This is a genomic window from Vibrio tasmaniensis (assembly GCF_024347635.1).
In the GTDB taxonomy this organism is placed as follows: Bacteria; Pseudomonadota; Gammaproteobacteria; order Enterobacterales; family Vibrionaceae; genus Vibrio; species Vibrio tasmaniensis.
Genome location: NZ_AP025510.1, coordinates 1,325,632 through 1,787,004, shown reverse-complemented (window position 1 = coordinate 1,787,004; position 461,373 = coordinate 1,325,632). Strand labels below are relative to the sequence as shown.

Genomic DNA, 461,373 nt, shown 5'->3' with positions numbered 1-461,373 from the left:
GACAGGTGTACCTTCACCATCAAAATACATTACGCCTAATGAATAGAGCACATAAGGGTCTTTGCTGGTTTCAGCTTTATGGTACCAAGCCAGTGCTTTTTCGTATTGCTCCTCGTAGTAATAATTATCTGCCAAGGTAATCATCGCTTTTACCTCGCCAGATTCCGCGACTTGATTCATGTACTGATATCCGCGTTGTAAGTTCTCTTCATACATTGAATCTTCAATTAAAAGGTTAGCAGCCTGCATTAGCAATTCGTTGTCGCTAGACGTTTCTGCGTTCTTTAAAAGTATGAGTTCTTCGCCTTCAAAAGCTTCTATCTCAAGATCGTATGCAAAAGTGTTAACGGATAGCAGCAGCGACAGTGACGTTAAAAAAGTACAACTTTGTTTTATCATTTAAGCCATTTCTTATATTAGTAATGTTTCACATGAATATAACAAAACGGCTTTGAAAATAAAGGAAATTTTGGGATGTCAAAAACCGAATTTACGACAATGAGACCTAGGGCATTTTAACTAGTAGAAGCTATTGAAAATCCTGAAATTCAATGACATGTGATCGGATACTGTTCACTTTAAAAAGGGGAGAAGTTGGATGCTTAAAGCTTCATCACTTCTGCTGGAGATCGGCCAGCAAACCATAAGTCACACATTGCTTTCATCTTTGCTTCACTACTATGGAAAAAATGCTCATAGCCTGCGCAAAGGTAGTTGTCTGGAGAGCTATTAGCTCTAGGAATAAAGCGTTGCTTTGGGCAACCGCCATTGCAGAGTTTAATATATGGGCACTGCTTACACTTTTCGCTTAGATCTTTCTTCTTGATAGCAAACTCGTAGTTCTGGGTACTAAAGTTCATTTCATTAATCGTTTTTGAGTGAATGTTCCCTAGTTTATGCTCCGGATAAACATAATGGTCGCAATTGTAGATGTCTCCATTTGCTTCCATCGCAAAAGCACTGCCACATCGCGGGGCCATTGTGCACATATTGCCTTGTTCACCCGCCCAACCTGCGAGAGTGTTATCGAAATAAGGCACGAATACCTGACCAACATCATGCTTCACCCAATAGTCAAAGATGGTCGTGAGGAACTGTCCAAACTTTAAAGACGGTACGCTCCATTCCGTCAACTTAGCCGCGCTATCATGCTCTGGGTCAACTAAATATAAACCCTCAAACGTCGGCTTGGTTGCTGCTCTCTCGACCAAGGGAATATATTGATGTACTTCGCTACCCAAAGCTTTTAAATGTAGATATACCTCCAATGCATGGTCAACATTGTGGCTGCCAATGACCGTTAAAGTGTTGAACTGAACGTGATGTGCACGCAATAAGTCGATGGCTTGTACTACCTTGCGGTAGGAACCTTTGCCAGAGCGACTCGTGCGGTATTTGTTGTGAAGATGCTCTGGTCCATCAATTGAGATACCAATCAAAAAGTGGTTTGTTTTGAAAAATTGACACCATTCATTGTTGAGTAATAGGCCGTTAGTTTGCAGCGTATTCTCTATGGATTTCCCTTTCGCATATTTGTTTTGCAATTGGACTGCTTTTTTATAGAACTCAATCCCCATCATCAAAGGTTCGCCGCCTTGCCAAGCAAAAGTCACATGGTCGGTATGTTGAGCCAATATGTGTTGCTCAATATAAACTTCTAACGTTTCATCCGACATTTTCCAGTTAGTATTACGCTCGGGGTATAGCTTTTCTTTCTCAAGATAAAAGCAATAGTCACAATCTAGGTTACATACAGAACCCGTTGGTTTACTCATAATATGAACAGACTTAGATACTTCCATATTTATTCCTCAGATTGTGCAGGTAGGGTTTTATGTCCTACCTGCCTAACGTTAATGACAGTCGTGCAAATGGTTGTTACTTTTCAGCTTTTCTAAAACCGTCAGGTATATGCTGAGTGAAATCAACGCCTTTGCAGTCCGGTTTGTACCCCATAGGTGCAGGGAAAGGAATGGTGTCACAACTTACCGCAAGGTTTTGTTGAATCGCGACGTTTCGTTTAACTACCGTAGGGAAAATACGGACGCCATCAGCTCGCATGTCATACATTTCTTGAGGGTCGCTAGACAGATCATAGACAGCTGGGATCTGACGTTTAACAGGGGCTTCCGGCATAATATCTTGATCGTAGAAATGCAGTTTCCAATCATTCCATTTGTATGCCTGAATGATTTGTCCATTACTGATATAAAAACCATCACGATTAGATTGCTCCATGTCGCCTTTCAGATGAGCCCACTGGCTAATACCATCGATATGACGATCAGATGGCATCTCATAGCCGACAAGTTCGCCAATTGATGGCATGACATCAACAACATGCACAATTTCATTACTGACGTTTTTTTCCTTCACAGTGCCTGGCATAGAAGCGATAAATGGCACACGTATTGAACCTTCAAGCGCTGTAAAATAATTGCCTCTCCATGGCGCCGCGATGCCATGGTGAGGGTAGTGCCACTCTGGACCGTTGTCTGACATAAAGATAATCAATGTGTCTTTTCTTGCATCGGCTTTATCAATAGTGTTGATAATTTGCCCTGCGCGAAAATCAATTTCATGCAAAACATCGGCATAATCTCCTTTGCCTGTCACTCCTGCAAAATCTGGGTGAGGAATCGTAGGCAGGTGAGGCTGAGTGAAGGAGACAAAAGTAAAGAAAGGACTGCCTTCTTCTAATTGTTGACTGATGTGTGTAATCGCTCGTTGAGTGACTTGCTCATCAATAGTTCGGCGAGTCTCTAAATTAAAGTCCATGACATCTTTTGTCTTTCCATCGACGGTGTCTTGGATTTTTGGGACGTAGCCATCTTCGTTTTCAAAGTGGAGTTGTGATGAATAGAGTGATTCGTCTGAAGTATTAAGCACCCCAAAGAAATCATCGAATCCTTGATCCAAAGGTGTGCGACCTTCAGTATCTCCAAGGTGCCATTTGCCATACATGGCGGTGTTGTAACCTTGTTCCTTTAATTTATTGGCCATGGTTACCTCCCAGTTCACCATGCCGTAATCCATGCCCCACACAACCTCTGTTGTTGCCGTTCTCAATGGGCGTCTACCAGTCATAAATGCCGAACGGGTAGGAGTGCATTGAGGCTCAACATTAAAGTTTGTCAGCCTGATGCCTTCTTCTGCTAATTTATCTAGGTTTGGGGTCGCGACGCCTCGCGTACTGCCATACGACTGAAGCTCTCCAAAGCCCAAGTTGTCGACCATCATAATGACCACATTGGTTTGCTCTGTTGCCGTTGCTGATAGGGAAGGCAGTACACCGGCTAAAACGGTAGCTAACACGCTTTTACTCATCATATTTGCTCCAATGAACATTTCTAATTGATTTCTTTTGAAAAGAATAACGCCTGGGCTTAGAATTTGAAGTGATGGATATTTATGAAGGGTATAACTATGAGGAATAGTGAGTTTTCAAAGATTAGATCGCTAGATCTCAACTTACTAAAAACATTGCTTGTTCTATTAGAGCAAAAGCATATATCTAAAAGTTCAGAGCTGCTGTTTATTACTCAACCTGCTGTTAGCAAGCAGTTATCAAAGCTTCGAGAGATGTTTGATGATCCTCTTTTGGTGAGAGTTGGGAATCAATTGGTGCTCACGCAAAAAGCGATTCAGTTATATCCCAAAGTCGATCTGCTATGTAATCAGTTCAAAAACTTAGTCGATTCAGAGGAGCTTGATTTAAGTGAGGTGACACAGAATGTCACTATCATGCTTTCAGATTACGCAAGCCCTCATTGGATGGCTCAAGTCATCAAAGAAGTATCAACGCATGCACCCAATGTGACGGTGACCTGCAAGAGTTGGAGTTATGAGAATATAAAGAAACTGACCTTAGGTGAGATTAACTTTGCGTTAGGATCGTTGCCAGAAGGCCTTTCTGGGTTCGAGACCCATGAAATCGGGGAGGTGTCGAGTTCACTGATTGCGAGACGTGAGCATGCTATTTTTTCTAATGCCGACCAACTAGAACTGTCTCTCTCAAGTTTCCCGATTGTCAAAATTCGAGGCTCGCATCGATATCAGAATATATATGATGAGCTGATCGGCGAGAGCCCGATATTGCTTGACGAAACGACACTCTGGCTAGCTCTGGAAACAGTCAAATCAACGGACGCTTATTTGGTTGGGCCTAGCAAGTTTATTGAAAGTATAGATGACAGCAATTGCTACAACAGCATCCCATTGTCAATGTTAAAGCCTATTCCTATTTCTATGTGCTGGTCTATCGGGCTTAGTGACGACCCTTTCTATAACTGGATGAAAGATATGATGATTGAAATAGGGAGTCGCATCGTCAACGAATAGCAAGGACGACTGAGTGTCCTTGCTAATTACTCACGTTAGCTTGCTTTGGAAGCTTCGTGCTGTTCAATCATGAACGTGACTGCTTCATCGCTTAAGCAAGATTTACTCACGTATTGACGCTGTTTACCAATATGAAGGATAAAGCCGAGATCGGTCTGTTCAAGTTGGTTGATGTCACTCCAAGCAATAGTATTGGTGGCTTTGCGATTTTTATAACTCACACCATCAGTATCCCCCGAAAAGATCACTTTACTGCCGGCGCCTGAGCTGATTTTTTGTCGCCATAACCACCAGGTTCTCTTGCAGTAAACGCTGAATGCTTCAATCACACTCAAAACAATAAAGAACCAGCCAACGTAACCGTTCGGTAATAGTTCAAACTCTAATAGAACCACGCCAAAAACAAGAAACAGTATTCCTTTCAAATAGGCTTTTGGAAATTGAGTCGGAAGGCTTGTTTGATCATAACACTCTGCGAAAAACGTCTTGTCGAGGGTATATTCTGTGGTGAAACCGGATTCTTTAGACATGTGTGGTTACTTTGTAGTTCTTTGTTGAGGCGCATTATATCGCTTCACGCTGGTTTGTCTTAGCGGTTTCAATCCTCTTTTGTAAATCAATAATACTGAATGCGCTTATTCATGCCAGAGTCAGTTGTTATTTCAATTGGTGTTAAATGATGTTGTTGAGATCTGAGACTAAGCCAGAAAAGATGCTAAAAGCAGGTAGACTATCGAAATTTTTTTGTTTAGAGATCATGAAAAAGCCCAAAGGTGACTGAACTGACCCCCAATAGTTGGACTCCAATTATTGGGGGTCTTTTTATGTCCAAATATAGCCGAGAGCTAAAATGTATCATTGCTAAACAATGTTTAGGTGGCGCGTCATCTCGCGATTTAGCAAAACAATATTCAATTTCTTCGAGACAGATACGGTATTGGGCTCAAGTCTTTGCCATCCATGGTACTGATTCATTTTTACCCACTAAGCATGCTGCTACTGCTCAGACAAAACGAAAAGCATTGAATTTAATGTGGACGAATGAATGGTCTCTCACGCACACTAGCGCAGTATTAAATCTCTCATCCCCTGGAATACTCTCTGTCTGGCTCAAACGATTTAATGAGCTCGGTATCAAGGGGCTCAAAATACGCCATAAAGGAAGCCCCTCAATGAAACAGCAACCTCAACGTACCACTAAGCCTGATAATGAAATGACACTTGAGGAGCTAAGAGAGGAGTTGGTCTACTTACGAACTGAGAATGCCGTTCTAAAAAAGTTGGAAGAGTTGGAGCAGGAAAAAAACCGTCGAACAAAGAAAAAGCGGTCATAGCTCTAACTCTTAAAGGCAAGTATCCATTGAAGCACTTACTGCAGACTCTACAGCTGGCAAAAAGTGTCTTTTATTATCAGGCTCAAACGAGCAAGCGCCCAAATAACTACGAACGTGAGCTGCGGTTGATAAAGTCAATTTATCATGAGCATAAGGGTCGATACGGCTACCGCCGTATTCACTTGGAACTAAAAAATCAGGGGTTCGCACTTAACCACAAAACGGTTCAAAGGCTTATGGCTCAGCTCAATCTTAAATCGACGGTCAGGATTAAAAAGTATCGTTCATACCGAGGAGAATCTGGAACAGCTGCTCCTAACGTGCTTGAAAGAGATTTTAGTGCGACTCAACCCGATGAAAAGTGGGTAACGGATGTCACGGAGTTCAAAGTCAAAGAGCAGAAAGTATACTTGTCTCCCGTGGTCGACTTGTTTACTCAGGAAGTGGTTGCTTATAGAGTGGCCAAAAATGCCTGCTTGCCGCTTGTCACGGATATGCTGACGGAAGCCATATCAACGCTTAAACCCAACTCAAAGCCAATTATACATAGCGATCAAGGTTGGCAATATCGCCATCGACAGTATCAGGAAAAGGTAGCGGAGAGTGGGTTAACGCAAAGTATGTCTAGAAAAGGTAACTGCTTGGATAATGCCGTTGCTGAAAACTTTTTTGCTTTACTCAAAACAGAGATGTATCACAATCAAAGCTTTGAAGATGCAGATGCTCTGATAGAGCAAATTAAAGAATACATCGAGTACTACAATACGAAACGTATAAAAGTGAAACTAAAAGGCCTGACTCCGATAGAATATCGAGCTCAGGCCTTGAAAGCCGCTTAACAGAAATGTCCAACTTTATGGGGTCACTTCAGACTTCAGGCTTTGCGTATATTGTGTTTTAGTTAGGGTTTGTTCAGTATTCGATGAACAATGACACTTGCTTAACACCGATGAAAAAACTTCTTTCATAAGGAGAAGAGGTAAGTACTACATCAAGTTTATTTAGCCCTGACTCTCTCTTCTCATTTAACACCTCTAATAGTTTGGGACTTGCAAAATCTAGAGATTGCCCCGCTTCTACGTTGTTGAATGTTGTTGAATGTTGTTGAATGTTGTTGAATGTTGTTGAATGTTGTTGAATGTTATTGAATGTTGTTGAATGTTGTTAATCGATTACTCCACGCTGGGCATATTGTAAAAGATTCACAGAATGTGTCGTAACTTAATGTGTTTGGAGACCAAACTTGATTTACGATATATGCTCCTACATTATTGAATGGGTACTGGAGGCTTGATTCTCCGAAATTAACAATCAGTGTTGCCTGCTTAATTTGTCCTCTAACTGAACTTAAATCAAAACTTGCTAACGTTTCGTAGTCGTAAGGGATTGCTGCTCCTGCTCTCAGGTAACCTCCGACACGATGTTCAATGATCTCTGAAGCCGGAATAGCTTGCCAGTTCTCTCTTTCGAGGCCTAATAAATTTGATGGCAACGTAACATTTACTGGCGGGCTAAAGTCAGACGCTTGGTATGTTGGTGTCTGTCCAAGTACGCCTTGTCGGTAGGAATCGACGCCACTATAAATTAACAATGCATTAAGTTCATATGCCCCATTAGCTTGCTTAAACGTTCCACCTAGAACGTTAAATCTGATGGTGTTTTCGCCGGAAACCAGTGGCTCTTGGAAGCTCACCAACTCAAGATATTCGCCTTTTGATCCAACGATATTGACAGAACCAGTGTAGGTTCCGTTACGTGTGACATGCACAGGAAACTCAAATGTTAATGAATCTATGTATGTTCCATCTTGAGACATGTTGGGCGTAGTCAGTAGAGCTCCCGTGATTTCAATAGGCTCTCGACAACGTTCAAAAGATGCCAATTCAATCGCTTCTTTGAACTTAATTCTAGGCGCTGAAATTCGTATGTCATCATGTGTGATTGTGTAGATGATAGTCGGATTGGAAGTCAATGTAGATGCTGAATCAAAAGATTCAAAAATATCTTCTGTTGAGTATTGTAAGGTGATTATCTGCTTTGCGGGTTTGAGCTGCATACGCTTACTAGTGTTAAGTTCATTAATTCCGTCGGTGAGATAACCATGAATAGCAAAATCACCCGCTGATTTCAGATCAACTTCCAAACGTTGTTCGATAGCGACCAAGCAACCTTCAGAGGAGAACAAAGGCGCGAGTGAGTGGCTGGCAAATTCGATATCAGCAGGAAAGACATGAATCTTTTTGCTTGCTTGACGAACGATGGTCATCCCGTTGTCTTGAACAGAGGTCACGCCATCAATTTGATATTCCCCTTCGGCTGTCGGTTGGAAAATATTGCTATAGACGCCATCTTCAGCCAGAGCGTCGAAATCCGCACCGTCATCTTTTAATTTGAGGCGTGTTTCTATTCTATTTTCATCCGTGATTACTGCGTGAGTTTGGGCTCCTGAAAGGGGAGAACCTTTATTTGTCAGCAACGCTGAGACAGGAACTGGTTCACCGAGCACAAATTGGTTAGCGGCTATCGCCATGCCAAACGCAATAGGGGATTGAATAGCAACCTGCGCAATAATTACCGTGTTGTAACTGGGGTTTGGAAAATCAACGATGATCTTCCATTCGCCAGATTCAGGGGCGGCTACTTCAGGCAAAAAAACATAACTACCCGGCAGGGGGGGATTTTGCGTGTCACCTGAGAGGATGTTCGCTTGAACGTCATTGGATGATGTCGCGACTTGTCCGTTTGGTCTGACTAAATAAACAGTCGCATTATCAATCGGTACGATGATTTCTGTTTTTAATGCGTCAGCTTTATCAATAGTGAACAACATTGTTATTTCGTTATCGTTACTAGTCACAGGCTGAGATAGCGTCGTGCTTGTACTCATCCCAACAGGTATTGCGTTACTCGCGATCACCGGTGTGGTGAGGGTACAGAAAAGACTGAACACAAACACTAATTGTTTGGTGAATTTCATAGTGGCCACTCCTTAGCGCATTGAAATAATTTGTTGTAGAAAATGTTCAACGTTTTGGCCTGTTTTCATTGTTGAGTGGTTAGCTAATACGTTACCTAACGCTTTGGCATAACTTGGGTTAGCACTTGTTAAGGTGACGACAACGTCATTGTCTTGAGGTGTCGTTTGAATAGCTTGGTAACTTACAGACGTAATTGGATGAGCGTGTGAACCATAAACACCTGGCATTGTCACCCATTGCGTTTTGGTATCGAGATAGGTAGCAGAGCTAAAATTTCTGAGAGTTTGCCAAGCGGTGACACCCGCCCAGCGAGATCCCCATGGGAAAAGTCCTACGATATCAGGGTCTTTTTGAATTACACCGTCTTGGTTTCATTTATTAACCTTTGAGTACGATTTAGCCAAGAATGGGAGTTGAAAATTTCATGAACAGACTTAACGTAACGATTTGTTTAGGCATATAAAGTTTGTTGCATTTAATTCCGGTAGGCTTCTCAATTGATAAAACTGTCGTTCTGTTTTGTTGCAAAATAGTTGGAAAACAGTCGCAACTTATAGATCGGGTTAAAAACGACTGTCTTTTCTATGATTTTGGGTTTAGGTGGTGTGCTAGGGCCCGATCAGTCAAAAGCCAACTAATAATACTCAGACTAAATTGGTGAGAATGTTGATGTGGCTTTGTGACAAATACGAAGTACACAAAGTGCTAATCGTTTGAGCATTCACTTCTTAACTTAAGTATCCATTCTGTAAATCTTATTTCTCACACGATAGTTATTGGCATATGCCAGTAATGGGGCGTATTCTGAACTCCTGATCATCAATAACAGGAAGTTACTATGTTATACGCAATACCTTGTCGTGACCTTCATGTCGGCAACCATTTTGCCCGTTCTCCACAGATCGCGATTGTCGATGAGCAACAACAAATAAAGCATCTTATTCCTTTGGTTGAGTCAGACAGCCCGTGCAATAAGAAGAAGCAATGGATGTCCGTCGTTAAATCTTATGATGTGAAAGCTGTTGTGGTTCGTAACATCGGTAAGAAAATGCTGTCGCACTTGTTCAATCATGATGTTCGCGTTTTTGCATCTAAAGCAAAGGCGGAAGTTACCACTCTGGATTTCAGCAATCTACAAGAAGTAACCGACCTCGATTATGGTCGAGAGCCGCGAAATAGCGGGTGTAGCAATAAAACGTGCGGCGAGAAAGGGCACAAAAAACAAGCTTCGATTTTAATGGCACAGCCTAATCAGCTAGGCGCTATTCGAGGGTTTCGAAAATGACCTTTTTGTTGACGCTATTGGGGTTTGTCGGAGTCGTTACATTGATGGCGATCGGTGTAATTTTTTCACGTAAGCCAATCAAAGGCAGTTGTGGAGGGCTCGCTCAGTTAGACATTGAGCGCGAATGCAATTGCAGGGATGTGTGTGCAGGGCAAAACCGAAAGCTGTATCAGATTACTGAGCCATCAAGCTAAGTATCAAGTTAAGCATCAAGAGTTCTCGCTCGCTGAGTTAAATAACTTCTGGCTAACACGTGAATTAACTGCCTTGAATCATCAACGCATGACCGTTGACGATGCACTTGGCCACTTTGGTACGTGCTCGCTTAATGATGTTGCCGAATGTTTGGCGAGACACTTGCATCTGCTCGGCGGCTTCAAGTTGGCTCAATCCTTCTTGATCAGCTAAGCGTAAGGCTTCCAACTCCTCTAATAGCAGTTCTTCTTTATGAAGCTCGCCCATAGGAACACCATTAGGCTTGAAGCAAGAGTAAGCCGCACGGGTACATAACTGACGATGTTTTTTTGGTCGAGCCATATCAATCTCTAGGAATCTAAGGGTACAAAGGGATAAGGGTAAGTATGAAGGTTTTCATTCCTCACAACCATCGCCGCTGCCAAGTATGCAGCCAAGGCTTTTTTTCAGATAGCCCGATTTGCTTTGAAGCTGTTGGCGATAACGAGAACTTAGCTAAGTATGAAGCTTTAACTAAGCATGAAACGCCAGTTAAGCATGAAACTTTAAGTAAGTATGAATCTATTGCTAAGTATGAATCTGTAGCCAAGATTGTACCAACAGATAAAGCTGAGGGCTACGACGGTATTATGCAGGGGGGCATTGTTACCGCATTACACGACAGCGCGATGCTGTATTGCTTGTTCCATAACAATATCAATGCGATGACGGTGAGTTTAACTTCTCGCTTTCACCATCCAATTGCCATTGGTCAGGAACTCGAAATTCGCGCTCAATGGGTGAAAAGCAGACGTAATCTTTATTTCCTCGAAAGCCAAATTACGCAGTGTGGGAAGTTATGTTCGTCGGCAAAGAGTCAGTTCATGTCAGCACCGCCTAGATTTGATCTGAACTAGAAGCTTTGTTCTTTTTGAAATATTTGAACGCTATCCAGACGGCATAAGCCGAAACACCTACGATCAACGCTGAGCGAAGTAGAATAGGTGCATCATGCTCAAGTTGACTAACATGCGGCACAATACTAGCGAACAATCGACTGGTAAAAAGCAGCCCCATTACTAACATAACAATTTTATTCATGTGACCTGCCGTTCAATCGGGTACGTTGCACAGAAACAGTTATGGGGTGGGTTACACGGCCGAAAACTATTCTGCTCGAAATAAAATCATGCGCTTCTCAAGCTTGGTCGTCAACGCGATATCAGCTTAAAGCCAGTAAGCTAAAGTTTCGTTTTTGAAAATGAGGAAGAGGATTAGAAGCGAGAAAGAGGATTAAAAGCGAGGAGGGGATTAAAAATCAGGAGAGTATTGAAAGGAAGACTAGAGGTTTAATACTGCGTGTGAGAGACCAATCATTTGTCTGCATTAAATTTAATGCTTTTCGCTTTGCCTGAGCAGTAACAGCGTGTTTAGTTGTTAGAAATGAACCAGTACCATGGATGGCAAAGACTTGAACCTAATAGCGTATCTGTCTCGAAGACATTGAATGTTGTTTGGCTAAATATCGAGATGACACGCCATCTAAGCATGATACCAATCGTAGTAAATAACGGTTCATCCTAGCGGGTTAAAATGCTCGATAACGGCGTTAGAATTTTCGATTGTAGAATAACTACTGATCAAAACGTCTTGTCGAAAAGAGCAGCCTTGCTCTCAAGCCTTTTTCCTGCGCTATTTCTAAGCACTTATTTACTGTGATTGGTATTATTTAGCAATGATAGATTTTAGCTCTGGCGTTTAAATACTAGAGTTATACAGCTCCGATGATACGTTTACTCGACTTGTGGTAAAGCTTAAGTGCGAGTAACGATCCCCATAGTAGAACTTGCCCCCACAACAGCGTCCATTGAGGGGCTACTTCTTGCCAAGATGCACCCATTTGATTAAGCGCTAAGAAACCTTGGATTGCTGGTGTGCTCGGGAATAACTGTGATAGCAGTACTAACCATTCAGGCATCATCTCAACTGGCCAGATAAAACCTGAAGAGAAGATAAGCGGCATTGAACTGATTAACACCACAACCGTGACTAATTCTCTTCTTGGCACCAACTCACCGATAAGAATCCCGATTAAACAACTGGCCAATAAGAAGGGCAGCAGCAAGGTCAAGATCTGTGTGGTTGAGGCGAGCAGATTTATTCCATACATCGAAAAGCTCGCGCCGAAGTAATACATCGACAACAAGTAATAGATGCAGACTAAGGTACAACAACGAGCAAGAATCAATTTCGCTGGAGAGGTTTGACTCCAATAGCCAAACGTTGATTGCGCGTTTTGGGTTGCACTAACTAAACCTGAAGCCATGGCTAAGGTTTGTTGCAGGATCAGCACAAAAACGGCTGGTACCACGTAATCAATGTATCCCATGCGGCTATTAAATGTTGGTTTTAGGTTTAAGCTAAACGCGCTGTAGCCTTTGGCTGCCGACTCTAAAGGTACTCCTTCTACTAACAAGTGGCTTACCTTAACTTGCGCAGCTAACGTGCCTCCGGCCTTAGCGAGCCCTTCAACAATGGTTCCGTAGACTAAGAAGTAAGAAGCATCGCCAGCGTAAGAAAGCGTCGGGCTTTTACCGAGCAGCAGGTCTTTATAGAAGTTTTCTGGAATGACGAGGAACCCACCAATCTCTTGATTAAGAACAGCTTGTTTAGCATCGGCGATTGTGGAGTCGCGGCGTACCAACTCAATTTGAGATGTGGCATCTACCATTCTTTCTAACTGGTAGCTGCTTTGGCTTTTATCTAAATTTACAACGGAGGCTTTTAGCTGTTGAGGAACTTGGTTCGCGTAAGGCAATGGATATAAGAATGAGTAGAAGACCACGCCACCAAACACGGTGAGCAATACGACAGGGTTACGAAGTACTGCTAAGAGTTCTTGCTTGAGCAGTTGAGTAAAGCTCATTGTTTTACCCCTTGTTTTACTTCTTTTTTAGTTTTAGCTGAGAGTGATGCTTGCGCTAGATGCTTTTTAATTAACAACATAACCACCAACGCAGGAACCGCATACCACAACATAGAGGAGAGACTGATCAGTGATTGTGACGCGCTCACGCCATAACTAGACTGTGCCGTTTGTACTTCGATGTAGTGGCTGACTGGTAATAAGCTTCTCCAAATTTGAGCTGCCGTGTTCATGTCTGTCACCGGAAAGGTAATACCCATGAACGCAAAACTTGGTGCCGTAAACGCGCCGGCGAAACTCATCGCCCTTGCTGGGTCCAGTGTTAAGAAGAAAAACAAACAACCCATTATGATACAACTGATGACGGTAAGCAGCTGGGCAATAGTCAATGCCATAAAGCTTCCGTTAAACGGCCAGTCTAAGAGGACATAGAACCAAAAGCTAAACGCGATACCAAACATCAAAAACAAGACAAGGTAAGGCGTTAATGTTGATGTTAGTGACTTCATAGGGGCGTTGGATAACCAAGCATGAAGGCCTCGAGCTCTAACGTTCGCCGTCAAAATCAATATCGTGCCCACCACAATCATGATCTGCCATAGAGCAGGAATAACAGCAGACACCAAGAACTGTGCATAGCTGGTGTTCTTGTTAAACAATGGCGTGATCTGACTTTGTACTGTGACTGCTTGGCCTAATGCCGATTGGACAGTGGTATCACCGTGTGACAGCTGTTTAACGACTTCAAGCTGAGCGTTAAAAGTCCCTTGAGCTTGCAGCAGAGCAGAGTTGACCAGTTTACCTATCAAGATGAATTGACTGTTGTAGAACACAGACACTTGCGGGTTTAAGCCTAGGTAGAGATCACGGTCGAAGTGTTTTGGTATCACAACGTAACCGTAGATATCTCGCTCAATCATCGCTTTCGCCGCTTCACTCGCCGAGCTGTATTTCTGAGTGACTTGCAAAGTTGGTGACGCATCAACAAGGCGCGTGAACTGTTGCGATATTTGACTGTGTTCCAAGTCAACAACCGCAACCGGTAAGTCACGCGCGATCCCTTGCGAAAAAATCAGCCAAATACTGGCAGCAAGAAGTAAAGGTATCCAAGTTAGGCAAGACAACAACCATTTGTCTTGGCGGACAATAGCCCACTGCCTAAGCAAGGTATTCTTCGCTCTATGATGATCAGTTGATTGCGAGGCTGTAGATTGCGAGCTTATAGATCGAAAGTTAGCAGACATAAGCCACCTAAAGCTCAACCACTAGGCTCATGCCCATGCGCAGTGTTTCGTCGGTATCGACAGGGTGCGCTTCTACTTCAAAAGTACGTAAGTCGAAGCCCTGTGCTGCGTCTGTTGAACGCCAAGTTGCGAAATCACCCATTACGGCGATGTGGGTAACTTGGAAAGTTAATGATTTATCCAGAGCCGGTAGGTATGCCTCAAACTGGCTGCCTTTCTCGAAATGCTTAAGCATATCTTCACGCACATTGAGCACGGCCCAAGCATCTTTGGTGTCGATGACAGTCACAACAGGGAAGCCTTGTGGTGCGAGTTCACCGCTGCTCAATAGAACCTGAGATACTTCGCCATTAAACCAGCTGTGGATCTGTGTGTCTTTTGCGTAAGCTTCAACTTCTGCCACCGCACCAGCTGCCATTACCGCTTTTTGAGCGGCTGCCACTTTGGTTTCGTCACGAGCACCTTCTTGCGCTAATTGATACATCTGGAACGCAGCGCTTTCGGTGTACTTCGCCGCTTGCCACTGAGTTTTGGCTTCATCACGCTTTTGCTCGGCAACCACACCATCGTTGTAAAGGTTGTTTACACGTTGGTAAGTTTTGTCCATAAGATCGGCTGCTGCTTTTGCTTTTAACCATTGGTCTTTAGCCGCTTGGATCTGTTGAGTACGCGCGCCATTCTCTGCTTGTTGTGCTAATGCGCCAGCGGCTTTTTGACCTGCCTTTGCTTGTTCTAGCTTCGCATCAATCTCAGGGCTAAGAAGAGAAAAGATCAATTCGCCTTTTTCAACCGAATCGCCTTTACGCACGAATATTTCATCAATTCTGCCGGGTACTTTCGATGAGATGCTGTATTGCTGCGCATCTATTTGACCTTGAAGCTTAACAGGCTGTGGTTGGTACGCTTGGTAAAAGCTGTACCCAACCCAGCCAATAATGCCGATACCAACCAGAGAGAGAATAAATGGCTTAATAGGTTTCATGAATTATCCTTTTGACTGGCTAGCGGTGTCTGCTTTTGAATCAAAGTCAGACGGGACAGAAGACGTTAAGTAACTTGAATAAGCATTCATTTCACTGGTGAGTGCTAACAGCTTATTAAGAGAAATTAGGTATTTGAATCGAGCAGCAGATTGCTGGGTTTTAATGCTTGCAAGATAAAGCTCAGCATCAACCACTTCTAATGAATTGGATAACCCTTGAGTGAAGGCTTTTTTACGAAGTAAGAGGTTTTCCTGAGCCAAAGACAGGCTTGAGTTGAGGCCTTGAACTTCTTCAATGGCTTGGTTCGCTTCAAGATAGGTCTTTTGTACCAAAACGGTTAAGTCTTGCTTGGCTTGCGACTTAAGGAACTGAACTTGAGACACGGCGCTATGAGCGGCAGCGACTTTGTCTGAACGGCCAGACGTATCAAGTAGCGGCACATTCACACCAATACCCACTAACCAATCGGGTTTCATTTCGCTGGCGAGAGAGTCATCTTCATACAGGCTATAGTCACCGTAAAGATACACTTCTGGGTAGTATTTACCTTTCTCTGCCTTGATTAAGCTGCTCGCTTGTTTCTCTTTTGCATCAAGAATCTTAAGGCCAGGGTAGGTCATGAGAGTTTGGTCAATGAACACGTCCATATGAGGCAGGTTCTTATTGATAAACAGTTGTTCTGAAGGCTCGACACTTTGGCTCTGGCCAAGGATCTGAGTCAGTGCTAACTGAGCAATCTTAAGGTCGTTCTGCGCTTTGGTGCGTTCAACAACGGCTTTATCTAAAGAAGCATCCGCCTGCAGGCGTTCTACTCGTGCGATTTGTCCTTGTTGTTCAAGCTTGATGGCGAAATCACGATGCTGAGTTAAGCCAGCTTCAACGGCTTGACGTGTTTTTACAACGTCTTCCGCTAAGATCACCGAGAAGTAATATTTACTTAAGTCTTCGTAGCGCGCTTGCTTCTCCATCAACAGTTGGCTTTGAGCTTCTTCACTTTTACCTTCAGCTGCAGTTTGCGCAGCGGTAATTCGTCCGCCTGTAAAGATAGGCCAAATAGCACGGATGGAAGAGCTGAAGATGTCTTGCTCGGTGATGGTTGAGGTAACACCGCCAAGCCCACTTAATATGGGTTGAAGAATACCTCCAACTGCACCTAAATTTGGCACGCCACTTAAGCTATTTTTGAACTGTTCACCATTGATCGTCACATCACTATCAAGGTGCGTATAGTTAGCCCCTAGTGTAATAGATGGAAGATTGAGGCTACTTGTTGAATTCTGAAGATGTTGATAACGTTCAACGTTGGCTTGTTGAGCCGCAAGTGAGTTGTTGTTCTCTTGCAATATTTGCCACGCTTCAGAAAAAGTGAGCGGGGCAGAGAAAACTGGCGAAGCAAATGTGCCGAGAAGCATACTGGCGAGCGCAAGGTATCGGAATTTTGGTTTGGTCATCTGCATTAAATACCATTTAGAGTATTAGCTCTAATGCTAACAGGGCGATAGTCATTTGTCTTGAGATGATTGTCTCACATGATTAGAAACTCTCATAACTCGTTAAGTTAACGTAATAAAGTACGTGATGTGGGCTACAAAGATCACTGAAACGAAAAGAGCACGACAAAGCGTGCTCTTTAAGTTCAGTATAGAAGTGTTCTTACAAAATGAAGTGGCTTATTTAAAGCTAGGACAATGGTGATCGGCGCGCCACACTAATTGTCTTGATCCTTGCATTGTTTGTAATAAATCTCTACCTGACATTTGCGGGAACGCTAACAATACCTTGAGATCAAGAGGAGAGGTTCCGTCTTTCTCGTAGGCTCTTACATGAGTAAAAGTCGATTGTAAGTGTTTGAACAGCATAGTCTTAGTAAGACAAATTCCAAAGTTATCGCGTTTCATTGCCTGGTTTCCTTTTCAACAATGTTTGTACGTTATGTTTTTTATCCTGTTTCTATCGGACGTTGCCACTGATCTCCACTTCCTGCTCATCAATGTTTTATTATTGGGCGCTGATTTATCAGTCACCTCTGAGTTGTCTACTGGCCTGTCGCGTAAATAGAGATGTGTGAATGAGGTCAGGTAGGTAACCTGTTTGTTCAACAATCGTAACGACGAGCGTGCAACTTTTAGTTATAGATACGTCCAGTGAATGAAGGGTTGTTGCTTTTTTGTTAATCAAGATTTTGATTTAAAGCGCGGTCTCAAAATCATGACTTCTGACTTGGCAACAATAAACTTCTTCATATGCAACCATTATAATTGTATTTATTTTGAACAACCTAAAAAACACCTAAAAGCTTAGTGATCTAGCTCAATATTTATTCGCTTATTTTGGTTTTTAAGCTAATTCGTTCTAAAAGCGAACGATTGAGAGGGGCTAAGTCTCGTCAGGGATTATCAATTGATAATTTGATCAATTATTTAGTTGAGTAACAGTCACAAATTCACTCACCTATAAAGGTCATCCCATTAACTTGGTGTTAACATTGCTCATCTAACACTAGGGACGGTGGAATATGAAATGGAGCAGTATCAGTTTCCGAAAAAGGTTACTGATTATCATGACGGTCACTGGCCTTGTTGAACTTTTGATACTTTCAGCGGCTGGTTTTTATTACATCAAACAATCTCAAGAGCAAGAGATGGGTTTGAAAGCGTTAGGTGTTGCTGAATTTCTATCTGAATCGCCACTTGTCACCAGCATTATTCGAGAAAATGGAGCGATAGACCCTAACGGCGTTGCCTACACTTTGTCAGAAGAAACTCAAGTTAAATTTCGAAACCTTGCCCAGCTCATTGGCGCGGCGTTTGTCGTTGTGGGAGATGACAAAGGTATTCGCCTGATTCACCCTTATGATGACAGGCTCGGTAAACCAATGCGTGGTGGTGACAACCAAAAGGCTTTGGTGTTGGGTGAGTCTTATGTGTCGACGGCCAAAGGTTCGCTTGGCTTCTCCGTCCGTGGTAAATCTGCCGTCAAAGATCAAGATGGTAATGTGATTGGTGTGGTGTCGGTTGGTTACCTCTTAGATTCTTTACAAGATCGAATTGAACCTTATTTAGCCTTTTTGATTGTGATGGCCTTGCTGGTGGTTGCGGTTAATGCGGTGATTTCAAGCTATGTGTCTCGTCGTTTTCAACGCGCTATTCTGGGTTTTGAGCCAGAAGAAATTGGCCGCTTATATGTAGAACTTGATGTGACTATGAGTACCGTGAAAGAGGGCATTTTAAGTATCGATAAGCACGGTATTTTGCGTTCTATTAATAAGAGTGCCTGCGATATCTTGTCTATTGATAGGGAGTCTGCACTCAACCAACAGCGCCTTTCTGATGTATTGGCCGGCAGTGACTTGGAGCAACTGTTATCCACTGGTGACACCGACCACGATGTTGAGCTGTACCTGAACAATAAGCGAATTGTTGCCAACCGCAGCCCAATTATTGTGGCGGGTGAAGTGGTGGGTGCGGTATCCAGTTTCCGATTGCGAGATGAAATCAACGATTTAACCGATCAACTTTCTCAAACAAAAGAGTACGCAGACTTACTTCGTTCGCAAACGCATGAACATCAAAATAAGCTCAATACGATCAGTGGCTTGATTCAAATGGGCGAGCTGGACTCTGTTCAACAGTTGATTGGTCAAGAAACGGCGCACTACCAAAGTCTGATCGAGTTCTTGCGTGAAACCATTAAAGACCCGCTCATCGCAGGTATGCTCCTCGGGAAAACGGAACGTGCAAGAGAAATTGGTTTAGAGCTTAAAGTCGAAGAAGGCTCAAGACTCGAAGCGCTGCCTAGCTGGCTGAACGCGGATGACGTTGTCACCATTCTTGGTAATCTGATTGATAATGCCTTTGATGCCACTATGACGGCGATTAAGCAAGAGGGGCAAATTGCTCCAATGCGTCGAGCTATTGAAGTTTCAATCAGTGATTTTGGTAATGAAATCATCATTGAAGTAGAAGACAAAGGGTGCGGGTTGCCAAAGCACCTCGCGACGAATGCCCTCACGGAAAAAGGTGTATCGAGCAAAGCGAAACAAAATCGCGGTGTTGGATTGTATCTGATAAAGCAACTTGCCGATCGTTATCAAGGGCAACTAGAAATGATTGATAACCCTGATTTTGGGTCACGTATGACGGTGTATCTACCGAAAGAAGAACAATAATAATTAAGCACGAAGCGATCTCGTGAAGATCATCGTGAAGGAAAAAACATGGTTAAAGGAAGAACATAAATGAACGCCATCACGAGAGTCATGGTCATTGAAGATGATATTGCGATTGCAGAGCTACACCATCGTTATTTAGAACAGATGGGTGGCTTTGACGTGGTCGGAATTGCCACCACACAGTCTGAAGCACTCATGCAATTAGACATATTAAAGCCTGACTTGGTTTTATTGGATGTGTATCTGCCGGATGGATGTGGGCTCGATATTTTGAACCACGTTCGCGGCAGTAATCAGGGCTGTGATGTGATTTTGATTACCGCAGCACGCGACGTCGACACCTTGCAACAAGCGATGCGTGGTGGAGTCGTGGACTATTTGCTGAAACCTGTGATGTTCCCTCGCTTAGAAGCGGCGCTGAAAAAGTACCAATCGCAACAGCAAGAGTTTGAAAGTGTTTCTGATTTGAACCAAGGATTGGTGGATATGATGCTGCAAGCCAACGCGAAAGCAGACTCGGGAAAAGTGTCAACATTACCCAAAGGAATTGATGGCGTAACGCTGGACAAAATTAGAGCCATTTTTCAACAAGCCGACATTGCTGATATTACCGCAGATGAAGCCGGTGAACGTATTGGAGCCAGCCGAACCACCGCTCGACGCTATTTGGAATTTCTAATCACGACTGGCGAGTTAGTGGCTGATTTAAATTACGGGTCAGTAGGTCGCCCAGAACGCTGCTACAACAAAGCTAGAAGATAGATTTAGCGACAACAAATCACAAAGATAAACGCGATGCTATCAAATAAATATAAAGCCAGTTGAGTAAGCTGGTTTTGGTTTTTTCTCCCTTTCTTATTGCTCACTCCACCGACCAGATACCGTTCTTTCTTGACTACAATGTTTGAGAATGCCGATTTGCTTCTTCTACCGGATAAAACAGCTGAGTTATCGATTATAATTTGTTCGAAATCAGTCAATATTTAATCGATTGCTTTCACAGTGGTTGATGTAAATCAAATACTCATAGACAATACTGTCCCGAATAGAGGTGATAGCTTTCACCCTCGTTTACCAAACGCATTCTCAAGTGTAATAGGCACTCGCTATTGATGTAATAGCCAAGACCTATTATCTATTTTCGTATGTCGCTGATACCTTTGGCGAATACTAAAAACCTTGTTTTTATAGGAAAGATGATGGTAATACCTGAAAACAGCAGCATCGTTATTTTTGGTGCGTCGGGAGATCTAACTTACCGCAAGTTAATTCCTGCTTTGTACCACCTGTATGCTAGCAATCAACTACCAGAATCCTTTGCGATTCTTGGAGTGAGCCGTACTGAGTACAGCGACGAGTCTTACCGTGAGAAGCTGAAGAAGTCTCTTCAGGAAATGGAAAAAACTGAGCCAGAGACGCTGAATGCATTTATTGAACATCTGCATTATCAAGCGATCAACACTTCAGATGTAGACGATTACGCTCGTCTAGCACAACGTCTAGACAAGCTTGAGCAAGACTACCAATTCGAAAACCACAACACATTGTTCTACTTGGCAACCCCGCCAAGCCTATACGGTGTGATTCCAGCAAACCTTGCTGCACATGGCCTGAACGATGAAAAGAACGGCTGGCGTCGTCTGATCATCGAGAAGCCATTTGGTTACGATCTAGCATCAGCTCAAGCGTTAGACGAAGAGATCCATCATCACTTCCAAGAACACCAGATCTACCGAATCGACCATTACCTTGGTAAAGAGACGGTACAAAACCTTCTAGTGCTTCGTTTCTCAAACGCGATGTTTGAACCACTGTGGAACCGTAACTTCATTGAATACGTTGAAATCACAGGTGCAGAGTTCCTTGGCGTTGAAGAGCGTGGCGGATACTACGACGGTTCTGGCGCAGTTCGTGACATGTTCCAAAACCACCTGCTGCAAGTTCTAGCAATGGTTGGCATGGAGCCACCAGCTCAAATTAACGCTGATTCTATCCGTGATGAAGTGGTTAAAGTACTTCAGTGTCTGAAACCACTGGAAGAAGACGACCTGCGTAAAGATTTAGTATTAGGTCAATACACAGCATCAGACGTTCGTGGTCAGCATTTGCCTGGTTACCGTGAAGAACCGGGTGTCGCAGATGACTCTCGTACTGAAACGTACATCGGCTTGAAAGCTCATATCAACAACTGGCGTTGGAATGGGGTTCCTTTCTACGTACGTACGGGTAAACGCTTACCAACGCGTGTAACTGAAATCGTGATTCACTTTAAGAACACGCCACACCCAGTGTTTGGTCAAGATGCACCAGAGAACAAACTGATTATCCGTATCCAACCGGATGAAGGTATTCAGATGAGCTTTGGTTTGAAAGAGCCAGGTGCAGGCTTTAAAGCCAAAGAAGTGAAAATGAACTTCTCTTACTCTGACTTGCCTGAAACTCAAATGCTAACGGCTTATGAGCGTCTTCTTCTTGATGCACTGAACGGTGATGCGACTCTGTTTGCACGTACCGATGCAGTAGAAGCATGTTGGAAGTACGTTCAACCAATCTTAGACTTTAAGCAAGATCCTCAAGCACTGTTTGGCTATGCTTGTGGTACTTGGGGCCCGCAAGAAGCCGATGAGCTTCTGCAACGTGATGGCCGCGCATGGCGTTTCCCATGTAAAAACCTAACAGATACGGATTACTGCGAACTATGATCAACCACAAGATCTTTGCAACGCCTGAATTGGTCGTTGAAAACCTAGCAAACGAAATGAAAGCTTACAGCGAACAGGGCAAACCTGTTCACATTTCATTGTCGGGTGGCAGCACGCCAAAAATGCTTTTCAAGCTTTTAGCTCAAGCGCCATACGCAGAAGGCATTCAATGGAATAACCTTCATTTCTGGTGGGGCGACGAACGTTGCGTGGCACCAGATGACGCTGAAAGCAACTTCGGTGAGGCGAATACACTGCTGTTTACTCAAGTAAACCTTTCTGCTGAGAACATCCACCGCATCCGTGGTGAAGATGAGCCTAAAGCAGAAGCAGAACGTTTCGCAAAAGAAATGGCAGATGTGATTCCAACAGAAAACGGCACGCCAGTTTTTGATTGGATTCTGCTCGGTGTTGGCGCAGACGGCCACACAGCTTCACTATTCCCGGGTGTAACTGACTACCAAGATGAGAACCTATCTGTATTAGCTTCTCACCCAGAGTCGGGTCAGATCCGTGTTTCTAAAACAGCGAAAGTTTTAGAAGCAGCAAAACGAATCAGCTACCTAGTGCTTGGCGCAGGTAAAGTCGAGATCGTTAAAGAAATTCATACAACTCCTGCTTCAGAACTGCCTTACCCGGCAGCGAAAATCCAGTCTAAAACTGGCGAAACAGAGTGGTTCCTAGATTCAAATGCAGCAAGTGCTATCGCATAAGTGCGAATAGCCGCAAGGAGATATAAATAATGAAAGGTGATATCGGTGTAATTGGCCTAGCAGTAATGGGTCAGAACCTTATCCTAAACATGAACGACCACGGCTTCAAAGTTGTGGCTCACAACCGTACTGCTGCGAAAGTAGACGAGTTCCTAGAAGGCCCAGCTAAAGGTACTAACATTGTTGGTGCTTACTCTCTAGAAGAGCTAGTTGAGAAGCTAGAAGCGCCACGTAAAGTGATGCTTATGGTTCGTGCTGGTGACGTTGTAGATACGTTCATCGACAAGCTTGTACCACTTCTAGATAAAGGCGACATCATCATTGATGGTGGTAACACTAACTTCCCAGACACTAACCGTCGTGTTGCTGCTCTTCGTGAGAAAGGCATCCACTTCATCGGTACGGGTGTTTCTGGTGGTGAAGAAGGCGCTCGTTTCGGTCCTTCTATCATGCCAGGCGGTTCTCCTGAAGCTTGGGAAGCGGTTAAGCCTATCTTCCAAGGTATCTCTGCGAAAACTGACGCGGGTGAGCCTTGTTGTGATTGGGTTGGTAACGACGGTGCTGGTCACTTCGTTAAGATGGTTCACAATGGCATCGAATACGGTGACATGCAGCTTATCACTGAAGCATACCAGTTTATGAAAGATGGCCTAGGTATGAACCACGACGAAATGCAGGCTGTATTTGCCGACTGGAACAAAACTGAGCTAGATAGCTACCTAGTAGAAATCACTGCTGACATCCTTGGCTACAAAGATGAAGACGGTGAAGCGCTAGTTGAGAAGATCCTAGACACTGCTGGCCAAAAAGGCACAGGCAAATGGACAGGTATCAACGCACTAGACATGGGTATCCCACTGACTCTAATCACTGAGTCTGTATTCTCTCGTTGCCTATCTGCACTTAAAGATCAACGTGTTGAAGCTGAGAAACTGTTCGGAAAGACTGTTGCTCCAGTTGAAGGCGACAAGCAAGAGTGGGTTGATGCAATCCGTCAGGCTCTACTTGCTTCTAAGATCATCTCTTACGCTCAAGGTTTCATGCTAATGCGTGAAGCGTCGAACGAAAACGGCTGGGATCTAAACTACGGTAACGTTGCTCTTATGTGGCGTGGCGGTTGTATCATCCGTTCTGCATTCCTAGGCAACATTCGTGATGCTTACGAAGCGAACCCAGAGATCGCTTTCCTAGGTTCAGATGCATACTTCAAAGGCATCCTAGACAACTGCATGGGCGCTTGGCGTAAAGTTGCAGCTAAGTCTATGGAATCTGGCATCCCAATGCCATGTATGACTTCTGCACTAACGTTCCTAGACGGCTACACTACAGCTCGTCTTCCAGCGAACCTGCTACAAGCTCAACGTGACTACTTCGGTGCTCACACTTATGAGCGTACTGACCGTCCACGTGGTGAATTCTTCCACACAAACTGGACTGGTACAGGCGGCGACACTGCGTCTACAACGTACGACGTATAATCGTTAGTTAGAATCAGTAAAGAACACGTTCGTTCTTTCAGCTGAAAACTAGAAAACAAAAGGATGCCAATTGGCATCCTTTTTTGTTGGTTCGCATTTTTCTTGGACCGACATAACTAAGAAGCCCTAGCTCAAGCCGTCATTATATGAGGTTGAGCCTCGTCGTTGTATTGCTCTCGAATTGCCATAAAGCCGTCTAGGTTCTGTTTAAGAGCCTCAACACATTCAGGGTCGAACATTGAACCGTTGTGCGCTTCAATGTATTCCATCACTTCATCGAGTGTCCACGCGTGCTTATAGGCTCTTTTGCTCATTAGCGCATCAAACACATCGGCTAATGTCACGATGCGGGCTTCGAGTGGTATTGCTGTGTTACTCAAAGCATCGGGTAACCCTGTGCCATCAAACCGTTCATGATGATGACGCACGATATTTTTAATGAACTGTATTTCGTCAGCACACATAGAGCTATGGCAAGATAGGGCAACCACATCATTGATCATCTCTTCCCCGTATAAGGTGTGATTGTTCATGATGGCTCTTTCTTCTTCATTAAAGCGCGCGCTGCTGAATAACACTTTATCTGGAATTCTATATTTTCCTATGTCGTGAAAGGGCGCGTACAGCCGAATTCGATGAATGAACTGGTGTGTAATTTCTCTTTTGGTGTGCGACAGAGTGCGAGCAATTTGTTCACTGTATTTACCCATACGAATTAGGTGTTCTTTGGTTTCTGGATCTCGAGCATGACCCATATTTAAAGCGATCGCTAAAGAGGATTGAAAGTGACGCTGGCGCTCAAACCATTGAACGAAAAGGCTAGAGATGACTTGAGTGAGATAGGCGATATCACACTGAATAGTTTGCTTAGCAAAAAATCCCGTTGATGAAGCATTGATAAATACAAACCCAAGATTACTTTCTTGATGATGAATAGGTGTCGTATAACTGCTTTGATGGCCGAGATCGAGCAGGTGAGATATTTGTTTGGTTGGGCTAATGGTGGTGAGGTCGTTGATGATTCGAGTATCTAAAGACTCTGCCATTCGAGACAAAGCCGATTCTGGCTTAAGTTCTTGCTCAACGTAGCGATGTTCTGCTTCTTGGCACAGAGTGTCCGACACAAAGTAATTCGATGCTCTATTTTCACTGCACAGCACGACCGAAAGCCTAGACAGTATGGGGTAATGTTCGCGAGCTAGCCGAAAGAGATCATCAACGATGGCGATAATATCTTTATCTTGGGCGGCTACTCTGCTGATTTGGGAGTAGTCAAACATGGTCAAAGCCAACCTTTATTTATAGTTATATCATTGTTTAATATCGTTATTTGTAGGTTTCTATACCACTTCTAACATAGCACCGTGCTGTAAATTCGCAACACTGCGTTCTAATAAATTTAAATTTCATTAGTTTAAATAGGGATATTTCATGTTTCTATCATGGTTTTTGTTAACTTACGCGAGTTTGCTGGATCTCTGAGAAGAACCTTCGTTGTGAGAGGGATGGCTGTATTACACGCAACATCAGGATAGTAAGTGACCATTTTAAAATTAAATTAAAAGATAAATAGGATCACGAGCATGCTTTATGCCATCATAAAGGCATAGATAAGGGCAATGGATGTAATGCCCAAGTGATTGAGCTAGAAGCGGTCAGTGATGACGGTGTTCTAGAGTAAATTCAAGGCCTTTAGTTGCCTTGGGAAAGGTAATGTTATGACTGAAGAAGAAAGAATCGAACTGCAACAGAACAACCCTCTGCATGGCTTGAAATTAGACACTATGATCACTGAATTAGTGGATCATTACGGTTGGGAAATTTTGGATGCAGCAATGCGCATGAACTGCTTTAACACTAAGCCGACAGTAGCAAGTGCCGTTAAATACTTGAAGAAAACAGAGTGGGCTCGTGAGAAGGTTGAAAACTTCTACCTTTACCGTTTCAAGCGCATGCCTAAAGCTTCAGATATCGAATACCAGATGCCTCCGCGTTCACGTACATTCCGTCACGGGTTAGAGCCTCGTGAGCCAATGGAATTAACAGTTGAATCGATTCTAGCATCACAAGCTAAAGCGGCGTTTGCATTTAAAGAGCGTCGTGGTGGCAACGGTCGTAACTTTCGTCGTTAATAGAAAGGCGTCGCTAGCAAAAGGGCGTCGTTAATAGAAAGGCGTCGCTAGTAAAAGGACGTCGTTAAGTAATGCTTATCGCTAAGAAAAAGGCATCGCTAGAAAAGCCGTCGAAATAGCCTAATCAGCTAATGCGATAAGTATAAAATACAAAAGGAGCCTAAGTGCTCCTTTTTTAATGCGTGTAATTTATTCAAGCGTGTAAAACTTATTGTTCTTGAGCCTTAAGCTTCGCGGTTCTTTCTTTGATTCTTCCAAAGGTCAACGACATAGACAATGGCGCTGATCAGTAAGAATAGCGCTGACACAGAAAACAGAGCGGGCATTTTTAGGATCCACGCAAATGTGGCAGCAAGAAAAGCGACAAAGCAAATGAGTCGACTTGATGACATGACATGACCGAGTTTAATGTTCATAACGCCTCCTAATGAAGTCTCACTTTCGACAGGAGAATTATCCCACCTTTGGCAAAATAAAGGCTAAAAAATAGTCTAAATTGTTATCAAATTTGCTAATTGAAAGACTCGCCTCACATATTTTGGCTTGGCTGTTTTATAAGCAATAAAATAGCGGAATAGGTATTGAGATCGTGGAGTCTTTTCGGTCTGTCTTTCATGTTGAAAGCCTTATTGAACCGAACGTCTAGTTAGCATAAAAAAAGTAAGCGGTGATCAAAAAGCTCGCGATGATCACTGTGGTACGAACATATTGTTGAGGTATGCGGCGAGAGATTTTTGCTGAATAGTAACCACCAACCAATGTCCCAAACAAAACGGCCATGCCAGACGGCCAGTCTATCGAGCCATTGATGACGAAAAACACGATTGCCGCTAACGATGCACACGCAGAAACCAGCAATTTGATGCCATTCATTACGTTTATGTTGGTGTAACCAACCAGAGCCAAGTAGCTCAATGTCACTATCCCCAAACCTGCGTTAAAGTAACCACCATAGATACACACGACCAAAAGCAATAAAGCGGAAAAGAATACCCCTGCGCTGGTGGCGTGCTTATGTTTTATTGTTGCTTGCTTAAGCCATTTGTTGAGTGTGCCACCAAAGGTAAAAAGCAGAGCGGCGAACAGCAATAACCAAGGTACGGATTGGGTGAACAGAGCTTCTGGTGTGTGCAGCAGTAGAAATGCTCCGATGCCACCACCAATTACACACAAACCAATGGTCAGCTTTAGCTGCTTAGTACCTGATTGGATTTCGTGGCGTAGAGCGTAGGCACCACTAATGTAGCCTGCACAGGATGCAAAGGTATTGGTCGCGTTGGCCGCAATAGGAGGCACGCCAGCAAACAATAGAGCGGGAAAGGTGATGAAGCTGCCTCCTCCTGCAATAGAGTTAAGCACGCCACCAACCACGCCTGACAAGAATAGAATCAACCAATCCATAGTTTTAGAATCCAATGCGTTAAATGATGAATTACCTTACTTGATTTTATTATTAATATCAGGGATATGTATTTTTTCAAGAGTCTGATTGTGAGTTTGCTACCATCTTAGAGCTGTGGTCTTTCGAAATGACTGATGCGAAAAAGGAGCCTGAGGCTCCTTTAATTTAGTTTAAGTAAGTGATGTTCTGAGCCTAAACTTCAACTGGCTTTGCTCTAAAGCTCTTGAACAGCTTAACGAGAATCGGACTAGAGAGAACCAATACCGCCAAGATAGTGAATGTCATGGTGATTGGGCGTTCCCAAAGGAAGCTGAGTTCACCATCACTGATCATCAGTGCGCGTCTCAAGTTCTCTTCCATCAAACCACCCAAGATAAATCCAAGCAGCAACGGTGCGAGCGGGAAGTTGGCCAGCCTTAACGCTATCGCCGCCATTGCCACAATTAGCATCACAAACACATCCATCGTGTTGAAAGACACCAAGTACACGCCTGTGATTGAGAAGAAAATAATCATTGGCAGTAGTACCGTTCTTGGTACAGCAAGCAGTTTAGATATGTAAGGGATCAACGGTAGGTTTAAGATAACCAGCACGATGTTGCCAAAGTACATAGAGATAATTACCGACCAGAATACATCTGGATGCTCAACGAACAAGCGAGGACCCGGCTGAATACCATAAGCGATGAGTGCACCAAGCATGATTGCAGTAGTACCAGAACCCGGAATACCGAGTGTTAACAGCGGTACAAATGAACCACTTGAAGCTGCGTTGTTTGCTGATTCAGGAGCCACAAGACCACGAATACTGCCTTTACCAAACTCTTTCTGCTTGTCTTTTGGCGCTAGGCTGCGTTCCATGCCGTAGCTTAAGAAAGCTGCGATAGTCGCGCCAGCACCCGGAAGCACGCCAGTGAAGAAGCCAAGAATTGAAGAACGAATCGAAACGGGCGCGACTTCTTTGAACTCTTCTTTAGTCACTTTCATGCTGCCAATATCGGCCATCTTTTGGCTTTCTTCGCCGCTGGTGTCTTTCTCAGGTTTCAAAATACCCATTAAAGTCTCACCTAAAGCGAATGTTGCCATAGCAAGAAGTAGGAAGCTAAAGCCATCCATTAGGTCTGTTAGGCCAAACGTGAAACGCTCAACACCAACGCCTTTGTCGATACCAACAGTAGATAACATCAAACCAAGAATGGTCATCATCCATGCCTTGATTACCTGACCTGGGCCTGCAAATGCCGCTACAGCCGATAAACCTAACAACATTAATGCAAAGTAGTCTGAAGACTGGAAACTCAATGACACACTAGCTAGAGCCGGAGCCGCAATCAAAAGCATGATTGCCGAAAGCGTGCCGCCTGTGAAAGAAGAGTAGGCTGCAAGTGCCAGCGCTTTACCAGCTTGACCTTTTTGAGCCATCGGGTAGCCATCGAATGCGGTTACTACCGTTGAAGAACAACCTGGAGCGTTGATTAATATTGATGACGTTGAACCGCCAAATACCGCGCCGTAGTACACACCTGCCATCAAAATAAGACCAGAAGAAGGGTCAAGGCCGTATGTAATCGGGATCATCAGCGCGATTGCTGAAATTGGACCGAGTCCCGGTAGCATCCCAATAAAGGTACCAACAAAACAGCCAACAATTACCATCATGATGTTCATTGGCATCACAGCGGTCGAAAGTCCTTGTAAAATTCCGTCTAACATAATGTTATCCCTACCAAAGAGTGAAGATTAAACCAGGCTCTAGGTAGATATCTAAGCCTTGAGTTAATAAAAGAAAGAACGCGATAACGAAAGGAAACGACGCGCCAAATAAAACAGCTTTGCGACGCTCACCCAGTAGATAAAAGCCTGCAAGTAGGAAGAAACTGGTTGCTAAAACAAAGCCAAGATAAGTCAGCCCAACACCGTACAGAGCCATTAATACCAAGAAGCCAATCAGCAGTTTCCAGTTCAGCGGCGTAGTGTCGCATGTGACTTTTTTATCCGGCTGTCCGGTTATAAGCAGGATCAACGAAAGGCCAATGCCGATAAACGTTAGCAGGATAGGTAAGGTTCTTGCTGTGAAGGGTTCGTACTCGTCACCGGGGAACAAAGGAATCAGCGTGGTTTGGTAGCCATAGCATAAACACGCAAGCATAAAGAGCATGGCTCCAATGCGATCCTTCGAAAGCAAAGATTCCTTACTCAGAAATTTGGTTGGTAAGTCCGACATATCCAACTCCATTTGGGGTGGTATAAAAGTAAAAAAGCCGTACATGAGCGAGTCAATGAAATGTCTGGGATCACTAACCAAAGGTAAGCGAATTACGGTACTGGTTTATCAGCCACTTGCGTTTACAACGAATCGGCAAGCGTTAGTAATACGTCTACAAATAAACAAAGGAGTTTGAAGTTAACTCATGCACGGCGAAACAAGGAAAGAGTAAGAGGGCATATAGGCCCTCTATGGTTGTTGGTTATTTCAAGAAACCAAGCTCACGCATTAGGTCGCCCATCTGTTTTTCTTGATCTTCTAGGAAGGCGTAAAAATCTTTGTCAGCTTTGTAGTTGTCGATCCAACCGTTACGGTCACGAACCACTTGCCACTCATCGGTTTTGTACATTTTGCCAAGCGCTACATTCCATTCGTCGATCTTCGCTTGGCTTGTGCCCGGTGCTGCAAAGAAACCACGCCAGTTAGCGAATACGGTTTCGTTGCCGTACTCAGTCAGTGTTGGGATGTTAGGTGCAGCGTCAAGACGCTTTGGTGCCGTTACAGCAAGCACTTTCACTTGGCCAGATTTAGACATCTCTAGCACTTCACCAAGGCCTGTCGAAAGCAGCTGTGTTTCGCCAGAAAGCAGTGCCGCCATTGCTTTGCCGCCTGCATCGTAGGCGATGTAACGTACTTTCTTAGCGTCGAAACCTTCGCCTTTGAATGCTGCTGCTACAACAAGGTGATCCATGCTGCCACGAGCAGAGCCGCCAGCAATTTTCACTTTACGTGGGTTGGCTTCAAACTCTTTAACGACGTCTTCCCAACTGTTGTACTTAGAATCCGCAGACGCGACGATTGCACCGTAGTCGGCAATAGTTGCTGCTACAGGAGTTAGGTCTCGGAAAGATTGAGGGAAGATACCCGTTAGTGAGCGAACAACGATAGGCGTTGAGTTCACCATTAGCGTGTCTTCTTGGCGTTGAGCTGTTTCGATTAGGTGTGCAATGGCTTTACCGCCGCCGCCACCAGACAAGTTTTGGAAAGAGACATTTTCTACGATGTCTGATTTCACTAATACATCACCCGTACCACGAGCTGTCATATCCCAACCGCCACCAGCGCCGCCAGGGATTAGGAAGTGGATTTTTTCTACGTCAGCAGCAAAAGTGTTAAAAGAAAAGGTTGCTGCGATGATAGAAGCCGCAAGAGTAGGTTTCAGTGCCTTGAACATGGTTCACGTTCCTTATGTAGGGGATCTCTTCAATGGAGAGAAACTTATGTTTTATTTCCAGCTACTAAACAGATGAGTAGGGTATTGCTTAGTAGATGAAGCTAAAGTTAACGGTGTGTTAATGAATTGTCTGTAATGCGGCGATATTGAGAATAAAAAACATTGGGTGAATAAAGTGCATAAAGTTCACGGAGGCGTGGCTCATGCCACTATTCGCTAAGAGACATAAAAAGAAGAGCACATCAGCCGTCTTCTTTGTATCCGTTTCTGGATGAGCAGGGGCATATCCACATAGAGACCTGCGTTTGAACAGTTGACTGTCAGTTGTCGACACATTGTTTTCGATTGAATTTGGGGTGGGTAAGAATTTTAAGCTTGCTCACGATTTAACTTAATGAATCACATCTATTTATTGTCTTTTATGGCTTCGTTTTACTGCTTATCTACCGATTAATAAAAATACTACCTTAGTCTAAATTGTCGACAATCTACTTGATTGTCGACAATTTGATCGTGTAATTTATGTTCATGTTATGAAATTGTTGACAATTAAGGTCGGCAATCAGAAGTGAGCAGCGTGAATATGAATACTGCGATAAAAGATCTCACCTTAAGTGCAAACACGAAAACACGTGTGAGCGACAAAGAAAACACCAAGTCGGAAAGCCTGACTGAATACCTAGTCGAGGCGATTGTTAACGGTGAATTACCACCAGGCACTAAGATCTCGGAGCCTGAACTGGCTAAACGCTTTGAGGTAAGTCGAGGGCCATTACGTGAAGCGATAATGCGAGTAGAAGGGCTTGGGCTAATCGAACGCATTCCTCATGTCGGCGCTCGAGTTATTACTTTTTCGGCAGACAAACTGCTAGAGCTTTACGCGGTGCGAGAGGCATTGGAAGGCATGGCGGCTCGATTAGCGGCGAGACACATCACACAAGAAGAGTTGATTGGGCTTGAAGGCTTATTGTCGACACATTCCCAACATATCGATGAAGTCGAAGGTTCTTCCTATTTTCATCAACATGGGGATTTCGATTTCCATTACCGAATTATTAAAGCCAGTCGCAATAGCAAGCTCATTTCGCTGCTGTGTGATGAGCTTTATCACTTATTACGCATGTATCGCTACCAATCGCCTAGAGCACAGTCTCGACCAAAAGAGGCGCTTGATGAACACAAATACATCCTACAAGCGATTCGTAACCGTGATGAAGAGTTAGCGGAAATGCTGATGCGAAGACACATCTCGGGCAGTCGACTGCTTATCGAGCAACAAATTCAATCCAAAGATCTTGATTAACGGGCGACTGATATTTGCCAGCGGATCTGCATTGGCAAGAGCTAAACATCAGTAGTTATAAAAGTTAGATAGAAATAAACAATTAACAGGGAGCGTCATTATGAAGTTATCAGCAGGAGCAAAGTTCCGACAAGCTGTAAAAGACAACGAACCATTGCAGATCGTCGGCACTGTGAATCCGTATTGCGCGATGATGGCAAAGAACTTGGGTCATCAGGCGATTTATTTGTCTGGCGGAGGCATCGCCAATGCGTCTTATGGTTTGCCTGATTTAGGCATCACCACATTGAACGATGTGTTGGTGGATGTTGAACGTATTACCAATGCGTGTGATTTGCCTTTGCTGGTGGATATCGACACGGGTTTTGGTGGCGCATTCAATATTGCACGAACGATTCGTGCGATGGAGAAAGCAGGCGCAGCGGCAATTCACATGGAAGACCAAGTGGCCCAGAAACGCTGTGGTCATCGACCAAACAAAGCGATTGTTAGTCAGCAAGAGATGGTCGATAGAGTGAAAGGGGCAACCGATGCCAGAACCGACGAAAGCTTTGTGATTATGGCTCGTACGGATGCATTGGCGGTTGAAGGAATAGACAGTGCGATTGAACGAGCGATTGCGTGTGTTGAAGCGGGTGCGGACATGATCTTCCCTGAAGCGATGAATCAACTCGACCAATACGTGAAGTTCTCTGCAGCTTTGAAATCAGCGACGGGTAAGCATGTGCCTATTCTCGCCAACATAACTGAATTCGGGCAAACGCCACTTTACAACTGTAATGAGTTAGCACAATCGAGTGTCGACATGGTGCTTTACCCATTGAGTGCGTTCCGTGCGATGAATAAAGCGGCTGAGAATGTTTACAAGCACTTGTTAGTTGAAGGCAATCAGGAAGCTCTGTTGGATTCCATGCAAACCCGTAAAGAGCTTTACGAGCACCTGAATTACCACGACTACGAGAACAAGCTTGACCAGTTGTTTTCAAGCGAAGGGTAAACCAGTTTCAAACAATCAAAAATCAACTTAATCCAATAACGTGAAATGGTTAGTCGCCACATCCAGTTCCGATTTTAATAAGCGTCGGACATATAAATAGTCAGCACCAAAGAGTGCAGGCGGCTAACAAAGAAAAGGAGTTCAACATGTCTGTATCTTTGAGTGATAAAGCAACTGTCGACAATGCGTCAAAGGCGAACAATAACGTAGACCAGAATGAAAGCGTGAAACCGACCAGTACACCTGCGATTGGTGGTGCAGGGCTACGTGGCCAAAGTGCTGGAACCACCGCGCTATGTACAGTAGGTCAGTCAGGAACGGGTTTAACTTATCGTGGTTATGATATTACCGATCTTGCTAATCACGCTCAGTTTGAAGAAGTGGCTCACCTGTTACTAAGAGGTCACTTACCCAATGCCAAAGAGCTAGACGATTACAAAACATTGTTGGTTGGTCTACGCGGCTTACCTCAACCTTTGAAAGTAGCACTAGAGCTTATTCCTGCAGACGCTCATCCAATGGATGTGATGAGAACGGGTTGTTCAATGTTAGGTAATCTAGAGCAAGAGTCTGACTTCTCTGAGCAACTGTTCGCGACTGAACGAATGCTTGCGCTTTTCCCTGCGATTATTTGTTATTGGTATCGCTTTAGCCACGATGGCGTGCGCATTGATACTGAAGATCAAAGCGAAGCATGTCTGGGTGGCTACTTCTTGAAAATGCTAACAGATAAAGCGCCGAGTGAACTGCATAAGCAGGTAATGCACTGTTCGCTAACGCTTTACGCAGAGCATGAGTTTAACGCATCTACTTTTGCTGCCCGTGTCTGTGCATCAACGTTGTCGGATATCCATTCTTGTGTCACCGCAGCGATTGGAACGTTGAGAGGTCCTTTACATGGAGGTGCGAATGAAGCGGCAATGGAAATGATCCAAGATTGGAAAACCGCCGATGAAGCAGAAACTAATATCATGCAGATGCTTGCTAACAAAGACAAAATCATGGGCTTCGGTCATGCCATTTATCGTGAAAGCGACCCACGAAATGCGCTAATCAAGCGTTGGTCAAAAGAGCTAGCTCAAGAGGTAGGTGATAAACAGCTTTACGCCGTTTCAGAACGTGTTGAAGCGGTTATGAAGCGCGAGAAAGGCTTGTTCTGTAATGCTGACTTCTTCCATGCATCGGCATATCACTTCATGGACATCCCAACCAAATTGTTTACTCCGATCTTTGTGATGAGCCGCCTTACAGGTTGGACGGCGCATGTGTTCGAACAAAGAGAAAACAATCGCATCATTCGTCCAAGTGCAGACTACACCGGCCCTGAGCATCAAGACTGGCTACCAATCCATTTACGTTAGTCCTCTATATCGAGCCGACTTATATCTCGAGGTGACTTTTCTCTTCATGTGATAAGGCCTCGAGAACCAACGAATAGAATTTAACAGATAATGGTGGATGTATGTCTGATGTAAAACTTGAAAGAAACCAAGATCTTGATGAAAACAAGTATCGAAAGGTTCTTCCGGGAACGGGCTTAGAATATTTCGATGCTTGCGAAGCGGTAGAAGCGATATCTCCGGGCAGTTATAAAACCTTGCCTTATACGTCGAGAGTATTGGCAGAACAATTAGTAAGACGCTGTGATCCTGAAACCCTTGAAGACAGCTTAAAACAGATCATTGAACGCAAGAGTGACCTTGATTTCCCTTGGTATCCTGCGCGTGTGGTGTGTCATGACATTCTTGGTCAAACAGCCCTAGTAGATTTGGCTGGATTAAGAGATGCGATTGCCGACCAAGGCGGAGACCCTGCCAAGGTGAACCCCGTTGTCGAAACCCAACTGATTGTTGATCACTCTTTAGCCGTGGAACATGCAGGCTTTGATAGTGAAGCCTTTGATAAAAACCGTGCGATTGAAGAACGCAGAAACGAAGACCGTTTTCACTTTATCGAATGGTGTAAAACTGCGTTTAAGAACGTGAGTGTAATTCCTGCGGGTAACGGGATCATGCACCAGATTAACTTGGAGAAAATGTCTCCAGTGATTCAATCTAAAGAAGGAATCGCGTTTCCTGATACCTGTGTCGGCACCGACAGTCATACTCCTCACGTTGATGCTCTGGGTGTTATTGCAATAGGTGTAGGTGGTTTGGAAGCTGAGACTGTGATGCTCGGTCGTCCGTCGATGATGCGTTTGCCAGACATCGTGGGCGTTAAACTGACGGGTCAACGACAAGAAGGGATAACCGCAACGGATATTGTGCTTGCGATTACTGAGTTCCTTCGAAATGAAAAAGTGGTTTCTAGTTACTTAGAGTTCTTTGGTGAAGGTGCTCGTGCACTGACTATTGGCGACCGCGCCACTATATCGAATATGACACCAGAATACGGCGCGACAGCAGGTATGTTCTATATCGATGAACAGACCATACAATACCTAAAGCTGACAGGACGCGAGCCTGAACAGGTTGAGTTAGTTGAGCTATACGCTAAGCAAACCGGACTTTGGGCTGATGATTTAGATTCCGCTCAATACGAACGTGTGCTTGAGTTTGATTTGTCTAAAGTTGAGCGTAACCTAGCGGGGCCTTCCAATCCTCATCGCCGTTTGCCAACCAGAGAGCTAGCTGAACAAGGCATCAGTCAAGCATCTTGGAAAGAGCAGCATGCTAAGCAGTACAGTGACGAGCAGATGCCCGATGGCGCCGTAATCATTGCGGCAATTACTTCTTGTACTAACACCAGTAACCCAAGAAATGTAGTCGCCGCGGCATTGGTTGCTAAGAAAGCCAATCAGCTTGGATTGGTTCGCAAGCCGTGGGTAAAAACGTCATTTGCTCCAGGCTCTAAGGTCGCCAAGCTCTATCTTGAGTCAGCAGGTTTGCTTCCTGAACTGGAACAATTAGGCTTCGGTATCGTGGGTTATGCGTGTACGACCTGTAACGGGATGAGCGGGGCGTTAGATCCTAAAATCCAACAAGAGATCATCGACCGCGACCTGTACTCAACCGCTGTGTTATCGGGGAACCGAAATTTCGATGGTCGAATCCATCCATACGCAAAGCAAGCCTTTTTAGCGTCACCGCCATTGGTGGTTGCTTATGCCTTAGCGGGTACGATTCGCTTTGATATCGAAAAAGACAGTTTAGGTACGGACAACAATGGAAAGCCAATCTACTTAAGTGATTTATGGCCGAGTGATGCAGAAATTGATGCGGTTGTCGGTGAGCATGTTAAGCCTCAGCAATTCCAACAAATCTACGTGAAAATGTTCAAGCCAGACGAGGAGCAGGTGACTACTGAACCGCTTTATGACTGGCGACATCAAAGTACCTATATCCGAAGACCACCTTATTGGGAAGGGGCTCTTGCGGGAGAACGAAACCTATCTGGTATGAGACCTTTAGCGATTCTGGGTGACAACATTACTACGGATCACTTATCCCCTTCAAATGCGATTCTGGCTTCGAGCGCAGCGGGGGAATACCTAACCAAAATGGAAGTGCCGGAAGAGGACTTTAACTCTTACGCGACCCATCGAGGTGATCACTTAACCGCGCAACGAGCAACATTCGCCAACCCTAAGCTGTTTAACGAAATGGTGAGGGACGCTGGAGAAGTCGTGCAAGGTTCATTAGCAAGGGTTGAACCCGAAGGTCAAGTTACGCGAATGTGGGAAGCGATAGAAACCTACATGAACCGTAAACAACCCTTGATAGTGGTTGCTGGTGCCGATTATGGACAAGGTTCATCACGAGATTGGGCAGCCAAAGGGGTGCGTTTAGCGGGTGTTGAAGTGATTGTGGCAGAAGGGTTTGAACGAATTCACAGAACCAACTTGGTTGGCATGGGCGTACTGCCTCTGCAATTCAAAGCGGGGACCAATCGCAACACCTTAGAATTGGACGGTACCGAACTTTACGACGTGTACGGTGACATTGAAGCAGGTTCAGACTTGGCTTTAGTGATCACTCGTAAAAGCGGTGAAAAGCTTGATGTGCCAGTAACCTGCCGACTAGACACCGCAGACGAAGTGAATGTTTATAGCGCTGGTGGAGTGTTGCAACGTTTCGCCAAAGACTTTCTTGCACAGTAGGAGCTAGTTATGAACATCAAACAGATTAAAGTACCTGCTACCTACATGCGGGGCGGAACAAGCAAAGGGGTTTTCTTCAACTTAAGTGACTTACCTGAAGCTGCGCAAGTTGCCGGAGAAGCTCGAGACGCATTACTTCTGCGCGTGATTGGCAGTCCAGACCCTTATGGTAAACAAACCGATGGTATGGGTGGTGCAACATCGAGTACCAGTAAAACCGTGATTGTTTCGAAAAGCAGTAAAGCCGATCACGATGTTGATTACCTATTCGGCCAAGTGGCGATAGATAAGCCGTTTGTGGATTGGAGTGGTAACTGTGGGAACTTGTCTGCAGCGGTCGGTCCGTTCGCTATTCATAGTGGCTTGGTTGACTTGACTCGTATCCCTGAAAACGGTGTTGTTGAGGTGCGAGTATGGCAAGTGAATATCCAGAAAACCATTATTGTTCATGTGCCTATCACCAATGGTGAAGTCCAAGAGTTAGGTGACTTTGAGCTTGATGGTGTGACTTTTCCTGCCGCTGAGATCCAAGTCGATTTTCTTGACCCTGCCGATGCGAGTGGTTCTATGTTCCCTACAGGGAGTGTTGTCGATTTTTTAGATGTTCCCGAATTGGGTTGCATCAAAGCAACATATATCAATGCAGGGATACCCACCATTTTTGTTGATGCTGAATCAGTTGGTTATCAAGGCACAGAGCTTCAATCTGATATCAATAGTGATGCCAAAGCTTTGGCACTTTTTGAATCTATCCGAGCGCACGGTGCGGTTGCGATGGGTCTGATTGATTCTTTAGAACAAGCTGGATCACGCCAACACACACCGAAAGTCGCGTTTGTTGCTAAGCCTCAAGCGTACCAAGCTTCAAGTGGTAAATCGGTATTAGCTGACGATACCGACCTTCTGGTGCGAGCTTTGTCTATGGGGCAACTGCATCACGCCATGATGGGCACAGCTGCGGTCGCCATTGCTTCAGCGGCGAGTGTTCCGGGTACGTTAGTGAACTTGGCAGCCGGTGAGGGTTCCCGTGATTTTGTGACCTTTGGTCATCCATCAGGAACCTTAAAGGTGGGAGCTAAAGCTATTCAGACGGAAAGCGGCTGGAAAATTGAAAGGGCGATCATGAGTCGTAGTGCCCGAGTGATCATGGAAGGTGCCATCCGTGTGCCTTTTCCTAAGTAAAGCGATTGTCGTGAACGGTTAAATGTTCACGAACACAACGCTGAGAAAAGAGTGCAATCAAGTGCTACTGCCAAAAGCTAGGCGCTTGGACTAATGGATAAATCATGGAGGAGGCACTATGTCTGCTACGAATCGAATGAAAAGAAAAACCGATTATATCACCGAGTATCAATGGGCTAGGGAAGACCCCAATTCGTTTTGGGAAACACAATCACAAGCGATAGATTGGTTTGAACCACCAAAAACGATGTTACAAACTGACGATAACGGTATTGAGCGTTGGTTTCCTGATGGGGTGATGAACACCTGCTGGTTGGCGTTGGATTATCATTGCGAAAATGGTCGTGGTAATAAAGTGGCACTGATTTACGACTCTCCAGTGACAGGGACTCAATCATCGTACACCTACGACCAACTGCGTAACCAAGTGGCTAAAGTCGCAGGTATGTTAGCGACGCAAGGCGTTACCAAAGGCGATCGTGTGGTGATTTATATGCCAATGATTCCTGAAGCAGCAATGGCAATGCTAGCCTGTGCACGACTAGGCGCGGTTCACTCCGTGGTATTTGGCGGATTTGCTCCTCATGAGCTCGCCGTTCGTATCGAAGATGCCGAGCCGAAGGTGTTGATTACCGCCTCCTGCGGTGTCGAGATAAATAAAGTCCTGCCATATAAGCCGATGGTCGATCGCGCAATCATGGACAGTCGCTGGAAACCCGAGAAAGTGGTGGTATTCCAAAGAGAGCAGTCTCTAGCTGAATTGAACAATGAACGCGATGTACTCTGGCAGCAAGCCGTTGCGGATGCATTGCCTCACGTATGTGTGCCTGTTCTAGCGACTGACCCACTATATATATTGTACACATCAGGGACGACGGGTAAGCCAAAAGGCGTGGTGCGTGATAATGGTGGTCATGCGGTTGCGATGAAATACTCGATGAGTACTATCTACGATATACCACAAGACGGCGTGTTTTGGGCGGCCTCTGATGTTGGTTGGGTAGTTGGGCATTCCTATATTGTTTATGCGCCACTGATTCATGGTTGTACGACGATTCTGTTTGAAGGTAAGCCAGTCAGAACGCCAGACCCAGGTGCATTCTGGCGTGTGTGCGAAGAATACAAGGTCGATGTGTTGTTTTCCGCGCCAACAGCGTTTAGAGCCATCAAGAAAGAAGATCCCGAAGGCGAGTTACTCACCAAGTATGACTTATCATCGCTCAAGTCGATTTTCATGGCGGGAGAGCGTTTAGACCCGCCAACACTAGACTGGGTTGAATCTCACACCAGCAAACCGGTTGTCGACCACTGGTGGCAAACGGAGACGGGTTGGGCTATCTCTGCCAATCCAACAGGACTTGAGTCTTTGCCTGTAAAGGCGGGTTCTTCAACCAAACCTGTACCGGGTTACCAAGTAGAGATCTTCAATGAGCTAGGTGAAATCGCACAACCGAATCAACAAGGTTTTGTGGCACTCAAACGTCCCCTACCACCCGGTTGTCTGCCAACGGTTTGGCGTAATCATGATCGATTTGAGTCTGGCTATCTGAGCCAATTCCCGGGCTATTATGTTTCGGGTGATGGCGGCTACCTTGATGAAGATGGGTATCTATTTATCATGGGTCGTATCGACGATGTGATAAACGTAGCGGGACACCGTCTGTCGACCGGAGAAATGGAAGAGATCGTTGGTGGTCACCCAGCCATTGCAGAATGCGCGGTAGTCGGTATTCACGATGACTTAAAAGGACAACTTCCATTAGGTCTAGTTGTGTTAAAAGATGGCGTAAAAGTCGATGGCATTGAACTGCAAGCGGAGTTGGTTGGCAAGGTTCGCAATGAGATTGGTGCGGTCGCCTGTTTTAAGCAAGCCTTGGTTGTTGAGAGACTACCTAAGACACGCTCCGGTAAGATTTTGCGCAGAACCATACGACAGATCGCAGAAGGTGAACAATATGTGGTGCCTTCGACGATTGACGACCCTACCAGCTTAACTGAAATTGCTGAAAAGCTAGGTAAGTAAGGAAAGCCTTGCAGGACAAGATGAAGCTTCCATAGGCGTGCTTCATCTTAAGTGGCTTTTATTCATAGTGTTCTCTTCTAATTCCAACCAGTTTCTTTTTGTTGTGAGGTCACGGATATCGAAAATCTGATAATCAAATGAATTCATTCAATAGCTTGTATCGATACACGCGGCAAGTAAACTAGACTCAGTTTAGATATTAATTTGGTTTGAGAAGCGCAATAGTCATGAATGTCACCTTAAGGGCTGCAAAGCACACGGATTTGGAACAACTTAATGAGTTAATGTTCGATCTCCACCATCATCACCACCTTGCTAGCCCAGAGCATTTTAAAACGGCAGAAGAGATTGAGCAGGAAAAAAGCATTGCACGTTACTTGGATGATCCTGAATGCTTGGTTTATGTGGCATTAAAAGGTGAGCTCATTGTTGGCTTTATCTCCGGACATTTTTGTGAGCTTATCTCAACGGTGAGTAAACCGGTGCCGATGGGGAGTGTCGATGAACTGTTTGTCTTGCCTGATTATCGAAAAGAATCGATTGCTGAAAAGTTGTTTAGCAAAGTTGAAGCGACTTTTGATGATTATGGGGTTGAACAAATCTTTGTAGAGGTTTGGGACTTTAATTCACCTGCCAAGGACTTCTATCAAAAAATGGGGTTCACACCTCACATTCAATGGATGAGAAAGGCTTTGAACAAAACATAGACAGCGATTTTGTGTGGGTTTGATTACAATAGGCTCGATGCATTAGCAGTCTTCTCTTTCTTCTCTTATTTTTAGGTAAATTCGTTGGTTATTCGATATTTATTAGTTTTTATTTTGTCTCTTTTGAGTGCTACTTCCGCTTGGGCTAACAACACCTTGCCTGATCATATCGCGGGCGCTTTGTGTGTAGTACGTGCTGATAACCAAATCGTGTTGGTTGATGAATTGATAACAGGTCATTTATCTCTGCCGGGTGGTACTGTTGTTTCTGGTGAACCGCCAGCGGTTGCGGCGCAACGTGAAACTTGGGAAGAGGCGGGTTTGTCCGTCACGGTCGGTGATGTGTTGGGTTATACCGACAGTGCCGTTGTGTATGATTGCGTTTCTGATTCTGAAGTGATCAGCTACCAAGCTCGAAATGAGTTAGGTGGCTTTGAGCTACCAATTTGGTTCGCTCCTCATTATGGAGTGGAAGTGAGTCGCGCAATGTTATTGCCGCCAACTGAATTGGACGCAAATCAATACCGCTATCCGGAACAATGGTCTGAGATTAACGAATTCTTTCTATCCGCGACAAATCAGCCGGTGACTTACGTGACTGAGCTGGTGGGCGCAGCGCCTAAAGTTCATCAAGTTGAATTGAACGGGATTGTTTCACTTCAAAACACGTTCGATAACCTGCCGAATGTTTTTGCTAATACGGTGCTTTTGACAGACTTATTAGCAAAGCCGTGGATTTTTATCGTGATCTTGCCGCTAGTCGCCTGGCATTTTGGCCGTAATTTCGCGTTGAAATTTGGTTTCACGCTAATATCAGTGACTCTGCTGACTTTAATTGCTCATCAAGGCTTTGGGTTTCCACGTCCGCATGCCTACCTTCCAACATTGAAATTGGTGATGAGCAGTGGGTATAGCTTCCCAAGTCTGTTAGCCGCCTTGTGGGTTAGCTTAACCTTGTTAGTTCTTTGGAAGCTAAAGCGTTTGTTTGACCAAAAATCGCTCGCGATGGTGGTCGTTGGTCTGCTTTGGATCATGCTGTTTAAGTCATACTCTGGCAGTGCATTCTTTAGTGACGTACTGATGGGCGGTATTATGGGCGCATTAGCGACTTGGCATATCGTGAGATTAGACGCGAAACCTGATGTTGATATTAGTGTATTACTAAGTTCTAAAGCTGTGTGGTGGGGCTTATGCTTGATATCGGTTGTGCTGACGGTTATCTGGCCATTACCGACATTCACTTTTTGGTTGGCGATTTTGATGACGATTGCATGTCTAGTGACGTTAACGGACTCAAAACCTTTGGTGGGTCAGTTCTCATTTAAGATCGTGGTTGGGGTTATTGTGATGTTACTTGCCGGAAATTTGTTGATCAGTTGGGTGGGCAGCTTTGTCTCATTTAGTGGTATCGCTTCCTTTATTGTCGAGACCTTACGTTTTCCAATCTTGATTTTGTTCGGTGTCGTGGCATTTCGTCTGCCTTGGGCTAGACAATAATAAGTGGAACGACTTATGTAAAAAGAAGGCTGTGCAATGCACAGCCTTCTTTATATCAATGTATTTTAGGATGAGACAGATAAAGCAAAGGGCTCTATCTAGTGCTTACGAGTTGAAGATAAACTTTTCAATCGCGACAGCTACACCGTGTTCGTCATTGCTTGCTGTAATGTAGTCAGCTAGCTTCTTGGTTTCTTTCATTGCGTTTTCCATCGCGATACCCATGCCCGCGTATTCAAGCATATGGTGATCGTTTTCAGCATCGCCCATGCAGATCACTTCTTCCGCAGTAATCCCCAAATGTTTAGCAATAGCCTCAATACCTACACCCTTGTTTGAATTTGGGTTTAAGAACTCTAAGAAGAATGGTGCACTTTGCACAATAGTAAACTGAGTCTTAAGCTCTTGTGGTAACTTGCTGATGATTTCGGTGAGTTTGCTTGGCTCAGCAACAATCATAGTTTTGATGATTTCGTGGTCGTCTTCTAGTTGAGAAAAGTCGAATTCGGTAATCTCTAAGCCGTTAATACGCGCTTCAATAGCGGTGTACTCATTGTTTTCAGGGGTGATTAAGCCATGAATCTTGCTGAATGCATGAACATAACCACCAAGCTGTTCAGCTAGTGCTGCGATCTCTTTCGCGGCTTTACCATTGCTGATTTCACTATGAATGAGTTCTTTTGTAGAGACGTTTTGAACCATAGAGCCGTTGTAGAAGAGCACAAAGTCATCTTCGCCGTTGATCGAAAGCTCGTCTAACTTACTTTGCATACCTTCTAAAGGACGACCAGAAGCCAGAACCACTTTCACACCTGCAGCACGTGCTTTGGCAATCGCGTCTTTATTCTCTTGAGAAATTACTTTATCACTGTTGAGCAGTGTGCCATCCATATCAAGAGCAATCAGTTTGTACATGTTGTTCCTTACTAAAAATTAAAAGCTAACGAAATCTAATGGGCGAAAGGATAAGGGAACTTGAAAGCTCAGGCTAGGGCTTTGATCAAGTCATTTATCAGTACTCATTTGTTTGACCAAAAGGGGCAAGTGCTTTAAGGTCTGCGGTTGATTAATTTCATCAAATGATTGAGCTGAGGGTAAGTTGTACAAGATTAATGAAATGTTTGAAACCATCCAGGGTGAGGGCGTATTTACCGGCGTTCCCGCTGTTTTTGTTCGACTGCAAATTTGCCCTGTAGGCTGTTCTTGGTGTGATACCAAACAGACTTGGGAAGCGTTGCCGGAAGATGAGACCAGCCTTGGCGATATTATGGTTAAGACAGAGGATTCACCAACTTGGTCAGCAATTGATGCTCAAGGAATCGTGAATGAATACATCAAGCAAGGTTACACGGCTAAGCACATTGTGATTACTGGTGGTGAGCCGTGTATTTATGATCTTGTCCCTCTTACTGAAGCATTTGAGCAACACGGTTGTCGCTGTCAGATTGAGACCAGCGGAACATCAGAAGTCAAAGCAACAAGTGGTACTTGGGTTACGGTGTCACCAAAAGTGGCAATGAAAGCGAAACTGGATATCCTTGATAGCGCACTCGTTCGTGCGAATGAAATCAAACACCCTGTTGGTACAGGTAAAGATATCGAGCAGCTTGATGCTCTTCTTGCTAGAGCCGATGTTCCTGCAAAGACCGTCATTGCACTTCAGCCTATTAGCCAAAAAGAACGTGCAACACAGCTGTGTATCGACACTTGTATTGAACGTAACTGGCGTTTATCTATTCAAACTCACAAATATTTGAGCATCGCATAGGTTGCGTTGGTTTACTGGCCTAGATAAGTCGCTAGTAGAAGATTCTCGTAAGGATTTAAGATGAAAAAAGCAGTCGTAGTATTCAGTGGTGGTCAAGACTCAACAACGTGTCTTGTTCAAGCATTAAAAGAGTATGATGAAGTTCATGCGATTACGTTTGATTATGGTCAGCGCCATAGACTCGAGATTGAAGTGGCTGAGTCATTGTCGAAAGAGCTTGGTGTGAAAGCGCACAAAGTAATGGATGTGACTCTGTTAAACGAGCTTGCGATTAGCTCTCTGACTCGTGACGATATTCCTGTATCGCATGAGCTACAAGAGAATGGATTACCAAACTCGTTCGTTCCTGGTCGTAATATTCTTTTCTTAACATTGGCCGGTATCTACGCATACCAAATCGGTGCTGAGACGGTGATTACTGGTGTGTGTGAAACAGATTTCTCTGGCTACCCTGATTGTCGTAATGACTTTGTGAAGGCGATGAACTCTGCACTTGTACAAGGTATGGATAAGCAGCTTAATATTAAAACACCGTTAATGTGGCTCAACAAAGCTGAAACATGGGCTTTGGCAGATCAGAACTCAGCACTCGAACTTGTTAGAAACAAAACACTGACCTGCTACAACGGCATTGTCGGTGATGGCTGCGGCGACTGTCCAGCGTGTGAACTACGTAAAATAGGCCTTAACGATTACCTAGGTGATCGCCAAGGTATTATGGCTGAATTGGTTCGCAAGCAGGGTGAGAATAAATAACCTCATGAGTCAATAGGTTCGTTATAAGCATCAATGATGCAGTTTCGGCCGTTGCTCTTTGCTTGATACAGCGCCTGGTCAAGCACTGAATACAAGTCATCAAAGTCACTTAATGCGTTTGAGGTTGCTAAATAAGCAAAGCTCGCGGTTACATTAAGTGGCTTTTTGTTTTCTGATAAGAAGACTGCACTCGAAATGGCATAATGTAACTCCTCTACACGCTCTTGTACTTCAGCTGGTTTTGTATCAGTAAGCACGATCAGAAATTCTTCGCCGCCTAAACGCCCGAACAGCTCACCTTTAATTAAATGTTGTCTTATTTGCTGACTTATATGAACCAGCGCTCTATCTCCAGTAGGGTGGCCATATTGGTCATTAATTTTCTTGAATTTATCTAGATCGAGTAAAACGAGAACATGTTGTTTTTCTGTTCCTTTACAGGCTTTGATACGCTTGACTCTTCGTATTACCTCGGTGCGACTATACGCCTTTGTCATGGCATCGATTGCTGCTTTCGCACGAATGGCTTTGTTTGTGAAGATCATAAAGCTAGCCGCACACAGCAATAGAATAACAATGATGTTATACACCATCCTTTGATGTTCCATCTTTTCGATTTGAAGTCGGTCTAAATTTGCTTGATGTCTCAGGAAAGAACTCTCTAGTTCTTTTTCGTACCTAGCATGAGCTAGATCTAGTGCTTCAAAAGCCAACCTGTTATCTATATCTCGGGTTTCGAACTGTATTAAGGAGTATCGCTGATAGAAATAGAAAGCTTGCTTGTAATCGCTGAGTGTCTGATGAATATCAGATAGTTGAAGTAGTGCTTGAGCTGTGTACTTATGTCTTGTGACTTGTTCGGATAGCTCCAAAGCTTGTTGTGCATAATTGAGCGCTTCCGTTTTAAGTTTTTGGTCTTCGAACATATCGCTGATTGCTAAGAAAGCGTTGATTCGAATGACATCGTTGTTTAGCTTGCTTGAAGCCGACAGAGACTCTACTAAGTAGTCTCTCGCCAAATCATAGTTCTTCGTCTGCGTGTATGCCTTTCCTAAACCAAGAGTTGTTAGCGCAATGCCGTAGCTATGAGATGACGTAGTCAACAGTGCTTTTGCTTTTTGAAAGTGATTAATTGCTAGGTCACTTTGTCCTTGATTAAGGTAAAGATCTGCAAGGCTATGATGAACTTGTGCTTTCATCAAATCAGAAGCATCCGATCTCAGAGCGAGTGCTTCTATGAGGTACTCAGCCGATTTATCATATTGCTTTAACTCTTTGAGCAAATTACCCACATCGTTATAGATCCCCGAAATATCGTGTCCTTGTGGGAACACGCTTATCAGTGATAGGTAAGTATCTAGCGCGGCTTGATAGTCGCTGCGGAAATGGTGATTGTTAGCGATCACTCGATAAGTGCCAAATTTTGGTAATACAGGGTCAGCAATGTCATGCAAATCCGACTGAAGTGCGGAACAGTAATAGTTAGCTTGATGATATTTAGCTTGCTCATTGAGAGAACGACATAATTGGTATTTTAATAATGTTCTACCTGTAACATCGTTGATTGATTGCATTTTTACTAATATGGACAAAAAGCCTTGCTGAGCTTCCTTATACAGGCCTTGACCATCGTTCATTAGGGCGGTAATAAACGCTTGTTCTATTGCTTGGTATTCACTGTCGTTTGAAGCGATTCCATAAAACGGTTGTTCTCGCTGGCTCATATACTGATATAGCAGTGCCGAAAGGTAGAGCTTATCCCCGTAGGTTGTTGAGCTAGTGTAGCGTGTTTGCAGCATGTTCAATGCGCGCGAAGGGGAATGAGTTAGAGTCGAGAGATAGAGTGCGTTCCAATCAGCATTTGGAGTTGTGTGGGGATCTAATATCGAGGTGCTAATTGTTGGAGAAGATTCATGATCCGCTGTTGATGCTTGGCTAAAGGAATAAAGGTTGATGAAAAGCAGAAAGGCAATGAAAATGAAGTGAATCACGAGATAATATCAATCAGATAAAGAACGGTATTCTATTGTTAGTTTGATATTGCTTCAAATTTTTTGGCGAGTTGATGGTTTTTTATGTGAGGTAAATCTCTAATTCTCAATGGCTTATTAGTGGCAATCGGTCGTGCGCTATTGCACGACCGATATTGGAAGCTAGATGTATAATTTTGCTAGTTCAGAAGGCTCAAGTTCTTTGCCTTCCAATGTCGCATTCCAGTTAGTACCAACAAGAACACCGTCTTCAGCTAGAGTCAGTAACCAATCTTCTGCAAAAATATCTAGTGGGATTTCTAATACTTCGAAGTCTGCCCACTCTTCAACGTTGTGAGTCTGAGCGTCCTCTTTTGAAGACCAAAACGGCATCACTTCACTGTTTTCGAATTCACTTGAGTCACATGCTAGCCAACCTTCTTCATTGCGAAGGCCCCATACCAGCTTAGTTTCTTGTGTTTCAGAAACGAAAAGTTCTAGATTTGCTTGAGTATCAGCGGTTAGTTTGCTCATGAATATTTTCTCTATGTTGATAACAAGACAAGATTAACATTATACAAGGGGTAGGTATACGCCGATAAGGGAATTATAAAGATACTGAAACGCTTACGTAACGTTTCAGTATGGTTTGAGTGCGGTAGAATCTATTTACCGATTTTAGTAAATATATGCCACTCTTCTTTAATGTTACCTTTAAATCCGACAACAGAAGCTACAACTTTTCTGTTCAGTGCATGATTAGTTTCGGTGTCATTATCACGGAAGCCGACATCACCGTAACCTACGGTATAGGCTCTAGACGGTGGAATTCCATTGCTAATAAGTGCACGCCTTACATTGTTCGCTCGCTTTTCTGACAGTTTCAGGTTGTGTTCAGCATTGCCCACTTTACTGGCATAACCTTGAAGTTGGATACTTGTATTCTCGTAACGTTTTAGAAACGCAGCCATTTGACGGATTTGGCCCAGGAATACAGGTTTGATTTCTGCAGAGTCGTTAGCAAACAAAATATGAAGTTCTTTTTGTTCACTAGACTCGAAATACGAGCCGCAGCCATCATTATCTATTTCAGCGCCTATTTGTGTGTCTATACATAAATCGCGAGCGTTGATAACACCATCATTATCATCATCTTCGAGATCATAACTTTGTGTGGTGCTAGGAAGAGCACGATAAGTGAATTCATCATTTGTTTCAGCCATGATGTTGGCAGAAGCAACCACGAAGCATAGTGGAAGTATAGTTTTGAGAAGCTTCATTAATATTCTACCTTTTCATTCCATTCTTGTGGAGTCTCGATACGTAACCCTGTTAATAGATTACCTGTCGCATTCATGACTCTATACTTTGCGTACTGTACATCGTACTTAGCGTCTAAAAATCCCTTACGTGCTTCGAATAGTTCATTTTCAGTGTTAAGTAGATCGAGAAGGGTACGCTTACCAATTCGGTATTGTTTTTCATAAGAGATAACTGTGTCAGAAGCCGAGTCTACGTGATCCGACAAGAAATCTTTCTGCTGAACGGTTAAGTCAAGAGCGCTCCATGAAAGGCGTAAGCTTTCTTCTACATTGCGGTAAGTACTCTCACGTAGGTCTTTTGCTTTGTTGAGTTGATAAGCAGCACTTTCAGCACGGTCTTGATCGGCCCCACCGTTATAGAGATTGTACTTTAAGCGGAGCATCGCAGAAAATTCATCGCTGTTGCCTTTCGTACCACCTGCATCATCACGCCACCTTTGAGCGGCTTCAAAAGAAACAGTTGGGTAGTTGGTACTCTTCGACTGTTTGTACTGGAACTTCGCTGAATCTACATCAGCCTGTGCAATTTTGATAACTGGGTGTTGGTTAAAGGCTTTTGCCAAAGCACCGTCAATGGTGTAGGGAATTGAACCTGCATCTGCACGTGGATACACCAAGCCTAGTGGGGCTTGGCCAACAAGGCGTTTGAATTGAGTATGGGCATCAAATAAATTATTTTGTGCTGCTAGCAAATTACCATGCGCTTTTGCTATACGAGCTTCTACCTGAGACATGTCTGCCGTAGAACCAATGCCTGAATCAACTCGTTTCTTGATATCTATATAGATATTTTTGTGCGTCGCCAGATTGTTTTCAGAAAGTGTAAGCACTTCGTAAGCTTTAACGGAATCAAGATAGACTTTGGTTACTTGCAGTGCAATATCTTGAGCGCTAGATAGCAATTGATAACGGACAGACTCTGCATCAGCAGCGGTACGATCAATGTCGTTAGAAGTATTCGCGCCATCCCAAATGAGTTGTGTCAACGTAATTGCTGCTTCTTTACGCGTTAGATCTGTTGAGCTCGAATTCGTCGCCAAATCCGTATATTCGTAACCAATGCCACCGTCTAAATCTATACTCGGGCGGTAAGCTCCACCAGAAGCATCGTTAAGGTAACGTTGACTAACGTACTGGTTATATGCCGCTTTGATTTCAGGGTTACTTTCTAAAGTAAACGCGACGGCTTGCTCTAAGGTTTGTGCGCTAGCCGGTAAACTGAGTGCAATAGCCAACCCTAATGTAGTCGTTTTAATCCAGTTCAATTTCAATCTCCCAAAAATGGAGTATCACCTAAGTTTGTCGCTTTTAAGCTTGAATATATCAAATTTAGATGAACCGCCAAAAAAATAACGAATGCCCAATGAGCATTCGTAAATGGTTGTAAAGTTGTTAACCGATCGCCGTACAATTTAAGTCGATTTTAAGTGCTTAAATTTGATTTGAGTGTTTGGGTTATCTTTCCCTAAGACAATAACTTATATGGAAGTTTTCGTCATCTTAATTATCACTCAGTGACCGTTATCATTCGTTTACATTGTAAGTTATTAAACATGTAATTCATAGCTAGGAATTATATGACATTAGATGTTATATTGTCACTAGATTATAAAATTGATGTCACTATTTTGACGTCGCAAACAGAAAGTGAGCTTAGGGATTTATATGGACATGACAGTATTGAATGCGAGCGGTGCATTAGCATTAGGTCAACGCATTGTTATTTCGATAGATGGCACAATCAAGGTCCTAGAAGACGGCCAGCCATTACAAGCTGGGGATGTCGTTTTAGAATCCCAAAATGCAAATTCTGAATCTCAGATTTCAGTTAAGCGCTTTACGCCACAAGGAAAAGATGGCGATGAAGTCGAACTTGACCAAGACATTGAAAATATTTTTGCCGCTTTAGAAGAAGGTCAAGACCCTACAGAGTTAGGCGAAGAGTTCGCAACTGCTGCTGGTGTAAGTTGATCGAGCTTAGTGAGCAGTGGAACCATTGAGCGTGATGGTGACGAAACCATCCCAGTTACCGAATTTGTAACAACTGGTTTCGAAGGCTTGGGTTTGTCCCGAACTCAAAGCTTGAGTTTGCTTGACCTGTTCCGTTCAATAGAAGTTGAGCCAACCGTAAGTATCGAAGACAGCCAAATAATTAATGAAGGCTCAACAGCAATTTTCGACGTAAGTCTAAGTAAAGTTGCGTCAGGCGATGTGAGCGTTACGCTAGAGACGTTATACGGAACTGCAACAGCGGACGACATCACCAGCATTGTTGTAAAAGATGCCGCGGGTAACGTAGTGACTCCAAACGCTGACGGCTCTTACACAGTCAAAGCGGGTGAAACTAAGTTAACCGTTGAAGTCGAGACAAAAGACGACGGCACATACGAAGGTGATGAGAAACTGGGCCTGAAAGTGACGGGCGCAACCGGCGTAACCGGCACGGGTACAGGTGAACTGACCATCAAAGATGACGGTACAGGCCCTGTTGACCCAACCGCTCCTACTTCGCCAGTGAATCCAGATGACCGCCCAACGGTGAGCATCGAAGACAGCAAAGTGATTAACGAAGGCTCGACAGCAAGTTTCGATGTGAGCTTAAGCAAAGCGGCATCAGTCGACGTGAGTGTTACGCTAGAAACCCTTTACGGCACAGCAACAGCGGACGACATCACCAGCGTTGTTGTGAAAGATGCTGCAGGTAACGTAGTGACACCTAACATAGACGGCTCTTACACCGTTAAAGCGGGTGAAACTAAGCTCGTAGTTGAAGTCGCTACCAAAGACGACGGTATATACGAAGGTGACGAGAAGCTAAGCCTGAAAGTAACAGGTGTTACGGGTGTAACTGGCACGGGTACGGGCGAACTGACCATTAAAGATGACGGCACCGGCCCGGTCGACCCAACCGATCCTACTCCGCCAGTGAATCCAGATGATCGCCCAGCGGTGAGCATTGAAGACAGCAAGAGCATTAACGAAGGCTCGACAGCAAGTTTCGATGTGAGCTTGAGCAAAGCTGCATCAGTTGATGTAAGTGTAACTTTAGAAACCCTTTACGGTACCGCGACCGCGGACGACATCACCAGCATTGTGGTGAAAGATGCCGCAGGTAACGTAGTGACGGCGAATGCCGATGGCTCTTACACCGTAAAAACAGGTGAAACTAAGCTGATCGTTGAAGTGGCGACCAAAGACGACGGCACGTACGAAGGTGATGAGAAACTGAGCCTGAAAGTGACCGGCGCCACGGGTGTGACAGGCACGGGAACTGGTGAGCTGACCATCAAAGATGACGGTACAGGTCCAGTTGACCCAACCGATCCGACTCCCCCAGTGAATCCAGATGACCGCCCATCGGTGAGCATTGAAGACAGCAAAGTCATTAACGAAGGCTCAACGGCGAGCTTCGATGTGAACTTGAGCAAAGCGGCATCAGTCGACGTAAGCGTAACGCTAGAAACCCTTTACGGCACAGCAACAGCGGACGACATCACCAGCATCGTTGTGAAAGATGCCGCAGGTAACGTAGTAACACCAAACGCTGACGGCTCTTACACCGTTAAAGCGGGTGAAACTAAGCTCGTCGTAGAAGTCGCGACCAAAGACGACGGTACATACGAAGGCGACGAGAAACTGAGCCTGAAAGTAACAGGTGCTACGGGCGTGACAGGCACGGGTACGGGTGAGTTGACCATCAAAGATGACGGCACAGGCCCGGTTGACCCAACCGATCCGACTCCGCCAGTGAATCCAGATGATCGCCCATCGGTGAGCATCGAAGACAGCAAAGTGATTAACGAAGGCTCAACCGCAAGTTTCGATGTGAGCTTAAGCAAAGCTGCATCCGTCGACGTCAGCGTTACGCTAGAGACGTTATACGGAACGGCAACAGCGGACGACATCACCAGCATCGTTGTGAAAGATGCCCAAGGTAACGTAGTAACACCAAACGCTGACGGCTCTTACACCGTCAAAGCGGGTGAAACTAAGTTAGTTGTTGAAGTCGCGACCAAAGACGACACGACGTACGAAGGCGATGAGAAACTGAGCCTGAAAGTGACCGGCGCAACCGGCGTAACTGGCACGGGTACAGGCGAACTGACCATTAAAGATGACGGCACAGGCCCTGTTGACCCAACCGATCCTACTCCCCCAGTGAATCCAGATGACCGCCCATCGGTGAGTATCGAAGACAGCAAAGTGATTAACGAAGGCTCGATCGCGAGCTTCGATGTGAGCTTAAGCAAAGCTGCATCCGTCGACGTGAGCGTTACGCTAGAAACCCTTTATGGCACAGCAACAGCTGACGATATCTCTAGCATTGTTGTGAAAGATGCCCAAGGTAACGTAGTAACACCAAACGCTGACGGCTCTTACACCGTTAAAGCGGGTGAAACTAAGTTAGTCGTAGAAGTCGCGACCAAAGACGACGGTACATACGAAGGCGACGAGAAACTGAGCCTGAAAGTAACAGGTGCTACGGGCGTGACAGGCACGGGTACGGGTGAGTTGACCATCAAAGATGACGGCACAGGCCCGGTTGACCCAACCGATCCGACTCCGCCAGTGAACCCAGATGACCGCCCATCGGTGAGCATCGAAGACAGCAAAGTGATTAACGAAGGTTCGACGGCAAGTTTTGATGTGAGCTTAAGCAAAGCCGCATCAGTGGATGTAAGTGTCACGCTGGAAACCCTTTACGGCACAGCAACAGCGGACGACATCACCAGCGTTGTGGTGAAAGATGCCGCAGGTAACGTAGTAACACCAAACGCTGACGGCTCTTACACCGTTAAAGCGGGTGAAACTAAGCTCGTCGTAGAAGTCGCGACCAAAGACGACGGTACATACGAAGGTGACGAGAAACTGAGCCTGAAAGTAACAGGTGCTACGGGTGTAACTGGCACGGGTACGGGTGAGTTGACCATCAAAGATGACGGCACAGGCCCGGTTGACCCAACCGATCCGACTCTGCCAGTGAACCCAGATGACCGCCCATCGGTGAGCATCACCGGTGGCGGTGATGTGAATGAAGGCAGCACCGCACACTTTACCTTGAGCTTGAGCAAGGCGGCGGCTACAAGCGTGACCGTGCAGTTGAGCTTAAACCACAACGAAGCCGAAGTTGCGGACATCAAATCGTACGAATTCGAAAGCGCGCCAGGCGTGTGGACCTCGGTATCATCAGATGGCATTTTGAGCATATCCGCCGGCGTGAAAGATGTGAACGTTCGCGTGGTGACCGAGAATGATCACGTGTACGAAGGCAGCGAAAGCTTCAACGTAAGCGTGGCTGGTGCGACCGGGACGATCACGGATCCAAGTGTAGCGAAACAAAGCGCGACGGCGACAATCAAAGACGATGGAACTGGTACAATAGATCCTGATCCAGTGGATCCGACTAAACCTGTCACTCCAGATAACGACAAGCCTAAGTTGAGCATAGATAGCCCTAATTCTGTAGACGAAGGAAATATTGCAACGTTCAATGTATCTATCGATAGCACTACAGAAATGCCTATGACGTATACTATCGAAGGGTTATTTGGTGTGGGATATACCGCGAGTCAAAATGATATTTCAATTAACAGTATTACTTATCAAATAACTAAAAACGGTATTACTACAACAGAAGTCGCGAAGTTCGAAAATGGACAAGTGACAATACCTGCGGGTGTAACAGTATTTAAAGTTAATGCACAAGCGACACAAGATCAACTCGATGAGCTGAGTGAGAACTTTGGTATAAAGGTAACCAATGTCGGGGGGATCACTAGCAATTCCTCGGTAACAGGACAAACAGTTATCCATGGCGATACTCTAACTGATAAAGGTTCTGTGACAGAAGACTTAGATACCGATCCTACGACAGCGAAGGTTGATCTTATTGCAACAGGTAGTTTGAATGCAGGCAGCTCAAGCGGTGGTTTCAACCCAAGCTCTAGCTTTAGTACATCAACTGGTGTCGATGGGAATGGTGCCGCTATAGGCCCACAAGGAATATTAACAGTTGATAGGAATGGTAACTGGGAATATGTAGCTAATAATGATAGCCCACATATACAGGAACTAGGTGCTGGTGAATACATTACAGAAATGTATGAAATATTAACTGCAGATAGAAATGTTAAGCATACCGTTACTATCGCGATCACCGGCACCAATGACGCGCCAGTCTTGACGGTCGAGACCGAAGGCACGTTGACGGAAGGCACTAAGCTAACCGACAGCGGGGCACTGTCGTTCACTGACGTGGATACGTCAGATACGCACACCGTGACAGAAAGCGCAGCCTCGACAGTATGGAGTGGCGGCAGTTTAACGTCGGCACAAACCGCGGCATTGCAAGCTGGTTTCAGCGTGAGCAACAGCGGTTGGGATTACACGATAGGCAACAGTGCGGTGGACTTCTTAGCTCAGGGAGAGACTGTAACCTTAACGTATGATGTGACGGTGACGGACAACCACAACGGCTCAGACACAGAGACAGTGACGGTGACGATCACCGGCACCAATGACGCGCCACTCTTGACGGTCGAGACCGAAGGCACGTTGACGGAAGGCACTAAGCTAACCGACAGCGGGGCACTGTCGTTCACTGACGTGGATACGTCAGATACGCACGCCGTGACAGAAAGCGCAGCCTCGACAGTATGGAGTGGCGGCAGTTTAACGTCGGCACAAACCGCGGCATTGCAAGCTGGTTTCAGCGTGAGCAACAGCGGTTGGGATTACACGATAGGCAACAGTGCGGTGGACTTCTTAGCTCAGGGAGAGACTGTAACCTTAACGTATGATGTGACGGTGACGGACAACCACAACGGCTCAGACACAGAGACAGTGACGGTGACGATCACCGGCACCAATGACGCGCCAGTCTTGACGGTCGAGACCGAAGGCACGTTGACGGAAGGCACTAAGCTAACCGACAGCGGGGCACTGTCGTTCACTGACGTGGATACGTCAGATACGCACACCGTGACAGAAAGCGCAGCCACGACAGTATGGAGTGGCGGCAGTTTAACGTCGGCACAAACCGCGGCATTGCAAGCTGGTTTCAGCGTGAGCAACAGCGGTTGGGATTACACGATAGGCAACAGTGCGGTGGACTTCTTAGCTCAGGGAGAGACTGTAACCTTAACGTATGATGTGACGGTGACGGACAACCACAACGGCTCAGACACAGAGACAGTGACGGTGACGATCACCGGCACCAATGACGCGCCAGTCTTGACGGTCGAGACCGAAGGCACGTTGACGGAAGGCACTAAGCTAACCGACAGCGGGGCACTGTCGTTCACTGACGTGGATACGTCAGATACGCACACCGTGACAGAAAGCGCAGCCACGACAGTATGGAGTGGCGGCAGTTTAACGTCGGCACAAACCGCGGCATTGCAAGCTGGTTTCAGCGTGAGCAACAGCGGTTGGGATTACACGATAGGCAACAGTGCGGTGGACTTCTTAGCTCAGGGAGAGACTGTAACCTTAACGTATGATGTGACGGTGACGGACAACCACAACGGCTCAGACACAGAGACAGTGACGGTGACGATCACCGGCACCAATGACGCGCCAGTCTTGACGGTCGAGACCGAAGGCACGTTGACGGAAGGCACTAAGCTAACCGACAGCGGGGCACTGTCGTTCACTGACGTGGATACGTCAGATACGCACACCGTGACAGAAAGCGCAGCCACGACAGTATGGAGTGGCGGCAGTTTAACGTCGGCACAAACCGCGGCATTGCAAGCTGGTTTCAGCGTGAGCAACAGCGGTTGGGATTACACGATAGGCAACAGTGCGGTGGACTTCTTAGCTCAGGGAGAGACTGTAACCTTAACGTATGATGTGACGGTGACGGACAACCACAACGGCTCAGACACAGAGACAGTGACGGTGACGATCACCGGCACCAATGACGCGCCAGTCTTGACGGTCGAGACCGAAGGCACGTTGACGGAAGGCACTAAGCTAACCGACAGCGGGGCACTGTCGTTCACTGACGTGGATACGTCAGATACGCACACCGTGACAGAAAGCGCAGCCACGACAGTATGGAGTGGCGGCAGTTTAACGTCGGCACAAACCGCGGCATTGCAAGCTGGTTTCAGCGTGAGCAACAGCGGTTGGGATTACACGATAGGCAACAGTGCGGTGGACTTCTTAGCTCAGGGAGAGACTGTAACCTTAACGTATGATGTGACGGTGACGGACAACCACAACGGCTCAGACACAGAGACAGTGACGGTGACGATCACCGGCACCAATGACGCGCCAGTCTTGACGGTCGAGACCGAAGGCACGTTGACGGAAGGCACTAAGCTAACCGACAGCGGGGCACTGTCGTTCACTGACGTGGATACGTCAGATACGCACGCCGTGACAGAAAGCGCAGCCTCGACAGTATGGAGTGGCGGCAGTTTAACGTCGGCACAAACCGCGGCATTGCAAGCTGGTTTCAGCGTGAGCAACAGCGGTTGGGATTACACGATAGGCAACAGTGCGGTGGACTTCTTAGCTCAGGGAGAGACTGTAACCTTAACGTATGATGTGACGGTGACGGACAACCACAACGGCTCAGACACAGAGACAGTGACGGTGACGATCACCGGCACCAATGACGCGCCAGTCTTGACGGTCGAGACCGAAGGCACGTTGACGGAAGGCACTAAGCTAACCGACAGCGGGGCACTGTCGTTCACTGACGTGGATACGTCAGATACGCACACCGTGACAGAAAGCGCAGCCACGACAGTATGGAGTGGCGGCAGTTTAACGTCGGCACAAACCGCGGCATTGCAAGCTGGTTTCAGCGTGAGCAACAGCGGTTGGGATTACACGATAGGCAACAGTGCGGTGGACTTCTTAGCTCAGGGAGAGACTGTAACCTTAACGTATGATGTGACGGTGACGGACAACCACAACGGCTCAGACACAGAGACAGTGACGGTGACGATCACCGGCACCAATGACGCGCCAGTCTTGACGGTCGAGACCGAAGGCACGTTGACGGAAGGCACTAAGCTAACCGACAGCGGGGCACTGTCGTTCACTGACGTGGATACGTCAGATACGCACGCCGTGACAGAAAGCGCAGCCTCGACAGTATGGAGTGGCGGCAGTTTAACGTCGGCACAAACCGCGGCATTGCAAGCTGGTTTCAGCGTGAGCAACAGCGGTTGGGATTACACGATAGGCAACAGTGCGGTGGACTTCTTAGCTCAGGGAGAGACTGTAACCTTAACGTATGATGTGACGGTGACGGACAACCACAACGGCTCAGACACAGAGACAGTGACGGTGACGATCACCGGCACCAATGACGCGCCAGTCTTGACGGTCGAGACCGAAGGCACGTTGACGGAAGGCACTAAGCTAACCGACAGCGGGGCACTGTCGTTCACTGACGTGGATACGTCAGATACGCACACCGTGACAGAAAGCGCAGCCTCGACAGTATGGAGTGGCGGCAGTTTAACGTCGGCACAAACCGCGGCATTGCAAGCTGGTTTCAGCGTGAGCAACAGCGGTTGGGATTACACGATAGGCAACAGTGCGGTGGACTTCTTAGCTCAGGGAGAGACTGTAACCTTAACGTATGATGTGACGGTGACGGACAACCACAACGGCTCAGACACAGAGACAGTGACGGTGACGATCACCGGCACCAATGACGCGCCACTCTTGACGGTCGAGACCGAAGGCACGTTGACGGAAGGCACTAAGCTAACCGACAGCGGGGCACTGTCGTTCACTGACGTGGATACGTCAGATACGCACACCGTGACAGAAAGCGCAGCCTCGACAGTATGGAGTGGCGGCAGTTTAACGTCGGCACAAACCGCGGCATTGCAAGCTGGTTTCAGCGTGAGCAACAGCGGTTGGGATTACACGATAGGCAACAGTGCGGTGGACTTCTTAGCTCAGGGAGAGACTGTAACCTTAACGTATGATGTGACGGTGACGGACAACCACAACGGCTCAGACACAGAGACAGTGACGGTGACGATCACCGGCACCAATGACGCGCCAGTCTTGACGGTCGAGACCGAAGGCACGTTGACGGAAGGCACTAAGCTAACCGACAGCGGGGCACTGTCGTTCACTGACGTGGATACGTCAGATACGCACGCCGTGACAGAAAGCGCAGCCACGACAGTATGGAGTGGCGGCAGTTTAACGTCGGCACAAACCGCGGCATTGCAAGCTGGTTTCAGCGTGAGCAACAGCGGTTGGGATTACACGATAGGCAACAGTGCGGTGGACTTCTTAGCTCAGGGAGAGACTGTAACCTTAACGTATGATGTGACGGTGACGGACAACCACAACGGCTCAGACACAGAGACAGTGACGGTGACGATCACCGGCACCAATGACGCGCCAGTCTTGACGGTCGAGACCGAAGGCACGTTGACGGAAGGCACTAAGCTAACCGACAGCGGGGCACTGTCGTTCACTGACGTGGATACGTCAGATACGCACACCGTGACAGAAAGCGCAGCCACGACAGTATGGAGTGGCGGCAGTTTAACGTCGGCACAAACCGCGGCATTGCAAGCTGGTTTCAGCGTGAGCAACAGCGGTTGGGATTACACGATAGGCAACAGTGCGGTGGACTTCTTAGCTCAGGGAGAGACTGTAACCTTAACGTATGATGTGACGGTGACGGACAACCACAACGGCTCAGACACAGAGACAGTGACGGTGACGATCACCGGCACCAATGACGCGCCAGTCTTGACGGTCGAGACCGAAGGCACGTTGACGGAAGGCACTAAGCTAACCGACAGCGGGGCACTGTCGTTCACTGACGTGGATACGTCAGATACGCACACCGTGACAGAAAGCGCAGCCACGACAGTATGGAGTGGCGGCAGTTTAACGTCGGCACAAACCGCGGCATTGCAAGCTGGTTTCAGCGTGAGCAACAGCGGTTGGGATTACACGATAGGCAACAGTGCGGTGGACTTCTTAGCTCAGGGAGAGACTGTAACCTTAACGTATGATGTGACGGTGACGGACAACCACAACGGCTCAGACACAGAGACAGTGACGGTGACGATCACCGGCACCAATGACGCGCCAGTCTTGACGGTCGAGACCGAAGGCACGTTGACGGAAGGCACTAAGCTAACCGACAGCGGGGCACTGTCGTTCACTGACGTGGATACGTCAGATACGCACACCGTGACAGAAAGCGCAGCCACGACAGTATGGAGTGGCGGCAGTTTAACGTCGGCACAAACCGCGGCATTGCAAGCTGGTTTCAGCGTGAGCAACAGCGGTTGGGATTACACGATAGGCAACAGTGCGGTGGACTTCTTAGCTCAGGGAGAGACTGTAACCTTAACGTATGATGTGACGGTGACGGACAACCACAACGGCTCAGACACAGAGACAGTGACGGTGACGATCACCGGCACCAATGACGCGCCAGTCTTGACGGTCGAGACCGAAGGCACGTTGACGGAAGGCACTAAGCTAACCGACAGCGGGGCACTGTCGTTCACTGACGTGGATACGTCAGATACGCACGCCGTGACAGAAAGCGCAGCCTCGACAGTATGGAGTGGCGGCAGTTTAACGTCGGCACAAACCGCGGCATTGCAAGCTGGTTTCAGCGTGAGCAACAGCGGTTGGGATTACACGATAGGCAACAGTGCGGTGGACTTCTTAGCTCAGGGAGAGACTGTAACCTTAACGTATGATGTGACGGTGACGGACAACCACAACGGCTCAGACACAGAGACAGTGACGGTGACGATCACCGGCACCAATGACGCGCCAGTCTTGACGGTCGAGACCGAAGGCACGTTGACGGAAGGCACTAAGCTAACCGACAGCGGGGCACTGTCGTTCACTGACGTGGATACGTCAGATACGCACACCGTGACAGAAAGCGCAGCCTCGACAGTATGGAGTGGCGGCAGTTTAACGTCGGCACAAACCGCGGCATTGCAAGCTGGTTTCAGCGTGAGCAACAGCGGTTGGGATTACACGATAGGCAACAGTGCGGTGGACTTCTTAGCTCAGGGAGAGACTGTAACCTTAACGTATGATGTGACGGTGACGGACAACCACAACGGCTCAGACACAGAGACAGTGACGGTGACGATCACCGGCACCAATGACGCGCCAGTCTTGACGGTCGAGACCGAAGGCACGTTGACGGAAGGCACTAAGCTAACCGACAGCGGGGCACTGTCGTTCACTGACGTGGATACGTCAGATACGCACACCGTGACAGAAAGCGCAGCCACGACAGTATGGAGTGGCGGCAGTTTAACGTCGGCACAAACCGCGGCATTGCAAGCTGGTTTCAGCGTGAGCAACAGCGGTTGGGATTACACGATAGGCAACAGTGCGGTGGACTTCTTAGCTCAGGGAGAGACTGTAACCTTAACGTATGATGTGACGGTGACGGACAACCACAACGGCTCAGACACAGAGACAGTGACGGTGACGATCACCGGCACCAATGACGCGCCAGTCTTGACGGTCGAGACCGAAGGCACGTTGACGGAAGGCACTAAGCTAACCGACAGCGGGGCACTGTCGTTCACTGACGTGGATACGTCAGATACGCACACCGTGACAGAAAGCGCAGCCACGACAGTATGGAGTGGCGGCAGTTTAACGTCGGCACAAACCGCGGCATTGCAAGCTGGTTTCAGCGTGAGCAACAGCGGTTGGGATTACACGATAGGCAACAGTGCGGTGGACTTCTTAGCTCAGGGAGAGACTGTAACCTTAACGTATGATGTGACGGTGACGGACAACCACAACGGCTCAGACACAGAGACAGTGACGGTGACGATCACCGGCACCAATGATGCGCCAGTCTTGACGGTCGAGACCGAAGGCACGTTGACGGAAGGCACTAAGCTAACCGACAGCGGCGCACTGTCGTTCACTGACGTGGATACGTCAGATACGCACGCCGTGACAGAAAGCGCAGCCACGACAGTATGGAGTGGCGGCAGTTTAACGTCGGCACAAACCGCGGCATTGCAAGCTGGTTTCAGCGTGAGCAACAGCGGTTGGGATTACACGATAGGCAACAGTGCGGTGGACTTCTTAGCTCAGGGAGAGACTGTAACCTTAACGTATGATGTGACGGTGACGGACAACCACAACGGCTCAGACACAGAGACAGTGACGGTGACGATCACCGGCACCAATGACGCGCCAGTCTTGACGGTCGAGACCGAAGGCACGTTGACGGAAGGCACTAAGCTAACCGACAGCGGGGCACTGTCGTTCACTGACGTGGATACGTCAGATACGCACACCGTGACAGAAAGCGCAGCCTCGACAGTATGGAGTGGCGGCAGTTTAACGTCGGCACAAACCGCGGCATTGCAAGCTGGTTTCAGCGTGAGCAACAGCGGTTGGGATTACACGATAGGCAACAGTGCGGTGGACTTCTTAGCTCAGGGAGAGACTGTAACCTTAACGTATGATGTGACGGTGACGGACAACCACAACGGCTCAGACACAGAGACAGTGACGGTGACGATCACCGGCACCAATGACGCGCCAGTCTTGACGGTCGAGACCGAAGGCACGTTGACGGAAGGCACTAAGCTAACCGACAGCGGGGCACTGTCGTTCACTGACGTGGATACGTCAGATACGCACACCGTGACAGAAAGCGCAGCCTCGACAGTATGGAGTGGCGGCAGTTTAACGTCGGCACAAACCGCGGCATTGCAAGCTGGTTTCAGCGTGAGCAACAGCGGTTGGGATTACACGATAGGCAACAGTGCGGTGGACTTCTTAGCTCAGGGAGAGACTGTAACCTTAACGTATGATGTGACGGTGACGGACAACCACAACGGCTCAGACACAGAGACAGTGACGGTGACGATCACCGGCACCAATGACGCGCCAGTCTTGACGGTCGAGACCGAAGGCACGTTGACGGAAGGCACTAAGCTAACCGACAGCGGGGCACTGTCGTTCACTGACGTGGATACGTCAGATACGCACACCGTGACAGAAAGCGCAGCCTCGACAGTATGGAGTGGCGGCAGTTTAACGTCGGCACAAACCGCGGCATTGCAAGCTGGTTTCAGCGTGAGCAACAGCGGTTGGGATTACACGATAGGCAACAGTGCGGTGGACTTCTTAGCTCAGGGAGAGACTGTAACCTTAACGTATGATGTGACGGTGACGGACAACCACAACGGCTCAGACACAGAGACAGTGACGGTGACGATCACCGGCACCAATGACGCGCCAGTCTTGACGGTCGAGACCGAAGGCACGTTGACGGAAGGCACTAAGCTAACCGACAGCGGGGCACTGTCGTTCACTGACGTGGATACGTCAGATACGCACGCCGTGACAGAAAGCGCAGCCTCGACAGTATGGAGTGGCGGCAGTTTAACGTCGGCACAAACCGCGGCATTGCAAGCTGGTTTCAGCGTGAGCAACAGCGGTTGGGATTACACGATAGGCAACAGTGCGGTGGACTTCTTAGCTCAGGGAGAGACTGTAACCTTAACGTATGATGTGACGGTGACGGACAACCACAACGGCTCAGACACAGAGACAGTGACGGTGACGATCACCGGCACCAATGACGCGCCAGTCTTGACGGTCGAGACCGAAGGCACGTTGACGGAAGGCACTAAGCTAACCGACAGCGGGGCACTGTCGTTCACTGACGTGGATACGTCAGATACGCACACCGTGACAGAAAGCGCAGCCTCGACAGTATGGAGTGGCGGCAGTTTAACGTCGGCACAAACCGCGGCATTGCAAGCTGGTTTCAGCGTGAGCAACAGCGGTTGGGATTACACGATAGGCAACAGTGCGGTGGACTTCTTAGCTCAGGGAGAGACTGTAACCTTAACGTATGATGTGACGGTGACGGACAACCACAACGGCTCAGACACAGAGACAGTGACGGTGACGATCACCGGCACCAATGACGCGCCAGTCTTGACGGTCGAGACCGAAGGCACGTTGACGGAAGGCACTAAGCTAACCGACAGCGGGGCACTGTCGTTCACTGACGTGGATACGTCAGATACGCACACCGTGACAGAAAGCGCAGCCTCGACAGTATGGAGTGGCGGCAGTTTAACGTCGGCACAAACCGCGGCATTGCAAGCTGGTTTCAGCGTGAGCAACAGCGGTTGGGATTACACGATAGGCAACAGTGCGGTGGACTTCTTAGCTCAGGGAGAGACTGTAACCTTAACGTATGATGTGACGGTGACGGACAACCACAACGGCTCAGACACAGAGACAGTGACGGTGACGATCACCGGCACCAATGACGCGCCAGTCTTGACGGTCGAGACCGAAGGCACGTTGACGGAAGGCACTAAGCTAACCGACAGCGGGGCACTGTCGTTCACTGACGTGGATACGTCAGATACGCACGCCGTGACAGAAAGCGCAGCCACGACAGTATGGAGTGGCGGCAGTTTAACGTCGGCACAAACCGCGGCATTGCAAGCTGGTTTCAGCGTGAGCAACAGCGGTTGGGATTACACGATAGGCAACAGTGCGGTGGACTTCTTAGCTCAGGGAGAGACTGTAACCTTAACGTATGATGTGACGGTGACGGACAACCACAACGGCTCAGACACAGAGACAGTGACGGTGACGATCACCGGCACCAATGACGCGCCAGTCTTGACGGTCGAGACCGAAGGCACGTTGACGGAAGGCACTAAGCTAACCGACAGCGGGGCACTGTCGTTCACTGACGTGGATACGTCAGATACGCACACCGTGACAGAAAGCGCAGCCACGACAGTATGGAGTGGCGGCAGTTTAACGTCGGCACAAACCGCGGCATTGCAAGCTGGTTTCAGCGTGAGCAACAGCGGTTGGGATTACACGATAGGCAACAGTGCGGTGGACTTCTTAGCTCAGGGAGAGACTGTAACCTTAACGTATGATGTGACGGTGACGGACAACCACAACGGCTCAGACACAGAGACAGTGACGGTGACGATCACCGGCACCAATGACGCGCCAGTCTTGACGGTCGAGACCGAAGGCACGTTGACGGAAGGCACTAAGCTAACCGACAGCGGGGCACTGTCGTTCACTGACGTGGATACGTCAGATACGCACGCCGTGACAGAAAGCGCAGCCACGACAGTATGGAGTGGCGGCAGTTTAACGTCGGCACAAACCGCGGCATTGCAAGCTGGTTTCAGCGTGAGCAACAGCGGTTGGGATTACACGATAGGCAACAGTGCGGTGGACTTCTTAGCTCAGGGAGAGACTGTAACCTTAACGTATGATGTGACGGTGACGGACAACCACAACGGCTCAGACACAGAGACAGTGACGGTGACGATCACCGGCACCAATGACGCGCCAGTCTTGACGGTCGAGACCGAAGGCACGTTGACGGAAGGCACTAAGCTAACCGACAGCGGGGCACTGTCGTTCACTGACGTGGATACGTCAGATACGCACACCGTGACAGAAAGCGCAGCCACGACAGTATGGAGTGGCGGCAGTTTAACGTCGGCACAAACCGCGGCATTGCAAGCTGGTTTCAGCGTGAGCAACAGCGGTTGGGATTACACGATAGGCAACAGTGCGGTGGACTTCTTAGCTCAGGGAGAGACTGTAACCTTAACGTATGATGTGACGGTGACGGACAACCACAACGGCTCAGACACAGAGACAGTGACGGTGACGATCACCGGCACCAATGACGCGCCAGTCTTGACGGTCGAGACCGAAGGCACGTTGACGGAAGGCACTAAGCTAACCGACAGCGGGGCACTGTCGTTCACTGACGTGGATACGTCAGATACGCACGCCGTGACAGAAAGCGCAGCCACGACAGTATGGAGTGGCGGCAGTTTAACGTCGGCACAAACCGCGGCATTGCAAGCTGGTTTCAGCGTGAGCAACAGCGGTTGGGATTACACGATAGGCAACAGTGCGGTGGACTTCTTAGCTCAGGGAGAGACTGTAACCTTAACGTATGATGTGACGGTGACGGACAACCACAACGGCTCAGACACAGAGACAGTGACGGTGACGATCACCGGCACCAATGATGCGCCAGTCTTGACGGTCGAGACCGAAGGCACGTTGACGGAAGGCACTAAGCTAACCGACAGCGGCGCACTGTCGTTCACTGACGTGGATACGTCAGATACGCACGCCGTGACAGAAAGCGCAGCCACGACAGTATGGAGTGGCGGCAGTTTAACGTCGGCACAAACCGCGGCATTGCAAGCTGGTTTCAGCGTGAGCAACAGCGGTTGGGATTACACGATAGGCAACAGTGCGGTGGACTTCTTAGCTCAGGGAGAGACTGTAACCTTAACGTATGATGTGACGGTGACGGACAACCACAACGGCTCAGACACAGAGACAGTGACGGTGACGATCACCGGCACCAATGATGCGCCAGTCTTGACGGTCGAGACCGAAGGCACGTTGACGGAAGGCACTAAGCTAACCGACAGCGGGGCACTGTCGTTCACTGACGTGGATACGTCAGATACGCACGCCGTGACAGAAAGCGCAGCCACGACAGTATGGAGTGGCGGCAGTTTAACGTCGGCACAAACCGCGGCATTGCAAGCTGGTTTCAGCGTGAGCAACAGCGGTTGGGATTACACGATAGGCAACAGTGCGGTGGACTTCTTAGCTCAGGGAGAGACTGTAACCTTAACGTATGATGTGACGGTGACGGACAACCACAACGGCTCAGACACAGAGACAGTGACGGTGACGATCACCGGCACCAATGACGCGCCAGTCTTGACGGTCGAGACCGAAGGCACGTTGACGGAAGGCACTAAGCTAACCGACAGCGGGGCACTGTCGTTCACTGACGTGGATACGTCAGATACGCACGCCGTGACAGAAAGCGCAGCCACGACAGTATGGAGTGGCGGCAGTTTAACGTCGGCACAAACCGCGGCATTGCAAGCTGGTTTCAGCGTGAGCAACAGCGGTTGGGATTACACGATAGGCAACAGTGCGGTGGACTTCTTAGCTCAGGGAGAGACTGTAACCTTAACGTATGATGTGACGGTGACGGACAACCACAACGGCTCAGACACAGAGACAGTGACGGTGACGATCACCGGCACCAATGACGCGCCAGTCTTGACGGTCGAGACCGAAGGCACGTTGACGGAAGGCACTAAGCTAACCGACAGCGGGGCACTGTCGTTCACTGACGTGGATACGTCAGATACGCACACCGTGACAGAAAGCGCAGCCACGACAGTATGGAGTGGCGGCAGTTTAACGTCGGCACAAACCGCGGCATTGCAAGCTGGTTTCAGCGTGAGCAACAGCGGTTGGGATTACACGATAGGCAACAGTGCGGTGGACTTCTTAGCTCAGGGAGAGACTGTAACCTTAACGTATGATGTGACGGTGACGGACAACCACAACGGCTCAGACACAGAGACAGTGACGGTGACGATCACCGGCACCAATGACGCGCCAGTCTTGACGGTCGAGACCGAAGGCACGTTGACGGAAGGCACTAAGCTAACCGACAGCGGGGCACTGTCGTTCACTGACGTGGATACGTCAGATACGCACGCCGTGACAGAAAGCGCAGCCACGACAGTATGGAGTGGCGGCAGTTTAACGTCGGCACAAACCGCGGCATTGCAAGCTGGTTTCAGCGTGAGCAACAGCGGTTGGGATTACACGATAGGCAACAGTGCGGTGGACTTCTTAGCTCAGGGAGAGACTGTAACCTTAACGTATGATGTGACGGTGACGGACAACCACAACGGCTCAGACACAGAGACAGTGACGGTGACGATCACCGGCACCAATGACGCGCCAGTCTTGACGGTCGAGACCGAAGGCACGTTGACGGAAGGCACTAAGCTAACCGACAGCGGGGCACTGTCGTTCACTGACGTGGATACGTCAGATACGCACGCCGTGACAGAAAGCGCAGCCTCGACAGTATGGAGTGGCGGCAGTTTAACGTCGGCACAAACCGCGGCATTGCAAGCTGGTTTCAGCGTGAGCAACAGCGGTTGGGATTACACGATAGGCAACAGTGCGGTGGACTTCTTAGCTCAGGGAGAGACTGTAACCTTAACGTATGATGTGACGGTGACGGACAACCACAACGGCTCAGACACAGAGACAGTGACGGTGACGATCACCGGCACCAATGACGCGCCAGTCTTGACGGTCGAGACCGAAGGCACGTTGACGGAAGGCACTAAGCTAACCGACAGCGGGGCACTGTCGTTCACTGACGTGGATACGTCAGATACGCACACCGTGACAGAAAGCGCAGCCTCGACAGTATGGAGTGGCGGCAGTTTAACGTCGGCACAAACCGCGGCATTGCAAGCTGGTTTCAGCGTGAGCAACAGCGGTTGGGATTACACGATAGGCAACAGTGCGGTGGACTTCTTAGCTCAGGGAGAGACTGTAACCTTAACGTATGATGTGACGGTGACGGACAACCACAACGGCTCAGACACAGAGACAGTGACGGTGACGATCACCGGCACCAATGACGCGCCAGTCTTGACGGTCGAGACCGAAGGCACGTTGACGGAAGGCACTAAGCTAACCGACAGCGGCGCACTGTCGTTCACTGACGTGGATACGTCAGATACGCACGCCGTGACAGAAAGCGCAGCCACGACAGTATGGAGTGGCGGCAGTTTAACGTCGGCACAAACCGCGGCATTGCAAGCTGGTTTCAGCGTGAGCAACAGCGGTTGGGATTACACGATAGGCAACAGTGCGGTGGACTTCTTAGCTCAGGGAGAGACTGTAACCTTAACGTATGATGTGACGGTGACGGACAACCACAACGGCTCAGACACAGAGACAGTGACGGTGACGATCACCGGCACCAATGACGCGCCAGTCTTGACGGTCGAGACCGAAGGCACGTTGACGGAAGGCACTAAGCTAACCGACAGCGGGGCACTGTCGTTCACTGACGTGGATACGTCAGATACGCACACCGTGACAGAAAGCGCAGCCACGACAGTATGGAGTGGCGGCAGTTTAACGTCGGCACAAACCGCGGCATTGCAAGCTGGTTTCAGCGTGAGCAACAGCGGTTGGGATTACACGATAGGCAACAGTGCGGTGGACTTCTTAGCTCAGGGAGAGACTGTAACCTTAACGTATGATGTGACGGTGACGGACAACCACAACGGCTCAGACACAGAGACAGTGACGGTGACGATCACCGGCACCAATGACGCGCCAGTCTTGACGGTCGAGACCGAAGGCACGTTGACGGAAGGCACTAAGCTAACCGACAGCGGGGCACTGTCGTTCACTGACGTGGATACGTCAGATACGCACGCCGTGACAGAAAGCGCAGCCACGACAGTATGGAGTGGCGGCAGTTTAACGTCGGCACAAACCGCGGCATTGCAAGCTGGTTTCAGCGTGAGCAACAGCGGTTGGGATTACACGATAGGCAACAGTGCGGTGGACTTCTTAGCTCAGGGAGAGACTGTAACCTTAACGTATGATGTGACGGTGACGGACAACCACAACGGCTCAGACACAGAGACAGTGACGGTGACGATCACCGGCACCAATGACGCGCCAGTCTTGACGGTCGAGACCGAAGGCACGTTGACGGAAGGCACTAAGCTAACCGACAGCGGCGCACTGTCGTTCACTGACGTGGATACGTCAGATACGCACGCCGTGACAGAAAGCGCAGCCACGACAGTATGGAGTGGCGGCAGTTTAACGTCGGCACAAACCGCGGCATTGCAAGCTGGTTTCAGCGTGAGCAACAGCGGTTGGGATTACACGATAGGCAACAGTGCGGTGGACTTCTTAGCTCAGGGAGAGACTGTAACCTTAACGTATGATGTGACGGTGACGGACAACCACAACGGCTCAGACACAGAGACAGTGACGGTGACGATCACCGGCACCAATGACGCGCCAGTCTTGACGGTCGAGACCGAAGGCACGTTGACGGAAGGCACTAAGCTAACCGACAGCGGGGCACTGTCGTTCACTGACGTGGATACGTCAGATACGCACACCGTGACAGAAAGCGCAGCCACGACAGTATGGAGTGGCGGCAGTTTAACGTCGGCACAAACCGCGGCATTGCAAGCTGGTTTCAGCGTGAGCAACAGCGGTTGGGATTACACGATAGGCAACAGTGCGGTGGACTTCTTAGCTCAGGGAGAGACTGTAACCTTAACGTATGATGTGACGGTGACGGACAACCACAACGGCTCAGACACAGAGACAGTGACGGTGACGATCACCGGCACCAATGACGCGCCAGTCTTGACGGTCGAGACCGAAGGCACGTTGACGGAAGGCACTAAGCTAACCGACAGCGGGGCACTGTCGTTCACTGACGTGGATACGTCAGATACGCACACCGTGACAGAAAGCGCAGCCACGACAGTATGGAGTGGCGGCAGTTTAACGTCGGCACAAACCGCGGCATTGCAAGCTGGTTTCAGCGTGAGCAACAGCGGTTGGGATTACACGATAGGCAACAGTGCGGTGGACTTCTTAGCTCAGGGAGAGACTGTAACCTTAACGTATGATGTGACGGTGACGGACAACCACAACGGCTCAGACACAGAGACAGTGACGGTGACGATCACCGGCACCAATGACGCGCCAGTCTTGACGGTCGAGACCGAAGGCACGTTGACGGAAGGCACTAAGCTAACCGACAGCGGGGCACTGTCGTTCACTGACGTGGATACGTCAGATACGCACGCCGTGACAGAAAGCGCAGCCTCGACAGTATGGAGTGGCGGCAGTTTAACGTCGGCACAAACCGCGGCATTGCAAGCTGGTTTCAGCGTGAGCAACAGCGGTTGGGATTACACGATAGGCAACAGTGCGGTGGACTTCTTAGCTCAGGGAGAGACTGTAACCTTAACGTATGATGTGACGGTGACGGACAACCACAACGGCTCAGACACAGAGACAGTGACGGTGACGATCACGGGTACGAACGAAGCTCCAATTGTTACTAACGATAGCTACACCGTTGTTGAAGGCTCAACAGTAACAGGCAACTTTATTACTGATGATACTGGTAAGGGGGTGGATAGTGATTTTGAAGGCGATACCTTAACTGTTACTCAAATTAACGAGCAAAATTTAGTCTTTGATTCAAACGGAAAAGCAAATGTTGTGGTAGGGAATGGTGTTTTAACAGTTGATGCACATGGTAACTTTAGTTACGAGCAAAATGGCAAAGATCCATTAGCAACGCCACCAACATTTACTTATACAGTCACTGATGGAACAGATACAGCAACAGCGACAGTCACGATCAATGAAACAGAGTTTATTGACAAAATAACAGTCCACGATGCTGTATCTGTGAACGAGGGTGAAGTTGCTGAGTTTAAGGTTACGTTGAACCAAGAATCATCAGAAAAACAGTATGTTAAGTTTGAAGCCCTTACTAAATTTGAAGTTTCTGATTCAAGTCGCCCTAGTGGAAAACGTGATATTTACGATACTGAGTCGGATGATATCGATCCAAACAGCCTAACTTACCAATATAAAGGTACTGACGGTAAATTTCATGATGCAACTATTACAAGTGATGGTTATGTAGTAATCCCAGCAGGTATTACCGAACTTCGTGTAACGGTGCAAACCGAGCAAGACGATAAATTCGAATGGACTGAACGTTTTGGTCTACACATTGTAGGTACCAAGTCTGAAGTAGGTGGAGCATCAAGTATTGATGAAGCGAACTCTGATCTTAAGGGGCAAGGTACAATTAAACTTGACAGTAAAGACAACCCTACGCTCAAGTTAACGAATGCTGATACTGTTGATGAAGGAAGCACTGCTGTATTTGACGGGCATCTGACGAAGGTTTCTGAAGCGTCAATTAAGATGAAAGTTGAGTTTGAATTTTCTAACGGATCTGGTAAGGCAAACCTTGCGGACTTAGCCGTAGACAGTAGTAAACCCTTTGCTGGGGTTACAGTCACTTATATTTCTAACGGAGCGATTAAGACTATTTCGGTTAATGAAGTGGATGGCACATTCACGCTTCCTGCTAAAGTTACGGATTTCAAAGTTAATGTAGATACAGTAAATGATAACCGCTTTGAAGCATCGGAAAATTTCGGAATTAAGTTAAGTGAAGTTCCTTTCCAATCTTCAACTGATGTTAGTAAAGATGTAATCATTAATAGTGGCCAGCTTGGTGTATCAGTAACAGGTACTATAACCGAGTCTATAAGAGTGAGTGATGCGTCAGATGTGGTAGAAGGTGGAATATTAGAGTATGGCGTAAGCGTTACCCCATCAGCTTTAGATGTGAGTTATTCATTTAACTTCCCTGACAGCAACGATATTAGAAAATCAGACATTTCATTTACTAATGGCGTTAGATTAAGTGCCGATGGAACATCGATTATCGTGCCTAGAGGTATATCTTCCTTTGTTGTTAAGATTCCAACTGATGATGATGTGTTAGTCGAAGATATCGAAAAATACACAATTACTATTGGTAGCGACACTGGTACTGGCTCGATACGCGACAACGAAGTTGCACCAGTAATTAGGAATCAATCAGTTAGTGTATCTGAAGAAGGTCTTGGTGCGGGTATTACTGATACTGTAGGTCTGCCAAGCGATTCTACTGATGGGCATTCTGTTCAAGGCAATGTGTCTATTACCGATGCTAATGGTAACTGGTCTGATACTGTATTTAGTGAATCAAGTTCTATTACAGTAACAACATCAACTGGCCAACCTTTGACATCTGAAGGGCACATTGTTACTTGGAGTGTTTCTGACAATGGCCATGCATTGATTGGTAAGGCGAACGGTAAGCCTGTAATCGAAGCGACTTTAAATAGTAATGGACATTATACGGTACAACTTAAAGCTCCTATTGATCACCCTGACACTAATGGCGAGGACAAGTTATCGATTAATATTCCTGTGATTGCTAAAGATACTTCAGGGCTATCTAGTACTGGTAAGATTTCAGTTTCAATCGAAGATGATCAGCCTGTCGCTAAATATGTAGAGGTCGATACTCAAATTCATACTGTTGGTACTAATGTTCAGCTTATTTTGGATGTTTCTGGATCAATGAAAGGAGATCGTCTCGATGTTCTGAAAGCGTCTGTATTGCAAATGCTTAGTCAATATTCAGGAGCATCAGATAATGTCCGTGTTCAGCTTATAACATTCAACTATAACGTTTCTCTGGTTGAGCATAATAACAAAGCTTGGATGACTGTCGATGAAGTGAAGAGTTATATCAACGCACTACAGGCCGATGGAGGTACTGCTTACGACAATGCTATAGATGGTGCTAAGAATTCTTGGAACACGGACTCTCACTTGCGTGTATCTAACGCAAATAATGTCAGTTATTTCATTAGTGATGGCGCAACTCACAAACATCATAAGATCGGTGATGGTGAAGAGTCAGCTTGGAAGCAACACTTAACCGCTAACAAAATTACCGCTCATGCGGTTGGCATTGATTTAGATAGTAGTAAAGGTCAGATAAACAAAGTTGCATATGATGGCACAGGTCCCAAAGATAAAAACGCAGAGTTTATTGATGATGAATCTCAGCTGAGTGATGCACTTATTCATTCAATCGTACAAAACGTAACAGGTTCAATCTCAGATAGCGGTTCTGGTTCTGTTTCTGGTTTTGGAGCAGATGGTGGTTACGTAAGTCAGATCAAATTTGGAACTGGTTCATTTAACTTTAATGGTTCGACTATCTCAACGTCGGGAACTATGCCTTCGAATATAAGCTACTCTAAGGATGAAGCAACGAACAAATTAACCATAACCGTCGATGGTAAGTTCGCATTCGTAATTGACCTTGACACCGGAGCGTATGAGTTTAGTGGTAAACCCCAAGATAAGCCTTCAACACTTAATTTTGATTACACACTGAAAGACGGTGATGGTGATACTAGTAGTAATAAGTTGGTGTTTAATGTTCCTGCTAGTAAATCCGGTTTAGATATTAGTGCACCAGGTGATGCGGTCGATACTCTTAAGTTATACCATCATCAAAATGGTAATGCTAAGCTCCAATGGAGCTCTGTTGGAACGGATTCAACAACAGAGTATTTCACGAAATCAGAAGTGGCTAATGGATTTAAAGTAAATGTTGGCGCTGGAGGAGATCATGTACACCTTGGAAAGGGCGACGATATCATTTGGCTTGGTGACAGTCATTCAAAGCTGGATGAAGCGGGCGATATTGCATCTAAGCAGGCTAACGCTCAAGCAACATTAGAATCATTTACTAACGGTTCAGACAGTAGCTTGTTAGCATCAAACAGCAATGGTGAAGGTGCTGCCTTTAATAACTCTATGCCGAGTCAAAGTAACGCTTATTTAGATATTGCTCATAGTGGTGCTGGCAATGATTACGTTTACGGTGAAAAAGGTATTGATGTCATTTTCGGTAGTGCTGGTAATGACTACCTAGATGGTGGACAAGGTAATGATGGCCTCCGAGGTGGTACTGGCAACGATACACTTAAAGGTGGATCTGGTGATGATATTCTTATCGGTGGTCTTGGTAACGATATATTAACTGGCGGCAGTGATGACGACATCTTTAAGTTTGTAGATCAGGATAAGGCTAGTTCTCAGAACGATATTAGAGATGGTGAAAGAGATATTATTACTGACTTTACAAAGGGGCAGGATAAGATTGATTTATCAGAACTACTTCACACAGGTGCGAATGATACTGTTGATAGTTTACTAAAAAACAATCAAATTGATGTTGTCGAGAGTAATGGTGATTTAACCGTTACGATCTCTGAGGCAGGGACTTCGGCTGGTGAGAATAGTCAACAAATTGTTCTTGAAGGAGCTGCTGGCCAGTACGCAGGGCTATCTGAGAGTGCAATTCTAAGTGATTTACTGAAGATATACGACACAACAAGCAACTAAACAAAAAGGGCCGAAAGGCCCTTTTTTATATCTTAATCTAGTAAAGTAATTGCGCTTAAGAGACCTTACGTTGAGGTTGCAACACCCTACAGTTACAACACTTTACAAGCGAAGCCTTTTAGGTAGAAGCCTTCTGGGTACGCTGTATCTGTTAGGTGGTCAGCGGCTTGCTCGAAGCGCTCGACAAATTTTACTGTTCTGCCAGCGTCTAGAGCAGCGTCAGCGATGATTTTTTGGAATAAATCAGTGCCCATCAAGCCAGAGCAAGAGTAGGTGAGTAGAGTGCCACCAGGATTTAGGATTTGCATTGCAAGCATGTTTACATCTTTGTAGCCGTTAGCACCTGATGTTAGGTTGTTTTTGCTTGAAACGAACTTTGGTGGATCCATGATAACGACATCAAACTTAGTGCCTTGGTCTCGGTACTCTCGAAGCAGTTTGAATACGTCTGCGTTTAGGAATACAGCACGCTTTTTCGAGATATCAAATTCATTGAGTTCAGCGTTGAATTTAGCTGTATCTAGAGCAAGTTGAGATACGTCTGCGTTGATTACGCGTTTTGCGTCGCCTTTAAGCGCGTAAAGACCAAAGCCGCCAGTGTATGAGAAACAGTTAAGCACATCTTTGCCTTTAACATACTTCATTGACTCTTTACGGCTATCACGTTGGTCCATGTAGAAGCCAGTTTTGTGGCCTTCCATGATGTTTACGCTGATTTTGACGCCGTTCTCTTCAATTACCACTGATTTAGGTGGCTCTTCACCGTGAAGTACGCCAACAACTTGTTCTAGGCCTTCTTTTTTACGAACTGCTACGTCAGAACGCTCGTAAATGTTGCAGTCTGGGAAGCATTCAATCAAAGCTTCAACTAATACGCTCTTGTTAAATTCAGCACCGGCGCTAAGTAATTGACATACTAGGAAATTTTGATATTTGTCGATGGTGATACCTGGAAGGCCATCTGACTCTGCTGCAGTAAGACGGTAGCCAGTTAGGCCATCACGTTCAATGATATCTTCACGCAAAGATTGCGCGTCTTGAATTCGTTTTACGAAGAATGCTTTGTTGATCTCTTCTTTTTCAAATGTCCAAACACGAGCTCGAATTTGAGATTCCGGCGAGTAAGCCGCTTTTGCGAGCCACTGACCATTTTGAGCGTATACGTCTACAGTTTCACCTGATTGTGGCTCGCCTTCGACTTTATCGATACCGCGTGAAAATACCCATGGGTGTTTGCGGCGTAGTGATTTGTCACGGCCCTTAGCTAGATGAATTGAAGGAGTCATAATTTACTCTGTTTGTTGAATTTGAAGGAGGGGTATTGTCGGGGAAGTACAAGGGAAAAGCAAATAAGAAAGGGCTGCAAAAGCAGCCCTTGTATTGAACAATCATTAGATGGTGGCTAGATGTCAGTATTAAGCTTTAAGACCTGTCAGCAAACCTTCCATCGTATCGCTCTGCTTACGAAGTTGGTCAACGTTAGAGTTACTCTTACTGATCATCTCGCAGATGCCGTCTGATTGATGACGAATCTCTTCAACACTTTGTGCAATGTTATCCGCAACGACACCTTGCTCTTCTGCAGCAGTAGCAATTTGCGTACTACTATCAGAAATAGACTGGTTTTTCTCAGCTAAAGAACCGATCTCAACGTTCACTTCCGACATCAGTGTTTGGCCTTCATTGGCATTGTTTACTGTCACTTCCATCAGTTTTGTTAACGATTGACTGTTACGCTGTAATGACTCGATCATGCTCTGAATTTCAACTGTCGCTTGTTGAGTTCGTCCGGCAAGGGCGCGAACTTCATCAGCAACAACTGCAAAACCGCGGCCTTGCTCTCCAGCTCGAGCAGCTTCAATCGCAGCGTTTAGCGCTAACAGGTTAGTTTGTTCAGAGATACCATTGATAGTTGCGACTACTTCATCGATCTGCGCCGCATTAGCATCGAGTTCTTCTACTGCTTGCGAAGCCGATTGAATCTCTTGGGACAAGCTAGAGATCGATTCCAAAGTATTAGAAACCTTAACTTGACCACTTTGCGCGACACCGCGAGCGTCCATCGTTTGAGTGCTTGACTCATGGGCAAGGGTAGCGACTTCGCGAATCGTTGCTGCCATTTGTTCAGTTGCGCTCGCAAGGCTATTCAAATGCTCTTGTTGATTACTAGAGATATTTGAACTCTGTTGCGTTGATTGGTTTAAATCCGAACTGATCTGCTGCATGAGTGCAACAGACTCTTGGATTGAGAGAACCATGTTCTGTTCACGCTCCGCTACCTTATCGATAGTAATAGCAATTTCACTGAACTCATCGCGAACTAAAAAGTAGTTCATACGACAAGTTAAATCGCCACTCGCAAGTGTGCTGAGTGCTTTGTTCATTGAGAACATAGCACCACCGATGAAAGTCATGATGTAGTAAACACCCAGAGCGATAAGCGTTAGAGTTACTGCAATAATCGAAATCTGAGTCGTAGAAAGAGCTGACCAAAGATTTTGTTCATGGCTTGCGACTAAACTGAAGGCTCCATTCATGACAGAAACAGATCCTGCACCATATCCCAAAGAGATGGTTTCAGAATTACTAATGAGTTGAGACACCTGATCTTTAGTGAGTTGTCCAGCTTCAATCAGCCCTTTCATCAGGTGCAATTCATCCTGGTAAAGGTGGGCAAGTAAAGAGTCCGCGGCGCTATCTAAAACTAGAGTCAGTATAACCAGGGCGATAAGAGGTAATAAGAATAGTAGATAGAACTTTTCTTGGATTTTTAGGTGAATGAGATATTTGTCAATCCAACGAAACGGGATTTCTTTCATAATTGTAATACTCGAAGTAAGCCCACCAATAAATGGTGAATGAATAGAATCGCAACTATATCATCCATATAATTTATGAGGCAACGTTATGGATACTCTACAGTATATTTTTGTCGTGTCAGGCGTAGTTCAGTGTGTCGGATTTCGTTATCACACTAGTCGACAGGCGCAAGCTTTAGGCATTTCAGGCTATGCAAAGAACCTAAATGATGGTCGAGTTGAAGTGTTAGCTGTTGGAGAGGAGCGGCAATTGGAGAAGCTACACGCTTGGCTTCATATTGGCCCTTCTAGCGCAACAGTAAGCAAGGTAGTGATGCATCAAGTTATAGATAGTGATCTGCGGCAAGACGTAGGTGTAGGTGAGTTTAAAATACTGTAGTTATGGCACTACAGTATTGACCTTTTTACCTTGAGAGCAACCTAGCGCTATTTTAGTTCTACAAGCATTTTGCTGGTTTAGGTAAACCGGCGAGTTTGGTTGCTTGTTTTGCTGGACCTTTCTTGAATAATTTGAAGAGGTATTTGCTGTTACCTTTCTCAGGGCCGTGCGCTTTCTCCATCGCTTTAACAAGCATGCGAACGGCTGGAGATGTCTTGAATTCTTCGTAAAAGCTCCTTACAAAATGTACGACTTCTAAGTGTGCATCAGTAAGTTCAATTTCCTCATCTTGAGCAAGAATTTCAATCATACCTTCTTCCCATTGAGTGTAATCCAACAGATAACCTTGAGCGTCGGTTTCGATTTGCTTGCCGTTATATTCAAACATGTTTAATCCAGAGTCCAATTAACTATTCAGATAGGGTACATGACCAAGTTTATCTTTCTCAACAGAAATTGTAGCTATCTCAAAAAATATCGTACTTATAGTTACAAAAAAGCCCAAGAGATAGGCTCTTGGGCTAGATATCATTCAGTGATGGAAACGATTAGTCGTCGTTACCCATAATGCCTAAGATGCTTAGTAGGCTAATGAAGATGTTGTAGATCGATACATACAAGCTAATCGTTGCAGAGATGTAGTTCGTTTCACCACCACGAATGATGCTTTGCGTTGTTAGCAAGATTACACCAGTCGAGAATAGGATAAACATACCGCTCATTGCCAGTGATAGTAGTGGCATTTGTAAGAAGATGTTTGCGACCATGCCGACTAGCAGAACAACGAAACCAGCCATTAGCATACCGTTAAGGAATGAAAGGTCACGTTTTGTTGTTAGGGCGTAAGCAGACGCAGCCATAAATGCCAGTGCAGTACCGCCAAGTGCAGTTAGGATGACATCACCCATGCCTGCGCCAACATACATGTTTAAGATTGGACCTATGGTGTAGCCTAAGAAACCTGTAAATAGGAATGTGAAGACTAGACCCATGCTGTTGTCACGGTTCTTTTCTGTTAGGAAGAGAAGGCCGTAGAAACCAACTAGCATAATGATAAGACCAGGGCGAGGAAGGTTCATCGCCATAGATACGCCTGCTACTACAGCAGACCAAAGTAGTGTCATAGACAGTAGTGCGTAGGTGTTACGCAACACTTTATTGGTTTGCAGAGCACTTTCTTGAGATGCTGTGCGTGAAAACATAGGGCTGTTCATAATCTTCCTCGTAAGGTGACTTCAATAGTTATTAGTACATTTATGGGGCTGAAAGTTCGAAAAATCAAGTCTTTCATTCCTCTTCTATACCTAAAATAATAATCAAAATAGTCGGTTAAGTGTTTCTGAAGGTGTAACAAAGTATTTCTAACGACGTATAAAGTGTCGCTAACACTCGATGTTCAAACTTTTATAGTTATTGGCTAATGATTTATAACCATTGGAAAACGAACGATAACATCGAAAAATAAAAGGAACATAGAAAAATAAAGAGGCGACCTAAGCCGCCTCTATAGTTTATGCATCATAACACATTAATGGTGCAAGATTTGGCTCAAGAAGTTCTGCGTCCTGTCCGATTGTGGGTTTTCAAAGAAGTCGACAGGGTTGTTCTCTTCTATGATTTCACCTGCATCCATAAAGATAACGCGATCTGCAACCTCTTTAGCAAAGCCCATTTCGTGCGTTACACACAACATTGTCATGCCTTCTTCGGCCAATTCGACCATTACGTCCAATACTTCACGAACCATTTCTGGGTCTAGTGCCGATGTTGGTTCATCAAATAGCATAACCTGAGGGTTCATACACAAAGAACGAGCGATAGCTACACGCTGTTGTTGACCACCTGAAAGCTGACCAGGGAACTTATCTGCTTGCTCTGGGATTTTTACACGTTCAAGGAATTTCATCGCGATGGCTTCAGCTTCCTCTTTCGGCATCTTTTTGACCCAAATCGGAGCCAGAGTACAGTTTTCTAATACCGTAAGGTGAGGGAATAGGTTGAAGTGTTGAAAACACATACCTACATCTCGGCGCACGGCTTCGATGTTCTTCAGATCTTCCGTCAATTCATTACCTGAAACAAAGATATGACCTTTTTGGTGCTCTTCTAATCGGTTGATACAGCGGATCATCGTTGATTTACCCGAACCTGAAGGGCCACAGATAACGATTTTTTCGCCTTTTTTAACTTCTAGATTGATGTTCTTAAGTACGTGGAACTCACCGTACCACTTGTTCATGTCTTTCAACTCGATCATAAGACCTTGAGAGTTGTTTTCTGTCTGCTGCGTCATAATACGTCCTTGATCTTGTTAATTATCGTTTGTGACCGGTGTGAAGTCTGTTTTCTAGCCAAATCGAGTATCTCGACATGCCAAAACAAAACACCCAGAACACTAACGCGACAAATACATAACTTTCTGTTGAATACCCAAGCCACTCAGGGTCGGTATTCGCGGCTTGGCCAATCCCTAGTACATCAAACATACCGATAATCAAAACTAGACTGGTATCTTTGAACAAACCAATAAAGGTATTCACAATTGAAGGAATCGTGATTTTAAGAGCTTGAGGTAGAATGATCAGGCCTGTTTTTTTCCAGTAGCTCAACCCCAGAGCGTCAGCGGCTTCGTATTGACCTTTTGGTATTGCTTGCAAACCACCACGGATTACTTCCGCCATATAAGCAGCACTAAACAGTACTACCCCGACAAGTGCACGTATCAGTTTATCGGTCTCCATTCCCTCTGATAAAAAGAGCGGAAGCATTACCGAGGCCATGAATAGGACTGTAATCAGTGGTACACCACGCCAGATTTCGATGTAAACGGTACACATACTGCGGATGATTGGCATCTCTGAACGACGCCCTAGCGCCAGTGCGACACCGATAGGCAGTGATACAACGATACCAACAAGTGCGATGATCAGTGTAACCAGTAGGCCGCCCCATTTATGAGTATCAACAACCTCTAGTCCAAAGACACCACCGTACAGTAAGCCTGCAATGATAAACGGGTAGATGTTTACGAAGAATAACCAAATCCATGTACGCTTAGGTGTTTTTTCGTAAGCTAACAAAGCAACAAAAATAGCCAATGTTGCGTAGAAAAAACGAGGACGCCACAGTTCCGCTTCTGGATAGAAGCCATACATGAATTGGTCCCAACGAACGCTAATGAAAACCCAACAAGCGCCTTCGCTAGTACAGGCATCACGTGTTGTTCCTATCCAGTCAGCGCTCAAGAATGCCCAGTCTGCTATTGCCCACAATAAAGTGAAAGCGAAGTAAGCAAGCACCACAGTGACGACACTGTTAACTGGTCCATTAAATAGATTTTTTCTTAACCAACCGACAGGTCCAACAGTATTCGCTGGAGGCGGAAGATCAGGTTGAAATTGATGTGTACTCATCTTATCTCTCCACCAACGCTACTTTGCGGTTGTATATGTTCATTAGAGCGGATGTTAATAGGCTTAGGGTCAAGTAGACGCCCATTGTCATCGCGATTACTTCGATAGCTTGTCCCGTTTGGTTCAATGTTGTTCCTGCAAATACAGACACAAGATCGGGGTAACCAATGGCCATCGCAAGTGATGAGTTTTTGGTCAGGTTTAAATACTGACTGGTTAGTGGTGGGATAATAATTCTTAATGCTTGCGGAATAATCACCAACTTAAGAGTTCTTGTTCGCGGGAGCCCTAGAGACATAGCAGCCTCTGTTTGCCCATGGTTTACCGCGTTGATACCTGAACGCACAATCTCGGCGATGAATGCGGCTGTGTAGATACTTAAAGCGAGCATCAATGCTGCCAGTTCAGGAATAATGCTGATACCACCTTTGAAGTTAAACCCTTTCAAAACAGGGTACTCCGCAGAGATAGGCATGCCCATAACAAAGTAAGTGACTAACGGTAAGCCCACAACCAGTGCCGCAGCAATTCGCAACATTGGTGTTTGTTGACCGGTTAGCTTTTGTTTGTTATTCGCCCAGATGTTGATAACAAAAGTAGCGATGACACCAGTAATCAATGATGCGATGACAATGCTACTGCCTTGTTCTAACACTGGTGCAGGGAAGTACAAACCACGTACATTCAAGAAAATGGCTTCGCCAAGGCTCATGCTTTGACGGGCAGAAGGCAAAGCTTGTAGAACGGCAAAATACCAGAAGAAGATTTGCAACAGAAGAGGGATATTTCGGAATATCTCAATGTAGACTGCTGCAAATCGGCTAACTAGCCAGTTTGAAGATAGTCTAGCGATACCCATACTAAAGCCCAGTACTGTGGCTAACATGATGCCTAATACTGAAACTAAAGCGGTATTGAGAAGACCGATAAAGAATGTACGACCGTATGAGAATGTTTCGTCGTATTCAATCAGTGTTAAGCCGATACCAAAACCAGCTTCTTGGGATAGAAAATCAAAACCAGTGGCGATACCACGGGAATCTAAGTTAGTGAGTGCATTATTTACAATCGTATAAAAGAAAGCACAAAGCGCCGCGACGGCGAGAATTTGGAAAACAACTGAGCGAAAAGTGGGGTTGTAAAAAAGGTTGGCACTTTTGGGCTGTGGTTTTGCTTGAGTTGGAGAAATAGTTTCATTAGGTTTCATACTGCTATAACCTCAAATCCATTTAATAAATAGGGCGGAAAAGTCCGCCCTAATTGATGCTTGTTAATTTATTAACGGATTGGTGGAGCGTACATAAAGCCGCCCGCATTCCATAGTGCGTTTACGCCACGAGAGATCTGTAGTGGTGAACCTGTACCAACAGTACGTTCGAAGCTCTCACCGTAGTTACCAACTTGTTTAATTACTTGGTAACCCCAATCGTCACGAATGCCAAGGCCTTTACCTTTAGGACCGTCAACACCAAGAATACGCTTGATGTTTGGATCTTTTGACTTAAGCATTTCGTCAGCATTCTTAGAAGAGATGCCGTACTCTTCTGCGTTAATCATTGCAGAAAGGGTCCATTTAGCAACGTTGAACCACTTGTCATCATCTTGACGAACAACAGGGCCTAGTGGCTCTTTAGAGATGATTTCAGGAAGTACCTGTGCAGATTTAGGATCAGCTAGATTTAGGCGAAGTGCATATAGACCAGATTGGTCAGTTGTAAGAACATCACAACGACCCGCATCGAAACCTTTTGATGTTTGTGCTGCCGTATCAAATACCACTGGCTTGTAAGACATGCCACTGTTGCGGAAGTAATCGGCTAGGTTAAGTTCAGTCGTTGTACCTGATTGAACACACACTGAAGCGCCATCTAGTTCTTGAGCACTTGTTAGTCCAAGTTCTTTCTTAACCATGAAGCCTTGACCGTCGTAGTAGTTAACGCCTACGAAGTTCAAACCTAGAGCAGTGTCACGATGTAGCGTCCATGTTGTGTTACGAGATAGTACGTCTATTTCACCAGATTGAAGCGCGGTAAAACGCTCTTTTGCTGTTAGCGGTACATACTTAACTTTAGTCTTGTCACCGAGTACAGCCGCTGCAAGAGCTTGACAATACTCAACATCAATTCCTTCCCATTCACCTTTTGAGTTAGGGTTAGAGAACCCTGGAAGACCTGTACTTACACCACAAGTTAGAAAACCTTGAGATGTGACTTTGTCCAGAGTGCTTTCTGCCGCTGATGCTGATGTTGCCATCATCGCAGTTGATGCAGCTACTACTGAAGCAAGAAGTGTTAGTTTATTTGTCATTTGTATCCTTCCTTGTTAACCAGGTGACACCTGATACTCATACTCGTTTGAGTGTCTCTTGTGTGTTGCGTTGTCTATGACCTTGTTGCTCAAATTAAGCGAGTTGCATTTTGCAAATGAAACCGTGTGCGATTTAAACAACTGTTTATAAGGTTAGGAAAGGATCCGTAGTTTCACAAATGTATAATTTAAAAAGAATTTTGAATGAAATCACAAATCCGAACACAATTAGAATGAACAAATGTTAACTGAATGTAAATAGTGCAACGGTTCACACTGTTGGTGCAACGAGATTTAGGTTTTTACATTGATGGCAGACTAGGTAAATATTCTGAATGAGAGTCGCATTACTGGCGGATTAGCCTTAAAAAAGATTGAAATTTGGTCAATAAATATTTTTATTACACTTGGATAGTTATGAATATGCTCCAAATTTGGTAGCATGGCTGAATAGTTATTGAAGTCACCTCAAGGAAGAACATGCGTTATTTCCCAATGTTTTTGGATGTAGAGAATAAGCCAATTCTAGTGGTTGGTGGGGGCGAGGTTGCTTGTCGAAAAGTCGACAGTTTGCTACGAGCGGGAGCAAATGTAACTTTGGTTTCTCCCAAGGTCGCACCTTACTTAAAACAGTTAGCTGATGAAGACAAACTTCGTTGGGTTCAAAATTTTTACTCGTCACAGCTTATCTCGAAAAACTACTTACAAGTATGGGCAACGACCGACAACCCAAACCTAAATCATCAAGTACATAATGATGCAAAAAAAATGGGTATTCTTGTTAATGTGGTCGATGACTTACCCTATTGTGATTTCATCACACCCTCAATGATAAATCGCGGACGAATCCAAATAGCGATCTCAAGTGGGGGAGCATCACCTGTTTTGGTGAGAAATATTAGAGAAAAACTCGAAACTGTATTGCCACAGAACATAGGTTTGATAGCGGACTTCGGTGCATCAAAACGCAATTCAATTAAAGAGTCCTTTCCTACTGTTGATGAACGCCGAAAATTCTGGGAGCGCTTTTTGTCGTCCAGTTTTATTAATCAAGTGACGGATAGGGATCAACTTGAATCGTATTATCAACAGTCGTTGACTGAGCAAGTTGATAGTGAAGGGCAGGTCACTTGGGTCGAATTTGAAGAAGATGTTGAGCTACTTTCTATGAAGGCTTTACGTCTGATGCAAGAGGCAGAGCTCGTACTTTCACCAATCGATTGTCCATTCGAATTTATAGACTTATGCCGTCGAGATGCAGAAAGAGAGAGCTATGTTAATAGCGGAGAGCTATCAACCAAACTTGAGCAAGCCAGAGCAGAGAAATTGCGAGTGTGTGTATTTATTCCACCAGCAAGCGTAGAGTTCAATCTGCTGGTCGGCAAAGACCTAAAATTGTCTGCAGCCAAAGTACTCAAGTAAGGCTCGATATATCTAGCTCGGTTCAAATGCCCTCGCGGTATGCGAATAAAGCTGACCGATAAATAAAAAGCCACTTCCTAAAAGAAGTGGCTTTTTGCGATTTTAAACACGACATTGTGCTGATGAATGAGCAACCACAATAAGCAGTCGCTCAAACTCAAAAATTAGTCGCGGAAGTTGTCAAACTGGAAAGGTTGACCAAGTTCACCGCTGCGAACTAGAGCCATAACAGCTTGTAGGTCATCACGCTTTTTACCCGTGACACGAACTTTGTCGCCTTGGATAGAAGCTTGAACTTTAACTTTGTTGTCTTTGATTAGCTTAACGATCTTCTTAGCGACATCAGTTTCAATGCCTTGCTTAAAGATAACCGTTTGGTGCCAAGTGCGACCTGTTTGGTCTGCTGCTTTCGCTTCCATCGCGTTAGGATCAACATTACGTTTTGTTAGGTTGCTACGAAGGATATCGCGCATTTGCTTCAGTTGAAAATCGTCTTGAGCAGTCAATTTTACTGATTCATCTTTGTAATCAAAGCTTGCTTCAACGCCACGAAAATCGAAACGAGTCGATAGTTCACGGTTTGCGTTGTCTACCGCGTTACGCAGTTCTACTGCTTCTACTTCAGAGATAATGTCAAATGATGGCATTGTGTTGTTTCCTTAAGCTAAGTTTCTATCTTTAATTGCTGTTGCAAGCATATCGAGCATTGTTGCAGTATCTTCCCAGCTTAGGCATGGGTCAGTAATAGACTTGCCGTATTCTAGGTTGTTGATATCTGTCATTGGCTGGTTACCTTCAACAATGAAGCTTTCCGCCATAATGCCTGCAATTTGGTTCTTGTTAGATTTGATTTGTTCACAAATGTCTTGTGCAACTTCTAACTGCTTACGGTGCTGCTTTTGACAGTTAGCGTGGCTAAAGTCTACAACTAAACGTTGAGGCAGATCGAATTCAGCTAACTGCTGACATGCGTTATCCACAGATTCAGCATCGAAGTTCGGGCCTTTATCGCCACCACGTAGAATTACGTGACCGTATGGATTACCAGAAGTACGGTAAACCGTCATGCGGCCGTTCTTATCTGGCGAGTAGAAGTAGTGTGAAGCATGCGCAGCACGAATCGCATCAATGGCAATTTTGATGTTGCCGTTAGTCGCGTTTTTGAAGCCAACTGGGCAAGACAGTGCAGAAGCCATTTCACGGTGAATCTGAGATTCAGTCGTGCGAGCACCAATTGCGCCCCAAGTGATAAGGTCTGCAATGTACTGGCCGGTGATCATATCAAGGAATTCAGTCGCGGTAGCTAGGCCAAGCTTGTTGATATCTAGCAATAGCTTACGTGCTTTATTCAAGCCTGTTTCAAGTGCGTATGAACCATCAAGGTTAGGATCGGTAATTAAACCCTTCCAACCTACAACCGTACGAGGTTTCTCGAAGTAGGTTCTCATGACAACGAATAGTTCATCTTTGTATTGATCTTGAATCTGGCTTAGACGTTCAGCGTAATCAAGTGCCGCATCTGTATCGTGAACAGAGCAAGGACCAACGATAACTAATAGGCGATTATCACGACCCGTTAGGATATCTTCGATTTGGCGGCGAGAATTCTTAATGCGCTCAGCAACGTCGTCAGTAATAGGGTGTGCATTGCCTAGTTCGGCAGGAGTTGGCATAGGACCCAGAGCTTGGGTTCTCAACTCATCAGTTTTTAATGGCATGTGATAGCTTTTTTATTCTATTGCGAAGTGGTTAAGATAACGGAATTGAACAGAGGAATAAACTCTCTTAAGTCAAAGTTATCTCTGTTATTGCTAATATTCTCATTTTTATAAGCAGGCCAACGTCAAATGGGGGATTTTCACTTGTATTAACAGGCAGCTATCGGTATTTTCGTTTGAACACAACATAAAAATGCTGGAGCAGCAATGACTCAAGAAAATCAAAGCACTTTGCACCCAGAACTTGTCTTAGGTGATGTGCTGCCTTCTTACAACGATAATAATAATTCCAACCACTTATACGTTTCATTATCTGAATTGGTCATGGATCGTGTCTTCTATCACCCGAGTATTGAAAGTCATTTAGATACACTAACTGATATCGAAAAAACCTCTTTAGATGCGATCCTTGGCGATAAAACAGTCGATGAGCATTTTGTTTCGACTTTAGTGATTGCCATCCAAGCTGCCGTTCAGCCAAATCATACTTCTGTTCGTATCGCGTTAAGCAGTGCTGATAGCTATGGCTTCCGTTCGCTACTTGGTGGTAGCTGTGAAGCCGAAGAGATAAACCCGGCACTAGGTGTTCGTGGGGTTGCTCGTTATGCAACATCAGAGTACAGCAAAGCATTTGCTTTAGAGTGTCAGGTTATTAAAGCGCTGCGAGAGCAGGGTATTAACGTTGAAGTGGTTGTACCGTATGTACGAGCATTAAGCGATGCTGCTAAGATTATTGATTTGCTTGCAGAGCAAGGCTTACCACGTGGGCTGAATGGCCTAAAAGTTCTGTTCTCGTGCGATGTGCCGTCTGCTGTGCTACTAAGCGAAAGATTACTGCATTACTTTGATGGCGTTGTGGTGAACGTTGATAGCTTAGCGTCTTTCACTTTAGGTGTAGACAAGCACAATGAAGCCCAGCAACATGCTTTTGATCCTCAAAACGAGGCGGTTATTACCTTATTGAGTATGATTGTTAAAGCAACACTGAACGCGAAGAAGCCCGTCCTGCTTGTGACTCAAGGCTTGGTGGACTACCCGCGCTTACAAGGGTTCATCGCGGATCTCGAAGGTGTAGAAACAGTCATCACTGCATAAATCAGCTTATTGTCTAGATAAATCAACTTGCTGTTTGAGTTTATCTAAGTCACTAAAGCTTTGAGAATAAGGGAGATATCATTATGCGATGATATCTCTTTTTTGTAACATTTTTTTGACATATGCATCGCGAATCGATTAACTGGTCTGATGACTTATTTAGCTAGGTAATTAGAATGCTGACCCCTCTACAAAAAGCAAATTTCTACTTGAGCATGTTTGGCTTTTTCAAAGTACCTCTGATCTGGCTATGTCGACCAAAACTGCTCGCGCTGGATAATCAACATGTTGAAGTGAAAATTCCTCTCAAAAGGCGGACTAAGAACCACCTCAACAGCATGTATTTTGGTGTACTAGCAGTAGGTGCTGATGTGGCGGGTGGCTTTCTTGCAATGAGTAAATCTCAGCAGCAAGGCGAAAAGATCTCGCTGGCATTTAAAGAGGTGACAGGTAATTTCTTGAAGCGTCCAGAAGGTGACGTACACTTCACTTGTAATGATGGTGAGTTGATCAACACTATGTTGGCAGAAACCATGTCTACTGGCGAGCGTGTGAATCAACCCGTGACGATTATCGCGACTTGTCCGTCTTTGCATGGCGACGAGCCAATGGCGGAGTTCACGTTAACGCTTTCTATTAAGAAAGTACCTTCGAGAAAGTAGCTAAAAAGTTCGCGGAGTAGCATGAAGGAATCGAAAAGTGAACGAGCGGCATGTAAATTGAGCATCCACATACCGTTCTAACGCTAAGATTCTTGAGTGATTTGCTCGATATCAACGATCTTTGAACGATTCATGACGATTTTCCAGCGGTAATAGGTAGGTTCATCGTCGTGATTGTTCTCTTTAATGATCAGGTTGAGCAGGTGGCGTTTTTCTACTGATTCTCGGCTTACTTGCCCTTCATTCATGCGATATACGTTATTTGAACCCTTGTCCATCAAGCGTGTTAGCGCTCTGAGGCTGATCGATACCGTTTCACGAGTCTCTTCGTAACCACTCATAAAGGTCGATGTCGACATCTCTGTATGCGAACGATAGTGCAAAATTTGCTCTTCACGTTGAACAACACGTTTCTTACGTATTGATTGAATACGGTCTGCTAACTTAGAAAAATTCGCGTAGTCCAACCATTCAAGCTTATGGCCGACAGATTTATTGGTTGTTGGATCAAAGTAGCGGCGTTTCCATTTAGGTTTGCCTTTACGAAGCCAACGCCAAAGGATATCTCTTAAGTCATCTTTGAATATTTCGCGTAACGCATAGATAAATGACATCGATACGATGAAAGATGCGGTGATCTCTCCGAGGAAGTCGCGAGCCAATATAACAGTTGTGGTCACGACCACCATGACTAAGCCTGTGGCGATACCTTTAACGGCTCTCTTCACGTTCTTACCCATTGATGTCGTCTTTTCTTTGAGGACAATAGGGTGTTCTATCAAACGTCGCAGCAGTCGCATCTTGTTGCTCAAACGCGTTACGTCTTCTCGTACCTTCGCTGAGTTATAGCGATTAAGTTTTCGATGGGCGGTCTCTTTTTCACAAAGCGTCAAGAGTCGCTCTTTTATCGTCGAGTATTCACTGCCACGTGGCATATGTGATACCAAAGATAAGAATTTTTGCTCCGTGTACCAAGAAAGGTAGTTATCAATATTGGCATAATAGCGCTTTAGGTTTTCTTCATAAGGAATACTACGACGAAGCTTCTTGAGGATATCCAAAGCCAGTTCGATGACTTCATCGACGTCATCAGCCGTTACGTCGTCACTATCTGTCTTATTCAAGCTGCTCACGGCTTTATCTAAAGCAATCACGTATTGATAGGCGAACAAACTCAAACTCACACGATACTGTGTCGTCGATAAGCGTCCGCGTTTTGCCAAGCGGCTGTGTACCAATGGTAATAGTGTCTTATCACTGTAGTAAGCGCGCTTTTGAGTAATTGAACTGTAGAAGAAGGCACTTTCAGAAAGTACTTCAGGAGTCAGTCCGAGTTCACCGGGAATGAATAGATAAACGTCCATATCGAGCTTTTTGGTCTTCGCCATCGCATGGTTAATTTTAAGTGTTATCGCATCTTGTTTATCAACGGTGATCAACGATGTCTCCTAGAATATAAAAATATGAATGAAACTAGCGAAAGCATATCAGAGATCACGTATAATCACCGCCAAATTTAAAGTAGAGACAATCTTGATGATTAATATTGGTCAAATAAACAACCTAGAAGTAGTAAAACAAGCAGACTTCGGTGTATTCCTTGACGCGAGCGACTATGGAACGGTGTTGCTGCCGAAACGATTTACTCCTGAAGGTGTTGAAATTGGTCAAAAGCTTGATGTTTTCTTATACATTGATTCTGACAACCAGATCGCTGCCACTACTGAAAAACCAATTGCTCAAGTCGGTCAGTTTGGCTTGATGACGGTTGAAGGTGTTAACAGCACTGGTGCATTCATGAGCTGGGGCGTGAAAGGTAAAGACCTTCTTGTTCCTTTCAGCGAGCAGCGCGGCCGTTTAAACGAAGGCCAGTCAATCTTAGTATATGTGTATATCGATAAAGCATCGAGCCGTATCGTTGGCACAACCAAGTTCAACAAATGGTTAGACAACACACCTGCGACTTATAAGCAAAATGAGCAAGTTGATCTCATTATCGCTGAGCGCAGCCAACTTGGTTACAAAGCGATCGTGAACGGTGAACACTGGGGTATGATTTTCCCATCTGACATCATCGGTAAGCTGTTCATCGGTAAAACACTAAAAGGCTACATTAAAAATGTTCGTGAAGAAGACGGTAAGATTGACTTGTCTCTTCAGAAAATTGGTGTCGCTAAGATGGATGACCTAAGCACTAAGGTTCTGGACCTGCTTGAGAAGAAGGGCGGTTACCTGCCTTTGAATGATAAGTCTTCTCCTGAAGCTATTTTCTCTGCATTCAGAACCAGTAAAGGTACGTTCAAGAAGACAATTGGTGGTTTGTACAAATCTGGCAAGATCACTATCGACAAAGAAGGTATCAGCTTAGTTAAATAAGCGATCCTTTCGGTCAAAAAAAAAGCCCAAACTTTCCTGTTTGGGCTTAGGGGAAAGGGCTCCGAAGAGCCTACGCTAATCGTTTCAATCTTTTGACTATTAGATTGAAGTCTAGTTTAGATTCCCTAAAGTGCGATTTTTCTTATTTGAAATAGTGACTTGAATTGATGTTTGTATAATTAGTCGTTGATTTACAAGCGCTCGCACATTGAATTACATGACCGGTAGAATAGAAAAAAAACCAAACAATTAACATTGTTTGGTTTTTTTGTTTGTGCGCTTCTTTAAGTCGTTAAGTCGTTAAGTCGTTAAGTCGTTAAATGGTTAAGCACGAAAGCTATTTAGAATAGGTTCTTATCGCGCACGAGTTCGCGTGGTAAACCGTTCTTCACTCGGTTGCCAACCCACTTACCAAGGCCAATGATCGCGCCGTTGTATTTAACCAGTACTTCGCCCTTACCTGACAAGCCTTCTGGGCGAACATCTCGGCCCATGAACCATTCACGAGCATCTTCAATGCTAAGGTCTACAATGTTGGCTTCATTGCCTGTTGCGAGCGTTGTCGCAACTTGGTGCTGCCAGCGGTAACCTTTTTTATGGGTTTCAGCGATCTTGATGCCCATGCGAGAGAAACGGAACTCACCGATCATAGGTTCTAGCGCTTCTGGGAACAGCCAAACGTCTTTGTCACGAATCCACACTTGAGTGTCACTTGGTAGTTCGATATCGAGTGCGCCTAGCAGTTGTTCAGCGACTTCTTGCTGCGCTTTCTTATTGGCTTTTTCAAATGGGAATTTACCCAAACGTTTTTTCACTTCTGGTGGCGTCACAGAAGCGAGTTTACGAATACGTGCAACGAAGAAACCTTCTGAGTCATAAACCTGCGGGAAGATGTGAAGAAAGCCTTCTTCGGTCGTGGTCGCTTTTGCATTGTCGAATAAGTTTTCTAAAGACTCGAACTCAACCGCATCACCAAAGGTCTCTTTTAGGTGATGACACACTTGTTGGTTCTCTTCCGTGCTTAACGTACAGGTTGAGTAAACCAGCACGCCGTTAGGTTTGAGAGCATGAAAAGCACTTTCGATCAGATCTTTTTGAGTGTCAGCAATATCGACTACAGATTGATACGTCCAGTTCTTCATCGCATCGGCGTCTTTGCGAATTGTACCTTCACCAGAGCAGGGCGCGTCTAGCAGCACAGCATCAAACTGTTCTGGTAACCATCCACCGAAAACTCGACCATCGAAGTTGCTGAGTGCGGCATTACGAACGCCACAACGTTCGATGTTGGCATGAAGAACTTTCACGCGGCTTGCTGCGTATTCATTGGCAACCAATACGCCGTGATTATTCATTAGCGCCGCGATTTGCGTTGTTTTAGAACCGGGTGCAGCCGCAGTGTCTAATACGGCTTGGTAGTCAGCCTCACCTTGGAAAAGTGCAGACGGTGGCATCATAGAACTGGCTTCTTGGATATAGAAAAGGCCAGACATGTGTTCTGCCGTATTACCTAGTGGCGCTTCACTTTCATCCGCTGTAATCCAAAACCCCGTTTCGCACCAAGGTACATGTTCCAGTTCCCAGCCTTTCTCTTTTGCTCGTACTAAGAAGTCCTCAACACTGATTTTCAATGTGTTGACTCGAATACTTTTACGAAGTGGTTTTTGGCATGACGCGACAAAAGAAGCCATATCTAGATGACTAGGCATGATTGATTCGATGTGCGTTAGGAATTCTTCAGGAATATATACGTTAGCGTGCAAAAGAGTGTCTCGATTTATTGCATTAATGCGGGGAGTTTAAAGCAAAATGAGGCCGTCCTAAACCATATTTATAGCAAACAACAAAAATGCAGCCGAATGGCTGCATTTTGATGATGAATTATTCTTTGTTAAGCGTTAGAGGGGCACTTTATGGGCGAGGAATTGCGGTTCTCCATGATGTCCACTCATCTTCGGCTTTAGGATAGAGATAGAAAGACTGATCTTCATTTGCCACTGGCTGAAGTTCATTGGTCGGTGGCGTTGAGAATGTAATGCCACCTCTTAACAAGCTGTCTACCGTTCCAGCTTTGATGTTGGCACCAGATAGACCGATTGAGACATCGACACCTGATACGTTCCAGAACACAGTGTTTGCGCGGATCAGATACGCGTAGTCAGGTTCTATTTGAATCGTAGAGATGATACGGTCAGCAAATTCGCCTAGCTGAACATCGATAACACTGCCTATTTCTAGCTCACGGAATAGGATAGGTGTGCCTTCAGATACCGAGCCTCGCGTTTCGCTTTGTAGCTGGAATATCTTCCCTTCAGGCTGCACAGGTCCTTTGCTAAGCTTAAATTTCGTATTTCTGTCACCATTGCCCGGATCTACGTTGATGTGTTTAGAGAGAAGCGCAGAGACGTTTTTGATGCCGTTGAGGCCAATCTCAGGTTCTGCTAACCAGAAGTGACTGTTCGCCACGGCAATCTTGTCTACGTACTCAGGTAAAACACGCGCAGTAATTTCAATACCACCCTTGTTGAAGTTCGGAATTACCAAGGTAACCTCACCGACGGTGACGCCTTGATATTTGATCGCCATGCCTTTGCTGACTTCTTTATCGCCAGAAGAGGTGATCGTTATTGCGCGACCAAATTTTCGAGCGGATTTCGAATCTTTATAAAGCTTCCACACATCACCAAGTTTGTTGTCTATTCCCGGAAGAGAGTCAAAAGCAATACCACCCTGAATTAGCGTTTTAACGGGTGCCGCTTTAATACTGATACCCGATAACGACGCATCAATCTCAACGCCAGAACGGTTCCAGAAAACAGTATGTTTATTGAGTAAGTGCGTGTAACGGTTTTCAATCGTGACTTTGATTCTCACACCACCGTCGGTAAGCTGAAAATCAGAAATACTACCCACTTGTAGGTTGCGGTAGAGTAGTGGGCTTCCTTTAGAAATTGAAGGTAGCTCGCTCGCAAACAACGACAGTGTCTTTGAGCCAGACTGATTAAACTTAGCGATTTCTGCTAACGACTTACTTTGGAAAAGCTGGTAGTCCGTTCGTGCTTTAGATTGGCCTTCACTCACAAAGCTAATTGAGCCAGTAAGAAGCTGTTTTGCAGGTGGAACCGTCACACTCAAGCCAGATTCGGTAAGCTCTGCGGTTGCACTGCCAGTTACAAAGAAACGGTTGTGGCTTTTGATTAGGTGAGCATATTCGTTATCGATAAGCGCATCCATAAACACTTCGTGTTTGTCTGAGCCAGTGCCCACACCATCGACTAAACCCACTTGGATGATAGAGCCAACAGCAATGCCTTTGTAGAGTAGCTGTGTACCGACATCCAACCCGAATGAATTGTTCGACGTTAAGCGAATCGCAACGGATTTTTCTTGTTCCTGACTGAACTCATTTTTTCGAATCGCAGTAAATCGACGCGCTTTTTCACCTTCACCTGGAACCAAGGTTAAAAAGTTTCCTGTCACTAAGTTGGCAATGTTTTTCATACCAGTGAGTGACAGTTCAGCTTCTTCTAAAACGAATTGACTGCCGCTATTTAAAAAGTCACTGAATGCCGGTTGAATAGCTGCAGATGCGATGACGTTTTCACGCCCTTCGCTTAAAGATAAATCAGTGATCTGACCGATTTCGATGCCTCGATACATGATCGGAGAGCCCGTTGCGCTGATCTTGTTGTCGTCTGGCACTGCGATTTTGATAGAGATACCACGACCGGCGGTTTTCAAATCTGGGTAGAGCTTGAACTTGGTGTTCATTTCTACTGGCTGACCTTCTCCCGGAGAGTCGACCGCAATTGAACCGCCAAGTAGCGCGCTGAGGCTTTCTAAGCGTACGTCGACACCAGAAAATCCGATACTGGCACCTAAGCCACTGACATTCCAAAAACGGCTTTGGTCGGTAATGATATGACTGTATTCATCTTTAATCGCCGCCTGAATCGTCACGGATTTTGCGTTGTCGTTTAGCTGGTAGTTGTAAACTTCACCAATTGGAATTTTACGATAAACGATTTGAGAGCCAACAGATACCCCCCCCAGGTCTTTGGTCGTCAATGAAATATTCAGGCCTTCCGAAGCCAATAAGTCAGAAGGGGATGATTCTAAGGCTTGGAAAACGGTTTCTGGTTCTTGCTTGGTTTCGCTAGGATGGATAGCGATATAGTTACCTGAAACAAGCGCATCTAACCCTGAGATACCAGATAAACTTGCCGTTGGTTTTACGAGCCAGAAACGCGTGCCTTTTGAGAGTAGCTTTTTCGCTTCTGGGTAGATGTCAGCATCGACATAGATGCTCGATAAATCTTTGGACAAGGTAATGTCGCGCACCATACCCACCTCTAAGCCTTGGTAGCGAATTGTCGTTCGACCTGCGACTAAACCTGCGGCATCTGAGAAATATATCTGCACACGTTGTCCTGCATCGTGTATCGATTTCATGACCAACCAACCCGCTAATGCGACGGTTAGTATCGGCAGGATCCACAAAGGGGAAATACCTTTGTTTTTCCTGACTTCTGGTGAATATGACGTTTGTGATTGGTTATCGTTGTTCATTCACTGACTCATCTTTAGAGGTGTAGTTATCCCAAATTAGCCTAGGATCTAAGCTTTCCGCCGCCAGCATCGTGAGAACAACCACGACGCCAAAAGCGACTGCACCATAACCTGGTGTAAAGTTTAAAATTTGTCCACGGTCGACCAAGGTCATCATGATCGAAATAACGAACAGATCCATTACCGACCACTTTCCCACCCATTTCACAATGAAATAGATGGTCATACGTTGTCTATGGTAAACCGCACGCTTCATTTTGATACAAATTAAGATATACGTTAGACCAAGTATTTTCGCGACAGGCACGACGATACTGGCAATAAAAATGATTGCTGCGATGCCATACATGTCGCTATTAATTAGCGAAGCGACACCGGAGATGATGGTGTCTTCTAATCTTTGCCCGTTTGTTATCACGATAGAAATTGGAATGACGTTGGCCGGCACGATAGCCACTGAGGCGGCAAAAAGTAGAGCCCATGTCTTTTGTACAGAGTAGGGTTTGCGATGATATAAGTCATGGTGACAACGCACGCAAGTGTGCCCGTCAGGCTGAGACAGGTGACAGTTATGACAGTGTACGTTCTTACTTTGATCGAAAGAGTAGTCAGATTCTTTAGCCCAAGCTTCCCAGTAGCGACGCACACTGATTCTGCTTACCAGTAAGACACTGAAAAGCTGCAGTAGAATCAGACCAACTAAACCAGGGCCGACGAAAATATCTGAGTAATCTTGTAATTTGAAGCACGAGATTGCCACGCTCACCAGAAACACATCCAACATCATCCAGTGCTTAAGTGTCTGAATGATAGCTAATGCATAACGAAATGGTGTGAAAATCTTAAAGCGCAATGATAAATGGGTGATGAGTACCGAGGTACAAACAAGTAACGGGGCGATCGAACTGCAGAATAAGATCAACAAGCCAAGTAGAGGGAAGCCTTCACCCATTAAAGTAAATACGCCAGATGGTAACGTCGCAGGTATCATGACACCAATCAGGCGAATACTGATGAATTCAAAAAAGTGTGAGGGGATAAACAGCAATAAGCAGGTAATAGCGATTGCAAGGTTTCCAGACAGGCTAGGGGTGCCTCCTCTATAAAGCTGAGTACCGCATCTTGGGCAGTAAGCGGATTTCCCCAAAGGGATGTCCATTTTATCAACGGGAAGTTCGCAGCCCTGACAAAGACGTACAGAGCTACTATCGCACTGGTGCTGAGTCGATAACTGCTGCTTAGTTGATAAAGAGTTGGTTACGGATGGGGAGGTCACGCGACCTCCCAAGTTGAAACACTAATCAGACTTTTAACCTGATTTAAATGCCTAGAACAACACTGATTTAAGTCTCTAGAACAATAAACATCAGGCGTGCGATTGCACACTGCCATAGAGTGTTTGATATAATCCTTGTTGTTCAACCAATTCACCATGTGTTCCTGTCTGTGTAACTTGCCCATCTTCTAAAACATAGATTAGATCGGCCTGTTTCACCGCTGATAATCGATGAGCCACTATCAAAGTTGTGCGATCTTTCAAAAACTCGCTCAGCGCTTTATGCAGTGCTGACTCTGTTGCTGTATCGAGTGCTGATGTCGCTTCATCTAGAATAACAAACTTAGGATTGCTCAGCACCATTCGGGCTATAGCTAAGCGTTGTCGTTGCCCGCCAGACAGTCGAACGCCATTCCTACCAATTTGTGTATCTAAACCATGACTCAGTTGCTTGATGACATCTTGCATTTGAGAGACTTCAAGTGCCCGCCACAACGACATTTCATCGTATTCAGCACCAAGGGTCAGATTATGCCTTAATGTATCGTTAAAAAGTATAGGTTGTTGTAAAACAACGGCAATTTGACTGCGTATTACATCGAAACTGATGTCGTCGGTGGTTTCACCGTTATAACGAATGCATCCAGAGTCCGCTTGATAAACACCAATCAGTAACTGGATTAACGTAGATTTACCACCACCACTCGCACCCACCAAAGCGACTTTCTTACCTGCAGGAATGTGCAGCGATAGCCTATTTAAAACAGTGTTTTCTAATGTGTAAGAGAATGTAACGTCTTCGATGTCGACTGTCACTTCTTGATCTTCATTAAAGGGGTTCACTTTACTGACAGGGCGCTTCTCTTCTTCTAACTGAAGAAGGTCGTTGATGCGCTGCAGCGCTGCTTTCGCGCTATACCAAGAGAATTGAATCCCTAGCAGCTCTTGAACCGGGCCTAACATAAACCATAAGTAGCCAAAGACTGCGAAAATCTGACCAATAGTTAAGTCACTGAATAACACCATTAGCATCGCGACGGCACGGAAAAGCTCGAAACCTAATAGGAACAGCAGAAACGAAACTCGGCCAGCTGCTTCCGATTGCCAAGCGTATTTATCTGCATCGATTCTTACTTGGTTTGCTTGAGCCTTAAGTTCATCGAGAAAGATGCGCTCTTTATTTGCTGCACGCAGTTGATAAATACCGTCTAAGGTTTCCACCAAACGGTTCTGAAAGCGCTCGAAAGATTGGTTCTCGTACTTTTTAAGGTGTTTGACCCTGCTGCCTAGTTTACGGGAGAAATAAATCACAACAGGATTGACCAGTAAAATGAACAGTCCTAAACGCCACTCTAACCATAGCAACACGATAGCGGTACCGAACACGGTCAGGAAGCTGATGATAAATTTAGAAAGGGTCGAGCCAATGAACTTATCTATCGTTTCTATGTCTGTTATCAGGTGAGCATTAATACCGCCGCTGCCTTTGGTCTCGTATTGTCTAATACTAATGCGGCCAAGCTTATCTATCATTTTGCTGCGCATTTGATAGGTAATTGTTTTTGAGACAAGCGTGAATTGACGCCCTTGTAGAATGTTCAACGCTTGGCTAACAGTACGCATGATTATGACTAACAGCAAAGTCAGTGCAATATAGCCAGTTGGTGTCTGCAACGATGTTGGAAGTAGATGGTTCATCATCTCTAAGCCAGAAGCCGGCTTATCAAGTAATACTTCATCAACCATTAATGGCATGAGCAACGGGATAGGGACACTAATGAGAGTTGCAAATATGGCAATAATGTTAGCAAACAGTAATTTGGACTTGTGTTTTTTTACTTGAGTTATTAACCAAGAACGGCTAATAGTGTCTTCTGAATTGGTCATTGTAATGAGAATAAGTCCTATTTAGTTTGATGGCCGCATTTTACTGCGTTCTCTTGATAATGGAAGTCTCAATTTAATTGGAAGTTAATATGAAAATAGAACATTACCAACGCTTAACCAAACAAGCCGTCGCATTAATTGAATCAGAACCCGATCTAACTGCTAATCTAGCTAATATCAGCTCATTATTATTCATGGAGTTGGATGAATTAAATTGGGCTGGTTTCTATTTAATGAAGCAAGACCAAGCTAAGGAAAAAGACGAACTTGTGCTTGGCCCATTCCAAGGTCAACCAGCTTGTGTTCGAATTCCAGTAGGTCGTGGTGTATGTGGAACTGCGGTCGCGACGAATACAGTTCAGCGCATTTATGATGTTCATGAATTCGAAGGACACATCGCTTGTGACGCTGCAAGTAACTCAGAAATCGTTATACCATTTTCGATTGGTGGAAAAATAGCGGGCGTTCTTGATATCGATAGCCCAAATGTTGGCCGTTTTTCTCAAATTGACGAGGACGGACTAACATTTTTCATGGCAGAAGTGGAAAAGCTGCTTAATTCGCACGCGAACAAGGCATAAATTATTCTCTTACTGTGGTTTTTCCCAAGCATCTCTCTATAATACGTAAAAATATTTTCTTAATGCTCGCGGAAAACCGCAAAAACCAGGAACCCACATGGAAAACACTGAAAAGTTAAAAAACAGCAAAGAAGTTATCGCATATGTTGCTGAATGTTTCCCTAAATGCTTTACTCTAGAAGGTGAAGCGAAACCACTTAAAATTGGTATTTTTCAAGATCTTGCTGAACGTCTAAATGAAGACGAAAAAGTAAGTAAGACTCAGCTTCGTGCAGCGTTAAGACAGTACACATCATCATGGCGTTACCTGCACGGCGTAAAAGCTGGTGCAGAACGTGTTGACCTAGACGGTAACGTTTGTGGCACATTAGAAGAAGAGCACGTTGAGCACGCTAAAGCGACACTTGCAGAAAGCAAAGCGAAAGTTCAGGCTCGTCGTAAAGAACAAGCACAGAAAGCTCGTGACGAAGGCAAAGCGAAAGCTAAAGCGAAGAAAGCTCAACAGCCTCGTCGTCAAGCGCCTAAAGCACCGAAAGTAGAAAAGCCTGTAGAAACACGTGCTTTGAACGCTGATGAATTTATCACTGGCAAAGAAGTAAATGTGAACATGGGTACAGGAAACATGGCTGCGACCATTGTTGAAATCAATAAGGAAGATGTGCGTGTTCAGTTAGCAAACGGCCTACAAATGGTTGTTAAAGCGGAGCACTTGCGCGCTTAAAGGAGATACTCCTACGCATGAAATGCCGTTCAAAATTGACACTGATTGCTGCTGGCTTTTTGCTAGCAGCTTCAGCTCAGGCTCTTGAAGCCAAATTAAATCAGGACGATTTACCTCTACTCGCTCCTGAGGTTCAACACGAAACCGCTAGTAAGCGTGTTACTTCTCGATTTACTCGTTCCCACTATAAACACTTCAATCTCAACGATGATTTCTCTCAAGCTATCTTTAATCGTTACTTAGAGATGCTGGATTATAATCGTAATATCTTCACTCAAGCGGATATTGATTCTTTCGCTACTTCATCTAAACAAATTGATGATCAGCTGAAAGCCGGTAATAACCAAATTGCATTCGATGTTTATAATTTGTCCATGCAGAAGCGTTTTGAACGTTTCCAATATGCGCTGTCTTTACTAGATACAGAGATTAAATTTGATACTGATGAAAGTATCGAGCTTAATCGTAGTGAAGCGGAATGGCCAAAAGATATCGCTGAAGTAAATGAGCTTTGGAGAAAACGCGTTAAATATGATGCGTTGAATCTAAAACTTACAGGTAAAGAGTGGCCAGAGATTCAAGAAGTTTTGGAAAAGCGTTACAACAATGCGATGAAGCGTATTACGCAATCGCACAACGAAGATGCTTTCCAGATCTACATGAACGCATTCGCGCGAGAAGTTGACCCTCATACCAGTTACCTTTCTCCAAGAAATGCAGAGCAATTCCAGTCGGAGATGAATCTATCTCTAGAAGGGATTGGTGCTGTACTTCAAATGACAGACGACTACACCGTTATTCGCTCTCTCGTTGCTGGTGGCCCTGCGTCAAATAGCAAACAATTGAGTGATGGCGATCGTATTGTTGGTGTAGGTCAAGATGGCGAAGAGATTGTTGATGTTATCGGCTGGCGTTTAGACGATGTAGTGCAATTAATTAAAGGACCGAAAGGGACTAAAGTTAAACTACAGATCTTGCCAGATGGTAAAGATGCAAAAAGTCACGTTGTCACAATTGTACGCGATAAGATTCGTTTAGAAGACCGCGCTGTTAAATCAGAAGTTATCGAGAAAGATGGCAAGAAGATTGGTGTACTCGAAGTACCAAGTTTCTATGTTGGTCTATCTAAAGATACCGATAAACTGATCACTGAGCTTAAAGAGCAAGGTGTTGAAGGTATTATTGTTGATCTGCGAAACAACGGTGGTGGTGCACTCACTGAAGCAACTGAACTCTCTGGTTTGTTTATCAAAGAGGGACCCGTTGTTCAAGTTCGTGATAGCTACGGTCGTGTAAAAGTGAACAGTGATACTGATGGCGAAATTAGTTACCAAGGTCCATTAACGGTGTTGGTCAATCGCTACAGTGCCTCAGCATCTGAGATCTTTGCTGCAGCGATGCAAGATTATGGTCGTGCAATCATCCTTGGTGAAAACTCTTTCGGTAAAGGAACGGTGCAACAACACCGCTCTTTGAATCATATTTATGATTTGTTCGATAAAGAGTTAGGCTACGTTCAATACACCATCCAGAAATTCTACCGAATCAATGGCGGAAGTACGCAAAACAAAGGTGTAGTGCCTGATATTGCTTACCCAACGGCAATTGATCCAGCAGATACAGGAGAAAGTGTTGAAGATAATGCTCTGCCTTGGGATAGCATTGATAAAGCCAACTACTCAGTGTTACAGCGTAACGGTGAGCAAGTTGCTGCTTTAACCGCTCAACACCAAGCTCGTATTGCAACAGACATGGAGTTTGGCTTTATCGCGCAAGATATTGAAAAATATAAGGCTGATAAAGATGATAACGACCTTTCTTTGAACGAAAAGGTACGTCAGCAAGAGAGCGATGATGGGGATGTGCTTCGTTTAGAGCGTATCAATCAACGTCAAAAAGCCGCTAAGTTAGAGGCATTTAAAACGTTGGATGATATTCCTAAAGACTACGAAGCCCCAGATGCTTATCTTGATGAGTCTGTCGCTATCATGCTTGATATGATAAAGAAATAGACGCTAACGTGCCTTGTTAAAGGTGTCGGTTTTTAAAAGCGAGCTTAGGCTCGCTTTTTTTGTATCTGCGATTTGACAAAAATAGAGGTCATTTCTCGTCTATTTATGCTTGGGTATACTCTTAATCACTCATTTTTAAAGGGCGATTTTGTGAGCGATCATGCACCCAGTTACTTCGTATTTACAATTTGTTTACTTCGCGCTTAAAATTTAGTGACTTAGATCAAATTTTTTCGCTTTCTATTCATTACGTGCCTAAGCTTAAAGAAAACGAGGGGGCGTGTATGAAATGGATTCTACTATTTTTATCTTGTTTAAGTTTTGTTGCTTTTGGGAGTGAGGTCGCTTCGAGCGATCAGCAATCAAAAAGTGACAGCAATCTATCTCATTTTGACCTTCCGCTGCTGCTTGGTGATTGGTATTTGATGAACCCAGATCCTGAACAAGGTACTGAAAATTTTAGAGCGATAAAGCTAACCCTTGATTCAAACTACTCGTTCTCCATCGATATTCAAAAGAAAGATTACAGTGTCGACCATTGGGAAGGCTTGTATAACGCCAATGAAGATACCATTATTTTGGGTTTAAACACCTCTGAACCTCAAGTTTATGCCTATAGCAGTAACCATAATATGTTGAACCTCAACGGTGTTATGTTCACTAAGGCCTTGCCCAATGCCTTAGCTGGAATATGGTCGAGTGCTGAGCTTTCAGGAAGCGACCTGCGGGCAAGTAACATTCAAAAAATGGATTTAGTGCTTCAACCTGACTTTGTATTTATGTTCAGAGTTTCCGATGAGGTGGGGAGTGAAGTTGTTCGTCGTGGGGTGTATTACACCGAAGGCGATCAATTGGTACTTCTGTATGAAAATGGCGAGCACGGCACTCGTTATACATTAAACAGTGACGTGTTGACGCTTCAAGGTGAAGAAGGCGACATGTTTGCAGTACTCAATCGCATTCGATAATCGCGAGTTTGATGTGCAAAGTCAGGCTTGTTGATAATATGGCTCACAGTTCATTTATTAGCCGTTCCTTTCTGATTTGACTGATAAAATAGCAAAATATGGAGGCCTTTTACTACAATGCCTCCTTTTTTCAATATTCCTCTTGTGTTCTTCGCCCTCAACCTTTAGATATATACAGTTAAAATACAATTACGTATAACGATCAAAAGGAACCCGTCATGGCACATACACCTCAAGCCAAGTATCGTAAAGATTATCAATCACCATCTCACACTATTTCTCAAATCGATCTTACTTTCGATTTGTACGATTCAGCGTCCATCATTACGGCGGTGTCTAGTGTTAAGCAAGAGAAAGATAGTTCGACCTTAGTACTTGATGGTGAAGGTTTGACGTTGGTTTCTGTATTAGTTGAGGGTCAGGAGTGGAAGCAATTTGAGCAATCTGAAACTCAACTGACACTGAGCGGGCTACCGAAAGATTTCACACTCACGATCGTGACGGAAGTAAACCCTGAAGGGAACAGCGCTCTTGAAGGTTTGTATAAGTCGGGTGGTGCGTTCTGTACTCAGTGTGAAGCTGAAGGTTTCCGTCGTATTACTTACTACATGGATCGCCCAGATGTGTTGGCGAAATTCACCACAACCGTGATCGCAGACAAAGCCGAAAACCCATTCTTATTAAGTAATGGTAACCGTGTAGATGAAGGCGAAGCTGAAAACGGTCGTCACTGGGTCAAGTGGCAAGACCCACATCCAAAACCTGCTTACTTGTTTGCTCTTGTTGCCGGTGATTTTGATGTACTTCGTGACGCTTACACGACTCAATCAGGCCGCAAAGTTGATCTAGAAATCTTTGTCGACAAAGGCAATTTAGACCGTGCGAACCACGCGATGGTTTCTTTAATTAACTCAATGAAGTGGGACGAAGAGCGTTTCAATCTTGAATATGACTTAGACATCTACATGATCGTAGCCGTTGATTTCTTCAACATGGGTGCGATGGAAAATAAAGGTCTAAACGTATTCAACTCTAAGTTTGTTTTAGCAAACGACCAAACGGCAACGGATACAGATTACCTAGGTATTGAAGCGGTAATTGGCCATGAATATTTCCATAACTGGACGGGTAACCGAGTGACATGTCGCGATTGGTTCCAGTTAAGCTTGAAAGAAGGCTTAACCGTATTCCGTGACCAAGAGTTCTCATCTGATCTTGGTTCTCGCGCAGTAAACCGAATCAACAATGTTCGTATTATTCGCGGTCCACAATTCGCAGAAGATGCAAGTCCAATGTCTCACCCAATTCGTCCTGAAAAAGTGATAGAAATGAATAACTTCTACACATTGACTGTGTACGAAAAGGGCAGCGAAGTGATCCGAATGATCCACACATTGTTGGGTGAAGACGGCTTCCAAAAAGGCATGAAGCTTTACTTTGAACGTCACGATGGTACCGCTGCAACTTGTGAAGATTTCGTTGCTGCAATGGAAGATGCGTCAGGCGTTGACCTGTCTCAGTTCCGTCTATGGTACAGCCAGTCTGGTACGCCGACGCTGTCTGTTGAAAGTCACTACGACGCAGACAAAAAAGAGTATACGTTAACAACTCGCCAAGTAACGGCTCCAACTCATGAGCAAACGGAAAAGCAAGCTCTGCATATTCCTTTTGATATCGAGTTATACACAGCTGCTGGAGAAGTTGTTGAGTTACAATGTAACGGAAAGCCAGTTCACAACGTACTTGATGTGAAAGAAGCGGTACAAACGTTCGTGTTTGAAAACGTTTCAGAGCAACCGATCCCATCGCTACTGCGTGAATTTTCTGCACCAGTGAAACTGGAGTACGACTATTCAGATGAAGAACTTATCTTCTTGATGGTTAATGCTCGCAATGAATTTTCGCGTTGGGATGCGGGTCAAATGCTGCTAGCGAAATACATCCGTAGTAACGTAGATAACGTTCAACAAGGTCAAAAGTTTGAACTTTCTGCTTCTGTTGTTGATGCATTCCGCGGGGTACTGCTTAGTGATTCACTAGAACCTGCGTTTATTGCAGAAATGCTTTCTCTTCCAAGTCATAACGAAGTGTCGGGTTGGTATGAGCGCGTTGATATTGATGCGGTCGCATCTGTTCTTAACTCAATGAAAGTAACACTAGCTGCAGAACTTGAAGACGAGTTAGCAGCGGTTTATCACAGCCATGCATTAACAGAATACACGATCGATCACGATTCGATTGGCAAGCGTACTCTACGTAAAGTTTGTCTAAGTTACTTAGCGCATACTGAAAAGGGTAATGACTTGGTTGTTGCTATGTACCAACAAGCAAACAACATGACAGATACAATGGCTGCAATGGGCGCGGCGAACAGTGCGCAACTACCATGTCGTGAAACCTTGATGGCGGATTACAGCGACAAGTGGAAACACGATGGTCTTGTCATGGATAAGTGGTTTGCATTGCAAGGTTCAAACCCAAGCTCTAATGCACTTGAAGTGATTAAAGCGTCGATGTCGCACCAAGCGTTCAGCTTGAAGAACCCGAACCGTACTCGTAACTTGGTAGGTTCGTTCTTAAACATGAACCCGGTTCAATTCCACGCCAAGTCAGGACAAGGTTATGCGTTTGCGGGCGAGATCCTACGTGAACTGAACAGCAGCAACCCGCAAGTGGCTTCACGTTTGATTGACCCGCTACTTAAGTTCCGTAAGTACGATGATGAACGCCAAGCTCTAATCAAAAAAGAACTTGAGACTCTGAAGAACATGGACAACCTAGCGAATGACCTATTCGAGAAAGTGGCAAAAGCACTAGAGGCTTAAGTCAGCCGCTCATTCAGGTAAACTGTATGCTAGTAACTGTTTGCTAATAAACAGTTTACTAGTAACGAAAAGTCATCAGTGGTAGAGAATATCTGCCACTGATTTTTTGTTTCTGGTTTATCGAATTTTCGATAAGCTAGAGCAGTTTCAAGCTCAGTTTCACTTTCAGACATTGTTTTGTGCCAAAAAACACCGGCACTGTATATTTATACAGGTATCGTATGAATCGCTATATTTTCCAACTTAACATCTCATATCAGCAGTTTTTGGCTAGCTACTCGGGCGCTGCAAGTAAAGTTCAAGTAGTAACAACAACGGGGTTACGCCTACAGTTACCTGCAACTCGATTCAGACCATTTCTTACACAAATAGGGGTTAGAGGACAGTTTAGGTTAACAACTGACCAAAAAAATAAGTTTATTAAGTTAGAAGCTCTGTAAAGCTTGGTGTGCCTAGTGAGTTAAAGGGAATCTTAATCACATAATCAAACATTTCACCTCTTACCACCTCTAAAACAATTAACTATTTATCAATAATGCTTTTACAATAAATGAATGCATTACCTTTGCTTAACTCGTTAGTAGAACTGGCCTTTAAGGCTTCATTCAAACGCTAGCTTAAGTAAGCCCCCTAATAATAAAATAAAATTCTAATTGTGGAGTGTGACTATGACCGCACGTGAAACTGTGGTTCCAGTTTTACTTGAAAAAGTGTACAAACTGATTCAAGACAAACTTGACCTTGCTCATCGACCTCTCGTAACTCAACTTGCTCAACACTTGTTTAGTAATGTTTCTCACGACGATTTAACTCAGAGAAACGAATCCGATTTATACGGTGCTGTAGTTAGCTTATGGCATCACATCAATGAAAAGAAAGCTGACCAAATCTCTGTTCGTGTTTTTAACCCGACAGTAAGTCGTCAAGGTTGGCAATCTACTCACACTATCGTTGAGATAGTCGTACCAGATAGCCCATTCCTTGTAGACTCTGTAAAAATGGCGCTGACTCGCCTAGACCTTTCTTCTCACCTTATGCTTCACAATCCAACACAAATCTCACGCTCTGATAAGGGCAGTGTTGTCGGCGTTAGCAATAACGAAGGTGCATTCCAATCGCTTTTCCATATCGAAGTAGACCGTCTTAGCAGCAAAGCTGAAATGACAGCGCTTAAAACGGAACTGCTGGATATCTTTACCGATACCGGTTTAGTCGTGAACGATTGGCTGAAGATGGTTGAAAAACTTGAGCAAGTAACTAATCAAGTTGAAAAGCAAAAAGAGAGCATTCCTGTAGACGGTCAACGTTTTGATGAGACGTTGGCGTTTCTTCGTTGGTTAGGCGAGCACAACTTTACGTTTATGGGCTACAAGGAATATGACCTTGTTTCTGTAAATGGCGACACAGAACTGCAACCGACTAAGGAGCAAGGTCTTGGTTTGTTTGCGAATTCAGATCGTGTGCGTAACGTTAAGCTGTCTGAGTTTTCGGATTCGGCACGTCTTGAAGCAAAAAAACCGTATGTACTTATCGTAACCAAGGGCAACACGGCTTCACGCATTCACCGCCCAGCTTACAACGATTACATCGGTATTAAGAAATTTGATAAGAAAGGTAAGGTCATTGGTGAGCATCGCTTTACTGGTCTTTACACTTCTGCCGTTTATAACCAAACCGTTGAAAGCATTCCTCTAGTTCGCGAAAAAGTAGAGCGTATCTTAGACGCGAGTGGTTACCGTGAGGGGTCATACTCTTACAAAGCACTGCACAATATTCTAGAAAACTATCCGCGTGATGAACTGCTTCAAGCTCGAGAAGAAGAGCTGCTAGAGGTCGGTACTGGCGTAGTTCAAATGCAAGATCGCGATCTTCTGCGCTTGTTTGTACGCAAAGACCCGTTTGGCCGTTTCTTTAGTTGCATGGTTTACGTAACCAAAGATCGTTACAACACCGAGCTTCGCCGTCAAACACAACGCATCTTGAAGCAGTACTTTGGTTGTGAGCAGGAAGTAGAATTCACAACCTATTTCTCTGAAAGCCCGCTAGCAAGAACGCACTATATTGTTCGTGTTGATAACAACAACATGGATGTGGACGTGAAAACAATTGAGCAAAATTTAATGGAAGTATCGTCTACGTGGGATGACCGCCTGTCTGAATCAATCGTTGCTAACTTCGGTGAGAGCAAAGGTCTTCCGTTATCGAAAGAGTACATGCGTGCATTCCCACGTTCGTACAAAGAAGACATGATGCCTGGTTCTGCGGTTGCAGACATTGAGCGTCTAGAAGCACTAAGTGAAGACAACAAACTTGGCATGCTTTTCTACCGCCCTCAAGAAGAGGCTACCGACTCTAAAGCCGTTCGTTTGAAGCTGTTCTACCACAGTGATGAGCCAATTCACCTGTCTGATGTGATGCCAATGCTTGAAAACTTTGGCTTGCGCGTTATTGGTGAATCACCTTATGAAGTGCGTAAAACCAACGGGGTGACTTATTGGATCCTTGATTTCTCGATGCTGCATAAGAGTGATAAGACGATTGATCTTCGTGAAGCTCGCGATCTTTTCCAACAAGCCTTTGCGGCAATTTGGGAGGGTGAGTTAGACAGCGATGGTTTCAACCGCTTGGTATTGGGTGCGGGTCTTTCTGGTCGTGAAATCTCAATCTTACGTGCGTATGCGCGTTACATGCGTCAAGTGGGTTTCCCATTCAGCCAACAATACATTGAAGACACATTGTCTCATTACCCAGATCTAGCGAAAGGGTTAGTGAGTTTATTCGGCAAGCGTTTTGACCCTAAATTGAAAGGCAGCGCGAAAGGCCAACAAGATCTTATCAAGAAGATCACTGAACAGTTGGATCATGTAGAAAGCTTGGATGATGATCGTATCATTCGTCGTTACATGGAAATGATCACTGCAACGCTTCGTACTAACTACTATCAGTTGGACGACAACAAACAGTCTAAACCTTGGTTGGCTCTGAAAATGAGACCAAGTGAGATCCCAGATATCCCAGCGCCGGTTCCTGCGTTTGAGATCTTCGTTTACGCACCTGATATTGAAGGTGTGCATCTACGAGGCGGTAAAGTTGCTCGTGGTGGTTTACGTTGGTCAGACCGTCAAGAGGATTTCCGTACTGAGATTCTAGGCCTAGTTAAAGCACAGCAAGTTAAGAACACAGTCATTGTACCGGTTGGTGCAAAAGGTGGTTTCGTTTGTAAGCGTCAGCACACTATGTCTGGCCGAGACGAGATCTTCGCTGAAGGTCAACGTTGTTACAAGCGCTTCATCCGTGCACTACTAGACGTATCAGACAACATCATTGAAGGTGAGGTTATCCCACCTAAGAGCGTTGTTCGTCACGATGAAGATGATCCGTATTTGGTTGTTGCCGCCGATAAAGGTACCGCAACGTTCTCAGATCTAGCAAACTCAGTATCTGCTGAATACAACTTCTGGTTAGGCGATGCGTTTGCCTCTGGTGGTTCTAACGGTTACGACCATAAAGCCATGGGTATCACGGCGAAAGGTGGTTGGGAATCTGTTAAGCGTCACTTCCGTGAAATGGGCATCAACTGTCAAACAACGGACTTCACCGCTATCGGTGTCGGTGATATGGCGGGCGATGTGTTTGGTAACGGCATGCTGTTGTCTAAGCATATTCGTATGCAAGCTGCGTTTAACCACATGCATATCTTCATCGATCCGAACCCAGAATCAGCATCAAGCTGGGTAGAGCGTGAGCGCTTGTTTAATCTACCTCGCTCAAGCTGGGAAGATTACAACAAAGACTTGATTTCTCAAGGTGGTGGCATCTTCTCTCGTCGAGCGAAGTCTATCTCCCTGACGCCTGAAATTCAGAAAATGCTGGGTACTAAGAAAGCATCAATGGCACCGAATGACTTGATCAAAGCGATCTTGTCTATGCAGGTTGATCTTCTTTGGAATGGCGGTATCGGTACTTACGTTAAGTCTTCAAATGAGACTCATACAGATGTTGGTGACCGTGCAAATGACGTGCTTCGTATCGATGGCCGTGACCTGAAAGCTAAGGTTGTTGGTGAAGGTGGTAACTTGGGTATGACTCAACTGGGTCGTATTGAATACGCGTTGACGGGTGGCCGAGTTAATACTGACTCTGTTGATAACGTTGGTGGTGTTGACTGTTCGGATAATGAAGTAAACATTAAGATCTTCTTGAATGGCTTGGTGTCTAATGGTGATCTAACCGTTAAGCAACGTAACCAAGTGCTTGAATCGATGGAAGATGAAGTGGGCGAAATCGTATTAGACGACGCATATTGCCAAGCTGAGTCTATTTCGGTTACTGAGCATCAAGGTGTTGGCTTAGTAAAAGAGCAGATCCGCTTTATTCATACAATGGAAAAAGCAGGGTACTTGGATCGTGGTTTGGAATACATCCCAGATGACGAAACATTGCTTGAGCGTGAAAAGCAGGGTCAAGGTCTAACAAGACCAGAGCTTTCTGTACTTGTCGCTTACGGTAAAATGGTACTTAAAGAAGATCTTGTTAGTGATGATATCGCTAATGATGAATTCCATGCCCAACAGCTTATGCAATACTTCCCAACAGCGTTACGTCGTAACTATTCTCAGCATATGGATAACCATCCACTACGCTCTGAAATCATTGCGACGGCACTGGCTAACCAAATGGTTAACGAGATGGGTTGTAACTTCGTTACTCGTCTGCAAGAAGAGACGGGCGCAAATATCGTTGATATTGCCAATGCATACGCGGCATCACGTGAAATCTACGGTCTTGGCAAAGTTCTGAAGAGCATCCGTGAACTGGACAATGTTTCAAGTTCTGAAGCTCAATACGAATTGATCTACCATGTTCGCCGTACACTTCGTCGCTTGGCTCGTTGGTTGTTAAGAAACCGTACCGGTAAACAGTCAGTGAAAGCACTGATTGAACTTTACCAAGGTGATGTTCTTACTATCACAGAGAAACTGGATGAAAACCTAGTGGCTTCTGAAGTAGAAGAGCATAACGCAATGGCACAGCTATGGATTGACCAAGGCGTAAACGCTGAGTTGGCTAATTCAGTCGCGCGTTTGTCTAGCTTGTACTCAGCACTGGATATATCCACAGTGGCTCGTGAGACGGGTAAAACGGTACAACAAGCGTCTAAGCTTTACTTCAACCTTGGCGACCGTTTGTCTCTGCACTGGTTCTTGAAACAAATCAATGGCCAAGCAGTCGACAACAACTGGCAAGCGCTGGCACGTGCAGCATTCAGAGAAGATCTGGATTGGCAGCAACGTCAGCTAACTGGCCAAGTGCTTAACTGCGGTTGTGCTTCAGACCTCGATGTGATTAAAGCGCTTGATGATTGGATGGAAAGTAACTCGGTTTCTTTACATCGTTGGGAAAGCATCTTGAACGAATTCAAAGTAGGTTCGGTTCATGAGTTTGCCAAGTTCTCAGTAGCACTGCGTGAATTGATGTTGTTAAATCTAAATTGCATGTCGACAGATTAGCGATTAGATAAAAACGAAAGACACAAGGGCAGGCCATAAGGTCTAATGCCGTTCGGATAAGCATTACTGCTTGAATCTGAACGGATATTTGGCTGGGACAAAGAGGACTGAACGTGGAAACGTTCGGTCCTTTCTTTTATCTGGAAGAATGAAGTGACTCAAACTTTCTCTCATCCTTTTCAGTTTTACAGGTAGAGTTCCGTCTGGACTTAAAGCTAACCAACGTAATTGCGCATCAATAAGGTTAATTGCGGCGGTAAAACTGACCCTAGTCGCTCGAACCCCGGCTTCTGAAGCTATCTTAACCATCTCTAATCGCACTAAGTTATAGGCAAGTAATACGCCCCAAAGCTCTTGCTTCACACCGGCAGAAAAACGACTTCGTAAAGTGACGTGACTTTGCAGTTGAGTCTGTTTAATTTCACCATAACCTTCTTCTATCTCCCAGCGTTGCCAATAAATACGCAGCAGGCTTTCTAGCGAGTATTTACTAGGGTCTGTAAGTGAAGTAATAAAACCTTTTATCTCACCTTTTGGCTCTTGATATAGGACTAATCTGGCTTCCCAACGTGCGGGTAAATTCGGATTCTGCCGTTGAGCTTGAGGAGAGATAGGCATTGAGATAAGCATGTCGTTCTCCGCATATTTCTCCAACACTTCATAGCGTAGTTTACGTTTTGCAGGCATTAACCAGTGCGCATTTTCCGCACTCTCTTGCCAGGACAGCAAAAGGTCTGCCGAGAAATAACAACGATCAAATAAGGTCAATGAGTGTGCGGGGATGTCATTGAATAGGCGCTTAGCTAAGGTCGTTTCACCGACATGACAACCATCAAAAGCCGCCCCCATAATCATTCGAGTTTCTGTTGACATCAAAGCGACTAAACGAAGTTGAGGGTAAGGTTTCAATTTTTTGGAGATGAACCCAAATTGTTCAGCGTTCTCTGGGGAATCCTGACACCGAAATGTTGTTCCATCGACAGCAAGAACATTAAGCTCTAAGTCTTTGTCTTGTTGAAGGATATCTCCGTTCCAAGCCTTTACCGTTGTGTGAAACAGAGCCGCTAACGGACTCTCATCTAGACGTCGGCGTGAATCAGTTAGGACACTGGGTGCAACACGAGACCAGCTATCTTCAGGTTTAGGCTGAAGTGCAATGTCTAATGAACTGCATACCTCTTTGATAGACATGTTGCGTTGCAGCCCCATCCAAATAACTAACCAGACAGCTTGCTGAGCGGGAAGTCGGCGTCGTCTTATGCTCGCTTTATTGGTTTCAAGAAGAGCTTGTTCTATCCACTCAATCTGAATGGCGTCGACGACAGATTCATAATTGTCGGCATCTTCAATGGTCTCGTGTGCCATTGCTAATTCTTGTTCAAGCATAAAAAATCCCCATCAACGTTGTTGATGGGGATTATCTGCTAACTGCAAGATCGTTCAAGTCTTCTTAAACGATCGGCATTAAGGCCATAAGGTCTGCCTTTTTCGTTCTATAAAGTGGCATCAATAGGTCTAATGATTTTTGACGGACCCACTTCGACGGAACCTTGTTTGTTGTTAAAAGAGCGGGTGGCTGTAATATGCTAGAGACTAGAGACTAGAGACTAGAGACTAGAGACTAGAGACTAGAGACTAGAGACTAGAAATGAGTAAACTGACTGCAGAAACGATAACGTTTGCTTAATAAAGAACCTCATTCGCTAACAAACTCGATTATCTTACCCTTACAGACAGTAATAGATTGAATAGTTGGGTAAATAAGTAAATAATATCGCCCCGTTTACACGGGGCTTTTTTCTATCGGAGGCACAATGCTCTACCGTCTAGCCAGAACTGGCTTTTTCCAACTTGATGCCGAAAAGGCACATGATCTTGCAATTCAAAATTTCAAACGCTTCACAGGCACTCCTATTGATCTTTTGTATCGCCAACAATTACCTAATCGACCTGTAGAATGCATGGGTCTTACTTTTAAAAACCCAGTAGGCCTAGCGGCTGGCCTAGATAAAAACGGCGAATGTATTGATGCATTTGGCGCAATGGGTTTTGGTTTCGTAGAAGTAGGAACGGTGACTCCTCGTCCACAAGCGGGTAACGATAAACCTCGTTTATTCCGTCTTGTTGAAGCTGAAGGTATCATCAACCGCATGGGGTTCAATAACCTAGGCGTCGACAACCTTATTGAGAACGTTAAGAAGTCGAACTACGACGGCATCTTAGGTATCAACATCGGTAAGAACAAAGACACACCAATTGAAAAGGGCGCTGAAGATTACTTGATCTGTATGGAGAAGGTATATCAATACGCTGGTTATATTGCTGTGAACATCTCTTCACCAAATACTCCTGGACTTCGTTCTCTACAATACGGCGAAGCTCTAGACGATCTATTGTCTGAACTTAAAGCGAAACAATCTGAATTAGAAGAGAAGCATGGTAAATATGTTCCTCTTGCTCTTAAGATTGCTCCGGATCTAAGTGATGACGAAATTAGCCAAATTTGTGAATCATTGATCAAAAATAAGATCGATGGTGTGATCGCAACAAACACAACATTGGATCGTTCAATCGTTGAAGGCATGAAACATTGCGATGAAGCGGGTGGCCTAAGTGGACGCCCAGTTCAATCTCGCAGTACGGAAGTAGTTCGTAAACTTCACGAAGAACTTGGTGACGCATTACCGATCATCGGGGTAGGTGGTGTTGATTCGTATGTTGCTGCAAAAGAGAAAATGATGGCAGGCGCGAAGCTTGTACAAGTTTACTCTGGTTTCATCTACAAAGGCCCTGGTCTGGTAGGCGACATCGTTAAAAATTTATAGCCCCCCGAAAACCAGATCTTTTATAAACCCAGTACTTATAAACCCAGAGCTTATATAAACAGAGTTATCAAAAAGATTTGGTTATTTTAGGAAAGCTATAATTTGGCATCGTCTTACTAAAAGAGACACTGTAACTCACTGAGTTGTAGAGAGAAGCGATAAGAAAGAGGAATTCATTTCCTCTTTTTTTTTGCCTATTGCTCAGTAAAATTACTGTAATTGAAGGTAATTTTGCGTTTTACCTAATGGAATGGTTCAACAGTGTGAGACGAAATGATGCTTAAACCTAGCGATACATGGAGTTGGTATTACGATGAGCAGCAATGTTCATTAATGCTAAACCTCGGAGAGGATATGATTTTCAAAACGAATCTGGTCCGCAATAAGCTGGTGGACTGCGCGTTTAGAGATAATGAATTCACCGTTGATGACGCATCTTCATACCAAACCTTCAAAGAACAAATTTCTGGCTTAGAATTGTCTGAGCCTCGCCAAGCTGAACTCGCACTATATTGCGTGGCAGCAAAGCGCTTCCACAAGCCTGTACAGCCTAAAAGCTGGTTCTTCGATTCACAAGGCGCTGGCCACGAATCTCCTCAAGAAGGGGATATCGTACAAATGAATAACGAGCACAGCCTAGGTTACTTCATTGTATTAGAGGTGGGAGAGTGTGCGAGCCTATGTGCATTTGTCGACTTAGAAGAGTTTCTGCTCACACCTTCAAAAGGGTTACGCTTTGGAGACTCGATTAAAGTGATGCACGATAGGATGGTAGACGCGAACTCTATTCTTCATTTTCACCATACACATATTGCAATGGTCGGTTAATTCCCCAGTTTAGTTCATCATTTCTAACACACATTGCAACGCATAAACCTATCAAACCTTCCTTAGAATCGGCTCAATAGCCGATTTTTTTGTGCCTAAAAAACCTCATCCAGATAAATACATCACCGCTTAACTATTTAATTAGTGAACTTGTGACTGTTTTTTCATCTTAATTTCTGCCTATTTTCATCGGCAGAAGTGTAAATTACCTCCCTTTATTCCCTGTTTTTGTGCTTTTGTAGCTAACTTTCAGTCTTAAATTGTATCTGGTATATACCAATTTTAAGGTGAATATAAATTCACACTGCCGCATTGGTCGATGTTTGGTCATAAATTGTGCTGATTCGATAAGTCTTATGTTCTAAGGGGATGTGGGTAAGCGATCGCTTCATGACTGTGTGTTTGCTAGCCAGTTAGTCGAAAGATTCAATGAAAAGACAAGTTTAGTGTGATGCTCTAATAACAAATTCAGGTATAATCGAGCTAATTTTTATCAATAAAAGAACACTATGAATCAATATCTAGCGGTTACCTCAAACGGCCTTGAGAATTTATTAGTTGAAGAACTAACCCAACTAGGGATTACAAATGCAAAACCTGTTCAAGCAGGTGTTAAATTCAAAGCGACCAATGAGCAAATTTATCGTTGTTGTTTATGGAGTCGTTTGGCTTCTAGATTTGTACGTGTCCTTTCTGAATTCACTTGTATGGACGACATGGATTTGTACCTATCAACCACTGCGGTTAACTGGGTAAATCAATTCCATAGCTCTAAGCGTTTTGTTGTTGACTTTAACGGTACAAACAACGAAATCCGTAATAGCCAATACGGTGCGATGAAAGTAAAAGATGCCGTTGTTGATAGCTTTGAGAAAAAGTCTTTGCCTCGTCCGTCTATCAGCAAAGAAAATCCAGATATTCGTATTCACGTTCGTCTACATCGTGATAAAGCGATTCTTGGTGTTGATATGGTAGGTAGCGGTCTTCACCAACGTGGTTACCGTCCAGAATCAGGCCGAGCACCATTGCGTGAAACCCTTGCTGCTGCGATTCTTCTTCGTAGTGGCTGGGATGCGACTAAGCCTTTCCTAGACCCAATGTGTGGTTCAGGTACGTTAGTGATTGAAGCGGCAATGATGGCTGCGAACATGGCTCCAGGTGTTAAACGCCAGAAGTGGTGTTTTGAATCACTAGAAGATTTTGAACCAGAACTGTGGGCTGAAGTGAAAGCTGAAGCGAACGTTCAAGGTCGTCGTGGCGTTAAGAAAGTAGAGTGTAAGTTCTATGGCTACGACAATGACGAGCGCATGATCAAAACAGCGCGTGACAATGCTCGTCGTGCTGGTGTTGAAGAGCTGATTGAATTCGAAGTAGGCGATGCTGCAAAGCTTAAGCGTCCTACAGAGTTTGCTGATGGTGTGATTGTTTCTAACCCACCTTATGGTGAGCGTCTTGGCACAGAGCCGGGTTTGATTGCACTTTACACGGCATTCGGTGCACAACTTAAAGCGGAATTTGGCGGTTGTAACGCGTCAATCTTCTCTAGTTCTGACGAACTGCTTAGCTGCTTACGTATGCGTGCAGACAAACAGTTCAAATTGAACAATGGTGCGTTACCGTGTCACCAAAAGAACTACTCAATTTCAGATCGTCCGATGTCAGAGCGTCCAACGGGTGAACAAGAGCAACTTATTGCCCCAGACTTCGCAAACCGTCTTAAAAAGAACATCGGTAAAATTGGCAAGTGGGCTAAGAAAGAGCAATTAGATTGTTACCGTATCTACGATGCAGACTTACCAGAATACAATGTAGCGATTGACGTATACCCAGGTCACCTAGTGATTCAAGAATACGCAGCACCTAAAGATGTACCGGAAGAGAAAGCAAAACGTCGCTTAACCGATATCATCCGTGCTTCTATTCAAGTCACTGGCGTTGAAGCAAACAACGTGGTTCTTAAGGTTCGTCAGAAGCAGAAAGGCCGATCTCAATATCAAAAAATGGCTCAAGACTCCTCTAACCTAGAAGTGAACGAATACGGCGTTAAGCTGATTGTTAATCTTCATGACTACTTAGATACGGGCTTGTTCTTAGATCATAAGATCACTCGTCGTCGTATTGGCGAAATGGCTGCAGGTAAAGATTTCCTTAACTTATTTGCTTACACAGGCAGTGCATCTGTTCATGCTGCTGTGGGTGGCGCACGCTCTACAACAACCGTTGATATGTCTAATACCTACCTTGAGTGGGCAAAACAGAACATGGAGCTTAACGGCCGTGTTGGTCGTCAACATCAGTTTGTTCAAGCTGACTGCTTACAGTGGTTGGTTAAAGAGCAGGGTTCTTACGACCTGATCTTCATTGATCCCCCAACGTTCTCAAACTCTAAGCGTATGGATCAATCTTTTGATGTTCAGCGTGATCACATTCAATTGATGGAAAACCTTAAGCGTCTTCTTCGTGAAGAAGGCACGATTGTGTTCTCTAACAACAAGCGTCACTTCAAAATGGATGTAGAAGGCCTAGAAGAGTTAGGTCTCAAAGCTCAGAACATCTCAGCTAAAACGCTTCCATTGGACTTCTCTCGTAACAAGCACATTCATAACTGCTGGTTGATTACACATAAGTAATTAAGAGACTGTATAAGGATATAGCGTGCTGACTCTCTACAGTACAGAAGGATGCCATCTATGTGAGATGGCATTCAAACTCACGGAACAGTTAAACATTAGCCATCACGTCAACGTTGTCGACATTGCATTTGATGATGAGCTTTTTTCCCGTTACGGGGTCACTATTCCGGTGCTCAAATTTGAAAGCTCTGACTTTTCTCAAAGCTCAGAGCTTAACTGGCCATTTGGCTTGTTAGAACTTAATGATTGGTTAAAAAAGAATGGCATTACTTACAATTCATAACGGGCAATTAGCGTTTGGCGATCACCCGTTATTAGATCGTGCGGACTTTGCACTGCAAGAAAACGAACGTGTGTGTTTAGTAGGGCGCAATGGTGCGGGTAAGTCTACGTTGATGAAAATCCTGTCAGGGAACATCATCATGGACGACGGTAAGATGCAAATCACACAAGATGTGGTTGTCTCTCGCCTTGAGCAAGATCCACCGCGTAATGAAGAAGGCACCGTTTATGATTACGTTGCTGGTGGCCTAGCGGAAGTCGGCGAACAGCTGAAGATCTACCATGATCTTTTGGATCTCATTGGTACTGACCCTAGCGAAAAGAACTTAAATCGTCTTACTCGTGTGCAAGAGCAGTTGGATCATGCCAACGCATGGCGTTTCGAAGATCGCGTAAGTAACGTAATGGCGGCGCTTAAACTCACTGCTGAAACAAAACTGACCGATTTGTCTGGTGGTTGGCAACGTAAAGCGGCGCTCGCTCGTGCACTTGTATGTGACCCTGACGTGCTTCTACTCGACGAGCCGACTAACCACCTGGATGTTGCGACAATCGAATGGTTAGAAGGCTTCCTGAAAGACTTCCGTGGTTCAATCATCTTTATCTCGCATGACCGTGCTTTCATCAAATCGATGGCAACACGCATTGTTGATCTTGATCGCGGCAAGCTGAGCTCGTTCCCTGGCGATTACGAAAACTACTTGCTAGAGAAAGAAGAAGCGTTACGTGTCGAAGAGATGCAGAACGCTGAATTCGATAAAAAGCTTGCTCAAGAAGAAGTTTGGATTCGTCAGGGTATTAAAGCTCGTCGAACGCGTAACGAAGGCCGTGTACGTGCACTTAAAAAGTTACGTGAAGAGCGCATCAATCGTCGTGAAGTGCAGGGTAAAGCGATTATCCAAATTGACGATGGCCAACGTTCAGGCAAGATTGTATTCGAAGCAGAGAATCTTAACTTTGGCTTTGAAGGCAAAGAGATTGTTAAGGACTTCAGCTTCAACATTATGCGTGGCGATCGTATTGCTCTGATCGGCCCTAATGGCTGTGGTAAGAGTACTGTCCTTAAACTGCTTCTTGATCAGCTTAAGCCTGACTCAGGCCGTCTGCATTGTGGTACTAAACTTGAAGTGGCTTACTTCGACCAATACCGCGAAATCCTCGACCCTGAGAAGTCAGTAATTGACAACCTAGCGGATGGTAAGCAAGAAGTGACAGTAGGCGGCCGTGAGCGTCACGCACTGAGCTACCTACAAGATTTCTTGTTCTCTCCTAAACGTGCTCGCACTCCAGTGAAGGCATTGTCTGGTGGTGAGAAAAACCGTCTGTTATTAGCTCGTATTTTCCTTAAATCGAATAACTTATTGATTCTCGATGAGCCAACCAACGATCTAGATATCGAAACTTTGGAACTTTTAGAAGATTTGCTTGCCAACTATCAGGGTACGCTTCTTTTAGTGAGCCACGATCGACAGTTTGTTGATAACACGGTTATGACAAGTTGGATATTTGAAGGCAACGGCGTTGTTGAAGAATTTGTTGGTGGTTACCACGATGCTCAGCAACAAAGAAAGCAGGCTATAGAGTACCGACAGGTTGAAAAGCCATCAAAGCCAGAGAAAGTAGTTGAGGAAACTCCCAAAACTGCGCCAGTTAAGGCTAAAGCTAAGAAGTTATCGTATAAGCTACAACGAGAACTAGAAGCGCTACCTTTGCGTTTGGAAGAATTGGAAACTCAAATTGAAACTCTTCAGGAAGAAGTCAACGATCCTAGCTTCTTTTCAAAATCTGTAGAGCAGACACAACCAGTATTAGATAAGCTATCTGCAGCAGAGCAGGAGCTTGAAGTTGCTTTTGAGCGCTGGGAAGAGCTCGAGGCACTACAACAGGAAAGTTAAGAAGTAATCATGACTTGTAATAAATTTAAATTAACAACAGTTGCAGCCTTAGTTTTGGCTGCAACTAACGCGAATGCTGCACTGTACAAGGTAGTTGAAGTCGCGACTCCTAGCTCAATTGTCGGAGCTTCTGAAACGTTTGGTGTCGCGATTCAACCAGCGGCGGTTACCGGAACTGAAAGTTGTTTTACCAACGCTACTATCGGTGGTGTCGCATGTGATAGCTTTAAGCTAGCAGGTGAAACTCGTAATTCGCTTGAAGCTATTAGTTACCGTGAAGAAGTTCCTTTCGCTATGGACGCTGTCTTCCAATATTTACAAGAGTTCGATGACTTCAAAAACTATTGTAACCGTGAACTAAGATATTCCACATGTGAAAGCTGGGCGAAAACTCGCTGGGAAGATACTTGGTTTAAGGAAAGAAACAACCTGAGTTATGTAAATGCAAAGGCATTTATAGAAGGCGGGGCAATACTCGATACTCGCAATACAGTGATCAACTCTCTAGATAAAGATGCCAACCCACTCGGTGTTAAGTCTGAGGGAACCATCCGAAACAATGCAATATTTACAACGACAGCCAAGCCTGCAGGATCTTCTGAGACTCGAGCATGGAAAGCCATCACAGCGAGTAATGGTACTGTTTACAATGTAGGTAGTGTTTCTACTAGTGAAACCATTACGGAGACGTCAACGCCGGATCCTGTATTTAGTTCAAAAGCTGCTATTTGGGATGGTACGAATACCAAGCAAATCGATTGGACTCGTGGTGGAACTGCTAGACAAGGCGATTACTATGCTCAAGGTAGCATGCGTTCAATTGCCGAATCGGATACTAAGTTTTATGGCGTAGGCTACAATACTGTTGATGGTAGTGGTGATCTGCAAGATATGAATGCATCTGTATTCATCAGCAAATCTCTGGACTTAGCTGACAGCACGAATACTTGGACGACCAAATCAATTGAGGGGGCTAAGGTCAACTCTAACTCGTCTAATGATTACAAATACAGTAACTCTGTAGCGACCGATATCAACAAAAACTTGTTTGTTATTGGTAACTCTAAGCGTAATGGTCGAGTGCCTGAAAATGGTAGCGCAGGCAGCAAGATGTTTGTTGTTACTGATGCTTCAGTTGCGACTCCAACAGCGACATACCTAACGGGTGGTATCTTCTTTGCTGGTTCGAGTGGTGAAGCAAGAGCAGTTAACAACTTCAATGAAATTGTTGGTCAAGTTGACGCAGAAACAACGCGTGAAGTTGATGGTAGTGAGCGTAGACACCGCGGCTTTATTTATCCATATCAAGCAACGGGTACTGACCCATCAAGAATTGATCTGTTTCAGAACAAAGCTTGGTTTCTAGATGATCTAACGAACGATGGCAACGTTTCTGGAGAGAACAACAAGTTCCGAATCATTGATGCTTCAGGTATCAACGATGCGGGTGTTATCTCTGCGACGGCTATCAAATGTGTTGTTGGCGGCACACCTAAACCATACGATACAACGTCTCACAACTCATACTGTGGCGGTGCTGCGTCTAATGCGGTTGAAAAGGTTGTTGCGGTTAAATTGATTCCTATCGAAGGTAAAGGTAAGAGCGATATCCAAGCTCGTAGTACTGATACAGCAAAGGTCGATCGTAAAGGCGGTAGCTTAGGTTGGTTCGCTTTGACTGTACTCGGCTTATTAGGGTTCCGTAGAAAATTTAAATAATTTCATCTCTTGAGCCCGAGTTCACAATTCTGAATTCGGGCTTTTTTTTCGCCTTGAGAAAAGTGAAAAACTGGTCGATTCTTAAAGTTGGAGTCACAAAAACTCCGCAAAGTTGTAATCATTGTATGTTAGTAAATAGAACACCCGTATGAGGACTGCACTATGAAGAGACAAAAGCGTGATCGACTAGAACGAGCACAATCTCAAGGCTACAAAGCTGGTATAAACGGTAGGTCACAAGAAGCTTGCCCATATAGCCAAATGGATTCTCGGTCTTATTGGTTAGGTGGTTGGCGTGACGCCAAAGGTGATAAGCAATCAGGTCTCTATAAATAGATAGGGCGGAACATATTCAAAGATCAAGGCTCCATTGTTGTACAGCAGTGGAGCCTTGTTAGTTTCTGAGTGGGCACATAATTTAGATAAAATAAATGTAATGGCGTAGAGAGCTAGTGCTTAAGCTGATAGTGATAGTGGAATACATAGTTGCTGGTGGACTAATACAGTACAGTTTCGGGATAAGAAAGTTTGTTTAACCAGTACACTCTAGTGCACTATAACTAAATTTATTGGAGTGAAAATAAAGCAGCCATTGGCTGCTTTATTAAAATCTAACTGCGTTATTCTAATTAAACAGTTGGATTAGAATGCTGACGTATCTTGGAAAAGGCCAACTTTCAAATCTTTAGCAACATAAATCTCTTTGCCATCAACAAGTACGCGACCATCTGCAAGGCCCATAACTAGGCGACGGTTAACAACACGCTTCATGTGGATTTCGTAAGTCACTTTTTTCGCAGTAGGTAGGATTTGACCAGTGAATTTCACTTCGCCTACACCTAAAGCACGGCCTTTGCCTTTGCCGCCAACCCAACCAAGGTAGAAGCCAACAAGCTGCCACATTGCATCAAGTCCTAGACAACCAGGCATTACTGGGTCACCAGGGAAGTGACAGTCGAAGAACCATAGGTCAGGAGTAATATCCAGTTCAGCAAGAATCAAACCTTTACCGAAACCACCTTCAGTCTCAGACATTTTAGTGATGCGATCCATCATCAACATGTTCGGTGCTGGTAGTTGAGGACCTTCAGGCCATAGTTCGCCTTGGCTTGATGCTAGAAGATCTTCGCGAGTGTAAGAATCACGTTTGTTTTGCATTATCAATTACTCCAATTTTTGATAGGTGCATATTAGTGAACAGGTGTACGCTAAACAAGTCCGATCAGTACTAGACAAACCAGTTTTTAATGCGTCCAACAATTCCAATAGGGTGCTCATGTCTTTCAAAGTTTTCAATACGTTCCGCAATTTTGCTCAGAACGCTTTCTTGTTCATCGTCTCTAAATGGTTTGTTCATAATAAGAGGAATCGCTTCATCTACATTAGAGACAGACCAAATATGGAATTCTTTGTTTTTGATGCTTTCAATTAGGTCTGGCTTCAGAGCAAGATGTCGTAAGTTAGATCTTGGAAGGATCACACCTTGTTCGCCAGTTAACCCGTTGTGTTTACACACATGATAGAAGCCTTCGATTTTCTCGTTTAGCCCACCAACTGCTTGTACACGACCGAATTGGTCGACAGCACCGGTTACCGCTATTTGTTGATTGATAGGGTATTCCGACAAAGCACTGACCAAAGAGCAAAGCTCAGCAAGAGAAGCACTATCGCCATCAACTTCGCAGTATGATTGCTCAAACACAACAGAAGCAGCATAGGGCAACGGATCTTCAAGGTTTAACGCGCTGCTTACAAACGCTTGCATGATCATCATGCCTTTAGCATGAAGGTTACCACCGAGTTCCGCTTTGCGTTCAACGTCGGCAATATCACCATCACCAAAGTGGATAACACATGAAATTCGGGCTGGTTCACCATACGATACTGGGTGTCCTGGTACATCGATAACCGTCAGACCATTAACTTGTCCAACTTGTTCACCCTCGGTTTCGATAATAACTTGGCCATCTCGAATATCATCAAGAGCACGTTCAGGTAAGTACGATTCGCGGTTGTATTTGTGTTGTTGTGCTTGCTGAATATGGTGACCATCAATCTCACCATGGTCGGCTTCAATCAAAGCTTCGTTCAATAACGCATTGTGCCAAATCGGGCACAACGGTATATAGCTTTGGTCTTCAGTTTCTCTTGCTCCAGCAGTAAGAATGCCTGTCACCGCCTGTTGCGTGATGTTTGGCAGTTCATAACGTTGTTGGAGCCATTTAAGGTAACCAAGATATTGAGTCAACGTCTCTTCTGTTAGCTTTATGTCTTGTTCAATTTCACTGAATAGGCAGAAACCGGTTTGAATATCACTGTCTAGGTAATCAAGATCGCCGAGTTGAGCTCGGTCTCCAACCACAATCAACTTAATATTGTAGGTAAGCGGTAAAGATGGAGATTGGTTTAAGTGTTCAGGGTTGCTACTGATGGGCTCTACGGCCTCACCAAGAAGTGCAGACTTAAGCAGTAACCAGCTTCCCGGGTTTGCTAGAATCAAGTTGGCTGAAACAATCAGATAACCATTGTTCGCTCTAGCCAGTAAGCCAGGCTTTGTCGCAACGACTTGGCCGTCTTTTGATTGAACTTGGTCAAACAGAGAGACAGCATTTAAAGACTCAGTTTTTATTACTGGTAACGTGTGATCATCTAGAGCCGTTACTAAAGATTCAACAATCATTTGACGATAGATCGAATTGTCCGGAGCGTTGACAAGTAAAACACGCGAAAGATTGGACAAGCGGACAAAGCGGGTTAGCGCATCGTTGAATCTATGTTGAATGTCTGAAAATGGGAAAGGCGAGATGTCAGGGAATTGCTCTAATTGAGCGCTATATTCGTCGTACTGAGGCGTAACATGTCGCCAATCTACTAGAGTCATTTAAGTTTCTGATTATGATAATGAGGTAGGGAGTATATAGAAAAACCGATCTCGCTTGTAGCTCTATGTTGTAGTTACTAATCACTAAGCTAATATAAGTATGATCTTGGTCTATTCTTTCAAGACAACAATTGTTAAATAGCCTATTTTGGGTTACGCTGTCACTAGGATTAACTCTCGAGATTAGACATGAAATATCAGCAACTTGAAAACTTGGAATGTGGTTGGAAATGGAACTATCTGGTCAAAAAATGGAAAGAAGGCGAGTCGATCACCTGCCATATTGATTCAAGTGAAGCTGACGTTGCTGTACAAGCCTTATTGAAGCTTGAACACCAACCAACAGGTGTTCTTGAGTGGATATCTGACAACATGTCTCCTGAGCTCGATAACAAGCTTAAGCAAGCGATCCGAGCTAAGCGAAAGCGTCACTTTAATGCTGAACAAGTTCACACCAAGAAAAAATCAATCGACCTTGATTATCGTGTATGGGAAAAGCTATCCCAGCGTGCGAACGAGCTAGGTTGTACGCTATCAGATGCCATCGAGTATTTGGTAAGCGAAGCATCTCGTAGTGAACAGGCCAGCAAGACAGTAACCAATCTTAAAGAAGATTTAAGCAAGCTCCTTTCTGACGATAAATAATCATCAACAGTAGTGGTGACATTATGATGTATGTAATCTTAATCGGTGCAGCGTTGGTTTTTTGGTTAGTCGCGGTTGATAGGCCGGTATTGAAAATCAAATTTAACGATGGGGCGATCGAACAAGTTAAAGGTCATCTTCCACCTAGCTTTAAGCACAACCTTCAAGAGATTGGCCACAACAACACGTTTAAAGGTGAATTAAAAGTGTACGCAAAGCGTTCTGGTTATAATCTCAAGTTCACAAAGGATGTACCTAAGAACGTGCAACAACGTATTCGTAATGTATTCCCGCATAACGGCTTCAAATCTAAAGGTTCAAAGAAGGCGTAATTGTCGAGAATTACGTCTTATCTTGTTAATCTTCATACTAAGTTAGTTCTTCGCTTGCCTTAACCATCGTCATACTGTTCTCAGTTTCAATAAAGGAGAACAGTATGAGATATCTAACCCTTTTGTTGTTTTTTTCATCCCCAGTCGTATTTCCCGACGATGCATTGGTTAATCCCGTAGCTAAAAAGATCAAAGCCACGGTCATGAAAGGCCTAAAAAAGAGCAATGTTGAAATCGATGGTTATTGTGACCTGATGATTGAAATGAAGCACTCCAAAGGTTATACAAAAATCAAGAGAGTGAGAACATCCGGCGATAGTAAAGCTTGTAGACAGGCGAAACAGCACTTACCAAACAAGAAACAGTTCAAATACAGTTTTCCAGAAAAGTACATCCGAATTCATATCACAAACTGACCAAGGTAATGCACTATAACTAAATGGCATTAATATTATTGCTTAAAATGCCAATGAAAACGAGTGAATTACGGTGATCTGAGTTAGATGTCAGTTTGTTGCACTGTCACTTGATATGAGGAATATGTCTAGTAGAGTGTTCATTCTATTTAACAGAAGGTGCCAAATGTACACGAATCTTGTTTAGCGACAGCGTGTTTAACGGGGATGCCGAGGTGTTGGCAAGTCATCAGTACCTTTAGTTTTCTATCGGCAGGAGCGTGTTCTGAGAGAATCACAGAGCTTATACACTCTTTATTCAGATACAGCTTGTTGCCAATAATCTCTTCATTGGGCAGTACCCAGCGATATTCTTTTTCGTAACGCCAGTTTGAATGTTTGATTCCAAGTACGCTCGCGGCTAATTTCGATACTTTTGACTTAACTAGCGAAGGAGAACTAAGCATGCTTGGGTTGTCAGTATACTGAACTTCAAAGCAATTGAGATCTGCCTCACCGTGATAACAGTTAAGATCATACTCAATACACATACCTTTAAAGTTATCGCCATACTGAGACCAAAGTATGGGATGGTCATTCGATTGAGAGAAGCACATAACCTTGAAGTCATTCTGAAGTTCTTGGTTGAACAGGTGATGAGATTCAAAAGGGTTATTAAAGGTCTTAGCGGAATCAAACCACAACGAACACTCGGATATCGACTGTATGTTTCTATCGTGAAGAGATCTGAACTTATAAAGTTTAGGCAACATATCAAACACCTAGTTTACAACATTGTCTGATGTTAACACTATAATTCATAATGTAAGCGTGAATGCATAGTGTTTGCTTGCTTAGTCACCAAGTTTAATCATATAACTGATTGATAGATCAAAATTTAAACACGAAATAGCAGCCTGTTTGAGTGATTTATCTTGCAATAGCGCTGGTTTTTTAATAAGTTGCAACGTAACTTTATATTGGTGGAAGAATAGGTCTATATTTGGAGGCAATGTAAAGGAAGTTAAGTGAACCAATAATGATAAATCCGACCTCAAAGAGATCGGACTATTTGCAATGTTAGGCTAGTTGACCGCAATAAATTGGTCTAGCCATTGAAGGAACTTTAGAAATGGTACCTTGCACCAATGTATGCTGTTTTGGATGAAACATCGATGGACTCTATTTCAATATGTGCAGAGCGGTAACCAATATGAACGTCGATGTTATCGGTAATTATTGCGCCAAATTCTCCACCGATTTGGTAAGCGGCCTCAGATTCAGAAGCTGAGAGCCCAAAGGCTTTGATTTCCGTATCAATAGATCCAACGCCTGCTAACAGGGAGACATACAAATCCAAGACGTCGCCTTTAACGATGAATTTGGGTTTAACATTCACGAAGAAGGCTTGGCCTTCCATATCCATCATTTGAGCAAAGTTAACTTTGCCAATTTTTCGGTACTCCGCTTCTAATCCCAGCTTTACTACATCGTGTGTATTGAATTCATAACCGCCAACGAAGTTATAACTCAAGTCAGCTAGATCAGAAGAATCTTCAATTTTGCTACAGCGGTATTCTAATTCGGTTTCATTATAAAACCCGATATCTACACCTGCATAAAAATGACCAAGCTCTTTAGCTACTGTGTCATTTTCATTAGCAAGCGCGTATGAACTCATGCCAAAAGCGGTGAATAGTGATAGGCAACCATACCGATTTTCATATTAAGCCTTTTATATAATAAGTTATTGATTCCTTGAATATCTTACCAAATATAGAGCTTTTAAACTAATAATGGTTTTGTGTAACCATCTGATTTTATGAGCTTATTATCGATATAAACATCAATACGAAGCAACATGATTCGATTTTTCTCATATCGCTTTATATTTACACGATCAGTATGCCTTTAGCCGAACACAACAAGGTGGTGGGTAGGGAAACTGCTTAATCAAAACAAAGTTGAGGCGTTAAAGCGTAAAGATGAACTCGAAAATGAGAAGCATCAGGCGAGGGTACGGCGATTACAAAATCGTATAGCCCCTTGTTCCCATAAACGACAAGTATTTGAGCGTGATTGTCGACACTTGGTATTTTTATGCGTTAATCTTATATGGGAGTTATCCTCATGAAAGTTGAGCTCGTTACTTCCCTTAAGCGTCAAGCGACCAAAATCCTAGCCGATCTGCACGACACCAAAGAGCCCGTGTTGATCACCGAGCATGGCAGACCCTCTGCGTATCTCGTAGATGTTGACGACTACCAGTTTATGCAAAACCGCTTGGCTATCCTGGAAGGGATCGCACGTGGTGAGCGTACCATTTCTGAAAGTAAGGCTCTGAGTCATGAAGAAGCAGAAACAAGATGTCAAAATGGCTGAAGTGATTAGCAAAGCTTTTAAACAGGCGGCTAGGGAGCTTGAAGTATCAATCATTTGGGCCGGTGACAGGAAGAGCTTAGAGATGGCCCGCACGTTGAATCGTTTGGTGTAATGCGCAGTTAGTGGTGAAACAGTGCTCCTTTCCTTACTGCACTGGAAACCAAAAGACGAGCTCAATCACTTAGTTTGACTTTTTTATTACAACGAACCGTAAGTAGTTGCATAACAATTAGGGGTATATATAATCTACGCGTGAGGCGGACTGGCTTGCCAGTCATCCAGCAATGGGTGCTACTAATTTTGAGAGGTTTTACCTCTAGTTCCTCGAACTAGTCTAGCAATAGGCGTTACTTATTATTACTAAAAACGACGCCTCACACTCTTTTCTCTGGAGGTGATTATATGTCTTTTAAAGACACAGTATGGTGGACTAGAAAGGCAAGAATCCAAGCTGCCAAGCGACTCCAATCTAATGACTTTGCTTCACAATTAATTCTGCTCTGGTACTCATCTTTCACGGTTTGCATGTCAATTTATGAACTAAAAAAACCTACAGACAGTGGTGATTTCGCAATTGTCATGGTTATCCTCTCCGTTCTAATATTATGTGCATCTCTTTATATAAGTAACCGGAATTTCAAAGAGCGAGCAGTTTCGTTAAAAAATTGCTATGAGCATTTAAGTGAACTGGAGGGTACTCTTCGTAACCCTAGTTGCAACCTAATCCAAGCTAACTCTGACTATAAAACAATTTTAGGTAGTTCAGAAAACCATGAAGATATAGATTTTAAAAGTGCTTTGATCAATGAGTGGCTAAATACCTCAAAAAAGGATATGGGCACACTTACAAGAGTTCCAACTATACCTAATGTAATTGAAGTAATAGCTTTTACTTTTGGAAAATACTTAATCCTTACAGCCTTTGTAGGTCTGCCATTTTTGACTCTTTTAGTCAGGTAATCCATGAAAGTAATAACAGAATTCAACCGAACATTTTCGTTGGATAATCTTAATAACTTGTACCAACAACACATCGCTACTTCCTATGCTACTGGTATAGATAACATGAATCATCAAGTCTTTAGAGAGATGAAAGATGAGCAAATTAGTATTATTGAAAGGAAGGTACTGGAAGGGAGCTACTCGTTTACCAAATACAAGCTAAAACTAATTAGCAAAGGACGTGGAAAGTCACCTCGTGAAATATCTATACCCACAATAAGAGATAGATTGGCTCTAAGAGCGTTATGCGACTTCCTCCAAATCAGGTTCAAAGATGATATCAACTTTGATTTACCTCAAAACGTTATTAGAGACGTTAAGACTGATATGTCTACAGGGCAGTTTGATGCTTTCATCAAACTTGATCTTTCTAATTTTTACCCGTCTATAAATCATCAGCTACTATTACAACGTTTAAGAAGACGCATTAGAGATAAAGTAATACTGAATGTAATAGAAAGCTCGATAACAGCTCCAACTGTACCCAAGCCTCATGCTTCTGACCGTTTAAACGAAAAGGGCGTCCCGCAAGGTTTATCAACCTCCAACGTACTTGCTGCAATTTTCCTTTCAAATCTAGATAAACGTTACAATACTCGAACAGATATTGCTTACTATAGGTATGTCGATGACATTCTAATATTGTGTAAAAAAAACGATTGTGAATTGATTGCCGAAGATGTGATCGCTCAGTTCAAACGTTTGAGGTTAAAAGTTCATGACCCAATTAAAGCTCCAGATAAGTCTTCAATAGGAGTTATCAGTGATGAATCCTTTACATATCTTGGTTATCACTTTGAAGAGCAGTTTATATCTGCTCGAAGTGGCTCTGTAGACAAGTTAAGAGAATCCATTCTGTCTATCTTCTCAGGTTATAAACATTCGAAATTGAAGAGCCAAGAGTTCTTAGAGTGGCGACTAAACTTGAGAATAACTGGCTGTATTTTCAATAAAAAATCAAAAGGGTGGTTATTCTTTTTCTCAGAAATAACAGATAAAAAGCTATTACACGAACTAGATTCATTTATCATGATGCTGTGTAAGCGATTTGAAGTAGACATTAAACCTAGAAAGTTTACTAAGGCTTTTTATCAAGTAAAACATAAGAAATATGATTCCAAGTATATTCAAAATTTTGACCTTTATAATCACAACGAGATGGCTGAAATCTTGATTAAATACTTTAATAAAAGCACCGAAGGAATGTCTAATGAGGATGTTGAAATTGCTTTTAAGAAACGTGTGGCGAAGCAAGTAAAAGAACTAGAGACAGACCTTCTAGATTTTGGTTACAAAGTCTAAATATATTACATTTACTTAAACTTGTGCTTACGAGGAATCCTTGGTGGTTCATCAAGCGTTGGATGTGACGGACACTGAGAATCTCTGCCACATCAGTACGACGCAAACGATGTTCACAGACGTCTTGAATAACTTTGAATCGACTAATTTCTTTTTCACTCATGGCAATCAACATCTCAGGAGTCCTTAGTAACCGAAGCTGGTACATGAAATGTAGTCAGCAACCAGTGCTAAGGTGACATTTTAATCTGGCTCAAAAGTGACATTACTATCTGGGGCTTACACTCTCAGTGCGTATTATGTATATTATGTTAAATTGGGTTTAGTGTTTATAAGGCAGGTATCTTTGTTTGATGCCCTGCCTCTTGTTTGACTACCAAACTGATGCTCTATTTAACAGTAAGTCTATTTACCATAAAATACCTAATAAACATATTTCCTAATCTTCGATTAAGAATACGTTTATTAGACTTCAAGCATTAACCTATCAATTGCTTCAATGATCTCTTTGGTTCTTACAGGTTTGGTAATGAAATCATTCATACCGACATCTAAACAAGAAAATTTATCTTCTACTGATGTGTGTGCCGTTAGCGCGACGATTGGTGTTTTGATGTTTGCGTCTCTCATATATTTGGTTGTGGTTATTCCGTCCATAACTGGCATCGACACATCCATCAAGATAATATCTATCGGATCATTACCTCTTTCTACAAAGCCAATGGCTTCTTCACCGTTGCTTGCGATGAAAACTTCGTGGCCTTGACGCGCAAGGATCAATTGAATCACCATCTGATTCGTTGGGTTGTCTTCAACAACTAACACTGAATAACGGGTTCTTGGAACTTGCGAGTATTTATCTTCTGCAGCATGATCTTGATTGTTCGTAACTTTCGTTAGAACTGGTAACCGCACTTCAAATTTCGAGCCTTTTCCTGGCTCACTCTCGACCATTATATGCCCGCGCATCAGTTCTACTAGTCGTTTTGTTATTGCTAAACCTAAGCCGGTGCCACCAAACCTACGCGTGATTGTGCTATCGGCTTGCACGAACGGACTGAATAACGACGAAAGTTGCTGTGAGCTGATGCCAATTCCGGTGTCTTCTACGCTAATACGGAATGAACTGTGCTGGTATGTAATAGAAACATGTACATGCCCGTGTTCAGTGAACTTTATTGCGTTACCAATGAGATTAAAAAGGATCTGTGCTAAGCGACTTGGGTCGATGTAATGTAGTTCACCTTCTGGAATGTCGCTAGTTAGGGTTAACGACAACCCTTTATCGTCTGCTATCTTCTTTTGTTCAGATAAAACAAAAGTTACAGTGTCTCTTGCGTTACTCCATTGAGGAGCCAACGAGAAGCATCCAGATTCAATCTTTGAAAAGTCCAATACATCACTGATGATCGCCAATAGGAGTTCAGATGATGTACTCATATTTAACAATATAGACTGTTGTTCATCATTCAGCGGTGTGGACTTTAGCGTGTCGATTAAGCCTATGGTGGCATTTAGCGGCGTTCTTAACTCATGACTCATCATTGCTAAGAATTCAGATTTGGCTTTGTTGGCTCTTTCTGCGTCTTTTCTTGCTGCTACGAGTTCTGCTGTACGTTCTCGGACTGTCGCTTCAAGTTTTTCTTTGTTTTCAATATCGAAAACAGCACGCTCAATCAGCGGTCGAAATCGGTTTAGAGTGGCCTTGGTTTCAATACTAAAGTGTTTGGTATTGGAATGGATAAAGATGATAACGGATTGTGTTAGCCCGCTATCAATACCAGTAATCAGTACAGAGTTAATTTGGTCTAAGATAATGGGATGCAAAGTGCTGAACTCACCCAGAGATTTGGGTTCAAAAAGAATGGCACATTCTCCATTAATGACTCGCGAAAGCTTGCCACAATCTGTCCAATTCATTTGTTCGAATACTTTGTTATTGGTTAACAGGGTTTTGAAACTACCTTCATTCCCTACTCTTGATACCACAATAAAATCATCAAACTTAATGTATTTTTTGAGTGCGAATTCGAGACTAGAAAATATTTCAGATATGTTACTCGCCTTACTGATCGCAGAGATAGTAGATAGGATCACCCTATTCTCTTCAGCTAATTTACGTTCACGGACCTTTAGTTTTTGCAGTTCAATACGAGCTTCTTGCAGCGCTTCTTGGTCTTCAGTATCCATTACTTTTTCAGCCTATAAAACGTTGCAGACGATACCATTAAATTTCCGTGCGCATTCTCACCACCAGAAAGTCTGCCTTGCTCACCAAACGTAAATGGACATATGTATGGAAGCCCACCAAGTGCGTGATTGATTTGGTCACAAACCTCATCCATATCTTGTTTTAGGTGCAGCATTGGTCCTGCACAGAATATGTTGATCGCCCCTAATTTTTCTTCAAGATCCATATCATTATAGTAAGACGAATGAATGATGTTAGCGGCACGACTTATAAGTTGTTGCTTAGAGCCTTGCATCAAATAGATGGTGTCACCTTCATTTATATCAGTGAACAACTCGATACCGTTACACTCAGTTTCTCTGATCGAATGCGATAACTTGAAATATGGGTAGTCGTAAGAAGAGCCGACCTTTCGGCCTAATGGATAAACTGTCGACTTTTCAAAAATATACCCATCATCACTGCCACCTAAATGAAAATCAGTCCATTCATTATAAACGGTGGTCGCAGGCCTATGGTCGATCTCTAACAATATTCGATTTCTTACTTTGGTGACGGTGCCTGAATACTGGGTGGGTGTATGACCGGCGCTAAAAGATGAATAGATGGATTGTGACGCAAAAAACACCGTTAAAGAGACGCCATTAATAGCAAGAGCTTCTTCGGTAAAGATACTCCAATTTCCAGACACTTGATTGTCTGCTGCGCTTCCACCAATAATCGGCACCTCTGTACCAAATTTGTTATCGATGGCCGCCATTACCTTCTCTTCATTACCAGGGGTGGAATGGAGCAAGATAAGATCGGGTATCTCTCCTTCTCGGTTGGCGTTCTTTAATGCTTTATCGATGGCGCTGAATGTACTACGGTCTATGGAATCGCCAAAGTGACTGATGCCGGTACCGTAGGCATTAATTCCAGAATCATAGATGATGAGTATCCCAATCACAGGGCCTGAATGGAACCCTGTTTCGGTCATAATACCGTGACAAGTGGTGCAGCCATGTATTGGTGTATTCGGGAGCGCATCTACCAAATATCTCTGCACAGCAAGTGTGGAGTACTCTTCGGTGCAGTAGCAGATAAGACAGGCAATATCGTCAGGGTTTGCCACCCCACTGAGCAGCTCATCTACTGCGATTTTATCGTCTAGGGAATAAGAGACTTTTGATAGAAATTTCATAGATCTCGGAAGATTTTATTAATGCTCTCTTTATAACACTTTTATACAATCTATTTCACTGACTTAGTACATATTTCTATCAAAAGAATTGAGGCGAGACTAACTTGTTACTGTGTTATTCCTTAGAAAGGTTTACAGAAAGTGTGGCTATCTGTTGTGGAAATGTAACCGTTATTGAGGAGTTCTGAGCGTTCGTTCGTAACAGCCAAATTGATGCCCCTTTTTCTTCTAGAGTTCCGCTCTCATTATAGTTAATGATAAATTTACCAGTTTTAGATGTTTCGATCGAATACCCTAGGTTATCACCCGAAATTAAAACATTATGTTTATCAATAGTAATTTGGCAAGGTTTAGAAATTATACAGTTTACTGTTTCGTCATTATCGTATGTCACTGTTCTCCAAGTAAATGCAGCTATTAAAATAGCCAACATGACGATAATTTGAACAAGCCTGCCTTTTGTTAGCTTTTGTGCCGCCATTATAATCTTTACTCCTTGTTACAAAGTTCAAAGTTTTTAAATAAAAATCCAATTCCAGACCAAGCGTAAGGTTACTACTCTGTCATTGATTTGTTAATTCAAGTATAGTGTCGCGTTGAAAATGCCACTTTTTTTTAAAATCAGCAAGTGGAAATAAAGCTCTGAATAGGCTGAATTTCCTTTTCTAATTTGGGTGGCATTACGACGTGAGTCGTGTTGGAAGTAAAGTGTAGTAAATAAGAAATTGGAAGCATGCAAATGAGCCAAGAAAAGCAGCTTGAACAAAACTACAACTATACGGTCGTCCGTCAATTTACCCTCGTTACAATTTTGTGGGGTATTGTCGGTATGGGCGTTGGTGTTTTGATTGCCGCTCAATTAGTTTGGCCACAGCTAAACTTTGATACGCCGTGGCTGACGTACAGTCGTTTACGTCCCCTGCATACTAATGCGGTTATTTTTGCGTTCGGTACAAGTGCGCTGTTTGCAACATCATATTATGTTGTGCAACGTACCTGTCAGACGCGTCTCTTTGGTGGCCCTCTCGTAGCCTTTACCTTTTGGGGTTGGCAAGCGATTATCCTGTCCGCTGCAATTACTTTACCGTTAGGTTTAACCTCTGGTAAAGAATACGCAGAACTTGAATGGCCAATCGATATTGCTATTACTCTTGTGTGGGTAGCTTATGCGGTCGTGTTCTTCGGAACCATGATTAAGCGTAAGACATCGCACATTTATGTAGCTAACTGGTTCTTCGGAGCCTTCATCATCACGGTTGCCGTGTTGCACATCGTTAACAGCCTGGCTGTTCCTGTATCTGCGTTTAAATCGTACTCGATTTATTCTGGAGCGATCGATGCAATGGTGCAATGGTGGTACGGACACAATGCGGTAGGCTTCCTATTGACAGCTGGTTTCCTAGGTATGATGTATTACTTCGTTCCTAAACAAGCTGGTCGCCCTGTTTACTCTTACCGTTTGTCGATTGTTCACTTCTGGGCTCTTGTGTCTCTGTATATTTGGGCTGGTCCTCACCACCTACACTACACAGCACTTCCAGACTGGACTCAGTCTCTAGGTATGGTTATGTCTTTGGTTCTGTTTGCTCCATCTTGGGGTGGCATGATCAACGGTATTATGACTCTATCTGGTGCGTGGCATAAGCTACGTTACGACCCTATCCTACGTTTCCTAATCGTTTCTCTATCATTCTACGGCATGTCGACTTTCGAAGGCCCTATGATGGCAATCAAAACGGTTAACGCACTATCTCACTACACGGACTGGACTATCGGTCACGTTCACTCTGGTGCGCTAGGTTGGGTTGCGATGGTTTCAATCGGTTCGGTTTACCACTTAGTTCCTAAACTATTTGGTCAAGAGCGTATGTACTCTGTATCTCTAATCAATGTTCACTTCTGGTTAGCAACGATCGGTACGGTTTTCTACATTGTTGCAATGTGGATCTCTGGTGTGATGCAAGGTCTGATGTGGCGTGCAGTTAACTCTGACGGTACATTAACTTACAGCTTCGTTGAATCTGTAGAAGCATCTTACCCGTTCTACTTTGTACGTTTCTTAGGTGGTTTTATCTTCCTATCTGGTATGTTCCTAATGGCATACAACACGTACAAAACTGTTTCTGCACCTAAAGATAGCCTTAAAGCTATCCCTCAACCGGCTTAAGGAGATTTAGAATGAGCTCAAATTCAAATAATCGCCATGAGTTGGTAGAGAAGAACGTTGGCCTACTGGCGATCTTGATCGTTATTGCTATCAGTTTTGGTGCTTTAGTAGAAATTACCCCTCTTATTTTCCAAAAGCAGACGACTGAACCTGTAGAAAACCTACGCGTTTACTCTGCTCTGGAAATGGAAGGTCGTGATATTTATATCCGCGAAGGTTGTAACGTATGTCACAGCCAAATGATTCGCCCTTTCCGCTCTGAAACGGAACGTTACGGTCACTACTCTGTAGCGGGCGAAAGCGTTTGGGAACACCCATTCTTATGGGGTTCTAAGCGTACTGGTCCAGATCTAGCGCGTGTTGGTGATCGTTACTCTGATGAGTGGCACCGTGTTCACCTTATCGACCCTCGTGAACTTGTTCCTGAATCAAACATGCCTGGTTTCCCATGGCTTGCTGAGAATGTACTTGATGGCAAATTGACTCAACAGAAGCTTGAACTCTTCCGTAATCAATTTGGTGTTCCTTACACAGACGAACAAATTGCTAACGCTAAACAAGATGTTGAAGGAAAAACAGAGATGGATGCAATCATCGCTTACCTTCAATCGCTTGGCCACGCAATGAAATAAGGAATAATTATGGACATTATTACATTTCAAAGTGTTTGGACTGTTACTGTTTTTGCTTGCTTCATCGGCATCGTTTGGTGGGCATACGGCAAGAATCGTAAATCACGTTTCGACGAAGATGCGAACCTAGTGTTTGCAGACGACGAGCCGGCAACAAGTTCTAAAAATCAAGGAGTGACAAAGTAATGAGTACATTCTGGAGTATCTGGGTTAGTGCGATTACGATTGGTACCCTAATTGGTTGTGCTGTCTTGCTTCGTTGGTGTTTTAAAGATCGAACTGGCGTAGAAGAAGGTCATGATATGGGCCATGAATACGATGGTATTCGTGAGCTTAATAACCCACTACCAAAATGGTGGACATACCTTTTCATCAGTACGATTGTGTTTGCAGCGGTTTACCTTGCTCTTTACCCTGGCCTTGGCAATTTTAAAGGTCTACTAGGTTGGACAAGTTCAAACCAAGAAGTTCGTAGTATTGAAGAGTCTCGCTCGTCAATTGCTGCGGCTCAAGCGAACAAGCAGTTAGACGAGTACGCGAAAGAGCTTGATGACGCCAACACCTATTTTGGTGAAGCATTCAAAAAGCTAGCTCACGACGAAAATGGTTTACGTTCTGTCCCTGACATTGCATCAGATGCTGACGCAATTAAAGTGGGCCAACGTTTATTCTTGCAAAACTGTTCTCAGTGTCACGGCTCTGATGCTCGTGGTCAAAAAGGTTTTCCTAACCTAACTGATGACGCATGGCTATATGGTGGTGAACCACAAGCTATCGTGACAACAATCATGCATGGTCGTGTTGGCCAAATGCCTGGCTGGAAAGATGCACTTGGTGAGCAAGGCGTTAAAGAAGTGGTTAGCTACACGCTTAGCCTTTCTGGACGTAGTGTGAATGCTCGTGAAGCTGAAGCTGGTAAAGCACGCTTTGTTGTATGTGCTGCATGTCACGGTACAGATGGTAAGGGTAACCCTGCTGTAGGTGCACCTGACCTGACCGACCGCGACTGGTTGTTTGGCGACTCTCGCGCTGCTGTGACGGAAACAGTAATGTACGGACGCTCTGGCGTTATGCCTGCTTGGAAAGACATTCTAGGCGAGGATAAAGTACAACTGGTTTCATCATACGTGTGGAGCTTAAGCAACTCGGATAATAAGTAACATTTCAATAACAGCCTCTTTCTAAGAGGCTGTCTTTCCTTTATTTTATAACCCCTTCTTTTTATTCTTTTTTGAGATCTTTTTTATGGTAAAGCCTTGGTATAAACAGTTTTGGCCGTGGTTCTTAATCGCGTTGCCAGCGACAGTAGTTATTTGGACCATCATGACGGTTATTGTGTTCACACAGAACTCTGTAGACTTAGTGACTGAGGATTACTATAAAAAAGGAAAAGGCATTAATGTCGACATTTCAAAAGTAAATATTGCAAAGGAACTCGGCCTTTCAGCTTCAGTTAACGAGAAAGGTAACTCCGTTATCATTACTCTTGAGAAAGGTAAACTTGATCATTTCCCTGCGATTAACGCAATGTTTGTTCACAGAACGCTGCCTGACCGCGATTTCACTCAACTACTGACAGCAGATGCGAAAGGCAACTACACCATGACTTTGGATCATGAAATGCAAGGACCATGGTTTATTGAGCTTTCTCCGCATGATTCTGAATGGTTAGTGCAAGGTCGCATGAACTTCCCTATTGATACTCCTACTCAACTAACGAACTAAAGCTTATGTGTGAATCCTGTTATCACTGCGGTGAAGATGTACCAGCGGAAACGGATTTTAAAGTAGAAATTTTAGGATCGGTTCGTCCGATGTGTTGTCCGGGTTGCGAAACCGTAGCCCAGACTATCATAGATAGCGGTTTGGTCTCTTATTACCAATACCGTACTGCTCCGGCTGAAAAAGCCGACTTGGTGCCAGAGCAACTTCTGGCTCTTAGTCATTATGACAATGAAGATGTTCAACTTGAGTTCGTTCGAAACTCTGAAAACACCTCCGAAGTGACATTGTCACTAGAAGGCGTCTCTTGTGCGGCTTGTGCCTGGCTTATTGAGAAGCAAGTTTCTTCAAAGCTTGGCGTTGTGAGTATTCGTGTTAATACCACGACCAACCGTGCTCTGCTCAGTTGGGATAACACTCAGGCCAAACTGAGCGAGTTGCTATCCGCGATTCATAGGTTGGGCTACAAAGCTGCACCATTCGAGGCTGATCAACAAGAAGCCGCTTATCATCGTTCGATGAAGAACTACCTTTATCGTCTTGGTGTAGCTGGGCTAGCAACCATGCAGGTCATGATGCTGGCTGTGGCGCTTTATCTTGAAGTCTTTGGTAACCTAGAGCCCGAATTCAAAAGCTACTTCCGTTGGGTGAGCTTAATCTTTGCAACACCGGTTCTGCTCTACTCTGCATTACCTTTCTATATTAACGCTTGGCGTAGTATCAAAGGGCGAACATTGGGTATGGATGTACCCGTGTCGATCGCTCTGTTGTTTGCCTACGTTGCTAGTTTGGTAGCGACGGTGACCGAAAAAGGCGAAGTGTTCTTTGAATCTATCTCGATGTTCACCTTCTTCCTATTGCTGGGTCGTTTTCTTGAAATGCGCGCTCGTCGTAAAGCAGCCGCCGCGAGTGGTAACCTGCTTAAGCTGGTTCCTGCAATGGCAACAACATTAGACGGTGAACAAGTTCCAGTAAAAACCTTAAAAGTTGGCGACCAGATTCGCGTTCTACCCGGTGAGCACATCCCTGCCGATGGCAAAGTACTGTCTGGTAGAGTTCATATTGATGAATCGATGCTGACTGGCGAATCTATCCATGTGGTCAAAAACGAAGGCGATACGGTCTTTGCTGGCACATTGAATGGTGATGAATCGTTTGAATTGGAAGTGATGACGTCTAAAGCGGATTCAGTGATTTCCAATATCGTTCGCCTACAAGATGAAGCGCAGTTATCAAAACCTCGCATCGCTGAAATTGCTGATGTGGTGGCTCGATACTTTGTCGCAGTTATCTTAATTATCTCATTTGGTACTTGGTTCTACTGGCATCAAACTAGACCAGAAGATGCTTTCTGGATCATGCTTTCAGTATTAGTGGCGACCTGCCCTTGTGCTCTATCGCTTGCAACACCGACAGCCATTACCTGCTCAACCTCTCGTATGGGTAACTTCGGCATCTTGCTGCGCAAAGGCCATGTGTTTGAAACCTTGTGTAAAGTGAATCACTTGATCATAGATAAAACAGGTACATTGACCGAGGGTGATATTCGTATCAGCCAAGTCGAAACCTTCGCAGAACTTGATAAAGACACATGTCTAAAAGTAGCAGCGAGCCTAGAGCAGCATGCTAACCACCCTATTGCGAAAGCGTTCAAAACTCATACTTCAGATGATATCGAAGTCGAGTCGGTGAACAACGTGATTGGTTCGGGCATTACTGGCGAGTGGAACGGGCAAGAAGTGGCGATTGGTAGTAGTGAGTTCATTCTAGGTGAAGCCCAGCCGTCCGAAAGCAATGGTATTTACTTGTCGATGTCTGGTCGACATATCGCAACATTCACTTATGAAGATCCAATTCGTAAAGAAAGTATCGAGTTTATTAAAAAGTTTAAAGAAGCGGGAATCAAAACGACCCTGCTCACTGGCGATTCTTTGATTAATGCAAAGCCTGTTGCTGAAGAGATCGGCATTACTGATATTGTTGCTAACGCGAAGCCGGAAGATAAACTGGCTTATTTAAACTCTAGAGACGCTAGTGACATCACCATGATGGTTGGTGACGGTATTAACGATGCGCCTATTCTTGCAGGTGCACACCTTTCGGTTGCTATGGGCGGCGGTACCGACGTGGCGAAAGCCTCAGCGGATATGGTGTTATTGGGTGACAAACTCGATAGATTACTTAAATCACGAACATTAGCGCTTAAAACGCGTAAGATAATCCGTGAAAACTTAGCGTGGTCGTTGGGGTATAACTTACTTATTCTTCCATTGGCCGTAGCGGGTTTGGTTGCTCCATACATTGCCGTTGTTGGCATGTCTGCTAGCTCTATTATTGTTGTGTCTAACTCGTTAAGGCTTTTAAAAGAGCAAGGTAAATAATGGAAAGTTTATACATACTTATTCCAATTGCAATCGTACTAGTGTGCATCGCTGTCGGTATCTTTCTATGGGCAGTTAAGAGTGAGCAGTTTGAAGACCTTGAGCGTCAAGGCCACAACATTCTGTTTGATGAAGACACTAATGCTCATCATCATTCTGATAGTAAACCTGTTAAGAACGAGAAAGCTAACGTAGAAAGCCAAACTAACTTAGACAAAAAGAACGATGACGCCTGATTGGATCGGAGCCTTTGTTGTTGGGTTGATCGGCGCAGGTCACTGCATGGGAATGTGTGGTGGCATTGCGTCGCTTCTTTCAATTGGAAACAGTAAACCTTCCCCTGTCATTCCCCTGCTTTATAACCTAGGACGCTTGCTAAGCTATGCCGTGATTGGCGGTGTGATTGGCGGTGCAATTTCTTCTATAGGTCAGCTAAGCGATTTTAACGCTCTGCTAGGTTGGCTGCGATTATTTGCTGCTGGCTTTATGATCGTCTTAGGTTTGTATATTGGTAAATGGTGGTTCGGTTTGTTGTTTTTTGAAAAAGTCGGGCAAAAACTATGGCGCTATATCTCTCCTGTCGGTAAATCATTTCTACCATTGAAGCATCCTAGTCACGCTCTACCATTTGGTTTCATTTGGGGGTGGTTACCATGTGGCCTTGTTTATTCTATGCTTACATGGGCGGCCGTATCAGGAAGTTGGTATAACGGAGCAGGTATCATGCTTGCTTTCGGTTTAGGAACCCTCCCTGCGATGCTCACGGTTGGAATGGGTGCAAATTTCCTCAAAAAACTGCAACAAGCTGACTTATTTCGTCAGTTTGGTGCAATTTTAATCCTTATTTACGGCTTCTATACCGGTTATATGGCGCTACAGCTTATTATTTATACCGTATGATAGAATATTTAATCCGGTTTTTTTACTACCCTTTGGGGTTAAGGAATGCTAAAATATTGACGTATATCAAATAGTGAAAGATTGTTATGATTTCTGAAAAGCCTGTGACGAAACGTGTTCAGTCTGGTGGTTGTGCGATCCATTGCCAGGATTGTAGTATTAGCCAGCTCTGTATTCCGTTTACTTTGAATGAATCTGAACTCGATCAACTTGATCAGATCATTGAGAGAAAAAAGCCTATTCAAAAAGGCCAAGAGTTATTTAAAGCCGGTGACGAGCTTAAATCTCTATACGCTATTCGCTCTGGAACGATCAAGAGCTACACTATTACCGAGCAAGGTGATGAGCAGATTACTGCATTCCATCTAGCGGGCGATCTTGTTGGCTTCGATGCGATTACTGGTGACATGCACCCTAGTTTCGCACAAGCGTTAGAAACTTCTATGGTATGTGAAATTCCATACGAAATTCTCGACGACCTATCAGGAAAAATGCCTAAATTGCGTCAGCAAATTATGCGTCTGATGAGTAATGAGATTAAAGGTGACCAAGAAATGATTCTGCTTCTTTCTAAGAAGAACGCGGAAGAGCGTCTTGCTGCATTCCTTTACAACCTTTCTACTCGTTTCTCTCAACGTGGCTTCAGCCCACGTGAGTTTCGCCTAACGATGACTCGTGGCGATATTGGTAACTACCTTGGTTTGACTGTTGAAACAATTAGCCGTCTTTTAGGTCGCTTCCAAAAAGCAGACATCTTGAGCGTTAAAGGCAAATATATCACTATCGAAGATCACGATGCGTTGATGGAACTTGCTGGCGTTTCAAAAGAATAGTCTAGATATCAATGATGTAGTTCAATAATGAGCTACATCATGTTTCTCTCTTAAAACCTCTTATATTTCTCTTATTCTCTCCATAACTACGCTACATTATTTATATGTTCGGTCTGAAAAGTAGGCTTAGTTATGAGTATCTATAACAAAATTTTAGTTGTCGCAGACATTAATCACGATGAGCAACCAGCTCTAGTTCGTGCTATCCAACTTGCCAAGAAAAGCACATCAACAAGCCACATCACTTTCTTTTTATCGATCTACGATTTCTCGTATGACATGACATCTATGCTCTCTGTAGATGAAAGAGACGCAATGCGTAAAGGCGTAATTCATCAACGTGAAATTTGGATGAATAAAGTGGCGGCTCCTTACCTTGATGATTCCATTGAATTTAACGTGCAAGTGGTTTGGCATAACCGCCCGTACGAAGCGATCATTGCAGAGGTTTACAGTGGCGAGCATGACATCCTAATCAAAGGTACGCGTAAGCACGATACCTTAGAGTCTGTCATCTTTACTCCTACCGACTGGCACCTATTGAGAAAATGCCCTAGCCCAGTACTATTGGTTAAAAATGATTTCTGGCCAGAACACGCGAAGATCTACGCTTCAGTTCATGTAGGCTCTGAAACAGAAGCTCACTTAGAGCTCAATGACACGATGGTCGACAGGTTACTTGAGATCACAGGTCGTTTAGATGCTGAGCCGCTATTGGTAAACGCCTACCCGGTGACACCTGCTAATATCACAATCGAGCTGCCAGAGTTTGACCCAACCTCTTATACTGACGCGGTTCGTGGTCATCACTTAACAGCGATGAAAGCGTTGCGCCAGAAACACGGTATGAGTGAAGAACAAACCGTGGTTGAGCAAGGCTTGCCAGAAGATGTTATTCCTCGTGTAGCGTCTGAAAACAATGCTGCTATGGTGATTCTTGGTACAACAGGTCGTACGGGCTTGTCTGCCGTGTTTATCGGAAATACAGCAGAACATGTAATCGACAAGATTAACTGTGATGTACTCGCCCTTAAACCGTCGGGTTACGTAAGTCCACTTGATCCCAATTTGTCTATAGGTTAATACCTTATAGCTGATTTAAAATCATAAAAAAACGCCTCAAGCACTGCTTGAGGCGTTTTTATTTATCTAGAGCTTCCGCCATTCCAAATATAGAATCGCGAATATCTCGTTATACCAATCACAGTAAGTAAGTGATAATAAATAGCGCAGGAAAAATGCTTGAGAACAAGGCAGAAATTTTCGATAAGTAGTTATTCTACAATCAAAATTTCTAACGATGTTATCGAGTGTTTTAACCAGCTAGGATGAACAGTTATTTACTACGATTGGTATTATACGTTAGTCACGTCGATGAACATTGACTCATCAATATTTGAAGAGGAAATTTCAGCTTCTTCGAATTCGTAGGCCTTGCGATCTTCACTACGGTCTAGTGGAAGGTTTACGAAATCAAACAGTTCTCGGTCAGCCAGTTGGCTTGGACTTACGTTCTGAATTGACTTGAAGATCTTCTCAACACGACCTGGCGTTTTCTTATCCCAATCAATCAACATCGCTTTAATATTCTGGCGCTGTAGGTTCTCTTGAGAGCCACACAGGTTACAAGGAATGATTGGGAACTCTAGGTGCTCTGCGTATTGGATTAAGTCCGTTTCACGACAATAAGTCAGTGGACGAATAACAACGTTACGGCCATCATCAGAACGCAATTTTGGCGGCATTGCTTTCAAGCGTGCACCGTGGAACATGTTCAGGAACATCGTCTCAACAATATCGTCTAGGTGGTGGCCAAGAGCAATCTTAGTCGCCCCAATTTTCTCTGCAAACGAGTACAAAGTACCACGACGAAGACGAGAACATAGACCACAGGTTGTTTTACCCTCTGGCACTTTCTCTTTAACTACGGAGTACGTGTCTTTATCTACGATGTAGTAAGGAATGTTCAGAGTTTCGAAGTACTCAGGAAGAATGTGCTCAGGAAAGCCAGGTTGTTTTTGGTCTAGGTTTACGGCAACAACATCGAATTTGATAGGTGCAGCTTCACGTAAACGTAGCAAAATATCTAGCATCGCAAATGAATCTTTACCGCCACTAATGCACGCCATTACTACGTCATTCTCTTCGATCATGTTGTAGTCAACGATGGCATTTCCAACATTTCGTCTCAGACGTTTCTGAAGCTTGTTGAATTCAAGTGTTTCTTTTTTATTTTCGTTTTGGTTCATTGCGACTCTCACACCGTCGTATTACCGACTGTAGATTGCTAGTGGGACTGTTTTAGGGCGTGGATTATACGGATTTTTATTTGATGTTGAAATAGTAACGGCAGGATTAACAAGCTGAGTATTGGAAAGATTCCGCTTCTTTTGAGCTTTAAGCTCTCTAAACGGTTAGATAAACGCGTCTTAACAAATTCGAGGTTTGCATAGTAGACAAAGAAAAGCAGCCTTCTCTAAAAGATCAGGCTGCTTAGAACTACTTCCTCAAAGCGTAGGGAGTGCTTCTAGCTAGACTTATTGCGCGGGAATGTACGGTAATACGCGAACCGTTGGCTCTGGTAAAGTGATGCTGTCACTTCCATTCAGCTCTTCTAAGGTGAATTTAGCACGGCCTTCTTTAATTGGGATCTGTTTACCGTTAGATAGAGCAATGTTGCCTTCAAGTTTGTCATTGAACTCCAACGTTAACCCTTGGATATCAGGTGTGAACCAGCTAGAGAACATGCCGCTGACGTCTTCTAGCATTGCCTGCATCTGTGGTAACAGGCTTTCTAGCTGTGCAACTTCAACATCGCCAGCTAAAGGCTCTTGAGTCATTACAACAAGCGAATATGCACACTCTTGCTCTTGGGTTTGTACAAAGATAAGAGGATTTGCTGAGCGCAGGTTTTGATCTACAGGTAGAAGCAGCTCATTCGCAGGAGAAACTTTTAGCTCTTCGTAGTGCTCTTCTTTCTCCATCCAAGCTTTGCTGATGTGACAGGTTTTCTGTGCTTGTTGGTCAACAAAGAACACCGCAACTTTGACATCATCGTGCCCTTCTTTGGTGTTGTTTTTCAGCTGAGTATAGAGTTTAGAATACGTGAACATGTATTCTTGCGCCGAAGCTGGAAGAGAAACCCCAAAACTTAAAGTGGCTAATAAAGCGATTGCTGTCTTTTTCATTATTATAATCTTGTTGAAGTTGAGCGTTTATAAATAGAAAGAGCAGCCAATGAGCTGCTCTTTTGCGATATTGCTTGGTGTCAAATTGACTAAAGAAGTCAATCAAACGGATATCCAAATGAGTTACTTTTCCCAGTATACCTTGTTGTGACGGATCATAGCTTGTAAATCAGTCACATAGTCTGAACCTCGCTCAGAATATTTTAACAAGCCATTGGTCAATTCGGTCGCCGTTTCTTTGGTTAACAGATCATTACCATTTGCTGCCAGTTGCGCACGAATGGCTCTTAAATCTGCATAGGCACGGTTACGATTAAGGTTCATGAAGTAACGGTGTACGGATTCTTGGCTTGAAGAAAATGTTGCAACTTCATGCGAGCTGCCTTCGTTACGTTGTAGCGGAACAAGGCCACAACCTTTGCTGTAACACCAATGTCCGAAATAGTTGTTTGCTTTGGTGGCGAAACGTGATGTCCCCCAAGCCGATTCATTGGCAGCCTGTGTTAATACAAGCGCCTCTGGCAGTACGTTTACGCGACTAAGCATTTCCGTAAGCCAAGCTTGATCTAATCCTGAAGATGGCACTGGCAAGCTGTATAACTTCCCTAGCCTTTTCGCATACGATATGTCTTCTGAATCAATATTCGTAATACCTGATTCAGAGATCTTGGTTAAAAACGCACGCTCTTTGGTGATACGTTTGTTTTCAATCTTGATGCTTGGGCGTAGGAACGAGAAAAACGCGTATTTTTTCTCGTTTACATCCTGAATAGCCGCAAAGTTTGGTGCGCTTGAAGCAACAGTCAAGTCATCAAATTGGTCTGCTGAAGTAGAGCTCTGTTCTGTCGTACGTCGGCGTTCTTCTTCTTGGTAAAGGTATGGGCCAATCAGTGAGATAGAACCCACGATTGCTAGTGTTGTTACCTTGAGCGCAAGAGATTTACTCGCGCTGCCTTTGTCGTTATTACGCATCGAAGACCTGCGGGTTTTTGTTCTTGTTACCATTGCTACTGTTGTTGCCGTTATTGTTACCGCCATCGCTATCGTCATCGCTCATTGGGCGGTCTGATGCAATTATCTTCAGCTTGATGCCAAACATTTCACGGTAAACGATGCCTTTCACGTGGAAGAAGAATGGAAGAACGAAGATCAAGCCAATGCCGTACATCATCGCAGCAACGATGAACATCAGCATAACCATTAGGTATATAGACGCGACTACGAAGATCTTCTTATTTACTGCTCTTAGAGAAAGTAACAGCGATTGCATCGGTGGAACTTTTTTATCACAAATCAGCAGAATTGAGTTGCTGAACGCAAGTGAGAAGTAGATAGACAGAAATGGCAGAATCATACCAGCGATGCCTTGAAGCATTAGGCTGAACAAAGTCACTAGAATAACGGGGATCGTAAACTGTAAACCTTTGCCTATGTGGCGCACTTTAGTTTGAAGGCCTGCAGCGTGGCTCATTGCCATTAAACAGATACCGGCATAGATAGGTGCACTGACTACTTCATAGCTAAAGTTAGCAATAAAAATGGATTCAACGATCTGTGGGGTAAAGGCCTCAGGGTCGATAACCGCATCTAAAATAATTGCAGGGTCACCAAGCTGAAGCTTTAATGCGATATAAAAGATAGCCAATTGTACAAACATTAGCGCAACAATCGCAGGTGAAAACGAAAGAAAGTGACTTATCGTATGTTTCCAAGCTTCTTGGAATACAGCCGTTGCTTTGAGCTCATAATCGCCGGAAAGTGCACGGTTGATACTACCGCCCAAATTAAAATCTTTTTCGATGTCGTTGTTCATATTGATACCTAGGTGCGCCAACTAAATGAAGCCACCTAACTTATTGATAAAAAATTACCTTCATTATACCCATATGTCGGATGCAAACTAAAATATGAATCTGTAACAAGGCTTGCTTTTACGTCTTAATGGTTAATAATTAGACACTTGTTAGGGTGTAAACCCAACAAATAACAGTATGGTAAAGGATGTTTACTTTTACCTGCGAATTTTTTTGTCTTCGAAAGATAAAAAATGCTTTGAATTCACGTTTTTGGTGATTATGATGCGCGCCTTAGAGGTGTATAGCAACAGGTCTCAAATAGAACCAAGGTGGAGAAAAACAGACGTTGAACGCTAAAAAATCAGTAGGGAAGCCAGTAGTACAGCTAACTGGCATCAGTAAAAGTTTCGATGGTAAGGAAGTCATCGGCAATCTGGATTTAAACGTAAATCATGGTGAGTTTCTCACGATTTTAGGCCCATCAGGTTGTGGTAAAACAACCGTGCTAAGAATGATTGCGGGTTTTGAAACGGCGGATAGTGGCGAAATACTATTAGCTGGACAGAACGTAACCCAAGTTCCTGCTGAACAAAGGCATGTTAACACTGTATTCCAAAGCTATGCCCTATTCCCGCATATGACCGTTTTCGACAATGTGGCATTTGGCTTACGCATGCAGAAAGTTCCAAGCAGCGAGATTGAACCTCGTGTAATGGATGCTTTGAAAATGGTGCGCTTAGAACAAATGGCACAACGAAAGCCACACCAGCTATCTGGTGGCCAACAGCAACGTATCGCCATCGCTCGTGCTGTCGTTAATAAGCCTAAAGTTCTCTTGTTGGATGAATCTCTATCTGCTCTGGATTACAAACTACGTAAACAGATGCAAATCGAGCTTAAACAACTGCAACGCCAACTTGGTATCACGTTCATTTTTGTAACGCATGACCAAGAAGAAGCATTGTCTATGTCTGATCGTATTATTGTTATGCGTGATGGTGTGATTGAACAAGATGGAACACCAAGAGAAATTTACGAAGAGCCTAAGAACTTATTTGTTGCTCGTTTCATTGGTGAAATTAACGTATTCGAAGCGACAGCGAAATCTCGTCAAGATGAAAAACGCATTGTTGCGACAATCGAAGGTGAAGAGTCCATTATCTATCACGATAAAGACGTAACACCGGGCCAAAAACTGCAAGTACTACTTCGCCCTGAAGATCTTCGTATCGAAGAAATCAAAGAGTCGGAGCAACGCGGTATTGTTGGTCACATTGTCGAGCGAACCTACAAAGGCATGACATTAGATTCAGTCGTAGAACTTGAATCAGGTATGCGTGTCATGGTTAGCGAATTCTTCAACGAAGATGACCCTGATGTTGATCACTCACTGGGCCAAAAAGTTGCAGTAACTTGGGTTGAGAGCTGGGAAGTGGTGTTAGAAGATGAGCAAGAAGTTTAATTTACAAAACGCGATTGTTGCTTTAATCACAGGTTGGTTAGTGCTGTTCGTGATGATTCCAAACATCATGATCATCGGTACTAGCTTTCTAACTCGTGATGAAGCGAACTTGATCGAGATGACCTTCACTCTCGATAACTACTTGCGTTTGGCTGATCCGCTGTATTTTAAAGTGCTGATGCACTCTTTCTATATGGCGATTGTCGCAACCCTACTTTGTTTAATTATTGGTTACCCGTTCGCCTACATCGTGGCAAAAATGCCTGCGAAATGGCGTCCAATCATGTTGTTTTTAGTGATTGTGCCATTCTGGACAAACTCTTTGATTCGTACTTATGGATTAAAAGTGGTTCTGGGTACTCAAGGTGTGTTGAACAAAGGCTTGTTGGCGTTAGACATTATCGATAAACCACTTCGTATTATGTATTCAGAAACGGCAGTAATGATCGGTTTAGTGTATATCCTACTTCCGTTCATGATTTTGCCGTTGTATTCAGCAATTGAAAAGCTAGACGATACTTATTTAGAAGCGGCTAAAGACTTAGGTGCGAACAAACTTCAAACGCTATTGAAAGTCGTGTTACCACTGACTATGCCAGGTATTGTCGGCGGTTGTTTATTAGTGTTATTGCCCGCGTTAGGTATGTTCTACATCTCTGACCTATTAGGCGGAGCAAAAAACCTGCTGATTGGTAACGTGATTAAGAGCCAAGTACTCAACGCTCGGGACTGGCCGTTTGGCGCTGCGACGAGTATTGCACTGACCGTGGCAATGGCTGTGATGCTGTATGCCTACTATCGAGCAGGTAAGCTATTGAATAAGAAAGTGGAGCTAGACTAATGAGTCGTACAGTTAAGTTCAGCTTTATGGCGCTGGTATACGCTTTTTTATACCTACCTATTATCGTATTGATTGCGAACTCATTTAATGCCAACAAGTTTGGTATGAAATGGGGTGGCTTCACTACTAAATGGTATGACGCACTGATTAACAACGACAGCCTAATGCAGGCTGCGTGGCACTCGATCAACGTAGCGGTGTTCTCTGCAACTGCCGCAACGATTGTCGGAAGCCTGACTGCTGTTGCCCTATTCCGTTACCAATTTAAAGGTAAAGGCATCGTCAATGGCATGTTGTTCATCGTGATGATGTCACCAGATATCGTAATGGCGATTTCGCTTCTTGCGCTATTCTTGGTAATGGGTGTGCAACTTGGGTTCTTTACCCTACTTGCAGCGCACATTACTTTCTGTCTGCCGTTCGTTGTTGTCACGGTTTACAGTCGTCTGAATGGCTTTGATGTGAAGATGCTAGAAGCCGCAAAAGATTTAGGGGCAAGTGAATGGACGATTCTAAAGCAGATCATTCTACCTCTTGCTAAGCCAGCGGTTGCTGCGGGTTGGTTATTGAGCTTCACTCTGTCTTTGGACGATGTGATCATCAGCTCTTTCGTAACAGGCCCAACGTATGAAATATTGCCACTGAAGATTTACTCGATGGTTAAAGTCGGTATATCTCCAGAGGTCAACGCCCTAGCAACAGTGATGTTAGTGGTGTCGTTAATACTGGTGATTATTTCTCAGTTATTAGCGAGAGAGAAAATCAAGTAAGTCTCCTACTCTATACAGAGACGGACTTGATAAGAAGTATAAGATACTTCAAGTTCAATAAAAGTGTTAATCATAAACAGAATGGTAAATTGCCATTCTGTTTTTCTATCTACTGCCTTTAGGCAACGTTTAGTTTGGAGCTAACGTCAATGAAAAAATGGGCTACTCTATTAGCTGGTAGTGCATGTGCGCTTTCAATGTTATCTGCACCATCGTTCGCAAAAGATGACAAAGAATTGGTATTCATGAACTGGGGACCTTACATCAACAGTGAGATCTTAGAACAGTTCACGGATGAAACGGGCATCAAAGTGATTTACTCGACTTACGAGTCTAATGAGACTTTGTATGCCAAATTGAAAACACACAACAAAGGTTACGACCTTGTCGTTCCATCGACCTACTTCGTGTCTAAAATGCGCGACGAAGGCATGCTTCAAAAGATCGACAAAACCAAGCTGAACAATTTCAAGAATCTAGATACAAACTACCTAGATAAGCCATATGACCCGAACAACGACTACTCTATTCCACACGTAGTGGCGATCACAGGTCTTGCTGTTAACACAGACATGTACGATCCAGAAGATTTCCAAAGCTGGGCTGATTTATGGAAGCCAGAGCTTGAAGGTCAACTTATGATGATGGACGACACGCGTGAAGTGTTCCACATCGCACTGCGCAAGTTAGGTTACTCTGGTAACACAACTAACGAAAAAGAGATCGACGAAGCATACGCTGAGCTAAAAAAACTAATGCCGAACGTTCTAGTATTTAACTCAGATAACCCTGGCGCGCCATACATGTCTGGTGAAGTCGGTCTTGGTATGCTTTGGAACGGCTCAGCTGCTGCTGCGCAAAATGAAGGTCTGCCGATTAAACTGGTTTTCCCTAAAGAAGGCGGCATCGGTTGGGTTGATAACTTTGCTATCAGTTCTGGCGCTGTAAACGTAGAAGCAGCTCATAAGATGATCGACTTTCTACTTCGCCCTGAAATTGCTGAGCAAATTTCGCGTGACACTGGTTACCTAACAGCCGTTAAAGCGTCAAACGAGAAGTTCAAAGACAGCCCTGCTCTGTTCCCGTCGCAAGAAGACCTTGACCGTGTTGAATGGCAAGCCGCGGTTGGCGACAAGACAGTGAAGTACGAAGATTACTTCATGAAGCTTAAAGCCGGTCAGTAAGCGAGTTCGTTATCTTATTGCTCCGGTCAACAGAGGCTAATAAGTAACTGGTTTACTTAACAAACCTAGTTAGATCATCAATAAGTAAAAAATAAGAATATCAATGAATAGGCAGCTTAGGCTGCCTATTTTGTTATATCACTGCTATAATTTAGCGCGATTTTTAGAAATCCATTTACTTTGGGTTCAATACCCAGCTCCAAATCAAACAAATGAACGGAACAGTAATGAAAAAAACACTGTATACCGGCGCATTGTGTGCTGCTACTTTACTTTCTACACCCTCTTTCGCAGCTGACCAAGAACTGTATTTTTACAACTGGTCTGAATATATTCCAAATGAAGTACTAGAAGACTTCACTGAAGAGACTGGCATTAAAGTCTATTACTCAACTTATGAGTCTAACGAAAGCATGTACGCTAAGTTAAAAACTCAAGGTACGGGTTACGACTTGGTCGTTCCTTCTACTTACTTCGTTTCTAAGATGCGTAAAGAAGGCATGCTTCAAGAGCTTGATAAAACTAAGCTAAGCCACTTTGCAGATTTGGATCCAAATTACTTAGATAAGCCATTTGACCCAAGCAACAACTACTCGATCCCATACATCTGGGGCGCAACGGGTATTGGTATCAACTCAGATATGCTAGACAAGTCTTCAGTTAAAAACTGGGGCGATCTGTGGGATACACAGTGGGAAGGTCAACTGATGATGATGGATGACTCTCGTGAGGTTTTCCATATTGCTCTATCTAAACTGGGTTACTCTCCAAACACGACTAACCCTGAAGAAATCAAAGAAGCTTACGAAGAACTTCGTAAACTAATGCCAAACGTATTGGTATTTAACTCAGATTTCCCAGCAAACCCTTACCTAGCGGGTGAAGTGTCTCTTGGTATGCTTTGGAATGGCTCTGCTTACATGGCACGCCAAGAAGGCGCAACAATTGACATCATCTGGCCAGAGAAAGGCGCTATCTTCTGGATGGACAGCCTAGCGATTCCAGCAGGCGCTAAGAACACTGAAGCGGCACACAAGATGATCGACTTCCTTCTTCGTCCAGAGAACGCTGCGAAAATTGCTCTAGAGATTGGTTACCCAACACCAGTTAAAACAGCTTACCCTCTTCTTCCGAAAGAATTTTCTGAAGATAAGAACGTTTTCCCGCCACAATCAGTGATTGATAATGGTGTTTGGCAAGACGAAGTTGGCGAAGCGAGCGTTATTTATGACGAGTACTTTCAAAAACTTAAAGTAGACAACTAATTTGTTTGCTAGCAACTCACCTGCTTATTAACAATAGTTTAATTGTTGCTAGTAAGTTAAATAAAGCGGCGTAAGCCGCTTTATTTTTATTCAGAAATTATATAGGATTGAACAAACAATACGAAGTGCGATTACATATGCAAGCAAACCCTATCCTGTTAGTTGTGACTTTTATGCTGTTAGCGTCACTGTTGATGCTTGGCTTGAGTTCATTTATTCATATTGATTCAAATTATGATTTGTTTTTCGAAACAAATACCCTCGTGATCATTATGTACATCTATTATGTTGCGCGTCACGCTATTCGTCCCCACAAAGCTCTTCGCTACGGCGCTCTATTACTCATTTTTAACCTATTTTATGACGTATCAACCGAGCTTAAACATCTTGATGAGTGGGCTGACCAAAATGAACTAATAGATACCTTCTTGGAAGATGGTCTACTACAAATCGCATTTCTATTGATCGCTTACGGCATTACAGAATTAACTGGCAAAATCAAAGACCAAGGTAAACGCGACGAGCTTACTGGTTTGTATAATCGCAAAAAGTTTGACGCGATCAAACTTGCAGAGTTTGAGCTCATTTACTTCGACTTAGATGGACTAAAAGAGACAAACGACCTTAAAGGCCACAAAGTTGGAGATTTAATGATTGTTCGTTTCTCTCAGGCTCTGAGGCAAACTGCTTTGGAAGATGAAATGGTGTTTAGAGTGGGTGGTGATGAGTTTGTTGCAACGGCTCAACTCGGTCGTGGTGGTGAGTTTGTCAGCCAAGTCAATAACTTACTGCATGGTGAGAACATCAGTTTTTCTTACGGTATCGAAGTGACCAGCCGAGATAATTTTAAACAGGCATTGGTTGAATCCGATAAAGCGATGTACGAAATGAAAAAAGCTCAAAGACCTGTTCAAAACTCTTGGTGCACGTCTTGTCCTAATCTAGAAACAAATTACCTGAATATAGAGACAACAAGGCAAACCGATGACTAGAGCCTCATCTGAATAAATGTCAGTTTGCCACTGATAAATGATAAATGATAAATGATAACTGTTGCTGATAACGAGCTCTCAAGTTCCAACCTTAAGCGGGTCAATCAATTTATTGGCACAAGGTCAGGCCGTTAGAGACCCCTTCTCTGACAGCAATAGCTCACCGACTAGCTTAGGTACCTCGATACTCGCCTTACCGTAACGTTTCTCTTCAAATTCACTCTCTACCGCACTGGGTTCGAGGTTTATCTCGATCGTATGTGCTCCATGCATTTTAGCATCATGTACAAAACCTGCGGCTGGATAAACCACACCTGACGTGCCGATCGAGATGAACAAATCAGCTTCTTCTAACGCTGAATAAATGTCGCCCATCCTCAATGGCATTTCGCCAAACCACACAATATGAGGGCGCATTTGAGCTGGTATCTGGCAACAATGGCACAATTCACCAGTATGAATGTCGTCTTTGTGCTCTAGAACTTGGTTTGACTCGCTACAACGTGCCTTAAGAAGCTCACCGTGCATGTGGATGATATTGCTGCTACCACCGCGCTCATGCAGATTGTCGATGTTCTGAGTGATGATGGTTACTTTGCCGTCGAGCTTATCTTCAAGCTCTCCTAGCGCCTTGTGGGCTGAATTTGGAAAGATACTTTCACTCTGTAATCCATGACGACGCTTGTTGTAAAACGCTTGTACAAGGTCAGGATCTTTTGCAAAACCTTCAGGTGTCGCAACATCCTCGATTTTATGGTTTTCCCATAATCCGTCTTGTGCTCGGAATGTTTGTATCCCCGACTCCGCAGAGATACCGGCGCCAGTAAGAATTACGATATTTCGATATGGGAAATGCATATAACGTCCTTTTCAATATGTCACTTGGTAACAGCTTAGCACTGTTCAAATTCCAACAATAGTTTTAGGGATTAGACCATAGTCTTAGCCAACTGAATTCATTGGCTATTTGTGACATAACTCGCTTGATAGTTGTTGCCGTTCTTACTCAAACTCTCTGTTTTGCTTTTCACAGAAATAAAAAAGCGACCGAAGCCGCTTAGATTTGTTTAACTGATGTCTACTAGATTTAGCTTTAACCCATCAAAACGAACGACGTTAGTCTTCGTTGATAGACGAGATCTTATGGATTGAAAGATCCGCACCGTTAAATTCGTCTTCTTCACTTAACCTTAGTCCCGTTACTTTGCTCAACACACCGTAGACAACCAATGCACCGATTAAAGCTACCGTAATGCCCGCTAGCGTCCCAATCACCTGAGCGGTCAAGCTCACGCCCCCTAGCCCCCAGAATGCTTGCTGACCGAAGATACCCGCTGCAATGCCACCCCATGCACCACATACACCGTGCAGTGGCCACACACCTAGCACATCATCTATCTGTGTTTTGTTCTGCATGTAAGTGAACAAGTAAACGAACAATGCGCCAGCTACGCCGCCTGTTACCAAAGCACCTAATGGGTGCATTAAATCTGAGCCGGCACAAATTGCTACTAAGCCAGCCAAAGGACCGTTATGGATAAAGCCTGGGTCATTTTTGCCTGCCACAAGCGCTGCTAGAATGCCGCCGACCATCGCCATAAGTGAGTTCATGGCTACTAGGCCGCTGATGCCATTGATAGCCTGAGCTGACATCACGTTGAAGCCAAACCAACCCACACATAAGATCCAAGAACCCAATGCTAAGAAAGGAATGTTTGATGGTGCGAAGTTGGTGTGTTTGCCTGCGCGGATACGGCCTTTACGCATGCCAAGAAAGTATACTGCAACCAATGCAATCCAGCCGCCAACACCATGAACCACAACAGATCCTGCAAAGTCATGGAAGCCATAACCGAATTGCACCTCAAGCCAATCTTGAAAGCCAAAATTGCCGTTCCAGATGATGCCTTCAAAAAACGGGTAGATGAATCCAACGGTAAACAGTGTTGCAATCAAGATTGGATAGAAACGTGCGCGCTCTGCGATACCACCAGAAACGATCGCTGGAATCGCTGCGGCAAAGGTCATTAGGAAGAAAAACTTAACCAGCTCGTATCCATTCCCTTGCGATAGCGTTTCTGCGTCGGCAAAAAAGTGCGCGCCGTAAGCGACCCAGTAACCGATAAAGAAGTAAGCAATGGCGGAGACTCCAAAGTCCGAGAGGATCTTGACCAACGCATTAACTTGGTTCTTCTTTCTAACTGTACCGACTTCCAAAAATGCAAAACCAGCATGCATTAAGAAGACCATGATCGCGCCTAATAATAAAAACAGAGTATCCGAACTCTGCGTCAAGCTCTGTACTGCGCTATGAACTTGGTTAACCGTTTGACTCATTAAAGCTCTCTCCCTTAGCTTTGTCTCAATTGCACTAGAACCGTGCGAATTGATGCCGTAATTAATTAAAGACTCAACAGTAAACGCAAGATGCGTTCCAACACGCTCACGTAATTTTCGTGCAACAAGCTTTCAATTTAAATCTTTGATTTTATAAGATTTAAATTATCAGTGCACTTTTTTGGACATTTGAGACGGAGAGATGTTTAAAATTAATTGCACCAATTGAGGGAGTTGCACCATATTAGCGCGGTCAATATCAAGCTTGGTTCTGTTTTAGAGCTACCCCAAACATTTTGAAGAATTAGCTGAAAATCTTCTTCCAAGTTGACTAGACACTTGTTCTAGATGGACAAAAAAAGCCCAGTGACTCGAATCACTGGGCTTTCTATACGATGGTTGCTTTGAGTAAATCGTTCTAGATAAGTTGTTATCTAGTTCGTTTGATACTCACTACAGGTTTGGTCCTGTTGTCGGGCTTTGCGGTAGGTTTTGACTTAAGCGCTGCATGCCTTGATACATACGAATAAACCACACCACAATCGCAACACCACCAAACAACATGCCCACATATGGAATGTAGTAAGCGATATCATCGATAATATGGTTTTGATACCAGTAATCGTTCACACCGATCAACACGCCGTTAGAGGTTGCTACCGTGACGATAAGCACAACAAAGAACGTCAGGTTCAAGAAGAACGAGCGAATCAAGCCGTAGTAATGGGTATCCACTACTTCGCAGTCTTCGCCTTTATCTAATCGATAGCCCGCGTAGACGATGGCAATCACACCAGACAGAAGACAAGTAAATGGGGTAAAGCAGCTTAGGATGTAAGCAACCCAAATACCCTTATGAGGTTTGTTCATTCTTATTCACCCCTTCCGTTTTCTCTGTTGCTACGTTAGCGCTTTGTTCAACGCTGTTTTTCTCTTGTTCCATCACTTCTTTGTACCAAAGGTCATGGTGCTCTTTAGCCCAAGTCTCATCGACTTCACCGGTTACCATGCCTTCTAGTGCGCCTTCCATACCGAACAAGCCAATATAGATGTGGAACACAAAACCACAGATAAGGATCAGAGCAGCAAGCATGTGAACTAAGTTCGAAAGCTCCATATCGCGTCGGGTTTGGCCGAAGATTGGGAAGTCTAAAACCAAGCCACTGATCGCAGCGACACTACCCATAACAATCAATAGCCAGAATAGCGCTTTCTCACCCGCGTTCGAAAACTCTGCAGATGGATGAGAACCTTTATGTTTCCCGACCATACCACCCAGTTTTATAAACCACTGGATATCGACCATTTTGAAGATCGATTTGCGCCACCACTTGATTAGAACAGCCATCAACAGCACATAGAAAATCGGGCCGATGTAGTTGTGGTATTGCTTCGCCAATAGAACGATGAAGCCCCATAAATCGGTTGGAATATAAGGTTTCAAGAAGTGTTTACCGTAAACCAACATCAAACCACTGAACGCCAGTGTTAAGAAGGTAAACGCCATGCTCCAGTGCAACGCACGATCCAGTCGAGACCAACGCTTGATCTTACGGCCAGTTCTTGGCGCACTCAGCATTAATGGGCCAATCACAACGTACATTAGAGTAACGAAAGCAATACTGCCAAAGATAGCAACTGCGCCGGCTGGCGACATCCACTTCTCTTTCAATATGTACCACGTTTGCCCGGGCGTACTGATTAACACACCGTGCTCAGCAGATTGAGATGTGGTGTAACCTTCCTCACCGTTTCTTACTTGTCGCCAAAAATCAGCGCCAGCAAGTTGTGTAATTTCTCTTTCAGCAGAGCTCGATTGAGTTTGTGATGAGTTCGTCTCAGATGCATGACTCAAAGGAGACAGCATTGTTAGTGCTGCCAACATCGGCAGCACAACAAGGAAGAGACGCTTAAACATTGTAAGCATATGTCTCTCCTAACTAGCTCTTCATCGCATCGTAAGAAAGGTCGTTGCCGTCTGTCCAACCAGCACCTTTCGCACCACGTTCTACAACACGCTGACGGAAGATATCAGAGACTTGCTCAGCATCACCTGCAAGCAGCGCTTTTGTTGAACAAAGCGAAGCACACATTGGTAGCTTGCCTTCAGCAATACGGTTCGCACCGTACTTCTGACGCTCTTCCACAGAACCTGGTTCTGTTTCAGGGCCGCCAGCACAGAAGGTACATTTGTCCATTTTACCGCGCTCACCAAAGGCTTCCTGTTTAGGGAATTGAGGTGCGCCAAACGGACAAGCAAACAAGCAGTAACCACAACCGATACATAGATCTTTATTGTGAAGTACGATGCCGTCTTCTGTATGTTCAAAACAGTCTGCTGGGCAAACTGCCATACAAGGGGCATCAGTACAGTGCATACATGCGACTGAGATAGAGTTTTCACCCGGTTCACCATCGTTCAGTGTCACAACGCGGCGACGTTGAATACCCCATTCCAGAGCATCATCATTTTCGTTCTTACATGCAGTGACACAACCGTTACATTCGATACAACGTTTGGTGTCACAAAGAAATTTCATTCTAGCCATTTTAAGACTCCTTACGCTTTACGAATATTACAAAGGGTTACTTTCGTTTCCTGCATCAACGTGACAGGGTCGTAACCATATGTGGTTGCTGTATTGGCAGCTTCGCCAATAACGTAAGGATCAGAGCCTTCTGGGTATTTAGAACGTAAGTCTTCACCTTCAAACTTACCACCGAAGTGGAACGGCAAGAACGCTAAACCCGGTTTAACACGACGAGTAACCATCGCTTTCACCTTGATGCGGCCTTTCTCAGCACCTTCAACCCAAACATCATCACCATCTTTAAAGCCAATGTCGTTTGCGTCTTTCGGGTTCACTTCAACAAACATCTCTTGTTGTAGTTCCGCTAGCCAAGGGTTAGAACGGGTTTCTTCACCACCACCTTCGTACTCAACCAGACGACCAGAAGTCAGAATGATTGGGTATTCAGCAGACTTGTCTTGGTCTTGAATTGATTTGTACAACGTAGGAACACGGAAGATTGCTTCCTTGTCATCCCATGTTGGGTAGTCTGCAACAAGATCACGACGTGGCGTGTAAAGTGGTTCACGGTGCAGTGGTACGCGGTCTGGGAATGTCCAAACAATCGCACGCGCTTTCGCATTACCAAACGGGATACAACCATGTTTGATAGCCACACGCTGGATACCACCAGAAACGTCAGTCTTCCAGTTCTTACCTTCCGCTGAAGCTTTCTCTTCTGCGGTTAGATCGTCCCACCAACCCAGTTGTTTCAGCAGTTTGTCACTGAATTCTGGGTAACCGTCTTTGATTTCGCTGCCTTTTGAGTAGCTGTCTTCAGCCAATAGACTTTGACCTTCAAATTCGACACCGAAACGAGTACGGAAGTTACCGCCGCCCTCAGCAACAGGTTTAGACGTATCGTAAAGGATATGCGTACCTGGGTGTTTCATCTCTGGGTTGCCCCAGCATGGCCAAGGAAGACCGTAAGTCTCGCCATTCGCTGGGCCGCCTTCTGCAGCAAGCGTTGTTTTGTGGAACGTATGCCAGTTTTTTTGGTGTTCTTTCAAACGCTCTGGGCTTTGACCTGTATATCCGATCGTCCACATACCTTTGTTGAATTCACGAGTAATGTCTTCAATCAATGGTTGGTTGTTCTCAACACGGATGTTTTTGAACAGTTGCTCAGAGAAACCAAGCTTCTTAGAAAGAAGGTACATTATTTCATGATCAGGCTTAGATTCGAACAGAGGATCAACAACCTTGTCGCGCCACTGTAGAGAACGGTTTGATGCCGTTACACTGCCGTAGGTTTCAAATTGAGTGGTTGCTGGAAGCAAGTAAACGCCATCTGTTCGATCGTTCATTACTGCTGCGACTGTTGGGTATGGGTCAACGATAACCATCATATCCAGCTTCTGCATCGCCTTCTTCATCTCTGGACCACGAGTCTGAGAGTTCACCGCGTGACCCCAGTAGAACATCGCGCGGATGTTTTCGCGCTGACGGATCTTGTCTTTGTCTTCAAGTACGCCATCAACCCAACGAGATACAGGAATACCTGCACTGTTCATTGGTTTTTGACCACCGTATGCGTTGTCGTCGAAACGTCCTTTCACCCAGTCAAAGTCGATGTCCCAAACTTTAGACCAGTGGCGCCAAGAACCTTCAGACAGACCGTAGTAACCTGGAAGCGTGTCAGACAATACGCCAAGGTCAGTTGCGCCTTGTACGTTATCGTGACCACGGAAAATGTTTGCACCACCGCCTGATTTACCAATGTTACCTAGCGCAAGCTCAAGTACACAGTAAGCACGCGTGTTGTTGTTACCAGTAGTATGTTGAGTACCACCCATACACCAAACGATACAACCCGGACGGTTTTCAGAAAGCAGTTTTGCTGTGTGGTAAACGTCTTCTTCGCTTACACCAGTTACACGCTCAACTTCTGCTGGGTTCCATTTCGCCACTTCTTCACGGATTTCTTCCATGCCGAATACACGTTGGCGAATGAACTCTTTGTCTTCCCATTGGTTTCCAAATACATGCCATAAGATGCCCCAAATGAAGGCAACATCTGAACCTGGACGCAATGATACGTAGTGATCAGATTTCGCAGCAGTACGCGTGCGACGAGGATCGGCAACCACGATCTTACAGTTGTTCTTCTCTTTCGCGATCAGGATGTGTTGCATCGCAACTGGGTGAGCTTCTGCAGGGTTTGAACCAATGAATAGCATTGATTTACAGTTGTGCATGTCATTGAACGAGTTTGTCATCGCACCGTAACCCCAAGTGTTCGCAACACCGGCTACTGTGGTTGAGTGACAAATACGCGCTTGGTGGTCAACGTTGTTCGTGCCCCAAAGCGACGCCATCTTACGGAATGCGTAAGCTTGCTCGTTACTGTGTTTCGCACTACCCAAGAAGTAAACCGAATCAGGGCCAGATTCTTTACGAAGTTCTAGCGCTTTGTTGCCGATTTCTTCAATCGCTTGTTCCCAAGAAAGCTTCTTCCACTTACCGCCTTCCAATTTCATTGGGTACTTAAGACGACGTTCACCGTGGCCGTGCTCACGAAGTGCAGCACCTTTTGCACAATGTCCACCAGCGTTGAATGGGTGATCAAATGCAGGCTCTTGACCCGTCCACACACCATTTTGAACTTCAGCATAGATACCACAACCTACAGAACAGTGAGAACAGATAGTACGTTTCACTTCTGTTTTCGCTTCTGGATCGACTGATTTAGCCTGTGCTTTCTTCATCATGCCTGGTGCGAATAGACTTGCGCCTACTACCGCGCCACCAGCCGCTAATGAAGTATTTTTCATGAAGGCACGTCGAGACACGCCTAACTGATTGGTTTCTTTGCTCACACTATCGGAGCGTTTGACAAGTTTCATCCGTTATCTCCTAAAGTGTGTCGTAGTAGTCGCGAATATGCTGCGTTTCACGATAGTCCGTCTTCTTCACGTCTTTTTCAGGCATTTCAATCGTTTCTGAAGCGGTTGCCACTTTGGTTGTTCCAGCGACAACGGCACCAGCAACGGCTGCAGTCGTTAAACCTTTGAGTAAGTCTCTACGGCTTGTATCTATTTCTTTATTATCTTTCATCATTGCTTCCTTACCTTACGGTAGATCTTTTTGGAGGCTTCATGCCCCTCTATCGATATAATCGCGTACTGCTCGATTACTCGTAATCAGTGACGTTTTTCACATCAATCTTTAATTTGTGTTTACTGCTTTTTGTATTCACGCTGAAACGAACTTGCTCCAACGTTAAGAATGCTTCACACAGCTGAGCTGCTGATTTGTAGAAGTTCGCACTTTCTGCACTTTCAAGCTGACGCGTAAAAGAGTTAAACCAAGGGCCAAGGTGCTTATTGAAAACGGCTTGTTGAAGCGCTTCTTCTTCACCGGTTAGCATCGCCATTACTTCACACAATGCAGCAATATGATCTTCTGGCTCTTTCACTTGATCATCACGCTCAATGCCTAAGAGCTCTAGGTCATGACGAATCTCTGCTAATGGTTTTTCCATCATGGCGCCAGTTCTATGCCAAGAACCAAAAGGAACAATCTCCCCACGACCAATGCCAATGAAAAGATTCTGATATTCATCTTCTAGTGCTTCGCGGTTTGATTCGGTTGCCGCTTGTTGAATCGCAATCCAAGCCTTTTGCATCGCACTTTCCGACGCTTCAATGTCTAGTGTCTTGAGAAAGTCGATCACCTCTTCAGAAGGTGCGCTACGAAAAAGTGCAGAAAGAACCAAATAGATTTCAGTTCTTAGTGTCTGTTCTTGTTCTAGTTTTTGTTCAGGTTCTTGTGCTTGATCTAAATGAGTTTCCAAGGCCAACTCCTAGTATTTCAATTGTTTCAATGGGTCTTGAGCCATTGAATCGAACATGTCCACCACACGGCAGTCTTCACACATCGCAATACGGTTGATTGCTGATTCGTCTGAAAAATGAGAGTGACCGCGTAACTTGTTTTGTAACATGTCAATCATAGACTGCGGTGCGAATGGTTTATGACAACGTAAACATTCCGCTGCTTTCTCTTCATGAATCACAACTGCGTTCTGACGTTCTTCTTTCACCCAATTCATGCGAGGAGTCAGAGTAAGAACATTCTCAGGACATGCCTTTTCACACAGACCACATTGAATACAGTCTTGTTCTACAAACTTAAGTGATGGAGATGCGCCGTCGGTATGAAGAGCACGTGTAGGACAAACCGCAACACAACTCATGCATAACGTACAATCTTTGCTTTCACACGAAACCGTGCCGTATGGTGCATTCGAAGGAAGCTCAACAATATTCTCAACCGGAATACGAGATGAAGACATCGCATCAAGTGCTGTGAACAGACGTTGACGTTTATTGCCTTGAAGATCGCCAAGTGCAAGGTCGAATGAATCAACGCACAGTGTTGGAGGACCTTCACGTAGAGATTCTAAATACAGGATATCGATGGTTTCTTTTGGAACACCGATTTGGTCTAGTAACTCTTGAGCGATCCCTACTTCGTTATTCAGAACACGAATGATCGTCTCTGGCATAAAGCGAGAAGCAGCAAATAGAACTTGAGTTGCGCCATTCACTAGCGCTGCAAACCAAGTATCAATACCAATAGAAGGCAGTTCTTCAACAACGATTGGAATAACGTTATCTGGCAGCGCTTTAAGAGCCATCACGTTGTAAGTTTCATGACGTGAGCTACAGATAAGTACGATTGGGTCCAGACCGCCCGCATGTTCATAGTTAGCTAGCGTACGTTCAATGAACTTTTGCGTATCGTCAGGATTTGGAAGCGCATAGGTAATCGCCTCTGTAGGACAGCTTGTTGCACAAGTTCCGACGCCTTGACATAGATAAGGGTTAATCTCGATCTTGTGACCTGTCTTATCTGAGCCTTCACTTGATAGTGCGCCAGCAGGACAAGCATCAACACAACGCTCACAGCCTTTTACGCCACGAGAGCTGTGTGCACAAAGGTCAGTGTCTAGACGGAAAAACTTAGGCTTATCAAAAGTCCCCATTAGCGTTGGAATCTCTTCCAGTGCTTCGGCCAGTTTTGGATAGCCACGGCCTACTGGGTAATAACCAGGGACAGGCACTTCTTCTGTCATGCAGCTATTCAGACACAGGTCTAGAACAACATCGAAACAATCGTGATTAATGGCGACTTTCGCTAGGTTGCTTGATGTGCCTTTACTCTCAATCACGACTTCAAACGTGCCAAGGAAACCGGATACTTGAACCGAATTCGCGAAGTACAGTTCTGGGTTTGCGCCCTTTTCGCCGTCTGTTGACAATAAGGTTAAGCTCGTTAATTGAGGTAATTGAGCTGCAGCACTTTCAATGATCGCAGTTGGACCAATAACAAGTGTATTACCGCCGCTTTCGTAGCTAACAGTAGGTGGAATCAGATTTGTTAACTCTACTGTATTTTCAAATGCATACCGTCTTGCTTTAGCGTTATTTGAAGTTGCTTGTTCTAATAATTGTTTAAGCATTGCTCAGTTCCATCTTTGGACATGGATAATCTGTTCAACCTTCATTGTAGTTAGCGTTAGAGAACTTGCTGAGTAATCGGTTAACAAGCGCTTTGGTTAGCGATTCATCATCCAGCCAATCTAACTCGCCCATCTACAAAAAAGTTGATAATGAACGTTAAATAGCAAATGCCATGCCAATTTAAAAATCTATATATATCAGTAAGTTAATTGATCAAGGCGTTTGTTGTGCGTATAAAAAAACCGCTTGGGACATTTTGTCGCAAGCGGTTCATTGAGTATTTAGTCAAAATGTACCTATTTTTTGTGTGGTATATTTTGTCCCACCTCTGTCAGGTCATCTTCGTCTGATAATGCAGCGTTAACATCAGGCACTGTGTTTTTATACAGGTCTTTTTCTTCTTCGGCTATTTCGGCACTTTCACTGAGTTCTGACTCGGTATCTTCGGCTTCATTAATAGGGTCATCAACCTCATTAATCACGGTTTTTTCTTCATTATCAGCAACTTGCTCAGTCTCGCTTGGTGCTTCCTCTTCAGTCTTGTCTTTTACCCAATCACGCAAGGTTTCTGCAACTCCTTCAGACAGAGACTTCAAATTGCTGTAATCGTCGTCGTAATCATCTAAACCATCACGAACGTTGAACTCTTCTGAGAGGAATAGTTTACGTAATGCGGCTTTTTTTACGCTTTCTGAGGCTTCTGACACTAATAATTGAGCAACAGACAAATCTTCAGTGGCTTCTGGTGCGGGATCTTGAACGTCAGCAGCGTGAACGTCTTCATTGGTTTCTGAAGCTTCACTCTCTAAAGACTGAGGCGCTACTGCTTCCATTTCAGACGAAAAATCAGCAGGCGAAATCTCAGAAGATGAAGAATCAGAGGAAGTGAGTTCTGGTGCTTCCAGTGTTTGCTCTACTTCCAAAGGTTCGTCAGTGGGTCCATCAAGCTTTCGTTGAGACCAACGGCTAAAGAAGTTAGTTGCCATTTGATCTTCCCGCGCCTTTGCGTTTCTTACGTCTTGTTTCTAATAACTCGCCATGACGACCAATGAACGCTTCCATCCAAGCCTGTACGGGCAAAGGAATGTCGTAGGAAAGTACTTGGTTGTCACCGTCCATGTATTGCCCTGCAACGGTTTGTGAGGCAGTAAGTAACTGAATGACGGGCTTAACATCAGAATCGACATTATCCATTACTAAGAAAAGCTTTGGTTGTTGGGAGCTTAAATTGAAACGGTAGTCAGTACGTTCGTCTTTGTGTAACTGAAGTAAACAAACGTCTTGGGCGTCATCTTCTGGTGACAGTTCAAACCCCTTCAATTCCCATTGAGTGGTTACCCAGATACCTGTTTTGATCTCTTTCTCTATTCTTTGGACACCGATTGGCCAAGCTGCTTCTGTTTTTTCATATTGTTCTTTGAATTCTTTTATCTCAGACATACTTCACCCAATTGATTTTCTCTGGTCTGAATGTGCTTAGGACATTTTGTACTTAGCTCAATCCTATAAGCGCTATCAAGCAATAAACACGCCAATACAGGTTAACTCCAATAGCACATCTACAATGTTCTTTATCAAGTTGTCACTTAACGTTAGTCGATACTGGTTATTTCATACAACTCCACTCGGTGAACTCTCATATTTTGCGCTATTTTAATCGAATGCTTCATGTTTTCCTGAATACCCGTTATTTTGGAATAAGATTTGCTTTAAGCATGAGTTAAAGAATCGATTAACAGGATCGGCGTTAGACCCTCTTGTTAACTTCTTATCTCTTAAAATCGCTATCTCATTAAGTAGGACGTGACTGTGGTAAAACCAAACATAATAAAAACTAGTGAAAACCCACTTCAAACAATCGAAGTTGAAGTGTTTGATGAATATGGTGAGAAGCTAACCAAACAGATCGCTTGTGAACGCCCTCTTACCGTCATGTTGAACTGGAAAGAGATCGTAACCCTGATGACGCTCGGCTCACGTCCTGAATCTTTAGTCTTGGGTTATTTGAAGAACCAAAGCTTCCTTTCTGACCCTGATGCGGTTGAATCTATCATCATTGATTGGGAAACCAGCTCTGCAGCGGTCATTACCAATGAAGATACGAGCCAGCTTGAGCAAGCGCTTAAGAAGAAGACGGTGACCTCTGGCTGTGGTCAGGGCACTATGTTTGGTAACGTGATGAAGCAGTTGGAAGATTACCAAGTGCCTCAGACCAAGATTAAGCAATCTGAAATTTACACGGCTTTAGAAGCACTGACCCATTACAACGACACGTACAAGAAAGCTGGCGCGGTACATGGTTGCGCAGTTTGCAAAGATGACAAGGTTCTATCGTTTGTTGAAGATGTTGGCCGTCACAATGCGGTAGATACGTTGGCTGGTGAGATCTGGCTTAACAAAGAGTCTGGTAAAGATAAGATTTTTTATACTACTGGCCGCCTGACTTCTGAAATGGTCATCAAAGTGGCGCAGATGGGTATTCCTGTTCTGTTATCACGTTCAGGCGTAACGCAAATGGGTTTAGATTTGGCTCAGCAATTTGGTATCACGACCATCGCTCGTGCTAAAGGCCTGCGTTTCCAAGTGTTCACTGGCGCAGAGAAGATTGAATTTGATGTGAAAGGTGAATAATCAGCAGTCGGAAAAAAGCGTAGGTTCGATTGGAGATTCACTAACCGCTTCTAATTGTAAAGTTCTGATGTAAAGAGTTAGTGACCCTTCAAGGATAGATACATAGAAACTTAGCTAGATACAAGATACAAAAACGCCGTCATGCTTTTCAGTATGACGGCGTTTTTAATTTTTAATTTTCGGTTTATAGCTTATGGCTGAATTTCCAACGCATTGAGTTGAAAACTAAGGCTAACTTAAAGCTTAGCCGCGTGCTTTCAAGAACTCAGCGTAAGTACCGCGGAAATCGTTGATCTTGCCATCTTTGATTTCAAGGATACGAGTTGCAAGCGAGTCTACGAATACACGGTCGTGAGATACGAAGAACAATGTGCCTTTGTAGTTCTCAAGAGCCAAGTTAAGCGCTTCGATAGATTCCATATCCATGTGGTTCGTTGGTTCATCCATAAGCAGGATGTTTGGCTTGTGCATCATGATCTTACCAAGAAGCATACGACCTTGTTCACCACCAGAGATAACCTTTACAGATTTCTTAATGTCGTCTTGACCAAATAGCATACGACCTAGGAAACCACGAACAACTTGCTCGTCTTCGCCTTCTTGGCGCCATTGGCTCATCCAATCAAACAAGTTCATGTCTGTCTCGAAATCGTGTGCGTGATCTTGAGCGTAGTAACCGATGTTTGAGTTTTCAGACCACTTGTACTCACCAGTACGTGGCTCAAGAGCGCCAGCTAGTGTGTTCAGTAGCGTTGTTTTACCCACACCGTTCTCACCGATGATAGCAACACGCTCACCTACTTCGAAAATACCGTCGAACTTGTTGTATAGGTCTTCTTCAAAACCTTGAGATAGGTTTTCAACCACAAGTGCGTTACGGAATAGCTCTTTAGACTGTTCGAAACGGATGAATGGGTTTTGACGGCTAGATGCTTTAACTTCGTCTAGTTGAATCTTATCGATCTGCTTAGCACGAGACGTTGCTTGCTTCGCTTTAGATGCGTTAGCAGAGAAACGAGATACGAACGTTTGAAGTTCAGCAATTTGTGCTTTCTTCTTCGCGTTGTCAGACAGTAGACGCTCACGAGCTTGTGTCGCAGCTGTCATGTACTCATCGTAGTTACCAGGGAATAGACGAAGTTCGCCGTAATCAAGGTCAGCCATGTGTGTACAAACAGAGTTTAGGAAGTGACGGTCGTGCGAAATGATGATCATTGTGCAGTTACGTTGGTTTAGCGTATCTTCCAACCACTTGATGGTGTCCATGTCCAGGTTGTTCGTTGGTTCGTCAAGAAGCATGATATGCGGGTCTGCAAACAGTACTTGAGACAATAGAACACGAAGTTTCCAACCTGGTGCTACTTCGCTCATTAGACCGAAGTGCATAGATTCTTCAATACCTACCGCAAGAAGAAGCTCACCCGCTTTCGCTTCTGCCATGTAACCGTCCATTTCAGCGAACTGAACTTCAAGATCAGCTACCTTCATGCCGTCTTCTTCGCTCATTTCAGGCAAAGAGTAAATGCGGTCACGCTCTTGCTTAATAGCCCAAAGCTCTTTGTGACCCATGATAACCGTGTCGATTACCGTGAATTCTTCGTAAGCAAATTGGTCTTGGTTTAGTTTAGCTACGCGCTCGTTTGGATCGTAGCTTACGTTACCAGCACTTGGCTCAAGTTCACCAGATAGGATCTTCATGAACGTCGATTTACCACAGCCATTCGCGCCGATTAAACCGTAGCGGTTGCCTTCGCCGAACTTAACTGAAATATTTTCGAAAAGTGGCTTAGCGCCGAATTGTTGGGTGATATTTGCTGTGGAGATCAATGCCGTTACCTTTTTAATGTGAAAAACGCCGCAACGTTACTTGTTCGGGGCTTTAACTGCAAGTCTTGATTGCAATTACCCGCTATTAAGTGAGTGATAACCCAACCAAATCATAGTTTGAGCTGACTCACACTTTTGATTTTCTATTTATTGACGAAAAGCCGCTGATTTTCAGGGAAAACAAAATATCAAACGGCGCCCTAAAATGGGAGAGATATAACGTCCCAAATCATGCCGACCATTGAATATATCGTATGCTGATTAGTTACAGTAAAACCAACCCGATCAAAGCAGGCACAGACATAGCCAAGACTAGCCTAATCCCTGACAATTTCATGACAAAATCGATCGAAACAGGAATAAAGTACTCGCCCCCGATACGGGGTTGGATTTCACAAAGTAAGATTATCTAACTATAGTAATCCTAACCTCATAATTCTAAGAGACTTTTATGCGTTCACTATCGCGCTTCTTACTCCTCACTTTAGCCATTCTCTCATGGCCTAGTCATGCCAACTTGGAATATGACTTACAATCTCAGCCGCAGGTATCCGATTCTGCTGTTGACCTCGATGCTCGAATTGATTCGTTACCCGATCCTCTCTTTATGGAGCCGTCGGACCGACGCCAAGTCAATATCTTGTTAGCTGAAGTTCTGCGAGTTCAAAAGCAGGAAATCAAAATCTTCGAGCAACAGATAAAAGCTTATAGAGATAACAACGACGTCGATCAATGGTTTGAGGTTCAAACCAGTTACGTCACTTTGAATAGCTTAAACGTAAGTAAACAACATCTTCTAGAACAGACGAACTCTGCGAACAAAGAGCGCTTAACCGGTTTTGGCCCTTATGGTGTTACCCAGTTTAAGCAAGAATGGGAATTAACTAAGCTCAATATTGAGTATCTTGCATACTTCCAAATCCGAAGCTTCAAGGCGTTAGTTAACGATATCTTTATTTCGCCCGTTCCTGTGATTGGTGCGTCGTTAAAAGTGTTGTTCATCTATTTCGGTTTAGTGTGGTGGCTTGCTAACAGCACTCGCTTGATTGAGTTGTTTCGAATTAACTTTCTTGAAGCGAAGACGAATCCTCCTTTCTTGGTTCGTGTCATTTGGTACATCAGCCGCGCTGAAAGTGCGATTGCTTGGCTAATTGCCATCACATTGTCATTGAGAGTGCTTTCTAGTATCCCTAGTCTGCAACATTTGATTTTCCTGGAGATCTTCACGTGGTGGATTCTAGGTGGTTCGATTGCCATCAGCTTTATTTTGGAATTTGCCTACCGTTTGGGTCGTACATCCAATCAAGAAGTGATCGCGCTGCGCCTATCGACTATCCGCCGTTACGTGTGGAGCTTCATCGTGGCGGGTGTGATTCTGCAAATATCAAGTATTACGCTAGGCAAAGGCACGATTTATAGTTGGATATATAGTGCTCTGTTTTTCTGGTTTGTATTGGTTACGGTTTCAGTACTCCGATTATGGAGAGCGAAGGTCTTCGATACACTTCAACACATCTCTGACCGTCCGGTTTGGGTGAATTGGGCAGTAAACCGTAAGGATACGTTGTTACTTAATATATTGGCGACAGCCATTGGTATCGTGTGGCTGAGCGTTTACAACTTCCAACACCGAATTATGGCCCTTCTGTCTAACTACACGCTGTTTAGCCAAGCTTTGGCGTATCTGTTTAGAATCGAAGTGGCTAAGCAGTCAGATCTCGATAAGAATCAGCAAAACTTGGTTCGAATCAAAGGCGATCAAACCTATGAATACATTCTGCCTGGTAATATAGACAGCACGTTAATTGACTATGCCGGTGACGAGGTTAAGCAACTGTCTCGCTACTTGATGTCAGACAGCCCGGCTATCTGTATTGTTTCAGGTGAGCGTGGTGTGGGCGCGACAACGCTGCTTTATACCTTGCTGCACAAAGTATCTAACGCTGAGCCCGTATATGTAAGCTGCCCTTACGCGGGTTACCAAGAGCTCTTAGCGCATTTAGCCGTGAGCATTGGCTTGGAAGAAGAAGCAACTGAAATTCAAATATTAGCGCACCTTCGTAAGAGCAATACCACTTACCTTATCGCGATAGATAACGCTCAACGACTGGTGAAACCAATGGTTGGCGGTCTGTCTGATTTGATTCGTTTGACCAACCTTCTGCGTCGTTCTAAAAAGAACCACCGTGTCGTGATATCGATCGCCAAATCAAGTTGGCGATTTGTGGATAGAGCGCGTGGTGAGCGTCTGCTGTTTGATTTGGTGTGCTTCCTTCCGCGTTGGACAGAGAAACAAGTGGGTGAACTTCTAAATAGCCGTATCAATACGGAGCTTGAGAAGCCGCTGTCTTTTGATGGCTTAGTGCTCCCTAAGCAATGGGACCAAGATGATATGAGTGAAGAAGAACGTGCACGCCAAGGTTTCTATCGAATTTTGTGGCACTACTCTGATGGCAACCCTACCGTTGCGCTGCGTTTCTTCCGACTCTCTTTGAACCGAAATAAAGAGACAGATCAAGCCGTGGTTCGCTTGTTCCATGTTCCTGAAGCACAGGAGCTAGAAAACATGCCGAAACCTATGTTGGCTGTGCTTCGTTCTATTGTACAACTGGAAATCGCTTCGCCGGAAGTGTTGTCTGAATGTACACAGCTGAGCACGGCAGAGATAACGGGGATTCTGCGTTACTTTGAAAGCCGTGGTTATATTGGTTGGCATGAAGAAAAGGCTCGAATTTCCGAGCACTGGTTCCGCCACATTACTAACGTTCTTGATCGTCAACATCTACTGGTGAAGTAAAATGAAGAAGTTATTTATCCTACTATTTGTTGGCTTGGCAAGTGCTGTCAGTTTCCCGACCTTTGCGACGGAAGAGTTAGCCAACGTAGAAAACATCTCTAAGATAGCGAGCTTGGTGCGATGGAGCGGCGTGTTCTTCTCCATGATCGTTATTGCCGCAATGTGGTTGTTGCTTAAGTTCATCAATTCGTTAGTGACCAGTTTTGGTAGTCAGTTCGTGCAATATCGAATGCTGCTACAAAAACTGCAATCGTTTACTCAGTTCTTTATCTACGTGAGCACCGGTCTTATCGTGTTCATGATGAGCTTTAGAATCAACGACCAAATCTTAGCTTTGATTGGTGGTACCCTCGCCGTGTCGGTCGGCTTTGCGCTTAAAGACTTGGCAGCATCGTTTATCGCCGGCATCACTGTGATGATTGACAGACCCTTTCAGGTTGGTGACCGCGTCACGTTCGAAGGCAACTACGGCGACATCATCACCATTGGTTTACGTTCGGTACGAATGAGAACCCTGAACGATGACATCATTACTATTCCGAACAACAAGTTCTTAAATGAAGTGACCACCAGTGGTAACTATGGCGCATTGGACATGCAAGTGGTGATTCCGTTTTACGTCGGTATGAATGAAGACATCACCCTAGCCCGCGACTTGATTCAAGAAGCCGCGTCTTCAAGTCGTTACATACACTTGCCAAAGCCTGTAACGGTTCTGGTTAAACAGACGATTACCGACAACTACCTAGCGATACAGTTGACGTGTAAGGCTTATGTGGTGGACACCGCGTATGAGAAATTGTTTGAAACCGACATTACCCTGCGTGTGATGAAAGAGTTTAAGAAGCACAACATCAACCCACCGAAGATTTCAGTGGCAGCGCATTAGGCTTAACGGTTTTCATGTTTTGGACGCTCGTAATCGTTTGAAATAACGGCCATAAATAAAAACACCTCCGAACTTATCTTAAGTACGGAGGTGTTTTCTATTCGCGTTATGAACGACTAAAGGTTAGACACTAATAACTGGGGTGTGGCTTTTTGCTGAAGATAGATACTAAAGCGACTTCCCTTACCTACTTCGGATTCAACTCGTATTTCGCCGCCCGTTTGGCTCAAAATACTTTGAGAAACGGACAAACCTAAGCCTGTACCGTCTCTTTTGGTGGTATAGAAAGGAGAGAATATACGTTTCAGTTGTTCTTCCTTAATACCACAGCCCTCATCTTCAACATGAACGATCGCACCATGAGATACTCCATTTTCAACCCAATCTTCACTCGAGATAGTCAATGTGCCCTGTCCGTCCATCGCGTGAATCGCGTTCATTTGCAGGTTCACTAGAATTTGCAGCAATTGGTTTCGGTTCACTTCGACTGAGGTTTTAGCATTCAATTGCGAGACATACACAATGCCTTTCTTTTTTGCGCCTGTTTTTACGAGCGTAATACTTTCATCGACAATTGGATTGATATGTTGCCAAGTGATTTCGTCTTGTACACCACCGTGTCGGCTGTATTGAAGTAAGCTTCGTGTGATGTTTCGGATTCGGTCGATCTGCTCCATGATCGCGTGGACTTCTTCGTCTACACGAGCCACTTCGTCACCTAGTTCAAACTTCATTAGCTCAACGTTGCCTAGAATTACTGCTGTCGGATTATTGATTTCATGGGCAATACCTGCGGTTAACTCACCTAACGCGGCTAATTTTTCGTTGACCACCAGCTTATCTCTAGCTTGGTTGAGAAGCTGGATGTGCAGTTCGAGTTCTTCCGTTTTCTCTTTCAAACTGGCGGTACGAGAATGAACCTTACATTCGAGTTCAGACGCAGCTTGTTGAATCTCTTGATTACGCTCGTGGAGCAGATCTAACATTTTGTCGAACTGTTTCGCAAGCAACGTAAGTTCGTGTTGATCATCCAAACCCAACGTACCGATTCGCTTGTCTTGGCCCATTTGGACTAGCTTTACAACTTTATGGATGCGTTCAATTGGGTTGAAAAGATCGCGTGCACCACGGTGGACGATCAAACCTGAAGCTAACAGCAGTAATATGATGGTGATGCTGATTTCACCAAGGTTAGTCAGATACGTCTCTACGAGTGGCCAGATTAGATAGCCGGTATAAAGCATGCCAATAACGTTATCAAACTGGTCGTGGATTGGTTGGTAAGCGGTGATGTACCAAGCGTCGTAGACATATGCTCGGTCTAACCACTTTTGCCCTTGATTCAATACTTTTGAATGAACCTCATGAGAAACGCGAGTACCAATTGCGCGCCCTGCACTGTCTTCACTGCTTAATGGCACATTAGTGCTGACACGCAGATCATCAAGGAATACGGTAACCGTGCCAATGCGGCGATTAAAACCATCACGTTGTGGATAGATCAAATTGCTGATCTGATCAACTAACTGTGTGCTGTTATTAAGGAGGATCCCGCCATCAAGAAAACCAATAACGTGATCATTCTTGTCTCGAATTGACACAACAGTGCGGCTAACTAAACCCCGAGTTTCAACGTTTTGATTATTGAGCATTGGGACTTCGGCTTGCCTTGCAAGGTTTTGGTCTAACTCGTTGAGTTCATTTTGGCTCAATACACTAAAGAACGATTCTTTGCGTGTCAGGTCGAGGTATTCACGCTTTTTCCCCATGCTCTCAACACTTCTCCAGCGCAAAAAGTCGAGCTCATAGCGAGATTTGTTTTCAGAAACCCAACGTGTGAGCTCTTCCTTTGAAATATCACTCGTAAGTTTGATTCGAAAGTTATAAGACTCAGCGAATGCTTGAACGTTATAGGCCTGTTGGTTTTGAATTAGATGGATACTATTGTCGGCAACGTCCAAACGCTCATCAACATCGATCAAAGCCCCCTGCCACGTATAATGAACAGACCAATACAAAGTGATCGCAACAAGAGCACATAAAGTTAAGATGATCGGCGCTGACGTCAAAAATAACAGACGATAACGCACCATGGTTTTGAACCGAAACGTCCACTTTGACCACCAATGACGTCTAATCGGCATATTCAGAGCCTTCTGTGTTCCAGTCTTTATATTTACGCTCTAGCGTTTTCCGTGCAACGCCGAGGTCTCTTGCAGCTGCGGATTTGTTACCATCATGAAAACTCACCAGTTGCTCGATATGAGATTTTTCTACTTCTTTGAGTGTCCAAGTGTTCGGGTAACCTTCTGCAGCGTCTACGTTATTCAAGTTTGGTATTTCTGCTCCATGTGACACCGTCACTGAAATACTGGTGGGTGCAGGATCGCCATTAATTTCGCGCCAATAGTGCGCTGGTGGCTTGTCTAAAAGAATGCACCTTTCGACTAGGTTCTTGAGTTCGCGAATATTTCCCGGCCATTCGTATTCATTCATCGCCAAAATATCTTCATGCGCCCAGTTTGGGACCGGTACACTAAGTTCACTTGCTAAAAGACGAGTGAAATACGGAACAAGCTCTATTAGATCGGATGGACGTTCTCTCAATGGCACAACATCAATTTTAAGGACATTGAGTCGGTAGAATAGATCGCGACGGAAGTGCCCTTTTTCGACCTCTTGTTGAAGGTTTCGGTTAGTCGCCGCCACTACTCGTACGTCAACGGCAATTTCTTTCTCGCTACCGACTGGACGAATAGTGCGTTGCTCTAACACACGCAACAACGCTGCTTGCATTGGTAGTGGCATTTCCCCAATTTCGTCGAGGAACAAGGTGCCACCACTTGCGACTCTGAATAGACCTTCACGGTTTTTCTTCGCGCCGGTAAATGCGCCAGAGGTATGCCCGAATAGTTCACTTTCAAGAAGTTCTGGGGCGATTGCGCCACAGTTGATTGGTACAAATGGGCCTGTGCGTTTACTCGCTTCATGTACACCACGTGCAACTAGCTCTTTACCTGTGCCTGACTCACCTTCTATAAGAACGGATGCTCGAGAGGGGGCAAATTGACTGATCAGCAATTTAAGCTGTTTGGTTTTATCTGAGTTACCGATTAACTCGGTCTTGATATGACGGCTAACATCACGCTTCAATGCGTATTGCATTCTTTGATCAAGGCGCTTATCCATACAACGTAGTACAGCTTGTATCATTTGTTCCAAATTGAAAGGTTTAAGAATGAAGTCTGAAGCGCCAAGCTTAAGCGCGGATATGGTCATCTCTAGATCAGCATAGCCAGTCATGAAAATAACATCAGCACGTTTGTCGTTGTCGTTAAACGCTTCTTCCCACTCAATACCAGAGCGTCCTGGCAGGTTGATATCAAGAACAATGAGATCAAAATGTTCGCTCGAACGCAGTATTTCAGCTTCTTCAACGGATCCGGCACTCGATACCTTGCCAAAGAACTTACCCAGAGCTTTCTTTAGAATAGCCTGCATCCCAACTTCATCGTCCACGACCAAGACGGAAAATGCTTGATATTGAGTCAATGTGCTGGGGTTTAGGTTCGATGCAGGTGAACTAGGTAAAGACATAATGATTAGCCGCTGGGGAAAGTTGGGACAGAGTGTACCAATTAACCTTTTGTACGACAGGGGCAATGTGCGACATTTTGTCCTAGCTCATGTTTTGATTTATTTTAACGGGGTAAATGACGCAGTTTCGTTTGAAATAACAGCAATTTAATGAAATCTGATGCACTATTTATTGGCATTAAGATTGCTTATAAGGTGTAGATTCCTAATTACAGCAATTAGCGTCTTATGCACATGCCCTTCTTCGAGCCCTTTAAAAATGGAGGCATGTCATTCATTTATAACAAAATGGACATAATAATAATGAAAGCAATTCCTCTAACTATTGCAGCTCTATCTATCGTCAGTTACACGGCTAGTAGCGCAGAAGACATCACTCATATCAAATTGGCAACAACCACAAGCACCTACCACTCAGGTTTACTGGACTACTTGTTACCTGAGTTCGAAAAAGACTCTGGTATTAAAGTCGATGTTCTCGCAGCAGGTACAGGTAAATCACTTCGCATGGGTGAAAACGGCGATGTTGATTTGGTTATGACCCATGCACCAAAGGCAGAAGCGAATTTCGTTGAAAAAGGTTACGGCGTTTTACCTCGTAAGCTGATGTACAACGATTTTGTTATCGTTGGCCCACAAAGCGATCCTGCGAAGATTGAATCTCAAAAAGCAGTGGCTGATGTGTTTAAAGCAATCGCGAACAACAACGTGACGTTTGTTTCTCGTGGGGACGACTCTGGTACTCATAAGAAAGAGATGGGGATTTGGGCGCAAACTAAGATGGAGCCAAACTTCGGCGGCTATCGCAGCGTTGGTCAAGGAATGGGCCCCACTCTGAATATGGCGTCTGAAATGCAAGGCTACACCATGACAGACCGTGGTACTTGGTTGGCTTACCAAAACAAACTTGACCTTAAAGTGTTGTTCCAAGGCGACAAAAACCTATTTAACCCTTACCAAGTGATTCTTGTTAACCCAGAACGCTACCCAAGCATCAACTACCAAGCAGCGAAAGTATTCAGTGATTGGTTAGTTAACCCTAAAGGTCAGAAGCTAATTAACGACTTTAAACTTCACGGTAAACAACTGTTTGTTGCTAGCGCAGAATAGTCGTCATTGCACTATTCTTACAGGGTGAATAGTGAACTCGAAAAGAATGAATAGCTGACTCACCCCGTTTCATTAATCCAGTGTCAGCTATTACCAAAACATCAGCATTACTTTTTAAGACTTATTGTCGCTTTAAACGAGATACATCATGACCCTATGGCAAACAACGATTGATGCAATGAACCTACTGGTGAGTTTTGACCACGAATTGTGGCAAATCGTCGCAGTATCCTTCAGCGTATCTTTGTCCGCCATCTCATTAGTGATTGTTCCTGCAATCCTTTTGGCTTTCTTATTGGCTTATACTGAGTTCCCCGGGAAATGGGCATTGTTATCGGTGATCAACACCCTACAAGCCATTCCTACCGTGGTAATTGGTTTGTTGATGTACATGATGCTTTCTCGTTCCGGCCCGCTCGGTGATTGGCAATTGCTGTTTACCCAAAAGGCGATGATTTTAGGTCAGATGCTGATCTGTTTTCCTATCCTAGTTGCGATGATGCACGGTGCTCTGCAGGCCAGTGACCGCCGAGCGGTTGAAACGGCGCGCACGCTTGGCGTATCAACAACACGTGTGGCATGTACATTAATTTGGGAAACGCGCTTCCCTCTTTTAGCTGCAACTATCGCTGCCTTTTCTCGTATCGTCACTGAGGTTGGTTGTTCAATGATGGTTGGTGGCAACATTATGGGGATGACAAGAAATATCCCAACAGCTATCGCAATGGAAAGCCACAAAGGCGCATTCGCTCAAGGTGTGGCACTTGGTATGGTTTTATTAGCATTGGCATTAGCCCTTAACTTTTTCCTTTCCAGTGTGAGAGGAAAAGGCTACTTGAGAACTTAGGAACGCTGTCATGAGTATAAAAATAACAACGCAGCAGATTTCAATGCGCTACAAAGAGCGTGTTTTGTTCCATATCCCTGAATTGTCAATCGGCCCTAACGATGCCATTTACCTCAAAGGGGATAATGGCGTGGGTAAAACGACTCTACTTAAAATATTATCTGGATTGATTCAGCCAAGTTCTGGCCGCATTCAGTCTCCGACACAAAGCTGGCAGCAGAGCCTATTCCCTAGGCTCAAATTCAAAGACATCATTTACTTGCATCAAACCCCCTATCTTTTTGATGGTTCGGTGTACCAAAATGTCGCTTATGGCATTCGCTTTAATAAAGAGAGTCAAAAAGATAAGCGAGCTCAAATAATTAATGCGTTGAGAATGGTAGGTTTAGAAACCCTGGCAGATGAGCACATTTCTGTGTTGTCTGGTGGTGAGCGCCAACGCGTTGCAATGGCACGAGCTTGGATTCTTAAGCCTTCAATTTTGCTTATGGATGAACCAAGTGCTTCTTTAGACAAAGAATCTATTGAAAGATTGGTGATTATGGCCGAAGATCTTCTTCAGAGAGGCGCGAGTTTGGTCATTACTAGTCACCAAACTAACGCGTTAACCGACTTATGTAAGAAGCAATGGTGGATCAAAGACAATACTTTGACCGAATCGCCGCTTCTGCAAGTTATTCAGAAAGATAAAGCACAAGAGAATATTTATGCTGCTTCCAACGCAAACTAGTTGGGTTATTTTGGCTGGCGGACAGGCCAGTCGTATGGGCGGAAAAGATAAAGGACTCGTTGAGCTCAACGGTTCTCCGCTCATTCAATACGTTATAAACAAGCTGTCACAACAAGATGTCAGCATCACTATCAATGCCAACCGTAACTTAGAGAGTTACCAAGCATTTGCTCCGGTTGTTTCTGATTCCTTCCCTGACTATCCGGGCCCGTTGGGCGGTATCCATGCAGGCCTTAAAAACGCGAACACAGATTGGGTCGGCTTTGTCCCTTGTGACAGCCCACAAATCAGTGATGATCTTGTTGAACGTTTTTGTTCTGCAGTTAAAGAAGACAGTGACATTCTTGTCGCGCATGATGGCGAATTTAAGCAGCCTGTATTTACCCTATTCCACAAACGCGTTCTGCCAAAGCTAGAAGCGTTTTTGGAACGTGGTGACCGTAAAATCATCTTGCTGTACAAAGAGTGCGTCACGGAATATGTCGACTTTAGCGACTCACCTAACTGCTTTGTAAATCTCAACACGCCAGAAGAACTGACCCAATTCGGAACGCTTCAATAATGAATGATTCTAAACAACGCCCTAACCTTCCTCTATTGGGTTTTGCTGCTTACAGTGGCACAGGCAAAACAACCGTGTTGGAAGCTTTATTACCTCTACTGACGAACGCAGGTTTGAAAGTCGGTGTTCTTAAGCACGCTCACCATGACTTTGATGTCGATAAGCCAGGTAAAGACAGCTACCGCCTACGTAAGGCAGGAGCCAATCAAATGCTGATCGCTTCGCGCAACCGTCACGTGATGATGACAGAAACGCCAGAAGCCGAAGCTGATTTTGATTACCTACTGACTCGCTTTGATACCAACACACTTGATCTTATTTTGGTTGAAGGCTGTAAGAACATCGCTTTTCCTAAAATTGAATTGCACCGAGATGAAGTGGGTAAACCTTGGTTGTACCAAAACGATGACAATATCATCGCTATTGCTGCAGATAGCCAAGTTGAATCTGACCTCCCTCAAATGGCGATCAGCGACTTAGAAGCGATTCGTGATTTTATTATCAAATATGCTCACTCATTCGCCTCTTCATCGACAAGAAACAAAACAGCGTCGTGTTCAGAGTCAAAAGACAACACGCCTGCCGTGTGTTGTGATTCATTTTCTCCTGCTGGGCTAACCGTAACGCAAGGTCAACAAAAAATTGTTGAGAGCATTGATGCTCTCGATCTAACAGAGAGTGTCGAGTTAGTGCAAGGTTACGGTCGTGTGTTAGCGGAAGATGTTATCTCGCCAATCAACGTGCCTCAAAACACCAATTCGGCAATGGACGGCTACGCGATCCGTAGTGAAGACCTAGAATTGGACAGCTACAACATCGTTGCTGAAGTCATGGCGGGTCACAGTTACGAACAAATAGTTCAACAAGGTGAAGCCGTTAAGATCATGACGGGCGCACCAATGCCTGAAGGCGTTGATGTCGTCGTGATGCGCGAACAAGCCGTTCAAGATGGCGACAAAGTTCGCTTCCCTGATGCTAAAATTTCTGTTGGACAAAATGTCCGTATGGCAGGTGAAGATTTAGAGATCGGCCAACCCGTCTTTACACGTGGCACCCGCATTGAAGCACCTGAAATGGGCATGATGGCGTCGTTAGGTTTTGGTACCTGCCCTGTCCTGCGTAAAGTTAAAGTGGGCGTGTTCTCTACGGGCGATGAAGTTCAGGCGCCGGGTAGCGAGCAAAAACCAAACTCCATCTACGACTCGAACCGTTTTACGATTATTGGCATGCTTCAAAAGCTCGGCTGTGACATCGTCGATTACGGCATCATTGAAGATGACGAACAAAAGATGATGGATGTACTGCACTCTGCGTCGCTTGAAACCGACATGGTTCTGACTTCTGGTGGCGTGTCTGTCGGTGATGCGGATTACATCAAGCTTGCGTTAGACAAGTTGGGTGAAATCAACTTCTGGCGTATCAACATGCGTCCAGGCCGCCCTCTTGCATACGGAAAAATTGAAGATAAACCTTTCTTCGGTTTACCTGGCAACCCAGTAGCCGTGATGGTGTCGTTCATTAACTTTGTAGAACCTGCAATCCGCAAGCTACAAGGTCAAACTAACTGGACACCTGTTAAAGCGAATGCGGTAGCGACTGAACAACTGCGCTCACGCCAAGGCCGTACTGAATTCAGTCGTGGTGTGTTTTCGATGAATGAATCAGGCGTGCTTGAAGTGAAAACGACGGGTAAGCAAGGTTCAGGTATTTTGCGTTCAATGAGCGAAGCAAACTGTCTAATCGAGATTTCACCAGCGGTAGACACTGTAAAAGCCGGTGAAACGGTGACGATCATTCCTTTGCAAGGTCGTGTTTAATCAATGGTAGGCGTTAGCCTAACATTTTGAACTTAGGCTATAACGACAAAGCCCCTGATACCAAATATCAGGGGCTTTCTTTCTATTGGGGGAAACGCTCAGCTTTGCACTAACGAAAGAGCAGTAATAATACTAAAAGGGGAATCAAACAATGCCTATCTAAACTGAACTAAACAAGCTCTACTTTAAGTAATCTGCAATCGACCAAATTATAGTTGTTACGGCCATTTTCTTTGATTTGATAGAGCTGTTTGTCTGCAATATCACAAATCATTTTGAAGTTTCGATCCACATTGTCACTGGCTAAGTCGACGTTAACCCCACCAATAGAGAGTGTTAATTGTTCCGCATAGAGAGCTTTAGGGTTTGCTAATTTGACTTCATTTAGCATCTTTCGCAGAGTGACAACCTTATTTTCAATATCACCACTACTCTGTCCGAAGCAAATCGCCATGAACTCATCACCGCCATATCTGAAAAGGTAGTCATTCTTGGTTGTGAATGTTTGTTTAAGTAAGCGACTGATAATACGAAGCGCTTCGTCGCCCTCTAAATGCCCATGAAAATCGTTATAAGCTTTATACTCGTCAACAATCTTGCAGATACTCTGAACGACGGAAGATACGTCGCGCTTCGCGCCAACTTCCATCAATGAAAATCAGCAATAGTGTTTTGTTTGGGTCTCGCATTTGTGGCAGGTTTTGAAACACGCGCGATTTGTCATCTGTATAGTCTTCGGGGAACACTACGACAGGTTGATAGTTGTCATCTTTTAAGACATCCAACATTTCCTGATTCGGCTCTGTGCGATGCCATAGATAAGCGTAACTGTCTTTTACTGTATCGAGAATCAATCGACCTGTATTACTTGGTTTCAATATTTCGTTATCTGACAAGATCAACATGGTCGCGACGTTCGTACTTACGTCTGGTTGATGTTCACAGATACAGCTGTCTTGTTTTATTTTACAGAACTCACATCGCACTACTTTACACCCGCGCGCATTAAACGGCTTAGTAGCAATGGATAAACGATGTTGATATAAACGGTGAAAAGCGTGGATTCTCATGGACAATAACGATAAATCTAGAAAAGTGGCACGATTGTACTTACAGTGTCCTTAGAATGATAGAAGGAATACCCATGCAAGACCCATCCCTGCTCCGCCTTGTTTGTTTTATTGTCGTTTTTGGATTGTGTGCGCTTTGGGAGTACCGCTTTCCCCGGAAAACACTGACTCAAAGCAAATGGTTTCGTTGGGGGAATAACTTTGCGTTGGTTGCTTTGAACAGCTTTCTATTAGCCACTCTAATTCCAATCGCAGCATTTCAAGCGGCGGTTATCGCACAAGAAAGCCAATGGGGTCTATTCAATACCCTGTCACTTCCTAAAGAACTCAGCATTCTCATCTGTGTTTTACTGTTAGATTGCGCTATTTACCTGCAGCACTTGGTTTTTCACCGTGTTTCATGGCTATGGAAGTTACACCGAGTTCATCATGCAGATCTAGATATTGATGTCACAACTGGAACTCGTTTTCATCCAATTGAGATGATTCTTTCAATGCTGATTAAAGTGAGTTTAGTGATCGCGCTTGGTGTACCTGTCATCGCTGTTGTCATCTTTGAAATCGTTCTTAACGCCAGTGCGATGTTTAACCACAGCAATGCGCGTCTGCCACTGTGGATTGATAAGCGATTGAGAAAAGTGATTGTGACACCAGACATGCACCGCGTTCATCACTCGGTCATTGTTAAGGAAACGCACTCAAACTTTGGTTTTTTCTTATCGGTGTGGGACATTTGGTTCAAAACCTATCGCGCTCAACCTAAGCTTGGCCATGATAACGTTCAGATTGGCGTTCCTGAGATTCAAGATGGTAAAGAGCAACGGTTAGACTTAATGCTACGGCAGCCATTTACTCGATTCCCGACAACGAAAGACTAAGATCGAATTCAGTTGACTCTCAGTTTATATTGAGAGTCAATCGATCTTAATAACAAAAGCGTCTCCATAACAAACCAAGCTTAATACCAAAGCAAAACGCCCTTAGATTCTTGTGAAAAACTAAGGCCGTTTCTGTATCAATAGGAATTTAAGCGTTGTTAGTGCTTCAACTATTATGCTGTCAGGCTTAACTCAGTACGCTCGTTTATTTCAACACGTACTTATGAAGCATAGCTTGTTGGTGTCCTGCTATCTCTCCGACTTGCTCTGAACTCTCGATCATAGATTCAAGTTGCAGCTTTGTATTCTCGCCTTGTTCAGAAACACGAGTGATCGAATGTGTCACATCGACCGTTGCACGTGCCTGTTGCTCAGTCGCCACCATGATTTGTTCAACACGTCCTTTAATCTGGCTAACCGCCACCTCGATTTTTTCAAACGCTTGTTTCACATCTCCACTGGTTTCCAGTGCATTCGCCATTTCATTTCGCGACTCTGTTACAGACGTCCGTGAGCGATCAGCGGCTGCCACCAATTCATTCATCATATTTCGAATATTAGTGGTTTGCTGAGAAGTATCACTGGCTAGTTTTCTGACTTCATCGGCAACCACTGCAAAACCACGGCCTTGATCTCCTGCTCGAGCTGCTTCTATTGCTGCGTTCAATGCGAGTAAGTTAGTGTTGTCAGCAATGCCGCTGATCATATCGACCATTTCGCGAATCTGTTTAACACGTCCGTCTAAGTCGGCCATCGATTCTTCATTCATGCTTAGAGAGTGTTCTAATGCATGCAGTCGCTGCTGGTTAAGTCCAACAACTTGACTCCCTGTCACTGACTCATTTTCAGCAAGCTGGGCGTCATCATTTGAGGCGTTAGAAATACGTGCAATTTCACCAATAGATGCTTCAAGCTCTGTAATGGTGGTAATCATGTTTTGAAGTGATTCATTTTGCTCGTGTAAGCTTGAGTTAGTTTGCTCTGCGGCATCGTGACTGACTTCCGCTGTTTGATAAAGCGTTTCACAGTTTCGAGTTACCAAACGCACCGAATCAGCGGTTGAGTCGACAACAGAATTAAGTTTTGACGCGATAACTTGCAATTCCAATGGGCCAACTAATTGACTCTGTTTTGAAAAATCGTGTTCCGCGAGTAAGCTCATTTGTTGAGTAATGTTTCTGAGTCCTTTGTTCACCCAGCGACGTAACACCAACCATGAAATAGAAATGATGGCCGTTATCACTAATCCACTAATAAATAGTACTTTGTCTATCGTCGCAATTGTCTGATTGACCACAAACTCGCTTTCATCAATTAAAATGGAAGCGGTGTTCGATAGTTGATTTAAGATCCCTATCACGGTGTTGGCCAGATGAATGACTTTTGCCAAGTCGGCTTCTTGTTGCTCAACAAATTCTAGCTTTTGCAGGATTTGTCTTAATACGCCGTTGTCTGCAAAGCCAGATTTAACCATCTCATAAGGCGCTGTTAAGCTTGCGAACTCTACGATGTCTGGATGCCATTCAGAGAAGTCATCATACGCGAGGTTAATGCCTGCAATTCGATTTCGAAGCTCTCTGTATTCATCTTGCGCTTTTTCTAAGTCTGATTGCATCATCAACATTAGGAAGGTGTTCGCCATTGCAGAAGCACTCGCTGTGAATCGGTTAGCCGCATCGGAAGCCTCTGGGTTGTTCTGAACAAGGAAAGAACTGATACGGTTCATTTCAGGCCCGATGGAACTCACACCATAGCGAAACTCAGTGACTTGGGCATCGATGAGGTTTTGCTTATTCTGAATTTCAATTTGAGACGACAACACTTGGCTGGTCATCAATTGTAAGGTCGCCATGTTCTCGGTTAAGTTTTGTTTTTGTTCAACGGAAATCGCGTCAGGAAAAGATTGGGATATGAAGAGGAGTTCTTCTAGTGTTTGGTTACTTTCGGCAACTAACACGTCGATCGAGTTGCCTGTTGTGTTAAGCGTATTGAGGTCGGTTGATTGGGTGCTATAAGTAAGAAGTTTTACCTGCTCCAATACGCTTTGTGTTAATTCGGCGTTGTGTAATGCGAGAGGTAATGCTTGTTCTGAAAGTGCTTCAAAATGGCCCCCGACCCGATCGACGCCTCGGATACTGACCAAAGATAAAAAGATGACGAGTAAAAGAATGGAAATAAATACAGCGGTGACGGTTTGAATGAGCGAGAATGTATAACGTGAAGGTTTTATTGATAAATTTGTGTCGGGCATGTGAAATCCAGTTTGACTACGAAAAAAGATATCCTTAAGTTAGTTCGTATACTAGAAGTCCTTGATGACGTTTATATTTCAGTTTTTTGTCAGAAGAGTTACATATGAAATTCAGAAAAATGGCTGTAGTTACAATAACTTTAGCAACATTGGCTGCTTGTAGCTCGACGCCATCCCCTTCTCAGCTTAGTCAAACCGCACACAAGCCTCTGTCAAAGTTAGAGCAATCAACGACTAATGCGTATATGAGTGTGTATGAACAGTGGAAAGGTGTGCCATATCATTTCGGTGGGACATCATTTAGAGGCGTAGATTGCTCTGCTTTCGTTCAAATCGCAGTGCAAACTGCAACCCAGCAAGCCTTGCCGAGAACCACAAAAGATCAAGTTAAAAAGGGAAAGGAAATAGCGTATGGACAGGCAATAAGTGGTGACTTGGTGTTTTTCAAAACATCGATGACGGTACGACACGTGGGTGTATATTTAGGAAACAATCAATTCCTACATGCTTCGACATCGAAAGGTGTCATTATATCGAGATTGGATAACCCTTATTGGGCTTCTAAATTTTGGCACTTTAGGCGTTTATAGCGATTTAAACGCCTATCACTGTTTACTACGGTAAATGTACAAATAAATAGTTAGTCGTATTTAGCGACAGCAGTATCAAACAGATTTTTCACTAATGCGATGTATTCATCTAGGAATACTATTTGTTCGTTAGTCGCTTTCTTTGCCCAGACACCAGCTAAAACTTCACCTAAATCAGCTACCACTGAATCCGCTTCTTTCAAAAGTTGAAATCTAACGCTCGAATGTAACTCTGGGTTTTGCTCGAAAATAGCCATGATGTTCGTGGATATCATGTCAGTGATGATGTCTTCTACACTTTCATTGCCTGTATCGCCATTAGTATTAGTAAAGACATCCAAGTTAAATGATAAGTGTTCGATCAAAGCTAAATAGCCATCGGTTTCTACAACCACAATAAATCTCCGTTTAAGCTCTAGAGCAGATTAATATGTACCTGCCTAATACTATGTATATGGATCTGTTTGTCATCTCTTTATTACTAAAAACTGTATTAAATTGATCCGAGTTAGCATTATGAGCTTAAATAACAATCAAAACGCCGTAACTACACTGAACGCTCGTCAAATATAGCTGAAGATTATCCCAACCTATTTCTTCAATTCTTTTGTATAAAAGTTATCGCGCCGTGAGATTAGTTCCAAATTATTCCACTACGTTGTTCTTGATTTCTGTTTGTATTTCAAAGGGCTTGAATCAGTTCGAGTTCACAAATCAGCCAATTGATTCTACATACAGTGAAGAAGAGATAAGAACATTGACGAGTGCGTCTATAAATTGCTCAGATTTATCCTAAACTATTGCTAGTAAACAAACAGTATTCATAACCTTCAATTTTTTTAACTTTCAGTCTTTGAGGATTTCCTATGTGGCAGGCCATTTCTCAACAACTTTCAGATACTCTTCTATTTAACTTTCAGATTACTGAACGAACCAAGGTTTCTGGTGGTGACATTAACGATTGCTATATGATCAGCGATGGTAATGAACGCTACTTTGTAAAAGTGAACCAGCGAGAATTTTTACCTAAGTTTGAAATTGAAGCTGAGAACTTACGCTTGTTAAGAGAAACTTCTACCGTTTATGTGCCTGAGTTGGTACTGATTGGCAAAACCAAAGAGTGCTCATTCATTATTCTCAATTACTTGCCAACCAAGCCGCTTGAAACAAGCAATAATAGCTATGACTTTGGCGTTCAACTTGCCCAATTGCATCAATGGGGCGAACAGAAAGAGTTTGGTTGTGACCAAGACAATTATATTGGTAGCACCCTTCAACCTAACCCTTGGCATAAGAAATGGGGGCGCTTTTTCTCTGAGCAACGCATTGGCTTTCAACTGCAATTGTTAAAAGAAAAAGGCATCGAATTCGGTGATATCGATGACATTGTTGATGTAGTGAATATGCGTCTTGCAGGCCACAACCCTCGCCCTTCTTTGCTTCATGGCGACCTTTGGAACGGTAACGTTGCTAACTCAGCCTTTGGACCCATCTGTTACGACCCCGCTTGTTATTGGGGCGATCATGAATGTGATTTAGCGTTAACTGAACTGTTTGAAGGGTTTTCTAAAGAGTTTTATGAAGGTTACCAGAGCGTCAGTGCCCTCGACGTTGGCTATACTGATCGGAAAGACATTTATAATTTGTATCATCTTCTCAACCACTGCAATCAATTTGGCGGCGAGTATTTAGCACAAACTGAGGCGTGTATTCAGAAGATACAGGCCGTTTAATACCAATCACAGCTAGTTACTGCGATCGATATAAGTGCAACGTTCCATATCACTATTCATTACGATCTATACAAGCTACTACGATTAGTGCAAGTTACAGTGAGGATAATTCGCCATGCATAAATACACAGAGAAACATGTTTCTTGCCCCCATTGTGGTCATGCAATTAGCATAACGCTGGATGCATCTAATGGGAGCCAAGATTTTTACGACGATTGCCCTGCATGTTGCAATGCAATTCATCTGGACATGCAGGTTGATGAATTGAGAGACAGAATCCATCTCTCGATTGATGCAGATGATGAACAAGTTTTCTGAGCCTTGCCTTTGCTTGTTGATATAAAATGAAAGCTATTCATAGACCAAGCCAAAACGCAAAAAAGAGCACCTGATGTGCTCTTTTTAATATCTTCGACTTTTACTTAGTCAACGCTTTTAGGGCAAGTGCTATTGATGAACCGATACTACGACTTCTGGTTCGCTAGCACGCGCTCAACAGTATCAACAATCGCTTGTGTTTGAGGATCAAACTCAATATTTACTTGTTCCCCTACTTCGCGGCTGCCAAACAAAGTACGATTTAGTGTTTCAGGAATCAAGTGTACAGAGAAACGGTTCTCTTCCACTTCACCTATCGTCAATGAACAACCATCAACGCCAATATAACCCTTGCTCAATACATACTTCATTGATTCTTGTGGCAACTCAAACCAAAGCGTGCGGTTGTTTTCAGTCTTGATCACATCCACTAAGTTCGCCATCAACGTAATGTGGCCAGACATACTATGCCCGCCAATTTCATCACCAAATTTTGCTGCTCGCTCAACATTCACTTTATCACCAACATTCAGTTGGCCTAAGTTCGTTAATCGCAATGTGGCTTGCATCAAATCAAAAGCAATGTGGTTTCCTGAAATTTCCGTTACCGTTAAGCAACAACCGTTATGAGCTACTGAGGCACCAATCGCTAATCCCTCAACCATTTCGTCTCTTAGCTCAATGGTATGAGTCTGAAACAACTCTTTTTTGTTTATAGCAACCAGTGTTGCCATGCCTTGAACGATACCTGTAAACATAAGATTCCTATTTAGCATTCTAGGGCGTGTTGACCTTTCGCGGTTAAATTTTGTTCGAGATAAAAGCGTTTTAATCGCGGCGAGGGGGAAGTAGCCTAGCATCCTAAGCAAATCTCCCTCAACAAAGAGTAAAACGTTTTTAGCCGAACCCTTCGGGCAGCGTTTGCTGGTCATTTTTACTACGTTATCGGCTTCTCATGTAGGCTAGCTACACATCAAAGCCTCTGCCTTGTAAAAATACCCAGCAACTCGCTGCAAAAATCAGCTCGAAAGATCAACACGCCCTAATAACAGTTTTTCATAGCAGTTATTGTGACATTTCTTTATGATTCGTCCAGTGGAAGCTTAAGATCATTGTCTCTGATTCCTTCAGAATGTCCTTTCCTACACTATTATTCTAATTTTCCCTCTTATTTGGAGTTGTTTGTGCATCGTTACAAAGAAGAATCCTCGAATCTAATCAAACTTGCGACCCCAGTATTGATCGCATCTGTTGCACAAACTGGAATGGGTTTTGTTGATACCGTAATGGCCGGTGGTGTAAGTGCTATCGATATGGCGGCGGTTTCGATTGCAGCAAGTATCTGGCTACCATCAATTTTATTTGGTGTGGGTCTGTTGATGGCGTTGGTTCCTGTCGTTGCACAACTTCATGGTTCTGGTAGACAAGTAAAAATTCCATTTGAGATTCAACAAGGTGCGTTTTTAGCGCTCGTCATCTCCCTTCCAATCATTGGCGTACTTTTTCAGACACAACTGATATTGGAATGGATGGACATTGAGCAACTTATGGCGGAAAAGACCATTGGCTATATGAACGCGGTGATGTTTGCTGTGCCTGCGTTTTTGCTGTTCCAAACATTGAGAAGTTTTACTGATGGCATGTCTTTAACTAAGCCTGCCATGGTGATCGGTTTTATCGGCTTACTATTAAACATTCCGCTAAACTGGATGTTCGTATACGGAAAACTTGGAGCCCCTGCTCTTGGTGGTGTTGGCTGTGGCGTTGCAACGGCTATTGTATATTGGGTGATGTTCGGATTGCTGTTTGCTTACGTTTTAACATCAAAGCGTTTGGCTAAAATCAACATCTTCGGTACGTTCCACAAGCCTCAGCTCAAAGCACAAATTCGTTTGTTTAAACTAGGCTTTCCAGTTGCCGCTGCTATCTTCTTTGAGGTGACGCTATTCGCTGTTGTTTCTCTGTTGGTTGCCCCTCTTGGGTCTTTGGTTGTCGCCGCACACCAGGTTGCAATTAACTTCTCGTCACTGATATTTATGATACCAATGAGTATCGGTGCCGCCGTGAGTATTCGTGTTGGCCATAAGTTGGGTGAAAACAACACTGAAGGAGCGAAAATAGCGACACACGTGGGAATCATTGTTGGTTTAGTCACAGCCTTAATGACAGCTACATTAACGGTACTATTCAGAGAGCAAGTTTCGTTACTGTACACAGAGAATACGGCGGTAATTACTGTTGCAATGCAATTACTCTTGTTCGCTGCAGTTTATCAATGTACTGACGCAATCCAAGTTATCGCTGCAGGGGCTTTGCGTGGATACAAAGACATGCGTTCGATCTTCAACATTACTTTCGTTGCTTACTGGTTGCTTGGTCTGCCTATTGGCTACATTTTAGGAATGAAAGATTGGATTGTTGAGCCTATGGGCGCGCACGGTTTCTGGGTTGGGTTCATTGTCGGTCTGACGTCAGCAGCTATTATGCTAGGTATGCGTCTGCACTGGATGCACAAACAAGATGACGATGTGCAGTTAGAATTTAGCTCTCGTTAGATTCGTACTCGCTAAACTGCTATCTCCGTTATTACATACAAAAAGAGCTCTGATTTTCAGAGCTCCTTTTCGTTTAAGGGTGTAAAATTTAGGGCGCGAACGTTTGTTTTAGCAGGCAAATTAGTGTGTCTTAATATTCACTTTTCTCTCTAACGAAGCGCGCAAACTTGGGTTTTCCATTTTGAGTAAAGCCATTGTAGCGAAAGGTAATACGGCTGCCGATCTCAGGCGGCGCAAGTCTCATTTGATCACTGAACCCGCTTCCAATATAAAACTCAACCCCTTCTTCTGTGTGAACCAAAATCGAACCCATCATCCCTTTATACTTCCCTGTCCCGCCTTTGTAGCCAATAACTGTGGCTTCGGCATCGTGATGCCTTTTTAGTTTTAACAGGTCATTACTTCGTCCTGCTTGATAACGACTGGTGATCTTTCTGAGCATCAAACCTTCGCCATTACGTTCATCGACATTGTCTAATTGATAAAACAGAGCTTCTTCATTTTGAATCGGTACATGTTCGATGTAGCTGACATGAGCTTCTCCAATCACACTTACCCAATGCAATATGTTGTAATAGCGCTTTTGATAATCGCCAGTAGCCCCTGGCATATCAAACAGCATCAAGTCTATTTGGCGCCACGCAGCATCACTAGGTGTGTGGTCGAGGACGGTAGATTGGACTAAGTGGAACTTTCCTCTTCCTGCCCAGAGCTCCCCTTCAAGGTGTACCTTCGGTAAGTTTTTTGTAAACCACTTCGGTGAGTAAATGCGATTCCCATTTCGAGTATAAAGGTGTTGTCCGTCCCACAGCGCTCTAATTCCATCGAGTTTTTCACTCTTCCAGTATTCAGACACATCAATGCCTTGCTGGTATGTGTTTGCGAGGACCAGATGGTCAGGCGGTAAATAGGATGAATGAGATGAAAGCGAACACGCCCATAAAGTGGCTAAAGCCAGTTTGGTTAATCTCATCATCTGCTCCGTATTGATAACTGTCGTGGTCGACAAATTTCTTTAATCCTAAGCGCTCTAACACGCAGTTAGACAATCTTTGCGAGAAGATGCGATCTACACGTCAACCTTATTTAGCTTTCATTTTCATTCACACAACTAATGGCTTGTGAGTCTCAAATGTTCACCCATTTTTAGTTCTCAAATTGAGAAACACCTTTTCTCAATTTGAGATGGGATTCAGTGGTAAGTATAAGTTACTGAAAAATAACAATATAAAAGTTGGCACATTCAGTGCAATTGTTCAAACATACTCAAAAGGAGATATCGCTATGGAACTACGTAAAATTGATTTAAACACAACAACACTGACTCTTTCGATTTTTGGTGATCTAGACGCAGCAGGTAGTCGCGACGCACAGACTGACATTGACGATGTAATCTCAAATGACGGCCACCCTGAAATCGAAGTTGATTTTAGCCAAGTTGAGTTTTTAGATTCATCTGGTGTTGGCGCGATTGTTTACATGTTCAAACGCCTAACTGAACGCGAACGCAACATGCGACTTGAAAATGTGACTGGCCAGCCTCTTGAAATTATGAATCTATTACGTATTGGCCACGCTATCCCAGTAAATTCAAAAAATCCTGCAAATTCATGAAGATCCACTAAGCTAGAAGTAACAAAACATAATAATAAAAAGTAAAAACATAGGACGTTGGCATGAAAATACTGAAAAACCACATAGCCCTTTCTCTGTCCGCTCTCGTTCTGGGTGGCTGTACTAGCTATCCTGAACAAGGCACAGGGGGTTTGGCTGAAAGTTATGATTCTATCAACTATCAAAACTCAGACTTCTCTCCTGTCATGCCAGACGAGCCTCTTGGGCCAGAACATGGATTACGTTTTGATTGGCAACTCGCTAAATTGCACCTAGATGCTTTGATACAAGAAGGTGCTCGTTGGTGTTTCCCCGCTGCTGTTGTGCAAGCAATAGAGAAGCAAAATCGTATCGCTCGTGAACTACAAGGTGGTTTGCTTCTAGATGCGGCCAACGACCTAGTCATCCAAAGAAAACGCCTAAACGAACTTGAAGTCCAACTCGATTACGTCACCTCTCAAGCCCGTTGTGAACCACCAAAAAATGAAAACCAATTTAGAATGCAATTGTCGGTTATCGAACAGTTGTATGACCTGCTTAATGTTGACAACCAATTTGCAGAGAACTCTACCGAAGTTAACCCAAAGTACATGGGGCGACTTGCTGAAGCGACCAACCTGTTGAAAGAACATAAATCCCTAGACCTTGTTGTTACCGGCCACGCTGATGCAACGGGTGCCGAAGAATACAACGATAAGTTAGCACTTGGACGAGCGAAACAAGTCGAACGCTACCTAACTATTTTTGGCTTAGGTGCTCAACGAATCAAAGCGGTATCTGTTGGTGAAACCGTTCCTCTTTTTGAAGGTGAGTCAGACGGTACCCATTTAACCAACCGTCGAGTCAGCATCGAAGTTATCTCCCCTAAAAATGCCGAGAAAATGGGAGGTGGATTATGAAATTATTGATCGCTTTTATCATCACCCTATCGCTAAGCTTTACGAATGTCGTGAATGCGAGCGAAGAGTTTTCAGACGCGGTTCAAGTCGGTGACCTTATCCAAGTTAACGTACCCGGTGAAAGTACGTTAAACACAGGGTTCCAAGTGGATAAACGTGGCCGCATTACCCTTCCTGAAGTGGGCGCCGTATTCGTTGCGGGTTATGACAGTGAGCAGCTTAACAAAGTCGTTCTAGAATCACTGGCAACCGCTTATAAAGATCTTTCTAACGCTTCGGTGTACGTCAAAGAACAACAAATCATTATTTACGTTCAAGGTTATGTAGAACAGCCTGGCGAATACACACTGGCATTAGGTTCAAGTATCCAAATGGCGCTTTACGCTGCGGGTGGGTTACGCCCAGGCGCGCAACTGGACAAATTGATTCTTAAGCGAGGCGCGGATAATAAAGAATTTAACTACAAACGATTCCTTGATTCAGGCGATGAATCAACATTACCTACTCTGCAATCATTGGATTCGCTTTTTGTTCCTGCTTCTCCACTAGTCGGTAACATCGAGCAAGAGTTTGACGCTGCCAAGCTTGCTAACTCTGGCGACAGTGCAGATTCTCGTAATTCCATTAAAGTATTTGGCGAGGTAAATGCACCGGGGTCATTCACTTATAAAGAGAACACCGACCTTGTCGACGTACTAATGCGTTCGGGCGGCGTAACTCGCTATGCCAGTGTTGAGCAAATTCGTGTGATTTCAAATAACACACCGACGCTGTTCAATCTTAAACGTTATTTAGATTCTGGTGACGAAAGCCTACTTCCAATCTTACGCCCGGGTGCAACCATTTTTGTGCCGAAGCAAGAAGAAGAGATCAAATCCGGCGCAAACATGGTTTACGTTATGGGTGAAGTAGCCGCTCCCGGTGCTTTTGAAGGAAAGAGAGACGCGACCTTCATGGATATCCTTGCTAATGCTGGCGGCCCCACTCGATTTGCAGAGTCGCGTCAAATACGCGTAATCAAAGCGGATGGTCGAGTACTTAAATTCGATCTAGCGGCTTACACTGAAGGCTTGCCTAACTCTAACCCACCGAATATTAAAGCCGGTGACGCTATTTTCGTTCCAGAGAAAACCGACATGAACGAGAAGTCTTGGTTGAAGATCGCGCCAGACAGAGCGGTTAACGTTATTGGTGAAGTGAATCGACCTGGTCGTATTGAATGGTCAGATGAAATGAACTTCATGGGATTATTGGCACACGTCGGCGGCCCTACGCTACGCGCTGATACATCAAAAATTGAAGTTGTGACCGGTAGAAAGCTAGTTGTGTTTAATCTTGATGATTTCATCAGAAATGGTGCGCCACGAGATTTGATGCCGCAAATTCGTGCAGGCTCTATCGTTCGCGTTCACGACTTACCACAAGACCCTTCAGACAATAAGTCACAGTGGGTTCGCCAAAGTTCTGATGCTTCGATTTACATTTTTGGACAAGTTAATGCTCCCGGTCGTTACCGCTTCACCAAAGACATGCACTTTCTTGACATTTTGTCTGCAGCTGACGGGCCTACTAAGGACGCCGATATCCACAACGTTCGTGTAACGCATCGCGATAAAACCTACTCTAAAGTAAGCAAACTCAATTTATCGCTGTACTTTGAAACTGGTGATGAATCACTACTGCCAAACGTAACCACCGGTGACACTATTTATATCCCAGAGAAAGGTAAAAACTGGTTAGACACACCGAAAGAAGAAACCGTTCGTGTGCTTGGTGCGATTAACAACCCAGGTCGTTATGTGTTCAACGACAACATGACCATTCTAGATATATTGGCAGAAGCGGCAGGCCCTACCGACAATGCTTACGTAGAGAAAATTACCATTGTGAATATGTCTTGTTGCCAAGGTCAAGCTCGTACCTTCGACCTTGTTGAATTCAGCAAAACAGCCAACATTTATAACCTACCAGTACTGCGCGCTGGTGACACTATCTACATCCCAGATCGCCGAGAGAGCTTTATGGAAAAAGCTCGTGTAGGTCTAGAAGACATATTACGTCTAACAACAATGATCGTCTTAATAGGAGCTTTATAATGACTATTTCAGCAATCCAAGCAGAAGTAGAACAACTGTATCTAGCTTCTGAACTTAACGGACAGAAATCGATTTGCGTGACCGCCTGCCACTCAGGTGACGGGGTAACGTCCATTGCAACTGCATTAGCCGAGCGCTTTCTTCTTGCCGGTCATTCTACGCTTTATGTTGACCTTAATTTATACAATCCTGCTTTTAAAGATTTGAACATGTTGGAAGACAATCAACAGGGACAGTTAATTGAACATGTTGAGTCTCATCGTACGTTTATCGGAGTCCCAGCACCTCAAGTTGCATCAACACAATTGGCTTATAAAGATCCGACTACGTTACAAAAAGTGGTGAATAAATGGTTAGAGAAATACGATCGAGTCATCATCGACACCTCTCCGCTTCTCAACATAAACAAAGGCAACATTCCTGCGCAGTCTGTTGCGAGTGCCTGTGACAGCACATTGATGGTTGTCGCCTATGGTGAAACGTCAAGTCATCACCTAGAACAAGCGAAAAAGCTGCTTGATGCGCAGAGTATCAATCTTATGGGTTGTGTGATGAACATGAAACAAACACCTAGCTTTGCACAAGAGTTGGTAAGACAAATCAATCGAATGAAATTCCTTCCTACTAAACTTCGCGATAGGTTGGCAAATAAGCTGTATCAAAATGAGTTTTTAAACCTGCCGATGTAACTTTTCTGTACAACGATAGTTTTCTTGTACAGCTATAGGTTTCTTATGCAACTGCACGGCTGTCATTGATACCATGACAGCCACCTATCCTATTAAACTTCAAGCCCCCCCGATAGCTCTAAATACCCCAAAACCAAATTGGGTGTTTTTGGCGAAATTATTATTGAAAATAAGATTTTAAAAACCATTCAACGCATTTCACACTCGTCAATCATGGTCTTACCACCTTTAAATCCCTTCGAAAATCAACAGCTCTAAGCCTAACTTTAGCGGTAATGTGACACAGACGGTTAAAGTGCCATGTAAATCGCATCAAAGATGGAATTCATACGATTATTCCCTAAGATTATAAATAGAGGTGGTTTTTGACGAATTTGTAATAGTTTGACAAAGTTATCCGATGGCTGTTGAAACACAGTGGATGAATTGGCAAATCACACTTCACTGACTTTGCACATTTATCTATTCAAACTTCATCCATCCCTCCTTCTGCTCAAATGGTTCAAATACACGGAAAGGATCACCATCGAGCAATTTAGATAATCAATTTACCTTGGTTACCTTAGTTGTATTATTAAAGAGAAAGGAAACTCAATATGAAATACAAGTTAAGCTCCGTATTTTTGTTAGTAGCAGCAGCCAGCGGTAATGCTAACGCTGGAGAATGTGGCAGCGTAACAATTGCAGATATGAACTGGAACTCTGCAACACTGATCGCCAATATCGACCAATTCATCCTAGAACATGGTTACGGTTGCGATGCTGAACTTATCCCTGGCGACACCATGCCAACAGGCACATCCATGATTGAGAAAGGTCAGCCTGACGTTGCACCTGAACTTTGGAGCAACAGCTTAAAAGATGCATTGGATAAGGGTGTCCAAGAAAAACGTCTTCGCTACGCAGGTAAAGCACTTGTGAATGGCGGTGAAGAAGGTTTTTGGGTTCCAGCTTACTTAGTTAAACAATACCCAGAAATGGCAACCATCGAAGGTGTACGTAAAAACGCTAGCTTGTTTAAGCACCCTGAAGACCCAGATACATCAGCATTCTACAGTTGCCCAGCAGGCTGGAACTGTCAGATCAGCGCCGGAAACTTGTTTAACGCTCTTGAGCTCGAAGACAGCGGTTTCACGATTGTTGATCCAGGCTCGAGTGCCGGCTTATCTGGCTCTATCGCAAAAGCTTATGAACGCGAAGAAGCTTGGTTTGGTTACTACTGGGCACCAACTGCCGTTCTAGGTAAATACGACATGGTTAAAGTTGACTTTGGCAGTGGTGTTAATGAGCAAGAGTTCCTAACTTGTACCACTAAAGAAGACTGTGATTCACCTAAAGCGACCATGTACCCGCCTTCACCAGTGCACACAGTCACTACAGAAGACTTCGCATCGAGAGCACCAGAGGCTTACGACTACTTCACTAAACGTGGTTTCACTAACGACAAAATGAACTCACTTCTTGCTTGGATGGAAGACAACCAAGCGGATGGTGAAGAAGCGAGTATCCATTTCTTGAGTGAGTTCCCGGAAATATGGCACCCATGGGTTTCTCAAGAAGTGGCTAAGAAAGTTGAAGCAGAGCTGTAACAGCTTGGTTTAATAACAAGCAATTACGCTTCAATAATACGGAAATAACGTCGCTATACTTGATGTTATTCATGATTCGGAGCCCTTTTCATAGGCGATACCTCATCGCATGAACAAGTGGCTCCGAACTATAAGGATATAAAATGGCTGACACCAATTGGTTATCAAGCTTTCCAGAGATGGAACGCGCTGATTTACGAACCATAAAAAAGACGCTAGATGGCGCATACCGTGAATTCTCTCGTGAATACGGTGAAATGATTGAATCTCTATTTGACCCTCTTCTTTCATTCCTTGTTTGGTTTGAAAAACTTCTTATCTCAACCCCTTGGATTATAGTCCTCGCCGTTTGTACTAGCCTTGTCTATGCTGCAAGTCGTTCTTGGAAACTTGCGTTAGGTTGTGTCGTTTCTCTGCTCCTTATTGGTTACTTTGGAATGTGGGAAGACACCATGCGGACGCTCAGTATCATCACTGTTTGTACCTTGGTTTCGATATTCTTAGGCATTCCGATTGGCATTGCGATGGCTCGCTCGAATCGAGCGCAATCTATCGTTACGCCGATGCTTGATATCATGCAAACCATGCCGGCATTCGTTTACTTGATCCCAGTGGTAATGCTACTCGGCATCGGTAAGATTCCAGGGCTGATCGCCGTGGTTATCTACGCGATTCCACCTGTAATTCGTTTAACCAACCTAGGCATACGCTTAGTCGACAAAGAAGTATTGGAAGCGGCTACCGCCTTTGGTGCGAGCAAAAAGCAACGCTTATGGGGTGTTCAACTCCCTCTAGCGATGCCAACGATCATGGCGGGTATCAACCAAACCATCATGATGGCACTGTCTATGGTTGTTATCGCATCAATGATTGGTGTTAAAGGCCTAGGACAACCGGTTCTTAAATCCATTACTAACCAATACTTCACATTAGGCTTGATGAATGGTTTCGCCATTGTGGCCCTAGCAATCCTTTTTGACCGCGCTTCGCAGGCGTACGCAAGAAGGACCAATGCGCACCTAGGAGGACTCAAGCATGACTAAACCATTGATTGAGATTAGTGGCCTATACAAAGTGTTTGGGCCGAAACCGATGTCTGTTATGAACCGAGTTCAGAACGGCGAACACAAAGAGCAGATTCTTGCTGACACGGGTCATACCGTTGGTTTGAAAGAGATAAACCTTGAGATTAACCGTGGCGAAATCTTCGTTATCATGGGGCTTTCTGGCTCGGGTAAATCAACTCTAATTCGCCACTTCAACCGTTTAATTGACCCAACTCAGGGTAAAATCATGGTCGAAGGCATTGATGTAATGAGCCTCAACACCAAGCAATTAGAAGAGTTCCGCCGTCATAAAATGTCGATGGTATTCCAACGTTTTGGCTTAATGCCTCATCGCACCGTGGTAGAAAACGTTGCGTACGGGCTGGAAGTACAAGGCATCAAAAAAGAAGATCGTTTAGCAAAAGCCAATGAATGGTTAGAAACGGTGGGATTGAAAGGTTACGGCAAGCAGTACCCTGCCCAGCTTTCTGGCGGTCAACAACAACGTGTTGGGCTTTCGCGAGCACTGTGTACTAACGCTGAAATCTTATTAATGGACGAAGCCTTTTCGGCACTCGATCCTTTGATTCGAAGTGAAATGCAAGATCAGCTCATTGAACTGCAAGAGAAGCTCCATAAGACGATTGTTTTCATCACCCACGATTTGGATGAAGCACTCCGTCTCGGCGATCGAATCGCAATTTTGAAAGATGGCGAGTTGGTACAACAAGGCACACCACATGAGATTCTACTGAATCCAGCCGATGACTATGTAGAGGCGTTCGTTAAAGACGTAAACCGTGCTCGTGCATTGACGGTTGAAACGGTTATGCAGCCTCCTCTGTATCGAATCACTTCAGAAACGATTGAAGGTGCTCTGGCACAAATGAAGATGCTGAAAAACGATTACGCTTATCACGTAACGGATGACGGCTATCAAGGCCTAGTCACACAAGAGAGCCTACAAGACGCCGTTGAAGATGCCTCTGTTCATGACTTCAGTGATGAGATTTACGAAGAGGTTCCTGCTGTTTTACCAGATGCGGTAATTGAAGAAGTACTTCCAGACACTATGTCTTGTGACTATTCCCTTCCAGTTGTCGACGAAGAAGGTAATCTGAAGGGTGAATTAGAGAGAAGCGCCGTTGCTGATATCTTCTCTGAAAGTAGCGAGGAAGAAGTAGAAGCTGACCCAAAGCCAAAGATTGATAAAGCTTCGTAGTTCTACTTTTCGTTATTTAAAACACGGCTGTTTAAATTATCGTTATTTGGGTTATTGTTATTTGAGTAATAGCTATTTGGGTTACAGCTATTTAGATTAACCTAAACTACTTAACCCTCTCTAAGACCACTGTTGTTAATTCACTGCAGTGGTCTTTTTTATTTGTATCGGCCTCGTTTTCTTCTTAGCTCTATCCGCACCTTACACTTTATAGGCGCCCAAATTTATACGCCATAAGAGAAAACAAAATTAAATCAGTCCGTTAGGCTTGTCACAATCCCTGTAGCAATATGAGTGAGATGGTAATTAATTGCTCTATTTCTACGACAAGCAGTTGAAATTATTCTAGAAAATGACTAGAACTTAATAGTACTCACGGATATTACGCTCAACAAAAGGACTTAGTTTGATGAATACCACTGTAACGTCAGACACAACCGCAGACCCAAACTCACAAGAAGTTAGCGAGCTTGTTGATGAAAGCGTTCTAGAGCAAATGATTCGAGATACAAGTGCGGACATTATCCCGATCTTGATCGACCATTATGTCGAAGAATCACAAACACGCTTGGTCGCCATAAAAGAGGCTGTCGCTCAGAACGACGCTCAAACACTAGAGTTCGAGGTTCACACTCTCGGCAGCACCGCACTCTCATTAGGTAATCGCCCTTTGGGTGAGTTAGCTCGCGCTTTAGAGAAGCAATGTTTAGAACAGAATCATGATACGGCATTTCGACAAGTTGACGAATTATTAGAACTCGCAGAGCGTTCAATCAAAGCCTTGCTTGAAAGAAAGGAGGCAGGCTTCAGTTAACTTTGGATGTTCATCATAGGTATAAGATAAAAACTCAACATAGTCGTTATCAATATAGTAACCATTAACATGCACTCCGTCGTGACCAACAACGCGAGAAGTACACCTATAGTTTGTTAAGAGATTGCATGCGGTAGATAACAATTACACAAAACTCGTATTGATGGATACATATCACTATGTTATTGATTGGTTAGGATAAAGTTTCAAAAGGAATACACAATGCGCCCTAAGGTATTGTTAGTTGAAGACTCCACATCACTCGCCGTACTCTACAAGCAGTACGTAAAAGACGAGCCCTACGATATTTTCCACGTCGAAACCGGCGCGGAAGCGAAGACCTTCATTGAAAGACACTCACCACAGCTTGTTATTCTCGATCTTAAGCTGCCCGACATGCCAGGTGAAGAAGTACTTGATTGGATTAGCGAAAGTGAAATACCAACCGCCGTCATCATCGCGACAGCACATGGCTCAGTAAATATTGCTGTAGATCTCATCCAGCGCGGTGCGGAAGATTTCTTAGAAAAGCCAATTCAAGCCGATCGACTTAAGACCTCTGTCCGCTTGCATTTGAAACGAGCTAAGCTAGAGAACCTCGTTGATGACATACAAAGCAAGTTTGATCGTGACCGCTTTCATAATTTCATTGGCTCTTGCCTACCTATGCAAGCTGTCTACAAGATCATTGATTCGGTAGCGCCAACCACTGCTAGCGTGTTTATTAACGGCGAAAGTGGTACGGGTAAAGAAGTGTGTGCGGAAGCGATTCATCAGGAGAGTCAGCGTAACGGCAAGCCCTTCGTTGCCATTAACTGTGGCGCTATCCCTCGAGACCTAATGGAGAGTGAAATCTTCGGTCACGTTAAAGGTGCGTTTACCGGTGCAACAACCGACCGTAAAGGCGCGGCGATGCTAGCGCATGGTGGCACCCTATTTCTCGATGAGCTTTGCGAAATGGAACTGGAGATGCAGAAGAAGCTCCTACGATTTCTGCAAACTGGCACGTTTACTCCACTCGGTGGTAATCGCGAGATTAAAGTGGATGTCAGAATTATCTGCGCGACCAACCGCGACCCACTGGTTGAGGTCGAAGAAGGACGCTTTAGAGAAGACCTTTACTATCGTGTTCACGTTGTACCTATCGAGATGCCACCGCTTCGTGAACGAGGACGTGACATTGTGACTTTAGCTAATCACTTTTTGAAGCTGTACGCGAAGCAAGACAAGAAGAAGTTCAAAACCATAGACAAAGAAACGCAGAATCTGTTTAAACGTTATGTGTGGCCAGGTAACGTGCGTCAGTTGCAAAACATCATCCGTAACATCGTGGTGTTGAACAACGAAACGAGCGTGACCAAAGACATGTTACCGCCTCCGATTAATAGAGTAGACGCAGCTCCAGCCTCAAAATCAGTGACACCTATTCGAGCAGCTGCGCCCCAAGCTGCTGTTGTGGAAGCACCAGAAGCTAAGTTGCCACCTATTACTCCGGAAGAGTTGGAGCAATCCTCAGTTGTCCCCGCTAACAACGACCCGATCACGCCCGCATTTACGACAAGCGAAGGTGCTATTCGTCCAATGTGGCAAATAGAGCGCGAAGCCATTCAACATGCCATCAATCATTGCGATGGGAATGTGTTAAACGCTGCCGTTCTGTTAGAGCTTAGCCCTTCTACTGTTTATCGTAAGAAACAGGCTTGGGAATCGGAAGATGAGTACAATCAAGCCTAGCCAAGGTGTACTCAACGTAAACCTTCACGAGATTTGGCTGTTGATCGACAGCCAAACTTTTGGAGGCATAGAAACGCATGTTTTAGAGTTAGCACAAGGCCTGATATCTGAAAGCGCTCAGTATTCAGAGGCTATTCGAATCGTTCTTTTGACTAAGTTTAATCCTGAAGCGATCATCGTTGAAAAGTTGAATACGCTGAACATCCCTTATAGTTATCTCTCCGATTTAGCCTCTGGCTGTGCAAATTCAAACGTCAATAGCGCGACACAGCTTAAACGTGCAGTTCAACATTATCAGCCAAGGCTTATCCATGCTCATGGTTACAAAGCCAGTTTGGTTAGTAAACTCATCAAACTCCCACCTCGTTTTAACAACACCAAACAAATCACCACTTATCACGCAGGTGAAACCCCAACAGGCAAAGTATGGCTTTATGACTGGCTCGATCGTTACAGCAGCTTTCTTTCTGATCAGTCGCTTGTGGTCAGTGAGAAGATTAAGGCGAAGGTACCGAGTAAAACCCATCAATTGAATAACTTTGTTAAAGTCCCAACCGGGTTAACAAACTCCCCTTCATCAAGCCCATTCCATGTAGGCTTTGTGGGGCGGTTAAGCCATGAAAAAGCGCCTGATCGATTTGTCGCATTAGCCAAACAGTTTCCTGATGTCCGGTTTGAGCTTTTTGGTGACGGGCCAGAAATGGAAGCGTTAGTTAAATCGCAGCCTGATAATGTTACCTTTCATGGGCATCAGACCAATATGGACGACGCCTGGAGCCAAATCGATTTGTTAATCATCCCTTCCCGCTTCGAAGGCTTACCTATGGCGGCATTAGAAGCCATGATTCGCGGCATTCCCGTTCTCGCCACCTCCGTTGGTAACTTGCCTAAACTCATCGAGCACCAAGTTAATGGCTACCTCGCCAATTCAGAATCTGATTCAGAAACCGCGTTAGTTCTAGAACAGCATTTATCCTCATGGATGTCATTGACTCGCGAACAACGTGACTCCCTCAAGAATAACGCGATAGAAACCGTCAAAAACCAATACTCGCCACAAGCCGTTGTCCCGCAGTTATTGGAAATCTATCAACTCGACCGTTAATACTCGTCTTAGTACTTAACTGGTTATTTTAGCTTGATGATATAGGTACTGTAGTCAGTTTTATACTGATTCTCAAAATGAAAAACTCACCTCAAGGCTAATTTCTCACTTAATAATCCATCAATAAATCAAGCAGTTAAACAAAATCCATAGCTGGCACTCGCTTTGCAATCTTTAACATCAGGCGTCAATGCGACTTTCAAATATATAACGATAGCGAGCTGCCATGAATAGTTTACTCAGCACTAGAGATTACAATGATCAACCCTGAAGCCAATAGATTGCCAGTCATCATCACGATCAGCGCCTTGTGTGTCGGGCTTGGAATTGTCTGGTACTTTGTGCCACATCCAGCTGTTATTGTTGCGCTAGCCCTTGTTCCTTTGGCTGGAATGTTTGTCATTAATAAGACCTTTTGGATGGTGATACTGTTCGTAGTCTTTTCATTTTTTCGAATCCACGAAGCGATCCCCCAGCTCTATTCGTTAAAAATACCGCTATTACTCTCGCTTGGCGCACTTTCCGCTTTACTCTGGCACGCCTTCATCAGCAAAGAGCTGAAAATATTCTGGCACCCTACATTGAGCTGGCTCGCGATATTTTGGGCTCTCGTCTTTATCGGTCTAATCTTCGCGTCTAACCGTCCAATAGCGATAGCTGAATTCAAAGGCGTGTATTGGAAAATAATGGTGATGACACTCGCTATTGTGTGGCTGGTCAACAGCGTCGAAAATTTAGCAAAGACATCGACAATCATCATGATGGCTGGTTCATTAGTCGCACTCATTGCAATCAATAACTCAATCAATGGCATCGGATTAGTCGAAGGATCACGTGTCACCATTGGCCGCGATTTTGGTTCGATGTTAGGAGATCCTAATGATTTAGCACTGGTTCTTTTGTTTCCACTTGCATTTGCGCTCAGTCAGACAACCACCCATGGCATTCATGCTCTCAAACGTGTATTGAGTATTGGTGTCGCTGTATTGTTACTTGCCGCTATCGTTGCAACCCAAAGCCGTGGTGGATTACTTGGTGCGCTAGCAGTGGTCGGGATTTTTGCGTTCAAAGTAATCCGTTCAAAATCACTGTTGATTACTTTGGGCGCTATCGGAGCGATTGGTCTTTACTTTGTTGCTGGGATTTCAGACAGAGCATCAGGCGGCGCAGCTGAACAAGGGGTCGATGAATCAGCAATGGGTCGGATTTACGCTTGGGAAGCCGCGTTCAAAATGGCACTGGATAACCCTTTAACCGGAGTCGGCCTAGACAATTTTTTTTCTAATTACTTCTTTTATAGTTCGCACTGGGATGGATTAAACCATGCGGTTCACAGTACTTGGTTTGGCGTGCTTGCTGAAACTGGTTTTCTAGGGTTGATTATCTTTCTGATATTGATTGGTTCACTGATAAAAACAATACGCTCGACACTCAAACAGCTTTCAGAGACGACTAACGCAATCGACCCAAATCTGAATGCCGCAGCTTACGCTGTATATGCTGGGCTGATTGGCACCATCGTCTCGGGCACCTTCCTAACACAAGGCTTCAACTGGCCTATCTATATCCTCTCCGCATTGATTGTCGCTGTTGCGAACGTATCTCATACCGCCTGTCAAAATGAGAAAAGCTAAAACTCACTTTGTAACCAATTGAAAATAAAGCATTTATTAAATGGCACAATATATGAAAGTACTTCTATATAACAAAAAAGAGGATTTTCATTATGACGTCAGTAACTATTCATCAATTCAAACATTGGCTTAAGTTTCATCCTAATTCTCGAATTAGAAATGTGTTTATCATTTTGAAAAATATTAGAAGCGCAGAGCTACCTACCCCTCAGCTACTCAATCGTTGCTTATACCAAGCACACAAGCTTGTCGTGAATTTGGTTTCTGGTTTTACGCGATTCTTCTATTGGACGCCCGCGTTCAAAGGTCGTGTCGCTCAATGTGGCAAACGCCTGTATTTATATGGTGGCCTCCCTTTCGTCAGCGGTCCGGTACAAATCTCAATTGGCGATAACTGCCGTATCTCCGGCCACACGACATTCTCAGGTTGTACTCAGCCACTTGAAGGCTTGGAGCATCCACTACTGTCGATTGGTAACAATGTCGACATCGGTTGGCAGTCGACTATCGCAGTTGGTGGTAGAGTCGTTATCTCTGACAACGTACGTATAGCTGGCGGTGCATTCCTGTTTGGATATTCTGGACACCCACTTGATGCAAAGCGTCGCGCTCAAGGTGAAGGCGATGATCCTCAGCAAATTGGCAACATAATTCTTGAACAAGATGTGTGGCTAGGCACCAATGTGACCGTTAAAGGTGGAGTAACTATCGGCGAAGGTGCCGTAATAGCCGCAGGCAGCGTGGTAACAAAGAACATCCCTGCCTTCGCAATCGCAGGCGGTAACCCTGCTCGAGTTGTCGGTCAGATTAAATCCGTTGAAGTGACTGAATCCGATGTGTTCGATTCGTTAGAGACTCATGGAGGCGACCATGCGTGATTTAATCGTATTTGGTGAAGACTTTGGCGGCCTACCGTCATCAACTCAACATTTAGTTCGTCACCTTGCTAAGCAACACAAAGTATTATGGGTCAACTCTATTGGCCTAAGACAACCGAAGCTGTCCGCTAAAGATATGACACGAGCGTTCAATAAGTTGTTTGGTAAAACCAAAGCCGTGACTCAAAACATGCTCGACTCAGAGGGACACGACAACATTACCATTGTTAACTTAAAGACCATTCCTGCGCCAGCTTCAAAGTTATCGAGAAAGCTGGCTCAGAAAATGATGTTGCGTCAATTGAAGCCGGTTATTTCAGAATTGAAACTTCATAATCCTATCTTATGGACTTCCCTTCCGACCGCTGTTGATTTGTGCGGACACTTAGGCGAGTCAGCGGTTGTTTATTACTGCGGAGATGACTTTAGCGCACTTGCGGGCGTAGACCACAATACAGTCGCACAGCACGAATTAGAACTCATTGAAAAATCTGATCTGATATTTGCTGCAAGTGAAAATCTGATGGGCAAGTTCCCTAGTGAAAAAGCTCAACTCTTACCACATGGTGTCGATGTCGGTCTATTTTCTACACCAGTTCCAAGAGCACAAGATTTACCAAGCAACCATCGTCCGATTGCAGGCTTTTACGGCAGCCTTTCTCAGTGGCTTGATTATGAAATGATTGATCATGTTGCGAAGGCAATGCCGGAATGGGATTTTGTTTTCATTGGTCCGAATGAGCTCGATACGCTCATGCTACCTAAGTTGGATAACGTACATTACCTTGGGCCTCGTCCACATCACACGTTGCCAAGCTATTCACAACACTGGGATGTGAGCCTATTACCTTTCGTGGATAACGAACAGATCCGAGCATGCAGTCCATTAAAGTTGATGGAATACCTAGCCGCGGGAACTCCTATCGTGACCACCCCTTTTCCTGCAATGGTTCCTTATAAGAATCACGTTACGTCCGTTGATAATGGACAACAGATGGTCGAAGCTCTCGAGCAAAGCCGTCACCTTGAAAACTCGCCAGTATCTATTGTCTCCAAAGACAGTTGGCAGAACCGCGGTAACTTCGTACATTGGATGTTGGAGCTATTATGAATAATCTTAAGTTGCGCTTACTAGTCATCCTAAATGCCATGTGGCGCCAACGCTACGTTATTGTTCTACCAATCCTTATTTTGCCCTTTGTAGGCTTTGGGGTGAGCAAGTTGGCTCCGACCAAATATGACGCGCATACCAGTATGTTGATTCAAGAAACGGCCAAGATGAATCCATTCTTGGAAGACATCGCCGTTTCTACCATGCTCAAAGACCGACTTAACGCGTTGAGAACACTGCTTCACAGTCGACATGTACTTTACTCGGTCGCTGATGAACTGCAATTAACCACTCCAGATATGCCAGAGGTTGAGAAACAAGAGATCATTACTGACCTGTCTCAGCGTTTATCCGTTACTCAACTTGGAAAAGACTTTCTAAAGATAAGCTTAACGTCAAACACACCAAATGGAATGGAACAAACGCTTCGGTCGGTGAGTGAACATTTCATTGAACAATTGTTAGCGCCGGAACGTTCGTCAATTGAGGACTCAAGTAACTTCTTGAAAATCCATATAGACAAACGTAGTGCGGAACTTGAATACGCAGAAGAAGCGCTAGCCGCATACATGAACGAAAACGTCCAATCAACGCCTGAAGTGCAAAGCCAAAGCTTGAATCGCTTGGCGTCACTCAAACAAACACTGGCGGAAAAAGAGGCGGAATTATCGGGTGTTGAGAAAAGTTTAGGGTCAATCGACCAACAACTTTCACGAACCAACCCTGTGATAGGCAAATTAGAAGACCAAATCATCGACATTCGTAGCGACCTAACCTTGTTACAAGCAAAATACACGGACAAACACAGTGCTGTGCAAGCTAAAGTGCGAGAACTAGACAGACTTGAAAATGAACGAAAGAGTTTGCTTGAGGTAACCCAACCAACGATGAACAGCGACCAGCTTTGGGACATCGCGAGTAGTACGACACTGAACAAGCTTTCTGATACCCAACCTCTTTTGGTCACTCAACTACACAGCCTACAACTGGTTCGTGCTCGCTTTGAGTCTTTAACTGAAGAGACTAAAAGCCTTCGTACTATGATTTTCGAATTAGAACACAAGGCGAATAACTTCGGTGAGAATGCAAAAGAGATGTATCGCCTTAAACGTAAGGTAGACATCAAGCGCCAGCTATCCGATGAACTCACAGAGCGTTATGAAATGGCTCAACTAACGGGTTCGCTTGGTGTATTCGAGCAAAACAAGCGTGTGAAGATCATCGATTTGCCCTTCACTCCTAGTATCAAATCTAACATACCTTCTTTTGTGTTTGTTTTGGCTGGTTTCGTCGCAGGTATCGGCCTCGGAATTGGATTGGCGATATTGTTTGAGCTGTTTGACTCTTCAATCAAGCGTAAAGACGAAATCGAAGAGATCTTAGGTGTCCCTGTGATAACGGTAATACCTAAAATGGGCTAGTCAGCCTCAAAGGCATAATTTGACTTGCTAGCTTCACAGCTTTCTAGTTTCCTGATTCCTAGAGCAAAACGCCAACACTCGATTGGCGTTTGTTTGTCTAAAGCATCAAGTTCTAATGCCACTTTAGATTTCCCCTGATTTAACACTATGACTCAAATTGCCATTCATTCGTATTCTGTTTTGATTCCCATTTTGAGAAATGAAAACCACTCTAGAATAATCAAGCTCAAGTCACTGAAATATAACAATTATTTAATTGGCACAACTCCTGCAATCTCTTTGTGAAGCTAAACGTTTTAAAGAAGTTACTTCAAGAAAAATGTCAGAAAGGCGAAACAAGATTTATAAAGGCAGGGTCCAAATTATGAATACGCATTTAACGAAGCATGGTAAAAAGATCATACACGTTGTTCAGCACCTCGCTCCCGGCGGATTAGAAACCCTAACGTTAGATTTGCTGCGCCTTGCTAAACCAACAGACCAAGTGTTGATTGTCAGTCTAGAAGGAACAAAACAAGACTCGATCAGCAACTGGCCTAAGTTAGAGCAGTACCAAAATCAAATCGTCTTCTTGGATAAAGCACCAGGCGTACAATTCAATATCATAATCAAATTGATTAAAGCATTTAACGGCATTCGACCCGATGTGGTTCATACCCACCATATTGGCCCCCTACTTTATGCTGGCTATGCGGCTCGCGTGTCCGGTGTTCCTACTCGCATTCATACCGAGCATGATGCTTGGCATTTGAAAAATAACAAACGTCGTCGCTTACAAGCATTAGCTCTTAAAGCCGCTCAGCCAACTTTGGTGGCCGATGCAACCCGTGTTTACAACCAACTTCGCTGTGCGTTTTCATACAAAAACATCATCACGATTAAAAACGGTGTGGATTGCGAGAAGTTCAAACCGATGTCAAAAGCAGACGCGAGAGCAACACTCGATCTACCAACCGATAAACACATCGTAGGTTGTGCGGGGCGTTTAGAGCACGTGAAAGGCCAAGACCAGCTGATTAAGGCGCTTGCTCTACTTCCAGCTAACACCGTCGTCACACTAGCTGGTGATGGTTCAAAACGCAATCAACTGGAACAACTCACTAACCGCTTGAATCTCAGCGATCGTGTAATCTTTCTTGGCTTAGTGGATGACATGACCACCTTTTATGGCGCATTGGATACCTTCTGCCTACCTTCTCGTCATGAGGGGCTTCCACTTTCTACACTCGAAGCCCAAGCATGTAACATTCCAACTGTCGCGATGAACGTCGGTGCGGTTGATGAGACCTTATGTCCAGTTAGCGGCACCCTCGTCAAAAGTGGCAGCATTGCGGGATTAGCCAGTGCGCTATTAGAAAAACAGAATGAACGCTTTTTGTCACCTCGTCGTTACGTTCTCGACAACTTCGACATTGTGAAAATGGTTGCCTCATATAACGATATCTCAGAAGGAGTTTGCGCATGATCGACTGGTTACTTGCAGGACTTTGCTTATTCTGTGGTGCGCTGATTGTCTATCACCACGCCGCCTACCCACTGTTACTGCGTTGGTACGCGAAAAGCCATCCAGCGCGTCAAATTGAAGAGAGCCATCGTTGTTACAAAGATGAACAACAAGATTGCATACTACCGAGCATCACCGTGCTTGTTCCTGCTTTTAACGAAGAACAGTGGATCGCAGATAAAATTCGTAACCTTGCTTCACTCGATTACCCAAAAAAGAAACTGCAAGTCATTATCGCTTGTGATGGTTGTACTGATGACACGGTCGAAATTGCTCAAATGACAATCCAAGAAGCGATGTGCAGTGATGTTTATTTTGAGATACATGACCATCAATTAAACCGAGGTAAAGTCGCGGTTATCAACGAAGAAGTGACGAGCATAAACAGTGACATCACGGCGCTAAGTGATGTGTCAGCCCTTATTTCATTGGATTCACTGCTTATTGCAGCAGCTCATTTTGAAAGTGACAAGGTTGGTGTGGTAAACGCTACGTACCAACTTTGCCCAACCGGTAACGAAGGTGAAAACACCTATTGGCAGTATCAAACCGCGGTTAAAGAGTCAGAGGCTTCATTAGGTTCGAGCTTAGGTTCTCATGGCGCTTTCTACTTGTTTAGAACACACCTGTTCGAACTACTGCCACTCAACACTATTAATGATGATTTCATTCTACCGATGCAAATCGTCAAACAAGGTTACATCGCAGAATACGAGACCCAAATGGTGGCTTTAGAGCTAGAAGAATCAAATTTGGAAACCGACTTTAAAAGAAGACTTCGTATTTCAGCAGGTAACATGCAACAAGCGATTCGATTGTTTGGCTTGTTCAGCCCGAAGTTCAGAGGTATCGCATTTGCGTTCTTCTCAGGAAAAGGGCTTCGCCTACTCACTCCATATTTAATGATTGTGTGCTTAGTGTGCTCAATCTTACTTAGCAACTACTTGGTATTTGAAGCACTGTTATGGGCTCAAATTACCGTTTATACCACGGGCGTACTTGGCTGTATCTTGCCAAAGCGTTTAGTAAACAAACCTATTTCATTAATCTCTTATTTGATAGTTGGACACTATGCCAATTTCATTGGTGGCATTCGTTACCTAATCGGACTAGAAAACTCACCTTGGACACGAGCAAATCATTAAGGACTTATTATGATGAACATTGAACAGCTATCTACCCAAAACCTATACCAATACAAGATTTCACGTGCCAAACGTACTTTCGATTTCGTTAGCTCATTGATTGTCTTGGTTTTGTTAGCGCCAATATTTCCGTTGATTGCGATGGCGATTGCACTTACATCTCGAGGCCCTATTTTCTACCGCCAATTGCGTGTCGGTAAATCTACGCCGGAGAAAATGGCAATCTTTGAGATCATGAAGTTCCGTAGCATGTACGAAGATGCAGAAACGCGTTCTGGCGCAGTTTGGGCTACAGCGAATGATCCACGAATCACACCCGTTGGCCGCTTTTTGAGAAAGACACGTCTTGATGAGCTCCCACAGCTGTTCAATGTATTGAAAGGTGAAATGTCTCTAATTGGCCCACGCCCTGAACGCCCTACTTTTTACACCAAATTAGAGAACGAAATCCCTTACTTTGCTGACCGTACCTACGGCGTAATGCCTGGTATTACGGGGCTTGCACAAGTGAATCAAGGCTATGATACCTGTATTGATGATGTACGTCGTAAAGTCGGCTTCGACCACAGTTACGCATTAAGTCTATGTTCTGTTAAGTCTTGGATTGCTGCTGATCTTGCCATCATTTCTAAAACAATCATCGTAATGGTCGATGGCCGAGGTCGCTAAGCCAGTATGGTCTAAGGTGAGAGAACAAGCTGCTAAGTCCAACGTCAAAAATAGAGCAGTCTGCCTAATGTGAACACAAAGCCAGCTTTGATAATGATTTATCAGCTGGCTTTTTGCTGCCTCAAAAAAAGCCAAAATCAAGAACGCTTCGATTTTAAAATCCAATTGGTATACGATGCCAGCATACTGTTCTAAAAACGATTAAATGCCGTTGTTATGAAAATCGAAGATCTTAAGTTATTTACCACTGTCGTCGAGCTGGGTAGTTTTACTGCCGCCGCCAACGCACTTGACCTTCCCCGTGCTAATGTTAGCCGTAGAATTAATGACCTTGAGAAGTCTCTCGGCATTCAACTGTTCTTTAGAACCACACGAAGCCTCTCCTTAACCAAATCTGGCGAGTTGTATTACAAAGAACTACTCAATGCATTAAGTGCGCTCGACAAAGCGAACTATGTCGCTTCCAACCTTTCAGAAGTTGCACACGGGCAAATTAAGATTGGTCTATTGCCTGAAACCAGCGACATCATGCAGTCGACTCTGTTTAAATTCCAAGATATGTACCCTAAGGTTGAGCTCGATATTCGCAATATTAGCAATGGCTTTGTCGACATGTACCGTCAAGGGTTAGACCTCGCGATGCATGGTGGTACGTTGAGTGACGCTAACGTGGTTGCCCGTAAAGTGATGGTTCTACAACGTATTTTTGTCGCGAGCCCTGAATTTCTAAAGAAACAAGGTACGCCCTCAAACCTAAGAGAACTCACCAATTACCCATTTGTTTGCTTTAGGTGGCCAAGTGGCGACATCGATAAACAATGGGACATCAAAGATCACACCATCAAAGTTGAACCTTCGGTTGTGAGCGACAGCATTGGCTTCGTGAAAGGCGGCGTAATTCGACATCGAGGCATCGCGTTGTTACCAGAACTATTGGTACGACAGCAACTCAAAGACGGTTCCTTGATTAACCTGTTCCCCGACGAGGATCTTCAAAAAGAAGAAGCATGGCTGCTCTACCCTCAACGTAAAGCATTAAGCCATTCAGCGCAGCTTTTGATTGATTTTTTATTACAAGAACTTCCAAAATTATAGTTATTGTAACGAATAATGTGACAGTGTTTCACGTGTAGACTAGATTATCTAAACAAGACTGAAAGATAGAATTACTCCATAAATTGACAGGAGTAATCCATGAAGCCTATATCTCAACATTCATCTATTTTTCAGCGTTCGTCGATATTTCAACAGACGCCTATTTTCAAATATACAGTCATTGCACTAAGCCTAACCGCCCTGTTTGGTTGTAATACCTCAGAGGCGACAGCGCCTCAAAAACAAACGCGACCGATTCAAGTGATCCAACTTGAGCCTCTTTCTCATCAGATTGAAAAATCCTTCACGGGTAAATTGCAATCATCAGAAACGGCTGGCGTCGCGTTTCGTGTGCCTGGCACCATTAAAAATATGATGGTTTCGGTTGGTGATTCCGTCAAGAAAGGTCAACCTCTCGCGCAGTTAGACCCTCATGATTATCAAGTCGCACTAGAAGAGTTACAAGCACGAGCTCTTGAAGCGAAATCTGCACACAAATTAGCGACATCCGAGCTTGTCCGAGTAAAACAAGCCATTGCCGACAACGCGATTGCCGACGTAAATCTAGACCGTGCAATCAGCGGTTACGAGAGAAGTGAAGCGGCAGTTAAAGTCGTAGAACAGAATATACGCCGTGCGCAAGATTCGATTCGTTATACCCAATTGCTCGCCCCTTTCGATGGTGTGGTTGCTGCATCAAATTTCGACCAGTACGAACAAGTACTGCCGGGCATCTCGGTGTTCACGATTCACAATCCCAATCAGCTTGAAGTTAAAATCCAAGTACCAGAAAACTTGATCCATCAATTCAAACCGAATCAAACGTCAGTTATTAGATGGTATGGTTCAGAGACTAAATTGACGGGTTACGCGGCCGAAATTGCCACGTCACCTCACCCTATCAAACAAACCTACTCAGTTACCTTCCATGTAGACACAATCGATAAATCGGTATTACCGGGTAAAGCGGTCACACTGACGACTGAACTTGGCGAAGTCAGTAACAATCATTGCTTGCCATATTCCGCGCTGGTGAATCAAACAGGTATTGAGCAAGTGTTCACGGTTAAGAACGAACAAGCTCATGGCGTGACTGTTGACGTGGTTTCGATGTCCCAAAATACCGTATGTGTTGAATCAACACTCAACGATGGCGATTTCGTCGTGGTGAGTGGTGCTCAGTACGTCATGGAAGGCCAACACTTCTCCGATATTCAAGTTAAGAGTCTGTAGGTCAATCATGATGAATCTAGCTGATTTCGCCATCAAACAACGTACCTTCATCCTGTTTTTCACTGCATTGAGTGTCATCGCAGGCCTATTTTCTTACTTTGATCTTGGCAAGCTCGAAGACCCAAGCTTTACCATCAAAACGGCCGTCGTAGTAACGCTCTATCCCGGCGCTTCTGCTGAAGAAGTTGAACAACAAGTAACGGACACCGTCGAGACCAAGCTTCAAGAAATGGCGTCATTAAACCGACTTCGTTCACTTTCTCGCCCCGGTATGTCGATGGTATTTGTTGACTTGAAAGAGTCATTAAACTCAAAACAACTGCCACAAGAGTGGGACTTACTGCGCCGAAAAGTTTCTGACGTGAAGCTATTACTGCCCTCGACTGCCCAGATAAGTGTCGTACAAGATGAGTTCTCTGAAGTGTATGGCATGCTTTTTTCAATACACAGTGATGCTGCATCACCAGTTGAGCTTCGCCGCTTTGCAGAAGAGTTACAACGACGCATTAAAACCGTTGATGGGATTAAGAAAGTCGAGTTACACGGTGTTCAACCTCGCGTCGTTCATATTGATATTCCAGATGAAAGACTGGCACAATACGGCCTGTCTATGGCACAGGTATGGAGCCAACTAAACACCCAAAACACCACATTTGATGCCGGTAAATTTGCCGCAGGTAGCGAGCGAATTCGAGTTCAGCAGTCGAGTGAATTTTCGTCGTTGGATGACATCAAAAACCTGATGATCAAAGGTGGCGTCAGTGAATTAGGAACCAGCTTAATCCGCTTAGGCGATATTGCAGACGTCACAATGGGCTACCAAGAGCCAATGGTGACAGAGAACCGTTACAACGGTGTACCTGCAGTCACATTAGCGATGAGCCCAGTCACCGGCGTTAACGTGGTATCACTTGGTGATGAAATCAATCAAATCGTCAGCGATTTTCAAGCGACTTTGCCATTGGGCGTTGACATCGCAACGGTAGCTAACCAGCCGGAAGAAGTTCAAAAATCAATCGACAACTTCGTAAGCAACTTGCTAGAGAGTGTCGCGATTGTATTCATTGTCCTGTCCATATTCATGGGGTTAAAAAGCGCAACTATTGTCGGCTCAAGCTTGCTGCTGACTATCTTGCTGACCCTTATCTACATGAACATGACTTCGATTGATTTACACCGAGTTTCACTAGGAACGTTCATTCTTGCGCTTGGCATGTTGGTGGATAACGCCATTGTCATCACCGATATGATGATTGTGAAAATAAACAAAGGCATCGACCGAACTAAAGCCGCTATTGACTCTGTTAAAGAGACAGCAACACCACTCTTTGGCGCGACAGTTATCGCTATCATGGGTGCAAGCCCTGTTATCTTTTCAAAAACGGATGCTGCTGAGTTCGCTAGCTCAGTATTCCTTATCATCGCCTCTTCACTATTACTGTCATGGCTAGTCGCAATGACGTTCACAGCCTTGATGTGTTGGTTCTTTATCAAGCCAACTAAGCAAGCTGACGACACCAAAGTGAGCTTATACCGTAAAAGCGTAAACTGGACAGTAGATAACCCACTTAAAGCACTTACGGGGCTTATTCCGCTGATTTTAGTGACGGCACTGGCTATCCCAAACATTGCCGTCAACTTTATTCCACAAGCCGACAGACCTATTCTGTTCCTAGATTACTGGCTACCAAATGGAGCCAAGGTTGAACAAACCTCAGAGGATATTAAACGCATCGAGCAATGGTTGTTAGAGCAGCCAGAAGTCGACAGTATTTCAACGTATGTTGGCGCCGGCGCTCCACGTTTCTCAGTAACCATTGAGCCAGAACCGTTTGACCCGGCTTACGGTCAGATATTAATTAACGCGACCGATTTCCCGTCACTCAGCCCGTTGATTGCACGTGGTGATAAATGGTTAATGGAAGAGTTTCCAAATGCAGACCCTCGCTTTATAAGCTTAAAATTGGCGACGGCGGATAAATTCAGTGTTGAAGCGCGTTTCTCCGGCCCAGATGTCGAGGTGCTTCACGGATTAGCAGAGCAAGCGAAAGCTATCTTTGCTCAACACCCAGACACCAAGTACGTTCGTGACGACTGGCGTCAAAAGAGCAAAGTGTTAGAACCGGTCATCAACCAAGACAAGATGCGCCTTGCAGGCATTAACCGTGCAGATATTGCATTCGCGATGAAACGCGTATCAGAAGGCATGCCGCTGGGTCGTATGAACTTAAACGACGAACTGGTGACAATTCAACTGCGAGGTACAGAAAGCTCTATTCAATCGCTAGAAACTTTGCCGGTTCGCTCTTTGTTGGGCATCCACAGCGTTCCACTTGGTCAAGTCATCGATGGATTTGAGCTTACCAGTGAAGAGACCATGATCTGGCGTCGTGACCGAGTGAAAACCATCACTGCACAAGCTGGCGTTGGTCGGTACACCACACCGGCAGCAGTAAGAAACTCCGTTAAAGAGCAAATTGAATCGATCTACCTTCCACACGGTTACCACTTGGAATGGGGTGGCGAATATTACGACGAGCACAAAGCCGTCAGCGATATTCTTAAGCAGCTACCTAAAGCAATGTTGTTAATGGTAATTATCCTGGTTGCGATGTTTAACGGCTTCAAACAGCCAGTGATTATCTTCACCACCCTACCGCTTGCGGCAACGGGTGCAACATTCAGCTTGTTACTGCTGGATAAACCGTTCGGCTTCATGGCGCTGATTGGCGCGGTAACCTTGACCGGTATGATCATCAAGAACGGTATTGTATTGATGGACCAAATTGAACTTGAACGTAAAAACGGTCGCTCACTATCTGATGCTATCAAAGAAGCAACCGTTAACCGTACTATGGCGATCTCAATGGGCGCACTCACCACAGCACTAGGCATGATCCCGCTGCTAAGTGACCTACTGTTTGACCAAATGGCGGCAACCATTATCGGTGGCTTGGCTGCAGCAACGGTATTGTCTTTGTTTGTAATGCCTGCGCTCTACAAGCTTTTCTATCGAACCGAAGAAAAGAAGACGGTATCAGAAGCCATCAAAGACGCCGTGATCGTGCTTGATGCAGCACCTCAGACTACAAACAGCGGCACTCCAACCTCATTCAACAAGGAGCACTAAACATGTATCCATTAACGAAGTTTAAAGTGGCTCCTATTGCCCTCGCCTTGTTGCTGACAGGTTGTGCGGTTGGCCCCGATTACGAACAACCACAAACGACCATGGCTGAGACCTTCTTATATAGCCAAGGTGATGTGAACCAAAGCGGCGTGAGCCAAAATGAAGAGCACAACCATTGGTGGACACAGTTCAATGATCCTACGCTCAATCACTTAGTAGCCGATGTTCAAAGCCAGAACATCCCACTTAAACTGGCGGCTGAACGAATCAGCATGGCGAACTCGTACAAGAGTGTTGTTGAATCTTTCAAAGTGCCTACAGTGAATGTCGGCGGTGGTTACTACAACTATCAGTTGAGTGAGAACGACTCCCTACTTGGCCCTGTATTTGGCGCGTCTGATGCGGTTGAGTCAGCAACGGGCATGTCGTTATTGGAAGCCCAACACGATGGTGGATTCTTAGGTGCAAGCATCGCATGGGAAATGGATTTGTTTGGACGTATCGATAAGCAATCCAACGCGGCGACGATTCGAGTTGAACAAGCCGAGATATTCCAATCGGGTTTGAACACCTTGATTACTGCCGATGTCATTCACAACTACCTGCAATATCGTGGTGCTCAAGAGCGAAAAGCGATCGCACTAGAGAACATTGCCGACCAAAAGCAAACCTTGGAATTGGTCACCAAAGTGGTTCGAAGTGGTTATGGCTCAGAGTTAGATCTTGCTCAAGCCAAAGCCATGCTTGCCGCGACTGAATCCATTGTTCCTCAACTCGAAATAGCAGAACAAGTCCACAAACAACGTATGGCGGTGCTGTTAGGTGAATCACTCACGAGCGTAAACCAACGTTTAGTCGGTGAATTCACCCTTCCGAGAATGAACGATGTGATTCCGACAGGCTTACCTTCTGACTTGTTAGAACAACGCCCAGACATCCGAATTGCAGAGCGAGAAATGGCAGCCATTAACGAGGAACTTGGTGCAAGCATTGCCAATCGCTATCCAAAGTTCTTCCTAACGGGTACGCCAGGTGTGACGGCAGGAAGTTTTGATGATCTGTTCAGCAGTGACTCATTCGGGTGGGCGGCATCTGCCGGTATCAGTTGGAATGTGTTCGATGGCGGACGCGGCGAAGCCATGGTGGAAATGAACGAAGCAAGGTTTCGTTCTGCAGCGCTTAATTACCAACATTCAGTAGATAGCGCCTTTGCAGAAGTCGATTCAAGCTTGTTTGCCTATGGTCGTAGCCAAGAAAACCAAAAGCGTATCGATGAAGCCACCCTCGCCGTCGATAACGCTGTAAGCAAAGCCAAGTCGCTCTATAAAGCAGGCCTAGTCGATTACTTGTCGGTGCTAGACGCACAAAGACAACAAAAAGCGATGCAAGATCGACAAGTAGCCGCCAAGCTTCAAACCGCCAATACCACGATTGCGGTGTATAAAGCGTTAGGTGGCGATTGGAAAGTCGCTAATGAAACGCAGAGTGTAGAATTAGCCCACGTTAACTAGGCTTGCTGCTTTCTGTTGTTTGTTTTGTTCTGTGCTGAATGAGGTAATAAGCATAATAAAAAATACCGCCGTTGATTACGGCGGTATTTTTATGAATTCGTTACGCGTTTCGGGGGCCAAACATAATAATCGCCATACCGAGTAGTGCTACTGATCCACCGACCAGATCCCACGTTGTCGGCTTTTCGCCATCAACAAGCCACAGCCATATCAGGGCAACAGAAATATACACACCGCCATAGGCCGCATAAACACGCCCTGTCGCGGTAGGATGAAGCGTCAATAACCAAGCAAACAATGCGAGGCTTATCGCAGCAGGAATCAATAACCAAATGCTCTTGTCTTCTCTCAACCAAAGATAAGGTAGATAACACCCTACAATCTCGGCGACCGCCGTAAGTACAAAAAGACCGATCGTTTTAAATTCAATCACAACTTACCTTTACCGATTTACTAATCAAGCTAACAGAAATAAGAATTGCCTTAAAACAGAGACTCAGAGTCAAAGTTAGATATTCAAAACTAAAGAACCGTCACGCCTTCAACTTCAATCACTGAGTTAACATTCGCTCTCTCGATTATCTTGAGTAACGTTGTTTGGATTAGCTCATTATCTCGAATTTCTGTTTCGCAAGAGAAACGCTCCTCTTGAACACCATCGCTCTCACCCAACATAAATTGAACCGCAACTTCCGTTGCGAGATCTTTGGTCGTTCCGTAATACGCTAGCGTGATTTTTGGGTATCCGTTGTCGCCTTTTTTAACCTTCTTTGCGATGCGTTTTTTAGCTTTATCTAAATTCATACAACTTCCTTTAAGACTGAAATACACGACTTGATATACAAAGTGACTAAAACACCTTTTTACACGGTAAGCAATACAATCAGCGTTTGTTAGTGATAACTAGAGCACAGAAAACTGGTTTAAGAAATATAATGACTGCACGTAACAACTACGCACCAAGAAGCGGTAGATGCTTTCGCTGTTGATAAGTTAAGGCCAGCTCTAAGCAATGCTTAATTGGTACCTTTGGAAGTGGTTCAGTTAGGTTCAATACGATTGCCCTATTGCCTTGAAATGCCAACGTGCCGTCGTGCAATTCTCTGAACGTGTCGACTAGCTTCGTTTGACAGTTAAAGAACAAGTAATAGTTGCTTGGCGATTTCAATTTCCAGTCGATTCGAATGGGGCTGCCCGTTCTAACGCTGTAACTTGGCTCGCCCCATTTCATAGACTCTTCGACTTCACCTAAACCTAAATCAGAGGAAAGCTCAAAGATTAACGACCGTAACTCTTCAAGCCGAACTCGAACATCATCGGGGTACTCGTCGAAATGTGTTTTGATTGATTTGTCCATCGAACCTCCGATTGACTTATTGCGATATTAAAGTGCCGCTAACTTAAACCATAAAGCCTTAAACATTAGTCCGACTTTAAACAAAAAGTGCCAAGCCTTATAAATCACTTTTGAGTTATCTGTTCGCTAGCAGCTTTCAAGGCCGCCTTTAAACCGTCTATATCCTTACAACCAATGTAAACGTGCTTTCCATTGCTTAAATTTAATTTCAGCGCTGAACCTATTGAAGCATTATACAACCAACCATCGCTCAACATGCGGATGCCAATACCTTGATACCACTTGCTTTGATAGAACGATGTCTCCGTGATGTCTGACACTTCAACATTCTTACGCCAAAAACCAAAACCAAAGTACCAGCTCAATGCATTGCCTTTGACCTCAATTGTCATAGAGAAAAAGAGCAAAGCAATTAACCCGTTGATGGCGTGAGCGATGAATGTTCCGGAGTTATTATCAGACGTAACGACAATGAAAGCACTTATCGAAACAAGGATCAGCAGCAACCCCTTGTTGTATTCCTTACTATAAAACACAGTTATAACTCCTATAGACAACGAACAACCAATTACCTAGCCAACAGTTATCTTACTGCGGCCTTTCTAAATAATCGTGGCAAGTAATGAAGGCAGACTCCCCAAACCATGTAGCATCACCTTGATACTACCGAACCAAAGTATCAAAGTATCAAAGTATCAAAGTATCAAAGTATCAAAGCAGAATAACCTCGTTCTGAATCGGAGCCTTGTTTGTAAAACACATCGAATCTAGATTAGCCACTTGGCAATGCCTTGACCCATTCGGTTCGCAGGACAGCCAGAACGACGGTATCCCACCACCGCCCTTTGAAAAAACGATGCTCTCTAAAATGTGCTTCTTGGCGCATACCTAAAGACTTACAGAGCTTAATGGCAGGTAAATTCTTACTGATTGTCTCTGCAAAAATGCGGTGTACGCCCAATGTTGAAAAACCAAAATCAGCCAAAGCAAGAGCCGCTTCATGGCTTAACTTATTACCTTGAGATAATCTTGAAAACGCACATCCCATTGAAGCTTGCTGATTGTCTTCTAGACGCAAACAAACAGTGCCAATGAACTGGCCAGTGCTCTTGTCTTCAACAGCGAGTTGATATGATTTCCTTGGTTCTTCAGAAGCCTGAGCTATAAACAAGTTGGTTAACTCTTTATATTTAACAGGGTCACAGTCACTTTCATCATAAAAACGCTGATATTTAGCGTCTTGAGACATCGCCACGAAGGCTCTTTCATCGCTAGGGTTCATATCCCTAATAATCAGCCGCTTTGTCTCAATTTTAAACATCGAAAATTCCTTTTTCATCGTGAAGTAAAACCATAGTGCCCAATAATCCATATTGACCATGAATCTGACTCATCAAATCGCTAGTGTTCCCTCTAAGAGTTTACGTAACCCAACAGTCGAACAATTTGTTAGGTGATGGCTACGATAGCAGGCAATAAAGTAGTGGGAACAAACTAGCGATCAATAAGCTGTGCCCAACAGACGTACTCTCTAATTTTGTCACAATGGTTGATTTAGCAGACTCGTTTTCAATTAACGAACTAGCAGAAACGCCAGCCATGTTACTAGGGTCACTATATCCGACCTTATGACCGGAAAAAGACAAAAGTGAACCCAGAGCAAGAAGAATTAGCATTGAATAGAACGCATAATCACTAGAAAATGATAGTTTCAAATAGCCTGTGAAATACTCGAAAGTAACCACAATTAGTAGTGCTAATAAATTTGATAGCACTATCAACCTTACGAATTTAAACATATTCCCTCTTAGACCTATAGACACATAACGAATGACATGGATTCTCCCTTTAAAGGATTTACCACACTTATGTGGTACTTAATTGCACCGGAAGTACCACGTCTTATTATTCTTATTTCTGCGGTATCGACCTAGCTAAAAACCGCTTTAGTCTTCATGCCCTAGACCCAAATGGTAAGGTCATACTTCACAAGTCGGGAACCCGCTCTAAACTACAGAGTTCAATAGCAAATATGCACTCATTGGTGTCACTCCAATCACACGCGAAAGTAGACGCTACAAAGGTAAGCGCGTAATCCAAGGCGGTCGAGCGCAAGTACGCACTGCTTTGTATATGACAATGGTGTCATCCATCCAATGTAACCCAGTATTCAAAGAAACTTATGCTCAACTTTTAGCTGCCGGAAAATCTAAGAAAGTCGCAATAATTACGTGTGTTCGAAAGATGGTTGTGATCCTAAACTCTATGCTGAAAGATGGCGCCATGTGGAATGAAAGTACAGCCAAAAACTAATCATTGACGCCATAGTCGTTTGTTATATTTATTTTTCAACATCACTAAGGTAGTTAGTAATTAGATTACATCCAATTGATAAATTTATGGCTGGCAATATAAAAATCCAAACCCCAAAAATACCTAAAAGATCGACCCTGACATGGTGGTCTTGAATACCATCTAACGTTAACTGCTTTAAAGTAAATGACAACTCAGAGAAGTCAGACAAACCATAAGTCAGAGCAAAAAACGTCAATGCAGCCCAAAATATCAAAAGTGTACCAAGTGCCAAATTGTGTTCTCTTGTGAACTTTCTACATTTTGGAAAAATACACGCAGCACCTAATGGAGCCATTGTTAGCAATAAAACTAAGCTATTTAAAAAGTATATGATTATATATTCCATCGAAATTCCTAATAAGAAGCATAACGCCTGCATAACACGTTTGCTACGATACAGACCTACCTGAATTTTAACGCCTTAATCATTGAAACTAATGACAAACTGATAACGCCGAGTGTAGCAAATCTTGTCGATGCATTTGTTAGGCGAAATTTATCTACTTAGCTCATCAGCTTTTAAAAGTAGTCGAACCATTTTTACTGACATTGCAGATGTACCGTAAGTCAAAAACCAACCATCATCATCACCTAGCATCCCCACTACGTGATCAGGTAATAGTAATCTACGTCTAATTAAATCATGAGTGTACGAATAAACACCTTCAGCATCTATATCCTTAACTGGAAATGTTAGTAAACTTGCTTTATCTATAAAATGTCTTGGATAGGGACCATTATCTTTGATTACTGGTTGCTCTATAGCTGCTACCAAAAAATCAATCATATGATCGGTAATACCTACAACTCCATTGATAAAAATTTGTTGCTCCATAGCTGAGAATGAAAAGTCAGCATCTTTGCAATACAACAAGGCAATTGCCATTCTCACTCTTTTACTAGAGGTTTGAGTTATTGCATCAACATAGTTGGCCAATAATTCTTGGCCATCACTACTATCGATAGACTTATTTAATTCAATTTTTTCTTCTTCGCTCATTGACTCATAACGAGTTTCTACGCATTCAAAAAAACTTTCAACTCGTTCTTTCTGCCTTGTTTGATAAGCTGTGCAGAGTTTTTTATAAACGCTTGAGCCTACGGATAGAACTGTTTTAGATGAAACTAAATCTGTCATATTATTCTCACTATTTCGCCTAACGATTAGCCCGCCTTAAGCGCCTTGTTAGCCTTTTTCACAAAGGTGTATCCAAAGCTTTAGTTTTAGAGACTCAGTCATTGACCAAATATTGTGAACTAACCAAAAAAAGATTACTTCATGTGCTAAACACCTAACACGTTCCTTTGATTCTCCTGGGTAGGAATTAGGATTTGTCGAAAACAGAACGATTTGCGTTTTGTCGGTAGCAAACTTTTCATATTTCTCTGGCGACAATGGATCAGGATATTTTCCAGATTTTACTTGAACGCTACAAACTTCAGAACGTTTACTCACCATAGAGAATTCAAATGTTGGCTTACTTCTAAAGCACGTAGACTTGATCAAACGCCAACCTTCATCCTGTAAATACATTGCTACCATGTCTTCGACTTCATCCGGTGTCATGATCGAAAATAGTTCAAACATATCTATGTTTTTGAGCTTGTTGGATAAAACTTCTGAATCTATTTCTGGGCGCCAGTCAGGATTTACAGACAACCGTTCAAATATAATGTCGTTACAAGCCTTTTCTTTGGAGCTAATGTATATGCGTTGGATCATTCTCTGAGCGATAGTCCCTCTCTGAACTACACCTGAAACAAATACTTCAGGAACCTTTACCCATTCAGCTTTCCTTGCATGTCCCAAATCAAAACTAGAGAATTGTTCGTCAATTTCAGCACCCATTACTATTTCTTTTCTAGCTCGACACAAATAGTAATCCCCCTGCTGATGTAACCATATATGGTCCCCACAATTTACTTCCTCAAGTAGTTTGCGTGCAGCATATGGCCATCCACCAAATCGATTCGTCACCAAAAGCTTGGCTTCTTCTAAAGTGTTTGGTTGAGATTCTAGATAAGCTGCTGACCATCCAACTCCTAGTAATGATTTTTGTCTGCACAGTTCGAATGCATCAAACCCAGATTCACTATCCGGTTTTATGGACAGTTTCCATGTATTCATAAATTACTCCATGAAGGCTAACGATTAGCAAAGTGGCTAACAAACCTGCCACCTCGCTCAATTAAAACACCTTAAACACACAACTAAACCGAACTGAAAATGCCAAGTGTTTGTTAGTCCGTCTTAAGCGTCTTGTTAGGGCAATTGTTACAGAGTGATAACTTTAACGTTTCTCTTACTATTTTTGGTTTCACGCCAAACCTCAACCCTAAACTGGTCTATAGGCGGAGCAGGAGTTCTTGGCTGAGGATTGCGTGGCTGTTTAGGCTGTTGCTGAGGGTATGTTAACTCTTCTCCATTCGCGTCAATGAGCTTTAACTCCATTTGCTTTGGGATTACTGACGTCTGTTCCAAGGACTCTTTAAGGTCATTATAAAAATCAGGAGCCTCTTCTAGCTCCGCACCAAAAATAGATTCAGTTTCTTGCATTGCCATTTCGACTGTTAATTCACCACGCTGAACTTTGACAAAAAGGTTTTCTAAGCGAGCAAGAGACTCCCCTCGCTTTCGCAATTTGGGCTTAACTCGGCTAAGATCGAATGGTGAGCTAGCTCTTTCCCCAAGATAGTCCCCAATAGCCTTAACTTGATTATTTATAGTTTGCAGACCGGAGATAAATGAACCATATTGTGCGATACCAAAATATAAGACACTCGCAGTTGCAAGTATTTTACCTTTGGCTTTTATTGAACCCTCTTCAACCTCTAAAACAAGAGAGTAATCACTTAACTCTAAGTTTTTCCCAATATAAGATTCCCACTCATCAAAAAGCCGAGTCGAATAACTTTCAAAGTCCTCGCGAGGTAAGCTTGGCACTCCAATGTAAAAATCAACTGTACCGATATTTGCCATTTATATTCCTTACGCCAAACTAGAATTGCCCTAACAGTTCTTAGACAGAAAATTCTGCACTTAAATACAGAATTTCCCTATCTAGTTTCATATGGGCAGCACTCTAACACAATTAATCACAGCATTTCAGTGACTTAAAACATAGATAAGCTCATTGAATGATAAAATTCAGAATATTTACATATAGTATGATTTTAGCGAAAACCCTCCTGAACTGCATGTAACCACAGTATTCCCACTAATACCCCAAACACAAAAAAGCCTGCCATCTATGCGAACATAAATGGCAGGCTTTATACGTTAGTTAACCTTGTGAATTGCTAGCTTATGCCGCTTCGAATGCGAGGGCTTTCTTCTCTACTTGGCGGAAGATCAGTGTTAATACACCATTCACTGCTAGGTAGAATGCGCCAGCAATGCCGAACACGGTGAGTGTGTCGTAGGTTTGGCCATTGATACGCTGAGCGTAGCCCATCAAATCCATGATGGTGATGGTGCTTGCCAGTGACGTGCCTTTGAAGACTAGAATTACTTCGTTCGAGTAAGCTGGAACGGCGCGACGAAGAGCGTATGGCAGTAACACTTTAAGCGTTGCGATTTTATCCATGCCTAATGCGCGACATGCTTCCCACTGCCCTGCTGGAATGGCGTTGAATGCGCCTCTGAACAGTAGCGTGCTGTATGCCGCGGTGTTCAGTGCGAGTGCTAACATTGCACAGAACCAAGGTTGTCTTAACCAAGTCCATAGGAAGCTTTCACGAATCAAATCGAATTGACCCGGGCCGTAATACACCAAAAAGATCTGAACCAACAATGGTGTGCCGGTAAACAGCGTAATGATGCCACGTGTTAACCAGTGAATCGCCGGTATTCTTAGGATTAGCGTTACCGTCATCAACAAAGACAAAATACAACCAACAAACAATGAAGCGCCTGTGAGTTGAAGACTGGTCACTAAGCCTTCAAGCATTTGAGAGAGGTATTGTTGATTCATGCCATTGCCCCTTTGTTACCCAAACCTTGAATAGAAAACTTACCATCAATCACTTTTACTAATCTTTGTGTGATTAAAGTGATGACCAAATAGATTGCTGCTGCTGTCGCGTACCAAGTAAATGCTTCGTGCGTTGCCGCTGATGTTAATTGCGCTTGTTTCAATAGATCGGTTACGCCAATCAACGAAACCAGTGCTGTATCTTTCAATAACACTAACCATTGGTTGGTTAACCCTGGTAGAGCGTGTCTTACTGCTTGTGGCAATACGACTCTGAAGAAAGCACGAGATTGTGAAATACCAAGCGCACTTGCTGCTTCTCTCTGCCCTTTGCTTACTGCTTTCAACGCACCACGAATAGTTTGCGAAGCGTAAGAAGCAAAAATAAGTGACAGTGCAACAACACCAGATAAGAACGGGCTCACTTCTATGAAGTCGCCAGTGATCATGAACAGAACTTGTGTCGAACCAAAGTAGATAAACAGTACGACCAGAATTTCTGGTAAACCACGAACAATCGTCACAAATGCAGTCGTTGGCCATTTGATTGCAATACGACGAGACATCTCACCACTTGCAAACAAAACTGCTAGAACCAATCCAACCAATAGGCTTACGAACGCAAGCTGAACTGTCATCCAGCTTGCTTCGACGAGCCCTAAAGAGTAACCCGTTAATTCCATAAATTACTTACCGAAGTACTTGTTGAAGATCTTGTCGTATTCGCCGTTCGCTTTCACTGCTGCAAGTGCAACGTTCAGCTGGTCTACAAGTTCTTGGTTGCTCTTATTTACTGCGATACCAAAGCCGTTACCGAAGTACTCTTGGTTTTTTACTTGGTCGCCAACGTACGTTAGGTTGTCTTGCTTTTTGAACCATTCGGCTACTACTGCTGTGTCACCAAATACTGAATCGATACGACCGTTTTTCATGTCGATGAATGCATCTTGGTAGCTTGAGTAAGGAACCGCTGTTACGCCAGCCATTTGCTCAAGTAGGAAGCTTTGGTGAGTTGAACCGTTTTGAACACCAACACGCTTACCTTCTAGTGCTGCTTGGTCTGCAACTTTGCCTTCAATAGAGATGAATGCTGCTGAGTTGTCGTAGTAAGCGTTAGAGAAGTTTACTTGTTTAAGACGCGCTTCAGTGATGTCCATTGCCGAGATAGCCGCATCGTAACGTTTGAATTTAAGCGCTGGGATCAAGCTATCGAACGCTTGGTTGTGAAAAGTACAAGTTGCTTTCATCTCTTCACAAAGTGCGTTTGCTAGGTCTACGTCAAAACCTTGGATTTGGTTGTTCTCGTCCATGTATTCGAATGGTGCGTAAGTCGCTTCCATTGCGAATTTGATTTCATCTTGTGCCGATGCATTAACAGCCATGCCTGCAGAAGAAAGGCCGATAAGTGAAGCTAGTAGAATCTTTTTCATTTTGTTACTCCGAATACTGTTTGATAGCGGCCTGTGGCCATTCTTATAATTTGATTGTTTTGATCGATGTTGTGTTTAGCTAAATCTAGAGAGTTACGTGAATCTTATGCGTTAACTCAGATTTAATGAGTCAAATACTCGGCAAACTCAGGTGTCTGCGGATTAACGAATGAATCGCTGGTACCGTGTTCAACGATGTACCCTTTTTCTAGATACAGAACGTGGCTAGCAATCTTCTTCGCGAAATCAACTTCGTGTGTCACAACCACTTGAGTAATGCCCGTTCCACTCAGCTCTTTAATAATGCTCACAACTTGGTTAGTGATCTCAGGATCAAGCGCCGCTGTTGGTTCATCAAACAACAACACATCCGGTTTCATCATCAGCGCACGTGCAATCGCAACACGCTGTTGTTGACCACCAGACAGTTGAAGTGGCCAAGCGTCTGCTTTGTCGGCAAGTTGAAGTGTCTTTAGTACTTCTTGAGCTTGCTTAACCGCTTCTTGCTTATCCAACCCCGCCACTTTGGTGGGAGCTTCAATTAAGTTTTCCATCACCGTCATATGTGGCCACAAGTTGTATTGTTGGAACACCATGCCAACTTTACGACGAAGTTTAAGCCCCTGCTTTTCTTGGATCTGGCTTGAAAAATCGAATTGCTCGTTCGCAATGTCTAATTCGCCGTTGTCCGCGATTTCTAACAGGTTCAATACACGCAGTAATGAACTCTTGCCCGCGCCGCTTGGGCCAAGCAATACCAAGGTTTCACCACTTCCACAGTCAAAGCTGATGTCATGAAGAACTTGGGTATTACCGTATGATTTGTCGATGCTCTTTACTTGAATACTCATGCCACAATACTGCATTAATTGTCATTTGTTGGTTATTCTATTCAATTCGATGTTTTATGCAAGAAAAATGTATAAAAAACTGTTTTGTTGAATTTTTGTAACGAGAGTTGCGTAAAAAACAGTCGCTATAACTGGTCTTATAACCAAAAATCACAAGTTACTGATAAGCTTGATATCGAGGAAAAAGCAAACGTTTCTCTTCCAATTAAAAAATCAGTACAAGATCTAAGAACCTGTAGCTTCCATTCGCTATTGGCTTACGCTCACATGCATAAAAATTAGAATCAAATAGCTCGTTTGATCTTTGTTTCAAGCGCCACTAAATGCTTAATGTTCCTTTTGAACAGTAAGATTCCCTCACTTGTCAGGCATCAAAGTCCGAAAATTGAGTATCCTAAGAAGCATCAGTCAGCGATGCGTGCTTTAATGGTTTCTCTTGTAAGCAACAAACGTTTACGAACGACTAGCACTTAATTCGTGACAAGTACGTACAAACAACAAGTCTTCTATTCTTAAAGCGACAACACATTAAGGCAGTCATATGCAAAACGATGTCTCTTCTACGCGTGACTCTACTCAGCGAACGGCTCAACGATCTACTCAACAAGCGCCAGAACCCAAACCTGAGAAGAAAAGCCTCAGTATTCTGTTCGAACTCAGCAAATTTATTCAGCCCTATCAAGGCCGTGTGATTGCAGCGCTGATCGCTTTGATCTTCACGGCAAGCTTAACCCTTTCGGTCGGGCATGGTATCCGTCTTCTGATCGACCAAGGCTTCAGCCAACAATCGTTATCAGATTTAGGCAGCGCGATTCAATTCATCATGGTCGTGGTCGTGTTGATCTCAATTGGTACTTTCTTCCGCTTCTATTTAGTCTCTTCTGTTGGGGAGCGTGTGAGTGCAGATATTCGCCTATCAGTTTTCAATCACGTTGTGACGCTTCACCCTAGTTACTTTGAAACCAATGGCAGTGGCGACATCATGTCACGCATCACAACCGACACAACCCTGCTCCAAAGCATTATTGGTTCGTCGTTTTCTATGGCGATGCGCTGTGCATTAATGTGTATTGGCGCAATCATCATGCTGTTCGCGACCAACATTAAGCTAACGCTGATCGTGTTAGCCTCAGTGCCGTTTATCCTGATTCCGATTTTGGTATACGGTCGACGAGTGAGAGCCCTATCCCGTCAAAGTCAAGATTCGATGTCTGATGTGGGCTCTTATGCCGGCGAAGCGATCGAACACATCAAAACGGTGCAAAGCTACAGCCGAGAAGCGCAAGAGAAAGCGTCATTCGCAATTGAAGTAGAAAAGGCTTATGAGATTGGTCGCCAACGTGTAAAACAACGCGCGATTCTTATCTCTGGTGTGATTGTTATCGTGTTCAGTGCGATTGCAGGCATGCTTTGGGTTGGTGGTAGTGATGTCATCAACGGTACCATGTCGGCGGGTGATCTGGCTGCGTTTGTTTTCTATGCGATAATGGTGGCTTCATCGTTAGGTACGATTTCTGAGGTGATGGGTGAATTGCAACGCGCGGCAGGTGCGACAGAGCGATTAATCGAGATCCTACAAGTTGAAAGCCACATTGTTGCGCCTGTAGAAAATCCAACATCACTGGATAACGTGACACCAGAAGTCGCTTTTGATGATGTGACCTTCTGTTACCCATCAAGACCGGACCAACCCGCAACAAGTAACCTCACACTAACTGCCCATGAAGGTAAAGTATTGGCTTTAGTTGGCCCGTCTGGTGCAGGTAAAACGACCCTATTTGAACTGCTGCAACGTTTCTACGACCCACAAATAGGCAAAGTAACGTTAGGCGGTGTTGAACTGAATCAGTTTGATCCGAATGAATTAAGAAAGCAGATGGCGCTTGTACCGCAGCAACCTGCTCTGTTCAGTAACGATGTATTCCATAACATCCGATACGGAAACCCTGAAGCAACGGACGAGCAAGTTATCGAGGCCGCTAAAAAAGCACATGCACATGAGTTCATCCAAAACCTACCTGAAGGCTATCACAGCTTTCTTGGTGAACGCGGTGTTAGGCTTTCTGGTGGTCAGAGACAACGTATTGCGATTGCTCGTGCCATCCTAAAAGATCCAAACATTCTATTGTTGGACGAAGCAACCAGCGCACTAGACAGCGAAAGTGAGCATCACGTTCAACAAGCTTTAGAAGAGTTAATGCGTGGCAGAACGACGATCATTATCGCTCATCGTTTATCAACAATTAAACACGCCGACCAGATTGCGGTGCTCGATAAAGGCCGGCTAGTAGACATCGGCGACCACCAGTCTCTCATCAATAGCTGCGAATTGTACCAACGCTTAGTTGAACTGCAATTCAAACACCTTAATGTGTAAACATTGAGTGGATGTGCAACTAAGTCCCTGACATTGTGTGGTTTCAAGCTTCAAAAACTTAAATTACACGTGTTGCAGTTTTGTTAATTTAACGGTAGGGTTTTTATTCCAATAACAACTTATCCCGCAGATAACAATAAGAGAGTTCGCATGGAAGCACTATTATCTGACTACCCGGTAGTAACAGAAATCCCTGTCGCTTGGGGAGAAATGGACGCACTCAATCACGTTAACAACGCCGTATATTTTCGCTATTTCGAAACCGCTCGCTTAGATTTTTTTAAGCATGTAGAGCTGATGGAAGAGATGGCGATTACCAAAGTTGGCCCTGTTCTTGGTGACACTTACTGTAAATATTTCCGCCCAGTCACGTATCCAGATACGTTGATGATTGGCTCTCGTGTCACTGATATTCAAGATGACCGATTCACCATGGAATACGCGATTGTCAGTAAGACTCAGCAAAAACTGACGACCATTGGCACCGCGACTATCGTGATGTTTGATTTTGCTTCAAACCAAAAAGCCCTGCTCTCACTACGCTTAACCAACGAAATTGAAAAGATGAACACGTTGAAAAGCCCATGCTTCAAACAAGAAGCCGTGACGGAATAACGTGTTAGCTGATTAAAAAAGACTCAGAAAATTTCAGACATTAAAAAGCCACTCGATTTGAATTGAGTGGCTTTTTGTTTATTGGTTCGCAGCGCTTATAAGCGTTTAAGCTCTATAGACCTTGTACCCTATAAACCTTTAACCCTATAAGCCTTGCACGTATTGAGCGTTAGTTCGAACTTCAACCATCTGCTCTAGGTTCTGTTGTGAACCATCAACGCCGTCAATCAAACCTTGGAAGTGTTTGATCAGCTCTACTTTGTCTTGTACTTCTTTCGAACCCGCGCCGATGTTGGTTAGGTCGATGAAAAACTCGTCGAACAGACCAGAGAAATCCGTTACAGCGTCATGGTTTAAGAACTGCTCGTGGTTGTAAATGCTTGGGTAGCCGCCCTTCTGTTTATCAACCGCGAAAGAGATGCCTTTCACGTTAGTAATCGTGGTCGCTTTCTCACACTTCAACATACAACCCGCTTCGATGCTTGGCTTGTTACAACCGACAGTTCTTTGGAAGAAACACTGACGGCTGGTCATCATCAAGATTGGGTGGTAGATGCTGTAGAACAGTTTGAAGTTCTCTGGGCGGCGAATATGACGAATCTGACCTTTGTTGATCTCGTTCGAAATGAAAGCACCGGCACAGTTAAGCTCTTCTTGCAGAGTCACTAATGCGTGAGAGTTGGTCGTGTTCATGAACGGACCTGCAACCCACTCGATACCCATTTCGTAAGCTTTGTAAGCAATACCCGTGTTGTTGGTCACAATACGAGCTGGCTTGATCTCTTCAAGAATACGAACCGCTTCGTCGTAGTCTTTGCCGATCAATACTGCTGGGAACCAAGGAATCAAACGTGGGTTTGCTGCCAAGATGTCGATGTACTTGTTACAACGCTTCTTGAAGCTTTCAGGCAGTTTGAAGTAAACATCCGCATCAGTTACGTCACACAGGTGCAAGTCTTCCACATCAGCGATAAGCATCGACATGGTTGGCTTCTCGTTCACCTTCGGTTGCTGAGGCAGTGCTGGCACTTCAACGTGCTTAATCACTTTCACAGAACCGTTTAAGATGAAATCGATTTCGTCTTTTAAGACCGACACTTCTTTCAAAGGAAGAATCAGACCTTCATCTAAGTTGTCGTAGTTACAGTTTTCAAGCGTATGAACAGCACTCTTCACTGACTTGAAACGCTTCTCAAGTAACGCCTGAGTAATCGCAGTCTCTTTAGCTGTCGCCAACAACGATTGAGATTGAACCGTAAAGTTTTCTTTTGGTGTGTTCACTGTCACCGTAAATGGTTGATCCACCTTAGCGCTAAACGACAATGACACGGGTGTTTTACGAATATCAAGGAACTCGATCTTGTCGCGCATTTCGCTGCCTAGGGCGTTTTTAGCTTCGTAAAGATCGCTGGTCACTTCTTGAATTTGCACAACAGAGATTTCATTGTTCTCTTTCGTCGCTTTATCTACAGCGTAATTCATGCTGTTGTCACGAGGATTATCAATGAACATGTCTTTCGTTAGGTTGCCCTTAAGGAAAGAGTTGGTGAAATCACGGTTGAATACTTTGTGCAGGTTCGAATCGTCTTCGATCAACAAACCACTTTCTACAAAGCTATCAATCTGTTTGCGCCACGTATCAACTACTGTGTATACGTAGTGTGCGCCTTTGATACGGCCTTCTACTTTCAACGAGTCAACTTTCGCGTCAACCAATTCAGGTAGGTCATAGTAAGCGGAGTTATCTTTCAAGTTGAGTGGGAACTTGTTGCCCGCGTTTGTGATTTCGTATTCATCACGACATGCTTGGCTACAACGGCCACGGTTACCTGAGTTACCCACACTTACTGAGCTTGAGTAACATTGACCAGAGAATGCGATACACAAAGCACCGTGTACAAACACTTCTGTCAGTACATCGTGATCATGTGCCACTTCCGTCAGCATTTTGATTTCTGGCAGATTCAATTCACGAGACAAGTTAACGCGTGTTGCGCCAATCTTAGACAAGAACTTAATCTGGCCTTCGTTGTGCGTCGTTAACTGAGTCGATGCGTGAACATCTAACGATGGGAAATGCTTTTTCACCAAATCAAATAAACCAAGATCTTGAACGATGATGCCGTCTAGTTTGGTGTTCACCAGTTGGTTCAGCAATTTAGTGATAGTCTTAATTTCATGCTCCAGCAGCACAACGTTAAGAGTCAGAAACACTTCACAACCATATTCATGAGCAAGGCGAATCACACCATTCAACTCATCTAACGAAAGGTTAGAGGCTCTGTTACGAGCGTTGAAGGTGTCTAAACCACAATAAACCGCATTGGCACCGGCCACGATAGCGGCTTTAATCGCCTCGACATCGCCACCTGGGGCTAATAACTCAATCTTTCTGCTCATTTTTGAAGTCGCTCACTTACTTATAATTTTTAAGGCGCGTATTCTACCTACAACACGATCTCTTTACCACCTAACAACACTTTCCAAACTAAATGACCTCAATAATGCCAAATGAATTCGATTTACCTATCCTTTATTCTTTAAGACGCTGCCCTTACGCTATGCGAGGAAGAATGGGGATCGCCTTATCCCAGCAAAAAGTGTTACTTAGAGAAATCGTTACCAAAGATAAGCCTAGCGAACTATTGGCCAGTTCGCCAAAAGGCACTGTTCCAGTATTGGTATTGCCAGATGGTCAAATCATCGAACAGAGCTTAGATGTGATGATCTGGGCGCTTCAAAAAAACGATCCTCAAGATCTTCTGCGTTCAAGTAACCCAACACTTAGCCAACAAGTCCACCAGGTCATCAAAACCAACGATGAAGATTTTATTGGCCACTTGGAAAAGTACAGAGCGTCTGTTCGTTACCGAAACATCGATACTGAACAACGTCGACAGGCCTGTGAAGGGTTCATCAGCAAGTTAGAAGCTCTACTCACCAATCAGCCTTACTTCTTTGGAGAAACGCCAAGCCTAGCCGACTTTGCTGTGATGCCGTTTGTCAGCCAGTTCGTGAGAGTCGAAAAGAAATGGTTTGTGCAATCTGAATATAAAAACGTAGGACGTTGGTTAAGAGCGCACCTCGACAGTAAGCTCTACACCCAAGTCATGAAGCAATACCCTTTGTGGAATGAAACCAAGCAAGATTGTCTTTTTGGCTAGGATTAAGTCGCTATGAATTACTGGAGATAGCTCCAAATTGATGAAGATAACTCTAGATTACCAAAGATGCCTGTAAACAGTTCTAAATAAGCTTGATTGCCTCTAGATTGTTATGAAAATCATGACACTGAATCACAAGTGGTACTATTGATGGCATATTAGATATCAACGAAAATCGCCTTTCACTCAATCACAACGTTAGTTTGAAATGCGCTATGTCAAAAAACAAAGTAAACACATTCAACACACCTAGCCTCGATTTTAAAGGGTTCACGAAAGTTTCACTGTTAGTGGCCTTCTCGCTTGCCCTTTCAGGCTGTAGCGCTAAAAACAAAGCAACCAACACAAGCCCATCTACTGCGCAGCAGAATCAAGCCTACACAGCGAAGAGCTTCAATAACCCCAATAGCAAAGTTACGTTGATCCTCTCTTTTTCTGGTGGCGGCACGCGTGCGGCGGCGCTCTCATATGGTGTGTTGCAAGCATTGCGCGACACCAACATCGAAGTAAATGGTGAAACGGTCAATCTGTTAGAAGAAGTTGATATGATCAGTTCGGTATCCGGTGGCAGCTTTACCGCTGCGTATTATGGTTTGTATGGTGACCAGATATTCGAAGATTACGAAGAAACGTTCCTTTATCACGAAGTCTCGAAAGATCTGTTCTCCATCCTTTTATCTCCGACTTATTGGTTCTCGTACGCCACCAGAACAGACAAAGCTACCGACTATTACAAAGCCAACATCTTCGGTGAAAGTACATTTGCCGACATGCACCGAGAAGACGCACCCTATATTGTCATTAACGCGACCGATATTTCAACAGGTTCACGTTTTTCATTCACACAAGAGTATTTTGACCTCATTTGTTCAGACTTGAACAGTTATTCAGTGTCCAGTTCGGTGACGGCTTCTTCTGCTGTGCCTTTCGTTTTCACACCTGTGGTACTAGAAAACAAAAATGACTGTGACAAATCAGAGCATTTACAGCCTTCATTTGAAGCCACGAGTTATCGCAATAGAAATCTGATCAAATCGCTAAAGTCCTATAGCAATAAGGATGATGTGAGTTATCTACACCTTGTCGATGGCGGGATTACTGATAATCTTGGTTTGTTGTCGGTTTATGAAATGTTTGAATATTTGCGTTATAACGACAACGAAGAGTTGAAAAACTTGTACAACTACCAACACGCACGCCCTATCGTCATCATTTCGGTTGATGCATCGACGACGCCAGAGTCGGGCATTGGAGAGTCAATTGAAGCGCCTTCCGTGAAACAAACGGTGGATGTCATTACCGATATCCAGTTGCATCGCTATAACGACACAACAAAAGATTTGATCGTTGACGAGTTGCAATCTTGGCAAGAACTGGCCTCTCAGCAAGATCTTAAGATCTCACCCTACTTCATTGAGATCAGCTTGAATAAATCAGACAACAGCGCCAAGCGATATCTACTCAATCAAATTCCGACGGACTTTATGATAGACAAAGAAAACGTCGACCTATTGATTGAAGAAGGTAACAAACAACTTGTTGCCGATCCGGAATTCCGAAACTTCTTATCATTTGAACGCAACAAATAATGCTAATCTAGTTGCTTATTAACGCACGTTTGGGCAACTAAAGTTACGTCATAACTTCACCTTTACAAGGATCACTATGGAATTTGAAAACAACATCTTACATCTCGGGTCATTCTTTGCTGTGACCATGGGGATCGTGGTTCTATTTGTCGGACGAAGGCTTAATCAAGTCATCGGTTTTTTGAAAGAGTTCAGTATTCCTGAACCTGTCTCTGGCGGGATTTTGGCATCGCTCCTGTTCGCGGCACTTTACGCGACGACCTCAATCGAAGTGCAGTTTGATCTATTTGCCCGCGATGTATTATTGGTCTACTTCTTTACCACGATTGGTATTAACTCAAGTTTGAAAGACCTGTTTAAAGGCGGAAAGCCCTTGGTGATTTTGCTAGCAATCACTATCTTCTTCATGATTATGCAGAACATCGTCGGTATTTCTGTCGCATCGATGTTTGGCCTAGAGCCTGTCTTTGGCCTACTCAGCGGAAGTATTTCACTGATTGGCGGACATGGTACCGCGATCGCTTGGGCGCCAAAGGTTGCGGAAGAATTTGGTTTGGAAAGCGCGATGGAGATTGGTATCGCCAGCGCAACATTCGGGCTGATTTTAGCCAGCCTGATGGGTGGCCCGATTGCTAAGTTTCTTATCAAGCGTCACAACCTCAAACCTGCTGACGGGCAATCAAACTCAATCGATTCAAATGCCAAAAAGCAACAACAAGCTCTTACATCATTTCAATTTTTAGACGCCGTGTTAGCGATTCATATTTGTGTCATTGTCGGCGCGTTGCTTAATGAATTGATCAGCCAAACCGGGTTACAGCTGCCACTGTTCGTATCGTGTTTGTTTGCGGGTATCGTGATCACCAACGTAATGCCAGACTCCTACCCAAGAATATCAGGCACCAAATGGCCAACACGCTCGCCTGCTATCGACTTAATTGCTGAAATATCCTTGGGTACATTTTTGGCGATGTCACTAATGAGCATGCAACTTTGGACGCTCATTGATTTGGCTGGTCCTATCTTCGCGATATTGGCAATGCAGCTGCTACTGGCGGTGATAATCAATATCTTCATCGTCTTCCCATCAATGGGTAAGACCTATGATGCAGCCGTTGTGTGTGCGGGGTTTGGAGGAATTTCATTAGGTTCCACACCGACAGCCATGGCAAACATGTCGGCAGTCAGTCAGAAGTATGGACATTCAGCACAAGCCTTCATCATCGTGCCATTGGTATGCGCGTTCTTCATTGATTTAGCGAACGCCCTGATTATTCCTTACTTCATGAGAATGATGTAGCTGACCTTTGTTAAGGCGGTGTACCCCAATAAAAAGAGCCGCTCAATAAAGAGCGGCTCTTTTGCTAATGACTAAACTTGCGCTATTACTAATGACAACCCAAAGCTTATTGAATCGCTATCGAAATCTCGACTTCAGTTTCGCCTTTGTAGAATTCAAAATCTGTCGTGTAAGTTCGAACATGTGGGCAATCCGCTGCGTTGAAATACGCCCACACCTCTCCCCATAAATCGATGACCGCTTGAGGAAGTTCACCTTCAGCAGAAAACGTTAGGTACTTACCTGCTGCAATTTCGGTTTCCACCAGATTATCTAGGTTTTTATCGGTAAGTGCATTGGTACACGCAACAACATCGAACTCACCAGTAAAATCCGATTGATAATTAGTGTAGACGCCATAAACCTTTGAGTCTGGAGTTAGCTTAGGAAAAGCTTGATCGAAAAACCCTTGCCATAATTGGCCTATCTTCGCTTTTTCTGGGGCAATCTCATCGGTATTAGTGGTTCTTACTGAAAACCCATACGCCTTTACGGCTTCAATCGTTTCTACTTTCATTCATTTTACTCCTAAGCCAATCGACGCTTTAACTATGTAAAATCTTAACTAATCTTGTATCTCTTTGTGGCCACACTTTTCACAGACAAGATGACGGGAAAACTCATCCATTGACGCGATAAACGGGCCAAGGAACCAACCTTTTATCATCCCTGCCCAAAACTCGCTTCGCTTTTGGTTAGGTTTGTCTGCAAACGCACTCGTCTTTCTGACCAACACAACAACGTGTTGTGTATCTTCTCTGCACGCGGTGCAATAGCATTGTTCTATGGTGTTATTCATTTGAAAGCCTATGACGTTTTGAATGAAATCTGCTGAAAATGAGGATTGTCGACACAGACTTCTAGTGTGGAAATGTCAGTGAGTACGACAAGTTGTTCTACACCTTGAATACTGACCTTAATACACTCTTCACGGCTATCATTGCGTTGTGTATCTAATCCGACACACTCTATCTGCTCGCCAGACTTCAGTGTTAATTTGATTGGGTATCGGTGCATACACACAATCTCAATATAATCGTAATCGTTGCAACTAATCATAATACCCCTCTAATTCATCCACCACGCTAATGCGACACGCCATACTATGCAATATGCATATAATCAATCATTTACCCAAATCACATGATGTTAGTCCGCAACTAAACCTATTTCTAAATTTACTTCTAAAGCTAATTCTAAAGCTAATTCTAAATTTAGCTTAATACCGCTTCACCCATTCACGTTTCTTCTACTCACACTTGGTTATTCTTTCACTGTTAAAGAACAATCGAGAATAAAAAAAATGAAACACATGAACTATTTACACTTGTTAGCTTTCTTAGGATTAGTCACTTCAATGATGACGTTTAATGTTAGTGCGGCCACTGAAGTCGATGCGAGCCAATTCGCCAATGGTAAAGATAAATACAAGCAGCTTTGTCTGGTGTGCCATGGCGACAAAGGACATGGTGACGGCCCCACTGCCGCTTCGTTACCACACAAACCTGCCAATATCGCTAACAAACTAGGCGGCTTTTTTACCAGCCCAAGCTCTTTGGCGAATGACATTTTAGAGGGTGATGTGGAACAAGGTATGCCTGCATGGCAAGGTGTTATCACAAAGCAAGATGCGTTAGATATCCTGTGGTATATAGATTCAATTCAGTAAGTTTTCGCTTGTTTGAGCATTCTTGTATAAACACCATGTGGGGCTACATTGTCACGCGTGGCTATATCGGGGGACAGCGATTACTTGAGAGCTTTCCAATACTGATAAAGCCCATCGATATCTGAAGAGCACATCAACGACATCGCACCTTTGATTTGCTCTTCGCTCCACTGCCACCATTTTATTTCTAACAACTGAGCAATTTCAGTTTCATTGAAACGATAGCGGATGTGACGCGCAGGGTTTGAACCAGCAATCGAGTATGGCGCAACGTCTTTGGTCACCACAGCTCTACTCGCGATAATAGCCCCGTCACCAACCTTAACACCGCTCATGATCATGGCTTCTGTGCCAATCCACACATCGTTGCCAATCACGGTATCACCAGAGCGTTCAAAGCCGTCGATCGCATCTTCAAACTTTTCGTCGTCTTGGTAGAAAAACGGGAAAGTGCTGACCCACTGATTTTGATGTCCTTGATTGCCCGCCATCATGAAGACAGCACCAGAACCAATCGAGCAATAACTGCCGATGATCAACTTGTCGATGTCTGTTCTATCAGGCAGCAGATAACGCGCACAATCATCAAAGCTGTGATTGTGGTAATAACCTGAATAGTAGCTGTGCTCGCCCACGATGATGTTTGGGTTGGTCACCTGTTCTTTAAGTGACTTTCCGACAAACGGGCTCTCAAAATAGTTTTTCATGTTTGTACTCTTAGTTTCGTTCTTTTAGTTAGGTACTTTTGTTGCGTGTTTATGGTTTTAACAGGTTTATCTTAGTGTAAATGCCAACGTGCCTAACGACCGCCTGCAATATCAATAAACGAACCGGTTACATACGAAGCTTCGTCTGATAATAACCATGCGATAGAATTAGCCACCTCTTCTGGTGTGCCACCTCGTTGTAATGGTAGCTGCGAGGCTAGTCTGTCTACGCGATCAGGCTCTCCGCCGTCTGCGTGCATCTCAGTGTAAATGCACCCAGGCCTTACGCCATTTACTCGGATATTGCGTGAAGCTAATTCAAGCGATAAGCCTTTGGTGAGTGAATCCATCGCACCTTTCGATGCTGCGTAATCCACGTACTCAAATGGTGCGCCCGTTCGCGAAGCCGCAGACGATACATTCACAATCGAACCCGCACCGTCAGCTTGTTTGATAAAGGCTTTACTGCAAAGGAAGCAGCTTGATACGTTCGATTTCATCACCTTTTCAAAGCGATCCAATTCGATGTCAACCAAAGGTGACTGAGTAAACAAAATCCCTGCATTATTGACCAAGTGAGTCACCGGACCTAGCTTGTTACGAGCAATCTCGAATAAGGATTTCACGTCCGATTCAACAGACACATCCGCTCTAACACTAATAGCGGTTCCACCTTGTTCACGAATATCATTAACTAGCTCTTCCGCTCGCGATTCATTGTGTATGAAGTTAACGCATACGGCATAACCTTTACTGGCCAACAATTTAGATGTCGCCGCGCCAATGCCTCGGCTCCCGCCTGTTACAATCACTACCTTGTTCAATGAAACCTCCTAATGCCACTTGTTTGTTATAACCTGGTTTTTCGTTACAAACTAATTGCTCGACACAACCTTAACCCACTGCGATCGCCAAGCCGGCGCTTCGAATGGGTCTGGCCAAAACTCAGTTTGTTTTTGAATTAAGCCATCAACAACCGTGTGAAAGGTGATCACTCTGTCTTTCAATACACTGTCTGTAACCGAAACGTCCGTTACTACGGAATCTCCTTCACAGACAATCGAATTGAGCGTGAACTCCCAAACACCATTGGCTGGGTATTCAGCATTGATTGCCGTGAAGTTGTCGCGCCCTACCGTCAATTCAGACGACTGAGGCCAATAACCTTCAAAATCTGTGGCTAGCCATTCACTTGCCTTTGCAAAATCGTTGGTGCGCATTGCATCCCAAAATCCTAATACCACGTCTTTTGGTTTCATTATTCTTCCTTAAATTAGCTACTTTCGACTAAGCGTTACTGATTAAACGTATTTGCCAATGATTATTGAAAGATCATCGACACTGTGAGCAATGTAATCCGGCTTGGTTTGCCAATTTTCAGGTTCAGAACGGCTATAACCCGCAGCTACCGCAATCACTTTTGCGTTCTTACCCAGTGCTACTTCAATATTGCGAGCAAACTGTGTATCCGCCTCATGGTCACCGATATACATCAAACACAGTTCTTTAGATTGAGCTTCACCAAATATGTTCTCAACACACTTCATGCCGCCAAACGGATGCGGTTTTTGATTACCATTCGATACATCGTCATAGCCAACAACTGACTTAAACACCTCACCGATACCGTAGCTATCGAGTACAGTTCGAATATTCAATTGAGAGTTTTGCGAGCAAATCCCATGAGGAAGGTGCGCGAACTGACTGATCACGTTTTCCATTCCCTCAAACAAGGCTACGGGAGTTTGATTTTGCTCTTGATGCTCTGCCCACATACCACCAGCGATCAACATTTCATCATGAGACATCCCATAATAATCGACATACAAGGCTTGCCAGTTTTTAGCACCGTGGTTGGCTTCGTGATAGAGCGCTTCACTCAACAAATATTTGGGTAAATTATCACCTGACAAATGTGGTGCGACCACAGAGATAATGTCTTTGGTTATTGCGATATTTTTTGGAACTGAATTGACTAAGGTTCCATCATAATCCCACAGTATGGCATCTAATTTCATACACTATCTCTTTGTTTAAATTGGCTATTTGAATTTATCACTCTAACCCCTATTGAGGAAAACTTTATTGTCTCTAATTTGAAAGATAACCCAGAGCAAGCAAAAAATTGAGAGGTTGCGGAGCGTAGAATCGTTATACGAGAATAACTAAACAAGCTTTGCTCACATAACCGCTTTATCAATTGCAATATATCAGTATAATCCCCCGCTCTATAACGCTATCCAGCATTGGAAGAGCGTCATCCAAATTTTAATGAGTACCCAATGTCGAAACTATTTTTCAAAGGCCGTATTGAAACAAGACAAAATCACGTTCTTGCAGGCTACAACGTAAACCGCGATGTTAAAGTGGGTACTGAAGAGTCACCAGTAAACGTAATGGTTCAAACTGAAGCTCGCAAAACTGAAGTTGAAGCAATCGCAGCTGAACATTCAATCTTCGTGACTGTGTCTGTGGATGCAGAAAAAGAAGAAAACACGCTTGAGTTCGACACGTTGCTAAACAAGCCAAAAACAGTGACGTTCGAAAAAACACCTAACCGTAACGATCCATGTTCTTGCGGTAGCGGTAAGAAATACAAGAAGTGCTGCGCATAAGCGTTTCTGATTCACGCTACTCATAGTGTGATTGAGATGATTGATTTAAATCGGGCAGATCACTTCGATCTGCCCGTTTTTTTATGTCTCGAGTTGCTCATTTTGAAATATATTAGCTTTTAGAGAACATTATCTTTTATCGAACAATAGCTTTTGCTCAACCATGATAAATCAACCAACATGCTGGCGAATTATTGGGTTATTTCGCTTTAGCCACTGTCGCTTCTGACAACTTACTTAGTACACCAGATATTTTTTGAATCACTTTGTCACAGCCATTGATCGCGTGACGCTCTACCAAGTAATTAGGATCGTTGTAAGACAACCATACTTTCTTATTGGAATCTTCCGTGACTAACACCTTCTGCGGTAAATCTATCGCGACTTCTTGAGCACATTGCATTAATTGTGTCCCTATTTTCGGGTTACCAAAGATGATGACTTCGGTTGGTCTCAATTCAAGATCGACCTTACTCGCATTTTTCTGATGGTCGATTCTCGCAAACAAGGTCAAACCTTTGCTTTTGGCGATTTCTTCAAAACGGTCAGCGGTCTCTTTCACTGAGTAATTACTTTGATATTTAATCAAACCATCAGAAGCCGCAGCTGAAAATGATGCCGAGAGTAAAATGGCGCATAGTGGTAGTAATTTTTTCATTGTTACCTCTGATATTTAACCGAATCAAACTTACATTCATAGCGCCACTTCTAAAATCAGCGACGTAGCCCATGTCAGTATAGACACGTTTCCATTCTCAATTTGCAGAGAGGATCACTTTTCTAATGCGTCTTATTATCACTATGATTTCAAGCTTCCTCACAGCACGGGGCTACTTGAGCAATCCTTGTGCCGCAGCACCTTCAAGTTGCACCTCTAACTCTTGCCATAGAGCTCGACTGCCTTTAGAAATACGCTCGCCATTAAAGGTCAGTACTTTATCTTTAGAGATGTTGTGCATTTTCCAGCTATGCCCCCCACCATGGATGTTATGAAGCAAAGGCGGCACTCTATCGATCGCCTTACCAAACCTGGCTTCCGGTGACTCACCCGCTTCAAACTCGAGCCATAATTCCAAATACTCGCTTCTTGAATGGCTCGGCAGTGATTTCAGCAAGCGCTCGACGCAGTTTCTCTCTTTAAGCTTATTTTCTTCAGTCTCACTGGTATAAATGATGGTGTCTCCGGCATCGATTTCCCCAAGGTCATGAATCAACAGCATCTTCATCACTCGCGTAATATCGATTTCTTCATTGGCATAATCTTTCAACATAAGTGCGCTCAAACAGACGTGCCAGCTGTGTTCGGCGGAGTTTTCATATCGATCCAATCCAACCGGTTTTGTTTGTCGATGAACATCCTTTAATTGTTCAATTTCGACCATGAATTGCAGAATGCCTTTGATTTCTTCCACGATGAGCTTCCTTTAATTGAGCTTGAGCAACACACGAATGAGCCTTAGCTTGTTTACCTGTTAGCCATAGGATGTTCAGGGTTTAACTGAAGCAGATCCCACAAGTTACCGTAAATATCTTCAAACACAGCTACGGTACCGTAGCTTTGCTCCTTAGGCTCTCGAACAAAGTTAATGCCTAAAGACGTCATGCGTTCGTAATCACGCCAGAAATCATCGGTGTTTAAGAATAGGAATACGCGTCCACCAGCTTGGTTGCCGATGAAATCAAGTTGCTCTGGCTTGGAAGCTCTAGCAAGTAACAGGCTCACACCAGTTGAATTTGGTGGAGCAACAACAACCCAGCGCTTATCTTCTTCTGGTAAATACGTGTCTTCGATGAGATCAAACTTAAGCTTGTTTACATAGAAATCAAGTGCTTCATCGTAGTCTTTTACCACGAGTGCAATGTGGACAATATTCTGTTTCATAACATACCTTGTTGGGGTTTTAGCTGCGTGAAATGATGCCATGAAGCAAGCAAAGACACTAGGTGTTGCACCATAAATCGTAGTATCTCATCCGTAACAATCTAAAAGCTATGCTTCACCTATAACTGCCAGAACCCGAGCTCGACGCCACCTTGGATAACTATTGCACACATGCCATGACGTGGTAACTCCATTGGCGGTACCGCGACTTCGGCGCCTAGTTTCTCGGCTGCGTTCACTGCAGACTGAATATCCTCAACCAGCGTGTAATGACGAACAGTTGGTTCTTCAGTTTCACGAAGCGGTGCTCGAATGCCTATCACCCCACCATTAGATAACTTTGCAGTGCGAGCCCCACCAAGGTTTACATCTGCACCACTGAACTTCACGTTGTAAAGTTGAGCGTATGTTGCACAAACAATATCGACATCTGGGGTAACCACTTCAAGATATTGAACCTTCATCAAATTTCCTTTTCGCGTTCTTTAAGACTCTCAACCTGCATACAGCTGTGCAGGTGTTTCTCATCAATAATTAATCGGTTTAATATTACTAAGCGATTTGACCGCGCATGATAAATTGCGGGCCTGCTGCACCACCTAGATACTGTTCATTGGTATCTTCGAAGCCGCCTTTCTTATAACAGTTGAATGCTGCGGGGTTTTTGCAATTCACGGTTAAGTAAATCGACTCATTCGCTGAGTAATTCGCTTTTAAATACGGAAACAAAGCCTTCACCGTGCCAGTTCCTAAACCTTTACCTTGCTGGTTTTTATCAAGTACAAAAGCTCTTAACCCAATGCTTCCTTCTGGGCAAAACTCGTAATACTCTGCGTAAGCGATATCCAACTTAAAGTAGCCAACAACTTCGTTATTAAACTTAATCACGTGCAAGTGCGTCGTTTCACTGCCGTCTAATAAAAACTCTGCAGCTTTTCCAGCGAACTTCACCTGTTCATCGGCGAGTTGGATGGCCTGAACTAACGCCACATGTGATTCTTCAAGCCTTTCGATAGTTATCATTGTTCTTCCTTTTCTATAACCCTAAGCTAAACCGACTAAAACTCATCGCTCGTATCTCGAGAACCGTAGTTTGGGAAGTTGATATTAAGAACGTTGTCGTCCTCGAGCGTAAATGGAACGCTTCCATTCTCTACACCGGTTTCATTCCTATCTGAACAACCTAGAAACAGCTCCCAAGCAAACGAATATTGAAGTCGGTATTGATTCGATTTGATATGTAGAACGTCTTTGATTGTAATACCGTTCACTACATGTGCCATATCATCTATGTATGACAGATCAGGGGTTAACTTTTCTTCGAAGTCGCTCTTATTCTCGGTTAAGAAATTGAGCAGCTTAGAACATAACTCGGAGCCATGAACCAATGGTTTAGACAGACTAGAAAACAACATTTCTAAATACTCCAAGGATTGTTTTGATATTAGACGTATGCGCGCGAACCTGTTGCAAGTTCAAGCTCAGCCCGCACGAATCTTTAAGGCTAAACGTTACTATTATCCGAGCTATTAAACGAGTACATTCGAACTTCATCTCTCGGGAACCAGCCTAATTTTTCGTAAAACTGTTGAGCGTTGATGTTGTCGCTATAGACAAACAAGTGGGTCTTAGGGATACCCAACCCTGCAAGTGCGTTGACCGCCTCAGCGACAAGCTTACAACCTAACTTTTGCCCTCTGAAGTTTGCCGAGACAGCTAAGTGTTGTAAATACCCACGACGTCCATCGGTTCCGACTAACACTGCGCCAATGATCTCGTTGTTACTCTCAGCCACAAAACTCAGACCGGCATTACGGTCTAAATAGCTCGCAATGCTTTCTTTCGAATCGGCATCACGAATACTCATGCCTTCTGTTTGGCACCATAACGCGATCACTGAGTCGTAGTCTGATATTTCCATTTCCCGAATGTTTACCACTTTACTCTCCTTGTTTATGCGCGGATTTGTTAACAGTGCTTCTCGTAATAAGTGAGTAGCTAAGAAGGTTTGGGGTCAACGAATATCTTGGCAGAACCTAAAGAGATAACCATCTGGAGTTTGAACGATGAACTGCTTCTGAATCGCTATGGACTCTCCACATTGATAAGATTTTGATTCTAAAGCTAAGTAAATAGAATCAGCGGCGCTTTCGTTAACTCTCTGATATAGAGGTTCGATGTCGATAACATCCCATTGAAAATTAATGCCACGCCCTAAAGGTAACTCCAGATCACCTGAAAGCCATTTTCGACTTTTGCCCGCAATCCCTTCAAGCATCACATCAACACCATCAAGCGTTAGATAAGCAAACTCCTCACCAGGACGCTCGTATTTCACATCAAATCCCAACACATCGACAAAGAAGGATTTGCTCACATTAATATCGAAACAATAAAGCTCGGGAACTACTCGTAGTGTCATGATTTACCTATGTCATTATTTTATCGCTGATTATTCATCTTCTTTTAATGCTAGAGGGCTATTTCGATACTTTCTTTATTGGCTGACACACTAACAGCAAGTAAGCCAATGTAGAACTAAACACCACGGCTCCTAGAGTGTTAAGTCCTAGGTGATCCATTGAAGCCGAAAACGAGAAAGAGGCAACAAAGAAGAGTGAATAGTAATAAATCGTAAAAGGCTTCAAGACTTGAGAACATTGTTTACACGTCATGTGCTTAGAAGGATACAACTTCGATTTCTCTTTAATAGAAATCGACAACCCACAATTTGGACACTTGAACATTTAGGTAATCCTTAATTCTTAATTCTTAATTCTTAATTCTTAATTCTTGCCAATTAACAAAACCTACAGCTAAGTGACTTACAATGCTGAGATGGTTTGCAAACTTACCACCGACACCAAATCGAGTTAAATACCAAGTATTGATAATCATCTCGTAAACTATATAAATCAACCTCAAGGACACACTTTTACTTGCTGCTATCTTATCTTATAGCCGGCGTCGTTATTTTTTAGTTCCCTTTTGATTCAATCACGAATCACACACTGCCAAGCGAAAATAAGGCCTTTGACCATCCATTCGCTCAACCTCTGCACCTAACCTTTTATAGAACTCATGCGCTTTCTTATTGTGCGGACTTGCCGTCCATGAGATATGAGAGGCGAATGATGACTCCGCTTGTGACTTTAAAGCCAGCATAAGTTCACGACCATACCCTTTTGATCTTTGATTTCCTGTAACCAATAGGTCGTCAAGCCAGATTGATGGCTCTCCACTGAAGGATGAATATCGATAGTGATACAGTGCGAAGCCTAAAGGCTCACTATTCAGTTCCAATATTAAAGCATGGGCAAATGCGTAATCACCAAATAGTGTGCATTCGATTTTCTCTATAGTTGTCGAAATTTCACCGCTAAACCCTTTCATACTTCGGTCAAAGTCGGCTTTTTGTTCAATAAACTCTAACAAAACACTTGAGTCTTCTTTCGTCGCAGTCCTTACGCTCACTCTCTTCTCCATGTTTGAATTGATTCGTTATTGTCTAACGTTTGTTAATCGGGAAAAATGCCGCACATCACGAATCAGCTTAAAGTGCTTTCAGAGTTTTGTTTCGCAGAAGTTAATGCTTGGGCTATTTTAGCCCTATGGTTTATTTCCCACTCAGCAAGTGTTAGTGAAGCTTCGTCGTTTGCTTTCTTTGAAGCCTTTAAGAACACCTCATCTTTTCTTGATTTAGGAAGAACGACAATACCCTCTAGATCAGCAACAATGATATCTCCCGTAGAGACCTTCGCTCCCCCGCAGGAGATTGGAGCACCCAATTCAGAATAAATTTCCTTCTTTCCCGGTACTGGATGAACTCCTTTCGCAAAAACTGGAAACTTCATCTCTGAAATTTCACTCAAATCTCGAATGACACCATCAATAATAAAGCCTTTGATACCTCGACTCTTAGCGACTGCGCATACATTACCGCCGGCGACTGCATACTGGCTATCAACTCCATCCACTACAAGGATGGACCCTTTGGGTGCTTTGTATATTGCCGAATGAAGCATTAAATTATCACCAGACGTTAACTGAACAGTAAACGCTTCTCCACAAATTCGCGGTATATTCTGCCAAAGAGGACGAATGCTAAAGTTAATAAAATGGTCGTTACTTAATATGTTCCCGTAATCGGTTGTCGCTAATTTAGAAAAATCTGACTTCATATTTTCACTCCATGTTTGAACTAATCATCACGCCATATAAAGGTGTGACGCACGCTTGTCGTTCAATGACATAAACCTAACTCAAAGATAACGTTGACCTCGAGTTCAAGTTCTAAAAAAAAGACCTATTCCTGCGGCTCGGTAGAATTAACTTCACGCCGGTTGCTAAAGAAATTGACGTGACGCTGCCGACTAACTGAAGCTAAGACGCCGAAAAAGACTAAACTCAACTATATGTGATTTTCAATATATTCACTAATAGACTCAGTCGCTTCAAAGGAATAACTAATTGGTAGTTTGAGGTTAAGTTGTTCAATTCTAGCGGCCATCGAACCATTTACTGACTCAAATTCTTGCCCAACTGATCTTTCTCACTTTGGTTACAGCTTTAGCCGCCAGTAATAGTTGTGCACACTCTGTACGTTCATGTGTTAATTGCGCTAACTGGCCATTATTTACACCTCATTCTTGTGAGATGAATAGTTATATATCAACCTTTTCTGTGAGCCTTGCTTTCAATTTTATGCCCAACTTGATATGGGCTTTGGGTTGAACTATAGGCTCTAAGCCAAACTGCTTCCTGGTATTATTCAATAACAAAGCCGGTAACTTTTCTTCACAGTACATAGCGTATTTTTCAAAGTACAATCTCGAGTAAGCACCATCAGCGATATCAAAGGGTTCATCAAGTTGAAGTCGCTTATGTTTGACCCAGCCTTCGAGTGAATACCAACATGATAGATATAACGGCCCCCAAAGATTCAGAAAGTGTTTTTTTGATACCAAATCATGAGTAGCAAAGTACCCCATTCTCTGCAACGCGACACTTACGGCTTGAGCGGCTTGTAATTCTTCTTTACTCCATGTCGATACATAATCCACACTAACTTCACTCGTTACCTGACTATAAGGCTCTCTTTTGTGAGCGTCAGTCACCAACCTAATCGCAGGTTTTAATGCTGACATTTCTTCCATTGCCCAATTCAACAATTCGGCATTCCGACTTCGGGTCGATTCCTCAATAGACTTCGAACCTTGTTTCAGTCCAACCAGTAAGACGAAAGTTAAAATAACCATGACCATGTCCATTACACCGGAGACACCACTCCAATCAAACTCATGGAGCTTTACTGTCACTTCTTTTGAAATGTCTATTGCTGATGAAATTGTTAGAAATAAAGACGCAACAAACACCGATAGTAAGACAATGTTTAATATTATTTTTCTCATAACCTTCGTCCAAAAATTTGTATATCAAATCAATACTGAGCTAAATAGTAACCTAAGTAATTACCAACATTAAGTAACTCTTTTAACCAGTCACAAACCGAGTTGAAACTGGCAGTCTGTTTGAATCGAGTGTTATTCCACTGGATCGTGGTACACATTTGGCTGCCAAATTTGCATTAATATTTCTGGGTTCTCAACAGATCGAAAGCCATATTGCGAATACAAGCCATGCGCATCCCTAGTGGCCAGCATTAACCGCCTTAAACCCTGAACTTCACGATGTTCAATAATTGTCTTAATCAACCATTTGCTCAACCCTTTACCTCTATAGCAATCAATAACAAAGACATCGGCCAAGTAGGCAAATGTAGCTTTATCTGTGATGAGTCTTGCGAAACCAACTTGATTTCCATTTTCCTCAAACACACCAAAGCACCATGAATTTGAGATTGCTTTCTCTAAAGTCACTCTAGGAATTCCAGAAGCCCAATAACTTTGAGATATGAACTGATAGATAACATCAAGGTCCAAATCACTGTGATTTGAACTAATTCTGAATCCTTTCAAAGAATTTCCTCCCTGAAGGATAATGCCTCATTAAGAAGTGACGAAATGCTCGCAAAACTGTGAGTGAAGCGAATCCGGTATGAGGTAGGCATCAAGCTCCTATCGTCACAGTAGTAAACGTCTTGGCTGTGCATTTTCGCCTTTATATCCATGTTTGAACCTATTTGATCATTGCCTCGTGTCGGCATAAATAAAGAAACAGATGGATAATTTGAAGTTTTCACTGGCCTTAATGCAAGTTGGATGAATTAGCGCGTTCTAATGTTTTCGGCCACACGCCACAACACACCACTTGGGTCGGTTATACAAAACTCAAGCATTCCCCAAGGCTGCTCAACAACCTCGGAAACGGTAACTTCAAATTCCGACACTACATTAGAGTTTTGGATGTGTTGATACCAACTTTTTACGTCTTCAACCAGCAAGTGCATCATGTAATTGTGACAGTGCGCAGGTTCATAAAAGTTTTGCAGAAGGAAGGCACAACTGCCGTGACGTAGATAGGCGATATCGTGAAATTCAGACATCACTTCGAAGCCGATTGACTGGTAAAAACGCTTAGATAAATCGAAGTCTTTCGCCGGTACGAAAGACTTAATTTCTGAGACTTTTAGGTTTTCCATCTTATATCCTTATAGTGTTGATGTTCTGGTGCTAACTCGCTTAACGCTTTAAGTGGTTACAGCGTTTATTCAGAGTCTTGCTGAAATGAGTCGACCTCGGCTTTAGTTAAATAACGCCACTGACCTGCTTCAACATCTAAGCCAACATCACCAATCTGTTCGCGATGAAGGCCAACCACTCGGTTACCTACCGCTGCAAACATTCGTTTTACTTGATGAAACTTACCCTCTGTAATGGTCAACAGCACTTCTTTACTGGTAATCACTTCAAGCTCTGCCGGACGTGTCAGCTTTTGCTCGCCCTGCAATTGAATACCCGCTTTGAACTTATCAGTGACATCGTCTTTGATCTCTCGTGACAATGTCACGCGATACACCTTCTTACATGACTTAGTAGGTAACGTGATATTGAATGACCATCGCCCATCATCGGTAATCAAAACTAAGCCTGTTGTGTCTGCATCTAAGCGCCCTGCGATGTGCAGTTCTGATGCTTTGTCTATCTCGATGTAGTTGAACAGCGAAGGATAAACCTCATCGATATTGGAGCAAATAGTACCCGCTGGCTTGTGCATTAAGAGGTATCGAAATTCACGTAACTCAAGCTGCGTCCCATTTAACAAGATGGTGTTGCTTTCATGAACCTGAGTCGATTCATCGGTGACAATCTCGCAGTTTACGTTCACCTCGCCATTATGGATGCGGTCAATCGCTTCAGGCTTAGTTAGGTCAGTGCTTTTGCATAGGTATTTATCAAGGCGCATTAATCGTCGGCACCACATTTTGCGCATGGCTTGTAGGTACGTTCGCCTTGAGCAATCACCACATAGTCTCGAACGCAGTTATCACATAGCGCCAACTTTGGGTAAGCGTCTTTCTGTTTCTTTGCGTTGATGTCGCCTTCAGTGGTGTATACGGTTCTCATTAGTATGCCTTTATTTTAATAACTTGCTTGGCGCAAATTGTATCACTGTTTACAGCCTTGATTGGAGTGGTGTTAGCTAGTTAAAGTAATATTAAGTACTTCTATTTTAGGCTCCTTCCCGAAACCGTTTAACCATGAACAACAAAGTCAACGTGCCACGCCTATCAGTGGTAAAATGATAAAAGCTCACCAACCAATGAAGTCACTAATGAAAAATTGTAATCAATGCGGGAAATGCTGTATCAAATACGGAGATGGTGACCTTGCCGCAACGAAAGAAGAGATTGATTTATGGGAGTTGTTCAACCCAGACATCTTTGAATATGTTCGAGGAAGCGAGATATGGTTTGACCCTGAATCTGGCAAACGTTTAACTCGCTGCCCTTTTCTGGAGCTGGTTCCGACGAAAGACACCAAAGCTCAAGCCAAGTACACCTGTAGTATTTACTTAGACCGACCAGAAGATTGCAGACACTATCCCAGCCTAATTAATGAGATGGTACGAGATGAGTGTGAAATGATTGAGGTGGTGGATTTACAAGACACGAAGAAAGCTCAAAGGAAACTCGACCTGTTGATGAAAGACAGCCGCCCTTCAAGCTATTCGTAAGCGATGATCTTTTGAAGATCAATTTTCAGCATTAGCTAATATGCACTAATACAGCTAATAGCCGCTAAAACCTTAAGCCAAATACTGGTTCGCTTCTAACCAATCAAGCGCAACCAGTGCCGCCAATGAACATACCGCTCTGTCGTTGCCATCCACAAATTTAAGCTCTTCGATTTCAGCATCTGGAGACAGTTCGCCCATATAATCAGCAAGATAACACGTCAATTGTACCGATACGCCTTCCGCTTTGCCATCAGCTTGGCCTGTAAAGGTCTCAACGTATTTGATGGAGTCTGACACTAAGTCGACCGAGATCTCTTCTTTGATTTCGCGAACCAGTGCTTGTTCGTCACTTTCGCCAGCTTCACGCTTACCACCCGGTAGGTAGAACAGTTCTTTGCCTTTTGATCTCACCATCAACAACTTGCCGTCTTTAATGAATATCCAAGCCAGCTTATCAATTACCTTATGCATGTCGTTAGACCTTATTCTGTTTTAATTCTCGTTATTACTGAATCTAGCCACACCATTAGTCGCGACCAAACAAAGCCTGCGTATGTTACACGCTGCAATGAATATACTCTATTGAATCGAATAGGAAATATCATCACCAAAACGAAAAATGACAGCGTTCGAGACAATGCTCATCAACTGTCATTGGCGATGTTTACGAACTGCTCTCTAGCTGCCCGCGAATAGTCTCAATCGACTAGCCACTTAAGCGCAGAGTCATGGTCTTCGAATGATTTTATCTCACCAGACACAAACCAGTTCCCTACTTTTGAAGCGAATTCTTGCCAGCTTTTATCACCATAAATCGCGATTTTGTCTATCTTCGAATTGAGCTCTAATCCCAATTTGAAATCATCCCAAGCAGCACGCAACTCCCACCCCGTTAAAGTGGAGATGTCGACAAGCATCTTGAGTTCGGATGAATCGAGTTCTTCTAGTGTGGTATTTAGAATTGGCATCATTGCTTGATAGTCATCGTGTGTGAGTTTGCCTTTCGCTCTAAACACAACAATGGTTTCACCGCTAACACGTTCAATGCCAACAGATATTCCATGACGTTCGATACTCATAACCTAGCCCTCATAGTGGAAACTAAAGTTAGCTTAGAAGATTAAACAGCAAAGAGATGAGAGGCTTGCGTCAAAACGGACAAGCATCCAAACGAGTTTAAGTTACTGACCATTTAACGACGCTTAATCGCAACGACAGAGTAAGTATGCCAATGCTTCATCCTACCCAACGACGTGAGTGCTTGTTCGTCTCGCTCATGGAATCGTACTATCTCAAAGTCGTTGAATAAGCTAAGTACTTTGGCTTTTGTTAATGCCGTTGTTGGGGTTCGATAGCCATGTGCCCAACTGTCATCGACGCCCATGAAATCGCCCGCGAACACGCCTCCCACTTCAAGACAGTTTTCAATATTGTGCCAAACCTCGTCAAAACGGGTTGGGTCAGCAAAAAACAGACTCGAATTAGCAATCACTACGCCAGATTTCGGGAAATCATAGTGTTCAAATCCACTTTCAGATATCTCGACCAAAGATTTGCGACCAAAACGATCCCGACATAGTGCAATCGAATCAGGATTAACGTCGAAGCCATACACTTGATACGCTTGCTGTTCTAAAAAGGCGATGTCACTACCTGTTCCACAACCACAATCAATCGCAACATTTAAGCCTGACTCATTCAGTTTAATTGCGTACTCAGTTCTCTTTAAATGAGGTTTGCTTAGTGCTTTTTGGTAATACTGACGCCAGATCTCAGAGTGATCATCCATGGTACTTCTCCAATAGTTCGCTTAGGCTTTGAACTTGTACGATATTCGGATGCCCTGACTTAAGAGCAGTGCCTTCTGTGTTCAACCACACCGCTTTCAAACCCGCTTCAAGTGCTGGGTAAATATCTTTGTCTAAGGTGTCACCTACCATGGTGATATCTTGTGGTGCAACACCGAGTTTAGAAATGGTGGCCGGATAAAAGCCCGAATCGAACTTAGAAAAGCCAATGCTCGCCTTACAAAAGTAACCCAAGATATATTGAGAAAGGCCAACACGCTCAAAGGCTCGAATGATGTCGTCTTCACTAGAATCACCAGCATTGGTGGCAACATAGACTTGATGAGTTCTCGATAGTTCAGCAAGTAATGTGCGAGCACCCCTCACTTCTTGTACGGTTTCCCAGTCACACATTTTCCCTTGTGCTTCTGGGAAATCGACCATCAGCGTATTGCCCCAGTCGAATAAGACTATTTCTGTTAATTCGATTAGCTTTGTCATCTTGCCTCCTGCATTAGCCACCGCACCTTTAAAAGCCATCGCGCCTTTATAAGGCATCTCTTTGATAGGACACAATGTTGTCGAAGGCGATATCGAAGTAGAGTTCGTAGCTAGTTTGTTCAACATAGCCTAAATGTGGAGTTGCCGTAACGTTAGGTAAGGATAATAGAGGTTCGGCGTCTGTTGTTACTGGCTCACAATCGAACACATCAATAGCGGCTGTTTTGGTCGGCATCTCGCGTAGTTCATGATACAAGGCCATCGGTTCGACTAACTCGGCACGACTGATGTTCACAAACAGTGAGTCCGGCTTCATCAAGCTTAGGTCGTATGCTGTAACACATCCTTTCGTCGCATCGTTCAAACGTAAGTGCAAAGAGAGCACATCAACATCTCGAAAGAAGTCTTCTTTGGTTGCTGATGCTTCAAATCCGTCAGCCTGCGCTTGGAGTCTTGATTGCTGGCTTCCCCACACTACGACAGACATCCCAAATGCTTTGGCATATTGTGCAATGCATTTACCGATTTTTCCGTAGCCCCAAATGCCAAGCTTTAGCCCTTTCAAAGTTCGACCTAACCCTAATGAGCCAGAATCCTGCCACTGATTCTGTTTAAGATTTGAAGCATAAGTTGGAATATGGCGCGATGCAGCCATAATCAGCGCCCAGCATAATTCAGAGGGTGCAACTGGCGAGCCTCGACCTTCTAAAACGGTCACACCAAATCGTCCGCACATTTGCGGGTCGATATGGTTACTCACTTTGCCCGTCTGGCTAATCAGTTTGAGGTTCGGGAGTTGTGATAACAGGGATTCGGTGATCTCGGTTCTTTCACGAATAAGCACAATGGCTTCAAACGAGATCAACTTATCGACAAGATCTTGCCCTGAATAAGTCTCGGTAAATACAGTGACATCGTGTTGTATGAGTTTGTTGAAGCAATCGAGGGATTTAACGACGTTCTGGTAGTCATCCAATATCGCTATTTTCATATCACTCTCCTTGTGATTATTAATTATCTGGCGTTGGTCAAATTTAGGTTTAAGTGCCATGCCTTGGGATTCAACATGACACTCACGGTGACTTCACTATTGATGAACCACTTTGAAACGCTCAAGTATCAGCATCATGTCTTCACTCGGGTTTATCTTGAGTTCTTCACATTCACGAGAGAAAAAGTTCCAGTGCGCTTCTCTCCACCACTCAAGAGTTTTGTCTCCCTCACCTTCAGCGGCAGCAAACTCAGCGGTGACTTCATTGTATGGACACGAGGAAACAGAGGTAATCTCAACAATACAGACAGGCTTGCCGTCCCAATCGGTAACGACTTGTAAGTGTCCGACAATAGGCATCACTTCATCTTCATGGCTGTACCAATACTCTAGGCTGCAAGACGCCTGCTTTTCGCCTTTCAATATTAATTGCGCACACAAGTTGGCGTTGTATTCGTCGGCGCAGTAATAATCTGCACTAAAGGAGGTGTATTGCGAGGCAACGTCTGCTAACAATGTATTGAGGTAGCTATCGAGATAAGCTTTGCTTCTTTCTTCCATAATCTTTCCAAATTCAATATAAGGTCGAGTCGATAAATTCTTATAGATTAAGCATTTGACAGCACTGGAAGTAACCTATCAAGCTGCGTTATTGCTGTAAACTGAGTGAATATGAAAATGTGGGGTGAGAAAGAAGAATATGCGTGGGAATGTTTGTTATTAGATACCAAATAAAGCAGAAGCAGGATATACCTGCCTCTGCTGTCTATTAGTATGACGTTTTCTAATTAGTAAACTACTGAGTTAACGCTTCTTTTTGTTGTTCGAGTTCTTTTTGTTTGTGGTGCGCACGCTCACCTAAGAACGCGTATACCAGACAAATTATTGAAGCGACACAAGCACCGACCAAGATAATGAAACCACCATCCCAACCGTAATGGTCAACCATGAAACCAAGCACGGCATTGGCAGCAACTGCTCCACCTAAGTAACCAAATAGACCCGTTAAGCCAGCCGCTGTGCCTGCCGCTTTCTTTGGTGCAAGTTCAAGTGCATACAAGCCGATTAGCATTACTGGACCATAAATAAGGAAGCCAATCGCAATCAGTGCCAACATATCGACCGTTGGGTTACCCGCAGGGTTCAACCAGTACACCAACACTGCGACAGTTACGAGTACCATGAACAGGATCCCTGCTGGAGCGCGTCGACCTTTGAACAATTTATCTGAAATCCAACCACACAATAACGTACCAGGAATACCTGCCCACTCATACAGGAAGTAAGCCCAAGACGATTTATCTACTGAGAAGTCTTTCGCTTCTTTTAAGTAAACTGGGGCCCAATCGAGTACACCGTAACGAATCAAATAAACAAACGCGTTCGCGATAGCAATTGACCACAACAACTTGTTAGAGAATACATACTTAAAGAAGATTTCTTTAGCCGTCATCTCTGTCTCGTGAGACTTATCGTAATCATCTGGGTAATCGTCTTTGTGTTCTTCAATCGGAGGTAAGCCACAAGACTGAGGCGTGTCTCTTACGGTGAACCAAACAAAGATAGCAACGAGAGTGGCAAAAAATGCAGGAACATAAAAAGCGGTTCGCCAATCGTCGTTAAAAGCCCAAAGACCCAATAAGAACATTGGACCAATCAAACCGCCACCAACGTTGTGAGCAACGTTCCATACCGACACTATCTCGCCACGTTCTTTACGCGACCACCAGTGAACCATGGTTCGCCCACAAGCTGGCCACCCCATGCCCTGAAACCAACCATTCAAGAACAGCAGGATAAACATCGCAGTGATGCTACCGGTCGCCCATGGCATGAAACCAAAGCAGAACATGACCAACGCCGACATTAACAAGCCGCCACTGAGGAAATAACGAGGATTAGAGCGATCAGAAACGCTACCCATTAAAAATTTAGATAGACCGTAAGCAATGGAAACTGCGGCCAAAGCAACCCCGAGTTCTCCTCGACTGTACCCTTGTTCAATAAGATATGGCATCGCCAAACTGAAGTTTTTGCGGACTAAATAGTACCCCGCATAACCAACAAAGATGCCGAGAAAAAGCTGCCATCGTAATCGTGTGTAGGTGCTATCGATCTTATCGGTAGATAAGCGATCGATATGCGCCATAGGTTTGAATATTCCAAACATAGGAACCTCATGTGTATTGGGCGATAGAAATAAAATGCTCGAACGAAAAAATTAAGCGCTCATTCGAAAGTCAGGGCATTGTATGTGCTTCAGGATTAATTTCTGTGATAGAGATAGCCATTAACAAAAAATAACTTTAAATACAGCATTTTAGTATCATTTAATTAGACTGTGCTTCATATTTTCGTTTGTATCGGCTTATTTAAACATCAGCACTTTCGAGTATGGATAAATCCTAGAAGAGCGAGCGAACATGAATCAACCAACTACAGCTTTGTTATTCCTGCTAATGCATAGTGAATAGTGAATAGTGAATAGTGAATAGTGAATAGTGAATAACGACAATATTGGTTAAATCTGTGGAGTTATGAAGGTGGTTTGGACTATTGGTTAAAGAAGTTCGCCAAAATCAATACAAACAAAAAGGGCCTAGATTTCTCTAGACCCTTCTATATAACAGCGTTTTGTAATCGACATTATCGAGTTACACGAAGTGATTAATCTTCGATGTAGAAAGCTTCTACTGTGCCTTTAAGAGTAATAAGCATTGGCTGGCCAAAACGATCTAGCGCTTTAGGAGAAGGGATCTTAACCCAACCTTCGCTGATGCAGTACTCTTCAACATCAGTACGCTCTTTACCATTTAGACGAATGCCGATTGGGTATTCGAAACACTCAGCCACGTGGTGTGGGCTGCGTGGGTTACCTGCTAGATGATCTGGTAAAGCTGGTCTTGAATTAGTATCGCTCATGTTCATTACCTGTATGTACGTAAATAAAAAAAGTGCGTCATTCTAGTCAATATAGGCTTGGTGCTCAACAACTGGTGCAATAAATCGTAGAGATCGTTTTAATCAACAGCGAGTTGTTTGATTTAAAAGCGATATAAGCACTTTTTCAAACGAAAATTTAACAGGATTAAACATTGTTAATAAAGAGAAAAATGATGAACTTAATAAAAGCACTCAGCCCACAAGCTGAGTGCTTATTGGTAAGTCTTACCAGTCGTACGTTACACTTGCAATGACGTTACGACGATCACCGTAGAAACAGTAGTAATCACACGTCGCAACGTACTCTTTGTCTGCTAAGTTTTTCGCTGCAACTTGGAACTTATAGTCTTCAATACGATAGCTCAATGTTGCGTCAAACAATGTGTAAGAAGACACTTTGTTCGTCTCAGTGTTGTCGGCGTAAGAATCACCAACATAACGTGCACCCGCACCAATCGTTAAGCCATCTAATGGACCATTTAGGAAACGATAGTTTGCCCAAGCAGAAGCCAGTTGGTCAGCAATTTGTGACGGCGTATTTCCTACATTGCTGCTTGTAGCATCTTCCGTTATTTCAGAATCGATGAATGAAACGTTACCAATCAAAGTTAATGCTTCAGTCACGTTTGCAACGGCTTCTAATTCAAGGCCCCGGTTACGAACTTCACCAATTTGCGTTAGCTGACCGGCAACCTGACGCGCTAAGTTTTCTTTCGATACTTCAAACGCAGCAATGTTGAAGTAACCGTCAAAACTACCCGGTTGATATTTCAAACCCACTTCATATTGCTCGCCACGTTCCGATTTCGCTGGATTACCATTTTGGTCAAGCTGAATAATGGGGTTAAACGACTGAGCATAGCTCGCATAAGGTGTAAAACCACTATCCATCAGGTAAGCAACGCCGAAGTTGGTTGTCCACTCTTCGCTATCGACCTTAGTTTTGGCGCCAGTAGTCGTGTTATGTGTCTTGTTTTGGGAATCGTCGTAACGAACACCGATTTGTACTGCCCACTTATCCGCAATCATCATTTGGTCTTGTAAATAGAGGCCTAATTGATTATTTTTCGTTTTAGTGGTTTGACGATCTGATTCATCAAGTGGCGCAAACGTTGTTGGATTCAACAAAGCTACATTTGTGCTATATGACGGATTGAACACGTTAAAAATAGGGCTAGGAATATTTCCCACACCGGGTACAGGTAGAAGACTGTTTCCGTCACCAATAATTGGATCAGCCGCGTAATCTTTACTATCAATATCGATGCTCTGGTAATCAATACCAGTCAACAAGGTGTGTTCTACCGAACCCGTTGTAAATTTATGGATCAAACGATTATCGATGTTAAATGCGTCGGATGTTCCTTCTTCAGTTGATGCTTGGCGGATAATAGAAGAACGGGTTGGGTCGTAAGGTGCTAGAGCAGTGTCACCAATATACCGCGAGTAATACATTTGACGTAGGTTAATGTCCATTTGGCTATAACGAACGTTCTGCATTAAGTAGGTACGGTCATTAAAGTGATGTTCAAATTCATAACCTATCGAGATTTGTTCACGCTCAAACGTCTCCCAACCTGTATTTCCCAATGCCCTGCTATCACTGATTTTTCCATTTGGATTTGACGTTAACGTCCCTTCCATCGGTAAGAATTGTAGGTATGGGTCAGAGTCATCCTTTTGGTAACTAGTTAGCACCGTAATTTTAGTATCGTCTGTAAATTTGTAAGCCAGAGAAGGAGCGATAAAAATGCGTTCAGCTTCTACACCATCGACACGGCTGCCATTTTTTCGACCAAGTGCTTGCAGGCGAAATGCCATTTTGTCATTAACTTCAGAATTCACGTCTAAGCTAATTTGCTTACGATCATCCGTACCCACCTCAACAGCAAATTGACCGGATCCTCCATCAAATTGTGGACGTTTACTTACAACGTTAATCACACCACCCGGAGGGGTTTGACCGTATAGCGCTGATCCCGGGCCACGTAAAATCTCTACTCGTTCCAAGCCAAACGGGTCGATTTGCCAACTATAGAAACCCGACGAATAAAGGCGTGTTCCGTCTTGATATAAACCACTGTTTGCTTGTTTAAAACCACGAATAACAAACCAATCTTGCTTATTATCTTCACCAAAGTAGTTCGCTTGAATACTTGGTGTGTACTGAAGTGCATCAGCAATACTGATCGACGCTCGGTCATCCATCTGCTCACGGGTCACAATCGAGATCGCACGAGGTGTTTCACCTATCGCAACGTCTGTTTTTGTTGCTGTTCGACTGCTTAATCCTACGTAACTAAAATCAGGACCTACCGAGATGTCTTCAAGTTGCTGTCCAATAACAACAACGGTTTCATCCTCTTTTGCCTGAACCAATCCTGACGATATAACTAAAGCGACCGCAAGTGCTGTTGGGGTGCGCATAAAGTACCGATTCATATATTTCTCCTTCAATACGGCTATGAACCAATTGCAAAAAAGAACAAATGATTTTTACTTTTAAATCATTTGCTCTTGAACCTAACTAGGCTCTTAAAAACTCAAGCGACAACACTTTCTAGTGCTTGGTGCGCTTGAGCTAAATTCCCTTTACTCAACTCAATAAGATTGCCGTTATCCATTTTGATAATGCGGCCAGCTTCTTTGCTGAAATTAGCAACTAGTTATTATTGTGATTATCATTATCAATAAAAGAGTAAAATAACCCCGTATAGACCCAACGCAGCAACCTGATTACTATGTTTTACTCTTGGATCTATTCTCTAGAAACTCATTCGGCTGATACTCGTTAACGAGCTATCGGTAATGGCTATAAGTCACTACAAGTAACTAAGCTATAGCCGTCTTAAACCCCACATCAGATACATGCCACCGATAATTGAAGCCACCAAGCCTGCCGGGATCTCTTGCGGGTACAGCCACTGTCTACCAAACCAATCCGAGAACAACATCAGTGCCATACCAATTAACGAAGAACAGATCAGGTGCTCTTTAGCACGGCTATAACCAAATAGTCTCGCCATGTGTGGAGCCATCAAACCAATAAAGCTTAATGGCCCCACCACCAATGTTGCGCTCACGGTTAAACATGCCACCAGCACCAGCAATAGAATTCGAGATTTTGATACATTGATACCAAGAGATTGCGCACTCGCCTGCCCTAATGGCAACACATCCAACCATCGCGCACAGAGGAAACCTAACGAGATAAATACAACCGAAGATATCAGTAACGGAACGAGTGTTGCTTCGGTGACGTAATACGTTGAACCTGCCAACCAAGCCAGAACTTGATAACTTCTTGGGTCGCCACCTGCCAATACAAAACTTTGCACAGCGTTCATCAGTGCCGTTATCGCAACGCCTGTTAGTAATACTCTTTCCGGTTGGAAGCCCGACTTCTGGTTAAGCAAGACAATGATGCCCAAAGTACAGACCGCGCCAATAAAGCCACCGACATAGAGGCCAACCACGCTGCTTCCAAAGCCAGCAAAGATTGCGATGATCAAACCTAATGCCGTACCAGAACTGATACCAATCACTTCAGGACTGGCCATGGGGTTGCCACTCAAACGCTGAACGATCGTACCAGAGACGGCCAACATGCCGCCCGCCAATGCCGCTGCCGTTAATCGAGGTAAACGCCATTCAAGCATTGCCCAGTCTTGAGTTTGAAGTAACCAACGCCAACCTTCAGTTTGTACAGAGAACAAACTAAACACGACCAGCGACAAAACAATAAACAAGCTAGCCAATACCACTGAATGCCTATTTAAGCGCGAAGCAACTTCGTTATGACGCGTTAATACAGTTTGCGCTTGTGACTGGCTTTTCATTGATAACTTGGGCAGTAACCACAACAACAGTGGCGCACCCAATGCAGCCGTTGCAGCGCCTGTCGGTATAAACATCGACATGATGCCCGGCAACTGTTGAATAAGCAGATCGGTAAGGCTTAACAGCAAGCCACCTAACACCATAGATACCAGTAACTTAGGAACTAAACGGTGCACACCCATCAAGCGCGCTAACGCAGGGGCTGCTAAACCAACGAATCCGATAACACCGACAGCACTGACAACCCAAGCCGTCAACATTACGGCTAGCCCTAAACAGCCGACTCTCAATTTTGGTAACGAAACACCTAAGCTCTTAGCGCCCTGCTCTGACAACTGAAGCAAACTCAGTGGTTTTACGAACAGAAACGCCATCAGAGTCGCAATCGCTAAGCGCGGAGCCAAATACTGAAAATCTTCCCATCCAGTTTGAACCAATGAACCAGCACCCCAAATCATTAAGCCATTCAGTTTGTCTTGGTTCATCATCAACAAGACAGTACTCACAGCGCCAAAATAGAGGTTCACGACCAAGCCAGACACAATCACCACGGTTGGAGATAACGCACGTCGCCAAGACAACGCAAACACCAAGCCAATCGTAGTAACACCACCAGCAAGTGCCACCAACGAATAAGACCACTCTAAAAGCCAAGGGGCATAAAGCGTTGCCAACATAAGCGCAAAGCTTGAACCGCTCGCAACACCTAAAGTCGAAGGCGATGCCAATGGGTTTCTAAGCACCTGTTGCATCAAGACACCCGCCACTGCGAGCGCTGCGCCAGATAACAGCGTGGTGAATAACCTCGGCCACCAAGCTAAATGCAGTTTCACTGAGTCTGGAGAAGTAAAATCAACGCTCCACAAACTAGAAAGTCGGCTCAGTCCGAACTGAGACACAGATAAGTGTTGCCCAATTAGAACCAATGTAGAAACCATTAACAGTGTTAAAACACCAAAGGAAAGAACTCTCATAACACGTCTCCTTGGTTCAACTCAGAAACAATGAACCTTGCAAAGCGTGTTGCAGCAGGTATCGCGCCGAAGCTCCACACCGCTGGCACCTGTAACGCGGGATAGCCCGACTCTTTCACTATGTATTGCCAAAACTGATTTTGTTTCAGGCTCTCTTCTGTACCAGCAGGCATTGGAGAAATAATCACAATTTGCCCATCAACACCGATCAGTTGATCGATCCCAACTAAACTGTATCCCCAAGCGTTTGTCTGTCCTTTCCATGCGGACTCAAGACCAATCTTGTTTACTGAAGCTTTGTATAGGCTGTTATCCCCAAAGACGCGAACGTGATTGGTATCCATAAATTGCACCATCAGCATTGCAGGAGCACTGTTGGGTAACTGAGACCCTAAACGATCCATTTCAGCATTCGCTTCCTCAATCAAAACTTCAGCTTGAGGTCGTTTTTCAGAGACCTCTGCTAACTTTCGAGTAACCGTTTCTAACGCTGACCAATCGACATCGCCACTTCGGTACAAACCAATGGTCGTGACAGGGGCAATTTTGCTTAGTTGAGTCTCCAACGTTGAAAACATTGGAGAGAGTAATATTTTGTCGGGTTTGAGTTCATGAATACGTTCAAGGTTTGGCTGTGTTCGTAAGCCAACATCTGCAACAATTGGGGGGATTTGAGGAGACTTTACCCACGAGTTGTAATCGGGTATTTGCGCTACCGCAATCGGAGTAACGCCCAACGCCAAAAGCGTTTCAGTGTGAGTCCAATCAATGGAAACCAATCGAGGTCGATCGTCATCATTCATCTCAGGCGTATCTTGCTTGGCTAACGAAATTGAAGAAAATGCCAACAAGCTCGAGATGACGACACTTGAGATAAGAGTACGAGTGACATGCGAGCGATATAATATTGATTGCAAAGACTGTTTGAGCATCATGCTGGCTCCAAATCACCAGGCATTGCGACTGGGTAACCCGCAGAATGTTGGGTAATGTGCATAGGTACACCATAGATATCTTTCAAGGTCGATTCCTTGAACACCTCACCAACCTCGCCTTCGACTAATAGCTCGCCACTATGTAAGGCTATAATGTGGTCGCAGAAACGTGCAGCCATATTGATGTCGTGAATAACGATGATCACGCCAATCTTTAAGGTTTCACTTAATCGCTTAATCAATGTCAGCATTTCAATCTGATGGCCGATATCGAGCGCTGCTAACGGCTCATCAAGCAAAAGGTACTTGGTGCGTTGAGCCAACAACATCGCAAGCCACACACGCTGGCGTTCGCCACCCGATAAGGTATCCACTAGACGATCAGCGTATTGCGTTGTGTCGGTAAGTTGCATCGCCTCTTCAACGTATTGCTTATCTTTACTTGAAAGTCGACCTAATAAGCCGTGCCAAGGGTAGCGACCAAAGCTCACGAGATCTTTGCCGGATAAACTGTCGGTTGAAGGTAAATGTTGAGGTAAGTAAGCAATTTGCTGTGCGAAGTCCTTATCAGACCATTTAGCGACCGCTTTATCTTTCAAGAAAATATCGCCTGAAGTAGCGCGCTGCTGCTTCGCTAACAACTTTAATAAGGTCGATTTCCCCGAGCCGTTATGCCCAACCAAAGCGTAGATTTTTCCTTGCTCAAACGACACATTAAATGTCTTGAGCAATTGCTTATCCCCTACGCTAAAACCGAGTCCCTTTGCTTCGAGCATATCTTCAACCTTAAAACACATCATTCACTAAAGAATTAATGAAATACGAACATATTCATAAAATCATTAACAGACACGCTTTTATACACTTGCACAAACGCAAACACAAACGATTTTCATTTAGATTAAACTGGATGTCGTACTAGTTTATCCCTATATTTTAAAGAGTTAGAAGCTTAATTTGGAAGAGGTAATCTGAAGTTGATTCAAGATCTTGTCGTAACGAAGTTTAAACGTTTATGAAAATGCGCTTATAAATCGATAGATGAGGAAGGCAGAGAGTTTCATGGCTGTTAGGCTGTTTCAGAATATTCAGCCTAAAAAGAAACGCTCACAACATGATGGTTTGGGTCGGTTTCGATATCAACGATTAACCAACCGAGAGAAAGGTACAAAGGCGCAATATTCGTGTAGGCGTACAAGTTAGACGTTGAATATTTCGATGATTGAGATCGACAATAATCTGGCATTTGCGCGACACCACGCTTAATCAATTCACTCGCAATACCTTGCCCGCGCCATAGAGGGTCAACAAACACTGCGTTGATCCACACCACATCCCGAACTTGATGAGGTTCCTGAAAGTGGGAATACGCCAATCCACCAATGACCACATTATCTCGCAGTACTACTATTACTGGAGGGAGTTGTACATTTTCTTTATAGGTATCCTTAAACTGGAAATCAGACCATTCACTTTGAAATAAACGTTCCAATTCACTCCAATAAGGTGAGTTTTCATCGCAATTTCTGAAGACTACTTTTTGCATTTGTTTCCATCCTTTGAAATCAGCAACGTGGCTACCCTAGCCTTGATATATATCAGTGTAGATAAAGCTACTCTTCTTCGTCGTAACCACCTGCACGGTCTTCATTAATCTCTTCGCCACACCCTAAGCACTCCGCTTGCAAATCCGTTGGCATCACAATAATCAAACCACAATGCGGGCATAAATCGCCTTGTTGAAACATCCAGTATTCCTTCTACTTCATGGCTATTGCTTAGGATACTTTTGCTTACTCGCTTCTAACCAGTCATGGATGACTTGGCGAGCCGACTCCGATGGCGGTGCATTTCGTTTTCCGCAAATTTGGTCAATCTCAAACGGAAACGCTTTGCTCGGGATACGACGGAGACCTATGGTTAAACGCTGAGGTTTGAACATGCGGAATACCACATAGCGGTCGCTCATGATTCGATTGTGATAGACGCCAATGCAATGTTTTTGTTCCACGCCCTCTTGTTCAAGGTCGTAGTAATCGGTAAGAGGATGGATGTTGTCGTTCCCTAGCAAAGGGACTGGATAAGGAATATCTCTATCCATTGGGCGGTTACCCTCTAAACGGCGCAGTTGACGTTGCTCTGTCCATCGATCGTGAAGTTGTTCAAACATCGCAAAGGAGTTTTGACTTGTGATAGCACGCAGTGGATCATCCATCTCCAAATCTTGACCCAATAGTATCGCGTCTTGGAACATCGCCATCTTTGAAGGGGCATTGAGCCTGCCCTCTTCAACCATGGCAATCCCTAATCGACTGCCGGTTAGAAATGGATGAACTTGGTCCAAACGCAGCGCTGTGTACCCAACTTTTGAGTAATGCTTAAATTTAAGTACACGTCTTTGCAATGGCTCGAGAATGCGAACAATGTGGTCAAGCTCATCACCAACGTTGTAATGAAGCTCTAACTTGTCGATAAACTTGAGCGTTGCTTTACTACTGTCTAAGCCGAGTTTAGCTAAGACCTTCTTTTGCCCTAAACGACTCAGTTGCAATGCTTTCTTGTTATCGACACTGTGTTTCATGCAGATCAAAGCCAAAATAACAGGCCTTAATTCAAGCAATTGCTCGGCTTCATAGGTGTTCGCTGCAAGCCACAGCATCTGGTATTGGTACTCTGGAAAGTCGTCAGTAATTTCACGATAACGCGCCGGCAACGAATCTAACCAACGACCATTCACATCAAACTGTTCAACAAGGTTGAGGCTCAGCCCAATCCCCCCATCAAGCGGTCGTCTACCATCTTCAAACACATGAAAGCCGACCAGCTTTTGAGACCAATCTCGGATCTCAATATCGTAGTCGAAACCTAATGTTCGAGTGGGAATGGTTAGTAATGCTGTCATTGATGCCTCTTCGTTATGGCGTGTTAGTCTGTCGTTCGAAGCGAAGCCGCTACTGAGTATATCTATAGCGACTCTTGTGAGTATCGAACGCACTCTACTATAACAACCTTTTGTAAATTTCTTATCAATCAAAGCGATATAAATACGATAGTGCTTAGAAGATCATTGAATGATGATTTTTCGTAATATGAGACATCTTCGATATCATTTGTGCTAACAGAAACTATGCTTGTTATATAACTGATAACACGAGGCTTTAATTATGGAATACCGACATATTCTGGTCGCAGTTGAAATGTCTGACGACACTAAGATTCTGATTGATCGAGCGACCTTTTTCGCAGACAAACTGGAAGCTGGCATTTCGTTTGTTTATATCGACGGCACTCATGGAGAGATTTATCCAGAACTCGTCGATATTCAGGGAAATGAAGGTGACTTACCGATCAATGAAGATGCAGTTAAGCATCTGAAAGAGTTTGAGTCCTACGCTAAACACCCAATCAAGCACATATTCGTAGGAACGGGGGATTTGAACGATAAGCTCAAAAACACCATCGAAGTAAACGGCGTCGACCTATTGCTATGTGGCCATCACCATGACTTTTGGCATAAAATCATTTCCCATTCGAAACAGATCATCGACACATCTCCTGTCGATATTCTAATTGTTCCAATGGATTAGCTACTGCAGTTCGAAATTTTAAAACGTCCTGTATTGCCAACCTCTATCGGTATTATTGGTTGGCTTGCCCCCCGATCCCCCCCCCTTCTTTACGCTTAGTTCAGTCATTACCTTTTTAAAACAATCATTTGTGATCTTGTCAGCTTATCAACTCGTAAGCGTCTAATAATTAACAAATCGCACTATTTAGACTTGGCTATTCAAACGGATATGTACGATCCAGCCCATGCGTTTATCAATAAGTGGAATGCGAGCAGCAAAGAACCTGTCTTAACCAACAATCAGGATGTGTTATGAACTTTAAAACCGTGCGCCTTATCTTAGGCGACCAACTCAATATCCAGCACTCTTGGTTTCAACAAGTTGATGACGACGTCATTTATATCATTGCCGAACTTAAGCAGGAGACTGACTACGTTGCATCGCACATCCAAAAGGTGGCCGCTTTTTTCTCTGCGATGGACTACTTTGCCGACGAGCTCAAACAACAAGGTCATCAGGTACTCCACCTCACTCTGGATGACACGACTCAATTTGAAAATCTCGATGCTCTGTTGCAACACTACGTACACGAATTCGGCGCACAGAAATTCGAATATCAAAGGCCAGATGAATATCGCCTTTTAGAGCAGATGAACAAGCTAAAGCTCACTAATACGACCAAAGGTTGTTGTGATACGGAACACTTCCTTTTTCCATTCGAAGAGATCGAACAACAGTTTCCGAAAGACAAACACATCATGATGGAACACTTCTATCGCAGAATGAGAAAGCGTTTCGACATTTTGTTAGAAGACGGGAAACCAGTTGGCGGCAAATGGAATTACGATGCAAACAATCGAAAGAAACTCAAGAAACAAGACATTGAAAGCCTGCCTCAACCTCTGATGTTTGCCAACGACATTTCCGCGTTTTTAGAACGCATCGAACGTCATCAAGTTAAAACCATTGGTGAAGTTGGCGATCAATTACTCTGGCCAGTTAACCGTGCACAAAGCTTGTCTCTACTTGCTCACTTCTGCCAAGTCTGTTTGCCACTGTTTGGGCAGTTTCAGGATGCAATGACAACCGAGCACGATTCAAAGTGGAGTTTGTACCATAGCCGTATTTCGTTCTCGCTGAACAGCAAACTGCTAAGCCCTAAAGAAGTGATTGATACGGCACTTTCGGCTTATCAGGCTTCTTCTAAGCTAAACACACCCACTATCGATATCGCCCAAGTCGAAGGATTCATACGCCAAATTCTAGGTTGGAGAGAATACATACGCGCCGTTTATTGGGCAAACATGCCTTCATACGCCAACAAAAACCATTATTCAGCAAGCAACAACCTACCCCATTACTTTTGGGACGGACAAACCAAGATGAACTGCATGAAGCATGCGATTGACCAGTCTCTTGAGTTTGCTTACGCGCACCACATCCAACGGTTAATGATCACTGGCAACTTCTGTTTAATCACTGGCATAGACCCTGACCAAGTCGACAGTTGGTACCTTGGTATATACGTCGACGCGATTGAGTGGGTTGAAATGCCAAATACGCGAGGTATGGCACTGTTTGCGGATGGCGGGATAGTCGGAACCAAACCATACTCTGCCAGCGGTTCCTATATCAACCGAATGAGCGACTACTGTAAAGGTTGTCACTACAAGATAAAGGAACGCAGCGGCAAGCAATCTTGCCCATTCAATAGCTTGTACTGGCGCTTTATGAACCAACACCGCGATGCGTTAAACCGTAACCCACGCATGGGCATGTTATATCGCTCTTGGGACAATATGGACGAGCAAGATCAACAAGCGATACTCGAGACCGCAGAACAACGAATCACAAACTTGGAGAACTTATAATGGTGGAGCAACTCAGATTACATATATTGGTGGTCGGTGGGAGTGGCGGTATCGGTTTCGCCGTGGTTAAACACCTATTGTCTGAGCTCTCTCGGTTTGATTTTCTGGATGTACATGTCGACGCAACTTACCACTCTCAACAACCTGAACTAGAAAACAGCCGCTTAAACTGGCACAAAGTCGACGCCACCGACGAAGCGGATATCAAGCGCTTGAGTTCTGAGTTTGACCAACTTGATTGGTTGATCAACTGCGTGGGTATGCTTCATACACCGAAACTTGGTCCAGAGAAGAACTTGTCGTCCATTGACCCTGAATTTTTCCTGAAAAACATCTCTGTGAATACCCTACCCAGTTTATTGCTGGCAAAACACTTCACGCCAATTCTTAAAGCCAGTGACAATCCAAAGTTTGCTGTAGTGTCAGCCAAAGTCGGTAGCATTTCAGATAACCGCTTAGGCGGCTGGTATAGCTATCGCTCATCGAAAGCAGCCCTCAACATGTTCATTAAAACCATGTCGATTGAATGGCAGCGTACCCTTAAGAAAGGCACCGTGTTGGCTCTACACCCAGGCACAACAGACACAGCTCTGTCGAAGCCTTTTCAGACCAATGTCCCTGAAGGTAAGTTGTTTGAGACACGCTATGTCGCCCATCAATTGGTGGATATCATTCGCACTGCCACACCTGATAACAGTGGGCACTTTTACGCGTATGATGGTGCGCAATTGACTTGGTAGTGAATAATACCAATCGCTAGCTTTGATGAATGGTAAAATTTGATCAGTGCTAAAAAAGACAACCCAACAGAGTTGAAGCTCTATTGGGTTGTTTTCTTTGAAAGAACGCCTTAGTTTGTTAAGGCGTTATGACTGACATTTAACTAAAGATCAAAAACGATGTTCACGATTATTCGGCCCAATTGAACTTGCTATCATCGACACCATCTTTTTCTTCTTTAACACGTTCACGTCGGTGTTGTTCTTCAACTCGCGCAGCATCTATCTCTTGCATAATGGCTTCAATATCAGCCAAATCGTCCGTTTCCGTAAACTCGCCCGTCAGCTTACTATCTGGCTTCAAGTCGCCTTTCTCGTATAAAGCCCACATTTCCTTGGCATACTCGGTTTTTGCCAATTCAGGGGCAAACTGAGCGTAATAATCACGGATGTTATTGATATCACGAGCCAACATCCACTCGGCGTTGTTATTAGCCGAAGCGTCGACAGCTTGTGGTAAATCGATAATCACAGGTCCGTATTCATCAACCAATACGTTGAACTCCGACAAGTCACCATGAATCAAACCAACGCAAAGCATTTTAACCACGTAAGTCATCATCACTGCATGATGTTCAATCGCTTGTTCTGGCGGCATCACAACATCGTTCAATCTTGGAGCAACATAACCGTCATCATCAGTGACTAGCTCCATAAGCAGCACGCCATCAAAACAGCCATAAGGCACAGGCACACGAACACCCGCTTCTGCCAGTTTATATAAGGCATCAACTTCAGCGTTTTGCCACACTTTCTCTTGCTGTTCTCGACCAAATCCAGAGCCTTTTTCCATCGCTCTAGCACGGCGGCTGTTTCGGACTTTTCGGCCTTCACGATACGCGGTCGCTTTTTTGAAGCTGCGTTGGCTAATTTCCTTATATACCTTGGCACAACGGATCGTATCGCCGCAGCGTACTATGTACACTGACGCTTCTTTGCCACTCATTAATTGGCTTGTCACCTCGTCGACTAAACCATCGTCAACTAAGGGCTGTATTCTTTTAGGTATCTTCATGCCGCCTTTATACATCACTTATCTGACAGATAGAAATATTAACTTAAGAAATGAATGACGAAACTATTAACGTGTTCTAAAAACGAACAGAAATTACGCCAAAGTTGGCTTATGACGACGACAACGTTCTGAACAGTAGATCACATCATCCCAACAGCGCTGCCACTTTTTACGCCATGAGAAAGGCTTTTGGCAAATAGGACATGTCTTAGTTGGTAAATGGGGCTTCTTGTGCATGTCCGTTTCCTTTTCGATGAGTCCACTTCCTGCGTTTTCTAGAGATTCCCTATTGCGCTCGTTCCTCGCTTTAGGGAGTGACGGCGTAGTGATTGAACACGACTCCCGACTCCGTCATCCTCGAGAAGGAGGGACGACTGAATCGGGGATCTGCTTGGTCTAGCTCTGCCTCTATTTCTGCGCTAATGAATACGACTAAAAGCTAAGCAACTACCTTGTACTGCTTCTCCATCTCACTCACGCCAAGTCCGGAGTGTTTCGTCACTTTAAGCTGAACTGGCACTCTCTCTTTCAGCGCTTCAACGTGACTAATGACACCAATCATCTTGCCTGACGCGTTCAGGTTATCGAGCGCGTTAAGTGCAATGTCCAATGTGTCGCTATCTAACGTGCCGAAACCTTCATCTAGGAACAGGGAATCAATACTGGTTTTGTAGCTCACAAGATCAGAAAGCGCTAATGCCAACGCCAAACTCACCAAGAAGCTTTCGCCGCCCGACAAAGTCTTGGTATCACGCATCACATCGCCCTGCCATGTGTCGAGCACTTGCAGTTCTAGGCCATCATCGGCTTTACGTTTTAGCTCATAACGACCATGCAAACGCTGTAGCTGCTTGTTCGCCAAATACACCAAGTTTTCCAGTGTTAGACCTTGAGCAAACTTACGGAACTTGTCGCCGTTCTTAGAACCGATAAGTGAGTTCAGACGTGAAATATCATCAAACTCGAGCTGCTGCTCGTCGATCTGCTTGAACAGATCTTGCTGATTACTACGATTCTGGCTATCCGTTTCAAGATTGGCCGAAATCGCGCCGATCTTGGTCGCATGGCTTTGTTGTGCGTTTTGACACTCAGTGGTCGCTTCTTCAACTTGCTGTTGGTCTTGCTCTTGCCATGCTTTAGCATTTTCGTGGTTTTGTAGCTCCACTTGCGCCGCTTTAGCTGTGTTCAACCTTGTTTTCGCACTGACAATCGCTTCGTCTAAATACTTCTTCAGGCTTTGAAGTTGAGTTCTAACCTCTTCGTCTAACAACGCTGCTTCAAAATTAGCCTCATCTTCGAATGGGCTAGTTTTCAGTGCTTCTAGCCAAGCATTTGTCGCTTGTGTGTAACTTGACTGCTTGCTAGTCAACTCTTCAGAGAAGCTAATGTGTTTAGTTTGCTCAGTTCGATGTTCCAGTTCGCAACGGTTAAGCACTAACTGAGCGGCATCAAATGCATTTACCGCTTCAGTGACTTTTTGCTTCATCGCATTGCTGGTGGCTTGAATGTCTTTGTCACCAAACAACTCTGTTCTTTCAGCCGTTACACGAGTGAGTTCTGACACTAAAGACTCACTCTGTTGCGTCAGTGTCGCGAGCTCTTTCTCTGCGCTACTTAGCTTGTCATCTAAGGTATTCAGTTCGGCACTTTGAGTAATCAGTTGCTTCTCAATATCGGCCTGTTGCTGTTTGGTTTGCTGCCATGTGCTTGACGCTTGCAATTTCGCAGTAAACCAATCATCAATATGCTCAAGTTCAGGTGCTTCGATAGCCGTTTGAACAATGCTCTCTTTCAAAGCGCTCCATTGCTGTTCTTTCGCTTGAGCTATCTGAGCCACTTGTTCGTTCGTGCTGTGATTTTGCTTATTCAGATCCGCTAAGCGTTGCTCGGCCAACTCTAGATTAGACTGCGCCTTGTCAGCCATAACACTTACAGACAGGCGTTGTTTCTCAGCTTCGGCGTAATGCGCTTTAGCATCAGCCAACGCTTTGAGTTGCTGTGAGCTCTGACTTAGTTGAACTTCACACTGCTGAGCAAAGGTCGCGACTGTAGCTTCATTACCTAAATCATTAATCGTTAGCAGCACCAGTTCAGGAGCCATGCCAACGAAATCCGATAAGCTCTGTTGAAGCTTGCCGATTACACCTTGCCAGTTCAGTTGAGCCTGCTGCATATCCGCTTGCGCACGTTGAATGTCATCGTTAAGTGCGGTAATCATAGGAGCAAGAGAATCTAACTGTTGACGATGCTCTTGACCGTCTTTCTTGATGATCGCTAACTCATGCTTTTCACGCTCTTGTTGAGCAACCAAGTTTGCAATATCTTGCGACTGCTCAATCGAATGGTCTGTTGAACCACACAGCGGGCACTCAGAGCCTGATTCTAGAGCTGCACGGTATTTCGCCAACTCGCCTTCTTGATCAATCAAACGCGTTAATCGCTCAAGCGAAGTCTCTTTCTCTTTATATCGCTCCACCAGCACTTCACGTTCTTTCGAAAGCTTGTCGACTTTCTGAGTGTTAGTTTGATGAGCCTGTGTTTTTGCGTGCAGTTGTTGTTGGGCATTTAGGAAACCACGATTGATCTCAAGTAATGAATGCGTATTGCGATTCCAAAACTCCAACAGATCTTTTTGCGCATTCAATACTTGTTCGCTGGTGTTGCCTTGCAATGCTTCCCACTGTTGCTTTGCACTACTCTCTAGCACAACCAATTCAGCTAAAGTTTTATCTTGCGTGGCTTTAGCTTCTTGCGCCGATTTGATGATCGTTTGCTGTGCATCAACCGCAGACAAAGCTTGCTTCGCTGAATTTAGTTGTTCTGAATGCTGACGCTCAAGGGTACGAACTTGCTCTACCTTTGCTTGCCATTGACCTAAGTATTTTTCCAGATGTTGGTCAGCTTGATGCGTATTTAGGTACTCAACGCTCAGTTGATCTTGTTGCTTTAGTGCATCTATTTTTTGAACCAAAACGACCTGTTTATTGCGCTGCTGCGTATGTTGCTCGTTTAGCGTATTCGCTGCATTACAGGCCGCAGTTTGCTTATCTTTGAGTACGGCGATTTGGTTATCTAGAGGGCGAACCTGTTCAATGATCTTCTCTTGATCTTGTTGTTCGGCTTTTATCTTCTGAACAGCGTCACTGCTTAGAGTCAGTTTAGTTTGCGCGTCTTGCTTTTCCGCATCACGAACAGCAAGTAACTTAGTGCTGTTATCTAAGTGAGCTTGAGTAGTATTCACCTCTTGTTCACAACGCTTTAAATCTTTGTGCATTGGGCGCAGCTTTTCAGCTGGCTCACTGTTTGCCAAACGCTCTAGTAAAGGTTGGTTACGGTCTAGTTCATCTTGAGTGGTTTTAAGATCGTGCTCACTGGTCGCAATAGTTTGCTCAGCTTTGGTCACGTCTTTCCACCAGCTTAGATGCGCTTGCCACTCTTTTAATTGCTCGGCTAAACGCTTCTGCTCAGCTTCTAGCGTTTCTCGTTCTGCGGTTAGCTCTTTGATTTGCTCTTCAGACAGTAAGCTCACACCTTCTGCTTTCGCTTTAAGGTGATTAAGCGACTCTTCACTCGACTTGAAATGATCGTAGATGCGCTCAGAAATCAGGCTATAGACTTCTGTACCCGTCAGCTCTTCAAGTAGCTCTGCACGGTCGTTAGCATTTGCATTTAAGAACGCCGCAAACTCACCCTGAGACAACATGATGGATTTAGTGAAGCGTGAAAAATCGAGACCCGTTACCTGCTCCACCAACTTTGTCTTCTTGGTCAACATAGTCTCTAAGACTTTATCGGTGTCCGCATCCGCAAATTCACACGTTGGCGTTTGTAATGCGCCATCGTGCTTTCCGCGAGCTCGCTTTTGGTGGAAGTTAGAGCGGTACGTTTTGCCCTGAACTTCAAACTCTAGCTCAGCAAAACACTCACCCGTGCCACGCGTCATTAATTCATTGTTGCCTTTGGCGATACTCTTCAAACGCGGTGTGCGGTGGAACAATGCCAAACAAATCGCATCAAGAATGGTGGTTTTACCCGCTCCTGTTGGGCCAGTAATCGCGAACAGGCCATTTTCTGCAAACGGTGATTGGGTAAAATCGAGCTTCCAACGCCCTTTCAAAGAGTTCAGGTTTTCAAATTCTAGGCTTAAAATCTTCATACTGGTTACTCTTCTACTTTGTTTGGCGCTTGAGCGCTTTCAGACACTTCGACCATCACTTGTTTAAACTTCACCGTCATGCGCTCTAAACGCGCTTTTTCAGAATCGGTTTCAAACTCTTCTAAGGCAATACGCTTGCTAAACACATCCATCGGGCTCAGTTCAGATAAGGTTTCTGCTGACTCTTGCTCTAATGCTTGATTACGACGCTCTCTTGCTCGGCGCAGTTGAAGTACTTCCACATTCAAACCGTCAGTCAATGAACGCATACGCTCTTGCAAATCAGATAAGTAATCTTGCGCTTGCACTTCTATCGATAACCATACGCTTTGTTCGCTATCTAAACCTAAGTATTGGTTCAGCTGAGATTCGATCTCACTTAAGTCGCCTTTGATTTCAGCAAGCGGTTGGAACGTTGGAACTGACAATTGAGAAATGGTGCGCACGCCCTCAACAAACTCAACCACACACACTTGTTTCTGAGACTTAAGTTCATCAAAGCTTAATGGGATTGGTGAGCCGCAATAACGAATATATTCACGCTTTGCCACCACTTGTGGACGGTGGATATGACCAAGTGCAATATAATCGGCATCTGGGAAACCATCAGCGGCGAAACCATCAAGGTTACCGACATAGATATCACGCACAGAATCCGATTGTTGAACACCCATCGCTGTTAAATGACCAGTAGCGATAATCGGCATGTGCTCGCTGTTTTCAAACGTCGCACGTTTTTCTACAGCGGCATCATAAACACTTTGGTAGTGCTGTTTGATTGCATCGCCGAGTTGCTTCTGACGCTCAACGCCTGTGACACCCGCCTGGCTAGTCAATACATCGCGAGGGCGAATAAAGGGAATGGTACAAACCAGCGCTTCTACATCGCCGTTCTTGCCTTTTAGTTCGACAACCTGAGTCGCATGATCTTCATTGGTATTAGGAATCACATCTGCGCCCATGTATTTGAGCAGCTGTTGTGTCTCTTTAAGCACAGACACCGAATCGTGATTTCCACCTAACAACACCAATTGGCAGCCGATCTTGTTCGAATCGACCACAAACTTGTTATACATCTCACGAGCGTAACTCGGCGGTGTGCTGGTATCGAAAATATCGCCAGCAACAATGATCGCGTCGATGTTGTGCTCAGTAACTTGCTCAAGTAACCATTGTAAAAACCGTTCATGTTCATTCTTACGGCTTTTATTGTAGAAGTTTTGGCCAAGGTGCCAATCGGACGTGTGAAGAATCTTCATTGCTGCTCACTGGAAGTCGGTAATAGCTTTAATTTACCAAAATACCGATCAACTACCAAATGAGTTAGCATTATTTACCGTTTATAAGCTTGTGAAAACCAACTAATTTCAGGCTTTGGATCAACTATGCCCATAGCGTGACCAATCATTATTTTTGACATAAAAAAACCGCTCAACGTTAGAGCGGTTTTAGTTGTCTGTGGACTAAACTATACGCCATAAATTACTTAATCTTTATTTAGCGAGCTTCTGCTAGGCTTGCCAAGTAATTGTTCGTTAAATAGAAGCCACTGAACTTGTCAATAAAGTCCGCTGGAACGGTTTTATCGGTCAATCCAGATTCAATCAGCGCCGCTTGCCACTTCTGTACTTTCGGGAAGCCTTCGAGCATATCGAAGCCTGAACGCTCTTTAATAACAAATGCTCGGTGTAACAGTGGTAACCAAGCGATGTCGACGTTAGAGATGTAATCCCCTTTAAAGAACTCAGTATCACCCAGTTTTTTCTCTGCCTTTAGGAACGCCTTTTGTAAATTGGCTAAGCGTGTTTCAAATGTATCTTTGTCTTTACTCGCCATGGTGCCGCACTGTGGCATGTAATGTTTACTCGCTTGATAAGACCAAGCACGGTCGAGTGCTTTCTGCTCGGGTGAAACCTCTTCAATCGGCGTATATTTATCGTCTAGGTACTCAACAATTGCATCAGATTCAAAAAGGACGGTGTCGTTCTCTGTAATTAATACAGGTACCTGCCCGTTCGGTGAGATATCCAAAAACCACTGTGGTTTGTTATTCAGCTCAATGTACTCAATTTCAAACGGTACGTTTTTCATTACTAGTGAACCCATTACACGTTGAACAAATGGGCAGTTTTTAAAGCTAATCAATTTAATCATTTTTGACTCCGAATCAGGTTAATAATTTCTTTTTACACCTCTAAGACGAACCAAAAATTCAAAAGACGAAGAATAATTCGTTATTTCACGAAATAATTTAATTTGGTGTTATCAAGGCGTTTGAAACCAACAGAGAAATGCGAAATCTTTGCAAAGAACAATTAATAGCTAGGGAGGCAAGACGGAGGGATACAGTGCTAATTACTAATTAACGAGCTAACAAGCCGGACTTTTCCCCATCAGTGTTCAACTGATGAGGAGAAGTTAACGAAAACAGAGTCAAGCTAAACAACCAAAGATAGTGCAATAGATGCCATGATCACTCCTACAACAAATTCCAACACCTTCCATGATCTCGGGTTCTTAAACATTGGAGCTAAGAAGCGAGCGCCATAGCCAAGTAAAAAAAAGAACACGAATGAAGCCGATACTGCACCTGCACCAAACAACATTTGATTTGGTTGATATTGTGTAGAGATAGAACCCAGCAATACCACAGTATCCAGATACACATGCGGATTAAGCCAAGTAAACGCTAAACACATGGTAACTGCTTTGGTTAGCGAGTCTTTAGTTTCTGTAGTGGCTTCTAATGCGTGGTTTTCAGTAAATGCTGAACGGAAGCTTAAGAATGAATAGACACCCAAAAATATAGCCCCACCATAACGGGCGAACTGTTCAATTTGTGGGAACTGCTTAACGATTGCACCAAAGCCTGTCACGCCAAAACTAATGAGTAAGGCATCAGAAATGGCACACACAGCGCAAACTGCCAATACGTGTTGGTTCTTAAGCCCTTGCTTTAAAACAAACGCATTTTGAGAGCCAATCGCAAGAATCAGCGAAAGGCCAAGGGAGAAACCTGCGAAGTAAGTCGGCATCAAAGGTTAGCCTCTTAACGTAACTCAATAGTCATGAACTGGCTGTGTGGATCTAACACATAATTAGCAAAAGGTTCACAGTAACCAAAGCCAAATTTTTGGTACAAATTACGCGCTGGCTTAAAGTAGTCTTCCGATCCCGTTTCTAGGCTAATACGTCGATATTGGCGAGCGGTTGCGGTATCTAAAACATGTTGTAAAAGTTGGCTAGCAACACCAGACTTTCTTGCAAACTGCGAAGTTCTCATCGACTTCAATTCAGCGTGTTGTATGTCAAGCTCTTTTATAGCCACACAGCCCAACAACTGACTGTCTTTCCACGCACTGAAAAAAGTAATCTCTGGTGATTTCAAAGCATCAAGATCCAATGCATGAACGCTTTCTGGTGGCGATGTCGCATACATATCAGCTAAATGCTCTTCGAGTAGCTCAATAACCTCTCCACCCGACAAATCATCAATTTTTATTTCCATAATTCTTTAATTATCCTTAATAATTTTTTATCCGTTTTAGATACAGTTACTAAGTCTACCCTCAGGAAACCGTGTACACCATACCTCGCTTCCATAGGTTCGTATCCTTTATCGCACTGAACTTATAGTAACCAATAAAGGATATATTGGGATCAGTGACAAGCTCGTAAGTTCACACTTACTACCTATTTATGAGAGTCTATATTAATCTTCAAGATTTCCTTGTTATTTTTAAGTTCTAGTTTACTATGCGCCACCCCAATTTTTTCAGCAAATGCTGCAGGCAAACATGTCCGCCAACGCACTCTATACCGACCTATCCGGTTACTATGATTTAATGTGTGTCGATATTGACTACCAAGCGCAGAGTGACTGCGTTCGTAGGTTACATCAGATTTTTGGAAATAAAGGAAAAACACACCTCGACCTTGGATGTGGCACTGGACCACACGTTCGCCATTTTATTGATTACGGCTATCAAAGTAGTGGCCTTGATCTGAATAAACCAATGCTCGACATTGCTCAAGTTCGTTGCCCTGAAGCTAAATTTTCAGTACAAAACATGAGTAACTTTGAGGTCTCAGAACCGCTCGATCTTATCACTTGTTTCTTGTATTCCATCCATTACAACGACGGTATTGAGAGACTAAAAGAGTGCATTGCAAGCGTCCACCGAGCTTTGAAACCTGAAGGTGTCTTCTGCTTCAACGTGGTTGATAAAGAGAAGATCAGCAATGACTTGTTTGTTCGACATACGGCAAACAAAGAACATGATGACTTTACCTTTCGCTCAGGTTGGTATTACTCCGGCGAAGGTAGCAAGCAAATGTTAAAACTAAGCATAGAAAAAACGACTGCGGGTGAAACTCAAGTATGGGATGACGAACACCCTATGGTGGCATTCTCGTTTAAGGAGTTGATCGATATATTGAAGCCCCACTTTGAGGTTCATATTTTTGAACACGATTATGACAAGCTGCTGCCTTGGGATACCAAATCAGGTAATGCTTTGGTCACTTGTGTAAAAATCTAGGTAAGCCAATTCCAAACGAATTAAACCGATACAAGCACACAAAAAAGAACCCACACTCGCCGTTCTCTTTATAGAGTATCGAGCCAATGTGGGTTCTTCGTTTCTATATGTCTCTTCCTACCAAATCAAACACAGATTGATTAGAAGTCCGCTGTCATACCTACGTAGTAAGTACGTGGCTCTTCAACATAACCCATACTCTCTAGCTCTTGTGATACAGCTTCATCAGTCAAGTTAGTAATACCTGCACGCACTCTAACCGAATCATTAATGTTGTATACGCCACCAATGTTTAAAGTAGTGTATGCATCTTGCGTTAAGTCGCTTTCGATATTGCGTTCGCCACGGTAACGCGCACTAATAAAGGTATTCAGATCGAAAGTTGGGCTCCAGTTCAGTTTAACTAAACCTGAATGCTTGTAACGCTCAAGCAGTTCTTCACCCGTTGACTTATCTTCTGTGTCTAAGAACGTGTAGTTACCAGACACGCCCCACTCATCGGTAATCTGGAATTGACCCGTAAGTTCTGCACCTTGAACCACCGCCTCAGATACATTGGTATAAGTACGCTTCCCTTTCACATAGCCAGTTGAGCTAGAACTGTCCGCGCAACCTTTACCTGATTCAAACACTCCACCGTTCTCGCAGTACGTTTCATCGCGATCAATAAGGTCGTTGATTTCGTTGCGGAACAAGGCACCTTCAACATTCCAACGTGGTTGGTTGTATATTGCTGCAATTTCATAGTTCAAGCTCGTTTCAGGCTTCAGGTTTTCGTTGCCATATAAATCGCACGCTCCCTTACAGCTATTAACCGTGTAGTCGGCTTGGTTTTGAGTCAACGAAGGTGCTTTGAAAGCCTTACCCACACCACCTTTGATGATGAGATCATTAGTCGTTTGGTGAACTAAGTACACACGCGGGCTGAATTCTTCACCGTACAATTCGTGCTTATCTAAACGCCCACCAATGGTTGCGGTGAGTTGTTCAGTCATCAACCACTGGTCTTGAACAAACAAAGCACCTTGATACGCTTCTGATGTACCATTGATCAAGTTTTCTTTGTTGGTCAATTCGCTCAACTGGTAGTCCATACCAAAAGTTACGGTGTGACTCTCACCAAGATAAGTCGTCGCTGATGCTTCTACTATTTGAGTTAGCTCTTCTACATCACTACTGTAATTGTTACCTAGATCAGCTGCATCATTATCTGTCACGTTTTCACGAGAGTAACGAACTTGTGTGTCACCCCAGCTCCAAAAACCGCTGTGTGTAATCGCTTGACTGTTACGTACAACATTACTGTCCACGAGGTTCAAACCTGTAGCATACTCAGCTAAACCATCACGTTTATCGTCACTATAGCCAAGGTCTAAATCAATCGTCTGATTGTCTGTCATGTTCCATGTCAGGTTGGCAAGCAAACTTAAAGTGTCGCGTTCCTCAAGAGCGGTAATATTTTCTCGACCATTACCAGTATATGGTTGCCATGCGTCACGCGAGGTTTGATTTAAAGAAAAACGCGCAAACAACTCATCATCAATTAGTGCACCGGACGTGGTAAAACCAACAGAATATTCTTCCCCACCATCTCCGTCTAATGGAGATGAAGTGTCCATGTTAATCGTTGAGCTCCAATCATTTTCTGGAGCTTTGGTGATGATGTTGATTGTGCCACCCATACCATCTGAACCGTAAAGTGCAGACATTGGGCCGCGGATGATTTCAACACGTTCGATTGACTCAGCGGGAATAGTCGAGAGATCGAAATCGTTACCACGAATGATGGCACTTGCAGAGCTTAAGCGACGACCATTCACCATGATAAGCGTATAGTCTGAATCCATACCACGAATAGAGATCATCTGACGGCCAGCACGTGTGCTATCAAAATCAGATTCCACACTCGTTGATTCTGCAACGATGTCAGCCAAAGTGATTCCAGGGCTGTCTTCGATGTCTTGAGCGGTGATAACCGACATTGAAGCTGGCGCTTGTTTTAGAGCCATTTCAGTACGAGTTGCCGTAACAACCATTTGTTCATCTGTAACTTGCGTTTCTTTTTGCGCAAACACGTTAGCCGAAAGTGAGGTGCAAATAACAGCTACTGCGACCGAAAGGGGTTTACGAATCATAAGAGGTTTACGAATCAAAAGAGATTTCTCAGACATGATATTTATTCTTATATGTAATTAGTAATGATAATGGTTTGCATTAAACAACCAGTTACCACTCCAATCAACGAAAGTTTCATGTTGAAAATTCATTATGATTATTCATTTCTTAAATAACATAGACAACATATATTCAATTCATTAGCATTAAACCAGTAACATTCAGGTGCCAGATGATTTAGGAGTATATCTCTTTAAATAGTTCACGAATCCAACGACACATAGGGTCATTGTGGAAACGTTTATGCCAGTAAAGATATACGTCTTCTGATGGGCTCCTGATCGCTTTGGGTACGCGTTTACAAACAAGGTTTCTCTGTTTTGCTGCTTGTTGAGCGAAAGGTGTCGGCAGGTGAAAGATGATATCGGTCGCTTCAGCCATGTCCGGTGCGACATTAAAGTTAGACAGTTGAATCGGTATTGATAACTGACGCTGCTTATCAATCAAGCCCAAATCTTTGAAACGACTTTCAATCGAGAGCTTCTTATCCCCTTGCAGTGAGATCTGGCCGAGTTGGCTACTCAATAAATCATCAACGGTGATCTCTTTATCCGCCAGAGGGTGGTCTTTGCTCATCAATAACCGATAATCGCGACTGATTACGAACATTCGATACAAGTTTTGTTCAGAACTTAATGGTTCATGCGTCGACAATACAAAGTGCGCATCACCTGATAACAGAGGTTCAAAGTGTCGTTTAGGAATCGAGTCGATATCGACAAGCATATTCGGTGCTTGCTTGCGGATTTGCGCCACGACTTTTGGCAAAAGGTGTGAAACCTGAGGAACCAAGCCAAAGAACCGAACGGTACTATTACTCGTCTCCGGTTCAAATACGTCTCCATGGACCAATTTCTCAAGGCGTGTGAGCACAGAGTTGAGGTCTTGCTTAATAACTTCTGCTTTCGGGGTTAACTCATAACCATAGGCTGCGCGGACTAACAAGTCATCGTTGAATACCGTTCGTAGCTTTTGTAGTGAACGACTCACCGTCGGTTGGCTCATGTCCAACGCCAAGGCTGTGTTTGATACGTGCTTCTCTTCAAGAAGGTGTTTAAGAATAACGAGTAGGTTTAGGTCAACTTGGGCAAGATTCATTATAAGGATATTCAAAATACAGAAGATTCAATATACGTATAGTGCTATTTCCTCAGAATTAATACAATTGATAATCACTCTTATTTTTATGTTATACAATGTGAAGGGCCGAATTTAACGCTAACTAAGGTTTTGAAAGCCTAGTTTAGATAACTTAAGACATAAAAAAGAGAGGCCAAATGACCTCTCTTCTATCGTTAGCTTTAATTAACTAGCTTGTAAGTTTCTCAACCAAGATCTTACAGCTTTATCCAAGCGTCTTGCCAGTATTGACTGTCTGCAGGGGCGTAAGCAGGGCTTGCACACCAAGCCGTGTATGGCCAAGGCTTACATTCATACAAGCCATTATCGCGACCCACAACAATGTCACCTGCCGCATAGTTTTTGCCCGCTTCATATGGAGGGTAATCACCTGGCGGTGGCGTCGTTCCGCCACCGTCTTTTACAACGAACGAATTGTTTACCATCACCATTTCACCGTCAGATGCTTTACCGACAACTTCAAGTGCATATTGCCCTTCCGTTACATCGTACAAATCGATGGTAATAGCGCGGCTGTCCGTTAAGTTAACTTTGGTTTGATCAACGACAGTACCTGCACTGTTGATTACCATAGCCGTAACATCCAACGCTTCATTTGATGTCAGTGTTAGAGCTAAACGAACATTGCCGCTCTCCGGCGCATATTCTGACTGAAGGCCCGAAACTGAAAGCGCTAAGTCATCGCCCGGATCTGGGTTACCGCCACATGAAGAGTCTGATACTTTTCTCCAAACGCCCCACTCTCCTGTCGTTCCTGGCTCTTCACCACGAGTGTACCAACCCGCTCCCCACGTTGAACCGTCATGAGATACTTGGTCGCCTTCAACATAAACGGTATCAGCATCCCATGCAGCAGCACAGTTAGAGCCATCAGTCACAGACACGTTACGTTCTGCGTTAACGGTTTGGTGAGCGCTGTCTGTCACACTATATACAAGCGTGTAGTTGCCCATTTCATTCACGTCGACACTACCCGAGTGTGTGATAGAACTCGTTAGGTCACCATCTTCTGCATCGTTAGCAGTTACACCAACCATTGGGGCAAATGCAGTACCAAGTACAACGGTTGTATCAGAAACACCATTGAATACTGGCTTCTGGCTGTAAACCTCTACCGTTCTCGCCTTAGTGGTTTCGTTGTTATCGCTGTCTTTCACTCGGTAAGTCAAAACGTAAGTACCGATGACACTGGTTTCAACATAACCTTCAACATCGATTGATGAAGTTAGATCGCCGTCTTCTTTGTCTATTGCCGTTACACCTTCCAATGGGTCAAATGGACGACTGTGAAGAACACGCGTACTTTCAACACCTTTCATGACAGGTTCACCCTCTACTGGTGGGGGCGTCACTTGACCGTGTACAAACGGGCCGTAATCTTTAATAAATTGTTCGTTGTATTGTTGACCGTTCTTGTTTGTACCCATGTCCCAGTTAATAGACCACGTCATTATGCCGCGCAGGGGTTGACCTTGCGCCGTTAGGCTATCAAACGCGTCGTACAAATCTTTTGGCTCTTGAACAAATCCGGTTGCTGCTGCATCGATACTTGAAGGTATACCAAACACAAGTTTGTCGTGTGGGATCTTGTGGAATCCACGCGTACCATTAATTAGAGAATCAGAAATGTAGTAGATGAACTCTTGTTTTAGCGCATCATTGTTTTGCGCGATCCAACCCACGCCTTCAACCCAAATGCCATCGCCACCTTGGTTGTAGAACTGTGGGTTAATCCAGTCGTAATAACCCTCTAGATTATCAATGTAAGGAACGTACTTACCGCCTGTCGTTAGATAAGGGAACTCAGGCGCCATAGTAATAAGGAAATTTTTACCTTCTGCACGATAATGGTCTTTCACTAGCTTAAGTGCATCTGGAATCACGGTTTGGTTGTTTGCTGCGGTTACGGCTGCTTGTTCAAGGTCGATATCTAGGCCATCGAAACCGTAACGCTCAGTAAGGCGGATAATCTCATCAGCAAAGGCTCTTTCATCACCTGTTTTTAGCTCTACGTGTGCATCAGCACCACCCAAAGCCAAAAGTACAGAACGACCTTGCTTGTTGAGTTCAGAAATTTGGCCAATAAATTGTTCTTCAGAAAGCCCAATGGTAGGGTCCAATTTAAACGTTGGAATTCGACCATCCGCCACATCGTAAACCTTCATGAACGACACATTCACGATGTTGTACATAGGATTCACTTCATTCAACGTCACGCAGGGCGCATTGCCACCTTGATAACCCGCACCATCACACCAGTTATGCCAATAACCAACCACAACGCCTGAATCTGGATTCGTCATGTCTGAACCATTCGCATAAACAGCGCTAGACATGGCCGCCATGCCGACCGATACAGCTAATTGTAAAGCTTTACGTTTCAACATTAGTCCCACTTCCTAACTTAACAGCTGTGCCAATCACAACCGAACCCAATTATTTTAGCCATGAATATTTATAGTTAAGTAATGGAATTTATAGGAAAAGATAACCTTTGATTTAACTTGTGATTTTAAGTCACAGATTGAATATAAGAATTAATATACTTTTGACTTTTCATTCAAAGTGAAATGTCAAAATCTCGTATTTATGGCTCGAGGTATTGATTTGACAAATGCATATTACAGCTCAATTCACATGAACAATTAACACTAGACACAAGAAAAACCAAAAATAAGATTCAGAAAGAAAAAGAAACGGCACAGCCAATAAACCCCGCCATTACTGGGATTAATGATTGCGATCAATATCATTAAAACAGATAAAGAAAATTTCCGCACATATGCAATTTATATGTACGCGTGATTGATATGGCAGTGGGAATATAGGGGGGTTGTACGCGTAATCCTGTTATGTTTTGAGGTCGCCTTTCACACCAAGTGAATAATAATCATCCATTAATGAAATCAAATTCACCTTATCAAGCTCACTAAGTTGATTAATACCAGCCGCTGCTTTTCTCCCTCCGCCAGTTACAAAGCTTGAACAAATTTCGTCTGCGCCCGTTCTATTGGATAGTGGAGCTCTTAGGCTAACAGTATAAGATTCGCCATCTTGGTTTTTCGTTAATACTGCTTGCGCTCGGTTTGGATCTTGATTCACGATCTCATTGCCAAATACACCGCTGATACGCCTTGCCCAAGTCTCACCAGGCAGTTCAAACACACGTGCGACTTTACTTTCATAAACTGGGGCAAGGTTTGATAATTGCTGGCGGTCATTTTGGTAAGCAGCTCGTAGTCGATAAAACACCGAGTCTTTGTCATCCAAAAGATCAAACGGATTCGGATATTGATAAAGGGTTTGGTAGAGCTCAACTGGCGTGAAGTGCAAATCGCTCAGTGAGGTACCGTAGCCGTTGTAATTAACCAAGGTACCGAGCTCTTCTAAAAATTCAATTTGTGATTGTTCGAATCCATTTTCATCAGCTAACTGTGCGGCCACTGTTTTTAAATTGTCACCAAAGGCCGCCGCGATTGCCCAAGCTACGTGTGCACCTTTCAGCTTTTGGTTAATCAGTAAACTCGTGCAGCTCTCTGGAGAGGTGTCTATCAGAGTGTTTAAATGCTCAGAGATTGGCACGTCCCCTGTCCGATGGTGATCGCAGTAAAACACATCGATGTTGGCATCTAACAGTGAGTGCAATGCTGGCAGGTTCTTCTCCATCGACACATCAAGAACAGTAACGGAAGAGACCTCATTTGGTGTGCCTGGCTCCATGATTTGACTGGAAACTTGAGAAACCAACTTAATATCACGCTTTACACCGGTCACGAGTACGCTCTCTCTCGGTTCACTTAATCGCAGTTGTAACAACGCGATGATGCCGTCTGCGTCTCCATTGAATACGTCGTAATGCATGCTGTTCCTCTTCCGTAAGATTTAACGTTTATTCGAAGCGATCCAAAGACATAACTCATGCCAATTCGTTCGTTTCTTCGATAGTCTGTCATTATTTTAGTTTTATTCCACAGATACTTAAGTCCATTTTGTAATGCCTTATTCTCATTCGATTAAAAAGAGAAAAACATTAATAATATTGTATGACTTATATCACAGTAAAAGAATCTGAAAAGGTTATAAAATAAACGTCTCCCACTTAATGATAAAGAGACGAATGAACACTACCACCACTCTTGTTTATGACACTTTAAAAAACCTTGCTGCACACGCTCCTGAGCAGCATGCCGAGATTAGACAGCGGTTATATGAGCAGTTGAGCCTGCCATTTAACAAGCAGATCTCGTTGTACGCTAATGTGCTTGGTCCTATCAGTTCGGGCAAATTAGCGGGATGCGACAATATTGATAAAGCGGTTAAATTGGCACTGGATGTGCTGGAAGGCAGAAATAAGTCATTCCCCTAAAATACGAAATATAACGGCCCAGATCTTCCCCCAGATCGGGCCGTTTTCTGTTCGACTCTTTTGGGTAATCAATTTCATGTATAAAAAAGGCGCAAATAATTCACGCCTTGAGTTTCAATTAATTCACATCTTTGGTTTAAAGATTGCTCTAGAAATCTTATGACGTCTTAAACTGCGCTACCGCTTGATCCATATCATTCGCTTGCTCGGCTACTTTATCGACTTCAACTAAGCAATGCTGCGCCGAAGCGTTGTTATCATTCGAGATAGTATTCAACTCAGTGATCGAGTCACTCACTTGCGTCATTACAGCGCCCTGCTCTTCAATCGCTGAAGCAATGCGTTCTGAGTTGCCCTGAATGCTTTCCATATCACTCAAGATCAGTTGCAAGCTTGCATCCAGTTCTTCTGAATCTTTAAGTGTCAGCTGGCCTTGTTGGTTACACTCGCCAATCTCTGTCATAGAAGCATTCATTTGGCTCTGGATTGCAGTTACTACACTGGTGATTTCTGTGGTTGATTGGTGCGTTCTGCTTGCTAACGCTCGGACTTCATCTGCAACAACTGCGAAGCCACGACCTTGCTCACCAGCACGAGCGGCTTCAATGGCTGCGTTTAGTGCCAATAGATTAGTCTGTTCCGCTATACCTTGGATAATGTTAACGGCACTACCAATTTGATCGACATGATGATTCAAAGAACTAATCGAATCTTGGCTACTTGAAAGGCGTTCAGACAACTGGGTAATGTTATTTATAGTATCGACCACCACTTCACGACCTTTGTCGGCATTCACTTTCGCTTGATGAACGCCTTCAGCCGCAACCGATGTACTTTCTGATATTTCCCCAATAGTCAGTACCATCTCTTGCACTGAAGTTGTCATTGTTGAGGTGTGGTTTGCTTGAACTTCGAACTGTTTGATGACCGATTCTAGCTCGTCATGCATGCTCGACGTACTTTGTGTCAACTGATGTGACTTAGATTGAGACGTCGCAATCAACCCTTCAAGCTGGTCTAGCAGTTGATTGAAGTATTCGCCTAGCTTACCGAGTTCGTCTTTGCCATTCTCCGTCGCACGAATAGACACGTCGTTCGAATCAACAATATTACGGATCACTGTGAGTAGAGATTCAATCTTACCGATGATTGAACGTACGATTAACCAGCTGAATAGAATGATCGCCACTAACAGTGTGACGCAAAGGGTGTTGTTGATCAGCGATAGTTTATCCATCTCTTGTTGCGCCTGTTGATCTAACACGGCCGAGAATTCTTTGAATTGAGTCTCGATAACGTGCGAACCTGTGCGCGCTTGCCCTAGTAACCCTTCGTTATGCTTTAACCCTATCACTCGTTTCTGATCTACGACTTGACGAGCTGCTTCTATCAAAGCAGCTGAGCCACCCGCATTAGAAGTAATAGACAGAACACTTGGGTCGAACTCACCCTTCTCGATCAGATCATTGAAGAGATACAGCTCAATTTTTTGTTCAGCACTCGCGGTGGCACTGATGTTATCGAGTACAGCATGAAATTCCCCTAACAAGCCTTTGTCTCGTGCTAGTCCATACACTTGGCTGGCTTTAACAAGGTTAACAAAGCTTGTGTGGTACGTTTCGATATCTTCACGCAAATGCGTACTATTGGCCAAACCCAGATCATTCAGCACAGCATTAAGCTCAGATTCAGACGCTAAGAATTTTTTGTAATTTACGTCGAACTTGTCGAGGTATTTCAGATCACTGCGAAGTAAGAAATCTTTCTCGTTACGACGAAGGTTGAGCAGTCGCACTTCAAGTTCTTTGGTAATTTGTTTGGCTTCGCTCATTTTAGCGGTGGTGTCTGCAAATTGAGATGTGGTAAACAACAATGAAATCATGCCGAAGATGGAGAACACCCCCAACGAATAGAGCTTTTTCTTTATATTCATATACATGGCTCGTCTTTACTAAATTAACTGTAAGTATCTAATTGATCGCATCAAAGCATGGATATACGGCTAGTGCGATCGAGTTATTGTTATGATTTTTTTATCATTAATGAGGTTGAGTTTTTGCAGCGGCCCTGCCCGCCAGTAGTGACATTATCAATACATTTAAACAGAGAAGGCTCATTCCCATTAACGACGAATCAATCAATAACACACTTTTGTTACATGTACATTAATAGAATTATAAAAGTGAGAGACAGATATTTGACGGAGTGTGAGTGGCTGAACGCCTTGCTATTAAGGCTTTGAATGAAAAAACTTTGAGCAATTATTGATCTGACGGCTGCAAATGACATTTTTTTGGCTCATCAGCGGAGCAAGAACGAAGAGCAATATTGGAGATTTTGACTTATTTTTTGAACGGTGAGTCCATCGATTGGTGATTGTATAGTCAAGCGAAAACGGCGAAAAAATGGACCTACTCAATTCGAGTCAGGTCCATTTTTAGATTTCTTAATCAATCGCTTTGCAGCTAATAAGTTAGGGTCCGAACTTAAGGCTGACTAAAACGCTTTTACCATCTTAGATAGGCACTTCAGTAATACCGCTTTCTCATCTTCTTCGATGTCTTGCGTTAATTCATTAACTAGGTTCAAGTGAAGCTGATTGTGGTGAACGTGAATCTTCTGCCCCTCATCAGTTAGAGCAACCACGATTGCACGACGGTCCGTTGGGTGTTCATGGCGTTCAATCAATTCGGCTTTAACCAGCTTTTCGATTTGAACGGTCAATGTACCCGTGGTGATGCCCAGCTTTTCAGCGAGCTCTTTCATTCTTAACGCGCCATGCATACCAAGTACTTCAATAGTGTGTACTTGAGCCAGGGAGTAACCCGTCTCTTTGACAACAGATTGCTCCCACGAAGACATTTTATCGTAGAACTCAGTCAGTATTTGATTAAGCTGTTCTATATTTCGCATGGCTGTTTGAGTGCACTTCAAGAGTAAGGTGGTTAATCTTATCAAACTTGCCGAGCATTTGTTTATATTCAGAGACGCTTTTATCACTGTTTGATTCAAGAGTAATCGCCGCTGAGTAGTGATGCCCGCTCACCTTCCACATGTGTAAGTCGGTTACGGCCGCATAAGGAGCTAAAGCTTCAGTTATGCTGTTACGGTACTCATCATCGATATTCTGATCGAGCAAGATTGGACTTGTCTGCTTCATTAGGTTCATGGTCCATTTCGCAATAACCACAGCGCCAACCATACCCATTGCGGCATCTAACCAATTCCAACCATAAAACTTACCAAACAATAGTGCGACGATCGCCAGCAGAGACGTCAATGTATCGGCCAAAACGTGCATGTAAGCCGCACGCAAGTTGTGATCGTGATGATGCCCTCTGTGAGCTGCGTGTTCTTGATGCTCACTATGTAGACGATCGTGGCTGTGTCTCTTATGTTCAGAATGAGAGTGGTCGTGTCCGTGGTCATGATGATGGTCCCCTAGCAAAAGCATACTCACGACATTCACGGTCAAACCGATACATGCCACGATGATCGCTTCATTGAACTGAATGGCTTGTGGGTTAAACAAGCGATGTACTGACTCCACGAGCATCAACAGCGCCACAATTCCCAATGCTATTGCGCTGGTGTATCCCCCTAGCACACTGACTTTGCCAGTACCGAAAGAGAAACGTTCGCTCTGCGCATGTTTCTTTGCATAACGGTAGGCGAACAAGGTAATACCAAACGCCGCCGCGTGTGTTCCCATGTGCCAACCATCGGCAAGCAATGCCATGGAGCCGTAAACAGTACCGGCAACGATCTCGACAACCATGGTGATGACAGTTAACAAAAGAACGTAGAAAGTACGTTTTTCACCTTGTTGGCTGTGTGAAGAAAAGTTGTGTTGATGACGTGTTGGAAAACTCAAAATTGCGTCCTTAGCTCGTGTGTTCAATGTTAGAAGTCCTTACTGATCAATCTTGCTCAAATAAGTACTTTGACCGACAAGTAGTTTGACTATCAAATCAATAAGTGGAATTTAGTTTGAACATCAAACATTGTCAATGATCAATTTGTGCTAACAAGATTTCAGATAGGTAAGTCTGAAATGAAGATGGGGAATTAGGATTCGTCTGTTTTTGGCCACGCAAAGCAGATTTATTCGAAAGCTCAAATGTGTAATAGGAAGTAACATTGATATCATTTGTGTATTTAAGGCGGTACACTGACGGCCTATTTAGGGCAATCGATACGAGGAGTAACAATGCACACACTTGCTTGGCTAAGCTCTTCAGACGCGATCTGCCCGATAACAAACACCTTTCAATCAGCTGGAAGTTCCCTTCCCTTAAGAGCTATCGCGGTTTATCTCCCCCAACGCCTAACACGTCACTGATGGTTTGATATCTCAAGATTCTAAATAGGCCAACAACCCTAAGTTTGTCGGTTTAACGGCTTGTATTTGCTTGCTCGTTTTAAAAATTCATCGATATCACAAACCCATCACTCACCCCTCTCCGTGTTATTTCTTTCTGTTGTTGGAGGACTTGTGTCCTTTTTTATCGCATCCCAAATATTGGTAGGTTTAGCTTCCCTATTCGATATCGCTTCATTCCAATTTAAAAGCCGCACCAAATTGTTGGCGACATTGACGATTTCAGCCTTGTTGATCGCCGCGCATTTCGCATTACTTCAAGAGTGGACAGCCGCATGTCTGTTGGTGATTGGCGCGTGTCGTTATTTCACAGGGATCTTTATCTCAGATCCTCGGATGAAATGGCTGTTTTACTTTGTCACGGTGTTAGGCACCATCCTCACCTTTAGTGGACTTGCAAGCACACTCAGCTGTATTGGCTCGTTGCTTCATACTAAGGCTTCGTTCACAGCCAATGATAAACTGATGCGCTGGTTGATGGTGATTGGTACTTTTGTGTGGGTAGCTCATGACATATTGGTTGGCTCACCCGTCGCGGTGCTATTGGATGTTTTGTTTATCATTAGTAGTGGCGTTGGTTATTACCGACTTCATATTAGGAAAGCCGCTTTGATTGTATGACATTGGCTAATCCAGACTTAAAGAGCCCACACTCGGCGGGCTAACTTGTAACTAAATTAAGTTGGAATATGGATGACTCACTCGCCGTTATTATTTCTTGGCTGCGACTGGGTAATCTCATCATTCACCCAGCCTAACAGTTGCTTGGTTGCTTTAGATAAGACTTGGTTCTGCCTAACAATATAACCAAGACTTGTGCTTGAGAAATTGGTTAATGGTGTCACTTTCGATTTCAGGTGCTGCTTGGTTGAGATCGCAAACTCAGGAATGATTGCCACCCCAAAGCCAGCCTCTGCCCAGTCGATTTGAGCGTCGACACTCCCTACTTCCATCACTCTGTGATTAGGTAGGTTTAAGCTTGGCAAACCTTCATCGATGAAGTCACGCGTTCTTGTATCATGACCCAGTAGGATTAAGGTGAGTTCTGTATCGACACCTTCATCTTCAGACTCGCTCTCTATCGAATTATTTGCGCTTTGGATATCCAAACCATCACCTAGTGCGCACCATGAGAGCTCTTGAAGCTTGGTAAAATAGAGCGACTCGTTGTGTTGTTCTTTCGCAATAACGAAGCCCAGATCTGCCTGAGCATTCTTAATTAAACTCGATGCTTGAGATGATGTGGTATTCAACAACGTAAGGTCGATACCAGGATACTGCGCTTTGAACTTCTGGAAAGGACGAATCAACAAGAATCGAGAAATAATGTCACTCACCGCAATGGTTAACGTCCCTATTTTGAGATCGTTAATGGCGTTGAGATCAGCCTGACAAATCTGCAACTCGAGTAAGGTTCTTTGGCTTGTTTCCAATAACCGCTCACCCGCTTGAGTCAATTGAAATGGGCTTCTATCTATCAACTTTATTCGTGTTTGTTGTTCCAATTGTTTCAGGTGCAAACTCACATTGGGCTGTGTCATATGAAGCGCATTGGCCGCTTTCCCAAAATGCTTGTACTCCGCAAGCGTCACAAACGTCTTCAACAAATGGATATCAAGCATCATGTTCTCTCCTGTGCTCTCCATATGATATATGAAATCCTTATCAAGATAATAAAGATAATTAATTTCTCTTATCCACTTTGTAGGCCTAACATGATTTCTCAATCAGTCAGGAGAAAAATTATGCCATCTATTGTTGTTGTAGGCGCAAACTGGGGCGACGAAGGCAAAGGCCGTATCGTTGATTTTTTAGCAGATCAAGCTTCTGCTAGCATTCGCTTTCAAGGCGGAAATAATGCCGGTCATACCGTTGTAAACGACTTCGGCACATTCAAACTGCACCAACTACCTAGTGGTATTTTTAATCCTGATTGTACGGCGGTTCTTGGCCCTGGCATGGTGATAAGCCCTGCTGCGCTAACTGAAGAGATTGCAGAAGTACAAGCTGCTGGCATCAAAGTTAAAATGGCGATCTCAGACCGTGCGACACTGTGCCTCCCTTTACACGCCCTTGAAGATACGCTTGAAGAAGAGCGTTTAGGCGATGGTGCTTATGGCTCAACACGTCAAGGTATTGCACCAGCATACGGCGACCGTGTAATGAAGAAAGGCATTCTTGTGGGCTGGTTGAATCAACCTGATATCTTAGAGCAGCGCATTCAATTCCTGCTTGATTGGAAAATGCCTCAACTTAAAGCGCTATATCCTCAATGTGATTTCACTCAGACTGCTTCTGAAATGACAGAGTGGCTACTTGAAGTGACTAAGGCTTGGCGTCCGTTCATTTGCAACGTGACTGAACCACTTAAAGCACTGCAATCACAAGACGCCAACCTACTGTTTGAAGCTCAACTAGGTGCAGGCCGTGACCTTGTCTACGGTGAATACCCTTGGACGACGTCTTCTAATGTAACTGCAGCTTATGCAGGTATTGGTAGTGGTTTACCAGCCCTTCGCCCTGAACGCATTATTGCCGTTGCCAAATCGTTCAGCTCGTCTGTTGGTACTGGTACGCTAGTGACTGCAATGGAAGAGCAAGACAGCTTCCGCGAAAGTTCTAACGAGTACGGTGCAACGACGGGTCGCCCACGTGATATGGGGTACTTTGATGCGGTAGCAACTCGCAACGGCGTTGACCTGCAAGCTGCTACTGAAATCGCACTGACTAAGATTGATTGCCTGTCTGGTTTATCTGAACTTAAGATCTGTACCGCTTACTCTGGTGAGCACACTGAAAACCCGATTTGGCCACAAACGGCTGAGCTGAAGCCTGTTTATGAAGATATGGCGGGATGGGACGAGGACATCACGGGTTGCCGTACGTTTGAAAGCCTTCCTCAAGCAGCACAAGATTACGTTACACGTATCGAAGAATTGATGGGTGTGCCAATTGTGATGGTGTCAGTAGGTCCTGAGCGTGAGCAAATGATCATTCGAGGTTAGATCTCTACTCAAGTCTTTCAGCTAAGGCGGTTGTTTTGGCTGAAAGACGACAGGCACAAAAAAGCCCACACTAGGTGGGCTTTTTTGCTTGTTCATAAAGAACGAATTTGGTGCCCGCTACTGGACTCGAACCAGTGACACCTTGCATGTCATGCAAGTACTCTAACCAACTGAGCTAAGCGGGCAATGCAGTGAAACTTATCTAACCGCTTTATTAAGTGGCTAACGCTTCAGAACGAGATGGATAATAGCGAGTGATTTGGATGCGTGCAAGGATAAATTTGCACAAAACTGTTCGTTTGCTTTTAAAAACAACAATCAGAATAAAATTTAAACACAAAGCAGATCAATGGCTTGAAGTAGATCACATTTAAGTTCAACTTCGATGATTACATACATCAGCATACTTTGTGTCTTTTCTCCCTTTACTGAGCACTTTGGCGCGCGATATTAGTTAGAATCATCGTCCATGTCGAACACGACATTGTAGTTCTCAGTATAAGTACAGTTAGGTTGACGGCTACATGTGAAGAAGCGTCGGCCTTTATAGTCGCCATGGCTTGCCAGTTTGATGATCATAGGGCTGCTACATTTCTTACAGAATCGAACTTCTTTCGATGGCTCGATCAAATCGATGTGTGCTGCCAGTAACCTTTTCAAACGGCTCACTTGATAACTGTGCTTAATTGAAGCGCCAATAAGTGGAAGGCCTGCCGATTTACAAACGTGCATCAGTAGCTTCTCGCGATCAACCTTTCCTTTATTAAGCTCTTTCCCATTGTCCAATTCGATGATTACGCGTGGCTCTAACGTTCGAGGGTCGCACACTACAAAGTCAAAATAACTACGTGATATTTTGTTGTTCGCGATAAACCAATTCTTTTTATTATTCGCCTTAGCAGGGATAACAACGTTAGACATGCTCACTTTAGCAAATACTTCCCCATGGTTACCCACAGCAGATTTAAGCGCGTTATAGAATGTCGCTTGTTGCGCCGACATTAACGAGCCTTTCTTCTGATAAGCATGATCTTTGGTGTCATCATTTTTTACTAGATAGTTTTGAATAAAGTAAAAGAACACAACCAGAACAATTACAACGATAAAGATATTAGTCATTTTCCAACACAATCACATTTGTATGGGGTTAAGAGAGTGGTTAGCGTATGTAGAAAAGCGTCATGTGGCAAGAAAAAGAAGTAGAGTGACAAACTGGAATCATGTGCTTTGAACGCTTTAATCGCCAGAAGTGGCCTCTTTATCGGCTTCGACAGTTCAAGACACACATCTCCTATTTACTAATCAAATCATCAATTACATATTAAATTGATTTAGATCAAACCGCACCGAGTTGTGACCAACTAGCATCAAAAACGTTAGGCAAATGTTAATAAGGAAATTACTATGGAACTCAAACAAGACCCAAGATGTTATACCGATGTGTGTGTCGATGGTAAGTGGTTCCATTATGACCACTGTGGAACTCAAGCTTATATGTTAAAAGGTGGCGCTTCAGCAGTCATTGAGCTCGCTCGCGAACCAGCCACAGAAGGCGAACTGGTTGAAATGTTAGAAGGTATCGCTAAGTAAGACTCTTAACAAATAACATAAAAACTAAGCGAATAGGAGTTGATAACACTCCTATTCGCTTAGGTTCATTTAAGCTGTATTGCGTACTAAGCTGATTTCAAATGCTGTTTGTAGGTACTACTATTTAACTCTTGATACGTTAAATGAATGTTCGCACCAATTGGTGTGGCCGACGCTAACGGACCTGAATATGTTTCTATCGTTTGATCAGCGATTGTTTGCCTTATCATTTCAATTGTTCGTCTGGATCTTGAGTACCAGCAAGCAGTAAAACGAACTCTTCCCCACCCCATCCTGCCAACACATCGTTTATTGATAGCACTCTCCCTATACGCTTAGCAACCTTTAAGGCAACCGACACATATGTAGATTAAAATCCTGAACACGGGTCGATCCGAGTAGTATTTTTCTCATAAATTAGAATAATCAGATAATTTTCTTGATTTAACTCAGACAATGATTCTGTAAAAAGGCGTTATAGTGATTTTCCTGTTCCAGCCTCCGTCACTTCTTTAGAAACAGCGGAGCAAAATGAGAATTAACAATGACCCAAATTAATGAACAACGTCTTGTAGAACATTTCTGCGATCTAGTGAAAATTGATAGTGAATCTCGTAACGAAAAAGCGATTGCTGAAGCTTTGGCTGAACAACTTGGTGAACTAGGCTTTGAAGTTCACAAACTGGCTGTCCCTGAAGAAGTGTCTAACGGTTTCAACATCTACGCTCGTCTAGATGGCACTCTTCCAGGAAGCACAGTGTTCAGTTGCCACATGGACACAGTAACGCCAGGCATCGGTATTGAGCCAATCATCGAAGACGGCATCATCCGTTCAAAAGGCAACACGATTCTAGGTGGCGACGATAAATCAGGTATCGCAGCTATCATGGAAGCGGTTCGTTGCATCAAAGCTGAAGGCAAAGAACACAAAACTATCGAGATTGCGTTTACTGTCTTCGAAGAAGGTGGTCTGTTCGGCTCTTTGAACTTCGATATGTCTTACATTCAATCTGAGCACGCTATCGTACTTGATACAGGCGGCCCAATTGGCACCATCGTAAACGCAGCTCCAGGTCAGCAAAAGATTGTTGCTAAAATCAAAGGCCGCCCTGCTCACGCTGGTTTAGCGCCAGAAGAAGGCATCAGTGCAATTCAAGTTGCTGCAGACGCTATCACTAAGATGAACCTACTTCGTATCGATGAAGAAACTACGGCAAACGTCGGTATTGTTGAAGGCGGTCAAGCGACAAACATCGTAATGCCAGAGCTTAAAGTCGTGGCTGAAGCGCGTTCTCTAAACGGCGAAAAGCTAACGGCTCAAGTTGAGCACATGATCTCGACATTCCAAGAGAGTGCAAAACAGTTCGGCGCTGAAGTAGAAATCGAATCTACTCGTGCTTACGATGCATTCGTGATTGCAGACGATCACCCGCATATTCTTTCTATCAAATCAGCGTTTGAGAAGCTTGGCGTAACCGCAAATACTAAACGCACTGGCGGCGGTAGCGATGCGAACAACTTCAACGCGAAAGGTCTAACAACGGTTAACCTTTCTACTGGTATGGCGAAAGTTCACACCACTGAAGAGTACATTGCAGTGAAAGATATGGTCGCTATCACTGAGTTTGTTGTAGCTTACGTAACACAATAATCTAACCCATTAGTTAGGTAGTCACTTCTATCTAGCACTATGAAAAAAGCCGAGCCCACATACGACGTGTGACTCGGCTTTTTTGTTGTCTGCGTTTAGCCTAAAGCTAACGTCTACCAGAAATTTCGTCTAAAAACCCCTACGCTTCCAGAATTGGCCTTCGTCTTTTGCAACAAGGTCGAATGTCTTATCGGCAATGATGTTGCCTTTTAGCTCCACGGTCATGCGCCACTTACCTAACTTGTTCGAGACTGGCGCCCAGATGGTGTCACCTAAGTAGAAATCCCAGTCGTTGTTACCGACATGCTCTTCACCATCGAACGGTTCGAGCATTTCGCCCTTGTCTGTAGTGATATTCGGGTGATAGATGCAGTAGCGGATCTTTTCACCTTTGGCTTTCTTGATATTCAAGATATAGCCAAACTCCACATCGATTTCAGCATCAACGGTGGTGGTGAACTCTTGGATTTTTGGAAGGTCTTTAGATTTGGAATCCCACGTGGAATAGATACCATAAGAAGTCATGTCGACCACAACTGAGCGCTTTGCCATTTCAATCTTTACCTTGGAGTTATTCTATTAATTTAATTCTATTTGCCATTCAGCCACGCAAGCAGAGGAAGAACGATGCTATTCTTGCCAATCTTTTGCCATGCGCTTAATCACAGACGGTTCAATGTCGTGAATACTGCCATATTGTTCTCGGCACACTTCTATAACCAAATCCGTTTTGTATTTGAGTGCGAGTTGACGATAAGCCTTCATTTCCCACTGCTTAATAAAGGTATTCGACACTACAACATCCAACCCTTGCTTCAAGCCGTCTTCTGTAGTGTTCTGACACCACTCATGCGCTTGCTGCAACTGCCTTGGGTCAAAACAATAGTCACCCTGCTCATTCACGTAATACATATCCGCTTCGACATGCAATGCATCGTAGGTTTTTGCTTTTGTTGACTTGCCAGAACCCGGCAACCCTCGAATGAGTATTAACTTCATCTGTCACTTTACAGGCTAATTCGAAAACATGAGTTTATCTTAAATAGTAACGAGTTTCTCTGATAACTGCCTTTGCTCAACATCCGAATACCGAGTCCTTACACTCAACTCACGTAATCACTGGATACAGTGAGACTGCCCTCGATGTCGGTGGATGACTTCTGATAGAAAACACAAATAATTTACAACTATCCATTTTGTATATCGACAAGCGTATCAAACTACTATAGATTTAGATGTATAGACGTCTACATATCCAGCTTAGGGAGAAAGCTTTGCCTATTCGCATTCCAGACCAATTGCCAGCATCTGATGTTCTTCGTGAAGAAAACATCTTTATTATGCCGTTATCAAGAGCATCGACACAGGAAATTCGTCCACTTCGAGTCTTGATCCTCAACCTGATGCCGAAGAAGATTGAAACTGAAACTCAATTCTTACGCCTACTATCGAACAGCCCATTGCAAGTCGATGTAGAGCTGCTGCGTATTGATGACCGTCCAAGCAAAAATACACCAACAGAACACCTTGATAACTTCTATCGCCAATTTGAAATGGTCAAAGGGAGAAACTTTGATGGATTGATCATCACTGGCGCGCCACTTGGCTTGGTTCAATTTGAAGATGTTATCTACTGGGATCATCTAAAAACCATCATGGAATGGGCAAACAAGCATGTGACCTCAACCTTGTATGTGTGTTGGGCAGCTCAAGCTGGCTTAAAGCTCTTGTATGATTTACCAAAACGAACTCGTAAAGATAAGCTTTCTGGGGTTTACAACCACGAGATACATAACCCGTACCACCCAATTTTACGTGGCTTCGACGATACCTTCTTGGCACCGCACTCTCGCTATGCTGATTTCTCTCAGGAATACTTAGCCGAGCATACTGACCTTGATGTTCTTGCGACTTCTGATGTGGCGGGCGTATACCTAGCAGCGACCAAAGATAAGCGAAACGTGTTTGTAACGGGTCACCCGGAATACGACTCGCATACACTTCACAACGAATACATTCGTGATTTAGGTGAAGGCATGGAGCCAGTGATACCAATCAACTACTACCCGAACAACAATCCAGACAACAAGCCTGTTGCAAGCTGGCGTAGTCATGGACACTTGTTGTTCTCTAACTGGTTAAACTACTGCGTTTACCAACAAACACCTTACGATCTGGATCATTTCAGCGAAGACAACTTTACCAAAGACGATTAAGTTCTTTCTTCCGATTCACAAACACATAAAGCCGTGTTCCATAGGTTGTTGATAAAACGCCAAATTGGACACGGTTTTTTTATGATGTTTGGGTCGCATTCCATAATCGCTCTAACACTTAAGTGTGTTCAATTTCATATCATAGGTTTGTGTTCAAAAGGAGCTGCACATGCCTAACAAGTCGCTATTACCAAAATCCACCCTGATATCTCATCTCACGCTACTCGCCTCTGTTTCTCTGGTAGGTTGTGTTTCTGTAACCGAAGGGCCACCAAAAATGGAAAGTGACCCAATTGCGATGTCTCAATCACGTATTGAATTGGGTTTGGGCTACATGGGACAAGGTAATATGGTCAAAGCACGTGAAAATCTAGAGCTCGCTATCAAACACGCTCCTAGTTATTACCGCGCCCAACTTTCGATGGCACATTACTACGAGCAAGTTGGCGAAGTAGATGAAGCAAGAACCACTTACCGCAAAGCACTCAGTCTCGATTCAAGAAACGGCAATGTATTGAATAACTACGGTACGTTCTTGTGTAAACAAGGCGAATACGAGCAAGCTGATATATACTTCAACCGCGCAATTGACCAACCCTATTATTATCTAGTATCTGCCAGTTATGAGAATGCGGCTTTTTGCGCGTTTAAAGCTGGTAATACCGACCAAGCAAAATACTACTTCACACGAGCGATTGACCACGACCCGAATCGCGCAAAATCAATACTACAGCTATCAAAAATTGAAGTGAGTAACGCCGATTACAACGACGCTAGGCTTCGCTTATTCAAATTCCACCAGCGTTATGGCTACCAAATTCCATCACTTCAAATTTTAATTGAACTCGAAAGAAAAGCAGGAAATAGTGCACTAGCAAAGAAATATCAGAGCAAATTAGATGAATTGCTTTCAGCTTAGCGAATATGAAAAGCACAAAAAACGGGCTTGTTGCGTTAACAACAAGCCCGTACGTAATTTCAACTTAATGTCTTAACTCAGTGCAGCCGCTATTTTAGCGCGATCCACTCTTGTCTTTGCTCGTCGTCCATAAAGGTCCATGCGATAAAGCGACTCACCTTCTGGCCTTGCGACATCTCAACCACTTTTACTTGTTTAGCTCGTAGCTTACCCAATTCTGAACGAATCATATCAACGTTGTCTTTCTTAGAAATCAATGTCGTAAACCACAATACTTGAGTAGCAAAAAGTTGGCTCTCTCTCGCCATTTTCATAATGAAAGCAGCTTCGCCACCCGGACACCAAAGTTCAGATTTTTGGCCACCAAAATTTAAGGTTGGTTTCTCTTGCTTAATTGGTTTATTTTGCGTAGTTGATTTATCTAACTTAACTGGCTTCTTATTCGTTTCTGGCTTGAATGATTGCCCTGCTTTCTTTGCACGGTTTGCCGCTAGATTATCCAGTTTGCGTTGTGATCCCTTTTCCGCCTCTTCTAGAGAACTATGGAATGGAGGGTTACAAATAGTGACATCGTAACGTTCATTGTCTTTAATCACGCCCTTAAAGATAGATTCAGAATCCGCTTGTAGACGAGCTCGGATCTTACCTTTTAGATTAGCGTTACTTTCAGCAATGAAGTTTGCTGTTTTGATAGATACTGAATCGACATCAGTTCCCGTGCAGCGCCACTTATACTCTGTCGCACCAATAATTGGGTAGATACAGTTTGCACCCACACCGATATCTAATGCTTTCACAGACGCGTGGTTATAAGGTTCACCTTGGCCATCGCTATTAAGGATGTCTGCCACTCTGTGAATGTAGTCTGCACGGCCAGGAATTGGCGGACACAAGTAACCAGCAGGAATATCCCAATGCTTAACGCCATAGTGGTGCGCCAGTAAAGCTTTGTTAAGTAACTTAACGGCCAGTGGATCAGAGAAATTAACGGTGTCTTCGCCCACAGGGTTCTTGATCAGATGTTCTTTTAGCTCAGGCAAGGCAGCAACCAATAACTCAAAGTCGTAGCGACCTGTGTGTTGGTTTCTTGGGTGTAATCCACCTTGAGGCTTCTCAGCCGAACGTCTTTTCTGTGCTGCATTCTTGTTAAATGCAGTTTTATTGAAAGATGCCTTATTCGATGGCCCTTTATTCGCGCCCGGCTTACCTTTGCTATCTTTTGCAAAAGGTCGCTTTGCTTTGTTGTTACCAGCGCCTTTTGAAGCCGTACTCTTTCGGTTTTTATCTGATGTGTTCTTTGAAGAAATACGCTTGTCGCTGCTTGGCTTAACATCACCTTGCTTGCGGTTACCTTCGTTAGCTTGGTTATCTTTTGTTTTTGCCGCGGAGGTACTGTTTTTCGACAGGCTTAGCGTCGTTCTATTTTGTGATTGGCTCATTGGGCTACTTCTTTAAATCTAAATACATCATGAATAAACGGGCATCCAACTCAAGTTGATGGTATTCCGGTTCCATGTGACAGCATAGTTGGTAAAAGGCTTTGTCGTGCTCTTTCTCTTTGATGTGCGCCAGTTCGTGTACCACCAGCATTCTCAGCAAAGGTTCTGGTGCATTTTTAAAAACACTGGCGATACGAATCTCATTCTTCGATTTGATCTTTCCACCGTGATTCTTCGCCACGTAAGAGTGCAGACCTAATGCATTATTAATTAGGTGTATCTTGCCGTCATAAATCACTTTACTGATCGGTGGTGTTTTTTTCATATAACGATTTTTAATCTCAATCGCATAGTCAAACAGGGCTTTCTCGCTTTTTATTTCATGATTCTTTGGGTAGCGAGCTTCAAACCACGGCACCAATTTCCCCGATTCAACAAGTTGAGTTACCGGGTCGAGTATGTGCTTCGGGTAGCCTTGGATATAGCGTAAAGAAGGATGCATGCTGAAAGACCGTACAAGTTACACCACGACAATACGTTGTGGTCTTGAAAATTGAGCCGCATAGTGTAACTGATCACACTTTTCTAATCACCTAGGATTCGTTACACTTTAGCAAGATTCACCAAGTGCTAGACTCAAAAAGAGATTGTAAAAATGAAACGTGTTGTATTGTACGTCGCAGACAAATGCCCGCACTGTAAAGATGCACAGCGCTATTTGGATTCAAAGAAAATTGTTTACCGCCTAACGAATGCAAAGATGCAACGTGGCCGTAAAGAGTTGCAAGCGATGGGTGCTCGCTCTATCCCCGTGCTTAAAATCGGCGACCAGGTGATGGTCGGCTGGAATCAAAAGAACTTCGATAAGATGTATAACTCAAAGAGTACCTAAGCGATCTAAGCCAGTAATACTTCTATATAACAAAGCCCGAATATCCACTCTTGGATATTCGGGCTTTGTTATTCTATATTCATGATGACGTGTATATAAAAAATAAACAGGCAACATGCCTGAAGACGTTTTTTAGACAAGTTTATTGTGTAAAAAAATACCTTAGATATAAAATTCGATATTCTTAGCCTTTGATTTTGAAGGCTGTATTGCAATTAGCACATTTATACTTTTCTTTAGTACCAATAATTCTGTCAAAAATGTTACGACGGACTCTAACAATTCTTTGTTCTTTACATTTACACTTCATATCTTAATGGCTTCACTTTTTTTTACGTGGGAGGCTATATATTTAATACCTAATGTAAGTTAACAATCACACGTTCACCAACTAGTAATACAACGCACTTCAAACTTTTAGCTCCAAATAATGTGATATTGAGCTATAAATCAATAAGAAACTACCCAATAAGTGCAATGTAAATCACAAAATAACCCATTTAAATGTAGTGTATATGTTACATAAATAATTTATTGATATAAGTCCCAGCAGGGTAATCACACGTACCTCTTAACGAAATCAATAAAGGTTCTGTCTGCCTTCGACAAATACCCCTCCTTTCTCCAAGCCAAAGATAAATTCAGTTTCACAGGGTCTTTAAATGGTACGCCTATCACGTCTTTCTCATATTCTGTGACCAAACTCAGCAGCGCAGTAATGGCAAACTCTCGTTTTACTATAGAAAGAATCATTGGCAATAAATTGGTTTCAAAGGCGATGGTCATATCTAGATTGTATTTTTTACAGGTAGCATCAATGAAGTCGCGGTGGAAATAACCCGATTTAAACATGATCAGCTCTTGAGCGAAAAATTCTTCAAAGGTCATCGAAGGCTGCTGTGCTAACGGATGCTCCTTACCGACAACGGCGACCATCTCAGAACTCAACAAGTGGTCGGTTTCGAAAGCATCAGGGACATTTTCATGGTTGATTACGCCAATATCGAGTTCGCCGTTTAATAGCATCTCCCTAATCGATTCAGTACCCGCATCAATCAAGGTCAACTTAAGGTTTGGGTATTGGCTTTTAAATGCCATCACAACTTGCGGGAAAAAGTAGCTGCCCATCATGCTTGGAGCGCCTAATCGCACCTCGCCTTTTTCTAGTCCCTTTAGCTCATTCATTGCGAGTTGAGCATCATCAAACTGCTGGGCGATTCGCTTCGCATGCTCAAACAGTACCTTTCCCTCTTCCGTTAAGGTGACGGATTTATCTCCACGCCGGAATAAAATCAACTCTAGCGTCTGTTCGAGCTTTTTAATGGAGATACTCAATGCAGGCTGTGCAATATGCAGCGCTTTCGCGGCTTGAGTGAAGTTACCAAACTGAGCAACAGCCAGAAAATGTCGAAGGGGTTTTGATTCAAGCATGGCGATATACTAAATATATAGAGGTGATATTTTTAATATATTTCTTTAATCACGCTTGTGCTGATAACTTGTTCACAAATAGCTTACTCACTCGCGCAGGCACAACGTAAATGTTTGATAAAGGTAGCACTCAATACAAACAAATCACCCAATCATTGGCGATTGGCTCGTTTATCATTTTCTGTAACCTTTATCTCTTTCAGCCTATCTTGCCGCACATGGCCTCGCACTTCCAAGTATCAGAAACTCAAATTAACTGGCTGTTTGCCGCGACAACACTTGGGCTTTCCATCAGTTTGGTGCCTTGGGCAATCGCTTCTGAAACCTTTGGCCGGAAACCCATCATACTGTTCAGCTTATTTGCTATCCCGCTAATCGGGCTGAGCATGGTGTTCACAACTACCCTACTACAGCTTGTTATTGCTAGAGCATTCATGGGGATCGCCGTTGCTGCTTTTGCGGGGGTGGCGGTTGCCTATATGGTCGAAGAGCTATCACCCAAAGCATTCGCAGTCGCGATCGGCGGTTATATTGCGGCCAACTCATTAGGAGGGATTTTTGGACGTGTACTCGGCGGCTTAATCACGGACTATTTCGACTGGCACGCAACGGTTTTGTTTTTCGTTGTCGGATCTTTGCTAGGCGCACTCTATATTGCGTACAGCCTGCCTGACCAACAAAACTTCAAACCTCAAAAAGGCCTATTTTTCCATCATAACCGCTCGGTTGTGATGCACTTGAGAAACCGCACACTGTGGTTAGCGATGCTAATTGGTGGTGCTAACTTTGCACTGTTCGTTAATTTGTATTCTGTAATGGGCTTTAGGCTAGTAACTTCGCCTCACTCGGTGCCTGTGGGTTTAGCTTCGCTGATATTTCTGTGTTACTTGGCCGGTACGGTAACCTCTAAGCTATCCAACAAATGGACACTTCGTTTTGACCCGTTAAACGGTATATTGATGGGCGTGTGTATCAGCTTAATTGGTATGTTGGTTTCCGCCGTGGACAAAGTCCCGTTCATGTTAGCAGGCTTGTTATTGATAAGTGGCGGCGCGTTCTTCGCTCATACCCTAGCCTATTCTTGGGTAAGTCAAAAAGCACCGAGCGCGAAAGCGACAGCAACGGCACTTTACTTAGTCCATTACTATATAGGCGGAAGCTTGGGTGGTTTCTTACTCTTATATTGCTGGCAGTTGTTTGGTTGGAATGGCGTGATCGCAGGTGGTTCTATCTTCTATGTTGCGATATTTGCTTGGGTCTACCAGTTAAAACAGCTTCAAGTCTCAACCTCTAAACTCGCACAAGCATAAGTGGGATGGATTTTGTAACTCAATTATTGCTTTTGATTAACGTCCGTTCTGATATCCTACGCAAAATTTCATTTCGGAACCTGTTATGTCGAACACTCAAAACTCAGATCTTCAAACCATCCACGACCAAGTAAAACAGTGGTTAGACGATGTCGTTATTGGCCTAAACCTGTGTCCATTCGCAGCCAAGCCACAGCGTAACAAGCAGATTAAGATCTTTGTGAGTGAAGTGAATACGGAAGAAGCGTTACTAGAAGACATCATGACGCACTTTGTCGAATTAGATAACACGCCAGTCGCGGATTTAGAAACGACTTTGGTGGTTGTCCCTAACATGTTGCAAGATTTCTTCGACTACAACATGTTCATTGATTGGATTGAAGCACTGATCAAGCAGGAAGATTGGGAAGGCGTTTACCAAGTAGCAACTTTCCACCCAGACTATTGCTTTGGTGGTGCGGATCCAGAAGACGATGAAAATCTGACCAACCGTTCTCCGTATCCGGTATACCATTTGATTCGTGAAGCAAGCATGGAAAAGGTGTTGAAACACTACCCTAACCCTGAAGCGATTCCTGATACCAACATCGCGAGAGTTGAGTCTTTAACGCCTGAAGAGCGTCGTAAGCTATTCCCTTATCTATTTAGTTAATCGCGAACGATTGTACATCAAGAACTAACCCGTTTTGGATTACGAACCGGAATGTTCTTGATGATATGGGCGAGAAATAAACTGATCTCGTCCATTTTGTTTCGCAATGTACAGGCATTCATCGGCAACTTTGATTAAGGAGTCTAACGCCGACATTCTTTCCCCTTTGCTATCTCCAGTACTCAACTCAAAATGACACGCACCAATTGATATGGTGATAGGCTTACTATCTAGTGTGATTTTCTTGATCTCTTGTAAAAGAGCCATGAACTTATCTTCAACACAACTGGGGGTTCTATTTGGATACCAAAGAATGAACTCTTCACCACCAAAACGCGCCACAAACTCTCCATCTTGAATATTATTGCGCAGAACGTTTGCCACTTTTTTTAACACAACGTCACCCATTTGGTGACCGTAAGTGTCATTAACGACTTTAAAGAAATCGATGTCTACGACGGCTAATGTCCCCTTACCTAAAGAGCCTTTTAACTGCTCCACTTCTGCATTCAGCGTTTTGAACAAGCAACGTCGATTCGGCAAGTGTGTCAGAGGATCGTACAAAGCTTGATATTCAAGTTTTTCATTTAATTCTGTCAGTTTACGTTCTTGCTGTCTTCTAACCAGTTCCACTTCGATCCATGACGCCATTAATCTCATCACGTCGATATCGAACTCTTTAAACTCACGATGATAGGGAGCTGGGCTTGAAAAGTTTAAGGTGCCATAAATCTCATCATTGACGAAAATTGGAATACCAATATAAGACTCTAGCCCAAAAGACTGATAGGCAGGATGTGTCGCATACTTATCATGTTTACCACAATGCTCAATACAAATAGGCCCAACAGATTTGCAGGTTATCGCACAATAAGTCGACCCAGTGTCGAAGATGTCACCACTTTTGAGCTCAACCCCTTCGGGTGTGACAGAATGTTCAACTGAATAAGTATTACCATCGACTTTCGACAAAATACCAATGTCTAAGTTAAAACGTTCAAGCCCCATGATAAGCAGCTGAGCGATCTGAACCTCGAACCCTTTTCGGTAATCATTGGTAATTTGATACAAACGACGTATAACAACTTCACTTTCATTAGCTTGGTGCATAACTGTGATCCTACGACGGAGAGCTGATTGGCAATATTACGTGATGGTTTACTGTAAGTTATATAATAATCAATTAGTTTTTATGCAAGATACCTCATTAGACCAATGAATAAAAGTCGCCTTTACGTTAGCACCCTATAGCTAGCTTTGATAAAATGCACCATTAACGAAACAAAATGGATAGGAAAATGAACCTTTCTCAACTAAGCCAAGAAATCTACGATCACCTTTACCGCGACATTGAAGAGTTCCGCAGTACTTTTGATCTGCCTGTAGCTGATCCTGAAACAATGGACGAAAAAGGCGATACGCTACATACCTCTCTAGCGATCGAAGAGCTGACAGAGCTTGCAGAAGCTGACTCTAAAATCGAACAAGCGGACGCTATTGTAGACAGCGTGTATGTTTTGATGGGACGTTTGGTTCACCTTGGTCAAGCGAAGGTTGAAGACAACCTAGCAATCAGCTACCTGATTGACCTACTGTTGAATGTTTCTAAAAACCGCTCAATTGACTTCTTACCTTGCTGGGACGAAGTACACTCAAGCAACATGAGTAAAGTATGTCGTAACGAGACAGAATACGCAGAAACCGAAGCTTTCTATGCTGAACAGAACATCAAACTGATGGCGGTTCAAAAAGGCGAATACATCATCGCTAAGTGTGCGGAAGATTTCGTATCTGAAGGTAAGACAGTTCGCCAAGGTAAAGTACTAAAATCAGTACACTACCGTCCTGCGAACCTTGAGCCTTTAACGGCTTAGGTAAGGTTACGACTGAAGCTGCTTAAAGCATCGGCGCACCCAAATAGCAAACGCCACGTTTAAATAACGTGGCGTTTTATTATCTGTCTGTGATTTCTAACTGTGCGTTAATCGTAGCTGTGTGCTAATTACAGTAGAGTGTTAAATGTCACCGAGTGTTAATTGTAGCTAAATGCTATACCAGTCGAGCCATGTGATAAGCCGCCACATATTCGCCGTTTCTAAAGGCAAATCCTGCGGACTCTCCTTCAATCACAAAACCAAACTTCTTATACAGGCTAATCGCTCTTTCGTTATCGGTATACACCGTTAGCTCCATTCGCTTGATGTTAATCCAGTTATCGCACAAGTCGATCGCTGTCGCGAGCAGTTGACTACCAACGCCTTTGCCTAACACATCGTCTTTAACACCCATACCGAATGAAGCTACATGTCGCCGTCTCGGGTTTACACACACTTCCATTCCCAAATTACCAACGATCTCATCGTCGATCATTGCGACATAGGAGTACACATTATCAGGCATGTTAGAGATTCGTTTTTGCCAGCTTTCCAGAGATGGATTTGGGAGTTGCAGCGTACCGGTATAAGCATTAGTGCATTCGTAAACTTCTTTGATTCCCTTTGCATCTGACGGTTCAGACCGTCTCACTATAATACTCATCGCAACTCCTACTATTTTCATCGCTAAATATGAAACACATCCTTAATGTGCACCTAGACACATTATCAAATAGTAAATATTTAACAATAGGTTAGATGGAATTGTTTTGATTAAATCTTATATAGAGTTGAGATATAGGTGTACTTAAAAGAATGCAGCTCACTCGATTTAAGTCTTACCATCTTGTACCACGAAGGAAGAACCAAACCTTACGCTTTAGGAAGGCTCATAAAAAAGACCAGAGCATCACACTTCTGATCTTTTTATGAATCATAACGCCAATCAGAACTCAGTTTCTGAGTCACTTTTCTCTAGGCTGATGACATTCAAAACTGCAAATGCAGAGGCTAGGAATAAGCCTAATATCCAAACAAAATACCACATGAGAAACTCCTTAATACAGTGAATTGCCGTTGCGTTCGACATACTCATTATCGAGTCGTCCAAACATGGTTCGATAACTGAACGCGGTATAACACAGAATGATGGGCACCATCACAAATGCTACGCCTGTCATGATGTTCAAGGTCAGTTCGCTTGATGTCGAATCCCAAAGGGTTAAGCTATGGCTTGGATTAACGCTAGACGGAATAATGAATGGGAACATCGCGAAACCAGCGGTTAAAATGATGCAAGCGTTAGTCAGGCTGGAACTAATAAAAGAAATCGCATCCCATTTCAACCTTGCGCTGATCAAAGCCATCAATGGATTAAGCACACTGCCAATTGGCGCAAACCACATCCAAGGGTGAATCTCGAAGTTAGATAACCAAGCACCAGTTTCTGCTATCGCTTGTTTGTTCAACGGGTTTGAAACCGCGCTATGGTTCAACTCACTGACAATCTGATAACCATCAATGTGACTTATTGTTAAACCACCTAGCACCATGAGACTCACCACAAGTATCGCACTCAACTGAGCAACCAATCTTACCTTGTTGTATAGCGCATCGGTGGTTTTCATCATCAGCCAAGCACTGCCTTGCAACAACGCCATCAATAACCCAACGAAGCCACACAACAGAGCAAACGGATTAAGCAAATCAACAAACGATCCGTGGTACTCAACCATAAGCAAGCTATTGAGCGAGAACGGAAGCCCTTGCATCAAGTTGCCAAACGCGACACCAAATAAAATCGGCGGAAATAAGCCTGAAAACGAAATAGCTAAATCACACACTTTTCGCCATTGGTCGTTGTCTATCTTGGCTCGGTATTCAAGAGCTAAAGGACGTAACCATAACGAGATAAGAGCCAAGTACATCGCAACATATAAGCTTGAAAACGATGTCGCATACACTAACGGCCAAGCTGCAAACAAAGCGCCACCTGCGGTAATTAACCACACCTGGTTTCCGTCCCAATGAGGTGCGATGGAGTTAATCATCACTCGTCTTTCAGAGTTGGTTTTACCTATCAACGGTAACAACGCTCCTACCCCCATATCGAAGCCATCGGTAATCATAAAACCAATCAGCAGCACACCGATTAGCACCCACCAAATTAAACGCAATGTGTCATATTCAAACATGAGTCAGTCACCTTATTGTTGAACTTGTTGTGCCAATTTGGCTTCAAGTGATGTTGTTGTTTGTTCATAGTGATAACGCCCCGTTTTCAAACTGCTTGGGCCTTTTTTAGCGACGGTAATCATCAAGTAACTTTCAACAATGATGAAGACGGTATAGAGGCTAATAATTAGCGCGAGAGACGTAAGTAAGTTCTCAACAGTTTGAGAAGAAGCCGCGACCGCAACAGGGAGAATTTCACCGACCGCCCATGGTTGACGACCATACTCTGCAACAAACCAACCAGCTTCGATTGCCACCCAAGGTAATGGAATTGACCAAAGTGCCGCCTTCAATAACCAAGGCTTTTGAGTTATGTTTTTACGGTAGGTTTGTAAGAAAGCCGCGCCAAAAACAAACAACATAATGAAGCCACAACCCACCATGATTCTGAATGACCAGAACAATGGCCACACGGTTGGGATTGAATCATCGGCTGCTTGTTGGATTTGTTGTTCAGTCGCGTCAGTCACGGTGTCTGTGTATCTCTTGAGCAATAAGCCGTAGCCAAGGTCCTGCTTGGTTTGATCGAAAGCTTGCTCTGTCTCATGTGAGGTATCGCCAGATCGCAAACGCTCTAGCAGTTCATAAGCGATGATTCCGTTACGAATGCGAACTAAATGTTGGTCACGCAAGTCATGAAGCCCCGTCACCTGCTCGTCCAAAGACCTTGTTGCAATAATCCCCATCACATAGGGGATTTTTACCGCGAAGTCGGTTTTGCCTTCTTCTTGATTTGGTAATCCAAACAAAGTAAACGCCGCAGGTGCCGGTTCGGTGTGCCATTCAGCTTCAATCGCTGCGAGTTTTACTTTTTGGACGTCACCCAGTTCATAGCCCGACTCATCACCTAATACGATCACCGATATGATAGAAGCAATGCCGAACGAAGCTGCGACAGCAAACGAACGTTTTGCAAAAGCAATGTCTCGCCCTTTAAGCAAGTAGTATGAACTCACGCCAAGGATAAACATCGCACCGCAGGTATAAGCTGAAGCGACTGTGTGCAAGAACTTAACTTGAGCAACTGGGTTGAGCACCACTTCGGCAAAGCTGGTCATTTCCATACGCATGGTTTGGTAATTAAACTCCGATCCAATCGGGTTTTGCATCCAACCGTTAGCAACTAGAATCCATAATGCAGAGAAGCTTGAGCCCAACGCCACCAGCCAAGTCACCATAAGGTGTTGGCGTTTAGATAGCCTTTCCCAACCGAAGAAGAACAGTCCAACAAAGGTGGATTCTAGGAAGAATGCAACAAGGGCTTCGATCGCAAGAGGAGCACCAAAGATGTCTCCGACATAGTGAGAATAATAAGACCAGTTAGTGCCGAACTGGAACTCCATGGTTAATCCGGTCGTGACACCTAAGGCGAAGTTAATACCGAAAAGTTTACCCCAAAAGCGAGTCATATCCTGATAGATTTGCTTACCGGTAAGCACATAGATCGACTCCATGATCGCCAGTAAGCAAGACATACCAATAGTTAACGGGACGAAGAGGAAGTGAAACATAGCGGTTAGCGCAAACTGTAAACGCGACAATTCAACTACATCAAACATTTAAGCTCCAAACATCATAATGATGGATTTCATATTAAGAATTGGAGCGTATTTCAGCACAGTTCGAACAAACCAAACTAGAACAGATTGGTTATTAAAAAACAGAACAGATTATTTATCCAGTCAGTAGAGACTAGCGTTGAAGTATGGAGCAGCCGGTAACTCAGCTAACGACTTAGGCTTGTAATTCCATTGTCTGAATCAAACCACCTAGAGTACGAATGGCTTCTGCGATTTTGTCGTCGCAAGCGTACGAGCAGTTGAGACGGATGTGATGAGAGAACTTTTTATCGCTGCTGAATATAATTCCCGGCGCAACAGAGATGTTGTTTTCAAGTGCTTGCTCATAAAGCTTCTCAACACAAACAGAGTGAGGCAACTCTATCCAAAGGAAGTAACCACCTTGGCTTTTATGAATCAGAGCACTCTTAGGCAAACTGGACTCTAGAAGTGCTATATGTGCCTTCTTCCTTTCATTCAGCAGTTTGCGAAGCTTTTTAAGGTGGTTGTCATAGCTATAAAACGTCAGGTAGTGAGATAAGCCAAGCTGAATCGGAATACTGCTGGAGAGTGTCGATAGATGCTGCAATCTCTGAATCTTTAACGCTTGTTTCCTTGCGACTACCCAACCAATTCGAAAGCCCGGCGACAGTGATTTGGAAAACGAACCACACAGCATGATTTGCTCGCCGGTGTCATAAGCCTTGGCTGGCAATGAACTTTGGTTTCCAACGTGAAGTTCACGATACACATCGTCTTCAATCATAGAGATCTTATGGTCATTCACTAACTCGGCGAGTCGCTGCTTGTTGTTATCACTCATCGAGTAACCGACAGGGTTTTGCGATTCTGTCATGAACCAACATGCTTTGATGTCCATTGAAGCAAACACCGACTCCAACACATCTAAATCGATACCGGTTTCAGGGTCGGTCGGGATCTCTACCGCCGTTAGGTTTAACCTTTCAATGGTCTGTAACACACCGTAAAACGCAGGGTACTCTATCGCGACTAAGTCACCCGGCTCGGTACAGGATTGCAGGCATAAGTTAAGTGCTTCCATTGCCCCAGACGTGATCACAATATCGTCGGGCAATACATCTAGCCCACCAGATTGATAGCGTTGAGCGATTTGCCTGCGGAGTGTTTCACTGCCCGGTGGTAAATTAGTAAGCATGCTGTTATCGGGCATTTGACGACTGGCATTGGCTAAACTGCGCGACAACGCTTGATGAGGAAACAAGGCAGGGTCTGGAAATGCCGAGCTGAGTGGAATGATGCTAGGGTCTTTGGCTCGTTGAAGCACATCGTAAAGCAGGTCACTGATTTTAACGGGGTACGGCTTGATGGCTTTTTGTTGCGTGTGTTCTGAGGTGAATACATTTCTACGCGGTAACACGAAATAGCCCGACTTAGGCTTTGAGCGTACATAGCCTTGGTCTTCAAGCTGTTGATAGGCCTGAAGTACTGTCTCGATACTGAGTTTATAGCGCTTACATGCGTCTCTAATTGATGGGATCTTCTCACCACTTAGCCAGATGTTTTGTTCTATCTGATTCTTGATTGTATTGGCAAGTATCTGAGATTTTTTCATCAAAAAGTCTTTTCTATCTAATGTGTAAAAGATTACTAAACCGTGGATATTCGAAGCATTCGGACATTCAGGTATAACAAAGCCCTACCCTAAACCCAATTACCTTCACGGTCGACTTGTTTATCTCTCCCATAATAAAAGACACCACACTCATCAATCGAGTGTAGTGCCTTAGTTGCTTAGTTACTTGGTTTAGATTAACTAGCCGACTAGTTAGTTGGACGCCATACGCCCCATTGATCATTTTCGTAGGTCGCTTTAGGGTTTGTACCACCTTGAACCCACCATTGCGCTTTCCACGACTGGTTCGAGTAAGTCACGACTTCGCCACCAAGGTAAGTCGCTGATAAGTCCCACGTGCCATTGTCTGGGTCTGGAGTCGGATCAGGATCCGGCGTTGGATCTGGGTCTGGTGTTACACCACCGTCATCGGCAATCACTTCGAACGTGAAGGTTTCAACACTATCACTTTCAATAGAACTAGCCATGAATGACAAGGTTTCATTAGCTACAATACCAGTCGTATCTACGACAACTGACGCAGTGCCGTTATTTTGGATGCTTACAGCAGAACCTTGAGTTTGAGTTAATGTCGCCGCTTCATTTGTTGCAATCACAACCTTGTCGCCATCATTCACTACGTTGTCACTCTTCACTAGCTCGTAGATGTCGCCTTTCAATGGCTCAACACCACCGTCGCCACCATCAATCAACGTTAACTGACCAGAAGCACGGCTATCCTTTGAGTTGAAGAAGTTACGTGAAGAATCGTTTTGGAAATACATGTAGTGCTGCATTTCAGCGTGCCAGTCACCAATGAAGATCGCGCCATCTTTAAACTCTTCATGCCAGCCGTTAATCTCTGAAGCCAACAAGCGAGCCCAATCGTTAACGTTTGAAGCGTCGATAACGATGTCGAAGCTACGCGCTACTTCACCGTACTTGTTGATGATGTCGTACTTAACGGTATCGCCAACTTGTGGTGTACCAAACTGGTCAGAAACAAACAGGTCGCCACGGACTAGATCAGGTTGAGGTGTAGGATCTGGTGGAGGAGTTGTACCACCCGCGATAGTGATGTCTGAACAGTTGTAGAAACCTTCACCCGCGGCGTCGTCACGTTGCCAACGTACGTATAAGATTGCGTCGCCAGAGCGATCTGAAGGAATCGTCACGTTGATACGGTATTTGCCACCGCTCACCGGAACATTCCCCTCTTTTTGGATAAGTTCTAAGTCACCCCACGCTAAACTTTTGCTTAGATCCGCGTTTGGTTTCGTTAGATAAAACTCCCAGAAAGAAGGGTTGTGTGGTGCAGTCGCGTTGAATACATATTCAAATGTACCAGTGCTTAACTCGGTGCGAGTCCAACCTGTATGAGGGGCGCCCATACCACGCTTTTGCGAATCATTGGCATAACACAAAGTGCCGTCTGGAATCGCAGCTTTCACAGCATTGATATTGTTGAAATCTTGGATATTTTTCGCATACTCGTTGCGTTGAACGAAAGGATATGACCCTGAAATATCTTTTGCTTGAGCACACGCCGCATTTGGTGGCGTACCTGACCAAACTCCGCCTTGTTCATAACACGTATTCTGACGTGCACTTGGAAATTCAGACCAGCCATGAGCATTTGCCACTGACGGCACACTCGATAGCATAGCCACACTTACTGCTATTTTTAGAATATTATTATTTATAGTTGTCACTTTCCCACTCTCTATTATTTTACCCCATATGCAATCTTGATTGGACATTTACTAATCAAGATTGCAGTTCGAGGTTTTATAGTTTCTGACTTAAAGAACACGGAAAATATATACGTCATAACTATCAATAAAAGTGGGATTTATTTTGAAAGGAATCAGAGTCACACAACTCAAAGAAATGCGTTAGAGATAGATGATATTGCTTCGAATTATCGATTTTTACCGACACGAATCACGCATTCCCTAAGAAAATAGTTCACTAGGAAGGTATTTTTTTATTGAATCAATCCGATTGAAACGCTCGCATAAATAATGATATTGAGTGCTTTTGAGCTTCATTATTACGTTGTTGAGACTGTTGCAAAGTGGCTAAGTTACTAAGCTATTAAGCTACTAAGCTACTAAGCTACTGAGCGTATACGTTTATAAATCGATAAATCATTAAACGTTAATTTGAACGAGCTAAACTAATAGCGGCTATGCATACCAAAGCGATTCGACATATCATCGTCCATACGACCGCCCTTCCAACCGCCACCGCCCAACAAATTAAGTACATCACGCGCGGTATATTCCTCACCACCGAAGAAGTCGTTAGACACGTCATTACGCAGTAATTGAATGGCAGGAGTCAGTTCAACAGCAAGGTCTTGTGGATCTGCAAACAAAGCTAAAGCAACCAGTTGTTGGCGCTTACTCAGTTCACTAGAACTCGTTTCTACCTGACCAATAGAGAAAAAGTCACTGCTTCCGTACGCTTTCACCAACTTTGCAGAAAGTGATTTGATTACTTTCTTGATTCGTCGTCGTTGAATATATCTAAACATATAGGTTGCCTTGTATTGATGAGCCTAAGTTAACCAAACAAAAGATAAGTTTGATTGTCGACCGAGATGCTTTTTACTTGCGTGTTAAATACGGATTCTAGCTGTTCAGGCGCAAGTACTTGTTCTGCACTGCCTGAGGCTTGTAGTACGCCCTTGTCGAGCAGCAGTACTTGGTCGGCATGTCTCAAGGTTCGGTTCAGGTCGTGGTTAGCCATAATAACCGCAATGCCCTTCTCAGCCACTCGTTCGATAAGCTTGTACAGCAAGGCTTCTTGCGCAATATCCAATGGCGCTGCAGGTTCGTCGAGGATCAATAACTTTGCGTATGGATTAAGCGTCGGCCAAATTTGCAAACACATGCCCGCCAAGCGAACCCTTTGCCATTCACCACCAGACAAAGCTTGTATTGAGCGGTGAAGTTTATCCGCAATGTCTAGCATCTGGCTTATTTCTTCCAAAGCTGCGTTGATTTCAGCATCAAGGCCATGCGATGAACTTGGCAGTGATAACGCAAGGTATTGGAAGACTTCCAAGTTGAAGGCGGGTCTTGCACTTTGACACAGATAAGCGCGATGCAATGATAAATCTTGTAGGGATAATGCTGACAAGTCTTGACCGTCGAGCTTTATATCACCTTTGTAGCCATCACCAACGCCAGATATCGCTTCCAATAAGGTACTTTTTCCACTGCCATTAGGACCGATGACATGAGTCACCTGCCCTTGCTTGAGCTCAAATGATAGTGGTAATAAACGAGCGCCGACGCTCAGGCTCTTAATTTGAATCATGATTTTTAATTAACATCCAAATGAAGATTGGTGCACCGATACTGGTGGTCATCACACCCAAGGGTAATTCTGCAGAATCGAGTAATGTACGTGCGCAAATATCAGCAAACACCAGTAACGCGGCACCTGCAACGGCAGATAAAGGAAGAAGGTATCGGTTGTCGGTACCAATCGCTAAACGCAGTAAGTGTGGCACCACCAAACCCACAAAGCTGATCACACCACCCAAAGCTACTGCGCAGCCGACTAAAATAGACACAGCGAAGATTAGACGCCAACGTAATCTCGGAACGTTCACGCCTAACTGTGCGGCATGCGTTTCGCCAATCATCAGTTTGTCTAGTTTGCTACCTTGCAAACACAACCAAATAATCACGGGAATCATCACCAACGTGAGCGAGTGTTGGTACCAAGTTACACCACCCAAGCTACCCATTAGCCAATACATCAATAAGCGTAAGCTAAGATCATCACTAAAATAGAATGCCCACGTCACCATCGCGCCAGAAAGAATGCCTAACGCAACACCCACCAGCAATAACTTGGCCGTAGTCAGTCGCATCGTTTTTACCATGCTAACCAGAATCACGGTAAAACAGAGTGAGCCTAAAACGGCGGCAATCATAAATAATTCAGGCGTAGGAGCAAATGGCAAGAAGAACAACACGATCACCATCGCCAAGCTTGCACCACCAGAAATGCCGAGCACACCAGGCTCTGCTAATACGTTACCCAATAAGACTTGTAAGCTTGCGCCAGATACAGCTAACCCAGCCCCGATCGCAATAGCTGCCAATAGTCGAGGTAAGCGTAAATCAATCAGTAGTTTTTGTTCTAACGTGGACAAGGTGCCCAGAGGGGAAATGAAGAGATCGCCAACCATTAGATAAATCGCACTCAGCGTGACAAGCAGTGCAGCCATCAGATAAATGACTCGCGTCCATTTTCGCTGTTTTTGGTGAAGAAGTTGTTGGAAATCCATATCAAGCTACTTTGAAATTGTTCGCGTAACCTTACCTGTATCCCCAAATAAACTCAAGGCTCACACCGTAATGTGAACCTTGATATTTCAACCAGTTGGGCGGTTGTTTTGTAGCTTAAACCCGACTGGACATTAATCGTACACAAGCTGACCGTGGTCGAATCGTGTTTCGACTTCGCATACCATTAAGGCCGCACGTTGACCGATAGCCACGTTACGATTTGGGAATACCACCGCTTCGTTTTCATTCTTCGCCATCAATGGCTTATCTCCATCATGACCAAACACTTCACCGTGCTTGAACGCCGTAAAGTTTTCAACGGCATCAGAGAACATGAAATCAAAATCATCATGCAAACGAACAATGGTTCGGCTTACGCGATAAGTAATGGTTTTCTTTGGTAAATGCTCTGGTTCTATTTCAGCAATCAAATTGCGCATTGCCAAATCGAAAGCCGTTAACTTATCAAGCTGGTTCTCACCAATTCTTGCTACCTGCCCTAGCTCCATTGTCAGTGCTTGCGCTTCAAAGTTTTCAGCGCTGTACCAACTGAAGGTGCTCGTTGGCGCATTGGATAACAACACCGCTTCAACGTGAGCACTGTTAATGAAATCGAACAAGGCTTTACTGCGAACTTCGTGGCGAACCTTAGGGCTTACGGCGAAAGAGTAATGCTTAGACAAACGGATCGCACAGTGTAGATCTAAGTGCCAACGAGTGGCAGGTACCGTTTCCTTGTAAAACTCAGTAACCAAGTACTTAAGGTTGTTCGCGATGTCCACTTCTCGATTACTTTCGTGCTGTTTTTCATCAAACAGACGGTTCATGTTCACATCAAGAAAACGCGTATGCGCATTGGTCGCTTCTGGGTGAGCAATGATGAACAAACACCTTGCTGTCACGACTTGGAAGCCGGTTTCAATATCCTCAATGAGCTTATCAATCAGCTCCATTGGTGAAGTTTCGTCACCATGAATACCTGTTGAAAAGATGATGTTCTTGGTTTCAGAATTGTACTCTGCGGGAATCACTTCCAATACACCGCGTTGATGAAGCTTAATATGAACACCGTTACTCAGTACGGTCTGTCCTGCAACCACTTCTTGCTCAAGATCTAGGCTGTCAAAAAGAAATGATTGGCGAAAGAGGGTCTTCGTCATGCGCTACTCCTTAATTGCACGGCCGTATGTTAATAAATTGTACATAGAAATTGTGTTGCTAGGATCGCACTTATCAATAGAAACTCCGTTATCACTCACAAATACTACCCATATATTTTTGTATTACCTGCTGGCTTTACTAACCGGCATCTGTTCCAAATAACTTTCTCTATTTAAAGCAACTTTTGGCTGTCTCAGCTTTTCTCAAGTCATGTCAGCAAGATAAGAGCCACGTAAGCTAACACAGCTCTTACCTACCATGAACAGATTGAGATCAATTAATCTTCCTGATCGAGCAATCTTTCAAATTCATCGATTTGAACTTTGACCATGTCGATGCTTTGTTGCCAAAAGTCAGCTTGAGTCAGGTCCATTCCCAAGTGTTTTTGAACGACTTCTTCCGCCATCATGCTGCCCGTATCACGAAGCAAGGAAACGTAATCACCGTAGAATTGTTCGCCCTTAGCATCGCGCTGAGCGTAAACACCTTTACTGAACAGGTAACCGAACAGGTATGGGTAGTTGTAGAAGCTCACTTGAGAGATGCTGAAGTGCAGTTTGCTTGCCCAGAAGTAAGGGTCGGCTTCTGTCATTGCATCGCCATACCACTCCTTCCAAGTGGTTTCCATCAAGTCACACAGCTGCTGAGCCGTTAGCTCACCTTTTTCACGCTGCTCATAGAAGGCTTTCTCAAACTCGAAACGTACTGGAATGTTTACCATCAAAGCCAGTGAAGAAGAAAGCTCTTCCCACAGCATTTCAAGTTTCTCATTGCGTGTTTGTGCTTGTTTTAACAAGTGGTCACGAACGATGTTTTCAGCAAAGATTGAAGCGGTTTCTGCTAGCGTCATTGGGTAGCGCGTCTGACACAAAGGCATGTCTTTCATCACCCAGTTATGGAACGCATGGCCTAGTTCGTGTGCCAATGTCATTAAGTCTGAGCGGCTACCGCTCCATGTCATGAACACAAGAGGTGTGCGTGTCGCAGCGAACTTGGTGCAGTACGCACCTAGACGTTTGTTGGCTGCTGGAGCGGCATCAACCCAACCGTTCTCAACCATTAATGCAACAAAATCAGCCATCTCTGGATTGACTTCAGCGAAGGCGGTTTTAATCACTTCGATCGCTTCATCGAATGGGTAAACCTTAGATTCGCTGTCACCCAGCGGAGGCATCGCGGCTAAATGGTTCCAAGGCTTCATTTCATCGAGCCCGTGAACTCTTGCCATTAACAGACCTGCTTTCTGGCCTACTTCGCGATTTGCCTTTGCTACCGACATCATGGTGTCTAGCGTTTCAGGTACGATGCGGCTGGCGTGTAGGCTTGGATCAAGGAAATGCACGTCGCTTATTTTCGAGCGCTTTTTGTTCTCTGTCAGTCGCCACCCCGCAAGCGCATTTAGAATTGAAGCAAAAGACTCTTGGTGCGTCTTCATTGCGCCTTGGACTGCGCGCCATGCCGGTTCTTGTTTGTCGAATTCGCTGCCGTACAACAAGCTCGCAGCTTGTGAAAAACCTAGCGCTTCGTCTTCACCGTGCAGCTTTAGCGACAGTTTTAAAGAGCCGGTTAAGTTATCGTACAAACGTCCCCATCCATCACGGCCATCCACTTTCATGGCGGCTAATAACTGCTCTTCAGCCACACTGAGTCGGCTACTTGCTAATTTACGTGAGCTTTCGATAGCAAAACGTTGCCCCGCAACATCTGCACTCTCATGCTCTAATACGGCATCAATAAATTCTGGTTCTGCGTGGATTAGCGTGTCTTCGTAAGGGCTGAACGCTTGAGACATTTCAGAGTTCAGTTTCGCAACTCGACCAAGCAGTGCTTTGGCTTCTGTGTGTGTCGCATCGACCGATGCGTGGCAATTAGCGAAGGTGTTGATCGTGCTCAGTAACGTGCCTGCCGCTTCAGATGTTTGAATGGCGTTTTGCATCGCTAGAATAATATGACGCTTTTCAACGTGTAGGTACAACAGCTCAATGCACTGTTGGATGAGTTCAATATCCTGTTCGATTTTTGCATCATCAAGATCGCAATAAGCAATGCTTAGATCCCAACTCGGTGTTGTCATGACTAAATTCCTTTCACGTAGGTAGTAATACCAATCTGGTATAACGGCTGTGAACGCCGCTTTATATTTCGATTTTTATTTCTGTTTCTATTTCTATCTAGCAGGTCTAATAGATTATTGATTCTTAAAAGTGTGTTTTCTAAGCGCTCAGAGAACAGGTAACCCTATTGATTTTACGCTAATAAAGCTCTGCGCAAACTGAGTGATTTGAATATGAGTTATCGACGCGTTTTCTATCGATAGCTTCGAGTACAAACTCGGATTTTCCCAATCGATATCAAGGCAATGCGCTAACAATATGCGAATCACACCACCATGAGTAACCAATAATAAATTGTCACTTGGATCGTCCAAAAGTTGCGACCAAGCTTGAGTTACTCTGTCGTGGAAGCTCTGTAAACTTTCTGCGCCAGTTAATTGATGATTAGCAGGGTCTTTCCAAAAGGTTTCTAACATTCCCCACTTGTCTTCAAGCTCATCAAATGGGACACCATCTACGTCACCGAAGTTCATTTCCTGAAAGTCTACTTCGACAGATAAAGGCATAGACATTCGCTGTGCGTATCTGTTTGCGAGATCGCTGCATCGCTTCAAAGGTGAAGTAATGACGCCATCGAAAGGCACATCGTAGTTAGCTAATGCCCCACATATCCGATCTTGAAGATCAGGGTTAACCAACACATCGGATAAACCATTAAGTGCCGCTTCGCCTTCGACTTTGCCATGTCTTAGTAGATAGATGTTTTTGGTTGTTCCATTTTCCATTTGTTCAACTAACCTTTGATACCAATCTAATTATGAGTCGAGCTTTGAGTCAAATAGCTCGACGGTTTTAAGCTCAATGGTAATCCTGCAGCAACCAGCGTAACGCGTTCAACTACGCGAGCTAGCGCTTGGTTCATGCGACCCGCATTGTCGACAAATAGGCGCGACACTTTACCTAGCGGCACCACACCTAAACCGACTTCGTTAGACACCATGATAATTTGCGCTGGGCTTTGCTCTACGCTTTTCACTAAAACTTCAACCACGGCCTCAACCTGTTCATTGGTCGCATCATCACCCAACTCAAAAATAATGTTGTTCAACCACAAAGTTAGGCAGTCAATCAACACCACATCGTTTTGACCAAAAGACAGCAGTTTTTCGGCTAATTCAACAGGGGCTTCATGCTCAATCCACAGCTCACCACGACGTTGTTTATGGTGCACAATTCTCTCACGCATTTCGTCGTCCAAATAAGTGGCCGTCGCAATATAGTTGAGACGTCCATTTGAACATCCTTCAAGCGCACACAATGCCTGTTGTTCTGCAAAACTAGACTTACCAGAACGAGCTCCACCCAATACCAGATGGCTATTTCGCTGACTTACTTGATTAATTTGATTAGCTTGATTCGTGTTTGTCATAGGAACCCGTTATAAAAAACCATTGTAAAAAGCAGTAATGAACACAAGGTAAATCAGTAACTCCATCAACTGTTGAGCCGCCCCCAAACAGTCGCCAGTAAAGCCACCAATTCGTGCCATTAACCATTTTTTGAAACCTAATCTAAACAGATAGGCGACGACAGATAAAACCAAAGCGAGCTCAAGACCAAACCACAGGCTAGGCAGAACGCCCACAAGCAATAAAAAGACAAGTTCGCCCTTAGTTTGCTTATTGGCCAATGGCTTACTTTTACTGGTATCCAAATCACTAACATAAGGCATGTCGTAGATAAGGGAAGCCGCAATCGCACGGCTAAAGGTATAACTGGTAACGATAACCATAAACAAGGCTGTCATGTTGACCAGCTCATTCAACAGCACCCACTTGCCAAGTAGAGCCATAACCAGTGCAGATGCGCCATAAGTACCAATTCGACTGTCTTTCATAATGGTCAAGCGGCGTTCTAAGGTCATGCCGCCGCCAATACCATCGGCCATATCGGTTAAGCCATCTTCATGAAAAGCACCGGTTAACATCAAACTAAAACTCATCATTGAAAAAATGGCCACTGCACTCGGCAGTATGGCATCGAGTAGCAACAACACACCGCCACACAAAACACCAAGTAATAAACCAACCGTTGAAAAGTAGCGACCCGAACGATTCATTCGCTCTTCTGAATAAGGCGTATTCTTCGGCATCGGTAAACGAGAAAAGAAACCCATCGCCAACGAAAAAAGTTCCCATTGGTATGTGATGCTATCTTTCAACGATCTTTCTAGTGCATCACTCATTAAACCGTGACTCCAGCACTCTCAAAACTCGCCATGTTGTTATAGAACTCGGCTGCCGCACGAATTATTGGCATAGCTAGCGCAGCACCTGTGCCCTCGCCTAATCTCAATCCAAGATCGAGCAGTGGCTCAGCGTCTAGCAGCTCTAATAGAATTTTGTGACCAGACTCTTCAGAGCGATGAGCAAAAATCATATAATCACGGCAATTCGGTTCAATTAAAGTCGCGACATACGCCGCAACCGACACGATAAAACCATCGACCAATACTGGTGTTCTGTTTTGATAAGAGCCAAGGAACCCACCCACCATTTGAACAATCTCATAACCGCCCACTTGAGCTAGTACATCTTTGATATCTTTAAGATCTGTAAGCTCTTTAACTTCTTTAAGCTCTAAACCTTTACAACGAGCAACACCTTGCTCAACCACAGCCACTTTCCGTGCAAGCTGTTCATTGTTGATACCAGTGCCTAGGCCGACACACTCATCTGCAGACCGATTCGATAACGCACTTAAAATCGCTGATGCGCTGCTAGTATTACCGATACCCATTTCACCAAACATGATGATATTCGTGCCATTCGAAATGGTTCTAGAAATTAGTTCTGTACCCAGTTCAATCCCTCGTTCAACCGTTTCGAGGCTCATTGCCGCTTCATTGGCAAAGTTATTGGTTCGTGTACCTAAACGCTGAGAGATAAACATGTCACTGTCAGATTCCACAGGCAACAATATCCCCGTGTCGACTACTGTAATATCAATATTATTCACCGCACAGAAGCAATTTATCGCCGCACCACCGCTCAAGAAGTTCAACACCATCTGTTGTGTCACGGCACTTGGAGCAATACTGACACCTTCATCTGCTATGCCATGGTCGCCAGCAAAAATGATGATACGTGGCTTATTCAATTCGATGTGCTCAACCGCAGCTTCTTTGCCTTGGCTGTGAATTAATGCCAGTTGATGCGCGACTTTTTCTAGTAAGCCAAGCGCACCAAGTGGCTTGGTTTTTTGGTCAATGCGGTGTTGGATGTACTGCGAGTATTGGGTATCTAACATAAGTTTAGGAACACTTAAATTTAAGGTAATGGATTTCTAGGGCTGCGATTCTGCTTAAGCTAAATCGATAACACTATTTAGGGCGTGCAACAGAGAATACATTGGAAAGCGTCGCGTATTCACCGCCACCAAGTCGAGATAAAGGGTCCAATGCCAACGCATCAATCTTAAGACGTTCACTCTCTTTATCAATCACATCTTCGGAAATGTACACGGTTTCTACTTGAGCAAAGATAAGGCTTTGAGGCACCTCTCCCACTTCTTTTACTTCATACAAGTTGCAGCCAAAAGCAACCGCACACTCTTTCACTCTCGGTAAAGAAAAGCCTTCAAATTCAACCAGCTCAATATTATTCGCGGATACTTCAGAATCACCGTGATCGAGTGTAGCTGCTGTCGCTGTCATCACCTCGGCAGAACTTGCTGACGCGATATGAATGACCAACTTACCCGTTTCAAGGGCGTTACGAGTGGTATCTTTGATTTCGCCCGACGGCTTTTTCCCAACTGATAACATCAGTAGCGGCGGATTGCTGGAAACAGGCGTGAAATAAGAGAAAGGCGCTAGGTTGTACTCTTGGTCGGAAGATTCCGTTAATGCCCACGCTATCGGGCGAGGCACAACGGTTTGTGTCATCAGGTGATAAATCTGAGTGGGAGCAAGAGTATCAAGTTTGAGGTTCATAGCACGTCCTTGGTCTATGTGAATTACGACTCAGTTTACGTGTTAAGCAATGCTGTATCTATGCCTAATCAACAGAAACGGTAGAGAGTGTTCTTAATTTAAACAGATCACACCGGTATTTTCTCAAATTGACAGTCAAATTGACGAACCCGAAACACCTACAATCCTGATAATAGATTTATCAATAACTTACACTTTGGCATCGTTTATGCTTTATCTAAAGTACTTGTTAATCTCTCCATTGATAAGTACCCATACTGTGAATACCCACACCGCAGTTAAAATAAAAGAAAACAATCGATTGAAAGACAAAGACAAGCAATGATTTAGGAGGTGTAATGATTCCAAACTCAAGTAAAAGAAAACCAAATAAATCGAGTAAGAAAACCAGTAAAAAGGTAAGGAAAATCCCACTCTCCTTCACCTAATCGGTAACAAGCAATTAAGACAACAAAGTAGCAAAGCAGCAAAGTAAGTAACAAAGCCCGTCGCCCAGCGGGCTTTGTTACCTTTAACACCTTAATAGAGGTTTACCTAACAAAGCATATACCTTCCGTGTAAAAGTCCATCATCGAATCCCCATCATCCTAACGCTCATTCATAAAACTTTTGTTCGCTTAAAATTCAAACACTGTTTATATTAAACAAGCACTTGTAGAGCGAGTAAGGAATAGAATGAGTATTTATGGAGATAAAACATCGGTTGTTATAGCTGGTGCGACAGGACTAATTGGCCATCATGTCCTGAGGCTGCTCATTAACGAGCCCGCTGTCGAACACATCTATGCTTTGTCACGAAGAGCATTAGGTGAGCAATTTCACTCCGGCAAACTCGATACACTCATCCACAACGATCTACAAGTAACGAGCTGGGATGACACCAAAGCGACACCCAACTTAGGTATTATCTGCTTAGGCACAACCAAGAAAAAAGCAGGTTCAAAAGAAGCGCTGCGAAAGATCGATGTAGAACTGGTTAGCCAAGTGGCACAGTCGATGAAATTCCTTGGAGTTCAACGTGTCGCAGTCGTTTCTAGCTATGGCGCTTCGCCAGACTCCTATTCACACTACCTGCGCTGTAAGGGGCAAATGGAGCAAAACCTAAAACGTATTGGCTTCAAGCAGCTTTTCATCGCTCGTCCGGGGCCGCTGGTTGGTGAACGGGATGAACCAAGAGCTGATGAAAAACTCCTGCAAAGCGTCTTCCCTTTAATATCTCCGTTAATGTTTGGAAAATTCAAAAACCTACGCCCTATCCAATCGGAAGATGTAGCTAAAGCAATATTATTCCGATTGTTCGAAAATAATTTCCAAAGTATCGAAATTTACACCTCAACTGACATGCTTAATTTAATAGCGAAATATCGTTAAAACGTCTATCTATTCACCACAATGTTGAATATCCATCCAACCCATTGGGTGGATATTACTAATCGTTCTAATAAATTACTTTTCCTTATTTTACGTTTGGTTACAGGTCGCTATTTTAGCTAACAGTATTTACGCCCATATATCTAATCGCCCTATCGATTCAAGTTTATTCATAAGGAAAAACAATGTCATTTTCAGCTATCGCTGCCTTAGCGGTATTCACTGGTATCCTCTTTTTTCTCTACGGACAGCAGAAAAAAGAAAACACGCTTTCACGCCTCGTTTTACTCGGTTTAGTTTTCGGTAGTGCTTTTGGCCTTGGTCTTCAACTGCTATTTGGTGAAGGCAATCCTGTTATCAAAGAGACGCTCGACTGGGTAAACATTGTTGGTCGTGGTTACGTTGGCCTACTAAAAATGGTCATCATGCCATTAGTGTTAGTTTCAATGATTGCGGCAGTAGTGAAGCTTGAGAAAGGCGGTTCACTAGGTAAGATTTCTGGCATCACCATTTCGGTATTGCTAGCAACAACGGCAATTTCTGCGATTGTTGGTATTGTTGTAACTCAAGCATTCGGCTTGTCGGCTGAAGGTTTAACAGAAGGCGCTCGCGAAACAGCACGTATCGCGACGCTAGAAAGCCGCATGGGAAGTGTTTCAGACCTAACAATTCCACAAATGCTGGTTAGTTTCATTCCGACCAACCCATTTGCAGACCTAACGGGCGCTCGCTCTACCTCTATCATCGCGGTAGTTATCTTTGGCGTGCTAACGGGTATTGCTGCTCGTAAGGTGATGGCAGAGAAAGAAGAATTAGAATCTCCAATCCGTACGTTCGTTGAAGCGGCTCAATCTATCGTTATGCGCTTAGTTAAGATGATCATGGCACTCACGCCATACGGCATCGCTGCGTTAATGGCGAAAGTAGTCGCAACATCAAGTGCTTCTGACATCCTAAGTCTACTGGGGTTCATCGTTGCTTCTTACGTCGCTATTATCCTGATGTTCGTCGTTCACGGTGTGTTGGTTTCTTTTGTTGGTGTAAACCCGAAAGAGTACTTCCAAAAAATCTGGCCTGTTCTAACGTTCGCTTTCACGTCACGTAGTTCTGCAGCAACGATTCCACTGAACGTTGAAGCTCAAATCACTAAGCTAAACGTGCCACCAGCGATTGCAAACCTGTCTGCATCTTTCGGTGCAACAATTGGTCAAAATGGCTGTGCGGGTATCTACCCTGCAATGCTAGCAGTCATGGTTGCGCCAACAGTAGGCATCGACCCAATGGACATCAACTTCATTCTGTCTCTGATTGCGATTATCACAGTGAGCTCTTTCGGTATTGCTGGTGTGGGTGGCGGTGCAACGTTCGCGGCACTTATCGTACTACCCGCGATGGGTCTTCCTGTGACTATCGCAGCACTGCTTATCTCTATCGAGCCACTTATCGATATGGCACGTACAGCGCTTAACGTGTCTGGCGCAATGACAGCCGGTACAATCACAAGCCGCCTATTGAGTAAAAAGGACAAGCAGCAAGATTTGGAACAAGCGAACGCTTAATGGGTTCGATTGATTCAGTAACTTGAGTCTCGTTAAACAAAAAACCGATGCACATGCATCGGTTTTTTATTGCTTGTTTATTTGTTTTGTTTTGTTTAATAGCATAGAACAAGGTTTTCAATATTCGATTAAAATTAATAGAAGAACCTCGTACCCATAGAATAAAAGATGAACAAGATGTAAATGTCCTTATTATTTTCAAGCCTATATTTAGACATCAATAAACGAACAATAATAAAGCGTTTTTGTTTATTACTTTACAAACATCCACATTCTATAACGCAAAACACCATATTTGTTCAATGGTGCAATAGGTTGACTGTTAAATATCAGTAAAACTGATATATGATGCGACGCTTCAAACATGCCCATCATTCCGACACCCGTTCGATAACAGGACCTTCATGAGCTTTATTATATTATTACTTCTTCTGATATTCGTTGGCGTTGCACGTTTACTTCAGTGGCGAAAAACCTCTAGCTTTATCAAACTTCTTCTTATCTCTTTATTTATGTTGATTGGTTCTGGTTTAATTCCTCGCTATCTACTAAACGACTTGCAAGCCAATTATGAGCGAAAACCTGACACTCAGTGGACCTCTCACAATGCCATTGTCTTACTTGGTGCTGGTACTCAACTCATCGTAAGTACACAAGAATTTGAGCCGACCTTTTTCTCGTTTGGTCGCATCAGTGAAACGGCAAGCCAATATAAAAACTGTTCGAAGGCTCAAACGATATGCAAAGTGATCGTTAGTGGTGGAGATGCACAAAATAATGGTGTAACCGAAGCGGAAGTTTATCAACAGCAGTTGCTTAGACTCGGCGTTCCACTAGCCGACATCATCCAAGAACCGAATAGTGTCAACACTTGGAAAAATGCGCAGCTCACCAGTGATCTAACGAAGCATCACCAGTTCGACAACATTGTTCTTGTTTCATCTGGGCTGCATATTCGTCGTAGTGAACTCTACTTTAATCATTTTGGATTAAACGTCGTTCCAGTTCGAGCCGACTACATGGCTGCCCAGATTTCATGGTTACCATTATGGTACAACTTCGCAGTTACAGACTTTGCACTGCATGAACAATTGGGCTTTGCTCGTTACAACCTTTACAACTTTATGGGTTGGAACAGCAAACGTGAGAAGCCCGGTGACGCCTGATCGCTTCAATCGTAATTTAACTAATTATTTAGTTATTGAGCTAGGGGTCATTCAACTAGTTGGCCATTTAGTCTCTAGAAAACTCACAGCTCATATATAAAAAATGCAGCGACAATCAAGTGATTGTTCGCTGCATTTTTAGAACCTGTAAACTTAGACCCTGTCAATAAAGCTGGGTATCTGGATTTACTTAGCTCGCCATTTGACTAGAGCTAGATAAAACCGATTACCACATTAGATCATCTGGGATCACGAAGTCTTTGTACGGGTCATCTTCGTCCACTTCATCAGAGCTTGAAGCTTGCGTATCAACGATAGATTCTTCGTCGCGCATAGCAATCTTGTTCGCTACTGCTGTCGGAATAACAACATAGCTCTCGCCTTGACGCGCAATACTTAGAATGCCTTTACTTAATTGCTTTTGAGTCAGCTCTTCTACGTAAAGGTATTTAACTAGCGTACCGTCGGTGAAGTTGTATTTGATCTCACCGTTTTTCTGCTCGATCTTGTTCATCTCAATCAGTTGCTTCACTTGAGCTTTAATTTCTTTGCTCAACTGCTGTTCTTTCAACTGTTGGTTTAGCTCTTTGTCTTTCGCTTGCTGCGCCAGTTTAGTTTCTTCAGCTGCCGCTTTTGCTTCACGAGACTGAACGCGAGACTTTTTAGAGCCTTTCTTCGCCTTCTTTAATTTTTTCTCATTTACCAAGCCAGCTTTAAGCATCTGCTCTTGGAGTGTTAACTTTGCCATGACTTTCCCAGTTCAGGATTAAAAACGGCACTATCATACCTGTTTTTGAGGTTTCTGTTTACTGAACAAGAACAAATTACAGAACAATCGCGAAATTTGAGCTTATAGATCTAAGCTGCGTCCATATTCACTTCTTGTTGCTCACAACCTCCACTTTTCCACGAAATACCGTTATACGCACATCGAGCCAGTTACCCAGAAGCACTCAAGCTGCCACGAAACTGCGCGGGCGTTTTATTGAGCCAACCTTTAAACGCCCTTCTGAAGTTTGCAGGGTCGCTATAACCGAGCCTTTCACCAATATCATCAATGCTCATGGTTGTGCCGAGTAACAGTTCTTTGGCTAGTTCAACTCGAACTTCGGTAAGCAATACTTGATAACTGGAATCATGGGTTGCCAGTTCTCGTCTTAGGGTACGAGAACTGCAACCGAACTCATCAGCTAACTGTTCAATATTTGGGAAACTGCCTGCGGTTTGATAAAAAATCGTTTTGATCTGGTTAGTCAGTAGATGTTCCGAGTCCAGCGTTTCCACTATCGACTGGCAAGACGCGAGATAGCGCTTCAGTGTCGCGGCATCATGAGTTAATAAGGTTTGTGATAAAACCGAGACATCAAAACGCAGTTCACAATGGCTCTGCTCAAAAACTACAGGGCACTGGAAGCGGTTGTCATAAAGCTTGGTGTAATTGGGACGAGCGTAAGGCAAAACCAAAGTGTGTATATCCAACTCGTGACCAGTCAGTTCTTTGAACAAAGAGACAATTGAACTTAAGAAGTACTCACTGCAGAAAGGAAGGAGATCACCCACTTCCAAGGTGTTCTCAATCTGAATCACTGCTTGCTCGGAATCTACAAACAATTTAACCGAGAAGATAGGCCCGTTCAGGCGCAAATACTTGAAGCCCGACTTGATGGCCTCTCCAACATTCTGGCTGGTCGATAGCGCATAACCCAACACACCAAAGTGGCTCAAGCTAGCATGCTCTCCCAACCAAAGCCCTAGACCATCATGAGGAAAACTCTGATTAGCCGCGCTAAATAACGTAAGTTTATCAGCGTAAGTCAGCTTTCCATTCGGATCTCGCCAATTCATGGTTTCTAAACCCACATCCATGAGTAGCCTGTCAATATCGACACCTCGTTGCTTTAAGGTATTCAACAGCAGCGCGATATCTAATGTACCCAACTGATGCCGATGTCCGGTCGGCTTATACTCCGCGATAATATCCAATCGTCTCTCCTTTACCAACGTAGTTGTCACTCGGCTATAAACTTAAAAATTCAAAACTCAAAATTCGTTACTAAGCATTCACGACTCAGCGCTCAACATTCACCAAGCAGCATAAACAATCTATGGTTATAAAATCGTGATTGGCAACGCGCTCTTGTCCGAATATGACCTCCCAATTCTACGCTACTCATCGCACAATGGCTTTAATTGTTAAATTTATGTGAATTATCGTAATGATAAAAACGAACCCTGCCCCACACAGTTTGATTGATTCTAATGGTCAGCCGACCATTGGACATTTAGATGGCATCCCAAAACAACTGAACATCGAGAACTTTGACTATCGAAACTCGATGGATTCAAAAGCAAACTCTTGGCAGAAGCACTTCCACTACAAGCAATTTCAATTTGTCAGCATCGTCACCGACACGCACATTATCGGCGTGGCAATCGCGGATATTCGCTACTTAGGCTCGGCATTTTGTTATCTGTACGATCTTGAAAACAACCATCTAGAAGAGTCATCTTGGTTGAGGCCATTAGGGTTTGATAAACAAGTTACCGCTTCGCCATTTGACGGCACGACAAACATTGCAGGCCAAAGCATCATCTTTAATATTGAACGCGGGCAATGGCAAGTTCGATTGAATACCAAACTCATCAAGGCCGATATCGCTTTAGAGCCTAAAGCCGACAGCTTGCCCTTGGCGATGTGCAGCCCAACGGGTTATTCAGGTTGGACTTACACCCAAAAGCACAATGCTTTGCACATCAGCGGTGACATCCAAATCAAGGGAGAATCACTCGTTCTCGAACAAGCTCGTGCCGGTTATGACTTTTCAGCGGGCTACATGAGACGCGAAACCAGTTGGCGCTGGGCAAACATCAACACGCAATCCAATGGCACAGATATTGGCCTAAACCTCGCGGCGGGCGTGAATGAAACCGGAGGCTGCGAAAACGTGTTATGGGTCAATGGAACCAGACACTTGCTTAACCCAGTACAGTTTACGTTCAGTCGCCAAGACACGAACTTGCCTTGGCAGATAACATCACAAGATGGACGTATTAATCTGACCTTTACGCCCCTTAATAACCGCAGCGAAAAGCTCAATTTATGGCTGTTAAAGAGTAACTTTCGTCAGTTCATTGGTCACTTTTCTGGCTCGATTGAAGACAACAATGGAGTGACACATCAACTCGATGGTGTTCTTGGCCTAACAGAAGATCACTTTGCTCGCTGGTAGCGAAGTTCAGCTAACTGAATCTCCAACGCTCAAGTCTAAACAAACTTGATACTAAGAACGCGTATGGCGTCTCAACAAGGATAAAACATGAATATCGACGCATTAATTAATCACCCAGAATGGCTACTGTTGGTATTAGCGCCCTTGTTCATGGTGTGCATGTTGGCTGAGTATTTTATCGGCCAGAAGCAAGGTCGACTGCCAGATAACTCCAGCTATAAACTTTCAGAAGTGATGTGTAACTTCACGCTTGCGGGAATGCATCAACTCTCCGATTTACTCACCGGGTTATTGGTCGTGCAATTGTATCTGTGGATGTTTGGTTGGCGTTTAATGGACATCGACATGGGCGTGCTGAGTTTTGTTGTATTAATGGTGTTGCAAGACTTTTGCTATTACTGGTTCCATAGAGCAAGCCATCGTGTTCGATGGATGTGGGCAGCACACGTCGCGCACCACAGCTCAGAACAGATGAACTTCAGTACGGCTTTCCGTCAAAGCTTAATGTATCCACTTGCTGGGATGTGGCTATTCTGGGTACCGTTGGTCATCATAGGTTTTGACCCTAAATGGGTGATCTTTGTGGTCCTTCTGAATCTAGGTTTACAGTTCTTTGTCCATACACAATGGATACGAAGCTTGGGACCACTTGAATACATCTTTAACACCCCTTCGCATCATCGAGTACATCACGGAAAAAACCCGCAATACATCGATAAGAACTACGCCGGTGTTTTGATCATTTGGGATAAGTTGTTTGGTACATTCGAACCTGAAGTTGAAACTGTGCGTTACGGCGTCACCAAGCCCGTAAACAGTTTTAACCCGATAGTCGTCACCTTTCAAGAATGGAAGACTATATTCAAAGATTTGAGGAACCGAGAGTTAACCATCAAACAGAAAGTCCAGTTGATACTCTCACCTCCATCGGATTAAACGACGCTAGACAGATTGTATTAACTAACAAATCGCCTCAACTGGATTCAAAGGCATCCCCAACGACTCGATTGAATAGTAAAGCACCGTTTTCCGACAATTTATTTGTGATCTGGGTTGCACGTGTACCGCATACTATCAGATACTGAACAAAACTAACCTTCAGCCACAGTAAACGCTCCGCGCTTGCTGTTCAGGAAATTCAATGAGTTCAGATAATCAGCCGACCTACTTCTTTTTCGATTACGAAACGTGGGGCGTTAGCCCAGCAAAAGACCGTCCGAGTCAGTTTGCGGGTGTTCGTACCGACCAAGATTTCAATGTTATTGGAGAGCCTCTGGTTATCTATTGCCAACCTCCTGCTGATTACCTCCCTGCGCCTGAAGCTGTGTTGATAACCCGTATCACACCACAGAAAGCGGCTTCACAAGGTCTCCCTGAGCCAGAATTTATCGCTAAGATTCATGCTGAGTTAGCGAAACCAAACACCACAAGCCTTGGCTACAACAGTATTAGATTCGATGACGAAGTAACGCGTTACACCTGTTACCGAAACTTCATCGACCCATATGCGTGGAGCTGGCAGAACGGCAACTCTCGTTGGGATCTACTCGATGTAATGCGCGCTGTTCACGCACTGCGCCCTGAAGGCATTGTTTGGCCAGAGAACGAAGAAGGTTATCCAAGCTTCAAACTGGAACACCTATCTGTGGCAAACGGCATCGAACATGAGAACGCGCACGATGCGATGGCCGATGTTATTGCGACCATCGAGTTAGCGAAGAAGCTGAAATCAGCACAACCTAAGATGTTCGATTACCTTTACAATATGCGTCATAAGCGCAAGCTGAATGACCTGGTTGATATTGTAAACATGACGCCATTGATGCACGTTTCGGGCATGTTTGGCCGTGACTGCAACTACACAAGCTGGGTTGTGCCTATGGCTTGGCACCCAACCAATCAAAATGCGGTTATCGTGGTTGATTTAGCGAAAGATCCAAGCCCATTATTAGAGCTGGACGCTGATGAACTCAGAGAAAGGCTTTACACCAAACGCAGTGAACTGGGTGAAGACGAGCTCCCTGTGCCAATCAAATTGGTCCAACTGAACAAGTGCCCTATCCTTGCTCCAGCCAAAACGCTGACGGCTGAAAATGCCGAAACAATCGGTATCGATCGCCAACAATGCTTGAAGAACTTGGCACTGCTGCGCGAACACCCAGAGATCCGCGAAAAACTGATCGGCCTGTACTCACAAGAACGAGAGTACGAGAAGAGTGATGATGTTGATACACACCTTTACGACGGTTTCTTTTCACCTGCTGATAAAACAGCGATGAACATCATTCGCGAAACTGACCCAAATAACTTGGCCGCTTTGGATATCACCTTCAGCGACGAACGTATTAAACCGTTACTGTTCCGTTACCGTGCGCGTAACTTCCCATGGACACTCGACGAAGCTGAGCAATTGAAATGGGCGAACCATTGTCGAGAGTTTTATGAATGCCGTTTAGAAGAGTACATGCTCAACCTTGAAAACCTCGCGCACGAACATGAAAGCGACGAGAAGAAAATGGCTATCTTGAAGGCGGTTTATCAATACGTAGAAAAGTTAGCTAGCTAATTCCATTATCAAGAGACGTAACACTTTGAAAGAAAGATTGATCCAGCTGGTTTACTGCTTAATCTCCTTCACCTTAATCATAGGTGCACTTACAGCAGGTAACGCGTTACAGCACTTTTTGGATACCTCAATCCCAGGCAGTATTTTTGGCATGTTGATTCTGTTTGCCGCCATGGTGATTGGTATTGTCCCTTCGCACTGGGTACAACCCGGTGCAAGCTTGATTATCCGCCTAATGATCTTACTGTTTGTTCCGATCAGTGTTGGGTTGATGGATCACTTCGACATGCTCATCGCGAACGCATTGCCAATTATGGCAAGCGCCGTTGGCGGCACGTTACTGGTGTTGGTGTCCTTATCATGGTTCTTAGACCGCTTGCTATCGAGAGGTAACTGATCATGTGGATTCTACTCACCATCGTGGTATTCCTGTTTGCTCGCTGGGTCAGTAAAAAAGTAAACTCACCGCTGTGTAATCCCCTACTAATCAGTATTGGTATCATCATTCCGATACTCACGTTCTTCAAAGTACCGTTTGAGACTTACTATGCAGACAACACATGGATTACCTACATGCTGCAGCCTGCGGTTGTTGCCCTTGCTTACCCGCTTTACGAACAGCTACCTCAAATCAGAGCAAACTGGCGAATCATTACCTTCGCTTGCACGCTAGGCAGTGTGATGTCGATGACAACGACAGCATTAATCGCCGTGGCTTTTAAAGCGGACTTAAGTTTGATTGCGAGTTTATTAGGCAAGTCAGTCACCACGCCAATTGCTATGGAAGTGTCTAGCCATTTAGGTGGTGAAGCAGCGATTGCGGCAATACTGGTATTGATTGTTGGTCTATTTGGGGCAATCTTTGCTTACCCAATCTACAATCTCATTGGCATTAAAAACCCTATCGCACGTGGTTTAACCATGGGTACTGTGTCTCACGCTTTAGGTACTGCGACATGCGCTGAAAAGAATCAGGAAGATGCTGCATTCAGCTCTCTAGCGCTTGTGCTTTGTGGCGTCATTACCTCAATCATTGCTCCGAGTATATTTTCGCTCGTGGTTTGGTTCTATTCTTAACTAAAACCTCATCACACGATTCAGCCCAACCAGAATACTGTTGATTTCAGTGCCTGCTTGGGCTTTTTTCTCACATTTAGTTAGTAATAGCAGACTAGTTACGCTCTATTACGGGCGATAAGTGCGATATCAACTGCAAAAATAGCTATTGCAATCGATTTCAAGTGTGACCTCACTCTAACTATGCAAGTCAATGTAACAGCAACAATATAATAGTGATATTTGTCACAGAAAATTCCTGAGTATTGCATAAACTTAAAGCCTAAGGTCAATTAAGGATTCAACATGAACAGTCGTATTACCCTGGCGCTGGAAAGTGCTCCAACAGCAATCAAAGCACTTTTGAGTGACATCGTATTAGCAGACAACTTTGACGCGACATTGTCTCCAGAACAATTTGCTAGCCTACTGCAAGCAAGTGGTTTAGCGGATGACGAGCTACGTATTGCGCTACTTCCTTTTGCCGCTGCGTATTCTTACGCGCCGTTATCTGACTTTTATGTTGGTGCAATCGTACGTGGTTTGTCTGGCACTCTGTATTTTGGTGCAAACCTTGAAATCGCTGGTGCTCAACTTGGTCAAACCGTTCACGCTGAGCAATCTGCAATCAGCCATGCTTGGATGAAAGGCGAACAAGGTATCTCCGATATCACGATCAATTTCAGCCCCTGTGGTCACTGTCGTCAGTTCATGAACGAACTGACCACTGCGAAAGAGCTTAAAGTTCAGCTTCCACAACGTGATGAAATGTCTCTGCAAGAATACCTGCCAGACTCGTTCGGCCCTGCTGATTTAGGTGTGACGACTGGCCTAATGACTAAGCTTGATCATCAGCACACGACTGAAGAAACAACGCCTATTGTTGTAGAAGCACTAGCAGCACTAAACCGCAGCCATGCTCCTTACACCAAAAACCTAAGTGGTGTTTCACTACAACTGACGTCAGGTGAGATTTTCACGGGTGCTTACGCAGAAAACGCAGCGTTCAACCCTAGCCTACCACCTCTACAAGTGGCGTTGATTCAACTTAAACTGGCTAGCTTCGATTTTGAACAAATTGAAAGTGCCGCCTTGGTTGAAATTGCCGAAGGTAGCATCAGTCACCTAGCGGATACGCAGTCTACGTTGGAAGCGATTAATCCCGACATACCAGTGACTTACTTAGCAATCTAAGTACATATAATTAACAAAGTTTTAAAGAAGCAGCTCCATTTTACAGAGCTGCTTTTTTTATGCCTGTAATTAACGCAACAACCGCGCAAACGTTTGCTTTTATCATTGAAATAAGTATGATCACCCCGTTTTCAATCAATCGTTCAAAAGATCGGAAGGAATTTCTATGTTTGGTACTGCTACTCGTGAAAATGCTACTCGTGTGCTTCTATTAGGTTCAGGTGAACTCGGTAAAGAAGTTGCTATCGAGTGCCAACGTTTAGGCTTGGAAGTTATTGCATGTGACCGTTACGCAGACGCACCAGCGATGCAAGTTGCGCATCGTAGCCATGTTTTAGACATGTTAGACGGTGATGCACTTCAAGCGATCATTGAACTAGAAAAGCCAGATTATGTGGTTCCTGAAATTGAAGCTATTGCCACCAGCAAGTTGGTAGAGCTAGAAGCACAAGGCTTAAATGTCGTTCCCACTGCAAATGCGACGAAGCTAACGATGAACCGCGAAGGTATCCGTCGCCTAGCTGCTGAAGAGCTAAAATTGAGCACTTCTCCTTATCGCTTTGCAGACACCTTTGAAGACTTTGCTGCCGCTATTGAATTCGTGGGCATGCCTTGCGTTGTTAAGCCAGTAATGAGTTCTTCAGGTAAAGGCCAAAGTGTTATCAAAACACAAGAAGACATTCAGAAGTCTTGGGACTACGCACAAGAAGGTGGTCGTACTGGTGCCGGTCGTGTGATCGTTGAAGGCTTCATCGATTTTGATTACGAAATCACGCTTCTAACCGTTCGCGCAGTCGACGGCGTTCATTTCTGTGCACCAATCGGCCACCGTCAAGAAGATGGTGATTACCGTGAATCATGGCAGCCACAAGTGATGTCAGACAACGCACTTAAAGCTGCTCAATACACGGCTGAACAAGTAGTTAACGCACTAGGTGGTCACGGTATTTTCGGCGTAGAGCTGTTTGTTAAAGGCGATCACGTTATCTTCAACGAAGTGTCCCCTCGCCCACACGATACTGGCTTAGTAACATTGATGTCTCAAGATTCATCGGAATTTGCACTACACGTACGCGCGTTTACGGGTATGCCAATCAAATCAATCACGCAATACGGCCCATGTGCATCTGCGGTTATCTTAGGTCAAGGCACTTCGAACAACATTCGTTTTGAAGGTCTTACAGAGGCTCTAGACGCACCACAAACGCAAGTTCGCCTGTTTGGTAAACCTGATATCGATGGTCGCCGTCGTTTAGGTGTGGCGCTTACTCGTCGTAACAGCACCGAGACAGCGATTGAAGATGCAATTGAGAGTGCTTCTAAAGTAAAAGTAATTTACTAACCAGCGATTTCATTCTGAACAATCACAACTTCAGATTTGAACAATAAAAAAGACGGGCTATCGAGCCCGTCTTGTTGTTGGTGTCTTCTTTTTTATTTGAGCGGTCTTTTCGCTTGAAAGCTCACTGAACTTAAGCGTCAGACTCAATCAAATACACTTCTTCACTGAATCGAGACAAACCTTTCTTAGCAATCTTCGGATGTTCATCGTCTGCGATATCTTGATTCAACAATGTGATTTTGTATCCCGCGAACAACTGATCGATTTCTAACTTAGGTACGCTAAACGGAGGCCCGGCCATCTCGCTTTGGTCGTAATCCAATGTAACCAACAAGATCTTGCCGCCAGGCTTTAACAGTTGCTTCAAACGCTCTACATATTGCACGCGTATCTCAGCAGGTAAAGCCACCAAAGAAGCTCGATCATAAATGATGTCGACTGGCCGAATGGGCGCGGTGAAATAATCACCCGTGTAAACGTTAAGCTCATCGAATTGGTACAACTCGTGCTGACCACTGATTTGAGTCACAGTCGGGGTGTAAAGGTGCTCTGCAAAAAATGCGCGAACCGCGATCTGGCTTAATTCGACACCTTGAACCTCTTCATGCTTGGTCGCTAGCCAAATCAGGTCTTCACTTTTGCCACAAAGAGGCACAAACACACTCTTCTCGTAACTAGGCTCCGTCTTTTCCCAAAATTTAATCAGAAGTGGATTTACATCTTCAAGGTGGAAACCAATTTGGTTGGCTGCCCATTTATTGTGCCAAAATTCAGGATTATTCATCTTTCGTTCATGTTAAACAGTCATAATGCAAGGGTACAGTATAGAGAGGTAAGAGCAACCTTAGCTTGGTTTAAAGTACCACATTGGTTTCGATAAAATCAGAAACTGGCTAAGTTCAAAGTTCTGATAATTGCGGAACTAACGGTTGGATTATTTGTCTATATCTTCACATTTTAAAGCAATATTAAACGTTAGAGTTGGTTTCTGTCTTAGCTAGCCCCATTTAATATATAGTGAGTTTAGTTAAACTGTTTTTACTCTTATGCGTTACTGGTTACCCCTTTTGACTTCCCGTTTTTGTAACCTTGTATTTTGGAGTTTGAATGAGTGTATTTCTCCGCACGACGGCCCTAATGCTATTGGTATTGAGCCGAGCGCCTGCATTCGCAGCAGCACCTGTTTCAACAAGTTCGACTGATCAAACGCGCACTCCTGCGCAAAACCAAGTTTCATCAAATGTATTCCGTCATAGTTTGAGCGGCCTCTACGGCATCAAAGCCTTCGACTCACGCCCGACTCAGCCTTACACCGACTTCGATATTCTGTACAGCAAGGCGCATCAAGGCCAAGCTGAACTAGAAACTATCTGTAAAAGTACTGCCCTACTCACCAATTCTGAAGTGCTATTTGCTGGCGTTAAATCTCAAGCTCGTGCAGAAGAAAAAATCGCCCTTGAGCTTGATGGTGATGTGACAAAAATTACCGACTTAGCCCGTGCAACTATCATCGCGAACGATGTAGAAAGCTTGGTTGAAGTTTACGAAGCGCTAAGCCGTGAAGCAGACGTTGTTAAGCTGAAAAACAAGTTTAAATCACCAGCCGATTCTGGCTACCGTGACCTTAACTTGTTGGTTCGTTTGCCAAAGACCAACATCATTGCAGAGGTTCAACTTCACTTAAAAGCGATTGCTGATGTGAAAAGTGGCCCTGAGCACGAACTCTACGAAATCATCCAAGGCATTGAGCGTCACGCAATTGCAGAACATCGCCCAATCAACGATATCGAAGCGGCACAAATCAATAGCCTAAGACGCCAATCTTTAGAGCTCTACCAACAAGCATGGCAACCGTACATTACAACGCACATTAAAGCGGCTTAACCGCTTATCATAAACAAGAACGACAAAGGGCTGCATAATCGCAGCCCTTTCTTTTTATTAGCGTTCTCGCGTTGCTTTCATTACTTCATTGCTTAATTGCTATCAGAAAGCAAAATATAGAGATGTCACTAATGGTGATAAAAACAGGAGAGGACAGCTAAGAAAAGAGAGTTAGGTGACACCACTATGAGAAACTAGTGACAAGGAAGTCAGCAAATGATGCATAAAACGCAGATACAAAAAGACCACGCTTGGCGTGGTCTATTGCTTGGCTACTTCTCGATTTTAATATTTTCGACTCGGGCTTTTAATTTTTGTCCCGGTCTAAAAGTAACAACACGTCGAGCAGAAATCGGAATGTCTTCACCAGTTTTCGGGTTACGACCAGGTCGCTCGTTTTTCTCACGAAGATCAAAGTTACCAAAACCAGACAGTTTTACCTGTTCGCCATTTTCGAGTGCTTTACGAACTTCTTCGAAAAACACTTCAACCGTTTCCTTGGCATCCCGCTTGCTGTATCCGAGTGTTTCAAACAGGTTCTCAGCCAAATCGGCTTTAGTGAGTGCCATAAAACTTTCCTCAAAGCTATGTTATACATTGCTACCATCTTCAGTAGCGCCAAAGCATTTACCCTATTCAATCAATGAGATAAGGTCATTTACAAGGAAAGTGTATGCCAAGCTTCTGATTTTCGCCAACTTTTTTATCTCATCTATTTAATTATTCTTTCAAATCAGAAAGATAACTCCCCTGTAAAGTCACATATATAGCTAAAAAACACCTAAGCAACAGGTACGATGTGATATTATATCTCGCATAACTAATTATAAATAGAATTTAAAACTTTAGTGTTCTAAAAGATAATTTTTGCGACATTCATCCTATACCCAATAAAATCAGCCACTTGATTTGATATCAAACTCAACAGTGATTACTAAATAAGCATTATTAAATATAATATATTTATCATTTCAGAATTTAATTCGAATCAAAGTCTCAATCATTCGGTATGTTTTACCATTAGCTAGCTCTTTTATAGCAGAAAGAACCTGCTCGAAAGATCAACATGCCCTAATTACCTTTAGCTTCTGCAAAGTCTCTTCTTTATGCAACAAAGAGACCATGAAATACGTTATCAGAGTCACTGGTAACGTATTTAGACCCACCATAAATAGATGCATCATTAATTCAGGTAAGCTCATCAGAACTTTGTTTAGCTACAAGCACTTGAATTAAATTCTTATATGGAATTTCAATTGATTCACTATAATGAGAAGGTGGTGTTTGTGAGTAAGACAACTGAGAAAGACAGGAGACTTAGATGAATCGTGAGAACTTCCCAGAAGAATTAAAAAGGCTTCGCGAAGAAAAAACACTGTCACAGGAAGATTTAGCGACTTTACTTGCAAATTCACATCGAGTTTTCGGCGGCATAAACCAAGTGACGCTGAGTAAGTGGGAGAGAAACGAGACCACCACTAGCCTTATTCGCCGCCTGGGTATTGCGAATTACTTCAGTCAACATTACGAATTTGACGATAAAGAAGCAGAAACTATCTCCCCTTCAGTAAAGCTAAGTGACATCCCAGTAAACCAAGATATCGCTTATCGTTACACCATTGATACCGTTGAATCCTATACGATGAAAACGGTCCCGAACGATGTCTTGGAAGACATACTCTCTATTCATTCAAAGTTGTATTCTTTGGACTTTCTTAGCTTCTATCAAGCCGATCATCTATCCGTCGACAATATCGTCATTCTCAGCTTTTACTGTAAAGGCTTAATGATGGGCCACATTGTGTATGACGACAAAAACGACATGTTGCTGAGTGTCGGTTCGATCAGTTTGTCGGTACGTAAACAAGTACTGCGATACCTTACGGAATCAATGGCTAAAAAATCGCTCACCATTCCGGCTCACGACCCCGCGATGGCACAATTTCTCTATGATTTGTATTTGAAACCAACAAAGGCAATGTTTGGTTTGTTCCTGTTTAAAGTCGACTCTCTGGTACTTATCAATAACCCCTTTTATCAGAACCTAACAGAAGAGAGCAGTCCAGTATTCAAATACTTAAGGTATTACAGCCTCAGGAAGAAGCGTAAAAGCATCGAGTTCACTTTGTAAGTCCAGACTTACTGCGGGACGAATATTGCGGGACAAAATATTTCATTTGAAATTTTCTGATAGCCAAACGATATAGTCTCAATCACGTTCCTTCTATAGATTACGTACCGCATCCTTTTAATGAATCAGCTTAGGCGACCAAAATGTCAAAACACACAATCAAAGTACTATTACCTTTACTCCTTCTTCCATTGTCAGCTTTCGCTTCTGACTGCTCACAAAAGATGGGTTGTGAGAAAAAAGCGTGTGAGATTGAAATGAAAATTGAGATCGCCAAAGCCAACGGATATGACAATAAGCTAGAAGGGCTGACAGACGCTCTAGACCAAGTAAATACATACTGTACCGACGAAGAATTAAAATCAGAGTTAATGAGTGACATTGAAGACGCGCAAGAAGATATCATTGAGTACAAAGAGGAACTTCAAGAAGCGCAAGACTTCAACGAAGACGACAAGGTCACTAAGTACCAAAGAAAAATAGCCGAAGAAAAAGCAAAGGTTGAAGAATACAAACAAGAGCTTTCGACATTAGATTAATGTTTGGCTCAATGATTAGGAAGCGTGATTAATCATCGCTAAACCAAGCTTATATACAAAGGCCTCGCAGTTGCGAGGCCTTTGTATATAAGCTGGACTGAAACGGGATGACCTCTATGTGTATTGGCCATCAACCACATATTTTACGACTGCTTTACTACTTTTCCCACCAACTTAACTGCACCAGATTTTACAGGCTTCACAATCAATCCAATACCGCCTAGAAACAGTACAAATACAATTTTGACAATAAAAACCAGTACAGTTAATAACGGTCGTGACCATGAGTATCTACAGAAAGCTAGCCAATCAGGAATTGAACGACTTAATCGAACTGATTCACGTTCATAGCTAGTACGCTCCAGTTCATAATACGCAGCTAGGACATCAAAGCTTTTCAGAATCACCTTTGCATGGTCATTCGAACACCGAGTTTTAATAGCCTTTTATCATAAAAAAGAAGACTATCATTCATATCTGAACTAGGTTAAAGCCCCGCACCGTAAGGAAAATTGGTTGCTTCGATACCTTTAAATACTGAGTTTGCTAGCACATACAAAATTATGCAAACTGGCTAATGACACATCACTTTTTAACTTCAATATACAACCGCCGGCGCTGGCGTTTTCCCATATTTGAAGAGAATAATTATGAGTGATACAACAAAAAACAAACCACTACCTTCCTTTATCGAAGAACGCTTGAACTTCTATATTCAAGACCTCATTACCCAGAACCAAAGCCAAAAGCACTTGGTATTAGGTAAACGACCTCAGCGCAACGCCGTTGTTATGCAGAGCAATGATTACTTAGCACTGTCACACAACAAACCGATCCAAGAGGCTCATCAAGCGGCGATCATCGAACACGATGACAACGTAGTGATGTCTGCTATTTTCTTACAAGATGAAGAGTCTAAACCTGCATTTGAAACCGAACTCGCGAATTATGTCGGAATGGAGAGCTGTTTACTTTCTCAGTCGGGATGGGCGGCTAATATTGGGTTACTTCAAACGATCTGCCCTCCGGGCACACCTGTGTATATCGACTTTTTTGCCCACATGTCGCTATGGGAAGGCATTCGTGCCGCTGGCGGCATTGCCCACCCGTTTATGCATAACAATATGAATCACCTGCGCAAACAGCTAGAACGCCACGGCACAGGCGTTATTGTGGTCGATTCAGTTTACAGCACCATTGGGACCATCGCCCCACTACGCGACATCTACGAAATGGCGCAGGAGTTTGATTGTGCCGTCGTCGTTGATGAATCGCATTCACTGGGTACGCATGGGGAAAATGGTGCTGGCTTAGTTCACGCCTTGGGCCTCACTAAGCAAGTCGACTTCATCACCGTTAGTTTGGCTAAAACTTTTGCTTATCGTGCAGGGGCAATTCTTGGGCCGAAACAGCTTTCAGAAACCTTACCGTTTGTTGCTTATCCCGCGATTTTCAGTTCGACGGTATTACCACAAGAAGTGGTTCGTTTAGAGAAAACATTAGAGGTAATAAAAGGTGCAGAAGACAAACGACAAGCCTTATTCAATCGAGCTAAATCACTTACTACCGGCCTCAAACGAATTGGCTTTAATATCCGCAGCGAGTCTCAAATTGTGGCATTAGAGTGCGGTAGTGAAAGAAACACCGAGCGTGTTCGCGATTTCCTCGAACAGCGTGATGTGTTCGGTGCTGTTTTTTGTCGCCCCGCTACGGGTAGGAACAAAAACATCATCCGCTTTTCAGTCAATGCCGACATGACACCTAGTGATATTGATCATGTTCTCACCGTTTGTCATGAGGCATACAATCATCCGGAGTTAGAGTTCGTGTAACCTTTTGCTAGAAGCTTGTTGATAGCAGCTTTCTGTTTGTAGCGTTGAACGGCAAGACTGCATGTAGCTATCATGTCGCGATACAAAAAGAGCCCAGCGAATTGCTGAGCTCTTTCTTGTGTTCATCTATTCATCTATTCATCTATTCATCTAGTTCAGCTGGATAACAAAATGCTGAAACCCATCAAATCCAGTGTGCAATTTTATCGAACAATCGGGTTTTATCTGCCGGTTTCACAATAAAGTCTGACATGCCTGACGATTCCATTTTTTCCAATGTCACTGGGGAACTGTCGCCCGTGTGAGCAATAATCGGCACTGAAGAATATTCTTTGGCAGCACTGCGGATTCGACGAGAAGCTTCAATACCATCCATAATCGGCATCTCGATATCCATCAGAATCAAATCAACATCCTCGGTATCCAAAGCATCTAACGCTTGTTGGCCATCTTCTTTCTGCACAACATCAAAGCCCTGCTTTTCCAATAACATTGCGGTAAAACGGCGCAAAGATTCGTTGTCGTCTACCACCATTATCGTGCGTTTATTAGTCGCCTCAAGTGGTTTTACAGCAACCGATGGCAACACGTAATTAGAATCGAAAAGTAAGCGCTCGATGGTCGCTTTAGTATTCAGTAGCCAAACTTGTGTTTCCACCCAAATCGGTTCAAAAGCAACGTTGCGAACACGCTTCACGGGCTGATGCTCATACAAATAGATGATTCGCGCTTCAGTGAACGATAGCAAAGATTCAACTCTATCGAGGTAATTGGCTCTTAAATCTAAGCTCTCCATATCAACAAAAATCAGATCGAACTCAAATTGATATTCCTTATTTTTAAGTGCTGATACAACGTCTAATACGGTGAGGTCAAACCCCATAAAGCGTGACGTCTCAGTAATTTTATTAGAGAGCACTTTCTGGTCACTGACCATCAACACTGTCTTTAGCTTAGTGAGCTCACTCTTAATTTCCTTCACAGAGTGAGAAGTCAAAGATGGGAAAGTCATAGTGAACTGCGTCCACTGTTCCACTTCAGACTGACATTTAATCTCACCACCAAACGAGCGCATGACCTTCTGACAAAATGGCAAACCTAAACCGTAGTTACCCGATTGGCCTGTCGTGTAGAAGTCTTGAAAAATACGACGAATAACATCGTTTGAAATACCGGCTCCATTATCGGTAACCATAATTTGATTGGTCACGTCATCACTGCACATGGTGACATGAATGTGAAAATCTTCAGGGCTGCGATGATGGAATGCGTTTTTGAACAAGTTATACATCACGTATTTCAACAAGGTATCACTGCCCAAGAAGTCGAAGTTACTTTGTACATCTAAAGAGATCGCTGATTTGTCGGCTGAGCGCTTATAGTTAAAGCTGTCTATTGCCCCTTCGACCACCGCTTGAGCTGAATGCTTCTTAAACGTAGAGCGAGATACTCGGTTTTCATCAATTGAAGTCAATAGCAGGTCAATCGTCTCGTTACCTGAATGAATGATCTCCATCGCTTCATCGCCCACTTCACGTAACTGTATGACTTCTTCATTACTTAAAGCGTATTGCCCTTTGTGATCACCACTCTTGGGGTTCGGCAATATCGATTGCATGACATCAATAGAGGTCAGTAAACCACTCAGAGGATTTCGCATCTCGTGCGCGATACCGGCTCCAAAAGATTTCGCCAATGACACCTTATTCTCGTGTTCCACCTGATTACGGAAGTAAAACAAGTTACCGAACAAATAGATAAATAGGAAGATTGGTACATGCGTCCAATTCATGGTGAGCTCTAAGTAGAAGCCTTGTGCCACCCATGCACACAAGGTAGCAATCCCTATCCCGGCAAAGGTTTGTGCAAACATCACTCGGGTCACGTGAACTAGTAGAATATGGAGGAAAATGGCCGACATGAAAGACATAACCCATACGTTGGACCAGTTATTCATCAGCAGCATGTAAAAGAAAAAACACGGTAAGCAGAGGGTGATAGCGACTTGATAATAAGCCGGAAGGTACTTTCGCCAAACAAATGAAACACGATTACGAACGACAATCCCCAGGAATAATACCGAGCAAAACAGACGCAGGGCCAAATTTTCATAGGGTTGCGGAAACAAGAATTCCCATACAATGTAGTAAGCAGGGAAACCGACAAAGCCCATCCAACCCACAAGAGTTAGGTTAGGTTCTGCGTACTGATAAACTTTACGAATCGCGTTCATACAAATACTTTATTTACTAAGCCCTGACGTTTACAAAGTCTAAAATTTAATGTTGGTTCTTATGTTTTCCGCTGAGTATATTACACATCTCCTCAGAGCAGTGAGCTTTCAATCAAATATGTATCAACGCTTTTATTTTATTATTGATTTAGATGGATAAAGTCTCGGTTTCATACTTTGATTCAGACAATTTCCCTTCGTAATTGAGATTTATACGCTCACGCCTACACCAATAACGCGCCTTAGCAAGCGCTGCGCCTCTTAGTTTGCATTATGTCACTGTAACGCGATGCATCTTTCTTGGAGTATCGCCGTAATCAATCACTGCATAATGCTGCGTTACTCTGTTATCCCATATCGCTATTGATCCCTTCTTCCATTTGAAGCGCACCTGAAACTCTGGACGTCGGGCAATGTCAAACAGATGACAGAGCAGCTCATCGCTCTCTTGACGATCAAGTTCGTTGATATAACGAGTAAACTGCTCATTGATATACAGTGTTTCTTTACCTGTTTCCGGATGGCTCTGAACAACAGGATGGATTACTGGTGGATTTTCCTGTGCGGTTTTGATTAACGACTTGTGCCAATCAAGCTCTATCTGATCCGACTCTATGCCTTCAAAAGCCACCAGCGAATGAGTCGCAGACAACCCTCTCAACTTAGCCTTCATGATTTCATCTAATGAATCAAACACAGCGGTCATCGAACACCAAATCGTATCCCCTCCAGCACTGGGCACATGCTGAGCATGCAACAAAGAAGCTTTAGATGGCAGGCTACGCCACGTTAAGTCGGTATGCCAATAGCTTTCCATGGGTGCATTGCCACGGGTTGTTTCAATCACACTCACTTGAGGTGCGCTTTCGACGCGAGGAAAGAAAGGATGCGCAGGTTCCAACTTGCCAAATCGCTCTGCAATCATCAAGTGTTGTTCAGACGAAAGGGTTTGCTCATCGAGAAAAACCACTTGATGTGTAATCAGTGCCTGATAAATCTCATCGAGTTCAGTCGCACTGCATGTGGCGAGCTCGACACCATGGATACGTGCACCGATGTGAGGAGTATTCGGTTCTATTTTCAACATAAATTCGCTTATTGATGATGTTAGATTTCAGAGTCAATTTAGATACTTACTATTAAACCGGACAATGGTGAGTTTTCTTTCCACATGCTTCTAATACATCAAAAAAAAGAGCCCCTAAATAGGCGCTCTTTTCGTTTTTTGATACTTCCTGTATCCATAGACAAGTCCAATCTGTAGTACTTTCACTGAAAGCCAGATCATCGATATCTCCAGTTGTGTATCAACTTAAATCTAGCACACAATCTTCAAGCTTTTCTGAGACACAACCGAGATAATCAACTTAGTGCCATTCCATCTCACCACTTAGCACTTTGGCACCTAGTTCAAGGTCGCCTTCCGTCGCCTTAAATTGTGGGTATGCTTTCTTCATGTAATCACTGATATCAACAGACGTTGGATTGCTTGTGCTTACCAGTGCTTTTTCAATGTCTGCCACGTAATCCATCGTAAATTGAACGCCATTTGTACCCGTTGGCATTTCACCTAAGTAGTGACCTGGAATCACCACCTCAGGCTTAAGTGCTTTCATGCGCTCTAATGATTGTGACCACTGGCTACGAATCTCTTTCGATGCGGTATCTGCCATCCATACATGTACGCCGCTATACACCGACACACCACCAAATACTGTCTTTTCAGATGGAACCCACAGGTAAGCTTGGTGTGTATTAATTTCTCTCACTTCGATTGTTTCACCTTCGAGGTTCAACGTGGTGTCGTTAAGCACCGTTGGGACAATGACTTTAGACGGTGCGTTGTCTTCTAAGATTGGGCCCCAATACTCGATCTTTGCATCTTTAGTTCGCTTGATGTGCGCAACAACCGCTTCACTGGCCACGACCTCAGCGTTTGGAAATGCCGCCACAATCGGTTCTAAGCCAAAGTAGAAATCTGGGTCGCCACTGCTGATGTAAATCATCGATAGCTCTTTGCCTGTGGCTTTGATTTGTTCCACCAACGTTTTTCCATCTGCGACGCTAAATTGTGCATCAAACAGCATCACTTCTTTTTCTCCCGAAACCAGCACAGAGCTTGCGGGGAATATCGCGTTTTCACCCGGATTGTAATGAGTGATGTTTAGCTCAGCAGCAGAGACAACACTCGATGCCGCTAGCATGGATCCTAAACTCATTGATCCTAAAAACGCGGTTCTTGATAAAAGGATTTTAAATAACTTTTTCATAGCTTTATTCCGTTATTAAGAGCTGAACGCCTGCCAACTCATTGAGTGTGCAAACATCTTATTTGATTGGAATTAGATGAAATAGACATCAAATTAACTTTCACTGTTGCAATTTTCGGACATATAATAATTTTACAGTAGCTATTAGATGCAAAATCATTTGGGCAATAAGAACAATGGATAAACTTGAGGCAATGAACGTCTTTGTCACCATCGTTGAGCGTGGCAGTTTGAGTGCAGCAGCAGAACACCTTGATCTCTCTCGAACCAAAGTCACGCGCTATTTGGGAGAGCTAGAAAGCTGGATGGACACACGCTTGCTTCATAGAACCACTCGAAGCTTGAGCTTAACCAGCGCGGGAAAAGAGACGCTTGAAGTCGCAAGAGAGTTGCTTGCCCTTGAGGCGTCGTTAGCGGGTATCAGAAATCAAAGCCGCGAGGATTTGAAAGGCCAACTGCGTATTACCGCCAGTTATTCCATTGTCGAGAGTTTCTTGATGGACGTGATCAGCAGCTTCATCGCTAAATGGCCAGAGGTCACGATTGATATCGTTTCTACCGATCAAACGGTCAATCTTGTTGAGTCACGTATCGATTTAGCAATTCGCATTACCAACGAACTGACACCCAATAATGTTGCTAAGCAGTTAGGTGAATGCCGCTCGGTGATTTGCGCATCACCTCAATATCTAAAAGAGAAAGGTACACCTAAAAACGCGCAAGATTTAACGTATCACAACTGCCTATCATTCAGTTACTTTGGCAAAACCGCGTGGACGTTTAATGGCCCTAATGGATTGGAATCAGTGCCGATTAAAGGGAGTATTAGTGCGAATACATCTGAGGTTCTGCTATCTGCCACACTCAAAGGCAACGGTATCTGCTTACTGCCCTTTCCTTCGGTGGAAGGCTTGATAAAAAACGGTTTGTTGGTTCCATTGCTCGCTGAATGGAAACCTAAAACGCTGGGTGTGCACGCGGTTTATGGAACGCGCAAACAAGTCACACCGCTGTTAAGAGCCTTTATCGATCACCTGTCTAACGAGATGGAACAGTCGACAAGCTGGTAGATAAACTCTCCCATTAACGATACTGATATGGCATAAGTATTATTAATTTTACTTATGCAGAACTAAATTCTATCTTGGCTTCATTATCCAACACCATAAACAAACGCGATTGCACAGGGAAAAAGACGATGACTGCCATTACCGATTTAAACATTCTGCTAAAGTCCATGTCACCAGAACTCATTGAAGGTGATTATGTTTTTTGTACTGTAGACGGGGGATTAGCAGATTATGTTCAACTCGAACCAATCGCGACCTTTCGTGAAAAAGAAGGGTTAACCTTGGTGCTAACAGAGGAAGCTGCGACTCAAGCGCAGTTAAATTTCGACGGTGTATTTGGCCTGATAACTTTATCGGTCCACTCCAGTCTTGAAGCAGTTGGATTAACAGCGGCTTTTGCCACCAAGCTAGGTTCATACGGTATTAGCGCCAACGTAATTGCTGGTTATTACCACGACCATATCTTCGTTCAGAAAGACAAAGCAGACGAAGCAATGAGCGCGCTGAAAGAGTTTTCAAAAACTGAGTAATAAAGAATTTGATTACTCACAAATACAAAAAAAGCGACGTAATCTACGTCGCTTTGACTTATTGCTCAATAATCACTCACTGATCAGGCATCAGTGAATGACACAGTTAAGCAAGCTTAAAAGTCGCCACTTTGTCACTTAAACCAGCGGCTTGGCTCTTAAGTTCGTTCGACTCAGTTAAGCTGTCCTGTGCGCCCACAACTAAGTGGTCGGTAACATCTTTAATGGTCGTAATGTTCTGAGTAATTTCACCCGTCACGTGCGTTTGCTCTTCTGCTGCGGTCGCAATTTGAGTCGCCATATCACTAATCAAAGCCACTGCTGTGTTGATCTCTTCTAGCGCATGTGAAGCTCGGTCGGCATCTTCTACGGAATGTATTGCCAGTTTCGAGCTGCTCTCCATAAGCTCAACCGCTTGGGTCGTTGTGCGCTGTAGAATATCAATCGTTGATTTGATCTCTTCTGTTGAAGAGTGAGTACGTTGAGAAAGCACACGCACTTCGTCAGCTACCACTGCAAAACCGCGACCTTGTTCACCAGCACGAGCGGCTTCAATCGCTGCATTCAAAGCAAGTAAGTTGGTTTGCTCTGCAATGCCTTGGATTGTCGCTAATACTGTTGAGATCTCTTGAGCGTGCTTGTTAAGTTCGCTAATCACATTGCCCGCTTCGTTCACTTCATTGGCCAAGTTATTAATTGAGCCTTTAGTGTCGACGACCAGAGCGTGACCACTGTTGGTGCTTGCTGCTGAGTCTTGTGCAGCCTTTGCTGTTTGCTCGGCATGTGATGCAATCTCTTGAGTTGCACAAGCCATCTCCGTTACCGCTGTCGCCACCATAGTAATTTCTTGCTGCTGGTGGTTTAGCTCGTCCACAGAACGATTCGCTCGCTGAGTACTTTTCTCTGACTGGCTGTTTAGCTGTTCTGATTGTCCACGAATATGACCAATCAACTGCTGTAAACTACTCACAAAGGTATTGAAGTTATGAGCCAACTCGCCGACTTCGTCTTGGTTTTCAACATGAATTCGTTGAGTTAAATCACCGCTACCATTAGCGATTTGTGCCAAGGCTTGAGATACATGATTAAGCGGACGGAATAGAATCGTACACAGCAGATTGAACAATATGGTACATACAATCACAACCAGTAATGTCACCAACACTTGCCCGATCACAGCATCAAATAACGGCGCCACCAAAGAGTCATGATTAACCACACTGATGGTAATCAGGTTTGTGCCATCAATCGCTCGTGCATACAGAACATAATCACTGCCGTTCAAATCGATAGAAGTATCTTTACCGCTCATCAACGCCTTTTGTACATCAGAAAAATTCAACCCAAGCGAGCTGATATTCTTGTTCAGTAGCTTGGTGTCAGCGTGCGTGTAAACCGTGCCCTTATTGGTCGCGATGAACATGTAACCTTCGCCCGGAAGGATTACCTTTTCAAGGCTATTAAGGATGTCGGTAATTTCTACATCGGCCCCTAAAACGACCTGCTGGCCATGCAGTTGCATTGCAGTACCCAACGACACGACATTCGCCCCAGTTGCCGCTGCAACCGTTGGGTTATCCATGAACACCTTACTTGGGTTCGCAACCGCATTGGTGTACCAACCCCATACGCGTGGATCATCATTGCCAGGTGGCAACACTACGCCATTCGCATTTTTTTGCGAGCCATCAGGGAACGCTAAGAACACATTATCAAACGCCCCTGAATCACGGACCTGTTTTAGGTGAGTTACCAAGCTTTCTTGTTTGGACTCTTTCGACAGAGAAGTGAGCGCACGCTCTTTGGATAAGATCCAATCTGACACGTATTGGTTGTAAGAAGCGGACGCCCCTTCCAAACGCTGTTCAACTTCAGTATCCAATCGTTGCAATGATGCACGAAATGAAAGTGCTTCGACCAAAATCCCCCCCAGGATGATGGCCATACTGGCAGAGATCGCCAGCTTATTCTTAAGCGAGAGTTTCTTTAACATAGAAAACCTATAATTTTTGTATAAATAACCGTGGGTAACAGAACCGTTCCCATGCGGTAGCAAGCCAATATATTTTACATGTTAAAATAAATAATTAAACGTGCTAACCTCTTGTATTATCGATAAATGTGGGCCAAAAATTAGATCCAGATCAACTCTAGCCGACGAACGACATACGCTAAGGTTGAATAACGTTAATAAGAAAATAAAATGCCGAGCCTTTTGTTTCATTTATATTGATGTAAATGGCGTTCGTATTCTCAATGCATTAATCTTATAAGCTATTAAGTACTCAGAGTTTTCCTATGTCCCGAAGCCAACGCCTCTTCGACCTGCTTCAATTATTGCGCTGTCATAAATACCCAGTGTCTGCCGATAATCTCGCTAAAGAGCTCAACGTGAGTACTCGCACCATTTATCGCGATATCGTGACACTGCAAGCACAAGGTGCTGAAATTGATGGTGAAGCTGGGGTGGGTTATCAATTGAAACCTACCTTCACTCTCCCACCGATGATGTTTTCAACAGAGGAATTGGAAGCATTACGGCTTGGCGCTGAATGGGTCGCCAAGCAAGCCAATGGGGAGTTCAATGAGTCGGCTAGAAATGCCATTGCTAAGATTTCTGCGGTGTTGCCTGCTGACCACCAAGCTAAACGCAGTGAAGACATTGTGCGTGTTGCTTCAATCATTGAGGTTGCAGAGTTAACTATTGAACTGTCGGACATCAAACTGGCAATTAAGCAGCAGAACAAAGCTGAGCTCCATTACACAGACGCAAAAGCTAATGTGAGTTCAAGGATCGTTTGGCCGATGTTGATTGGCTTATTCGAACAGCACTATGTTTTGGTCGCTTGGTGTGAAACGCGAAGTGCGTATCGGAATTTCAGGCTGGATAGAATAGCTGAATGGAAAATGCTCAAAGAAAAGTATCAGCGCCCGCGTCATGACTTGATCAAAGATTGGCAGAACATAGAAGGCATTGCAGATAAAGTGATTCGCTACTGACAAAAACTGTCACTGACTCGCGTTATATTTCTCCCAACCCGAGCAAACTCGATGCAAATCAAGTTGCCCAGAGACGAAACGAGTTAAATCAGAAACAACATCGCAAATCAAATTGACCAGCCTAGGAGCTATTATGTTTACCATTGATTCATTTGTTCTTTATGTCGCAGACATTCATCGCAGCATGGACTTTTATGCAAAAGCATTTGATTGCGAGCCAAAGCTTCTATCACCAACCTTTGCTGCCCTAGACTTTGCAGACAACGTTAAAATCACCCTCAAGCAGGCTGACGTTCTAACACCAGCAAGTAACATCAAGGGCGGCGGTACTGAGCTCTCTATGCCTGTTGCTGATAAAGAGACACTGGAAAATCTTTATCAGGCATGGAAAGAAAAAGGCATTCAGTTTGAACAAGATCCAGAAGAGTCGGTTTACGGCATCAACTTCCTTGCTGTTGACCAAGACGGACACCGTATCCGCGTCTTCGCTTAAACTAATAAGGGCAAGCTGCGCCTAGCCGCTTGCTCATCTCATCTCATCTCATCTCATAAAAAAGATTATTATCCGAAATCTAGCGTCAGCAATAATCGAGTCTCGTCAGATGAAGTAACGGGAGAACGGTGCACAAGACCCGAATTTTCATTGCCACTCCAACTCTCTCCTTTTAGCAACGCCACATCACCACTCACCATTTGTTGAATATCAGATTCGTGAGTGTATAAGCCTGAAGCAGAATCTGGTTGTCCGTTGGCTCCTCGCCCTAACTTAGAACGATCGACCGAGTCATTCTGTAGCCATTGAGTGGCGACACCATGATAAGTCGTCACTAAGCGGCAAGGTACTTGGTCAAAATGGAAACGGGGACACATCGCTTTATTCAGAACGGCTAGACGCAGCCCTACTTCTTCAAGCTCGAACAAGCAACAGAACATATCCACCAGCTCTGCCATGTTTTCTAACAGCGCTTTAGAAGCCGTTCCGTCGGTCGCAAACTCTAATTTCTCAAAAGCGTTGTCGGGTGACAGACTAATAGACTTACTAAAGTTTGGATTCGACGCGATAAACTCACCAATGGCACTTATTAAGTCAGCATCAAATGTACGCTGCCAAATCGCAATATTGATATCACTTTGATAGATATCGGCCAGTACCGTTGGCTGCTCAGAGGCACGAAAGCATGGCTTGTGACTCGCCTGAGCCTTGATGCTCACGGCGGAACTAATGTTAAGTGGCTGATTGCTATTGTCTGCCAAAGGCTTCATTAACACGGCATTCATTACGTCATCTCCTTGATACATGCTTATCGTCTTGGTCTTGCCGCTACGATCGTTAATCACAGCAAGAATGATTTTTAGTTATGTTATAACATAACTAAACTATCGCAAGCAACTTGCCGCACATGTTTCCAATTATATGGATATGCCTTTGTAGCCTTGGGTAATTTGATGAATGTGAATCAAAGCAGGAATGTGAATCAAAGCAGAAAACGCGAAAAACTTGGCTATTGAATTCATAGAAATTGACTCACCAAGCAACGGCTTTCACACCATAAGCCCCAAGTTAATCGAGAACTCAGACACGAAATGGCTGAATTACCCATAAAGTAAGCTCGGGGATGTCGTTGATGTCACATGTCGTTACACAGCATGACGTCTTAAGGCTTTACATCTTGAGCGAGGTAAACAACAATCCCTGAGAATAAATCCATAACATAATGTATTTAGAAATTATGAGTAGTACAGAAAACAAAAAATCGAGTCCTCTTTTCGAAGTCGTATTTAACGTCTTTCTTCCTTCATTTATCTTAATGAAGTTCAGTGGAGAGGAACACCTAGGAACTGGCTTAGCACTACTTGTCGCCCTTGCCTTCCCTATTGCTTACGGTGGTATGGAGTTAATCCGCAACAAGAAGTTTAACTTCATTGCGGCACTTGGCTTTGTCAGCGTGCTATTAACCGGCGGTATTGGCTTCTTCGAACTCGACACTCGTTGGTTAGCACTAAAAGAAGCATTAATACCCGGCCTAATTGGTTTAGCGGTTCTTGGATCAACCTTCACTCGCTACCCGTTTATCCAGAAAGTTATCTTCACACCGGCACTGTTAAACATATCTCTAATCGAAGAGCGTTTGAGACAGTTTGGTAACCAAGCAGAGTTTAATCGTTGCCTAATGAAGTCAAACTACCTATTCGCTAGTACCTTCGCGTTTTCTTCTGCGATGAACTACTTTCTGGCGACTTGGATTGTGACTAGCCCGGCTGGTACTGCCGCTTTTAATGAAGAATTGGGGAAGCTGACACTTTACAGCTACCCGGCCATCGCTATTCCAAGTATGTTGATGATGTTAGGTATCTTCTACTACATTTGGCGCCAAGTTCGTTCTATGACCTCGCTAGAAACGGAACAGATCTTTATTACTAAGTAGTTTTCGTTACGTTAGCTCCGAGTACGAAACCGCTTCAGATACTCATTTGCTTAAATAACAGCTAGCTTCAAAAACCAATTGCTTCACAAAAAGTATTAGCCCAGCACACACGCTGGGCTTTTTCGTCTGTTCTGCATGCAGCCAAAGATCAACTTTAATTGACATCATGAATTAATTAAAACAAAACGATGTTCATTTTCATGACTCACTGTCCATAACTGGCCGAAAACAGGCAATACTCAATGATTTGCATTGAATGAGGCGTGATATGTTTTTATAATCAACATCGTTTGTTACTTTACAAAGTTCAATCCTAGCAATGACATAACTTCAGTTTATATTGGTAAATTCAAACAACTAGTTTGCAAAAGCTAGGCACCATACGAACTCGATAAGGAAATTAAAATATGAACAAATCTCAATTAGTTGAACACATCGCAACTTCTGCTGACATATCAAAAGAGCAAGCAGGCACAGCACTCAATGCGCTCGTTGAAGGTATCTCGACTACGCTTGCAAATGGCGATGATGTATCGATCCTTGGATTTGGTAGCTTCAAAGTAAATAGTCGTGCTGCTCGCACTGGTCGCAATCCAAGAACTGGAGAAGAGATTCAAATCTCAGCGTCAAAAACACCAGCATTTAAAGCAGGTAAAGCTCTAAAAGAGACATGCAACCTGTAAGATAGAAAATACAAGGAAGGTTACGATGACAACTAAGGAAAAAACAAAAACGAGCCGCAGTAAAAAAGCCGGCAAGTCAACCAAAGCACAAGCTGAAGGGCCTAAGGCTCGTCAACGCATTGAAGAACTTCTCGAAGAGCGTGAATTAGCCAAACTGTTAGAGCTATAGTTTGTATTAGAGCTGTAGTTAAAGATTTGGGTAATGGTTTGTTGTCATTCAAATGCCACTGAAAATTTTCGGTGGCATTTTAGTATGAAGAACAAGCCCTGGCGCATCAATCCAGAACCTTGAAAGCCGTTTAACAGGAATACCCAATTTTAGTTCACTTCAATATAGGGATTTTTTAACGACCTCAGCCCCGATTACATCTTCGTCCATCAATTGTTTAAACACCTCTCAAGCATATATCGTACATTCAAACTCGCCGACTTCCCTATCGCCACCCTAGATCATTCACCATACCCATCGCTATAACAGCCACTGCATATACTTTTCCAACCTAAAAAACACCTGCTTATTCACAAACAATGACAAAACCCGAACAATTGTAAATTTATTGTAAAAAATTCTTTAAGGGCATTATTTTTGTGTATAGGATTATCAGTAGGACTTGGCAGGCCGAATGCCATAGTCTAATTGGTGCACATACCAAAAGGATATCCATATAAAGCAAGATCAGTACTTATATTTATTTCGTTTTTCGACCTAGCTACAGCCGTTTATGTTGCCGTCGAATGAAGTAGATGAGTCACTGAAACGTAAAAAAACAAATAGAAAAAACACAACAGCAACAAACATAATTTAATAAAAAGACAGGGAAAACCATGAAAAACATACGTGAATTATTTTTTGGGTTTATATTATTGTTTAGTTCCAGTGCATTTGCAGAAGAAGGATCATTTAGCCAAGGTATCAGTAACTTAAGTAAAAGTGTTGATGGTTTTTTCAATGACTACACAGGGTGGTTCGTTGGATTAATATTTAAAAGTGTTCCGCTTGGTGAAGCAAACTTCCCAATCATTGTTGGTTGGCTCTTGCTCGCTGCAATTATCTTCACTGTTTATTTTGGCTTTGTTCAATTTAAACGTGTTGGTATGGCGATAGACATTATCAAAGGTAAGTATACCGACCCTAACTCTAAAGAAGACGGCGAAGTTTCTCACTTTCAAGCGTTAACAACAGCGCTTTCAGGAACTGTCGGACTGGGTAATATTGCAGGTGTAGGTGCTGCACTCGCGATTGGTGGCCCTGGCGCGACATTCTGGATGATCTTGTGTGGCCTTCTGGGTATGGCCTCTAAGTTCTGTGAGTGTACTTTAGGTGTGAAATATCGAACCATCCTACCTTCAGGTGTTGTTTCGGGTGGTCCAATGTACTACCTAAGCCAAGGTCTTGGTGAACGAGGTTTAGGCGGACTAGGTAAAGTCCTTGCTATTGGTTTTGCATTAATGTGTATTTTAGGTGCATTGGGCGGCGGTAACATGTTCCAAGCGAACCAAGCACATGCCATGCTCACTTACGCATTTGATGTACCTAGTGAATACGGTGTTATCACAGGGCTTGTACTTGCTACCCTAGTGTTTTCCGTTATTGTTGGCGGTATGCCTTCTATTGCTTCGGTAACAGAAAAAGTTGTTCCTTGGATGGCTGCTCTGTATATCGGTATGGCTCTGATTGTTATCGGTTCTAACCTTGATCAAGTGGGTCCTGCGTTCAGTGCCATCTTTACAGGTGCATTTACTGGTGAAGGTGTGGTTGGCGGATTTATTGGTGCTTTAATCCAAGGTCTAAAACGTGCGACGTTCTCAAACGAAGCAGGTGTAGGTTCAGCAGCTATCGCTCACTCAGCAGTTAAAACAAAAGAGCCAATCACTGAAGGTCTAGTATCACTATTAGAACCGTTCGTTGATACTGTCATCATTTGTACAATGACAGCCTTGGTTATCACTATCGCTGGTCTAAATACAGGTCCATTCGATGGTTCTGGCTTAACGGGTGTAACGCTTACTGCTGCATCGTTTACTGAAACGGCAGAAGTGTTCAAATACACACTCGCTCTAGCGGTAATCATGTTCGCGTTTTCTACTATGATCTCTTGGTCGTACTACGGTCTTAAAGCTTGGACTTACCTATTTGGTGAAGGAAAAACGACTGAACTGATTTTTAAAGTGATGTTTTGTGTGTTTGTTGTGATTGGTGCCACAATTCAATTCGGCGCGGTAATCGACTTCTCTGATGCGGCTATTTTTGCAATGTCTATCTTCAACATTCTTGGTCTGTACTTCTTGATGCCTGTTGTGAAGAAAGAACTGCAATCGTTCGTTGCTCGTGTTAAATCAGGCGAAATCAAAACTTACGAGAAGTAGTTTGTAGCAAAATGATATTGTTCTAAAACAGTCACTTCTAGGAAGTTACCCTTTTGCTTGAAAAAGCGAGAACAATCATGCTACTGATCTAGGATCCCTGCCAACTTTGTTGGTGGGGATTTTTTATGTTTGACTCAAGTGAATAGTTTACTTGGGTGCCTTAAGTAACAGCTATCACATATAACCTATTGCTGATCGAGATCCTGAAGGATTTTGGTCACTCTCACGCTTTGTGATGTTTCTCCATCAGCTCTTTTCGCTAGCGCTTCAATGTCTATAATTTTCGCCTCTTTTAGTGGCGAATGGCAATCATCAAAGCAATAAACTATTGGGCAGTTTTCGCATTCGTATTCATGCATTATATTATCCATCCTTAGACATTTATCGAGTCACGAGTAATAGTAAACCGCGGGCTTATCCTTGAGCGCGACTATTATGCTGCTTTCCGGTTATCTAAATATGCATGCAAAGTCACCAAGAAAACCAACTAATTGCATATGATAGTAAATTTTAGGCGCAATTCACAGATTGTCGCGTAGAACAACGCAAAAACGCCCACATCATTAACATGATGTGGGCGTTTGAGTACCAACAATCAAACAAGTTAATTGCTGATGAGATTAAGTACCGGGCTTATAGACCCATCTCTTCAGTGAGAGTTTTGATCTGCTTGATATCCATGGTGTGAACTTCAATCATTTGTCTGATGTCACTCAAGCGCGAGTTAGCGTTATCCTGCTTCTCACAAGCGTCAGATTTCGCATCCCATGACGTGCCGTCTAAGAAAACATCACATGCTTGTTTCAAAGAACCCAGTTTCTGTTCGATGTCATCTCTTTCTTTCTCGAGTTTTTCAAGCTCTTGAGATATCTGTAATTCTTTGCGGAATAGCTCACGCGAACGTTCAAACAAAGTCGACTGCATATCAGCTTGACGGCTCAACTTTTGATTGTTTTGTTGAGTTTGCTCTAACGCTTGCTTCTGTTCGTTTATCTGCTGTTCTAGCGAGTAATTCGCCTTCTCCAAAACTGCAGATTGTTTCGCTAAATCTTGGAGCTCTTTTTGATGCGCTTCTTCCTGTTTCACTAGAGCAGCTTCTACTTTCGCATCGATTTCGGTATCAACTTTTGCCACTTTCTCTTCAACTGATGTCACCAACTGCGTTTTGCTATCACGCAGTTCTTGATAACGAGTTTCTAGTACCTGATAAGTGGATTCCCACTTCGAAGCCGTAACTGTAGAACCGATTAAACCGCCTAACGCCAAACCGATAACCGCAGCAATGCCGATATAGAGCTGACTACGTTTATCACGTTCTTCAATAACAACCACTTCATCTTGTTCGCTTTGTCCAGATTGCTGGTTCACTAGCGGGTACTCCCAAAAATTTGTTTTAACGTTACACGGTCACTGATACTGATACTGATACTGATACTGATACTGATACTGAAGACTCAGTTAAATCTATTGCCCAAGCCAGAAGCACTTGAGCTTTGATAACTCGTTAATCCCTACCGATCACAACTCAAAGATAGGTTTAACGAGTTAACTCTGAAATCATCAGGCTGGCAGTATACAAAAGGAAGCTACTAACGATAACTATCACTACCCATTTTTGCAGTTTTTCGTTCGTCCGGTAACGAAACAGTACAAATGCCAAAGCCAATAAAAAAACAATCGCTATTAATCGAGTCATAACTCCTCCTTGTTTCTCTATTTTATACCATTTAAATAAGCAAGTTACGTCAGAGACTCGTTGTTTGATCATTTAGTTGAACAACATTTAAGCAAACAGATATTTTGTAGCTGACATCACATTTTATATGATCTAGGATACGCTTACAGATTACCTAAATATTTAGGTAATTGTTCCGATGAAGACTGCAGGAGAGTGGTTTTTAACTAAATATTAACATTTAGTTAGATTGACCCGCCGAAGAAGTAAATCTTTCAGGTGCTTTATGCTGGAGAAATCCAGAAAAGTGAGGACTGTCGTTGGAGGAACCTCTGGAGAGAACCGTTAGATCGGTCGCCGAAGGAGCAAGCTTAGTGCCCGTTACTTATCTATAAGTGATTCGCTAAGTGAAACTCTCAGGCAAAAGGACAGAGGAGTGGAAAGCAACAGCCTTAATTAACAAAAGAATTCTATCTAGAAATCCGTATGTATTAAGTAGTGCTCCCGATCCCTGTGATCTGCACTGCCTTCCCTCTTCTCCTTAAATTTTATATTTATTAAGGGGAATCTATGAACCACCTACAAGCTACACTACAAACCATCAACCAATTCGTTTGGGGACCACCACTGCTTATTCTGCTAGTGGGTACAGGTATCTATTTTACTTTTCGCTTAGGTTTACTCCAGTTTAGACACCTTCCAACTGCGCTAAAAATGGTGTTCAGCAAAGACAAATCAGGTACGGGTGACGTATCAAGCTTCGCCGCTTTGTGTACAGCGCTTTCTGCCACTATTGGTACAGGTAACATCGTTGGTGTAGCGACCGCAATCAAGATTGGTGGCCCTGGTGCCCTATTCTGGATGTGGCTTGCCGCTGTATTTGGTATGGCGACCAAATACGCAGAATGTCTACTTGCCGTTAAATACCGCAGAACCGATAGCAATGGAGAAATGGTTGGCGGCCCAATGTACTACCTGCAATACGGTGTCGGATCACGAATCTTAGCGGTAATGTTCGCTGTCTTCGCACTCGGTGTTGCTTGCTTCGGTATTGGTACCTTCCCACAAGTTAACGCTATCTTAGACGCGACTGAAATTTCATTTGGTGCTTCTCGTGAAATGTCTGCTGTCGTTCTTACGATATTGGTGGCAGTTGTCACCCTTGGTGGCATTCAATCTATCGCTAAAGTGGCAGGAAAAGTCGTTCCTACCATGGCAATCATGTATATCGTCGCGTGTTTAAGCGTGCTGGTTTCCAATGCAGACCAACTACTGAATGCCATTACCCTTGTTGTGACTTCTGCGTTTACCAACACAGCCGCAACCGGTGGTTTCTTTGGCGCGAGCATCATGCTTGCTATCCAATCAGGCATCGCTCGTGGCGTGTTCTCGAACGAATCAGGCCTAGGTAGCGCACCAATGGCAGCCGCTGCGGCTAAAACAGACTCATGTGTGAAACAAGGGCTTGTCTCTATGACAGGTACCTTCTTCGATACCATCATCATCTGTACGATGACAGGTCTGGCGCTTATCTTAACGGGCGCTTGGCAGACTGACCTTTCTGGCGCTGCAATGACCACTCATGCATTCGCTGTAGGTTTGAATGCTGACACCCTTGGCCCTATGTTGGTTTCTGTTGGCTTAATCTTCTTTGCGTTTACAACAATTTTAGGTTGGAACTACTACGGTGAGCGCTGTGTAGTGTTCTTACTGGGTACCAAAGCAGTATTGCCTTACAAGATCATCTTCATCGCCTTGGTTGCCTCTGGTGCATTCTTAAAGCTAGACATGATCTGGATAATGGCGGATATCGTGAACGGCCTAATGGCAATTCCGAATCTAATCGGACTGATTTTGTTACGTCACGTTGTTATCGAAGAAACAAAGCTATTCTTCAAACCGTTAACTTCCTCAAAGGATTGCGAAGCAGTTAAAGCATAATAAGAATTGAGCGATCAAAAACGCCCGCAATGAAGTGCGGGCGTTTTATTGTAAAACTAATGGCTATGTGCCAATGATTTAGATTTCAATACACTAGATTATGACTTAGCTAGGTTCTTCCATTAAAAGCTTCACACCCAGCCCCACCAGCACCATGCCAGTCACGCCTTCCATCCACTTCATGAAACTCGCATTCTTAAGCAAGTTTTTAGCCGAGTTAAGTGCCCCTGCCAAACCACATTGCCACACCATAGCAATCATAAAGTGTACCGAAGCCATCAGCATAGATTGCAATAAAGGCGAACCTTCAGGGTTTACAAATTGAGGTAAAAAGGCCAAATAGAAAACTGCCGTTTTTGGGTTAAGAACGTTGGACAGAAAGCCTTCACGCAAAGAACGCTTTGCACTGTATGCTTGCTGAGCTTGTTCACCCACCTTCAAACCGCCATCGTTTTTCATCAACGCTCGTAAACTGCTTAAGCCGAGCCAGATGAGGTAAACCGCACCCACCATCTTAACCGCTTGAAAGAGTTCAGCGGATTGAGCGAGGATTGCAGAAATACCCACAGCTGAGAAAAAAGCGTGCACATACAAACCACTACAAATACCAAAGCTGGTCATCACGCCGTCAGATAAGCCAGAACGGCTGGTATTGCGAATTACCAATGCCGTATCTAAGCCTGGCGTTAGCGTTAAAATAGTGATGGCAATCAGAAATGCCTCAAAGTTCAAAATATCCATATCATTGTCATTCTTGTTCAGCGATCTACGATCAATACCGTGTATCTGAACAATTCGCAAGCAACAATTGCCACCAGCTATACAACTCACTGATTTTGTGCACAATAGAACAGTTTGATTTGTTAAGAAATAGTAAATTCAAGGCATCGTACCGCCTCATGCTTTTATCGCTCTATCTTCGACTCCGAAGGTCAGCGTCTTTTAAAAGTAGAGCCATAATCAAAGTACATGAGAGATGAACCTTAACGCTAACGCAGTCCTAAGGTTCATTTAAAGAAACCAAATTAAGAGTAGTCAAATGAGCGCATTCAAAAAACTAGTCGAACACTCTAAAAAATGTTCACGCTTTCAACACCTAGCCTCTATTTGTGGTTGGGACCAAGCTTCAATGATGCCTGCCGGTGGTAACCAAGCTCGAAGTGAAGCAATGGCCGAGCTTTCGGTTCATATTCACGGGTTGATGACGCAACCACAGCTTGGCGATTGGATTGCAGACGCTGAAAGCGAAGCGCTAAATGGCGAGCAACAATCGTCTCTGCGTGAAATTAAACGCCAATGGCAACAAGCAAACTTATTGCCAGAAAAACTGGTTGAAGCGAAATCTCTAGCGGGTTCGAAATGTGAACATGCATGGCGCAGCCAACGTGGTAACAACGACTGGGTTGGATTCGAAAAGAACTGGCGTGAAGTGGTTGAGCTGTCTCGTGAAGAAGCACAGATCCGCGCCGACGCAGCGAACCTAACGCCTTATGATGCGATGCTGGATATCTATGAACCGGGCACCAGCTCAGCTTCTCTTGATATCTTGTTTGCCGACGTTAAGACATGGCTACCAAACCTGATTGACGAAGTCATCGAAAAACAGTCGAGCGAGCAATTTAATGCGCCATCTGGGATCTATTCGACCGAGAAACAGAAAGCACTTGGTTTAGAAGTCATGAAGCTGCTTCAGTTCGATTTTGAACACGGCCGACTAGATGAAAGTGTTCACCCATTCTGTGGCGGCGTGCCTTCAGACGTGCGTATCACAACCCGCTACGACGAAGCTGAATTCGTTCAAAGCTTAATGGGCATTGTGCATGAAACAGGGCACGCACGTTACGAACAAGGCTTACCAAAACACCTAGCAGGCCAACCAGCGGGTGAAGCGCGCTCTATGGGCATCCATGAATCTCAGTCTTTGTTCTTCGAGATGCAAGTCGGCCGCAGCGATCCATTCATCGGACACTTAGCAAACTTGGCTGGCCAGCAGTTCTCAGGCTCAGAGTTTGAGAAAGAGAACTTCCAGAAGATCTACACTCGCGTGAAGAAAGACTTCATCCGTGTCGATGCTGATGAGCTGACCTACCCTGCACACGTTATCTTGCGCTACGAGATTGAGCGTGACTTGATCAACGGAAAGATCAAACACACCGATGTCCCTGAACTTTGGAACACTAAGATGCAGTCTTACCTTGGTTTAAGCACTCAAGGCAACTTCACTAACGGCTGTATGCAAGACATCCACTGGACAGATGGCGCATTCGGTTACTTCCCATCTTACACTCTAGGTGCGATGTACGCGGCGCAGTTCATGGCTTCAATGAAGAAAACGGTTGATGTGAACTCAGTGATTGAAAGCGGTGACCTATCCCCTATCTTCACTTGGTTAGAATCGAACATTTGGAGCAAAGGTAGCCTGCTGACCACTGATGACTTGGTGAAAGGTGCAACCGGTGAAACTTTGAATGCGCAATACTTTAAAGATCATTTGAGAAGCCGTTACCTATAATTTTCTATTAGACAGCAGAAAAAAAAGGCTGACCAGATTATCTGACTCAGCCTTTTTACTGTTTAAAACTAGATCATTTATCGCCAGTGAGCATACCGAAGAAGATTTGTCTCGATTCTGGAGTGTTATCTCTGTGCGTTTCATATTTTACATGCGTGTTTGCATCAACAGCTTTTGATAGCTTGATGCTCCATAGTGCTTTCATTTGATTCGGTACAATTGAATATCGGACATCGATAATACGCAACTCGTCCGTTGGGTCCTGAGCAATATAACCATTAGAGAACCAGCGGAAGCGTTCAATATCTTTGGCTTGTTGAGAATCAGGGTCAAGCCAAGGCAAATCACGGCTAACGTTCAGCTTAGCGATCGAATCACCGGGATAGATTTTAACGGAGGTGCCTACTCGAACAGCATTTACGTAGTATCGAGATTCAGTTTCGTACACCACTTTCCAAACCAAGATATTAGCAAAGCTCGGTTTTGCCTCTAATCGAATCGGCGAGTGTTGTCTTTGTTCCGCTAATTGCCACCCAATCGCCTCTGCCCTATCTCTTTGTATCATCCCTAATGTTGGATAAATTAGAGCCCAAGCAAACGTAACACGTGCTAGCCAAGGCGCTCGTTTCAACGTTGCGAACACGAGTAGAATTAAGATGGGCAGCGTATAAACAGGATCGATGATTGATATGGTATTCCAAGCAAAACGCGCATGAGTCAAAGGCCAAAGTAACTGCGTGCCATAAGTGGTACAAGCGTCTAACAGTGCATGAGTGCCATAACCCAGAGCGCAAAACAGCCAGCTTTGTTCGAAAGTAAGCCCGCGCCTTTTTGCAATCAGATGATGCAGAACCAAGGCACAAATCAAACTGCCAATGGGGATAAAGAAGAGTGAATGGGTAAATTGCCGATGGAACTCCAAAGCCAACAAAGGGTCATTTTGAGACTTAATCAGTGCATCTAAATCTGGAGCCAACCCGGAGAGCAGCCCTAATACACCAGCGACAACTAAATGCTGTTTTTTGCTTGCCGACTGTGACAAAGAAGCGCCTAGCACGCCCTGTGTTAAAGGATCCATAAATTACTCATTGATAGCGTTTTATTGAATGGAATAAACTACAAGCTTTATCAATATACTCATATACATAGAGCTATAATCATAGACTGATAAATAGAAAAAGAGCAGTTATAAAACTGCCCTTTTCTAATTATAGGTTGTCGATTAATTTATTCGTTTTTGCTCTCTATAATCATATTTAAACAATCTTTAATTAGCGAGCTACCATACTTACTGCGATAACAACCAACAGTACTGAGAAAATCTTCTTAATCGTTGGAACCGGTAAATGATTGGTGGCTTTTGCGCCTAACGGAGCTGTAAACCAAGAGGTACATACGATACCCAACAGCGCAGGCAGATAAACAAAACCAGCAAAACCGTCTGTTAGAGCAAAGTGGCTGCTGCCTGAACTGATGTAACCTACCGAGCCAAACAAGGCGATGACAATGCCACAAGCCGACGCGCAACCAATGGATTTCTTCATATCGACTGAGAAGAACGTCAATAGTGGAACCAACAATGCACCACCACCAATCCCTATCATGGCAGACAAGCCACCTGTAATGGTTGTTAGAACTGTTAGTACGCCCTTGTTTGGTAGTTTTCGTTCCTTAGGTGCGTCATTTTTGCTGCTTAAGAACATCTTGATCGCAATCAAAACCACACTCACGGCGAACACAATACGAACGACTTTTTCTGGCAACAGGGCTGCCATAAAACCACTAACCAACGCACCAAGAGCAACACCCAACATGATCCAAGGTGCCAAATCCCAAGGCACGTTTCCATTCTTGTGGTGAGCAAGCGCAGAAGAAGTGGAAGTAAATAGAATCGAGGCCAAGGAAGTCGCAATCGCAGCGACAACAACTTGGTCAGACGGTAGAACTTCTAAATAAAGTAAAATGCTGCTTAACACCGGAACAATGATCAGCCCTCCGCCAATCCCTAACAAACCAGCTAGAAACCCAACACCACTGCCTAATAATGCACAGTATAAAATCAACAACAGCAACTCACTCATTTCGTCCATCTCTTAATTAAATTAATTGTCTTAAATAACACACTATTAATGTGGTTATATTTCCATCAAGCTAATTAATATAACTGACACCGACTTAAATATTCAAACGGAATAGATCATGAATATTCCTCATGTTGAATGTGAAGGAATACCATTGTTAATCATTTATCGAACCAAGTATAAAAACACCAAGCGATTAACTTAATACCGTATTAATTTTTCATACAGTATTGCCTTCAACTATTAATCCGGTCACAAGCAAAAATAAAAGCAATTTTAATTCTAAAGACCGAGAAAGTCAGACAACAGATTGGGATATCAGATCAGCATGAATACAGAATTTAATTTTACGATTAAGAGCATTAGCCTCAACGAGAACTACCAACCAGCGGACAGCACACGTATCACAACCAACTTTGCTAACTTGGCTAGAGGCGACAGCCGTCAAGCGAACTTACGTAATGCACTACAGATGATTGACAATAGTTTTAACGCATTAGCACACTGGGACAACCCAAAGGGCGACCGATACTCTGTAGAGCTTGAAATTATTTCTGTTGATATGGACATTGAAAGCAACGGCGAAGCATTCCCTTCCATTGAAGTGCTGAAAACCAATATTTTAGACCGTAAAACTAACGAGCGTATTGAAGGCATTATCGGAAATAACTTTTCTTCCTATGTTCGAGATTATGACTTTAGCGTACGTCTATTGGATCATAATAAAGGCCAAGATAAATTCACTATTCCAGAAGATTTTGGGGATTTACATGGCAAGCTTTTTAAATATTTCGTTAACTCTGAAGTTTACAAAAAGAACTTTAATAAACCACCTGTTATTTGTTTAAGTGTTTCAGATAATAAAACCTATTACCGAACCGAGAACCAACATCCTGTGTTAGGTTTTGAATACCAACCTAATGAGTCTTCTTTGACTGAACAATACTTCAAGAAGATGGGGTTACAAGTTCGTTACTTCATGCCGCCAAACAGCGTTGCACCTCTAGCTTTCTACTTCTTTGGTGATCTGCTGAACGATTACTCAAACCTAGAGCTTATCAGCACCATCAGCACCATGGGTACATTCCAAAAAATCTACCGTCCTGAGATTTACAACGCGAATGCAGTTGCGGGTAACTGCTACCAACCAAACTTGAAAAACTTGGACCACTCGCTAACTCAAATCGTGTATGACCGAGAAGAACGAAGCCAATTAGCGATTGAACAAGGTAAATTCGCAGAAGAGACTTTCATTAAGCCATACCAGTCAGTTCTAGAGAACTGGTCTGCCAACTACGCGCTTTAATCGAGCAATTACGCTCTTAAATCACCAAGGATAGGCAGTATTAATTATGAAAACACTATTACCGACTTCAACAGCAGGCAGTTTACCTAAGCCATCTTGGCTTGCACAGCCAGAGACTCTTTGGTCTCCATGGAAACTGGAAGGCGACGAATTAACCGACGGCAAACAAGACGCGCTACGTGTCTCTCTTCAAGACCAGCAACAAGCCGGTATTGATATTGTAAGTGATGGCGAACAAACACGTCAGCACTTTGTAACAACCTTCATTGAACACCTGAATGGCGTGGATTTTGAGAAACGTGAAACCGTTAAAATTCGCGACCGTTACGATGCAAGCGTACCAACAGTCGTTGGCCCTGTTTCTCGTCAAAAATCGGTTTTTGTCGAAGATGCTAAGTTCTTACGCAAGCAAACGGATCAACCGATTAAGTGGGCTCTGCCAGGGCCAATGACCATGATAGATACGCTTTACGACGCGCATTACCAGAGCCGTGAAAAGTTAGCATGGGAATTTGCAAAGATCCTCAACGAAGAAGCCAAAGAACTTGAAGCTGCAGGCGTTGATATTATTCAGTTTGATGAGCCTGCTTTTAACGTATTTTTTGATGACGTGAATGATTGGGGAATTGCTTGTTTAGAAAGAGCTATTGAAGGGCTTAAGTGCGAAACCGCAGTACACATTTGCTATGGATACGGCATCAAAGCAAATACGGATTGGAAAAAGACACTAGGTACCGAGTGGCGCCAATACGAAGAGGTATTTCCTAAGCTTCAGCAATCGAATATCGATATCATCTCGTTAGAATGTCACAACTCTCATGTACCGGTTGAACTGCTTGAGCTTGTTCGAGGTAAGAAAGTGATGGTCGGTGCTATTGATGTTGCAACCAATGCGATTGAAACGCCAGAAGAAGTTGCCGACACTCTACGAGAAACACTGAAGTATGTTGATGCCGATAAGCTCTACCCGTGCACCAACTGTGGCATGGCGCCCCTTCCTCGCGAAATTGCCTCAGCGAAGCTCCTTGCGCTAAGTGCCGGCGCAGAGATCGTTCGTAAAGAGCTTTCAGAGTAACGGTTTAAACTAAAAGCGAACTTTTGAAGCCTAAGTATCCTATTGATGCTTAGGCTTTTTTCTATATGAGTACATGATCTTTATACGCACTTGCTTACCAGCGACTGCAGTGCTGGCTTTCACAAGGGGTACCATCACGATCACCGTCTATTTTCACATCAGAACAGTTATCTAAATAAAACTTTGCTTCATCACAAGATAACATCTCACTGCAGTACATTTTTCCTTGGCAGCTAAAACCCATACTCTCATATGCCGGATTTAACTTTGGCTCTAACAAAAAAAGATACAAAGCTGCTCCTATAAGACCAACGATAAATGCAGACAAAATAAGTGATAACGGATTGGATTTAAGTGGATCGATACCAACTAACTGTGCACTCGAAGCGCTCAGTTTAGAAGTACTATGTGATAGTTGAAATTCAACTTTATCTCCAACCTTTGGAGAACGATAACCCTTTCGAAACTTGGATATATGAACAAAAACATCGCCCTTTAATTCATCTGAGTTGATGAATCCAAAACCCCTATCATCAACCCATCGAACAATTTTTCCATTCATAACTATTCCTTTTCCAAACCGTCTCTTGATCTTAGTTCAAATCACTAACAATATTCCGGTTACGCTTAATAGCGTTCAATTTTCCCCATCAAGAAGGGTTCTTAACTTTACCCATTTTAGTCAGGATGCCTTTGCCCTTTTCATAAACAAGAGATAAACCAAAGTAGACTGAAACCCACAAGACAACATCGAGAACGGCTAGCTTGATATCAAGTGGATCTGAAAAGATGTTATATGTGTACCCAAACTTTGCTTCAATTGATTTAACTAAAATCACTGTAGCGATAAAAATCACAATACCCATTCAATCGTCCATCCATACTTTTAAACTAAAGCACATACTCATACTCATACTCATACTCATAGATATCCCACCAACTATTTTCGGCCTGCTATTCACTTTTTGTTCTCAATTCTGATGCAGAGATAGCTCGAACACAATTATCTGTAGCGCCGGTATCGTTCCTCGTTCTCAATTTAACATTGGTCAGGAGCAGCACTTCTTGCACTGAATATAATAGTGAGGGTTGGTTAATTGCTTGCTTTAATGTTTCGATCTCTTTTTCTGTCTGGGGGTTCTTAGGGACGATTTGAACATTGGTAATATTGGTAATCAGCTCTTTGCCGTTTAGCGCCCAAGACCCTACGAGAAACAAATCAAAGTTCACGTTTCCCTCATGAACTTTAGTTTCTGTTATAGAGTTTGCTACACCAGTGAAACTGCCATCCGGTGAATAGATACTTAAGGCATCAAGCCAAGATATTGGTAATGCGGTACTACACTTCCATGCCCCAACTAATTGCTCAGAGTTCGCTATAGAAGCAAAAGAAGGGACACTTAAAGCAAGACATAAAAAAGTTCTAAAAATTTTCATAACATTCCTTGTACATGAAGATCATCTAAACAGAAGCTAACCCCTACTTTAAGGCATTTTTCAATAAAGATAGAAACTGCACCGTGAAGTTTTCGGCACATAGAACACATATTGCCGTAATAACTCAGAACATAACGATCAAATTTAACACGTAGTCACAATGCCACATGTAATGAATCTTTTTGGGTTGATTTGTTGGCATGTCTAGACTCGTACCGGCTCCTTTAACGCATTACGCCAATACTGAACGGTTTTCTCCGACACAGAGCCTGTCTCGCTCGCCGCTGATACCAAAAAGTCACATAATCGAGTAGCGACCTCTTCATTGCCTAACAAGTACAAACTACGAATTGCTCGCGTTAGCCTTAGCTGGTTATGGTCATGATTCTTTAGCCATAAGTGATTCGCGGGGCTAAGTGGCAACGATGAAGATATTTCACTCCCTTTCCGCTGCATACCCCAAAACTCAAGCATCAGATCAAGCACTTGCAGATGAGCGGTGCGGAGCTCTTCTGAATTAGCAAAAAGCGTCCTGTCTTCATGAGTAACCAACGGCGCATGCTGATTAAACTTAGTCCCTTCATCGATTGGGAAAAAGACTTGAATGTACTTATGATCATGCTCCAACCAAAAATGATTGTAAGCCAACAACTGTTCTATATTACGACCAAATTTATCTGGCGCTTCACCAGATAGAAAGCGAGCAATCTCACTCATTTTAAAATCCTACTGACTATAAACCCCCACTTGTGGGCGAATGCATTATTACGCAGTAAGCCGTGAAAAGCCTAGTCCTTTACGTTGTAAATACCGACCTGACTTCGAACTCCAAATACCGCACGTTAGGAATCATTTTTGAATACTTTCGACTTACTTTTCTAGCAGACGACACTGATACTCTGCGACACATTTTAGTGCTGCTGTATGCTCAGGAAATTGTTCGTGAAGAAAACACAATGTTGGCGTTGGCGTAGCGTATGAGTTTTAGACTTAAGCTTGCAACCAGTGTGTTAATAACTGAGTACTAAACCTGAACTACCAAAAGAGATAGGTAATATATGCACCGAAGACTACATCTTTCAAAGACAAACTCCTTCAGAAAGCTTTCTTCGGTGCATATAATTTCAAGCGACTTATATTAGTGACCAATGTAAGTCGCTAACATAAGAAACTAGCGTAAGCGTCTCAACACAACCTGTTGGTCGAGCTCATTCTGATAGTCCGTGTAATCAAGCCCTTGATCAAATATGTACTCAGTGACAAGAGTACGAATGCACTCAACTAATGTGCTTGCTTGCCAAGGTTTTTCAAAGTAACGGTCGATGCCTGCTGCATTAATCGCATTGATGGTATCGGTGTGAGTGGCCTGCCCCGTAAGAAGAATTTTCTTTGTATTCGGAAAGCGGCTGTCATGGAACACGTCAGTGAGTAACTCCACACCCGTTTTTCCTGGCATCACATGATCAGACACGATGACGGTAATGTGTTCGCCTTCTGCGTCAAGTTCATCAATGAGATCAAGCACTTCTTGCGCTGATTCACAATCTTCAATATTCAGCCAACTCGCCAGCGGCTCTAAATCTTGTACCACTGCGCTCAGTACTTCTCTCTGGTCATCGACACAGATTAAATTAAGCTTCTCCATGTTCACCCTCTACTGGTAACTTGATTCTAAATACAGTTTTAGAAGCATCACTTTTCACAATGATACTTCCGCCATAACCCGCCACAATCCGCTTAACTATTGATAAACCCAAGCCCAATCCAAACGATAAACCACCTTTTTTAGTGGTGAAGTTGGGCTGAAATATCTTTCTACGAGTCCCCTCGTCTATCTCAGGGCCGTTATTCGTAATCGTAACTAATATTCTTTTCTTACTTAATCTGGTTTGAATCTCTATTGCGGCATCTTCTGAATTCGACATTGCATCACAAGCATTCTTTACAATGTTGACCCAAATCTGAACGAGCTCTGTTTTCGAGCCTTTAAAAGACGGTAAATCCGCAGGGCTCAATCGCACAGACACTCTACGTAACTCACTTTGTAACAACGATAAGGCATGGTTAATGGAGTCGTTAATATCAACCGCTTCTTCGGTGTCAATATCAACTCTGCCAAGTTGTTTAACCGATTTTACGATGCCAACGGTGTGTCTAGATGCCAAACGTAAATCATGTAAATCACAGCCCATCTGCCAAAAACGAATCGCTTCTTCTGGGTTTTTCAGCCAATGCTTTGAAATAACGTCTGTTGCAGATAAAGCGTCAATTGGAATCGCCTTTGCAAGAGAGCGAGCAATGTTTTTGTCTAAACCAAATTTTCTTTCAAATTGTCGCCCACGTGTTCGTGCTTCCGACGACGACGTTTTCTGACCATGCATTAACCCAAAATCGAAAAATTGACTGGCTTCTGGATGCACTTCTTCAAGCAGATCCATGATGACCGTTTCAAGTCGGCCAGATTTACTATTTACTACACCAATAGCGTTGTTAAGTTCATGAGCAATCCCTGCAGCCAATTGACCCAAGGTCGTCATTTGCTCAGCAGTATGTAACTTCTCTAGCGCTTTTTGTTTCGCTATCGCTTCTTGTGTTGCACGGCGTTGACGACGCGACAACTCATTGACAATCACAGGTGTGAACTGTGCGGTAAGAGGACCAAATTTACGTTCATCTTCTGCAGGCGTGTCTTTATCGATCCACGCTAACTCGACATCAGTTTTAGCAACAACCGTTGAAGATGCTGTCCAATTACCCGAAAAGAAGCTATGAACGCCTATAAAAGCCCCACTACCCGCGCTAAACACGCGTACTCGCGGTGCATTCGCTTCGGTATAAAAGCCTTCCAGTTCTCCACTAAACACATAATATAAACGAGTGTTTAACGCTGATTGTTCAATAATGGTGTTACCGGCACGGCACGTCACCCGACGTTCTGTCTGATTAAAATAACGATCGATAAGTGCTTCTAGCTTTTGTTGATACACGTATCGTTATCCTATGTGACCAATTGAATGTAGCACCCACACCATAACAAAACTCAGTAGCACACCAACCACACCCAAAATAATACCGATTCTGGCCATTTGATTACTTTGCACATGACCCGTGGCATGAGCCAACGCATTCGGTGGCGTACTGATTGGCAGCGACATACCTAATGAAGCGGCAAAAGTCACAACCAGAATTAACGTTAACTCACCGCCTAGTGGCGTGAGTGAAGCCATAGACGAACCTAATGCAGCCATAATTGGCATTAACAAGTTAGCCGTTGCGGTATGAGACATAAAGTTTGCCATTACCAAACACAAGAACGCCGCTCCGAACAACACCACATAGGGTGAGTAAGCATCAAACGGAATACTGTGTACCACGAGCCTTGCTAACCCTGTTTTATCGAGAGCTAAACCAAGCGCAATACCACCTGATACAAGCCACAATACGTCCCAAGAAATTTTCTTCAGGTCTTCTTTATTGATGATCCCTGTGAGTGAGAACACAGCGACAGGAATCAGAGCAACGGTGTAAGAGTTCATGCCATGGCTTGAACCCATTAACCAAAGAATGATGGTCAGCGCAAAAGTGACGTATACCGCAATGGCTTTGGGTGTTTTAAGGAATTTACCTTTGATGCTTAGCTCGATTTTCTTTTGGTCAGCTTTGTACATAAAGCCTATTAAAAACCACGCTAACGCCATCATAATAACGACAAACGGCACACCAAATGCCATCCATTCACCGAACGTAATGAGGTTATCGCCAACTAAGTATTTAAGTGCGATAGCGTTCGGGGGGGTACCGATCGGGGTACCAATGCCGCCGATGTTTGCGGCAACAGGAATACAAAGCGCAAACGCTACACGACCGGGGTCTTTCGGGCCAAACACAGCCAGTACCGGCGTTAAAATAGAGAGCATCATTGCCGTTGTTGCCGTGTTAGACATAAACATCGAAAAGATACCAGTGATCAACATTAAGCCGAGCATCACAAACTTTGGGTCTTGTCCAAATGGCTTCAATAATACACGGGCTAAGTTTACGTCTAATCGATACTTAGTGGCGGCCATCGCTAAGAAAAAACCGCCCAAAAACAGCATGATGATTGGGCTGGCGAATGTCGCCATGATGTCGCTGTATTTTAACAACTCACCAAAATGTTCCTGCCCATGCTCAAACCTTAAAAAGATCAGCCCTTTATCCGACAACATCAACAATTGCAAAACGATAATAACAACAGACGTCGCGTAGATCGGGATAGGCTCGAACACCCAGCACAATGCCGCTAATAAAAAGATCGCGATAACGCGTTGTTGAATAATCGTAAGGCCTTCAAATGGAAACGCTGATAGCGGCATTACAAGGATAATGAAAGGAATTAAAATAGGGATAATGTATTTAATATAGGGGCGCATAGCACAAAAACTCTTCCTGAGATAACAACTACTTAGAAATTAGATTTAAAGTTCTAATTTAGATCCGACAACGAATTATCGACCTCTTATCACTATCTCACTATCGGCTAGATCAATGATTACGTAATCGCGATATCCCCTTTTTCGATTCTGTGCGCTACCTCTACGTTTGTGTGTCATTTACTGTTCTAACAAACGACACTGATACTCTGCGACACATTTTAGTTCTGCAGTATGTGTTGGGAATCGTTCCTGAAGAAAACACAATGCATCCGCTAACGTTATCTGGTGCAGGTTCAATGTATACCCAAAAACCAATCGGTGGACATTGTCATAGAACTCATCTGAATTATCTGAGCTTTGACACTGCGCCAAGATAGCTTGATCAATCTCATCGTCAGGATCTTCCAAAGGGCTATTGGCCTGTTGATAGAGATTAAAAAGCATCGACTCATATTGCTCTTTCGATAAATCTTCCTTACAACGCAATATCCACGTAAGCGTAATTAGGTTGTGCCCAAAGAAACCAAACTGCTTTAAGCATGCTTGTAATACGCTATTGAGCTCTACGACTCCGCTAGTCTCAATGCTTTGGTCGCCATCAGAACGGGTCGATGTGACAAATTCTGTGAAGCGGTTAAGGAATGCTGGAATTTGAGACGGCTCTAAACCACGGTAAACACGATTCAGCGCCAATAAGATAGTCACATTGTGGGAAAGGTATTCGCTTGTTTGAGAAGCCAGCGAAACGCAATGCGAGAAGATATCTTGAAAGCCCTTATTCTCATGCCACTGCATTAAAGCAGTATACGACGCTGGGTATACCCCATTATCCAATATCCTGTGAATACGAAAATCTGAGAACTTGGGTGCTTGTAACATTACAGAATACTCGCCTAAAACTTCAATCTCAGTTTGGTCTATCAACTCACTCGTTTTAAGCCACACATTGTCGGTTATGCTGAAATAATCATTAAGGTGATTCGCAGCCAAATAAGCTTTTAATGAATGAGGTTGGTGGATGCTGGCACTGCTATAAAGTGCCTTTTCCAATAGTTGGTCGCTTGTCATGTTTCCTCCGTGAAACTGATGCTGAATAGAGGTGAATAAAACGCTCCTGTCTAAAAATTGTACCCAAAGCAATGAACCCAACTTTTAATCCAAAATGTAAGGTATTGAGAATCACAACAGATAACTTTGTTACACCAACACTTCATCGTAAGCACTGATTGATTTTAGTGCGCCACTTAAATCATTTCTCGTATTAAACTCATGCTTAACAGCAATAACGTCGCAACCACTAGATCTACCAGCACAAATACCAGCAGTTGAATCTTCAAACACGACTACATGTTCAGCTGACACGTTTAGATTTTGGAGTGCAAGGTTATACGCTTCAGGATCTGGCTTGTGCTTAGTTACGTGCTCTTGAGTGATTACAAGATCAAAAACATGGTCCAGTTGTAACGAAGTCAAAATATTATCGACCATCCATGTCGCAGCCGAGCTTACGACACCACATCTCTTACCTTCTTTTTTAAGATGTTCAATATACGATTTAGCGCCAATATTTAGCTCTAGCTCTTCACCTAACATCCGTTCGTAGTGGGTTCGAAAATAACGGTTAAATTCAGCTAGGTTTGGTGAAATCCCCGCATGGTCGAAAAAGTGCCCAGTCACTACCTGCCAATTTTCTCCCATGACATCTTTGTATATGTTGTAGTCCACTTGAACGTCATAATCTGCACAAGCTAGTGCCAATGCTTTGCCCTTTAACGGCTCTGAATTTACTAATGTTCCATCCATATCGAACAGATAAACTTCATAATCTTTCAATTTATTCTCCATGTTAACTTGCACAAAATCGCTACACGTAAAAGTCCCATTTAAAGCATATAGAGGAACTTAAATAACAGCTCATGCAGTAATATGTCTACTACATAGTAAATTCAATATTCAAACCAACTTTGAACTATGCATATCTACTCAAATAGTTCTCTATAAACTCTATATCTGCACAATAAAAATCATCAAGAGGAATCGCTGAGGGCTCTAGCCAATAGAAAGTTTGCTGTCTTTCTGCGTCGACTATTTCAGGCTCATCATTCTGATCCGCAAGCAAAACTACAGAATGAATCTCACCACCGAAGTTATTCAAAGCTTGATGAGTGCCGAGAAGTTGTAGCGCTTTAAGACCTGTTTCTTCCCACAACTCTCTAATTGCGGCTTGGCTACCCGACTCACCGGGATCAACTGAACCTCCAGGGAACTCAAATACCTTACCTTGGCGATGTCTAAAGCGTTTTTGGACGAGAACTTTTCCGTCTCTTACAACCACCGTCACAGCAATATTTTTCAAGTCAGCTTTCCTTGTCATTATCTATGCCCAACTCTCGTTGTTTACGTTTACTTAAGCCACTCGCAACAATTCGATAAGACTCAGACAAGTAATACTTTAGGTCATCGTCTAATTGACCATCAGTCTCAACTTGCTGTATCCATTTCATTCCACGGTTAGCAAAGTACGGAGCCGGTTTATAGCCCTCACAATCACTGAGAAAATCGTAATTTAAGTTGGATGTCTTAAAAGTGAATGCCGCTTTTTTGCCGTCACTCCAACCACCAATAGCAAAGACTTTACCACCCACCTTCCAGACATCTGAATTGCCCCATTGAACGACATGACTCGTCCCAGTAAATGTCCCGCAAAAATGGTTAAATTCATCGTAATTCATACTCATTTCCTTATGCACACAACATCAAATTAAGTGGCTAACGTCAGTTCTTGTATATCAATTAGGTCGACTTCCCTACCCAATATTCGCTTGTACTCGACTAACTGATGGACTGGAATGACTGGCAGTTCGATACCTTGATAGTCTTTAATTACTGACTCTGAAAAATCGATTGCGAGTTGATGCCAAGAGCCATCTAGAGCCGACTGTATCTTCGTATTATGAGATAAACCAATTTCAATTTTTTGTTCTTGGTAAATCAACTGGAAATACTCGAGATCCCAGCCGTATTCTGCGTAGTGAGTTAACGGTTTAGATATGAATTGCGATACGTGAGCCAAAACCTTATTTGCGTCGAAGTTGTGGATATAAAGGTCTATGTCTGCGATTTCACGACTGCCACCATGTATCGTTGCAGCTAGCCCTCCGACAATTTGATACTCAACACCCTCGGCATCCAAGAGTTCTTTGAGCCACTTCAGCGCTACTTTCACTTTTTCACTCATCTAATTCCCTTAGCTGAATTTTCCCTATACCAAAACATCTAATTGAGCAGCAATCATCAGTTATAGATACCGTGCACGTTTGTCATGCCGCTATTTCAACTTAAATGGCTCTTTGAATATTCAAACAACTTGAAATCATCTGATTGGTCTGGCTGTACTTCACCGACTTTGATATATCCTAACTTTTCGTAGAAATGGTGGTTTCTGTAGGACTGATAAGGGGTGAATAAAGTCCAGTTTGTGATATGCGAATACTGGTGTTCAATAAGGCTCATGGCTTGAGAGCCAATATGTTTATTTTGATACTGAACATCAATGTAGAAATATCGGATCTCAATACTGCTCTGCTCACCGCACTCTACGCAAATTGCCCCAGCATAGTCGCTGTTGTACAGCACTTTATAGAAATTACCTTTACTGACTTCGGCTTTAAACCACTCAGTTGACTCTATGTTTGGCGGGAACGCACCGTATTTTTCCACATCGTCTGCAAATGCGCTGAGTGCCGAGTTCTGCAGCTGTTGGATATCGGCAGTGCTGGCAAGTTCAAGTTGGAGGGTGATATCCGGCATAATTATCCTTAATTCATATACTTTCGACCTAGTGCCCATTTATGTAACGCATTGTACCAACGCAACATTTTCCTTTGGCATATAGACATTACGAAAATATAAACCATTCACATTGCCAATAACATCGCTAACTTACCAAGATCAAGCTTAGCTCTCATGCTTCATCCCTAGCCTGCTCTTTATTATTCGTGACATCTTAAGTGTGTATGCTGTAAGTAGATCTACTTTTGGTCTATACGCTTCTATCAGTTTGAACTTCGAACGTTGATCTTTATCCTTTGTAAGCCCACAGAGCCAAACTAATTACAGTGAATAATCAAACACGATGATGTCATCCAGCAACGGACGAAACACATCTTTCAGCGCATCATGCTCTGGATGCGGAAGGTAATTCTGACGGCCTTCTTCATCGGCGAACGTCATTAACACAGAGTGGGTATAACCTTGATTCTTATTTTCAGGGCTATCATTTAACCCCGATTCTACTGAAGTAACCCCTTCAATTTTGCTTGGCATCGCTTCAAACAACACTCTCAACTTTTCTACCTCAGAGAGGTCTGCCGTTTCTTTGAATTTTATCAATAAAATATGACGAATCATTCCCGTTTCATTTCGAGTCATTCCTAGCCCTTTTCGAATCGTTCGCTTGCTCGTTTGTCATGCTGAACCAGCACCGAGTCGCGTTCTTAAGTTAGAGGAGAACAAAATGCCACACGTTACACACCATGCCAAGGCTAGATCACTAGAGTTTATAAAATACTCCACAACCCAATAACGAGAAATGCTGCACCCAAGGGCGCAGCATTTCTCATGACAATGGTAAGCACATCTCTAACGTTAGTCGCGACGACCATTCAACTGAATCGCTTGGTCTTGAGCAACGTTTCTTTCGAATTTTATTCCACTATTCGCAGCTTCATTTCTTCCCTCAAGTGTAAAGTCAGATTCAACACGCTCAGCCTTTACTTGATTAGCTTCGCTCCTTGTCATGTCGATAGTACCGGTATAAGTACCTTCAGCCGCAAAAGCGGTATTCATTGAAAGAGCCATTAAGCCTAGTGCGATTAACTTGTTCATACATCACCTCTTGGTACTTTAATATTATGTTCGTTTGATTGCTGTGTGCCTCTGTTGAAGTAACTTTAACAATCGAACATAAACCATTCGAGGAAAAGCAAGATTTACCAAATGGAAAATCAAGGGATTAGCGAAGTTCTGACGCGGTGCTGTCTTATAATATTTTTATTGGCACTATGATATTAGAGTCACATAATCTCAGTACGCCTGCCGCACAGAGATTTCTGCCTATAGAAGGATTCATTTGGAGAGCCTGTGGACATCAATCTAGACATTCAAAATATCCTCGTCATCAAGCGTATGTATGAACTTCGCAATGTTGGACTGGTTGCGGAATCGCTAGGTAAAACCTCCGGTGCGATCAGCAAGAACCTTTCGAAATTAAAGGTACAACTCGAAGACCCTTTATTTGTTCAAACCAAACATGGGTTCGAACCGACGACATTTGTTGAAAATAACATTGATAATTTTGAGCAGATACTAAGCAGTGTTGAAGCGATAAAACACCAAGCCTTCTGCCCGAATTCATATCGAGGTGATATCAAAATCTACGCGAATACACTGTTCTGGGAGCGCTTTGGCTCCAAACTCCTATTTGCTCTGACTAAAGCAGCCCCGCATGCTCGCTATTCGTTTCTTAGGTGGGGAAGCAACGCTAGGAACAGGCTCATCGATGGTGAGGAATCCATTGCAGTTCACTACTTTGATGAAACCTTGCCACAGTCGATTTCTCAAAAGGAGTTCGGGGAAGGAAAAGTGGTTTTCTTCGTGAGAGACGATCATCCAGCGCAAAACTTTGAATCGCTCGCCGACTATCCAATCGCTCTATTTAAAACACCAGGATGGAATGACAATAAATATCCGGTCCTTGAGCGTCTTAAAAATATCGGTTTTCACGTAAACCCACGAGTGGAAGTCGACCACCCTGCGATGATTCACAATGTTATATTCAATTCCGACTATTTTGGTATCACTCTCAGTGGCAGTGTGCCAGAAGGCTGTCGCAGCATGGACTTGCCAGAAAAATTGACCATAGATGTGAGCTATGTGATGAGCTGCCGTCGTTCGCAAAAAGATGCACCTTTGAATCAATGGCTATTCCAAATGTTGAAATCTACCCTGAAAAACAAACAAGCGTAGTTCAGCTTTCAACGGATTAACTACTTAAAAGCTTAGCTGCCTTACTCCCCTACCATCCAAAAAAAGAAAAGGCTCCCGAGGGAGCCTTCGATTAGGGTTCTAGTGACTATTCGCTTATGTTTTTATTTTAAAATGCTTCTTCGAGCGTTTGGCCGCTCTTTTTTTCTGCTTGTTTCTCACTGATTTCGACCTCTTTCAAGCGAGCGGTGAAGTGTCTTAACACTGGTGGTTCGTAGGTAAAGTCGAGCCCTTTCACTTTCCCAGCATTCTCTTTCACTTTTTCAAATGCTTCGATAATGAAATCCATGTGAGTTTGTGTGTAGGTCGCGCGAGGAATGGTAAGGCGCAATAACTCTGCAGGGCATGGATGTTGCTCGCCCGTTGCTGGGTCACGACCTTGCAGTAAAGAACCAATCTCAACCGCTCTGATACCTGCTACTTTATAAAGCTCACACGCCAAAGCATGCGCGGGGAACTGACCAGCAGGAATATGAGGTAGCAATTTACCCGCGTCGACAAATGCGGCATGACCACCCGCTTGCTGACACACGATGCCCATCGCCTCTAAGCCATCAACCAGGTATTGAACCTGACCGATGCGGTATTCCAGCCAGTCTTGGCGCATGCCGTCATAAAGGCCAACCGCAAGGCGCTCCATTGCTCCGCCCTCTAAGCCACCATAGGTTGGGAAGCCTTCTTGCACGACACACAAGGTACGACACTCTGTGTACACATCCATGAAAGAGTCATCTTTAAAGCACAACAAACCGCCCATTTGTACCATTGCGTCTTTCTTGGCAGACATGGCTAATCCATCTGCATATTTGTACGACTCACGGGTAATTTGCTCGATAGTCCAATCTTGATAACCGGCTTCGCGCTGCTGAATGAAGTAAGCATTTTCAGCGTAGCGTGCAGAGTCCATGATCACTGGAATATCGTACTTCTGAGCGATTTCATAAACGGCTTTAAGATTAGCGATAGAGACAGGTTGTCCACCAGCCGAGTTACAAGTAATGGTGCTCACGATGTAAGGAACGTTGGCAGCACCCGCTTCTAAGATCGCCTCTTCCAGTTTCGCAACATCGAAGTTGCCTTTGAAGTCGGCATTCACTGAAGTATCAAATGCTTCTTTGGTGTAAACGTTCTTCGCCACACAGCAATTCACTTGTGTATGACCTTGTGTGGTATCGAAGAAGTAGTTAGACAGGGCAACCATTTTACTGCGATCAAGCCCTTTTTCGATTTCACGCTTCTTGATAAGAACAGGAATGTAAATCTGCTCTGCGCCACGCCCTTGGTGTGTTGGAATGGTCAGTTCATAGCCAAAGATATCTTTCACCGCATTCGACAGCGCATAGTAACTGCGGCTACCACTGTAAGCTTCATCACCCATTAACATCGCGGCTTGCATACGCTGTGTGATTGAACCCGTTCCGCTGTCTGTCAGCAAGTCGATAAACACGTCATCACTGTCGAGCAAAAATGGGTTCATACCCGCTTCCACAATGGCTTGTTCACGATAGGCGCGAGTCGTTCTTTTTACTGGTTCTACAACGCGAATACGAAACGGTTCTGGTAGATGTTTGAAGTTTTCCATAATAGTCCCTTTCAACAAATTCAGCCTATAAGGGGAAGGCCAATTTTATTATTTTTTAGATGTCACGAGTCATCACCATTAATTTATTTTCACGCACGACCACTCTCGTGATAATTACGATAAAAATTAATAGCTAGAAATAGATTATTTAATCAATGACGTATTGATTAGGATCCAATTAATAATAAATAAGAGATAAGAACTGCATGTATAAAAACACAAATAACTAGCGCATGAGTTACGACATTTCTTAAGATAGAATTAACAGGATTGGCAAAGCGCAAGGGCTCTGCTGGCGCGTGACGCCTAGAGGGTACTACTCTGAAGAAAGGCGGAACGAGAGCTGATGATCTAAAGTATACCAAGCTAACAAGGTTAGCCATGTTGTTGACTGCCATTTAAGATACATGTTCACAATATATCCCTACGTTGAAATCAAGATGATCCGAAATTTAAATATAGTGCAATTTTTTTATAAATACAGCTTAGAAAAGTATAAATGTGATCAACACTTAGAATGATAATTAAATACGACAGCATGTTATATAAACTGTGAATATCGTCAGTTTATATACTATTAAACTAGTTCGCGAGTTAAACAAGCATCGATAAATAGCTGTAGTGGTAAATAACGGTCGTTCTAAATAGCAGTAGTGAAAACAGTTTCGGAAATAAAGGTTCAATAATAACTAGTGATAGATAAAAACAAGCTCTGATAATAAATGAGTAACGTTAACTTCGTCTTCAATCTCATCAGAGCTTTATTGCTATTTCCATTGCCATAGCTATTGTTATTAAATCAGGTTACTTCTTCTTAACCACTTGTTTAATCGCCATTTCAGCTAACTTCGGTGTCGCGGCTTTCAGCGCGCTTGGTGCGACCTTTTTACCGGCTTTTACTGCTTTGTTCAGCTGTCCTTTGACCGACGTCCCTCTTTTCATTGCTTCAAAACGTTGGCGATTTCTCTGCACGTTATTTGCGTCAGCGATACGTTCGAGCAACGTCTGCCTTAAAATATCTAAACCAAACTGCTCCTTTTCTGGTGCCATCGCCAGCGGCAAAGCAATGTCCGGCTGTAACAGTGTTTGATTGTATTCGAGCGCTTGAGCAATGATCTTACCCTTGGCCGATGTCGGGCTCTCTAAGTCATAAGGCGGCTGCCACTCGTCAACAGGTTTTAATCGATCGACCTGGTTTACAACCGAGACAACGATTGGCTTCTTACGTGAGATGTTCTTCGGATCGTCATAGAAAGCGTCAAACTTATCCTTCAACTGTTTATCCAGTTCACGAGCCGATTGATTGGCTTTAAGCACCCAAAGTACCACATCGGCTTGAGTCATCTCTTTAAGCATCTGCGCTTCGGTTTTGGCGTTACCATCAAGCCCTTGTAGATCAACCACCCGAACGTCATTGTCATCGACAAACGCGTTATACACCGTTGAAGTATCGGTTGATGGTAGAACGTCGACCTCGGCAACCAGCTCTTGCTTAAGGGCATTAATCAGTGAGGATTTACCCGAACTTGTTTGCCCCACCAGCACAATTCGTACAGGCTCTAATTCAGGAGCAAAACGTTTCTCGTCGACTTCAGACACATCAGACGCTGTTAACGCTTCGTCTTCAATGCTGAATCGTCCGCTATAAAGATCAATTGCCACCGCAGCCACTTCATCTAACAAGGCTTGTTTGGCGGCGTATTGCATGTCATCCACCACACCTTTGGTCATGGTAGATGTGGCTTGTTCCCGACCTAAATCAGAAATCACCTTGAGTGGATTCAAATACAGGTTTTTAAGGTGGTTGCCCCAGATAGCCGCTTTGAAGATCTTCTGCCCTAGCTCACCGTATTTATCATAGGCTTCGTAGCCTGCTTTGATGTAAGAAACCTTAAGATATTCAATGCCGGGAATGTGTTCTTTCACCACCAGCTTGTATCGGCGGCTGACCTCTTCAAATAACTTGAGCCCTTCAGGGATAGAGAAGTCGAGCGATTTTTTATCAAACTTTTTGGCGACAAACTCGAGCACCTCTAAACCAGTTTGGTCAAGGTTGCCCCACTCTATCTCGACCATTAACTGCTGTCGTACATAGTGTTTTGAATCATTCCAAATCAACAGCTCAGCTTGCGACCATTCATCAGATGCTTTGACCATCGCATCGTTTACTAACGTACCATTGATATGTGCACTCTTAGTCGGTGATTCGGTTTCACCCTCGCTTGCTGGATTTGAAGACACATCACTATAAGTTGGTTCGCGAGAAGAGCGGCTAGAAATGAATAAAGGAATGGTGAACACCAAGGTACTCACCGCAATGGCAATCGACATTTCGACTAGGTAACCGTATTTGACCGCCAAGAAGACACCAAAGCCCATCATGATAATGCTTGGGAAGATCGCCGAAATCAGGGCTATGCCCCAACGCCCACTGGATAGCACAGCAAGTAATCGAAACAGGTTTCTAATTTTCTTCATAGCCCGACGCCGCCTTACCTTTTTTCAGGGATTCTTTGTAGATTTTTTGCATCTCTTGTTCAGAGACTTCTTCGCCTTTGTTCTTATGATAGAAGTAAAAACAAGCCGCTCGACCTAAACCATAGCTGGTGCCGAAACTCATGGCCGCTGCTGCAACCGCTCCGACCGTTTGACCATAAACCGGAATTAGCTTTATCAACTGTCGAGTGCCCAATTTCATGCCGTATTGCAAAGCAAAGCAGCTTCCCAAAGTGCCTATCAATTCACTGAAGACTCTCTTGTTCCATTCGACCCCATATTGATTCGCCAAACTATGGAGCATTTTCGCTTGAATCGCAGGTACCGATACCAAACCAACCCCCGGAATAAGGTCGCTCGCTGCAGCGCTTCCTGCATACCAAAGCACTTCGTTTTCTACTTGGTCAAAATTGGCTTCTTCTTGCGTGGAATGTTCTTTGTCGACCACCATCATGCCAATAACAGGAAGGATACTGGTCAGCTTTTCTAGCAAAACGTCATAGTTATAAATTGAGCCGCTGTTATTGCTCGAATCATCCGTTTCGAAATCGACCGCTACCGATTCAAACTCTTTACCCCAAGCCTTCTCTACTTGGTTGGTGTTGAACTGAACCTGCCTTGCTCGATCTGTTTCACCGGAAGACAACACTGCAGTATGAACAAGCAGCAAGTGTTTAATTTTCTTCTGTTTCTTAATCTGCTTTAGAGCCGAAAGCACGGCGGATTGTTCAGGTTCGTCGGCTTTCATCACAACGACTAACGCATTACCTGCCTGACCAATCTCTTCCAGATCCTCTTTCGCATCATAATTCGCTTCACTTAGACCTCTGGTATCAAGAAAGCGCATCACCGGTTTGTCTTGTGGGAATTCATACGACATCGCCGTCATGGTACAAGGCGCAAAACCATTGCCCACTTCTACAGAAGAGTTGCCAGTCACCGCTTGAATAAACGATGACTTGCCCGCCCCCGTTTTTCCCAAGAGCCACAATGTCGGCAGATGCTGACGCTGGTATTCATGGGCCTGAGTAAGATCTGGGTTCTTGCTCGGATTAATGAAGTCTTTTATTTGATCAAACATGTTTAGAGTAACGCTCACTTGATGTTGAGATTCGAGTTGATGACAAAGCAATACTGACTTATATAATCACAAATCATATTAAACTTATGTTTGTTCAGTCGCACAGGTTTACAATGCCTAAACACTTGTTTTTATTTGCGCGCTCATTTTTTATAGACGCTTTTTTATACGTGCGGGTATCATCGTATTGATTCACGGATCGAACAAACATCAACAAATACAGAGAAGTAAAAGGTAAGTATGGAACAAATTTATTTAGCTGGCGGTTGCTTGTGGGGCGTGCAAGAGTTCATCAAGTATGTGCCCGGAGTGATCAGCACAGAAGCTGGTCGTGCCAATGGCAGCTCCCAACCAACAGAGACCGAAGCATCAAAAAGCGATGACAACCAAAACGCTTATGATGGCTACGCTGAGTGTGTGCAGATTGAGTTTGACCCAAGCATCACTTCGGTCACGGTTCTAATGGAACATCTGTTTGAAATCATCGACCCATACAGCGTAAATAAACAAGGTGTCGATGTGGGCGAAAAGTATCGCACCGGAGTTTACAGCACCTACGCTCAACACTTAGCTGAAGCCGAGCGCTACATTGCATCACGTGAAGACGCAGACCGAATCGCTCTCGAAATACTGCCGTTGACCAAATACGTTGCCAGTGACGATATCCACCAGCATCACTTAAGTCAGTTCCCTGAAGATCACCACTTGTGCAATATTCCTTGGGATCTGCTGCATAAGTATAAATCTTAGGCTTGAGTCCTTAGCCTAGAAGCTAGAAACCGAACACTAAAAAGCCCCAACAAGCATATGTCTGTTGGAGCTTTTCAAACGAACGGCTACCGCAATCGGTAGCCGCTGTAAAAAGTTATAGTGTTTGATTTAATAGGAATTAACCTTCGGCTGGCGTTACTTCGTCTTGTTGCTCGACTTTGTCATCGACCGCTTTAACAAGTAACAGACCAACAGAGAACACAATCAAGCCACACAGAACGAATACCATGCGTCCCCACATTGGGTTTGGCAGTACAAACATAGTCATTACGCCCACACCCGCTACCGCGATAAGCGAACCCAACATACGACGTTGCTTGTTATCCAATTTCTTCTGTTCATTACTTTCAGCAACTAATGGTGTCGCTAGGTTGTTGAAGAACTTATCGACGTCTTTCTCACGATGTTCCGGTAATGGTTTGTAGAACAGTGTTGAAAGAACGAAGAAGCCAGCTGTAAATACGATGTGACCGATAAGGCCGATAGCCACTTTCAGGTCAGCCCACTCACGACCAGTTAGCTCATTTAGGCCGAACCAGTTTTGAATCATGTCCGCAGTGATAACGAAACCAACGAAGTAAGAAACCACACCACCTACAACTAGCGTACCCCAACCTGCCCAATCCGGTGTTTTACGGATGAAGAAGCCACAGAATGCTGGAATTGTCATTGGGAAGCCGATCAATGCGCCCACGTACATCATGGTGTCGAAAAGGCTCAGACCTTTAAGCGAGTTGATGAACAGAGCAACCAAGATGATCGCGATACCGAAGAAAGTAGACGTTAGCTTAGAAACAACCATTAGCTCTTTCTCTGTCGCTTTAGGGCGAAGAATCGGCTCGTAGAAGTTCTTAACAAAAATACCTGAGTTACGGTTTAGACCAGAGTCCATTGAAGACATAGTCGCAGCAAACATAGCGGCAATCAGAAGGCCAACCATACCTGCAGGCATGTATTCTTGAACAAAGTAAAGGTAAGCGAAGTCAGCGGCTTTGCTGCCAGCTTCTGGGTAAGCTGCTGCTAAATCAACACCTTGACCGGCCATGAACCAAGAAGGCATGAACCAGATGATTGGACCAAGCGTCATTAGTATACAAGCAAGCAGAGCGGCTTTACGTGCGTTGTTTGAGTCTTTCGCTGCAAGGTAACGGTAAGAGTTCAGCATGTTGTTGGTAATGCTGAATTGCTTTAAGAAGATGAACACAGCCCAGATGCTGAAGATGCTTAGGTAGTTAAGGTTGTCACCCGTAATGAATGAGTCCGTTGGGAAGTCATTGATGATCTGCGTAACGCCACCACCGTGGTAAATAGCAACCACTGCACACGTCACGGTTACTGCCATGATGATAACCATCTGCATAAAATCAGATGCGATTACCGCCCAAGAGCCACCCGTTACTGACATCACCAGTACAACCAGACCGGTTAGGATGATTGTTGTTGTCATATCAAAGCCGAAGATACCCGATGCGATGATCGCCAGACCGTTCAACCAGATACCCGCAGAGATAACGCTGTTTGGCATGCCAGACCAAGTAAATACTTGCTCGTTCACCTTACCAAAACGCATACGAATCGCTTCAATTACCGTAACAACGCGCAGTTGACGGAACTTCGGAGCGAAATAAAGGTAGTTCATTAGGTAACCGAATGCGTTAGCGATGAAGATAATCGCTACTGCAAAACCATCAGTAAAGGCTTTACCGGCTGCACCCGTAAATGTCCACGCACTGAACTGGGTCATAAATGCCGTTGCACCTACCATCCACCACAGCATGTTACCTCCCCCTCGGAAGTAATCACTTGTCGTACTTGTAAACGTTCGGAACATCCACCCTATCGCAATTAAGAATAGGAAGTAGATGCCAACTATCAGGGTATTGAGTTCCATCTTTAGACCTTTTAAATTATGTTTTTTTGTTAGGGTCACTATAGATAGATGGCAACCATATTTGTACTACAATAAGTTAAATGCGTGACAGTGATCTTACAGTCAAACACTCAAATAATCATACAAGTGATCGAGTTCAAATTTGCACCACCTGCGAGCATAATTCCTCAAGTGAGTGCAGCCACCTGCACTAAATTTCGGTCAAAACCCCAAAAAACATGAACAAAGTCTCTAAAACACGAAGAGTCATCGTTAAAAACTATTATTCGTCACGATAAAAGTTCAAATGCGAACAACAAAAAATTCGTTAAATATAATTTATAAAAATGAATCAAATCAACACATTTGTACTACAAATAATATTGAAGATCTGTTTTTTTGAAAGTTCCCTATATTAGGTAGCTAATAACGAAAACTTGGAAACCACTATTAGACACTGACAGGGATACACGGAAGTAAAATGCTTTTAACACACCCGTTACAGTTTCTCTCGCCCATTAAAAATGTGCAACTTCAGTAGTAGAGCAAACAGACTCAATTGAACGTGCTGTCATCAACCTAAAAGCCTAGCTCTTAAGCCCTGGTTACACGCTTATTGAACCTCAAACGACTCTCTACTCAAATTTCAGATAAAAAAAACGCTCATGTTGCCTGTATCAACATGAGCGCAAGGGCAGATCTTCGACTACCATCTCCTACCTTTCTAAACGAAAGCAGAAGTTATAATTAGAATAGTTGGGAGCAATAATCAAAATGCTTTCGCAAGCACTTCAACGATTTCTTCTTTGTCTCCGATGAGAACAACGGGTAACTATTCGAACCCAGTTCATTCCTATCAAGTTCATACTGATATAGCAGGCTATGACGCTGCCTTGCCTACTACATTTCAAACCATCTCCGAGTGAGCTTTAAGTCACCTCAAGCAAATAACTCATGATCTTAAAGCAGTTGGTTTTATTCCATTTAGCTTCAAGACCATTGTTACTTATTCGGCTTCATACCGTCAGTTTATGCAATCAACACAACAAAGTTATGTGTCGCTACACAAAGCCAGTAAATAATAATGTATTACAAATAAAGATAACATCTAAAGATTCAATTTTTTGCTGTAGCGCACATTTATTGATGAACAAAATCCTTGAAAATCATTATCAATAGACAAGTAATTAACTAAAAATCATAAACTTATCGAAACAAGCCAACTTTGTAACCCTTTGTAAATAGTGGTTTTGTCCTAACAACACGATCCAATTCACAGATCATACGCCTTCAAATCGTTAGCATATTTGTATTATTTAAATGCAAAACAAATTTGAAATAACCAAGAAATAATTTCAAACACAAAATGCATTGAAGACAAGAACTACTCTATTTGGCTTGTAATTATGGCCAATACTCAACCTATAAATATGGAACTAATACCATGAATAAAACTAAAATCGTGATTGCTGTGGCATCTGTACTCGCTGCTGGCTCTGTGTCTGCTGCGTCTTTCGATATGAGACACGAATACAAAAGCCATACAGATCAACACGCTACTCGTGTAAAACTTGGCGATAGCATTGGCAACTTCCTTGTAGATATCGAAGCGAAATTCAAGGGAGAAGACGGTAAATTCATGGAAGATCTGAAGAACAATGGTTGGGAGCTTGGTCTAAACTACCGCCACGTACTTAACGACAATTGGACGATGACTTACGGTATGCCAATTGAAGGTCGCGAATCAGGTGTTACGTACAAACCTCAAGTTCGCGCGACATACAGTGTCGACAGCATTGACGGTTTAAGTCTAAGTGCTCGTTACCGTTACGATATGAGACAAAACACTAAATCAATTGCAACTGATTCGGACGGCAAGCCTATCTTAGATAACGGCTACTTAACTTATCAAAACGATGAAAACCAACGTCGCCATCGCTTAACAGCAAACATCAACTACTCAATGGAAAACTGGCGTTTCGGTTTCGAAGGCAACTACTACAAAGCAGATGATTACAACATCTACGACAACGATGATACCAACTACGAGTTGAATGCAAGTATTCGCCACATTATGGGTCAATGGGCACCGTATGTAGAATTTGGTGATGTGAGCACTTCATCAACAAAAGCAACTCGTGAACTGCGTAGCCGTGTTGGTCTAACTTACAGCTTCTAAGCTGCACGACCTATGAAGAATCTAAGATAATTACTGTCCTAATTTTCTAAGACCTAAACAAAAGCCAGCTTAATCGCCGGCTTTTTTATGTGTTCAAATCAGGTCATTCAACAATGATTCACTTACAAGAAGCTACTACCTTAGTGACTGATTCGATATAAAAAGGAAAGCGTCACTTCATCGTTAGGGACTACTCGCTTTTGCTGAGCTAACAACAATTCTGCTGTTGAGACAGCATCCGCTAACGCATTATGGCTGTTGTACTCGGGAAGCCCATACCTGTGCCGCGTACCCGCTAGAGTTAAATCCACCTCTTCATGATTGCTGATCGCTTTCTCCATGCTTTTCTCAATACATAGTGTATCTAGCCAAAGTAAAGGCAACTGCCTTAAGCCATAGCATCTCAAGAGATACTGGCTAATGAACTTCTCTTCGACCACACAAGCGTGCGCGACGATGATCTTACCTTTTGCGGCTTCGAAAAACGTCAGCATCGCATCATGAATTGAAGCGCCTTCTTCCAACATTTGAGGTGTGATGTGGTTAATAACCGCGGTTTCAGCGTTGATCTGCGAATCGTTATTGAGATAGATATGCTTGGCAGAAGCCAAATCGATTCGCCCCTTGACCACATCGACCCACCCCATAGACAAAATCAGATCTTGTTCGCTGTCTAAGCCCGTGGTCTCAAGATCCAACACGATATAATCGCTGTCTTTGGCCAAGTCCGTCATTTCAGGGCAAGGTTGTTCAACAAGATCGTGTAACGCCTCTGGCAGTTTAACCGTACCCAGATATTGCTTACGCTTACGTTTAACTCGCTCAAGCGGGTGAAAGTAGTTTAGCATTCGTTTTAAACATTTATTCGTTGAACATAATTTCATTAACGCGCTCCGAAACGAATTTTCGCCGCTTCTTGAAGGTCGGCAATGATCCTAAAGGCATCTTTCAAGTGCTTGCGTTCAAAGCTGCCAAAACTGTCTGGGTTGATATTGTTGTCTGGTACCTCCCCGTTCTTCAAGGCTTCTAATTGATGACCGAAACGGAAAGACAGAATGAACTGATACGCACCAAGGATATTCTTGAACGCGTCATCACTCAGCATGCCTTTTTCATTGGCTGCGGCAAAGCGTTCATCGGTTGCCGACAAATCACATTCCACCGCTAATCCGTAAATACGCGCAAGATCGATAATCAAGTTGATCGCGTACTTCTTCACGTTCAACGTTTTCTTATTCTCACCTGACTTCTCCAATACCAAACTGTTGAAGATACCCAGTGGCGGGTTGGTGTTCACCGCATCTTTCACAAGTGTGCTTAAGAACTCACGGTTACCGCGAATATTGGAATGCAGCTCATCACGAAGAATGCCTTCGAACTCACTGTTGCCATAAATAGTACGAATCTCTAGGAACACACTGATGTTGAGTAAGCGTTCGTACTCAGGGTTTGCAACCCACTTTTTATAGTAGTGCTTCCAAACACCAAGTGGCTGGCACCATTTTGGTGTCGCCGCCATGAATTTACCCGGACACAGCGGGTAATCACAGCTCGCTAATCCGTTAGTCACCATCATTGCTAGGTGTTTAAAGTAAATACGGTCACTGTCTGTTGCATCGTCGGCCAGTACAATCGCACTGTCTTGGTCCGACAGCATGTGCACTTCATTACGCGCGTGCGATCCGGCTACGATCCAAGAAAAGTCGCAAGGTGGCGGGCCTAACTTATCAATCGCTATCTGAATCAATCGGCGCGTGTAGGAATCCATAATCATGGTCATTACCTTACCCACCGTTTCAGGTGCCACTTTGCCTTCCACCAGCGCTTCAAAAATAGCTTGTCGCTCTGAAGTAAATGAAGACATGGTTTTCACGCTGCCCGCGTATTTGATTTTCTCGATTAAGAAGATCGCTTGAACACGGTGATTTTGAACCAAGTGAGACGTCGTAAGCAGGCCAACAACTTTATTTTCTTTCACGACAGGCAAGTTACGAATGTTGAATTGCATCATGATAGACGCAGCATGTAACACAAGATCATCTGGTTTAACCGTCAGTGGAGAGTGCGTCATCACCTCGGAGATCAGGTTATCGGTACTGACACCATGAGCGATGACTCGCTTGGTCATATCACGGTCAGTGATCAAGCCAACAATCGTTTCACCTTCATAAATCACCGCGCAGGGTGAGCGTTGATGCAGCATTTCCACCGCGACCGATTGAATAGTTTGCTCAGACTTAACGATGGCCACCTGCCCGCTTGCCACTTCTTCAACCTTGCGAATGAACAAGCCTTTCTCTTTGTTTGACCACACCACATCAAGTGCCGACTTCAAACGAACCTGAGCCTGCGACGCAAACTGTTCTGCGCAGCTTGGAAATGCCTTAAACAGCGCTTGAAGTGCCGAGTGTGGAATCACATAAAGTAAGGTGTTTTCGATTGCGACCGCTCTGTAGCCTTTCTCGTCGTTAACTTCAGAATCTAAGAAAGTAAAGCCGAACAAATCCTCGCTGCCTAAACGCGCACGAAGTACACCGTCTGACTTTCTTTGTTCCATAGAGCCGGTTCGAATGATGTAGAGCGACTTTTCTTTACCCGACTCACACAGATCAACCACATCCCCTTTGCCGAGATAAGTGATCTGAACATTAGAGGCAAGTTCGCGAAGTGCTTCTTTAGGGATCTTATCGAATGGGTCGATTTGACCTATGAATTGAAGAATATTTGGCAGTAGAGACTGGGGCATAATCACACTCACATAATTTAATTAGTATTATTATATAACTTAAAGTGCTGGTTACTAGTGCTTTTAACGAAACAGCAAATAATAGATTAAATATTGGACACCAGTCAGGTTTTCATCAAATTAGAATACAAAAAAAGCACGTATCAAACGTGCTTTGTTATCGATTGGTTTGGTCACCGTTGCGATGTTAACTTTGATTATCTTAGCTTTTTGAGAGAGTCACTCTCAAGAGTGAGCTAATCACTAAAATAGCAGCTAAAACAATTAACTAGCAATTGGTAATCTATGATTTGTTTCTAATAGATGACTTGCTGATGCTTGACGTGCTTTGTCACTATTTCCAGCCATAATCGCTTCGTAAATAGTACGATGCTCGTTAATGCATGTACTTCCCTCTTCCGAAGAGTGAGAAATAAAGTTAACAAACATCGTCGTCAAAATATTACCGAACGGTAGGTAGAAGTCGTTACCCGTTGCGTTAAAAATCAAGCTATGGAACTTCATATCAATATCTAACCAACGCTCTTTATCAAGAGTCTCTTCGCTCGATATCTCCACCATCTTTTGGAAAATTTCTGATAATTCAATTCGTTGATCGGCAGTTGCAAATTTAGCGGCCAATGCGCAAGCTTCAGGCTCAATGGCACGACGCAAACCTAAAAACTGGTGACAGAATTGGTCTGTATCCGCAAGTCCGTCCATCCATTCGATAAGCTGTGGATCTAAGAAGTTCCAGTATGCACGGTCGACAACACGAGTACCGATTTTAGGACGAGATTCTAATAGGCCTTTTGAAGTCAGAAGCTTAACTGCTTCTCTTAATGCTGTCCGACTGATACCAAATTGCTCACATAAAGCCATTTCACCAGGGATAATAGAACCTTGAGGCAAATTGCCCGACAAAATACCACGAGCGATTTCACGTGCAACTTGCACATGAAGGCTTCGCTTAGAGCCTGAAATTGAATTGAAAGAGCCAGCCATGTGTCTACTTACTTATAAGATATGTATTATTTAAACCGGACTATAGCACTGATTTATGTCTGCACCAACTTAGCGTAAGAATAACGTGAGGTCACTACTGATATAGCCTAGAGCAACATTTAACCTACCTTATACGTATTATTCACATAAAACCAAACCTAACCATTTATTCATACAAATAGTTCTTATTTACATATTTTTCGTATGCGTGAACTCACAAAACCACTCTTACTCTCCCTAATAATGCCGTTAATGATCAGTTTTGAGATGAACCCTCTTGAATATGGCAAGTGTTATTGTATGATTTATACAAAGGGTAAACTGTAAGATAGGCACTCTGATGTGTAGCGATTTGAAAAGTACTATTCGATGAGGGAAAACCTCACACTATATTAGACGTATACACTGACACCAAAACGCCAAATTCGTCTGGCTTTTTTTGTTTTAAAGTTTCAATTTCAGGTGGTTTAAATGTCAATATTTACATTGGTGGAAGATTCAAGCCGCCGAATTCATGTTCAAGTAGCGAGACAAATTGCTCGCAAAATCTTGTCTGGCGAGTTAGAAGAAAATCAGAAGTTACCCAGCGAAATGGAGTTGTGTGAGATCTTTGGAGTCAGCAGAACTGCGCTTCGAGAATCGACTAAGCTACTTTCAGCCAAAGGGTTGATTGAATCTAAGCCTAAAGTAGGCACTCGTATCAAGCCAAGAACGCAATGGCACTTTTTAGATCCACAATTACTGTATTGGATTCAAGACTTAGAAGACACCAAACCCTTCTTATCTCAATTCTTAGGCTTAAGAAAAGCGATTGATCCAGAAGCGTGTGCACTTGCGGCATCCAACGCTACGGTAGAACAACGCAAAGAGCTTTCGATTCTGTTCCAAAAGATGACCATCGCGGCAAACGGCTTTGATTATGAAGAGTGGACAACCAACGACCACCTGTTTCACCAAACGATCTTCCTATCGACGGGTAACCAATTTTATATTCCGTTCGCGAACATTCTGTCGACAATCTTCAAGCAGTTTATCGACCACTCTGTGGAAGGGGGTCGCTTTTGTTTAGAAGAGCATAAAGCAATATACGATGCGATTATGTCAGGCAATGCGAATCAGGCTCGAATAGCCTCTCAAGCTTTACTTGATGATGAAAACCAAAAGCTGTCTCGGGTTGAACTCGCCATCGCGTAATTAAGATTTACCAGACAGACTCGTGCATCCCAATACACGAGTCTGTCATGTTTTAGCGCCCATTTTTTTAACCATCCATTACCGTAGTGTTTCACCTTTAAATGGTGAACTCGGGTCCTCTCAGAGAAAACTTACGGTTATACACATAAGGTGTTGTTTGTGTCTTCGCAATCGTATGTTAGGAAAAACTTCTCTCTCGCTTGGCCCCTAGCCCTAAACGGTATATTGATGCAGTCGATGTTGATGATCGACACGCTGCTGGTTTCTCCTCTTGGTGAAATACCTTTGGCTGCCATGGGAATTGCGACGACTATGGTTGCCTTTGTACTAGGCATTCAAATGGCGCTGGCAAACGGCACTCAGCTAGTATTGAGCCGCGCCGTGGGTTCTGGCATCACCGCTTCACTATCCAAAGCGTTTTGGGCTGGTCTGTTCATCAACTTAGGTATCGCGACAATATTTTGGTTTCTGCTCACCTTTTTAGAACAGCCTTTAATTCAAGCCTTAACCGACGATAAAGCCCTTTACTTAGAAATCAGCCACTACCTTGATATCTCAAAGTATCTCGTCATTTTCACAGCATTAACGCAAGTGATTATCGCCCTATTTAATGCATTAGGAAGAACCAAAATACCGTTTAAAGGGTATTTGATTGAATTGCCGATCAACGCAGTTCTTTCTTATGGACTCATTCACGGCTTTTCAAATTTCGAAGGTATTGGTGTTCAAGGCGCCGCGCTAGGCAGTGTTATTGCTATCATCCTTCGCCTTGTATACTTGGTTCTTTGCGTGTATTCGAGCTCAGCAATTTCACTAAGATTAGACGCCCAGCGATCTGAGTTCATGACCAACGTTCGCCGTCACTTTATCGAGATATTCCCTGTCGCAGCAAATGTAACCATGTTATTGATTGGTGCCACAATTTACCAATTACTGTATTCGCAACTTAACATCAACGCCTACGTTGCGATTACTTTGGTGATGCCTTGGATCAGGGCTGTCTCTCAATTTATTACTGCTTGGGCCCACTCTTCTGCCATTACTATCAGCCAAGCGATTGGCTCTAAAAAGATGGATGACCTAGTCAAAAACGTCGATACCAGTATTGATATTGCAGTAGTCATTTCTTTTGTGTGTGCAATTTTGTTCGCTGGCTTAAGTCTGGTGATTGGTGACATTTACCCGAACTTGGACGAATCTACGTATCAAGCATTGACCGTTATCGCCCCACTCTACATCTTCTTGCCGATTGTTCGTGGCTACAACACAGTCCATGGAAATGTATTGAGAGCACTAGGAAAAACAACCGCAGTCTTCAAAATCAACTTTACTGGTCAATGGGTAATTTCAATCCCTTTATGTGCATTGATCATCTTTGGATTAGACGGTTCTATCTTTTGGGCGTTTGCTATCCAACCATTCGAAGAAGTCGTTAAAGCGTTCCCATTCCGTCACTTGGCGCGTAAGTCTTTAAAGGAATTTGATGCGAACAAAGCGAATGAATTGATGTATGACTAAACTCCGTATCTAATTGCCACCAGAGCTTTACCCGAACTTTCTAATACAACCTTGTCTTTTGACAAGGTTGTTTTGTTTTAGCTGTACTTTTCATTGATAGGCTTCAGGTACACCCTCTTTTATACCAAGGTCACATTAATAACAAGGTCATCTTAAAGCTCATATAAAGCAAAAAGACCACTCAACATTCGGTTAAGTGGTCTTCGAAAATATTCCTTAAGGACTGCGTCTAGCAAGCCTACTGGTTCTGATATGTGTTATTTACCATTCAACTTAAGCGCTGAGAAAGTCACACTGTTGTAATCGCCATTCTTTTTATCGACAGCGAAATCGCCAGTACCGCCACAACCTGGCCCCCATACAGGGTGAGAATCGCTCACGCTACATTGGCCGTATGCGCCCGCTTTGTAATAGAAATCATCTGCAGCATAACCCGTTGGTGAATCAAGCTCATCAATACCCTTGCTCAGGTCGATTTCATACTTAACCGTATCATGACGCTCTGTTTCAAACGTTAGGTACATCATGGTGCCTTTCACTTCCACTTTGTAGCTAAACTCTTCACCAAGAGCAATGCCCGCTTCACCCGGTTCCGCTGGGTTTTCCCAAGTGTTACCCCACACTGGATAAGCGATATCGGCACGGTTTGGATCTTTCTTCTCTAGGTTACGTTCATAGTTCCAAAACACTGAACCCATCTCTTGGTCAGGAAACTTTTTGTAGAAGATCTTCAGTGGTTCATTACCATGCCCATAACCTGTTTTTGCTTTGATCAATGCATCGTGTTTCTTCGCGTGTATTTGACCAACAACCACCGAGTGAGCTGGGTATCTTTCTGGGTGCTTAGCGTTAACTGAAACGTGATTCACTTTTAGCGTCGCTTCTAGCGTTCCGCCAACCGCGCTGTACTCACTCGCTGCTGGATGGCTCGACAGTGCCCACTGGTTACCTTTATCAGCCGTATCGATAGAGAAGTCAGCACCACGTGGCATTTGACGTAGCTCAGAGCGAGCGTTTTTCGAGTTCTTAGTCGTAATCGCTTGGTTCTGCACTTCAAATACAAGGTTGCCGTCTTTATCAAGGTGGAAGAAATCACTGTGTGAGTAGCTCATCATAGCTACCCCTTCTATTTCATCAACACGACCATCTTCATTAATATCTGAAGGTATGGTTATTTTCCAATTATGCATATCGAATTTATCGGCAGGTACGGGGGAAGAAACTCCGTTATTTGCAAAAGTAACCATTGGCACGGTCGCTAATAACGCCACTGCTAATATGTTTTTCTTAAACATGACTCATCCTTTATTGTTAACAGATACTGAGTACACTCTCAGTACAGAAACTGCTTTTTTGAACACTCATTCGTCATCACGATTTTCTTTAACTTGAACAAATCACCTGCAAAACAACATCTCTAAACCAATTTCAAATACCTGCCTCGTATTTACTGGCTTTGCCTTTTGCTACGACTGCTATTTCTAACAGTCGAGACTGTTCCCATCGTCATTAGGAAATGTAAAAACACTTTATTTGTCTTATTTTAACGCAATTTAAATGACGTATTTTCAAAGCTTAACAATATGAGAACTAAGTCATGATTGATTTGCCAACTAGAGCTCTAATTGAGACATTCATTACATTTAGCTATATAAACAGGTCATTATTCGGAACTTTTGATAGATCTCACAGAAATACCACTCAGGAATAAATACCATATTTGTCATACATTAATTTAATACCATTTATGGTGTTGATTTGTGAGCCATGGGTATATTGGATGTATCCAAAATAAAAAAATAATAGTGAGACAAAGGTATGAACTCTGTTACAAAAATTGCTGCAATTGTTGCTACAACTCTTCTTGCAGGCACTGCGACTGGCGCAACTCTTGATTACCGTGCAGAACATAAGCATGAAGACGATAAATACGCGCATCGTATTAAAATTGGCGGAAGTACGAAAATAGCAGACGAGGCAAAGCTATATTTTGGCGTTGAACAAAAGTTCGCTCCAAATGCACAAGGCGATATCTATAACCAATTGGAGCGCGGAGATTCTGAATTTGATTGGGGTGTTCGCTATGCGTTAGATGACAAATGGTATTTGCAGCCAGGTATGCCCATTACGTTCGGCGATGAAAAAACAACATTTAAACCACAGTTTCGTGTTGGGTATAAAGCCGACTTCGGCCTAACAACGGCTCTTCGTTACCGCCATGAATTCCAAAATTACACCGACAGTTCAAGCAGTTCTCTCACAAAAGTTAACGGCGAAAAAATTGCATTAGCTGGTGAGACGGTCCAGCAAGGCAAATTTACATTGACTGGCGCTTATAAATTCCAAAACGAAGATTTGAAAAACCTTCAGTTAAGTTATGAGGCGAACTACGTCAAAAGCTATGAAGATCAAGTCAAAGCGAATGGAGAAGATTGGGAATGGGATCTAGGTGTAAAAATCGGCTATAAATTCGATAACCTAAGACCTTACGTTGAATTTTGGACATCAGATTACGGCTCAGCGGAAGAGAATGAACGTCAGTTGAAAACACGCGTTGGTGTTACATACTCATTTTAATCGCTCTCATGAACCATCTCTAACGTGTGCTTTAAAAAGGCTTAGACAATATCTAAGCCTTTTTTATATCCAAATACCCCTCTCTCCATACTCTCCATACTCAGTTAATTAAGATCAATTAGTTACGCAAGATCATTGGAGTTGTGAAATGCAATTGGAACTAACCGATGAACACAACAAAAAATGGCCGCTAGTACTAGCGGCCATTTTTGTATGTGTAACTGATTCGTTATTCCTGATATTTATCGTGCGACGTCGCTATTTTGTAGAATGTCGCTTGGGCATAATCATCAAGATCGCCGTTGATGTTTTGATTGTAAACACCCGCTTTAAAGTACATGTAACGCCCACCTTGATCGTAGCCACTTTCGCTCATATCAACCGTTTGAACAACGTCATCTTTACCTTCGCGCATCAGCTTAACCGTCATCATGTTACCTTTTACATCGATGCGGTAGCTAAACGTCTCGCCAAGTGCGATACCTTGGTCGCCGATCTCTCCTGTCATATCTCCGACTAAGTTGAAATAGTTATCCGTTCCTTCGTTGGTATTCTCATGAGCAAAATAAACCGTCCCTGTTTCGTGGTTCGGTAATTTTCGGTAGTAAAGACGAATGGGCTCATCATCTTTATCATGTATCTGACCAATGATGAAACGGCCAACTTCGTGCGCGTCACCGGTTGTCGTTGTATGATCAATCTTAAGCGTTGCTTCTAAAACACCATCAATCGCGCCTGCAGCTTTTAGATCTTCAACCGGAGCCGAACTAAATACCCAGTTGTTCTCATTGACACCTTTAGTGCTAATAGATGTATCACCACGACGTAGCATCTCACGCATCTCTGTACGTGCATATTTAGTATTCTTTGAGGTGCGTGTGCCTTTCACGTATGTCTTGAATACCAAACCACCGTCGTCTGCTGTGTAGAAAATTTCTGGATGCTGATAACCATTCGCTAAGTTCCATTCCGAGACGTCGTCTGGCTTGCCGTTTTTATCGTGGTCAAAAGGTTGAGATAAATACCATGTCGTTAGATCGAAGTTTTCGCTTGGTGCATTACCCGCAAGTGGCGACTTAGGTAGATTAGTCGGTACTGGTAAAGGAGTACGAGTGTCACATTTTACTGTGGTTTCACAAGGATATACCGCTGGTTCCCCAAAGTTACCTTTACGTAAATCTTTACGAGCTTCCTTAAGTGCTTTACTTGCTGCGGCCATTTCAGCGATCATCACTTTCTCAGCTTCAACCACATCATCGGTAATGATATGGCTTACCGGACAAGCATTGATTCCACAGTTAATTGCTGCAAGCTCAGTAACTGAGTTCCAACTGTTTTTGCTGTTACCGTGACCTACATATTTTACATAGCGTGCTTGCACTGGTTGGAACTGAAAACGCTCTAAACCAATCACTTTTCCCGAGCTTAATTGACCTTCTAAAATCGTTGTCCAGTTTTCGCCATCAACACTGACGAGCAGATCGAACTTAGACTGGCGTTGGTTCCCTTTACTAAATGATGCTTGAATCGCATCGATTTCAATCACCGAACCGTAATCTAGCATTGCCCATTCACCGGCACCGTTTGCAGACCAACGAGTCGTGATATCTTGATCAAAGAGCCGATCAGGGCCGTTACCGTCGTGACTGCTAGCCGTAATAACGGTCGGCGTTAAAATATTTGACTTGGTGCTAGAAGCACAACCAGATATTGCGAGAATGATAGAGACAGCTAAGACGCTTTTTATATTGACCTGTTTCATATGAAATCCATTATTGTATTTAAGGTACAGCATTAAGAGCTAAAACGAGATCGACAATGATGACACTAAAGCCGTTTATCTAACTTCATCATCTCGACAAGTTCAAATTTTACATATTCTTATAATACAAATATATCGATTGATAAAAGAAATGAGAAGATACGCAACTCCATAGAGGCTTTCTGATTTAAAAGTGTGTTGAGAGGCAAATTATGGTCACTAGCAACAGCTAAGAGCGCCTTGCTCTCTCGTAAAAGCTAAGCACACCAGAGAGTAGGAAGATTATAAATCTCAAATAGAACTAACTCATAAACTCATTCCCTTTTAAAAAACTCGTCGAGTTTCGACATGAAACGAGTGCCAAATCACATTTTCTTCAACTAAGCATTCACTAAAACCATTCAAGTCTTATATTTATTTGTAATACAATTACTCTTAAGGTATGGTGTATTTTAATCATAACTTAAGTTCTTTCTGGATACTTTTGCGCAATTCAAAGTGGTAATTGAAGCAACATGCTTTAAGGTCATTGAACACGTTTAATGTAGAAACTGTCGGGGGATCTCGTTAATCGTTACTTCACTTGTCTTGCGCATTGGTTTGTCCAGACGGCTAGTCCGAATACGCCCACACAGTCACCAGCTGTGTGGGCTTTTTTTTGCTTTTCATTGACGATTGAGGACGTGATTGCTCAGCCGCGCGAACGACCACACATCAACGCTACTTTGAAATAGATGAAAATGGTGAGTCAGTTGATGTCTAACAATGCGCGTCTATAACAAAGAGTGTCTAAGGAAATGAAGTGTTAGCAAGAAGCATTGAAGCATTGAAAGGCTGAAAAGGCTGAGCTTAAATGAACTAGCAAAAGGTTGCGTTTAACGCAGGCAGAACAGTAAGAAGTAAAAAGGTAGAGCTAGAGAGTAGAGCTGACGATAACGGGCTTTGCGAGAAAGAGTGAAACCGTGGGAGCAAACAGGGAATTGTTGATACAGCGGAATTGCAGATAAATCGTAATTTGGATAAAACGGGCTTGTAGATAAGACTTTGTGTAGATAAAAACGAACCTCGCTGAGGTATCGCCGCCTAACAGACAGGCAATACCCTAGCGAGGTCGTACGTCGATTACTTCTCTAGTTTAGCGAAGTAGTCGAAGATTACTGGTACATCGTTGTTACCCATGCCAGCATCAACAGCAGCTTGTAAGCTTGTTGCAGTACCTTGAGCGATTAGAGACTCAGTACCTAGCTCTTCACAAAGTGCAAGGAAGTAACCAAGGTCTTTGTTAGCGTTAGCAACAGAGAAACCTAGCTTCTCTTCGCCGTCTACCGCGTAGAACTTACAGAATTGCATGAACGGAGAGTTAGACGGACCTGCAGACATGATATCAAACAGTTGTTGGCCATCAACACCAGCGCGTTGAGCAACAGCGAAAGCTTGAGACATAGTCGCAACAGTTGTCATACCCATGAAGTTGTTTACAAGCTTAGTCACGTGACCTGAACCTAGAGCACCTAGGTGGAATACGTTTTCGCCTTGCTCTTCAAGAACAGGTTTAACTTTGTTGAAAGTTTCCATGTCGCCAGCAGCCATGATGTTCAGAAGACCATCTTTAGCGTGTGCAGGAGTACGACCTAGAGGAGCGTCGATCATGCCTGCGCCTTTCTCAGCAAGAGCTGCACCGATCTTCTTAGTAGAAGCAGGGATAGAAGTACCGAAGTCTACGAGTACTGCGCCTTCTTTGATGCCCGCTAGAACGCCATCTTCGCCGTAAACAATTTTTTCAACAACAGCAGAAGTTGTAAGACAAAACTCAACGATGTCACTTGCAGCAGCTAGTTCTTTAGCAGAAGTGAATGCAGTCGCATTGCCGCGATCTGTAACGCGAGCAACAGCTTCAGCGCTTAGATCCATTACGTTTACGTGGTAGCCACGCTTTTGTAGGTTTTCAACCATGTTGCCGCCCATAAGACCTAGGCCAATGAAACCGATTACAGGTTTAGTCATGTTCAAACTCCAAATATAGTATTGTATGATTATATGCTCATTATAATAACTACGTCTTTCTCGTTACGCAATAGTTTTAGGGCATTGATTCGAAGGTTCGATGCAAGTTGTGACGGGGGTTCACTTTAAGAGAGAATACAGCCACGTTTTATATTTCCGGAACTATATGATGGGTTAAAAACCGTTCACCGGTAAAATAACAAGCGCTATATGTCATACTATTAACAGTCACAACAGATTTGTTACACAGTTATGTTTAAATTAATTTTGCTTGGATGGAAAAGTCTTGCTCTTGCCGCCTATGCCCTGCTTCATAATCAAAAGCTTAGATAAAGACTCAAGGTTTAGCTGCTCATTCCCAATAATGTGGTTGGCCGACTAAGCTGCTCATCCCTTCTAGAATATTTTTCTACTCTCTATAGCGGCATAAATTACTTTCTCACTTGAAAGCTAATGTCATGAGCATTTACTGATAAAGATTAAAATCTGTGAAACAAAAATGCGACGCCCTTTCGAGTCGTCGCATTCTATCCAAGTATTCGCTATGTATTAGCTTTCTGTTACCACTTTAGCTTGCTTGCCACCGTCATCGACCGCTTTCACAAGTAGAACACCTACACCACCCACTATCACACCACATAGGATGAAGACTAGACGTCCCCACATTGGGTTAGTCAGAAGAGCCATCAGCATAATACCAACACCTGCTACAGCGATAAGCTTACCAAGCATTTGACGTTGTTTGTTATCCAACACTTTTTGCTCTGCCGATTCAGCTACTAATGGTGTATCTAAGTTGCCAAAGAACTTATCAACATCCGCTTGACGTTCTTTTGATAGAGGCTTGTAGAACATTGTAGATAGTACGAAGAAGCCACCGGTTAGCGTTATGTGAGCAATAAGACCAATCGCAACTTTAACATCAGACCATTCACGTCCTGTTAGAGTATCAAGACCAAACGCCGCTGCTACCATCTCTGCATCGATAACAAAACCAACCACATAAGAAACGATACCACCAACAACTAGCGTACCCCAACCAGCCCAGTCCGGAGTCTTCTTAATAAAGAAGCCAAGGAATGCAGGAATCGTCATTGGGAAACCGATTAGAGCACCGACATACATCATCGTATCAAACAGGCTCAAACCTTTTAATGAGTTGATGAACTGTGCGATTAGGATAATAGCGAAACCAAATACCGCTGAAGTAATTTTAGATACGGTTACTAACTCTTTCTCTGATGCTTGACCTTTACGAACGATTGTTTCGTAGAAGTTCTTAACAAAGATACCTGAGTTACGGTTTAGACCTGAGTCCATTGAAGACATTGTCGCTGCAAACATCGCGGCAACTAATAGACCAACCATCCCTGCTGGCATGTACTCTTGTACGAAGTATAGATAAGCAAAGTCACCCGCTTTTTTACCTGCATTCGGATAAGCCGCTGATAAATCAACACCTTGACCTGCAATGAACCAAGAAGGCATGAACCAGATGAATACACCACAAAGCATAAGTACACAGGCTAGCAGTGCCGCTTTCTTAGCGTTCTTTGAGTCTTTAGCCGCTAGGTAACGGTAAGAGTTAAGCATGTTGTTCGTGATTGAGAACTGCTTAACGAAGATGAAGAATGCCCAAATCGTAAAGATACTTAGGTAGTTGATGTTGTTGCCCCAAAGGAACGAACCACCATCTTGTACTGGGAAGTTGTTAACAATCTCACCAACACCACCACCTTGAACAACCGCTACAACCGCGCAAGTTACCGTTACCGCCATGATGATAACCATCTGCATGAAGTCAGATGCGATTACCGCCCATGAACCACCTGTTACCGACATCGCCAATACCACTAGGCCAGTCACCCAGATAGTCATGTTCATGTCGAAACCGAAGATACCCGAAGCAATGATTGCTAATGCGTTTAACCACACACCCGCAGATACCACTGAGTTCGGCATTGAAGACCAAGTGAATACTTGTTCGTTCGTTGAACCGAAACGCATGCGGATAGCTTCAATTACCGTCACTACACGTAGTTGGCGGAACTTAGGAGCGAAGTACGCGTAGTTCATGAAGTAACCAAATGCGTTGGCTACGAAGATAACCGCTACTGCAAAACCATCGTTATAGGCTTTACCTGCTGCTCCGGTGAATGTCCATGCACTAAACTGTGTCATAAAAGCGGTTGCACCAACCATCCACCACAACATGTTACCGCCCCCGCGGAAGTAGTCACTGGTAGTACTTGTAAATGTTCTAAACATCCAACCTATCGCGATCAAGAATAGGAAATAAATGCCGACAATAATCGTGTTGAGTTCCATCGTGTATCCTTTGTCCGTTGTAATTTGTTACACGGACTATAGGTAAACAGTGAAATCATTTGTAGTACAATACTCTAAATAAGTGACCACGATCTATATATCTGGGAAATCATTCATCATACAAGTGATCGCTATCAAATATACATCCCTCTAGATACCTTGAATATCACCTATAAGCAGGGTGATTGAGATCTTAAATCGCGGAAATAGGCCCCAATTATTACTTCTCTTATTATAATAATTGGGCCGAATTGGATACTTAGCAGACCGCGACTTATATTGTGAATAATGATAAAAAGGCACGCTTTACATTGGTAATAAACCAAGCAAATGGCAACTTGATTACCTAATGAAAAACCAATATTGATCTATATAGGATACGTAGTTCCACCTATTAAAAATAGTTGGTTAACAAGTAACGGAACGACAAACATGCGTATACGATGACTTTGCAACTGAATAACAAACTCAACGTTAAATCCTACCTTATCTTTGTAAAGCAACCATCCTTAAAAATTTAATATTCATTAAAATTCAACACCTTAAATTAGAAAATCAAAATGGCCCTTACTAGAATTAATGTAAGAAAAACCCCATCATGAAACCGACGAGTTCACTTAATTTTACTACTATCGATTTTAAGAATCCGTCACGAAAACAAACGCATATTGTCACGTAAATTTCAAAGACCCGACTTTAAAATCTTAAAGAATAAATTATCTAAGGTTTTCATATCTATCCGATAATTTAATCCAATATCCGATTGCTACGCTCAACTTTCCACGACAAATTAGTTCACACAGTCACGCCAATAAGCACTGATATGCACACTCTGATAATCAGCCGCAATCGAACTGAAACGACACCTATTCATATCACGCCTTAAAAAGACCAACATCACACTAATTTCTTAACATCATGGTTAAAACAAGACTGAAGTCTATTTAGGAGACTTCTACTTGTGATCGAAAGCGACTTCCAGAGCTTCATCAATTGAAGAAAAATTGTCATACAATATTCTATATATCTAACCAGACATAAGGACAAGTGGCATGCGCTCAATGAAAGATATCACTCAAGACGCTATCGATATCGTTAAACCCTCTATCGACAAGCTGTTTGAAAGAACCAATAGAAAAGAACTGCATATTGTCGTTATGAATCCACATCTCAAGCCTTGGGAAGCCTCTTTCCAAGACGCCATTCTTTATGAAGAGTCTTTAGGAACCCCTGATAGCTGGACTATCAAGTTTGATCACCTTGCTCGTAAGAAAGCTCAGCAAGCATGGCGAGAATCGACAAGTAATCTAACACTTCATTCTCAACACCCATCTTCATTACGTGACGAAGACTTACTGTTTTATGGTTCGTTTGTTTACGGAAACGTGGTTGTTGCCTGCAGTGGCGTACAACAATGGTATGACATGCTGATCAGTGGCTGGATAGCGGTGGCTATTGAACAGCTAGCCATGCACGAATACCAAACAGAAAAAGCAGAAAACCCTACAAAAACATATCGCTAATAATTAGAAACAGAAGGAACTTACTATGAGTAAATTATTGAAATCCATCATGCTGGCAGCCGGCATACTTGTTTCTGCAACGTCGATTGCAGCTGACTACCCGAGCAAGAACATTCGTCTAGTTGTCCCATTTGGCGCGGGCGGCGGTACCGATGCCGTTGGTCGTACCCTTGCAAATAGTGCGAAAGACATTTTGGGACAAAACATTTCAATCATGAACCGTACGGGTGGTGCTGGCGCCGTTGGGATGAGCTTTGGTGCTCAACAGCGTGCGGATGGTTACACGTTAACAGTTGTAACTCGTGAAATCGCTTCACTTCCTCAAATGGGTTTGATGCGTCACACCGCCGACGATTTTAGGCTCATTCGCTTAGTCAACCTTGACCCGGCGGTTGTATTGGTTGCAGCAGATAGCCCATACAACACCATTAATGATCTGATTAAGGAAGCCAAAGAAAATCCAGGCAGCGTGAAATTTGCTTCAACCGCTGCGCCAAACTTCTACTTAATGTCTCTTGAAAAAGACCAAGACATTAAACTCAACGCTATCCCTTACAACGGTGCTTCTGAAGCGATTCCTGCAGTACTGGGCCACCATACAGACGTAACCATGGTAACACCGGGTGAGGCTATCGCTCAGCTTCGTTCAGGCCAACTAAAAGCATTGGGTGTCATGTCAGAAGAACGTATTCAGTACATTCCCGATGTTCCAACTTTGAAAGAGCAAGGCATTGATGTAGTAACAGGAACATGGCGTGGTATTGGTGCTCCGAAAGATACACCCGATGCAGTAATCGAGAAACTAGGAGCTGCATTTGATCAAGCAATGGCCAGTGAAGAGTTCAAGTCTTTCATGGCAAAAGGCGCAATGACTATCCACAATCTTGACGATAAAGCCTTCACTACCTTCGTTTCCGAAGATACAAAATCGCTTACTGAACTCATTCAATAACATTCATCCAGAGGCACAACGATCAGTTGTGCCTTTTTATCGGTCTGTACCTTTCCCTTGCTTTACTTTTTAGGGGTAAATTCTATGTCTAACGCCAACTTAAATCGGAATGTTGTTTTCCCTTCCATAATCATCATATTGAGCGCAATAGCACTCGCGTTGATTACTCAATTTGATCGTCCGATGTATCAAGATGCAAGTGTTGATGCAAAATTCTTCCCGATGATGATTGTGATTGCTCAGATTGCTATCTGCATTGTTCTCATCGTTCAACACAAACTCAAAGGCGCCTCAGAGCAACAAGAGGCGATGATAAGCAAGATGTCGATTTTCGGCGTGGCCTTTCTTATCGGATACGCATTACTCATCAGTGTGGTTGGCTACCTTTACGCGAGTTTGATTGCATTTATGTTTTACCTCGTTTACTTCAAAGTGAAGAAGCCAATCTATTACGTTGTCGCCGTTGTCTTTGTTTTTGCGGTTTACTATTTGTTTGGCGAGGTGTTCTACATCGCGCTTCCTGAAGCAACCTGGTCATAGGAGGTCATAATGTTTGAATATCTAATCGATGGTCTCGCAACAGCTGTGAGTTTTGCAGTGCTTCCTGTCCTTGTTTTTGGTGTACTGGGTGGCGTTATTTTAGGTGCACTACCCGGCCTAACGGCGACGATGGGCGTTGCGATTCTCCTGCCGTTTACCTTTGGCATGGAACCGACGTCAGCCCTCGTGATGTTAATTGGTGTATACATTGGTGGGATTTACGGTGGTTCAATTGCCGCAATACTGCTTAAAACACCAGGGACACCAGCGTCTGCAGCAAGTGTACTCGACGGCCACACCATGGCAGTGAGAGGACAAGCAGCAAGAGCATTAAGTATTTCGGCTGTTGCTTCATTTATTGGCGGGTTACTCAGTACTATCGTCCTTATTGCAATTGCACCTAAATTGGCGACCTTTGCATTGCGTTTTAATGCGCCAGAGTACTTCGCACTCGCTCTGTTTGGTTTAACGATTATTGCGAGTGTTTCTTCAAACAACATTTTTAAAGGATTACTTGCTGGAACCATAGGACTTTTAGTTTCTACTGTTGGGTTAGACCCAATTAGCAGTGTGCCAAGGTTTACTTTTGACATCATGGATCTTTACAGCGGAATCAATGTCATCCCTGTCTTGATTGGTTTATTCGCTCTGTCTGAGGCATTAAACCAGCTAGAGAAGCTGTTTTCTGAGAAGAAAGTCGTCGCACCGAAATTTGACCACAAACTATTAAGTAAAAGTGACCTCAAAGAAATGCTACCAACGGCCATAAAAAGTGGTTTGATGGGAACAACCATCGGTTCGGTACCGGGTGCTGGTGCTGATATATCTGCATTTGTTTGTTACAACGAAGCAAAACGTTCGTCTAAGAACCCAGAAGAGTTTGGTAAAGGCTCCGTTCGTGGCCTTGCAGCCGCTGAATCTGGAAACAATGGCGTAACCGGTGGCTCACTAGTTCCATTATTAACACTAGGTGTTCCTGGGGATGCGGTGGCAGCGGTTCTTTTAGGCGCACTTATCGTACAAGGACTCACACCTGGTCCTCTACTATTCGCCCAAAACCCAGAAGTGGTTTATGGCGTATTCAGTTCGATGTTGGTTGCCAACCTTGTGATGCTAGTGATTGGTTTACTGGGTATTCGCTTCTTCTGCCGCATCATTGAAGTACCGAAGATCATCATGATTCCAATCATTGTCTTCCTTTCAATTGTTGGCGCTTACGCAATTAACAACTCGATGTTTGATGTGGGTATTGCGATCGGTTTTGGTCTACTTGGCTTTATCTTAACTAAACTGGATATCCCTTCTTCACCGATTCTGCTTGCGATCATCTTAGGGCCAATGGCAGAAACAAACCTTCGGAAGTCACTGCTGATGTACGACGGCAGTTGGTCTTTCCTTTATGAGCGCCCTATTGCACTCGCGTTTATCTTGTTAGCTGTATTCTCTGTTTATTCAACGTTGAAAATGAAGAAAAAGCAGAAACAAAAGCAAACTAACGATCATAATGATTAGCCGATTGTTTAAGCTATAATATTCAAACAACTCAAAGCCAGAGACAGCAGTCTCTGGCTTTTTTCATATATGAAAGCAGCCAATTTTCGTAAACGGTAAGTAATAAAAAAGGTATGCACTTGGCATACCCTTTTAAGTCGTTATTTTAAACAAAGCTGTCATTTCAATCTGAAATGGCTCAGACGTACTTTAAACCATTTCTATTACGCATCAACTACGCAGTCACCAAACGATGGTTGGCATCTTGCAAGTGTGCTGCAGACACGACTCTCGCCTTGTCACTGTCACCCGCCATAATAGCTTCATAGATTCTACGATGTTCGTTGATACACGTACTGCCCTCTTCAGAAGAGTGCACAATGAAGTTAACAAACATCGTAGTCAAAATATTACCAAACGGTAGATAGAAGTCGTTGCCTGTCGCATTGAAGATCAAGCTGTGGAAACGAGTATCAATATCTGTCCAACGCTCTTGGTCAAACACTTCCGCTTCATCCACTTCTACCATCTTTTGGAAAATCTCGGAAAGTTCGATACGCTGTTCAGCAGTAGCAAACTTTGCCGCCAGTGCACACGCTTCAGGTTCAATCGCACGGCGAAGGCCCAAAAACTGAGAGCAGAATTGGTCTACATCGGTTAGGCCGTCCATCCATTCAATCAGTTGAGGATCAAGAAAGTTCCAGTATGCGCGGTCGACTACACGAGTACCGATTTTCGGGCGGGACTCTAACAGACCTTTAGAGGTCAATAGTTTAACAGCTTCGCGAAGTGCCGTTCGGCTAATACCAAACTGTTCACACAACGCCATTTCACCAGGAATAATAGAACCTTGTGGCAGTTCGCCAGACAATATTCCACGAGCGATTTCACGCGCTACTTGCACATGCAGGCTGCGCTTCGAGCCCGAAATTGAATTAAAAGTGGTAACCATAAGTTCACTTATTTTATATGTTATGTTTATGTATTATTTAAGGATCACTATAACAGTATTTCAACCTACAGCCAATTGAGTAAAATCCAAACGAATCACAACCTGCAAATTTTTATAATCAGATATTTAAAAAGCATCCTGTGAGAAACGTTAATCTTAAATCACTCATAAATCCGTATTCAAAACTAATCCTATCTGTATCGGTATGAAAACCACCAGCACAACCTCGCAAAACCATGGAAGAAAGGTTCACCGTTACAAGCGCAATTCATTAACTGCCAGAGATTATTAAAAGTGCTCCCCTTCCCAAATTACATTAGCCTCTTTCCTATACGCATAAAAAAACCGAGCAACTCGCAACGAGTTACTCGGTTTGACTTATTCCCGATATTCTTTGTCATCGACATTAATTTCGTTCAGTTACTCAGATGCGAACACCCTTACAACTCAACATGACATGGTACTTCGTTCCCGCAAAGCACCACATCAATACATGCCATCGTTAAACGACGTGTATGTTAATCATTTACAGTTGAGCAAATGATCCTTCCCACGAGTATGTCTCACCCGCGAACTCAACAGTGTGAGTTGCTTGCTGCGTGTCTTCAGCTTGGTTTGAGATACCGTAGTGGTAAGTGTTGCCAGAAGTAGTCTGAATGCGAACAACAGTCCCGACACTGTTATGGCCCACAACAGATACTGATTTAACCAGACCACGAGCGCCTACAGACGCTTCGATAGACTCGTTAAAGTAACCATGTGTTTCTAGTACAGAAGCAAACACGTGGTTTTGACCAGACTGACGTAAGATAAGCGCAGGTTCACTCTTAAGGTTGAAGTCTGGATCGTTAGCACCAGTGCGAGCAAAAATCACTTCACTGCCCGCATTCGCGCTGGTTACTAGGCTGTAGTAGCTGCTGTCATGTAGCCAGCTCACTAGAGAACCTTCTTCGTTTACTTTACCTGAAGCAACGTTCCATAAGTGCTGGTAACCGTTGTCTTCACCTAACGGCTTAAGCGTTTTTTCGATGTTGTAATCGAAATCAGTACGGATGATCTGACCAGAGTGGTGAACGGGTAGATCGTACTGGTGCTCAGCGTCAGCTTCAATGCGGTATACATCAATCACTAGTGGCTTTTCAAACTCAGGAAGTTCAGCAAGAATCACACTACGTTGCATGTCTACACCAGTGTAGTACTCAGAAATCGTGCCGCTCATCCCTTGTAGAGACTTGTCGTCTGCTACGAAGAAGTGCTTCTGACCAAACTTCGACTCAGCCAATGCCGTATCGAAGTTGTTCTGTGTTTTCTGATCAACTGTCACTGTGTTGTGCGCAACCGTCTGCTTACAGTAAGACTTGTTTTCTGGGATGTAACGACCGCCAAACTTAGGCTCAACGTTTACCCAGCGACCGAAGCCGTAATCGTGCAGCACTTCGTGGCCACGGTTGAATACGCTTAGGTGTAGGCCATCGTAGTGACCGTGATCTAGTGCAGAGTGGTACTGGTGGTCTGAACCGTGTTGACCAAACCAGATCAACGCCATTGTGTCGTCGTCTTTCTCGTCACGGTGACGAAGGATGCTTACGCCGCCTTTTTCGCCTTCAGGGCCGTCAGTTACAAACAGGCTACCCCAGTTGAATGCTTTGATGTCGTCTGCTGCATCAACCGCGTCAGACAGTGTTTTACCTGAAGCATGAACCCAAACATCTTGCTGGTGATTAGCCATACCAAGTAACGTTTCAGTCTGCTCATAGCGGTGGTAACACACAGACGTTGCCATGATAACGCCTTCATCGTTGATAGAGATCGTCTTCGATGAATCGTTCAGAGCTGGCAATGTACCGTCTGGGAATGCCGTTTTAAATACCGCGTAAGACGTGGTCTTGATCACTGAATCGTTAAATTCGTAGATACCAAGATCTGGCTGACGACGTTCAATCGCTTCTGCGAACAGGTAGATTGGACGTAGAGAGAAACGGTGGTAGTAAGGACCTTCCATGTAGTAGCCGTCTGGCGAAAACAGTTGGTCAAGTTGCGCTAAGAAACCACCGCTTACTTTGTCTAGTTTCAGGCCGTATAGTGCTTTATCTACAGATTCTTGGTCGTTGATCGCGTAGCCACAAATACCAACCGCTGCCACTGCCCATAGGCCGTGGTTATGTACGATATCGAAGTCGTGTGCATAAGTAACAACGAACATTTCGATCATTTGCTTAAGAAGATCGTCTTCGATTAGACGTTTTTGTTCTTCAGAAATGGTGTGGTAGATGCAGCTGTACGCACAAGAAGCGTAAAGCATCCACATGTTCTCGTTCAACGTTTGGTGGAACAGCTTACCCGGAGGGTTAGAGTCACGGCTTACGTTGCTTTCCAATGTTGGGTATACCGTCGCGTACGCTGTTAGCATATCAACGATGTAATCACGGTACTTAGTTTCCTCAGTAATAAGGAACAAACGACCTGCTAGATCCATGTGGATGTAGTTTTGCTTATGACGGTTATGTTCGTAACCGCCACCTTCGCCGTGACCTGGTACTTCAATGCCAACTTCCGCCATGTAAGCGTCAGTTTGTTTAATATCGCGAGTCAGTGCGTTACCTAAAAGGCTATCCTTGCCAAGTTCTTTACGAAGCTCTGCTGCTTCTTCAAAGTTAAGTAAAAGTGGTTGATAGCTCATTATTATTTCCCCTGCTCTGCTGTGCTTGCTAATTCTGGGTTTAAAATTGTTTCTACTGAGTAGAAGCCTGTCCAGCTGTATACTTTGCCGTTCAGTTCTACTTTGTGTTCAGTGCTGTAAGTCGCGCCAAGCTGGTTGCTGATCATCACTGTCACGTTTGATTTTTCTGTCGCGATTTCAACTACTGAGCCAACATTCGTGTGAGCCACTACTTTGATGTCTTTCACAACACCACGTGCACTTACAGATTGCTCGAATTCTTCGTTGAAGTAACCGTGCGTTTCTAGCACAGAAGCAAACAGTGTTGTTTCGCCTTTGCTACGTAGAATGAACGCGGGCTCTGAACGTAGGTTGAAGCTTGGATCGTTAGCGCCTGTGCGAGTGAAAATCACTTCAGCATTGTCGTTAGACGTTGCGCCTAGCCACGTGTAGTAGGTGTTATTTTGTAGCCAACTCACAAGTGCTGTGCCCTTCACTTCACCACTTGCTACGTTCCATAGGTGTTGATAACCGAAGTCGCCACCTAACGTGTTTAACTCTTTGTTCGCTTGGTATTCGAAGTTAGTGCGAACAATTTGACCTTCATATTGATGAGAGTAATCAAATTGGTGCTCACCTTCGCCACCTTTTGTAGAATCTAAGCGGTATAGGTCTAACAATAGCGGAGATTCTAGTTCTTCAAGGTTTAGCATGAACACACTGCGTTGCATATCAAAACCTTGGTAATGATCGTTAGCAAATGCGCTCATGCCGTTGATTTTCTCGTCTTCTACTTTAAAGAAGTGAGGTAAACCGTGTACTGAGTCTGCGCGCTCAACGTCAAAGTTGTTCTGACATTGTTCATCAATCGTGACTGCATTATGAGCAATCGTTTGACGAGCGTAAGATTTGTTTTCGTCTAGGTAACGGCCGCCGAATTTTGGCTCAACATTAACCCAACGACAGAATCCGTATTCGCGTAGTACTTCTTGACCGCGGTTGAAGAAAGAAATACCCAGCGTATCGAAGTTGCCGTGCCCCATGCCGTGTTGGCCGTAGTTCATCACTAACTGAGAAACGTCGCCTTTCTTATCCTGCATGCGGATAAAACCTTGCGCGCCGTTGTGACCTTCAGGGCCTTCGTTCAATTCAACACTTGGCCAGAAAGGCATACCGATTTCCTGCTCTGCAGAAGCGGCTTCGTAGGCTTTAGAGAGCTCAAGACCACATGGATGCATCCATACTGCGTCTTGAATCTTCGCCATACCCAGAATATTTTGGTCTACGCCGTTTTCAGAAGAGTAATGCTTGCTGTAAACACTTACCGCAACCTGAACACCCATGTCTGTGATACCCATCGTACGAGAAGCATCGTTTAATGCCGGGAATTCACCGTTCGGATACGCTGTCGCCAGCATTGCTTGTACTGTGTTACCAATCACGCCGCCTTTGTAGTTGTAGATATCTACTTCAGGCATATGACGGTGAATCACTTCTGCGAACACACACGTTGGGCGAATTGCGTAACGGTGGTAGTAAGGACCTTCCATGTAGTAACCAGAAGGTGCAAACAATTGAGAAATTTGCGCTAGGAAACCCCCCGTATCGTTGCGGTCGATGCCGTAAACCGACATTTCAAGGTACTCTCGCTTGCCTAAAGCAAGACCACAGATACCTACCGCAGCGACAGCCCAAATACCGTGGTTGTGAATTCGGTCGAAGTCGTGTGCGTATTTAACCGTGAACATTTCTAGCATGGGTTCGAAGATGCGAGACTCAATGTTGTCACGTTGTTCTTGTGTCAGGGTTGAAGCAATACAAGAGTAAGCTAAGCTTGAGAACATTAACCAGCAGTGTTCGTTCAGGATTTGGTGGAACAAACGGCCTGTTGGGTTGGTGTTTTTCTGTACGTGGTAATCAAACGTTAGATATTTGTCTGCGTACTCTTCTAGTAATTCTGTAACGAAGTCAGCGTACTTTTGCTCTTTAGTGATCAAGAACATGCGACCAGCTAAGTTCATGTACGTGTAATTTTGCTTATGGCGGTTATGCTCGTAACCACCCGCTTCTCCGTGACCTGGAACATCAATAGGTAAGCGCATGAACGCCTCTAGGTCTTTCGCGTTCGCTGCAATGGTTTTGCCCATTAAGCTCGAACGGCCCACTTCAAGGTGAAGTTGCTCTATTTCTGCTTCAGTCAACAATACTGGTTTAGTCGTCATATTCTTTGTCACCCTCAATAAAGAGTTTATCTGTTTAAACTTTGATTAAATTTTCAAACTCCATATAAAGTAATACAATATGAGCTTTAATCATACCTATTCGTCATAAAATGATGAGCAGAATCACATAATTAACCATAAGTCATTGATGTAGATGGTAAATAGTAAACATCGAGCATTTACTAAGTTGTTGATTTATTTATGCTATATAAAGTATCTCTTGATCAATATCACACAATTTTAGATATATTGTATTACAATTAGGCTCGTTCCCTTATTATGAATGCAAGCTAAGTAACACTTAAAAGATTTAAACAGATTAGGAGATACACAATGAACTCTTTCTTTATGCTAGATGAAAATCCATGGGAAGAATTGGGCGGCGGTATTAAGCGTAAAATCGTTGCTTATACTGACGATCTAATGGCTGTACACCTTTGTTTTGATAAGGGTGCGATTGGCCATCCTCACACACACGAAATTCATGACCAAATCGGTTATGTTGTTCGCGGCAGCTTTGAAGCTGAGATTGAGGGCGAGAAGAGAGTACTTAAAGAAGGCGACGCTTACTTCGCTCGTAAACACATGATGCACGGTGCGGTTGCACTAGAGCAAGACAGCATCCTTCTCGATATCTTCAACCCTGCGCGTGAAGATTTCCTAAAATAATGAATAGCGCAACCTCAGTTGCTAAGGTAAGCATATGAAATCATTAAACATCGCGGTCATTGGCGAGTGCATGGTTGAGCTACAAAAGAAACAAGACGGGCTTAAGCAAAGTTTTGGTGGCGATACACTGAATACAGCACTTTACCTGTCACGCTTAACAAAAGAGCATGGTATCCAAACAAGCTATGTCACCGCGCTAGGCACTGACCCATTCAGTACTGACATGCTAGAAAAGTGGCAAGCTGAAGGTATTGATACAAGCTTAGTGGCTCAGCTCGATCACAAACAACCAGGGCTTTATTACATCGAGACCGATGAAACTGGTGAGCGTAGCTTCCACTACTGGCGTAGTGATGCTGCAGCGAAGTTCATGTTTGATCAGCAAGACACGCCAGCTCTACTTGATAAGCTATTCTCTTTTGATGCGGTTTACCTAAGCGGTATTACACTTGCTATCTTGACAGAGAATGGACGCACGCAGCTATTCAATTTCTTAGACAAATTCAAAGCTCAAGGCGGCCAAGTATTCTTCGACAATAACTACCGTCCTAAACTTTGGGAAAGCCAACAAGAAGCGATTTCTTGGTACTTGAAAATGCTTAAGTACACCGATACAGCGCTACTGACGTTCGATGACGAGCAAGAATTGTACAGTGACGAAAGCATTGAACAGTGTATTGCACGTACGTCTGAGTCTGGTGTGAAAGAGATCATCATTAAGCGTGGCGCGAAAGACTGCCTAGTGGTTGAAAGCCAAAGCGCTCAGTACGTTGCACCCAACCCAGTAGACAACATTGTTGATACAACAGCCGCTGGCGACTCGTTCAGTGCAGGCTTCTTAGCTAAACGCTTGAGCGGTGGCAATGCGCGTGACGCAGCATTCGCAGGCCACATTGTGGCAGGGACCGTGATTCAGCATCCAGGTGCGATCATTCCTGTAGATGCGACGCCTGATTTGTCTCTATAATTACGCACTTTAACTATTAATCAAGGGTTTGCTTAGTTGAAAGTAGACCCATTATTAACGTGAGAAAGAATTCATGACTACATTAAATGAACAACTAGCAAACCTAAAAGTAATCCCTGTAATCGCTATCAACCGTGCTGAAGATGCCATCCCCCTAGGCAAAGCACTGGTTGAAAACGGCATGCCATGTGCAGAAATTACACTACGTACAGAATGTGCAATCGAAGCGATTCGCATCATGCGTAAAGAGTTCCCTGACATGCTAATCGGTTCAGGTACTGTACTGACTAACGAGCAAGTTGACGCATCTATTGAAGCTGGTGTTGATTTCATCGTAAGCCCAGGTTTCAACCCTCGCACTGTTCAATACTGTATCGATAAAGGCGTTGCTATTGTACCGGGTGTTAACAACCCGAGCCTAGTTGAGCAAGCAATGGAAATGGGCCTTCGCACGTTGAAGTTTTTCCCTGCTGAGCCTTCTGGCGGTACTGGTATGCTTAAAGCACTAACCGCTGTTTACCCTGTTAAATTCATGCCTACTGGCGGCGTAAGCTTAAAGAATGTCGATGAATACCTATCGATCCCTTCTGTACTTGCATGTGGCGGTACTTGGATGGTTCCAACTAACCTTATCGACGAAGGTAAGTGGGACGAACTAGGCAAGCTTGTTCGTGACGCAGTTGATCACGTTAACGCTTAATCTATTTTAGATTTCGTAATCAAGCCTCACTTCGGTGGGGCTTTTTGTTATCTGCCGATTATTACGCTGACTAAAAGAAAATAGCGAAGTGAAAACAATCAGCTACACTTATTTACCAGTGAAAAAATTTTCATTATTGATTTCCAAATTAACGTGAATGTCGTCGCACAACACACCAATTTGTAGCACACTTGTTACGGTTATAACTAAAATCCTATACATACCTACTTTCATAAGCACATCGCTTATATTGTAATACATATGAACAATTAAAAGGTTATTTACCTTTAACCTCGCACAAATTCAACCGCCAATCAAACCCTTTAAAAACAATTAGTTAACTGGCAAATCAGCAACCCACAAAAAATCAATGCGACCTAGATCATACTAAAGACATATTGTAGTACAAATAAACCTTTGAACGCGTTAATCTAAGACCAGTTAATTATGATATTTAAAAGGCTGAAAAGATGACTATTGATACTTTTGTTGTTCTCGCCTACTTCTTCTTTTTGATCGCTATTGGTTGGATGTTCCGTAAGTTCACCACGTCGACTAGTGATTACTTTAGAGGGGGCGGCAAAATGTTGTGGTGGATGGTTGGTGCAACCGCCTTCATGACACAGTTTTCAGCATGGACGTTTACAGGTGCCGCAGGACGCGCGTTCAATGACGGTTTCGTTATTGTAATCCTATTCTTAGCCAATGCTTTTGGCTACTTCATGAACTATATGTACTTCGCTCCAAAGTTCCGCCAACTTCGTGTGGTAACGGCGATCGAAGCTATTCGTCAGCGCTTTGGTAAAACGTCTGAACAGTTCTTCACATGGGCCGGTATGCCTGACAGCCTTATCTCTGCGGGTATCTGGCTGAATGGTCTTGCTATCTTTGTAGCAGCGGTATTCAACATCCCAATGGAAGCAACCATTGTGGTAACGGGTATGGTTCTAGTATTGATGGCAGTAACGGGCGGCTCTTGGGCAGTTGTTGCTTCTGACTTCATGCAAATGCTCGTTATCATGGCAGTTACGATTACTTGTGCGGTTGCAGCTTACTTCCACGGTGGTGGCCTAACTAACATCGTTGCAAATTTCGACGGCGACTTCATGTTAGGTAACAACCTAAACTACATGAGCATCTTCGTTCTTTGGGTTGTGTTCATCTTCGTCAAGCAGTTCGGTGTAATGAACAACAGCATCAACGCTTACCGTTACCTATGTGCAAAAGACAGTGAAAACGCGCGTAAAGCGGCAGGCCTAGCATGTATCCTTATGGTTGTTGGCCCACTAATCTGGTTCCTACCGCCTTGGTACGTAAGTGCATTCATGCCTGATTTCGCATTGGAGTACGCTTCAATGGGTGATAAAGCTGGTGATGCTGCTTACCTAGCATTCGTACAGAACGTAATGCCAGCAGGTATGGTTGGTCTTCTTATGTCAGCAATGTTCGCTGCAACAATGTCTTCTATGGATTCAGGCTTGAACCGTAACGCTGGCATCTTTGTAATGAACTTCTACAGCCCGATTCTTCGTCAGAACGCGACCCAGAAAGAGCTGGTTATTGTAAGTAAGCTAACCACTATCATGATGGGTGTTATCATCATCGCGATTGGCTTGTTCATTAACTCACTGCGTCACTTGAGCTTATTCGATATCGTAATGAACGTAGGTGCGTTGATTGGCTTCCCAATGCTTATCCCTGTACTACTTGGTATGTGGATTCGTAAGACGCCTGACTGGGCTGGTTGGTCTACCCTAGTGGTTGGTGGCTTTGTTTCTTACATCTTCGGTATCTCGCTTCAAGCAGAAGACATCGAAAACCTATTTGGTCTAGAAACAGCGCTTACTGGCCGTGAATGGAGCGACTTGAAAGTGGGTCTAAGCTTAGCAGCTCACGTCGTGTTCACTGGTGGTTACTTCATCATGACTTCTCGCTTCTACAAAGGCCTATCGCCAGAGCGTGAGAAAGAAGTTGATCAACTATTCACTAACTGGAACACACCATTAGTCGCTGAAGGTGAAGAGCAACAAAACCTAGATACTAAACAGCGTTCAATGCTTGGTAAACTTATCAGCACAGCAGGTTTCGGTATTCTAGCAATGGCTCTGATTCCAAATGAACCGACAGGACGCTTGTTGTTCCTACTATGTGGTTCGATGGTACTCACCGTTGGTATCCTACTGGTTAACGCATCTAAAGCTCCGGCTAAGATGAACAACGAGTCAATTGCTAAGTAATTTAATAAGCGATTCACAAGTTAAAAACTAAAATGAAGCCCATGTTATTCAATAACATGGGCTTTTTCTTGGTTAATCCAGGCTCAATCAATAAATCGTGACAAAAAAATAGGCCAGTATTACTGGCCTATTTCGTTAGGGTTTAACTATTTATCTCGAACTGCTCGAGATTATCAATTTAACGTTAACCGTGAGTCATGACATTTTGCTGCACTAGCGCATCCAGAATATCCGAGGGCATAGTGCCATTTAACGTCAGCTGAGGTGCAAGATCTTCCACCACAATCACTTGCTCTGTTGTACCTAAACCATCTGGATTAATCGTAAGTTCAATATCATCCCCGTCGACCTTCGCATCAATGTGTTGCAGCAGTGTTGTTATATCTGGTGAGGCACTTTTCAGCTCAGGTAACACTTCTCTTAGATCGAGTTGGTCTCCTTCAGATAGGCTAAAGTCGGTAATCGTATCTTCGACACCATCTTCGATGTTGAACCATACAAACGAATCCATACCATTTCCACCGGTTAGAATATCTGAACCGCCGCCGCCAATGAGTGTGTCGTTACCGTCACCGCCCACGAGCGTATCGTCACCCGAACCACCTTCCAGACGATCATTTCCAGAACCTGCTGTCAGGTCGATATTGCCAGCCCCTGCCAATAGCTGAACATCGTCGGTTTCTGTCGCTAAATCGATATCAACCCCGTTAGACACAATGTTCAAGTTGAGGTCTATCGAAGCCGATGTTGCGGTATCGCTGTTATCTAGCTCTTCTGAAACCGCCTCCACTTTGAGTGTGTAGCTTCCCGGCGTTTCAGAAAGACCGACCACTTTCACCGATTCAATCGCATCCGCCGTAGCAATCCAAACACCACCACCGACATCCGTCACTGAACCCACATCACTCGTAATTTGAGCACCGACAGGCACATCACTGATACGTAGCGTTAGCTCTTCCGTAATATCTGTCAAGACAGCAATAATACCAACCAAAGGAACGCCGCTAGCGCTTACTGACTGGCTCGCCGTGATATTTCTGACGTAGTTAGACACAGTATCAATCGACAAGGTCGGCGCATTCGCCACGGGAGTCACTGCGATGTCATAGATAACTGGCGTGGTTTCAATGACGATACCAGAAGGGTTTCCGCTATCTTTCGCGATCACTTCCAAACCAATGCTATTGGTTGGAGACAAGCTCGCATCCAGATAAACACCCGCTGGGCTAGTCGGTGTGTCAATCAATGCATTTAAATCGTTCAAAGTACCGACTAAGATGACCGAACCTGTGTTGTTGCCATTCACCATCACAGTTGTCATGGCAGGCAGCGACACATTTAACGTTCCGTAATCCACCGTCAAAGTGACCGTCATTAAGTCATTAGAAAATGTATCAACATAATCAGGGTCACTGACATTGATGCCACTCAGCAACTGGCCAGCGTCTTCATCAATAAAATCAGTGACATTGTCACCATTAACAACAGGTGTATCGTTAACACCTTGTACCACAACGCTGATTTCCGCGGTATCCGTTAAGAAATCATTTGAGCCATTGGTTGTACCGTTATCTTCTACTGTATAGGTGAATGTAACATCGCCATTGTAATCATCAGCTGCCGTGAATACCCAGTATGGGCCATTAATCGAATTGTCATCCGCCCCACCAACGTTCTCAAACTTCTGAATTTGCCCCTGACCTTGATCGATTTCGACCTTAGTTACCGTAATGGCATGCCCCTCAGGGTCTGTCGTCGCTGTAATCAGGTCTTCAGCTTTGATGATTAGCTGACCTTCTTCAAGCATGGTGCCCAAATCAATATCGGTTGCCACTGGTTGGTCATTAACTTCTGTAACTACAAGGCTGATTTCCGCACTGCCCACTTTGAAGTCCGGCGAACCGTCGGTTGTACCATCATCGATAATGGAGTAATTGAATTTGACGTCTCCATTATAATCATCAGCTGCCGTGAACACCCAGTATGGACCATTAATCGAATTGTCATCCGCCCCAGCAATGTTCTCAAACCTCTGAAGCTGACCTTGACCTTGATTTTGAGTAAGACTGATATCTGTTACGGTAAGGTTATGATTTTCGATATCAGAGCTTGCCGTAATCAAGTCACCCTCAACAATCACGATTTGGCCATCTTCCGGAATCGAGCCCAAATCAACATTGGCCGCTATCGGAGCATCATTATATTCCGTCACTTTAATAGTGAAGGTAGTTTGATTCGTTTGAGCGGTATTCGGATCACCCGCATCAATCAAACCGTTATTACCACCGTCATCGATCGTAGCATTAATGGTCACTAACCCACCCTGATTGAGATAGTTCTGATCCGGGTCCGGTTTGAACGTAACCTCGCCATTAGTTAGCGCTGCATTGATGTCAGCTTCTTTACCTGTCATGACAAGTGAGCCATCAGCCTGCAATACAAATGTCACACCATTGGATTGAGTGCTTGGGAGTACAAACTCGCCCTGTGCACCCGGCAGTGTTTGGTCAACTTTTAGCGTCAGTACATACGGTGCATCTGGATTATCAAAGTTTGCGTCGATATCGTAGATACTAAAGTTGTTGATTGCCACACCAGTAGAGTCTTCTGTCGTTTCAAGGTTAGTCACATTGACAAAGGTCGGTTGATCGTTGATAGGATCAATCACTAAATCAACATTGAAACTCGTTGGTGTGCCTAAATACTCAGTGTTATCAGCATCTGTATCCACAGAACGAACGGTAATCTGCAGTGGACCATTAATACCCAAAGCATTACCTGTATCACTATTATGTTCGCCAGAGTTAAATACGATCTTATCTAACGACTGAGCTGGAACGTTTAGTGTCCAGAGTTGCGTCGCTGGATCATAACTACCCAAGGTCGTTCCGTCAGGATAGTAGATAGAAGCATCTTGAGGAACGCCAGCCACTTCGACTCGAAGGGTTTCTGGCGCATTTTCGGTATACGTTCCGCTTCCTGTGGCCGACAATTCTTTATCTAAAATAGTCGCATTGATTTCGATATCAATATTCTGCCCCTCGTTGCCCGTTACAGAGTCCGTAGGGTTGGTATCAACATCGTCACCAACAGGCACCACATGCAGTTTGAAGCTTGGTAAGTTTGCAGCCGCAGTCGGTACGCCCAGTAGCGACTCTTGAGTGAAGACTTCAACACCAAACTCAGCAGTACCACTGAAGTTTTTAGGCGGTAAAATCGAAATTTCACTCAAGTCGAATGAAAGCCCAGAAGCTTGAGGCAGTTGAACACTCCACTCACCGCCACCGTTGTTTTTCACAGTGTAAGCTGAGCCCGCATCTACACGCATCTGGAAGCCATCAGGGACGTCAGTGAACTTAATCGATACAAACTGTTCTGATCCATCAAGGTCAGTCAGTGCAATCGATACAGGTCCTGTACCTGACAAGGAAATAAGCTGGTCTTCGTTGCCGGTAATCTCGATAACATCAGGATCACTACCCGGCCCAGAGACAAGTACATCATCGACAACCGGAACAACATCAAAACGAACACTTGTATTGAAGGTATCAGAGTCACTTGCCGTGCCTACCGGAGAGGCTGGATCATTGTAGGTTGCGGTATCAGTGACTGTACCGCTAACATTAACCTGCACTTGGTTAATATCATTTCCAGTCGGGTAATTTTCTATCGCTCTAAAGAGCACATTATCGAGTGCCCCCGCTGCGATTTCAGCTTGATTAAACGTGACAGAGGTCCCTAGTGAGGTGCCCGTATTGTCATAGAATGCCCCTATCGAAGGGTCATCCAACGTTAAGGTAATCGATGTAAACGCTTCTTGACCGCCTTCGTCGCCTGAGACCTGATCCGAAATAGTCGAATTGAAGTCGAGTTGAATGTAGGTGTCTTCGTAACCCACCGGATCTTGTCCAGCCTGACCATCGTTATCGACTGGATTAAAGGCATCATCAAGAGAGCCAATAACATTCACCTCGATCGTAGGGTCCGTCTCCGCATCTGGCGCGACTTTGATGACGACTTCGGTAACTAACGTTTTCTCATCACCAGAGAGCGTATCTTTGGTCACGATTGTCAGTGGTAATCTAAAGTCACCAGAGTAGTCTGCTGGCAAGTTAAGTAACAGCCCAGAGAAGTCTGTTGGGACGCCCTGTTCAACGGTTGTTTCGAACACATATTTACCATTAACGAAATCGACTTCGCTGCTTCCCCCTAAGCTGATCGGGAAAGTACCGCCCGGGGTAATGGTCACAGAGTCATCAATGATAATGGTGACTTGGTCTTTTGAAGCATCTTCTCCAGAGAAAGTGACCAGACTATTTAGCGCAGATCCCAAATCTAACTGTGTGTCCTCGATGGCATCGACAACACTGTTTGGTGTCATCGCAATGTCTGCAGCAACCTGTGTACTCCCAGAAACCACTTGAGGGAATGTTAGAGTTACTTGCCCGTCTCTGCGAGCCGCTGCAGATGCTTCAACCTCAACACCATCACCTCGGTCAATTACTGTGCTAAAGATGTTCATATTGATATCATTAAGCCCGTTGGCCCCGTTACTTCCTGAAGGAAAAACAAGACCATTCGGAGCACTGATACTAAACAAGTCCTCATTTGTTACAACCCAACGACCATCGCCTTCATAAAAAGCACCAATAACGAGTAATTGATTCAATACGTCATCTGACAGTGGAGTTAGATTCACGTCATTATTTGTTAATTGAATCACCAGTTGGTCGACTTCTTCAATAGCAGAGGATCCATCGGTTTCTTGGTATCGAATGACAAATTCATCCGTAGCAGATGGGTTATCACTGTTGGTTGTAAACTTAAGTACACCAGTCAGAGGATCTGCGCTCACCGCTCCCAAAGAACCTGTTCCAGCCACGTCGTCAACGATAAGTTTGTTATCGATGCCATCATGAGTCTCAACAACGGGTCTTACGACAACATTGATCGTACCTGTAACCGTCGCAGTCGCAATACCCTCTCCTGGGTTAGAAGAGTCCACATATTCGTGATCACGCTCCTCAACGTCTACCTCTGTCGTCAATGTGAAATCAACGCTAGAGTCAGTTGGCGGAGTCATTTGAATAAAGTTATTCGCCAATGCAATTTGGGTAAATTGTTCCGGCGTTTGATTCGCGTCTTTAGGGGTAATCGTTAACGTACCCGCACCATCGTTCACAACAGTCACATCGCCATTTACGGTGGGTGTGACACCCGGTGGAATACCGGAAATCTTAATTGAAGTGAAATGCTCATCAGAGTCGATATAGTCAACCCCTTCAGGGTGCCAATCAATGTTGATTGCAGTATCTTCGTTTCCGTTTGTGACGTTGTTGTAGGTTGCTGAGGTATCGATGATAGGCTCAACCAGCACTCGAATTTCTTGATCAAAAGAAAGTGTGTGGCCATCGTTTTCCGTTACGACCACTTTGCCTTGAATGTGGATATTCTCGGTCGAAGAGTCGACAGGTCGAATACGAATACCTGACGTTGTACCCGCCTCCGTAATATTCGCTTCATAGATAGGTTTTGATAAATCAGGGCTACCGCCAGGTCCAGTTTCGTAACCGACAAAGTTAAGATCAATTACCGTACCGTCACCATCCTCGATTATAACGCCATCAGGAATACCCGATAGAATGACAGTGATAGCTTCGGAACCATCGTCCGGTAATGGTGTTGTACCTGAAGCAGGCTTTCTCTCACCCGACAATACCGTGAAATCAAGCAGAGCAAAGCTGTCGCCGTTTTGACTCTCTTGAATCGTAGTTTGAACGCCGCTTGCAGTGCCATCTGTAATTGCGGTCCAATCGGTACCATTCGTCCCACCATAAGGTGTGTCAGCAACCCCTTTCACTTCAACGTTAACCGTTTTAGTACCAAGTATTTCTACATCGACTTGTTGTGGGTTGGTTGACAGGTTTGCAGTGTCCTTCACTACACCTGTAACATCAAAAGTGAAATCCACATTGCTGTGTTTAGTTGGAACCACTTCAACATTAGCCAAATCGGAATACGCTATTTCGTGGTAATTGGTACCACTGACAATAGGAACTGCCGTGTTTGTACCGACAAAGTAAAGCACTGCGCCTTCTGTAATATTGCTGATACGAACAAACAGTTCTTCAGAGCCATCCGTATCTACCGATCCTGTCATGGAAATGACTTCATCTAACGTGAATGCATCTTTGTTAGCTAGCGGACCTATGTAATCAGGATCATCTATATTGTCTTCATTGATTTGAATACGATTAACACTGAATTTTCCAGGGTCCGCGTCAGCGGTGACATCAATAATGATGTTTTGCTCTACAGAACGGGCCTCAGTTTTATCATTTGCTCCGCCGTTATCGGTATCTTCATAAGAATTCAGTGTTTCCTCTGTAACTGCTGTTGCTTTGAACTCTATCTGACCCGAGAAATTATCAATTGGGTTAACCACGGTGCTGTTAATATCAGCTGCCGCTATTTTGTATACACCATCCGTCAGCGTAAGCACGTTACCGCCTGCATCAAGAAGCTCAAACTTCCCGTCACCTTCGACAACTTCTAACTCATAAGTGATCGTTTCAGTTCGGCTATTATCTTGCGATTCAGCGTTTAACTGTAACGTGACGTTGTCTTCATCTTCGTTGACTTGATACTGATAAGTGCTATTACCATCATCCCAAGTCGCAATATCCGCTACCGCTTCAATCTCGATTCTGAAGTTTGAGTTAATGGTGTGATCTAGGGTTAAATCATTATCAATTTCAAGTGCATAATTGATGCGTACCCCGTTGTCATTTGAACCAAAGTTTTGGTCAGGGACAAAAAACAGGTTATCGATAGTCGCAATAGTTTGTCTTACTTCATTTGGGTTTGGAGCAAAACTTTGTTGCATTTGAGGCGGCCCAAATAATATTTGACCATTAGGTTCAGCTGTTAGCTTGTGATATTCACCGTTCTCAAAGTAATAGAACGTCCCTCTATGGTTACTATTCTTAATCGTTAGTTGGCCTATAGACTCGTTGTTATCTTGATCATACAGGTTAACTTGCAGCGAAACTTGAGCTGGCGCATTAGGTAAACCATTCTGGTTGTCTTGAACATTCTCAAAAGTCGGCTCATCACCAGTAGCATAAGGTATTGTTGAGTCTCTACCCGCATCCTCGAAAGTGGTCACTTTCAACACGATTCTCGACGAATTCCTATCGGTAATTGTGATATCCAATGGCGTCGATGACGTATCTGAATCGCTATCCTTAGCTGTTACGTTAATAGAGAAGTTAATTTCATCACCAACATGCTCTAAGTAATTATTGGCTCTAAACTCGATCTCACCATTTGAGTTTATTTTCAGTCGACCCAGTTCTCGAGGATCAACAGCGCCATTGATTTGCTCGTAAACTCGAATCTGTTGGCTACCACTAATTAAATCGAAGTCACCACTGTAAGGCCCACTATTCCCAGCTCGGAAAACAATTCCACTTCCGTCAAAGGCCTCAATTTTGCTCAGTACTGCGCCATCGGCGCCTACATCAGTAGCATCAGCAAACATATCGACTATAGAACCGCTATATCCCTGACCTTCAACACGAGTAATTGATTGTGTTGACACTAATGGAACATCATCAGTGACTGTAATTTTTAGATCAATCGCCTTCGATTGGTCTTGATCAAAATCTTCAGCAACGATTGAGAAATCAAGATCTATCGTATTCTCGTTTGCACCGTTAGGGTGCTTCAGTGGTTTAAATAATTCGAATTGATAGCTGTTATCAGAGGTATCGAAAACAATCTCAAACACGGCTTCATTGCTGGTCACAGTTTGAGCAACGTATGTGAATGTTGTGCCGCTTTGTGAAACAGCTAGCCACTCTAAATTTTCCCCATCGGAAGTTAAGCCAGTCAGAACCAAATCTTCATCGACTAATTCGTACTTAACAACACCATCAGCACCTTCATCGACCGTGAACAGTCCATTGATGATAGTGTCGTCAGATTGATCCGAACCTATGCCTGAAAGATCGTCTTCATCGACAACCGTTTCGCCCGTCGGCGGCGTCATTTCCGGAATATCATCAATGACTTGAATTGGTAATTGATACTGGTTGGAATCATCGCCATCACTGTCAACAGCCACTACATCAAAGGAGATAGGCAGCTTATTTCTCGCCTCTGAGCTAGGCTCATGATCTAGAGGACCAAGCAAGGTAAATGTGTATGACCCATCGTTACCCAGTGCAAAAGTAAAAATCGGAGTCCCGCTTATGGTCGCACCTTGGTAGGTGGTTGTGTTCGCACCCCCAGTGACCTCTGTGATCGAAATCGCTTCGTTGCCTGATGTCAGAGCATCTTCTAGGTCAGATATATTACGTAGTTCATAAGCCTCAACTTTGTCTGCACCTTCTGTGGTCACAAACGAGCCTGTAGCCTGAGCCACAACAGATCCTAAATCATCCTCATCAACGATAAACGTACTCGCGTCTGTGGTATCTGTAATGACGGGTACATCATCAGTAATGGTCACCGTAAGAGACTTAATTACTGAATCTGTATTGTCTTGGTCGACCGCAATAACTGGCAAAGTGAAGATTTGATCGTTATTACCCTGGACAGGCAGGTGATCTAACTCTTCTAACAATGTGAAGGTATATTGACCAAGCACTGAGTTATCAAAGGAGATAGTGAATATATTCGTTTGGACACCCCCACTTTCAACAAAGCCTATATAACTTCCACTATTGGCAGGATCTTCTTTTAACTGAACGACCAAACCATCCGATTTTAGGTCTCCGGTTGTGTTGAACTGGGCAGTATCAATACGGAAGTGGTTTACATCATCACTACCTGATGTAAACGTCATTGTTCCGGTTTGAGTGACCGTTAAGCTCGGAGAGGTGCCATCAAGCAGGTTTGCTTCAGCCAAAGCGACTGGTGGTATGTTATCAATAACAGGTGGAGCACCATCTGAAATAGTAAGCGTAACGGTCGACGTTACTTCGTCACCATCTTTATCTTCAGAGGTGACCGTAATGGTCTTAACGATATCGCCCCCTGAATGATTGAGGTTGCGATTAGGTTCAAAACGGACATCGCCTTCCAGAGTGATATACAGGACACCTTCATCGACTATAAACTGCTGTTCCCCTGTATTTGTCTGCACCAACGCTTTTTCAGCTTGATTGTCATAAACAAACTTAGTGATTGTCGCCCCGTCGGCACTTTGGTTTGGCATCACATCGACGGTGCTAGTCGACACCGTTCCAGCTGCCAGATCAGCCACCGTTGGTTCAGAAATACTCAGCGTTTGATTTTGCATGCCTTGCACATCATCGCTGACCGTCACTTTCAATGGCGACATTAATGAGTCGTCACCGTCTCGGTCTACCGCATAAACCGGTAAATCAAAGCTCAAGTCATTGTTCGCTTGGCCATCAGCATGATCTAATGCTTCAAGTAGAGTAAAGGTGTACTCACCCACAGTGCTAGTAGAGAAGCTAATCGTAAAGACAGGAACTTCTGGGTTGGCTCCATCTTTCACAAAGCCGATATACGCCCCAGTCGTGTTTGGATCTGCTTTAAGCTCAACGACCAACCCATTCGATTTAAGTGTGTCGTTGGGATTAAATAAGCTTGGCTCAATGCGGAAACTGGTCACATTGTCGCTTTGATTAGTAAACTGAATAGTCTCGGTTTGACTCACAGGCACGGTGCTTGCTGCCGAGCCATCGGCTAGATTGGATTCTGATAGCGTAACGGTTGGAATAGTATTGATGATTGGAATATCACCATCGGTGATGGTCAAAGTCACGGTGGATGTCACCGGATCTTTATCAAAGTCGCTCGACGTCACTACGATTGTTTTAACGATGTCTTCGTTGTTTGTATGAACTAAATCGCGATTGGGTTCAAAACGCACTTCACCTTGCAGGGTGATGACTAACGTCCCTTCAGTGAAACCAAACCGCTGCTCACCAGTATCTGTTTGAACCAATGTTCTAAGTTGTCCGTCATAAACGAACTGAGTGATTGTTGCACCATCTGCACTTTGGTTTGGCATCACATCAACAGTGCCTGTCGTAACAATACCGGCAGCCAAATCAGCAACCGTTGGCTCAGTAATGGTTAACGTTTGGTTTTGCATGCCTTGCACATCATCGCTGACCGTCACTTTCAATGGCGACATTAATGAGTCGTCACCGTCTCGGTCTACAGCATAAACCGGTAAATCAAAGCTCAAGTCATTGTTCGCTTGGCCATCAGCATGATCTAATGCTTCAAGTAGAGTAAAGGTGTATTCACCTACCGTGCTGGTAGAGAAGCTAATCGTAAAGACTGGAACCTCTGGGTTGGCTCCATCTTTCACAAAACCGATATACGCGCCTGCCGTGTTTGGATCAGCTTTAAGCTCAACGGCTAACCCGCCCGATTTAAGTGTATCGTTGGTATTAAATAAACTCGGCTCAATGCGGAAACTGGTGACATTATCACTTTGATTGGTGAACGAGATCGTATCAGTTTGGCTCACCGGAGCATTGCTTGCTGTCGAACCATCTGCAAGATTAGATTCCGATAGCGTGACGCTTGGAATGGCATTAATGATAGGAATATCGCCATCGGTGATGGTTAAAGTCACGGTGGATGTCACCGGATCTTTATCAAAGTCACTTGAAGTCACTAATATCGTCTTAACAATATTTTCGCTGCTCGTGTGGTTTAAATCGCGATTGGGTTCAAAACGCACCAACCCTTCAAGCGTCACATACAGGTTACCTTCAGCAACTTGAATAAGTTGCTCTCCCGTTATGCCCTGATTCAAGGTGTAAACGGTATTGCCGTAAGTGATCTGAGTAATGGTCGCGCCATCAGCACTTTGAACTGGCATAACATCGACAGTGCCTGTCGACACCGTTCCAGCAGCCAAATCAGCCACCGTTGGCTCAGTAATACTCAGCGTTTGATTTTGCATCCCTTGTACGTCATCGCTGACCGTCACTTTCAGTGGCGACATCAATGAGTCATCACCGTCGCGGTCTACCGCGTAAACAGGCAGTTCAAAGCTCAGATCGTTCTTCGCTTGGCCATCAACATGGTCTAACGCTTCAAGTAGAGTAAAGGTGTACTCACCCACCGAGCTGGTAGAGAAGCTAATAGTAAAGACTGGAACCTCTGGGTTGGATCCATCTTTAACAAAACCAATGTACTGGTTGCTGTTTTGTGGATCGATACGTAAATCGACGGCTAACCCGCCCGATTTAAGCGTGTCGTTCGTGTTGAATTGAGCAGGTTCAATGCGGAAGCTAGTGACATTATCACTTTGATTGGTGAACTGAATCGTCTCAGTTTGGCTCACCGGAGCATTGCTTGCTGCCGAACCATCGGCAAGATTAGATTCTGATAAAGTGACACCTGGAATGGTATTAATCGTTGGAATATCACCATCAGTGATGGTTAAAGTAACGGTGGATGTCACCGGATCTTTATCAAAGTCACTCGAAGTCACCACGATAGTCTTAACGATGTCTTCGCTGTTTGTGTGATTTAAATCACGCTTAGGCTCAAAACGTATTTCACCTTCAAGCGTCACATACAGTTTACCTTCAGCAACTTGAATAAGTTGCTCTCCCGTTATGCCCTGATTCAAGGCGTAAACGGTATTGTCGTAAGTGATCTGAGTAATGGTCGCGCCATCGGCACTTTGGTTTGGCATCACATCGACAGTGCCTGTCGACACCGTTCCAGCAGCCAGATCAGCCACCGTTGGCTCAGTAATACTCAGCGTTTGATTTTGCATACCTTGCACATCATCGCTGACTGTCACTTTCAGTGGCGACATCAATGAGTCATCACCATCACGATCAACCGCAAACACAGGCAGTTCAAAGCTCAGATCGTTCTTCGCTTGGCCATCAGCATGATCTAATGCTTCTAGTAGAGTAAAGGTGTACTCACCCACCGTGCTAGTAGAGAAGCTAATAGTAAAGACTGGAACCTCTGGGTTGGCTCCATCTTTAACAAAGCCTATATACCCCCCAACCGTATTTGGATCAGCTTTAAGCTCAACGACTAATCCGCCCGATTTAAGCGTGTCGTTCGTGTTGAATTGAGCAGGGTCTATACGGAAGCTAGTGACATTATCACTTTGATTGGTGAACTGAATAGTCTCAGTTTGGCTCACCGGAGCATTACTTGCTGCCGAGCCATCGGCAAGATTAGATTCTGATAAAGTGACACCTGGAATGGTGTTGATGGTTGGAATATCACCATCAGTGATGGTCAAAGTAACGGTGGATGTCACCGGATCTTTATCAAAGTCACTCGAAGTCACTACGATAGTCTTAACGATGTCTTCGTTGTTTGTATGATTTAAATCGCGATTGGGTTCAAAACGCACCAACCCTTCAAGCGTCACATACAATTTACCTTCAGCAACTTGAATAAGTTGCTCTCCCGTTATGCCCTGATTCAAGGCGTAAACGGTATTATCATACGTAATCTGAGTAATGGTCGCGCCATCAGCACTCTGCTCAGGCATCACATCAATGGTGGCAGTTGTCACCGTTCCAGCAGCCAAATCAGCAACCGTTGGTTCAACAATATTGAGCACACCATCTTTCATGATTTGCACATCATCACCGATGGTCATTGTAAGCGAGGAAGTTTGCGAACTATCGCCATCAGTGTCCACGGCATAAACAGGCAGCTCAAAGCTTAGCTCGTTATTTGCAAGGCCATCTTCATGATCTAACGCTTCAAGCAGCGTGAAGGTGTATTCCCCTAATGTAGTTGTAGAAAAGCTAATCGTGAATACTGGGACATCAGGGTTTACCCCATCGTTAACAAAACCTATGTAAGTACCTAAGTTCTGAGGGTCTTCCTTGAGTTCAACGACAAGCCCATTAGATTTGAGCGTATCATTAGTATTGAACAAGTTTGGATCAATCCGAAAACTCGCGACATTATCACTGCCCGATGTATAGGCAATATTTTCTGTCACACTAACCGCAGCACTACTTGGTGCAGAACCATCAGAAAGGTTGGTCTCGGATAGAGTTACTGGCGGAATCAGGTTAATTACCGGATCTTGGCCATCAGTAATACTAAGATCAAGCGTTGAGAAGCTCTCGTCGCCATCAGCATCTTCAGCTAAAAAGGCAAATTGTTTTACTATGGTTTCGCTGCTTGAGTGGTTGATATCACGAGCGACTTCAAAACTAAAATCACCATTGAGTGAAATCGTTGCAACCCCTTCTGTAAATGGGAAAGTTTGTGCCGCATCTGGGAGTAGATTTTGGTCTAACTTGTATTCGACCCCATCGTAAGACAATGATTGGATTGTCGAACCATCCGCGCCCTCAAAGTTGAATAGATTATAAGAAACAACAGTATCACCAGCCAAAGTCGGTTCATCTACAGCAACAACATTATCGATAAGTTCGACCACATCATCTTTAACACTGATTAAAATCTCAGCGGCTTCTGGTGTATTTGACCCACCAGATAGTGCAGAACGGTCGCCATCTGCGTCAACCGCGTAAATGGGTAATACAAAGGTTAGAAACTCATCTTCAGCACCTTGGTGTGAAAGCGATTCGTACAGAGTAAATTCGTAATTTCCTAGTGATGGGCTATCGACTTGAATGTCAAAGACCGTAGTTCGAGATCCATTGACCTCGACATAACCTTCATACGTTCTCACACCATTGGTTTGACTAACTAACTCTAATTGAACAGCAGCACCATTAGAAACCAAGGAGCCCGCTGTATTAAATTCAGTCGGTTCAAGTTCATAATGGTCAATAATATCACTTTCAAAAACACTTGCTGTGATACTGCCAATGCCACCTGTTGGGGCTGTTCCTTCTTGTGAGCCGCCAACAATACCTGACTCATCAACATCAATACCATCAACATTAATAATGAACGGGCTATCACCATCAGAGATCTCAACCTTAATCGTATTCGTTACGACATCTTGGTCAAAATCGGTAACCGTGATCGGTAGAGAAAATGAAAGCGCGTCGGAGTTCACTTCTTCTATTGGTTTGAACTGTTGGAAATTATAAGTGCCATCGGTATCGAGGGAGATTGTGAGAACAGCTTCACCTCCACCTTCAATAGACAGAGTAATCGTTGCTCCATCATCAGACAGTCTTGCAAGCGTATTTTGATTGTCACTAAGTAACCCATCAAACTCTGCTAACGCACTTGAATCAAAGACTGCTGATTGAAGTTTATCACTTCCAATATTCGAGAACGTTCCTTCGATTGCTGAACTACTAGTTTCAACGTTACTGATATTCACACTTTCAGCAGACGGATTCACTCCGTCAAATAAAGTAACCAGCGCATTAATTGGTGATGCTATTGGGTTTCCAGCGGAGTCTTCACCTTGAATATCAAAGGCAAAGTTAATTTGATCGCCAGTATAATAAACCTGACCACCACCGATAGACGGAACATGATCAATAGATTGAGAGATCGTGGTGGTTAGCGTGAGATCAATGTTATTGCCAACACTAGTCGCATCAATATCGATACGTAATACTTCGTCAGTACCTTGAACACCAACGATGGAATTCGTCACCGAGTCGTAAGTAAACGTGACGACTTGGCCGCTTGAGGTAATGTCGCTATTAAGCTCACTGAGAAGTGAAGCGAGGGATAATGTGTCTGGTACAAAAGAGTCTGGGTCTAGAGCTAAACTGCCCGCAATAATCGTTTCTGTGGTCGTAATAGATTGGGGGTAGGTATTGCCAGAAATGGAACCTTCAGTGACTGATTCGCTGATCGATTGACCACCAGCTGAACGGGTGATCGTTCTAAATTCCTCTCGAGTTTCCTCTACCTCTTCTTTCGCAAGCCCTGATGTCTCAAAGAATGTCGAGGGCTGAGTTTGAATATTATTGTATTCAATCGTAACAAAGCCAGCATTTGCAGAGCCTAGCCCTTCACCAGCAGCCGTTGCTTCCAAAATTTCAGTAGGATCGGCGCCGCCTAAAATAGCTTCTTGGATTGCCGCAATATCATCGTCAGTAAAGGCTCCGTCGTCAGATTGCTCTAAATCGAAGTTGACCTCTCCGGCGATTGGGGCATCTGCCCAAGACAATTCTTGGTCAATACATCCAACACAATTATCGCCAACTAGAACCTCACCATTTGGAGCAGCCAATACGAGTTCTGCATTATTTGCGGTAATGACTATCTCATTTTCACGGATGATATCGCCAACTAGAACTTTTTTTGGGTTACCGTCAGGCGTTACTACAACCACATCCCCACTTACTGCTTCAACAACCGCAGCTTGGCGCGAAACCTCAATATCCATATATCCCCCGTTATCACAAGCACTCTTATCTAGAGCTGTACAAATTATTTTTGTTAATCATTACAGGCTTTAATCAAATTCATAGTTACCCCTCATCAATGGCCAATCTTTTGTTGTGCCTCTTCGAGTTGAAAAGAGATAAGTATTTAACCTGTTTTTTTTATAGTTTACTTACTGTTAAGCCTAGTCTTCCCCATAAAAAATGCCATGTCTGTGCTAAGAGACTCCTTTTCACAAATTCACTTATTCTCTATGGATTTCTAAAACACAAATTAAACGTTAGTAGTGCATTGATTTATATGCAAATAAACTCACAGCGATGTTACATCTCTTTAATCCTATAAAGATATACAGGAATAAAGTAGATAAATCATGAGCGAATATAAGACATTGCTTGAGGCAAACGATGTGATAGCAATAAAGCAGAGAGTAGTCCCAAACTTGAGACAATGTTCAGCACAAAGCGGATGAAAAACCATTTATTAAGCGTATATTTCGCCAATTTCATATATGCCCATCAACATATTAAGGTGCTATGGAGGAACAATAGTCATGACTTATCATTCGATATACACATATCAAAAGGAATACGTTTTAGGACAAAACAATAGATACAAAAAAGCCGCCCGAGTTTAACTCGGGCGGCTTTTAGAAGATCATGTACCGCAATATGGTGTTTATCCGTAAAACGAGATTGTCACGTTCAACATGACTCGCTAACGATTTTATTTAGCTAAGCGATTCGCTGTCCAAACATAGAGTAGTTCGAGTGCGATAGTTGCACCTGCCAATGCTGTAATCTCGCTTTGGTCATACGCAGGAGACACTTCTACAACGTCCATGCCAACCATGTTGATACCCTGCAAACCACGAATGATTTTGAGCACTTTATCTGAGTTCAAACCACCACACACGGGTGTGCCCGTACCCGGAGCAAAAGCAGGATCCAGACAGTCAATATCAAATGTTAGATACACCGGCTTATCACCGACAATGCCTTTCACTTGAGCAATGATCTCGTCCACGCTCATGTCGTTCGCTTGCATCGCGTTAATAACGTTAAAGCCGTGACCTTCCTGCTTGTACTCTGTGCGAATACCCATTTGCACTGAATGTTCAGGCGAAATTAAACCTTCATTTGGCGCATGGTAGAACATGGTACCGTGATCGTAACGACTGCCCTGACTGTACGTGTCAGTATGTGCATCGAAGTGAATCAGCGCCATCTCACCGTACTTCTTGCCGTATGCTCTTAGCAAAGGCAATGTAATGAAGTGATCGCCACCTAAACCTAACAATGTTTTACCACTGTTTAGAATCGCATCAGCAGCCGCTTCTAAACGTTGAGTTAAGTCTTCAGCATCACCGCAATCAAACACAAGATCGCCCGCATCAATCACCGAGGTATGTTCGAATACATTGAAGTCCCAAGGAAACTTTTTGCCTTCCCACGCCAAGTTTACTGACGCACGACGAATCGCATCTGGTCCCATGCGCGCGCCCGGACGACCCGACGTCGCCATATCTAACGGCGCACCCAACACAACCACATCAGCGTCGTTATCAATTGGGTTTTGTACCAATGGACGACGCATAAACGTCATCGCATTGGAGTACAGCGAGTAATCGGGTTTGGTAAATAGATCGTTCATTAAAAATCCTCAAGATAGGTATAACCCATCAAGCCTTGTTCTAACTCTTCAAGTACACTTTGTTGCTCTTGCGCAGGTACTTTCGCCGTGACCAAATCTTTGTAGTTCTGACGAATAAGATCCGTATCGATGTGAACATAACGCATCATGTCTTCAACCGTATCGCCTTCATTGATGTAGTCGATATTCGCTTGACCGCTTTCGTCAACGTTGACCACTACACTGTGGGTATCACCAAATAGGTTATGCATATCACCCAAGATTTCTTGGTATGCGCCTACTAGGAAGAAGCCCATCAAGTAAGGTTCATCTGGGTTCCACGCAGGAACTGGCAGCGTTGTTTCAATACCTTGGCCATCAACGTACTGATCAATCGTACCGTCAGAATCACAGGTGATATCCAATACCACAGCGCGTCGCTCGTCCGCATTATCCAAACCACTTAGAGGCAATACAGGGAATACCTGATCGATACCCCAAGCATCTGGCAACGATTGAAACAACGAGAAGTTCACGAAAAACTTATCAGCCAAACGCTCGCTCAACTCATCCAAAATAGGACGGTGGTAACGGTTCTTAGTGCTCATTCGAGAGCTAAGTTCGTAGTTAATACGCAAAGACATCTGCTCTGCCCAAGCACGATGCTGAAGATTCAGCATACCTGTGGCAAATTGGTTGTGCGCCTCTGCGATGTCGCTCTGCGTGTCGTTGTAGATCTCGATCAACGCTCGGTCATCATTACCCGCATCTAGCTCTAAGAAGTTCTTCCACATGTTGTTTAGCAACATTGGTGCGTCAGCTTCTGGAGCCGCCATGTCTTCTGGAGAGTAGCTCTCGGTACCAATAACATTGGTCACAAGCACAGCGTGGTGCGCAGTCAGTGAGCGACCAGATTCCGAAATAATCACAGGTTGTGGCTGATTGTAGAGCTTACAAATGTCCCCTACTGTCATCACAATATTGCGAGCGTACTCAAGCAAACCGTAATTCATTGAGTTTGAAGACTGGCTGCGTGTGCCATCGTAATCCACCGCCAAGCCGCCACCGACATCGAGGTACTTCAATTGAGCACCGATATCGCGCAGTTCACAGTAGAAACGCGCCGCTTCACTCACGCCATTTCGTACATCACGAATGTTCGCCATTTGCGAACCTAGGTGGAAGTGCACTAGTTCAAGAACATCTAGCTGGTCTTCTGCTTTCAAGCGTTCAATAACGGTCAGTACTTGTGATGCAGACAAACCGAACTTCGATTTCTCGCCACCACTTGCTTGCCATTTACCTGCGCCTTGAGAAGCAAGACGAATACGCAAACCTAAACGAGGTTTCACGCCAAGCGCTTTCGCTTCAGAAAGAACAAGATCAAGCTCTGACAACTTCTCTAGAACGATAAATACTTTATGACCCAGCTTTTCACCAATCAGCGCAAGACGGATGTATTCTCTGTCTTTATAACCGTTACACACGATCACTGAGCTCGCTTTTTGAGCCAGCGCCAATACCGCTAATAGTTCAGGCTTGCTACCCGCTTCTAGACCTAGTTGCTTCTGCTCTAATTGAGCTTGGCTCGCTAAGATCTCATCAACCACTTCTTTCTGTTGGTTAACTTTAATCGGGTAAACAAGTAGGTAACGGTTGTCGTACTGATATTCGTCGATCGCTTGGTTAAATGCGTTACAGATATTGTGCACACGTTGATGCACTATTTGAGGAAAACGCACAAGAGCAGGCAAACCAATATTTCGCTGCTCTAACTGTTTTACGATCTGACTAAGTGGAACTTGATGATCAGTTTCGCTCGGTGAAACATACACCTCGCCATTATCATCAATTCCATAAAAACCTTGGCTCCAGTGCTTTACATTATACTCAGCACGGATGCGTTCCAAATTAACCGAATTTTCCAATTCTAGAGACCTCACACTATAGGGCCATCAACAGAAGATACCTCTTGGGAATAGCGAGGTATAACCCAACAAAAAACGTTCAAAAACGATTTGTTGGCTGCATTAACCGATATTATGAAGAGCGAGTCCAACCATTGATATTTGTGGTGACGATTGCGTTTTTTTATCGACAATCCGACTTAAAGTGACAGGTAAGGAATTACAAGGTTTTAGGGTAAGAAACAAGCTACAGCGCATTAAATACAAAGCACTTTCTAATAAAAAATCAGCTGAATAAAATACATTGGAAGCATAAAACCCTTAGTCAATTGGGTGAGGTTAAGTCAGAGTTGTGACGAATAAGAGCACTTCCCAATCTGAACTCTCGCGATCACAAACACAACTTGTATCCCGCGATTCTATGTCTATTAACACCTCGTTCTTCCAACTAAAACTCGCTCACTTCAATGTTGAAACCGCTCAATTATTGAACTTTTATTGCGCATATCTTGTATTCGCCTGGATATTCTTGTAGTTTCAACTGACCAACCAATCGGTCAGCTTTCGAATTTAGGGGGATACTATGAGCCATAATCTAGACCTTGAACCAAACACGTCGAACATCAACGACATGGATCAAATGTTCAACCGACAAAAAGACCACTACCGTAATAATGTTAATCCTGCACTTGAACAGAGAAGAAAAGATCTCTCGAAATTAAAAGCGTTGCTAATGCGCTACCAAGGGCAATTGATTGATGCGGTGTCTGAAGATTATGGCCATCGCGCAAAGCACGACAGCTTGATTGCTGATATCACCCCTTCTCTTCACCAAATTAATTACAGTGATAAGAACCTTAAAAAGTGGTTGAAGCCATCTCGTAGAAAAGCAGGCTTGATGCTGACACCAGCGAAGATCACTGTTCACTATCAACCGGTAGGCGTTGTAGGCATTATCGTTCCTTGGAACTTTCCTATAATGCTTTCTCTAGGTCCTCTCATCACTGCGTTAGCAGCGGGCAACACTGCAATGCTCAAGATGTCTGAGTTTACTCCAGCGACTAACCGAGTTTTAAAAGCCATGCTGGCTGAAGGCTTCAGTGAAGATCAGATAGCGATTATCGAAGGCGAAGCTGACGTTTCCGCTAAATTTAGCCAACTCCCGTTTGACCATATTCTATTTACTGGCTCGACCTCTGTGGGTAAGCACGTTATGAGAGCAGCAGCCGACAACTTAACACCAGTAACTTTGGAGTTAGGCGGCAAATCTCCAACCATCATTGCCCCTGACTTTGATGTGACGGACGCTGTTGAACGTATCCTGTTTGCAAAGAGCTTAAATGCTGGCCAGATTTGCGTAGCTCCTGATTACATATTATTGCCGCGAGATAAAACGGACGAGTTCATCACTGCCTATAAACGTTATTTCAAGAAACTTTATAAAGCCGGTATTGAGAGTAAGGACTTAACTTCAGTCATCAATATGCGCCAATACAATCGCTTGAAAGGTGTGATTGAAGACGCGCAAGCGAAAGGCGCGGTTGTTCACACGGTGACAGAACAAGCACAAGACGATGTGAACCACAGAATGACACCACACCTTCTAACAGATGTGAACGAAGATATGATCGCAATGCAAGAAGAGTTGTTTGGCCCTGTTCTGCCTATCGTGCCTTATGATTCTATTGAAGAAGCGATTAACTACATCACAACCAGAGAACGTCCACTTGCTCTGTACCTGATGAGCCATAATAAAGAAACCCAAGACCAGTTCTTGTCGAACACGCATTCCGGTGGCGTTTGTATTAACGACTCTTTGGTACATGTGGCAGCAGAAGACGCGCCGTTCGGTGGCATTGGCCCTTCAGGCATGGGTCACTACCACGGCATTGAAGGCTTCAAGACCTTTAGTCATGCCAAAACCGTTCTAAGTAGAGGAAAAATCAACTTCACCAAGTTAATGCATCCTCCTTACAACAACCCAATCAAAAAACTGATGTTCAAAGTACTCAATCGATGATCACTAAAAGACAAAAAATCCTAGATGCTGCGCTCCTGCTCTTCTCTCAACAAGGGCTAGAGGGCACATCTACCGGGCAAATAGCGAAAACAGCCGGTGTAGCGAAAGCGACGCTGTTTCACCACTTCGAGAATAAATCTCTATTGATTGACGAGCTGTTTCGTGAGCTGAAGTTAGAGCTGTTCTCTACCCTTCAACAACACACTGATATTGTCGAGCAGGATCTATATCAAACCTTTAAGTTCATGTGGTTCACAGGGATTGAATGGGCACTAGAGCATCCGGTTGCGATGAAGTTCTTCACCAATGTTCATTTCGACCCAACGACTCAAACTCGAGAAGTGATCGTCTCGCAGATGTTCGCATCGCTAGACGAAATCATTTTGAAAGGACAAGAGGACGGTGAATTGATGGCATTAGACATTAACCTTGTTAGGCACTTTATCCATAGCCACTTTTTGATTTGTGCAAACTGGCTGATTGAACAGAACGAATCTCCAACAGAGCAAACATCGAAATACATCAACGATAGCTTTGATATGTGTTGGCGAGCCGTCGGTGGGCAAAAACAATAGCTACCAAAACGCTGCAGTGCGATAAAGCAGACAAGCATCAAGGTAAGCAAGCTAAATTCGTTAGGCGAGTACTCTTCGAGAGGCTCGCCTTTCTTGATTGAGACAAGTAAACTACGCGCCTCGAACATCTATTCATAAGGCTAAGGTTTGCATACTCTAGAACAACTTAAATCAGGGCAACTTAAAGGGATTAAGCACTTAAAACTGTCAGCAGATCTCACCGAATTTCCATTAGAGATCTTAGAGCTTGCCGATTCTCTAGAGGTTTTAGACCTTTATGGAAACCAGCTATCAAGCTTACCAGACGAGCTATCACAGCTGACTAACCTGCGTATCATCTTCGCGTCGAATAACCTGTTCACGCACCTTCCTGATGTTCTAGGTACTCTTCCTAAGCTCGAAATGGTTGGCTTCAAATCTAACCACATTAAAACCGTTAGCGAACAATCTTTACCTGCTCAATTACGTTGGTTGATCCTGACAGACAATGCAATCGAAGTTTTGCCTAGTTCACTAGGTGAAAGACCCCGCCTGCAAAAGCTCGCATTGGCGGGTAACAAGATTCGCGTTCTACCAGAAAGCATGGGAAACTTATCAAACCTTGAGCTAGTTCGTCTGTCTGCAAACCAACTGACTGAGTTCCCGGAGTTCCTAATCAAGCTACCAAAACTGGCTTGGTTAGCCTTTGCGGGTAACCCGTTTTGTAAACACCCTAGCAGCTTAGATAGCGTGCCTGCCGTTAGCTCGCAATGCTACTCACTCAATCAAGTACTTGGCCAAGGTGCGTCTGGCGTAATTTCACATGCTAACTGGTTAAACCGTGACTTTGATTTCCCACAAGAAGTGGCCGTTAAAGTATTCAAAGGCGAAGTCACCAGTGACGGTTACCCACATGATGAACTTGAAGCGTGTCTTCAAGCAGGCCAACATAGCAACCTAGTGAAGTCTATTGCTCAAGTTGATGAAGAGAACTACCTAGCGTTGGTGATGGAGCTTATCCCGAGCAGCTATTACAACCTAGGCTTACCCCCGACTCTTGAAAGCTGTACTCGTGATACGTTCAACGAAGGCTTCGAGCTTTCAATTGCTCAAATCAATAGCATTACAGAGCAGATGATTGATGTGTTTGAACACCTTCATACCAACAAAGTTTGTCATGGTGATCTATACGCACACAACACCTTGGTTAACGAGCAAGGCCAAATGATCTTTGGAGACTTTGGCGCTGCAACTATCTACGGCTACCTCACTGAAGAGCAGCAACAAGGTATTCGTCGCATTGAAGCGCGTGCATTGAAGTACTTTATTGAAGACTTACTGACCGTATGTGCAAAACAAGATCAAGGCAGCGAGCTTTATACTCGATTGGCGAACTTCGAAGCTTAATAGCTTAATAGCTTAAACGACTCAGTCGAATTAAGAACAACAAAGCCAACATCACTGTTGGCTTTTTCATATGTTCATAAAACGAATCATAGCTAAACGTTTAGCGTTCAACTTGAACGAGTTTCAAGTACGAATGCAACTCACCGTTCTTATACTCAACCGCAGAGTGGATATTGAGGTCTTTACACGCGACAACATCAAACTGGTAACGATTGTCACCTTTATTGATTTCGACTTGCAGCAACCCGCTTTTCAGCAACCAATGACCTTCGGTTTCAAATCGGTCAAACAAACGATATTCAGTTAAGCTACCATCAGAATAAAAGTGCACCTCGGTAATGTAGCCTGCTGGGCAACTTTTTACCCAAGTCCGCCCTAAGACATCTTCTTCAACAAAGTTTCTTTTGCTCTCGCACCACTTTAAATAATCGGCACTCTCGCTCAGATCACTATCTAAGTCATGCTTAGCCAGTAACGTCTGGTCTTGTTGTTCGCGACAGTAAAGCTGAAGCAGTGTCTGCTGGTTATTACTCATTAATCGCCATCCCTAGCTAGTCAATCCAATAAGGCTTAAGCTACCAACTCATAAGAGACAACATAAAGTTCAGAGATCCCTGGGTAGATATCTTGAATCACCCCCTTCAGGACTTCTAGCGTCATGTTCTCTTGCTGAGCATGGAATTCACCTAAGTCATCAAACAGAATAGGTTCAACACTGATGATCTTAAGGTTACAGAACACACGGCCTTGCTCTAGCGTCGATACTTCCACAACACTACCTGGTTGGTAGTCGCGTTCAGATTCATCGCGAATAGTAATGGTCTTTTTGCCAGAAAGGATGTCAGTTTCAAAACGTTCGAAGAACGTCATAGTGGTAGGTGCGCTCATTTATCTCGGTCGCTTAACATTTAAAGGTTAGGTAGATGTTTATATACCAGAATGCCTGTTCAAGCGAACAAAAATTAGATGCGAGATGCGAGATGCGAGATGCGAGATGCGAGATGCGAGATGCGAGATGCGAGATGCGAGAGAATATGGCAGAGCCAAATCGCAGGCAATAAAAAAGGAGAACCGAAGTTCTCCTTTTCTTAAACCTTTAAGCTAACTCTAAATTATAGAGATGCTTTCGCTTTTTCAACTAGAACAGCAAATGCTGCTTTGTCGAATACTGCGATGTCAGCAAGAATCTTACGGTCGATCTCGATAGATGCTTTCTTAAGGCCATTGATGAAACGGCTGTAAGATAGACCATTTTGACGAGATGCCGCATTGATACGTGCAATCCAAAGTTGACGGAATTGACGTTTCTTGTTGCGACGGTCACGGTAAGCGTATTGACCAGCTTTGGTAACTGCTTGGAAAGCTACGCGGTAAACACGTGAACGTGCTCCGTAGTAACCTTTAGCTTGTTTTAGAACTTTCTTATGACGTGCACGAGCTTGTACACCACGTTTTACGCGAGGCATTATGCTTCTCCTAAACTAAACGAATTTATAAACTAAAAAGAATTAAGCGTATGGCATCATACGTAGAACTGCAGCCACTTCACATTTAGGAAGGATTGAGTTCGGACGAAGCTGACGCTTGTTCTTAGTAGTACGCTTAGTCAGGATGTGACGTTTACCAGCGTGCTTAAACTTAATACCACCAGCAGTTTTCTGGAAACGCTTAGCAGCACCTTTGTTGGTTTTCATCTTAGGCATGATGAATAACTCCGCATTGTTGAGTTGTTAATAACATAGTAATTAGGGCGAATAAAACCCTACAGCCTATGGCTGCAAGGTTTAATTACTTGTAAAGCCGTTAATTACTTCTTTTTAGGGGCCAACACCATGATCATCTGGCGACCTTCAATTCTCGTTGGGAAAGATTCGACAACTGCAAATTCTTCAGTATCTACTTTCAAACGATTAAGAACGTCAACACCGATTTCTTGGTGAGCCATTTCGCGGCCACGGAAGCGAATTGTTACCTTCACTTTGTTGCCGTCTTCAAGGAAACCAGTCAGGTTGCGTAGTTTTACCTGATAGTCTCCAATATCAGTTCCAGGTCGGAATTTAATTTCCTTGATCTGAACCTGCTTTTGCTTTTTCTTCTGCTCTTTCGCAGCTTTGCTCTTCTCGAAGAGGAACTTACCGTAGTCCATCACACGACAAACTGGCGGCTCGGCGTTAGGGCTGATCTCTACAAGATCCATACCAGCTTCATTTGCAGCTTCCATCGCTTCAGCGATTGTTACTACACCAACAGCTTCGCCGTCTGCGCCAGTTAGACGCACTTCACGAACGCCACGAATGTCACCGTTTAAACGGTGCTGGTTTTGTTTGGCCGGTTGTTGGCCACGTCTTCCGCCTTTAATAGCTATTCCTCCAGATTGAGCTTACGGTTTGAAACCTCGGCTTGGATGTATGAAATAAAGTCATCCACTTTAAATTTGCCAAGGTCCTTACCTTTACGTGTACGTACTGCAATTTCGCCGGCTTCCATTTCTTGGTCACCACACACAAGCATGAACGGTACACGTTTCAAAGTATGTTCGCGGATTTTAAAGCCAATCTTCTCATTTCTCAAGTCTGCTTTGACTCTAAATCCACTTTTTTGCAGTTTTTTCGCAATTTCTTGTACATATTCAGACTGTTTGTCTGTAATGCCCATAACAATTGCTTGTTCTGGCGCCAACCACGTTGGGAAGAAGCCAGCGTATTCTTCAATAAGAATACCGATGAAGCGTTCTAGTGAACCTAAAATCGCGCGGTGGATCATAACTGGCGTGTGACGCTCGTTATCTTCACCTACGTAAGTTGCACCTAAACGTTCTGGTAATGCAAAATCGAGCTGCACTGTACCACATTGCCATGCGCGGTCCAAACAATCATGCAAAGTAAATTCAATCTTAGGTCCGTAGAACGCACCCTCGCCTTCTTGAATCTCGTATGCAATCTCCATCGCCTCAAGCGCTTGCTTAAGATCGGCCTCTGCACGGTCCCACATTTCGTCTGAACCTACGCGCTGTTCTGGACGAGTAGATAGCTTAACAACAATGTTTTCGAAACCGAAAGTTGTGTAAGTATCGTAAACCATTTCAATACAAGCTTTAACTTCTTGCTGAACTTGGTCTTCAGTACAGAATACGTGAGCATCATCTTGAGTGAAGCCACGAACACGCATAATGCCGTGAAGTGCGCCAGACGGCTCGTTACGGTGACATGAGCCGAACTCAGCCATACGTAGCGGTAGATCACGGTAAGATTTCAAACCTTGGTTAAAGATTTGAACATGACCAGGACAGTTCATTGGCTTAATCGCGTATTCACGGTTCTCTGAAGAAGTAGTGAACATCGCTTCAGCGTACTTATCCCAGTGACCAGAACGTTCCCAAAGAACACGGTCCATCATTAATGGGCCTTTAACTTCTTGGTAATCGTACTCAGTCAGCTTCTGACGAATAAATACTTCTAGCTCACGGAAGATAGTCCAACCATTGTGATGCCAGAACACCATGCCTGGTGCTTCTTGCTGCATGTGGAATAGATCTAAGTGCTTACCGATTTTACGGTGATCACGCTTAGCCGCTTCTTCTAGGCGCACTAGGTGAGCCTTAAGCGCTTTCTTGTCGTGGAATGCAGTGCCGTAGATACGTTGAAGCATCTTGTTGTCACTGTTGCCACGCCAGTAAGCACCCGCTACGTTAAGTAACGTGAAGTGTTGGCAGAAGCCCATATGTGGAACGTGTGGACCACGACACATATCGATGTATTCTTCATGATGGTACAGGCCTGGACGATCGTCTTTAGAAACGTTCTCATCCAAGATTTCAATCTTGTAAGTCTCGCCGCGAGCTTCGAATGCGTCACGCGCTTCCTGCCAGCTAACTTTCTTCTTAACAACCTGATACTTGGTCTTCGCTAGCTCTTTCATACGCTTTTCAATCTTTTCTAGATCTTCTTGCGTTAGAGAGTGCTCAAGGTCGATATCGTAGTAGAAACCGTTATCGATGGTAGGACCGATCGCCATTTTCGCTTCTGGAAAAAGCTGCTTAATCGCGTGACCTAAAAGGTGAGCACAAGAGTGACGAACGATCTCAAGGCCATCAACTTCATCTTTAGCAGTGATGATTTCTAGGCTTGCATCGTTTTCGATAAGATCACAAGCATCAACACGCTCGCCATCTACACGACCAGCAATGGTTGCTTTCGCAAGACCAGGACCGATTGATAAGGCAACATCTAGAGTTGATACAGGGTTGTCAAATTGACGCTGACTACCGTCAGGAAGAGTAATAATTGGCATTATTTGTCCTTTACAGTGGTGTTGCACACCAAGCAACACATGAAAATGTTTAATATATGTTTTTCAACCAACAAGTATGTTGATCGGAGATATATGCATAATAAAGATACCCACATAAAAGCAAATACAGATGCCCCGTTTGTGAGTAGCCGAACATTGTAACGAAATTATATGAAATGACAATGTTAGTCCCACAGCACTACAAAGACTACATGACCAAAATGTCTCTTCTATATAGCTCCTTCCATCGCCTAGACCTAATTTTCAATGACTGATCCTTTCTCTTTATTTATAAAAAAGCCGAACGGGTAAGTTCGGCTTTAGAAATCGTATTGTCTCCATCAATAGACAGAGTGACTACTAAAAGAAAGGTAACTATGCACTCATGATTCTTGAGACTGCGTTGCGGATGTCTGAGTCGGCAGCGTTAGCAGGCAAGCTGAATGAGATGTATTGGTCGCCGCGGAAGCTCATTGAACGGTCGATTTCAGCTAAGCAGTGAACCATTGAGCCTTCTACAATGAATGACAGTTCGATCTCTTTATTATTCATGAAGCCACCGCTGCGAAATTCAATCTCTTGGTAACAGCCCGAACGAGAAGCAAAGCTGTTGCCGTTTAAGAAGCCCTTCTCTACATCAGCTTTCACCATTGCCATTCCCGATGCTTCCACACCTTGGATGATTTTAGCGACTGTTGGCAGTGGGTGTACGGAGATAAAGTCACGATCTTTAGGATCAATCGCGAAGCCGATATCTAGGTTGGTTTCAACCCACACATGGCATTGGTTCATTTGTGCATTCAATGCGGTGACTGGCGTTTCGTCATTTAACTTAAGGCGGAATGGCACCAATTTGGTTTCACCCGGTTGGACAACGAAAGGCTCTACAGCTTGAATACGACCCAGTGAAAAGGTTTCATAGCTGGTGCTGTCTTCCGTTTCTACTTTTACTTCTGTGTTGAGAACCAAGTTGATCAGGTCGATTTGTTGCTCAACGTCGCCACCAACAATGTGAACATTGCCAGACAACTCTCCACCTTGGAAAACTTCAATATTATCTAAGACGGTATCAACCTTTGCTGCACCGATGCCCAACGAGGCCTTTAATTTCTTAAACATATTATTTCCCTTTCTAATTATCTGATTTACGAATAGTTATTGCGTGACAATTTGCGACACTTGCCTCACAGAATCAAGCAATTTGCCCCATCTATGTTGAATAAAGTCATATTGCCCGAGGAAATGTTGAAATCGTGAATAAATCCGTTACTCTATTTGTATAGTCAAATAAGGTTTCATTATGTCGAAAGCACCGCTCTACCTTCAGATAAAACAGTTCATAGACGACAATATCACTAGTGGTCACTGGCCAGTGGGTTACCAGATAACCACAGAGCTCGAACTCACCGAGCAGTTCAAAGTGAGCAGAATGACGGTCAATAAAGCCATTCGAGATCTGGTGTCTGAAGGCAAACTCATCAGGAAGCCAAGGCTTGGTACTTTTGTTTGTGAGCCTGACGAAAAAGCGCAATCTCCCCTACTTGATATCAACAACATCGCGCAAGAGATCAAAGACCGAGGTCAAACGTATGCTAGCCAGGTTATCAAGCACAAGAGCATCAAGGCAGATGAAAGCACCGCTACACGGTTAGGTGTGATGATCAATGCCGAACTATTCTATAGTGAAATCATCCACTTTGCTGACAACACACCGATTCAATTGGAAGCGCGCTGGGTGAACTCGCAAGCCGCACCAAAATACCTAGAGCAAGACTTTTCAACCTCTACACCCAACGAATACCTTTCAAAAAGCTGCCCGTTAAGTGCTATCGAGCACACGGTTGAAGCCATTATTCCTGACTCTCAAATCAGAACGTCACTAAAACTATCTGAATCAGAGCCTTGCCTTCTTTTGAATAGAAGAACATGGAGTAAAGAGCGCCTCATCAGCTTTGCATTGCTCTACCATCCTGGTTCTAAGTACAAATTAAGCTCCAAGATACTTCTAAATTAAAGAACATCATCCTGATCGCCGATCACATTTTTGCAACATCGACTTGATTCGGGTCAGCGTTTAGCCTATTTATTTGTATATACATTTAATGTTTAGCAAAGATCTAGGTGATTATGAATTTGATCCTCAAAAACGCACGAGTGGTCTCCATGAGCTCGGGAGTCGACGGTTATCAGCCCTCTTCCCCTCAAGATATCGTTATCGGAAACGGTAAGATCGTGTCCATCTCTTGTTCAAACCAAGGCGCACTTGCTTCTGAGTTAGAACAACTGAGCACAGGTAGCTCTGCGGATTACATCATCTATGATTGCAAGAACAAACTAGTAACACCTGGGTTAATTGATTGCCACACTCATCTCGTATTTGCGGGTAATCGTGCCAACGAGTTTGAGCAACGTTTGAATGGTGTTTCTTACACCGACATCGCCAAGCAAGGCGGCGGCATTCTTGCGACAGTAACCGCGACACGCGCAGCGCAAGAATCCGAACTAGTTGAAATGGCACTACCTAGACTAGATGGTCTGCTAAGAAGTGGCGTAACCAGCATCGAAGTAAAATCTGGCTATGGTTTAACGCTTGATGATGAACTCAAGATGTTACGCGCAGCTAAAGCGTTAGAGAATCATCGCCGAATTAAGATCACCACCACTCTCCTTGCAGCGCATGCTGTGCCACCTGAATATAAAGAACAACCGGACAGCTATATCGATCTGGTTTGCCAAGAGATCATTCCTAAAGCTGCAGAGAAAGGGCTCGCCGATGCAGTTGACGTGTTCTGCGAATCTATCGGCTTCAACCTAGAACAAACCGAACGTGTCTTTGCAGCAGCCAAAGCGCATGGGCTAGCGATTAAAGGCCACACTGAACAACTTTCGAATATGGGTGGCAGCGCGCTTGCAGCTAAATACGGTGCTCTATCTGTTGACCATGTTGAGTACTTAGATGAAGTTGGTGTAAAGGCACTGGCGGAATCAGGCACAGTTGCCACCTTGCTACCCGGTGCTTTCTATTTCTTGAAAGAGACTCAACAACCGCCCGTTGCCCTACTTCGTGAACACAACATTCCAATGGCGATCGCGACCGACCTAAACCCCGGCACGTCTCCCTTTGCTGATTTAACGCTGATGATGAACATGAGCTGCACCTTATTTGGCACGACGCCTGAAGAAGCACTGCGTGGTGTGACTTGTCATGCTGCGGCTGCTATTGGCGACTCACAAACTAAAGGCAAAATTGAAGTTGGTTATGCCGCTGATTTAGCTATCTGGAATATCGAGCACCCTGCCGACTTAAGCTATCAAGTTGGTGTTCCTCATCTGCATAAACGCATTGTTAACGGCGAGGTGTGTCATGACTCAATCTAATTCCAACGGCATTCAAAAGAACTCAGAAACCGTACATAACTTCGTGTGGACGGGACGCAATGATCTTGAAGATGGCGCACTCGGCACACGCGTACATCACATTACCAAGCAAGTGCAACATAGTGGCTTAAGTAACGAGCTTAATGACCGTGCCATCGCCTTGGTCGGCTTTGCCAGCGATGCTGGAGTTGCAAGAAATAAAGGACGCGTAGGCGCGAAACAAGCACCTAACCTGATTCGTCAAGCGTTGGCTAATATGGCTTGGCACAATGACGCATACATTGCTGACCTTGGTGATATCGAGTGCAATGATGGTCAATTAGAAGTCAGTCAAAAACAGTGTGCTTCTGTGATTGCCAATGCTTTAGCAACCAGCAAAGTGATTACCCTTGGCGGTGGTCACGAAGTGGCTTGGGCATCGTTCCAAGGCCTCGCTGAACATTTGCATAAAGTGGAAGATCTACATAAAGCAGAACACCTTGATAAAGATCAGCCAGAACAGAAACCTAAGCTCGGCATCGTTAATTTTGATGCTCACTTTGATCTTAGAGAATTCGAAAGCGACATTGCAGATGTTAAACCCAGTTCAGGTACGCCTTTTAATCAGATCAGCGATTACTGCCACACACATCAGTGGCCGTTTCATTACGCTTGTCTTGGTGTGAGTGCTGCCAGCAATACCAAAGCGCTGTTCAATAAAGCCGACCAGCTAGGTGTTTGGTATGAACACGACCGCAACATGACCCAAATAAACCAAGTCGCTCAACTGGTTAAGTTACAAAAATTCATCGCTGAGTGTGATTACCTCTATCTCACTATAGACCTAGACGTATTCCCAGCAGCGACAGCACCGGGTGTAAGTGCACCAGCGGCAAGAGGCGTGAGCTATGAAGCACTTGCTCCTTTTCTAGAACAGATTTTCAAACACAGTGAAAAACTCATTATCGCGGACATTGCGGAATACAACCCAGACTACGACATCGATGGCCAAACGGCTCGATTGGCTGCACGTTTGTGTTGGGATATAGCCAGTGCAATGGCCAGCGACTAATCCAGCTATACCGATAACTACAACTACAACTACAACGATATAACGTGAAACAGAAGGAATTCCAAAATGACGGAACACCACAACAGTGACCCTCGTCTCGACACGACTCGCGAAATTCGCGCACCTCATGGCACCACTTTGCGCGCTAAATCTTGGTTAACAGAAGCACCACTGCGTATGCTGATGAATAACCTAGACCCTGATGTGGCAGAACACCCACATGCACTGGTTGTGTATGGTGGTATTGGTCGCGCTGCGCGTGATTGGAAATGTTATGACAAGATTGTTGAAGTATTAGAGCGTTTAGAAGACGACCAAACGCTGCTTGTTCAATCAGGTAAACCTGTAGGCGTGTTCCCGACTCATAAAAACGCACCTCGCGTACTGATAGCGAATTCTAACCTTGTTCCACACTGGGCGAACTGGGAACACTTCAACGAGCTCGATAAAGAAGGCTTGATGATGTACGGCCAAATGACAGCAGGCAGCTGGATTTACATTGGTTCACAAGGCATCGTCCAAGGCACTTATGAAACGTTTGTCGCTATCGCGAAGAAACACTTCCAAGGCGAAGCAAACGGCAAGTGGGTTCTAACAGGTGGTCTTGGCGGTATGGGTGGTGCTCAACCTCTTGCTGCAACAATGGCAGGTTTCTCGATGATTGCGGTTGAATGTGACGAATCACGAATCGATTACCGCTTGCGTACTGGTTATGTCGACAAAAAAGCCACCAGCATCGATGAAGCGATGACTATGATTAAAGAATCAGACACACCAATCTCTGTTGGCCTACTAGGTAACGCTGCAGACATATTCCCAGAACTAGTTGAACGCAATATCACACCTGACGTAGTGACTGACCAAACCTCTGCCCACGATCCACTGAACGGTTACTTGCCTCAAGGTTGGACGATGGAGAAAGCAGCGCAAGAGCGCACCATTGATGAAGCGAAAGTGGTGAAAGCCGCTAAGCAATCAATGGCGATTCAAGTACAAGCTATGCTAGATCTTCAATACCGTGGCGCTGCGACCGTAGATTACGGCAACAACATTCGTCAAATGGCACTTGAAGAAGGTGTGGAAAACGCATTTGATTTCCCAGGCTTCGTTCCTGCTTATATTCGTCCTTTATTCTGTGAAGGCATCGGACCATTCCGTTGGGCTGCCCTATCCGGCGACCCAGAAGACATCTACAAAACAGACCAAAAAGTAAAAGAACTGATTCCAGACAACCCACATCTACACAACTGGCTAGACATGGCACGTGAACGCATTCAGTTCCAAGGCCTACCTGCTCGTATTTGTTGGGTTGGCTTGAAAGATCGTGAACGTTTAGGCCAAGCATTCAATGAAATGGTTAAAAATGGTGAACTGAAAGCACCGGTTGTTATCGGTCGTGACCACCTAGATTCAGGTTCAGTTGCAAGCCCGAACCGCGAAACAGAAGGCATGATGGATGGATCAGATGCTGTATCAGATTGGCCTCTATTGAACGCTCTGCTAAATACTGCAGGCGGCGCAACATGGGTTTCTCTGCACCACGGTGGCGGCGTTGGCATGGGCTTCTCACAACACTCAGGTATGGTGATTTGTTGTGATGGCAGTGAAGATGCATCGCAACGTATTGCTCGTGTACTTCACAATGATCCGGCCACTGGCGTTATGCGTCATGCTGATGCGGGTTACGATATTGCCAAGCAGTGTGCTCAAAAGCAGAAGCTTGATTTACCTATGCTAAACGAAGAACTTCGTCGCCTTTAATGTCTGGAGAAAACATGTTGAATTTATTACTTAAACCAGGACTTCTAGGCCTGCCTGAACTTCGTAAGATTAGCCGTAGCCCTGTGAACTTATCACTCGATCCTGCAGCCATTCCTGATATTGAAGCAAGCATGCACGTTGTCGAGCAAGTGATTGCTGAAGATCGCACCGTGTATGGCATCAATACGGGTTTTGGCTTGTTAGCAAATACCAAAATCGCCCCTGAAGATTTAGAAGTACTACAGAAAAGTATCGTGCTTTCTCACGCAGCGGGCATCGGTAAATTCATGTCTGATGAAACTGTGCGTTTGATGATGGTGCTCAAGATTAACAGCTTGTCTCGTGGTTACTCAGGTATCCGACTCAAGGTAATCAACGCTCTTATCGATCTAGTGAACGCGCAGGTTTACCCATGTGTGCCACAGAAAGGCTCAGTTGGCGCTTCAGGAGACCTCGCTCCCCTTGCACACATGAGTACAGTTCTACTAGGTGAAGGCCAAGCACGCCACAACGGCAAAATCATCACAGGCTTAGAAGCAATGCAAATAGCGGGCTTAGAGCCAATCACGCTAGCACCTAAAGAAGGTTTAGCGCTGTTAAACGGCACACAAGCATCGACAGCATTTGCATTAGAAGGTCTATTCGCAGCTGAAGACTTATTCGCGTCTGCAACCGTGTGTGGTGCAATGTCTGTTGAGGCAGCGCTAGGTAGTCGTCGTCCGTTTGATCCTCGTATACACCGCGTTCGTGGTCATCGTGGCCAGATGGATGCAGCACTTGCTTACCGCCATATGCTTGATCAAAAGAGTGAAATTGGCGAATCACACACTTGTTGTGAAAAGGTTCAAGACCCTTACTCGCTGCGTTGTCAGCCTCAAGTGATGGGTGCTTGTTTACAGCAGATTCGTAATTCAGCAGAAACCTTAAACATTGAAGCAAATGCCGTATCCGACAACCCACTGGTTTTCGCTGACGATGGCGACATCATTTCAGGTGGTAACTTCCACGCAGAGCCCGTCGCAATGGCTGCGGATAACCTTGCATTGGCCATTGCCGAAATCGGTAGCTTGTCAGAGCGTAGAATGGCGTTGTTGATTGATAGTGCGCTAAGCAAACTTCCACCTTTCTTGGTCGATAACGGCGGCGTGAACTCGGGCTTTATGATTGCTCAGGTTACCTCTGCAGCACTCGCTAGTGAGAACAAAACATTGGCTCACCCAGCATCAATAGACAGCCTACCTACTTCTGCAAACCAAGAAGACCACGTATCAATGGCCACCTTTGCCGCCCGTAGGCTTAGATACATGGCTGAAAATACCCGTGGGATATTAGCAGTAGAATATTTAGCAGCAGCGCAAGGGCTAGACTTCCGAGCGCCTAATCTATCTTCCCCTCGTGTGGAAGAAGCCAAGCAAATTTTGCGTGAAAAAGTGAGCTTCTACGACAAAGACAGATATTTTGCTCCAGATATTGAGCAAGCTAACCTGTTACTCAAGTTATCCGTTCATAACCACTTAATGCCAGAAGGTACACTGTCAAGTTTTTAGTACTTTCCGTATACTGGGCTGTACTCTCGTTACAGCCCACTTATCCATAAAAAATGAATACACTTATTGATAAGAGTGATAATATCCGAAAAATCATCACTCACCGTCGGAAAGTTCATTACCAATGATAACAAAAAAATCCCCAATCCTGCTTACAACAGCCCTTATCAGCACCTTATTCTTAGCCGGCTGTGGATCAGACTCAAGCAATAAAGCACCAGCGAAACCAACGACTCCAACGACTCCAACGCTAACGAAAGTCGCGACCTATACCAGCATTAAAAACTGTTCAACAGCAGCTGAAGTGCCAAACTGTGCTTTTGAAAAAGGTATTTACATTCTGCCGATTGGTCCAAACATTACTCAAACACAGCAAGACGCAGTTAAAACTCAAGTCGAAAATTTGCTTAAATGGGCTCATGACGACGTGAGAAAACAGTTTAGCCAGAAAAAAATACTCATTGGCATAACAGAGGGGGAACCGGATCCTTCTACTGACCATGGTAAATTCGTGCTTGCTCTTGCGAAAAACATCTATGCTAGCAGCCCTAACATCAACGGATTGGAACTTATTTATACAAACCTATCAGGCACAGATGAAACAAAAAGCACCACGACATACCAAAAGCTGCTGCAAATTTTCGATTACTACGTTGATGGCGACAACAACACGGTGGTTGGGGCTGAGTTAACCCAAAGCTACGAAGGCTTCAAAAACCTTATTAACAATAAGATAGGAACCGGCACACAAGCTTTAGGCCACTTAAAATACGACGAATGTAATTACGGTAACGGTCAATTAGGTTCAGATCGTATTGACGGTACTCCAAGCAAATGTCTCTCAAGTAATGGTACAAGTATAAATGACGATGGTGATGATATTTCAAATGGCAAATTAGACTCAGTCCATACTGTCAAAAAGAACCTCAACCCCGGCGCATTTTTAGGATTGGTTTACGAATACAAAGTGAACCCTGCTAACGGTAAGTTCCCGAACGAGCTGAAAGACGCAAACCAACCAAAAGGTTTTACGGCAATTGGTAAAATTGCAAGTGGTGAAACCACAACAGCTAATTACCCATTTAACTACGCAAACCTTGCTTTTACACCAATGAGTGATTACTTAAATAAGTGGTTCTTCCCTAATAAAAAATAAGCTTATATAAATGAAGGTCTAGATTTTCTAGACCTTCGTTATTTTTACGCCACCAATAGTCCCGCTCACCAATTTCCCACCTTTTTCTGCCCTCGTAAACTGGATAGACCATTAAAACCAAGTTAGTTAGCTATAATCCACGCCAGATTTGATGACTAATAGCGATACTATGTTTCTAACACCTTACTTTTCTACTGAAGACAATCAATTTCAATTCACTCGTGAACAAGCTAGCCACTTTGCAAAAAAAGTAGCCGCTGACTTCAACCCAATTCACGATGAAGACAACAAGCGCTTCTGCGTGCCTGGCGATCTTTTGTTTGCAGTACTTCTGCAAAAAGAAGGCATCAGCCAAAAAATGCGTTTTGATTTTTCAGGTATGGTGGGTAACGGTATTGCGCTTAGCGTTGACAACAAGTGTGAGAAAGAAAGCTCACTGGTTGACGAGAAAGGCAAAGAATACCTACACATGTCTTGTGAAGGTGAAAAGAGCCACGATCAAGCATTCATCGAACACGTAGTAACAAACTACGTTAAGTTCTCTGGTATGAACTTCCCACACATCATGGTTCCTCTTATGGAAGAGCAACAGATGATGATCAACTGCCAACGCCCTCTTGTGATTTACGAGAGCATGGAAGTTGAATTTACTCGTCTAGACCTATCTCACCCAGAAGTTGAATTCTCAGGTGCGACTTTTGATGTTGAAGGTAAGCGTGGCATCGTGACACTAAACTTTGATTTCAAAGAAGACGGCGAAGTAGTCGGTAAAGGCGTGAAACGCATGGTAGCAAGTGGTCTTAAGTCATACGACCAAGCTTCTGTAGACGACCTAGTAAACCGCTTCAACGAACGTAAAGAGATGTTTCTAGCTCAGTTCGCAGCCGCTGCATAATCAGCATTCTTATTTACATCAAGTGGTGTAAATAGCTCTAGAACAAGATCAATACAGCCCAGCTTGATATCCCCAAGCTGGACTTTTTTAATTCGGTTACTAATTACATTAAGCCACTCAAGTCACTCAAGTCACTCAAGCCTGCATTCAAGTCAGAACTAAATCCAACGCCTAACCTTTTGTTTGTAATCAACATATTCCGCACCGAATAATTGCTCTAGAGCGCGTTCTTCTGGCTTAATTTGGAACTGATTCATGTAAATTACGAATACAAAACTGAGCAAAACACTGAATAAGTTTTGGAAGAAGTAGCCAAAGCAAAACAGTAGGATAAATAGCCCTAGATACATTGGATTTCGCGTGTAGCCAAAGATTCCACTGTCCACAACTGAAGAAGCGGTGTCGACTTTGATCGGGTTAACGGTAGTTTTCTGTTTTCGAAATTCCAATATGCCTGATATTCCAATCACACCACTCAATGCGACCCCTATACCTAACACAACAATTCCATAAGGTAATACCAGTGCCCCTAAGCTCAACTGCTGAGCGCAGAAGTATGATGCTACGAACACAATAATGAACAGTGCAACGGGTGGTACTTTTAATTCTAGAAATTTCATACTTTTCCTTATTAACATTCCTTTGTTAGTTTAGAAAAAAGCCCAGCAATTGCTGGGCTAAATGTATTAAAGAATTTTTGCTAGCGCTTGTAATGGGTGAACAAGCTTCTCACCTTCAAAACGCTTCACTTGGCTACGGCAAGAATAACCCGTCACCAAACAACGATTTTTTGGTAAGTCCTGCATTTGAGGCTTCCAGCTTAAACCGTATATATCTTTCGACATTTGTAGCTTATCGACTTCATGCCCGAAGGT

387 protein-coding genes, 1 tRNA gene, 5 pseudogenes and 1 riboswitch (2 of these 394 cut by a window edge) are annotated in these 461,373 nt (G+C 43.9%); of the genes and pseudogenes, 174 read left to right on the top strand and 219 right to left on the bottom strand.

Annotated elements, in window-relative coordinates; genetic code table 11:
- The 3 genes from OCV44_RS08100 to OCV44_RS08090 form a co-directional block, all read right to left on the bottom strand.
- A protein-coding gene (locus tag OCV44_RS08100; RefSeq protein WP_139684828.1) for a tetratricopeptide repeat protein crosses the window boundary here: on the bottom strand, nucleotides 1-399 show its 5' portion. 609 nt of this gene lie to the left of the window's left edge; the window shows 399 of its 1,008 coding nt (coding positions 1-399); its start codon is at nucleotides 397-399; the stop codon falls past the left edge of the window.
- A 203-nt stretch (nucleotides 400-602) separates the two neighbouring features.
- A complete protein-coding gene (locus OCV44_RS08095; protein ID WP_139684827.1) occupies nucleotides 603-1,802 on the bottom strand; it encodes an anaerobic sulfatase maturase in 1,200 nt (399 codons plus the stop codon).
- A gap of 76 nt (nucleotides 1,803-1,878) precedes the next feature.
- Nucleotides 1,879-3,330 carry a sulfatase-like hydrolase/transferase gene (locus OCV44_RS08090; protein ID WP_139684826.1) on the bottom strand — a complete coding sequence of 484 codons (1,452 nt, stop codon included), beginning with the start codon at nucleotides 3,328-3,330 and terminating at the stop codon, nucleotides 1,879-1,881.
- 81 nt (nucleotides 3,331-3,411) lie between these two features.
- Here OCV44_RS08090 and OCV44_RS08085 point away from each other — a divergent pair, with 81 nt between their 5' ends.
- Nucleotides 3,412-4,341, top strand: a complete 930-nt coding sequence (locus OCV44_RS08085; protein WP_139684825.1) for a LysR family transcriptional regulator — start codon at nucleotides 3,412-3,414, stop codon at nucleotides 4,339-4,341.
- Between the two features lie 35 nt (nucleotides 4,342-4,376).
- Here OCV44_RS08085 and OCV44_RS08080 read toward each other — a convergent pair whose 3' ends face one another.
- Nucleotides 4,377-4,871, bottom strand: coding sequence for a YcxB family protein (locus tag OCV44_RS08080; RefSeq protein WP_139684824.1), 495 nt, complete (start codon nucleotides 4,869-4,871; stop codon nucleotides 4,377-4,379).
- Between the two features lie 294 nt (nucleotides 4,872-5,165).
- Between OCV44_RS08080 and OCV44_RS08075 the strand changes: the two genes are divergently transcribed.
- Both OCV44_RS08075 and OCV44_RS08070 read left to right on the top strand, forming a co-directional pair.
- Nucleotides 5,166-5,675 (top strand): helix-turn-helix domain-containing protein, encoded by a 510-nt coding sequence (locus OCV44_RS08075; RefSeq protein ID WP_139686330.1) that lies wholly within the window; start codon nucleotides 5,166-5,168, stop codon nucleotides 5,673-5,675.
- Entirely contained in the window at nucleotides 5,672-6,514 is an 843-nt protein-coding gene (locus OCV44_RS08070) for an IS3 family transposase (protein ID WP_139686331.1), read from the top strand. Before OCV44_RS08075 ends, OCV44_RS08070 begins: the two co-directional genes overlap by 4 nt.
- A 302-nt stretch (nucleotides 6,515-6,816) precedes the next feature.
- On the opposite strand, the gene OCV44_RS08065 is transcribed toward OCV44_RS08070, so the two are convergent.
- Both OCV44_RS08065 and OCV44_RS08060 read right to left on the bottom strand, forming a co-directional pair.
- Nucleotides 6,817-8,652 (bottom strand): choice-of-anchor X domain-containing protein, encoded by a 1,836-nt coding sequence (locus tag OCV44_RS08065; RefSeq protein ID WP_246091801.1) that lies wholly within the window; start codon nucleotides 8,650-8,652, stop codon nucleotides 6,817-6,819.
- A gap of 12 nt (nucleotides 8,653-8,664) precedes the next feature.
- A complete protein-coding gene (locus OCV44_RS08060; RefSeq protein ID WP_232460203.1) occupies nucleotides 8,665-8,880 on the bottom strand; it encodes a hypothetical protein in 216 nt (71 codons plus the stop codon).
- Between the two features lie 611 nt (nucleotides 8,881-9,491).
- Between OCV44_RS08060 and OCV44_RS08055 the strand changes: the two genes are divergently transcribed.
- Entirely contained in the window at nucleotides 9,492-9,938 is a 447-nt protein-coding gene (locus tag OCV44_RS08055) for a NifB/NifX family molybdenum-iron cluster-binding protein (RefSeq protein WP_139685632.1), read from the top strand.
- Entirely contained in the window at nucleotides 9,935-10,132 is a 198-nt protein-coding gene (gene nqrM, locus OCV44_RS08050; protein WP_139685633.1) for a (Na+)-NQR maturation NqrM, read from the top strand. The genes OCV44_RS08055 and nqrM overlap by 4 nt, the downstream gene beginning before the upstream one ends.
- Before the next feature lie 64 nt (nucleotides 10,133-10,196).
- Here nqrM and OCV44_RS08045 read toward each other — a convergent pair whose 3' ends face one another.
- On the bottom strand, nucleotides 10,197-10,475 hold the full coding sequence (locus OCV44_RS08045) for a DUF134 domain-containing protein (RefSeq protein WP_139685634.1): 279 nt from the start codon (nucleotides 10,473-10,475) through the stop codon (nucleotides 10,197-10,199).
- 44 nt (nucleotides 10,476-10,519) lie between these two features.
- On the opposite strand from OCV44_RS08045, the gene OCV44_RS08040 reads away from it, so the two are divergent.
- A complete protein-coding gene (locus OCV44_RS08040; protein ID WP_139685635.1) occupies nucleotides 10,520-11,029 on the top strand; it encodes a PaaI family thioesterase in 510 nt (169 codons plus the stop codon).
- Here OCV44_RS08040 and OCV44_RS08035 read toward each other — a convergent pair.
- From OCV44_RS08035 to OCV44_RS08010, 7 genes and pseudogenes are all read right to left on the bottom strand, one after another.
- Nucleotides 11,010-11,213 (bottom strand): hypothetical protein, encoded by a 204-nt coding sequence (locus tag OCV44_RS08035; RefSeq protein ID WP_139685636.1) that lies wholly within the window; start codon nucleotides 11,211-11,213, stop codon nucleotides 11,010-11,012. The genes OCV44_RS08040 and OCV44_RS08035 overlap by 20 nt on opposite strands.
- 253 nt (nucleotides 11,214-11,466) lie before the next feature.
- Nucleotides 11,467-11,691: pseudogene (locus OCV44_RS22245) on the bottom strand (hypothetical protein); the annotation flags it as partial.
- A 192-nt stretch (nucleotides 11,692-11,883) separates the two neighbouring features.
- Entirely contained in the window at nucleotides 11,884-13,038 is a 1,155-nt protein-coding gene (locus tag OCV44_RS08030) for an ABC transporter permease (protein WP_139685637.1), read from the bottom strand.
- The gene (locus OCV44_RS08025) at nucleotides 13,035-14,282 is read right to left on the bottom strand and encodes an ABC transporter permease (RefSeq protein WP_139685638.1); all 1,248 of its coding nucleotides are present in this window, start codon (nucleotides 14,280-14,282) and stop codon (nucleotides 13,035-13,037) included. The genes OCV44_RS08030 and OCV44_RS08025 overlap by 4 nt, the downstream gene beginning before the upstream one ends.
- A 7-nt stretch (nucleotides 14,283-14,289) precedes the next feature.
- Nucleotides 14,290-15,264, bottom strand: a complete 975-nt coding sequence (locus OCV44_RS08020; RefSeq protein ID WP_139685639.1) for an HlyD family secretion protein — start codon at nucleotides 15,262-15,264, stop codon at nucleotides 14,290-14,292.
- Between the two features lie 3 nt (nucleotides 15,265-15,267).
- Nucleotides 15,268-16,722, bottom strand: a complete 1,455-nt coding sequence (locus OCV44_RS08015; RefSeq protein WP_139685640.1) for a TolC family protein — start codon at nucleotides 16,720-16,722, stop codon at nucleotides 15,268-15,270.
- 213 nt (nucleotides 16,723-16,935) lie between these two features.
- Entirely contained in the window at nucleotides 16,936-17,163 is a 228-nt protein-coding gene (locus tag OCV44_RS08010) for a hypothetical protein (protein ID WP_009846577.1), read from the bottom strand.
- Between the two features lie 617 nt (nucleotides 17,164-17,780).
- On the opposite strand from OCV44_RS08010, the gene OCV44_RS08005 reads away from it, so the two are divergent.
- From OCV44_RS08005 to gnd, 5 genes are all read left to right on the top strand, one after another.
- Complete coding sequence (locus tag OCV44_RS08005; RefSeq protein ID WP_139685641.1) at nucleotides 17,781-19,433, top strand: ATP-binding protein; 1,653 nt, start codon at nucleotides 17,781-17,783, stop codon at nucleotides 19,431-19,433.
- 69 nt (nucleotides 19,434-19,502) lie between these two features.
- Entirely contained in the window at nucleotides 19,503-20,198 is a 696-nt protein-coding gene (locus tag OCV44_RS08000; protein WP_139685642.1) for a response regulator, read from the top strand.
- A gap of 437 nt (nucleotides 20,199-20,635) precedes the next feature.
- Nucleotides 20,636-22,138 carry a glucose-6-phosphate dehydrogenase gene (zwf, locus tag OCV44_RS07995; RefSeq protein WP_029226035.1) on the top strand — a complete coding sequence of 501 codons (1,503 nt, stop codon included), beginning with the start codon at nucleotides 20,636-20,638 and terminating at the stop codon, nucleotides 22,136-22,138.
- Nucleotides 22,135-22,851, top strand: a complete 717-nt coding sequence (gene pgl / locus OCV44_RS07990) for a 6-phosphogluconolactonase (protein ID WP_139685643.1) — start codon at nucleotides 22,135-22,137, stop codon at nucleotides 22,849-22,851. The genes zwf and pgl overlap by 4 nt, the downstream gene beginning before the upstream one ends.
- A 29-nt stretch (nucleotides 22,852-22,880) precedes the next feature.
- The gene (gnd, locus tag OCV44_RS07985) at nucleotides 22,881-24,329 is read left to right on the top strand and encodes a decarboxylating NADP(+)-dependent phosphogluconate dehydrogenase (RefSeq protein WP_004733587.1); all 1,449 of its coding nucleotides are present in this window, start codon (nucleotides 22,881-22,883) and stop codon (nucleotides 24,327-24,329) included.
- A 131-nt stretch (nucleotides 24,330-24,460) separates the two neighbouring features.
- Here gnd and OCV44_RS07980 read toward each other — a convergent pair whose 3' ends face one another.
- Entirely contained in the window at nucleotides 24,461-25,621 is a 1,161-nt protein-coding gene (locus OCV44_RS07980) for an HD-GYP domain-containing protein (protein WP_139685644.1), read from the bottom strand.
- 426 nt (nucleotides 25,622-26,047) lie between these two features.
- Between OCV44_RS07980 and OCV44_RS07975 the strand changes: the two genes are divergently transcribed.
- Nucleotides 26,048-26,461, top strand: a complete 414-nt coding sequence (locus tag OCV44_RS07975; protein ID WP_139685645.1) for a VF530 family protein — start codon at nucleotides 26,048-26,050, stop codon at nucleotides 26,459-26,461.
- Nucleotides 26,462-26,685: 224 nt separating this feature from the next.
- Here the strand turns inward: OCV44_RS07975 and OCV44_RS07970 are convergent, their stop codons facing one another.
- The 5 genes from OCV44_RS07970 to OCV44_RS07950 form a co-directional block, all read right to left on the bottom strand.
- Entirely contained in the window at nucleotides 26,686-26,877 is a 192-nt protein-coding gene (locus tag OCV44_RS07970) for a hypothetical protein (RefSeq protein ID WP_004733590.1), read from the bottom strand.
- A 226-nt stretch (nucleotides 26,878-27,103) separates the two neighbouring features.
- Entirely contained in the window at nucleotides 27,104-27,862 is a 759-nt protein-coding gene (locus OCV44_RS07965) for a sulfite exporter TauE/SafE family protein (RefSeq protein ID WP_139685646.1), read from the bottom strand.
- A gap of 193 nt (nucleotides 27,863-28,055) precedes the next feature.
- A complete protein-coding gene (locus OCV44_RS07960) occupies nucleotides 28,056-29,576 on the bottom strand; it encodes a tripartite tricarboxylate transporter permease (RefSeq protein WP_009846586.1) in 1,521 nt (506 codons plus the stop codon).
- A gap of 10 nt (nucleotides 29,577-29,586) precedes the next feature.
- A complete protein-coding gene (locus tag OCV44_RS07955; protein WP_004733594.1) occupies nucleotides 29,587-30,087 on the bottom strand; it encodes a tripartite tricarboxylate transporter TctB family protein in 501 nt (166 codons plus the stop codon).
- A 244-nt stretch (nucleotides 30,088-30,331) separates the two neighbouring features.
- Complete coding sequence (locus tag OCV44_RS07950) at nucleotides 30,332-31,303, bottom strand: tripartite tricarboxylate transporter substrate binding protein (protein WP_139685647.1); 972 nt, start codon at nucleotides 31,301-31,303, stop codon at nucleotides 30,332-30,334.
- A 583-nt stretch (nucleotides 31,304-31,886) separates the two neighbouring features.
- Between OCV44_RS07950 and OCV44_RS07945 the strand changes: the two genes are divergently transcribed.
- The 8 genes from OCV44_RS07945 to OCV44_RS07910 all read left to right on the top strand — a co-directional run bounded on the left by OCV44_RS07945 (nucleotide 31,887) and on the right by OCV44_RS07910 (nucleotide 43,111).
- Nucleotides 31,887-32,606, top strand: coding sequence for a GntR family transcriptional regulator (locus OCV44_RS07945; protein ID WP_139685648.1), 720 nt, complete (start codon nucleotides 31,887-31,889; stop codon nucleotides 32,604-32,606).
- 100 nt (nucleotides 32,607-32,706) lie between these two features.
- Nucleotides 32,707-33,603, top strand: coding sequence for a methylisocitrate lyase (gene prpB / locus OCV44_RS07940; protein WP_139685649.1), 897 nt, complete (start codon nucleotides 32,707-32,709; stop codon nucleotides 33,601-33,603).
- 146 nt (nucleotides 33,604-33,749) lie between these two features.
- Nucleotides 33,750-34,964, top strand: coding sequence for a bifunctional 2-methylcitrate synthase/citrate synthase (gene prpC, locus OCV44_RS07935; protein ID WP_139685650.1), 1,215 nt, complete (start codon nucleotides 33,750-33,752; stop codon nucleotides 34,962-34,964).
- A gap of 101 nt (nucleotides 34,965-35,065) precedes the next feature.
- Nucleotides 35,066-37,702, top strand: coding sequence for a Fe/S-dependent 2-methylisocitrate dehydratase AcnD (gene acnD / locus OCV44_RS07930; RefSeq protein WP_139685651.1), 2,637 nt, complete (start codon nucleotides 35,066-35,068; stop codon nucleotides 37,700-37,702).
- 9 nt (nucleotides 37,703-37,711) lie between these two features.
- On the top strand, nucleotides 37,712-38,884 hold the full coding sequence (gene prpF, locus OCV44_RS07925; protein WP_139685652.1) for a 2-methylaconitate cis-trans isomerase PrpF: 1,173 nt from the start codon (nucleotides 37,712-37,714) through the stop codon (nucleotides 38,882-38,884).
- Between the two features lie 118 nt (nucleotides 38,885-39,002).
- Nucleotides 39,003-40,907, top strand: a complete 1,905-nt coding sequence (locus OCV44_RS07920; RefSeq protein ID WP_139685653.1) for a propionyl-CoA synthetase — start codon at nucleotides 39,003-39,005, stop codon at nucleotides 40,905-40,907.
- A 227-nt stretch (nucleotides 40,908-41,134) separates the two neighbouring features.
- Nucleotides 41,135-41,614, top strand: a complete 480-nt coding sequence (locus OCV44_RS07915) for a GNAT family N-acetyltransferase (RefSeq protein WP_139685654.1) — start codon at nucleotides 41,135-41,137, stop codon at nucleotides 41,612-41,614.
- An 84-nt stretch (nucleotides 41,615-41,698) separates the two neighbouring features.
- Nucleotides 41,699-43,111 (top strand): bifunctional NUDIX hydrolase/phosphatase PAP2 family protein, encoded by a 1,413-nt coding sequence (locus tag OCV44_RS07910; protein ID WP_139685655.1) that lies wholly within the window; start codon nucleotides 41,699-41,701, stop codon nucleotides 43,109-43,111.
- A 105-nt stretch (nucleotides 43,112-43,216) separates the two neighbouring features.
- On the opposite strand, the gene OCV44_RS07905 is transcribed toward OCV44_RS07910, so the two are convergent.
- Nucleotides 43,217-44,026 carry a Cof-type HAD-IIB family hydrolase gene (locus OCV44_RS07905; RefSeq protein ID WP_139685656.1) on the bottom strand — a complete coding sequence of 270 codons (810 nt, stop codon included), beginning with the start codon at nucleotides 44,024-44,026 and terminating at the stop codon, nucleotides 43,217-43,219.
- Between the two features lie 184 nt (nucleotides 44,027-44,210).
- Between OCV44_RS07905 and queE the strand changes: the two genes are divergently transcribed.
- Both queE and queC read left to right on the top strand, forming a co-directional pair.
- On the top strand, nucleotides 44,211-44,879 hold the full coding sequence (gene queE / locus OCV44_RS07900) for a 7-carboxy-7-deazaguanine synthase QueE (protein WP_139685657.1): 669 nt from the start codon (nucleotides 44,211-44,213) through the stop codon (nucleotides 44,877-44,879).
- Between the two features lie 60 nt (nucleotides 44,880-44,939).
- The gene (gene queC / locus OCV44_RS07895) at nucleotides 44,940-45,635 is read left to right on the top strand and encodes a 7-cyano-7-deazaguanine synthase QueC (RefSeq protein WP_139685658.1); all 696 of its coding nucleotides are present in this window, start codon (nucleotides 44,940-44,942) and stop codon (nucleotides 45,633-45,635) included.
- Between the two features lie 2 nt (nucleotides 45,636-45,637).
- Here queC and OCV44_RS07890 read toward each other — a convergent pair whose 3' ends face one another.
- The 4 genes from OCV44_RS07890 to OCV44_RS07875 all read right to left on the bottom strand — a co-directional run bounded on the left by OCV44_RS07890 (nucleotide 45,638) and on the right by OCV44_RS07875 (nucleotide 50,192).
- Nucleotides 45,638-47,626, bottom strand: coding sequence for a tetratricopeptide repeat-containing diguanylate cyclase (locus tag OCV44_RS07890; protein ID WP_139685659.1), 1,989 nt, complete (start codon nucleotides 47,624-47,626; stop codon nucleotides 45,638-45,640).
- A 162-nt stretch (nucleotides 47,627-47,788) separates the two neighbouring features.
- Nucleotides 47,789-48,139 carry a DUF2750 domain-containing protein gene (locus OCV44_RS07885; protein WP_139685660.1) on the bottom strand — a complete coding sequence of 117 codons (351 nt, stop codon included), beginning with the start codon at nucleotides 48,137-48,139 and terminating at the stop codon, nucleotides 47,789-47,791.
- Nucleotides 48,140-48,270: 131 nt separating this feature from the next.
- A complete protein-coding gene (locus OCV44_RS07880) occupies nucleotides 48,271-48,885 on the bottom strand; it encodes an OmpA family protein (protein WP_139685661.1) in 615 nt (204 codons plus the stop codon).
- Nucleotides 48,885-50,192 (bottom strand): TolC family outer membrane protein, encoded by a 1,308-nt coding sequence (locus OCV44_RS07875; protein WP_139685662.1) that lies wholly within the window; start codon nucleotides 50,190-50,192, stop codon nucleotides 48,885-48,887. The genes OCV44_RS07880 and OCV44_RS07875 overlap by 1 nt, the downstream gene beginning before the upstream one ends.
- Nucleotides 50,193-50,592: 400 nt before the next feature.
- On the opposite strand from OCV44_RS07875, the gene OCV44_RS07870 reads away from it, so the two are divergent.
- Together OCV44_RS07870 and OCV44_RS07865 are read left to right on the top strand one after the other, a co-directional pair.
- A complete protein-coding gene (locus OCV44_RS07870) occupies nucleotides 50,593-50,898 on the top strand; it encodes a hypothetical protein (RefSeq protein ID WP_139685663.1) in 306 nt (101 codons plus the stop codon).
- Nucleotides 50,899-50,907: 9 nt separating this feature from the next.
- The gene (locus OCV44_RS07865; RefSeq protein WP_261900920.1) at nucleotides 50,908-74,847 is read left to right on the top strand and encodes a VCBS domain-containing protein; all 23,940 of its coding nucleotides are present in this window, start codon (nucleotides 50,908-50,910) and stop codon (nucleotides 74,845-74,847) included.
- A 92-nt stretch (nucleotides 74,848-74,939) separates the two neighbouring features.
- Here the strand turns inward: OCV44_RS07865 and OCV44_RS07860 are convergent, their stop codons facing one another.
- Entirely contained in the window at nucleotides 74,940-76,133 is a 1,194-nt protein-coding gene (locus OCV44_RS07860) for a class I SAM-dependent methyltransferase (RefSeq protein WP_139685812.1), read from the bottom strand.
- A gap of 129 nt (nucleotides 76,134-76,262) precedes the next feature.
- Entirely contained in the window at nucleotides 76,263-77,666 is a 1,404-nt protein-coding gene (locus OCV44_RS07855) for a methyl-accepting chemotaxis protein (RefSeq protein ID WP_139685811.1), read from the bottom strand.
- Between the two features lie 88 nt (nucleotides 77,667-77,754).
- On the opposite strand from OCV44_RS07855, the gene yccX reads away from it, so the two are divergent.
- Nucleotides 77,755-78,045 (top strand): acylphosphatase, encoded by a 291-nt coding sequence (gene yccX, locus OCV44_RS07850; RefSeq protein WP_139685810.1) that lies wholly within the window; start codon nucleotides 77,755-77,757, stop codon nucleotides 78,043-78,045.
- A gap of 58 nt (nucleotides 78,046-78,103) precedes the next feature.
- Here the strand turns inward: yccX and OCV44_RS07845 are convergent, their stop codons facing one another.
- From OCV44_RS07845 to OCV44_RS07820, 6 genes are all read right to left on the bottom strand, one after another.
- A complete protein-coding gene (locus OCV44_RS07845) occupies nucleotides 78,104-78,433 on the bottom strand; it encodes a TusE/DsrC/DsvC family sulfur relay protein (RefSeq protein ID WP_139685809.1) in 330 nt (109 codons plus the stop codon).
- 160 nt (nucleotides 78,434-78,593) lie between these two features.
- The gene (locus OCV44_RS07840; RefSeq protein ID WP_012603870.1) at nucleotides 78,594-79,259 is read right to left on the bottom strand and encodes a Bax inhibitor-1/YccA family protein; all 666 of its coding nucleotides are present in this window, start codon (nucleotides 79,257-79,259) and stop codon (nucleotides 78,594-78,596) included.
- Nucleotides 79,260-79,573: 314 nt separating this feature from the next.
- Entirely contained in the window at nucleotides 79,574-80,338 is a 765-nt protein-coding gene (locus tag OCV44_RS07835; RefSeq protein WP_009846639.1) for an amino acid ABC transporter ATP-binding protein, read from the bottom strand.
- A gap of 22 nt (nucleotides 80,339-80,360) precedes the next feature.
- A complete protein-coding gene (locus tag OCV44_RS07830; protein ID WP_139685808.1) occupies nucleotides 80,361-81,458 on the bottom strand; it encodes an amino acid ABC transporter permease in 1,098 nt (365 codons plus the stop codon).
- A 1-nt stretch (nucleotide 81,459) separates the two neighbouring features.
- A complete protein-coding gene (locus OCV44_RS07825; protein ID WP_139685807.1) occupies nucleotides 81,460-82,665 on the bottom strand; it encodes an amino acid ABC transporter permease in 1,206 nt (401 codons plus the stop codon).
- Between the two features lie 71 nt (nucleotides 82,666-82,736).
- The gene (locus OCV44_RS07820) at nucleotides 82,737-83,765 is read right to left on the bottom strand and encodes an amino acid ABC transporter substrate-binding protein (protein WP_004733634.1); all 1,029 of its coding nucleotides are present in this window, start codon (nucleotides 83,763-83,765) and stop codon (nucleotides 82,737-82,739) included.
- 480 nt (nucleotides 83,766-84,245) lie between these two features.
- Here OCV44_RS07820 and OCV44_RS07815 point away from each other — a divergent pair, with 480 nt between their 5' ends.
- The gene (locus OCV44_RS07815) at nucleotides 84,246-85,187 is read left to right on the top strand and encodes a precorrin-2 dehydrogenase/sirohydrochlorin ferrochelatase family protein (RefSeq protein ID WP_139685806.1); all 942 of its coding nucleotides are present in this window, start codon (nucleotides 84,246-84,248) and stop codon (nucleotides 85,185-85,187) included.
- Nucleotides 85,188-85,351: 164 nt separating this feature from the next.
- On the opposite strand, the gene OCV44_RS07810 is transcribed toward OCV44_RS07815, so the two are convergent.
- Both OCV44_RS07810 and OCV44_RS07805 read right to left on the bottom strand, forming a co-directional pair.
- Nucleotides 85,352-85,834, bottom strand: coding sequence for a YajQ family cyclic di-GMP-binding protein (locus tag OCV44_RS07810; RefSeq protein WP_004733632.1), 483 nt, complete (start codon nucleotides 85,832-85,834; stop codon nucleotides 85,352-85,354).
- Between the two features lie 12 nt (nucleotides 85,835-85,846).
- On the bottom strand, nucleotides 85,847-86,905 hold the full coding sequence (locus OCV44_RS07805) for a 3-deoxy-7-phosphoheptulonate synthase (RefSeq protein WP_139685805.1): 1,059 nt from the start codon (nucleotides 86,903-86,905) through the stop codon (nucleotides 85,847-85,849).
- A 207-nt stretch (nucleotides 86,906-87,112) separates the two neighbouring features.
- Here OCV44_RS07805 and OCV44_RS07800 point away from each other — a divergent pair, with 207 nt between their 5' ends.
- Entirely contained in the window at nucleotides 87,113-88,000 is an 888-nt protein-coding gene (locus OCV44_RS07800; RefSeq protein ID WP_139685804.1) for a putative PEP-binding protein, read from the top strand.
- A 176-nt stretch (nucleotides 88,001-88,176) separates the two neighbouring features.
- Nucleotides 88,177-88,662: a PaaI family thioesterase gene (locus OCV44_RS07795; RefSeq protein ID WP_017082222.1), complete on the top strand. Its 486-nt coding sequence runs from the start codon at nucleotides 88,177-88,179 to the stop codon at nucleotides 88,660-88,662.
- 83 nt (nucleotides 88,663-88,745) lie between these two features.
- Here OCV44_RS07795 and OCV44_RS07790 read toward each other — a convergent pair whose 3' ends face one another.
- A complete protein-coding gene (locus tag OCV44_RS07790) occupies nucleotides 88,746-90,101 on the bottom strand; it encodes a hypothetical protein (protein WP_012603874.1) in 1,356 nt (451 codons plus the stop codon).
- A gap of 28 nt (nucleotides 90,102-90,129) precedes the next feature.
- Between OCV44_RS07790 and OCV44_RS07785 the strand changes: the two genes are divergently transcribed.
- Entirely contained in the window at nucleotides 90,130-91,038 is a 909-nt protein-coding gene (locus OCV44_RS07785; protein ID WP_009846647.1) for a CvfB family protein, read from the top strand.
- A 341-nt stretch (nucleotides 91,039-91,379) separates the two neighbouring features.
- Here the strand turns inward: OCV44_RS07785 and rsmF are convergent, their stop codons facing one another.
- From rsmF to OCV44_RS07765, 4 genes are all read right to left on the bottom strand, one after another.
- Entirely contained in the window at nucleotides 91,380-92,801 is a 1,422-nt protein-coding gene (gene rsmF / locus OCV44_RS07780; RefSeq protein WP_139685803.1) for a 16S rRNA (cytosine(1407)-C(5))-methyltransferase RsmF, read from the bottom strand.
- A gap of 148 nt (nucleotides 92,802-92,949) precedes the next feature.
- Nucleotides 92,950-95,607 carry an MlaD family protein gene (locus OCV44_RS07775; RefSeq protein ID WP_139685802.1) on the bottom strand — a complete coding sequence of 886 codons (2,658 nt, stop codon included), beginning with the start codon at nucleotides 95,605-95,607 and terminating at the stop codon, nucleotides 92,950-92,952.
- Nucleotides 95,594-96,895: a paraquat-inducible protein A gene (locus OCV44_RS07770; protein ID WP_122047521.1), complete on the bottom strand. Its 1,302-nt coding sequence runs from the start codon at nucleotides 96,893-96,895 to the stop codon at nucleotides 95,594-95,596. Before OCV44_RS07770 ends, OCV44_RS07775 begins: the two co-directional genes overlap by 14 nt.
- A 78-nt stretch (nucleotides 96,896-96,973) precedes the next feature.
- Nucleotides 96,974-98,770 carry an ABC transporter ATP-binding protein gene (locus tag OCV44_RS07765; RefSeq protein WP_139685801.1) on the bottom strand — a complete coding sequence of 599 codons (1,797 nt, stop codon included), beginning with the start codon at nucleotides 98,768-98,770 and terminating at the stop codon, nucleotides 96,974-96,976.
- An 89-nt stretch (nucleotides 98,771-98,859) separates the two neighbouring features.
- Between OCV44_RS07765 and OCV44_RS07760 the strand changes: the two genes are divergently transcribed.
- From OCV44_RS07760 to OCV44_RS07730, 7 genes are all read left to right on the top strand, one after another.
- Nucleotides 98,860-99,351, top strand: a complete 492-nt coding sequence (locus OCV44_RS07760) for a GAF domain-containing protein (protein WP_086049475.1) — start codon at nucleotides 98,860-98,862, stop codon at nucleotides 99,349-99,351.
- Nucleotides 99,352-99,448: 97 nt separating this feature from the next.
- Nucleotides 99,449-100,072: an RNA chaperone ProQ gene (gene proQ / locus OCV44_RS07755; protein WP_009846654.1), complete on the top strand. Its 624-nt coding sequence runs from the start codon at nucleotides 99,449-99,451 to the stop codon at nucleotides 100,070-100,072.
- 17 nt (nucleotides 100,073-100,089) lie between these two features.
- Nucleotides 100,090-102,084, top strand: coding sequence for a carboxy terminal-processing peptidase (gene prc, locus OCV44_RS07750; protein WP_139685800.1), 1,995 nt, complete (start codon nucleotides 100,090-100,092; stop codon nucleotides 102,082-102,084).
- Nucleotides 102,085-102,368: 284 nt separating this feature from the next.
- Nucleotides 102,369-103,052, top strand: coding sequence for a hypothetical protein (locus OCV44_RS07745; protein ID WP_009846656.1), 684 nt, complete (start codon nucleotides 102,369-102,371; stop codon nucleotides 103,050-103,052).
- Nucleotides 103,053-103,270: 218 nt separating this feature from the next.
- Complete coding sequence (gene pepN / locus OCV44_RS07740; protein WP_139685799.1) at nucleotides 103,271-105,877, top strand: aminopeptidase N; 2,607 nt, start codon at nucleotides 103,271-103,273, stop codon at nucleotides 105,875-105,877.
- Nucleotides 105,878-106,098: 221 nt separating this feature from the next.
- Nucleotides 106,099-106,317 (top strand): DUF2835 domain-containing protein, encoded by a 219-nt coding sequence (locus OCV44_RS07735; RefSeq protein WP_139685798.1) that lies wholly within the window; start codon nucleotides 106,099-106,101, stop codon nucleotides 106,315-106,317.
- A gap of 228 nt (nucleotides 106,318-106,545) precedes the next feature.
- Nucleotides 106,546-111,387, top strand: a complete 4,842-nt coding sequence (locus tag OCV44_RS07730) for an NAD-glutamate dehydrogenase (protein WP_139685797.1) — start codon at nucleotides 106,546-106,548, stop codon at nucleotides 111,385-111,387.
- 63 nt (nucleotides 111,388-111,450) lie between these two features.
- Here OCV44_RS07730 and OCV44_RS07725 read toward each other — a convergent pair whose 3' ends face one another.
- Entirely contained in the window at nucleotides 111,451-112,773 is a 1,323-nt protein-coding gene (locus OCV44_RS07725) for an IS4-like element ISVbsp1 family transposase (RefSeq protein WP_261900919.1), read from the bottom strand.
- A 428-nt stretch (nucleotides 112,774-113,201) separates the two neighbouring features.
- On the opposite strand from OCV44_RS07725, the gene pyrD reads away from it, so the two are divergent.
- The 7 genes from pyrD (at nucleotide 113,202) to rmf (ending at nucleotide 121,905) form a co-directional block, all read left to right on the top strand.
- Nucleotides 113,202-114,212 (top strand): quinone-dependent dihydroorotate dehydrogenase, encoded by a 1,011-nt coding sequence (gene pyrD, locus OCV44_RS07720; protein ID WP_139686079.1) that lies wholly within the window; start codon nucleotides 113,202-113,204, stop codon nucleotides 114,210-114,212.
- Nucleotides 114,213-114,485: 273 nt separating this feature from the next.
- On the top strand, nucleotides 114,486-115,040 hold the full coding sequence (locus OCV44_RS07715) for a cell division protein ZapC (RefSeq protein ID WP_086049470.1): 555 nt from the start codon (nucleotides 114,486-114,488) through the stop codon (nucleotides 115,038-115,040).
- Between the two features lie 509 nt (nucleotides 115,041-115,549).
- Nucleotides 115,550-117,670, top strand: a complete 2,121-nt coding sequence (gene rlmKL, locus OCV44_RS07710; RefSeq protein ID WP_086049469.1) for a bifunctional 23S rRNA (guanine(2069)-N(7))-methyltransferase RlmK/23S rRNA (guanine(2445)-N(2))-methyltransferase RlmL — start codon at nucleotides 115,550-115,552, stop codon at nucleotides 117,668-117,670.
- A gap of 67 nt (nucleotides 117,671-117,737) precedes the next feature.
- Entirely contained in the window at nucleotides 117,738-117,956 is a 219-nt protein-coding gene (locus OCV44_RS07705) for a glutaredoxin family protein (RefSeq protein ID WP_009846663.1), read from the top strand.
- Nucleotides 117,934-119,850, top strand: a complete 1,917-nt coding sequence (locus tag OCV44_RS07700; protein WP_139686080.1) for an ABC transporter ATP-binding protein — start codon at nucleotides 117,934-117,936, stop codon at nucleotides 119,848-119,850. The genes OCV44_RS07705 and OCV44_RS07700 overlap by 23 nt, the downstream gene beginning before the upstream one ends.
- A gap of 9 nt (nucleotides 119,851-119,859) precedes the next feature.
- On the top strand, nucleotides 119,860-121,569 hold the full coding sequence (locus tag OCV44_RS07695; protein ID WP_139686081.1) for a DUF3466 family protein: 1,710 nt from the start codon (nucleotides 119,860-119,862) through the stop codon (nucleotides 121,567-121,569).
- A 162-nt stretch (nucleotides 121,570-121,731) separates the two neighbouring features.
- Complete coding sequence (gene rmf, locus OCV44_RS07690) at nucleotides 121,732-121,905, top strand: ribosome modulation factor (RefSeq protein ID WP_009846667.1); 174 nt, start codon at nucleotides 121,732-121,734, stop codon at nucleotides 121,903-121,905.
- A 306-nt stretch (nucleotides 121,906-122,211) separates the two neighbouring features.
- Here rmf and fabA read toward each other — a convergent pair whose 3' ends face one another.
- Complete coding sequence (fabA, locus tag OCV44_RS07685) at nucleotides 122,212-122,727, bottom strand: bifunctional 3-hydroxydecanoyl-ACP dehydratase/trans-2-decenoyl-ACP isomerase (protein ID WP_139686082.1); 516 nt, start codon at nucleotides 122,725-122,727, stop codon at nucleotides 122,212-122,214.
- Nucleotides 122,728-122,797: 70 nt separating this feature from the next.
- Nucleotides 122,798-124,450 carry an AAA family ATPase gene (locus OCV44_RS07680; protein ID WP_017099300.1) on the bottom strand — a complete coding sequence of 551 codons (1,653 nt, stop codon included), beginning with the start codon at nucleotides 124,448-124,450 and terminating at the stop codon, nucleotides 122,798-122,800.
- A gap of 189 nt (nucleotides 124,451-124,639) precedes the next feature.
- On the opposite strand from OCV44_RS07680, the gene matP reads away from it, so the two are divergent.
- The 3 genes from matP to OCV44_RS07665 all read left to right on the top strand — a co-directional run bounded on the left by matP (nucleotide 124,640) and on the right by OCV44_RS07665 (nucleotide 125,843).
- Entirely contained in the window at nucleotides 124,640-125,095 is a 456-nt protein-coding gene (matP, locus tag OCV44_RS07675; RefSeq protein ID WP_009846670.1) for a macrodomain Ter protein MatP, read from the top strand.
- 23 nt (nucleotides 125,096-125,118) lie between these two features.
- Entirely contained in the window at nucleotides 125,119-125,427 is a 309-nt protein-coding gene (locus OCV44_RS07670; protein ID WP_012603889.1) for a DUF3634 family protein, read from the top strand.
- 104 nt (nucleotides 125,428-125,531) lie between these two features.
- Nucleotides 125,532-125,843, top strand: coding sequence for a hypothetical protein (locus OCV44_RS07665; protein ID WP_139686083.1), 312 nt, complete (start codon nucleotides 125,532-125,534; stop codon nucleotides 125,841-125,843).
- Between the two features lie 149 nt (nucleotides 125,844-125,992).
- On the opposite strand, the gene OCV44_RS07660 is transcribed toward OCV44_RS07665, so the two are convergent.
- Together OCV44_RS07660 and OCV44_RS07655 are read right to left on the bottom strand one after the other, a co-directional pair.
- Nucleotides 125,993-126,595: a DUF2971 domain-containing protein gene (locus OCV44_RS07660; protein ID WP_139686084.1), complete on the bottom strand. Its 603-nt coding sequence runs from the start codon at nucleotides 126,593-126,595 to the stop codon at nucleotides 125,993-125,995.
- A 353-nt stretch (nucleotides 126,596-126,948) separates the two neighbouring features.
- Complete coding sequence (locus OCV44_RS07655) at nucleotides 126,949-127,503, bottom strand: outer membrane beta-barrel protein (protein ID WP_139686085.1); 555 nt, start codon at nucleotides 127,501-127,503, stop codon at nucleotides 126,949-126,951.
- A 449-nt stretch (nucleotides 127,504-127,952) separates the two neighbouring features.
- Here OCV44_RS07655 and OCV44_RS07650 point away from each other — a divergent pair.
- From OCV44_RS07650 to OCV44_RS07640, 3 genes and pseudogenes are all read left to right on the top strand, one after another.
- Nucleotides 127,953-128,209, top strand: a pseudogene (locus tag OCV44_RS07650) (type II toxin-antitoxin system Phd/YefM family antitoxin).
- Between the two features lie 397 nt (nucleotides 128,210-128,606).
- The gene (locus tag OCV44_RS07645; protein WP_065678361.1) at nucleotides 128,607-129,164 is read left to right on the top strand and encodes an SLATT domain-containing protein; all 558 of its coding nucleotides are present in this window, start codon (nucleotides 128,607-128,609) and stop codon (nucleotides 129,162-129,164) included.
- Between the two features lie 3 nt (nucleotides 129,165-129,167).
- Nucleotides 129,168-130,508: an RNA-dependent DNA polymerase gene (locus OCV44_RS07640; RefSeq protein ID WP_017099292.1), complete on the top strand. Its 1,341-nt coding sequence runs from the start codon at nucleotides 129,168-129,170 to the stop codon at nucleotides 130,506-130,508.
- 465 nt (nucleotides 130,509-130,973) lie between these two features.
- Here OCV44_RS07640 and OCV44_RS07635 read toward each other — a convergent pair whose 3' ends face one another.
- From OCV44_RS07635 to OCV44_RS07625, 3 genes are all read right to left on the bottom strand, one after another.
- On the bottom strand, nucleotides 130,974-132,698 hold the full coding sequence (locus OCV44_RS07635) for an ATP-binding protein (RefSeq protein WP_139683893.1): 1,725 nt from the start codon (nucleotides 132,696-132,698) through the stop codon (nucleotides 130,974-130,976).
- The gene (locus tag OCV44_RS07630; RefSeq protein WP_122047303.1) at nucleotides 132,698-133,882 is read right to left on the bottom strand and encodes an FIST signal transduction protein; all 1,185 of its coding nucleotides are present in this window, start codon (nucleotides 133,880-133,882) and stop codon (nucleotides 132,698-132,700) included. The genes OCV44_RS07635 and OCV44_RS07630 overlap by 1 nt, the downstream gene beginning before the upstream one ends.
- Before the next feature lie 115 nt (nucleotides 133,883-133,997).
- On the bottom strand, nucleotides 133,998-134,363 hold the full coding sequence (locus OCV44_RS07625; protein ID WP_139683894.1) for a hypothetical protein: 366 nt from the start codon (nucleotides 134,361-134,363) through the stop codon (nucleotides 133,998-134,000).
- Nucleotides 134,364-134,615: 252 nt separating this feature from the next.
- Here OCV44_RS07625 and ccoN point away from each other — a divergent pair, with 252 nt between their 5' ends.
- From ccoN to uspE, 10 genes are all read left to right on the top strand, one after another.
- Nucleotides 134,616-136,049, top strand: coding sequence for a cytochrome-c oxidase, cbb3-type subunit I (gene ccoN / locus OCV44_RS07620; RefSeq protein WP_009846707.1), 1,434 nt, complete (start codon nucleotides 134,616-134,618; stop codon nucleotides 136,047-136,049).
- 11 nt (nucleotides 136,050-136,060) lie between these two features.
- Complete coding sequence (gene ccoO, locus OCV44_RS07615; RefSeq protein WP_004742292.1) at nucleotides 136,061-136,681, top strand: cytochrome-c oxidase, cbb3-type subunit II; 621 nt, start codon at nucleotides 136,061-136,063, stop codon at nucleotides 136,679-136,681.
- A 9-nt stretch (nucleotides 136,682-136,690) separates the two neighbouring features.
- Nucleotides 136,691-136,867, top strand: a complete 177-nt coding sequence (locus tag OCV44_RS07610) for a CcoQ/FixQ family Cbb3-type cytochrome c oxidase assembly chaperone (protein ID WP_009846708.1) — start codon at nucleotides 136,691-136,693, stop codon at nucleotides 136,865-136,867.
- Complete coding sequence (gene ccoP / locus OCV44_RS07605) at nucleotides 136,867-137,841, top strand: cytochrome-c oxidase, cbb3-type subunit III (protein ID WP_086049451.1); 975 nt, start codon at nucleotides 136,867-136,869, stop codon at nucleotides 137,839-137,841. Before OCV44_RS07610 ends, ccoP begins: the two co-directional genes overlap by 1 nt.
- Nucleotides 137,842-137,926: 85 nt before the next feature.
- Complete coding sequence (locus tag OCV44_RS07600) at nucleotides 137,927-138,406, top strand: FixH family protein (RefSeq protein ID WP_009846710.1); 480 nt, start codon at nucleotides 137,927-137,929, stop codon at nucleotides 138,404-138,406.
- A 5-nt stretch (nucleotides 138,407-138,411) separates the two neighbouring features.
- Entirely contained in the window at nucleotides 138,412-140,784 is a 2,373-nt protein-coding gene (locus tag OCV44_RS07595) for a heavy metal translocating P-type ATPase (protein ID WP_139683895.1), read from the top strand.
- Nucleotides 140,784-141,020 (top strand): cbb3-type cytochrome oxidase assembly protein CcoS, encoded by a 237-nt coding sequence (gene ccoS, locus OCV44_RS07590; RefSeq protein ID WP_139683896.1) that lies wholly within the window; start codon nucleotides 140,784-140,786, stop codon nucleotides 141,018-141,020. Before OCV44_RS07595 ends, ccoS begins: the two co-directional genes overlap by 1 nt.
- Nucleotides 141,010-141,684 (top strand): sulfite exporter TauE/SafE family protein, encoded by a 675-nt coding sequence (locus OCV44_RS07585; protein WP_009846713.1) that lies wholly within the window; start codon nucleotides 141,010-141,012, stop codon nucleotides 141,682-141,684. Before ccoS ends, OCV44_RS07585 begins: the two co-directional genes overlap by 11 nt.
- Nucleotides 141,685-141,770: 86 nt before the next feature.
- On the top strand, nucleotides 141,771-142,517 hold the full coding sequence (locus OCV44_RS07580) for an FNR family transcription factor (protein WP_009846714.1): 747 nt from the start codon (nucleotides 141,771-141,773) through the stop codon (nucleotides 142,515-142,517).
- A 132-nt stretch (nucleotides 142,518-142,649) separates the two neighbouring features.
- Nucleotides 142,650-143,600, top strand: a complete 951-nt coding sequence (uspE, locus tag OCV44_RS07575; RefSeq protein ID WP_017097864.1) for a universal stress protein UspE — start codon at nucleotides 142,650-142,652, stop codon at nucleotides 143,598-143,600.
- Between the two features lie 272 nt (nucleotides 143,601-143,872).
- On the opposite strand, the gene ttcA is transcribed toward uspE, so the two are convergent.
- The 4 genes from ttcA to OCV44_RS07555 all read right to left on the bottom strand — a co-directional run bounded on the left by ttcA (nucleotide 143,873) and on the right by OCV44_RS07555 (nucleotide 147,518).
- Complete coding sequence (ttcA, locus tag OCV44_RS07570) at nucleotides 143,873-144,766, bottom strand: tRNA 2-thiocytidine(32) synthetase TtcA (protein WP_086049447.1); 894 nt, start codon at nucleotides 144,764-144,766, stop codon at nucleotides 143,873-143,875.
- Nucleotides 144,767-145,054: 288 nt separating this feature from the next.
- Nucleotides 145,055-145,705, bottom strand: coding sequence for a DUF2987 domain-containing protein (locus OCV44_RS07565; RefSeq protein WP_139683897.1), 651 nt, complete (start codon nucleotides 145,703-145,705; stop codon nucleotides 145,055-145,057).
- 123 nt (nucleotides 145,706-145,828) lie between these two features.
- Entirely contained in the window at nucleotides 145,829-146,677 is an 849-nt protein-coding gene (locus OCV44_RS07560) for a glucosaminidase domain-containing protein (protein WP_139683898.1), read from the bottom strand.
- Nucleotides 146,670-147,518, bottom strand: a complete 849-nt coding sequence (locus OCV44_RS07555; protein ID WP_139683899.1) for a DUF2189 domain-containing protein — start codon at nucleotides 147,516-147,518, stop codon at nucleotides 146,670-146,672. The genes OCV44_RS07560 and OCV44_RS07555 overlap by 8 nt, the downstream gene beginning before the upstream one ends.
- A 329-nt stretch (nucleotides 147,519-147,847) precedes the next feature.
- On the opposite strand from OCV44_RS07555, the gene potA reads away from it, so the two are divergent.
- From potA to OCV44_RS07525, 6 genes are all read left to right on the top strand, one after another.
- On the top strand, nucleotides 147,848-148,963 hold the full coding sequence (potA, locus tag OCV44_RS07550; protein WP_009846720.1) for a spermidine/putrescine ABC transporter ATP-binding protein PotA: 1,116 nt from the start codon (nucleotides 147,848-147,850) through the stop codon (nucleotides 148,961-148,963).
- Nucleotides 148,947-149,804, top strand: coding sequence for a spermidine/putrescine ABC transporter permease PotB (gene potB / locus OCV44_RS07545; RefSeq protein ID WP_139683900.1), 858 nt, complete (start codon nucleotides 148,947-148,949; stop codon nucleotides 149,802-149,804). Before potA ends, potB begins: the two co-directional genes overlap by 17 nt.
- A complete protein-coding gene (gene potC, locus OCV44_RS07540) occupies nucleotides 149,804-150,574 on the top strand; it encodes a spermidine/putrescine ABC transporter permease PotC (RefSeq protein ID WP_139683901.1) in 771 nt (256 codons plus the stop codon). Before potB ends, potC begins: the two co-directional genes overlap by 1 nt.
- Nucleotides 150,575-150,723: 149 nt before the next feature.
- Nucleotides 150,724-151,758: an extracellular solute-binding protein gene (locus OCV44_RS07535; RefSeq protein ID WP_139683902.1), complete on the top strand. Its 1,035-nt coding sequence runs from the start codon at nucleotides 150,724-150,726 to the stop codon at nucleotides 151,756-151,758.
- Nucleotides 151,759-151,985: 227 nt separating this feature from the next.
- Nucleotides 151,986-153,023 carry an extracellular solute-binding protein gene (locus tag OCV44_RS07530; RefSeq protein WP_139683903.1) on the top strand — a complete coding sequence of 346 codons (1,038 nt, stop codon included), beginning with the start codon at nucleotides 151,986-151,988 and terminating at the stop codon, nucleotides 153,021-153,023.
- Between the two features lie 125 nt (nucleotides 153,024-153,148).
- Nucleotides 153,149-154,015, top strand: a complete 867-nt coding sequence (locus OCV44_RS07525) for a GGDEF domain-containing protein (RefSeq protein ID WP_139684049.1) — start codon at nucleotides 153,149-153,151, stop codon at nucleotides 154,013-154,015.
- Nucleotides 154,016-154,138: 123 nt separating this feature from the next.
- Here OCV44_RS07525 and cobB read toward each other — a convergent pair whose 3' ends face one another.
- The 11 genes from cobB to OCV44_RS07470 all read right to left on the bottom strand — a co-directional run bounded on the left by cobB (nucleotide 154,139) and on the right by OCV44_RS07470 (nucleotide 165,830).
- Nucleotides 154,139-154,873: a Sir2 family NAD+-dependent deacetylase gene (gene cobB, locus OCV44_RS07520; RefSeq protein WP_065680375.1), complete on the bottom strand. Its 735-nt coding sequence runs from the start codon at nucleotides 154,871-154,873 to the stop codon at nucleotides 154,139-154,141.
- Between the two features lie 258 nt (nucleotides 154,874-155,131).
- The gene (locus OCV44_RS07515) at nucleotides 155,132-156,352 is read right to left on the bottom strand and encodes an ammonium transporter (protein WP_139683904.1); all 1,221 of its coding nucleotides are present in this window, start codon (nucleotides 156,350-156,352) and stop codon (nucleotides 155,132-155,134) included.
- A 453-nt stretch (nucleotides 156,353-156,805) separates the two neighbouring features.
- On the bottom strand, nucleotides 156,806-157,222 hold the full coding sequence (locus OCV44_RS07510) for a hypothetical protein (RefSeq protein WP_139683905.1): 417 nt from the start codon (nucleotides 157,220-157,222) through the stop codon (nucleotides 156,806-156,808).
- Entirely contained in the window at nucleotides 157,206-158,279 is a 1,074-nt protein-coding gene (locus tag OCV44_RS07505) for a formate dehydrogenase subunit gamma (RefSeq protein ID WP_139683906.1), read from the bottom strand. The genes OCV44_RS07510 and OCV44_RS07505 overlap by 17 nt, the downstream gene beginning before the upstream one ends.
- Before the next feature lie 13 nt (nucleotides 158,280-158,292).
- Entirely contained in the window at nucleotides 158,293-158,901 is a 609-nt protein-coding gene (gene fdh3B, locus OCV44_RS07500) for a formate dehydrogenase FDH3 subunit beta (protein WP_010440854.1), read from the bottom strand.
- 11 nt (nucleotides 158,902-158,912) lie between these two features.
- Nucleotides 158,913-161,768, bottom strand: coding sequence for a formate dehydrogenase subunit alpha (locus OCV44_RS07495; RefSeq protein WP_139683907.1), 2,856 nt, complete (start codon nucleotides 161,766-161,768; stop codon nucleotides 158,913-158,915).
- Between the two features lie 10 nt (nucleotides 161,769-161,778).
- Nucleotides 161,779-161,979 (bottom strand): twin-arginine translocation signal domain-containing protein, encoded by a 201-nt coding sequence (locus OCV44_RS07490; protein ID WP_170213695.1) that lies wholly within the window; start codon nucleotides 161,977-161,979, stop codon nucleotides 161,779-161,781.
- Between the two features lie 76 nt (nucleotides 161,980-162,055).
- A complete protein-coding gene (locus OCV44_RS07485; RefSeq protein WP_139683909.1) occupies nucleotides 162,056-162,718 on the bottom strand; it encodes a TorD/DmsD family molecular chaperone in 663 nt (220 codons plus the stop codon).
- A 9-nt stretch (nucleotides 162,719-162,727) separates the two neighbouring features.
- Complete coding sequence (locus tag OCV44_RS07480) at nucleotides 162,728-164,389, bottom strand: 4Fe-4S binding protein (protein WP_139683910.1); 1,662 nt, start codon at nucleotides 164,387-164,389, stop codon at nucleotides 162,728-162,730.
- Between the two features lie 297 nt (nucleotides 164,390-164,686).
- Nucleotides 164,687-165,376, bottom strand: coding sequence for a DUF3306 domain-containing protein (locus OCV44_RS07475; protein WP_139683911.1), 690 nt, complete (start codon nucleotides 165,374-165,376; stop codon nucleotides 164,687-164,689).
- Nucleotides 165,366-165,830, bottom strand: coding sequence for a DUF3305 domain-containing protein (locus OCV44_RS07470; RefSeq protein WP_135443078.1), 465 nt, complete (start codon nucleotides 165,828-165,830; stop codon nucleotides 165,366-165,368). Before OCV44_RS07470 ends, OCV44_RS07475 begins: the two co-directional genes overlap by 11 nt.
- 369 nt (nucleotides 165,831-166,199) lie before the next feature.
- On the opposite strand from OCV44_RS07470, the gene fdhD reads away from it, so the two are divergent.
- Nucleotides 166,200-167,021, top strand: a complete 822-nt coding sequence (gene fdhD / locus OCV44_RS07465) for a formate dehydrogenase accessory sulfurtransferase FdhD (RefSeq protein ID WP_139683912.1) — start codon at nucleotides 166,200-166,202, stop codon at nucleotides 167,019-167,021.
- 243 nt (nucleotides 167,022-167,264) lie between these two features.
- Here the strand turns inward: fdhD and OCV44_RS07460 are convergent, their stop codons facing one another.
- Nucleotides 167,265-168,848 carry an ABC-F family ATPase gene (locus OCV44_RS07460; RefSeq protein ID WP_009846736.1) on the bottom strand — a complete coding sequence of 528 codons (1,584 nt, stop codon included), beginning with the start codon at nucleotides 168,846-168,848 and terminating at the stop codon, nucleotides 167,265-167,267.
- 451 nt (nucleotides 168,849-169,299) lie between these two features.
- On the opposite strand from OCV44_RS07460, the gene OCV44_RS07455 reads away from it, so the two are divergent.
- Together OCV44_RS07455 and OCV44_RS07450 are read left to right on the top strand one after the other, a co-directional pair.
- Nucleotides 169,300-171,645, top strand: a complete 2,346-nt coding sequence (locus OCV44_RS07455) for an ATP-binding protein (protein ID WP_139683913.1) — start codon at nucleotides 169,300-169,302, stop codon at nucleotides 171,643-171,645.
- Nucleotide 171,646: 1 nt separating this feature from the next.
- Nucleotides 171,647-172,534, top strand: coding sequence for a mechanosensitive ion channel family protein (locus tag OCV44_RS07450; protein WP_009846738.1), 888 nt, complete (start codon nucleotides 171,647-171,649; stop codon nucleotides 172,532-172,534).
- A gap of 116 nt (nucleotides 172,535-172,650) precedes the next feature.
- Here the strand turns inward: OCV44_RS07450 and OCV44_RS07445 are convergent, their stop codons facing one another.
- Together OCV44_RS07445 and OCV44_RS07440 are read right to left on the bottom strand one after the other, a co-directional pair.
- Nucleotides 172,651-174,678, bottom strand: coding sequence for a sensor histidine kinase (locus OCV44_RS07445; RefSeq protein WP_139683914.1), 2,028 nt, complete (start codon nucleotides 174,676-174,678; stop codon nucleotides 172,651-172,653).
- A complete protein-coding gene (locus tag OCV44_RS07440) occupies nucleotides 174,668-176,131 on the bottom strand; it encodes a sigma-54-dependent transcriptional regulator (RefSeq protein WP_139683915.1) in 1,464 nt (487 codons plus the stop codon). The genes OCV44_RS07445 and OCV44_RS07440 overlap by 11 nt, the downstream gene beginning before the upstream one ends.
- A 303-nt stretch (nucleotides 176,132-176,434) precedes the next feature.
- On the opposite strand from OCV44_RS07440, the gene OCV44_RS07435 reads away from it, so the two are divergent.
- The 5 genes from OCV44_RS07435 to OCV44_RS07415 all read left to right on the top strand — a co-directional run bounded on the left by OCV44_RS07435 (nucleotide 176,435) and on the right by OCV44_RS07415 (nucleotide 181,197).
- Nucleotides 176,435-177,241: a substrate-binding domain-containing protein gene (locus OCV44_RS07435; protein ID WP_139683916.1), complete on the top strand. Its 807-nt coding sequence runs from the start codon at nucleotides 176,435-176,437 to the stop codon at nucleotides 177,239-177,241.
- 148 nt (nucleotides 177,242-177,389) lie between these two features.
- Nucleotides 177,390-178,088 (top strand): ABC transporter permease, encoded by a 699-nt coding sequence (locus OCV44_RS07430; protein ID WP_086049425.1) that lies wholly within the window; start codon nucleotides 177,390-177,392, stop codon nucleotides 178,086-178,088.
- A gap of 10 nt (nucleotides 178,089-178,098) precedes the next feature.
- A complete protein-coding gene (locus tag OCV44_RS07425) occupies nucleotides 178,099-178,818 on the top strand; it encodes an energy-coupling factor ABC transporter ATP-binding protein (protein ID WP_139683917.1) in 720 nt (239 codons plus the stop codon).
- A complete protein-coding gene (gene mobA, locus OCV44_RS07420) occupies nucleotides 178,796-179,380 on the top strand; it encodes a molybdenum cofactor guanylyltransferase MobA (protein WP_139683918.1) in 585 nt (194 codons plus the stop codon). The genes OCV44_RS07425 and mobA overlap by 23 nt, the downstream gene beginning before the upstream one ends.
- Entirely contained in the window at nucleotides 179,380-181,197 is a 1,818-nt protein-coding gene (locus OCV44_RS07415; RefSeq protein ID WP_139683919.1) for a bifunctional molybdopterin-guanine dinucleotide biosynthesis adaptor protein MobB/molybdopterin molybdotransferase MoeA, read from the top strand. The genes mobA and OCV44_RS07415 overlap by 1 nt, the downstream gene beginning before the upstream one ends.
- 169 nt (nucleotides 181,198-181,366) lie before the next feature.
- On the opposite strand, the gene OCV44_RS07410 is transcribed toward OCV44_RS07415, so the two are convergent.
- Nucleotides 181,367-181,846 (bottom strand): GGDEF domain-containing protein, encoded by a 480-nt coding sequence (locus tag OCV44_RS07410; protein ID WP_246091696.1) that lies wholly within the window; start codon nucleotides 181,844-181,846, stop codon nucleotides 181,367-181,369.
- A pseudogene (locus OCV44_RS07405) lies at nucleotides 181,791-182,273 on the bottom strand (tRNA-uridine aminocarboxypropyltransferase); the annotation flags it as partial. The pseudogene OCV44_RS07405 and the gene OCV44_RS07410, both read right to left, overlap by 56 nt.
- A 68-nt stretch (nucleotides 182,274-182,341) precedes the next feature.
- On the opposite strand from OCV44_RS07405, the gene OCV44_RS07400 reads away from it, so the two are divergent.
- Nucleotides 182,342-183,145, top strand: coding sequence for a sterol desaturase family protein (locus OCV44_RS07400; protein ID WP_139683920.1), 804 nt, complete (start codon nucleotides 182,342-182,344; stop codon nucleotides 183,143-183,145).
- A gap of 205 nt (nucleotides 183,146-183,350) precedes the next feature.
- Here OCV44_RS07400 and OCV44_RS07395 read toward each other — a convergent pair whose 3' ends face one another.
- Nucleotides 183,351-185,396 (bottom strand): methyl-accepting chemotaxis protein, encoded by a 2,046-nt coding sequence (locus tag OCV44_RS07395; RefSeq protein WP_139683921.1) that lies wholly within the window; start codon nucleotides 185,394-185,396, stop codon nucleotides 183,351-183,353.
- Between the two features lie 104 nt (nucleotides 185,397-185,500).
- Between OCV44_RS07395 and OCV44_RS07390 the strand changes: the two genes are divergently transcribed.
- Nucleotides 185,501-185,986, top strand: a complete 486-nt coding sequence (locus OCV44_RS07390) for a C40 family peptidase (protein WP_017097841.1) — start codon at nucleotides 185,501-185,503, stop codon at nucleotides 185,984-185,986.
- 50 nt (nucleotides 185,987-186,036) lie between these two features.
- Here OCV44_RS07390 and OCV44_RS07385 read toward each other — a convergent pair whose 3' ends face one another.
- Nucleotides 186,037-186,381, bottom strand: coding sequence for a DUF3802 family protein (locus OCV44_RS07385; RefSeq protein ID WP_139683922.1), 345 nt, complete (start codon nucleotides 186,379-186,381; stop codon nucleotides 186,037-186,039).
- Between the two features lie 471 nt (nucleotides 186,382-186,852).
- Here OCV44_RS07385 and OCV44_RS07380 point away from each other — a divergent pair, with 471 nt between their 5' ends.
- Nucleotides 186,853-187,719 (top strand): fructosamine kinase family protein, encoded by an 867-nt coding sequence (locus OCV44_RS07380; protein WP_139683923.1) that lies wholly within the window; start codon nucleotides 186,853-186,855, stop codon nucleotides 187,717-187,719.
- A gap of 115 nt (nucleotides 187,720-187,834) precedes the next feature.
- Complete coding sequence (locus OCV44_RS07375) at nucleotides 187,835-188,038, top strand: CPXCG motif-containing cysteine-rich protein (protein WP_012603956.1); 204 nt, start codon at nucleotides 187,835-187,837, stop codon at nucleotides 188,036-188,038.
- Nucleotides 188,039-188,184: 146 nt separating this feature from the next.
- On the opposite strand, the gene OCV44_RS07370 is transcribed toward OCV44_RS07375, so the two are convergent.
- Nucleotides 188,185-188,796 carry a riboflavin synthase subunit alpha gene (locus OCV44_RS07370; protein ID WP_139683924.1) on the bottom strand — a complete coding sequence of 204 codons (612 nt, stop codon included), beginning with the start codon at nucleotides 188,794-188,796 and terminating at the stop codon, nucleotides 188,185-188,187.
- A 426-nt stretch (nucleotides 188,797-189,222) separates the two neighbouring features.
- On the opposite strand from OCV44_RS07370, the gene OCV44_RS07365 reads away from it, so the two are divergent.
- Nucleotides 189,223-190,593 (top strand): MATE family efflux transporter, encoded by a 1,371-nt coding sequence (locus OCV44_RS07365; RefSeq protein ID WP_139683925.1) that lies wholly within the window; start codon nucleotides 189,223-189,225, stop codon nucleotides 190,591-190,593.
- A gap of 130 nt (nucleotides 190,594-190,723) precedes the next feature.
- On the opposite strand, the gene OCV44_RS07360 is transcribed toward OCV44_RS07365, so the two are convergent.
- Nucleotides 190,724-191,602 (bottom strand): DNA ligase, encoded by an 879-nt coding sequence (locus OCV44_RS07360; RefSeq protein WP_449365440.1) that lies wholly within the window; start codon nucleotides 191,600-191,602, stop codon nucleotides 190,724-190,726.
- A 275-nt stretch (nucleotides 191,603-191,877) separates the two neighbouring features.
- Between OCV44_RS07360 and OCV44_RS07355 the strand changes: the two genes are divergently transcribed.
- The 21 genes from OCV44_RS07355 to OCV44_RS07255 all read left to right on the top strand — a co-directional run bounded on the left by OCV44_RS07355 (nucleotide 191,878) and on the right by OCV44_RS07255 (nucleotide 218,732).
- Nucleotides 191,878-192,207, top strand: a complete 330-nt coding sequence (locus OCV44_RS07355; protein ID WP_050621341.1) for an STAS domain-containing protein — start codon at nucleotides 191,878-191,880, stop codon at nucleotides 192,205-192,207.
- 62 nt (nucleotides 192,208-192,269) lie between these two features.
- Nucleotides 192,270-193,106 (top strand): OmpA family protein, encoded by an 837-nt coding sequence (locus OCV44_RS07350; protein ID WP_139683926.1) that lies wholly within the window; start codon nucleotides 192,270-192,272, stop codon nucleotides 193,104-193,106.
- On the top strand, nucleotides 193,103-195,202 hold the full coding sequence (locus OCV44_RS07345) for an SLBB domain-containing protein (protein ID WP_139683927.1): 2,100 nt from the start codon (nucleotides 193,103-193,105) through the stop codon (nucleotides 195,200-195,202). Before OCV44_RS07350 ends, OCV44_RS07345 begins: the two co-directional genes overlap by 4 nt.
- The gene (locus OCV44_RS07340) at nucleotides 195,202-195,891 is read left to right on the top strand and encodes a P-loop NTPase family protein (protein ID WP_139683928.1); all 690 of its coding nucleotides are present in this window, start codon (nucleotides 195,202-195,204) and stop codon (nucleotides 195,889-195,891) included. The genes OCV44_RS07345 and OCV44_RS07340 overlap by 1 nt, the downstream gene beginning before the upstream one ends.
- 596 nt (nucleotides 195,892-196,487) lie before the next feature.
- A complete protein-coding gene (locus OCV44_RS07335) occupies nucleotides 196,488-197,480 on the top strand; it encodes an ABC transporter substrate-binding protein (protein WP_065205217.1) in 993 nt (330 codons plus the stop codon).
- A 143-nt stretch (nucleotides 197,481-197,623) separates the two neighbouring features.
- Nucleotides 197,624-198,523, top strand: coding sequence for an ABC transporter permease (locus tag OCV44_RS07330; RefSeq protein ID WP_054547760.1), 900 nt, complete (start codon nucleotides 197,624-197,626; stop codon nucleotides 198,521-198,523).
- Nucleotides 198,516-199,748 (top strand): quaternary amine ABC transporter ATP-binding protein, encoded by a 1,233-nt coding sequence (locus OCV44_RS07325; protein WP_139683929.1) that lies wholly within the window; start codon nucleotides 198,516-198,518, stop codon nucleotides 199,746-199,748. Before OCV44_RS07330 ends, OCV44_RS07325 begins: the two co-directional genes overlap by 8 nt.
- A gap of 409 nt (nucleotides 199,749-200,157) precedes the next feature.
- On the top strand, nucleotides 200,158-200,562 hold the full coding sequence (locus OCV44_RS07320) for an Hpt domain-containing protein (RefSeq protein WP_139683930.1): 405 nt from the start codon (nucleotides 200,158-200,160) through the stop codon (nucleotides 200,560-200,562).
- 222 nt (nucleotides 200,563-200,784) lie between these two features.
- On the top strand, nucleotides 200,785-202,296 hold the full coding sequence (locus OCV44_RS07315; RefSeq protein WP_139683931.1) for a sigma-54-dependent transcriptional regulator: 1,512 nt from the start codon (nucleotides 200,785-200,787) through the stop codon (nucleotides 202,294-202,296).
- Nucleotides 202,277-203,401 carry a glycosyltransferase family 4 protein gene (locus tag OCV44_RS07310; protein ID WP_139683932.1) on the top strand — a complete coding sequence of 375 codons (1,125 nt, stop codon included), beginning with the start codon at nucleotides 202,277-202,279 and terminating at the stop codon, nucleotides 203,399-203,401. The genes OCV44_RS07315 and OCV44_RS07310 overlap by 20 nt, the downstream gene beginning before the upstream one ends.
- A 257-nt stretch (nucleotides 203,402-203,658) precedes the next feature.
- Entirely contained in the window at nucleotides 203,659-205,035 is a 1,377-nt protein-coding gene (locus OCV44_RS07305; RefSeq protein WP_139683933.1) for an O-antigen ligase family protein, read from the top strand.
- Nucleotides 205,036-205,127: 92 nt separating this feature from the next.
- Entirely contained in the window at nucleotides 205,128-205,913 is a 786-nt protein-coding gene (locus tag OCV44_RS07300) for an acyltransferase (RefSeq protein WP_139683934.1), read from the top strand.
- Complete coding sequence (locus OCV44_RS07295; protein ID WP_139683935.1) at nucleotides 205,906-207,024, top strand: glycosyltransferase; 1,119 nt, start codon at nucleotides 205,906-205,908, stop codon at nucleotides 207,022-207,024. Before OCV44_RS07300 ends, OCV44_RS07295 begins: the two co-directional genes overlap by 8 nt.
- The gene (locus OCV44_RS07290) at nucleotides 207,021-208,445 is read left to right on the top strand and encodes a GumC family protein (RefSeq protein WP_139683936.1); all 1,425 of its coding nucleotides are present in this window, start codon (nucleotides 207,021-207,023) and stop codon (nucleotides 208,443-208,445) included. The genes OCV44_RS07295 and OCV44_RS07290 overlap by 4 nt, the downstream gene beginning before the upstream one ends.
- Nucleotides 208,446-208,809: 364 nt before the next feature.
- On the top strand, nucleotides 208,810-209,910 hold the full coding sequence (locus tag OCV44_RS07285; protein ID WP_139683937.1) for a glycosyltransferase: 1,101 nt from the start codon (nucleotides 208,810-208,812) through the stop codon (nucleotides 209,908-209,910).
- Nucleotides 209,907-211,094 (top strand): glycosyltransferase family 2 protein, encoded by a 1,188-nt coding sequence (locus OCV44_RS07280; protein ID WP_139683938.1) that lies wholly within the window; start codon nucleotides 209,907-209,909, stop codon nucleotides 211,092-211,094. Before OCV44_RS07285 ends, OCV44_RS07280 begins: the two co-directional genes overlap by 4 nt.
- 9 nt (nucleotides 211,095-211,103) lie before the next feature.
- Nucleotides 211,104-211,763 (top strand): sugar transferase, encoded by a 660-nt coding sequence (locus tag OCV44_RS07275; RefSeq protein ID WP_139683939.1) that lies wholly within the window; start codon nucleotides 211,104-211,106, stop codon nucleotides 211,761-211,763.
- Between the two features lie 216 nt (nucleotides 211,764-211,979).
- On the top strand, nucleotides 211,980-212,858 hold the full coding sequence (locus OCV44_RS07270; protein WP_139683940.1) for a LysR family transcriptional regulator: 879 nt from the start codon (nucleotides 211,980-211,982) through the stop codon (nucleotides 212,856-212,858).
- A gap of 99 nt (nucleotides 212,859-212,957) precedes the next feature.
- A complete protein-coding gene (locus OCV44_RS07265; protein ID WP_139683941.1) occupies nucleotides 212,958-214,091 on the top strand; it encodes an efflux RND transporter periplasmic adaptor subunit in 1,134 nt (377 codons plus the stop codon).
- A 10-nt stretch (nucleotides 214,092-214,101) separates the two neighbouring features.
- A complete protein-coding gene (locus OCV44_RS07260; RefSeq protein ID WP_211349753.1) occupies nucleotides 214,102-217,221 on the top strand; it encodes an efflux RND transporter permease subunit in 3,120 nt (1,039 codons plus the stop codon).
- A 2-nt stretch (nucleotides 217,222-217,223) separates the two neighbouring features.
- Complete coding sequence (locus OCV44_RS07255; RefSeq protein ID WP_139683943.1) at nucleotides 217,224-218,732, top strand: efflux transporter outer membrane subunit; 1,509 nt, start codon at nucleotides 217,224-217,226, stop codon at nucleotides 218,730-218,732.
- A 100-nt stretch (nucleotides 218,733-218,832) separates the two neighbouring features.
- On the opposite strand, the gene OCV44_RS07250 is transcribed toward OCV44_RS07255, so the two are convergent.
- The 6 genes from OCV44_RS07250 to OCV44_RS07225 all read right to left on the bottom strand — a co-directional run bounded on the left by OCV44_RS07250 (nucleotide 218,833) and on the right by OCV44_RS07225 (nucleotide 221,888).
- Complete coding sequence (locus tag OCV44_RS07250; RefSeq protein ID WP_122081539.1) at nucleotides 218,833-219,165, bottom strand: YnfA family protein; 333 nt, start codon at nucleotides 219,163-219,165, stop codon at nucleotides 218,833-218,835.
- A gap of 89 nt (nucleotides 219,166-219,254) precedes the next feature.
- Entirely contained in the window at nucleotides 219,255-219,536 is a 282-nt protein-coding gene (locus OCV44_RS07245) for a hypothetical protein (RefSeq protein ID WP_139683944.1), read from the bottom strand.
- A gap of 148 nt (nucleotides 219,537-219,684) precedes the next feature.
- Nucleotides 219,685-220,089, bottom strand: a complete 405-nt coding sequence (locus OCV44_RS07240) for a DUF1801 domain-containing protein (RefSeq protein ID WP_139683945.1) — start codon at nucleotides 220,087-220,089, stop codon at nucleotides 219,685-219,687.
- A 104-nt stretch (nucleotides 220,090-220,193) separates the two neighbouring features.
- The gene (locus OCV44_RS07235) at nucleotides 220,194-220,646 is read right to left on the bottom strand and encodes a hypothetical protein (RefSeq protein ID WP_139683946.1); all 453 of its coding nucleotides are present in this window, start codon (nucleotides 220,644-220,646) and stop codon (nucleotides 220,194-220,196) included.
- Nucleotides 220,647-220,861: 215 nt separating this feature from the next.
- On the bottom strand, nucleotides 220,862-221,410 hold the full coding sequence (locus OCV44_RS07230; RefSeq protein ID WP_139683947.1) for a GNAT family N-acetyltransferase: 549 nt from the start codon (nucleotides 221,408-221,410) through the stop codon (nucleotides 220,862-220,864).
- 139 nt (nucleotides 221,411-221,549) lie between these two features.
- Entirely contained in the window at nucleotides 221,550-221,888 is a 339-nt protein-coding gene (locus OCV44_RS07225) for a hypothetical protein (RefSeq protein ID WP_102423905.1), read from the bottom strand.
- A gap of 235 nt (nucleotides 221,889-222,123) precedes the next feature.
- Here OCV44_RS07225 and OCV44_RS07215 point away from each other — a divergent pair.
- Nucleotides 222,124-222,402 (top strand): annotated as a pseudogene (locus OCV44_RS07215) (transposase); the annotation flags it as partial.
- Between the two features lie 28 nt (nucleotides 222,403-222,430).
- Here OCV44_RS07215 and OCV44_RS07210 read toward each other — a convergent pair.
- The 8 genes from OCV44_RS07210 to artP form a co-directional block, all read right to left on the bottom strand.
- A complete protein-coding gene (locus OCV44_RS07210) occupies nucleotides 222,431-222,790 on the bottom strand; it encodes a hypothetical protein (protein ID WP_139683948.1) in 360 nt (119 codons plus the stop codon).
- A 150-nt stretch (nucleotides 222,791-222,940) separates the two neighbouring features.
- Entirely contained in the window at nucleotides 222,941-223,582 is a 642-nt protein-coding gene (locus OCV44_RS07205; protein ID WP_139683949.1) for a hypothetical protein, read from the bottom strand.
- 48 nt (nucleotides 223,583-223,630) lie between these two features.
- Nucleotides 223,631-224,572, bottom strand: coding sequence for a hypothetical protein (locus OCV44_RS07200; protein ID WP_139683950.1), 942 nt, complete (start codon nucleotides 224,570-224,572; stop codon nucleotides 223,631-223,633).
- Nucleotides 224,573-224,719: 147 nt separating this feature from the next.
- Nucleotides 224,720-225,424, bottom strand: coding sequence for a hypothetical protein (locus OCV44_RS07195; RefSeq protein WP_139683951.1), 705 nt, complete (start codon nucleotides 225,422-225,424; stop codon nucleotides 224,720-224,722).
- A 325-nt stretch (nucleotides 225,425-225,749) separates the two neighbouring features.
- Nucleotides 225,750-226,418: an arginine ABC transporter permease ArtM gene (artM, locus tag OCV44_RS07190; protein ID WP_139683952.1), complete on the bottom strand. Its 669-nt coding sequence runs from the start codon at nucleotides 226,416-226,418 to the stop codon at nucleotides 225,750-225,752.
- Entirely contained in the window at nucleotides 226,415-227,101 is a 687-nt protein-coding gene (gene artQ, locus OCV44_RS07185) for an arginine ABC transporter permease ArtQ (RefSeq protein ID WP_009846801.1), read from the bottom strand. Before artQ ends, artM begins: the two co-directional genes overlap by 4 nt.
- Before the next feature lie 3 nt (nucleotides 227,102-227,104).
- The gene (locus OCV44_RS07180; protein ID WP_139683953.1) at nucleotides 227,105-227,848 is read right to left on the bottom strand and encodes a lysine/arginine/ornithine ABC transporter substrate-binding protein; all 744 of its coding nucleotides are present in this window, start codon (nucleotides 227,846-227,848) and stop codon (nucleotides 227,105-227,107) included.
- A 122-nt stretch (nucleotides 227,849-227,970) separates the two neighbouring features.
- Nucleotides 227,971-228,699: an arginine ABC transporter ATP-binding protein ArtP gene (artP, locus tag OCV44_RS07175; RefSeq protein WP_139683954.1), complete on the bottom strand. Its 729-nt coding sequence runs from the start codon at nucleotides 228,697-228,699 to the stop codon at nucleotides 227,971-227,973.
- A 541-nt stretch (nucleotides 228,700-229,240) separates the two neighbouring features.
- Here artP and OCV44_RS07170 point away from each other — a divergent pair.
- Both OCV44_RS07170 and OCV44_RS07165 read left to right on the top strand, forming a co-directional pair.
- On the top strand, nucleotides 229,241-231,076 hold the full coding sequence (locus OCV44_RS07170; protein ID WP_139683955.1) for an ABC transporter ATP-binding protein/permease: 1,836 nt from the start codon (nucleotides 229,241-229,243) through the stop codon (nucleotides 231,074-231,076).
- Between the two features lie 150 nt (nucleotides 231,077-231,226).
- Nucleotides 231,227-231,691 carry an acyl-CoA thioesterase gene (locus tag OCV44_RS07165; RefSeq protein WP_016786146.1) on the top strand — a complete coding sequence of 155 codons (465 nt, stop codon included), beginning with the start codon at nucleotides 231,227-231,229 and terminating at the stop codon, nucleotides 231,689-231,691.
- 144 nt (nucleotides 231,692-231,835) lie between these two features.
- Here the strand turns inward: OCV44_RS07165 and OCV44_RS07160 are convergent, their stop codons facing one another.
- Nucleotides 231,836-234,091: a peptidase U32 family protein gene (locus OCV44_RS07160; protein WP_139683956.1), complete on the bottom strand. Its 2,256-nt coding sequence runs from the start codon at nucleotides 234,089-234,091 to the stop codon at nucleotides 231,836-231,838.
- Nucleotides 234,092-234,264: 173 nt separating this feature from the next.
- Between OCV44_RS07160 and OCV44_RS07155 the strand changes: the two genes are divergently transcribed.
- The 3 genes from OCV44_RS07155 to gltS all read left to right on the top strand — a co-directional run bounded on the left by OCV44_RS07155 (nucleotide 234,265) and on the right by gltS (nucleotide 237,744).
- Nucleotides 234,265-234,855, top strand: a complete 591-nt coding sequence (locus OCV44_RS07155) for a glutathione S-transferase (RefSeq protein ID WP_246091697.1) — start codon at nucleotides 234,265-234,267, stop codon at nucleotides 234,853-234,855.
- Nucleotides 234,856-235,070: 215 nt separating this feature from the next.
- Nucleotides 235,071-236,444, top strand: coding sequence for a patatin-like phospholipase family protein (locus OCV44_RS07150; protein ID WP_139683958.1), 1,374 nt, complete (start codon nucleotides 235,071-235,073; stop codon nucleotides 236,442-236,444).
- 76 nt (nucleotides 236,445-236,520) lie between these two features.
- On the top strand, nucleotides 236,521-237,744 hold the full coding sequence (gene gltS, locus OCV44_RS07145; RefSeq protein WP_139683959.1) for a sodium/glutamate symporter: 1,224 nt from the start codon (nucleotides 236,521-236,523) through the stop codon (nucleotides 237,742-237,744).
- 106 nt (nucleotides 237,745-237,850) lie between these two features.
- On the opposite strand, the gene OCV44_RS07140 is transcribed toward gltS, so the two are convergent.
- Genes OCV44_RS07140 through OCV44_RS07130 form a run of 3 tightly spaced genes read right to left on the bottom strand, consistent with a single transcriptional unit; the run spans nucleotide 237,851 to nucleotide 238,842 of the window.
- Nucleotides 237,851-238,300 (bottom strand): GyrI-like domain-containing protein, encoded by a 450-nt coding sequence (locus tag OCV44_RS07140; RefSeq protein ID WP_102327469.1) that lies wholly within the window; start codon nucleotides 238,298-238,300, stop codon nucleotides 237,851-237,853.
- A gap of 48 nt (nucleotides 238,301-238,348) precedes the next feature.
- Complete coding sequence (locus OCV44_RS07135) at nucleotides 238,349-238,582, bottom strand: hypothetical protein (RefSeq protein WP_004733848.1); 234 nt, start codon at nucleotides 238,580-238,582, stop codon at nucleotides 238,349-238,351.
- A gap of 8 nt (nucleotides 238,583-238,590) precedes the next feature.
- Nucleotides 238,591-238,842, bottom strand: a complete 252-nt coding sequence (locus OCV44_RS07130; protein WP_139683960.1) for a Rho-binding antiterminator — start codon at nucleotides 238,840-238,842, stop codon at nucleotides 238,591-238,593.
- A 244-nt stretch (nucleotides 238,843-239,086) separates the two neighbouring features.
- Here OCV44_RS07130 and OCV44_RS07125 point away from each other — a divergent pair, with 244 nt between their 5' ends.
- Nucleotides 239,087-239,452, top strand: a complete 366-nt coding sequence (locus tag OCV44_RS07125) for a c-type cytochrome (RefSeq protein WP_139683961.1) — start codon at nucleotides 239,087-239,089, stop codon at nucleotides 239,450-239,452.
- A gap of 80 nt (nucleotides 239,453-239,532) precedes the next feature.
- Here the strand turns inward: OCV44_RS07125 and catB are convergent, their stop codons facing one another.
- The 4 genes from catB to OCV44_RS07105 all read right to left on the bottom strand — a co-directional run bounded on the left by catB (nucleotide 239,533) and on the right by OCV44_RS07105 (nucleotide 242,177).
- Nucleotides 239,533-240,159, bottom strand: a complete 627-nt coding sequence (gene catB, locus OCV44_RS07120; protein ID WP_139683962.1) for a type B chloramphenicol O-acetyltransferase — start codon at nucleotides 240,157-240,159, stop codon at nucleotides 239,533-239,535.
- 92 nt (nucleotides 240,160-240,251) lie between these two features.
- Entirely contained in the window at nucleotides 240,252-240,983 is a 732-nt protein-coding gene (locus OCV44_RS07115; protein ID WP_012604011.1) for a glucose 1-dehydrogenase, read from the bottom strand.
- 51 nt (nucleotides 240,984-241,034) lie between these two features.
- A complete protein-coding gene (locus tag OCV44_RS07110; RefSeq protein ID WP_139683963.1) occupies nucleotides 241,035-241,418 on the bottom strand; it encodes a nuclear transport factor 2 family protein in 384 nt (127 codons plus the stop codon).
- Between the two features lie 42 nt (nucleotides 241,419-241,460).
- The gene (locus OCV44_RS07105; RefSeq protein WP_139683964.1) at nucleotides 241,461-242,177 is read right to left on the bottom strand and encodes an HAD family hydrolase; all 717 of its coding nucleotides are present in this window, start codon (nucleotides 242,175-242,177) and stop codon (nucleotides 241,461-241,463) included.
- Nucleotides 242,178-242,441: 264 nt separating this feature from the next.
- On the opposite strand from OCV44_RS07105, the gene OCV44_RS07100 reads away from it, so the two are divergent.
- A complete protein-coding gene (locus OCV44_RS07100; protein ID WP_139683965.1) occupies nucleotides 242,442-242,774 on the top strand; it encodes a PBPRA1643 family SWIM/SEC-C metal-binding motif protein in 333 nt (110 codons plus the stop codon).
- A gap of 199 nt (nucleotides 242,775-242,973) precedes the next feature.
- Here the strand turns inward: OCV44_RS07100 and OCV44_RS07095 are convergent, their stop codons facing one another.
- From OCV44_RS07095 to OCV44_RS07025, 16 genes and pseudogenes are all read right to left on the bottom strand, one after another.
- The gene (locus OCV44_RS07095; protein ID WP_139683966.1) at nucleotides 242,974-243,432 is read right to left on the bottom strand and encodes a DUF302 domain-containing protein; all 459 of its coding nucleotides are present in this window, start codon (nucleotides 243,430-243,432) and stop codon (nucleotides 242,974-242,976) included.
- Nucleotides 243,433-243,604: 172 nt separating this feature from the next.
- Nucleotides 243,605-244,186 carry an HD domain-containing protein gene (locus OCV44_RS07090; RefSeq protein WP_139683967.1) on the bottom strand — a complete coding sequence of 194 codons (582 nt, stop codon included), beginning with the start codon at nucleotides 244,184-244,186 and terminating at the stop codon, nucleotides 243,605-243,607.
- Between the two features lie 53 nt (nucleotides 244,187-244,239).
- Nucleotides 244,240-244,656, bottom strand: coding sequence for a VOC family protein (locus tag OCV44_RS07085; RefSeq protein WP_139683968.1), 417 nt, complete (start codon nucleotides 244,654-244,656; stop codon nucleotides 244,240-244,242).
- A gap of 119 nt (nucleotides 244,657-244,775) precedes the next feature.
- Nucleotides 244,776-245,120 carry a VOC family protein gene (locus OCV44_RS07080; RefSeq protein WP_139683969.1) on the bottom strand — a complete coding sequence of 115 codons (345 nt, stop codon included), beginning with the start codon at nucleotides 245,118-245,120 and terminating at the stop codon, nucleotides 244,776-244,778.
- A gap of 88 nt (nucleotides 245,121-245,208) precedes the next feature.
- A complete protein-coding gene (locus OCV44_RS07075) occupies nucleotides 245,209-245,679 on the bottom strand; it encodes a GNAT family N-acetyltransferase (protein ID WP_139683970.1) in 471 nt (156 codons plus the stop codon).
- A gap of 35 nt (nucleotides 245,680-245,714) precedes the next feature.
- Nucleotides 245,715-246,071, bottom strand: coding sequence for a hypothetical protein (locus OCV44_RS07070; protein ID WP_139683971.1), 357 nt, complete (start codon nucleotides 246,069-246,071; stop codon nucleotides 245,715-245,717).
- Nucleotides 246,072-246,160: 89 nt separating this feature from the next.
- The gene (locus OCV44_RS07065) at nucleotides 246,161-246,595 is read right to left on the bottom strand and encodes a GNAT family N-acetyltransferase (RefSeq protein WP_139683972.1); all 435 of its coding nucleotides are present in this window, start codon (nucleotides 246,593-246,595) and stop codon (nucleotides 246,161-246,163) included.
- Nucleotides 246,596-246,670: 75 nt separating this feature from the next.
- Nucleotides 246,671-247,078 (bottom strand): bleomycin resistance protein, encoded by a 408-nt coding sequence (locus OCV44_RS07060; RefSeq protein WP_139683973.1) that lies wholly within the window; start codon nucleotides 247,076-247,078, stop codon nucleotides 246,671-246,673.
- A gap of 575 nt (nucleotides 247,079-247,653) precedes the next feature.
- On the bottom strand, nucleotides 247,654-248,142 hold the full coding sequence (locus OCV44_RS07055) for a GNAT family N-acetyltransferase (RefSeq protein WP_139683975.1): 489 nt from the start codon (nucleotides 248,140-248,142) through the stop codon (nucleotides 247,654-247,656).
- 62 nt (nucleotides 248,143-248,204) lie between these two features.
- A complete protein-coding gene (locus tag OCV44_RS07050) occupies nucleotides 248,205-248,837 on the bottom strand; it encodes an RraA family protein (RefSeq protein WP_139683976.1) in 633 nt (210 codons plus the stop codon).
- A 230-nt stretch (nucleotides 248,838-249,067) separates the two neighbouring features.
- Nucleotides 249,068-249,254 (bottom strand): annotated as a pseudogene (locus OCV44_RS22285) (NAD(P)-dependent oxidoreductase); the annotation flags it as partial.
- A 66-nt stretch (nucleotides 249,255-249,320) separates the two neighbouring features.
- Nucleotides 249,321-250,067, bottom strand: a complete 747-nt coding sequence (locus tag OCV44_RS07045) for a hypothetical protein (RefSeq protein WP_139683977.1) — start codon at nucleotides 250,065-250,067, stop codon at nucleotides 249,321-249,323.
- Between the two features lie 132 nt (nucleotides 250,068-250,199).
- Nucleotides 250,200-250,634, bottom strand: coding sequence for a GNAT family N-acetyltransferase (locus OCV44_RS07040; protein ID WP_139683978.1), 435 nt, complete (start codon nucleotides 250,632-250,634; stop codon nucleotides 250,200-250,202).
- A 248-nt stretch (nucleotides 250,635-250,882) separates the two neighbouring features.
- Nucleotides 250,883-251,257, bottom strand: coding sequence for a VOC family protein (locus OCV44_RS07035; RefSeq protein WP_139683979.1), 375 nt, complete (start codon nucleotides 251,255-251,257; stop codon nucleotides 250,883-250,885).
- 65 nt (nucleotides 251,258-251,322) lie between these two features.
- Nucleotides 251,323-252,048 (bottom strand): pseudouridine synthase, encoded by a 726-nt coding sequence (locus OCV44_RS07030; protein ID WP_139683980.1) that lies wholly within the window; start codon nucleotides 252,046-252,048, stop codon nucleotides 251,323-251,325.
- Nucleotides 252,021-252,182, bottom strand: a complete 162-nt coding sequence (locus OCV44_RS07025; protein ID WP_012604036.1) for a hypothetical protein — start codon at nucleotides 252,180-252,182, stop codon at nucleotides 252,021-252,023. The genes OCV44_RS07030 and OCV44_RS07025 overlap by 28 nt, the downstream gene beginning before the upstream one ends.
- A gap of 208 nt (nucleotides 252,183-252,390) precedes the next feature.
- Between OCV44_RS07025 and OCV44_RS07020 the strand changes: the two genes are divergently transcribed.
- A complete protein-coding gene (locus OCV44_RS07020; protein ID WP_139683981.1) occupies nucleotides 252,391-252,792 on the top strand; it encodes a YkgJ family cysteine cluster protein in 402 nt (133 codons plus the stop codon).
- Between the two features lie 72 nt (nucleotides 252,793-252,864).
- On the opposite strand, the gene OCV44_RS07015 is transcribed toward OCV44_RS07020, so the two are convergent.
- The 15 genes from OCV44_RS07015 to OCV44_RS06945 all read right to left on the bottom strand — a co-directional run bounded on the left by OCV44_RS07015 (nucleotide 252,865) and on the right by OCV44_RS06945 (nucleotide 267,668).
- Complete coding sequence (locus OCV44_RS07015; protein WP_139683982.1) at nucleotides 252,865-253,266, bottom strand: NUDIX hydrolase; 402 nt, start codon at nucleotides 253,264-253,266, stop codon at nucleotides 252,865-252,867.
- A 227-nt stretch (nucleotides 253,267-253,493) separates the two neighbouring features.
- Nucleotides 253,494-253,874 carry a SpoIIAA family protein gene (locus tag OCV44_RS07010; RefSeq protein ID WP_139683983.1) on the bottom strand — a complete coding sequence of 127 codons (381 nt, stop codon included), beginning with the start codon at nucleotides 253,872-253,874 and terminating at the stop codon, nucleotides 253,494-253,496.
- Between the two features lie 113 nt (nucleotides 253,875-253,987).
- Nucleotides 253,988-254,584, bottom strand: a complete 597-nt coding sequence (locus OCV44_RS07005) for a class I SAM-dependent methyltransferase (RefSeq protein WP_139683984.1) — start codon at nucleotides 254,582-254,584, stop codon at nucleotides 253,988-253,990.
- Nucleotides 254,577-255,083 carry an HAD family hydrolase gene (locus OCV44_RS07000; RefSeq protein ID WP_139683985.1) on the bottom strand — a complete coding sequence of 169 codons (507 nt, stop codon included), beginning with the start codon at nucleotides 255,081-255,083 and terminating at the stop codon, nucleotides 254,577-254,579. Before OCV44_RS07000 ends, OCV44_RS07005 begins: the two co-directional genes overlap by 8 nt.
- A 46-nt stretch (nucleotides 255,084-255,129) precedes the next feature.
- Nucleotides 255,130-256,074 (bottom strand): D-2-hydroxyacid dehydrogenase family protein, encoded by a 945-nt coding sequence (locus tag OCV44_RS06995; protein WP_139683986.1) that lies wholly within the window; start codon nucleotides 256,072-256,074, stop codon nucleotides 255,130-255,132.
- 96 nt (nucleotides 256,075-256,170) lie between these two features.
- On the bottom strand, nucleotides 256,171-256,635 hold the full coding sequence (locus OCV44_RS06990) for an ASCH domain-containing protein (protein WP_139683987.1): 465 nt from the start codon (nucleotides 256,633-256,635) through the stop codon (nucleotides 256,171-256,173).
- 235 nt (nucleotides 256,636-256,870) lie between these two features.
- Nucleotides 256,871-258,244 (bottom strand): glycerol-3-phosphate transporter, encoded by a 1,374-nt coding sequence (gene glpT / locus OCV44_RS06985; RefSeq protein ID WP_139683988.1) that lies wholly within the window; start codon nucleotides 258,242-258,244, stop codon nucleotides 256,871-256,873.
- Between the two features lie 497 nt (nucleotides 258,245-258,741).
- Complete coding sequence (locus OCV44_RS06980; RefSeq protein WP_029223190.1) at nucleotides 258,742-258,996, bottom strand: DUF3297 family protein; 255 nt, start codon at nucleotides 258,994-258,996, stop codon at nucleotides 258,742-258,744.
- 246 nt (nucleotides 258,997-259,242) lie between these two features.
- On the bottom strand, nucleotides 259,243-261,444 hold the full coding sequence (locus tag OCV44_RS06975) for a TonB-dependent siderophore receptor (protein WP_139684051.1): 2,202 nt from the start codon (nucleotides 261,442-261,444) through the stop codon (nucleotides 259,243-259,245).
- A gap of 410 nt (nucleotides 261,445-261,854) precedes the next feature.
- The gene (gene fhuB / locus OCV44_RS06970; RefSeq protein WP_139683989.1) at nucleotides 261,855-263,831 is read right to left on the bottom strand and encodes a Fe(3+)-hydroxamate ABC transporter permease FhuB; all 1,977 of its coding nucleotides are present in this window, start codon (nucleotides 263,829-263,831) and stop codon (nucleotides 261,855-261,857) included.
- Nucleotides 263,828-264,766: an ABC transporter substrate-binding protein gene (locus OCV44_RS06965; protein WP_139683990.1), complete on the bottom strand. Its 939-nt coding sequence runs from the start codon at nucleotides 264,764-264,766 to the stop codon at nucleotides 263,828-263,830. Before OCV44_RS06965 ends, fhuB begins: the two co-directional genes overlap by 4 nt.
- On the bottom strand, nucleotides 264,763-265,542 hold the full coding sequence (locus OCV44_RS06960; RefSeq protein WP_139683991.1) for an ABC transporter ATP-binding protein: 780 nt from the start codon (nucleotides 265,540-265,542) through the stop codon (nucleotides 264,763-264,765). Before OCV44_RS06960 ends, OCV44_RS06965 begins: the two co-directional genes overlap by 4 nt.
- 317 nt (nucleotides 265,543-265,859) lie before the next feature.
- Entirely contained in the window at nucleotides 265,860-266,312 is a 453-nt protein-coding gene (locus OCV44_RS06955) for a GNAT family N-acetyltransferase (protein ID WP_139683992.1), read from the bottom strand.
- A gap of 67 nt (nucleotides 266,313-266,379) precedes the next feature.
- On the bottom strand, nucleotides 266,380-266,514 hold the full coding sequence (locus OCV44_RS06950; protein ID WP_261900933.1) for a hypothetical protein: 135 nt from the start codon (nucleotides 266,512-266,514) through the stop codon (nucleotides 266,380-266,382).
- A gap of 23 nt (nucleotides 266,515-266,537) precedes the next feature.
- Nucleotides 266,538-267,668, bottom strand: a complete 1,131-nt coding sequence (locus OCV44_RS06945) for a PcfJ domain-containing protein (RefSeq protein WP_139683993.1) — start codon at nucleotides 267,666-267,668, stop codon at nucleotides 266,538-266,540.
- 262 nt (nucleotides 267,669-267,930) lie between these two features.
- On the opposite strand from OCV44_RS06945, the gene OCV44_RS06940 reads away from it, so the two are divergent.
- From OCV44_RS06940 to OCV44_RS06930, 3 genes are all read left to right on the top strand, one after another.
- Entirely contained in the window at nucleotides 267,931-268,353 is a 423-nt protein-coding gene (locus tag OCV44_RS06940) for a universal stress protein (protein WP_139683994.1), read from the top strand.
- Between the two features lie 293 nt (nucleotides 268,354-268,646).
- Nucleotides 268,647-270,206 (top strand): cryptochrome/photolyase family protein, encoded by a 1,560-nt coding sequence (locus OCV44_RS06935; protein ID WP_139683995.1) that lies wholly within the window; start codon nucleotides 268,647-268,649, stop codon nucleotides 270,204-270,206.
- Complete coding sequence (locus OCV44_RS06930) at nucleotides 270,206-270,946, top strand: SDR family oxidoreductase (protein ID WP_139683996.1); 741 nt, start codon at nucleotides 270,206-270,208, stop codon at nucleotides 270,944-270,946. Before OCV44_RS06935 ends, OCV44_RS06930 begins: the two co-directional genes overlap by 1 nt.
- 169 nt (nucleotides 270,947-271,115) lie before the next feature.
- Here the strand turns inward: OCV44_RS06930 and OCV44_RS06925 are convergent, their stop codons facing one another.
- From OCV44_RS06925 to OCV44_RS06895, 7 genes are all read right to left on the bottom strand, one after another.
- A complete protein-coding gene (locus OCV44_RS06925; RefSeq protein ID WP_139683997.1) occupies nucleotides 271,116-272,000 on the bottom strand; it encodes a PA4780 family RIO1-like protein kinase in 885 nt (294 codons plus the stop codon).
- Nucleotides 272,001-272,093: 93 nt separating this feature from the next.
- Entirely contained in the window at nucleotides 272,094-272,237 is a 144-nt protein-coding gene (locus tag OCV44_RS06920; RefSeq protein ID WP_017078065.1) for a DUF2256 domain-containing protein, read from the bottom strand.
- Nucleotides 272,238-272,439: 202 nt separating this feature from the next.
- Nucleotides 272,440-276,156 carry an AAA family ATPase gene (locus OCV44_RS06915; protein ID WP_139683998.1) on the bottom strand — a complete coding sequence of 1,239 codons (3,717 nt, stop codon included), beginning with the start codon at nucleotides 276,154-276,156 and terminating at the stop codon, nucleotides 272,440-272,442.
- A 5-nt stretch (nucleotides 276,157-276,161) separates the two neighbouring features.
- On the bottom strand, nucleotides 276,162-277,415 hold the full coding sequence (gene sbcD / locus OCV44_RS06910; protein WP_139683999.1) for an exonuclease subunit SbcD: 1,254 nt from the start codon (nucleotides 277,413-277,415) through the stop codon (nucleotides 276,162-276,164).
- A gap of 238 nt (nucleotides 277,416-277,653) precedes the next feature.
- On the bottom strand, nucleotides 277,654-278,310 hold the full coding sequence (locus OCV44_RS06905) for a glutathione S-transferase family protein (protein ID WP_139684000.1): 657 nt from the start codon (nucleotides 278,308-278,310) through the stop codon (nucleotides 277,654-277,656).
- 284 nt (nucleotides 278,311-278,594) lie between these two features.
- The gene (locus tag OCV44_RS06900; protein ID WP_139684001.1) at nucleotides 278,595-279,191 is read right to left on the bottom strand and encodes a LysE/ArgO family amino acid transporter; all 597 of its coding nucleotides are present in this window, start codon (nucleotides 279,189-279,191) and stop codon (nucleotides 278,595-278,597) included.
- Between the two features lie 14 nt (nucleotides 279,192-279,205).
- Entirely contained in the window at nucleotides 279,206-279,664 is a 459-nt protein-coding gene (locus OCV44_RS06895) for a GNAT family N-acetyltransferase (RefSeq protein WP_139684002.1), read from the bottom strand.
- Between the two features lie 289 nt (nucleotides 279,665-279,953).
- On the opposite strand from OCV44_RS06895, the gene OCV44_RS06890 reads away from it, so the two are divergent.
- Nucleotides 279,954-280,697: a class I SAM-dependent DNA methyltransferase gene (locus OCV44_RS06890; RefSeq protein WP_139684003.1), complete on the top strand. Its 744-nt coding sequence runs from the start codon at nucleotides 279,954-279,956 to the stop codon at nucleotides 280,695-280,697.
- Nucleotides 280,698-280,837: 140 nt separating this feature from the next.
- Here OCV44_RS06890 and OCV44_RS06885 read toward each other — a convergent pair whose 3' ends face one another.
- The 4 genes from OCV44_RS06885 to OCV44_RS06870 form a co-directional block, all read right to left on the bottom strand.
- Complete coding sequence (locus OCV44_RS06885; protein ID WP_139684004.1) at nucleotides 280,838-282,868, bottom strand: TonB-dependent receptor domain-containing protein; 2,031 nt, start codon at nucleotides 282,866-282,868, stop codon at nucleotides 280,838-280,840.
- A 181-nt stretch (nucleotides 282,869-283,049) separates the two neighbouring features.
- The gene (locus OCV44_RS06880) at nucleotides 283,050-283,970 is read right to left on the bottom strand and encodes a LysR family transcriptional regulator (RefSeq protein ID WP_139684005.1); all 921 of its coding nucleotides are present in this window, start codon (nucleotides 283,968-283,970) and stop codon (nucleotides 283,050-283,052) included.
- Nucleotides 283,971-284,209: 239 nt separating this feature from the next.
- Nucleotides 284,210-286,399 carry an immunoglobulin-like domain-containing protein gene (locus OCV44_RS06875; RefSeq protein ID WP_139684006.1) on the bottom strand — a complete coding sequence of 730 codons (2,190 nt, stop codon included), beginning with the start codon at nucleotides 286,397-286,399 and terminating at the stop codon, nucleotides 284,210-284,212.
- A 463-nt stretch (nucleotides 286,400-286,862) separates the two neighbouring features.
- Nucleotides 286,863-287,873, bottom strand: coding sequence for a DHH family phosphoesterase (locus OCV44_RS06870; protein WP_139684007.1), 1,011 nt, complete (start codon nucleotides 287,871-287,873; stop codon nucleotides 286,863-286,865).
- Between the two features lie 256 nt (nucleotides 287,874-288,129).
- On the opposite strand from OCV44_RS06870, the gene OCV44_RS06865 reads away from it, so the two are divergent.
- Complete coding sequence (locus tag OCV44_RS06865; protein ID WP_139684008.1) at nucleotides 288,130-288,378, top strand: PAS factor family protein; 249 nt, start codon at nucleotides 288,130-288,132, stop codon at nucleotides 288,376-288,378.
- Between the two features lie 157 nt (nucleotides 288,379-288,535).
- Here the strand turns inward: OCV44_RS06865 and OCV44_RS06860 are convergent, their stop codons facing one another.
- The 3 genes from OCV44_RS06860 to dmeF all read right to left on the bottom strand — a co-directional run bounded on the left by OCV44_RS06860 (nucleotide 288,536) and on the right by dmeF (nucleotide 292,252).
- Nucleotides 288,536-290,260 (bottom strand): methyl-accepting chemotaxis protein, encoded by a 1,725-nt coding sequence (locus OCV44_RS06860; protein ID WP_032499726.1) that lies wholly within the window; start codon nucleotides 290,258-290,260, stop codon nucleotides 288,536-288,538.
- 614 nt (nucleotides 290,261-290,874) lie between these two features.
- Complete coding sequence (locus OCV44_RS06855; RefSeq protein WP_009846872.1) at nucleotides 290,875-291,291, bottom strand: MarR family winged helix-turn-helix transcriptional regulator; 417 nt, start codon at nucleotides 291,289-291,291, stop codon at nucleotides 290,875-290,877.
- Entirely contained in the window at nucleotides 291,269-292,252 is a 984-nt protein-coding gene (gene dmeF / locus OCV44_RS06850; RefSeq protein ID WP_139684009.1) for a CDF family Co(II)/Ni(II) efflux transporter DmeF, read from the bottom strand. Before dmeF ends, OCV44_RS06855 begins: the two co-directional genes overlap by 23 nt.
- A gap of 621 nt (nucleotides 292,253-292,873) precedes the next feature.
- Here dmeF and OCV44_RS06845 point away from each other — a divergent pair.
- Complete coding sequence (locus OCV44_RS06845; protein ID WP_139684010.1) at nucleotides 292,874-293,380, top strand: YgjV family protein; 507 nt, start codon at nucleotides 292,874-292,876, stop codon at nucleotides 293,378-293,380.
- A 77-nt stretch (nucleotides 293,381-293,457) separates the two neighbouring features.
- Here the strand turns inward: OCV44_RS06845 and OCV44_RS06840 are convergent, their stop codons facing one another.
- Nucleotides 293,458-294,384: a LysR family transcriptional regulator gene (locus tag OCV44_RS06840; protein ID WP_139684011.1), complete on the bottom strand. Its 927-nt coding sequence runs from the start codon at nucleotides 294,382-294,384 to the stop codon at nucleotides 293,458-293,460.
- Nucleotides 294,385-294,504: 120 nt separating this feature from the next.
- Here OCV44_RS06840 and OCV44_RS06835 point away from each other — a divergent pair, with 120 nt between their 5' ends.
- Nucleotides 294,505-295,764, top strand: a complete 1,260-nt coding sequence (locus OCV44_RS06835; protein ID WP_139684012.1) for an adenylosuccinate synthase — start codon at nucleotides 294,505-294,507, stop codon at nucleotides 295,762-295,764.
- A 108-nt stretch (nucleotides 295,765-295,872) separates the two neighbouring features.
- Here OCV44_RS06835 and OCV44_RS06830 read toward each other — a convergent pair.
- Together OCV44_RS06830 and OCV44_RS06825 are read right to left on the bottom strand one after the other, a co-directional pair.
- A tRNA-Val gene (locus OCV44_RS06830) sits at nucleotides 295,873-295,949 on the bottom strand.
- Between the two features lie 265 nt (nucleotides 295,950-296,214).
- Nucleotides 296,215-296,883 (bottom strand): DUF2726 domain-containing protein, encoded by a 669-nt coding sequence (locus tag OCV44_RS06825; protein WP_086049300.1) that lies wholly within the window; start codon nucleotides 296,881-296,883, stop codon nucleotides 296,215-296,217.
- A gap of 285 nt (nucleotides 296,884-297,168) precedes the next feature.
- Here OCV44_RS06825 and OCV44_RS06820 point away from each other — a divergent pair, with 285 nt between their 5' ends.
- The gene (locus OCV44_RS06820) at nucleotides 297,169-297,354 is read left to right on the top strand and encodes a hypothetical protein (RefSeq protein WP_086049299.1); all 186 of its coding nucleotides are present in this window, start codon (nucleotides 297,169-297,171) and stop codon (nucleotides 297,352-297,354) included.
- Nucleotides 297,355-297,580: 226 nt separating this feature from the next.
- Here OCV44_RS06820 and OCV44_RS06815 read toward each other — a convergent pair whose 3' ends face one another.
- Nucleotides 297,581-297,658: a GGDEF domain-containing protein gene (locus tag OCV44_RS06815; protein WP_261900935.1), complete on the bottom strand. Its 78-nt coding sequence runs from the start codon at nucleotides 297,656-297,658 to the stop codon at nucleotides 297,581-297,583.
- Between the two features lie 240 nt (nucleotides 297,659-297,898).
- Between OCV44_RS06815 and OCV44_RS06810 the strand changes: the two genes are divergently transcribed.
- The gene (locus tag OCV44_RS06810) at nucleotides 297,899-299,005 is read left to right on the top strand and encodes a M20/M25/M40 family metallo-hydrolase (protein ID WP_139684013.1); all 1,107 of its coding nucleotides are present in this window, start codon (nucleotides 297,899-297,901) and stop codon (nucleotides 299,003-299,005) included.
- 129 nt (nucleotides 299,006-299,134) lie between these two features.
- Here the strand turns inward: OCV44_RS06810 and OCV44_RS06805 are convergent, their stop codons facing one another.
- Both OCV44_RS06805 and OCV44_RS06800 read right to left on the bottom strand, forming a co-directional pair.
- Nucleotides 299,135-299,557, bottom strand: a complete 423-nt coding sequence (locus OCV44_RS06805; RefSeq protein ID WP_139684014.1) for a DUF3859 domain-containing protein — start codon at nucleotides 299,555-299,557, stop codon at nucleotides 299,135-299,137.
- Between the two features lie 78 nt (nucleotides 299,558-299,635).
- Nucleotides 299,636-300,004 carry an AAA family ATPase gene (locus OCV44_RS06800; protein ID WP_139684015.1) on the bottom strand — a complete coding sequence of 123 codons (369 nt, stop codon included), beginning with the start codon at nucleotides 300,002-300,004 and terminating at the stop codon, nucleotides 299,636-299,638.
- A gap of 275 nt (nucleotides 300,005-300,279) precedes the next feature.
- Here OCV44_RS06800 and metA point away from each other — a divergent pair, with 275 nt between their 5' ends.
- Both metA and pilW read left to right on the top strand, forming a co-directional pair.
- The gene (metA, locus tag OCV44_RS06795) at nucleotides 300,280-301,221 is read left to right on the top strand and encodes a homoserine O-acetyltransferase MetA (RefSeq protein ID WP_086049295.1); all 942 of its coding nucleotides are present in this window, start codon (nucleotides 300,280-300,282) and stop codon (nucleotides 301,219-301,221) included.
- A gap of 169 nt (nucleotides 301,222-301,390) precedes the next feature.
- Nucleotides 301,391-302,140: a type IV pilus biogenesis/stability protein PilW gene (gene pilW, locus OCV44_RS06790; protein WP_139684016.1), complete on the top strand. Its 750-nt coding sequence runs from the start codon at nucleotides 301,391-301,393 to the stop codon at nucleotides 302,138-302,140.
- An 89-nt stretch (nucleotides 302,141-302,229) separates the two neighbouring features.
- Here the strand turns inward: pilW and rlmF are convergent, their stop codons facing one another.
- Together rlmF and OCV44_RS06780 are read right to left on the bottom strand one after the other, a co-directional pair.
- The gene (gene rlmF / locus OCV44_RS06785; protein ID WP_139684017.1) at nucleotides 302,230-303,579 is read right to left on the bottom strand and encodes a 23S rRNA (adenine(1618)-N(6))-methyltransferase RlmF; all 1,350 of its coding nucleotides are present in this window, start codon (nucleotides 303,577-303,579) and stop codon (nucleotides 302,230-302,232) included.
- 4 nt (nucleotides 303,580-303,583) lie between these two features.
- The gene (locus tag OCV44_RS06780) at nucleotides 303,584-304,081 is read right to left on the bottom strand and encodes a YgjP-like metallopeptidase domain-containing protein (protein ID WP_004734935.1); all 498 of its coding nucleotides are present in this window, start codon (nucleotides 304,079-304,081) and stop codon (nucleotides 303,584-303,586) included.
- A 153-nt stretch (nucleotides 304,082-304,234) separates the two neighbouring features.
- Between OCV44_RS06780 and OCV44_RS06775 the strand changes: the two genes are divergently transcribed.
- A complete protein-coding gene (locus OCV44_RS06775) occupies nucleotides 304,235-304,471 on the top strand; it encodes a glutaredoxin family protein (protein ID WP_012604109.1) in 237 nt (78 codons plus the stop codon).
- A gap of 558 nt (nucleotides 304,472-305,029) precedes the next feature.
- On the opposite strand, the gene OCV44_RS06770 is transcribed toward OCV44_RS06775, so the two are convergent.
- Nucleotides 305,030-305,902 (bottom strand): LysR family transcriptional regulator, encoded by an 873-nt coding sequence (locus OCV44_RS06770; RefSeq protein WP_139684018.1) that lies wholly within the window; start codon nucleotides 305,900-305,902, stop codon nucleotides 305,030-305,032.
- 110 nt (nucleotides 305,903-306,012) lie between these two features.
- On the opposite strand from OCV44_RS06770, the gene OCV44_RS06765 reads away from it, so the two are divergent.
- Together OCV44_RS06765 and OCV44_RS06760 are read left to right on the top strand one after the other, a co-directional pair.
- Nucleotides 306,013-307,212 carry an MFS transporter gene (locus tag OCV44_RS06765; RefSeq protein WP_139684019.1) on the top strand — a complete coding sequence of 400 codons (1,200 nt, stop codon included), beginning with the start codon at nucleotides 306,013-306,015 and terminating at the stop codon, nucleotides 307,210-307,212.
- Between the two features lie 85 nt (nucleotides 307,213-307,297).
- Nucleotides 307,298-307,864, top strand: a complete 567-nt coding sequence (locus OCV44_RS06760) for a DUF1415 domain-containing protein (protein ID WP_139684020.1) — start codon at nucleotides 307,298-307,300, stop codon at nucleotides 307,862-307,864.
- Nucleotides 307,865-307,903: 39 nt separating this feature from the next.
- Here the strand turns inward: OCV44_RS06760 and OCV44_RS06755 are convergent, their stop codons facing one another.
- Nucleotides 307,904-308,974, bottom strand: a complete 1,071-nt coding sequence (locus OCV44_RS06755; RefSeq protein WP_139684021.1) for a sensor domain-containing diguanylate cyclase — start codon at nucleotides 308,972-308,974, stop codon at nucleotides 307,904-307,906.
- Between the two features lie 188 nt (nucleotides 308,975-309,162).
- Here OCV44_RS06755 and OCV44_RS06750 point away from each other — a divergent pair, with 188 nt between their 5' ends.
- A complete protein-coding gene (locus OCV44_RS06750) occupies nucleotides 309,163-309,738 on the top strand; it encodes a nucleoside triphosphate pyrophosphohydrolase family protein (protein ID WP_139684022.1) in 576 nt (191 codons plus the stop codon).
- 175 nt (nucleotides 309,739-309,913) lie between these two features.
- Here the strand turns inward: OCV44_RS06750 and OCV44_RS06745 are convergent, their stop codons facing one another.
- The 16 genes from OCV44_RS06745 to OCV44_RS06670 form a co-directional block, all read right to left on the bottom strand.
- Nucleotides 309,914-310,402, bottom strand: coding sequence for a GNAT family N-acetyltransferase (locus OCV44_RS06745; RefSeq protein WP_017068284.1), 489 nt, complete (start codon nucleotides 310,400-310,402; stop codon nucleotides 309,914-309,916).
- A gap of 282 nt (nucleotides 310,403-310,684) precedes the next feature.
- Nucleotides 310,685-310,786 (bottom strand): cytochrome bd-I oxidase subunit CydX, encoded by a 102-nt coding sequence (gene cydX, locus OCV44_RS06740; protein WP_004734907.1) that lies wholly within the window; start codon nucleotides 310,784-310,786, stop codon nucleotides 310,685-310,687.
- A gap of 10 nt (nucleotides 310,787-310,796) precedes the next feature.
- Nucleotides 310,797-311,933 (bottom strand): cytochrome d ubiquinol oxidase subunit II, encoded by a 1,137-nt coding sequence (gene cydB / locus OCV44_RS06735; protein WP_139684023.1) that lies wholly within the window; start codon nucleotides 311,931-311,933, stop codon nucleotides 310,797-310,799.
- Nucleotides 311,934-311,945: 12 nt separating this feature from the next.
- On the bottom strand, nucleotides 311,946-313,532 hold the full coding sequence (locus OCV44_RS06730) for a cytochrome ubiquinol oxidase subunit I (protein WP_139684024.1): 1,587 nt from the start codon (nucleotides 313,530-313,532) through the stop codon (nucleotides 311,946-311,948).
- A gap of 175 nt (nucleotides 313,533-313,707) precedes the next feature.
- Complete coding sequence (locus tag OCV44_RS06725) at nucleotides 313,708-315,126, bottom strand: aminotransferase-like domain-containing protein (protein ID WP_170213697.1); 1,419 nt, start codon at nucleotides 315,124-315,126, stop codon at nucleotides 313,708-313,710.
- Between the two features lie 209 nt (nucleotides 315,127-315,335).
- Nucleotides 315,336-316,790, bottom strand: coding sequence for a lytic polysaccharide monooxygenase (locus tag OCV44_RS06720; RefSeq protein ID WP_139684052.1), 1,455 nt, complete (start codon nucleotides 316,788-316,790; stop codon nucleotides 315,336-315,338).
- A gap of 515 nt (nucleotides 316,791-317,305) precedes the next feature.
- A complete protein-coding gene (locus OCV44_RS06715) occupies nucleotides 317,306-317,665 on the bottom strand; it encodes a DUF6559 family protein (RefSeq protein ID WP_139684026.1) in 360 nt (119 codons plus the stop codon).
- Nucleotides 317,666-317,694: 29 nt separating this feature from the next.
- Entirely contained in the window at nucleotides 317,695-318,453 is a 759-nt protein-coding gene (gene btuD, locus OCV44_RS06710) for a vitamin B12 ABC transporter ATP-binding protein BtuD (RefSeq protein ID WP_139684027.1), read from the bottom strand.
- Complete coding sequence (gene btuC, locus OCV44_RS06705; protein ID WP_139684028.1) at nucleotides 318,440-319,435, bottom strand: vitamin B12 ABC transporter permease BtuC; 996 nt, start codon at nucleotides 319,433-319,435, stop codon at nucleotides 318,440-318,442. Before btuC ends, btuD begins: the two co-directional genes overlap by 14 nt.
- 132 nt (nucleotides 319,436-319,567) lie before the next feature.
- Nucleotides 319,568-320,596, bottom strand: coding sequence for a succinylglutamate desuccinylase (locus tag OCV44_RS06700; protein ID WP_139684029.1), 1,029 nt, complete (start codon nucleotides 320,594-320,596; stop codon nucleotides 319,568-319,570).
- 278 nt (nucleotides 320,597-320,874) lie between these two features.
- Nucleotides 320,875-322,671, bottom strand: a complete 1,797-nt coding sequence (locus OCV44_RS06695; protein WP_139684030.1) for a M3 family oligoendopeptidase — start codon at nucleotides 322,669-322,671, stop codon at nucleotides 320,875-320,877.
- 147 nt (nucleotides 322,672-322,818) lie between these two features.
- On the bottom strand, nucleotides 322,819-323,436 hold the full coding sequence (locus OCV44_RS06690) for a histidine phosphatase family protein (RefSeq protein ID WP_139684031.1): 618 nt from the start codon (nucleotides 323,434-323,436) through the stop codon (nucleotides 322,819-322,821).
- 26 nt (nucleotides 323,437-323,462) lie between these two features.
- Nucleotides 323,463-324,080 (bottom strand): bifunctional adenosylcobinamide kinase/adenosylcobinamide-phosphate guanylyltransferase, encoded by a 618-nt coding sequence (cobU, locus tag OCV44_RS06685; protein ID WP_139684032.1) that lies wholly within the window; start codon nucleotides 324,078-324,080, stop codon nucleotides 323,463-323,465.
- A gap of 9 nt (nucleotides 324,081-324,089) precedes the next feature.
- Nucleotides 324,090-324,896, bottom strand: a complete 807-nt coding sequence (locus tag OCV44_RS06680; protein WP_139684033.1) for an adenosylcobinamide-GDP ribazoletransferase — start codon at nucleotides 324,894-324,896, stop codon at nucleotides 324,090-324,092.
- Complete coding sequence (gene cobT, locus OCV44_RS06675; protein WP_139684034.1) at nucleotides 324,896-325,960, bottom strand: nicotinate-nucleotide--dimethylbenzimidazole phosphoribosyltransferase; 1,065 nt, start codon at nucleotides 325,958-325,960, stop codon at nucleotides 324,896-324,898. The genes OCV44_RS06680 and cobT overlap by 1 nt, the downstream gene beginning before the upstream one ends.
- A gap of 73 nt (nucleotides 325,961-326,033) precedes the next feature.
- Entirely contained in the window at nucleotides 326,034-326,645 is a 612-nt protein-coding gene (locus OCV44_RS06670; RefSeq protein WP_139684035.1) for a flavin reductase family protein, read from the bottom strand.
- A gap of 675 nt (nucleotides 326,646-327,320) precedes the next feature.
- On the opposite strand from OCV44_RS06670, the gene OCV44_RS06665 reads away from it, so the two are divergent.
- The 3 genes from OCV44_RS06665 (at nucleotide 327,321) to OCV44_RS06655 (ending at nucleotide 330,741) form a co-directional block, all read left to right on the top strand.
- A complete protein-coding gene (locus OCV44_RS06665) occupies nucleotides 327,321-328,016 on the top strand; it encodes an NAD-dependent epimerase/dehydratase family protein (protein WP_139684036.1) in 696 nt (231 codons plus the stop codon).
- Nucleotides 328,017-328,201: 185 nt separating this feature from the next.
- On the top strand, nucleotides 328,202-329,575 hold the full coding sequence (locus OCV44_RS06660) for an L-cystine transporter (protein WP_086049272.1): 1,374 nt from the start codon (nucleotides 328,202-328,204) through the stop codon (nucleotides 329,573-329,575).
- A 404-nt stretch (nucleotides 329,576-329,979) separates the two neighbouring features.
- Nucleotides 329,980-330,741 carry a YdcF family protein gene (locus tag OCV44_RS06655; RefSeq protein WP_139684037.1) on the top strand — a complete coding sequence of 254 codons (762 nt, stop codon included), beginning with the start codon at nucleotides 329,980-329,982 and terminating at the stop codon, nucleotides 330,739-330,741.
- A gap of 226 nt (nucleotides 330,742-330,967) precedes the next feature.
- Here OCV44_RS06655 and OCV44_RS06650 read toward each other — a convergent pair whose 3' ends face one another.
- Both OCV44_RS06650 and OCV44_RS06645 read right to left on the bottom strand, forming a co-directional pair.
- Entirely contained in the window at nucleotides 330,968-331,489 is a 522-nt protein-coding gene (locus OCV44_RS06650) for a DUF2058 domain-containing protein (protein WP_012604134.1), read from the bottom strand.
- Nucleotides 331,490-331,680: 191 nt separating this feature from the next.
- Nucleotides 331,681-332,724 carry an AraC family transcriptional regulator gene (locus OCV44_RS06645; RefSeq protein ID WP_139684038.1) on the bottom strand — a complete coding sequence of 348 codons (1,044 nt, stop codon included), beginning with the start codon at nucleotides 332,722-332,724 and terminating at the stop codon, nucleotides 331,681-331,683.
- Between the two features lie 233 nt (nucleotides 332,725-332,957).
- On the opposite strand from OCV44_RS06645, the gene OCV44_RS06640 reads away from it, so the two are divergent.
- From OCV44_RS06640 to purT, 7 genes are all read left to right on the top strand, one after another.
- On the top strand, nucleotides 332,958-333,971 hold the full coding sequence (locus tag OCV44_RS06640) for a DUF2804 domain-containing protein (RefSeq protein WP_139684039.1): 1,014 nt from the start codon (nucleotides 332,958-332,960) through the stop codon (nucleotides 333,969-333,971).
- An 87-nt stretch (nucleotides 333,972-334,058) separates the two neighbouring features.
- A complete protein-coding gene (locus OCV44_RS06635) occupies nucleotides 334,059-334,907 on the top strand; it encodes a sterol desaturase family protein (RefSeq protein WP_139684040.1) in 849 nt (282 codons plus the stop codon).
- Nucleotides 334,908-335,112: 205 nt separating this feature from the next.
- Nucleotides 335,113-336,537: an exodeoxyribonuclease I gene (gene sbcB, locus OCV44_RS06630; RefSeq protein WP_139684041.1), complete on the top strand. Its 1,425-nt coding sequence runs from the start codon at nucleotides 335,113-335,115 to the stop codon at nucleotides 336,535-336,537.
- Nucleotides 336,538-336,562: 25 nt separating this feature from the next.
- Complete coding sequence (locus tag OCV44_RS06625; protein ID WP_004734867.1) at nucleotides 336,563-336,934, top strand: CidA/LrgA family protein; 372 nt, start codon at nucleotides 336,563-336,565, stop codon at nucleotides 336,932-336,934.
- A 2-nt stretch (nucleotides 336,935-336,936) separates the two neighbouring features.
- Nucleotides 336,937-337,614, top strand: coding sequence for an LrgB family protein (locus tag OCV44_RS06620; protein ID WP_139684042.1), 678 nt, complete (start codon nucleotides 336,937-336,939; stop codon nucleotides 337,612-337,614).
- 285 nt (nucleotides 337,615-337,899) lie between these two features.
- Nucleotides 337,900-338,787 carry a cytidine deaminase gene (gene cdd, locus OCV44_RS06615; protein WP_139684043.1) on the top strand — a complete coding sequence of 296 codons (888 nt, stop codon included), beginning with the start codon at nucleotides 337,900-337,902 and terminating at the stop codon, nucleotides 338,785-338,787.
- Nucleotides 338,788-338,953: 166 nt separating this feature from the next.
- Entirely contained in the window at nucleotides 338,954-340,129 is a 1,176-nt protein-coding gene (gene purT, locus OCV44_RS06610) for a formate-dependent phosphoribosylglycinamide formyltransferase (RefSeq protein ID WP_139684044.1), read from the top strand.
- A 130-nt stretch (nucleotides 340,130-340,259) separates the two neighbouring features.
- Here purT and OCV44_RS06605 read toward each other — a convergent pair whose 3' ends face one another.
- On the bottom strand, nucleotides 340,260-340,913 hold the full coding sequence (locus tag OCV44_RS06605) for a thiopurine S-methyltransferase (RefSeq protein WP_139684045.1): 654 nt from the start codon (nucleotides 340,911-340,913) through the stop codon (nucleotides 340,260-340,262).
- 323 nt (nucleotides 340,914-341,236) lie between these two features.
- Between OCV44_RS06605 and OCV44_RS06600 the strand changes: the two genes are divergently transcribed.
- The gene (locus OCV44_RS06600; RefSeq protein ID WP_139684046.1) at nucleotides 341,237-342,013 is read left to right on the top strand and encodes a RelA/SpoT domain-containing protein; all 777 of its coding nucleotides are present in this window, start codon (nucleotides 341,237-341,239) and stop codon (nucleotides 342,011-342,013) included.
- 272 nt (nucleotides 342,014-342,285) lie between these two features.
- Here the strand turns inward: OCV44_RS06600 and ihfA are convergent, their stop codons facing one another.
- Entirely contained in the window at nucleotides 342,286-342,582 is a 297-nt protein-coding gene (ihfA, locus tag OCV44_RS06595; protein ID WP_004734853.1) for an integration host factor subunit alpha, read from the bottom strand.
- A 752-nt stretch (nucleotides 342,583-343,334) separates the two neighbouring features.
- Between ihfA and OCV44_RS06590 the strand changes: the two genes are divergently transcribed.
- From OCV44_RS06590 to cqsA, 3 genes are all read left to right on the top strand, one after another.
- A complete protein-coding gene (locus OCV44_RS06590; protein ID WP_139684047.1) occupies nucleotides 343,335-344,144 on the top strand; it encodes a helix-turn-helix domain-containing protein in 810 nt (269 codons plus the stop codon).
- A gap of 143 nt (nucleotides 344,145-344,287) precedes the next feature.
- Nucleotides 344,288-344,683 carry a DUF1090 domain-containing protein gene (locus tag OCV44_RS06585; protein ID WP_139684048.1) on the top strand — a complete coding sequence of 132 codons (396 nt, stop codon included), beginning with the start codon at nucleotides 344,288-344,290 and terminating at the stop codon, nucleotides 344,681-344,683.
- 650 nt (nucleotides 344,684-345,333) lie between these two features.
- Entirely contained in the window at nucleotides 345,334-346,515 is a 1,182-nt protein-coding gene (gene cqsA / locus OCV44_RS06580) for an alpha-hydroxyketone-type quorum-sensing autoinducer synthase (protein WP_139684955.1), read from the top strand.
- Between the two features lie 184 nt (nucleotides 346,516-346,699).
- On the opposite strand, the gene OCV44_RS06575 is transcribed toward cqsA, so the two are convergent.
- The 3 genes from OCV44_RS06575 to OCV44_RS06565 form a co-directional block, all read right to left on the bottom strand.
- Nucleotides 346,700-348,748 (bottom strand): ATP-binding response regulator, encoded by a 2,049-nt coding sequence (locus tag OCV44_RS06575; RefSeq protein WP_139684956.1) that lies wholly within the window; start codon nucleotides 348,746-348,748, stop codon nucleotides 346,700-346,702.
- A gap of 271 nt (nucleotides 348,749-349,019) precedes the next feature.
- Entirely contained in the window at nucleotides 349,020-349,835 is an 816-nt protein-coding gene (locus OCV44_RS06570; protein WP_139684957.1) for a TauD/TfdA dioxygenase family protein, read from the bottom strand.
- Between the two features lie 280 nt (nucleotides 349,836-350,115).
- A complete protein-coding gene (locus OCV44_RS06565) occupies nucleotides 350,116-351,018 on the bottom strand; it encodes a Vmh family MBL fold metallo-hydrolase (protein WP_139684958.1) in 903 nt (300 codons plus the stop codon).
- 176 nt (nucleotides 351,019-351,194) lie between these two features.
- Here OCV44_RS06565 and OCV44_RS06560 point away from each other — a divergent pair, with 176 nt between their 5' ends.
- Both OCV44_RS06560 and OCV44_RS06555 read left to right on the top strand, forming a co-directional pair.
- A complete protein-coding gene (locus OCV44_RS06560; protein WP_139684959.1) occupies nucleotides 351,195-352,088 on the top strand; it encodes a LysR family transcriptional regulator in 894 nt (297 codons plus the stop codon).
- A 128-nt stretch (nucleotides 352,089-352,216) separates the two neighbouring features.
- The gene (locus OCV44_RS06555) at nucleotides 352,217-352,618 is read left to right on the top strand and encodes an ACT domain-containing protein (RefSeq protein ID WP_139684960.1); all 402 of its coding nucleotides are present in this window, start codon (nucleotides 352,217-352,219) and stop codon (nucleotides 352,616-352,618) included.
- A gap of 106 nt (nucleotides 352,619-352,724) precedes the next feature.
- Here the strand turns inward: OCV44_RS06555 and OCV44_RS06550 are convergent, their stop codons facing one another.
- Entirely contained in the window at nucleotides 352,725-354,611 is a 1,887-nt protein-coding gene (locus OCV44_RS06550; protein WP_139684961.1) for a methyl-accepting chemotaxis protein, read from the bottom strand.
- A gap of 305 nt (nucleotides 354,612-354,916) precedes the next feature.
- Between OCV44_RS06550 and OCV44_RS06545 the strand changes: the two genes are divergently transcribed.
- Nucleotides 354,917-355,618 (top strand): helix-turn-helix transcriptional regulator, encoded by a 702-nt coding sequence (locus OCV44_RS06545; RefSeq protein ID WP_139684962.1) that lies wholly within the window; start codon nucleotides 354,917-354,919, stop codon nucleotides 355,616-355,618.
- Between the two features lie 133 nt (nucleotides 355,619-355,751).
- Nucleotides 355,752-356,111, top strand: coding sequence for a VOC family protein (locus OCV44_RS06540; RefSeq protein WP_139684963.1), 360 nt, complete (start codon nucleotides 355,752-355,754; stop codon nucleotides 356,109-356,111).
- A 68-nt stretch (nucleotides 356,112-356,179) separates the two neighbouring features.
- Here OCV44_RS06540 and OCV44_RS06535 read toward each other — a convergent pair whose 3' ends face one another.
- Nucleotides 356,180-356,896, bottom strand: a complete 717-nt coding sequence (locus OCV44_RS06535; RefSeq protein WP_139685016.1) for a DUF1826 domain-containing protein — start codon at nucleotides 356,894-356,896, stop codon at nucleotides 356,180-356,182.
- Between the two features lie 452 nt (nucleotides 356,897-357,348).
- Here OCV44_RS06535 and OCV44_RS06530 point away from each other — a divergent pair, with 452 nt between their 5' ends.
- From OCV44_RS06530 to OCV44_RS06515, 4 genes are all read left to right on the top strand, one after another.
- Nucleotides 357,349-358,044: a VC0807 family protein gene (locus tag OCV44_RS06530; protein ID WP_139684964.1), complete on the top strand. Its 696-nt coding sequence runs from the start codon at nucleotides 357,349-357,351 to the stop codon at nucleotides 358,042-358,044.
- Between the two features lie 407 nt (nucleotides 358,045-358,451).
- Nucleotides 358,452-358,727 carry an HU family DNA-binding protein gene (locus OCV44_RS06525; RefSeq protein ID WP_009846966.1) on the top strand — a complete coding sequence of 92 codons (276 nt, stop codon included), beginning with the start codon at nucleotides 358,452-358,454 and terminating at the stop codon, nucleotides 358,725-358,727.
- Nucleotides 358,728-358,752: 25 nt separating this feature from the next.
- Complete coding sequence (locus tag OCV44_RS06520) at nucleotides 358,753-358,896, top strand: hypothetical protein (protein ID WP_009846967.1); 144 nt, start codon at nucleotides 358,753-358,755, stop codon at nucleotides 358,894-358,896.
- A gap of 656 nt (nucleotides 358,897-359,552) precedes the next feature.
- Entirely contained in the window at nucleotides 359,553-361,094 is a 1,542-nt protein-coding gene (locus OCV44_RS06515; protein ID WP_139684965.1) for an alanine/glycine:cation symporter family protein, read from the top strand.
- Between the two features lie 633 nt (nucleotides 361,095-361,727).
- On the opposite strand, the gene OCV44_RS06510 is transcribed toward OCV44_RS06515, so the two are convergent.
- On the bottom strand, nucleotides 361,728-362,462 hold the full coding sequence (locus OCV44_RS06510; protein WP_086049245.1) for a chromosome partitioning protein ParA: 735 nt from the start codon (nucleotides 362,460-362,462) through the stop codon (nucleotides 361,728-361,730).
- 629 nt (nucleotides 362,463-363,091) lie between these two features.
- A riboswitch (glycine riboswitch) is annotated at nucleotides 363,092-363,211 on the top strand.
- A 128-nt stretch (nucleotides 363,212-363,339) separates the two neighbouring features.
- Between OCV44_RS06510 and OCV44_RS06505 the strand changes: the two genes are divergently transcribed.
- Complete coding sequence (locus tag OCV44_RS06505; protein ID WP_139684966.1) at nucleotides 363,340-364,710, top strand: alanine/glycine:cation symporter family protein; 1,371 nt, start codon at nucleotides 363,340-363,342, stop codon at nucleotides 364,708-364,710.
- Between the two features lie 105 nt (nucleotides 364,711-364,815).
- On the opposite strand, the gene OCV44_RS06500 is transcribed toward OCV44_RS06505, so the two are convergent.
- Nucleotides 364,816-365,451: a LysE family translocator gene (locus OCV44_RS06500; RefSeq protein WP_139684967.1), complete on the bottom strand. Its 636-nt coding sequence runs from the start codon at nucleotides 365,449-365,451 to the stop codon at nucleotides 364,816-364,818.
- 298 nt (nucleotides 365,452-365,749) lie between these two features.
- Here OCV44_RS06500 and OCV44_RS06495 point away from each other — a divergent pair, with 298 nt between their 5' ends.
- Nucleotides 365,750-367,222 carry a carboxypeptidase M32 gene (locus tag OCV44_RS06495; RefSeq protein WP_139684968.1) on the top strand — a complete coding sequence of 491 codons (1,473 nt, stop codon included), beginning with the start codon at nucleotides 365,750-365,752 and terminating at the stop codon, nucleotides 367,220-367,222.
- A 73-nt stretch (nucleotides 367,223-367,295) separates the two neighbouring features.
- On the opposite strand, the gene OCV44_RS06490 is transcribed toward OCV44_RS06495, so the two are convergent.
- Both OCV44_RS06490 and OCV44_RS06485 read right to left on the bottom strand, forming a co-directional pair.
- Nucleotides 367,296-368,300, bottom strand: coding sequence for a metal-dependent hydrolase (locus tag OCV44_RS06490; protein ID WP_139684969.1), 1,005 nt, complete (start codon nucleotides 368,298-368,300; stop codon nucleotides 367,296-367,298).
- Nucleotides 368,301-368,493: 193 nt separating this feature from the next.
- Nucleotides 368,494-369,303, bottom strand: a complete 810-nt coding sequence (locus OCV44_RS06485; RefSeq protein ID WP_139684970.1) for a sulfite exporter TauE/SafE family protein — start codon at nucleotides 369,301-369,303, stop codon at nucleotides 368,494-368,496.
- A 328-nt stretch (nucleotides 369,304-369,631) separates the two neighbouring features.
- On the opposite strand from OCV44_RS06485, the gene OCV44_RS06480 reads away from it, so the two are divergent.
- Entirely contained in the window at nucleotides 369,632-370,609 is a 978-nt protein-coding gene (locus tag OCV44_RS06480) for a DUF1852 domain-containing protein (RefSeq protein WP_139684971.1), read from the top strand.
- A 46-nt stretch (nucleotides 370,610-370,655) separates the two neighbouring features.
- On the top strand, nucleotides 370,656-371,684 hold the full coding sequence (locus OCV44_RS06475) for a methionine synthase (RefSeq protein WP_139684972.1): 1,029 nt from the start codon (nucleotides 370,656-370,658) through the stop codon (nucleotides 371,682-371,684).
- A gap of 94 nt (nucleotides 371,685-371,778) precedes the next feature.
- Here the strand turns inward: OCV44_RS06475 and OCV44_RS06470 are convergent, their stop codons facing one another.
- The 4 genes from OCV44_RS06470 to OCV44_RS06455 all read right to left on the bottom strand — a co-directional run bounded on the left by OCV44_RS06470 (nucleotide 371,779) and on the right by OCV44_RS06455 (nucleotide 373,838).
- Complete coding sequence (locus tag OCV44_RS06470; protein WP_139684973.1) at nucleotides 371,779-372,246, bottom strand: cold shock domain-containing protein; 468 nt, start codon at nucleotides 372,244-372,246, stop codon at nucleotides 371,779-371,781.
- Between the two features lie 88 nt (nucleotides 372,247-372,334).
- Nucleotides 372,335-372,550, bottom strand: coding sequence for a hypothetical protein (locus OCV44_RS06465; RefSeq protein WP_139684974.1), 216 nt, complete (start codon nucleotides 372,548-372,550; stop codon nucleotides 372,335-372,337).
- Between the two features lie 88 nt (nucleotides 372,551-372,638).
- The gene (locus OCV44_RS06460; RefSeq protein WP_139684975.1) at nucleotides 372,639-373,121 is read right to left on the bottom strand and encodes a hypothetical protein; all 483 of its coding nucleotides are present in this window, start codon (nucleotides 373,119-373,121) and stop codon (nucleotides 372,639-372,641) included.
- Between the two features lie 204 nt (nucleotides 373,122-373,325).
- Nucleotides 373,326-373,838, bottom strand: a complete 513-nt coding sequence (locus tag OCV44_RS06455) for an opioid growth factor receptor-related protein (RefSeq protein ID WP_139684976.1) — start codon at nucleotides 373,836-373,838, stop codon at nucleotides 373,326-373,328.
- 62 nt (nucleotides 373,839-373,900) lie between these two features.
- On the opposite strand from OCV44_RS06455, the gene OCV44_RS06450 reads away from it, so the two are divergent.
- Nucleotides 373,901-374,095 (top strand): hypothetical protein, encoded by a 195-nt coding sequence (locus tag OCV44_RS06450; RefSeq protein ID WP_139684977.1) that lies wholly within the window; start codon nucleotides 373,901-373,903, stop codon nucleotides 374,093-374,095.
- A 197-nt stretch (nucleotides 374,096-374,292) separates the two neighbouring features.
- On the opposite strand, the gene OCV44_RS06445 is transcribed toward OCV44_RS06450, so the two are convergent.
- From OCV44_RS06445 to OCV44_RS06395, 11 genes are all read right to left on the bottom strand, one after another.
- Nucleotides 374,293-374,766 carry a response regulator gene (locus tag OCV44_RS06445; RefSeq protein ID WP_010438444.1) on the bottom strand — a complete coding sequence of 158 codons (474 nt, stop codon included), beginning with the start codon at nucleotides 374,764-374,766 and terminating at the stop codon, nucleotides 374,293-374,295.
- A complete protein-coding gene (locus OCV44_RS06440) occupies nucleotides 374,753-376,108 on the bottom strand; it encodes an ATP-binding protein (RefSeq protein WP_139684978.1) in 1,356 nt (451 codons plus the stop codon). The genes OCV44_RS06445 and OCV44_RS06440 overlap by 14 nt, the downstream gene beginning before the upstream one ends.
- Before the next feature lie 6 nt (nucleotides 376,109-376,114).
- Nucleotides 376,115-377,533 carry an SLC13 family permease gene (locus OCV44_RS06435; protein ID WP_102578842.1) on the bottom strand — a complete coding sequence of 473 codons (1,419 nt, stop codon included), beginning with the start codon at nucleotides 377,531-377,533 and terminating at the stop codon, nucleotides 376,115-376,117.
- 180 nt (nucleotides 377,534-377,713) lie between these two features.
- Complete coding sequence (locus tag OCV44_RS06430; protein ID WP_139684979.1) at nucleotides 377,714-378,604, bottom strand: hypothetical protein; 891 nt, start codon at nucleotides 378,602-378,604, stop codon at nucleotides 377,714-377,716.
- A 129-nt stretch (nucleotides 378,605-378,733) separates the two neighbouring features.
- Nucleotides 378,734-379,381, bottom strand: coding sequence for an HAD family hydrolase (locus OCV44_RS06425; protein ID WP_139684980.1), 648 nt, complete (start codon nucleotides 379,379-379,381; stop codon nucleotides 378,734-378,736).
- A 124-nt stretch (nucleotides 379,382-379,505) separates the two neighbouring features.
- Nucleotides 379,506-379,892, bottom strand: coding sequence for an NUDIX hydrolase (locus tag OCV44_RS06420; protein WP_139684981.1), 387 nt, complete (start codon nucleotides 379,890-379,892; stop codon nucleotides 379,506-379,508).
- Nucleotide 379,893: 1 nt separating this feature from the next.
- Nucleotides 379,894-380,268, bottom strand: coding sequence for an MmcQ/YjbR family DNA-binding protein (locus OCV44_RS06415; protein WP_139684982.1), 375 nt, complete (start codon nucleotides 380,266-380,268; stop codon nucleotides 379,894-379,896).
- A gap of 29 nt (nucleotides 380,269-380,297) precedes the next feature.
- Complete coding sequence (locus OCV44_RS06410) at nucleotides 380,298-380,774, bottom strand: MazG-related protein (protein WP_139684983.1); 477 nt, start codon at nucleotides 380,772-380,774, stop codon at nucleotides 380,298-380,300.
- 95 nt (nucleotides 380,775-380,869) lie between these two features.
- Nucleotides 380,870-381,346 carry a GNAT family N-acetyltransferase gene (locus OCV44_RS06405; protein WP_139684984.1) on the bottom strand — a complete coding sequence of 159 codons (477 nt, stop codon included), beginning with the start codon at nucleotides 381,344-381,346 and terminating at the stop codon, nucleotides 380,870-380,872.
- Between the two features lie 303 nt (nucleotides 381,347-381,649).
- Nucleotides 381,650-381,967 carry a Dabb family protein gene (locus tag OCV44_RS06400; protein ID WP_139684985.1) on the bottom strand — a complete coding sequence of 106 codons (318 nt, stop codon included), beginning with the start codon at nucleotides 381,965-381,967 and terminating at the stop codon, nucleotides 381,650-381,652.
- Between the two features lie 216 nt (nucleotides 381,968-382,183).
- Entirely contained in the window at nucleotides 382,184-382,423 is a 240-nt protein-coding gene (locus tag OCV44_RS06395) for a hypothetical protein (RefSeq protein WP_139684986.1), read from the bottom strand.
- Between the two features lie 255 nt (nucleotides 382,424-382,678).
- On the opposite strand from OCV44_RS06395, the gene OCV44_RS06390 reads away from it, so the two are divergent.
- Entirely contained in the window at nucleotides 382,679-383,563 is an 885-nt protein-coding gene (locus tag OCV44_RS06390) for a LysR family transcriptional regulator (RefSeq protein ID WP_139684987.1), read from the top strand.
- 127 nt (nucleotides 383,564-383,690) lie between these two features.
- Here OCV44_RS06390 and tnaA read toward each other — a convergent pair whose 3' ends face one another.
- The 3 genes from tnaA to OCV44_RS06375 form a co-directional block, all read right to left on the bottom strand.
- The gene (gene tnaA / locus OCV44_RS06385; protein ID WP_139684988.1) at nucleotides 383,691-385,163 is read right to left on the bottom strand and encodes a tryptophanase; all 1,473 of its coding nucleotides are present in this window, start codon (nucleotides 385,161-385,163) and stop codon (nucleotides 383,691-383,693) included.
- A gap of 804 nt (nucleotides 385,164-385,967) precedes the next feature.
- Nucleotides 385,968-387,641: a GTPase family protein gene (locus OCV44_RS06380; protein ID WP_139684989.1), complete on the bottom strand. Its 1,674-nt coding sequence runs from the start codon at nucleotides 387,639-387,641 to the stop codon at nucleotides 385,968-385,970.
- Nucleotides 387,628-388,740: a YcjF family protein gene (locus OCV44_RS06375; protein ID WP_139684990.1), complete on the bottom strand. Its 1,113-nt coding sequence runs from the start codon at nucleotides 388,738-388,740 to the stop codon at nucleotides 387,628-387,630. The genes OCV44_RS06380 and OCV44_RS06375 overlap by 14 nt, the downstream gene beginning before the upstream one ends.
- 240 nt (nucleotides 388,741-388,980) lie before the next feature.
- Between OCV44_RS06375 and OCV44_RS06370 the strand changes: the two genes are divergently transcribed.
- Nucleotides 388,981-389,490, top strand: coding sequence for a peptide-methionine (S)-S-oxide reductase (locus OCV44_RS06370; protein ID WP_139684991.1), 510 nt, complete (start codon nucleotides 388,981-388,983; stop codon nucleotides 389,488-389,490).
- Nucleotides 389,491-389,629: 139 nt separating this feature from the next.
- On the opposite strand, the gene OCV44_RS06365 is transcribed toward OCV44_RS06370, so the two are convergent.
- Nucleotides 389,630-391,402 carry a sodium:solute symporter family transporter gene (locus OCV44_RS06365; protein WP_139684992.1) on the bottom strand — a complete coding sequence of 591 codons (1,773 nt, stop codon included), beginning with the start codon at nucleotides 391,400-391,402 and terminating at the stop codon, nucleotides 389,630-389,632.
- Nucleotides 391,403-392,825: 1,423 nt separating this feature from the next.
- On the opposite strand from OCV44_RS06365, the gene OCV44_RS06360 reads away from it, so the two are divergent.
- Nucleotides 392,826-393,560 (top strand): oligogalacturonate-specific porin KdgM family protein, encoded by a 735-nt coding sequence (locus OCV44_RS06360; RefSeq protein ID WP_086049225.1) that lies wholly within the window; start codon nucleotides 392,826-392,828, stop codon nucleotides 393,558-393,560.
- 140 nt (nucleotides 393,561-393,700) lie between these two features.
- Here OCV44_RS06360 and OCV44_RS06355 read toward each other — a convergent pair whose 3' ends face one another.
- The 3 genes from OCV44_RS06355 to OCV44_RS06345 form a co-directional block, all read right to left on the bottom strand.
- On the bottom strand, nucleotides 393,701-394,444 hold the full coding sequence (locus tag OCV44_RS06355) for a 3'-5' exonuclease (protein WP_139684993.1): 744 nt from the start codon (nucleotides 394,442-394,444) through the stop codon (nucleotides 393,701-393,703).
- Complete coding sequence (locus OCV44_RS06350) at nucleotides 394,444-396,306, bottom strand: DUF294 nucleotidyltransferase-like domain-containing protein (protein WP_139684994.1); 1,863 nt, start codon at nucleotides 396,304-396,306, stop codon at nucleotides 394,444-394,446. Before OCV44_RS06350 ends, OCV44_RS06355 begins: the two co-directional genes overlap by 1 nt.
- A 264-nt stretch (nucleotides 396,307-396,570) precedes the next feature.
- The gene (locus OCV44_RS06345; protein WP_139684995.1) at nucleotides 396,571-397,290 is read right to left on the bottom strand and encodes a FadR/GntR family transcriptional regulator; all 720 of its coding nucleotides are present in this window, start codon (nucleotides 397,288-397,290) and stop codon (nucleotides 396,571-396,573) included.
- 471 nt (nucleotides 397,291-397,761) lie between these two features.
- Between OCV44_RS06345 and OCV44_RS06340 the strand changes: the two genes are divergently transcribed.
- Together OCV44_RS06340 and OCV44_RS06335 are read left to right on the top strand one after the other, a co-directional pair.
- Nucleotides 397,762-398,484: a FadR/GntR family transcriptional regulator gene (locus OCV44_RS06340; protein WP_139684996.1), complete on the top strand. Its 723-nt coding sequence runs from the start codon at nucleotides 397,762-397,764 to the stop codon at nucleotides 398,482-398,484.
- A 150-nt stretch (nucleotides 398,485-398,634) separates the two neighbouring features.
- Complete coding sequence (locus OCV44_RS06335; RefSeq protein ID WP_139684997.1) at nucleotides 398,635-400,002, top strand: MATE family efflux transporter; 1,368 nt, start codon at nucleotides 398,635-398,637, stop codon at nucleotides 400,000-400,002.
- Between the two features lie 257 nt (nucleotides 400,003-400,259).
- Here OCV44_RS06335 and OCV44_RS06330 read toward each other — a convergent pair whose 3' ends face one another.
- Nucleotides 400,260-401,297, bottom strand: coding sequence for a polysaccharide lyase family 7 protein (locus OCV44_RS06330; protein WP_139684998.1), 1,038 nt, complete (start codon nucleotides 401,295-401,297; stop codon nucleotides 400,260-400,262).
- Between the two features lie 523 nt (nucleotides 401,298-401,820).
- Between OCV44_RS06330 and OCV44_RS06325 the strand changes: the two genes are divergently transcribed.
- Complete coding sequence (locus tag OCV44_RS06325; RefSeq protein WP_139684999.1) at nucleotides 401,821-402,579, top strand: oligogalacturonate-specific porin KdgM family protein; 759 nt, start codon at nucleotides 401,821-401,823, stop codon at nucleotides 402,577-402,579.
- A 229-nt stretch (nucleotides 402,580-402,808) separates the two neighbouring features.
- On the opposite strand, the gene OCV44_RS06320 is transcribed toward OCV44_RS06325, so the two are convergent.
- The 3 genes from OCV44_RS06320 to OCV44_RS06310 all read right to left on the bottom strand — a co-directional run bounded on the left by OCV44_RS06320 (nucleotide 402,809) and on the right by OCV44_RS06310 (nucleotide 408,673).
- Nucleotides 402,809-404,341: a polysaccharide lyase family 7 protein gene (locus OCV44_RS06320; protein ID WP_139685000.1), complete on the bottom strand. Its 1,533-nt coding sequence runs from the start codon at nucleotides 404,339-404,341 to the stop codon at nucleotides 402,809-402,811.
- Between the two features lie 1,122 nt (nucleotides 404,342-405,463).
- Entirely contained in the window at nucleotides 405,464-406,345 is an 882-nt protein-coding gene (locus OCV44_RS06315; RefSeq protein WP_102474757.1) for an NAD(P)-dependent oxidoreductase, read from the bottom strand.
- A 549-nt stretch (nucleotides 406,346-406,894) separates the two neighbouring features.
- Complete coding sequence (locus OCV44_RS06310; protein WP_139685001.1) at nucleotides 406,895-408,673, bottom strand: sodium:solute symporter family transporter; 1,779 nt, start codon at nucleotides 408,671-408,673, stop codon at nucleotides 406,895-406,897.
- A 1,052-nt stretch (nucleotides 408,674-409,725) separates the two neighbouring features.
- On the opposite strand from OCV44_RS06310, the gene OCV44_RS06305 reads away from it, so the two are divergent.
- The 4 genes from OCV44_RS06305 (at nucleotide 409,726) to OCV44_RS06290 (ending at nucleotide 413,200) form a co-directional block, all read left to right on the top strand.
- Nucleotides 409,726-410,196 carry a hypothetical protein gene (locus tag OCV44_RS06305; protein ID WP_139685002.1) on the top strand — a complete coding sequence of 157 codons (471 nt, stop codon included), beginning with the start codon at nucleotides 409,726-409,728 and terminating at the stop codon, nucleotides 410,194-410,196.
- A gap of 25 nt (nucleotides 410,197-410,221) precedes the next feature.
- Nucleotides 410,222-411,148 carry a tripartite tricarboxylate transporter substrate binding protein gene (locus OCV44_RS06300; RefSeq protein WP_139685003.1) on the top strand — a complete coding sequence of 309 codons (927 nt, stop codon included), beginning with the start codon at nucleotides 410,222-410,224 and terminating at the stop codon, nucleotides 411,146-411,148.
- Between the two features lie 84 nt (nucleotides 411,149-411,232).
- The gene (locus OCV44_RS06295; RefSeq protein WP_139685004.1) at nucleotides 411,233-411,688 is read left to right on the top strand and encodes a tripartite tricarboxylate transporter TctB family protein; all 456 of its coding nucleotides are present in this window, start codon (nucleotides 411,233-411,235) and stop codon (nucleotides 411,686-411,688) included.
- A gap of 9 nt (nucleotides 411,689-411,697) precedes the next feature.
- Nucleotides 411,698-413,200 carry a tripartite tricarboxylate transporter permease gene (locus OCV44_RS06290; RefSeq protein WP_139685005.1) on the top strand — a complete coding sequence of 501 codons (1,503 nt, stop codon included), beginning with the start codon at nucleotides 411,698-411,700 and terminating at the stop codon, nucleotides 413,198-413,200.
- A 214-nt stretch (nucleotides 413,201-413,414) separates the two neighbouring features.
- On the opposite strand, the gene OCV44_RS06285 is transcribed toward OCV44_RS06290, so the two are convergent.
- From OCV44_RS06285 to OCV44_RS06275, 3 genes are all read right to left on the bottom strand, one after another.
- A complete protein-coding gene (locus OCV44_RS06285) occupies nucleotides 413,415-414,131 on the bottom strand; it encodes a FadR/GntR family transcriptional regulator (RefSeq protein WP_076655418.1) in 717 nt (238 codons plus the stop codon).
- Between the two features lie 526 nt (nucleotides 414,132-414,657).
- On the bottom strand, nucleotides 414,658-416,811 hold the full coding sequence (locus OCV44_RS06280; RefSeq protein ID WP_139685006.1) for a heparinase II/III domain-containing protein: 2,154 nt from the start codon (nucleotides 416,809-416,811) through the stop codon (nucleotides 414,658-414,660).
- A 2-nt stretch (nucleotides 416,812-416,813) separates the two neighbouring features.
- Nucleotides 416,814-419,012: a heparinase II/III domain-containing protein gene (locus tag OCV44_RS06275; protein ID WP_139685007.1), complete on the bottom strand. Its 2,199-nt coding sequence runs from the start codon at nucleotides 419,010-419,012 to the stop codon at nucleotides 416,814-416,816.
- 333 nt (nucleotides 419,013-419,345) lie between these two features.
- Here OCV44_RS06275 and OCV44_RS06270 point away from each other — a divergent pair, with 333 nt between their 5' ends.
- The 4 genes from OCV44_RS06270 (at nucleotide 419,346) to OCV44_RS06255 (ending at nucleotide 423,585) form a co-directional block, all read left to right on the top strand.
- On the top strand, nucleotides 419,346-419,681 hold the full coding sequence (locus OCV44_RS06270; protein ID WP_010438329.1) for a cupin domain-containing protein: 336 nt from the start codon (nucleotides 419,346-419,348) through the stop codon (nucleotides 419,679-419,681).
- 34 nt (nucleotides 419,682-419,715) lie between these two features.
- Nucleotides 419,716-420,648 carry a 2-dehydro-3-deoxygluconokinase gene (locus tag OCV44_RS06265; RefSeq protein WP_139685008.1) on the top strand — a complete coding sequence of 311 codons (933 nt, stop codon included), beginning with the start codon at nucleotides 419,716-419,718 and terminating at the stop codon, nucleotides 420,646-420,648.
- Nucleotides 420,649-420,721: 73 nt separating this feature from the next.
- Nucleotides 420,722-421,348: a bifunctional 4-hydroxy-2-oxoglutarate aldolase/2-dehydro-3-deoxy-phosphogluconate aldolase gene (locus tag OCV44_RS06260; RefSeq protein WP_017069898.1), complete on the top strand. Its 627-nt coding sequence runs from the start codon at nucleotides 420,722-420,724 to the stop codon at nucleotides 421,346-421,348.
- A gap of 470 nt (nucleotides 421,349-421,818) precedes the next feature.
- Entirely contained in the window at nucleotides 421,819-423,585 is a 1,767-nt protein-coding gene (locus OCV44_RS06255; RefSeq protein WP_102364157.1) for a sodium:solute symporter family protein, read from the top strand.
- A 184-nt stretch (nucleotides 423,586-423,769) separates the two neighbouring features.
- Here OCV44_RS06255 and OCV44_RS06250 read toward each other — a convergent pair whose 3' ends face one another.
- The 3 genes from OCV44_RS06250 to speA form a co-directional block, all read right to left on the bottom strand.
- Nucleotides 423,770-438,901, bottom strand: a complete 15,132-nt coding sequence (locus tag OCV44_RS06250) for a retention module-containing protein (RefSeq protein ID WP_139685009.1) — start codon at nucleotides 438,899-438,901, stop codon at nucleotides 423,770-423,772.
- 725 nt (nucleotides 438,902-439,626) lie between these two features.
- Nucleotides 439,627-440,553, bottom strand: coding sequence for an agmatinase (speB, locus tag OCV44_RS06245; RefSeq protein ID WP_139685010.1), 927 nt, complete (start codon nucleotides 440,551-440,553; stop codon nucleotides 439,627-439,629).
- Nucleotides 440,553-442,442, bottom strand: coding sequence for an arginine decarboxylase (speA, locus tag OCV44_RS06240; RefSeq protein WP_170967440.1), 1,890 nt, complete (start codon nucleotides 442,440-442,442; stop codon nucleotides 440,553-440,555). Before speA ends, speB begins: the two co-directional genes overlap by 1 nt.
- 580 nt (nucleotides 442,443-443,022) lie before the next feature.
- On the opposite strand from speA, the gene OCV44_RS06235 reads away from it, so the two are divergent.
- From OCV44_RS06235 to OCV44_RS06225, 3 genes are all read left to right on the top strand, one after another.
- Nucleotides 443,023-444,459, top strand: coding sequence for a coniferyl aldehyde dehydrogenase (locus tag OCV44_RS06235; protein WP_139685011.1), 1,437 nt, complete (start codon nucleotides 443,023-443,025; stop codon nucleotides 444,457-444,459).
- Nucleotides 444,456-445,034, top strand: coding sequence for a TetR/AcrR family transcriptional regulator (locus OCV44_RS06230; protein WP_139685012.1), 579 nt, complete (start codon nucleotides 444,456-444,458; stop codon nucleotides 445,032-445,034). Before OCV44_RS06235 ends, OCV44_RS06230 begins: the two co-directional genes overlap by 4 nt.
- A 147-nt stretch (nucleotides 445,035-445,181) precedes the next feature.
- Nucleotides 445,182-446,420, top strand: a complete 1,239-nt coding sequence (locus OCV44_RS06225) for a leucine-rich repeat-containing protein kinase family protein (protein WP_139685013.1) — start codon at nucleotides 445,182-445,184, stop codon at nucleotides 446,418-446,420.
- Nucleotides 446,421-446,520: 100 nt separating this feature from the next.
- On the opposite strand, the gene OCV44_RS06220 is transcribed toward OCV44_RS06225, so the two are convergent.
- From OCV44_RS06220 to OCV44_RS06190, 7 genes are all read right to left on the bottom strand, one after another.
- Entirely contained in the window at nucleotides 446,521-446,955 is a 435-nt protein-coding gene (locus OCV44_RS06220) for a hypothetical protein (protein ID WP_139685014.1), read from the bottom strand.
- Nucleotides 446,956-446,990: 35 nt separating this feature from the next.
- Nucleotides 446,991-447,308, bottom strand: a complete 318-nt coding sequence (gene yqfB, locus OCV44_RS06215) for a N(4)-acetylcytidine aminohydrolase (RefSeq protein WP_139685015.1) — start codon at nucleotides 447,306-447,308, stop codon at nucleotides 446,991-446,993.
- Nucleotides 447,309-447,532: 224 nt separating this feature from the next.
- Nucleotides 447,533-447,886 carry a 50S ribosomal protein L20 gene (gene rplT, locus OCV44_RS06210; protein ID WP_004733517.1) on the bottom strand — a complete coding sequence of 118 codons (354 nt, stop codon included), beginning with the start codon at nucleotides 447,884-447,886 and terminating at the stop codon, nucleotides 447,533-447,535.
- Nucleotides 447,887-447,928: 42 nt separating this feature from the next.
- Nucleotides 447,929-448,123, bottom strand: a complete 195-nt coding sequence (rpmI, locus tag OCV44_RS06205; protein ID WP_004733518.1) for a 50S ribosomal protein L35 — start codon at nucleotides 448,121-448,123, stop codon at nucleotides 447,929-447,931.
- 104 nt (nucleotides 448,124-448,227) lie between these two features.
- Nucleotides 448,228-448,698 (bottom strand): translation initiation factor IF-3, encoded by a 471-nt coding sequence (gene infC / locus OCV44_RS06200; RefSeq protein WP_009846505.1) that lies wholly within the window; start codon nucleotides 448,696-448,698, stop codon nucleotides 448,228-448,230.
- An 83-nt stretch (nucleotides 448,699-448,781) separates the two neighbouring features.
- The gene (gene thrS / locus OCV44_RS06195; RefSeq protein ID WP_029222173.1) at nucleotides 448,782-450,710 is read right to left on the bottom strand and encodes a threonine--tRNA ligase; all 1,929 of its coding nucleotides are present in this window, start codon (nucleotides 450,708-450,710) and stop codon (nucleotides 448,782-448,784) included.
- A gap of 375 nt (nucleotides 450,711-451,085) precedes the next feature.
- On the bottom strand, nucleotides 451,086-451,829 hold the full coding sequence (locus OCV44_RS06190) for a sporulation protein (RefSeq protein WP_139686042.1): 744 nt from the start codon (nucleotides 451,827-451,829) through the stop codon (nucleotides 451,086-451,088).
- 181 nt (nucleotides 451,830-452,010) lie between these two features.
- On the opposite strand from OCV44_RS06190, the gene hutC reads away from it, so the two are divergent.
- The 7 genes from hutC to OCV44_RS06155 all read left to right on the top strand — a co-directional run bounded on the left by hutC (nucleotide 452,011) and on the right by OCV44_RS06155 (nucleotide 460,498).
- Complete coding sequence (gene hutC, locus OCV44_RS06185) at nucleotides 452,011-452,724, top strand: histidine utilization repressor (protein ID WP_139686043.1); 714 nt, start codon at nucleotides 452,011-452,013, stop codon at nucleotides 452,722-452,724.
- A gap of 113 nt (nucleotides 452,725-452,837) precedes the next feature.
- Nucleotides 452,838-454,088: an imidazolonepropionase gene (hutI, locus tag OCV44_RS06180; protein ID WP_139686044.1), complete on the top strand. Its 1,251-nt coding sequence runs from the start codon at nucleotides 452,838-452,840 to the stop codon at nucleotides 454,086-454,088.
- Nucleotides 454,075-455,139, top strand: coding sequence for a formimidoylglutamase (hutG, locus tag OCV44_RS06175; RefSeq protein WP_139686045.1), 1,065 nt, complete (start codon nucleotides 454,075-454,077; stop codon nucleotides 455,137-455,139). The genes hutI and hutG overlap by 14 nt, the downstream gene beginning before the upstream one ends.
- Before the next feature lie 66 nt (nucleotides 455,140-455,205).
- Nucleotides 455,206-456,900 (top strand): urocanate hydratase, encoded by a 1,695-nt coding sequence (gene hutU / locus OCV44_RS06170; RefSeq protein ID WP_139686046.1) that lies wholly within the window; start codon nucleotides 455,206-455,208, stop codon nucleotides 456,898-456,900.
- 14 nt (nucleotides 456,901-456,914) lie between these two features.
- The gene (gene hutH / locus OCV44_RS06165; protein ID WP_086049202.1) at nucleotides 456,915-458,447 is read left to right on the top strand and encodes a histidine ammonia-lyase; all 1,533 of its coding nucleotides are present in this window, start codon (nucleotides 456,915-456,917) and stop codon (nucleotides 458,445-458,447) included.
- 124 nt (nucleotides 458,448-458,571) lie between these two features.
- Nucleotides 458,572-459,603: a histidine ammonia-lyase gene (locus OCV44_RS06160; RefSeq protein ID WP_139686047.1), complete on the top strand. Its 1,032-nt coding sequence runs from the start codon at nucleotides 458,572-458,574 to the stop codon at nucleotides 459,601-459,603.
- A gap of 169 nt (nucleotides 459,604-459,772) precedes the next feature.
- A complete protein-coding gene (locus tag OCV44_RS06155; RefSeq protein WP_139686048.1) occupies nucleotides 459,773-460,498 on the top strand; it encodes a DUF3581 domain-containing protein in 726 nt (241 codons plus the stop codon).
- A 158-nt stretch (nucleotides 460,499-460,656) separates the two neighbouring features.
- On the opposite strand, the gene OCV44_RS06150 is transcribed toward OCV44_RS06155, so the two are convergent.
- Both OCV44_RS06150 and ydiJ read right to left on the bottom strand, forming a co-directional pair.
- Nucleotides 460,657-461,118, bottom strand: coding sequence for a methyltransferase family protein (locus tag OCV44_RS06150; RefSeq protein WP_139686049.1), 462 nt, complete (start codon nucleotides 461,116-461,118; stop codon nucleotides 460,657-460,659).
- A gap of 66 nt (nucleotides 461,119-461,184) precedes the next feature.
- A protein-coding gene (ydiJ, locus tag OCV44_RS06145) for a D-2-hydroxyglutarate dehydrogenase YdiJ (protein WP_139686050.1) crosses the window boundary here: on the bottom strand, nucleotides 461,185-461,373 show its end. It continues 2,847 nt past the right edge of the window; 189 of the gene's 3,036 nt are visible here — the last part of the coding sequence; its start codon lies off the right edge, out of view; its stop codon occupies nucleotides 461,185-461,187.

Coding starts and splice junctions, on each gene's coding strand:
- OCV44_RS08095 (WP_139684827.1), bottom strand. CDS start 1,802: ATGGAAGTATCTAAGTCTGTTCATATTATGAGTAAACCAACGGGTTCT.
- OCV44_RS08090 (WP_139684826.1), bottom strand. CDS start 3,330: ATGATGAGTAAAAGCGTGTTAGCTACCGTTTTAGCCGGTGTACTGCCT.
- OCV44_RS08085 (WP_139684825.1), top strand. CDS start 3,412: ATGAAGGGTATAACTATGAGGAATAGTGAGTTTTCAAAGATTAGATCG.
- OCV44_RS08080 (WP_139684824.1), bottom strand. CDS start 4,871: ATGTCTAAAGAATCCGGTTTCACCACAGAATATACCCTCGACAAGACG.
- OCV44_RS08075 (WP_139686330.1), top strand. CDS start 5,166: ATGTCCAAATATAGCCGAGAGCTAAAATGTATCATTGCTAAACAATGT.
- OCV44_RS08065 (WP_246091801.1), bottom strand. CDS start 8,652: ATGAAATTCACCAAACAATTAGTGTTTGTGTTCAGTCTTTTCTGTACC.
- OCV44_RS08060 (WP_232460203.1), bottom strand. CDS start 8,880: ATGCCAGGTGTTTATGGTTCACACGCTCATCCAATTACGTCTGTAAGT.
- OCV44_RS08055 (WP_139685632.1), top strand. CDS start 9,492: ATGTTATACGCAATACCTTGTCGTGACCTTCATGTCGGCAACCATTTT.
- nqrM (WP_139685633.1), top strand. CDS start 9,935: ATGACCTTTTTGTTGACGCTATTGGGGTTTGTCGGAGTCGTTACATTG.
- OCV44_RS08045 (WP_139685634.1), bottom strand. CDS start 10,475: ATGGCTCGACCAAAAAAACATCGTCAGTTATGTACCCGTGCGGCTTAC.
- OCV44_RS08040 (WP_139685635.1), top strand. CDS start 10,520: ATGAAGGTTTTCATTCCTCACAACCATCGCCGCTGCCAAGTATGCAGC.
- OCV44_RS08035 (WP_139685636.1), bottom strand. CDS start 11,213: ATGAATAAAATTGTTATGTTAGTAATGGGGCTGCTTTTTACCAGTCGA.
- OCV44_RS08030 (WP_139685637.1), bottom strand. CDS start 13,038: ATGAGCTTTACTCAACTGCTCAAGCAAGAACTCTTAGCAGTACTTCGT.
- OCV44_RS08025 (WP_139685638.1), bottom strand. CDS start 14,282: ATGTCTGCTAACTTTCGATCTATAAGCTCGCAATCTACAGCCTCGCAA.
- OCV44_RS08020 (WP_139685639.1), bottom strand. CDS start 15,264: ATGAAACCTATTAAGCCATTTATTCTCTCTCTGGTTGGTATCGGCATT.
- OCV44_RS08015 (WP_139685640.1), bottom strand. CDS start 16,722: ATGCAGATGACCAAACCAAAATTCCGATACCTTGCGCTCGCCAGTATG.
- OCV44_RS08010 (WP_009846577.1), bottom strand. CDS start 17,163: ATGAAACGCGATAACTTTGGAATTTGTCTTACTAAGACTATGCTGTTC.
- OCV44_RS08005 (WP_139685641.1), top strand. CDS start 17,781: ATGAAATGGAGCAGTATCAGTTTCCGAAAAAGGTTACTGATTATCATG.
- OCV44_RS08000 (WP_139685642.1), top strand. CDS start 19,503: ATGAACGCCATCACGAGAGTCATGGTCATTGAAGATGATATTGCGATT.
- zwf (WP_029226035.1), top strand. CDS start 20,636: ATGGTAATACCTGAAAACAGCAGCATCGTTATTTTTGGTGCGTCGGGA.
- pgl (WP_139685643.1), top strand. CDS start 22,135: ATGATCAACCACAAGATCTTTGCAACGCCTGAATTGGTCGTTGAAAAC.
- gnd (WP_004733587.1), top strand. CDS start 22,881: ATGAAAGGTGATATCGGTGTAATTGGCCTAGCAGTAATGGGTCAGAAC.
- OCV44_RS07975 (WP_139685645.1), top strand. CDS start 26,048: ATGACTGAAGAAGAAAGAATCGAACTGCAACAGAACAACCCTCTGCAT.
- OCV44_RS07970 (WP_004733590.1), bottom strand. CDS start 26,877: ATGAACATTAAACTCGGTCATGTCATGTCATCAAGTCGACTCATTTGC.
- OCV44_RS07965 (WP_139685646.1), bottom strand. CDS start 27,862: ATGGATTGGTTGATTCTATTCTTGTCAGGCGTGGTTGGTGGCGTGCTT.
- OCV44_RS07960 (WP_009846586.1), bottom strand. CDS start 29,576: ATGTTAGACGGAATTTTACAAGGACTTTCGACCGCTGTGATGCCAATG.
- OCV44_RS07955 (WP_004733594.1), bottom strand. CDS start 30,087: ATGTCGGACTTACCAACCAAATTTCTGAGTAAGGAATCTTTGCTTTCG.
- OCV44_RS07950 (WP_139685647.1), bottom strand. CDS start 31,303: ATGTTCAAGGCACTGAAACCTACTCTTGCGGCTTCTATCATCGCAGCA.
- OCV44_RS07945 (WP_139685648.1), top strand. CDS start 31,887: ATGAATACTGCGATAAAAGATCTCACCTTAAGTGCAAACACGAAAACA.
- prpB (WP_139685649.1), top strand. CDS start 32,707: ATGAAGTTATCAGCAGGAGCAAAGTTCCGACAAGCTGTAAAAGACAAC.
- prpC (WP_139685650.1), top strand. CDS start 33,750: ATGTCTGTATCTTTGAGTGATAAAGCAACTGTCGACAATGCGTCAAAG.
- acnD (WP_139685651.1), top strand. CDS start 35,066: ATGTCTGATGTAAAACTTGAAAGAAACCAAGATCTTGATGAAAACAAG.
- prpF (WP_139685652.1), top strand. CDS start 37,712: ATGAACATCAAACAGATTAAAGTACCTGCTACCTACATGCGGGGCGGA.
- OCV44_RS07920 (WP_139685653.1), top strand. CDS start 39,003: ATGTCTGCTACGAATCGAATGAAAAGAAAAACCGATTATATCACCGAG.
- OCV44_RS07915 (WP_139685654.1), top strand. CDS start 41,135: ATGAATGTCACCTTAAGGGCTGCAAAGCACACGGATTTGGAACAACTT.
- OCV44_RS07905 (WP_139685656.1), bottom strand. CDS start 44,026: ATGTACAAACTGATTGCTCTTGATATGGATGGCACACTGCTCAACAGT.
- queC (WP_139685658.1), top strand. CDS start 44,940: ATGAAAAAAGCAGTCGTAGTATTCAGTGGTGGTCAAGACTCAACAACG.
- OCV44_RS07885 (WP_139685660.1), bottom strand. CDS start 48,139: ATGAGCAAACTAACCGCTGATACTCAAGCAAATCTAGAACTTTTCGTT.
- OCV44_RS07880 (WP_139685661.1), bottom strand. CDS start 48,885: ATGAAGCTTCTCAAAACTATACTTCCACTATGCTTCGTGGTTGCTTCT.
- OCV44_RS07870 (WP_139685663.1), top strand. CDS start 50,593: ATGGACATGACAGTATTGAATGCGAGCGGTGCATTAGCATTAGGTCAA.
- OCV44_RS07860 (WP_139685812.1), bottom strand. CDS start 76,133: ATGACTCCTTCAATTCATCTAGCTAAGGGCCGTGACAAATCACTACGC.
- OCV44_RS07855 (WP_139685811.1), bottom strand. CDS start 77,666: ATGAAAGAAATCCCGTTTCGTTGGATTGACAAATATCTCATTCACCTA.
- yccX (WP_139685810.1), top strand. CDS start 77,755: ATGGATACTCTACAGTATATTTTTGTCGTGTCAGGCGTAGTTCAGTGT.
- OCV44_RS07845 (WP_139685809.1), bottom strand. CDS start 78,433: ATGTTTGAATATAACGGCAAGCAAATCGAAACCGACGCTCAAGGTTAT.
- OCV44_RS07840 (WP_012603870.1), bottom strand. CDS start 79,259: ATGAACAGCCCTATGTTTTCACGCACAGCATCTCAAGAAAGTGCTCTG.
- OCV44_RS07835 (WP_009846639.1), bottom strand. CDS start 80,338: ATGACGCAGCAGACAGAAAACAACTCTCAAGGTCTTATGATCGAGTTG.
- OCV44_RS07830 (WP_139685808.1), bottom strand. CDS start 81,458: ATGAGTACACATCAATTTCAACCTGATCTTCCGCCTCCAGCGAATACT.
- OCV44_RS07825 (WP_139685807.1), bottom strand. CDS start 82,665: ATGAAACCTAATGAAACTATTTCTCCAACTCAAGCAAAACCACAGCCC.
- OCV44_RS07820 (WP_004733634.1), bottom strand. CDS start 83,765: ATGACAAATAAACTAACACTTCTTGCTTCAGTAGTAGCTGCATCAACT.
- OCV44_RS07815 (WP_139685806.1), top strand. CDS start 84,246: ATGCGTTATTTCCCAATGTTTTTGGATGTAGAGAATAAGCCAATTCTA.
- OCV44_RS07810 (WP_004733632.1), bottom strand. CDS start 85,834: ATGCCATCATTTGACATTATCTCTGAAGTAGAAGCAGTAGAACTGCGT.
- OCV44_RS07805 (WP_139685805.1), bottom strand. CDS start 86,905: ATGCCATTAAAAACTGATGAGTTGAGAACCCAAGCTCTGGGTCCTATG.
- OCV44_RS07800 (WP_139685804.1), top strand. CDS start 87,113: ATGACTCAAGAAAATCAAAGCACTTTGCACCCAGAACTTGTCTTAGGT.
- OCV44_RS07795 (WP_017082222.1), top strand. CDS start 88,177: ATGCTGACCCCTCTACAAAAAGCAAATTTCTACTTGAGCATGTTTGGC.
- OCV44_RS07785 (WP_009846647.1), top strand. CDS start 90,130: ATGAAACTAGCGAAAGCATATCAGAGATCACGTATAATCACCGCCAAA.
- OCV44_RS07775 (WP_139685802.1), bottom strand. CDS start 95,607: ATGAACAACGATAACCAATCACAAACGTCATATTCACCAGAAGTCAGG.
- OCV44_RS07765 (WP_139685801.1), bottom strand. CDS start 98,770: ATGACCAATTCAGAAGACACTATTAGCCGTTCTTGGTTAATAACTCAA.
- OCV44_RS07760 (WP_086049475.1), top strand. CDS start 98,860: ATGAAAATAGAACATTACCAACGCTTAACCAAACAAGCCGTCGCATTA.
- proQ (WP_009846654.1), top strand. CDS start 99,449: ATGGAAAACACTGAAAAGTTAAAAAACAGCAAAGAAGTTATCGCATAT.
- prc (WP_139685800.1), top strand. CDS start 100,090: ATGAAATGCCGTTCAAAATTGACACTGATTGCTGCTGGCTTTTTGCTA.
- OCV44_RS07745 (WP_009846656.1), top strand. CDS start 102,369: ATGAAATGGATTCTACTATTTTTATCTTGTTTAAGTTTTGTTGCTTTT.
- pepN (WP_139685799.1), top strand. CDS start 103,271: ATGGCACATACACCTCAAGCCAAGTATCGTAAAGATTATCAATCACCA.
- OCV44_RS07735 (WP_139685798.1), top strand. CDS start 106,099: ATGAATCGCTATATTTTCCAACTTAACATCTCATATCAGCAGTTTTTG.
- OCV44_RS07730 (WP_139685797.1), top strand. CDS start 106,546: ATGACCGCACGTGAAACTGTGGTTCCAGTTTTACTTGAAAAAGTGTAC.
- OCV44_RS07725 (WP_261900919.1), bottom strand. CDS start 112,773: ATGCTTGAACAAGAATTAGCAATGGCACACGAGACCATTGAAGATGCC.
- pyrD (WP_139686079.1), top strand. CDS start 113,202: ATGCTCTACCGTCTAGCCAGAACTGGCTTTTTCCAACTTGATGCCGAA.
- OCV44_RS07715 (WP_086049470.1), top strand. CDS start 114,486: ATGATGCTTAAACCTAGCGATACATGGAGTTGGTATTACGATGAGCAG.
- rlmKL (WP_086049469.1), top strand. CDS start 115,550: ATGAATCAATATCTAGCGGTTACCTCAAACGGCCTTGAGAATTTATTA.
- OCV44_RS07705 (WP_009846663.1), top strand. CDS start 117,738: ATGGCATTCAAACTCACGGAACAGTTAAACATTAGCCATCACGTCAAC.
- OCV44_RS07700 (WP_139686080.1), top strand. CDS start 117,934: ATGGCATTACTTACAATTCATAACGGGCAATTAGCGTTTGGCGATCAC.
- OCV44_RS07695 (WP_139686081.1), top strand. CDS start 119,860: ATGACTTGTAATAAATTTAAATTAACAACAGTTGCAGCCTTAGTTTTG.
- rmf (WP_009846667.1), top strand. CDS start 121,732: ATGAAGAGACAAAAGCGTGATCGACTAGAACGAGCACAATCTCAAGGC.
- fabA (WP_139686082.1), bottom strand. CDS start 122,727: ATGCAAAACAAACGTGATTCTTACACTCGCGAAGATCTTCTAGCATCA.
- OCV44_RS07680 (WP_017099300.1), bottom strand. CDS start 124,450: ATGACTCTAGTAGATTGGCGACATGTTACGCCTCAGTACGACGAATAT.
- matP (WP_009846670.1), top strand. CDS start 124,640: ATGAAATATCAGCAACTTGAAAACTTGGAATGTGGTTGGAAATGGAAC.
- OCV44_RS07670 (WP_012603889.1), top strand. CDS start 125,119: ATGATGTATGTAATCTTAATCGGTGCAGCGTTGGTTTTTTGGTTAGTC.
- OCV44_RS07665 (WP_139686083.1), top strand. CDS start 125,532: ATGAGATATCTAACCCTTTTGTTGTTTTTTTCATCCCCAGTCGTATTT.
- OCV44_RS07660 (WP_139686084.1), bottom strand. CDS start 126,595: ATGTTGCCTAAACTTTATAAGTTCAGATCTCTTCACGATAGAAACATA.
- OCV44_RS07655 (WP_139686085.1), bottom strand. CDS start 127,503: ATGAGTTCATACGCGCTTGCTAATGAAAATGACACAGTAGCTAAAGAG.
- OCV44_RS07645 (WP_065678361.1), top strand. CDS start 128,607: ATGTCTTTTAAAGACACAGTATGGTGGACTAGAAAGGCAAGAATCCAA.
- OCV44_RS07640 (WP_017099292.1), top strand. CDS start 129,168: ATGAAAGTAATAACAGAATTCAACCGAACATTTTCGTTGGATAATCTT.
- OCV44_RS07635 (WP_139683893.1), bottom strand. CDS start 132,698: ATGGATACTGAAGACCAAGAAGCGCTGCAAGAAGCTCGTATTGAACTG.
- OCV44_RS07630 (WP_122047303.1), bottom strand. CDS start 133,882: ATGAAATTTCTATCAAAAGTCTCTTATTCCCTAGACGATAAAATCGCA.
- OCV44_RS07625 (WP_139683894.1), bottom strand. CDS start 134,363: ATGGCGGCACAAAAGCTAACAAAAGGCAGGCTTGTTCAAATTATCGTC.
- ccoN (WP_009846707.1), top strand. CDS start 134,616: ATGCAAATGAGCCAAGAAAAGCAGCTTGAACAAAACTACAACTATACG.
- ccoO (WP_004742292.1), top strand. CDS start 136,061: ATGAGCTCAAATTCAAATAATCGCCATGAGTTGGTAGAGAAGAACGTT.
- OCV44_RS07610 (WP_009846708.1), top strand. CDS start 136,691: ATGGACATTATTACATTTCAAAGTGTTTGGACTGTTACTGTTTTTGCT.
- ccoP (WP_086049451.1), top strand. CDS start 136,867: ATGAGTACATTCTGGAGTATCTGGGTTAGTGCGATTACGATTGGTACC.
- OCV44_RS07600 (WP_009846710.1), top strand. CDS start 137,927: ATGGTAAAGCCTTGGTATAAACAGTTTTGGCCGTGGTTCTTAATCGCG.
- OCV44_RS07595 (WP_139683895.1), top strand. CDS start 138,412: ATGTGTGAATCCTGTTATCACTGCGGTGAAGATGTACCAGCGGAAACG.
- ccoS (WP_139683896.1), top strand. CDS start 140,784: ATGGAAAGTTTATACATACTTATTCCAATTGCAATCGTACTAGTGTGC.
- OCV44_RS07585 (WP_009846713.1), top strand. CDS start 141,010: ATGACGCCTGATTGGATCGGAGCCTTTGTTGTTGGGTTGATCGGCGCA.
- OCV44_RS07580 (WP_009846714.1), top strand. CDS start 141,771: ATGATTTCTGAAAAGCCTGTGACGAAACGTGTTCAGTCTGGTGGTTGT.
- uspE (WP_017097864.1), top strand. CDS start 142,650: ATGAGTATCTATAACAAAATTTTAGTTGTCGCAGACATTAATCACGAT.
- ttcA (WP_086049447.1), bottom strand. CDS start 144,766: ATGAACCAAAACGAAAATAAAAAAGAAACACTTGAATTCAACAAGCTT.
- OCV44_RS07565 (WP_139683897.1), bottom strand. CDS start 145,705: ATGAAAAAGACAGCAATCGCTTTATTAGCCACTTTAAGTTTTGGGGTT.
- OCV44_RS07560 (WP_139683898.1), bottom strand. CDS start 146,677: ATGCGTAATAACGACAAAGGCAGCGCGAGTAAATCTCTTGCGCTCAAG.
- OCV44_RS07555 (WP_139683899.1), bottom strand. CDS start 147,518: ATGAACAACGACATCGAAAAAGATTTTAATTTGGGCGGTAGTATCAAC.
- potB (WP_139683900.1), top strand. CDS start 148,947: ATGAGCAAGAAGTTTAATTTACAAAACGCGATTGTTGCTTTAATCACA.
- potC (WP_139683901.1), top strand. CDS start 149,804: ATGAGTCGTACAGTTAAGTTCAGCTTTATGGCGCTGGTATACGCTTTT.
- OCV44_RS07535 (WP_139683902.1), top strand. CDS start 150,724: ATGAAAAAATGGGCTACTCTATTAGCTGGTAGTGCATGTGCGCTTTCA.
- OCV44_RS07530 (WP_139683903.1), top strand. CDS start 151,986: ATGAAAAAAACACTGTATACCGGCGCATTGTGTGCTGCTACTTTACTT.
- cobB (WP_065680375.1), bottom strand. CDS start 154,873: ATGCATTTCCCATATCGAAATATCGTAATTCTTACTGGCGCCGGTATC.
- OCV44_RS07515 (WP_139683904.1), bottom strand. CDS start 156,352: ATGAGTCAAACGGTTAACCAAGTTCATAGCGCAGTACAGAGCTTGACG.
- OCV44_RS07510 (WP_139683905.1), bottom strand. CDS start 157,222: ATGAACAAACCTCATAAGGGTATTTGGGTTGCTTACATCCTAAGCTGC.
- OCV44_RS07505 (WP_139683906.1), bottom strand. CDS start 158,279: ATGCTTACAATGTTTAAGCGTCTCTTCCTTGTTGTGCTGCCGATGTTG.
- fdh3B (WP_010440854.1), bottom strand. CDS start 158,901: ATGGCTAGAATGAAATTTCTTTGTGACACCAAACGTTGTATCGAATGT.
- OCV44_RS07495 (WP_139683907.1), bottom strand. CDS start 161,768: ATGAAACTTGTCAAACGCTCCGATAGTGTGAGCAAAGAAACCAATCAG.
- OCV44_RS07490 (WP_170213695.1), bottom strand. CDS start 161,979: ATGAAAGATAATAAAGAAATAGATACAAGCCGTAGAGACTTACTCAAA.
- OCV44_RS07480 (WP_139683910.1), bottom strand. CDS start 164,389: ATGCTTAAACAATTATTAGAACAAGCAACTTCAAATAACGCTAAAGCA.
- OCV44_RS07475 (WP_139683911.1), bottom strand. CDS start 165,376: ATGGCAACTAACTTCTTTAGCCGTTGGTCTCAACGAAAGCTTGATGGA.
- OCV44_RS07470 (WP_135443078.1), bottom strand. CDS start 165,830: ATGTCTGAGATAAAAGAATTCAAAGAACAATATGAAAAAACAGAAGCA.
- OCV44_RS07455 (WP_139683913.1), top strand. CDS start 169,300: ATGCGTTCACTATCGCGCTTCTTACTCCTCACTTTAGCCATTCTCTCA.
- OCV44_RS07450 (WP_009846738.1), top strand. CDS start 171,647: ATGAAGAAGTTATTTATCCTACTATTTGTTGGCTTGGCAAGTGCTGTC.
- OCV44_RS07445 (WP_139683914.1), bottom strand. CDS start 174,678: ATGCCGATTAGACGTCATTGGTGGTCAAAGTGGACGTTTCGGTTCAAA.
- OCV44_RS07440 (WP_139683915.1), bottom strand. CDS start 176,131: ATGTCTTTACCTAGTTCACCTGCATCGAACCTAAACCCCAGCACATTG.
- OCV44_RS07435 (WP_139683916.1), top strand. CDS start 176,435: ATGAAAGCAATTCCTCTAACTATTGCAGCTCTATCTATCGTCAGTTAC.
- OCV44_RS07430 (WP_086049425.1), top strand. CDS start 177,390: ATGACCCTATGGCAAACAACGATTGATGCAATGAACCTACTGGTGAGT.
- OCV44_RS07425 (WP_139683917.1), top strand. CDS start 178,099: ATGAGTATAAAAATAACAACGCAGCAGATTTCAATGCGCTACAAAGAG.
- mobA (WP_139683918.1), top strand. CDS start 178,796: ATGCTGCTTCCAACGCAAACTAGTTGGGTTATTTTGGCTGGCGGACAG.
- OCV44_RS07415 (WP_139683919.1), top strand. CDS start 179,380: ATGAATGATTCTAAACAACGCCCTAACCTTCCTCTATTGGGTTTTGCT.
- OCV44_RS07410 (WP_246091696.1), bottom strand. CDS start 181,846: ATGGAAGTTGGCGCGAAGCGCGACGTATCTTCCGTCGTTCAGAGTATC.
- OCV44_RS07400 (WP_139683920.1), top strand. CDS start 182,342: ATGCAAGACCCATCCCTGCTCCGCCTTGTTTGTTTTATTGTCGTTTTT.
- OCV44_RS07395 (WP_139683921.1), bottom strand. CDS start 185,396: ATGCCCGACACAAATTTATCAATAAAACCTTCACGTTATACATTCTCG.
- OCV44_RS07390 (WP_017097841.1), top strand. CDS start 185,501: ATGAAATTCAGAAAAATGGCTGTAGTTACAATAACTTTAGCAACATTG.
- OCV44_RS07380 (WP_139683923.1), top strand. CDS start 186,853: ATGTGGCAGGCCATTTCTCAACAACTTTCAGATACTCTTCTATTTAAC.
- OCV44_RS07375 (WP_012603956.1), top strand. CDS start 187,835: ATGCATAAATACACAGAGAAACATGTTTCTTGCCCCCATTGTGGTCAT.
- OCV44_RS07370 (WP_139683924.1), bottom strand. CDS start 188,796: ATGTTTACAGGTATCGTTCAAGGCATGGCAACACTGGTTGCTATAAAC.
- OCV44_RS07355 (WP_050621341.1), top strand. CDS start 191,878: ATGGAACTACGTAAAATTGATTTAAACACAACAACACTGACTCTTTCG.
- OCV44_RS07350 (WP_139683926.1), top strand. CDS start 192,270: ATGAAAATACTGAAAAACCACATAGCCCTTTCTCTGTCCGCTCTCGTT.
- OCV44_RS07345 (WP_139683927.1), top strand. CDS start 193,103: ATGAAATTATTGATCGCTTTTATCATCACCCTATCGCTAAGCTTTACG.
- OCV44_RS07340 (WP_139683928.1), top strand. CDS start 195,202: ATGACTATTTCAGCAATCCAAGCAGAAGTAGAACAACTGTATCTAGCT.
- OCV44_RS07335 (WP_065205217.1), top strand. CDS start 196,488: ATGAAATACAAGTTAAGCTCCGTATTTTTGTTAGTAGCAGCAGCCAGC.
- OCV44_RS07330 (WP_054547760.1), top strand. CDS start 197,624: ATGGCTGACACCAATTGGTTATCAAGCTTTCCAGAGATGGAACGCGCT.
- OCV44_RS07325 (WP_139683929.1), top strand. CDS start 198,516: ATGACTAAACCATTGATTGAGATTAGTGGCCTATACAAAGTGTTTGGG.
- OCV44_RS07320 (WP_139683930.1), top strand. CDS start 200,158: ATGAATACCACTGTAACGTCAGACACAACCGCAGACCCAAACTCACAA.
- OCV44_RS07315 (WP_139683931.1), top strand. CDS start 200,785: ATGCGCCCTAAGGTATTGTTAGTTGAAGACTCCACATCACTCGCCGTA.
- OCV44_RS07310 (WP_139683932.1), top strand. CDS start 202,277: ATGAGTACAATCAAGCCTAGCCAAGGTGTACTCAACGTAAACCTTCAC.
- OCV44_RS07305 (WP_139683933.1), top strand. CDS start 203,659: ATGATCAACCCTGAAGCCAATAGATTGCCAGTCATCATCACGATCAGC.
- OCV44_RS07300 (WP_139683934.1), top strand. CDS start 205,128: ATGACGTCAGTAACTATTCATCAATTCAAACATTGGCTTAAGTTTCAT.
- OCV44_RS07295 (WP_139683935.1), top strand. CDS start 205,906: ATGCGTGATTTAATCGTATTTGGTGAAGACTTTGGCGGCCTACCGTCA.
- OCV44_RS07290 (WP_139683936.1), top strand. CDS start 207,021: ATGAATAATCTTAAGTTGCGCTTACTAGTCATCCTAAATGCCATGTGG.
- OCV44_RS07285 (WP_139683937.1), top strand. CDS start 208,810: ATGAATACGCATTTAACGAAGCATGGTAAAAAGATCATACACGTTGTT.
- OCV44_RS07280 (WP_139683938.1), top strand. CDS start 209,907: ATGATCGACTGGTTACTTGCAGGACTTTGCTTATTCTGTGGTGCGCTG.
- OCV44_RS07275 (WP_139683939.1), top strand. CDS start 211,104: ATGATGAACATTGAACAGCTATCTACCCAAAACCTATACCAATACAAG.
- OCV44_RS07270 (WP_139683940.1), top strand. CDS start 211,980: ATGAAAATCGAAGATCTTAAGTTATTTACCACTGTCGTCGAGCTGGGT.
- OCV44_RS07265 (WP_139683941.1), top strand. CDS start 212,958: ATGAAGCCTATATCTCAACATTCATCTATTTTTCAGCGTTCGTCGATA.
- OCV44_RS07260 (WP_211349753.1), top strand. CDS start 214,102: ATGAATCTAGCTGATTTCGCCATCAAACAACGTACCTTCATCCTGTTT.
- OCV44_RS07255 (WP_139683943.1), top strand. CDS start 217,224: ATGTATCCATTAACGAAGTTTAAAGTGGCTCCTATTGCCCTCGCCTTG.
- OCV44_RS07245 (WP_139683944.1), bottom strand. CDS start 219,536: ATGAATTTAGATAAAGCTAAAAAACGCATCGCAAAGAAGGTTAAAAAA.
- OCV44_RS07240 (WP_139683945.1), bottom strand. CDS start 220,089: ATGGACAAATCAATCAAAACACATTTCGACGAGTACCCCGATGATGTT.
- OCV44_RS07230 (WP_139683947.1), bottom strand. CDS start 221,410: ATGTTTAAAATTGAGACAAAGCGGCTGATTATTAGGGATATGAACCCT.
- OCV44_RS07225 (WP_102423905.1), bottom strand. CDS start 221,888: ATGTTTAAATTCGTAAGGTTGATAGTGCTATCAAATTTATTAGCACTA.
- OCV44_RS07210 (WP_139683948.1), bottom strand. CDS start 222,790: ATGGAATATATAATCATATACTTTTTAAATAGCTTAGTTTTATTGCTA.
- OCV44_RS07205 (WP_139683949.1), bottom strand. CDS start 223,582: ATGACAGATTTAGTTTCATCTAAAACAGTTCTATCCGTAGGCTCAAGC.
- OCV44_RS07200 (WP_139683950.1), bottom strand. CDS start 224,572: ATGAATACATGGAAACTGTCCATAAAACCGGATAGTGAATCTGGGTTT.
- OCV44_RS07195 (WP_139683951.1), bottom strand. CDS start 225,424: ATGGCAAATATCGGTACAGTTGATTTTTACATTGGAGTGCCAAGCTTA.
- artM (WP_139683952.1), bottom strand. CDS start 226,418: ATGAATCAACAATACCTCTCTCAAATGCTTGAAGGCTTAGTGACCAGT.
- artQ (WP_009846801.1), bottom strand. CDS start 227,101: ATGGAATTAACGGGTTACTCTTTAGGGCTCGTCGAAGCAAGCTGGATG.
- OCV44_RS07180 (WP_139683953.1), bottom strand. CDS start 227,848: ATGAAAAAGATTCTACTAGCTTCACTTATCGGCCTTTCTTCTGCAGGC.
- artP (WP_139683954.1), bottom strand. CDS start 228,699: ATGAGTATTCAAGTAAAGAGCATCGACAAATCATACGGTAATACCCAA.
- OCV44_RS07170 (WP_139683955.1), top strand. CDS start 229,241: ATGCAAAACGATGTCTCTTCTACGCGTGACTCTACTCAGCGAACGGCT.
- OCV44_RS07165 (WP_016786146.1), top strand. CDS start 231,227: ATGGAAGCACTATTATCTGACTACCCGGTAGTAACAGAAATCCCTGTC.
- OCV44_RS07160 (WP_139683956.1), bottom strand. CDS start 234,091: ATGAGCAGAAAGATTGAGTTATTAGCCCCAGGTGGCGATGTCGAGGCG.
- OCV44_RS07155 (WP_246091697.1), top strand. CDS start 234,265: ATGGGGATCGCCTTATCCCAGCAAAAAGTGTTACTTAGAGAAATCGTT.
- OCV44_RS07150 (WP_139683958.1), top strand. CDS start 235,071: ATGTCAAAAAACAAAGTAAACACATTCAACACACCTAGCCTCGATTTT.
- gltS (WP_139683959.1), top strand. CDS start 236,521: ATGGAATTTGAAAACAACATCTTACATCTCGGGTCATTCTTTGCTGTG.
- OCV44_RS07140 (WP_102327469.1), bottom strand. CDS start 238,300: ATGAAAGTAGAAACGATTGAAGCCGTAAAGGCGTATGGGTTTTCAGTA.
- OCV44_RS07135 (WP_004733848.1), bottom strand. CDS start 238,582: ATGAATAACACCATAGAACAATGCTATTGCACCGCGTGCAGAGAAGAT.
- OCV44_RS07130 (WP_139683960.1), bottom strand. CDS start 238,842: ATGATTAGTTGCAACGATTACGATTATATTGAGATTGTGTGTATGCAC.
- OCV44_RS07125 (WP_139683961.1), top strand. CDS start 239,087: ATGAAACACATGAACTATTTACACTTGTTAGCTTTCTTAGGATTAGTC.
- catB (WP_139683962.1), bottom strand. CDS start 240,159: ATGAAAAACTATTTTGAGAGCCCGTTTGTCGGAAAGTCACTTAAAGAA.
- OCV44_RS07110 (WP_139683963.1), bottom strand. CDS start 241,418: ATGAAACCAAAAGACGTGGTATTAGGATTTTGGGATGCAATGCGCACC.
- OCV44_RS07105 (WP_139683964.1), bottom strand. CDS start 242,177: ATGAAATTAGATGCCATACTGTGGGATTATGATGGAACCTTAGTCAAT.
- OCV44_RS07100 (WP_139683965.1), top strand. CDS start 242,442: ATGTCGAAACTATTTTTCAAAGGCCGTATTGAAACAAGACAAAATCAC.
- OCV44_RS07095 (WP_139683966.1), bottom strand. CDS start 243,432: ATGAAAAAATTACTACCACTATGCGCCATTTTACTCTCGGCATCATTT.
- OCV44_RS07085 (WP_139683968.1), bottom strand. CDS start 244,656: ATGAAACAGAATATTGTCCACATTGCACTCGTGGTAAAAGACTACGAT.
- OCV44_RS07080 (WP_139683969.1), bottom strand. CDS start 245,120: ATGAAGGTTCAATATCTTGAAGTGGTTACCCCAGATGTCGATATTGTT.
- OCV44_RS07075 (WP_139683970.1), bottom strand. CDS start 245,679: ATGATAACTATCGAAAGGCTTGAAGAATCACATGTGGCGTTAGTTCAG.
- OCV44_RS07070 (WP_139683971.1), bottom strand. CDS start 246,071: ATGTTGTTTTCTAGTCTGTCTAAACCATTGGTTCATGGCTCCGAGTTA.
- OCV44_RS07060 (WP_139683973.1), bottom strand. CDS start 247,078: ATGACACTACGAGTAGTTCCCGAGCTTTATTGTTTCGATATTAATGTG.
- OCV44_RS07055 (WP_139683975.1), bottom strand. CDS start 248,142: ATGGAGAAGAGAGTGAGCGTAAGGACTGCGACGAAAGAAGACTCAAGT.
- OCV44_RS07050 (WP_139683976.1), bottom strand. CDS start 248,837: ATGAAGTCAGATTTTTCTAAATTAGCGACAACCGATTACGGGAACATA.
- OCV44_RS07045 (WP_139683977.1), bottom strand. CDS start 250,067: ATGAGAAAAATAATATTAAACATTGTCTTACTATCGGTGTTTGTTGCG.
- OCV44_RS07035 (WP_139683979.1), bottom strand. CDS start 251,257: ATGGAAAACCTAAAAGTCTCAGAAATTAAGTCTTTCGTACCGGCGAAA.
- OCV44_RS07030 (WP_139683980.1), bottom strand. CDS start 252,048: ATGCGCAAAATGTGGTGCCGACGATTAATGCGCCTTGATAAATACCTA.
- OCV44_RS07025 (WP_012604036.1), bottom strand. CDS start 252,182: ATGAGAACCGTATACACCACTGAAGGCGACATCAACGCAAAGAAACAG.
- OCV44_RS07020 (WP_139683981.1), top strand. CDS start 252,391: ATGAAAAATTGTAATCAATGCGGGAAATGCTGTATCAAATACGGAGAT.
- OCV44_RS07015 (WP_139683982.1), bottom strand. CDS start 253,266: ATGCATAAGGTAATTGATAAGCTGGCTTGGATATTCATTAAAGACGGC.
- OCV44_RS07010 (WP_139683983.1), bottom strand. CDS start 253,874: ATGAGTATCGAACGTCATGGAATATCTGTTGGCATTGAACGTGTTAGC.
- OCV44_RS07005 (WP_139683984.1), bottom strand. CDS start 254,584: ATGGATGATCACTCTGAGATCTGGCGTCAGTATTACCAAAAAGCACTA.
- OCV44_RS07000 (WP_139683985.1), bottom strand. CDS start 255,083: ATGACAAAGCTAATCGAATTAACAGAAATAGTCTTATTCGACTGGGGC.
- OCV44_RS06995 (WP_139683986.1), bottom strand. CDS start 256,074: ATGAAAATAGCGATATTGGATGACTACCAGAACGTCGTTAAATCCCTC.
- OCV44_RS06990 (WP_139683987.1), bottom strand. CDS start 256,635: ATGGAAGAAAGAAGCAAAGCTTATCTCGATAGCTACCTCAATACATTG.
- glpT (WP_139683988.1), bottom strand. CDS start 258,244: ATGTTTGGAATATTCAAACCTATGGCGCATATCGATCGCTTATCTACC.
- OCV44_RS06980 (WP_029223190.1), bottom strand. CDS start 258,996: ATGAGCGATACTAATTCAAGACCAGCTTTACCAGATCATCTAGCAGGT.
- OCV44_RS06975 (WP_139684051.1), bottom strand. CDS start 261,444: ATGCGCACCCCAACAGCACTTGCGGTCGCTTTAGTTATATCGTCAGGA.
- fhuB (WP_139683989.1), bottom strand. CDS start 263,831: ATGAGAGTTCTTTCCTTTGGTGTTTTAACACTGTTAATGGTTTCTACA.
- OCV44_RS06965 (WP_139683990.1), bottom strand. CDS start 264,766: ATGATGCTCAAACAGTCTTTGCAATCAATATTATATCGCTCGCATGTC.
- OCV44_RS06960 (WP_139683991.1), bottom strand. CDS start 265,542: ATGCTCGAAGCAAAGGGACTCGGTTTTAGCGTAGGGGATAAGCAATTG.
- OCV44_RS06955 (WP_139683992.1), bottom strand. CDS start 266,312: ATGCAAAAAGTAGTCTTCAGAAATTGCGATGAAAACTCACCTTATTGG.
- OCV44_RS06950 (WP_261900933.1), bottom strand. CDS start 266,514: ATGTTTCAACAAGGCGATTTATGCCCGCATTGTGGTTTGATTATTGTG.
- OCV44_RS06945 (WP_139683993.1), bottom strand. CDS start 267,668: ATGACAGCATTACTAACCATTCCCACTCGAACATTAGGTTTCGACTAC.
- OCV44_RS06940 (WP_139683994.1), top strand. CDS start 267,931: ATGGAATACCGACATATTCTGGTCGCAGTTGAAATGTCTGACGACACT.
- OCV44_RS06935 (WP_139683995.1), top strand. CDS start 268,647: ATGAACTTTAAAACCGTGCGCCTTATCTTAGGCGACCAACTCAATATC.
- OCV44_RS06930 (WP_139683996.1), top strand. CDS start 270,206: ATGGTGGAGCAACTCAGATTACATATATTGGTGGTCGGTGGGAGTGGC.
- OCV44_RS06925 (WP_139683997.1), bottom strand. CDS start 272,000: ATGAAGATACCTAAAAGAATACAGCCCTTAGTTGACGATGGTTTAGTC.
- OCV44_RS06920 (WP_017078065.1), bottom strand. CDS start 272,237: ATGCACAAGAAGCCCCATTTACCAACTAAGACATGTCCTATTTGCCAA.
- OCV44_RS06915 (WP_139683998.1), bottom strand. CDS start 276,156: ATGAAGATTTTAAGCCTAGAATTTGAAAACCTGAACTCTTTGAAAGGG.
- sbcD (WP_139683999.1), bottom strand. CDS start 277,415: ATGAAGATTCTTCACACGTCCGATTGGCACCTTGGCCAAAACTTCTAC.
- OCV44_RS06905 (WP_139684000.1), bottom strand. CDS start 278,310: ATGATTAAATTGATTAGCTTTAAAAACTGCCCATTTGTTCAACGTGTA.
- OCV44_RS06900 (WP_139684001.1), bottom strand. CDS start 279,191: ATGCCGACTTACTTCGCAGGTTTCTCCCTTGGCCTTTCGCTGATTCTT.
- OCV44_RS06895 (WP_139684002.1), bottom strand. CDS start 279,664: ATGGAAATAAAAATTGATGATTTGTCGGGTGGAGAGGTTATTGAGCTA.
- OCV44_RS06890 (WP_139684003.1), top strand. CDS start 279,954: ATGTCCGCCAACGCACTCTATACCGACCTATCCGGTTACTATGATTTA.
- OCV44_RS06885 (WP_139684004.1), bottom strand. CDS start 282,868: ATGTCTGAGAAATCTCTTTTGATTCGTAAACCTCTTATGATTCGTAAA.
- OCV44_RS06880 (WP_139684005.1), bottom strand. CDS start 283,970: ATGAATCTTGCCCAAGTTGACCTAAACCTACTCGTTATTCTTAAACAC.
- OCV44_RS06875 (WP_139684006.1), bottom strand. CDS start 286,399: ATGTTGAAACGTAAAGCTTTACAATTAGCTGTATCGGTCGGCATGGCG.
- OCV44_RS06870 (WP_139684007.1), bottom strand. CDS start 287,873: ATGCATTACGACGTATTCAATGGAGACGCAGACGGCATCATCGCGTTG.
- OCV44_RS06865 (WP_139684008.1), top strand. CDS start 288,130: ATGAACACTACCACCACTCTTGTTTATGACACTTTAAAAAACCTTGCT.
- OCV44_RS06860 (WP_032499726.1), bottom strand. CDS start 290,260: ATGATTTCATTGTTGTTTACCACATCTCAATTTGCAGACACCACCGCT.
- OCV44_RS06855 (WP_009846872.1), bottom strand. CDS start 291,291: ATGCGAAATATAGAACAGCTTAATCAAATACTGACTGAGTTCTACGAT.
- OCV44_RS06840 (WP_139684011.1), bottom strand. CDS start 294,384: ATGATGCTTGATATCCATTTGTTGAAGACGTTTGTGACGCTTGCGGAG.
- OCV44_RS06835 (WP_139684012.1), top strand. CDS start 294,505: ATGCCATCTATTGTTGTTGTAGGCGCAAACTGGGGCGACGAAGGCAAA.
- OCV44_RS06825 (WP_086049300.1), bottom strand. CDS start 296,883: ATGACTAATATCTTTATCGTTGTAATTGTTCTGGTTGTGTTCTTTTAC.
- OCV44_RS06820 (WP_086049299.1), top strand. CDS start 297,169: ATGGAACTCAAACAAGACCCAAGATGTTATACCGATGTGTGTGTCGAT.
- OCV44_RS06810 (WP_139684013.1), top strand. CDS start 297,899: ATGACCCAAATTAATGAACAACGTCTTGTAGAACATTTCTGCGATCTA.
- OCV44_RS06805 (WP_139684014.1), bottom strand. CDS start 299,557: ATGGCAAAGCGCTCAGTTGTGGTCGACATGACTTCTTATGGTATCTAT.
- OCV44_RS06800 (WP_139684015.1), bottom strand. CDS start 300,004: ATGAAGTTAATACTCATTCGAGGGTTGCCGGGTTCTGGCAAGTCAACA.
- pilW (WP_139684016.1), top strand. CDS start 301,391: ATGCCTAACAAGTCGCTATTACCAAAATCCACCCTGATATCTCATCTC.
- rlmF (WP_139684017.1), bottom strand. CDS start 303,579: ATGAGCCAATCACAAAATAGAACGACGCTAAGCCTGTCGAAAAACAGT.
- OCV44_RS06780 (WP_004734935.1), bottom strand. CDS start 304,081: ATGCATCCTTCTTTACGCTATATCCAAGGCTACCCGAAGCACATACTC.
- OCV44_RS06775 (WP_012604109.1), top strand. CDS start 304,235: ATGAAACGTGTTGTATTGTACGTCGCAGACAAATGCCCGCACTGTAAA.
- OCV44_RS06770 (WP_139684018.1), bottom strand. CDS start 305,902: ATGCTTGAATCAAAACCCCTTCGACATTTTCTGGCTGTTGCTCAGTTT.
- OCV44_RS06765 (WP_139684019.1), top strand. CDS start 306,013: ATGTTTGATAAAGGTAGCACTCAATACAAACAAATCACCCAATCATTG.
- OCV44_RS06760 (WP_139684020.1), top strand. CDS start 307,298: ATGTCGAACACTCAAAACTCAGATCTTCAAACCATCCACGACCAAGTA.
- OCV44_RS06755 (WP_139684021.1), bottom strand. CDS start 308,974: ATGCACCAAGCTAATGAAAGTGAAGTTGTTATACGTCGTTTGTATCAA.
- OCV44_RS06750 (WP_139684022.1), top strand. CDS start 309,163: ATGAACCTTTCTCAACTAAGCCAAGAAATCTACGATCACCTTTACCGC.
- OCV44_RS06745 (WP_017068284.1), bottom strand. CDS start 310,402: ATGAGTATTATAGTGAGACGGTCTGAACCGTCAGATGCAAAGGGAATC.
- cydX (WP_004734907.1), bottom strand. CDS start 310,786: ATGTGGTATTTTGTTTGGATATTAGGCTTATTCCTAGCCTCTGCATTT.
- cydB (WP_139684023.1), bottom strand. CDS start 311,933: ATGTTTGAATATGACACATTGCGTTTAATTTGGTGGGTGCTAATCGGT.
- OCV44_RS06730 (WP_139684024.1), bottom strand. CDS start 313,532: ATGTTTGATGTAGTTGAATTGTCGCGTTTACAGTTTGCGCTAACCGCT.
- OCV44_RS06725 (WP_170213697.1), bottom strand. CDS start 315,126: ATGAAAAAATCTCAGATACTTGCCAATACAATCAAGAATCAGATAGAA.
- OCV44_RS06720 (WP_139684052.1), bottom strand. CDS start 316,790: ATGCTATCGAGTGTGCCGTCAGTGGCAAATGCTCATGGCTGGTCTGAA.
- OCV44_RS06715 (WP_139684026.1), bottom strand. CDS start 317,665: ATGTTTAGATATATTCAACGACGACGAATCAAGAAAGTAATCAAATCA.
- btuD (WP_139684027.1), bottom strand. CDS start 318,453: ATGATTCAAATTAAGAGCCTGAGCGTCGGCGCTCGTTTATTACCACTA.
- btuC (WP_139684028.1), bottom strand. CDS start 319,435: ATGGATTTCCAACAACTTCTTCACCAAAAACAGCGAAAATGGACGCGA.
- OCV44_RS06700 (WP_139684029.1), bottom strand. CDS start 320,596: ATGACGAAGACCCTCTTTCGCCAATCATTTCTTTTTGACAGCCTAGAT.
- OCV44_RS06695 (WP_139684030.1), bottom strand. CDS start 322,671: ATGACAACACCGAGTTGGGATCTAAGCATTGCTTATTGCGATCTTGAT.
- OCV44_RS06690 (WP_139684031.1), bottom strand. CDS start 323,436: ATGGAAAATGGAACAACCAAAAACATCTATCTACTAAGACATGGCAAA.
- cobU (WP_139684032.1), bottom strand. CDS start 324,080: ATGACAAACACGAATCAAGCTAATCAAATTAATCAAGTAAGTCAGCGA.
- OCV44_RS06680 (WP_139684033.1), bottom strand. CDS start 324,896: ATGAGTGATGCACTAGAAAGATCGTTGAAAGATAGCATCACATACCAA.
- cobT (WP_139684034.1), bottom strand. CDS start 325,960: ATGTTAGATACCCAATACTCGCAGTACATCCAACACCGCATTGACCAA.
- OCV44_RS06670 (WP_139684035.1), bottom strand. CDS start 326,645: ATGAACCTCAAACTTGATACTCTTGCTCCCACTCAGATTTATCACCTG.
- OCV44_RS06665 (WP_139684036.1), top strand. CDS start 327,321: ATGAGTATTTATGGAGATAAAACATCGGTTGTTATAGCTGGTGCGACA.
- OCV44_RS06660 (WP_086049272.1), top strand. CDS start 328,202: ATGTCATTTTCAGCTATCGCTGCCTTAGCGGTATTCACTGGTATCCTC.
- OCV44_RS06655 (WP_139684037.1), top strand. CDS start 329,980: ATGAGCTTTATTATATTATTACTTCTTCTGATATTCGTTGGCGTTGCA.
- OCV44_RS06650 (WP_012604134.1), bottom strand. CDS start 331,489: ATGGCAAAGTTAACACTCCAAGAGCAGATGCTTAAAGCTGGCTTGGTA.
- OCV44_RS06640 (WP_139684039.1), top strand. CDS start 332,958: ATGATAAAAACGAACCCTGCCCCACACAGTTTGATTGATTCTAATGGT.
- OCV44_RS06635 (WP_139684040.1), top strand. CDS start 334,059: ATGAATATCGACGCATTAATTAATCACCCAGAATGGCTACTGTTGGTA.
- sbcB (WP_139684041.1), top strand. CDS start 335,113: ATGAGTTCAGATAATCAGCCGACCTACTTCTTTTTCGATTACGAAACG.
- OCV44_RS06620 (WP_139684042.1), top strand. CDS start 336,937: ATGTGGATTCTACTCACCATCGTGGTATTCCTGTTTGCTCGCTGGGTC.
- cdd (WP_139684043.1), top strand. CDS start 337,900: ATGAACAGTCGTATTACCCTGGCGCTGGAAAGTGCTCCAACAGCAATC.
- purT (WP_139684044.1), top strand. CDS start 338,954: ATGTTTGGTACTGCTACTCGTGAAAATGCTACTCGTGTGCTTCTATTA.
- OCV44_RS06605 (WP_139684045.1), bottom strand. CDS start 340,913: ATGAATAATCCTGAATTTTGGCACAATAAATGGGCAGCCAACCAAATT.
- OCV44_RS06600 (WP_139684046.1), top strand. CDS start 341,237: ATGAGTGTATTTCTCCGCACGACGGCCCTAATGCTATTGGTATTGAGC.
- ihfA (WP_004734853.1), bottom strand. CDS start 342,582: ATGGCACTCACTAAAGCCGATTTGGCTGAGAACCTGTTTGAAACACTC.
- OCV44_RS06590 (WP_139684047.1), top strand. CDS start 343,335: ATGAATCGTGAGAACTTCCCAGAAGAATTAAAAAGGCTTCGCGAAGAA.
- OCV44_RS06585 (WP_139684048.1), top strand. CDS start 344,288: ATGTCAAAACACACAATCAAAGTACTATTACCTTTACTCCTTCTTCCA.
- cqsA (WP_139684955.1), top strand. CDS start 345,334: ATGAGTGATACAACAAAAAACAAACCACTACCTTCCTTTATCGAAGAA.
- OCV44_RS06575 (WP_139684956.1), bottom strand. CDS start 348,748: ATGAACGCGATTCGTAAAGTTTATCAGTACGCAGAACCTAACCTAACT.
- OCV44_RS06570 (WP_139684957.1), bottom strand. CDS start 349,835: ATGTTGAAAATAGAACCGAATACTCCTCACATCGGTGCACGTATCCAT.
- OCV44_RS06565 (WP_139684958.1), bottom strand. CDS start 351,018: ATGAAAAAGTTATTTAAAATCCTTTTATCAAGAACCGCGTTTTTAGGA.
- OCV44_RS06560 (WP_139684959.1), top strand. CDS start 351,195: ATGGATAAACTTGAGGCAATGAACGTCTTTGTCACCATCGTTGAGCGT.
- OCV44_RS06555 (WP_139684960.1), top strand. CDS start 352,217: ATGACTGCCATTACCGATTTAAACATTCTGCTAAAGTCCATGTCACCA.
- OCV44_RS06550 (WP_139684961.1), bottom strand. CDS start 354,611: ATGTTAAAGAAACTCTCGCTTAAGAATAAGCTGGCGATCTCTGCCAGT.
- OCV44_RS06545 (WP_139684962.1), top strand. CDS start 354,917: ATGTCCCGAAGCCAACGCCTCTTCGACCTGCTTCAATTATTGCGCTGT.
- OCV44_RS06540 (WP_139684963.1), top strand. CDS start 355,752: ATGTTTACCATTGATTCATTTGTTCTTTATGTCGCAGACATTCATCGC.
- OCV44_RS06535 (WP_139685016.1), bottom strand. CDS start 356,896: ATGAATGCCGTGTTAATGAAGCCTTTGGCAGACAATAGCAATCAGCCA.
- OCV44_RS06530 (WP_139684964.1), top strand. CDS start 357,349: ATGAGTAGTACAGAAAACAAAAAATCGAGTCCTCTTTTCGAAGTCGTA.
- OCV44_RS06525 (WP_009846966.1), top strand. CDS start 358,452: ATGAACAAATCTCAATTAGTTGAACACATCGCAACTTCTGCTGACATA.
- OCV44_RS06520 (WP_009846967.1), top strand. CDS start 358,753: ATGACAACTAAGGAAAAAACAAAAACGAGCCGCAGTAAAAAAGCCGGC.
- OCV44_RS06515 (WP_139684965.1), top strand. CDS start 359,553: ATGAAAAACATACGTGAATTATTTTTTGGGTTTATATTATTGTTTAGT.
- OCV44_RS06505 (WP_139684966.1), top strand. CDS start 363,340: ATGAACCACCTACAAGCTACACTACAAACCATCAACCAATTCGTTTGG.
- OCV44_RS06500 (WP_139684967.1), bottom strand. CDS start 365,451: ATGGATATTTTGAACTTTGAGGCATTTCTGATTGCCATCACTATTTTA.
- OCV44_RS06495 (WP_139684968.1), top strand. CDS start 365,750: ATGAGCGCATTCAAAAAACTAGTCGAACACTCTAAAAAATGTTCACGC.
- OCV44_RS06490 (WP_139684969.1), bottom strand. CDS start 368,300: ATGGATCCTTTAACACAGGGCGTGCTAGGCGCTTCTTTGTCACAGTCG.
- OCV44_RS06485 (WP_139684970.1), bottom strand. CDS start 369,303: ATGAGTGAGTTGCTGTTGTTGATTTTATACTGTGCATTATTAGGCAGT.
- OCV44_RS06480 (WP_139684971.1), top strand. CDS start 369,632: ATGAATACAGAATTTAATTTTACGATTAAGAGCATTAGCCTCAACGAG.
- OCV44_RS06475 (WP_139684972.1), top strand. CDS start 370,656: ATGAAAACACTATTACCGACTTCAACAGCAGGCAGTTTACCTAAGCCA.
- OCV44_RS06470 (WP_139684973.1), bottom strand. CDS start 372,246: ATGAATGGAAAAATTGTTCGATGGGTTGATGATAGGGGTTTTGGATTC.
- OCV44_RS06465 (WP_139684974.1), bottom strand. CDS start 372,550: ATGGGTATTGTGATTTTTATCGCTACAGTGATTTTAGTTAAATCAATT.
- OCV44_RS06460 (WP_139684975.1), bottom strand. CDS start 373,121: ATGAAAATTTTTAGAACTTTTTTATGTCTTGCTTTAAGTGTCCCTTCT.
- OCV44_RS06455 (WP_139684976.1), bottom strand. CDS start 373,838: ATGAGTGAGATTGCTCGCTTTCTATCTGGTGAAGCGCCAGATAAATTT.
- OCV44_RS06445 (WP_010438444.1), bottom strand. CDS start 374,766: ATGGAGAAGCTTAATTTAATCTGTGTCGATGACCAGAGAGAAGTACTG.
- OCV44_RS06435 (WP_102578842.1), bottom strand. CDS start 377,533: ATGCGCCCCTATATTAAATACATTATCCCTATTTTAATTCCTTTCATT.
- OCV44_RS06430 (WP_139684979.1), bottom strand. CDS start 378,604: ATGACAAGCGACCAACTATTGGAAAAGGCACTTTATAGCAGTGCCAGC.
- OCV44_RS06425 (WP_139684980.1), bottom strand. CDS start 379,381: ATGGAGAATAAATTGAAAGATTATGAAGTTTATCTGTTCGATATGGAT.
- OCV44_RS06415 (WP_139684982.1), bottom strand. CDS start 380,268: ATGAATTACGATGAATTTAACCATTTTTGCGGGACATTTACTGGGACG.
- OCV44_RS06410 (WP_139684983.1), bottom strand. CDS start 380,774: ATGAGTGAAAAAGTGAAAGTAGCGCTGAAGTGGCTCAAAGAACTCTTG.
- OCV44_RS06405 (WP_139684984.1), bottom strand. CDS start 381,346: ATGCCGGATATCACCCTCCAACTTGAACTTGCCAGCACTGCCGATATC.
- OCV44_RS06400 (WP_139684985.1), bottom strand. CDS start 381,967: ATGACTCGAAATGAAACGGGAATGATTCGTCATATTTTATTGATAAAA.
- OCV44_RS06395 (WP_139684986.1), bottom strand. CDS start 382,423: ATGAACAAGTTAATCGCACTAGGCTTAATGGCTCTTTCAATGAATACC.
- tnaA (WP_139684988.1), bottom strand. CDS start 385,163: ATGGAAAACTTCAAACATCTACCAGAACCGTTTCGTATTCGCGTTGTA.
- OCV44_RS06380 (WP_139684989.1), bottom strand. CDS start 387,641: ATGAAGAAAATTAGAAACCTGTTTCGATTACTTGCTGTGCTATCCAGT.
- OCV44_RS06375 (WP_139684990.1), bottom strand. CDS start 388,740: ATGTTTGATCAAATAAAAGACTTCATTAATCCGAGCAAGAACCCAGAT.
- OCV44_RS06370 (WP_139684991.1), top strand. CDS start 388,981: ATGGAACAAATTTATTTAGCTGGCGGTTGCTTGTGGGGCGTGCAAGAG.
- OCV44_RS06365 (WP_139684992.1), bottom strand. CDS start 391,402: ATGGAACTCAATACCCTGATAGTTGGCATCTACTTCCTATTCTTAATT.
- OCV44_RS06360 (WP_086049225.1), top strand. CDS start 392,826: ATGAATAAAACTAAAATCGTGATTGCTGTGGCATCTGTACTCGCTGCT.
- OCV44_RS06355 (WP_139684993.1), bottom strand. CDS start 394,444: ATGAAATTATGTTCAACGAATAAATGTTTAAAACGAATGCTAAACTAC.
- OCV44_RS06350 (WP_139684994.1), bottom strand. CDS start 396,306: ATGCCCCAGTCTCTACTGCCAAATATTCTTCAATTCATAGGTCAAATC.
- OCV44_RS06345 (WP_139684995.1), bottom strand. CDS start 397,290: ATGGCTGGCTCTTTCAATTCAATTTCAGGCTCTAAGCGAAGCCTTCAT.
- OCV44_RS06340 (WP_139684996.1), top strand. CDS start 397,762: ATGTCAATATTTACATTGGTGGAAGATTCAAGCCGCCGAATTCATGTT.
- OCV44_RS06330 (WP_139684998.1), bottom strand. CDS start 401,297: ATGTTTAAGAAAAACATATTAGCAGTGGCGTTATTAGCGACCGTGCCA.
- OCV44_RS06325 (WP_139684999.1), top strand. CDS start 401,821: ATGAACTCTGTTACAAAAATTGCTGCAATTGTTGCTACAACTCTTCTT.
- OCV44_RS06320 (WP_139685000.1), bottom strand. CDS start 404,341: ATGAAACAGGTCAATATAAAAAGCGTCTTAGCTGTCTCTATCATTCTC.
- OCV44_RS06315 (WP_102474757.1), bottom strand. CDS start 406,345: ATGACTAAACCTGTAATCGGTTTCATTGGCCTAGGTCTTATGGGCGGC.
- OCV44_RS06310 (WP_139685001.1), bottom strand. CDS start 408,673: ATGGAACTCAACACGATTATTGTCGGCATTTATTTCCTATTCTTGATC.
- OCV44_RS06305 (WP_139685002.1), top strand. CDS start 409,726: ATGCGCTCAATGAAAGATATCACTCAAGACGCTATCGATATCGTTAAA.
- OCV44_RS06300 (WP_139685003.1), top strand. CDS start 410,222: ATGAGTAAATTATTGAAATCCATCATGCTGGCAGCCGGCATACTTGTT.
- OCV44_RS06295 (WP_139685004.1), top strand. CDS start 411,233: ATGTCTAACGCCAACTTAAATCGGAATGTTGTTTTCCCTTCCATAATC.
- OCV44_RS06290 (WP_139685005.1), top strand. CDS start 411,698: ATGTTTGAATATCTAATCGATGGTCTCGCAACAGCTGTGAGTTTTGCA.
- OCV44_RS06285 (WP_076655418.1), bottom strand. CDS start 414,131: ATGGTTACCACTTTTAATTCAATTTCGGGCTCGAAGCGCAGCCTGCAT.
- OCV44_RS06280 (WP_139685006.1), bottom strand. CDS start 416,811: ATGAGCTATCAACCACTTTTACTTAACTTTGAAGAAGCAGCAGAGCTT.
- OCV44_RS06275 (WP_139685007.1), bottom strand. CDS start 419,012: ATGACGACTAAACCAGTATTGTTGACTGAAGCAGAAATAGAGCAACTT.
- OCV44_RS06270 (WP_010438329.1), top strand. CDS start 419,346: ATGAACTCTTTCTTTATGCTAGATGAAAATCCATGGGAAGAATTGGGC.
- OCV44_RS06265 (WP_139685008.1), top strand. CDS start 419,716: ATGAAATCATTAAACATCGCGGTCATTGGCGAGTGCATGGTTGAGCTA.
- OCV44_RS06260 (WP_017069898.1), top strand. CDS start 420,722: ATGACTACATTAAATGAACAACTAGCAAACCTAAAAGTAATCCCTGTA.
- OCV44_RS06255 (WP_102364157.1), top strand. CDS start 421,819: ATGACTATTGATACTTTTGTTGTTCTCGCCTACTTCTTCTTTTTGATC.
- OCV44_RS06250 (WP_139685009.1), bottom strand. CDS start 438,901: ATGGATATTGAGGTTTCGCGCCAAGCTGCGGTTGTTGAAGCAGTAAGT.
- speB (WP_139685010.1), bottom strand. CDS start 440,553: ATGAACGATCTATTTACCAAACCCGATTACTCGCTGTACTCCAATGCG.
- OCV44_RS06235 (WP_139685011.1), top strand. CDS start 443,023: ATGAGCCATAATCTAGACCTTGAACCAAACACGTCGAACATCAACGAC.
- OCV44_RS06230 (WP_139685012.1), top strand. CDS start 444,456: ATGATCACTAAAAGACAAAAAATCCTAGATGCTGCGCTCCTGCTCTTC.
- OCV44_RS06220 (WP_139685014.1), bottom strand. CDS start 446,955: ATGAGTAATAACCAGCAGACACTGCTTCAGCTTTACTGTCGCGAACAA.
- yqfB (WP_139685015.1), bottom strand. CDS start 447,308: ATGAGCGCACCTACCACTATGACGTTCTTCGAACGTTTTGAAACTGAC.
- rplT (WP_004733517.1), bottom strand. CDS start 447,886: ATGCCTCGCGTAAAACGTGGTGTACAAGCTCGTGCACGTCATAAGAAA.
- rpmI (WP_004733518.1), bottom strand. CDS start 448,123: ATGCCTAAGATGAAAACCAACAAAGGTGCTGCTAAGCGTTTCCAGAAA.
- thrS (WP_029222173.1), bottom strand. CDS start 450,710: ATGCCAATTATTACTCTTCCTGACGGTAGTCAGCGTCAATTTGACAAC.
- OCV44_RS06190 (WP_139686042.1), bottom strand. CDS start 451,829: ATGTTTAAGAAATTAAAGGCCTCGTTGGGCATCGGTGCAGCAAAGGTT.
- hutC (WP_139686043.1), top strand. CDS start 452,011: ATGTCGAAAGCACCGCTCTACCTTCAGATAAAACAGTTCATAGACGAC.
- hutI (WP_139686044.1), top strand. CDS start 452,838: ATGAATTTGATCCTCAAAAACGCACGAGTGGTCTCCATGAGCTCGGGA.
- hutG (WP_139686045.1), top strand. CDS start 454,075: ATGACTCAATCTAATTCCAACGGCATTCAAAAGAACTCAGAAACCGTA.
- hutU (WP_139686046.1), top strand. CDS start 455,206: ATGACGGAACACCACAACAGTGACCCTCGTCTCGACACGACTCGCGAA.
- hutH (WP_086049202.1), top strand. CDS start 456,915: ATGTTGAATTTATTACTTAAACCAGGACTTCTAGGCCTGCCTGAACTT.
- OCV44_RS06160 (WP_139686047.1), top strand. CDS start 458,572: ATGATAACAAAAAAATCCCCAATCCTGCTTACAACAGCCCTTATCAGC.
- OCV44_RS06155 (WP_139686048.1), top strand. CDS start 459,773: ATGTTTCTAACACCTTACTTTTCTACTGAAGACAATCAATTTCAATTC.
- OCV44_RS06150 (WP_139686049.1), bottom strand. CDS start 461,118: ATGAAATTTCTAGAATTAAAAGTACCACCCGTTGCACTGTTCATTATT.